Origin of the sequence: Aerococcus sp. Group 1 (assembly GCF_000193205.1) — a bacterium.
Taxonomy (GTDB): Bacteria; Bacillota; Bacilli; order Lactobacillales; family Aerococcaceae; genus Aerococcus; species Aerococcus urinae_A.
On the sequence record NC_015278.1, the window covers coordinates 519,043 to 980,415 of the forward strand.

Here is a 461,373-nt window from a genome sequence, read left to right on the forward strand (position 1 = left end):
TCAAGAGAATTATTGGCACAATTAGGAATGCCATTCCAAAAATAGTACAAGGAGGCGAACGGTTTGGCTAAAAAAGCAATGATCGAAAAGAATAAACGTAAACCTAAGTATTCAACACAGGCTTACACACGTTGTGAACGCTGTGGCAGACCCCACTCTGTTTACCGTAAGTTTAAATTATGCCGTATTTGTCTTCGTGAACTTGCCCATAAAGGACAACTTCCAGGGGTCAAGAAGGCTAGTTGGTAATCAAGTAATATAAAGGAGGGTGTACTTAGATGGTCATGACAGATCCAATTGCGGACTTCCTAACTCGTATTCGTAACGCTAACTTAGTGCGTCATGAAACAGTTGAAGTTCCAGCTTCAAAAATGAAAGAAGCAATTGCTAAAATCTTAGAAGAACAAGGCTATATCAAAGGCTATGAAGTCTTAGAAGGCGACAAACAAGGGATTATCCGCGTATTCATGAAATACGGTGCCGATAACCAACGTATCATCACAAACTTACGCCGTATTTCTAAACCAGGATTACGTGTTTACGCAAAAAGTGATGAAATTCCTAAAGTGTTGAACGGTTTAGGGATTGCCATTGTCTCAACATCTGAAGGTGTTGTTACTGACAAAGAAGCACGCCAAAAGAACATTGGTGGCGAAATTCTTGCCTACGTATGGTAAGAGAGAAATCATTATAGAAAGAGGTGCAGCCTAGATGAGTCGTATTGGTTATAAACCAGTTGCCGTACCAAGTGACGTAACCGTATCTGTTGACGGTTCTACTGTTACTGTTAAAGGCCCTAAAGGTGAATTAACACGCGAATTCAATCCATTGATTAAAATCGCTCAAAACGAAGAAAATGAATATACTTTTGAACCAGTTAACCAATCAAAAGAAGCTCGTTCCATGCATGGAACCAGTCGTTCATTATTCTATAACATGGTAGTAGGAACCCACGAAGGTTTCTCTAAACAATTGGAACTATCCGGGGTTGGTTACCGTGCGCAATTACAAGGTAAAAAACTTGTTTTACAAGTTGGATTATCCCATCCAGTAGAATTTGAAGCACCAGAAGGTATTGAATTTGAAGTGCCAAGCAATACTGAAATCAAGATTAATGGTGTTGACAAAGATAAAGTTGGCGAATTAGCTGCTAACATCCGTCAAGTTCGTAAACCTGAACCTTATAAAGGCAAAGGGATTAAATACGCTGGCGAACACATTATCCGTAAAGAAGGTAAAACTGGTAAGTAATAAGCTTACAGTGCTTTATCTCATAAAAATAAGAATTAAGAGGTGACAAAATTGATTAGCAAACCAGATAAAAATGCATTACGTCAAAAACGTCATGCACGTATTCGTCGTAATCTTTCTGGAACAGCAGAGTGCCCACGCTTGAGTGTTTACCGCTCAAATAAACACATCTACGCTCAATTAATTGATGACGTAGCGGGTGTTACGCTTGCAAGTGCCTCTGATGCCAATTCAGAATTAAACAAAGGAAGCAAAACTGAAAATGCCCAAGCAGTTGGCCAAGCCATTGCTGAACGCGGTAAAGAAGCTGGGGTTACTGCAGTAGTCTTTGACCGTGGGGGTTACCAATATCACGGCCGTGTCAAAGCTTTAGCAGAAGCCGCTCGTGAAAATGGATTAGAATTCTAAGCAAAGGAGGATACCTAAACATGGCAAAAGATTTCGTTCAAATTGATGACAAAAAGATTGAAGATCGCGTTGTTGCTATTAATCGAGTAACCAAAGTTGTTAAAGGTGGTCGCCGTATGCGCTTTGCAGCCCTAGTGGTTGTTGGTGACGGTGAAGGTCACGTTGGTTTTGGTACTGGTAAAGCTTCTGAAGTGCCAGCAGCAATTAATAAAGCGATTGAAAATGGTAAGAAAAACATGATCGCGGTTCCACTTGCTGGTACAACTATTCCACATGAAGTCATTGGTAAATTCAATGGTGGTCGTGTTATGCTTAAACCTGCTAAAGTCGGTTCTGGGGTTGCCGCTGGTGGTCCAATCCGTGCCGTTGTTGAATTAGCCGGTATTGCTGATATTACTTCAAAATCTCTCGGATCCAATACACCAATTAATATGGTTCAAGCAACTATCCAAGGTCTTGCTGAATTAAAAGACCCTAAAGAAGTTGCTCAATTACGTGGTAAATCCGTACAAGAACTATTAGGTTAGGGGGACAAACCATGTCAGAAGTAAAAATTACTTTAAAGAAGAGTTTAATTGGTCGCAAAGAAGATCAAATTAGAACAGTTAAAGCACTAGGTTTAAAACATGTTGGCTACAGTGTTGTTAAGACACGCGATGAAGCAATTAATGGTATGATTAATAAAGTAGCCCACCTAGTCTCTGTTGAAGACGTAAAATAATTTCTAAAGGAGGTGCAGACTAGATGGCATTACATGAATTACAACCCGCAAAAGGATCTCGTCATTCACGCAAACGTGTAGGTCGTGGATCAGGGTCAGGTTGGGGTAAAACCTCTACCCGTGGTCAAAAAGGACAATTAGCACGTTCCGGTGGACGTACTCGTCTAGGCTTCGAAGGTGGACAAACTCCACTTTACCGTCGTATCCCTAAACGTGGTTTCACCAACATTAACCGTAAGGAATATGCGATTGTTAATATTGAAGACTTAAATGTTTTTGAAGACGGCTCAGAAGTTTCAGCCAATGAATTAGCTGAAGCAGGTTTAATCAAGAAGGAAAAAGCTGGCGTTAAAATTTTAGGACAAGGTAACTTAGAACGTAAGTTAACAGTAAAAGCTGCTAAATTCTCAGCGTCTGCAAAAGAAGCTATTGAAGCCGCTGGGGGAGTTTGCGAGGTGATCTAATGTTTAGCACCTTGAAACAAGCCTTCAAGGACAAAAATATTAGAGGTCGAATCTTCTTTACTCTATGGATGTTGATTGTCTTTAGAATCGGCTCACATATTACCGTTCCCTTTGTTAATGCTGGAGCGGTATCAACTTTAGCAAATTCGGGCCTATTCGGCTTGTTAAATACCTTTGGTGGTGGAGCCTTAGCAAGTTACTCCATCTTCTCCTTAGGTGTTTCACCCTACATTACTGCTTCGATTGTTATCCAGCTCTTGCAGATGGAAATTGTTCCATCATTCACTGAGTGGTCCAAGCAAGGGGAGGTAGGGCGTCGGAAGTTAAATAAATGGACGCGTTACTTTGCAGTAGCGATCGCTTTCTTTCAATCATTAGCTTTGTCTCTAGGGTTTAACTCATTAGCCCAATTCGGTCTAATTCAAAACCCAAGTACGACAACTTACTTATTCATTGCCTTGATTATGACAGCTGGATCCATGTTTGTTACCTGGATTGGGGAGCAAATCACGCAATATGGGGTAGGTAACGGAACTTCATTAATTATTTTTGCAGGGATCGTTTCACGCGTCCCTACAGAAATTGTTGCTTTTGTGAGTTCTAAACTTCTCAAAGCAGAAGGCAACGCCTTGGTTCAAAACGGCTTATTGGCATTGGCCTTTATCCTGATAATGATCCTTATCATTACCTTTGTGGTCTTTATCAACCAGGCTGAACGCCGGATCCCGGTGCGCTATTCTAAACGAGCCAATAGTGCTAACCAACGTGCCCACTTACCATTAAAAATCAATTCAGCTGGTGTTATCCCAGTGATCTTTGCCAGTTCCTTAATCATGGTTCCGCAAACGATCTTGAATTTCTTTAGAGCTTCTCACGGAGAGGCTGAATGGTTTAAACTCGTCTCACGGATCTTTTCATTACAAGATCCTTTAGGGATTACCCTATATGCGGTGACGATTATTCTGTTCACCTTCTTTTATGCCCATATTCAGATTAATCCAGAACGTGTGGCTGAGAACTTCCAAAAATCAGGGGCCTACATTCCTAGTGTTCGTCCCGGTTTAGCGACTGAACAGTTTATTTCAACGGTTCTCAATCGTTTAAGTTTCTTTGGTGCTCTGTTCTTAATGGCCATTGCAACCGCGCCTTTAGTGATATCATATGTCTTAGATATGTCACAAAGAGTCGCTTTAAGTGGGACAAGCTTGTTGATCGTTGTCGGAGTCGCATTAGATACCTATAAACAAATTGAAGGACGTTTAATTAAACATCGTTATATTGGATTCATTCGTGAATAGGAAATTGGGAGTGCATAGAGATGAAAAGAAATATTATTTTAATGGGTCTACCTGGTGCAGGTAAGGGAACCCAAGCTGAACGCATTGAAGCAGCTTATAAAATTCCTCATATTTCTACTGGTGATATGTTCCGCCAAGCGATGGCTGACGGCACCGAATTAGGGAAAAAAGCCAAGTCCTACATGGATTCTGGTTCTTTAGTCCCTGATGAAGTAACCAACGGCATTGTCAAGGACCGCTTAGCTCAGGTCAAAGACGATGAGGGTTATATGTTAGATGGTTTCCCAAGAACCATTAACCAGGCTGAAGCTTTAGAAGAGATTACGGCAAGTATCGATCAACCCATTGATGCAGTCATTTACATTGATGTTGATTTTGAGGTGTTAAAACAACGTTTAACCGGCAGAATCATTTGTCGTTCGTGTGGGGCAACCTACAATGTTAACTCTAACCCACCAAAAGAAGAAAACACCTGTGACCGTTGTGGTAGTCATGACTTCTACCAACGTGAGGATGACAAGGCTGAAGTTATCGAAAATCGTATCCAGGTGAACCTCGAACAAACCAAGCCTCTCGTTGACTTCTATGAAGCGAAGGGTAAGCTCTATAAGGTTCCTGGCGACATCGGCATTGAAAATGTCTTTAACCGCATTTCTGAAGTTATCGAAGATTAGCCTTGATAACTATTCTTTGTTGTGGTAAAATATTCGAGTTAGTCGAAAGATACACCTACTGTTTGAAGCTATTACTTGGATAGACTGGGAGGATATATTGTGGCTAAAGAAGATATGATTGAAGTTGAAGGTACTGTTACTGAATCGTTACCAAATGCAATGTTCAAAGTCGAGCTCGAAAACGGCTTTGAAGTTTTAGCGCATATTTCAGGAAAAATGCGTGTGAATTATATCCGTATTTTACCTGGCGACCGTGTAAAGGTAGAAATGTCTCCTTATGACTTAAGTAAAGGACGTATTACCTACCGATTCAAGTAATGGTGGTATAAGGAGGTAAAAGAGTGAAAGTTAGAGCATCAGTAAAACCTATTTGTGAAAAATGCAAGGTAATTCGCCGTAGTGGCCGTGTGATGGTTATTTGTGCGAACCCTAAACATAAACAACGTCAAGGTTAATTAATAGATAGGAGGGACCAGATAAATGGCACGTATTGCAGGAGTAGATATTCCTAGAGATAAACGCGTGGTTATCTCATTAACCTACATTTTCGGTATTGGTAAAGCCACAGCTGAAAAGATTTGTGAAGCTTGTGATGTAGACCAAGATACTCGTGTTCGTGACCTCACTAACGATGAACTTGACCGCCTACGTAAAGAAGTGGACAAGATCAAAGTTGAAGGTGACTTACGCCGCGATATCAATATGGATATCAAACGTTTACAAGAAATTGGTTCATACCGTGGTATGCGTCACCGTCGTGGCTTACCAGTTCGTGGACAAAACACTAAAAACAATGCACGTACCCGTAAAGGAAAACGTGGCTTAGCAATCGCTAAGAAGAAATAATTAATTTAAAATAAAGGAGGTTAGCATACAGATGGCAAAAGCAAAACGTCAAGGATCACGTAAACGTCGTGTCAAGAAACATGTTGAGTCAGGCGTCGCACATATTCACTCAACATTCAACAATACTATTGTGATGATTACTGATGAACAAGGAAATGCGATTTCTTGGTCTTCTGCAGGGGCTCTTGGCTTTAAAGGTTCCCGTAAATCAACACCATATGCTGCACAATTAGCTTCAGAAACAGCTGCTAAAACAGCAATGGATCATGGGATGAAAACCGTAGAAGTATCGGTAAAAGGTCCTGGCTCTGGTCGTGAATCTGCTATTCGTGCACTTCAAGCTGCAGGATTAGAAGTTACTGCAATTCGTGATGTAACACCTATTCCTCATAATGGTTGTCGTCCTCCAAAACGTCGTCGTGTTTAATATTTTAAAACGATTGATGCATTTGGACTTACTTAAAGGTGCAAGTTTTCACGTTTTGAAAGGGGTAAACTACTAGATGATCGAAATTGAAAAGCCAAATATCGAAACCATTGAAACCAGCGAAGATAATAAGTTTGGTAAATTCGCTGTCGAACCACTAGAGAGAGGTTATGGGACGACTTTAGGTAATTCCCTTCGTCGTGTACTTTTATCCTCATTACCAGGGACAGCTGTTACATCGATAAAGATTGAAAATGTTTTACATGAATTTTCAACTATTCCAGGAGTACGTGAAGACGTTACCCAAATTGTTCTTAATATTAAGCAACTTGCGCTTAAATTATACGATGTCGATGAAAAGGACATTGAACTTGATATTACTGGACCAGCAGAAGTTACCGCTGCTGACATTACTGCTGACGCGGACTTCGATGTTTTGAATCCATATCTACATATTTGTTCTTTGGCTGAAGGTGCCAAGATCCATATGCTGATGCATGTTAAGAATGGACGTGGCTTCGTTCGAGCAGAAAATAATAAAACGGACGACATGCCAATTGGTGTCATTCCGGTCGATTCAATCTATACACCAATCAAGAAAGTAAACTACCAAGTAGAAAATACCCGGATTGGTGAAGTCAATGAGTACGATAAATTGACTTTCGATATTTGGACGGATGGAACGATTGCCCCTAAGGAAGCTTTAAGCTTAGCGGCTAAAGTCTTAACGGAACATCTTGCAATCTTTGTTAGCCTAACTGATGAAGCTCAAGAAGCTGAAATCATGGTTGAGAAAGAAGAAACACAAAAAGAAAAAATGCTCGAAATGACCATTGAGGAATTAGACTTATCGGTACGTTCCTACAACTGCTTGAAACGTGCAGGAATTAATACCGTTGAAGAATTGACTCAAAAGACTGAAGCAGAAATGATGAAGGTCCGCAACTTAGGACGTAAATCATTAGACGAAGTCAAAGGCAAACTCGACGCATTAGACTTATCTTTAAAAGATGATGACTAATATCTTTAAGAAGGAGGAATAGAAAGAATGAGTTACCGTAAATTAGGTCGTAGTAGCTCCCAACGTAAAGCCTTATTACGTGATTTAACTACTGACTTATTAATCAACGAACGCATTACCACGACTGAAACTCGCGCTAAAGAAATTCGTAAAACTGCTGAAAAAATGATTACCTTAGGTAAAAAAGGCGACCTGGCTTCTCGTCGTCGCGCAGCATCTTACTTACGTAATGAAGTGAGCGATGTTCGTGTGGAAGATGAAAAAATCGTTATTGAAACCGTTCTTCAAAAGTTATTCAATGACTTAGGTGAACGTTACGCTGACCGTCAAGGTGGTTACACCCGTATTTTAAAAACTGAACCACGTCGTGGCGACAACGCTCCAATGGCGATTATTGAATTAGTATAAAACTTTTGAGTGTTATGATGATGGAAAGGAAGAAGTCTTTCTTTCCGAGTCTAGCTCTTTCATCCCTAGGCAGAAGTCTAGGGATGAAAAAGTTTGTTTTTTATTGAGACATTTTATATGTCTTTTTTTTGCGCTTTTTTTAGTTTTCGATAGAGAATATTTGTTATAATAATAATGTTAATGAACATTCATAGAGAAGAGGTTTCCCCATGCGCCAAGAACGGCTCTATTTCCCTCAGCTAGATACCCTGAGGCTCTTTGCCATGCTTGCCATCATTTGCTATCATTTCTTCACCAATTCCTTGCCGGGTGGCTTTTTAGCGGTGGATATATTCTTAATCCTATCGGGTTATTTGGTGACCAGTCAGTTAGAACGGCGCTTAAGGGAGGGCAAGTCCTTCAGACTGGGCTGGCAATTTTTTAGGCGCTTAGGGAAGATGTTTTGGCCCTTGGTCTTTTTTATTATTCTCTTGCTAGCGCTCTTACTTCTTTTTCAAACTGAGCTGTTAACTAATATCCGACCAGTGGTCTTTTCCAGCTTGGCCTTTGTCAATAACTGGTATCAGATTGCCATCGGGTCTTCCTATTTTGCTGAATTTCTCCACCCCTCGCTTTTGACCCATCTCTGGTACTTGGGGGTCTACCTACAGTCGCTCTTGGTCTTTTATTTCATCTATGGCTTACTGAGACGGCGGCTGGTCAAACAGCATTTTACTTATTTCTTGATCGTCTTAGCCTTGATGTCAGTGGCCTGGATGGCTTTTCTCTTTACTCCGGGTCAAGACCCTAGCCGGGCCTACTATGGGACCGATAGTCGCTTATTTTCCTTTTTATTAGGGAGTATCGCTTTCTTAATGGGGGAAGAAATCATAGGCTTCTCAGATCGGCTACTTAAGTCGTCTTGGACGCCAGACTTAATTGCCCTAGTGACTGCTGGTATATTAGCAGTCTTGATGAAGTTCTTGACGGATTCTTCCATATGGACTTATTACGGGGGCATGTTGGTCTTTGACCTACTGGTAGTCTTATTGCTCTTGGCTATTGTCCAAGACCAGTCCTTTATTGGTAAAGCTCTTCGCTTTAAGCCCTTGGCCTTTATCGGACGGAAGAATTATTTCATCTATCTGACCTACTATCCCATCTATATTGTCTTTACTGCCCATGCCAGTCAACAAAACTGGTTTACCATGCAACCGTGGTTACAGGTCTTAGCTATCTTTGTGATTGGTCTACTCCTAGACGCCCTAATTAATCAGCGCTTAGTGACAATACCGATTTATTTACGGCCTAAAGGAGAGCCCCTCCGTTTAATTACCGGTTTTCGTCAAGTCCGGTCTAAGGAGACTCCCTGGTACCAAAAAGTCCTCTTTTGGGGCTTTACCCTGGTCCTAGGCCTGGCGCTCTTTGCCCTAGTGACAGCACCCAAGGGAGAAGTGGTGCTCAAGTCTGAGGCTGAAGCTCGGGAGGCCCGTGAAGCTATCGAACAAGCTAACCGGGAAAAGCATACCATTGCTAGTGATAGTGATGAAGATATTGAAAAATACCGGCAGTCGCTCAGCCAAGACCAACAGGCCATCGTGAGTGACTTCTCTAATGAGGTTCTCTACCAGGCTAACGGCCTCAGTTTTACCTTCTTAGGAGACTCCTTAACCATCGATGTCTCTAAGGGGATTACGGCCCTCTTCCCACGGTCAAATATCTGTGCCAAGGTGGGACTCCAAGTCTACCAAGCTGGTGAACTAATCGATAGCTTTAGTGCCGATAATGAGATTCAGGATAAAGTGGTGGTAGATTTAGGCGCCAATGGTGGCTTTACTTCCCAACAAATTAACCAATTACTGAAACGCTTTGAAGGAAAGAAGATTTACCTGGTCAATACCCATGTTAACCGACCTTGGCGCCAACAAGTCAACGAAGCCTTGAAGGCAACCGCTGATAGCAGGAAGAACTGTCAATTAATTGATTGGTCTGGTTACTATGATCAAAATGCCCAAGCCGATTGGCTCAGCCAAGATGGCATCCACTTCTCAAAAGCAGGGGTCAAGGCTTGGACAGACTATGTGGGTCGGGCACTAATTGAAGATAATAAGTGATAAATCAGTTGAAATATAGCACTGGTTCCGTTACACTAATAAGAGATTTACAGATATCTTCGGGGCAGGGAGCGTTTCCCGACCGGCGGTAAAAGTCCGCAAGCTATCAAGGGATTGATAGGAATGAACTAGTGTAATTCTAGTACCGACAGTAAAGTCTGATAGGAGAAGAGTGAATACGATAACTATAGCCCCTCCGTTAATTAGAACGGAGGGTTTTATTTTAGAAATGGGGAGACAATTTGGAGTCGATCATCTCTGTCAAAGATGTTAGCTTTCGCTATGATAAGGAAGAAGACAAACAAACCATCAAACAGGTTTCTTTTGATATCTTTGACCAAGAATGGGTAGCTATTATCGGTCATAATGGCTCAGGGAAATCTACCATGGCCAAACTAATTGATGGGCTATTAGAAGCGGAATCCGGCCAGATTACCGTGGCGGGTTTAACGCTTAATGAAGCCAATGTCTGGACGATCCGGCAAAATATCGGCCTGGTTTTTCAAAATCCTGACAACCAATTCGTTGGAGCCACGGTTGAAGACGATGTGGCTTTTGGCTTAGAGAATGCTGGGGTACCACACGATGAAATGGTCGAGCGGGTCAATTGGGCCTTAGACGAGGTCGGCATGTCGGCTTATCGACAATATGAACCCAGTAACTTATCCGGAGGGCAAAAACAACGGGTAGCCATTGCAGGCATTATTGCTCTCCAGCCCCGGGTGATTATTTTGGATGAAGCCACCTCCATGTTGGATCCAGAAGGGCGCGAAGAAGTGATGGAGGTTATCCGCCGTCTAAAGAAAAAGAGCCAGCTCACCGTCCTATCCATTACCCATGATTTAAGTGAAGCGGCCAGTGCCGACCGGATTTTGGTTTTTCGTCAGGGAGAAATCGTTAATGAGGGCAAACCGGCAGAAATATTTTCTTATGGGGATAAGTTGATCGATATGGGACTGGGCGTGCCCTTTAGTGTGCAATTAAAAAATGCCCTAGCCCAACGTGGTTTTTCATTTGAAAAAGATTATTATACTGAAGAAGGGATGGTGGATTGGTTATGCAAATTGAATTCCAAGGCGTAAGTTATGCTTATGGGGCGGGCACTCCCTTTGAAACCTTGTCTTTGCATGATGTGAATTTAACCATTCCCGACCAAAGTTTTACCGCCTTTATTGGCCATACCGGTAGTGGGAAATCAACCGCCATCAAACACCTTAACGGCCTCTTGAAGCCTACTCAAGGAACCGTTCAAATTGGGCCAGACCAGTTGACCAAGAACTCTAAAGGAGAAGTCCTACGGCGGATTCGTAGTCAAGTAGGGATTGTCTTTCAGTTTCCTGAGTCGCAACTCTTTGAAGAGTCCGTCCTTAAAGATGTTATGTTTGGCCCCTTAAACTACGGAGCCAGTGAGGAAGAAGCCCGTCAAAAAGCCATTGAAGCCCTGGACCTGGTTGGTTTGCCAAGTGAGTTATATGACCAATCGCCCTTCGACTTATCAGGCGGGCAAATGCGCCGGGTAGCCATTGCTGGAATCCTTGCCATGGAACCCCAGGTCTTAGTCTTGGACGAACCCACGGCTGGCTTGGATCCAAAAGGTCACCGGGACATGATGGCCATGTTCTACCGACTCTATAAGGAACGCCAGTTAACGGTGGTTTTAGTGACTCATCAAATGAATGATGCTGCCCAATATGCCAATCATATTGTCGTGATGAATCGAGGAACGGTAGTCCGTCAAGGGCCCACAGCGGAAATCTTTTCTGATGCTGACTGGCTGAGGGACCATAGCCTATCCTTACCTGACAGTTTAGCCTTCAAGGCGGTTTTAGCTGACCGAGCAGGGGTTCAACTCCAAGACAATCCGCTAACCGTTGACCAACTCGCGAATAGTATTCTTAACTATTTTGAACTAGGGGAGGTTCAAGATGAAGAATAAATTTATTATGGGACGTTATTTGAACGGCGATTCCCTGGTCCACCGAATGGATCCACGGGCCAAATTGATCATTATGTTCATTTTACTGATCTTTATCTTCTTCGCCAATAATGGCCTGACTTATGGAATCTTAGGCCTCTTAGTGGTGGCTTTTGTCTGGCTGACCGGAATTTCTTTGAAAATTTTTCTCAAAGGGTTAAAGCCCATGATCCTATTGATCCTAATTACGGTGGCCTTGCAGTTATTCTTTACCCGGACAGGGGAAGTTTACTGGCAATGGGGCTTTTTAGCCATCACTGATGAAGGTTTATGGAACGCCTTATTTATCTTTTTGCGTTTCGTTTACATTATTTTCATTTCTACCATTCTTACCTTAACCACCAAACCCCTGGATATTACCGATGGCTTGGAAAGTTTGATGAAGCCCTTAAAGAATATTCTACCAGTCCACGAAATTGCCTTAATGCTGTCCATTGCATTACGCTTTGTACCAACCTTATTAGAAGAGACGGACAAAATTATGGATGCTCAATGGGCGCGTGGGGTTGACTTTAGCGAGGGCTCCTTAATGAGCCGGATCAAGGCCATTATTCCCATCCTGGTGCCCCTCTTTGTCTCGGCCTTTGACCGCGCCTACGACTTATCCATTGCTATGGAAGCCCGTGGCTACCAAGGGGGCGAAGGGCGGACCAAGTACCGTTTACTCCACTGGCACCAACGCGATACCATGGCTATCGGTCTAGTGGCTTGCGTTTGCCTAGCAATATTAATCTTTAGGTCCTAATGGCCAAGGCAAGTAATGAATGACAAGAGCGAAAAGCTGGCAGTGATGGCCGGCTTTTCCTATTTATTTGTGATTATATAAGGAGAGAGGCGTTTGATAATTATGCCACAACGCTATAAAGCGACGATTGCTTATGATGGTACTCCCTATGTGGGATTTCAAGTCCAACCCAATGGTCCCAGTATCCAAGCAGCCCTGGAAAAGGCTCTGAAATTAATGACGAAGGGACAAGAGATTCCTGTCTATGGGTCTGGCCGTACCGATTCTGGTGTCCATGCCCTAGGGCAAGTGGTTCACTTTGACTACCCTTCAGAGATCGAAACCGAGGGCTTATTACGGGCTTTGAATAGTATCTTAGATGACGCTATTTGTGTGAAGACAGTTGAGCCGGTGGAAAAACACTTCCATGCCCGCTACCATGCCCAAAGAAAAGCCTACTTATATAAGGTGTCTCTAGCTCCCTTTGTTTCGCCTTTTGAGCGTCACTACGTTCTCCACCATCCCTATCGTACTGATGTTTCTCGGATCCAGGCCGCCTTGCCGGCCTTAATAGGGGCGCATAACTTTAAGAGCTTCTGTTCTACCAAGACGGATAAAACCGTCTTTGACCGGGAGATCTACCGGGCGGAATGTCAGGCTTCTTGGGATGGGCAGACTTTGACTTTTTATTTTGAGGGCAATGGTTTTCTCTACAATATGGTGCGGATTATTGTGGGGACCTGCTTGCAGATTGGCGATGGCCTGCGTCCGGTGGAGAATCTCAGTGACTTGTTAAGGATTCAAGACCGGAACGCCGCGGGCCCCACTGCCAAGGCACATGGTCTCTACTTGCACCATGTGGACTATCCCAGTCGAGCGGAACGCATTGCTAAGTCAGAGGCGAACGGTTTCTATTAGAGAAAAAACTAGGCCTTTACTGGCATTTTTGCTATGATGATAGTACTTATTATTTGAAAAAATATTGTAAAATAACCTTTGTTATAGGAAGAGGATTCCATGCCAAGATACCGCAAGTTATATGATGAAGAGGGCAATGAGATTATTGTTGAAGAAAAGTCAAAGGGAGAAGAGCTAGAAGAATTCGGCAACACCTTACAGGGCTGTGGGGCCAGTCTTCAAGGCTGTGGCTGCTTATTGACCTTATTCATCACCATACCGATTTTACTCATGCTGGCGGGGATATTTTAGTTAGCCTTGGTATAGCTTGTTCCAATTGAAAGATACTGTATACTATTGATCGGAAAATAATACAAGGAATTGTGGAGGAAAAGATGGTAAAGATAACTTTCTTGCTAATAGGCTTGATCATCCTAGGAGGCTTTGCTTATTTACTGGTGCGGGCCATTCGTTTAGATAAGCTAAAGGCCACCAAACAAGTATTGGCAGTCATTACAATGCTTTTATTTGCACTTAATCTGGGCCTGGCGGTCTCAATTATCCGCCAGCAGGCTGCGGGAGAAAAGCAACAAATCGACCACATGGCTGACCAATACCTAGCCTGGCTGGATAAGGAAAGCGGGGCTAGTCAATCCAAGGCTTTAGAAAGTGCCTTGCAAAACTTAGTCAGCGACTTGACAGAAGGACAGGTTGGCATAGCGGTTTTTAACCAAGAGGGGAAAAAGATTGTCGCTATCAATGACCAAGCCGACTTTATTACCGCCTCTACCTATAAACCCCTTCTAGCCGCCGCAGCCCTTTACCTTTTAGAAGAAGGGGAAATTAGTGCCAGTCAGGAAGAGCGGATTAAGCAACTTATTATCCCTACTATCCAGTGGTCGGATAATGACCGCGCTATTACCCTGGGGCGCGATATTGTCGATTATGATCGTTTTAACCAGATTATGCATGACTGGGGTTTTCAGACTTTTCGTGTTGAAACCTCTGGGGACTATTCCTTACATATTACTCCTGAAGATCTGGCCCGTTTTTACCAGGAACTGGAACAAGGCAAGCTATTGAATAGCGAGCATACGGCCTTCTTACTCGAGCAATTGCAGCAGTCCCAGGAGCCAATCCCCTTTGACGAGGCCCTGGCTGGTGATGATAATTATTGGAACAAGTATGGCTTGCTCACCGGCATCTATAATGAAAGTGGGATCTATAAAGACGCCAAGGGAAAAAGTTATTACCTGGCCGTGATGACGTCCGATTGGTTAGCCAGTGATAGTGAGAAAACGGACTGGTTTAAGCAATTAGCTGAGGTCTTTAGCCAGTACTTGTATGGGGAGTAAGGGCTTGAAGAGTGTCTCAAGAATTAGACAGATGAGAGGTACAGGATAAGGAGCGGAGTAATGCTGATCTTTTTAGGTTTTCTAGTGGCCCTCGGTTTAATTGGGTCGTCTTACTATTTTTACAAGCGGGAAGGGCGAGGCTTCTACCTCCTTTTCGTTTTGATTGGTTTTCTCCTACTGGCGGCCATGGTGGTCTTGTCGGCCTATTATTTTTTGGGTTAAGTGGCGGCTAAAAAATAAAAAAGACTTGACTTTAGGTGAAATTAAAGCTATGATATTAGACGGTATTGTTTGCCCCACGATCGGCCCCGGAAACCAATTGTGATACGCAACAATCGTAAAGTAAACGGAGGAAATAAACATGCGTCAAACTTATATGGCAAAAGCTAGCGAAGTTGAACGTAACTGGGTTGTTCTTGACGCGACTGATATTGCATTAGGTCGTTTAGCAGCTGTAGCAACAAATATGTTACGTGGTAAAAATAAACCAACTTTTACCCCTAATGTTGATACTGGTGATCATGTGATTATCATCAACGCTGACAAGGTAAAACTAACTGGTAACAAAGCTCAAGACAAGAAATACTACCACCACACTGGTTACCCAGGTGGCATTAAAGAAACCACTGCTGGTAAATTACGTGCAGAAAAACCTGAACGTTTAATTGAAACCGCAGTTCGTGGTATGTTACCTAAGAATCGTTTAGGCCGTAAACAATTTACCCACTTACATGTATACAGTGGTAGCGACCATAAACATCAAGCGCAACAACCAGAAACCATCGATATTACAGAATTAATCTAAGGAGGGAACAGCAGTGGCACAAGCAAGTTATCAAGCAACAGGACGCCGTAAGGATTCTACTGCCCGCGTACGCTTAGTACCTGGTACTGGTAATATCTTCTTTAACGGTAAAGCCATGGAAGAATACTTACCATACGCATCCTTATTCGTAATCGTTAAACAACCATTAGCCGTAACACAAACTGAAGGTCAATATGACATCCATATTAACGTTCAAGGTGGCGGTTTTGCTGGCCAATCTGGTGCAGCTCGTCACGGTATTGCCCGTGCATTATTGGAAGTAGATCCTGACTTCCGTAAACCATTAAAAGAAGCTGGTTTATTATCACGTGACCCACGTATGAAGGAACGTCGTAAACCAGGTCTTAAGAAAGCACGTAAGGCACCTCAATTCTCCAAGCGTTAGAATTGGCCTATATGTGGACAAAAGCATCTTCCTATGGGGGATGCTTTTTTTATTGTAAAAAATTTGAATCAAAGACTCGGTTGGTCACAAAAAAATAATTAGATTATTATGATGGAAGTTATGCCACTTTTTAATGTTATTTTTGCTATAATAAAATAAAAACAATTAAAAGAGGTGTCTTTCATGAAGAAATGGTTAAGTGAAGTTAAAAATCGAGTATCGATGAAAAAAGTAAAAAACATTGGGTAGTAGCCTCCTCATTGGCTTTAGTCGCCCTAGGAACACCTATTGTCTTTGCTCAAGATTCTAATAATCAATCATTAACACAGGAACAAATGACTGAAATTCTTGCCAAAGTAAACGGTACGAATTCCTACCAAGAATGGGTAGCCAATACCGTTGAAGAAGTGAAGGTAACCATTGAAGCACAAAAAGGACAAAACCTTGATGAATACATCATTCAATGGGGCGATACTTTATGGGCAATTAGTCAAGCTTCAGGGATTCCTATTGATGAATTAGTAGCGATTAACGGCATTCAAAACGCTGACTTAATCTATGCAGGAGACACCTTAAAAGGCGTTTTAAATCGTATTCAGGCTTACGCTAAGCATAAAGAAGCGCAAACAGTTGCTATTACGCCACAACAAAGCACAAATACTTTACAAGTTTTAACTACTGAACCAGTATCTGTATTACCTAGAGAAGTCGCTGAAACAAAAGTACCAACAAATCATACTGCTGAAGTGAGCCAACCATCTGTCAGCCAATCAGTTAAACCGATTCAAGAGCAATCTCAAACTGAAGAAAGTCAGCCAAACCATCAAAAGGATGCCCCAGTTGAAACAGTAAAAGAACAATCAGAGCCACAAGTGATTGATAGAACTGAAGAAACAATTAAAGTGACCGAAGGCGATCAAACGGATAGTCAAACTACTCCAAGTGGCGTGATCGAGGAACAACCAGCTACCGAGGGAAGGCCTACCGAGCATCAAACCGATACAAATAGTGTCGTTGAAAGGCCAGAACCAACGGTAAAACCAAGTCCTGAACCTTCTGTACCAGTTGTGCCTACTCAACCACAAGAAGGCAATGACGAGGGTGAAAAAGGTTCAAGTGAATCTGTTCCTTTAACCCCATTAGCTCCTGCTACTCCTATTGAAGAGGTGCAACCAGCAATTGTTAAGCGTACCGACCACTCGGTAAGAACCACGCCAATTCACTTTGGTTTCCAAAGAATAGCTGATCCAAACCTTGAAAAAGGGGTTGAACAAGTCGTTCAAGAAGGTAAAGATGGTGTGAAGACGGAAACCATCGAACGTGTCTATGAAAACGACCAATTGATTTCAGAAACAGTTATTGCTACTGAAGTCGTTGATGCCACACCACAAATCATTCATGTAGGAACGAAAGAATCTGCTCCAGAAGATACCATCGAAGTCAAGAAAGTAACCACAACTGAAAGCATTCCTTATAAGCAAGTAATCAAAGACAACCCAAGTCTTGAAAAAGGAAGAGAAGCTCTTATTCAAAAAGGTGAAGAGGGGCAAAGAGAAATTGTCGAAGAAGTGACTTACACTAATGGTAAAGAAACTAGCCGCAAACAGATTTCTGATCAAGTCGTCAAAGAAGCTGTGGATGAAATCATTGTTCGAGGTACTAGAGAAGAAACAGAAAGTGTTCCTTTGACACCACTTACACCTGCGACTCCAATCGAAAATGAAAAGACTGAACCAGTTATAACTACTAAAGAAGAAAGTCATACCGAAGCGATTCCTTTTGAGACTGTTCGAAAAGAAAATAAGAACTTAGAAAAAGGCGTTGAACAAGTCATTCAAACAGGTGTCAATGGTGAGAAAACAATCACAGAAAAAGTAACCTTTACAGATGGCAAGGAAAGCAATCGTGAATTGATTCGTGAGGAAGTCACTAAAGAGCCGATTAATCAAGTGGTTGAATATGGAACGAAAGAAAAAGTTTCTTCTGATCCATTTGGTCCAACCCAAGGCTTACAAGTCGGTGATGCCTTTAATGGTGGGGTAGTTAAAGACTTCATTATCAGATTTCCAGAAAATATATTAGATCTTGCAAAAGCAAAGAATGAAAGTAATGCTCAGGAATATTATGAAAAAGCTAAAAAGCCCTCAGAGATTAATTATGTAGGTACAGCAGAAAATGGTCATACAACTTATAGTCCGATCCCTTTTAATAAAGAAGTTGTTAACTTATTTAATAATACTGATACAATGATTAACACCGTTAAACTAAACGAAGAATTTGCCAAAATTTTAAATGCTGAGCGTCAATCTAAAGGTTTAATACCATTAAGCTACGGCGACTACCTTCAGGAAGGAGCAGATAACCGATCACAAGAATTAGCTGAATACGGTGATATAAGAGTCAATGGAAAATCACATGTAAGACCACATGATGGAAGTTCATTCCGTACTGCATATGATCCAACAATTCGTTATGGATTATCTGAAAATTCATTACTTACATTTATAGTGGGGAATCCTTACCAATTATTAAGTGAGAAGTATTTAGCAGAACATGCTTTTAACATGTGGAAAGAATCTCCTGGTCATTATGCAAATATGATGAATGAAGATAGTAAATCATTTGTGTTTTCTATGAAAATAGCACCAGATAAAAAGGGTAGAGGTAATCTTTTAATAGGTACGTTTTCTGGTGACTCTCAAATGAGTAAAGAAGGTAACTTGTTCATTCATGAATTAGATAAACAGGGAAAACTAAAAAATCTCTAATGGTATAAGATAGTTATTCTTGAAAAAGGCATTCCTAGCGGAGTGCCTTTTTATTGATAAAACATTTATTTTATATAGTGCAATGGCTCTCGGATTAACCGTAGTACCCTAGTTGAAAGCGTAACGAATACCGCTATTGTCGCCTATGCGTCAGGGGTCGAAAAAGTAGGGCCTTCTGATAATCCTGTAGTTCCTCAAAGATATGAGAATCAAAAAGGACATTCAAAAGTGCATCCTATGTTCTAGATAATTAGATAAACTGTTGATGTAAATAGGTGTAAAGTATATCATTCTCCTTACATTTTTATCCTTAGCCAAGATTATAAATTACTTAAAGTTGTTGATAGATAGGGATTATGTGAATTTTAAAAATGATAGTTATATGGCTGTCAATTCTCAAAACGATAGAATTGGCGTCATTACAGCATTTACAACACTTCATGGTTCACGCCATGGGGTGTTTTTTCTTGCCTTTTTTCAAAATTCACGTCATTTTTTAACACAAAAATTAGTTTTATAAAATAAGAAAGTCTCAACGTTTGAATTGCCTGGCCTATTTGACAGGAAAGGGTTATATCTTGAGGCCTTTTTTGATTCATATTTGCATTAATTTAATTTACTTAAAATATATGATCAATTTTATAGATCAGTGTTACATTTTTGTGACATTTATAACAAATAATAGATTATCTTTGGGAAATTTTGTAAAATATTTGAGGATATAGAAGATTAGTAAGCGCTTTAAAGATATAAGAGAGGTATACCAATTACTTTTTTATGTCTTCTATATATTAAAACCTTATATTCACCAAAAAGGAGGCGCGTTGTTTAATTAAGTATCGATTATTTTACTTTCATAGCCTTTAATCAACAAAATATTAGAAGATTTCGATTGATTACACTTATTCTAGTTAAAACGCTTCTTAGCGTTTTTTGGTTCTCTGTCAAATAGTGTTGATAGGAATTTTTATAATTAATGTCATATCAGAAATGGTATGGCATTTTTTAATAGCTTCTGATAGGTGAAAAAGGGTACGATTAAAAGGCCTCTTGTTTCTTATTTTTTCGCCGTAGGCGAAGACAGAGAGTGAGAAAGCAATATTATAAATAATGAATAAATACCACAAAGATTATGCTGCTTCTGAAAAAGTGAGTGAACGAGGTTGGAAATCATTACATACCAAGCGAGAAGCCATTATTATACGTATTCTTAAATGATCAAAACGATGGTAGCCATAACCTGTGCGCTTGATCAGTTTCGTTTTATTGTTCATTCCTTCTATTGGACCGTTAGACAAAGTATACGTTAAAGCTTCACAAATACCTTCTTGATATCTTTCTAAGGTTTGAAAAATAGTTCGTACTCTACGTGGAAAAGTGTACTTCTTGACTTCAATGAGTAAGTCTTTAAATGACTGAATGTCATGGGTATAAATACTGTATTTTAGGCGATTAACATAGGTATAGGTACGTGACAATTCGGGAGATAAATTGATGAGGTAATCGACAATCATCTGTTCTGAAACGAGACCGTCAAAAAGTCGATGTGTATATAAGTTTTTATAGTCAAGTTCCCATTCATTTTTTAAAGGTAACTTCCATAACTGTTTTAATTTGCGATAATCACGTGGTGATTGATAGCGAATATGATTCATCAGTTGAATACGTACGGAGTTGATTGCCAGATTAAGATGTTGAATAACGTGAAAACGATCAAATAGTATCTTTGCATTAGGGAAACAAGCGCGGATAACTTCAATATAAGGGCTATACATATCAATCGTAACTATTTTGACAGCTTGTCGACTTTTGTAAGAAAAACGCATAAAGTAGTGGATTAATTCGTTCTTTTGTCGATTTTCAACAATATCAATTAACCGATGGTTTAGGGGATCAATAAAAATAAAGCTCATCGCGCCACTAACATTTTTCACTGATTTAAATTCATCAAAAGAAAGGCACTGGGGCAAATAATTAAATTTAGGTAGTAATGCTTTCCCTCTTTCTTCTAGAAGACGAATCACCGTCGATACAGAAACATTGTGTTGTTTACCGATAAGAGTCATCGCTATCGTTTCACTAAGAGCAAAAGTAATCGCAGTTTTTAGCGCTTTAGAAATATAGCAATTAGCTGCCACTATGGGGGTTTCAGTATTAAAAGTCCTTTGGCAGTGCTTACAAAAGAAACGTTGCTTTTTAAGACGCAAAGTAACGGGTTGACCTCCATTAATGGTCGTTAGTAAGATATCGCTTGAATAAAATCCATTTTTAACGATATCAGCTTGTGATTCGTTGATATGTCCGCAATGGGAACAGTGAGAAGGATGGTTAGTTAAGGTTCCAAAAATAACCTTATGAATGATATTATTTTTCTTTTCCTCCACTACTTTATCTTCAATTTCAATATTTTCATCTTTTATATTAAAGAGATTTTGTATACAATTAGATTGAGTCATGGAATCCGCCTTTCTGTGTTTTGGATTGTATTTTCAGTATAGGCCTTCCATGGCTTTTTGTGTATCAAAAAATGGTGCCAATGAAGAGCCGTTGGCTCCCATCAACACCAAATATTATAGAACCCGTTTTTTCTGACTCTTCACTTCAATTTTAAAGAGATGGTAGTACTAGTTATCAGTAAACTTTACCACATAGCATAATAACCATATCTTGCCCTTAGTGGCTACCTTTATCTTTAAGTTGAAGTGAGAGATTGATCATCATGAACGCCGTTTAGTGTCTGAATAGTCAGACTAAAAAGTATCAGTAGGCGATGTGACCGATAAGGCTTTTTCTGAAGTCACACCATAGTTCGTGAGGATTATGTAATAATCTGGCGAGAAATTCTAATAATCGTAAATATCAATCAATCGCATGATGTTTTAAGAGGAGATTTTATGGAAATATTTGCTAAAATAATTAACCGTAAAAAACAAGAAAGTAGTAATAAAAAAATAAGGTACGGTATTCGGAAGCTTTCAATAGGTATAGTCTCTTGCGCATTGGGCTGCTGGATATTAGCGTCTAATGACACGGTTTATGCCCAAGGAAATACTCCAAATGCTAGCAGCCAAGTGACTGCGTCTACTGATAATCAAGCAGGAAAGTCAGAAGATCAAGCCAAAGTGACAAAGAATTCATCTAATGATAAGCCATTCGATGCCAACAAAGCTAATCAAGCGAAATTAGCTGCTAAGGAAAATAAGTCAGTTAATCGTGAAAATGAAAATAAGCTTTCGGTTAAGGCAAGTTCGGATGAAGAGGTTAAGCAGCCAGAAAAAAACGTTGTGAGTGTCAATAGTGATGATGTTAATAAGGAAACGCCAAAACCAAGAAGTCAAGCTAACGGTGAAAATAATGATTTCACGCATCGTCCTATAAAGGAAGATGAAGGTAAGGCATCTTACTATGATGTTTCAGATAAAGATTTAGCTAATTCTGAAGCAGTCAACACTAATAAGCCTAAAGAGATTAGTCATGATGTCCCTAAATTAGAATTAAATATCATTAAAGAAAATGATAGTAAGACCCTGGAGGCTGTTGATGGAGAAGCATTGCCATTTAGTGCTTTCTTTGTCACACCTAAAGGAACTAAAGAGGGCGACACATTTACCCTAACAGTATCCGACAATTATAGTTTAAAAGGCATCGAACCTGAATCAAATCAAATCCCAGACATTGTTTCAGAAGATGCAGTAATTGCCAAAGGGAGAAAAGAAGGCAATAAAATTATCTATACCTTCACCAAAGCTATTAATGACAGACCACGAGCCTTTGCTGTCTTTTCTCTAACTGGCTTTGACAATAAAAAAGTGATCAAGAACTCTAGCAATCAAACTTTTAAGATCCAAGCTGGAGATAAGAGTGCCGTTAAAAACTTGTATGTCAATTATGGCCAACCTTATCGTAAGGGCAGACTTAATATCAATAGTCAATTTACTGAATGGAATAAAGATACCGGAGAATTTACTCAAGTTTTCTATGTGAATCCTAAGTCAGAAACAATTCGAAGTGGCTTAAATGGTAGCTTTGAAAATAGCGTAGGTATGGTTGTTCATAATGGAGGTCGAGAGGCCAATAATATCTTGGGAGCGCCTAGTGATGTTTACTATGACGCAGATAACACTAAAGTTGAAATCAAAAAAATTCCAAGAGGAACCAACTTACCTGATGCTGTCTATGAAGATCCTGTTGCAGGTGTTTTAGATAAAGATTCAGAAATCAACTATAACAATGGACAACTTTACATTGATTTTAAGAAGAGACAAATTGATTCCCCATATGTGGTTGTAGTTAAATCAAAAGCTAAATCTCATAATGGTGTAGACTATAACCTCTATTCCAGCGGAGTATTACATGGTGACGATGGTATTCCAGGAGATATTTATAGCTGGGTAGAAAGCCACAATGTCATCCATAATTTTAATGATAATGCCATGGGTGGTACAAAAAATGATGGCTATTTTGTCGAGCACCATATCTATTACACCAGAGTCAACGGCAAGATCGATAAGAGTCAAACCTTCGAGATGAGTTCCAATACCCTTAAAGGTGGTAGAGATGATTATTATGTCACCAGCAAGCAAGAGTTTGAAGACTATAAATTCTCACATGTTGATCGGAAGAAATTAATTAATCGACCCAGATATAATGAGAATGGCGAGCCATTTGAAGACAGCTATACCCCCGGTAAGAAAAAGAAATTACCTATGTTTACTTTAGAGACATCAAAGAAGATAAGAAAGGTAGCTTCCAAGAACACCATATCTATCGGACTGTCGACGAAGATGGTAATGTAATTTCCACTGATGAGACCAAGGATAACGAGGTAACTAGCGGTAAAGCCGACCAATCTTATACCACCTCGAAACAAGACAAGGATGGCTACAAGTTAGTTTCTGTCACACCAAGTAACGAAGAGTCTAAAAAGTTAGGTGTGAAATATGCTAAAGATGGCCAAGAAACTAAAGGAAATTATGTTGCTGATAAGAAATTGGAAGTGACCTACGTCTACGAACGTGTTCAAAAGACTAAAGGGAGTTTCCAAGAACATCATATTTATCGGACAGTTGATGAAGATGGAAACATCATTTCAACCGATGAGACTAAGGATAGTGAGGTAACTAGCGGAAAGAATGACCAAACATACACCACCTCAAAACAAGACAAGGATGGTTATAAGTTAGTTTCTGTCACACCAAGTAACGAAGAGTCTAAGACTCTAGGTGTTAAATTCTCCAAAGAAGGCCAAGAAACAGAAGGAAATTATGTATCTGATAAGAAATTGGAAGTGACCTATGTCTACGAACGTGTTCAAAAGACTAAGGGCAGTTTCCAAGAACACCATATCTACCGGACAGTGGATGAAGATGGTAAGGTGATTTCCACTGATGAGACCAAGGATAACGAGGTAACTAGCGGTAAAGCCGACCAATCTTATACCACCTCGAAACAAGACAAAGATGGATACAAGTTAGTTTCTGTCACACCAAGTAACGAAGAGTCTAAAAAGTTAGGCGTAAAATTTTCTAAAGATGGTCAAGAAACTAAAGGTAACTATGTTTCCGATAAGAAACTCGAAGTGACCTACGTCTACGAACGCGTCCAAAAGACCAAGGGGAGCTTCCAAGAACATCATATCTATCGGACAGTTGACGAAGATGGAAATATCATTTCGAACGATGAGACTAAAGACAACGAAGTCACAAGCGGTAAGTCTGATCAAACATACACCACCTCAAAACAAGACAAAGAAGGCTACAAGCTAGTTTCAGTTACGCCAACAAATGAAGTATCCAAGACATCAGGGGTTAAATTCTCTAAGGATGGTCAAAAAACCAAAGGTAACTATGTTTCCGATAAGAAACTCGAAGTGACCTATGTCTATGAACGGGTTCAAAAGACTAAAGGTAGCTTCCAAGAACATCACATTTACCGGACTGTGGATGAAGATGGAAACGTCATTTCAACTGATGAGACCAAGGATAACGAGGTAACTAGCGGTAAAGCTGATCAAAGCTACATTACTTCAAAACAAGACAAGGACGGTTACAAGTTAGTCTCAGTTACTCCAAGTAATGAAGACTCTAAGAAGTCTGGGGTTAAGTTCTCAAAAGACGGCCAAGAAACCAAAGGAAATTACGTTGCTGACAAGAAGTTAGAAGTTACCTATATCTACGAACGGGTTCAAAAGACTAAGGGCAGCTTCCAAGAACATCATATCTATCGGACAGTTGACGAAGATGGAAATATCATTTCGAACGATGAGACTAAAGACAACGAAGTCACAAGCGGTAAGTCTGATCAAACATACACCACCTCAAAACAAGACAAAGAAGGCTATAAGTTAGTTTCTGTTACTCCAAGTAATGAAGAGTCTAAAAAATCCGGCGTGAAATACGCTAAAGATGGCCAAGAAACTAAAGGAAATTATGTATCTGATAAGAAATTGGAAGTGACCTATGTCTACGAACGTGTTCAAAAGACTAAGGGCAGTTTCCAAGAACACCATATCTACCGGACAGTCGACGAAGATGGTAATGTGATTTCAACTGATGAGATTAAAGACAATGAAGTCACAACTGGTAAAGCTGACCAAACTTATACCACTTCAAAGCAAGACAAGGACGACTACAAGCTGGTATCAGTTATTCCAAGTAATGAGGAATCCAAAAACTTAGGAGTAAAATTCTCAAAAGTCGGTCAAAGTACCAAAGGAAATTATATTCCTGATAAGAAACTCGAGGTCACCTATATCTATGAACGCCTTCTAAAGATCCAAAAAACTATAGTAGAACACCATAGTCATCCAAAAGAGGATAAAGATAAGAGGATTTCAACAAAGGAAAAGATCACTGATCACAGTCAAAAGATTGTTTTAGAACAGTCTAAAGTGTCTGTAAAGAAATCAACAGCTCAAACAATTAAGCAATCGACTCTTCCAGCGTCAGCTCCAGCCACTCCAAAACTGACTACAGTAGAAGAGACAGCTGCTGGAACAAGAAGAGACACTCAAGAGTCAAGTGCTCACACCAACCTTCCTAAGACCGGTGTCGTTGCTGAGCCAGTAGCTATTGAAGCCTTACTCGTCCTAGCTGGAGCCTTATTGGCTATTCCAATTAAACGTAAAATAACCAATAAAAGTGACTGCAGAGACTATTTAGTATTCTTACTCCTAATCGATCTCAATCTATTTATAAGTTATAGATATGTATCGATCGTTTATATATAATCTACTGTTTTATTTGTAGAAAGTTTTTCAAAACTTTTAATAACATCCGCTCTCTCCTAGCGAGTAATATTAGCTCGGAAAGGGCGGTTTTTCTTTGTTTCATCGCAAGAATGACTACTTACTAAAAATTTTCTTATAAAGTTTTAAAATAAGAATCAAAGAAAAACAATTTTGTTTATTTACATATATTTTATTATAATTATTAAAAAGAAAAATTTTTTGTAGAATATGTTGTAAAAATCTTTTATAATAATAGCGCTAACATGTTAGAAAATATTATTTATTAAAAAGAGGAATGTTTATGTTAAGTAAAAATAATCAACATGAGCAGATACGTAAGCGTAGTCAACGGAACTATCACTATGCTATCAAGAATCTTAAAATAGGTGTATTTTCAGTAGCTGTATCGGTAGGATTGAGTTTTCTAGGGCAAGGAGCTATTGTCCAAGCCGCTGAATTCCAAGCTGCTGACACGCTACCAAGTTCTGCTACTGTTGTCGATGAGAATGCTAAAGAAAATAAGAGCAGCCAAGTACAACCCGAAGCTGGTCACGCTGAAACGCCTGCTACCAATACACGAGCAAGCAACAAGCCAGCTGAGGTTCAGCCAGAAGCGCAAAAACCAGCCCAAACTGGTCAAGCAGCCCCGGCTCAACCAGAAGCGTCAAAACCTGCTAAAGCTGAGCCTACAGCTGAAGTTCAACCAGTATCTGACGAAAAAGAGAATAAAGTAAGTAATATAGAGAAGGCAGCTTCTCCACAAGCCGAAAAACCTGTTAAAGAAGTCGCTCAACCCGAAAAGGGAGATGAAAAACCTGCCCCTAAACAGGATGCAGCTTCCGAAAATTCTGAAGTTCGGGCTGTGAACTATGAGGGGGGATTCTGCCGTTACCTATACCTCATTAGATAAGGTACAATTACCAGAATATGCGGGTATCTTCTCACATGACTACTTTAACGAAGGAAAAAATGTGACAACTCAAGCAGAAATCGCAGACTTTGTCAAAGAAGCGCTTAGAGATAAGGGATTGGGAGATGACGTTACCTATACCGTCGACAAGGCTTCCTTTGATCAAGCTCTTGCTAGGACAGGAGGTCCATCTCGAGTTGAAAATAGCAGTGACATTACAGTTACTTTGAAACAAGGTAATGTAAGCAAGACCATCAAGGTAAGAGCCCTTTATTTCAGACCTTCCTATACTTCATGGGAAAAAGACTTGACTAAAATTGAAACGCCACATTCTAAGCCTGATAAGAAAGACTATTATAAAAAAGATGATCATGTGCGTTCCAGCCACTCTTCCCATAATGCAGGGAAATTGAATGTTGCTGATCCAAACAACTACACCTTAACTGAAGCAGAAAAGAATAAAATTATTAATGACTTTAAGGCAGTTAATACGAACCTAGGCTTAAAGGATCCTAAATATTCGGTAGATGACAAGGGAAATCTAACAATTACTGAGGGTGACTTCTCTACGGTAATTCCGCGGGATTATTTTATTTCTAACTTTGGTTTTGTGAAGGATATCTTAGTCTTCCACAAAGAAGGTGTGAATGAAGCCTATCCACTGACCAATCCTATTAAAGTTCCAGTAAGAAATGACAAGGAATATAAAGACCTTTGGGGTGCTAATGGGACTGGTATTGGTAATAAGGGATACCCATCTAAATTCAAGTATGCCATTCAAAAAGACAAGGATGGAAATAAGTTCTTGGTTCTTTCGGGAACTTACAATAAATCGAATAATGAACCTCGTAAAAAAGATGGTAAATATGAGGTTTGGGGGAAATATGGTATTGGTAGTCACGCCGACAAACCCCAAGATTACTTCCAATCCTTCACTAATATTTTTAGGGTTCGTGTCTTACGGACTAAAAATGGCACAATCATTAAGAATTTAGACACAGAAAAGATTACTCCTGAAGAACTTGAGAACGCAGTAGGAGTTGACTATAAAAAGTTAAATGCACTCAACTCTCCAGACGATCCAAAAGGAACCACAGATGCACAAGTACGGGCCGCTGTTAAGGCTAGAATCACCGAAGAATTCGATGCTTCAGGATTAAAACATCAAATTGGGATCCAAAACTTTACCGGGAGAGCCATTGCTGATAAGCATAAGGTTAGTGACCGCTTCAATGAAGAGAATATTTCTAATGAATTTGTCGCAACCGCTATCTATTACTCTGAAAAGATCAAGGAAACTCTGGTTAATGATCTTGCTAACTTAAATCCAAATGAAATTGCGTCCATCAAAGCCAAGATAAAAGAACGCAACAAGGCGCTTGGCCTAAGCGATGATGACATTATAGTTGACCAATCAGGGAATATTTCTATCCGTATTAAAGATCCAAACTCTAAAGAAAAAGACGGCAAGACGACAGTCAAATTCACGGAATCAGCGCCTTTAGTAACTGCTAGCTATCCAGAAAAGACCGTTCAAGCGGGGAATACAGTGACTTCAGCGATCACACCAAGTAAGAAGGATGATCCTAACTACAAATTCCCTGAAGGTACAAAATTTGAATTGCCAAGTGGTCAAGGGGCTAAGAATCCGGTTGGTTTAACCGTCGATCCTAAGACTGGTGAAATTACCTACAAGGCACCAGCTGATGCTGAAGAAAAGGATGTCGAGGGAACGATCAATGTGACCCTACCAGGTGAAGATAAGCCAACTCCTATTCCATACCTCATCCATGTTCAACGCCCAAGTTACGCCAAAGTGAGATATGTAACTAGTGATGGCAAGGATATTGATCCTAAGTTCCGAGCAGAAGCTGAAGACAAGTATCCAAGTGAGATTGAAGGCAAACGCGATAGTCGGGTAATCGAATACGCCGGGCAAAAGGACTTTGCTGCCCCTAAATTTGTTGGTTACGTCTTTGAAAGACCACAAGTTAACGGTCAAAATCAAAGCTTTAACCCACAAAAGAATGCTACCCTAGAACTTGTTTATAGAAAACTTGACGAAATCATTCCGGCTGATTCCGGACAAGGCAAGCCTGACGGATACGTTAAGGTGACCTTTAAGGATGTTGAAGGCGGAAAATTAGACCAAGCTGATGCTGATAAGGTTTACTTCGTCAATCCAAAAGCGGGCGTCAAAATTTCTGAAGATGGCGCGAACTTAGTTGGCAAGGACAAGGACGGTAAAGAACAAAAAGTTGCTCTGCCAAAAGTTTCTCCCGATGAAAAATATGAGGTCAACTATCACAAACCTTCTGCTGATGAAACTACAACCTGGGCTTACGATAAATATGACCAAGTCGGTAAAGAAATTACAGAGGATAAGGAATTCACCGCCCAAGTCGTTAAACAACAAAAAGAAGAATTCGAACCTAAGTATGACGACAAGACAGGAACCCCAGGTGAAGAAGTCCCAGTAGAGAAACCATCCTTCACCGATAAAGACGGGAACCCAACCAAAGCTCCGGAAGGCACCAAGTATGAACTCGGTAAGGACGCTCCAGAAGGTGTTACCGTCAAGCCAGATGGTAGCCTCACTGTGAAAGTACCGGAAGGCGCTAAAGACGGCGACGTAATTACTGTTCCTGTCAAGGTCACTTACCCAGACGGAACTAGCGACACAGTGAATGCCAAGGTAACGGTTAAAGACCAAAGCCAAACCGTAGAGCCAAAATACAAGGATAAAGTCGGTAAACCAGGTGAAGAAGTACCGGTAGAAAAACCAGCCTTCAGCGATAAAGAGGGCAATCCAACCGAAGCCCCAGAGGGCACTAAGTACGAACTCGGTAAAGACGCTCCACAAGGTGTCACGGTCAACCCAGATGGCAGCCTCAAGGTGAAGGTTCCAGAAGGTGCCAAAGATGGTGACGTGATTACGGTTCCTGTCAAGGTGACTTATCCAGACGGCACAAGTGACACAGTTAACGCTAAAGTCACTGTCAGCGACCAAAGCCAAACCGTAGAGCCAAAATACAAGGATAAAGTGGGCACTCCAGGTTCATCCGTAAAAGTTGATCAACCAGAATTTACTGGCAAAGATGGCAAGACCACACCAGCTCCAGAAGGGACTAAGTATGAACTCGGTAAGGACGCTCCTCAAGGAGTAACCGTGAATCCAGACGGCAGCCTAACCGTTAAGGTCCCAGAAGGAGCCAAAGATGGTGACGTGATTACGGTTCCTGTCAAGGTGACTTATCCAGACGGCACAAGTGACACAGTTAACGCTAAGGTTACTGTTAAGGATCAAAGTCAAACTGTCGAACCAAAATACAAGGACAAAGTAGGCACCCCAGGAACATCCGTGAAAGTCGATCAACCAGAATTTACTGGAAAAGACGGCAAGACCACTCCAGCCCCAGAAGGCACCAAGTATGAACTTGGTAAGGACGCTCCACAAGGCGTCACCGTGAACCCAGATGGCAGCCTCACCGTTAAGGTTCCAGAAGGCGCTAAAGACGGTGACGTGATTACCGTTCCAGTGAAGGTCACTTATCCAGATGGCACCACAGATACCGTCAACGCCAAAGTGACTGTCAGCGACCAAAGTCAAACCGTAGAACCTAAGTACGAGGAAAAGACAGGAACCCCAGGTGAAGAAGTCCCAGTAGAGAAACCATCCTTCACTGACAAAGACGGGAACCCAACCAAAACTCCAGAAGGCACCAAGTATGAACTCGGTAAAGACGCCCCACAAGGAGTAACCGTGAACCCAGACGGCAGCATAACCGTAAAAGTGCCAGAAGGAGCCAAAGATGGTGACGTAATTACTGTTCCTGTCAAGGTTACCTACCCAGATGGCACTAGCGACACAGTGAATGCCAAGGTAACGGTTAAAGACCAAAGCCAAACCGTAGAGCCAAAATACAAGGATAAAGTCGGTAAACCAGGTGAAGAAGTACCGGTAGAAAAACCAGCCTTCAGCGATAAAGAGGGCAATCCAACCGAAGCCCCAGAGGGCATTAAGTATGAACTCGGTAAGGACGCTCCTCAAGGAATCACCGTGAACCCAGACGGTAGCTTAACCGTTAAGGTTCCAGACGGCGCTAAAGATGGTGACGTGATCACGGTTCCTGTCAAGGTCACTTACCCAGACGGAACTAGCGACACGGTAAATGCCAAGGTAACTGTTAAAGACCAAAGTCAAACCGTGGAACCTAAGTACAAGGACAAAGTGGGCACTCCAGGTTCATCCGTAAAAGTTGACCAACCAGAATTCACTGGAAAAGACGGTAAGACCACACCAGCCCCAGAAGGTACTAAGTATGAACTCGGTAAAGACGCTCCACAAGGCGCCACCGTGAACCCAGACGGTGGCTTAACCGTTAAGGTTCCAGAAGGAGCCAAAGATGGTGACGTGATCACTGTACCAGTCAAAGTGACCTATCCAGACGGCACTAGCGCCACGGTAAACGCTAAGGTTACTGTTAAGGATCAAAGTCAAACCGTTGAACCAAAATATAAAGACAAAGTGGGCACCCCAGGAACATCCGTGAAAGTCGACCAACTAGAATTTACTGGCAAAGATGGCAATCCAACCAAGGCACCAGAAGGTACCAAGTACGAACTCGGCAAAGACGCCCCACAAGGCGTGACCGTGAACCCAGACGGTAGCTTAACCGTTAAGGTTCCAGACGGCGCTAAAGATGGTGACGTAATTACTGTTCCAGTTAAGGTTACTTATCCAGACGGCACTAGCGACACGGTAAACGCTAAAGTCACTGTCAGCGACCAAAGTCAAACCGTTGAACCAAAATATAAAGACAAAGTGGGTACCCCAGGTTCATCTGTAAAAGTTGACCAACCAGAATTTACTGGCAAAGATGGCAATCCAACCAAGGCACCAGAAGGTACCAAGTACGAACTCGGCAAAGACGCCCCACAAGGCGTGACCGTGAACCCAGACGGCAGCCTAACCGTTAAGGTCCCAGAAAGCGCCAAAGATGGTGACGTCATTACTGTTCCAGTTAAGGTAACTTACCCAGATGGCACCACAGACACTGTTGAAGCTAAAATTACTGTCAGCGATCAAAGTCAAAAATACACGCCTAAACCAGTGATAACCTTGGTGGATGACTTGAATAAGATCACTAAGGAAGAACGAGACCAAGCAATCAAATCGTTGAAAGACTTTAATAAAGACCTACCTAAGGACACGGTGATTACCATCGATAAAGACGGTAATGCGGTCTTTACCTACCCAGATGGCACCACAGATCTGATCGAAAAAGATAAAGTCTTTGCTGAACGTGAAACCACCTTGCCACCAGTATTCAATAAAGTGAAGGAAGGCGACAAGGAAATCAGCGGTAAGACGGAAGCTTTTGCTAAGGTCATTGTGACGATTCCAGGTCTAGATAAGCCAGTTGAAGTAACTGCTGATGAAGATGGCAATTTCACTGTTTCAGTTCCTGATGGGGTTACACTGAAAGCCAAGGACAAGATTACCGCTATTGCTCAAGGAAAGGATAAGAAGGTTTCAAGACTAGGAGAAGTGCTTGTGGAAGAAATCCCAACTTCACCGCTACCTTGTCCTTCAAGTCCAGAGCCAGCTAATCCAAGCCCTGAACCAAGTCAACCTTCAGCTCCTCAGCTAGAAGACAAGGATCACCCAAGTCAAGAAAGTGATCATATTCAACAACCAAGTCAACCAACAGTAACTGATCACAGTCAACAAGCAAAGACTGATCACTCTACTGAAACCAGTGCTAAGGAAGGTACTCAAACCGCTGCTACAGCAAGTCCAAATCTAAGCCGAGTGGAAGAGAAAGAAGAATCTCAAACTGAAAAAGCCGCTCAAACTGAGAATGCCAACACCAGCCTACCTAAGACCGGTGTGGTTGCAGCACCAGTAGCCTTGGAACTCTTGTTAGTTGCTGCAGGAGCAATCCTAGCCCTTCCAAGCAAACGGAAAAATAAATAAAAGCTTTTAATCATCTCTGATATAATTCTTACCAACCAATCACTTGATGTGAAAAAAGCTTAAAAGAAAACCGATTTCTCCTACTAGATTTCTTGTTAGTTAGGGGAGATCGGTTTTTACTTTAGCCAATAAAAAAGGTGTTGAGGAGCAGAAGGCTTTACTCAACACCATAAAGCATAGTTATCTAATCGTTATCATTAAGTAAAATATTTATGGTTAAAGAAAATCAGTAAGAAGACAGCTAAGGCAAAGCCAATGGAAATCCAAAGGGTGCCGTCGAGTCCGAGCGATGCAATAGTCAAGCTACCCAGCAAACTGGAGAGCATGATGGCTAAGTCGTAGGAGGTTGCGCTGACGGAATTGGCTAAGGCCTTGCCATGGTCAACTTGTTTGGTCGTTGCGGTTTGCAGGAGGGTCGTCATTGGCGCAAAGCCCAATCCCCAGAGGGCGAAGGCCAGATAGTTAATCAAAGGGCTAGGAATATTAACCACTAAAATAAAAATGGCGATGGCAGTTAGAGCTGAGATTCCTAAGGTTAATTTGAAGAGATAGCGATCGATAAAACGAGCAACTATACCGATCGAGATTAAGGCTCCCACCCCAAAGGCCGCTTGGGCAGAGGCTACGGTAATGCCTGCTGTTTGGGCAATGAGCTGGATAAAAATATAGGAAACATATTGGGCCATCACGATCAGAATAGTGGCTAAACTAGCAATCAGAACCCCTTTATTCTTTAAAAGCTTGCCGTAGTTATTATCGGCATTATATTCTTCACCATTTACTTTAGGGAAGAGTTTTAAACCAAGCAGGGCTGATCCAATAAATAAGAGCGTAATTAAAATAAATCCCATCCGCCAACCAAAGGATTTAGCAAAGAGAGTAGCTAGAGGTAGGCCGACACTCAGTCCAAACGTCACCCCGGCAAGCACGATGGCAGTCCCACGTCCTGCTAAGTGCAAGGGTAAAAAACCAATGGGGTAAGAACCTAACATGGCCCAGAGTGCTCCGGCGGCGGACCCGGCAATAATCCGTGCTAAAAAGGCGATCAGAAAGTTAGGAGCAAAGGCAATGAATAAATTGCTGACAGCGAAGAAGCCACAGACCCATAGCAAGTAGGTTTTTCGGTTGACCTGAGAAAAGACTCGGGTAATGGGAATACCGACTGCGGCTGACATAATGGCATAGGTCCCAATAAAGAGACTCATCCGTCCTAAAGGCACGTTAAAAGCACTGGCCATTTCTTGCAAGAATCCTGAAGGCAGTAATTCTGAAATCATAGCAATACAAGCAATAAAAGCAAGTATCAATAAGTTTTTCCAAGGAAGTTGCTTAGTACTCATAAAACAGTCCTTTCTTTTATTAATAAAATTTTATACAACCATTGCTATCATATCACGAAAGCAGGGGGATAAAAGAAAAAGAATCAAGATTTTCTCAAAGAAAAGGGGACTAGACATCGTGTTTATTTACTTGTTTGGCTAATAAATGTTCAAGATTGAACAGAAGTAAAATTCATCATTTTCTGGAAATTTTAGCGAATTTTGCTAAAATAATGTCCAAAGGAAAAACAAAACAGGCCATTTCTTTTTGGGCTAAATAAGCATTAATATAAGAGAGATTGGCTTGCTAGCGAAAGGATACTTATTATGACTAAAAAATTAACCGATACCGTTACTTTGCGGCATGGCGCTCAATTGAAGGGCCGGATTGTCCAACCTCCCATGTTAACCAATAGTGGGTTGAGCCAAGGGTTTGTCAGTCAAGACACCCTGGATTATTATGCGGCGCGTTCAGAATCAGCTGGGTTGGTGATTGTTGAATATTGCTATGTGATTAAGGATGGAGGTCCTTCCCATACCTGGGCAGCCAACAAGGAACAGTTAGGGATCCAAAGTGATGACCATATCGAAGGCTTAAGCAAAATTGCCAAGAGCCTGAAAGCAAAGGGCAACAAGGCCGTTATTCAATTAAACCACTCTGGTAGAGAATCCAACTTCCCAGCCCGCCATGGGGGTCGCGCCTTAGCACCTAGTGCCATTGACTTTTCTTTCTTAGACTATCCGGTCCAAGAAATTACCGAAGAAGAAATTGAAGCGACGATTAAGGCCTTTGGAGAAGCTACCCGCCGTGCCATTGCGGCCGGTTTTGATGGGGTAGAGATCCACGGGGCTAACCATTACCTCCACCAACAATTCTTCTCCAAATGGTCCAACCAACGGACTGATAAGTGGGGAGGTTCCTATGAAAATCGCACCCGCTTTATCCGTGAAGTCAATGATGCGGTCTTTGAAGTGGTTAGAAAAGAAGCTCCCGCTGACTTCATTATTGGTTACCGGATCAGTCCAGAAGAAATTCACGGGGACAATGTGGGCTATACTTATGAAGACTCTACCCGCCTAGTGGAAGACTTGGGTAAGGATTATGACTTTGACTATATCCATGTTTCTAACTTAAACTACAAGGGTAAACCTGCCGGTCAAGACAAGACTTACTCCCAATTTTACCGTCAAGTCTTGCCTGACGATGTGAAGTTAATTGTCGTGGGTGGCATCACTGATGAAGAAAAAGCCCAAGATGCCCTGAACTATGCTGATCTAGCAGCAGTCGGCCGGGGGACTTTGATTGATCCTCAATTTGGAAAGAAAATTTTAGAAGGCCGGGGCGATGAAATTGTTACTGCCATTTCGCCAGAACAAGTGAAAATTTCGAAACTGCCCCCCGCTTTGATTACTCTCTTCTCAGACCCACAAATGCCACTGAAAATGCCAGGTCGTGAGTCGATCTACCATCTGCATGATATCTATAAGGGAGACGACTATTATCGCGAAGGCTATTAATAGTCAGCCCTAGTAAGCTGTCAAAGATAAGAGAGAAGAACCACAACAAGCAATCCAATGACTCATTAGCAAAAAAGGGGACATGACTGTGATTGAGATTATTTGCCATGAAGAGGCTGGGTTAGGTCGGGGAAGGGAAGTACTAGACCGGGTCCAAGCTTATCTTGATGACCACCAGCAGGGCTATCGCGTGCATATTACCGCTTATCCGGGCCATATCTTTGACTTAGCGCCCAAACTCCTGGGTAATTTTCAAAAAGATAGCCGCCTTCTAGTGATCGGCGGCGATGGGACCCTCCATGAATTGGTGGCCGTCTTCCAAGCTATGCAAGTCGACGTTCCCTTGACCTATTTACCTGCTGGATCGGGCAATGATTTTTCACGTTATTTCCAGCAGGATAAAAGCCACTTGTCTGACTATCTAGCTCCTTTAGTGGAAGAAAGATCTCCTAAAACCCTGTCCATCTACCACTATCAATTGGGCCAACACGGGCGAAGACGGTCCTTGGTTAATAGTTTAGGGTTGGGTTTTGACGGTGTGGTCATTGAACAAGCCATCAAACTCAAAGAGAGTAAGGGAATTTTTCGCAAGCCTTGGGGCAATAAATTACGTTACCTAGTGGGTCTCTTTCAAAGCTTACCCCGGCTGTCACTTTTTAATTGTCAGTTGAAAATCGATGGCCAGTCCTATCATTTTAACCGCTGTGCCTTGGTAGTCTTTATGAATAACCCCTACTTTGGCGGAGGCATTCATCTCTATCCTTTAGAAAAAATCCAAGATCGTCAAGTGTCTGCCGTTGTTATTCACGATATTAAAGCTCAGGGGATTTTAGATCTCCTCTACCGTATTTTTATCAGTCACCAGCAAGAGTCCTCTCCTTATATGACTCATCTTAGCGGGGAAGTGGTTGAAGTAGAAATTGACAGGCCAATGATTAGCCAAGTTGATGGGGAAAGTTTAACGATTGACCAATATCCTGTTCGAGTCTGGCAAGGTAAGCAAGATTTTTATCTTTAAAACTAAATAGGAGTAAGAGCCATAAAAAGTGACTATCAAATTTTTTAAAGTACTGACTTCTTTGGTGGTACAAGAAAGCGAGCAGACCATTTTCTGGACCTGCTCGCTTTTTAATTTATTATTATTTTTCGCCTTCTTTAGGTAATAGGTCTTCTTCACTAGGATCAGGCAGGTGAAATAACTGGTCATAGGCATAGCATGTGGGTTTTCTTGCGGTACAAATATAGCGACCAAAGCGGACTAAGGCTTGGTGGGCTTGCCGCCATTGGGATTCATCCAGCAATTCCGTTACCCGCTTTTCAACATCTTTGACATTGGCGCCTTGGTCAACGATGCGGTGGTGTTTACAAACCCTTTGGACGTGGGTATCAACCGCAAAAGCCGGCACATCATAGGCAATGCTTAGGACCACATTAGCTGTTTTACGACCAACGCCAGTGATGCTCTCAATGTCTTTACGGTCTTTAGGAACCTGGCCATCAAAGTCTTCAATGATTTGTTGGGCCGCTTTTTGGATGTATTTGGCCTTATTTTTATAGAGACCAATGGGTTGGATATAGGGTTCTAGGTCTTTAGGATTCGCCTGGGCCATCTTTTTGGCAGTGGGATAGTCCCTAAATAAGTTAGCGGTGACCTTATTGACCCCTTGGTCGGTAGTTTGGGCACTAAGGATGACGGCGATGAGCAATTGAAAATTGGTCTCATAGTTTAACTCAGTCGTCACATGAGGGTAAAATTTAATCATCTCTTGGAGGAGATAGTAGGCATTTTGGTCAGATAGCATAAGGGTCACCTTTCTTCGTGGAATTCAGCAAGAATTTCTTCCAATTTGAGAGAAATTCTTGCTAACGGTAACTATACTTTACCATGATTAGAGGAAATTCGCTGTGTTGACAATTGCAATAGAAAAAGCTGAGCACTTTTGTACTCAGCTTTTTATGACTTAGGAGGTATTTTAGCTAGGCTTCTTGGCTAGCATTCTTACCGGCAATCCGGCCATAGGTGAAGATATCAGCTAAGGCATTCCCGCCTAAACGGTTACCAGCATGGATACCACCAGCAACTTCACCCGCAGCGTATAAACCCTTAATAATTTCGCCATCTTGGTTGATAACATGGGCATCGGTATCGATCTTCAAGCCACCCATGGTGTGGTGGACAGCAGGTTTACGTGGGGTAGCGTAGAAAGGTGCTACTTCAACCTTCAAATCGAAGGCATTCTTGTGGAAATCAGGGTCTTCCCCTTGGTCCACATAAGAATTATAGGTAGCCACGGTTTCTTCGAGCACACTAGGATCAACCCCAATTTGTTCAGCGAGTTCGGCAATGCTATCAGCTCGGTAGAGGGTGCCTTCTGCGACTTGCTGGTCGATTTTTTCTTGGCTGGTATTGTAGGCCGTCTTCTTAATTTCATCGTCAGCAATTAAGTAGAAGAGACTGCCGTTAGCGATGGCAGCCTTGGAAATTTCATCCCGGGTGCCAAATTCATTAACGAAACGTTTGCCTTCTTGGTTGACCATGAGGAAGTTAGCTGGTGGCACTTGTAGACCAGTGAAGAGTGCTCCGGTTTCTGGGTCACAGGTTGGTAGCATTTGGATCATTCCCATATCCACTAAGTCAGCATGAACTTGCTCCCCTAGTTTAATCCCGTCACCAGTGATAGCGGGGGAGTTAGAAGTTTTAATGTCATCATCAATCCGTTCCCAATAGGTATTGTATTCTTGAAGCATCTTGGTGTTGGCCCCGAAACCACCAGAACCTAGGACTACCGCCTTAGCCTTAATGGTTAAGCTAGCGCCTTGGTGGTCCGCTTTCACTCCAACCACACGGTCGTTTTCAACGAGTAATTCCTTAACGCGAGCATCAGTGATGATTTGTCCGCCATTGTCCAAGATGAATTTTTCCAGATTCTTCACATAGGCGTAGCCGTTGTCACTGGTTGGTTGGTGACCACGTCGCCACATTGCCCCAACTGGCATAGCAACACTTTCGTAGTTAAATTCAACCCCGATATCCTCTAACCAGTGTACGGAGTCCAGTACATTATCGGTGAGGGTTTTGACTAAGTCATAGTTACCATAGACTTGGTTGCCTTTGAGGTCAGTCCGTTTCCCCCCAAGGTAGGTTTGGATCCGGTGGAAGAGGGTAGAGTCGAAGAGGTATTCGTCCTTACTATCTACTTCCTCTAAATAAGCCTTAATTTGTTTTCTTAATTCACGGAAGTCTTCCAGATATTCTTGGTCGATTTCGCTTTCATCAAGATTGTAAATTTCTTCGAGGGTGTGGTCTTCACCAGGAAGTGCTTCAAATTTATTTTGCCATTTAGGGTCAGCTGCATTCATGGGGCCGCCGGTACGGACGGTATTCCCACCGATCACCGGGAATTTTTCTAACAGGATAACCCTTTTACCGCTTTGTAAACTAGCAGCAGCTGCGGATAGACCAGCACCACCACCACCAACGACTACGACCTCCGTTTCCAAGTTTTCATCTTGGGCGGTTTCTTTTTCAGGCTTAGGGCGTTGGCGTAAGGCTTCAGGATCGGCACCGGCTTCTTTAACAGCATCGGCAACCCCATCGATAATGCCGTGGCTAGATACGGTAGCACCTGAAACGGTATCTACATTTAGAGTTTGCCCAGCAATAATGTCTTGGGGCACTTCAGTAAATACCGGGCTAGCGATCCCCTTAGTTTCTCCGCTAGAATCGACCTCGATTTTTTCGATTCGGTGCTCAGATAACTCAACTGTCATGGGGAGGGAACCGTTATGACCATTAGCACGCACATGATAGGTGCCAGGTTTAAAAGTTAATTCTTTAAATTCACTCATGTTTGCATTCCTTCTTTCTATTTGGTATTTCTTGACACCTTAAGAATAGCACAAGTGTCCTGCTTTTGTCAGCGCTTACACTTGCTTTAATCGCCTTTAGCTATGCCTTTTTAAGATGTCTTTGATGACTGAACGGTTATATAACGAGGGTTGGTAGCCGTGCTTTAAAATTGCTATTTACTGACCTTTAATTTAAGCTAATGAGAGCTTTAATACTCATCTCACTAGAAGAAAAATCAGCCAGTAAATAGTGACAACTAAGCATAGTAAGAGGATGGACAAATGATTGCAGAATTAGGAAGTATTTTTCAAGAACGTGGTAGTGACTTACTAGCGGCCAGCTGGGAACACTTGACCCTGTCTCTAACCGCCTTATTAATTGCCCTTATCATCGGGATTCCTTTAGCGATTGGACTCCGGTCCCAGCCACGGATTGCTGAAGGGGCGCTGCAGCTTACTGGTGTCTTACAAACCATTCCTTCATTAGCTCTTTTGGGGCTTTTAATTCCCTTAGTTGGGATTGGAACGGTGCCAGCCTTAATCGCCTTAGTCGTCTATGCTCTTCTGCCGATTTTTCAAAATACTTATGTTGGTTTAACTGAGATAGATGATTCAATCGAAGAAGCGGCGGTAGCTTTTGGAATGTCAGCAATGCGGCGTTTATTAAAAGTTGAGATACCGATTGCCTTACCTGTTATTGTGTCTGGAATCCGCCAAGCCTTGGTTTTAATTATTGGAACGGCTACCCTAGCTGCCCTGATCGGTGGCGGAGGGCTTGGGACTTTCATCCTCTTGGGAATTGACCGTAACCAGCCGCTTTTGACCCTAGTGGGGGCGATCGGTTCAGCCCTCTTAGCTTTGACCTTTTCCGCCTTGATTAAGTTCTTACAGAATAAGAGTCCTCTGGTGGTAGTAACTAGTCTCTTGGGACTTTTTCTTGTGATTGGAGGGGTGAATCTTTACCAAAATGCTCAAGCTCCTGATCAAAAAGTGGTGATTGCAGGTAAATTAGGCAGTGAGCCGGATATCTTGATCAACATGTACCAAGAGCTCATTCAAGCTGAAGATGATCAGTTTCAAGTAGAATTGAAGCCCAATTTTGGCAAGACCAGTTTTCTTTTTGAGGCCCTTAACCACCAAGAAGTGGATATTTATCCGGAGTTTTCCGGAACCATTCTTGGTAGCCTCTTGGAAAATCCGCCGGCTAATCATCCGGGGGAGCTTTCTAAGGGAGAAACCTATGACTTAGCTAAGCAGGGTCTGGAAGAAGAATACCAACTCACCTTATTAGAGCCTATGGCCTATGAAAATACCTATGCGATTCTGATGCGCCGCGACCAAGCCGAAGCCATGGGGATTAAGAAAATTTCTGATTTAAAGCCCTATGCGAATAATTTAAGTGCGGGCTTTACCTTAGAATTTATCGACCGTGAAGATGGCTACCAAGGCATCCAATCCCTTTACCAATTGCATTTTGGCCAAGTCTCCAGTATGGAACCGGCTCTACGTTACCAGGCCATTGCCCAGGGGGAGGTTGACCTGGTGGATGGTTACTCAACTGATAGTGAAATCAAAGCCTACGACCTGGTAGCTCTAGAAGATGACTTAGGCCTCTTCCCCCACTACCAGGGGGCACCGATGTTAAGACTCGACTATGCCCAGGACCATCCCCAAGTGGTAGCGGCCCTGAACCGCTTAGCCGGTATGATTACTGAGGAAGAGATGATTCAAATGAACTACCAGGTCAGTCAAGAAGGGCAGTCCGCCAAAGAGGTTGCCCATCAATTTCTCCTGGACAAAGGCTTGATTGGAGGTGGCCAATAATGGAAGATTTTATCCGTTTTGATTCCGTGAGCAAGTTCTACCAAGATAAGTTAGTGGTTGACCACCTTGACTTAAAAATTTCAAGCGGAGAGTTCTTTGTCCTGGTGGGGCCCTCGGGAAGTGGCAAAACGACCAGCTTAAAAATGATTAACGGCTTAGTTAACCCAGAAAAAGGAACAGTTTACTTTAAGGGACAAGATATACGTTCCTATAACTTAAATAAAATGCGCTGGCAAATGGGCTATGTCTTGCAAGATATTGCCCTCTTCCCTACTATGACCGTGGAAGAGAATATCGAAACCATCCCAGAAATGATCGGCATGGCAAAAAAAGAACGGCAAGCCAGAACGGAAGAGCTTTTATGGCAGGTGGGCCTTGATCCGAAAAAATACAGCAAGCGTTACCCGCGGGAGCTATCGGGAGGCGAACAGCAGCGGGTAGGCATCTGTCGAGCCATTGCTGCGAAACCGCCTTTGATGCTTATGGATGAGCCTTTTTCCGCCTTAGACCCACTTTCTAGGGAGTCCCTCCAGGAATTGTTACTGGACCTCCACCACAAAATTCAAACCACTATTGTCTTTGTTACTCATGACATGGATGAGGCTTTGCGCTTGGGAGATCGTATTGCCATCATGCAAGCCGGGCGACTAGTCCAGGTTGATAGCCCTAAAAATATCAAAGCCAAGCCAGCCAATGAATTTGTCCGCCACTTTTTTAAACAGGGGAGTTTAGTGGCAGAAGAGCTGACTTCAGTCGCTTCACTCTTACAAGCTTTGCCAGCGATAAAAAGAGAAGCGAATGGAGCAATGGCTAAAGACCTGCCCCAGCTCGATAGCCAAGCCTCGCTGACTGATCTCTACCAGGCTCTAGCCCAAGAGGAAGCGGTGCTTATCAGTCATGAGGGGAAAACCCTTGGTTGCTTAAGTCGCTCGGAAGTCTTTACTTATCTGGCTGAAGAGAAAAAATAATCGATCAGTTTTAACCCAAAAATTGTCCTAACCCTTAGCCATTGAAATTGGCCAAGAGCTTTTTTATAACTTTTTTCCGAATTATTGTTACTATATAAGTGGATATTGTTATAGAAAGGAAGTTGTTATATGACAGAAACACGATTATTGGACCAAGAAACCATTAAGAAAATGTTGACCATGGACAAGGTGAATGAAATTGTCGAAAAAACCTTCCAAGAGGTAGGGGAACGTCGGGTGAAGAACCCAACCAAGGTCACCTTAGACCTAGGAAACAACAGTGATTGGCCTGAATATGAAGGGTATATGAATGCTATGCCCGCTTATATTGGTGGCTTAGATGTTGCTGGTTTAAAATGGGTCGGTGGTTTCGATGGCAAGCGGAAAGAGGCCGGCTATCCTTACATTAATGGGCTTATTCTCTTAATTGATCCTCAATTAGGGACCTTTAAAGCAGTGATGGATGGGACCTTAATTACTAACCTCAGAACTGGTGCTCAAACGGCTGTTGCTATTAAGTACCTAGGCTTTGAGAAAGGGTCTGATCTTAACTTAGCCCTCTTCGGTACGGGGATGCAAGCTTCCATGCAACTCCATGCCATTGCTGACTGGTTTAATATTAAACACGTTAACCTCTGGCACTACCATGACAAAGGCGTTAAGGAATTTATCGCTGAACATGAAGACTTAGTGGATGGCGATATTGACTATGTGACTGATGTCAAGGAAGCCTGTGACGCTGACATCGTGATCACAGCAACCAAATCACAAGAAGCCTTACTTGACTACCAAGACGTTTCTGGTGACACGGTCATTATTCCAATTGGTTCCGGTCATGAAATCGGTAACCATCTGATTAACTATTCTGACCACATTGTTGTCGACCACATTGGCCAAGCCCTACACCGTGGCGCTTTAGCGGATGCAGCAACTAAGTCTATTATTGATGAAGATGATATTGATGCAACGATTGGTCAATTAGCTTCAGGTCGTTTAACCTTACCAGGCCTACGTAAGGGAACCACTATCTGTGTACCAATCGGTATCGGTGCCTTAGACATTGCCATTGCTGGTCAATTAGCCAAAGACGCAGAAGTCGAAAATATCGGTTCCACCTTCTCCTTCAACCCTTATTAATAATAAGTCAACAAAAAAGGCTGCGACAGTTTCCTTTCAGGTCAAAAAAATGACTAAAGGGAGGGCTGCGCAGCCTTTCTTTTTTATTAATCTTTAAGGTTGAGAGTCATATTGCGGAAGTTTTTATTATCGGTTTCCTTTTCCATGAAGAGTTGGGCATTAGAATCCTGGTAGTGGCGGGCGAAGGCATAGTCATTGAGCCAAGACCGGATATCTTTAGCTTGGACAAAATAGGGCATGCGGTGGTGGACTTCTTGGGCTAGTGGATTAGCCGCTTGGGTCATGAGCACGGCCCGTGGGTGCTTTTGCCCGTCCTTAGGCTTTTGGTAGCAGCCCCCCACATAGAGAATATCATTACTGGAAAAACGGTAGCGTTCTTTGTACTTGGTCCACTCATAGTAGCTAGACATAGGGAAGAGGCAGCGACGGTAGTGAAAATCGGCTTGAAAAGTTGCCTTATCCGTGATACTTTCCGACCGGGCGTTGATCAATAATTGCCCCTTATTAAAGCCTGCATAACCCCACTCCATGCCACGCGCATGAACGGACTGGTCTGGGTTGGCGCTCAAGGTGAGAACAACCTGGCCAGGGTAGAGGGTACCAGTTTGGATGTCGGGATCATTGGCCCGTTGGTAGAAGTGCTTGAGTAAGGCTTCTTCCTGGTTAAATTCATAACGACCACACATGGTGATTCCTCCTTACTGATTATTTTAAATGAAGTACCACGAATTTATTGCAATTTTTAGATAACTGTAAGTTTTTACTAGTGAGCGGATAGACTTCTTCAGTGGACAAGGTCTAAGCCAATTGTTAAACTTTACCATATAGTATATAAGGAGGTTTTTGGATGAACAAGCAAAACTCATTGATTGAACAACAATTGAACCACCGAACCATTCGTGAATTTACCCAAGACCAGATTAGTGACCAAGTGATTATGCAATTAGAAGAGGTAGCGATCCATACCGCAACTTCAACCGGGATGCAGTATGCCAGCGTTATCCGGGTAAAAGATCCTGATAAGAAAGCCCAAATTGCCGAAGTATGTAACCAGGACTATGTTGCCCGGGCTCCTGAACTATGGATTTTTATCGTTGACTTGTATCGCAATACCCAAATTGCAAAGGAACACGACGCAGATACGGCTTCTTCCCACCAATTAGAACGCTTCTTCCAAGGTTATAGTGATGCCGTCTTGATGGCGCAAAACGTGAATAATGCTGTGGAATCCTTAGATATGGGTGCTGTCTTTTTGGGGAGCATTCAAAATAACATGGGTGCCATGATTGATATTCTGCAGCTTCCCAAATTAACGGCACCTGTTTTAGGACTAGCTTTTGGTCATCCTAACCAAGAACCCCAATTGAAGCCTAGGATTCCTAAGGAAATGCGAATCTTTGAAGACACCTACCATTATCCAGACAATGCTAAGGAAATCATGGATACCTATGACCAAGAGATGACCACTTACTATGATTTACGTGACTCTAACCGCCGGGTCGACTCCTTCTATGAACAAGTCGTGAAGAAATCCAACCTCCGTCAAAGTCGGCGGGAAGAATTAATCGAAGACTTACGTAAACAAGGCTTTAACGTCCAACCCATTGAGTAGAGGATGTGAGGAAGGATCAGGGAGGGAGATTCTTTGGAGGAAAAGATGATAAGGCCAGATATAAGGATGTGAGGGACGCTGCTAAAGACTTGAATTGCTGGAGAAAAAATCATAAGCACAGCAAGGCTGGGTGTTGGTATTTTCTGAAGCAACTTCAAGTCTGGCGTTCGAGCTCAGCTTGCTGGTCGATCAACTTTTCTGAAAGGACATCCCCTCACCCTTCCAAACTCAACTATAGAGAGTGTGACAGTCACAACACGAGGAGAGCGCCCCATCGCTGGGGTGCTCTTTTTTTACGTCATGAAACATCAATCTTCATCAGTAGTGAACTGGTTTTTGAATATATTCCAGGGTTCTTTACTGAGGGGCGGGGTACTGGTAAAAGTCATTGTTTCTTTTTTGGTGGGATGGATGAGGCTTAAATGCTGGGCCCAGAGCGCGATTTGTTGGCCTTTGTGACTATATTTTTGACCGTATTTTTGGTCGCCCCAGAGTGGGTGCTGGCGGCTTTGAAATTGTACGCGAATTTGGTGAGAGCGTCCGGTGTGGAGGCGGACTCTGACCAGGGCAACTTGCTTTCTTTGTTTCAGTAATTGGTAGTCAAGGACAGCCTTTTTACCGCGCTTGTCGGCCTTATTAACCACGCTGACCTTATTCTTTTTACGGTTTTTATAGAGGTAATCGGTCCAGGTTTCTTGATTTTTTAGCGTTAACTTTTGGTCTTGAACCACAGCTAGGTAGTCGCGCTTGACCCTATGTCTTCTAAAATCATCCGATAAACGACTAGCGGCCTTGGAGGTCTTCCCAAAGGCCATCACCCCACCCACTGGACGGTCCAGGCGGTGGAGGAGGGCCAAGTAGACATTGCCTGGTTTATGGTCCCTTTCCTTAATAAATGCCTTGAGCGCTGACAGTAGGTCTAGGTCTCCACTAGCATCTTCTTGGACCGGCATATTGATTGGCTTCTCAACAATGAGCAGGTGGTTGTCTTCGTAAATAATGGGGATCGGCATGCTCTCTTCCTTTCCTTGATGGTCAATTACCAGTATATACTAGATTGGCTTTTAATTCATAGAATAGAAAAGGCCAAAAAGAAAGAATTTTCTGAAAATTTACCGCTTCAAAGTCAAAAAGTGTGGTATAGTATGTAACAATAAATGAAAGGAGTGATTGGATGTCACGTCATGTAGCAGTTTTTGGAATGGGAAATGTTGGGTCTACTGTTGCCCATCAATTAATCCTTAATGGCCATGTTGATGAATTGACTTTATTTGATACCAATGAAGCAAAGGTGAAGGCAGATGCCTTAGACTTTGAAGATGCTATGAGTAACTTAAACCACAGCGTCAAAATCAATGTCAATGATCAAGCAGCCCTCAAATCAGCAGAAGTTATTGTTTCTGCTTTAGGGAACATTGGCTTAATTGGTGGCGACAACCCTGACCGCTTCGGTGAGTTAAAACATAACCGTGAACAAGTAAAAAAAGTTGGCCAAACGATTAAAGAATCAGGCTTTTCTGGGGTTTTAGTGGTCATTACTAACCCTAATGACGCGATTTGTAACTTGTACCAAGAAGTTACCGGTCTAGCCAAGGAAAAGGTTATCGGGACGGGGACCTTGTTGGATTCTGCACGTTTACAACGGGCTGTAGGTAAATTATTTGATGTTCATCCTAAATCAGTCCAAGGTTATAGTTTAGGGGAACACGGGGACTCCCAATTTGTGGCTTGGTCAACCGTTAAAGTCATGGGCCAAAGCATTTACAAGCTATTAGAAAAAGTCGATTTCAGCTTGGAAGATGTCGACCAAGAAACCCGTGATGGCGGTTACGTGGTCTTCTCAGGTAAGAAATATACCAACTATGGGATTACAGCAGCTGCTGACCGCTTAGTCGATGCGGTTCTTTCCGATAGTCATGAAGAATTACCTGTTTCTAACTACCGTGAAGAATATGGCACCTATCTCTCCTACCCAGCGATCGTTGGTAAAGCAGGGATTGTCAAACAAAGTCAATTAGACTTAACTGAAGAAGAGCTTGCCAAATTACAAAATTCCGCTGACACCATCAAAGAAAAATCTAAAGTCGAAGATTAGAATTATTAATAAGAGTGCGACAGTCACACCAAAGGACGAAAACGCTACGCATACTATATCTGTAACTCGCTAACGCTTCGAACAGCTATAGCAACTGGAAAAATTGGGATAAGCTCAGTGAAGCTGAGCGTTATCAGTTTTTGAAGTGGACGTTTGTTCTGTGACTGGAGCAGGTTTGGGAAGAGTGTGACTGGTGCCCAAAAGGCAAGATCGCTGGAGCTAAAGGGCGAAAGAATTCTCAAAGAGAATTTTTTTGCTCTTTAGTAAAGTGGATGCTTTCCTTGCACCAGGAACACGTTTTAACAGCACACTAGTGAAAAACTGGTGTGCTTTTTTATTATTTTCAAAATATAAATATTATTTATTGATTAAAGTTAAGTAAAAAAGATTATCAATAACAAAATAACAACGAATGTATTTACTTAAAGTTAACAAACAATTTACACGAACATTACATAGCCCTGATATACTGACGTAGTTGATAATATGTTAGCGTATTATGAGGAAAGGAATGTATATGTAGTGAAGAGATTGAAGCGTTTAACCTTATTAGTTGCAAGTTTCTTTTTCTTAGGTGCTTGTGGAAATCAGGAATCTTCTGGCCAATCTGAAAATGAACGTCCTGGAATTAATGTCCAATTTGTGCCTACAAATAATGATGGATCAATGGAAGCAAAGGCTAAGCCATTTGAAGAATATCTTTCTGAGAAATTAGATGCTGATGTAACTGTAACTTTAGCAACTGATTATTCAACCATTGTAGAAGCAATGGCTTCTGGACAAGTGGATTTAGGTATCATGCCACCAGCTGCCTACGTACAAGCCCGTGAACAAGGCGCTGCTGAAGCTATTTTAACGTCTGAGTTAGGTGCTTATAACCGTGAGACTGGTTTGCCAGAGGAAGGTGAAACTCGGAGTAGTTTTAAAGGTGAAGTATTAGTACCAGCTGATAGTGATATGCAAGAATTTACTGATTTAAAAGGTAAAAGAATTGCTACACTTAGTCCAAACTCAGCAAGTGGTTATATTTACCCTGTTGCAGAATTAAAACAAGAAGGTATCGATCCCACTGTTGAATCGACATTAACAACGGTTAATGATATTCCTAGTCAGATGACAGCTTTGTTAAACGGTCAACAGGATGCAGCTTTCGTCTTTGAAGGGGCAAGAAATGTTTTCCAAGATAGTTTTCCAGACAATGACTTATTAAAAGACTTACGTGTTCTCTATCTAACAGAAGGCGATATCCCTAATGATGCTATTGCTGTTCAAACAGATATGGATCAAGAGTTAAAGGATAAAATTAAACAAGTCTTCTTAGATATGCCAAAAGATGAAAAAACTAGAGAAGTTATGTCATTATGGGGACATAAGGGCTACGCTGAAGCAAATGAAGCTGCTTACGATACCATTCAAAAATATATTCAAGCAGCAGCAGAATAATTCAGAATCACATCATGTCCAAATGGATTTGGTGTGTTTTTTAATAGGGGGATAGGATAATATGCTGGAATTCAAAGAAGTTAGTAAAGAATATTCTAATGGTGTAAAAGGTTTAGATAATATAAATATTCAAATTGAAAATGGAGAATTTGTATCTATTATTGGCCTAAGTGGGGCGGGAAAGAGTACGTTTTTACGCTCTATTAATCGATTAATAGACATCACTAAAGGTGAAATTATAATTGGTGACAAATCAATGACTAATGCTTCTAAGAAAGAATTACGCATGCTTCGTCGCGATATTGGGATGATTGCACAAAGCTTTAATTTGGTGAAGAGAAGCACTGTTCAAAAGAACGTCTTGTCAGGTCGTTTAGGCTATTATGCAACTTGGAAGAGTATTCTAGGCTTATTTAGTCAGGAAGATTATGAATTATGTTTGGACGCATTGAAACGGGTGGAATTAAGTGATAAGTTACATTCTCGTTGTGACGAATTAAGTGGTGGCCAACAGCAACGGGTCTCAATTGCAAGGACTTTAGTTCAACAGGCTAAGATTATTTTAGCGGATGAACCTGTTGCATCTTTAGACCCAATAACTTCGCAACGGGTTATGAGTGACTTAAAAAATATTAATACTACTTTAGGAAAAACAGTATTGGTTAACATTCATTCGGTTGAACTGGCAAAGCAATTTTCCAATAGGATACTTGGTTTTAAAAAGGAAGAATTGTTTTTGATGGGAGTCCAAAAGAGTTAACGGATGATCAATTAGCAAATATATATGGGCAGGATATTGCAAAAGTGATGGAAGGAAGTGTTTAGAGTGAAGCTCAAAGATACGGTTCACTATAATCTTTACCATAACCTTTTCATTTTTTTATTTTAATTATTTGTCTATTAGCCAGTATTTCTATTACTGATGCTGATTTTTCCAGTTTATTTACTAATACTAAACAAATGACGAGCTTCTTAAGTCGTTTTTTAAAACCAGATTTTTCCTATATCCCAGAGTTAATTGGGCCGATGTTTCAAACCTTGGCCATGTCTGTAGTTGGTACAGTTCTGGGTGTCCTTGTGGCTATCCCTTTTTCTTTACTGGCAACGACTGTAGTGACAGATAATAAAATTATTACATCCATTTTCCGGTTTTTTCTAAGTATTATTCGAACAATTCCTAATCTTCTTCTAGCTGCCTTACTAGTAGCAATCATTGGTATAGGTGAATTTACTGGTGTAATGACGATCGCTATTTTTACTTTTGGAATGGTCTCGCAGCTTATTTATGAAAGTATCGAAACAATTGATTACTTACCAATCGAAGCAACCTATGCCGTAGGTGCAAATCGACTTCAAATGATATTTTGGGCAGTTTTTCCTCAAATTATAGCTTCGATTATTTCTTATTTATTTTATGCATTTGAAGTTAATGTTAGAGCCTCCACAGTTTTAGGATATGTTGGTGCAGGAGGAATTGGTGTAATCTTAAATTCATCATTAGCGCTATTACAATATGAAAGAGTATCCATGATCATTTTAATGATTTTACTTGTTGTTTGGCTCACTGATACCGTCAGCGAAGCCATTAGAAAGCGGGTGCGCTAATAAATGATTAAAAGGCAAAATAAAAACTGGATATATATGTTGGTTTTAGTTCTTGTATTTGTTATATCTGCAATGACCATAGACTACTCAGCACTAGAGAACTTTAAACTTGCCAACATTGGTAATGTGATGAGTGGACTTATGACGCCAGATTGGTCCTTTATTTATGATGGCAGTGGTGAAGACTTAATATCTCTTTTATTAATTACTATCGGAATAGCTTTTTTAGGAACTTTTATTGGTACAATCGTAGCTTTACCCTTTGTTTTATTTAGTGTTTCAGATTTTTGGGAAAATGCTTCTTGGGTAGCTAAATTAGGTAAGTTAATATTGAATATTTTACGTGCCTTTCCTGAATTAGTTTATGCGATGATTTTTGTTAAAATGGTAGGTCCCGGACCCTTTGCCGGCGTAATGGCAATTGGCATTCATCAGATTGGGATGATCGGGAAGTTATTTACTGAAGAGATAGAAAATGCAGATGACACGCCAGTTGAAGCGATGGAGGCTGTGGGTGCTAATTTTTGGCAAATTTTATTTTATGCACGAATTCCCCAAGTATTACCTATGTGTTGCTCGCTAGTACTGAATCACTTTGAAATTGCAGTTAGAAGTGCCTCAACTCTAGGTTTAGTAGGTGCTGGGGGAATCGGAGCGCCTCTAATTTTTGCTATACAAGCCCGTAATTGGCCAACTGTAAGTATTATATTAATTGGTGTAATTATTACAGTTTATCTGATCGATCAATTAGCAGGAATGATAAGGAATAGACTACGGTAAGGTTGTGTAAGTTTATGAAAATTTTGCATTTGTCTGATATTCATTTTAAAGTGAAATATTCTGATTCCTCAACTCAATATTTGCAAATGCTCCAATCGATGCAGCATCCCCAAGAAAAATTGACTCATTTAATTAATTTGTTGAAAAATAAAGGAATAGAATATGATTTTGTGGTAATCACTGGGGATCTTTGTGATGACGGTACAGTGGAGGATTATAAACAGTTAAAAATTTTGTTAGATAGTCTATTATCAGTTCCTTACTTTGTTGCCTTAGGTAATCATGATATCAAGGAAAATTTTTACAAAGGATTTTTGAATGAAGAAGACAATAGACCTTATTGTAGAGTTTTTAACTTAGAAAATTTTTCCATTGTTAGCTTTGATAATTCTCAATATGGATTATCAAATGGTTTTATAGATGTCGATCGGTTAAATTGGTTAAAGGAAACATATCGAAAGTTAGATAATGAACCAGTTCTCCTTATAATGCACCATCATTTAATTAAAAGACAAGCGGATATTCCGGCTCTAGAAACTCCCAAGGCTTTTCGACAAATCCTATGTGACAATTCAACGATGGGAATATTGACAGGACATACTCACCACCAATTTGCGGATTATTATCAGGGAATTCCTTATTTTACAGCTGATGCTATTGCTTTTGCTGGTCAGGATATGAGTGATGGAAAAGTTCGATTTGACGAAAATTATGGTGCTAATATTTATACCATTAAGGATCACAAAATAATAAACAACTCCGTGTATTCATTGTATACAGGAAAAATTATTAAAGAAGTTCATTTTTAAATAATCGGCACAATAATACATAAGATATAAGTCAATCCTATAAAAGTATTTGTATATATAATTGCTTATTTTAAAACAAAATGTTTAGGAGCCTATGACTAGTTTGTAGGCTCTTTTTTACACTTGGAAGAAAGCGCTTTCCTTGATTTTTAATGGCCTTCTTGACATACTGCAAGTAGAAAATTGTAGCGGTTGATAAGAATTTGGAGGGATTAAGATGAAGGAGACTTTTAAAGCTGTTGTTGTGCGTAGCGATGGCGATGAAACCTCTTATGCTTTAGAAGATTACCAATTGAGAGACCAGCCGGTGGATGAGGGCGATACGATTGTCAAACTGGCCTATTCATCGATGAATTATAAGGATATGCTAGCCACCCAGCACCAAGGAGGCGTGATTCGTTCCTATCCACTTATTCCTGGGATCGATGCTAGTGGGAAAATTGTTGAGTCCAGTCATCCTGAGGCCAAGATAGGAGAAAAAGTGATTAATACCTGTTCACAAGCAGGAGTGACCCATAACGGTGGTTATAGCCAATACCTCAAAGTGCCCTATGATTGGTTGGTAAGTTTGCCAGAGGGACTAAGTGAAAAAGAAGCCATGATTTATGGGACTGCTGGACTGACGGCCGCTTATTCGGTGGATAGTTTGTTGAAGCACGGTATGACAGTAGACCAGCAGCCCGAAATTCTAGTCACTGGGGCAAGTGGTGGGGTAGGGAGTATCGCCCTAGCCATCTTGAATAAGTTAGGTTTCAAAAATATTAGTGCTTTGATAAGGAAGGACTACCAAGAGCAATTAGTCAAAAAATTAGGCGCTAACCAAGTGATTTGGCCAGCAGATTTAGAAGGGGACAAACCCTTGAACAAACGCCGCTTTGACTTTGTCTTAGATACAGTCGGTGGTCAAGTGGCTGCCCAAGCCATGACCTTTATTCGTGAGTGGGGGTCGATGACCTTGTGTGGGAATGCCGGGGGTAATCAGCTAGAGACCACTGTTCTCCCCTTGATTCTTAGAGGGGTCGACTTGCTAGGAATTAACAGCCAAGAACTCGATATCCATTACCGGCAGGAATTATGGAATAAACTCGCCAGGGACTGGAAGGTGGTTGATCGATTAACTTATGATAGTGTGGGCTTAGATCAAATTGAAGAGACAGTTGAGGCCTTAAAAGCAGGTAAACATATGGGGCGGACCATTATTGATTTGCAAGATTTTTAAGCAATAGATGGACCAGTGTAGGCCAGCTTGTGATAATAAACTTTTAAAAAAAGTGAAAATAGAGTAGGATGGAAGTGTAACGATTAAATTAATGGAGGTTATGCTATGAAGAAAAAATTTACTAATGCAGTAATTTATAAGCAAGCAGATGCCAATGAATTTATGGTTGAAGACGGTAAATTTACTGCTTTTGGTAAGGATTTAGGTGAAGCGGATGAAGTCATTGACTTAGGGGGCAAGTTAGTTATCCCTCCTTATGTGGATTCTCACCTGCATTTAGACTACTATTTCACCGGGAAAGCAGATAACTCTGAAAATGCGACCGGGACCCTCTATGAAGGGATTGCTCGCTGGTCTCACATTAAACTAGGACAAAGTAAAAAAGAAGCTAAGGAACGGATGTACCAAGCTGTTCGCGATGTGATGTCTTATGGTACCCAATATATTCGTGCCCAAACCGACTGTACCGATCCTGAACTAAAAAATATCGAAGCCATGTTGGAAGTCCGTGATGAATTAAAAGATAAGGTCACTATTCAAGTGGTTGCCTTCCCTCAAGAAGGGGTCTTTGCCTATAAAGATGGTAATGGTCAAGGCCTAGAATTGATGGAAGAAGCCTTGAAAATGGGGGCCGATGTTTTAGGTGGGATTCCTCACTTTGAATGGTCTAGAGAACTCGGGGAAAAATCCATCCACAAAATTGTGGAATTGGCTATGAAATATGACAAGTTAATTGACGTTCACTGTGATGAGACGGATGATCCTGAATCTCGCTTCGTTCAATTACTCAATGCCTTGGTCTTAACAGAAGGTTATGGACCAAAAACAACGGCTAGCCATACCTGCTCCCTAGGCTCAGCGGATGATGCTTATTTCTTCCGTCTCATGCAACTCTTCCAACAATCGAAGATGAACTTCACCTCCCAACCAACGGAAAATATGTACCTTCAAGGTCGGTCAGACTCTTATCCAAAACGTCGTGGCTTAACCCGGGTAGCGGAATTCTTCCACAATGATATTAATGTTTCCTTTGGGCAAGACTCCATTGTCGATCCCTGGTATCCAGCAGGAAATGGGAATATGATGAACATTTTAGATAATGGAATCCACGCCGCTCAAATCATGTCTGACGAAGACTTTGAACGGGTCTTGGATTTAATTACCTATAATGGAGCTAAAACTCTCCATATCGAAGACCAATATGGCCTAGCAGCTGATAAACCAGCTAACTTCATCGTTTTAGATGCACCAAGTCCATTTGAAGCGGTTCGTAACCGGGTAGAATGCCTGGCTTCGGTTCGCAACGGGGAATACCTCTTCAAGAAGAAACCACGTGAATTTGAAATTGGCTTAGACATTTAATAACAATAAGACTAAAAAAGCAGACGTTCTCAAAACTGGACGTCTGCTTTTTTTTGCCTTTTATTGGTAATCCTTAAAGTATGAGGTGGTGTCTTGTTGATTTAATTGGCGGAGGTCTTGGCGGGTGTTTTGTGGCAAGGAGCCACCATAGTCCATAAATTCAACTAAGTCTTTAAAGGCTCCTTGGGGAATAGCCAGGTCAGCCAAGTCTTCGGGGTGGAGGCTAATATCGATGGTTTCTTCTTGACCTTGGGCCAATTTAGTTACGAAGTCAGGTTCTGTAACAAATACAGAAGAGAGCCCCACCATATCGGCATGTTCGAGGGCTGCTAAGGCCTTGTCGGGAGAATTAATGCCTCCGGTAGCAATGACGGGCACTCGTCCATTGATATGGTCTTTAACCACTTGATTGACATACTCGCCTTGGTGCTTTTCACTGCGAACTTTTTCTAGGTAAATGTCGTGGCCCCAGCTAGCAATAGCATAGTATTGGATATCGGCAACATCTAGGAGACGGTCGAAATAGTCATTAAATTCATCGACACTATAGCCAACTTTATTACCCCGGGTTTCTTCTGGGGTGCCGCGGAAGCCCAGGATAAAGTTCTTCACCCCGGATTCATCAATCGCCTCTTGAATGGCTTGGGTGGCCTCAACTCCAAAACGGGCCCGGTTTTCTAGATTTTGAGGGCCATAGTGGTCCTCTCTTTGGTTAGAGAAGGGAGAGAAGAATTGTTGGGGGAGGAGCCGTTGGGCATTAGAAATTTCTACCCCATCAAAACCAGCTTCAATGGCCCGCCTAGTGGCTTCCTTATATTGTTGGATGACATGGTCAATTTTACGCTGACTCATGGCTAAGACATCATGTTCGACTGGACTCTTGAGATGCATGTAGCTAGGTCCGTAGACGACATGGTAGTCTTTTAGGGTGGCCTTAGCAAAACGTCCAGCGTGGGTCAGTTGGAGGATAGCCTTGGCGCCGTCTTTTTTCATGGCCTTGGCTAGTCGACTTAAGCCTTCAATAAAACGGTCATCGCGGACACTGGGGCCAAATTCAAACAATTGGGCATAGTCTTCAATATAGGCTGCCGTGGTGACCTGTAAGGGGGCAGACTGGCTACGTCTTTTGGCGTAATTGATGTCTTCATCGGTTACAAAGCCCTCTCGAGTTGACGAGTTAGTCGTCAAGGGATTCAAAGAAAAGCGGTTAGCCAATTCAATCCCATTGGGCAAGGTGATTGGCTGGAATAAGGCTTGGTATTTTGGGTTCAATGCTTGCTTCATAATAACCTCCTAAATATTTTATTAATTATATTCTATGGCTTTTATCCTAAAATGCCAAGCCAAGCTAAGTGTGAATCTTCTCTAGGGTCCAGTGAATGTTCTTAGCCATGCCGTGTTATACTATAAGTGAATGAAATAAAGGAGGTCTATCGGGTGAAAGTAAGTGTTTTAGATTATGCAGTGATTGATGAAGGCGAAACAGCCAGCCAGGCCTTAGCCCATACGATTCAGTTAGCTCAAAAGGCGGAAGCCTTGGGTTACCAGCGCTTTTGGATGGCTGAACACCATAATGTTCCTGCCTTTGCCTCTTCTAGTCCTGAAGTCATTATGATGCAGTTGCTTAACCATACCCAGCGTATCCGGATTGGTTCGGGAGGTATCATGTTGCCCCATTACAGCCCCTACAAGGTGGTGGAAAACTTTAAGGTGATGGAGGCTTATTTTCCAGGGCGGATTGACTTAGGCGTTGGCAATAACATGGGGACACCAATCGTCAGGAAGGCACTGGAACGGGCTGGCGACAAGATTCCTTCTTATGAAGAGGACTTGAGACAAGTCTATAACTATCTCACCCAAACCGATAATAGTCAAACTAAAATTTTAGCCAACCCCCAAGTGGAAGCTTTACCAGCAATGTGGCTCTTATCCACTAGTGTTCGCCGGGCTAAGTGGGCCGCTGAAGCAGGCTGCGCCTATGTTTATGGGATTTTCCCCTATGCCAGAGAAGATGCCCTTGAAGTGGGGCGTCAAGCCATTGCCACTTACCGCAAACATTTTAAACCCTCACAATTATTACAGGAACCTAAGGCCATGTTTTCAGCCTTTGTAGCGGCCGCTGACCAAGAAGAAGAGGCGGAAGACTTGACCCGGTCGCTGGATTTATGGCTTTTAGGTCAAGATCAATTTTCTTACTATCAACGGATGCCATCCGTCAAAACGGCCAAAGCAACCGAAATCACCAGTTCTATGGCTGGAAAAATTAAGAGTAACCGTAGTCGGATGCTCCATGGCAAGGCCAGCCAAGTAGCCAGCCAGCTGAAGGACTGGATCAATTACTTAGATGCCGACGAAGCTCTGATTATGCCCCTAGTTCCAGGAATTGACAAGCGAATGCAGACACTTGAACTTCTGGCTCACTATTTGGGGATCAAGTAGGCTTAGGAACAAAATACTTTCTTATAATGATAAAACATCTTTATTTAGTACAAAATATTTGTTGCTTTGTGTAAATTTTAAAGGGAAAGTTCATATTATTTTAAAATATTATTAAAGGTTGATATAATTAAGGTAATAAAAATAGTAATATTTTGTATTAGGAGGAGATTATAATGGATTTCTTACATACTTTATTAGATCCAATTATCGCAGCAGTTCCTAATATCCTAGGGACTATTCTCTTAATCCTTATTGCCTGGATTATTGCGGTAATTGTACGTAAATTGATTGTCAAAGGCCTGCGTGCCATTCACGCTGACCGCACTTTCCAAAAATGGGGAGTAGCCAAGAATGAATCAGATGCCAAGGGTGTTATTAAAACAGTAGCCAGTGTCGGTTATTACTTGGTTTTTGTATTCTTCTTACCAGCGATTTTAAACGGTTTAAATATCGGTGGCGTGCTCGAACCAATCACCAATATGTTCGATAAGTTCTTTGCTTTCATTCCAAATATTATTGGTTCTGGACTTATCTTGGTATTGGCTTTCTACCTCTGTGGATTTGTCCGCGACTTGGTACAAGGCCTGCTCGAAAAGGTTGATATCGATGGCTGGATGAATAAACTGGTTAACAAATCTGAAGGTGCCGTTGGTGAAACGGTTAAAGACCAAGTGGACGCTGCACCAAGTGGCAATAAATTAGCCAAAGTTGGCGCAACCATTGTTTATGTTCTACTCTTCATCCCACTATTAACCGCTGCTTTAGAAGTTTTAGGCATTGAATCGATTAGCCGTCCAATTATTAATGTTTTAAATATGATGTTAGCGGCTATTCCAAATATCTTGGTAGCAGCGATCTTAATTGCTGTGGGTGGCCTAGTTTCTAAGTTAGTTGGTGATTTGATCGAAAACTTACTGGAAGCAGCTAATATCAATAAGTATACCAAGTATCTCAATGCTAGTGGCGATGTCAACGTGAAATTATCAGCGATCGTAGCCAACATCGTTAAAGCAGTCATTGTTATCTTCTTCTTCGTTGAAGCTCTCAACGTCCTTCAATTAGAAGTCTTAAATACCATTGGTGCTGCAATTATTGCTTACCTACCATTAGTATTATCCGCTGTGATCATTCTTATCTTAGGGGTTGTTGGTGGAAATCTCTTATCCCAATTCCTCAAAGAATCAACCGGATCAAATATTTTAGCTAATATTGTTCAATATGGTTTAATTGCTCTGGCTATCTTCATGGCTCTTGACCAATTACAATTTGCCCAAACTATTGTTAACACTGGGTTCATGTTCATTGTTGGTGGAGCTGCAGTTGCCTTTGCCTTAGCCTTTGGTTTAGGTGGACGTGACTTTGCTAAGAAGCAATTAGAACACCTTGATCGTAAATTACATGAGGGTGAAGAAGACAAGAAGGACCAAGATGGTGACCACTCTCAATTCTAAAAGTAAGCGATAAATAAAGTGAGACTGTGGCTTTTGTCACAGTCTTTTTTTGATCCTTAAAAGGAAAGGCTTTTATTAATAAAAAAGATATTATTTACAAAGAAAATTTTCATTTATTTAATCACTTAAAAGAGATTTAAATTTTTGGGTCTCTCTTACATCTGTGCTAGAATAGTTAAGGATAAGTTGGGGCCAGCGATTTGCTCCAACATTAAATTTAAACAAAAGGAGAATGAAGAATGACAAAACGTGGAAATTACTTATTTGTAGAAAAAAATGGCGATCTTTATACGGTATCCATGACTCCTGAACTACAAGATGATATCGGTACAGTGGGCTATGCTGAATTTGCTCAAGAAGACCAAGTTGAAAAAGATGATGCCTTGTTAAATATTGAAGCATCAAAAACTGTGATGGAAATCCAATCCCCGCTCAAGGGAAGCGTGGTTGAACGCCATACTGAAGTGGTTGACCAACCATCCTTATTGAATTCTGCTAAAAGCGAAGAAAACTGGATTGTTCGCTTAAAAGATGTCGACCCAGCTGAATTTGACGCTTTAGAAGAAGCCTAGGGTGATATTGAATGATTCTGTGCTAGAAGCTCGTCCTTTTAGCATAGGATTTTTTTATTGGGGGGAGTAGCTTGATATCAGAAGAATTGCTAAGGCAAATGATTGATTATTTAGAAGCCGAGCGAAGGGATAAGTACTATCTCAGAAGGAAGGTTGAAGGCAGAGCTGACTATGGAGATTATTCCTTGCATGACAAGTGGCGGGCCCTGATTAATACCCGTCCCGCCTGGCCAATTAGTGAAGCTTACCTGGACTTAGAAGATGACTATTTAAAGTGCTGGCGTGACCAAGAAGGGACCGTTAGCCTGGACCAATTAGAGCCAGCTCTAGACCAGATTTATCTATGGCAGGGCGATATCTGTCGGTTAGCAGTTGATGGGATTATCAATGCAGCGAATTCCTTTCTATTAGGGTGTTTTATCCCTAATCACAAGTGCATTGATAATATCATCCAAACCCGCGCCGGTGTTCGTCTGCGCCTAGAGCTGAACAATATCATGGAAGACCAGGGCCACAATGAGCCGGTAGGCAAGGTCAAGACAACATCGGCTTACCACTTGCCGGCTAAGTATATTCTCCATACCGTGGGCCCAAGAATTGAATCTGACCGGGTCAGTCCCATCCGCCAAAATCTTCTTAAGCAGTCCTATCTTTCCTGCTTAAAAGAGGCCGATCGACTGGGGTTGACGAGCTTGGCTTTCCCATGTATTTCTACGGGCGAGTTCCACTTCCCTAATGATCTCGCTGCTCAAATTGCCTTCAATACAGTAAGAGACTATTTAAAGAAAAGCGGATCATCTTTGCAAGTGATTTTCAATGTTTATCTGGACCAAGACCTTCATTTATATCAGGACTTAATTGACAGAGTAGAAGGGGAAGAGTAGATGAGTGATAAAGAAACAGTTTGGCAAGCTTTAAGCCAAAATTATAATAATGAATCAGGCCTTTTGCGGGCCTTAATGGAAGAAGCCCAGGCTATCTTGGTGGGGATCGGTGCTGGCATGTCAGCTGCTGACGGTTTTACCTATGTGGGTGAACGTTTTGAGCAGGCCTTTCCTGACTTTATTGAAAAGTTTAATTTGTTTGATATGCTGCAAGCATCACTTTACGATTACCCCAGTCTGGAAGAATATTGGGCTTTTGCCAGTCGCTTTGCCATTATGAATGGGATTGAACAAGAAGCTGGTAAGGCTTACCAACATTTTAACCAATATCTTCAAGGTAAAAATTACTTTATTATTACCACCAATGCTGATAACGCCTTTCCTAAGGCTGGCTATGACATGGATAAGGTACACTACTACCAAGGTAAGTATGTCCTCATGCAGTGTAAAAAGCATTGCCAGCCAGTGACCTATCGCGATGACGCCTTGCTCTACCGCATGGCTAAGGATCAAGAAAATATGCGGATCCCTAGTGAACTCGTTCCTTATTGCCCAAATTGCGGCGCCCCCTTGGAGTTAAATAAGCGGACGGCAGAAAATGGCATGGTAGAGGATAAGGATTGGCAGGTTCACCAAGCAGCCTATGAAGACTTTGTTAAGGAAAATCAATATGACAAGATACTTTATTTAGAAATTGGTGTGGGAAATACTACTCCACAATTTATTCGCCAACCTTTCCAAGCTTGGACTAAGGAAAATCCCAAGGCTTTATATGTGATGATGAACCAAAAACCTTATCATATTCCACCATCCATAAAATCCCAAAGCTTACGGCTAACCGACGATATTCAAAAAACATTATGTGAACTTTAAAAGGACAAGTGAGAAAAAATGTATTTAATTGATTTAAAACGTGATGGTCAACGGATTTATGACGGGGCATTAGCCTTGGCAGCTCAAGTCTATGCCCAAAGCCATATTTTCTTGGATGAGGACATTCTCTTTCCTTATATGTGTGACCCTAAAGTAGAAATTGGTAAGTATCAAAATGCCCGGGCTGAGGTCAACCAAGACTATATCGACCAAGAAAATATTCAAGTGGTCCGCCGCGATACTGGTGGTGGAGCAGTTTACTGTGACCGTGGCGCCATCAATGTCTGCTTCTTAGCTGACCACAAATCCAATGATTTATTTGGTAATTTCGAAAAAATGTACCAACCAGGTATCAAGGCTCTAGAGGACATGGGGGTCGAAGGTTTACACACCAAAGGCCGTAATGATATGTACCTAGGCGATAAGAAGGTGTCGGGCGCTGCCATGACCTTAGTCGGTGATCGGGTCTATGGTGGATTTTCCCTCCTCTTTGACATTGATGCTGAAGCCATGGTGAAGTCCTTAAACCCCAACCAAAAGAAAATTATTTCTAAGGGGATTAAGTCGGTCAAGAGTCGGGTCGCACCTATTCGTCCAGCCCTAGCACCAGAATTTCAAGCCATGTCCATGGATGAGCTCTTTGAGGCCTTAGTTTGCCGCCTCTTTGGTGTAGAGGACTTCGGACAAATTAAACAATATGAATTAACTGAGGAAGATTGGCAAGGAATTGACCAATTAGCTAAGGAAAAATATAAGAATTGGGATTGGAACTATGGCAAGGCTCCTCAATACACTTACAACCGTGATGACCACTTTGACCAAGTAGGGACCGTTGAAATTTCAATTGAAGTCGTGGATGGTAAGATTAGCCAATGCAAGATTTGGGGCGATTTCTTTGGTCAAGCGGATATCGCTGAATTAGAAAAGCAATTAACCGGTGTGAAGATGCGTCGAGACGACCTATTAAAGGCACTGGAAAAGGTCCAACTTGAGAATTATATCAGTCATATGACGCCTGAACTACTGGTTGACTTGATTCTCTCTTAATAAGTGAAAAGCGATTTTCTCAAAGCCTTATCAAATGATTGATAAGCAAAAGTGAGAAAATCGCTTTTTTTAGTGGTTGAGAATCGTCTCGATTTCAGCGAGGGAAGAGACAAAGTGGATTTGGTCTAATTCTTCTTGGGGCATGAAGGCTTCGGATACCATAGTCTTGAGGAGGGAGTGGAGGACGTCATAGAAGTGGTCAACGTTGTAAATAATGATGGGGGTCTGCTTTTTACCTAGACGTTTCCAGACCAAACTGTCGAAGAGTTCTTCCATGGTTCCCAAGCCCCCGGGAAAGACAATCATGGCGTCGGCTAATTCCATCAGTTTTTCTTTGCGTTGATTCATGGTATCAACGACCTCTAAGTGATGGATATCGTAATTGGCGACTTCGGCCTCGACTAGGACTAGGGGTATAATTCCGATCACTTGACTACCGCTTTGGCTGGCTGCAGTGGCAATGGTTCCCATTAAACCAGTCCGACCACCGCCATAGACCAACTGGTGATTATTCTGGCCAATCCATTCACCTAATTGCCAGATCAGGTGTTCATAACGTTCATTGATCCCTAAATTGGACCCACAGTAAACCGTAATTTTCATGATTAATCTCCTTTTTAACGATGTGAATAAGTGCTTTAACCAGTATAACTAAAGCCAGGCCTAATGTAAAAAAGTGCGAATTGTCTAATTAATTCACAATTGTATATTTTATTTAAATCATTTAAAAAGAACCACTAAAAATCGCTTGACAAAGGCTTTTGCCTCTTTTAAAATTATCCATGTGAATATGTAATCTATGCAAAATAGATTAATAATGTGAAGGTTCACACTTATGAAAGGATGAAAGTGATGACTAAGATTTATATGTATGGTGTCAGCGAACAAGAAGAAGATCTCGCTAAAAAATGGGGCGAAGACAACAATGTTGAATTAACCCTTGACGCAGATATTCTTTCTGAAGCAACTGTTGACCGTTGTGAAGGCTACGATGGGGTATCTACCTACCAATATACTCCTTTAGAAGACAGTGTTTACCCAGTTTTAAAGAGCTTTGGTATTAAGAACATTGCTCAACGTATGGCTGGTTTCGACCCTTACAACCTTGAATTAGCTGCTGAAAATGACGTGATCATTTCTAATGTGCCAGCTTATTCACCAGAATCCATTGCTGAATACACTCTAGCACAAGCCTTAAACGCTATCCGTAAATTATATACCGTTAGAGATCACTCTAACCACCATGATTTCAGAGAATCTCTCTATATCCGTGGACAACGTTTAGGGACTAAGACCGTTGCTATCTTAGGTACTGGCCGTATTGGTCAAGCAACTGCTCGTCTTTTCAAAGGCTTCGGCTGCAAAATCCTTGGTTACGACCTCTATCCAAATGACAAATTAGGGGACTTATTGGAATACCGTGACACACCAGAAGAATGTGTGAAAGAAGCCGACATTATTTCCCTTCACTTACCTTCAACTGATGACACCTATCATTTATTTAACGCTGACTTACTCAAACAATGTAAGGAAGGCGCTGTGATTATCAATGCTGGTCGTGGGGCTTTAATTGACACTGACGCTTTACTTGATGCTCTTGATGCAGGTCATTTACAAGCTGCTATGTTAGACACCTATGAAAACGAATTCGACTATGTCAAACATGACTGGTCACATAAGGGGATTGTTGACCAAACCTTCTTACGTTTATTACACCACCCAGCAGTATCCTACACCCCACATATTGCCTACTATACTGATGAATCTGTTCAAAACATGGTCTTCCATGCTTTGAATGCTACAAAATCAGTGATTGAAACTGGCGATACTGAATTACGTGTTAACTAATCATTAACAGATAAAATATAGAGAAAAAAGGCTAGCCCTAGCTGTTAAAGCGATGTGGCTAGTCTTTTTTGCTTTATCAAATAGTAGAGGGGGAAGCCTTCTGTCTTATTTGACTTTAATCCTTTGACCAGGCATAAGTGCAGGCCTGGTCATGCCGTTTAAGTCCATGAGCTCGTCGACCGTCATGCCATGGTCTTGGGCAATGCGATAGAGACTATCGCCAGCCTGAACTTGGTAGCTGCCTCCAGCTTGGACCTGGCTCTCTTCTGTCTTAGGAGACTGGGAGGGATACTCACTGCCAGGATTTGAGCTATCTGGCTCAATGGACTCTTGTGCCAGATTGGAATCCGTCGTTTTTACTTCCTCTGATCGCTTTATTTTTGTTGCCCTTCTTGGGTAACGAGCTCGTTTAGACTCATACTGGGCGACTTTTTCGTCGAGAATAGCTGGGGCATGGTCCTGGTCTTTAGTGGTCAAGGCCTGGTCGACTGGCTCCTTTTCCTCTGGACCATGATAAACTGAGACATCGTCTTGGTCAATCTCCCAGTTATCAGCTTGGTAATGGTCTTGGCCAGCTAGTTGTGAGGATTGCACCTTGAGATTTAAGGGATTATCACTTGTCGTACCCTGATAGTTAGGGCTTGCTAGGAAGAAGACTAGTCCCAAAATGCCAAGGGCTACTCCCCATTGGAGAGGTTTAGCCAGTTTTTGCCAGAAGCTTTTAAGAGGAGTTAAGCCAGGCTGGAGTTGGCTATTGACCTTTTCTTGGACTTGATGCTTGAACGGACTGTCTTGATCCTTGTTTTGTTTGTTTCTGTGAGGCAGGCCCTGGTCAATTCTCTTAAAAAGTGGTAGCAGGATGCGGGTCAGCTGGTCAATGAGATAATAAACTAGGCGGGCCAGCATCTTAATGAGGGATTTGAGGGTGGCTAGGATTTCCTGGACCAACTTGCGCCAGGAAAAACTGGGCCCTTGTGAATCTGACATAGGCTTTCCTTTCTTTATTTAAGCAGGTTTTCTCTAGTTTAAACATTTTAGGGGGAACATGCAAGCTACTACCAAGCTTTCCTTAATACAAGAGTGACTTTCTGATGGAAATTAGCCAAGAAAAAAGGAGCCTGGGACAAAAGTCTCAGGCTCTTTGTAAAATAGGAACTATTTAATCAAATGTGTTCCAAAAGTCAGCTCTGACATCCACTTGATTCAGGGTGTGAGACTTGGTACCGAGGCTTGGATGATTGGAACAAGTCAGAATAAAAGCGAAGCATTCGCTTGTTTCTGACATGTGAAATTACTCCAAGTCTGCCAAGTCGAACCCAACTTCGAACTATGTGCGATAGGCTTGCGCCTATCTGCCATAGTTTGTTCCAGTTGTTATAGTTGCTCGAAGCGAAGAGCGAGTTACAGATATAGTATGCGTAGCTCTTCAGGGCGCTTTTGACTTTTGTCACACTCTCCTCTCTTGATTCTTAATCTTCGTAACCGTTAGGGCAGGTTTCTTGCCAGTGCCAGGAATCCCGGCACATATCAGCTAAATCTTCTTCTGCTTCCCAACCCAGTAGCCCTTTAGCGTAGGATGGGTCAGCATAACATTCAGCTACATCACCAGCCCGGCGTTCGTCAATAACATAAGGAAGCTCAACTTGGTTGACTTCTTGGAAGGTATTGACTAAGTCCAGAACGGAATAGCCTTGACCGGTGCCTAAGTTGACAATTTCAAGGCCTTGATGTTTATTGGCATAGTCGATAGCTGCGACGTGGCCCTTAGCCAAGTCAACCACGTGGAGGTAATCGCGGACTCCAGTACCATCATGGGTATCGTAGTCATTACCAAAAACATGTAATTTTTCTAACTTACCAATGGCTACTTGGGTAATATAAGGCATGATATTATTAGGGACGCCTTGGGGGTCTTCACCAATCAGGCCGCTTTCGTGGGCCCCGATAGGGTTGAAGTAGCGTAAGATCATAATGGACCAGTCAGGATAAGCCTTGTAGGTATCTTTTAAGATTTGTTCGCCCATGACCTTACTATAGCCGTATGGATTGGTAGCACTGGTTGGCAAGTCTTCGGTTAGGGGGGAGACATTATTCATCCCATAGACCGTGGCACTTGAAGAATAGACAAATTCCTTCACACCAAATTCCTTCATTACTTTTAATACTTGAAGGAGTCCACCCATATTGTTGTGATAGTAGTCAATTGGCTTTTCAACGGATTCACCGACCGCTTTAAAGGCTGCATAGTGAATGACAGCATCGATGGATTCTTTTTCAAAGATTTGGCGTAAGGCATTCCCATCTAAGATATTTGCTTGGTAGAAAGTCGGACGCTTACCAGCAATTTTTTCGATGCGGTCAAGAACGGTTGGCTTACTATTAGAGAAGTCATCGACTATAACAACTTCGTAGCCAGAGTTGATTAATTCAATAACGGTATGCGAACCAATATAGCCCGCTCCGCCTGTAACTAAAATGGACATAAGTCTCTCCTTTATTCATTTAATTACTTGGTAAAATTCACTGATTATTCTTATTATACCATTGATATGAAGGGCTTCTTTCAAAGATTTTTTTAAATATTACTAGAAAAATGAAGATAAAAAATAGCTGAGAAGAGCTATCCCAGCTATTTCATCACTTCTATTTCGTCTTCAGGGTTTTGATTTCAGGTAGGAGTAAGTTAAGAATAATACCTACCATAGCGGCGAGGGCGGTTCCAGAAAGGGTAAAGGCCCCTAATTTGAGCACTGCGCCACCAAGACCGAGAACTAACATGGCACTGGCGATGACCAGGTTACGGACTTGGTTGAAGTTTACCCGGGCTTCAATTAAGACTTTGAGGCCGTTACTTGCAATGACCCCATAGAGGAGGATAGACATGCCGCCGAGGACAGCTGCTGGAATGGTTGAAATGAGGGCGGTGAATTTACCCAAGCAACTGAGCATGATTGCCAAGAGAGCGGCATTGCGGATAACGGAAACCGAAGCCACTCGGGTGAGGCCAATAACTCCAGTATTTTCTCCGTAAGTGGTATTGGCAGGGCCACCTAGAAAGGCAGAAACCGAGGTCGCAATCCCGTCCCCCATCAAGGTCCGGTGGAGGCCAGGATTCTTGAGAAATTGGCGGCCACAAATTTCACTTAAAACCGTGTGGTCACCAATGTGTTCTGAAATAGTTACCACTGCCACTGGTAAGATGGCGACGGCTTCTGGACCAAAGTTGAGATGGTAACTGTTAAAGAACGGGGTCTTAAAAGGTAAATAGAAATCAGGGATTTCAAACCAAGCGGCGTCAGCCACTGGACTAATATCGACTAGTCCCAGGCAGGCAGCAACAATGTAACCACCAACTAAACCAATCAAGAAAGGAATAACCCGAATAAATCCCCGTCCATAAACATTAACAAAGGCACAGATTAGGAAGGTAATTAGGGCAGTCAACATTTGTTGCCAGGTCCCGTCTGGAGTGAATCCTGCGTTAGTGACAGCAGATGAGGATAGACTCAAACCGATGACAATGATCATTGGACCGATAACAATTGGAGGCAGGAGGCGGTCAATCCAGCTACTTCCTAACATCTTAACCAAAAGAGCCACTAAGACATAGATACCGCCGGCTAGCATGACCCCAGTTTGCGCTGCGGAAATATCGCCACCTAACTGTTCGATAGCGTGGGCCATAGCGCCAATGAAGGCAAAGGATGAGCCCAGATAAACAGGCACCTTATTTTGGGTGGCAAAGTGGTAAATTAAGGTACCAATCCCACTACAGAAGAGAGCAACTGATACCGGTAGACCTAAGATTAAGGGAACCAGAATGGTTGCACCGAACATAGCGAAGACGTGTTGAAAACTTAGGAGCAGTCCCTCACCACGTGGAGGCCGATCCTCGATGTCATAATTCATTTTCATTAAATTTTCTGCTGATGTCATAGTATCTCCTTCCAAAAATCACAAGGGAAATCCCCTAAGCTAAAATAAAGCGGCTAATTTAGCCCAAATCTTCGAAATTATACACCAATTCCTCAGTCTTGACAAGGGCTAGCTAAGGAAATCATGACTTAATGAATAAGAATAAGCATTTGTCCTCCTACCAATAATCTTGTATACTAATAAAGAATGAGAATTATTGTCTATTATTGAGGAGTGGCAAGATGAAAATTGGTCAAATAATTAAAGAACAACGTGAGCTAAATAATATTTCCCAAGGACAATTGGCGAGTTATCTAAAAACCACCCAACAAACCGTGTCTAATTGGGAAAATAATAAAAGCTATCCCAACGTGGAAAACTTAATATTATTATCATCGATTTTTGATCAACCGATGGAAGAATTGTTAAATGAGGATATCCGGGATATTTCTGAAGCAACCGGCCGGGTAATTCCAACGCGTTTGGATGATGAGGAAGTGAAGCGCTTTAACTGGAGTCATCTCTTGCTTGGTTTTGGAGCAGGTTGCTTAGTGACCTATTTGCTCAGTCACTTAGGCCAAGAAGACTAGTCCTTTTGTAGCCCTACAAGCGCTTTGATAAATTTACTTTTTAGGCCATGTCAAGAGCCTATATCTATTGGTTGGCTTTCCTGTTCCCCCTATTTTTTTGACGGGTTCACTTTGCTGGGAATTTATAAATATTTGAGATAGCTCGTCCAAAGTTTATATCTATGCATTATCTTATGATTTATGTATAATATAAATATAGGATATATGTTTATTAAAAATATTACGATGAGTTGTGTGAAATATTTAGGAGGGGATGAATATGGATACGCATAGAGAAGACCTATCCCTTGATGAAAAAAATATTGCAAGACAACAAGCAAGTATTAAGGCTTCTGATGTGTTGCTAAAAATCCGTCAAGAAAAGGGGCTATCCCAGGCTCAATTAGCGGATATTTCTGGGCGTAAGCAAAGTTATATCTCACGGGTTGAATCACGTCAACAAAATATTAGTTTAGGTACCCTACAAGAAATCGTTAATGCTGTAGGTGGCCACCTCGTTGTCGATGTGCACTTCTAAATCTGATATCAAAGACGGAATAGCTAGGTGCGTAAGACCTTGAAACAACAAATAACTAGAATCTAATCTAGGGATTTGTTGTTTTTTAATACTTTAAAATGATACGCTTGCTAGTTAGCTATTTAAAGACCACTATGTAAAGGCAGAAGGAATGCTCAAAGAGAACTAGGCAAACAAGGGGGGGTTGTAAAATCAGGGTAAAGTTTAGGTAAAAAGGCGGATGTAAGCGTTTAAAAGGAAGTTTTGTAAATTCCTGGTAAAAAATGGATTAGCTTTAAGTAAAGATAGTCTTTACTGGAAGAATATATGCTATCTTAAAAATGGTTTCTCAATAACTGAGAACTAATACAATGAAGGAGTACCAGAAATGTTGGAAAACATGTCGCTAACGTCTTGCCATATGTCCCCGTCTCAAGTGGGAGAAGATCCTGCTGCTGTAAATACCAGTGAGGCCCAATCACTAGAGTCACTAGCTAAGTCGCCCCTAGCTAATGAGGCCCCAGAAGCAACTCGGTCATCTGACAATTCTTCCCTTATTTCAAATAAGGATAGTGACCATTGCCAGCACTATGCCTTGAATTTACCGCATAAGTACCTGTCTTTAGTGGAGGCTGACGACCTAATTAGAGCCTATCGGATAGCTGAGGAAGTTCCGCGGAGTATCGGGCATTTTCGTGAGGATACCCTAATGGTTTTAGAAGTCAAAGGCCGTTTGCTAAAAAATCACACAGATAAAGCCTATTTAAAGGGGGCTTTGATCTTAACCAGTGAGGGGTTCTTGTACCGGAGTCGGTGTACTTTGGACCAATTATTAAAATCAACCCTAAAAACGCAAATGACTGATCGACTGGTTCAAGAGCCAGTGGACCTGGGAAATACTTGGCTTAGGCCCTTCTTTCTGGGAAAGCACTTATTGATGCCTCTGCGCTATCGTAACCAAAATTTTCACGGCTACTTAAACCTCAACTTGGTGAAATACTTTCACTTCTTTCCAGTAGGGGGCCGACCGGTGACCATTGAAACGGTTGCATCGACTTCCTTAGTTTTACCGGTTAAAAATGTACAAATCAAAGCCCAACTTGAATTTGCCTACCACTTGTGGCAGAGTTATTATCTAGACCTCTTATCGAATCCTTTAATTGAAGATCCGATAGAGAAAATGCAGTCTTATTTATTTTTTAAAGAATATTATCAAGAACAGCAAAGTGAAAAAAGTCTGATCTAGAATAATTATTGAAATCTAGCTCAGACTAAGCGTATGGAATGGTGGAAACATGCTAGAAGATAATCAGCCAGTAAAATTAAGTGAGATCAGTCCGGAGAAAAAGTCCCGCTCAAAAAGAGTCAGAGCCTTAACCGATGAAAGTGACCAGCTGACCAGGCCAAAAAGAAAGACTAAAAAAAGCGGTTATCGTCCTAGGAAACCAGCCACTTCCTCTGACCCAGAAGGCTTAGACCAAGACCAGGAGAGGGTTTTATCAGGCAAGATCACCATGATTGAAGCCCAAAGGCGCCATAAGAAACGTTATAATGTCTACCTTGACGGTGACTTTGCTTTTGGGATTAGTGAAGATACCCTAGTTCGTTATGCCCTGTCTAAGGGGCAGTACTTAAGCCAAGAGAAAAGCAAAAATATCCTGGCCAGCGAACACGATAACCGGGCCTATCAGATTGCTTTAAACTATTTAAGCCATAGTTTACGGTCAAAAAAGCAAGTTAGCCAACGTTTAGCTAAGGAAGACTATTCCCAAGCGACTATTGATAAGGTCATGGGGAAATTGAAAGACTTATCCCTAGTCAATGACCTCTATTATGGCCAATCCTATACTCGAACGGCAAAAACCATCAATCGAAAAGGCCCCAAGGTGATTGCTATGGAACTGAAGGAAAAGGGCCTTAGTGAAGACACCATTGACCAAGCTTTGTTGGAGTATAGTGAGGCTGATCAAATGGAAAATGCTCAACACTTGGCTAAAAAGAAGTTGCCTAGCTTACTTAGAAAGAATTCCAACCTAAAGGCAGTGGAGAAATTGCAGCAATTTCTCTATAAGAAGGGCTACAATAATGACTTAATTAGCCAAGTTTTATCCCAACTAAAAGAGTCTGACCTGCTCGACCGTGATGAGGGTGCGGCTTTAAATAAGTATTTTAAACGCTATTGGAAGAAGTACCAGAATTTGGATGAGAAAGAACGACGTTTCAAAGTAAAAACCATGCTTTTTGGCCGTGGCTTTAAGAGTGAAGCCATCGATGCGGCTATAAGGCAAGCAGAGGAAGAAGGAGAACTGTGAGCGGAAGTAATCAAGATTTTTCCCCTAAGGATTGGATCGGACAATCAGCCATTGTTGATTTAGGACCGACCATTGCGGGAGTTGAACTCTGGGGCGAACAAACCAACCAGGCTTTTCGTAAGACCTTGTTTGATTGGTACGACAAGGAAGGGCGTCACTTACCCTGGCGAGAAAGTAAGGACCCTTACCGGATCTGGATATCAGAGATTATGTTGCAGCAAACCCAAGTTAATACCGTCATTCCTTACTACCAACGCTTCTTGCAAGCTTTCCCCACGGTTGAGGACCTGGCAGCGGCAGAAGAAGACGACTTACTCAAACTTTGGGCCGGTTTAGGTTATTACTCCAGGGCGAAAAACCTCCACAAAGCTGCCCAGGAGATTGTCAATGATTATGGTGGTCAATTTCCCCAAACCGCCAAAGAGCTAAAGCAGCTCTCGGGGATCGGTCCCTACACTGCGGGCGCCATTGCTTCTATTGCATTTGGCCAGGCCGTACCCGCCATTGATGGAAATGCCATGCGAGTTTTCAGCCGCCTCTTTACCATTAACGCTGATATTAGCCGGCAAAAGAACCACGCTATCTTCCGTGAAGTAGTGGCTTATGTGATGGGCGATGAACGGCCGGGGGACTTTAACCAGGCACTAATGGACTTGGGGAGTAGTTACGAAACCGCTAAGAAGCCCTTGAGTGATATTAGTCCCATCAAAGACTTTAACCTAGCTACCCTGACCGGAACCGAGTTGGATTATCCGGTGAAATTATCCAAAACTAAATCCAAAACCCTTCACTACCAAGCACTCTTGCTGGAGAATAGTCAAGGTCAGTATCTGATTGAAAAGCGTCCCAGCCAGGGTCTCTTGGCTAATTTGTGGACGGTTCCGCTTTTTGAAGTAGCTAACCAAGAAGAAAGTGACCAGCAAGGGGGAGAAGAGCGCCAGCCTTACCAAAACCTGGTTGCTGAAGCAGAGGCAGTTTATGATCTTAGACCAGTCGTAATGAAAAAATCCATCGGCCATGTCCGCCATGTCTTTTCTCACCGACTTTGGGAGATTGACCTCTACTATGCTAAATTATCTCCCACAGCCGAAAAAGGCTGGCAAGACCAAGAAGATAATGATTGGGTTTTCTTGCATGACCTTAATCGTCATGCCTATCCTACCGTACAAATGAAGATTTGGCAGGCCTTAAAAGATTATCTTGATCTATGAGAGTGTGACGGGTGCGCCAAGGATCGATAGAGCTACGCATATTATATCTGTACCTTGCTTTGCTTCCTACAGCTATAGCAAGTGGAGAAAACTGGGATAAACTCAGCTTAGTTAAGTCGCATGATAAAAAAACGTCGACCACTCCATGGTATCGACGTTTTTTATCAAGACTTTAATCACTTGAAAAGGTATAGCGTATGACGCTATCTGCTTAATCATCACAGTCTGATGATCTTATTACGACTGAATCCGCTTTTTCTTCTTATATTTGTAGCTTTTCTTCCGTCGCTTACGACGTTGGGTCAGCTGACAGTAGCGTTCGTACCAGAGATCGACATAAGGTTTAGAAAAGGGACCTTTTTCTTCCTCGATCCAGCGTACTAACTCTTTGAGATGGCTTTTAATGATTATATCTAATTCTTTAGAATAATGCATTTCATGACCATGCTCTAAATACTCGTCAATATCTAACAGGCGTTTTTCCCCATCAGGGAAAATTTTAATATCTAAATCATAGTCGATATACTTTAAAGCTTCTTCATCAATCACATAAGGAGAAGCTAGGTTACTATAATATGAGACACCGTTCTGCCTTAACATGGTGACAATATTGAACCAATATTTTTTATGAAAATAGAGTAAAGCGGGTTCACGTGTCACCCAACGGCGTCCATCAGATTCGGTAACGAGGGTGTGGTCGTTACAAGCAATAATACTTTGTTCGCTTGTTTTTAGGACCAAACAGTCGCGCCATGTTCGATGGAGTGAGCCGTCATGTTTATAACTTTTGACTGTGATGAATTCTCCTTCTTTTGGATGATACATCACATGACCTACTTTCTTCACTTGGAAAGACCAAAGTCAAAAATAGTATAACATAGCTTAAGGAATAGTGTATAGGTAAAATATTTTTTCTCGTTTTTGGAGCAGTCTCATGTTACAATCTTTTAAGAAGAAGGAGAGGAGCAAGTTAGATGAACACATCTAGAGATCAACAGCGTAAGATAGCTATTATTGCGACAATAATTACTGTCCTCTTAGTGGCTGCTTTTTACCTGATTGGTAAGCAAAGACAAACAGGGCAAAATAATGTCGCCTATGAGTCAAAGAGCCAAGCAAGTAGCCAGGTAGAAAGTCAAGCGCCAAAAACCAGTGATCACGGTCAGGCAGCTAAACGTTTTGAAGATAAGCGTCAAGAAGCGACTCTTAGCGATTATTTAGCCTATATTAACCAAGCAGGAACCCAAGCCAAAGTGGCTACGGTTAAGGTTCAAGGAGAAAGTGACCAATGGCTAAGCGAGCTCATCAAGTCGAAAGGCCAAGCAGCAGACTTGGGTTTAAACGTTCAAGCTTATGATTTTACAGGCCACAGTAGCCAGTCCTTATTAACGAGTGACCTGGTTGACCAGGTGGCTAAGGAAAAACCACATTTATTAATCCTTCCCATGACCAGTGAAGTAGATTTTGCCCAAGGGAGAAGCCTTGAAGATACCTTAGTTAATTTGAAACAAGTCTACGGTCATCTACGGATAGCTTCCCCAGAAACTAATATCGTTTTCCTGGCTTTACCCTCTTATAGTGAAGCGGCTAATGGCCAGGGCACATACGGCAGCTTTTTAGTCCGCTTGACCCAAGCCCTAGAAGAGTCGCATATAAATATCATGGACCTCAATAAGGCTTTCGAGGCGAAGAACTTTGACTCTGAGAAGATCTATGACCAAGAGTCAGGCCTATTCAATGACCAAGGCTTTAAAGCCTTAGCTGATCTCTTTGGTCAAGCTATGCAGGAAGAACACTTTGACTTAAGTCACGGCTTCCAAGGCAAAAATGATGACAAGGCTGCCTTAGAAGAATCCATGGCTAAGGAAAGTCAAAGTATTAGAGATAAGAAGAAGGCGGAGGCTCAGGAAGCCCAAGCGGCCCAAGCGGAAGCTGAAGCAGCGGCTGCTCGTCAAAGTCAAGCTGCTGAGTCACAAAGACAAGAAGAGGCTAAGCAAAGAGAAGCGGCTCAAGCGGAAGCGGACCGTCAAGCTCAAGCAGCCCAAAGACAACAACAGCAACAGCAGTCCCAAGTGGCCCCTAACCAACAACCAGCCAATGGGCAAGGACAGGCCCCAGCTCCTCAAGCGCCAGCTGCTGGGAATAATAATCCCGCCCCGGCAAACCCTTATGGTGGACAGGGACAATAGTTTAATCCTTGTATCAGTCGTTTTGAACGTGGTTTTAACATTAACAGTCAGCTCTAGCTAGCAATTAGTTGAGAGCTGACTGTTTTTTTATGGCTTGTTTCAATAGCCAAGATAGCTAAATGCGCTCATCCTGGTTATAATGAAGGAGAAGATGAGTGAGTAAGAAGCATACGAAGAGGTTATTAAGTGAAAAATCAACTAGAAGAACGTTTAGATAAAATCCTACAGGGGACCCCTCCCCAAGGCTCTAGCTTAGACCAAGCCATGGATGACCTGGTCAGAGATCCAGAATTCGATGACTGTTTTGCTAGTCAAGCCCGGTTAGGGGCTAACTACCGGCCAAAGGCGACTAGTTTTCGGCTTTGGGCGCCCTTGGCAAATGATGTCAGCCTGCTCATTTACCAGGACTTATATAGTAATCGACAATCCCAATATCCTATGCAACGTCAAGAACGAGGTGTTTTTAGTCTAGATCTTCCTGGTGATTGGCACAATACCGCCTACCTTTATAAGGTATCCTTTCCCAATGGAAAGACCAATTTTACGAGAGACCCTTATGCCCTTGGAGCAACCCAGAATAGCCAGCGCAGTGTGGTGGTTGATTTGTCTCGGACTAACCCCACCAATTGGGACCAAGACCGAGCGCCCGCTCTAAAGAATCTTTCTCAAGCGGTGATTTATGAAGCCAGTGTGAGAGATCTGACTAGTGCGGATAATTCAGGTGTCAATCCCAAGTGGCGGGGTAAATTTCTGGGCCTCAGTCAAAAAGACACTAAAACGCCCCAAGGACAGAGTACAGGCCTTGACTACCTAAAGGATTTAGGAATCAGCCACGTCCAGCTCCTGCCCATGGCTGACTTTAAGACGGTGATTGAAGGGATCGAGGATAGCGATAATTATAATTGGGGTTACGATCCTGCTGATTACAATGTTCCTGAAGGTTCCTATGCCACGGATTCTGCCGACCCCATCTGCCGGATTAGAGAAATGAAAACCATGGTCCAATCCCTCCACCAAGCGGGCATTCGTGTAATTATGGATGTGGTCTACAACCATGTCTATGATTACATAAACCACCCCCTGGAATTGACCGTTCCTAACTATTATTTTCGTCGCGACCCCGATGGCACCATTAGTAATGGGACGGGTGTGGGGAATGATACCGCCTCAGAAAGAAGGATGATGCGAGAGTATATTGTCCGCTCGGTATGCTACTGGGCCAAGGAGTACCATATTGATGGTTTTCGCTTTGACTTAATGGGGATCCATGACGTCAAGACCATGAACCAAGTCCGCCAAGCTTTAGATGCCATTGATCCAAGTATCCTTATCTTAGGGGAAGGGTGGAACTTAGGGACCTATCTACCCGATGAAGACAAGGCTTGCCTAGTCAATGCTTATAAGACTCCCCGGATTGCCTATTTTGACGACCATTTTCGTGACAGTGTCAAGGGCTCTGACCAAGGGGAGGGCATGGATACCGGTTATGCCAGTGGTAAGTTTTCTGTGGAGCGGACCCTCTTAGCCAGTTTTTTGGGTGGGGAACGGCTGAATAAGTTGGCCATTAATGTTAAGTCGCCCTTGCAATTGGTAAAATATGTGGCCGCCCATGATAACTGGACTTTATGGGATAAACTAGCCATTAGCCATAGTTTTGAAAGCCAAGCCAAGCGGCAAAAGCGTCAACTGCTCGCCAATAGCCTCGTCCTCTTAAGTCAAGGTATCCCTTTCTTGCATGCTGGCCAGGAATTCTTCCGTACTAAGCAAGGTGTCCGTAATTCCTACCGCCATGGGGACCGTATCAACCAGATTGACTGGTCCTTGCGCGATAAACACCAGAATGCCGTGGACTATCTGAGGGATTTGATTGCTTTTCGCCAAGCTCACCCAGTTTTTCACCTGTTTGATTTTGAAAGTATTGACCAGGCAGTGGAGGTTTTGAAGGCTGATTTTCAAATTATTGCGCTTCTTTACCATGAAGAAGACGCTAATTACCTGCTGGTATTTAATGGACAGACCAATACCATTCGTTTTACCTTGCCTGAGGGTGACTGGCAGGTTCTGGCTGAAAATTATCATTTCCTCTCTGCTGATGAAGAGAAGTTCTTATTAAGTAATGAACATCCCCTTGTCGTTGAGGAACTGTCGCTAAGTATTTTGAAACAGCAAGGAACAGAAAAATCTTAGCCAATTTCTTGGTAAAAAGAAAACTCGAGCCTATCATTGTCAGGTCATTTACCGACTGATCAGCTCGAGTCTTTTTAACTATCTAATTTATCTTTTAAGGCGTAATGGTCATGGTCTTCTTCGTGATGGGTATGGTAGGAGCGGACCAGGGTATTAAGATGGATGAGAGAACTCTCGACCTTGATCATGGCTCCGGTGATTAAGATTAAGGAGTTGCTCTTCTCAATCCGGTAGTTCAAGGATTCTGTTTCTGGGCCTCGGTTGAGGTCGGTTTCCTTGATGATATGATTCATCAACTCCTGGCGGCGAATCTTAGTAGGCTGGAAGAAGTTGACTTCAGCCGGTGAGATGCGGCCGTCAAATTTAAGGAAGATCTGCTCATGGGCGGCACAGAGGGTTTCAATCCGCTCACGTATTTGAATCCGCAGGTCATCATCAATCACAAAGAGAATATTAGTATGGGTGTGGATAGTATGGAGTAAATTAGTCATATCTAATAAAGATTGGATAAAACTGCGATAAACCACCAACTGCCGTTTCCTTGATACCCTGCGACTGGCAAACCAAATGGGTTCTTCTTTGGAAAGTTGGAAGAGATCGCGAATATAGTTGATCCGCTTATAGGCCCAGTCCAAGTCTGAAGTCAGTGAAGAATATTCACCATTTTTTCTCAAGATAGCTCGCAGTCGAATCAATACTTCTGATGAAGTGTCCGAAATTTCCTTGTAGAGGACATTGTCATACTTAGGTGGCATGATAAAGACATTCACCAAGAAGGAGATCACCACACCGAGGATGTTTTCAATCACCCGGGAAGTCGCAATGCCGATTAAGTCATTGACGTTATCGACAGGCTGTAGCATGATGATAACTACGGTAATTGTGGCCAAGGAGATCACGTCTTGGAGTTGAATGGCATTCATAATAGCGATAAAAATAATGACGGTCAGACCAACCACAATGGGACTATTTCCAAAGAAGTAAGACATGACCACGGCGGTTAAGCCACCTAAGAAAGCAGCAGCTCCCCGCCTAAATAGGGTATACCAGGTTTTTTTAACGGATTGTTGCAGCCCTAGAACCGCAACAAATGTTGGTTGCATAATCTCAATATGGGGTAGGAGGCTAGAGATAACCATGGCTAGCATGACGCCAATGCCGGTTTTTATCGTGCGAGCACCTAATTTCATTGGTTTTTAATCGTCCTTTTCTATTTTAATCGATACCATTAAGACCTTGAATTACTATATAGCATAGCATGATTTTCTTCAATAAGCATAAGTGAGAATTTTAACAACTTAAGGGAAAAATATGATATTTTACAGGCTTTCAATTATAATTAGCTAAAGGGCTGATGGAAAGGAAGACAACACATGGATTATGAGCAATTATATGTCGATGCGGTCGCTTATTTGCGAGAACGCCGTATTCGCCTAACCTCCCCACGAAAAAAATACTAAAACATCTGATTGTGGCTGACCATCATCCTACTGCCGAACAAGTCTATCAAGAGCTCTCCCAAGAAGATCAATCGGTGAGTTTAGCAACGGTATATAACACCTTGAATATCTTTACCGATATTAATCTTGTCAAGGAAGTACGTGCCAATGATGGGGCCACCCATTTCGATTTCTTCTTAAAAAAGCACTATCACATCATTTGTCAAAACTGCGGAAAAATCGTCGATGTCTATTATCCCGATGCGGCTAAAGTTGAGCAAGCCCTAACTGCAGTTGAAGACTATGCGGTAGAAGCTACTCAATTTGAAATTACTGGCCACCACCTGGAGTTCTACGGAATCTGCTCTGACTGCCAAGGCATCGATTAGACCTAGCTTAAGCATCCTTAAGTTGAAAAATAAAAAAGGCTATCCTGGGATAGCCCTTCTTGCTTCAAGTAGCTAATTTCTTGTTGAAAATTGAGTTCTACGTGCGCGGCTAGCTGGCTTACTTGCCCTTGGCTTTTTGGCAAGCAGCAATGACAGCTTCCATGGCAGCGGTTCGTAAGCCTTTTTCCTCTGCCTTACGAACGCATTCAATGGAGGTGCCAGCAGGGGAGCAGACGGCATCCTTCAGTTGACCGGGATGTTGGCCAGTTTCTACGACCATGGCTGCTGCTCCCAGAACGGTTTGGGCAGCTAAGCTTTGGGCTTGAGACCGGGGGAGTCCTTGTTGACATCCGGCGTCTGACATGGCCTCGATCAGCATGTAGACAATGGTTGGGCTAGAGCCAGACAGTCCCGTGATGGTGGCAAATTGATCTTCACTGACTTCAGCGACTAAACCCAGCCTATGGAATAAGTCTTTAACAGCTTGGTAGTCTTTAGCGGAAACCTGGTCATTAGCGGTCATCGCAATCACCCCTTTGCCGATTTTTACGGCAGTGTTTGGCATAATGCGGACAATGGCTTGTTCTTTACCAAGAATTACTCCTGCTTGGATTAAGCTATAACCAGCTGCTACGGTGACGATAATGGCATCCGCTTTGAGACTGTTCTTGATCTCGTCCAACACCTGGTCCATTAGATAAGGTTTCACTGCCACAATGACGAGGTCAGCATCCTGGGCACAGGTCTGGTTATTAGTCGAGCAGGCAATGTCAAAATATTTTGCAACTTTATCTGCGCTCGCTTGGCTAGCAGTAGCGGCCTTAATTTCTATCTGAGCTTGGTGGTAACTGGATTGTAAGCCGGCAATGAGGGCTTGGCCCATATTCCCAGCTCCAATAACGGCAATGGTTTTCATAGATACGCACTCCTATCACTTACAAGTATTTTCTGAAAATATCATAGCAGAAAGGAACCCTTCATGCGCTCTTCTTTAAAAAATATTTTTACTTCTGCCTATGTCTATCGACAAAGGCGCTCACTCAACACTTTCGGGATGGGCATAGTCATTCTTACTCTAAGTCTAGTCTTAACCTTACCCTTTGCCTGGCGCTTTCAGGGTGTAAATAATGACGTCTTTGACCAAAGTTACCAAGAATTACTAGCCGACTTCCCCAGTCAACGTGTTGATCAGAAGCTAAAAGACTATGAACTTCAAGAAGGGCAATTAGTACCCCGAGATGGGGCTAAGGAGAAGAAGGAAAAAATAGATGCGCCAGCAATAAGTATCGGGATTTTACCTGAATTGGAAGAATTAGACACTCTTTTTCTGAATAACCCCTCGGCCTTTATCTTCCTAGAAGATATGATGGTCTATCAACCTCGAGAAGGCGATGACTTTTCCGCTCCTTATAATAGAAACTCACAGACCAAGCTAAGTAGTCAGGAATTACTGGAACAGTTCTATCAAAACTATCAGAAAAATTATCGTAAGAACCAGAAATACTTATTCGTCGGCATGCGTCATATTCTCTTTTTATTGTTTCTTATCTTATATAGCCTATTAGCTGCTGTGGTCCTCAACCGCTTGCGGCTAGCTCAGCGCTTGGATTTTTATAATCTGAAGGAGTGCTACGGCGCCAGTTTACTTTCATTAATTCTACCTAGCCTCCTGGCAAGCTTATGGGGCTACTTTCACTTAAATAATCGTCTAATGGCACTTCTAGTGGTCCTATTTAGTATCGGACAGCTCATTATGGCTTATCATTTTACCGGTTTTAAGGAAAAGAATTTGCCTAAATAGGGATAGGACTAGTGATTATGTAGGATATGAACAACTAAGTGTAATTAATTATAAAAAAGTTGGAGAAAGTTATTGACAATCAATGGGGGACTTGGTATTCTATAAAAGTTGTTTCTCACAAGAAATGATTTGTCTCTTAAAACACTTAAGAAAATAAATCAAAAAACTTGTTGACAAACAACTTAGCGATGAGCTATAATAATTCTTGCTGATCAGATAAAACTGATCGGTAAAACTTAATTGATTAACCAATTTCAACTGCTAAAAAAACTTTTTCAAAAAAGTTATTGACAAGCGTTCGAAAGCTATGGTATACTAATTAAGTCGCTGTCACAAAGACAGCAAGATTTAGACCTTTGAAAACTGAACAAAGAAGACGAACCAAATGTGTAGGGCATCAACATTTTGTTGATGAACCAACAATTCAAACAATAAGTCTAGACCAGACTATAACTAGTCAGCAAACAAATGAGCTATTCAACGCTCATGATTCTTTCATGAGAGTTTGATCCTGGCTCAGGACGAACGCTGGCGGCGTGCCTAATACATGCAAGTCGAGCGAACCGACGAAGTGCTTGCACTTCTGACGTTAGCGGCGGACGGGTGAGTAACACGTAAGGAACCTACCGATAAGCGGGGGACAACATCCGGAAACGGGTGCTAATACCGCATAGGAAACACCACCTCATGGTGGTGTTTGGAAAGACGGCTTTGCTGTCACTTATCGATGGCCTTGCGGTGCATTAGCTCGTTGGTGGGGTAACGGCCTACCAAGGCAATGATGCATAGCCGACCTGAGAGGGTAATCGGCCACATTGGGACTGAGACACGGCCCAAACTCCTACGGGAGGCAGCAGTAGGGAATCTTCCGCAATGGGCGCAAGCCTGACGGAGCAACGCCGCGTGAGTGAAGAAGGTTTTCGGATCGTAAAGCTCTGTTGTAAGAGAAGAACAAATTGGAGAGTAACTGCTCCAGTCTTGACGGTATCTTACCAGAAAGCCACGGCTAACTACGTGCCAGCAGCCGCGGTAATACGTAGGTGGCAAGCGTTGTCCGGATTTATTGGGCGTAAAGGGGGCGCAGGCGGTTTCTTAAGTCTGATGTGAAAGCCCACGGCTTAACCGTGGAAGGGCATTGGAAACTGGGGAACTTGAGTACAGAAGAGGAAAGTGGAACTCCATGTGTAGCGGTGGAATGCGTAGATATATGGAAGAACACCAGTGGCGAAGGCGACTTTCTGGTCTGTCACTGACGCTGAGGCCCGAAAGCGTGGGTAGCAAACAGGATTAGATACCCTGGTAGTCCACGCCGTAAACGATGAGTGCTAGGTGTTGGAGGGTTTCCACCCTTCAGTGCCGGAGTTAACGCATTAAGCACTCCGCCTGGGGAGTACGGCCGCAAGGCTGAAACTCAAAGGAATTGACGGGGACCCGCACAAGCGGTGGAGCATGTGGTTTAATTCGAAGCAACGCGAAGAACCTTACCAAGTCTTGACATCCTTTGACCACTCTAGAGATAGAGCTTTCCCTTCGGGGACAAAGTGACAGGTGGTGCATGGTTGTCGTCAGCTCGTGTCGTGAGATGTTGGGTTAAGTCCCGCAACGAGCGCAACCCTTATTGTTAGTTGCCAGCATTGAGTTGGGCACTCTAGCGAGACTGCCGGTGACAAACCGGAGGAAGGCGGGGATGACGTCAAATCATCATGCCCCTTATGACTTGGGCTACACACGTGCTACAATGGATGGTACAACGAGCAGCGACCTTGTGAAAGCAAGCGAATCTCTTAAAGCCATTCTCAGTTCGGATTGTAGTCTGCAACTCGACTACATGAAGCCGGAATCGCTAGTAATCGCGGATCAGCACGCCGCGGTGAATACGTTCCCGGGTCTTGTACACACCGCCCGTCACACCACGAGAGTTTGTAACACCTGAAGTCGGTGAGGTAACCTTTGGAGCCAGCCGCCGAAGGTGGGACAGATGATTGGGGTGAAGTCGTAACAAGGTAGCCGTAGGTGAACCTGCGGCTGGATCACCTCCTTTCTAAGGATATATTCGGAATACATATTTGAGTCTTCTTTGTTTAGTTTTGAGAGGTCTAACTCTCTATTGTTCTTTGAAAACTGAATACTATCATAACATTCCGCATTTCTATTTTTTGCGAGATAGAAATGTCAATAAACCAATTTTACCAAGCGTAAAAACCGAAAAAGAAAGAGTTTTAAAACTTTTCGCATCATACAACTTAACCGGTGGTTAAGTGAATAAGGGCGTACGGTGAATGCCTTGGCACTAGGAGCCGATGAAGGACGGGACGAACACCGATATGCTTCGGGGAGCTGTAAGTAAGCTTTGATCCGGAGATTTCCGAATGGGGGAACCTCATTGTTTTTATCGACAATGGTCCACGCAGTGAACACATAGCTGAGTGGAAGGTAGACGTGGTGAACTGAAACATCTCAGTAGCCACAGGAAGAGAAAGAAAAATCGATTTCCCGAGTAGCGGCGAGCGAAACGGAAAGAGGCCAAACCAGCGTGCTTGCATGCTGGGGTTGTAGGACTGATGGACGGGAGTGAATGAGCTAGTCGAACGCCATGGAAAGGGCGATCAGAGAGGGTGACAATCCCGTAGGCGAAAGCTCAGCCACCTCATTCAGTATCCTGAGTACGGCGGTACACGTGAAATTCCGTCGGAATCCGCCAGGACCATCTGGCAAGCCTAAATACTCCCTAGTGACCGATAGTGAACCAGTACCGTGAGGGAAAGGTGAAAAGCACCCCGGAAGGGGAGTGAAAGAGTACCTGAAACCGTATGCCTACAAGCAGTCAGAGCCCGTTAAGGGGTGATGGCGTACTTTTTGTAGAACGGACCGGCGAGTGACGATAGCAAGCAAGGTTAAGCTGAAGAAGCGGAGCCACAGCGAAAGCGAGTCTGAAGAGGGCGTTGAGTTTGTTGTCGTCGACCCGAAACCAAGTGATCTACTCATGTCCAGGCTGAAGGTGTGGTAAAACACACTGGAGGGCCGAACCCACGTCTGTTGAAAAAGGCGGGGATGAGGTGTGGGTAGCGGTGAAATTCCAATCGAACTTGGAGATAGCTGGTTCTCTCCGAAATAGCTTTAGGGCTAGCCTCGGATGATGACTATTGGAGGTAGAGCACTGTTTGATCGAGGGGTCCATCCTGGATTACCGACATCTGATAAACTCCGAATGCCAAATAGTTTAGTCCGGGAGTCAGACTGCGAGTGATAAGATCCGTAGTCGAAAGGGAAAGAGCCCAGACCACCAGCTAAGGTCCCAAAGTTTCAGTTAAGTGGAAAAGGATGTGGGGTTGCTTAGACAACTAGGATGTTGGCTTAGAAGCAGCCATCATTGAAAGAGTGCGTAATAGCTCACTAGTCGAGTGACCCTGCGCCGAAAATGTACCGGGGCTAAACTGAACACCGAAGCTGTGGATCCGTAGGATGGTAGGAGAGCGTTCTATAGGCAGAGAAGCATGATCGTGAGGACATGTGGAGCGTATAGAAGTGAGAATGCCGGTATGAGTAGCGAAAGACGGGTGAGAATCCCGTCCACCGAATGACTAAGGTTTCCTGGGGAAGGCTCGTCCTCCCAGGGTTAGTCGGGACCTAAGCCGAGACCGAAAGGGATAGGCGATGGACAACAGGTTGAGATTCCTGTACTTGTTTGATTTGTTTGAGCGATGGAAGGACACAGAAGGCTAAGCGGAGCGCGGAGATGGAAAAACGCGTCCAAGCAATGAGTGAGAAGGTGAGTGAAAGGCTTGCCTCAGACTTCATGAGTTGTGACGGGGAGGGAAATTTAGTACCGAAGCCGCCGACGTCACGCTGTCAAGAAAAGTTTCTAGTGAGAATCAAACAACCCGTACCGCAAACCGACACAGGTAGTCGAGTGGAGAACACTAAGGTGAGCGAGCGAACTCTCGTTAAGGAACTCGGCAAAATGACCCCGTAACTTCGGGAGAAGGGGTGCTGACCGCAAGGTCAGCCGCAGTGAATAGGCCCAAGCGACTGTTTATCAAAAACATAGGTCTCTGCCAAATCGAAAGATGATGTATAGAGGCTGACGCCTGCCCGGTGCTGGAAGGTTAAGAGGAAGGGTTAGCCCTCGGGCGAAGCTCTGAATTGAAGCCCCAGTAAACGGCGGCCGTAACTATAACGGTCCTAAGGTAGCGAAATTCCTTGTCAGGTAAGTTCTGACCCGCACGAAAGGCGTAACGATTTGGGCACTGTCTCAACGAGAGGCTCGGTGAAATTGTAGTACCAGTGAAGATGCTGGTTACCCGCGACAGGACGGAAAGACCCCATGGAGCTTTACTGTAGGTTGATATTGAATGTTTGTGCCACATGTACAGGATAGGTAGGAGCCATCGAAGTCGGGACGCTAGTCTCGATGGAGGCACTGGTGGGATACTACCCTTGTGGGATGACCATTCTAACCCGCGACCATTAGCTGGTCGGGAGACAGTGTCAGTCAGGCAGTTTGACTGGGGCGGTCGCCTCCTAAAGTGTAACGGAGGCGCCCAAAGGTTCCCTCAGAATGGTTGGAAATCATTCGCAGAGTGTAAAGGCAGAAGGGAGCTTGACTGCGAGACCTACAAGTCGAGCAGGGACGAAAGTCGGGCTTAGTGATCCGGTGGTTCCGCATGGAAGGGCCATCGCTCAACGGATAAAAGCTACCCTGGGGATAACAGGCTTATCTCCCCCAAGAGTTCACATCGACGGGGAGGTTTGGCACCTCGATGTCGGCTCATCGCATCCTGGGGCTGAAGTCGGTCCCAAGGGTTGGGCTGTTCGCCCATTAAAGCGGTACGCGAGCTGGGTTCAGAACGTCGTGAGACAGTTCGGTCCCTATCCGTCGCGGGCGTTGGAAATTTGAGAGGAGCTGTCCTTAGTACGAGAGGACCGGGATGGACACACCGCTGGTGTACCAGTTGTTCCACCAGGAGCATGGCTGGGTAGCTATGTGTGGACGGGATAAGCGCTGAAAGCATCTAAGCGTGAAGCCCCCCTCAAGATGAGATTTCCCATACTTTTAAAGTAGTAAGACCCCTGAAAGACGATCAGGTTGATAGGTTTGGAGTGGAAGCTTAGCAATAAGTGGAGCGGACAAATACTAATCGGTCGAGGACTTATCCAAAGGATAAGGTTGTATGAGGTTTAAGGAAGGCATGATAGATTCAGTTTTGAGCGAACAAGCTCAAAAAAATAAATTGTACGGTGACGATGGCAAGAAGGACCCACCTGTATCCATCCCGAACACAGCAGTTAAGCTTCTTAGCGCCGAATGTAGTTGGGGGTTGCCCCCTGTGAGACTAGGACGTTGCCGTGCAATCTTATTTTATTCCGCAATAGCTCAGTTGGTAGTAGCGCTTGACTGTTAATCAAGATGTCGTAGGTTCGAGTCCTACTTGCGGAGTTATGGCGAGTGAGTCCTCAGGCTTTAAGCTATTGGAGAGTTGTCCGAGAGGCCGAAGGAGCACGATTGGAAATCGTGTAAACGGGAGACCGTTTCAAGGGTTCGAATCCCTTACTCTCCGTTTTATATTTATTGGCCCGTTGGTCAAGCGGTTAAGACACCGCCCTTTCACGGCGGTAACACGGGTTCGATTCCCGTACGGGTCATTTACTTTTAATGAGTAAGTTGGAGAATTAGCTCAGCTGGGAGAGCGTCTGCCTTACAAGCAGAATGTCGGGGGTTCGAGCCCCTCATTCTCCATTAATCCTATATTTGGTCCGGTGGTGTAGGGGTTAACATGCCTCCCTGTCACGGAGGAGATCGCGGGTTCAAATCCCGTCCGGACCGTTCTTATAATGGGGTCCGATAGCTCAGTTGGTAGAGCACTTGATTGAAGCTCAAGGTGTCGGCAGTTCGATTCTGTCTCGGACCATCCATTAGGAGGGATAGCGAAGCGGCCAAACGCAGCGGACTGTAAATCCGTTCCTTCGGGTTCAGAGGTTCGAATCCTCTTCCCTCCATAAAATGATAGCTATTCTCATTTGAGAATAGGGACATAGTTTAACGGTAAAACTACGGTCTCCAAAACCGTCGATCTGGGTTCGATTCCTAGTGTCCCTGTTAAACCTGTTATATATCATAGATATGGCGAACGTGGCGAAGTGGTTAACGCATCGGATTGTGGCTCCGACACTCGGGGGTTCGATTCCCCTCGTTCGCCCTTATATTGGGGTATCGCCAAGCGGTAAGGCAACAGACTTTGACTCTGTCATGCGTTGGTTCGAATCCAGCTACCCCAGTTTGATGATTATCATGCTAGTGGTAATTGTTTAGACCTCTTCTTTTAAGAAGAGGTTAGTTTTTAATTAAATATGGCGGTATAGCCAAGGGGTAAGGCACGGGTCTGCAAAACCTTTATCGCCGGTTCAAATCCGGCTACCGCCTTTTATATATAAGCCGGCGTGGCGGAATTGGCAGACGCGCGGGACTCAAAATCCCGTGTCCTCACGGACGTGTGGGTTCGACCCCCACCGCCGGCATAGGTAGAAACGTTGTCATATCAAGCTTTCTAAAAAGTTTGATTGGTGACGTTTTTTTATTTGCCAAAAAGGGTAACGAAAAAGGTAACGACCAATTCTAAATTTCCATAAATTGAGCGAATTTATCTGCTGTCCGATCCTTGCTTTCTTCGGTAACATGAGCGTAAATATCCATGGTCGTTTTTATGCTTGCGTGACCTAAGCGATCTTTTACGTCATTCATGGATACTCCGGCTTCAAAAAGCAGCGAGCAATGAGTATGCCTAAAACTGTGTATAGCGATAGGCGGTATATCGTATTTGCGTTTTATCTGCTTGAGCAATCGAGAGTTTCTATCTATCCCGTAGTGCTGGTTATAAATATCCGTAAAGATAAATTGTTCCGATGAGTTAGTATTAACGCCTAGCTTTAAAAATCTTTCTCTTTGTTCGTTTCTCCAATTCTTTAGCATGTCTAAGGTTCTTCTATCAAGCGATATAGTACGTATTGAGCTTTCCGTTTTTGGGGTGGTGACCTTGCTTCCTTTTTCACTTTTCCCAATGCTCCGTTCAACGCTTAGTGTTTGATCTTCTTCGTCAATATCTTTCCATTTTAAACCTAGCAATTCTCCCGACCTAATTCCAGTATAAGCAAATAACCTAAAGGTCAGTATCGTGTCTAGTGGCTCATCTTTTATGATTTCAAAAAACGATTTAAGCTTGGCCTTGTTATAAGAGGGAGATTTATATTTTTTCTTATTTTTAGCCTTAGGCCGCATAACATGTTCCATAGGATTATCTTTTTGATAGCCAGCGTTTATCGAGTATTCAAAAATTCGATTTGATAGGCTGACTAACAAACTCGCTTTTTGATAGTCTTTATACCAAGCATTGACCGCCTTTTGGCATTGGGCTAAGGTGATCTTATCGATTATAGTACCGCCTAATTGCGGTAAAATATGGTTCTTTATTCTCCTTGTTTCTGATAGATAGGTCGATTCCTTAACCGATAATCGGTATTGATTCTTCCATTCTTCGAAAACGTCTTTAAATTTTGTAGTGCTTCGTTGTTTAAAAAAATCATTATTTTTGTCTTCATAAGCAATTTTTGCCCGCTTTTCGTATAGGGCAGCTTCGTTATATGTTTTAAAACCTTTTTCTTTTTCCTTAGCTGTTTACCAGTTAGTGGATCTATACCTAGATAGACAATCGTTCCGTATCTCAACGTTCCATCTTTTAAAGTATACTTTTTAATCATTCATTTTTTGCTCCTTTACGAACTTATGTTCTTATGATTTTAAAGAAAAAGCCCGTTAAGGCTTAATCTTTTTACATGTTAGCCCAAGCGAATAGCGCCTTGTTTGGCCGTGCGTTAAATAATACGTCTCCATCTGGTATAGCTAATCTGTAACCGATAACCGCATTAACCGTTTTACCAGGGTTAACTTGAGAATCACCCATTTTTACGGCTTCTTGATTAGGGACGTTGCCTAACTCTCCATTAGCACCGTTTAAACTTTGGGTAGTTGTACCGTCTGTTTGAGTAGCATCTACCGCTGTTATAAATCCCATATAAGGTGATTGCGGATTTTGAGATTTGTTCGTATATTCCATTTCTAGCCAGATAATCGGTTCTCCAGTTAGTGACCCAGTATCACTATTGATACTCTTGATCTTATATTCGCCATTCCCGTGACTAACAATCATATCTCCGTGAGCTTCTGGGTTCCAGTACCCGCCAGCAGGGTAAGTTCTGCCTTCGTATTTAGGGTCAACTTCTGGTTTCTGCTCTTGGCTTTGCTGTTCCTGCTGTTGTTGGCTGTTGTCTTGCTGACTAGTCTGTTCGGTGTTCTGCGCTTGATCTTGATTATTATTGTTTTCTTGATCGTTTGAGCAAGCACCTAGTACAAAAGCACAAGCACCAACAGCGAATAATTTCTTCCATTTCATATAAAATTCTCCTTTCTTATGTTATTATAAAAATATAACCAACCTGCCCACCAATCTGGTGGGTTTTTTTATATGTACCGACTCATTTCATAAGGTACGTTATTCTCCATTAAATAAAATTTCTTCGTTTTATCTTCTTCAATATCTATATTGTACATTAATAATTTTGTTGCAAACTCGTGGGCTTGTCGCTCATATTTTTCTTTAACATGATATCCTTGCGTATACAAGCAGGTCAGGCTGCTATGATAAAGAGCGTGGCATAATTCATGTGCAACAATAAATTTATAAAGGCGTTCATCTTGATTGCTGTTTACTATGATGATTTTCTGGCCGTAGACTTTCCAGTAACAGCCGTTGACTGAATCGAGTGGGGCGTAAAGTATTTCGATCCCGAAGTGTTCAGCAATTTCAAAAGGGTCATTCGTCTTGTACCGTTTGACTAGCGACCTAACCTTTTCAATGATCACTAACGATCAATTCCCTTTTTATCCAGTAATGCCCCAACTACTTTTGAAATAGTGTATAAATCGTCTTCTGAAATTTCTCTTCCACCATAGGTCATGCTTTCTTCCTTTAGCAAATCTTTTAAATCTTTACTTCTAGGCGTTTTATTATTGGTATAGCCTAATAGGTAATCAATCGATACATTAAAGAAATTAGCTAAATCCAACAGCTTTTCTGTCGGTATGACTCTTTTTCCGCTTTCCCATTGGCCAACATAGCTTTGAGAAACGTCCATTTTTTCAGCTAATTCTCTTTGTGACATTTTCTTTTCATTTCTCAATTGCGCTAGTCTTATCCCTGCTGTATTCATTAGTTCCTCCTAAAATCTATTGTCAATTATCCATATTTCTTAGAAGTATTTCTATTATTTCAGCAATTAGTTCTAAATTTTCATTTGGTATCTGTTTGCCATTATAAGTTACATTATCCTCTTTTAATAATAACTTTAAATCACAAGAATTAGGATGTTTCTTTCCTACTAAATCATCAACGCTCACATTAAATATTTCAGCTATTCTACTTAGCACATAAGGGTCCGGGGAACGCGTTTCGTTTTCATATCCCGATATAGAAACATGAGTTACATTTAGTAGATTCCCTAGATCTCTTTGACTCATTTTCCTTGATTCTCTTAACGTTCTTAATCAATTACCAAATCCCATAGTATTTCCTCCGATGATTTAATAAAATAGCTATTCACTAAGTAAGGCTTTAATTAATTTTGAAATCATTCTTAAATTATCTTCAGAAATTTCATTTCCTTCATAAGTTAAGTCCTCTGATCGCAGAATATTTTTTAAATCGTTTTTTTATATCCACTATATCCGAGCAGAGTATCAATGGAAATATTAAAATAATTTGCGAGTGCCTCTAGCATCTTTAGACTGGGTTCTGTTCTTCCTCGTTCCCAGCTCCCTATCGTTTTAGGAGAAACATTTAAATGTTTTCCTAAGTCAGCTTGAGTTAATTTTTTCTTTCTTCTATAAAAGGTTAAATTATCACTGAACATAAACAATTAATTCCTTCTTGTTTAGAGACTTATTATTTACGATTATCTTACACCACCGTCATAACTGCTTGGTATATGACGTTACAGATTCCTGCCAAGATGATAATTATGATGGGATTGACTTTGTAACGGATAAGAATCCCTAGGGCAAGGCCGAAGATGGCTACTGCTACCAAATTAATAGTTGCTAATTGTATAGGGGCTTCCCCCCAAAAGGCAGAGATCATTATTAACAGGCCGGCTGCGGCAATCATAGCAACTACGGCAGGGCGTAAGGCCACTAGCACGTTTTGTAAGAGGCTTAGGTTACGGTATTTGAAATAGAGGCGGGCGATAATACTTACGATAATAATGGATGGTAAAACCGAACCCAGAGTGGCCACAATAGCTCCCAAGGGACCAGCCAGTTTGGTGCCTACAAAGGTTGCGGAGTTGATAGCGATTGGCCCAGGTGTCATCTGGGAGATAGTAATCAGGTCGGTAAATTCTTGCATGGAAAGCCAAGCGTAATTCTCAACGATCTCTTCTTGGATCAAGGGGAGGGCAGCATAACCGCCTCCGAAGCTGAAGGCTCCAACTTTTAAAAAGGAAATCAATAATTGTAAATAAATCATGGTTAGCGTCCTTTCCTGCTTTGTAGCCAACTATAAACCAGTCCTAAGCCGATACAACTTAAAATAATATAGATGATATTAACAGAGAAGAAGTAATTAGCAATAAAGGCAGCTAGCATAATAATGACCAGGATGGGTTGCTTACGACGCCAAACATCAGCGACCATATCTAAGACGACGCCGGCGATAACGGCAGCGACGCCAGCTTGCATGCCCTCTAAGAGAGCTTTGACCCAGAAATTTTGGATAAATTGTTGGTAAAAGAGGGCAATTACCGAAATGATCAGCATGGGAGGTAAGATGGTACCTAAGACAGATACTAGGATGCCAACAAATCCAGCTAATTTGTAACCGATAACGATAGCTCCATTCACTGCGATTGCCCCGGGAGAAGATTGAGCGATCGCTACCAAATCAAGCATCTCGTCCTCTTCAATCCAGCCATAGTCGTCAACAAAGGTCTTTTTCATCAGGGTAATAATGACGTATCCCCCGCCAAAGGTAAAGGCAGAGAGGTAGAAAGTCGACCAAAAGAGTTTGACCAGCATCTGGCGCTTACTTTTTGAGTCTTTAAGCATTTTTTCGTACATGAAACAGACTCCTTCTTTAATAGTTATCTCTAGTTTACTTTTATATGGTTGATTAAGCAAAGAAATAAGCAAAGGGTTCTAGATATCATTGGTTTTTAGCTATCAATTATTATACAATGGTATATATACAATAAAGATTTAGAAAGGCTGGGAGAAAATGGCAAAATTTAATCCAGGAACTTACCATGAAGAAGCTCAAGGCTTTCTAGATATGGTAGAAGTCGATGTTAAAGTCAGTGAAGATAAAATTGAAGATATCCAAGTATCCGAAGCAGATTCAGCCAATGTGGGGAGTTTAGCTATTAAACACTTGGTCAAACAAATGTTAGACCAACAGACTGCTGATGTGGATGTCCTCTCAGGGGCAACGCATTCTTCTGAGGGCCTTATCAATGCAGTAAAAGAGGCCTTGAGAATAGCAGCAGGACAACCTGAACCGGATGAATTTACCCCAGGAACCTACTATGGTGAAGGGGACGGTTACAAGGGTAAAGTGAGTTTAGCTGTGACGGTCGATGAGAATGAAATTACCGATATCAAATACCGGGGCATTGAAACACCAGAACTTGGTGGACAAGCTTCAGAGAAATTAATCCAACAAATTAAAGAAGATGGCTCAAAACGTGAGTTTGATGTGGTTTCAGGGGCAACCTATACCACAATGGGGATGCAATACGCCTTAGATCGTGCTTTAGCCTATGCTAGAGGGGATGAAGATCCTGATGCAGAACCTTACTCCTTCCAAACCGATACCCGGGTCGATTTTGGGACGGGTTGGTTAACTTTAGATGAAGTCCAAGCGATTTTAGATAATTTGGAAGTCGAGATTTCTTTTGTTGATAAGCAAAACCGCTTCCTCTACTACAATAAGCGCCGCCACCAAGAAGATGCAGGGACCCCAAGATCACCGGTGACCTTAGGAGGAAATGTATCCGACTGCCACCCACCACAAATTCGGACCAAGGTTGAAGGAATTATGGATGACCTCCACCACGGTCGTCGTCGCAGTGAGAGTATGTGGTATACCAAGGGCAATGGCAATAAGGTCTACCTCCATTACCGTCCTATCTATGATCAAAAGGGCCGCTATCTAGGCGTTTTAGAGACTGTTCAAAACGGCAAACCCTTTATTGATACCGCAGAATCCTCTTGGGACCGGACCTTACACGATCCACATGTGCCTAATCCCTTCTTGGGTGAAACAGCTGAGGATGTTAATCAATGGTATCAAGAACGCTATGAAGCTGGAATCGATGACGAACTGCAACATGCGATTGAGAAACCTTATATTGAAGCCAGCGAAGGTGGGCCAAGACCAGATACTGTTTCTAAGGCGACTTCAAAGGCTAAAGATAAAGAAGAGACTGAAAGCAAGGATGCAGTTTCGGGTGCTTCTCAACACGAGCACAAGATGCCAAATCCAATGCCTAAAGAAGAAATTGAACGCGGTCGGGATACGGTTTCTGGACCAACCGCACCGCATTAGAAAACTCTCGATTTAAAATCATCCACTAAAAAACCTCAAGCCAGGCTGTAATTTGCCTGTAGTGACCCCCAAAAGTTGGACTAAGAATTCAACTTTTGGGGGTTATTTTTATGTCTAAATATTCATTAGAATTTAAACTGAATTTAGTAGGAGACTATATTGCGAAAAAAGGAAGTTATCGAACCTTAGCTAATAAAGCAGGAATAGATCCTTCTATTTTACGAAGGTGGGTTAATAACTATTATGAATTTGGTGTAGATGGTTTAAAGAAAAGGCGGACTCAACAGGTTTATACTGTTGAATTCAAATTAAATGCGATAGAATTGTATGAAAGTACGGAAATGAGTTATCGCGAATTGGCCAATTCATTAAACATGAATAATCCAAGTCTAATCGCTAATTGGCGAAGAGCTTATCATGAAAGAGGACTTGATGGCCTTTCCGCGAGGAAAGGAAGGCCACCTAAAGTGTCTAAAAAGAAATCACAAATCAATCAAATAAAGGATAGCAGCGAAACCAATCAGTTAAGTGAAGCAAAAATAAAGGAACTTGAACAACGGATTACGGATTTAGAAATTGAGAACAAATTTTTAAAAGGATTGAGGAGACGTGTGGCTCAAAGAGTCAAGCGAGAAAAGAAGAAATAGTGACCGAAATCACACGTCTCCATGATGAAAAATATGCTTTAAAAGATATTCTTAGCGTTTTAAAGTTTCCTAAATCGACCTACTTTTATTGGAAAAATAAAGATGAGGAAATTGATAAGGATGCCGATTTAAAAGAGGAAATGAAAGACATCAGAGAAACCCATAAGGATTATGGTTATCGAAGAATGCGAGCTGAACTGCTTTCCCGTGGTTATAAGGTCAGTAAAAACAAAGTTCAACGCCTAATGAAAATTATGGGGATACAGGTCACTAGCTATACTAGAAAGACAAGAAAATATAATTCCTACAAAGGAACGATTGGAGAGATAGCGCCAAATCGTATCAACCGGCGGTTTGATTCGACCATTCCTTATCAAAAAATAACAACAGACACAACAGAATTTAAATACTACTATGCCGATGATTCTGGGAATTATCAAACTGGAAAACTCTATTTAGATCCTTACATGGATCTATTTAATCGAGAAATTATTTCTTTTAAGATAACACATCAGCCTAATGGACAAAGCATGTTGGAGGGGCTACAAGCTGCCATTGAAGCAAGTAAATTATGTCCATACAGAAGAACCTTTCATTCTGATCAGGGCTGGGCCTATCAAATGAAAAGTTACACCCGGCTCTTGAAGGATCACCGAATTTTTCAAAGTATGTCTCGTAAAGGAAATTGCTTAGATAATTCGCCAATGGAGAATTTCTTTAGTCTACTAAAACAAGAAGTCTACTATGGTCGGACTTATCATTCCTTTGAAGAATTAGCACAAGCGATTGAAGATTTTATAATCTATTACAATGGTGAAAGAATCAAAGAAAAATTAGATTTTAGGAGTCCTATAGAATTTCGTCTTCATCACGCTTCTTTCGCCGCTTAATGATTACACATAAACTTTAAACTTATCAAGAGCCGCTACGCTCTTCCTCTTGACAAGTTTAAATTTCTGAGTAAATGTGTCGGCAAGAAATAAGCAAGAACTGTAAGCAACAAAAAAGAGCTGGCCAAAGGCCAACTCACTATATATAAAGTCCAACTTATTGGGGTCACCATAGCCAAGGCTTGAGGTTTTTCTTATAGGATGTTTTCATAGAAAAAGTCTTGTAAGTCTAGTTTGATTAAGCGGTAAGACCAGCGAGGAATATAGAATTGGAATTGCCTAATTAATTGTCCCTGGGGATTGTATTCTCCGAGGATATTAGACATCCCGCTTGTCGTAATATAGTTCCCCTTATAGACTTGGGCTGAGGAAACGATGGAGGAATAGGGAACAGGGAAAGACTGAACGAGGTCATAGCTCCCGTCCACTTCATTGACCCGGAAATTATAGAAGTAAGAATAAGCATCGGGTTCTTCCGGATCAAATTCTTGGCTCATTGTTTGTGGCAGATTAATGATTAAATCATCTCGGGTATCGAGACGCCAGTAGTTGTTATCGAAGAGGGTTAAGTTATATAATCCATCATCAATAGCATTTGATTGGAAACGGACACTGTGTTGGCCGCCAGTGGGTTTAAAGTCACTGTCAGGGTTGAGGAGGTAATACTCATAGCCAGTGCCTTCCCAAACCGCTTCAGGGCCAATAATATAGTCCACTTGGACCTGGTCAAAAATGTTAGATAGTTTGATTATTGAAGAAGTTTCTCTAGAAGAAAGGATTAATTCATCACGATTGAGCACATCGATAGCGTTAATATGGATCCAGTCTAAATTGGACAAGTTACCTTCTTCGTCAAAGAGGGTGAGGTTGTCATCGCTATAATCAATATCTTGCAATCCCTGGTCAGGGTAGTCGGTCAAGTAATTCTCAATTTCTGTTTCCGCCCGATTGTGATGGGTTGCCATGACTGGTTCAAAGTAGTTAGGAAAAATCTCTTTTAAATCGATCAATTCCTGGCTTTCACCGGTTCGAAGATCGAGGTAACTAATAGTATCCTCAATGGTATCCGCGTGAACATTAGAGGTCAGTAAGAAGGCTCCATCTTTTTTTTCGTTAACGATGAAGTCATGATGAACAGAAAGCTCAGGCAGTTCATAAATCCTTACTGGTTGGCCCAGGCCATTGAGAACGGCCATTTTGTTATTACTTACCTTAATTAAGAGATGCTTTTTATCCAGAAATTGATAGTTTTCTAAACGGCCTCCGTCAGAAACCAATTCAGAGCGTATGAGACCATTATTGTCATAAAGATAGGAAAACTTGGCGTTATCCTGGTCACTTCCCATACTGGCATAGAAACCATCAGTTAGTTCTTCCCCAGAATCATAGAGGACTTCCATTTTGGATTGATAGTCACTCGCTTGGATCTCAGGGGCACTGATGTCAAATTGATAATCTGTTAACTTAGTTTCTTCCTCATCATAGAGGCTGATGGTTAGCTGGTTGTCTTCTCCTGGAACTAAACCAATCATGGTAAATTCATAAGCACTTGGATCCTGGCTGTAATTGACTGGTTCAAAGGTGAGCGTATCGCTAGTCTCAGACTGAATGGTATAAGTCACCTTGTCAATGTCTTGATCAGGGTCAGGTAGATAGCTATAGATGGATTGGGTAAAGGTGCCAAAAGGATTCATAATGAAGAGCCCATCGTCATAAGATTTGTGTTTGTCTTGCAAGGTCTTAATCTGGTCAGTAATGGTCGCTTGTACCCCTTCATCATAATAGGAAAGCTCTAAATCTTGAACTTGGTCATTTAAAGATAAAATCTCTCGCCCCGAGAAGACTTGGTCATTGACTGGCTGGTAGATTTCCTTGTAATCACTGATTGACTGGCTTTGCTGGTCAAGCTGATGGCAGCCGGCTAACAGACAAAGTGCCAGTAAAATTATAAACTTAATGATAATTCTCCCCTTTAAATACAAAATTTTAGTCCAAATGCATATTTTATCATAAAAGTTTTATTTTATGCAGGTATAAAGCCAATAAATAAACAGGGGTTTGCTATAATGGTTTTATATTTACTGTTTAAATGAAAGATTTAAGAGAGCACGTTTACTTGAAGAAGGGGAGACGTCATGAAGAAGAAATTGTTGATTGGTGGATCAGCCTTTGCCGCCTTAGCGATAGGCTTGCGATACATCTATAAACATTTAGACCAAGGCCAAGCCCCTCAAGTCAGTGATTTGATTATTGTGGCGGAGGGGCCTGCTGTCGAACGGGCTGAAAAGGCCGTCCAATTACTGAAGGCTGCTTATAGTCGCGCTGAAAAAAATATAGTTTCTCCCCGCTATACTGATGTGGGCGAAGATTTATTTGCTGGTTACCAGCAATTGGGGGCTGAGAGGGAGAACTTAATCGAAGAAAACCAGGCCACTTCCACCTGGACCAACGCGACTACTTCACTAGATCTTATGGATGATCTGGGTTATCATTCTGCGATTGTTGTCACTAGTGATTACCACATGCGACGTACCCGTCTGGCCTTCCAGCGAGCAAACCGAGATTACGGCTTTCAGCTCACTTATGTCAGTGCCTACTACCAAGGCCAACCTTATCCAAAACACCCTTATACCCAAAAAATGGCCCTACAAGAGCTCTATAAATATATTGGTTATTGCTTGCATTTATATCATTGGATTGATTTGTAAAGAAAAAGGCAGGACTTCCTAAATAGAGGAGGTCCTGCCTTTTTGCTATCTAATTGCTATTTAGCATGGGCTAATACTTGCGCCTTTTCTTTGGCTTGGCGTTTGCTTTCTTCGCGTTGTACCTGTTTTAAGCTCTTGTAAGGACGGCGTTGTTCGAAAAATCTTAACATAATGATTTTCTTCCTTTCTCTTTTTGGATTTTTACCTTTTGACTTGGCCAATCATTGGCTTTATGTAAATTTTACGTAAACTATTCTATCCTATTGTAAATTTAATGTAAAGCTAATTCTGATTAATTTTACATTTAATTAACATTTACTAGGGATTTCTTAATCATTCCTTATAAATTTACTTATTAGTTAATATTTGTAAAAAGACTCATTTTTATTTACCGAAAAAATACCTATTATTTACAAACTTTACTCAAAAGCGGCGCTAGAATTTACATTGCTTGGCTAAAATGAACAATGTACTTTAATGGAAAGGAGAATTCACGTGAAGTTTTTGCATCTGTCAGATACCCATTACTTGGACAATTACCAGGGCGAATTTGAAGTATTTGGTATCGACTATGAACCCCATGAGAAACTTTTCCATGCTCTAGAAACGTTTGATTTTAATAGCGTGGACTTTGTGGTGAACACAGGTGACTTGATTCATGATGGCGGTGTCGAAGATTACCAAGCTTTAGACCGAATTTTAAGGTCTTATATGCCAGAAGATATGCCTTTGTACTATGTCTTAGGTAACCATGACAATAAGGCAGCCTTTTACCAAGCCCTGTACGGCAAGGAAGCTGATGAAGGATTGAACTATGTGGTTGATTTTCAAGGCTATCGCTTAATTATCATAGATACTGCCGAACAGAGTCGTCACCACGGTATCATTTCAAAAGAATTAGAAGCTTGGGTGGCTGATCAATTAGCAACGCCTAGTGAAAAGGGTACCTTACTTTTCCACCACCATCCTCTACTTATTGGCTGGGAACCAGGAGTGATCGAAACTGAGATTAGTGACAGCTATCTGGATCTATTAGAACAGTCCGATGTACGGGGGATTTTTACTGGTCACCTTCATGAAAACCGCCATGCTATGGTTAGAAATATCCCGCAACACACGGCGGCTTCATTAGCTTTTGGTTTAGAACAAGTTGGAGATGTGGCTTTCTTTACTGATCAATTGGGTTATTCCGTGGTTGAAGTGAATGACGAAACCATTGATGTCTTTACGAAGACAACCAATCCAGTTACTACCCGTTATATTCAACAAGTACTGTAAGTTAATGCAAAAAATATACTTTAAAGGAGTAGAGAAATGAAGCTTAGAAAATGGTTATTGAGTGGTTTAACCTTATTAACAGGTTTATCTTTAGCCGCATGTGGCAATAGCTCAGGAGAGAGCGATAGCGCTGCTTCTGACGGCCCCGTAGAAATTGAATATTGGTACCCTAACGCCGACACCCAAGGGGGACAAACGGTTACTGAACTGATTAATGAGTTTAACGAGTCCCAAGATGAAGTTCATGTAACGGGAGTCTTCCAATCAGGAATGTACCAAGGTTTGATGCAAAACCTCCAAACCAATGCAGCTGCTGGTCAAGTGCCCGCTCTAGTTCAAATTGGTTGGTCTTACCGCGAATACTTTGCCAATAACTTTGAATATAGCCAACCCCAAGAAATTATTGACAACTTATCCACCGAAGACAGTAGTTTTATCACTGATAAGTTCGAAGAAAATATCTATAGCTTAGCGACAGCCAATGATGATTCCCAAGTTGGTTTACCTTATTCCTTATCGGTACCGGTAATTTACTTGAATATGGATATCTTAAATGAAGCTGGAGTTAATAAAGACGACCTTAAGACCTGGGAAGATATCCGAGAAGCGGCTCAAACCATCAGTGAAAATACTGACCACACCGGCCTATATATCCAAGAAGCGGAAGATAACTGGAATATCCAATCCATGGTGGAATCTAACGGCTCTCAAATGCTTAAAGACGGTAAAGCCGCATTTGCTGACGATAAAGGGAAAGAAACCTACCAATTCTACCAAGACATGGTTGAAGAAGGCAGTGCTATTCACGCTTCAGGAGAAGATGGTCAACAAGCCTTCATCTCAGGAAACATCGGCATGTGGCACCAAACCATCGCCCAACGGACCAATGTCATGAATAATGCCAATTTTGAAGCTGTAGCGATTCCTTCTCCTGCCTTTGAAGGCGAAGAAATTAATAAACCAGCTGGGGGTTCTATGCTTGTGGTGACTGCCCAAGATGATGACCAACAATTAGCTGCTTGGAAATTTATGAAGTTCTTATATGAACCAGACAACATTGCTGCCTGGACTAAGGGAACTGGCTATGTGCCACCAACGAAAGATGCTTCTGATAATGAAGAATTACAAACTTTAATTAAAGACGATAAAATCTTCCCAGCAGCCTATGCCAACTTAGAAAATCTGGTTCCATGGGCACCATTCCCTGGTAACTCCGGTATGCAAGCAGAACAAATGCTCATTGACCTCAAAGACCGTGTCTTAGGTGGGGCTGACGTGGATACCGAAGTACAAAATACCCAGGATGAAATTAACCAATTGATTAAATAACAATGCTTGATATTTAGAAGGTGAGGAAATATGAAAGAGCGTTATAAACCGCTATGGTATCTACTACCAGCCATTCTCATATTTGGTATATTTGTAGCTTGGCCTACACTCTATACTTTATATTTGAGTTTCTTTGAATGGAATATGGTCAGTCCTAAGAAGACATTTGTAGGCTTTGACAATTACATCACTTTGTTTACTGACCCTCTAACTTATAAGATTCTATGGAATACCGTGGTCTATATTCTTATCTTGTTAGTTGTTAACTTTGCTGTTCCTTATGTGATTGCCTTTGTGCTTCATTTCTTAATTCCAAAGTTCAAAGACTTCTTTAAATCCGCATTTTTCCTACCTTCATTTATTTCAATGGTGGTTGGATCAATTGTATATAACTGGATTCTGAACCCAACCTCAGGACCAGTGGCTAAATTATTAGGCTTTGTTGGGATTAACCTCCCTAATTGGTCAACCTCCCAAAGCCTGGTGATTGTGGTCATTTGTTACATTACGGCTTGGAAAGTTTTTGGTTATAACTTTATTACACTTTATGCAGCAATTTCAGGGATTGATAATGAAGTCATTGAGAGTGCCCGCTTGGATAAAATTCCTTCCTGGCGTGTCTTCAAAGATATTGTTATGCCGATGTCTTCCTCAACGGGTTTATACGTATTCATTATGACCATTGTTACCGGTCTCCAATACGTCTATACACCGATCTCAGTGATTACCTCGGGGGGACCAGATAACGCCTCATCTAACTTGATTTATGAATCCTACAAGAATGCCTTTGTCCTCTTCCAAACCGGGTACTCGGCAGCCATGTCAATTGTGACTTTGCTACTCTTTTCTATCTTACTGTTCTTGAACTTCAAGTTCAGCGAAAGGGGTGTCTACTATGCAAACTAGGGGAAAATGGAGCGCAAGTAATGTGATTTGGACCATTGTTTTCATCCTAATCGTCATCATATGGCTGATGCCTATTCTGTTTGCCTTGGGCACTTCTTTGAGACGCTTACCGGATGTTTATGATAATGTCCTGGCTTTCATCCCATTGCAACCGGTCTTTGATAACTACATCAAGTTGATGGACCGCTTGCCATTACTTAGGATTGTGATGAATACCTTTACCATCGCCACAACTGTAACGGTGGCTAAGTTAGTGATTTCCTTCTTAGCTGCCTATGCCTTTGTCTACTTTGACTTTAGAGCGAAGAAATCATCCTATTTTCTCTTTATTTCTTCCATCTTTATTCCCTTTACGGTAACCATGATTCCAAACTACCTCATGATTAACCGGATGGGACTAGGCGACAATATTTTTGGGGTAGTCTTCCCCTTAGTTGCTGATGCTACTGGGATCTTATTAATGAACCAAGCCATGCGTAATATTCCTTATTCCTTGATTGAAGTGGCTAAATTGGACAATATTTCGGATTGGCGAATTATGAAGGATATTATTGTTCCACTTATTCGTCCTCAATTAACTTCCACCGGGATATGGTTCTTTATCAACTCTTGGAACGAATTTGTATGGCCATCCCTCTTCTTAAAAACAGAAGAAAACTTTACTTTACCACTGGCCTTACAACTCTTTATGTCGGCAGAAGGTGGTACTGACTTTACTGTTGCCATGGCAATTTCCGTGATTACCATGAGTATTCCATTATTACTCTACTTGGTATTCCAAAAATACATTATCGGTACCTTTACCTCAGCCGGTATTAAATAGATTAGTGACAAAGTAAGGAGTGTAGAAAAGTAATGACTAGAATCTTATTAGATAACATCAAAAAAGCTTATGGCGATACCGTCATTATGGAAGATATGAGCTTTTCAGTTGAGGAGGGAGAACGTTTAGTTTTACTAGGCCCCTCTGGCTGTGGGAAATCAACAATTTTACGGATGATTGCCGGCTTTGAAGAAATTACAGATGGTAATTTGATGTTTGACGAACAAAAGGTGAATGAAGTGGCCCCTGGAGACCGTAATGTAGCCATGGTTTTCCAAAACTATGCCCTCTATCCTCATATGAACGTTTATGACAACATCACATATGGCCTCAAGGTCAATAAGGTCCCTAAAGATCGGATTGATAACCGGGTCAATGAAGTAGTGGAAGCCCTAGACCTGGAAAAATATCTCCAACGGAAACCTGCTGAATTATCTGGTGGTCAGCGGCAACGGGTTGCTCTAGCACGTGCAACTGTTAAAGATAGCGATGTCTTCCTATTAGACGAGCCCCTATCTAACTTAGACGCCAAGTTACGGGTTTCAGCACGGGAATCTTTGGTGGATATCCACAGGCGTTACCGTCAAACCATGATTTACGTGACCCACGACCAGATCGAAGCCATGACTTTTGCTGATCGGATTGCTTTACTGAACTTTGGGGAACTCCAACAAATTGATACACCGGAAAATATTTACCATACCCCAGCCAATATCTTTACGGCTTGTTTTATTGGGAATCCTCCGATGAATATTTTTGATAATAGTTCCTATAAGGACGGCCGTCTCTATATCCATGAGCAGTCCGCCCCATTAGCCCCTGAATGGGTGGAATTCATTGAAGCAGGCAATTACACTAACCTCAAAGTTGGTGTACGTCCTGAAGCAATCAAAGTAACAGTCAATCCTTCAGAAACAACCTTTACTGGGGTAGTCAGCCACATTGAAAACCAAGGGGCTAACTATGCCAACTATGTGGACATTGCTGGTGAAACTATGGTGGTCTTAACTCAAATTCGCCTAGCTGACCCAGGTGACCCCATTTATATGGAATTTGAAAAGTATGACTTGCATTTCTTCGATGTTGATACGACCAATTCCATTGGTTACCCAGAAAATATCCTTAATGCTAAGCGTTTATCTGCAGGGCAAAAACCATTGCCTATTAACGCGCGCGACTAAAAGCGGTTATTTCAAATTATTAATAGTTAATATAGAAAGAGGGTTTATAAAGCATGTCGTTAAAAAATAGAATTTTTAAAGGAGCCATGGCGCTCCTAGCTGGACTTTCCTTGGCAGCGTGTGGCAATGGTGGTTCCGAATCAGCTAGCAACGATGGTGGCGGAGAAGGACCAATTGAAATTGAATACTGGCACGGAAATGCTGATACCCAAGGGGGCCAACAGGTTAAAGAATTGGTGGATAAATTTAATGAATCTCAAGATGAAGTTCATGTGACACCAGTTTATAATGAAGGCTTGTATGTAGGCTTGATGAAGAACTTACAAACTCAAGCTGCAGCTAAGAAATATCCAGCAGTAGTTCAAATTGGCTGGGCTTATCGGGAATACTTCGATGAGAACTTCGAATCCATGAAGCCGGCTGAACTCATTGACAAATATGCGGCTGAAGAAGACAAAGACTACATGGACACCAAGTTCCACGATGAATTCACTAACCTTGCTAAGAACCTAGAAGGGGAAGTTCTAGGTTTCCCTTACTCCGCTTCAACAGCTGTTATCTTCGTTAATGAAGACCTTCTCGCTGAAGCTGGTGTCAACCCCGACGAAATTAAAACCTATGAAGATTTATTTGAAGCAGCCAAAACCGTCAAAGACAAAACGGGTAAATATGGTTTGAATATTGACCAATCCAATGACAACTGGACCTCCCAACAATTAATTGAATCCAATGGGGGTAAAGTGGTTACTGACGATGGGAAGACTGCTATCGGTTCTGATGAATCCATCGAAGCTATGGGCTTATGGGCTGAAGGTATTGAAGAAGGATATGTCTTCAACGGGCAAACTGCTGATGGGCAACAATCATTCATTACTGGTGACGTAGCTATGACCAACTCAACCATCGCTCAACGTGGAAATATCACCCGTAATGCTAGCTTCAAAGCCAAAGCGATCCCATTACCAAGCTTTGGGGATAAAGAACGCGCTATTCCAGCTGGGGGCTCTTTCTTAGCCGTAACCGCCCAAGATGAAGCAGAGCAAGAAGCTTCTTGGAAATTTATTAAATTCCTCTTCGAACCAGATAACATTGCAATTTGGGACGAAGGAACTGGTTACTTACCTCCAACGACCGATGCGACAGAGAACGATACCTTGAAGAAATTAATCGAAGAAGACCAAATGTATCAAACCTCTTATGGCCAAATGGAAGACTTAGTACCATTCTCATCCTTCCCAGGGGCCAATGGTTTACAAGCATCTGAAAAATTCAGAGACGCACGTGACCGTATCTTTACTGGTGTATCTGCTTCTGAAGAACTGCCTAAAGCAGAAGACGAAATTAATCAATTATTGAACTAGTCATATGAATAGAAAGCTGGGGCAGACAAGGCTCCAGCTTTTTGTTTTATTTAGAGAGGAGGGGGAGTCATGGTTCAATTGATTAAGGAATTTATCCAAGGAAAACACCCTGATCAAGCCCGATGTGAAGACGATTATATTATTAGGGATGATTATGTCGCAGTGATTGATGGGGTAAGCTCCAAATCCACTTTTACCTATCAGGGACAAACAACAGGGAAATTAGCCAGTAGATTAATAAAGGAAGCGATTAGTCAATTGCCAAAAGCAGCTGACTTAGAAGAAATATTAGCGAGAATCAACGCCGTCATTAACCAATTTTATCAGGAAATCGCCTTTGACCTAGACCGAAAAGAATTTGGCCTCCAAGCGGTCATGGCTTTATATAGCCGGCATTTAGGGAAGATCTTCTTAATTGGTGATTGTCAAGCCAGGGTCAATGGCAGGAACTATTACCAGCCCAAACGGTCAGATGAGGTGCTCAGTCAGATGCGCTCCCTTGTCTTGGCGATTGCAGCTGGTCCGGATGAACACCAAGACCAAGACCTTGGGCGAGAAGTCATCCTACCTTGGATCATTCAATCGACCTGCTTTGCTAACCAAGCAGAGACGCCCTATGGTTATGCAGTAATTAACGGGGAAGACATCCCCATGTCCTTAATCAAGTCGATCTCTGTGAAGAGAGGAGACCGGGTAACGCTTACCAGTGATGGTTATCCTGACATTAAGGAGGACTTTTCGGCTACTGAGGCCTATTTGCAGGAAATTTTAAGGCAAGACCCGAACTTATGCCGGGATTTTCTCTCAACTAAGGGGCTTCATTCCCAGTATAATAGCTTTGATGATCGTTGCTATCTAGAATTCATTGTGACTTAGGAAGGAAATCATTATGGAAATTAATAATCCCCAAGATAAATTTACCCCAAACGGTCAAGCAATCAGTAATCCAGGTTATACAGTGATTTCTTATGCTAATGAAGCGATGAAAGAAGTGGTCGCTTCTGGAGAGAAAATTCAAACCGCCTTCACTGATTTTCCGCAGAGTGACCAAGACAAGCTGGCGCTCCTACCGCCATATAGTTTTCATATTACCATCCTAGGCCTGTTTAAGGAGCGAGACCAAGGGACGGACAAATGGCCGGCTTTCTTACCGCATACTTACTCTAGACAAAAAATCAAACAAGCCTTGGTCCAGCGTTTTGAACAAGTGGTTAAACCACAAAATATCAAAATGAAGGTGACTGGACTGATTCCTCAAGCTATCTTGCTTGAACCTAGTGATGTGGATAGCTACCACCGCTTAGATAACTACCGCCGCCAACTGGCTGATGCTTTTCAGCTGCCCATGGAAGAGGATTATCAATTTCACATGAGCCTATCCTATCTGCTCGGTGAGAAAAGTGCAGAACTTAGTGACCTCTGTCAAGAATTGGAAAGGGAGCTCTTAAAAGTGGAACCCTTCCTCTTGCCCCAAGCTGACCTGGCTTTTTATGAAGACATGCTAGCCTTCTATCCTTTGTCCCAGTCTGAAGCGCAAGTAGGTGGTTAATATGCGGCAAGTGATCATTGATACGGATCCAGGTACAGACGATAGTCTCGCCATCTTATTAGCCTTAAGTCAACCAGATATAGAAGTTATCGGCCTCACCACCGTTCAAGGCAACCAGTCACTTGAACAAATTAATGCCAATGCCAGCAGCTTGGTGAATTATCTCGGCCTAGAAACACCCATTTATTCGGGAGTTGCTTACCAAAGCCAAAATCCAATCATTAAGCAAAGCCAGCGCCAAGCCTACCATGGTGGCAAAGGCATGGGGGATTTAGACCTGCCTGCCAATAAGACATTAATACAACAAGAAAGTGCTGTCGATTTTATCATTAGTAGGGTGAAACAGGCCCCTCAAAAGGTCGATCTCCTGACGCTAGGCCCTCTGACTAACCTGGCACGGTGTCTGAAAAAAGAACCCAATTTGGCCCATGACTTAGGAAGAGTCTATTCAATGGGTGGCGGCATCCATAAAGGCAAGCTTACTCCAGTCACTGAATTTAACTATGGCTACGACGCCCAGTCGGCTCAGGCTGTCTACCAAGGGATTGGGGCAGTTAATCCAATCACAATGTGTGGCTTGGATGCTACTTACCAAGCGCTCTTTACTCCTGAACGGATTCAAGCCATTGAACAAGCTTATCCTAAGCTGGGTAGACTATTCCATGCCTTATTTGATAGTCAGATCAAAAGTTACCAAGAACGAGAAAAATTACCTGGTTGTGTTATTCATGATGTCATGTCCTTTATGCTTTATTACGCGGATGATTTTGTTGAAGACGCTCCCTTGACCTCCATGACAATTGTGACGGATAGTGACTTAGTCCAGGGGCTTTGCGTGGCGGACTTAGAGGGACGTTTTGACCAAGAAGTCAACGCCCGGCCAGTCATGGCAATTCATGTCGACCGCTATTTTAACCAGCTCATGGTAGCTTTTGCTTATTTGGAAGCAAAATTACCTGATTGATAATTTATAAATAATATTTTTATCCCTCAGACCTACTTTTATTGTTAAATTGGGCTGAGGGATTTTTTGTACTTTGATCTATAAGGGATAGTTCAGATACAAGAGATAGTATTTTAATAAGTACAAACTTGTATAATAATGTCCAAGAATTAGCCGGTTTACCGATATTTTATAATAAATAAGACAAGTTTTACGGCTGAGAGGGACATTTGACCGAGGGTTCCTGATTAAAAAATACATTATATTGTACATTAGATCTTTTAATTTAATAAATAATGTAAAAATGATAAGCTGAAAAACCCTTAATTAAAAAGGGATTAAAGCACTTTCAAGAAAAATCAAGAAAAGTAAACAAAGTGATCGATTTTCTTAAAGTTATTTTAAAAAACTAGTTTTTAAAAATTTTTTTGCTTTACTGAAGGAGCATAATTTATTGAATGCACATGTCAAGAAACATGCGTTGACGGTGACAAGAACTATAGAAAGTAGTTGAAAATATGGTAGGGAAAAATAATTTTAAGTTATTGCGAGAGAAAAATAGCAATCGCTATTATCGCTACAGCATTAAACGTTTAAATATCGGGGTAGCCTCAGTAGCAGTGGCAGTGGGTCTGCTCTTCATGGGGGACGCTTCGGTAGTACGCGCTGCTGTTGATGAAATCCATGCTGAAGAGACTTCACGTCCAGTTGATGCTTCCAAGCTCCTGACTACTGACAGCGTGCCAGTTCCGGAGCCTGTTGCAGATAATGACAAGTTAGATAAGGCTCAAGCTCCTGAACCAGTGCATTCTGTTAATGACAAAATTGCTGCAGAAACAGATCCAGTAGCTGAAGTAGCTCCACAGATTGAAGAAAAAACTATAACTTCTTCTGATGCAGCTCCAGCTGAAATAGTGCCAGTGGCTGAAGACAAAGCTGTAACTTTTCCTGATCTAGCTCCAGCTGAAGAAAAAAGGCTGAAAAAGTTCAAGCCAATAATTCCGTAGAAGCTGCTGTTGAAAAAGCAGTTGATGTACCAAAAACAGCTGCCTATGTAGCAGAAGCAGGTGCGGAAATTCCAGGTGCCAGTGCTGAAGCAGCCCGCGAAGCCCAACTTGATCGCTTAGCCAAGAAAGTCTTGGCGGCATCAAACCCTAAAGCAGTTCTTAAAGAAAATCTTAAGGACATCTATGCGGAAGAAGACGTTGACGGTATCCTTAACTATGTCAATCTAGCTAATGTAAGTAACGGTCATCAGTTGATGGATGAAATCAGCAAGGCAGGCCTTCAATACGCCAACGACAAACGCCGCCCAGGCTTTGCTTTCTATGCAGCGCCAGAATTACCAAGTGAAGTACGCGTTGGTGGTGCTCCTGTTGCTTTAGGTGATGCTAATACTCCGCTTACCCACAAGGGAGACGGACTTGTTTATGGTACAGCTGGACAGCCAGCTAAATACACCTTTAAAGCTACTCCAAATAAGGGAGCTAATAAAGTTGATTTTGAATTGATTTATAATGTAGGGCCTAACGGCTTAAATACTCTCCGTTCAGCAACACATGATGGACGTTTAGGTATCACATTAGGTTCTGGTTTTAATGTTTCAGATAGCAGTATCATCCCAGCTACAGCAGAGATTCCAGGAAATAAATTCTATGAAAAACCTAAAGCTGTTCAATTACGTAAAAACGGTCAGCTAGGCTACGAAGGTTTTTCACTTTCATCGTCTATTCCTTTGCCTAATGTAGATGCAATGAAAAGCCATCCGCTTATATATAAATTTTCTGTTCCTGTTAAAGATTGGAATGGTAAGTTAGATTATAAAGCGACAATTGGAATGTTTAATACAGCTTTCACAGATCAAAATGGCGGTAAGAAAGATCCATTATCAAGAGATAATTATTTTGTTAATAGTGCTATTCAACAAGGTGACTTAAACCCTGAAGCTAACTTTGGTACCCGCGAAAAAGTTACCAAGTCACCAATCAAATTCCAAACCAAGTATAAGACAACGACCGAACTCCCTATCGGTGCAGCTAAAGAAGTTAAGCGCGGAGAAGAAGGGGTTGCCAAGCATATTAAAACAGTTCGTACCTACAAGGGCGTTGACTTAGGGGAAATTGGTGAACGTGATGAGATCGAAAAACCAGCAGTAGATGCTGAAATCCTTCTCGGGGTAGGCCTTCCTGAAGGTCAAAAATTACCAGTCGAACCTCCAGTAGTGAATCCTCGTTTATCTGGTGATACGACAATTAGTGGTACAGCTGAACCAAACAAACTAATCACTGTTACAGTTGGAAATAAGACTTACAAGACTAGTACCAATCCTGATGGGGAGTTCCAAATTTCTAATATAACGCCACTAAATGAAGGCGATACGATTTCAGCTGTTGTACACGATGGCGATCGTACTAGTCGCCCAGGTAAGACCATTGTTCCTCGTGATGGACGTACTCCTAAGATTACAACCGAACGTGGTGAAAAAGACGGTCGTCCAGGAACAAAGGTTACCGTAATCGATCCGGTAACTGGAAGAACCTTGAATGAGACTTTCGTTTATGACGGCGCCAAAGGTGACCCTGGAGCAGTCGGCCCTCAAGGACCAAAAGGAGACGCAGGAGCTAAAGGTGAAAAAGGAGATCCTGGTAAAACAGGTGCTCAAGGTCCCCAAGGCGAACAGGGAGCAACAGGTGAACGCGGCCCCCAAGGTCCAAAAGGAGACACCGGCGCAGCTGGTCCTCAAGGTCCCCAAGGCCCACGAGGCGAACAGGGAGCAACAGGTGAGCGCGGTCCCCAAGGTCCAAAAGGAGACACCGGCGCAGCTGGCCCCCAAGGTCCTCAAGGTCTACGGGGAGATAAAGGTGAACAGGGTGTTGCTGGTGCCAAAGGTGAAAAAGGCGATGCTGGTAAGTCCTACGTTCCAGTTGTTGACCGCGATGACGCTAACAAACAAACCACCATTAAATTCTACCCAGCTAAATCTGACGGCACTGCCGATACAACGAAGAACCCAGTAGCCCAAGGTGTCGTTAAAGACGGCAAAGACGGTCAAAAAGGCGACAAGGGTGAAACCGGTGCTACTGGTGCCCAAGGCGAAAAAGGTGACGATGGTAAATCCTTCGTTCCGGTTGTAAGTCGCGATGAAGCTAAGAAAGAAACCACTATTAAGTTCTACCCAGCTAAGCCAGACGGTTCTGCTGATACTAACCAAAAGCCAGTCGCTCAAGGTACCGTAAAAGACGGTGAAAAAGGCGAAAAAGGTGAACGTGGTCCTCAAGGCGAACAAGGTCTGAGAGGTGAAACCGGCGCTCAAGGGCCAAAAGGTGACAAGGGTGAAACCGGTGCTCAAGGGCCAAAAGGCGATAAAGGTGAAACCGGCGCTCAAGGGCCAAAAGGCGATAAGGGTGAAACCGGCGCTCAAGGACCAAAAGGTGATAAAGGTGAAACCGGCGCTCAAGGGCCAAAAGGCGATAAGGGTGAAACCGGCGCTCAAGGACCAAAAGGTGATAAAGGTGAAACCGGCGCTCAAGGACCAAAAGGTGATAAAGGTGAAACCGGTGTCCAAGGCCCACAAGGTCCTAAAGGTGAACAAGGCGCTCCAGGAGCCCCAGGTAAGGACGGTCGTGACGGCCTAACACCATTAGTCGACGTCCGCCGCAACGATGCCAATGATGGTGTCTTGATTACAGTAACCCCACGCCACTACAATGCCCAAGGGCAAGTTGAAAACGGAACCCCAACCACTAGCGAAGTCAAAGACGGCGCTCCTGGTACCGACGGCAAGACCTATGTCCCAGTCGTTGAAAAGGGAAATGATGGGATTACCCACATCAAGTTCTACCCAGCCAAAAAAGATGGCACACCTGACAAAGACCAACAACCTATTGCTACCGGTCAAGTTAAAGACGGCGAAAAGGGTGAAAAAGGTGATACTGGTGCTACCGGTGCCCAAGGTGAGAAGGGTAAGGACGGTGCAGATGGCAAGTCCTACGTTCCCGTTGTTGAACGCGATGACGCTAACAAACAAACCACCATTAAGTTCTACCCAGCCAAGCCAGATGGTACCGCCGACAAAGAACAAAAACCTGTCGCTGAAGGCATCGTCAAAGACGGTGAAAAAGGCGAAACGGGAGCAGCCGGTGCCCAAGGTGAAAAGGGTAAAGATGGTAAGTCCTATGTTCCCGTAGTCGAACGCGATGACGCTAATAAACAAACCACTATTAAGTTCTACCCAGCCAATACAGACGGCACAGCAGACAAGAGTCAAAAACCAATTGCTGAAGGCATCGTCAAAGATGGTGAGAAGGGTGACCAAGGTCTTCAAGGTCAACGCGGTGAAAAAGGTGACACTGGTGCAACTGGTGCCCAAGGCGAAAAAGGCTTAGATGGTAAGAATGGTATTGACGGCAAGACCTATGTTCCTGTAGTTGAAAAGGGCGCAGATGGGGTAACCCACATTAAGTTCTATCCAGCCAACAAAGAAGGTCAAGCAGACCAAAGCCAAAAACCAATCGCCACTGGCCAGGTCAAAGACGGTAAAGATGGCAAGGCCCCTCTAGTTGAAACCAGCCGGGTTGAAGACGCTGATGCAAGTGTTGACGGTAAGCAGCCAGGAACCAAGGTCACCATCAAAGACCCAACCACCGGTGCCGTATTGAGCGAAAGCTTTGTTAAAGACGGTGAAAAAGGTGACAAGGGCGACCCAGGCGAAAAAGGCCTAGATGGTAAGAACGGTCGCGATGGGTTAACCCCATTAGTTGATGTTAAACGCAACCCTGCTAACGATGGCGTGATCATTACCCTAACCCCACGTTCCTACAATGAACAAGGTGAAGTAGTTACCGGAACCCCTGTAACTAGCGAAGTCAAGGATGGTGCTAACGGTAAGACCTACGCTCCAGTAGTTAAGAAAGGCCAAGATGGCGTAACATCCATCAAGTTCTATCCCGTTGATCCTAAGACCGGTAAGGCTGATGAAAGCCAAGATCCCGTAGCAACCGGTGATGTGAAAGACGGTGCTAAGGGAGACAAGGGTGATCCTGGTGAACGTGGCGAAAAAGGTCAAGATGGTGTAAACGGTAAGACTTTCGTTCCGGTTGTTGAAAAGGGAGCAGATGGCACCACTACGATCAAGTTCTACCCTGCAGGCGCAGATGGTCAAGCCGATAAGACAAAAGATCCCGTGGCAACTGGTGAAGTGAAAGACGGGAAGACCCCAATCGTTGAAACCAGTCGTCTCAAAGACGTTGATCCTAACACCGATGGCGATCAACCAGGGACCAAAGTCACGATTAAGGATCCTGAAAATAATAAAGTCTTGAGTGAAAGCTTTGTTAAAGACGGTGAAAAAGGTCAAGATGGTGCTAAAGGTGACAAGGGTGATCCTGGTAAAGATGGAACTTCCTTTGCTCCAGTAGTTGAAAAGGGTGCTGATGGTGTTACAACCATCAAGTTCTATCCAGTCAATCCAGAAACCGGTAAGGCTGATACCACGAAGAAACCAGTCGCTGAAGGGACAGTTAAGGACGGACAAGACGGTAAGGACGGTCTGACACCTAAAGTTGAAACCCGTCGTAACGCTACCAATGATGGTGTCATCATCAAGGTGACTCCACAAGTCCGCAATAGTGATGGTCAAGTCGTTGACGGCACCCCAACCGAAACAGAAGTCAAAGATGGCCAAAACGGTAAGACTTATGCCCCAGTGGTAGAAAAAGGCCAAGACGGTGTTACAACGATCAAGTTTTACCCGGTAGATCCTAAGACTGGTAAGCCTGATAAGACCAAGGACCCAGTTGCTACTGGTCAAGTTAAAGACGGTGCTAAAGGCGACAAGGGTGACCCTGGTGAGAAGGGTCAAGACGGTAAGAATGGTGAAAATGGCAAGACCTTTGCCCCAGTGGTAGAAAAGGGCCAAGATGGCGTAACATCCATCAAGTTCTACCCGGTAGATCCTAAGACAGGTGACCCTGACAAGAACCAAGCGCCAGTCGCAAGTGGCGAAGTCAAAGATGGCAAGACCCCAGATGTTAAAACAGAACGCGTAGAAGACGCTGACCCATCGACTCAAGGCAACCAACCAGGTACCAAAGTAACGGTTACAGACCCAGAAACTGGTAAAGTCATCAGCGAAAGCTTCGTTAAAGACGGCGAAAAGGGCCAAGATGGCGCCAAGGGTGAAAAAGGTGACAAGGGCGACGATGGCAAGACCTTTGCTCCTGTGGTAGAAAAAGGTCAAGACGGTATTACAACGATCAAGTTCTATCCAGTCGATCCTAAGACCGGCAAGCCAGATACCAAACAAGACCCAGTCGCTACTGGGCAAGTCAAAGACGGTGCCAAAGGTGACAAGGGTGACCCAGGTGAGAAGGGTCAAGATGGTAAGACTTATGCCCCAGTTGTTGAAAAGGGTGCAGACGGTACCACCACGATTAAGTTCTATCCAGTGAACCCTGAAACAGGCAAGGCAGATACGACCCAACCAGCCATTGCCGAAGGTTCTGTCAAAGACGGTAAAGATGGCAAGACCCCAGTCGTTGAAACCACTCGCGTGGAAGACGCTGACCCAACAACTGATGGTAACCAAGCAGGGACTAAAGTGGTTGTTAAAGACCCAGAAACAGGCAAGGTTATCAGCGAAAGCTTCGTCAAAGACGGTCAAAATGGTATTGACGGCAAGACCTTTGCCCCAGTTGTTGAAAAAGCTACAGATGGTACCACCACGATCAAGTTCTACCCAGTCGATCCGAAGACTGGTAAGGCAGATACCAGCCAACCAGCAGTCGCAGAAGGCTCTGTCAAAGATGGTCAAAACGGCAAGTCTTCATACACCACAGTGGTTGAAGGACCAAATGCAGCCGGTGAACCAGGTCGTTGGATCATTAACTACTTCGACAAGAATGGCGACGGTAAATTTACCGACGATGAAATCGTGTCAACCCAATTTATCCGCGACGGTAAAGATGGGAAGGACGGCAAAGATGGGAAGACCTATGCTCCTGTTGTTGAAAAGGGCGCAGACGGCACTACTTCCATCAAGTTCTACCCTGTCAATCCAGAAACAGGCAAGGCTGATCAAAGCCAACCTGCTGTAGCTGAAGGAACAGTTAAGGACGGCCAAGACGGTAAGACTTTTGCTCCAGTCGTTGAAAAAGGCCAAGATGGTGAAACAACCATCAAGTTCTATCCAGTGAATAAAGAAACTGGCAAGCCAGATACAAACCAGCCAGCTGTTGCAGAAGGCAAGGTTAAGGACGGCAAGAACGGTAAAGATGGCCTGAGTCCTAAGATTGAAACCCGCCGCAACGACGTCAACGATGGTGTGATTATCAAGGTTACTCCACAAGTTCGCGACGCAGAGGGCAATGTTGTTGATGGCACCCCGACTGAAACCGAAGTTAAGGACGGGAAGAACGGTAAGACCTTTGCTCCTGTTGTGACAAAGGGCCAAGATGGTGAAACAAACATCAAGTTCTACCCAGTCGATCCTAAGACGGGTGAAGCGGATACCAAGCAACCAGCTGTCGCTGAAGGAACGGTTAAAAATGGTGCAGATGGCAAGACCTATGCTCCAGTTGTTGAGAAGGGTGCAGATGGCACAACGACCATCAAGTTCTACCCACTCAACAAAGAAACCGGTAAGCCAGATACAAGCCAACCAGCTGTTGCAGAAGGTGCGGTAAAAGACGGTGTAAATGGTAAGTCAGCCTACACCACCGTGGTTGAAGGACCAAATGCAGCCGGCGAACCTGGTCGTTGGATTATTAACTACTTCGACAAGAATGGGGACGGTAAATTTACCGACGATGAAATCGTTTCAGCTCAATTTGTCCGTGATGGTAAGGACGGTAAGTCCCCAGAAGTGACCACCAAAGATAACGGTGACGGGACCCACACCATTACCATCAAGAATCCGAATGGCACCACGACAACTACAACTATCAAAGATGGTAAAGATGGCAAGGCGCCAGTCGTGGAAACCAATCGGGTTGAAGATGCTGATCCAAATACCCCAGGAAACCAAGCCGGTACCAAGATTATCGTTAAAGACCCAGAAACCGGCAAAGTCATCAGCGAAACCTTCGTAAAAGATGGCCAAGACGGAAAAGATGGCGAGAACGGACTCGACGGTAAGACCTTTGCCCCAGTGGTAGAAAAAGGCCAAGATGGCGTCACCACGATTAAATTCTATCCAGTAGATCCTAAGACTGGTAAGCCAGATACTAAGCAAGCAGCTATAGCGGAAGGCTCTGTCAAAGATGGTAAGGATGGTAAGTCACCGGTCGTTGAAACTAGCCGGGTTGACGATGTTGATCCAAATACCCCAGGAAACCAAGCTGGAACCAAGATTACTGTCAAAGACCCAGAAACAGGTGCTACCGTTCACGAAAGCTTTGTTAAGGATGGCCAAGATGGTCAGTCGCCTGAAGTAAGCACAAAAGATAACGGGGACGGCACCCACACCATTACCATCAAGAATCCAGATGGCACTACGACGACAACTACTGTCAAAGACGGTAAAAATGGTGAAAAAGGCCAAGATGGCCGCGACGGTATTGACGGCAAGACCTTTGCTCCAGTCGTTGAAAAGGGCGCAGATGGCACAACTACGATTAAGTTCTACCCAGTAGATCCTAAGACCGGTAAGCCAGATATCAGTCAACCAGCCGTAGCGGAAGGTGCTGTCAAAGATGGCAAAGACGGCAAGTCCCCAGAAGCTAGCTTGAAAGATAATGACGATGGTAGCCACACCATTACTATCAAGAATCCAGATGGGACCACCGCGACGACTACTGTCAAAGACGGTAAAGATGGCAAATCATCTGAAGTGACCACTAAAGATAATGGTGACGGTACTCACACTATCACGATTAAGAACCCAGATGGGACCACCACAACAACTACCATCAAAGATGGTAAGGATGGCCAAAACGGTAAAGATGGCATCGACGGTAAAACCTTTGCCCCAGTGGTAGAAAAAGGTCAAGATGGCACAACTACGATTAAGTTCTATCCTGTAGATCCTAAGACCGGCAAGCCAGATACCAGTCAAGCGGCAGTCGCAGAAGGTGCTGTCAAAGATGGTAGAGACGGCAAGTCGCCAGAAGTTACTTTAAAGGATAATGGCGATGGTAGCCATACCATCACGGTTAAGAATCCCGATGGCACTTCTTCGACAACTACGGTCAAAAATGGTAAAGACGGCAAGTCCCCAGAAGTCACCACCAAAGACAATGGAGACGGCACCCACACCATTACCATTAAGAATCCAGACGGGACAACCACCACAACTACTGTCAAAGATGGTAAAGATGGTCTAAACGGTAAAGACGGTATTGACGGCAAGACCTTTGCTCCAGTGGTAGAAAAAGGTCAAGATGGCACCACCACGATTAAGTTCTATCCTGTAGATCCTAAGACCGGTAAGCCAGATACCAGCCAAGCAGCCGTAGCGGAAGGTAGTGTCAAAGATGGTAAGGATGGTCGTGACGGTAAAGATGGTAAGGACGGTAAGTCTCCTCAAGTTTCAATTCAAAAAAATAATGACGGTACCCACACCATTACCATTAAGAACCCAGATGGCACGACAACTACATCCACAGTCAAAGACGGAAAAGATGGTAAATCACCTGAAGTGACTACCAAAGATAATGGTGACGGCAGCCATACCATCACTATTAAGAACCCAGATGGTACCAGCTCTAGCCTAACTATTCGGAATGGTAAAGACGGTAAAGACGGCCGTGACGGTAAGAATGGCCAGTCCCAACGCATCCGCACCGAAAAAGGCAAAGATAGCCAAGGTAATTCAGGTGTTTGGGTCATTATTACTGACGACAAGGGCCATGAATTGAGCCGTGAGTTCGTTCGCGATGGCAAGACCCCATCTGTTAAGGTGGAAGAAGGCAAGAACAGCCGCGGTGAATCTGGCCAATGGATCATTGTCTTCGATGGTGACGGCAATGAAGTCTCTCGTGAATTTGTCCGCGATGGTAAAGATGGGGCCTCATCGACTCTCGAAACCGTTCCAGGTAAGAATGAGAAGGGTGAATCCGGCCTTTGGGTCATCGTCAAAGATGGCGAAGGTAAGGAATCCAGCCGTCACTTCGTCCGCGATGGTAAAGACGGCAAGGACGGTAAGGATGGCCGCAGCGTACAGAAGATCTACAACCGTCAAGGGAAGTTGATCATCATCTTCTCAGACCATACAACTGAGGAAATTGAAATTCCATGCTGCAAACCATGCCCAGAAAGTCCTAGAACACCAAAACCAGACGATCCAACACCAAATGTTCCGGAAAAACCTGAGGAACCCGGACAGCCCGATAATCCAAATCCAGGCAAACCGAACGAACCAGGTGACCCAACACCAGGCGAACCAATCGTACCAGGTAACCCAACACCAGAAGTTCCAGGTCAACCAGGTAATCCAACACCAGGCGAACCAATCGTACCAGGTAACCCAACACCAGAAGTTCCAGGTCAACCAGGTAATCCAACGCCAGAAGTACCGAACGTGCCAGGTGACCCAACACCAGAAGTACCAAATGTACCGGGTGAGCCAACACCGGAAGGACCAAACGTACCAGGCGACCCAACGCCAGAAGTACCGAACATACCAGGTAATCCAACACCGGAAGTACCAATCGTACCAGGTAATCCTACGCCGGAAGTACCGAACGTACCAGGTAATCCAACGCCGGAAGTACCAAACGTACCAGGCGACCCAATGCCAGAAGTACCAAATGTACCTGCTGAACCAAGACCAGAAGTTCCAAATCAAGCAAGTGATCCAGACAATTCATTCAAGACTAAGGACAATGAATCGGTTACAAATAAAGAACAAGAAGTTCAAAACAAACAAGCGAGCTTACCGGCCACAGGTACAGAAGTGACATCAGCGATGACAGTGATTATTGCTTCATTACTACTAAGTAGTGGTGCCTTATTAGTCAAAAACAATAAGGAAGATTAATCGCTAACTCGAATGTTACTCACTTGATTTAGAGGGCATTAGACAAAAAAGAAGCAGAACAAGACTGAAAATAATCAGTTCTTGTTCTGCTTTTTTGCATAGCTATAGATAAAATTTAGAATGAGCTTGGGTCAAAATTCTTACGCTTTTTCATTGCTTCTGATCTTTGACGCGCTTGTCACATTTTTTAATCCAATAAATCATCAAAGACAACTCGGTAACGGTAGACTTTACTGTTTTTAACCTTCCATTGTCCATCGATTTTTTCGAAATAATCATCATAGTAGCCATAACCAATAAAGGCCGATACCCCTAGGTTAACTACCCGGTCTTCAAAGGGAAAGTAGGCGTGAGCCGTATTGTCTGAAGTGATTTCAACTTCAGGAATGTGTCCCATGTGGGCGCTTTGTACGTGCTCACCCATCAAGCGTTTAGCATTTCGAATAATTTCTTCACATGAGGTCGAAGGGGTGGTTTTTTGGGGGATGAGTGGATGTTGGCCCTTGATGGGGTCATGGGCAACCAGTGACGTATCAAAAGTGACATCGTCAGCAAATACTGTCCGAAGTAGGTCGAAATCCTTACTATCAATTGCCCGCCAATACCGTGCCTTACATTGTTTAATTTCTTCGATAGCAACTAATTGGTCGATTGTTTCCATAGTGAACCTCCGTATCCATGATTTTTTAGTTATTTAGAAATAAGTCTACACCCGCTCTTTAGCTTTAACAATAGCTTAATTTTATTTTGATAAAAGTATAGTAAGTAAGAGAATGATTGGCTTTCTAGAGTAATTTTCCACCAAGACTTAAGCTTTTCTTAGGAAATCCCTCAAAAATATGCGATAATGACAATGGATATTATAAAGGAGGCGGTTGTCATTATGGGAAAGCCATTGATTTTTCATAAGGAAATTGCGGCGCAAAAGCCGGAAAATTATCGCAACGAGGGGGCTTATTGTCCCTTCTGTGATCGCGAGGCACTAACCAATATCTTCCGTGAAGAAGATGATAAGATTTGGCTTATGAATAAATACCGCACTCTGGATGATACGGTACAAACCCTGGTAATTGAGTCCCAGGAACATTGGGCCGATACCCCTACCTATAGTAAGGAAGAAAATCGCAAAATTTTTCGTTTCACCTTTGATTGTTGGCTAGACATGTTAGGAGACGATCAATTTGAGAGTGTCCTCTTATTTAAAAATTATGGTCCACTTTCCGGCGGATCTTTGCGCCACCCTCACTCACAGATTGTGGGACTGAAGGATAAGGATGGTTATGAAGAAATTAGTCTGGATGCCTTTAAGGGGTTAGAAGTTGGCAAGAAGGGGGAGGTCACCGTTACTCTGTCCACCCAACCGATTATGGGGATGACAGAATTCAATGTTTCGATCGCTGATCTCAACCAGCTGGATGACTTTGCGGATGCGGTCCAAAGCATTGTGACCTATATTTTGACGGATGACTTTAGTTCACGGAGTGGGTCTTACAATCTCTTTTTCTATCCCTTAGGCGGACGCTATTATTGTAAGGTTTTCCCGCGCTTCATTGCTAGCCCTTATTTTATCGGCTTTAAGATTGGCCAGGTTTCCTACCAGGGGCACCTAGAAAAGGTGGTTGCCAAACTCAAAGACTACCTCCCTTTTTAGATAAACTAAAAATGAGCTTTCCCAAGACCGGGGTAAAGCTCATTTTTTATTTGCTAGCACGTTTTGCCTTGTAGGAAGGACACAGGGAGCTGGTAATTGCGGTTAAGGTCGCTATCTGGTTGTTTAATTTTCTTAATTAATAGGTCAGCGATCAGATTGGCGTAATCTTGGATGGGTTGAACAATGGTAGAAAGTTCGGGATGGTAGTTTTGGATAAAACGGCTACCATCATAGCCAATAATTTTTAAGTCGTGGGGGACCTGGAGTCCTAAGTCTTTGGCCGCATCGAGGGTCAGTAGGGCAGTCAGGTCATCAGTACAGAAAATGCCGTCCAGCTGGTCCTTTTTCAGGATACTCTGAATATGTTGAACGGCTATTTTAGGCGACCGCTGCTCCTGGAGTTGGTAAACATAGGCATTCAGCTTTTGGGCTTCGATGACGGAGAGGTAACCTTCCAAACGCTGGTTGGTCGGTGAGGCAGATTTTTGACTACCGGTAAAGATTCCGATCCTTTTGGCTCCGCGGAGGGCTAGCATTTCTGTCGCAATTTGTCCCCCTTGGAAGTTATCGCTACCAACAATGGGAATTTCTTCGGAAAGATAGCGGTCAAAGGAGACGACTTGTTTTTGATAGTGATGATATTCTTCTATTCCCATATTATGAGCCCCAGCCACAATACCGTCCACTTGGTTAGCAGCCAACATACGCAAATAATGGCGCTCTTTTTCCTTATTATTCGCTGAATTACAGAGGATGGTGTAATACCCCTCTTCAAAAAAACAGCTTTCCAAGGCTTCTACTAATTCTCCATAGAAGGGGTGGGCCACACTAGGAAAGATCAGACCAATTAATTGCGTCCCTTTACCTTGTAATGACCGCGCTAAGGCATTGGGCTGATAATTTAATTCCTCCATGGCTTGGCGGACTTTATTAATGGTCTTCTCACTGAGATAGCCATAATTATTAATCACCCGGGAAACAGTTGTTGCTGACACCCCGGCTTTTTTAGCCACATCGGCTAGGGTAATCGCCATGACCAGCACTCCTTTACTTGTTAATATTTTCTAGGGGGTAGATCCTGCCCTCTAAACGACCACTTCCCTTTATTATAAGCTGACTTTGTCCTTTTTTGGGGAAAATTCTTCCGCTAAGGACTTTATAGCCGTCTTGGACAAAAATTTCAAAGGAAGAGGCATCGATAAAGATTTGTAGCTGGAGGTCTTCTCCGCCCTTAAAGTGACTTTTCCGGACTTGGCCGTATTCAGGATTGACGAGTTCGCCCTGGTTGGTCCGTGTCACCTTGAGTCTGCCTGCTGGAACGTCCACGTCAATGTGAAGGGCGGCAGCTTCTTGATCATCACTCATGACTAAAAAGTCAAGCTTGGAGTCAGCGGCCAATGAACAATTTATTTCGTAAGCATTGTCTTCGGGATCATAGGTCCACGCTTGCCCTGATTCTAGTGTCTCCTTGATGGCGATAGGGGGTTGGCGCAGGCTCTCCATTTCTTTGACTGGTCGTTGGTGGAGATGACCCTGGTTAAAATGGAGTTCCTTGACCAGACTCATGACGGAGGTCCAGCCCCATTCCGCGTCGGGATAAGCCAGGTCTGGTAAACCCAACCAAGACACGGCTAAAGCCCGACCGTCAGGCGCGTTAAAGGCCTGAGTGGCATAAACATCGAAGCCATTGTCAAGATTCTTTAAAGGACTAGGCTCATTCAGTGTCAAGTTCTCCCAATCAATGGCCTCGGAGACTAAATAAGTATTGGGATAGATGTTTTGATATTTGAGTTCATCCTGGTCCAAACCTTGCGGGCAAAAGATCAGCAGGTCTTTCCCATCCACTTTCACATAATTGGGACATTCCATCATATAGGCACTTTCTCCGCTAGTTAATTTTAAGGGACCAAGAAAGTTCCATTCCTTAAGATTGTCGCTTTGGTAGACTAGGATTTGGCCTTTAAGCGCTTCGGTTTGGGCGCCCAGTATCATCAGATAGCCGTCTCGGTAGGGGAAGATCTGCGGGTCACGAAAATGATCGGTATAGCCCTCTTCAACTGCTCTAATGAGGGGTGGATCGATTTTAGTGAATTGATAGTCCTTATCCATCCAGGCGCCGACCTGGTAGGGATGGCGTTGCCAGTCCCTATCGCGAGCATTACCGGTGTAGAAGAGAAAGAGCTGGTCATCCACGGGGAGGGCAGATCCTGAATAGACTCCGTGACTATCGTAAGGAGAATCGGGTGCTAGGGCAATGCCATGGCATTGCCAGTGGACCAGGTCTTTGGAGGAGAGGTGGTACCAGGACTTGAGCCCGTGGACTGGTCCCATGGGATAGTATTGGTAGAAAAGCTGCCAACGACCATTATAATAGGAGAAGCCATTGGGATCATTGAGTAAACCGGTTTCTGGCTGGATGTGGTAGTGTTGACGCCAGGGGCTGTGGGTAACTTTTTCTTTTAGCTGAACCAGATAGTCATTTGGCCAGTCTTCATAGGCTTGGTAGCGCAATCGCCGGGTCCATTTGGGATCTTGTGTCATGGATAGGCTTCCTTTCTTTATCATTGGTCAAAAATCAAATGCTTAATTTACAGTAAGTATAAGAAAAAGTGATGGGTATGTCAAACGCTTTCATAAGGATAAGCACAGTTAAACTGCACATAAAATATTTTTTAAAATTTATTCTGTCAAACGATTGACATAAATAAAAATACTGCTAAGATATTAAGTGTAAAAGCGTTTTCAACTGAAAGGAGACCAATCATGAATCACAAACAAGTTGCCAAAGATATTGCTGACGCACTTGGTAAGGATAACCTCCTTGCTGCTGCTCACTGTGCAACCCGCTTACGCTTAGTTTTAAAAGATAGTCAGGCCGTCGACCAAGCGGCTATTGATAATAACGAAGGGGTCAAAGGGACCTTTGAAGTGAACGGTCAGTACCAAATCATCATTGGAACTGGCGATGTAGATAAGGTTTATAAGGAACTCACTGCCATCACTGGCGTCCAAGAAGCTTCAACCGAAGACATTAAAGCCGTGGCTCAATCCCAAGAAAAAAGTAATCCCTTCATGCAGTTGACCAAACTCTTATCGGATATCTTTGTGCCAATCTTGCCGGCCTTAGTCGCAGGGGGCTTACTTCTCGCCTTAAATAACCTTTTAACTTCACCCTTTGGAGGTGTGGCACTGGTCGAACGATCAGCTGTTATTGCTGACCTTTCTGGCATGCTAGGGGTTATTGCGGGAGCACCCTTTACTTTCTTACCGGTTCTTCTCGGTTTCTCAGCGACCAAGCGTTTTGGCGGCAATCCTTACTTAGGAGCAGCCATTGGTATGGCCATGGTGATGCCGTCCTTAGTGAGTGGTTATGAGGTTGCCACAGTAACCGCGGCTGGAGAAATGCCTTATTGGGACATTTTTGGTTTTAAAATTGCTCAGGCCGGTTACCAAGGGCAAGTCCTGCCTGTCTTAGCAGTCGCTTGGATTTTGGCGCAATTAGAAAACTTCTTCCACGACCATATCCATCCCGCCTTTGATTTTACTTTTACCCCAATGCTAGCCATCATTATCACTGGTTTTCTAACCTTTGCTATTGTGGGACCAGTGATGCGGAATGTTTCCGATGCTTTAACCTATGGCTTGACCTGGTTGTATGAAGCAACTGGCGCCTTAGGTATGGGAATATTAGGACTCTTCTATTCACCAATCGTGATTACAGGGCTCCATCAAAGTTTCCCCGCCGTGGAAACGACCTTAATTGCTAACCAAGCCACAACAGGAGGCTCCTTTATCTTCCCAGTGGCATCTATGGCGAACATTGCTCAAGGGGCTGCCTGTTTAGCGGTGATGGTGATTACCCGTAATGAAAAACAAAAAGGGGTCGCTTCTTCAGCTTCAGTGTCCGCCTTACTCGGAATTACTGAACCAGCGATTTTTGGGATTAACCTCAAATTACGTTATCCTTTCTACTGTGCCATGATTGCTTCAGGAATTGCCTCAGCTTGTTTAGGTTTCTTCCATGTCTTAGCGGTTTCCTTAGGCTCAGCCGGTTTCCTTGGCATTATTTCTATTGATTCGAATTCTTGGATTCCTTTCTTAGTCGGAGTTGCTATTAGTTTTATCTCTGCTTTCTTATTAACCTTCTTCTATGGAAAGCACTCCAATAAAGAAGCCGAAAAATCAGAAGCAGCAGCCCTCCAAGTTGAAGAAGTCCCAGAAAGTAAGCCTAGCCAGGCGAATCGCTCAGGACTTGAAGCTGACATAGTCTTACCTGCAGTTGCTAGTGGCCAAGTCAAAGCCTTAAAAGAAGTGGATGACCCTGTCTTTTCTCAAGAAATGATGGGCAAGGGGATTGCCATTCTTCCAAGTGATGGCAAGATCTATTCACCCCTCGATGGAACCCTAACTGTGGCCTATGACACCAAGCATGCTTACGGTTTAACTGGGGATAATGGAGTGGAAGTCTTGATTCATATTGGTATTGATACCGTCAACTTACAGGGCCAATATTTCACTTCCCAAGTCAGCCAAGGTCAAGCGGTTAAACGCGGCGACCTCCTAGGAACTTTTGATATTGAAGGCATTAAGTCAGCAGGCTATGACCCTACAGTGATGGAAATTATTACCAATACTGGAGATTATCAATCCGTTACCGCTGTGAGAGAAAGTGGAGCGACTTTAGCTAATGAAGACCTTCTAGCAATCACTAACCCCTCTTAATTATATTTTGTCTCCCCATGAGGTTGGCTAACATTAGCCGCCTCTTTTTTTGTGGAGAGTGTGACAGGTGCACCAGAAGCAGGTCTGAAATTAGAATCATCTGACAACAGAATGGACAAGGAAATTATTTTGACGAAAGCTTGAGTAATCGTTAAAATATGGCTGTAAAAGAAAAAGATGAAATGAGAGGTAGCCATGATAGAACAAGGCAAAAAGAAAGTTATCAAAAAAGTCAGTTCCGCTTTAAGAAAAGATATTATTATGGTGCCGGAAGTGATTGAAGAGGCGCCCGGTATTCAGATCTTTGGTCGTACCATTAAATCTCTACTATTTTCTACCGATGTCGCGACTATTACTTACTCTAATGCTGACGCCATCCTAGCGGTCTATCCTTTTACGCCTCATCCCAGCATTATTTCCGCGATCTTACAAGTCGCTTCCCAACCCGTTTTTGCTGGCGTAGGCGGGGGCAAGACTCAGGGCATGCGGAGCGTCGAAATCGCCTTGCTTTCAGAAGCAGAAGGGGCTTTAGGCGTGGTATGTAATGCCCCTATGCCAATCGAAACCATCCAAGCCATAGAAGATCGGATCGATTCCCCAATTATTTCTACCGTGATTTCAGAATATGACTTGCTTTCCAAGTTGAATAGCGGGGTAGATATTCTCAATGTTGCCAATGGCCGGCACACCGTGGAATTAGTCAAGCAGGTCCGGGACCAATTCCCTGATATCCCTATTATTGCCACCGGCGGAAAATCCGAAGAAAATATAAAAAGGGTCATTGAAGCTGGGGCTGATGCGATTTCTTGGACCCCACCAACAAATGCTGAACTCTTCCAAGAAGTGATGGATAATTACCGGGATAAATCGGAAGAGCGCTTTATGTCCAACCATGACGGCCTCACCCTAGACGCTTATGAGGATAAGTATAATTTATAAGAAAGTATTTGCTGAACGAAGAGAGGAGTCTTTAGATGAAAATCGTTAGTGTCCAACCTTTAAATGTAGCCAAAGAATTGATTGATGAATTGGCCCAGCCCTTAATTGAGGCCGGGCATGACTTTGTATATTATGAAGACAAGACCACAGATCCTAAAGAAATGGCTAAGCGTTCAGAAGGGGCTGAAATCCTGATTATTGATTCTACCCCTTTCCCAGAGGAAGTGGCCTCCAACTTAGAGGATACTCAATTAGTGGATGTGGCCTTTACCGGAGTAGACCATGTGGCTATGGATGTTCTTAAAGACAAGGGCATTATGGTTAACAATGCCTCTGGTTACGCTAACCAAGCCGTGGCTGAATTGTCCCTTGGGCTAACCTTAGCACTCTACCGTCATCTCCAAGCCAATGACCAAGAAACCCGCAAGGGCAGCCAATTAAGCCAAGTATATCAAGGTAGGGAAATTGCTGGTAAAACGGTTGGGATTATCGGAACTGGATCGATTGGTTTAGCCACCGCTGCTCTTTTTAAGGCCTTTGGGGCGAACTTGATTGCCTACAGCCGCAGCGAAAAAGAAGAAGCCAAGGCTTTAGGAATTGAATACCATAGTTTAGAAGAAGTGATGGCTGAAAGTGATATTGTTTCCATCCACCTACCGAATAACGCCCAAACTAAAGGTATGATTTCTAAGGAAATGATCAGAAAAATGAAGTCATCAGCAGTTTTAATTAACGTGGCCCGGGGACCAATTGTGGATAATGAAGCTCTAGCCCAAGCCCTTAACGAAGAGAAGATTGCTGGAGCAGGCATTGATGTCTTTGATAGTGAACCACCATTGGCAGATGATTACCCACTTCTCCATGCTAAAAATATTCAACTCACCCCGCATGTGGGCTATTTAACAGATGAAGCCATGGTAAAATTAGCCAAAACTGCCTTTGATAATATTTATCATTACCTCAAGGATGATCCGCAAAATATCGTGACCGAATAGCAGGCGCGATTACTAGCTTTGAAAAAGTGAATACAAAAAAGAGTCTGGGACAAAAGTCTCAGACTCTTTTCAAAATACGATCTATCTAATCAAAACGTGTTCCAAAAGTCAGCCCTGACGTCCACTTCACGAACTATGTGCGATAGGCTTGCGCCTATCTTCCATAGTTTGTTCCAGTGGTTCAGGGCTCTTTTGACTTTTGTCACACTCTCTTTCATTTTATTTAACAACTAGTGCCCTTGGGCGAATTCGACTTTACTGTTGGCTAGAGAGGCGATCCGTACTTCGGAATAGAGGTCAACGCCGGCATCGAGGATGCGTTGGCGGCCATCTTGGAAGGATTTTTCAATACAGATACCCACACCTACCACTTCAGCTTGGGCTTGGTTAACAATATCAATGAGTCCCATAGCAGCTTCACCATTGGCTAAGAAATCATCGATAATCAAAACCTTATCGTCTGAACTTAAGTATTGTTTACTGATAATCACAAAACTATCAGTATCCTTGGTGTAACTATGCACCTTACTCCCGTAAACAGCTTGGTCCTTAAGGGTAGATGGTTGTTGCTTCTTAGCGAAAACCATAGGAACCCCTAATTTTTCGGCGATGATAATCGATGGTGCAATGCCGGATGCTTCGACGGTAACAATTTTGGTGATCTCGCGACCATCGTAGTAAGCGATGATATTATCAGCAATGTCACTAATAACACTAGGGTCGATTTGGTGGTTGAGGAATGAATCAACCTTCAAAACGTTGTTCGGAAATACTTTACCATCTTCAAGAATCCGTTGCTTTAAGTTTGCCACTCTTTTTCCTCCTTTGGTATTTTGAGCAATAATTAGAATAAGTTATCCCTATTCTACCCTTTATCGGGATAAAATGCGAACATTTTTTGAACATTAAGCGATTTTTTCCTGTTTCTAAGTCTTGGTTTCGTAATCATCCAGCTAGGGGTATAATAGATAAGATGAGAATATTTTGAAGAGGAGATTTTAATGACAAACCATATTGTATTATTTGAACCAGAAATTCCAGCCAATACTGGAAATATTGCCCGTACCTGTGCAGCGACTGACACCCATCTGCACTTAATCGAACCCCTGGGTTTTCAAACGGATGATAAACATTTGAAGCGGGCTGGACTCGATTATTGGGATGCCTTAGACATTACCTATCATGACGACTTGAAGGCCTTTATAAATTATTTGGATGGTCGGCCTTTGTATTTAATCAGTAAATTCGCTACCAAGAATTATACCGATATTGATTACATGGCCCATAAAAAGCGGGGAGAAGATATCTTCCTCATGTTTGGTAAGGAAACCACGGGTCTACCGGAAGCCTTTATGCATGAACATGAAGACCAATGCCTGCGTCTTCCTATGGATGATACCCATGTCCGCTGCCTTAATTTGTCCAATTGTGCAGCAATTTGTATCTATGAAGTCCTCCGCCAACAAGCCTTCAATGACTTAGAGCTTACCCATAGTTATGACCATGACAAATTAGCAAATTTAAAAAAGATTAAATGATAAATAAGAAAATTTAAATATCGCTTCAAGGATAAATATTAATGAAGAAACTGTAGTAAGATGAATTGAATACTTGAAAGGGGGCAGCGATATGAATGAGGGAGAACAGCAAGAAAGTTCCTGGTTTGACAAGGTCAAAGCCTTTTTAGGTCACTACTGGAAGAAATTTCGTCTGACGAAGTGGCTAATCTTTCTTGTCCTCTTGATCATCTTTATTTTCGAATCTTATTTAGTGGTTGGGGCAAAGATGACTAATGTCGATGACTTACAAGCCCGGCTCCAAATGACTACCGAGATTTATGACCAATCTGACCAAGCCGTTGGGGAAATGGCTGACGGACGCGGAACCTATGTGTCCTTAAATCAGATTTCACCTAATATTCAAAATGCTGTCATATCGACTGAAGATAAGCGCTTTTACCAACATCCTGGCTTTGATATTATCGGGATTGGCCGGGCCATGGTGGGCTATGTGGTTCACCGCGGAAATGTGGTTGGTGGGGGATCCACTCTGACCCAGCAATTAGTAAAAAATTCCTTCTTAACTAATGAACAGAGCCTGCTGAGAAAGTTTAAAGAACTCTTTATCGCCCTAGAAGTGGAAAAGAAATACTCTAAGGATCAAATCTTAGAAATGTATCTCAATCATACCTATTTTGGTAATGGGGTTTATGGGGTAGAAGATGCGTCCTTAAAATACTTTGGAACCCATGCTGCTGACCTTAATTTACCTAATGCGGCAGTCCTAGCCGGAGCCTTGAAGGGGCCCAGCCTCTATAATCCAATTGATAATTATGAAGAAGCTCAAGGACGCCGAAATTTGGTGCTTTCTCTGATGAGTAATAATGACTTTATCAGTGAAACTGAGGCCCAAAGTGCTCAAGCCACAGTGATGCCACAGATGAATAATCCCGTGGCTAGTGACCAATCCAAGTACCCTTATTATTTCGATAGCGTCTTAGAAGAAGCGATCAATAAGTTTGGTTTGACCGAAGAAGAGGTTATGAACGGGGGTTATAAGATTTATACCAATCTTAACCCGACCTACCAAAGTCAGTTAGAGGCTGCCTATGAGAATAAGCAACTCTTTCCAACTAACAATAGTGGTCAGGCTTCGCAAAGTGCGACCGTGGCCCTAGACCCCTATAATGGCGGTGTCTTAGCCAGTGTTGGTGGGGTGGGCGACTATCACTTCCGTGGCTTTAACCGGTCTACTCAAATGAAACGGCAACCAGGTTCAACACTCAAACCTTTAAATGTTTATGTTCCAGCCCTAGAACATGGTTTTTCTAAGAATGACCAAGTGCCTGATGAAGTCCGCTCTTACGGGACTGACAACTACCGGCCTGAAAACTGGAACCATCAATCGAATGGCGACTTACCGCTCTGGGAGGCCTTGGCCCTAAGTAAAAACACCTCAGCAGTTTGGTTGATGGACCAAGTGGGGGTCAATACAGCCATGAAGAAACTTGATGCTTTCGGTATTCCTTATACGGATAAGGACCTCTCCTTAGCCAGTGCCTTGGGTGGGTTGACGGAAGGGGTTTCACCTATCCAGCTAGCCAGTGCTTATACAGCCTTTCCTAATAATGGGAAACGTTCCGAGGCCTACTTCATCCGAAAAATTGTCGGTCCTAATGGTGAGGAAGTGGTTAAGGAACAGAGCCCTAAGCAAAACACGGTGATGTCTCAAGGCGTTGCTAAGGAAATGACCAGCATGATGTTAGCGGTTTATGACGGAAACTATACCGGCTCTCAAGCTGAACCAGCGGGTTACCAAGTTGCTGGGAAGACGGGGACAGTTGAATTGACTTTGGATGATCCTAATGCAGCGGGCTATAATGATGAATGGTTTGTCGCCTATACCCCTGATGTGGTAGTGACTTCCTGGTTTGGTTTTGACCAAACCTCTTCGGAAAACTATATTTCCGCCTACTCTGGAGTTAATTCCCACTCTAGTTTCAATACCATCCTCCAAGGAATCCTGGCTAATAGTCCTGGAACTGCTTTTTCCGTGGAATCAGCGGCTAAGCAATACGGTAATCGTTTTGAATATAATAACGGAGAAGAGGCTAGTCAATCACCTCATTCTAGCTCAGACAATGAAGACGTAATCAACCGAATTATTGATGGCGGGCGAAATCTCTTTGATTATTTCAGAGGTTTACTGTAGGTTTACCATTCAGTCACTGAACTGGCTGGGTTAGTAAAATACTTTAAAAACAATCCTATCCATGGTATATTGAAAAAACATATAAGGGAGAGATCAATTTGGCAAATATTTACGATACCATTAACCAATTAGAACGTGACATTCGCGAATTAGACGCTTATGATGCCTTAAGTGAGGCGATGGATAAGCTTCTTAATGATGACGAAGCACGTGAACTCTACATTAATTTTAGAAACTATCAAACTAGCGTCCAAACTAAGATGCAATTAGGTCAAGAGTTAAGTGAAGAGGATGTTAAAAAAGCTGAAGACATGCAAAAAACCTTGGCTAACAATGCGGTGTTAAGTGAGTTAATGCAAAAAGAACAACAACTCAACCAATACGTTGAAGATGTTAACCAAGCGGTTGGTCGTCCTATTCGTGAGATCTATGACCGTGCTAACCAAGCAACTAAACTCAGTTCAGAAGATAAAGATGGCGAATAATTAAGCCTCTAGTCACCTCAAATCTTTGAGGTGGCTATTTTTTATTTTGAAAATATTTTCTAGTGAGCAATTGTTGAGGACCTATCGCCTTGAATTCGCCGATAAATCTTGCGACAAAGCCCGTTAAAATATGATAAACTAGGGAAGTATCAATAAGGAAAGGGTGCGATGACTTGTTACGCTTTGTTCATGCGGCTGACCTGCATCTCGGTCAAACAATGAAAAAAATAAAAAACAAAACCATAAAGTGTACCAAGCCTTAAGGCAAGCGACCATTGACTCCTACAATCGTTTGATCGATATTGCCATCAATGAGGAGGTTGACTGTGTCTTACTCGCAGGAGACCTCTATGACAGTCCTGAGGGGACCTTGGCAGAACAGTTTGCCCTCGTTAAGGGCTTGGAGCGCTTGGACCAGGCAGGCATCGCCTCTTTTATTTTGTTTGGTAACCATGACTATAAGAGCCAAAAAGAAAAACACCTGGCCTTGCCAGCCTCTACCCGGGTCTTTCCACGGCAGGTAACTACCCTAGAGTTTACTACCGCTAGGGGTGACCAGGTGGCTATTACCGGCTTTTCCTATCCCAAGCGCTGGTTAACGGAAGATTATAGCCAATATTTTCCTAAGCGTTATAATCATGTTGACTACCACATTGGCATGTTTCACGGCCAGGAAAGTCAGGGAAACAGTCAACTAGACCACTATGCCCCTTTTCAAAAAAGCCATTTACAACAATTAGCCTATGACTACTGGGCCTTGGGGCATATTCATGCAGCCCAACAATTATCCGAGCAAACACCTATCATCTATCCCGGCAATATCCAAGGGACCCATTTCAAAGAAACTGGCCCTAAAGGTGGTGTCCTGGTCTCGCTTGAACAAGGAAAGGATCCAATCATTGAAAGCATCGAAACGACTGATTGGCAATTTAAAGTCCACCAAGCGATTGCGCCTCCAATTCACGGGGTCAGTGATTTGCAAGCACTTTTCCAAAAGGCATATCAAGCTGAAGTGGACCAGGCAAGAGCAGAGGGCTTACATTATGTCTTGCGCCTCCACTATCGCGTGGACGGCTCAGACAGCGATAGCTTGGCTTTCTGGGAGGACTATGCCAAGGACTTATTCGACCAATTACAGTGGCAGTACCAAGACCAGAATGACGTTTTTCTGGCTGACTTGCGCTTTGAAATCAAAGGAAGCAAAAGGTTGGACCAGGCCAGTTTATACGAGCAGGCCTTGATGGAAACCCTCGACCACTATCAGGATCCAGAAGCCTTTGACCAGGTGTTAAATGAATTATTAGACCACCCACTTTGGCAGCGCCACTTGCAGCCGGCCATCTCACTAAGCCAGTTCCAAGAAGACGTCCTAGTCGCAACTAGAAATAAAATTTTACTCTCTCTCTATCAAAAATAAGCAAGCACGGAGGAATCATAACAAATGAAATTACAAGCAATCGACATCTTTGGCTATGGGAAATTTGTCCACCGCCAATTTCAATTGACGGATGACTTTAATGTTTTCCTAGGCCCAAACGGGTCGGGAAAATCGACTTTGATGAGCTTCGTTCTAAGTATCATGTTCGGTTTCCCCAACCAACGACGAAAGGGGAGCCGTGATTTTGATACCAATGACCAAGTTCGCTTCGGGGGGCGTCTATATTTTAAGGATACTCAATGGGGCGATTGTGCCATTGAACGTACCCGGGCCAATGGTAAGCAAGTCTTAAAAATGTCTATTGCCGGTCAAGAAGCCAAGGAAGTTGATCATTTTAAACAACTTTTTGGAGATTTGACCCGGGATACCTATTTAGCCTATTTTGGCTTTACTGAACCTGATTTAATGCAATTTATCTGGGAATCGGAAGAAGATTTTGCCCGTAGTTTAGTCAACTTAGGTGTGACTGGTAAGCTCTCTCTTAGCCAGGAAGTCGACCAATTACAAGCGGATGCCGACAGCCTCTACCGGCCCCAAGGACAAAATCCTAAGCTTAACCAAGAAATGGTTGAACTAGAAAGGCAAAACCAAGACTTGGTGGCTGCCCGTCAAGAGGAAGACGCCTATTTTGACTTGGACCAAGAATTGTCAGATAAAAAGGCGGCCTTGGCAGAAGTTCAAAGTGCTGAACAAAATGCTCGACAAAGCTTAATGGACTTAGAAAAGGCTGACCAACAGAGCGCCTCTGATGAAGAGCGGGTAGCACTGGGCTTTGAACTCGCCCAATATGATGGACCACGTTTTTCAGACAAGGATGTTGACCAATGGCAAAACATTGTGAACACCAAGGACCGCTTGGTTGAGGAGTATCAGGAGCTCAACCCTGAGGGCTTTGTGATTATGGATTCTGTAGAAGCGGAACCAGAAGAAGAATTGAATACTGGGGGACAATGGATCAGTGACCATCTCGGCATTAGTGAGCAAATGTTGGCTGAAGCCCGGGCTTACCGGGAACAAATCCGGCAAAATGAGAATCTCCATGATCAAATTGTCGAGAAACGTTACCAAGAAAGCCGCTTACTTTCAGCCTTAGGAGCTGAAACCATTGATGAATTGCCGCGTGATTTCACCAACGAAGAGCGCGAAGAATGGCAAAAACGCCAAAAAGCTATCGATAGCCGCCGGGTCTTCTACAAAAATACCAAAGCCGGCCTAGAAAACTTGATGGAAGACCGGGAAAGTCTTGGCCAAGAACGTCAAGAGATTTCCAGCAACTATGATGACTTCAAAGCCACTGTTTATAAATATACCCAGTCCTGGATTCGTCCGATTGGGATGACCTTATTAGCTGTTGGTATAATATGTTATGCGATTTCACTCTTCCACACCAGTCCTTTCTGGCGGGGAGCGGGAATGCCCGCTTTAATACTCGGTTTAATCTTTGTCTTAATTGCCTGGTTCCAAGAACGCAAAGGGAAACACTATGTTAATGAAGAAGAGAAGGCCTACCAATTAGACTTACGCGATATCGATAGTGAAACGGCTGAAATCCAACGCCAAATCGATAATCAAAACCAACAAATTGCAGAACTAGAGGAAGAATCCAAGCAATTTACCAAGGATTTAGAGGCTTTCTTACAAGCTAAGGGTGGGTCCCCTTACATCATGCCCCTGGTTTGGCTACAAACCGACTATGTGAAACAAATTGAAGATTTGGAAAGGGAAATTAACCAACTGATCCATCAAAGTGGGGCAGGCGCTTTTGGGCAAGCTCATCAAGCGGAATGGTCAGATTACCGCCAAGCAAGCCATAATCAGGCCCTGTCACTGGATTCCTTATTCCAACAGTTTGAAGATGACTACCACAATTATCGACTTTATGCGGCTAATCTTGATTATGAAGACCAAGAACAAAAAGCCAAGCAAGCCCGTCTCAGCCAGTTAGCTGACCATATTGACCAACTTGAAAAAACTGAGGAGAACTTCCTAAAACAATACAACTTAACCGACCGCGCAGACCTAGAAAAAGCCTTGACTGCCTATGGTCAATTTAAGGACAAAGAAGCTCGCTACCAATTCTTAAACCAATATCTGGATAAAAAGGCTTCAGCTTTAAATGAAGATGAAGCGGAAGTTAGCGAAAAAATTAAGACCACCAAAGACCAAATCAATAGCTATGAAGGCCAAAGACAAGTCTTACTTGCTGATATTGCGCGGATTGAAAATCAATTGAAGCAAATGAAAAACAGCCAAGCTTTACAAGCTATGGAACAAGACAAGCAAGAACAAGTTGATCAATCCTATGATACCGCGGTCGCTTGGGCCAGTGATACCTTGGCGGCTAAGACGATGGAAGAAGCAACTTTGGGACAAGGCCAAGATACGGTCCAACGAGTTCTTGCCCAAGCCAATCGCTATCTCTTCGATTTAACCAATACTAAATTCGAAAAGATGCGCTATACTGATGACAGTGTCGAAGTCTATCAACCGATGCGAGACCAATGGACCAGTGTTAACCAACTATCCCGTGGGGAGAAGGCTCTCTTGTTTGTGGCTATGCGATTTGCCTTCTTAGACGCCCAACTTGGCCACCAAGACTTGCCAATTCTGATTGACGAAGGTTTTGCTCATTTAGACCAAGAATACCGACAAAATATTTATCGCTTCTTGAAAGAAAAGAGTCTATCCCGTCAAATTATTGTCTTTACCTTTGACCAAGAAATTACCCAAGGCTTACATTCCGACCAAGTTCATCACTTAGAAGCATAGAAAGGAAGCCAACTTAATTTATGGATAAGCGCTTAATTTATGAAATTCCGCAAAATGAAAAATTTGATCTCTATATTTTGATAAAAAATGCTAATGTGCGAACTGACCGCAATGGACGCGACTTCATTGCCTTTACTTTCCAAGATAAATCAGGGACTATTGACGGCATGTATTGGAGTGCTATGGAAGATGAAGTGGAGGCCTTTCAAAGTGGTCGGGTGGTCCGCTTAAAGGGACACCGGGAATTATATAATGGCCAACCCCAAGTGAAGATTTCGGGCTTGCGTCTAGCCCATGATGGTGAACCCAATGACCCGAGCTTGTTTATTGCTGACGGCCCCATGAAGGTAGAAGATATGAAGGCTGAAATTGAAGCGGGTATCAAAAGCATTATGCATCCGGTACTCAAGAAAATTGTGGGCAGCATCATGACCGAATACGATGATATTTTCTACCAATATCCAGCTGCCAAACGACACCACCATGCCTTTGTTGGAGGCTTAGCCTTCCACACCGTTTCCATGTTACGCCTGGCTCAAGCGATTGCTAAACTTTACCCTAATGTGGATAAAAGCTTGCTTTATGCTGGGGTTATCCTCCATGATACCGCTAAGGTGATTGAATTTGTGGATCCTTTAAGTGGGGACTATTCTATTGAGGGGAACCTTATTGGCCATATTTCTTTGATGGGGCAAAAAATTTCCCTCACCGCAGAACAGCTAGGTTACCGCCAAGATGAAGAAGCAGTCGTTTTACTCAAACATATGATTCTTGCCCACCACGGGAAGAATGAATTCGGTAGTCCGGTAACTCCGCGCCTATTGGAAGCTGAAATCCTTCATCGGGTGGATGACCTGGATGCAAAGATTAATATGATGACCAGTCACTTAAAGGATGTTGAGCCTGGTGAATTTACTCCAAAAATTATGGGCTTAGAAGGACGTTCTTTCTACCATCCAAGTGATGACTATTATCAAAATATTTAATGAGAACTGAAAAAGGAGATCGAGACTATTGTTTTGACCTCCTTTTTAATATATGGACTGTCTAATCAAAACGAGCTCCAGTCACAGGACGAACGTCCGCTTCAAAAAATGCCAATGCACAGACTTGCTGTGCTTATGGTGTTTTCCTCCAGCAATTCAAATCTCTAATGCCGTACTCACATCCTTATAACGGTGCTTTTAATATTTTCCACCAGCGATTTAGTCCTTTGGCGTGATTGTCGCACTTTTTTGTTGAGAATTTATTAAGCTTTGACTTCTTAAGCTTTAATTCTTCTGGGCATGGTAAAGTAAGTTTAAGCTATTTTTTAGTCAAGGAGCTATGGAATGAACTTATTATTTGCCGTTGATGACCACTATGTGGAGCCCATGCTAACCACGCTTTACTCCATCTATAAAAACACAGCCAAACGTGACTATCAAGTTTATATCTTGCAAAAACAGCCCCTAGCGGCCCGCAATCAAATTGATCGCTTTTTACAAACTATGGGAATGACTTACCACCCGGTGCTTGTTGATCAAGATATTTTTAAAGAGGCACCGGTTTCTAAACGCTATCCAGAGACTATCTACTACCGCTTGCTAGCCCACTATTTCTTGCCTGATCAGTTAGAGAAGATCCTTTACTTAGATGCTGATATTCTCTGTATTAATGATGTATCGCCCTTATATGAAACTGAACTAGGAAATAATTTATATGGGGCAGCCAGTCACGCTAAGCTGACTAAGATTACTGACCAGATCAATAAATTGCGCTTAGGGAATAGCCAGGCTGACCACTATTATAATTCTGGAGTTTTATTGATGAATCTTAAGGCGATACGACAAAAGGTGAAAGCCGAAGATATTTTTGACTTTATCCATGAAAATCGCTATCAATTAATTCTGCCTGATCAGGATGTCCTCAATGCCTTGTATAGCCAGTATATCTATGATGTGCCAGATCAAATTTACAACTATGATGTCCGCTATAGTAAACTTTATGACTTGATTAGTGAAGGGGAGTGGACCCATGATTGGGTCATTAATCACGGGGTCCTCTTACATTTTTGTGGCAAGAAAAAACCTTGGCAAAGGAAGCACTTGGATAACTTTGGTCTGCTTTATGCCCACTATGACCATAAGCGGAAATTATTTACCAATGTCAAATAAAATGAAAAGAGCATGGCCCGAGGAGATTCCTTGGAGCATGCTCTTTTACTGATAGACTATTTTTTATCAGATTCTGCTTGGCTTTGGCTGTTTTCTTGTCCTTTTTGATCGTCTTTATTGTCTGGTTTTTTGCCTTGGTCTTTTGATTTTTCTTTAGAATCTTTATCTGCTTTCTTGTCCTCTTCTTTTGGTTTGAATTGGTCGAGAGCAGATTTTAGGTCGGAGTCCTTAATGTCAATATTGTATTTCTTCAAAAGGTCACTGGTGACTTGGAGGAGGGTAGAAGGGTCTTGCATTTTCTTATTCTTCACTTGTTCAGTTAAATTATCTTTTTCATCTTCAAAGCTACTTTTTTGACCCTTTTTATCTAATTTAATGATGTGGTAACCGTACTGGGATTTGACCGGTTCCTTGGTGTATTCCCCTTCGTTTAGTTTGAAGGCAGCGTCTTCAAATTCTTTGACCATTTGGCCTTTTTCAACTTGACCTAAAGACCCTCCTTTTTCTTTGCTGCCTGGATCTTTACTGTGTTCTTTAGCTAATGCACTAAAGTCGCCACCTTGGTCTAATTGTTTGATAATATCCTTGGCTTCATTTTCATCTTCTACTAAGATATGCGAAATTTCCGCAGCGGGTTCATAGTCTTCGTAGGCTTTCTTTAATTCTTCGTCTGAAACAGGAATATTTTTCTTGAGGGCCTCTTGGGTGAGGGTGTATTGGATTAGTGATTCTTTGTAGGCTTCTTCAGAAGGTACGCCGGAACTTTTGAGGACATTTTGGAATTTGTCGTTATCACCAACTTGGGCCTTGGTTGCCGCAATTTGTTGGTCAGTTTCTTGTTCAATTTCCTTATAACGGTCCTTACCCACTTCTTGTTTAGAGATTTCAGAAAGGATGAGTTGGCGAAGGGTCTGATCGCCGGCAACTTTCTTCATTTGGTCATTCAATTGACCTTGGGTAATTTTAATATCATCGCCGGTCGCCACAGCGCTGTCATTGCTTTGGCTTTGGCAAGCTGCCAGAGTGAAGGCGCATAGACTAGAAACTAGGCCCAGGGTGAATTTTTTCTTAAATTTCATAAATCAAACTCCTAATCATTTCATTCAATATACTCTAAAAATATAGCACAGCTCTTATTCTAACTCAATGCTAATGAAAAGAAGTCTAAGAACCTTCAAAGATTCTTAAACTTCTTTTCTCCTACTATCTTCGGATTATTCGCCTTCTTTATCGGCCGTTTCATCACTATCTGTTTCCCCATTTAAGAGAGCAGAATTATCCACATCGGCCTGTAATTGGGCGACTTGTTCTTGGATACGATTCATTTGGGGGACGGCGGTGCGTTGGAAGTCACGGATTGCTAGTTGAATGTCGTCCCGGGCTGAGCCAAGGGTCTGCATGCCTTGATTAGCCAAATCGCTAATGGCTACTTGGGTTTCAGCTAAGGACCCCGTAAGATCGGTAGCTGCGCCTGATAAACGTTTACTATAATCTTTTAGAATGCGGCGGTTGGTTTCGCCAGAATGGGGCGTTTTCAAGAGGGCATAAGAACCCGCAAGGAGGGCGCCCAAGCCCAAACCTTTTAAAAATGCTTTTAACATCGACTACACCTCAATATTTTCGTTAATGGTTTTAGCAATTTTGGCTAAGTCTTCATCACTATAATTGTCACCGTTATTGGTAAATTTGACAGCAAAACCTTCCTCTTTTTGGTAGCGAGGAATGATGTGAATGTGAGAATGGAAGACCGATTGATAGGCAATTTCACCGTTGTTATTTAAGATGTTAATTCCTTCTACGTCTGGGAAGGCCTTCTTAATGGCTTCGACAATAATAGGAATCCGTCTAAAAATCGCTCCAGCATCCTTGACATCGTAGTCAAAGATATCTTTCAGATGTTTTTTTGGAACGAGTAGGGTGTGCCCCTTGGTAACTTGAGAATTATCTAAGAAAGCAGTGACTACTTCGTCTTCATAGACTAGATTAGTGGGGATTTCCCGGTTTGCGATTTTACAGAAAATGCAATCTTCCATGATATATCGTCCTCTCTAATTGACTTATTCATTTAGCTTAAGTTTATCACAAGCCTAGGTAAGTCACAATTTTTCTACGCGGATTTTTTCGGCCGCCCCTGATCGAAAAAATTCTGGATATTTGCTAAACTAGGTGTAAAATGAGGTCTTAAGATTAGATTATCAATAGCAAAGGAATTGAAAGATGACACTATCTGTAGAACATTTAAGTGGGGGTTATAGTAATTATACGGTCCTCCACGATTTAAATTTTTCCGTTCAAGCTGGTGAAATTGTTGGATTGATTGGCTTGAATGGGGCTGGCAAATCAACCACTATTAAGCATATTTTAGGTCTGCTCAAGCCGAGTGCGGGGGAGATATTGGTGAATGGCCATTCACTGGCTGAGGATAACCAGGCCTACCGTCAAGCCCTTAGCTATATCCCCGAACAACCGATCCTCTATCCAGAGCTCACTTTACGCGAGCATATCCAAGTCATCGCCTTGGCCTACCATATTGACCCAGACCAAGCCATGGCTAATGCCGAGCCGCTCTTAGAACGTTTTCGTTTAACCGAACGATTGGACTGGTTACCCATCCATTTTTCTAAGGGCATGAAGCAAAAGGTCATGATTGTTTGTGCTATGTTAGTGGATACCATGCTATACATTATTGATGAACCCTTTGTCGGTTTAGATCCACTGGGAATTGATGACTTTACTCAATTATTACTGAAGAAACGCCAAGCCGGGGCAGCAATTTTAATGTCAACCCATATCCTCTCCAGCGCTGAGCACTACTGTGACCGCTTTATCTTTCTCCATGAGGGACAAATTAAAGCCCAAGGGACTTTGCTGGAGATCCGTCAGCGCTTCAATAAGGCAGACGCCAGCTTGGATGAACTCTATGTTGACTTAGTAAGAGGGCAGAGCCATGACCTTTAAAGAGCTCTATCCCAAACGCCGTCTAAGTCAGCAAAAACGAATTTTCCGTTATTTTAAATATATTTTTAATGACCACTTTATTTTAGCTCTGGCCTTTATTTTAGCGGCCTTAGCCTTTCAATATAGCCAGTGGCTAAAGACTTTAACGACTTTTAACCCGCTTTACCAATGGATCTGGCTAGTCATTGCCACGGCCTTAGTGATGGGGATAGGACAGATAGCTAGCTTCATTCAAAAGGCGGATACGGTCTTTTTACTGGCTCGGGAAAGGAACTTTAAAGCTTACTTTAGCCAGGCCCTAGCCTATAGCTTACTTCTGCCGACGGGGATCTATGCCTTATTTGTGGGGGTATCTTATCCCTTCTTACTGATTCACCAAGGCTTGTCAGGGGGCCAGGTCTTTGCCATCTTTGTGGTAATGGTCGGCTTGAAGGCTCTCCAGTTACGGTCAGTTTTGGAAAAATTTCATTTTTACAGTCCCAGCAAAAGTAGGCTCTTGATGGTTTTGATTGCAGCTTATAGCTTTTGTCAGTTGTATTTTGCTGTACGTGGAAAGATCTTTTTGGCCCTGGCTTTTGTTTTTGTGATGATTGTCATCTATTATCTGACCAGTAAAAACTGGCAGGGTGAAAAGCAATGGGATTGGTTAAAGATTGCAAGTGAGGAAAGCCAACGCCAAGAAAGGGTTAACCAGGTTTTGAGCCTGTTTGTGGATGTACCTACGGTTCAAAGGGCGGTTAAGCGGCGGAAATGTTTAGATCCACTGCTTATGTCCAGCAATAACAATCCCTACTATTTCCTCTACCAAAGGGCCTTTTTTCGGAGTCAAGATTATTTCAATTTATGGTTCAGACTCACTGTCCTAGCGACTCTCTTGGTTTATTTCTTACCTAGTCACCCGCTGACCTACTGCTTAGGACTTTTAATGCTTTATGCCAGTCATTTTCAAATTTTACCGCTCTATCGTCGCTATTATAAGCATCCCTTAATGAAAATCTACCCCCTAGACCAGGGGCAAGCTTTACCTGCTTTTCGTCGCTTTTTATACCTGCCGATAGGCTTGCAGACGGCTTTGCTTACGATGACTTTCCTAATGAGCAAATCCTGGCAAGACAGTGTGATTTTCTTGATTTTAGCGGGATTAATGACTATCCTTTTCACCCGGGTCTATTTACCCCGTCGCCTACGAGGAAAAAATCGTCTCTTGGAAAAATTACATAGATAATTATTGACGATCCTCTAATTTCTGACTAAAATAAGAGATACTGTTTAAATATAATCGGGAGAAAGGGAGGAGAAGTTATGGAGTTCCAATTCGATAAAGAATGGACCTTGCACCCAATAGGTGGCGATACTGGCCAAGCTTTTATGGGAACACATAATCAAGAGCGGATATTTCTGAAGCGAAATTCTTCTCCTTTTTTAGCTGCCTTGTCCATGGAGGGGATTACCCCCCGCTTGATCTGGACCAAAAGAACTGCTAGCGGTGACGTTTACTCCGCTCAAGAATGGCTTTATGGACACACCCTGTCAGCCCAAGAAATCCAGCAAGGCATCGTGACTAAGTTAATGTCACGCTACCACCACTCTGACAATCTCTATAATATGTTGGTGAAGATTGGTGGAAAAACCTATAAACCTGAAGATTTCTTACACGAATTTGAAAACAATCTTAGTGAGGATCTGGACTCCCTAACCTATATTAATAGTGTTAAGGATTACCTCTATGACACCTTGTCTTTTGTGCAAAACGCCCGGCGCACTGTTTGCCATAGCGATCTCAACCGCCGTAATTTTATTTTGTCAGAAGACCATCGCTTATACTTGGTAGACTGGGAGAAGGTCTGCATTGCTGACCCCATTTTTGACATTACCCAGCTCTTAGTCCAATACATTCCCTTGGAAGATTGGGACCACTGGTTCGACCTTTATAACTTACATGTCAGTGAAGAAACCTATTTGCGGATTGAATGGTATTCTTTAATGAACTTACTCTTTTTAATTAAGGCCGACTACCAGAAAAAACGTATTTATCACATCAATGATAGTATTTTATTACTCAGACACATTTATGAAAACCGTTATTTTAAAAGCAGCAATCAAGAGAAACCCATCACTTCCTGGACAATTGACTAGGAAAATTATCGGCTACTGAAAACCAGCTTTTAAGATACTTGTTAATTAAAAAGGTTGTGGCAAGGGTCACAACCTTTTTCTAAGTAAGCTAAGATTATTAAGGAGGAAAATGATGCGTGTACGTCACAAACCCTGGGCAAAAGACCTGATCGCCCAACACCCTGAATGGGTGATTACTGACCCTTACGACAAAAAAGGCCACTGGCATGAAATATTTGTCAATGATCATCCTATCCATGTGGAAGTGGGTACCGGAAAGGGCCAATTTCTGATTGAAATGGCTAAGACTTATCCTGAGATTAATTTTATCGGCATTGAAATGATTTCTGATGTCTTAGTCATGGCTCTACAGAAAGCCATGGAGACTGAATTAAGCAACCTGCGTTTTATCCGCGGAGATGGTAACCATGTTAGCGACATGTTTGTCCAAGATGAAGTTAGTGAAATTTACTTAAACTTTTCCGATCCTTGGCCCAAAAAACGCCATGCTAAACGCCGCTTGACCCATGAGAACTTTCTCAAGCAATACCAGCATATCTTAAAGCCAGACGGCCACTTGATTTTCAAGACGGATAACCAAGGACTTTTTGAGTACTCCTTAACCTCGCTCTCCCATTACGGAATGGTCTTAGATGATGTATCTTTGGACCTCCACAATAGTGGGGTAACAGATAATATCATGACCGAGTATGAGGCCAAGTTCTCTCAAAAAGGGCAGCGTATTTACTGCTTAATTGCTCATTTTAGAGTTGAGGGATAGAGAAATAAATCCTATTGATAAAAAGAAAAACCAAGCGGGTAGTCTCTTCACTTTGAGCACTTCCGGCTTGGTTTTTCTTAAGCATGATGAATTAGTCAATAGCAAAAATATCAACAATATTCCCTGTGATTGCGTCGGCATAGAATTCATATTGAACGACCTTATTATTTTCTAAACGGGAGATACCGCCGTAGTAGAGCTTTTGTTCTTGGCCAAAACGGTTAACATGGACCGGTTGGAGTTCAATCCAAGAGCCCTCGATGTCACCGTCTTTTTTAAAGTGGTCCTTAACGGCTTCTAAAACTTCCATGCCGTCTTTAGCCTTATGAGCTTGGACTTGGTCATAAATCAAAGCCGCAGCAACGCCACCAATGACTACACCGCAAGCAAAGAGGCTGCCGGCCAGGGCATAGCTTTGTTTTTGCTCATTAGGGAAAACGCTATTTTTTAATTGATTAATTAATGCTTTTTTTACCATAGTGAATGTCAATCTCCTTTGTTTATTGGATAAAGCACAATATTTCTTTTAATTATAACACGCTCAAGCTTTTCTTGCAGGAATCTAGGGAGAGGGGTATATTTTGGAATTAGGCTTGAATTGCCTTTTTAACGGTTTCAGTTTATAATTTACACGATACTTTGTAAAGATTTAATGACTTGCTCAATGATATAAATCGGGCAGGCAATATAAAGGAGAAGTTAATTATGTGGCTTAGTTTCTACAATCCTCGAGGAGTAGGCGATGTGTTGATGCTGACGTCAGCAGATCTTCCTCGTGAACTAATAGAAACTGAAACGTTGTCCGATGTGACACGTATTTATAACAAGGAAAATAAAGAAACCATTGGTTATAATATCAATAATATTTCGACTTATATGGAAATAAAGGGGACAGGACACGTTCTCTTAGAAGACGCTCAAATTGAGCAAATTAACCAATTATTCTATGAACAAGGTTTTGAAACCATCAAAATCTCAAACGAACCCCGAATTGTGGTAGGAAAGGTACTGGAGTGTGTCGATCATGAAAATTCTGACCACCTACATGTTACCCAAACCCAAGTGGGCCCGGCAGGCGTCCAACAAATTGTTTGTGGGGCAAGTAATATTGACCAAGGACAGACCGTAGTCGTTGCTCTGAGTGGGGCAGTCATGCCCAATGGACAGATTATCTGGCCGGGAGAATTGCGCGGGGTGAAAAGTAATGGCATGATTTGTTCCGCCTATGAATTAGGTCTAGATCCTGACCATGAACGTCAAGGCATCTTAGTGCTTGACGATGAATTGACCCCAGGGACTCCTTTTGAGTCAATCAAAGAGCAATTGAATTAAAGGAGTCATTGACAGGTTCACTGAAATATTTTATCAAGAAAGGAATGAGAGGATATGGCCTTTGTCCCTTTTTATCGTAAAGAGAATACGCAGCGGATTAAGCCTAAGCACTCTGTCCTTGATTTCCCTAACTATCTAAGCCGTGACTATAGCAATTACCAGGAAAATATTGACCAGCGCTTAGGCAAAGAAGCCCCGGTCAGCTTCCATATTGACGATGATCAGATGGTAATTAATAGCTCACCTTATCAAGCTAACCGAGCCTCTGTTCGTCCTAATCGTTCAGAGGCTATGCGGCGTCGCAAAGAAATTAATGACCAGCGGCAAAATAGTCCCTACCACTACAAGCAAAACTCCATTCGTGAGGATAAAAGAGAAAAGCAGGCTCGCTTACGTCGTGAAATTAAAGAGTTTCAAATGTACCAGAGTAAAAAGCCCTTTAAACCGACTGAGTTGCCCTCAACCTGGTTGAATAGCCAGTCCAGCAACTCTGCTCAAGACAAAGGGACAAAAGCAGAACTGCCTTCTCAAAGCCCAAGTAGGGAAACGGCGTCGCCAAGGACTAGCCAAAAACGCGATTCGGCTTCTACAAATCAGCCTAACTCGAACAAAAGCAAAGCAAGACCTAAGAAGCATTTAAACCGGGGTTTACAGTCAATTATGGCTGAGGAAAGGCCCCTCAAGGGGAATTCTTTTCTAGGACAAGATGATGGCCTAGCTAAGGACCAACCCCCTTTCAAAAAGCATCAAGATGGAAACGGAGACAAATAAGACATGGATAAAGAATTGACCTATCATTTTACCGGAATCAAAGGCACAGGCATGAGTGCTCTCGCACGCGTTCTTAAAGGAGCTGGCTACCAGGTCCAGGGTTCTGATGTCACTGATCATTTCTTTACTGAGGAAGGGCTGAAGGAAGCGGGCATTACCGTTTTACCTTTTGATCCTGATAATATCCATGAAGGGATGACGGTGATTTGTGGGAACGCCTTTAAGGATGACCACCCTGAAGTTGTTCGGGCAAAGGAATTAGGCCTGACCGTTATCCGCTACCATTATTTCCTAGGTGAACTCATTAAGAAATATACTAGTGTTGCTATCACCGGTTCCCACGGAAAAACTTCAACCACCGGTCTCATGTCCCATGTTCTAGGTAGCTTAAAAACGACCTCCTATCTGATTGGAGACGGAACCGGTAAAGGGGTGGAAGACGGCGAATACTTTGTTTTAGAAGCCGACGAATACCGGGAACATTTCTTAGCTTATGAACCTGATTATGCCATCTTTACGAATATCGACTTCGACCATCCCGATTTTTACCATAATATTGAAGAAGTCTTTGCTGCTAACCGAAAATTTGCCCACCAAGTTAAGAATAAAGTGATTGCCTATGGAGACGATCCTTACTTACAAAAATTGAAGGATGAGGTTGACGTTTGGTATTACGGCATTGACAATGATGATTTTGATATTGTAGCCAAGGATATCGTTCGTAACACCAAGGGCTCACACTTTGATGTCTGGGTCCAAGGCAAGCATTATGGCAACTTTTCTATCCATACCTTTGGCCAACACAGCATCTTGAATAGCCTGGCAGTGATTGGTTTCTGTTATTTAGAAGGTTTTGACCCAGAGGATGTCCAAGAAGCCTTGACCAGCTTTAAGGGCGTGAAACGTCGCTTTAATGAGCGTTTTGTTGAAGATATGGTGATTGTTGATGACTATGCCCACCATCCTTCAGAAATCAAAGCGACCATTGATGCCGCCCGCCAACAATATCCAGATAAAGCTGTGATTAGTGTCTTCCAACCTCATACCTATTCGCGGACCCTGGCTCTACTGGACCAATTTGCTGAGGCTTTAGATAAGTCCGATGCGGCCTTTGTTTGTGATATTTTTGCTTCAGCACGGGAAACCGACCACCACCAAGTATCCAGCCAAGATGTTCTGGATCGTTTAACGGTTCCGCATGCGGCTCTTGATCTGGGCGATATGACCTCATTACTCGCCTATAAAGATGCGGTTATTCTCTTTATGGGGGCTGGTGATGTTCCTAAATATGCTAAGGCCTATGAAGCCGCCTTGTTAGAAAATGGGCACACAGATAAGGAGTTGTCAGATGATGACCATTAAGAAGGCAGTAATCCCGGCAGCAGGTTTGGGGACACGTTTTCTTCCCATTACTAAAGCCACTGCTAAAGAAATGCTTCCTTTGATGGATAAGCCAGTCATTCAATTTATTGTTGAAGAAGTGCTGGCTAGTGGGATTGAAGAAATTCTCATTGTTACTGGGCGTAACAAGCGCTCTATCGAAGACCATTTCGACTCTAATTACGAATTAGAGCAAAACCTTACTGAAAAGGGTAAGGAAGACTTATTGGAAATGGTCCAATCCAGCACCTTACATAATATCCAGTTCAAACGCCAACACTATCCTAAAGGTCTTGGCGACGCCATCCTACAAGCTAAGTCCTTTGTGGGAGATGAACCTTTTCTGTTAACCCTGGGGGACAATATTATGGTTTCTGATAAGCCCGCTTCTAAGCAGGTCATGGAAATTGCTGACCGTTACCAAGCAACAGCAATCTTAACCCAAGCAGTCTCCAACCAGGAAGCTAAGCATTATGGGATTGTTGATGAAGCCAGTGCGCGGTCGGGGGATGTCTATGATATAAGCGGTCTAGTGGAGAAACCTACAGACCCCGATTATGACCCCGCTATGGCTATCTGCGGTCGTTATGTTTTAACGCCTGATATTTTTTCAGCGATTGAAGCGGTTGGCGTTAACCCGCAATCTGGTGAAATTGAACTCACCGATGCTTTAAATTTACTGGCTAAGGACCATCCCGTTTTATCCACCCACTTCCATGGCCAATGGTATGAAGTGGGGGAACCCCTAGGACTTATTGAGGCAAGCATCCAATATGCCTTACATCACGGAGAAACCAGCCAAGGCCTCAATGATTATTTAAAGCAAGAAGTCATACCCCGCCCAAAAGCGGAAAAATAAAGTCATCTAGTCTCCTTCAACTAGCTGAGGGAGACTTTTTCATTGGAGGAGAGCAGATTTTTGATTATCAAAGAAGCGATCTTACATATCTATGATCAAAACATTAATCAGGGAGTCATGTCTGAACTTCCTTTAGCCGTTGATAGTAATCATTTATTTAAATACATGAATGCCTTAATTGACAAGGTCTGGGTTACGGATAAGAAGAAGCGGGGAACTTTTCCAGCAGACAACGAAAAATACCAGCAATTTCAAGCGGCTGCAGCAGACTTTATTCTCAATAGCCAAGCATTGGCTATTCAATGGTTTCAATTTATCCAATTAAACTCTGATATTCCTGCGGCCGACTTACTCTGGCTGCGTTTTTCTGATGACCAAGGCGAAGATTACCTGGCAGCTTTTAAACTTAACCACAATGAATCCTATACCCATAACTTGGTCTATAATGATGACAATATTCAAAATGACCTCATTATTCATAAAAATATCCTGCCTTCAGCTAAACAAGCCATTGATGAAGGAATAGTTGTTAATTTAAGGTCAGCCCAATATGACTTGGTCGAAAAGAAGCATGAAATTGAAAGCCTAGGGGAAAAAGTTAATTATTTTACTGAATTGTACTTAAAGGTTCCCACCAAACCCTCTGCCAAGGAAAGTATCCAAGCGATTAAGAAAGCCGTTGAAAAGACGGCTCACACTTATGATGAACCGGTATACCAATCCCTCGCCAAGGCTAAAGATATCCTCTACCATGAAATGAGTGGGGAGGAAGGTTTTTCCAATGAGCGGATTGCTGATTATCTCTATGAAGATAACATGGCTAAGAAACAATCCTATTTGGAAGAAACCCAGACTTTCCCTTTTGACAATGAAATGATGCAAGAAGTCGAAAGCATTCCTACAAAACTCCAAAGGCAAAAATTGAAACTGGATAATGGCATTGAAATCACCATCCCTCTCGACTTGTTCTACGATCCCGACGTCATTGAATTAAGCAATAACCCCGACGGAACAATCAGTGTCACCATCAAAAACATCGAATCCATAAAAAACATGTTTTAAGGAAAGAGAGTGCGACAAGCGCATCAAAGAGCAAGACCTCTGGAAGAAAATGGTGCAAAAATTCTCAAAGAGAATTTATCGCCATTTTCTGAAGAGGATGCTTGCTCTGCGCTTGGAGCAGGTTTGAAACAGAGTGTGACAGTCACATCAAAGGACGAAACCACTGGAGGAAACTGGTATAAGCTCAGCTGTGCTGAGTATTACCAGTTTTGGAAGTGGACGTTCGTCCTGTGACTGGAACAGATTTAAATAGAGTGCGAGCTGACAAAATAAAGCTAAGGCTATCTCAGCACGAAAAAACTTAGTATACTATAAGAGAAAGCAGACTTTTGACTGCTCCTATAACTCAGATAGAGTGAGCAGTTTAATCATTGACCTGGATAAGTGAAAGGATGACCTAAATTAGATGGATTATGAAGAATTTGAAAAAGATTTACCGGTCTTAGAGCGGGGCAAGTGGACCCTGGGATTAGACCATATTCGCGACCTCATGGCGGTCTTTGATAATCCCCAGGACAAATTGCCTACTGTCCATATCGCCGGCACCAATGGCAAGGGCTCAACCGCCTCAATGATAGCTAGAACTCTCCAATTAGCTGGTTATAAGGTAGGTTTGTATACCTCACCATCCTTAGTGAGTTTTAATGAGCGTATTCGGATTAACGGGGAGAATATCGCTGATGGAAAGCTGCGAGCCATGAAAGACTACATGAAGGAAAAACTTGCCGGAACTAAGATTCAATGCAGCGAGTTTGAGTTATTTACCGCCATGGCTTGGTTGATCTTTTTCCATGAAGACTGCGATATTATTGTTCTAGAAGTGGGCTTAGGTGGTCGCTTGGATGCCACCAACCTGGTAAAGAGTCCCTTAGTCAGTGTGATTACTAAGATTGCCTTAGACCATGAAAATATTCTGGGCCATACCATTTCAGAAATTGCCAAGGAAAAAGCGGGGATTATTAAGTACTACACTCCGGTCGTGGTTTACCCCTATCCGAAAGAGGCGATTGAAGTTTTAAGTGCGACTGCTGAACGTCAAGGGGCTCCTTTGAAGACGATTGATACAGAAAGTATTGAGAATATTCACCCGGAAGACCGCCAACAAGTTTTTACTTATAAGGGAGAAAATTATCACCTTAACTTATTGGGTAAACACCAAGTGCTTAATGCCTGCTTGGCGATTGAAGCTTTAGCTGAAATTAAACGAGCTGGTTTTAATGTAGAGCTCAAGCAGATAAAAGAAGCTTTACAGACAGTTTCTTGGCCAGGACGTTTTGAATGGGTTCACCAAGATCCAGAAATTATTATTGATGGCAGCCATAATTTAGATGGGGTCCGGGCCATGCGTCATGCCGTTGAGGATTATTTCCCTAATATTCCCCGCCTAGGCATTACCGGAATGCTAAGGGACAAGGATGTTTACCGGATGTTAGGAGAAGTTGTTCACTTATTTGATGAGATTGTCACCATTACTCCTGATTCAGACCGGGCCATGACCGCCAGTGAACTCACCAAGGCCACTCATATGGTTACAGGCCTCCAAAAGGTAAACACCTACACCGCTCAGAATAATGAAGATGCTATGGCCTATGCCAGACGATGGGCTGACCAACAAGAAGGCGACTGCCTCATCTGTGTCTTTGGTAGCCTCTACCTGGTTGGTGAATTAAGAGAGCTGGTCTTTGAATCCTTTGAAGCCGACCAATAAAAAAGCCGAATGGATCAGTGATCCTTTACACTGATTCATCCGGTTTTATTTTTATAAAAGATCTTTTACTTCTTTAACTCATATTCCACTCGATTAATTCATAGAAACCATCATGGTAGGAAACATGGGCATAGTGACCGTAGTCTAGCACATCGGCTAAGTCAAAATCAGCCAAGACCTCGTGCAGAAAGGTAGAGATCGGGGTATGGTGGGAGATGATGGCGACATTGATTTCGGGTTTCATATGGTCTAGGCGGTATTCTAAAGCCTCATCATGAACCTGCATCATCCCACTTTCTAAGCGATTCCAAAAGGTCATAAAATCTTCAGCTAAGCCTTCAGGATCACGGTGGCTAATGCCATCAATAACATTAGGCACAAATTGTGATTGAGGGATGCCTTCTTCTCGCATGTGGTGGACCATTTCCTGCAAGCTTTCGGGCCAGGCTACTTCGATGGGCTGCCCTTCCATACCGCCGTAATAAATCTCACGAAATTCTTTTAAGGGAGTTGCTATCAGGCCTTGAGGCTGACTCGATAAGAGGATTTGCGCACTTGTTTGACTTCTCGGCATGTCACTAGAGTAGGCTAAATCCAAAGGAATGTTTTTAAAGTGGTCAGCTAAATCGGCCATTTGTGCTCGACCTACCCGGGTTAGGGGGGTATCGGTCCAGCCTTGTACTTTTTCTTGACCAGCCAGCTTGTTTTGGTTGGCTTCGGTCTCTCCATGGCGGATAAAGTAATAATGTATGGCTTGCATCAGATCACCTCCTCTTTTTTATCTTTTATTTATTTTAGCATATATTTTTACTAAAGGTGAGCCATTGCCTGAAAGAAATTCCCAAAGATAAATAAAGTTGCCCCTGGGTCTAAAGCGTGATACAATGGCATAAGTATGAAGACGACTCAGAAGTAGTAACTCGGGCGGAATACTTAGCGAGGATGTGCTTGGTGAAAACATCTTATTCCTAACAGTGAACTCGTCTGATGATTCACACGCAACTTGTTTGCCGTCTCACCTGCGTTAAGGGTAAGAAGAGAGCCAACGTAGGTGGTACCACGATCATTCGTCCTATTTATGCAAGATAACTTGTATAAGGGGGCTTTTTTTTAGGTAAATATTTCATGTTGAAATGGAAGGGGATTACATAATGGCTTATAACCACAAGACGATAGAGAAAAAATGGCAAAAATATTGGAAAGACAATAAGAGCTTTAAAACCTTAGAGGACAAGTCCTTGCCTAAGTTTTATGCATTGGATATGTTCCCCTATCCTTCTGGTCAAGGGCTCCATGTGGGGCACCCAGAAGGTTATACAGCAACCGATATTGTTTCGAGAATGAAGCGGGCCCAAGGTTATAATGTTCTCCATCCTATGGGTTGGGACGCGTTTGGTTTGCCAGCGGAACAATATGCCCTCGATACCGGTAATGACCCCGCCGAATTTACCCAAGCCAATATCGAGGTCTTCAAGAAACAAATTGAATCCCTCGGTTTTTCCTATGACTGGGACCGTGAAATTGACACCACTGATCCAGAATATTATAAGTGGACCCAATGGATCTTCACCAAACTCTTTGAAAAGGGTCTAGCCTATGAAGATGAAATCATGGTTAACTGGTGTGAAGCCTTGGGGACGGTTCTGGCTAATGAAGAAGTGATTGACGGCTTGTCTGAACGGGGCAATCATCCTGTGGTTCGGCGTCCGATGAAGCAATGGGTATTGAAGATTACCGCCTATGCTGATCGGCTTTTAGATGGTTTAGATGACTTGGATTGGCCAGAAAGCATTAAGGAAATGCAACGGAACTGGATTGGTCGTTCTGAAGGGGCCGATGTGACCTTTAAGGTGGCTGATACTGACAAAGAGTTTGAAGTCTTTACCACTCGTCCTGATACCCTTTACGGAGCTACCTACTGTGCCTTAGCCCCAGAACACCCACTGATCAAACAAATTGTCAGCGAAGATCAAAAGCAAGCGGTGGCTGACTATGTTGAAGCTGCCAGCCATAAGTCTGACTTAGAACGTACCGATCTCGCTAAGGAGAAGACTGGGGTATTTACTGGGGCTTATGCGGTTAACCCACTCAACGGGGACAAGCTCCCTATCTGGGTGGCTGACTATGTCTTGGTTTCTTATGGGAGCGGTGCCGTTATGGCTGTTCCTGCCCATGACCAAAGGGACTACGAATTTGCTAAGCAATTTGACCTTCCAATTAAAGCCGTTATCGAAGGCGGCGACCTGGAAAAAGAAGCCTACACTGGCGATGAGGTCCACATTCATTCAGAAGAATTGGATGGCCTGGTTAAGGATGAAGCCATTGAAAAGGCTATTGAACTCTTAGAGGCTAAGGGAGCTGGCCAAGCCAAGACCTCCTACCGTCTCCGCGACTGGGTTTTCTCTCGCCAACGCTACTGGGGGGAACCTATTCCTGTCATCCATTGGGAAGATGGGACCACTACAGCCGTTCCTGAAGCAGACTTACCAGTGCTCTTACCTGAGGGCAAAGATATTAAACCTTCTGGTACCGGAGAATCTCCTCTGGCTAACTTTGATGATTGGCTCAATGTCTATGATGAAGAAACAGGTCTCCACGGTAAACGTGAAACCAATACTATGCCACAATGGGCAGGATCCAGCTGGTACTATATTCGCTTCTGTGATCCTAAGAATAATGAAGAACTCATTAGCCAAGAAGCCGCTAACTATTGGATGAATGTTGACTTATATATCGGTGGGGCAGAACACGCCGTGCTTCACCTCCTCTACGCCCGTTTTTGGAATATGTTCCTCTATGATTTAGGTGTTGTTCCCACAGAAGAGCCTTTCCAAAAACTCTTTAACCAAGGAATGATTCTTGGCGAAGGTCACGAAAAGATGTCTAAATCAAAGGGCAATGTGGTCAACCCTGATGACATTGTTGAACGTTACGGGGCAGACACCTTACGTTTGTATGAGATGTTTATGGGACCTCTGGATGCCTCAATTGCCTGGAGTGAAGATGGCTTAGCGGGGGCTAGACGCTTCCTAGAAAGAGTCTGGCGTCTATTTGTGGATAGCGAAGACCAATTACGGGACCGCATCACTACTATCGATACCGGTGAATTAGATAAAGTCTATAACCAAACTGTCAAGAAAGTCACTGAAGACCTGGAAAAATTACACTTTAATACAGCTATTTCGCAAATGATGGTCTTTGTTAATGAAGCGAATAAGGCTGAAAGTATTCCTTACGATTATGCCAAGGGCTTTGTCCAATTACTGGCTCCAATTGCTCCTCACTTGGGAGAAGAATTGTGGCAACGTCTAACTGGTGAAGCTGGAATTTCATATGTGCCATGGCCAAGTTACGACGAAAGCCAATTGGTCGAAGAAAGTATCGAAATTGTTGTTCAAGTGAACGGTAAGATCAAGGAACGTCTCCAAGTGGCTAGTGGCCTTAGCCAAGAGGAATTGAGTCAAGCAGCCAAAGACTCTGACAAGGTCCAAGCTGCCATTGCTGGTAAGGACGTTGTGAAGGTGATTGCTGTTCCAGATAAATTGGTTAATATTGTGGTCAAATAGGAAGGAAATTGCATGAAGAATATTTTAATCGTCCATGATATTTCCTGCTACGGTAAGTGTTCTTCAACGGTAGCCCTCCCCATCTTATCCATGATGGAATTAGCGGGGACCTTACTACCCACCTCACTTTTGTCAACCCATACGGGGCCAGGCTTTGAAGGCTATACCTATCTGGATCTCAGTGAAGAAATGGCTAAGATTGTCGATCATTGGCAATCTTTTGGATTAAAATTTGATGCTGTCTATGTGGGATATTTGGGGAGTATTGAGCAGATTGATTTCTTAATTGACAAGCTCCCCCAATTAATTAAAGCTGGTGGAAAAATTTATTTGGATCCCGTCATGGCTGACCAGGGTAAATTTTATCCTGGCTTTGATGAATCTTATGCCCAAGCCATGCGGAAACTATGTGATATCGCTGACGTCATTATGCCTAATCAAACCGAAGCCTCCTTTATCTATGACTTGCCCTATCAAGAAGGCTTGGCAGGTTATCAGGCGGCTAAGGATTTAGCTGCCTTAATTAACCAGAATAGCGATCATCCTACTTCACTGGTCCTCACTGGGGTAGGCTATGATGGCGGCCAGAAAACGGGCGCCTATTACTATGATGCAGATAGTAAGTCTGAAGGCCTGCTTCAAGCAGATTTTGTTGGTGGTCATTTTCATGGAACGGGTGATATCTTTGCTTCGATTTTCGTCGGTGCGAGTGAAAATGGTGCTTCTTTAAAGGACAGCACAACCTTAGCAGTAAATACCCTGCCAAAGATTCTCCAAGCCTCCATTAACAATCCCAATATCCAACAAGATGGACTGGACTTTGAAAAAGCTTGCCCGGATTTGAACCATTTTGTTCATAATTTGAAAGATAAATAGGAAAAACCAAAAGCGATTAACTCGGAAGGAAGCCGTGCAAGGGTTAATCGCTTTTTACTTGTTTCGAAAAAAATTCTTGAAAATGAGCAATTTATTTTTTATCAGGAAAAAGTGTGTTAGACTTATTACTAACAAAAAATAAGTAAATGGAGGGAAGACTTTGCTGCGCCTAGAGAACATTCACAAAACTTTCGCTGATAAGGAAGTTTTAAAGGGGATCGACCTAACCGTCAATGACGGGGAAGTGGTTGCTATCATTGGTCCCAGTGGTACCGGGAAAACTACCTTATTAAGAACCATTAATTTCCTCGATCCCGCTGACTATGGAAATATCCAGCTTAATGACTTGACAGTGGCAGCTGGCCAAGCGACCAAGCAAGAAATTACTGAAATCCGCCGGCGAACGGCTATGGTTTTTCAAAATTATAGTCTCTTTAAAAATAAAACCGTTTTAGAGAACGTGACAGAAGGTTTAATGACCGTACAAGGCAAGAGTGCTGAAGCGGCTGAAAAAATCGCCAAAGCGGAATTAGGCCAGGTGGGCATGTTGGATCATTTAGACAAGTATCCCAGCCAGTTATCTGGTGGCCAGGCCCAGCGCGTAGGGATTGCTCGGGCAGTGGCCTTAAAACCAGAAATTTTACTTTTAGATGAACCAACCTCGTCATTGGACCCAGAACGGTCAGCAGAATTGCTGAAGATTCTACAAGAGATTGCCCGAACCGGTGTTACTATGTTGATTACTACCCATGAAATGGATTTTGCTAAATATGTTTCTTCCCAGGTCGTTTTTATGGAAAATGGGGAAATCGTTGAATCGGGAAGTCCCCAACAGATTTTTTCAGCAGCTAAGGAAGCCCGGACGCGAGACTTCGTCAATAAAATCCAGCATCCCTTTTTAGCAGAAAGTGAGGAGAATAACTAATGAAATCATTAAAGACTTTTATCATTGTACTAGCAGGCCTCTTTTTAGCAGCCTGCGGGAATAACCAAGGCGGATCCGAATCCGGAGCCAAAACCGTGACTGTTGCGGTTGAAAATGCGTCAAAGCCCTTATCTTTTACCGATGAAAAGGGGAATTTAACCGGCTATGAAGTTGAGCTGATCCAAGCCTTAGATGAAGCGATGCCGGAATATAATATTAATATTGAAAGTGTTGACTCTGAAGCTGCTCAGGTAGGTTTGGAAACGGGACAATATGATTTTATCGGTGGGGGACTCTATAAGAACCCTGAACGTGAAGCCATGTACCTCTTCCCAGAAAGACATACCGGAGCCAGCGTTATCGAAATTTACAAACGCGCTGATGATGACTCCATTCAAAGTTTAGATGATTTAACCGATAGGAAAGTCCACCCGGTTACTCCGAATGGGGGAATCTTTAACTTATTAACCGCTTATAATGAAGCTCACCCTGACAATCAAATTGATATTCAATTGGGTGAATCTGGCTCTTTTGCGGAACGTTTCCAAGCGGTTGACAAGGGTGAATCGGACGCTGTTGTAATGCCATCCAATCTGGGTGCCGATCAAATTATCGAAGAATTAGGCTTAAATGTGAATACAGCTGACCAACCTGTTCAAGTGAAAGCTACTTACTTTATGATTGCCCCTGACCGGGAAGATTTAAAAGAAGCTCTGGATAAGGCAATCCAACAACTAGCGGATGAAGGCAAATTACAAGAACTTTCAGAAAAATGGTATGGAAAGAACATTTTCGACTATGAAATCAGTGAAGAAAATTAATAGTTGTCAGGCGACTAATCAGTTAATAACCATTAGTCGCTTTTCTTTGTAATAAAGGAGTTGCTTTATGGATTTTGGATTTATTATTAATATACTCCCCACCCTCCTAAAGACCTTACCGCTAACTTTGTTTGTTTTTGTAGTTGCCTTAGTTGGGTCCTTATTGCTGGCTGTTATTGTGGCCAGTTTACAGGTGAAAAAGATTCCAATAGTCGACCCGTTATTAAGGATATATTCCTCTTTTATGCGGTCGACCCCAGGGATTATCCACCTTTTTGTGGCTTATTATGGGATTCCTTTTGTTTTACGTCCCTTTCATATTTCACTGGGGACCAATAGCCAGGTGACGGCAGCGATTATAGCCTTGGTGGCTTATAACGGGGCCTTTATGGCTGAAATTATTCGTCCTGCCTATCTGGCTGTCGGCCAAGACCAAAAAGAAGCGGCTCTGAGTTTGGGGATGATTGCCTGGCAAAGAAATTGGCGGATTATTTTCCCACAAATTATACCTATTGCCTTACCATCGCTAACGACAGCTGTCATCGACTTATTAAAAGATACCTCCCTACTTTTCCTTATTGGTTTAGTCGATTTGATGGGGCAGGCAGAAATTATTATTGCCAATAACTACGGGCTTTACCAGGTGGAAGTCTACTTTGCTATTGCCCTCATTTATTGGGCCATGTCATCATTATTGATCTTAATCAGTAAGTTGCTGGAAAATCGTTACGCTATGATTTGGAGAAGGGAGGACTAGGCCATGCGCTTTGATCTTAATATTTTATGGGACACCATTTTAGTGGTCTTACAGGCGGTCCCCCGGGTCCTCTTATTAGCCCTGGTTGTCTTAATCTTGGGGATCGGCTTAGGGTCTTTAATTACCTTAGTTAGACGTCGGCGAATTCCGATTGTTAACCAATTGTTAGAAATTTTTATTTCTTATATGCGGGGCGTTCCCCTCATTGTACATCTATTTATTATCCGCTATAGTTTACCAAATGTAGCGGCTAGTTTTATGAACCTGCTTGGTTTTGGTATGGAGCCTAGTGAGTTTCCCAATATCTTGCTCATTATTGTTGCCTTTACCTTATTAGAAGCAGCCATTGAGTCGGAGAATATCCGTGGGGCCCTCAATGCGGTCAGTAAGGACCAAGTGGAGGCTGCTTTATCTATCGGAATGACTAAAAAGCAAAGCTTACAACGAATCATCTTTCCTCAAGCCTTAACAGTTGCCATTCCACTCTTCTTAAACGCTTATCTGAAGGCCATTAAGATCCAGTCCCTAGCCTTCACCGTGGGAGTGGTTGACATTCTTACTCAAGCCCGCTTTGCCGCCGCCTTGTCCTACCATTATCTAGAATCTTACCTGACAGCGGCTCTCGTTTATTGGTTAATTTGTGGCCTCTTGCAGGTTGTCTTTGACCACTTGAGTCAGAAGATTTCATTTGAGAAAGGAGTCTAGCATGACAGACAAGAAAAACTTTTAAAAGCCTTCATGGCTAAGCAAGTAACGGACTACACACCATTCTCTGCTTGGACTCATTACCCTGAAATTGACCGAGAGCCCCAGACCATCAGCCAAGCCACTTATGATTTTGCCCGCCAGTTTGACTTAGATTTTATCAAAACCATGAGTAATGGTATGTATACGGTGGAAGACTATGGCGTCGACCTCGATTTTTCGGCCATAGCCAAGGGTGGGGTGGCCCAGGTTAAAGCGACTCCTATCCATTCCTACCAGGATTGGCGTGAGGTCCCTGACTTAACCGTTGACCAGGCCCCGGCCTTTCAAAGAGAGTTAGAACATTTGGAGCGCTTAGTGGAATTGACCAAGGGAGAGATTCCTCTTGTGGTCACTGTCCATAGCCCTTTAACTACGGCTAATAAGTTATGCCAGGGTCAGATTGACCAATACATGGAAGCGGATGGGGAAGGCTATCTCATACAAGCTCTAGAACGCTTGACGCGGCCGACTATTGAATTTGTTCAATTAGCGCTCTCTAAGGGGGCAGACGGGATCTATCTGGCCAGTCAAATGGCTTCCCATGATAAGTTGAGGACTCAGGCCTATCAAAAATATGGAATCCCCTTTGATTTGAAAATTATTGAAGCAGCGGAGTCGGGTTGGTTAAATACCCTTCATATTCACGGAGCGAATATTATGTTTGACCTTCTTAAGGACTACCCGCTTCCGATAATTAATTGGCACATTGGTGAGTCTAAACCCGAATTAGAAGAAGGCATTCAGGAAACCGATAAATTCATTATGGGTGGCTTACGTCGGGAGGCTATTACCCAAGAGGATTGGCCAACACTTAAAGACCAGCTTGTTCAAGCCAAGGCTATTAATCAAACAGACAATCGTATCCTCTTAACGCCAGGCTGTGTGATCAGACAGCCCTTTTCCGAAGAGACTTTAGCGTGGCTTAGAGATTTAATCAGAAGCTAGGAGATGAGGATTCCTTAACTCCTTAAAGTCCTTAAGTTTACTTAATGAATCCAGGCCTAAATTGAATTGGGTAAAATTATTGATTAGAATGGATGAATATGAACAAAAATTTTACGTTAGATTTGGGGTAAAACTATGAATGATAATGAGAGGAGCCAGTCTATTCTCCAGGACCAGCAATCCAAGGAGAAGCTCAATGAAGGGTCGGCTTGGATGTCCATTGCTAGTGTGTTTTCTAGAATTCTTGGTGTCTTATATATTATTCCCTGGATGCATTGGATTGGAGACCCACAAGTCGGTACCGAAGCCAATGCCCTCTATGGGATTGGCTATAATTATTACTCGATATTCTTAGCCATAGCCATCGCTGGGGTGCCAGCCGCGATCTCTAAGCAAATGACCAATTATATGGCTAGAGGCCAGTACCAAACTAGCCAGCGACTCTTTAAAAGCGGCACCGTCATGATGTTAGCGACAGGAATGGTAAGTGCCATGGCGCTTTATTTCCTGGCTCCTTTTCTAGCCCAGGGAAAGCCGGCGCGAAACGTAGAAGATGTTATCTTAGTCATCCGCTCCTTAGTGCCTGCCTTGGCCTTGATTCCCTTGCTATCGATTTTGCGGGGTTATTTTCAGGCCTATTTAGAAATGAAGCCCAGTGCGATTTCCCAGGTTACTGAGCAGTTTGCCCGCGTCATTTATATGTTGGCGACGGTTTATCTGATTCGTGTGGTCATGGATGGCAGTGTCGCTAAGGCGGTCAGTCACTCCACCTTTGCTGCCTTTATTGGGGCAGTCATGGCGATTGTGACTTTAGCCTTTTATTACTTCAAAAATCAAGACAAATATGCAGTTCCCGCTGGTCATGTGGACAGTGATTATGTATCCACCCGGACGCTCTTATTTGAGATTGTCCGCATAGCGATTCCCTTTGTGATTACGGGCTCGATCATCGAAATGGTCAACCTCATCGATATGAATACCTTCATGCCAATCATGCAAAGGGTGAGTGACCTAGGAGAAGGGCAGTTAATTTATGAATATGGGGTATTTAACGCCAATGCCCGCCGGGTGATTCAAATTATTATTTCTTTTGCTACGGCGATTTCCTCAACTACCGTACCCGTGGTGACCGATGCCTATACCCGCGAACTGGCCAAAATCCGGGCTCGCTCGGTTTACGATGACCACTTAAAACCCGTTTTTGACCATACTTGTGATGTGGTCTTACATAGTATCCACCTTTTCACTTTAGTGATGGTGCCAGCTGCGATTGGTTTAGCCGTACTCGCTGCCCCAGTCTACCAGTTGCTTTACGGAATAAATGACCCCTTAGGTGAATTTTACTTACAAATTTCTTGTTTGATGGCTATTCCTATGGGGCTTTTCTATGTTTTAGTGATGACCTTGCAGTCTATGGACCAACAGAAAAAAGCCATCTTTGGGATTGTTTTAGGCCTAGGAATTAAATTGTTGGTCCAGTTTCCGCTCCTGGCTGTTTGTGGCAGCGAAGGAGCCATGTATGCTTCAATACTGGCCTTTATCTTTATGTGTGCCTTCTACCTGGCATGTATTTATAAGCGGATCCAGTTTAGCTTTTCTGACTTAGCTGGACGGATCTGGCCAGCCCTCAAGGTAGTCCTGATTATGGGACTAATCAGTGAAATAACTTATCAAATTCTTCACTGGATCATTCCAGAACCCAATAAGTTAGGCGCTTTTGTGATGGTTATCCTTGTCGCTTTAGTCGGAATTTGGATCTATTTAATTGGTCTCATCAAATCTCAACAATTAGAAATTATCCTAGGTCAAGATAAAGCACAAAAATTACGTCAGTATTTACATTTATAGAGTGAGGCACAAAAAAAGGAAGTGTGACAAAAGTCAAAAGAGCCCTGAACCACTGGAGCGAACTATGGTAGATAGTTGCAAAACTATCGCACATAGTTCGTGAAGTGGACGTCAGGGCTGACTTTTGGAGCACGTTTTGAGTAGATAGTTCGTGTTTTAAAAAGAGCCTGGGACTTTTGTCCCAGGCTCTTTTGTCATTAAGGAAAATTTTTAATTATGGGTAGGCGGTGGTAGAGTCTGGTCAGGCTATAAAGGTCCTTGACCAAGCTGTACGTTAAAGCGGTAGCTGACATCCGCCATTGCCAGTTATCTCCTAAGGTAGAGGGGGTATTTATCCGGGCCTGGTCATCAAGATTTAAGAGGTCTTGCATGGTATAGATGACTGTTTGACTGCAAGAGGCGGCTAGGGTTCGGTTTAACATTTCCGCGACACTCTCCGCTTTCTGTCGCCCACAATAGGCATCAATATAGTAGCGGCTGACAGCGTCTTGGCCTAGATACCAGCCCAGGGCCGTTTGGTTGTCATGGGTTCCTACATAAGCAACGGAATTTTTATTGAAATTGTGGGGGAGGTCAGAAGAATCTTCACCAGAAAAGCCAAATTGCATCACATGCATACCGGGAAAACCGGTGACTTCTAGTAAGTCAGCAACTTCTTGGGTCAGAAAGCCCAAGTTTTCTGCGATAATGTTGACAGCTCCTAGGGCTTCTTTGATGGCTTGGAATAAGTCAAGGCCTGGGCCTTTGACCCATTTGCCACTGGCTGCTGTCGGGGCGCTAGCTGGTATCTCCCAATAGGCTTCAAAGCCCCGAAAATGGTCAATTCTTACCATGTCATAGAGCTTGAGGCTGGCTTGAATTCGTTTGATCCACCATTGATAATTGTCCTTAGCCATGGTCTCCCAATCATAGATCGGATTTCCCCATAATTGTCCATCAGAAGAAAAGGCGTCTGGAGGACAACCCGCGACTACTTGGGGCTGACCACTTTGGTCAAGCTTAAAATAGTGGGGCGTTTGCCAGACCTCGACACTATCACTAGCCACATAAATGGGAATATCACCAATCAGATAAATGCCTTTTTGATTGGCATAGTCCTTTAGGGCAAACCATTGCTTAAAGAAGAAATATTGACTGACATAGTGGTAATTGAGGCTGTTTTTTCTTGGGCTAGGATTGCTTGCAAGGCCTCGCCATCCCTAGAACGGATGGCTTCAGGCCAGTCGTTAATTGGGCTTAGGTCATAATATTCTTTTACCGCCATAAATTCAGCAAAAGGCTGCAGCCAGTCCTGATTATCCTGGATAAAAGTCAGATAATCAGGATCGCTGTCGGTTTGCTCAAGAAAGCTAGCGACGGCCTTTTCTAGGATTGGGCGCTTATGATAAAAGATTTTGGCATAGTCAATCTGTTCGGGATTGTTGCCCCAGTTGATGCCTTGATAGTCGTCGGCTTCAATTAAGCCCCAATCGACTAGGTTTTTTAAGTCAATGAAATTGGTGTTACCAGCAAAGGCAGAAAAGGATTGGTAGGGGGAATCCCCATAGCTGGTTGGTCCTAGCGGCAGGATTTGCCAATAGCTTTGCCCAGCTGCTGCTAGGAAGTCCACAAATTGATAGGCGGACTTTCCTAAGCTGCCAATCCCTTCCGCATTAGCCAAGGACGAAATAGGTAAGAGCACACCACTTGCACGTGTCATAGGCTTTTTCTCCTTTAATTAAGATTAAACTTATTATAGCAAAAAGGTGGAAAAGAATAACTTTTTCCTTTTCTTTAAGGGGTGATTGCCGTCTTGAGGTAAGCAGGAAAGGCTAGATTAAGAAATGGTGATCAAGCTTGTTCTTGAATATAATTTAGTTAAAGAGAAAGAAATATTTACTCCCTTAGCCAAGACAAAGGCTCTTGTGCTATAATGTAGCCAATTGGAGGGATGAAGAAGATGACGATTAATTGGCAAGAAGAAGTTGCAAAAGTAAAAGACGACTATCTTAACGATTTATATACTTTACTGAGAATTCCTAGCTACCGTGAAGACGATAAGGCGACGGAAGAAGCACCGCTAGGCCCTGGTCCTAAGGCAGCCCTAGACGCTTTCTTAGCCATGGTGGACCGTGACGGTTTCACCAGTAAGAATGTTGCCAACATGGCGGGGCGCTTTGAATTTGGTCAAGGCGATGAAATTTTGGGGATTATTGGTCACTTAGATGTGGTTCCTGTCGATGATTCTTGGGAAACTGATCCTTTTGAACCAACCCTCATTGATGGTAAACTCTATGCCCGCGGGGTAAGCGATGACAAAGGTCCAATGCTAGCAGCCTACTACGCCTTAAAAATTATCCGTGACTTAGATTTACCCGTATCGAAAAAAGTTCACTTTATTGTCGGAACGGATGAAGAAAGTGAATGGAAGGGCTTGACCCGTTACCTGGAAACCGAACCCCTACCTGACTTTGGTTTCTCACCAGATGCTGAGTTTCCGATTATTAATGGGGAAAAAGGAATGTATTCCACCACCTTGAAATTTCCTGCCTTAGAAGGGGCGATTGAGTCCTTTGAATCTGGTATTCGGGAAAATATGGTCCCAGGGGATGCTGATGCGGTTATCAAGGGCTTTGACCTTGAAGAAGTCCAAGCCGCTGCTGAAGAATTCCAAGCTAAACAACCGGTTAGCTTGACAGTGGAAGCCAGTGCGGACAATAAGATCCACCTCCACCTCCACGGTCGGGTATCTCACGGTGCCTTCCCTGAAGCTGGAGAGAATGCGGCGACTTACCTGGCTTTATTCTTAAAGAACCTATCCAGTGATTTAGAAGGCAATTCCTATATTAGCTTCATTGCTAACCTCTTGCACCAAGACTTCAAGGGGCAAAAGACCGGGATTGACCACCATGATGAAGTGATGGGAGACTTATCCTTAAATCCAGGTGTCTTTGGTGCCAAGGATGGCCAACAATTTGTGACCTTGAATATTCGCTTCCCTCAAGGGCAAAGTTTTGAACAATTGGATAAATCATTTAGTCAATTAGGTGACCAATTTGGCTTTGCTCAAGAAATCGGGACTTCTAACAAAGTGCCCCATTATGTTCCTGGGGATGACCCATTGGTGCAAACCCTCTTAGAAGTTTATGAAGAACATACTGGTATGGAAGGCCACGAAGTTGTTATTGGCGGTGGAACCTACGGCCGTTTGATGGAACGGGGCGTTGCCTTTGGAGCTGAATTCCCAGATGAAGTGTCTACCATGCATGAGCCTAATGAAGTCCAACGCGTTGATCGCCTCCTCTTAACCATGGCGATTTATGCGGATGCGATTTACCGCTTGATTAAGTAATATGCTAACTTCAAAAAATAATCCTAAAATTAAGTCCGCTAAAAAATTATTAAGCCGGCGGGGAAGGGAAAAGGCTGGCCAGTATCTCATTGAAGGTCCTCATCTTTTAGAGGCTGCCTTAGAGGCAGGGGCTGACCTAGCGGAAGTTTTTCTTACTCCTGAACATGAAGCCGACTTTAAGCTGGCTAATCAAACCCTGATCAGTCCTGAAATTGCTTCAGAACTATCTGATACTCAAAGGGACCAAGGGGTCTTTGCGGTGGTCAATCGAGACCAAAAAGCCTCTTTAAAACCGGCTTCCCCTGCAGTCCTGTTATTGGATGGGGTTCAAGATCCGGGAAACCTGGGCACCTTGATCCGGTCGGCAGATGCCTTTAATTACCAAGATATCTACCTAGGTAAGGGTACTGTTGATCCTTATAGCCCTAAGGTGGTTCGTTCTATGCAGGGCAGTCAATTCCATGTTCGCCTCCACCAAGTGGTTTTAGAAGAAGCCATGGCCAGTTTGAGGAAAGCAGGCTATTGTTTAGCGGCGACCGAATTAAATGATCAAGCGCAAGCTTTAGAAACTTATAACTTGAAAAAACGCCAAAAATGGGGCATTATTTTAGGTAACGAAGGAAATGGTGTCCGACCAGAAATCATTGCAGCGAGTGATATTAGTCTCTATATTACCATGCTGGGTCAGGCGGAATCATTGAATGTCGCCATTGCTGGCTCGATCGCTATGCACCACTTCCTTCCCAATGGATCAGTAGGGTCAACAAAAGAAAGGACATGAACTTATTGACAGAAACTAATTACCCTTGGGAAAATGACCGTGACTATTTGGCCTTAATCGATGATATTAAAGACCATGAATTTATTACCGATTTAGGTCTGTTTCGCCAACATATTTATGGGAATCGTTTAGTTCATTCTTATTCTGTCAGTTATTATAGTTATAAAATTGCTAAGCGTTTAAACTTAGACTACCGTTCAGTCGCTCGTGCGGGTTTAATGCATGATCTTTTCTACTATGATACGAAAGAAATGACATTCTCAAAAGGCAATCATTTCACCAATCACCCTTATATTGCACTAAAAAATGCAGAAGTCTTAACCGACTTAAACGAAGTTGAACATGATATTATCATTAAACACATGTGGTTGGCTACTTGGCAACTTCCTGCTTATCCAGAGTCATTTGTGGTGACTTTTGTGGATAAATACTTAGCATCGACAGAATATTTAAGACCTGCATCTAAGATATGGCGGGATAATTGCCAAACTTTCTGTAGTCAACGCATCTTTAATCCTCTAAACCAAACTATTAATGAGCGCTTGCTAACGCCATTTAATCGCTTGAGAAGAAAATATTTTCCGAAATTAGCAGAAAATAATAAGAAAAATTAACTTTATATAAGAAAGGAAGTGACCGCTTGAGTGAACAGCACATTCCTTCTCTGTGTCGCAAGTTTGAGCAAGGTTTCCAATTACTAGGAAAGAAATGGAATGGTTTAATCATTCAAAGCTTACTCAAAGGCCCACTTCGTTTTTCTGAATTACGTGACCATATTGATGGGATTTCCGACCGGGTACTGACCGAACGGCTAAGAGAACTGACCTGCTTAGGAATCCTTGAACGGGTGACACAATGTAGTGATTGCCACAAATATACTTACTATGCCCTAACTCAAAAAGGCCAAGACCTTGAAACCGTCTTAACCTCATTGCACTCGTGGTCAGATGAATGGGTCGAGTTAGATAAGTAAAGGTGTGACAAGCGCAAAAAGAGGGGAGAGAGCTACGCATACTATAGCTGTAACTCGCTTTGCTTCGAACAGCTATAGCAATTGGAGGAAGTGCGCAGTAAATCCTCAAAGAGGATTTGCAAGGGCTTCTGAAATAGAACTCACCTCGCGCTTAGAACACGTTTAAAAGAGTGCGACAGTCACAACAAAGGACGAAACCGCTACGCATACTATAGCTGTAACTCGCTTACGCTTCGAACAGCTATAGCAACTGGAGAAAACTGGGATTAGCTCAGTTATAAGGATGTGAGGACGCCGCTAAAGGCTTGAATTGCTGGAGGAAAATACCATAAGCACAGGAATCTGTGCGTTGGAATTTTCTGAAGCAACTTCAAGTCTGGCCTACGAACTCAACTAGGCTGAGCGTTGCCAGTTTTTGAAGTGGACGTTCGTCCTGTGACTGGAGCATTTTTAATAAGGAGACTGGATATCAAGTCCAGTCTTTTTTACCTCGGTTAGATTACTTATTGACGAAAGTGACTTTAACGGCTACAATTATCCTTAATGAATACGTTGATAGAAGACGGTTCCTTATCATAGCCTGTAACAGGAAGAGAAATCACCGATTGAAAGTTTCTTACAGGTAAGCGGGGAATTTTTCACTTCTGGAGTAGGTACCGGGCGACAGCAGTCAAAAGGTACCACGACTGGGCTCGTTATCGCCTGAAATGAAGGGTTTATTCGGTTTTGTTAAGCAAACTGAGTAAAAACTAGGGTGGTACCGCGGTCTCTCGTCCCTATTGGGAATGAGAGACTTTTTTTGTGGAAAAATTCTCACATAATCGTTATAAAAAGGAGTTTAAGCATGGATATAATTAGCAATTTACAAGCAATTGAAGGGCAAATCGCTGAAGAAATTCAAAGCATTTCTAGCCTCGATGATGTGCAAGCTATTCGCGTGAAGTACCTCGGGAAAAAAGGGCCGATCACCGAAGCTTTGCGGCATATGAAAGATATTGACCCCAGTGAACGCCCTAAAGTAGGGGCCTATGCCAATGAATTAAAAAATAAAGTGGCTAAAGAACTCGACCAAAAACAAGCTGTTTTAGAAGAAAAAGCACTTAACCAAAAATTAATGGCGGAAACCATTGATGTGACCCTGCCTGGTAAGGAACAAAAATTAGGCAGCCAACATGTGATTAGCCAAGTTATGGAAGAAATTGAAGACCTCTTCTTAGACCTTGGTTATATCATTGTCGAAGGGCCAGAAATCGAATCGGACTACTACAACTTTAAACGGATGAACTTACCAGAAGATCATCCAGCCCGTGACATGCAAGATACCTTCTATATTGAAGAGAATAAGGTGCTTTTACGGACCCATACTTCACCAGTCCAAGCCCATGCTATGGACCAACATGATTTCTCTAAGGGCCCCTTGCAAATGATTAGTCCAGGTAAGGTTTATCGCCGGGACTCTGACGACGCCACCCACTCCCACCAATTCCACCAAATTGAGGGACTAGTGGTTGATAAAAATATCGGCCTCTCAGACTTAAAGGGAACCCTGGAATTGTTTGCCCGCCATCTCTTTGGGGCAGACCGACAAGTGCGTCTACGTCCCTCTTACTTTCCATTTACCGAACCTTCTGTTGAAATAGACATCTCTTGCTTTAAATGTGGTGGTCAAGGCTGCAATATTTGTAAGAAAACCGGTTGGATTGAAATTCTCGGTGGGGGCATGGTCCACCCTAATGTCCTAGAAATGTCAGGGATTGATAGTGAGGAGTACAGTGGCTTTGCCTTTGGACTGGGACCAGACCGGGTAGCTATGTTGAAATACGGGATTGAAGATATCCGTCATTTCTACCAAAACGATCTTCGCTTTATTCATCAATTTCAAGAAAGAGGGTAATGACTGACATGTTAGCATCACGTAATTGGTTAAATGAATTTGTAGATATTAAAGATATTCAAGATGAAGCTTTAGCAGAAGACTTATCACGGACCGGTCTGGAAGTGGATGGTTTGAACCAAGATTTTTCCGGCTTGAAAAAAATTGTCGTTGGCAAGACTTTGACGGTGGAAAAACATCCCAATGCAGACAGCTTGCACGTTTGCCAAGTAGATGTCGGCCAAGAAGAGCCCTTACAAATTGTGTGTGGCGCGCCTAATGTGGCAGCTGGTCAGAAGGTTATCGTTGCTTTACATGGGGCACGCGTTGCCGGTAACCAAAAGATTAAGAAGGGAAAATTGCGCGGACAAGAGTCCAATGGGATGCTCTGCTCTTTACAAGAGCTCGGCTTCAGCGAAAATGTGATTCCCAAAGAGTTTGCTAATGGGATTATGATCTTACCGGAAGATGCTCCCTTAGGCCAAGATATTAAAGACTATTTACACTTAGAAGATACGGTCTTAGACCTCGATATCACCCCTAACCGGGCTGATGCCCTATCCATGCGGGGCGTCGCTTATGAATTAAGTGCCATCTATGACTGTCCTATTGACATCAACACTTATGATGACCAAGCCTTTGAAGCGGGAAGTGATTTAAGTGACGAGGTCACTGTTGAAATTTCTGATAGTGAGCTCTTCCCTCACTACACTGCTCATTTGGTTAAGGATGTTAAAATTCAAGCCAGCCCGATTGAGGTACAAATCCGCCTCATGAAAGAAGGTATCCGTCCGATTAATAATGTGGTTGACGCAACCAACTATGTCTTATTGGAATACGGCCAACCCCTTCATGCCTTTGACTATGATAAGTTGCAATCTAAAACCATTGCTCCTCGACTAGCTAAAACCGGGGAAAAATTAGTGACCTTAGACGGTGTGGAAAGAGACTTAACTGATGACGACTTAGTCATTACTGACGGCCAAGAGCCCATTGCCCTAGCTGGAGTGATGGGGGGCTTGTCTACTGAGATTGATGACAATACTACCAATGTTTTGATTGAATCAGCCATGTTTAACTCTTCCCATATCCGCCGCACAGCCAGACGCTTAGCCCTTAGAAGTGAGTCGAGTTTAAGAAATGAACGTGGCTTAAATATCGCCACTATCGATGAAGCCGGCGCCTATGCAGCCCAATTGATGGAAGATTGGGCTGGTGGACAAGCGGTTAAGGGACGCTCCCGGGTATCTCATCTTGACGTTAAAGATAAAGAAGTGACGACCAATTTAGCTTACATTACCAGTCTCCTAGGTATGGAAATCAGTTTTGAAGAGGTCAAAGAATCCTTTAGACGGTTGGGTTTCCCGGTTGAAGGTGCCGCTGATGAATTTACCGTGTCCGTTCCTACTAGACGTTGGGATATTTCCATTCCAGCTGACTTAGTGGAAGAAGTCGCTCGTATCTATGGTTACGATAAGATTCCTTCCCGAATTTCACCCGTCCAACCGGTGAAAATTGGCTTAAACGACTGGCAAAAATTTGAACGTCAAAGCCATCGGACCATGGAAGCACTAGGCTTTGACCAAGTGATTTCTTACAGTTTAACCAGTGAGAAGAAACTTGATGTCTTACAAGTCCAAGCCCATGAAGCCGTAGCCTTGGATTTCCCAATGAGTGACGAACGCCGTTATATGCGGACTAACTTGCTGACCAGTCTATTAGATATTGCCCAATACAACCTAGCTCGTAAGGTGAAGGACGTCCAAATTTATGAAATTGGAAGGGTCTTCTATGATGACGAGATAGAAGATGACCTGCCTCGTGAAGAAAGCCATCTAGCAGCCCTGTGGACGGGTGATGTCGAAGGGGATAGCTGGCAAGGCAAGGCCCAAGCGGTTGACTTTTATGATATGAAGGGGGCAGTGGAATCGCTACTGGCTTCTTACAATTTAGCTGGGCAAATCCGTTACCTACAAAGTACCGACTTACCGGATACCCATCCGGGTCGGACAGCCCTTGTACAAGTGGAGGACCAAGGAGAATGGCTAACCATTGGTTACTTAGCCCAACTCCACCCTCAAATTACTAAGGACTATGACCTCAATAACCAAAGTTTCGTGGCTGAGTTTAACTTACAAGCCATCTATGACTTACCAGAGCACCAAGTCATCCAAGAACCCCTGGCAAAATATCCAAGCATTAGCCGCGATATCGCCATGGTTGTGGCTGAAGAAGTGAGCCATGCTGAAATTGTAGCAACCATTCAAAAAGCAGCCAATAGTTACCTGGTTAATGTTAAACTCTTTGATATTTACCGTGGTGAACATATCCAAGACGGGCAAAAATCGGTAGCTTACCAACTCACTTATCTGAACCCAGAAGCGACTTTGGTTGATGAAGAAGTCAATGAAGATTTTGCTAAGGTCAAAGCAGCCCTTGCTAATGACTTACAAGCAAAAATTCGTGATTAATATTCAATCATCTAGCTACTAAGCAAGTGCCAAGGGCGTGGCAGTAAAGCTAACATTGCTAATAAAGACTATCTTTAAAGAACCTTGATAAGTCAAGGTTCTTTTTTTGGCGGGTGATTTAAATTTAAAACGATGTCAAAAATCATTACAAAAAACCATTGCTATTTATCGGCCTTTTCGCTAATCTAGTAAGGTAAAAACTTTTAATTGATAAAAAGGAGCTGACTTCAGTGACTGAACAACTGATTAATTTTCTGACACCAATCAGCAATGTCCTTTATTACCCGATTTTAATTGTCTTGCTTTTGGGAATTGGTCTTTATTTTACCTTCCGCACTAAGGGGGTCCAAATTAGAGATTTTAAGGAAGCAATTGGGGTAATTATGGAAAAACCCGAAAAAGAAGATTCGGTATCTTCATTCCAGGCCTTAATGGTTTCAACGGCTTCGCGGGTGGGAACTGGGAATATTGTCGGTGTCTCAACAGCCATTTGTTTAGGTGGCTATGGGGCGGTCTTTTGGATGTGGCTAGTGGCTATTATTGGCGGTTCTTCGGCCTTTATTGAATCTACCCTAGCTCAAATTTACAAGAAGAAAACCCCAACAGGAGATTCTTATGGGGGCCCCTCCCATTACATTGAAACGGCCCTCCATAATCGGGGATTAGGCATTATCTTTTCCGTGTTTTTAATTTTGACTTACGCAGTTGGTTTCAATATGCTGGCTGCCTATAATTTACAAGACTCTTTTCAAGTTTATGACTTCTATCATGCTCAATGGACGCCTTTAATTGTTGGTGGGGTCTTGGCTTTGGTGACCGGTTATTGTATCTTGGGTGGAGGCAAACGGATTATTTCCTTCACTAGTTTTTTAGTTCCCTTTATGGGGACCATTTATGTTGGGGTCGCTTTGATTATGATCCTCTTTAACTTGAATTACCTGCCCACCATCTTTACTTTAATTTTTAAGGATGCCTTTAACTTCAAGGCCATCTTTTCAGGGATTGCTGGGTCTAGTATGATGTATGGAATCAAGCGTGGTCTCTTTTCTAATGAGGCAGGGATCGGTTCAGCCCCTAATGCAGCAGCATCAGCCCATGTGTCCCATCCGGTTAAGCAAGGGCTGGTACAAATGATTTCGGTCTTTATCGATACCTTGTTAATTTGTTCAGCAACCGCCTTCATGTGTTTAAGTTCAGGAATAACCCCTGCAGAAGAATTATCTGGAGCGGCCTACGTCCAAGCTTCCCTTGCAACCGTCTTTGGAAACTTTGGGAATATCTTTATTACGGTATCACTCATGCTCTTCGGTTTTACGACTTTAATTGGGAACTTATATTATGTGGATAATAATATTGCCTATATTTTTAAAGGCACGCCAAGACCTGGGATTATGCGTCTCTTTAGAATCTGTTTCATCTTGGTGGTCTTCTTAGGAGCCTTACAAGAATCGAGTTTGGCGTGGATGACTGCAGATATTCTAATGGCCTTGATGGCTTTAATTAACTTACCGGCCATTTTACTGTTAAGTAAGCAGGCCATTGCCGCTTTAAATGATTACCATAAGCAAAGAAAAGCTGGTAAAAATCCTGTCTTTAGAGCCAAGGATATTGGCCTAGATTCACAAAAATTGGATTTCTGGCAATAATCTAGGATAAATCATTATATTGATGAAATTGTGAGCGCTTCTCCAGCTGCCGATTCTATTCGTAATAGGCAAGCTGGAGGGGCGCTCCTTTTCTTTGTACTTTTTGCATATGATTATTAGAAACGCTCATTTTATGGTAAACTAAAATTAGAATCTAAATAATTTATGGAGGTAGAGAAATGGCTTTATTTGATGAATTAAAAGCAAAAATTAAAGGAAAGCAAACGCGTATCGTTTTTCCAGAAGCTACTGATGAACGGATTCAAGGGGCTGCAGCTCGCTTAAAAGCTGACGACCTATTAGTTCCTATTTTAGTGGGTAACCCTGATGAAATTCATTCTCAAGCTAAAGACCGCGGCATTGACCTATCTGGGATTGAAATCGTAGACCCTGATAACTATGATGCTTATGAAGAAATGGTCCAAGCCTTTGTTGAACGTCGTAAAGGCAAGGCTACTGAAGAACAAGCCCGTGAAATGCTTAAAGACGTTAACTACTTTGGTACCATGCTCGTCTACATGGGTAAAAGTGACGGTTTAGTTTCAGGAGCTGCCCATGCGACTGGTGATACCATACGTCCTGCTTTACAAATCATCAAGACTAAGGCCGGGGTAAAAAACGTTTCTGGCGCTTTCTTATTGACCCGTCCAAAAGAAGACGGCAGTGAAGAAAAATACATGATGGGGGACTGCGCGATCACCATTAGTCCAGACGCTGAAACTTTAGCGGAAATTGGTTTAGTGACAGGGGAAACCGCTAAATTATTTGACGTGGAACCGGATATTGCCTTCTTGTCATTCTCAACCAAGGGCTCAGCTTCATCTCCAGAACAAGAAAAAGCTGCCCAAGCAACTAAGATCGCTCAAGAAAATGCGCCTGAAGACTTCAACGTTGATGGTGAATTACAATTTGACGCGGCTCTCGTTCCAGCTGTTGGGGAAAAGAAAGCCCCTGGGTCAAAAGTAGCTGGCCATGCCAAAGTGCTTATTTTCCCAGAAATTCAATCAGGAAATATCGGTTACAAAATTGCTCAACGCCTCGGTGGCTTTGAAGCTATTGGGCCTATCTTACAAGGAATGGCTAAGCCAGTAAATGACCTATCACGTGGCTGTAACGAAGAAGATGCCTACAAATTAGCTATCGTTACTGCCCTACAAGCAGGCTTAAACGAAAACTAAGACTGAGAAGAGATCACGATAAATATGAGCCCTTGCCCCAAGGTAAGGGCTTTTTATCGCTATAGGTTTAAGCAAGCATTAAAAAGTGCTATTGACAGACTTTTTGCTATAATGATTATCAGAAAAGAGGGAATATATGCGACGATTTAAGAAATTTTTAGGGGTCCTAGTGATCATCTTAGGATTACTAGCGGTTGCCTTTATTGGCGGTCATTATCTCGGTAAGCAGGATAGCCAAACAGAAATTACTTCGGAATTAGTGGGTAACCGCCTAGAACAAGCCAAGGAGTTAACCACGACCAAATACTTCTACACCAATACGGCTTCCTTTGAAAACCAAAGAAAATTCTATAACTGGAATTTGCCCTTCACCACAAAGAAATTTATTGTTTCCTATGACGGGGTGATCCATGTCGGAATCGATCTCAGCGCTATTGATGTTAAGGTTCAAGACCAAACTATTGATGTCACATTGCCTGAGGTGAAGATTCTCTCCCATGATATCGATAGCGATTCGGTCAAGGTCTTTGATGAGGAGGCATCGATTTTCAATAAGATGACGGTGGATGACTATGCTAATTTCACCAATGAACAAAAGAAAGCCTCAGAAGAAGAAGCCAAAGACAAGGGCTTATTGGAAGCTGCCAAGCAAAATACTGAAAGAACCATCAAAGAAATATTAAATATGGACCCCACCATTCAGGAAAACTATACGATCAATGTCCATTAAAGATTGATGAAAAATCCAAGCGCTGCTTTTATCAGCCTTGGATTTTTTACTTTACAGGGGACCTTTATTTAGATTATTCAATTCAGATAAGGAGATTTGCAGACTCGGTCAGGCTTGTCTATACTAAAGCAAGAGGACACAAATTTATAAAAAGGGGAAAATAATTTATGGAAATTAGACAGTTAAAAATATCGGATACCCAGGCGAGTTACCAGGTGATTAAGGTCATCTTAGAACACTTAGATGAGCCTTTAATTAATGAATATGGTTGGGAGACTAGTGGCAAAATTATCGCTCAGGCTATGAAGAAACCCTATTACCGTTACGGATACGCTCATGGCTATGGGGTCTTTGAAGCCGACCAATTAGTCGCTGTGGCCTATGCTTATCCAGGCGTCTTGGATCCTATTATTGAGAGCCCTCTGGAGACTACCATGCTGGAAATGGGTTATTCCCTTGACCAAATCCCAAGAAGCTATGCCGAAACAGAAGCCTTAGTGGATGAATTTTACCTGGATTCCTTAGCAACCAAGCAGGGAGAGGAAGGCAAGGGCTATGCCCGTCAACTAATCGCCCACCTCGGCCAAGTCGGCCGTGAAAAAATTACCACAAGCTTTCCTTAAATGTGGACTTCCATAACCAACGTGCCTTGACGCTTTACCAACGCCTAGGCTTTGAAACCATTTCGGAATTGATTATTGGGGGACATCCGCATTATCATATGATTAAGGCCATTTAAGTTTTCTAAGTAGCTCAAATTGTACTTTAAGAAGGTAAATAATTGAGCCGGGGGCTGAGATTCGTTATAATAAAATTGAATTTCAAGGAGAGTCCTTGGCATTTTTATAATAGGAAGGACTATGTCATGTTTCAAGAGCGAAAAGCGATTATTGATATTGGGTCAAATACCATCCGTCTGGTTATCTACGGGATTGATGACTGGTATAATTTTGAAGAACTTCAAAACGTCAAAGTGCCGTCACAATTGAGCCAATACCTCATTGAAAAAGATGATAATAAATACATGAGCGATACGGGTATCCAGCGCTTAATCACTGCCTTAGATGACTTTGCATCCATTATCAAAAACTTTAAAGTGGATGAAATAAAAGCACTGGCTACGGCAGCCGTCCGGCAATCGGCTAACCAAGAAGAAATTATCAACCGTGTCAAAGAAAAAACCGGCATCACTATTGGGATTATTTCTGAGGAAGAAGAGGCCCGTTTTGGCCAGTATGCCGTTATGCATGTCATTACTATTCCAGATGCGTTTACTATTGATATCGGTGGGGGATCTTGTGAAGTAACCAAGTACCAAGACAAGGCCATGGATACCTTTCATAGCTTTCCCTTCGGTGTGGTCTATATTCGTGAACGTTTTTTTAAGAATAAGGACCATAATGATGAAGATGCTATTGAAGCGGCTAGGGATTATATCCGCAGTCAATTTAAGCAAGAATCCTGGCTCAAGAAGGCTAAGTTGCCTTTAATTGGGATTGGGGGCTCAGTCCGTAATGTGGCCGAAATGCATCAGCGCATGCATAATTACCCAATTGCGGGACTCCACGGTTATCAGATGACTTTAGATGATTTAGAAGAAACCTTGGATATGGTTTTAGATACCAAGCCTAAGGATTTGGATGATATTGAAGGCTTGAGTACTGAGCGGACGGATTTGATCGTACCGGCTTTGATTGCCTTTATTGAACTCTTCAAATTGTCGAAGGCGAAAAATTTCACAGTGTCTACCCAAGGTTTGCGGGAAGGGATTATCTTAGAGGATATTAATAAGAATTATAATACCCCGATTGATACCCAGCTTATCCGCCTGCGTTCTACCAGAAAAATTGCCCATGACCTGCCCTTTAACTCAGCGGGTACCCAGCAACACGTTGATCTTTGTTTGAGTCTCTACCAACAAATGTGTGATTTGGATCAATTTACTTTTGACGATGAAGAAAGAGAAATGATCGAATTTGCGGCCTACCTCTATCGCTTTGCTAGTTTTGTCAGTCGGGAGGCCGATTCCCAACACACCTTTTATCTGCTCTCTAACACCAATCTCCTAGGCTTTTCTCATTTGGACCGGGTGCGTTTAGCGCTCTTGAGTTCCTATAAGAACCGGTCGCTCTTCCAACTTTATATGACTAATTTTAAGGATTGGTTTAGTGAGGAAGAAGAAGACCACTTAATGAAAGTGGGCGGAATGATTCGCTTTGCCCAAGCCTTAAATTACTCCAAAACTGATCCAGTCAAAAAATTACGCTTAGAACGTGATGAAGATGACAATTACTTGTTGAAAATCTACCATACAGAGCCTATAATTACCGAAAAATACCGGGCCAACCGCCATAAGAAACATCTCAGCCGGGCCTTGGATGGAAGCTTAAGTTTAGAGTTTATCCCCCTGGATAGTCTTGATGAATAAGTGTTAAAAGTTAATTTTAATTGAATAGACTAATCCTGGCTGGTTAACTTGCTTACTGGCGTCTAATCATCGATTTGACACATAATTTCTATCTGTTTTTATCGACATTGTCGTATTACTTGTGCATTAAAATGGAGGAGAGTGCAGTATGTCAACCACTAGCAATAATCAAAAAAATACCCAATCCTTGCAGGCTGAAAACTCAGCTGCTCATTATTATTATAATCGGGAGCTGAGTTGGTTAGATTTTAACTATCGTTGCGTTGAAGAAGCCAGTGATCCCAACAATCCCTTGTTAGAACAATTAAACTTTTTAGGGATTGTCAGCTCTAACTTAGATGAGTTTATTATGGTTCGCTTTGCAGGGGTTTATAATCAATACCTTGATGGCGTTCAAGTGGCTGAAAACAAAACCCAAATGTCACCTAAGCAGTTAATGCAAGGTATTCATGAGCGTAATGCGCGAAATGTGGAAGCCCAATATGCCCGCTACCACGACATGGTAGAATTGTTGGATGAAAAGGGTTACCACCTTAAATCAGTAGCTGATCTCAATGAAGCTCAAAAAGCACAAGTAAAAGAGCAGTTTGAAGAACTGATTTTGCCCACCTTAACGGCTATTGGTATTGATGCCTACCGACCTTTCCCACATTTAAAAAATCATGCCTTGAATATTTTAGTGGAATTAGAGAAGAATCAGAATTCCTATATTGCTGTTGTTCCTATTCCAACCCTACTCAAGCGTTATCTCACTTTAGATGACGGTGAGGGGAAGGCCTATGTTTTAGTAGAAGATGTCGTCATCCATGGACTAAATGCACTCTTCAAGGGTTACACCATTAAACGTCGGATTCCATTTCGGATTGCCCGGAACGCGGACTTTGAATTAAATGAAGATGATGTCATGGACCTCTTGGACGTGATGGAAGACCATGTTAAAAACAGACTACACGGGAAAACCGTTCGGATTGAATGGGATACCCGCTGGGAGAGTCCAAATGATCACAATAATGAAGATTTCTTAGCAACCGTACAACCTTATTTGAAGGTGCCAGAGGAAGGCCTTTATCCTATTAACGGCCCCCTTGATTTGACCTTCTTATTTGACCTGGTTGATGATATCAGTGAAGACCACCCTGAATGGAAGTATCCCGATTTTGAACCGGTAGAATACCCCAACTACCATGGCGAAAATCTCTACCAATTAACCAGAAAGGGCGATCTATTCTTCCACCATCCTTACGACTCTTTCAAACCGATCTTATCCTTTGTCGACCATGCTGCCTCAGATCCAAAAACAGTAGCTATCAAGATGACCCTCTACCGGGTATCCAAGCATTCGCCAATTGTCAAATCCTTGAAAAAGGCCGCGGAAAATGGTAAGGAAGTTACGGTCTTGGTGGAACTGAAGGCCCGCTTTGACGAAGAGAATAATGTCCACTGGGCTAGAGAACTCGAAGAAGCTGGCTGTCATGTCCTTTATGGTTTAAGTGAACTCAAAACTCACAGTAAAATTACCCTGGTGGTGAGACGGGAAGCCGGAAAAATCCAACGTTACATCCACCTAGGAACCGGAAACTACAACGACAAAACCGCTAAACAATACACGGATATGGGGATACTGTCGACTAATGAAGCTCTGACCAGTGATGGGTCCAAGTTCTTTAACTTCCTAAGTGGTTATAGTGAAGTGCCGGATTATGAGGCTCTCCATGTTTCGCCTTTTGCCATTCGTGACTCCCTGACGGATTACATTGATGAAGAGATTGAAAATCAGAAGAAATACGGCAATGGACGTATTATTGCTAAGATGAACTCCTTGACCGATAAACCCCTCATCAAAAAACTCTATGAAGCGAGTCAGGCCGGAGTACAAATTGATCTGATTATCCGGGGAATTTGTTGTTTACGTCCCCAAGTTGAAGGTCTATCAGAAAATATTCGGGTGCGCTCGATCGTGGGCCGCTTCTTGGAACACAGTCGGATTTACTACTTCTACCGTAACGGTCAAAAACATGTTTTCCTTTCTTCTGCAGATATGATGACCAGAAACATGATTCGCCGGGTAGAAATTGAGTTTCCAATTATTGACCAAGACATTGAAGCTCAAATTATTCATTTCTTAGAAGTGGAATTAGCCGATAACCAAAAAGCTAGAGAATTAGGGAGCGATGGCATTTATCGTCATGTCAAATCCGGCGATAAGCCTATCAATTCCCAAGAACAAATGATGCAGGAAGCTGAAAGTCGCCGGAATGAGAGTGTCATGCGCATTACCCCGTCTTCACCAAATTTTTTCAAGCGGATGACTCGCTTTTTAACTAACCGGCATAAAGACGATTAAAAGAGATAATTAAAAACACTTGCCAATACCACAGGATGGTCTAGCCAGGCTGTGACTAGATGTGGAAATCGGGCAAGTGTTTTTATTATGGAAATAATTATTTTAATTGGTCATTGTAGTGGGCACGTTCGCCTCCAATGAATTTCGGACGGGTGCGGGCAGCGTTGACCCAGGCAGAACCAATCCGGTGGTTTTCTAAGCGCAGGGGAACAGCCACTGGCTTGAGGTGCATACCAATCAAGGTGTTTCCAATATCAATCCCTGCATCGGCTTGAATCTCTTCAATAACGATTGGATCTTGGAAGGCTTGGTAAGCAGCGGTGGAAAATGACCCGCCCGCCTTTGGTTGGGGGACCACATTCACTGTGGGAGCAAAAGGACGGGCTTCGCGTTCAGTGACAATGGCCCGGTTAAGGTGCTCACAACATTGGCTGGCTAGGTATATTCCGGCTTGGTCTAAGCTTTGGTGGATGGCGTCAAAGACCGCTTTTCCAATCTCGGGTTGGGAGTCCGTCCCAATTTTCTCTCCCATAATTTCACTAGTGGAGCAACCAACCACTACGGTCATTCCGGACTTTAGCTGAGCCTTATCGATTAGTTCTTCAATCAGCTTTCGTGCTTGTGCTTGCACTTCTTCTTTCATGTTAATCCCTTCTTTGTACTTAGTTTACGCCTATTATAGCAAAAACGATAAGGATTAAGCTTAGAATATGCTGGGGAGCTGACTGCCGTGAATAAGATTGGTCCATAAGCGATGAAAAACTAGGCAGCTTTTGTTTACCATGCTAAAATGGAAGGGAGTCTATGAAAAAAAGACAAGAGAGTATTGAGGTGAAAGCATGTCAGAGATCAAATGGCATAACGAAAAGGATACCGAGAAAACCGCCCAAAAATTAGCCGACTTGGTTCAAGCAGGGGATGTTATCTGCCTAGAAGGAGGTCTAGGAGCGGGTAAGACTACCTTTACGGGATACTTTGCCCATGCTTTAGGGATTAATAAGGCGATTAAGAGTCCGACATTTACCATTATGCGCGAATATCAAATGGGTCGGCTACCCTTATACCATATGGACGCTTACCGTTTAGAGGAAACGGGAGCTGAAGGTTTGGGGATTGAAGAATACCTAGAGGGCGATGGGGTCACTGTGATTGAATGGCCCCAGTTCATTAAGGAAGACTTAGAAACGCCTTACCTGTGGCTGACTATTCATAAGGAATCGGCTACCGAGCGTCGGATTAGCTTAGCATATAATGGTGGGCGCGGTAAGGAATTAGCAACAGAATTATTAGAAAGTTTGACAGAATAAGCATGAAACGTGAAGAAATACAAATTACTTTAGTAGACGCAGAACAAAAACATGCCAAGGCCCTATTAGACTTTTACAAAAAAGTGGGCGGCGAGTCTGATTTTCTCAGCTTTACTTCCCAAGGCCTCGGTATCAACCAGGAACAAGAACAAAGGTATTTAAAGAGCATCCAAGAAAGCTTGAATAACCGCGTTCTGATTGCCTTATTAGATGATGAAATTATCGGAGTCGCTTCAATCGGGGCCCCAGAAGGTTCCAAGGAAGAGCATGTGGGTGAATTGGGCATTTCTATCCTCAGACGCTTTTGGAGTCTAGGTCTGAGCCATGTCTTGATGGAAGACATGCTAGGCTGGGCCAAAGAAAGCCCTATCTTGCGCTATATCCGCCTGGAAGTGAATGTCAATAATGTTCGGGCCATTAAGCTGTATGAGAAATTTCATTTTGAAGAGCTGGGACGTATTCCTGGAGGGCAATATGCCCAAGGTCAATTCCAAGACACCCTCATCATGGGTTTAAGTGCTTTAAATGACCAACAAGATGACGACGACTCGTCTGTAAGTGAAGAAGACTAATGATTAAATAAGAAAAAGAGTTGCCAGTAATATAGTGACGCTCAACAGTCGAAGTCGTCGTCCAAAGCTTGGGGTCACTATATAAGGGCAGCTCTTTTTAAGTACAAACTATCTAATCAAAAACGTGCTCCAAGCGCAGAGCAAGCGTCCGCTTCAGAAAATGGCGACAAATTCTCTTTGAGAATTTTTACGTCTTTTTCTTCCAGCGGTCTTGCTCTTTGGTGCGCTTGTCGCACTCTCAATTTTTACGACATCCAAAAGACATAGACCATAATGGCTAGCAGGAAGAGGTTAATAGCAACCAGGGTCCACTTGAGGCCGGTCTTCTTCTCGTTAAGAGCAAAGACAGCGGCGACAATGGGGAGCAAGTGGCCTAAGAAGAGGTGGTAGCCAGTTAGCTGGTCGGCGGGCTTTTGCAGTTGGTAGGTAGCGTAGATTAAACTCAAGGCTGTCATAAGTAAGGCTTGACGACGTGATTTGTTCATGAAATTTTCCTTTCTGGTAAATCGTTAATGATGGCTAGGATAAGAAAAGCTTAAAAGTCCTTTTTGGGCTAAATTTAAAGACTATTTTATGCTATCATAACATTTGTGATAAGAGTAAGGATTTCACCTAAAAATAACTTACTCTGATTAAGTAGAAGCGAGGAATACAGATGGATTTTCAAGCCTTTATCGATGCTTTTAGCCCTGAACATATTAAAATCAATGAGCCGCTGAAGCACTATGCCTATACGAAAACCGGCGGCCCGGCTGATCTCTTGGTCTTTCCCCAAAGTAGCCAGGAACTCCAATCCATGATTAAAAAGGCCAATGAACTCCAGCTGCCCTTTATGGTGATGGGAAATTCCAGTAATGTCATCGTCCGTGATGGTGGTATTGAAGGGATCGTCTTTATGCTGACCCAAATGGCATCCATTGAAGTGAAAGATCACCAGGTCTTCGCTGAGGCGGGGGCGCGAATTATTGACGTGACCCGGGCTGCTCGTGATGCGGCTTTAACGGGACTGGAATTTGCTTGCGGGATCCCTGGTAGTGTTGGGGGAGCGATCTATATGAATGCTGGGGCCTATGATGGCGAGATTAAGGATCTTCCCTTAAGTGTCCAAGTGGTCGATAAGTTTGGTGACTTAAAGACTTATACCAACGAAGAATTACAATTTTCCTACCGCCACAGTATTATCCAAGATAATGGCGACTGTGTCGTCAGTGTGGTCTTTGACCTCAAACCGGGTGACTATGACCAAATTAAGGGGAGAATGGACCACTTAACCCAACTTCGCGAATCCAAGCAACCCCTCGACTTGCCTTCTTGTGGTAGTGTCTTTAAGCGGCCCAAGGGGCACTTTACCGGCCAACTCGTTCAAGCAGCTAATCTGCAAGGTTATACGGTTGGTGGCGCCCAAGTGTCGAAAAAACATGCTGGTTTTATTGTAAATATTGATCATGCCACCGCTGCTGATTATCTGGCCGTCATCCACCACGTCCAAGAAGTGATCAAAAAAGAATTCGATGTAAGCTTAGAAACCGAAGTTCGAATTATTGGTCGCGATCCCAAGTAAGCCTATCTGGCGACCAGAGATGGGATAAAAGGAATAATATATTAAGGATGAGCTCTAGTGGATATGCCCTAGGGCTTTTTTTCATATAATCGTGAAAATCATGGAGATATTTGTAAGCGCTTGAAATCCTTTTATTGGTGCTTTTTACCTGGCATAGTTAAAATAGTATTATACAAAATAAATTTTAGGGATTTTTCATAAAATATTAGGCTAAGTCCAGCTTTTGTGCTATATTTATTAGAATGATACTAGTTTATAAGAGGAGGAGTCAGCGTGTCTAGCCCGTGGATTCAGATGCGTCACTTTAGCTACCGATATCCCCGTCAATATCGGATGGCATTAAGAGATATCAACATAACCCTAAACCATGGTGAGAAAATTTTAATCCTAGGTGCCAATGAATCAGGTAAGTCAACTTTTCTTAAAGCCTTGAAGGGTGAGCTACCGGAGGATGGCGAGTTTTCTGGTGAAATTATTCACAGTGGTGAGTCTGCCAAGCCAGTTGACGGGACGGCAATTCGCGATGTGATTGATGAGAAGATCGATGATAATCCTAATGAATCGGTCAACCATCACAAAAAGGCTATCGAAAAGCGTTGGTATGAACTGGTTGATTGCGAATTACAACCGGAAGAATACCAGGCACTTTCTCGTGGGGAAAAAGAAATCCACCGCATGTCCCACATCTTAAAAGAAGATAATGAGATCTATATTTTTGACGAACCCTTAAAGACCCTGGCTCCAAAACAACAAAAGGTCTTTATCGATATTATTGATGACTACCACGTTCATACTGACGCCACTATTATTATTTCTGAACACCAATTGGAAGCAATGATGTCTCGTCCCATTGATCGCGTCTTAGTCTTTTCAGAAGGGCGGATTGTGTTTGATGGCCAGCTTAAGGCTCTCTTGGAAAGTGGTATTTTAAACCCCTTAGGCATTCGTGAACCCTTCTATATTACCGCCATGCGCTACGCGGCTTATCCTCTAAAAGACGTTTATAATATCCAAGATGTCCACCATATTTTTGGACCACAGCTACGGCAAAAGATTGAAAATTGGATTATGACCCTGCCACGTTTTCGTTACCAAGAAAACAAAGAAGTTCTCCTCGAACTCGATAATGTATCAGCCTTAGTCAATAACCGCAATCAGCGCGGATTGCATAATATCAATCTGAAAATTAACCAAGAAGAAATGCTGAGTGTCGTTGGCCCCAATGGCAGCGGCAAGACCCTCCTAGCTCAATTGTGTAGTGGCTCCTTAAGGCCTCAGACGGGAACGATTAAGTGGCTGGGCCAAGAACTTCCCCTGGACCAATTTGACCATCTCCGCCGCAATGTCGGCTTGATTACTAATGATGATGTCAGCAATATTAGCCAATCGCGAGCAGAAACCGTTGCAGACTACCTGGCCCAAAGTTCCGTTCTAGTGGAAGGCGATTGCCAGGATGACGAGCTCAAAGACAAGTTTAATCAGGTTCTAGCCATGGTTAACTTGGATAATCTCTTAGATTTCCCTTTAGACCATCTTTCGGAGATTTCTAAGCTGCGTTTGGCCATGGCCCGGTCTTTATTAAAGGATCCTAAACTACTGGTGGTTGAAGAGATCACTGAAGGCCGCGACTTTGTGCATTTCCGTGCCATTATGAATACCTTGCAGCGGTTGAATAGCCATTACCAGATCGCCATTATGATGACCACCCATGACATTGAAGTCATGCTGGAATACAGCCGCCGGACCTTAATTATGTCAGAGGGGCATTTGATTATTGATGCTTTACCGGTGGATGTGGCGACTATGCCAGCCTATCTCAATAAGGCCGGCTTAAGGGAAACCAGTTTAACCACCTTTGCAAGGCAATTGGACCTGGTCGATCCCTATACCTTTATCCGTAAATTTGTCGATTACGACCGTGAAATGCAGCAAAATTTAGATTAAAAAGCAATTATTTATCAATCGATTAGCTTCTAAATAGGGGTACGAAATTTTTTATCAAATACTAAAAGGACTGTGAAAACGATGTACAGTCCTTTTTTAGTTGAGTGGATTAATACTATTTTTTAAGACCAGGCTTTTTTCTAGCTCTTCAAAATGAAAAATTTGGCAATTCGAAAAGGCTGGGAGGGGTTGGTTGAGATAGTCCAACATGAAGCGGTACATAATTGACCCATGGCTAACCAGGAGGATATTTTTTTGAGGATAGGCTTTAAGAGCTTCATCAAGGGCTGTTTGAAAGCGGACCTTAACTGCAGTAACTGACTCGCCCCCAAATTGGCAAAAATAGTGATCACTAGGCGGGTCATTGAGTTTGACGCCCTCAAGGACGCTGAGCGCCTTGCCTTCAAGACTACCATAGCGCCATTCTGCTAGCCGCTGATCAGTCACCAGGGGGCAGGGACTATTTCCCTGGATTATCTTTGCTGTGGCGTAGGCCCGCTTCAAAGGGGAGGAGAGGATCAGGTCAATACTGATGTCTTTTTGATCAAAAAAGTTTTTCGCTTGCTCAGCTTCTTGGATGCCTCTAGGACTAAGGGGACTATCGATTTGACCTTGGATTTTCCCCTCTAAGTTATAAAGAGACTGGCCATGTCGAATAATAAAAATTTCTCTTACCATCTTGACTCCTTTGTTTATATTTTTCTTCTAAGGGTATTGATTTTTGACGCACTTGTCGCACCCTCCTAAACCTGTTCCAGTCACAGGACGAACATCCACTACAGAAAATTCCAACGCACACTATTACTGTGCTTATGGTATTTTCCTCCAGCGGCTTCGTCCTTTAGCGTGACTGTCACACGCTCTTCTCCATTATATATAAGATTAGAGAGACAATAAATGACCCATTCAGGGTTCTTTTAACTTTTGTCTCACACTACTTATTTCCTATCAAAATTTTGATAAAGATAGTCAATTTTTGTGCCATCTGCTAAAATGATTACTAATCTGTGGGAGGTGTTAGACCGGATGAAGAATAAAAAAGGACTCACTTGGTTAAAAAAGTTGGGCATTTCATTAGCCTTGCTGACGGTGATTTCTCTAGCGACCACTTATTTTGTAGGAAACTACTTTGTTGATTATGCCTTGGTGCCTAACCAGGGTGGGCAAGACCGCCAAGTTGACCAGGAGACAAAGCCGGGTCAGACTAAGTCAGCTGTTCAAGAAATCAATGCCAATAAGGCCCAGGCCAAAGCGGACGCTAAGGCTTGGTTAGACCAGGTAGGGGATAAAAAGGAAGCGGTAAGCATTCGCTCTCAGGACGGGCTTACTTTGAGCGGAAATTTGTTTCATAATGACTCTGACCAACATAAATATGCCTTGATTGTCCATGGTTACCAAGGCCAAGAAGCTGATTCTTATGATATTGCGCCCGCTTTTTATCAAAAAGGTTACCAGGTCTTAACGATCTCCCTAAGAGCCCATGCCCCTAGTCAGGGACAATATATTGGTATGGGGTATCTAGACAGTCAGGACTTACTAGAATGGGTTCAGTGGTTGATTGACCGCGATAGTCAGGCCAAAATTGTCCTTCACGGCACATCGATGGGGAGTGCTACCGTTCTAATGGCCTCAGACAAGCTGCCTGCAGCCGTCAAAGCGGTCGTTGCTGACTGTGGTTATTCAAGTATCTGGGATATTTTTGCTTCTGAGTTAGATAAACGTTTTAATCTCCCCACTTTTCCAGTCCTCTATATGGCTAATACCATGGCAAGACTGCGGGCGGGCTATGATTTACGCGAGGGAAACACCGTGGAATACGTGGCCCAGTCCTCCTTACCTATTTTATTTATCCACGGCGCAGCGGATGACTTTGTTCCGGTATCCATGGCCCGAGAACTCTATGATGCTAAATCCAAGGGACCTAAGGAACTCTACATTGTGCCAGAAGCTGGCCATGCCGAAGCCAAGTACAAAGAGCCCACCACTTATTACCAGAAGATCTTCCAATTTATTCAAGACTATGGGGATGAAAATAAAGAATAAAAAGAGATTTTTAAGGAAAATGAAAATAGGGCTTGTCCTTAGCTCAAATATCTGTTATATTACATATAACATATCAGAGAGGAGTCGCTACAATGTCACTTAAACAAATTACTACATTTTCATGGCAAATCCGCATGGTGTAGTTGTGTTTATACTATGATCAGCATAGATACAACTTCAGCGTTTTTTTGAAGCTGTATCTGTGCGGTAGCTCGACTTAATAAGAATTCCCGCATGGACCACATGAATAGTCTGTGCGGGATTTTTTTGATCCTGCAGCTTCTTGAGTTGGAGGATTTTTTTATTGTAAAGGAGTGCCTTATGAAAAAGATTACAAGTTTTGGAGTTATTTTAATTACTGCTTTAGCCGTTTTGTTCTTGGCCATGCCAACTTTAATTCAACACCGGACCGCCAGTGAAAACCAGGCAAAAACCAATGTCAGTCAAGAAGATATCAAAGACACTGACCATAAGATTCGCATCGGACTTTTACAACTAACAGAACACCCAGCCTTAGATGATATTCGTCAAGGGGTCTATGACCAACTGGCTGAGCGGGGTTATGTTAATGGTGAAAACGTTGAAATTGACTTTGCCAATGGTCAAGGTGACCAAAATAATCTGAAAATGTTATCCGATAAAATGGTTTCTGATGGTGCTGAATACTTGGTTGGTATTGCCACCCCTGCGGCCCAAGCCCTAAAAAATGTAGCCAATGACCAAGTACCTGTAGTAATGGCAGCTGTTTCTGACCCAGTTGGGGCTGGCTTAGTTAAAGATTTAGACCAACCAGGCTTCCAAGTGACTGGGGTCCGTGATGTCCCACCGGTCAAGGAACAATTTGACCTGATTAAACGTGTGATGCCAGATATTAAAACGGTGGGAATTATTTACAATTCTTCTGAAACTAATGCCCAAAATAATGTCCGCATGGCCAAAGAACATGCCAAAGAATTAGGCTTGAATGTGGTTGAAAAAACCATCACTTCGACCAACGACCTGGCCCAAGTGGCTGAACAATTGGCCCAAGAAGTGGAAGCCATCTGGGTACCTAATGACAACTCGATTGCTTCTTCAATGAACACCTTAATTTCGGTTACTGACCATTATAAAATTCCAGTCTTCCCAGTGGTTGACACCATGGTTGTTGACGGTGGGATGGCCACAGTTGGACTCAACCAATACCAATTAGGGGTTGATTCAGCCAATGTCCTTGCTGACTTGATTGAGGGTGCTGACCCAAGAAATTATTCCGTTGTTATTCCAGAGAAGAAGGCCTTAACCATTAATTCTAAGAAGGCTAATGAATTAGGCATCGAAATTCCAAGTGATGTTGTCGATGAAGCTACTGACGTGGCAAAGGAGGGTAAATAAAAATGATTGATTTAATTACTAGTGCCCTATCCGAGGGCAGTATCTGGGCTGTCATGGGACTGGGGATTTATATTTCTTTTCGGATTTTAAATGCTCCTGATATGACGACTGAAGGTTCCTTTACCCTAGGGGCGGCTTTAGGCGTCCAAGCCATTCATTTTGGTATCCATCCCCTCATCGCTATCCTGATCTCCTTTTTAGGGGGGATGGCCGGAGGTGCCATTACCGGTTTATTAACCACCAAGTTAAGCATTAACCCTTTACTCGCTGGGATTATTACCATGACCGGACTTTACTCTGTCAATCTGAAGATTATGGGATCGGCCAATATTTCTCTAACGGGTCAAAAAACCTTAAAAACCTTACTAGAACCTCTTAACCTTGGTAGAAATATCGATACCATCGTCATTGGTCTGGTGGTGTCTGCTATTGTGATTTGTTTGATGAGTCTCTTCTTTAAAACAGAAATGGGTCAAGCTCTGATTGCTACTGGGGATAATCTAGTGATGGCTAAGTCGCTAGGCATTGATACCCATGAAATGACCATGCTTGGCTACATGCTTGCTAATGGTCTAATTGCAGTGGCTGGTGTCTTAGTTGCTAACAGCAATGGTTACGCCGACATTTCCATGGGGATTGGGACCGTGGTGATTGGCTTAGCTGCAATCATTATCGGCGAAGTACTCTTCCCCAACGTCAGCCTATCCATGCGTTTAGTAACCATAGTGGTTGGTTCAATTGTTTATCGTTTACTCCTCGGTCTTGTCCTCATGCTGAATTTTGAAGCCAATGACTTTAAGCTCTTCTCAGCCATCATCGTGGGTCTTTGCTTGGCTATTCCAACGATTAGAAGCAAAATGGGAAGCGGCCGGACCAAGAATACTCGCAGTAAGGAGGCTTAATCATGAGTCAAGTATTAAAGCTTAATAACATCAATAAAACCTTTAATCCCGGAACCCTGGATGCCTTTCATGCTTTGAAAGGCATTGACCTTTCAGTGAACCAGGGAGACTTCATTACCATTGTCGGGGGGAATGGTGCGGGGAAATCCACCTTACTCAATGCCATTGCGGGAACCTTTGCCTTAGATAGTGGCGAAATCTTCTTGGAGGAGAAGGATATTACCACTAAGAGTGAAGAAGAGCGGGCAGGATCGATTTCTCGTGTCTTCCAAGATCCTAAAATGGGAACCGCTCCACGGATGACCGTCGCTGAAAACTTAGCCCTGGCTGCTAAACGAGGGCAAAAGCGGGGCTTAAGTATGGCTATTACCAATGACAAAGAGGCCTATTTCAGCCAAACTTTATCGCAAATTGGTCTGGGCCTTGAAAACCGCTTGAATGCTGAAATGGGGAAATTATCCGGTGGACAACGTCAATCCATTGCCTTATTAATGGCTACCATCGTTAAGCCCAAACTCCTCTTGTTGGATGAACACACGGCAGCTTTGGACCCTAAGACCTCACGTAGGATTTTAGAGCTCACCAACCAACAAGTGCAAGAAGAGAATCTCACCGCTCTAATGATCACCCACAACTTACAAGATGCCTTAACCTATGGCAATCGGATGATTTTACTCCATCACGGAGAAATAATCCGCGACTTCACCCAAGAAGAAAAAGAAAATCTATCCAGCCAAGAACTCTACACAATAATGGAAGACTTGGTATAAGGTAGAGTGCGACAAGCACAAAAATATCTAAAAAAAGCAGTTATGCTCACAAAACGCATAACTGCTTTTTTTAATAATTAGTCCTCTTTTTGGTGAGTTTGTTCATAGAGGTCTAAGATTTCATTGACTTTTTGGTTGACTTGACTGTTGTTTTTGATTCGGTAGGGCTCTAGGGCATGGACTTGTTCTTCTAAGCTGGCTCCAATGGCAAAGTCAAATTGAGCCTTGGGGATAGCAGCTTGATTAGGAAAGAGCCCTTCTTCACTAGCTTGACTGATTGGAATCCGGTATTGGGTATTGTAAGGTCCTGTAAAGCTACCGGGGAGTGTTCCGGTTTCTTTGACTACTTTTTGGCGGACCAGGTGTTGGGAAGGGGAGAAAGTTTCGCTGGAACCCATCATTTGTGGATCATAGTTATTCAACTGATTGAGCAGGCTCAACCAGTGTTTGGCGTGACGTTCTACCGGATTACCGAAACTGGCATTGCCGTCATCATTTAAGGTATGGCGCTGGTAAGTATTATCGTAACCAATCCATGACATGAGCGTAATCCTTGGGCTTGAGCCTCCAATCCAATGGTCATTGAAATCCTCTGAGGTCCCTGTTTTCATATAAATATCCGAAAAAGCATTCAAACCGCCACTATATGGTTGGAAAGTCCCGGTCCGATGGGTATCTTTCAAGACATCAATCATGATATCACTGCTTTCTTTATCAAAGACAGGTTCTTGGTGATTTTGATGTTGATAAATAAAGTTCCCATTACTATCAGAAATGCTTTCAATGAGGTAAGGGCTGATGCTTTGGCCGCCGTTAGCAAAAGTTGCAAAAGCCGCCGCTAATTCAACGACAGTCGGGCCTGTTTGGGTTCCTCCAATGGATAGGGCGACATTATCCTTGACTTCATTTTCCGTAACGGCTTGGTCTAGGCCTAAACGATCCACATAAGCTTGGATATCGACACCATGTTTTAAAAGGTGTTGGTAGAGATAAATGGTCGGATTATTCAAGGAATTGGCCAGGGCATGGCGGAAGGTCACCAACTGATTGGAAATATTATTTCCATAGTTGGATGGTTCATAGTAGGATCCATCGGCTTGCTGGATACGAATAGGGGTATCAGCGATTAGGGTACTTGGAAAGGCTAAGCCCTCTTGGATAGCTGGTCCATAAGTCAGCAGGGGTTTGAACATGGAACCTGGTGATCGTCGCATGTCAAAGGCATGGTCCACTTGGTTTTGGTCGAAGTCAATCCCTCCAACAAAGCCTAAAATTCGTCCGCTGGCATTTTCGATAAGGACGTTGCCCGTCTGGACAGGGAGGGGGATGGCTTCGCTTTCACCGGCTTCTGGATTATTTTGATAGGCCATATAAGTTTGTCCCAGGGAACCGGCTTGGTTGGCGACCGTTTGGTTAAGAAGCTGATAGATATTAGGATCAACTGTGGTCTTAACGGTTAGTCCACCATTACGGTAATAAGAATCGGCCCGTTGTTGGTATTCGCTACGGAGGTTGTCATCGGCTTGAATATCTTCTTCACTGACTCCATCCATAGCCATAAAACGCTGCATGAGGAGCTTAAGGCTTTGCTTTTCCACTTGTTGGTAGAGATAAGTATTCTTCTGACTAGTGCTGGAATCTAGCTCATCAACTTGGCTGTCGGCCTGGATAAAGTCACTTTTTATATCGTAGTTTTTAGCTTTTTCGTAGTCTTCCTGACTAATATAATTTTCTAAGCGCATCCGGTCTAGAACTTCCTGCATCCGTTCCACACCGTAATTAAGGCCTTCTGGGGATTTTAATTGACCCTCGCTATCATAAGGAGTATAAGTATAAGGGTTTTGGGGCATCCCCACTAAAAAGGCGGCCTGGGGTAAATTGACTTGGTCGGCGCTTTTACCAAAAATACCTTCAGCAGCTGCCTCAATGCCAGCAATATTTTCACCTTTATTGTTACGACCAAAAGGAGAGGTATTAAGATAGGATTCCAGGATTTGTTCCTTAGAAAAATAATTTTCTAAACGGTTGGCTAAGAGCATTTCTTTAGCCTTACGTTCAAAGGAAACTTCATTAGATAAGAAGCGTTGCTTGACCAATTGCTGGGTAATGGTTGAGCCCCCCGAGGAGGAACCGCCTAGAACTTGGGAGACGATTGCACGCAGGATAGCACTGGGGACTACACCATGGTGTTTAAAAAAGTGTTCATCTTCAGTAGCCACCAGGCCGTGAACGATCTGTGGTGAAATCTCTTCTAATTGGACATTCTTTCTCACCAGGTCACTGCGGACTTCATCGATCAGGGAATCGTCATTGTAGGTGAGGATCGAGACTTCTTCCAAGTTTTGAATTTGGCTAGCCATCTCCTCAGGGGAGGGGTTGGGAAGATCTTCGGTTAATCCTAAGAAAAATCCGCTAGCTACCCCCATAGCTAAGGCTAAACTAAGTAGGCCCAGAACCAGGACATAGCCTAGTAGGCGTTTGATCACTGAAAAGAAAACATTGCTGGAAAAGAAAAATTTATCTTTCCACGCAGGTTTTTCCTCTTGATTATTATTATTGTTATCGTGGATAGGTGAATGTTGATTAATAATAATCCCTCCTTATGAACTCCTAATTATTATAGCAAAAGTCTGGATGACTGACTATGTGGATGACTGGACCAGTCCGTAAGAGCGGAAGCTTGAACTTGCGCCATTTAGCTGTTTTTGGTAGAATTAAGAATTGTAGATTATAGACTAAAAACGAAAGAAGGTATGTTTCGTGTCGGGACATAATAAGTGGAGCAAAATTAAAAATACTAAGGGCGCTGAAGACGCAAAACGCGCTAAGATCTTCCAAAAATTATCGCGTGAAATTTATATGGCGGTAAAACAAGGTGGACCAGATGCGGATGCTAACCCATCACTTCGTATGGTTATGGACAAAGCTAAAGCAGCAAACATGCCTAAGACCAACATTGAACGGGCCATTGATAAAGGGAGCAATACCGCTGGTGGCGAAGACTACGATGAAGTCACCTATGAAGGCTACGGCCCTAATGGGATTGCTGTTTTTGTGGAAACCTTAACCGACAATACCAACCGTACCTTAACCAACGTGCGGACCATCTTTAACCGTAACGGGGGTAGCCTAGGTGAAAGTGGCTCAGTGGCTTATATGTTTGACCGCAAAGGCTATCTCGCTATTGAACGTGAAGACTTAGACGTTGATGAAGAAACCATGTTCATGGATGCTATTGACGCAGGTGCCGAAGACTTACAAACTTCCGACGAGGTCTTTGAAATTTATACCGAAGCCAATGACTTTGGGGCAGTCCGTGATGCCCTAGAAGAAAAAGGCTATAAACTAGCAACATCTGAATTAACCATGGTGCCAAAAACCATGATCGACCTACCAGATGACAAGAAAGCAACTTTTGAAACTCTCATTGAAAAATTAGAAGACGACGATGACGTTCAAAACGTCTATTACAACACCGAACTAGATGCCTAGTCGTAGGGTGTGACGAGAACACTTTTTGAATAGGCAGTTTCTATTTAGATAAAGGGCTGGGACTTTTGTCACAGCCTCTTTATTTTATAAGGCTATTTATCCCAAAAAAGGGACTAAGCAGAAACAGTAAATTATGTTATAGTGTAGGGGTAAATTTTTCAATCTAACTGATATAGAAAGAAGCGATGATTGCATGATTAATCAAGAATTAATTCAACAATTCCATGAAAAATATCATTCTGACCCAAAAAATGCTGCCAGCGAGCATGCCATTCGTGAAGTCGGTATTAACAAGGCCAGCGTCAATTATCAAGTTCGCCAAGAACATGACTTTAAATTTTCCGAAGAAACCAAACGTGGTAAGATCACTAACCAAAAACAAAGTGGTCGCTGCTGGATGTTCGCAGCCCTAAATACTGCCCGGGTTTCCACCATGGAAAAATTAAACCTAGAAACTTTTGAATTCTCCCAATCTTATACCTTATTCTGGGATAAGTTAGAGAAGGCTAATTTCTTCTTAACCAGTATTATTGATACCGTTGATGAAGCTCAAGACTCTCGTTTAGTTTGGCATTTACTCCAAACGCCATGTGAAGATGGGGGCCAATGGGAGATGTTCGCGGATATCTTGAAGAAATATGGTTCTGTGCCAAAAGAAGTTATGCCTGAAACCTTCCATTCCTCTAACACCCATCTCTTGGATGAAGTCTTAGAAACCAAGCTACGTGAATTTGCGGCCCGTTTACGTCAAATGCACCAAGCTGGCAAATCAAAGGCAGATTTAGAAGCAAAACGTGATGAACAACTTTACTTTATTTATAATGTTTTAGTAAAGGCCTTAGGAGAAGTGCCAAGTCAATTTACCTACCAATACCGTGACAAGGATGACCAATTCCACCGGATTGAAGACATTACTCCACAAGAATTCTTCCAAAAATATACTAATCTCGAAGTGAACGACATGGTTAGTCTCTTAAATGCACCAACTGCTGATAAACCATATCATAAGACATACACAGTGGATTATTTAGGATCAATCGTTGAGGGTGAACCTATTAAGTATCTCAACGTCCCAATTGAAGCCCTTAAAGATGCAGCTATCAAAGCCATTAAAGACGGCTATCCAGTTTGGTTTGGTTCAGATGTGGGTAAGATGAGTGAACGTGAACTTGGGTTAATGGATACCAAGATGTACCGCTACCAAGATACCTTGGGTGAAAACTATACCTTAAACAAGGCAGAACGCCTTGATTATAGTGTTAGTCTCCTAACCCATGCCATGGTTTTAGTAGGGGTTAACTTGGACAAAGAAGGCAAGCCTACCCATTGGAAAGTTGAAAATTCCTGGGGTAAAAAGGTTGGAGATGAAGGAATCTTCTCCATGTCTGATGAATGGTTCGATGAATACACCTTCCAAATCACCCTACCTAGCCGCTATGTTGATGAAAAATTATTAGAAGAATATCAACAAGAACCTGTTCACCTAAAACCTTGGGATCCAATGGGCTCTTTAGCTAAAGTTTATTAATGTTAAAACCGTAAATAAAAACTTCATATAATAACTAACAACCGCATGCGGTATTACTGCTTATGCTGGGAACAACTTCCAGCCCTAGAAGCAGTCTCAGCCCAGGGCGGTTGTTTTTTATTGGATAGAGAATAAAGTGAATTTTGATTCTTTAAATAGTCATTTTTAGCTTTTATAAAAAATAAAGTGAACGTAGTTCATTTTGCTTGCTCTTGAAAAATGAGGGGCGTATAATCGTCCCTGTTCAATGAAGGAGGAAGAAAAAATGTTTTTAGCTTATAAAGAAATTATGCATAGCAAGGCCCGTTACCTATTAATTACGGGACTCCTGTTTTTGCTTGCTTACTTGGTTTTCTTTTTAACCGGTTTGTCATATGGGCTGGCCCAAGACAACCGTCTAGCTGTGGATGCTTGGTCAGCTGATCAAATTATATTGGCCAGTGACAGTAACCACGTCTTGGGAAAATCGAATTTTGAAGCTGATTTAGTCAATGAAATTACCGCCGATCAAAAGGCACTCTTTTCGGAAATGCCGGGAGTAGTCAAATTGGATGAGGAGGGTGAGAAGATCAATGTTGCCTTCTTTGGGATCCAAGGGGATGAATTCCTCAAACCGGACCTTGTTGCTGGAAAGATGTTTGATGCCCCGGGACAAGGGGTAGTTGATCTTACTATGAAGGACCAATATGGTTTGGAAATTGGCGATAGTCTGCAAGTGGCTAATATTGACCACCCCATTAAAGTGGTCGGCTTTACTAAAAGCCAACGCTTTTCCGTAGCTCCAGTTGTCTTTACCAGCTTGGAAGACCTTAAAGAAATTCGCTACAGTGATCTAGGACAACTACCGGAGAAAGATTTTATTAATGCTGTCGTGATCCGTGGCCAAACCAACCATGTTCCTGAGGACTTGGAGGCCATAAGTATTGAAGACTTTATTCAAGATATTCCCGGTTACCGGGCTCAGGTAGTGACCTTTAACTTTATGATTGGTTTTCTGATTGTGATTGCAGCTGTGGTGGTTGGCATATTTATCTATGTCCTAACCATGCAAAAGGCGCCGATCTTTGGTGTTATGAAGGCTCAAGGCATTGCCACCAGCTATATTGCTAAGTCGGTTCTTGGCCAAAGTTTCCTCTTAGCCAGTCTTGGGGTGGCTTTCGCCTTGTTGGCAACTTTGGCTTCTGCTTATTTACTGCCAGCAGCGGTGCCCTTTGCTTTAACTTGGGAGTATTTCCTCCTAGTGGGCATTTTAATCATCATTGCAGCGGTTATGGCGGCTTTATTCTCGGTCAGAGCCATTGCCAAGGTTGATCCCCTCGAAGCCATGGCCTAAAAGAGAAATTGAATAAAGGAGTGTTCATATGAAAGCAATCGAATTAATAAATGTCTCTAAATCCTTTCAAGACGGCGATCAAATGATAGTGGCCTTAAAGCCGACTAATTTTTCCGTGAGTGACGGAGAATTTGTCGCCATTGTTGGTCCCTCAGGTTCAGGGAAGTCGACCTTCTTAACCCTGAGTGGCGGTTTACAAAGTCCAAGTCAGGGTGAGATTAGGGTCAAGGGCCAAGCCTTTTCCAGTTTAAAGGAAAAAGACAGAGCGAAGCGCCGTTTCCAAGAAATTGGCTTTATCTTACAAGCTTCTAACTTAATTCCCTATTTAACGGTTAAAGATCAATTACGCTTAGTCGATAAAATCCAAGGCCACAGTCAAGCAGCCTATGCCCAAGATCTATTCCAGGAATTGGAAGTGGACCAATTATTAAATAAATATCCAGCCGATTTGTCAGGTGGGGAACGGCAAAGGGTAGCCATCGCTCGGGCTCTATATCCTGATCCTACTATCATCCTGGCTGATGAGCCGACTGCTTCCTTAGATAGTCAAAGAGCTTATGAAGTGGTCAATATATTAGCTCGGGAAAGTAAGGAGAAGAATAAGGCCATCATTATGGTTACCCACGACACTCGTTTAATTAAGCATTGTGACCGAGTCTTTGAAATGCGGGATGGTGTCCTAGAGGAAAGTCATTAATAAAAATAGAATGTGACAAAAGTCAAAAGAGCCCTGAACCGCTTCGCATACTATATCTGTAACTCGCTCTTCGCTTCGAACAGCTATAGCAACTGGAGCGAACTATGGTAGATAGTTGCAAAACTATCGCACATAGTTCGTAGTTGGGTTCGACTTGGCAGACTTGGACTGATTTCACAAGTCAGAAACAAGCGAATGTTTCGCTTTTATTCTGACTTGCTCCAATCATCCAAGTCTAGTTGCCAAGTCTCACACCCTGTGTGAAGTGGACGTCAGGGCTGACTTTTGGAACACGTTTTGATTAGATAGTTCGTATTTTGAAAAGAGTCTGAGACTTTTGTCCCAGACTCTTTTTCCTTGTTGCTTTCTTTTTAGTTTTTAGATTGATCTAAATCAACCTTTCCGTGGAGAATATCGTCCCGGTGACGAATGAACTGAACTAGGAGGAGCAAGAAAACGAAGACACCCAAATAACCAATAAAAGGATAAACATAGGAGACTAAGCGGGTAAATCCGAAAGCAGAAAGCCCTAGTCCCACTAGAACCATCGGAATCATTAGCTTGGGGACCCGCTGAGGTTGGTTATAGGAGAAACGTTTGGCTAAAGGATAAAACATGCCAATAGCGGTGTTGAAGATCATCCCAAAGACCACCACACCCATAACAGCGCCCAGCAGGGGATGGATATCATCCAGGACCATTAGCATAGGCATTTCATTAGTATCCAGGCGTTGAATATTACCCACAATAGTAATATAAGCGGCTGCCTGTAAGACTGTCGTTACGAGTCCGCCGAGTATGCCACCAAGTCCCGCTTCAAAGGAAGATTCTTGGTTCCCCCCAATCACAATGGCCATGGAAACACAGGTCATGATTCCTAGGGAAGTATAATTAATGGCAGATACCCACCAATTGGGAAGAGAGGTTTCTGCTTTTTGGGCCAGGTCCAAGGCTTCAGAGAAGGGGATAGGGGAGGCCATCAGGGTATAGATTGAGGCCCCTATAATTAAGATTAAAACAAAGGGCGTAATGGCACCAATTAATTGGGTGACCTTGGTGGTATCTAAAAAGGCGGTTAGAATCAGTAATACCGTCAATAAGATACTACCTACCCAGGTGGGCAAGGAGAAAATCAGCTTTAAGTTAGTCCCCGCTCCAGCAATCATCACAAAACCAATTAAAAATAAGGATAAATTGATAGCAAGGTCAATCAATTTAGCGATGATAGGACTAGAAATTTTGTCAAAAACAATGCGGTGGTCCTCAGCGGAATAACGAAAACCATAGACTAAAAGTAAATAGCCACCCATAGCAAAGAAAAAGCAGGATAAGATTAAAGCAAAAATACCTTCACGACCAAAGGCGACATAATATTGAAAAGCCTCTTGACCACTAGCAAATCCGGCTCCGACAATCACCCCGACATATGCCAAGGCAATGGTAATTAAACGCATGAAACGTCCTGACTTCATATAAAATCCTCCTTACAAATAAATTAGTATCCTATGGCCAGTATAGCAGAGTAGTTTTTATTATAAAATAAAGCGCTTTCATTAATTAAAAATAAATTTTCCTTACCTATATTCTTTACTTCTTTGTAAATTATCATCAGAAAGAGGTAAAGTTTAAGCTTAAGTTAAATATTTCACTAGAAACCTTAATACATTTTTGTTTTTTGCTTGGATTAAAGTAGAAAGTGAAAAGTCCCTTGACAGAAAAATGATAATTATTTATGCTTAGACCAAGGAAATGAATGTCTTCCCAGGATTTACTCCTAAACCGCGTATAAGAATGCTTATGAGCTGATGACTTCTGCAAATAAAAGCAGAAGAGCATCAGCTTTTTTGCTTGAAAAGAAAAGGAGTAGAAAGATGTTATTGTTAAGTTTTGCCTATATTTTTATTTTAGGTTTGTTAGTCGAACGACTGTGTCAGTCTTTACGTATTCCTAGCCTAGTGGGTTATCTCTTTTTAGGGATTTTACTAGGGCCCTATGCCTTAAATTTATTGGATCCCACTATCTTAGACTTATCTGCGGATTTAAGACAAGTGGCTTTGATTATTATCCTGACTCGGGCAGGCTTGTCCTTAGATATCCGTGGCCTGATTAAGGTGGGCAGGCCAGCACTCTTGATGTGTTTTTTACCGGCAACTTTTGAAATGATTGCTACCAGTCTCTTGGCACCTAGCATTTTAGGGATCAGCCAGGCTGACGCCCTGGTTCTAGGGGCGGTACTCGGTGCGGTTTCCCCGGCGGTTGTGGTTCCCAAAATGTTAAAACTGATTGATGAAGGCTATGGGACCAAAAAGCAAATCCCACAACTTATCCTAGCCGGGTCGTCTGCTGATGATATTTATGTCTTGGTTCTTTTTTCTTCCTTCCTAGCTGTTGCTCAAGGAGGAAGTTTCCAAGTTACCCAACTCCTGACTATCCCGATTTCCATTGCTCTAGGGCTCTTAGTCGGTGGCCTCTTGGGTGCTGGCTTAAATAGCCTCTTTGATCGTTTTGACTTTAGCACTGCCAAGCAGTTGATTTTACTCTTATCCCTATCCTTTGTCTTGGTATCGGTGGAGAAAATATTGCCAGCACTCCCATTCTCGGGAATATTAGCAGTGATGGCTATGGGGCTTGTGATCAATCGCCTGGACTCAGAAAAGGCGGTCAATCTTGGTCAATACTATAATAAATTATGGATCCCTGGTGAAATTCTGCTCTTTGTCTTAGTGGGCGCCTCTGTCAATATTACCTATGCCTTTCAAGCAGGCTGGCAACCGGTTCTTTTAATTGGTATGGTATTAATATTCCGGTCATTGGGTGTCTTACTATCCCTAGCCAAGACCCACCTAAGCCTTAAAGAACGCTTATTTTCAGTGATCGCCTACCTGCCTAAAGCAACCGTTCAGGCAGCCATTGGAGGTGTCCCCTTGGCAATGGGACTAGGATCCGGTGAAATTATTTTAACGGTTTCGGTACTGGCTATCCTAATTACTGCACCCTTAGGGGCCTTTGGAATTGACCTCACTTACCAAAAAAATTTGCAAAAAGAAGTTAAATAAGTAAAAATAAGGTTCAACCCTATTATAGCCTGAACCTTGGTTTTTAAAATTGTAAAGAAAGGGCTTTACTTTCAAGTGAAGAAGTCTATAATATTCACTGAGAGTAGGATTAATGCGTTAAGTGTCAGTGGACGGAATGTTGCTGCTGGACGAAGAGATTACTCGCGATGTTAATCCGCATTCGCTCAAATGCCATCGAGTGTAATGTCCCTTTTTGGGCCTCTCCAATGTATATTAGGAGGGTTTTTTATTATGTTTAGAAAATGGTTACCTTTAGATGTCGCCTCATCACGGGTGATTACGGGTATGGGTTTATTGATGGCTTTAAACCTCTTACTCAACCAATTCCGTTTAGTTCTAGGACCAACCCTAGAAATCAGTTTTGCCTTTATACCATTAGCTATTATGGGTGCTTTTTACGGACCTATCTATGCAGGAATTGGCGCTGGTTTATGTGATGTGATTGGTTTTGTTCTGAGTCCAAGTGGCTTTTTCTTTCCTGGCTTTACCTTCAATGCGGTCTTAGCCGGTGTGATTTATGGCTTTGTCCTATTCCGTCAAGGCTATAACTTGAAACGAATTCTCATCGCTAAAGTATTAACTACGGTGTTGATTTCATTATTCTTAACGCCTTTATGGCTCAATATGATGTACCAGTCCGGTTTATTTGCCTGGGCTAGAATCATTCGTACAGCGGTACTATTTCCAGTAGATTTATTTCTTCTGATTATTATTTTCAAGATGATCGAAAGAAGTCGGGCCGTCAAGAACATGCGCAGCCAAAGTGCTCATTAATAATTAAATTTGAAAAACTTTTAATAGTTAAAGGCGGGTCATTGAACCCGCCTTTTTATTAGGTATTTTGATATATTATTGCTGGATAGTCTGTATAATATAAATGAATAAGTTAAAGTTACAAGAGAGTAGGCGATTAATATGGCAACCATGAATGATGTAGCCAAGTTAGCAGGAGTTTCAAGAGGAACCGTTTCAAATTATATAAATGGTGTCAAGGTGAAAGAAGCTTCTCAAATAAAAATACAAGAAGCAATTGATCAATTAAATTATGTTCCTAATAACAATGCTCGAGCACTCAAGTTAAATCGGACAAATATGATAGCCTTCATCCTTCCAAATACCTTATCACCATTTTTTTCAGAATTAACTTACTATATTCAACAAGAAATTGAGTCTCATGGCTTTAAAATGCTTTTATGTAATTCAAACAATGAAATTGCTAAAGAGATTGACTATATAAAAATGGTCAAAGAACAAAAAGCAGCTGGAATTATCACCATTTCTTACAGTAAACTTCCTTTAGCACTTATTGAACATATTCCTATGGTATCGATAGAAAAACAAATTAGTCCAGAAGTTCCTTGTGTCACATCGGATAATTATCAGGGTGGCTACCTAGCTGTTGAAGAACTTGCAAAGCGGGGTGTACAATCTCTACTGATTGTTACTCGAACTACTGAAAATTCGCGTATTAACTATGGACAAAGAGCTAATGGAGCTGCTCATGCATGTCTTGATAAAGGAATTGATTATGAGATTTTTAGCTCAAACAAACATGAAAAAGAATTCCTTAAAGAGTTACTCATCTATACTAAGAAAACTTTCGGAAAAGATTATAAGTATGATGGTGTTTTTACAGTGTCTGATAATTATGCTGATTATATGAATAATCTTTTTCAAGAATTATCGATTAATGTACCTAGTGATATTCAAATTGTTGGATTTGATGGGTCAAAAATGTATCAAAATCAGACAAGAGTAATATCTTCAATTAGACAGCCAGTGGTTGATATTGCTAAAGAGTCGGTAGATATTATGATGGATGTAGTTAAAAATTCCCAATACGATAATAGACCTACAAACTTAGTAACTCTTCCAGTAAAATTTGTAGAAGGAAAAACTACACAAAATCTTGACAAGTGAAATATAAAGCGCTATCATTTGTTAATGAAATGGAACGTTCCAAATATTATTATAATTATTATTATTAATTTTGGGAACGTTCTTAATATTAATTTAAAATTGGAACGTTCCAAAAAGGAGGAGTATATATGAGAAAGATAGTCATAGCATCGCACGGAAAATTAGCTGCTGGGATGAAGAGTACTTTAGATTTATTTATTCCTAAGGAGACTAATATTACCTATATGTCAGCTTATGTTGATGATATTCCTTCGATAGAAGACCAGATCGAAGGCTTTATAGAAAATATTCAAAAGAATGATGAAATTATTGTCTTTACTGATTTGTATGGTGGTAGTGTTAATCAAAAATTTTTAGAAATATCTCAGGATTTTGAAAATTTTTATATTGTAGCAGGCTTTAATGTGCCAGTAATTATTGAACTCATTTATTCGACTGAAAAGATGACTTTTCAAACTATCAATAAGATCATTGAGAAGTCACGTTCTGCAATGTGTTTAGCTAATGCGAATGATTTTTCAGACAATAGTCTTGTGGAGTCAACTGAAGTTAATAGACAAGGTGAACAGTCGATAGAAAAAGATAATTTCTCGAATAAATCCATTGTATTAAGAGTTGATGAACGATTGATTCATGGTCAAATTGCCATGGTTTGGTCTCGCGAATTATCTCTCCATGGAATTATTGTTGCTAATGATGAAGCAGCTACAAACGAAACCCAACAAATGGCGCTGAAAATGGCAGTTCCAGATGGCATTAGAGTTCTCATTCGATCCGTTGAAGGTGTGGTAAAGGTTTTAAAAGATAAACGTGCTAATACTAAAAATTTATTAGTGATTGTACGAACAGTTCAAGATGCCTTAAGACTCGTGCAAAGTGTTGATAATATCGACTACGTCAATATAGGTAATGTTGGTAAGTCTGTAGAAGGAAAAAAGACAACTCTGACTCAATTCGTCATGCTAACTGATCCAGAGATGGTAGCTTTGAGTACTTTAGTTAAGGTTCATCCAAATACTTGTCTACAAAACCTGCCTTCTGATGAAAAGATTAAAGCTGAAAAATATTTGAAATAGAGGAGTGAAAACATGTTACTACAAGCTTTTATTGTTGCTTTTGTGGTGTTTATAACCGTTGGTGGACAAGAATTACTCGGCTTCACTATGCTCGGGCGACCAATTGTCATCGGACCATTACTAGGTCTTTTATTAGGTGACTTGCAAACTGGGCTATTAATTGGAGCGTCTCTAGAAACAATTTTTATGGGAGTTGTTAATATTGGTGGAGCTAGCTCTGCTGAACCGGGGCTTGCAACAGCTCTAGCCACCGCTTTTGCTATTAATATGGGAGCTGGTGTTGATATTGTTTTACCAATAGCTATTCCCTTAGGAATTATTGGATTACAAATAAAAACTTTAATTTACGTGGGTATTGTGGGACCATTTGCAACAAAATTTGATCAATTAGCTGAACAAGGAAATGCTAAAAAAATAGCCGTACTTCATTATGGCCTTTGGTTTCTACAATGGTTTATATATGCATTAATTCCTTTCTTTGCAATTCTTTACGGTGCTGAGCTTACTCAACATGCACTAGAACAAATTCCAGATGTAATCGTTCATGGCTTAAGCATTGCAGGAAACCTCCTTCCTGCTGTTGGTATGGCAATGCTATTAAAGATTTTATGGGATAAACATCTGTTTATTTATTTTTTATTGGGATTTGTATTGATTTCATATTTCAAGATTCCTTTAATCACTGTGGCGGTTATTGCAGCAATCATCGCTGTTATCGTTTCGTATAATGATATGAAACTTAAACGGATGAATGATAAAAATCAAGCAACATCTCCAGTAAATGTGAACACAACAGATAAAGAACTTGACCAATTCTTTAATTAGTTAGGAGGAATAAAAATGGAAAACACAAAACAAATAGCTTCATTAGATAATAAATTATTAAGGCAATTGTATTGGCGGTCATTCTCATTATATGCGGCTGTCACTCCTGCTAAACAAGGGGCTTCAGGTTTCTCTTATGCTATGCAACCTTTCTTAGACACTTTTTACAAAGATGATGAGGAAAGAAAAAAGCAATGGTTCGTCATATGGCTTACTTCAATACTAACTTGGCTATGTATCCTTTTATTTTAGGGGTTACGGCTTCAATGGAAAGAGAAAATGCAGAAAAAGATGATTTTAATGAAGATTCTATAAATGCCATTAAAACTAGCTTGATGGGCCCTTTAGCTGGAATTGGAGATTCCTTATTTTGGGGTGTATTAAGAACTATTGCAGCAGGTATTGCTGTTAGTTTAGCTCTGGCTGGAAATATATTTGCTCCAATTGTATTCTTGTTAATTTTTAATGTTCCAGTACAATTGGTGAGATGGTATGGCGGAAAATATGGTTACACCCTAGGTTCATCACTTATTTCTAAACTCTATGAAAATGGTTTGATCAGTATTCTCACCAAAGCGGCTACAACTATGGGATTAATGATGGTTGGGGCAATGACAAGTCAAATGGTTAAATTAGAAATTACCTGGGACATGACTATGAATGGAGAAACCATTCTAAAAACACAGGAAATGTTAGATCAAATCTTTGTTGGCATATTACCCTTATCAATTACCTTAATTTGCTTTTATTTGTTGAAAGTTAAAAATAAATCAGTTAACTTAATTATTTTTGGAATTATCCTGCTAGGTATATTGTTGTCAGTTTTAGGCATTGCCTAAGAAGGGGAGGTAAAGAATTGACTAATAAAAATTACGAATGGTGGAAAAATGCGGTCATTTATGAAATTTACCCTAAGAGTTTTAATGATAGCAATAATGATGGGATAGGTGATCTAAAAGGGATTAAAGAAAAATTGCCTTACCTGGCTGATTTAGGGGTTGATGCCATCTGGTTAGGTCCGGTCTATTTATCTCCACATGTTGACAATGGTTATGATGTAAGCGATTATTACCAAATTGATCCCAAATACGGTTCAAATGAGGATATGTATGACTTGATTGATTCCGCCCATCAATTTGACATTAAAATTATAATGGACTTTGTTGCCAATCACACGTCAGACCAGGCCTATTGGTTTAAAGAAAGCTGTAAATCTCGCAATAATAAGTACAGTGACTTTTATATATGGCAGGACGGAGGCGCTAACCAAAGTTTGCCTAATAATTGGGGCTCAAATTTTGGCGGGTCTGCTTGGACTTGGAATGAGAACAGGCAACAGTATTACTTGCACTACTATGCTAAGGAGATGCCTGATTTAAACTGGGAAAACAATGAAGTTAGACAGGCTGTATACAAAGCTATGCAATTTTGGATTGATAGAGGAGTTGATGGTTGGCGTTTAGATGTAATTACATCAATATCTAAAGATTGGTCATTTCCTAATAATCCAGTTGATTATTCAACTTCAAATCAACAAAATGGGCCACGTATGCATGAATTTCTGCATGAGTTGAATCGAAAAGTTTTAGCACCTAACAAAATGGTGAGTGTGGGAGAGGCCCCCGCGGCAAAGGCCAGTGATGCTGCACAATTAGTAGATCCTAAACGTCAAGAATTAGATATGGTATTCACCTTCCAACATATGCATATTGATCGTTTAAAAGGAAATATTAATGGCCGGTGGGCTCTCAAAGAACCTGATTATATTGAATTTAAAAAATTATTTGTAATTGGCAGGACGCTCTGAGAGGTCGAGGCTGGAATGCTTTATACTTTAATAATCATGATCGGGCTAGGATAGTTTCTCGATGGGGAAATGATGACAAGTACCGCTATGAATCGGCAACTGCCTTTGCTACCATTTTACATGGATTACAAGGAACTCCCTTTGTATATCAAGGTGAAGAGATAGGCATGACTAATGCAGATTTTAGTCTAGAGGATTTTGTGGATATAGAACTCAAAGGAAATTATGACTATTTTGTCAAAGAGCTTAAGAGTATCTCTGAAGCAGATTTCTTAAAAGCTGCTCGTAAAGTAAGTCGTGATCATGCTAGAACACCTATGCAATGGAATGATAAAAAAATGCTGGTTTTTCAGAAGCTGACCCATGGATTAAGGTGAATCCTGATTATAAGCAAATTAATGTAGAGATTGATCAAAATTCAAAAAAATCAGTATTCGAATACTATAAGAAATTAATTACTTTAAGGCATGAAGAAGCAATATTACGTGATGGTGAATTTAATATGGCTATGATGGAAGATCCTTACATAATAATTTATGAAAGAAAATTAGGCGATCAACGTTGGATAGTGGCCGCCAATTTATCCGAAGAAAAAAGAGCAATCGATAGCCATTTATTTAATTCTGATTCATTTGATTATGTTATCCATAACTATGACCATCATTCTCTAGGTTATGAGTTGCAACCTTATGAAAGTTTTATCATTTCTGAATATATAGATATGGATTAATATGAATATTTTTAATGCTTAATTTCAAAGCAAATAAAATTCTCATCTATATTATCTATTAATAAATCCCTTTAAAAGGCGAGTTAATAAGACTCGCTTTTTGTTTAGACAAAAATTTGCCCAGCTTCTTGCATTGGAGTACCATAGTGAGAAGAAAAAGAAATAGGAGTCTATTTATGCGAGTTAAAGATGTGATATTAGAAAATAAGGGAAAAGAGATATTAGCTTTTTCAGCCAAGCTGATTGAAGCGGTTCTGGAGTTAATGGTTCCCTATGTTATGGCTGATTTGATTAATAAGGGGATTAATCCAGGAAATACGACCTATATTTGGCAGCGAGGCTTGCTTTTAGTGCTTTTGCCATTCTTAGGTTATTGTTTTGCCTTAGTTTGTCAGTGGTACGCCTCAGTGACTATGCAGACGGTGGGAACCCGGTTAAGGTCAGCACTTTTTAGTCAGGTCAACCGTTTGACCCTTAGCCAACTCAATCAGGTGGGGGCGGACTCCCTTGTTACCCGGGTAACTAACGATACCAATAATATTCAAGAAGCAGTGGCCAGGGCCCTACGCCTAGCCTCGCGTTCACCAGTGATTGTCATCGGTTCCATAATTATGGCTTATCTGATTAGCCCCCAACTGTCTCCTATTTTTATTATTGCTGGCCTTATTTTGGGCCTAGCTTTTACAGGAATTACTCTCAATTCAAACCGTCGCTATCAAGGCATCCAGCATGGTTTAGACCGTTTGAGCCAAGTGGTTCGTGAAAACCTCAATGGGATCCGGGTCATCCGGGCCTTCGTGAATCAAAAAAAGGAGATTCAACGTTTCCAAGCAGAAAATGACCACTTAGTTGACCAACAAATTCGGGTCGGACAAGTTCAAGCCCTGGCAACACCGATTTCCTTATCAGTGGTTAACATTGCTATTGGCTTGATCCTTTATTTTGGGGGTCGCTTAGTGAACAATGCCTACCTAATGCAAGGTGAGATTATCGCTTTAACTTCCTATATGACCAGTATCTTCTTAGCCTTGAGTGTTTTAGTGCGCCTATTAGTGGTCTTAAGTCGGGGCTTTGCCTCAGCCCGCCGGATTGATGACTTTTTAGCCTTGCCGGTAGCAGGCGAAGAGCAGTCTGCCTTGGAGAAAAACAGACAAAACGACCTGACACAATCCACAGGGTCTTTAGAAATCACTTTTGACCAGGTGAATTTTTCTTACAGTGACCGGCCCCTCTTAAGCGACCTCAGCTTTCAAATTCATGCAGGCGAATTTATCGGTATTATCGGAGGTACTGCAGCGGGCAAAACTAGCTTGGTTAATTTGATCTTAGCCTTCAACCAAAAACAAAGCGGAGATATCCTTATTAATGGTCAAGCCATTGAAAGTCTCTCCCTAAAAGGCTTACGCCAAGCCATTGCCCTAGTTCCTCAAAAGGCAGTCCTCTTCAAGGGGAGCTTGCGAGATAACTTGAAGATGGACCAATCAGCTATTTCTGATGCTGATTTGTGGCAGGCTTTGCAAGATGCCCAAGCGGCTGACTTTATCAAGCAGGCCCAGGGGCTAGGTACCCCGGTTGACCAAGGCGGAATGAATTTTTCCGGAGGTCAACGGCAAAGGTTAACTATTGCCCGGGCTCTGGCCCAACCCAGCCGGGCGATTATTTTAGATGATGCGGTGTCGGCCTTAGACTTTGCGACTGAAGGGCGCTTGCGGCAAGTGCTTTTGGAAAAAGAACAGACCCTCATCATGGTTTCCCAACGGATTTCGTCGATTCTACATGCCGATAAAATATTAGTCTTAGACCATGGAAAATTAGTCGGCTTTGCTAGCCATGAAGAACTCTTAGCGACTTGCCCAACTTACCAAAAAATATACGCTAGCCAATACCCAGATAGCCAAGAAAAGGGGGAAGCCTAGATGCCAGTTGAAACCAGTAAACGCTTAATCCAATATATTAAAGCCTTCCCTGGCTATTTTGTGGGTATCCTAGTGGCTTCGACCCTGGCCGTGCTTTTCCAAATTCTGATACCAATCCAAATTGGCCGGGCGGTGAATTTATTAGTTGCGGCCGGGGCGGTTGATTTTTCTGCTTTAGGGTGGGCGATTGCAGTCTTAATTGTCTTGGCTCTCTTAGCAGCCTTGGCTAGCTACTTACAGAATGATTTAGCCAGCCGCTTATCCTATCGAATCTCTCACCAATTAAGACAAGAAGTCTTCCTAAAAATTCAAAGCCTGCCCTTGGCCTATCTAGACCAGCATGCTTACGGGGATATTGTCAGTCGGGCCATTAACGATGTCGACTACCTTAGCAATGGACTCTTACAAAGCTTCACCTCCTTATTTTCTGGGCTAGCAACCATCCTTGGAATTGTTATCATGATGTTGTCTCTCAATGCAAAAATCGGCCTGATCGTGATTATTTTAACCCCGATCTCGGTTATTGTGTCTTCCTTGATTGCTAACCGTACCTACCGTTATTTCCAAGAGCAAGTCGCCTTGCGTGGAGAATTGGGCGCCTATATGGATGAAATGGCTAATAACCAGTACTTGGTTAAGAGCTTCACCTATGAAGAGCGGAGTCAGGAACGCTTTGATGCTATTAACCAACGCTTGCATGAGAGTGGGGTAATTTCTCAATTTTACGGGGCCTTGATTAATCCTACTGCCCGGCTGTTAAATGCCATGGTTTATGCAGCAGTGGGTCTTTACGGGGCCTTTGCGGTGGTCAATGGTCAGCTAAGTGTGGGGCTTTATTCCTCATTCCTTACCTATGCCAACCAATATACCCAACCCTTTAATGAAATTTCAGCGGTCATTAACGAAATGCAAACGGCTCTGGCGGCGGCACAACGAATTTTTGATTTCCTAAACCAAGCTGATGCTGAGTCTGAAGGAGATCAAGTGGTTCTCGACCACTGCCAGGGTCAAGTGACCATTCAAGACCTTTATTTTTCTTACGACCCTAAGCGACCTTTGATTGAAGACTTTACTTGTCATGTCAAAGCGGGGGATACTGTGGCCATTGTGGGACCAACTGGAGCCGGCAAAACCACCTTAATCAACTTGTTGATGCGCTTCTATGAACCCGATGCTGGCCAGATTCTAATTGATGGCGTTGATACCCAGGACATGTCTAGGGACCAGGTTCGCCAATTGTTTGGTATGGTTCTCCAAGATGCCTGGATCTTCCAAGGAACGGTAGCTGAAAATATCGCTTATGGTAAAGCAAAGGCCAGCCAAGAAGAGATTATCCAAGCAGCCCAGGCGGCGAGTTTACACCGCTTAATTGAACAGATGCCCGAGGGTTATGGCACCATGCTAGAAGAAGGCGGCGCCAATATTTCCACGGGGCAAAAGCAGCTAATTTGTATTGCCCGAATCCTCCTGACTGATCCTGATATGTTAATTCTCGATGAAGCGACCAGTTCGATCGATACCGTAACGGAACAAGCTGTCCAAGCGGCCTTCGATAAACTGATGCAAGGGCGGACCAGCTTTGTGGTTGCCCACCGGCTGTCAACTATTCAAGAAGCCGATACCATTTTAGTTCTTGACCAAGGCCAGGTGGTGGAACAAGGTCGCCATCAAGAATTACTGGCAAAACACGGATTTTATTACAACTTATACAACAGTCAATTTGACCGTCAGGCTTAAGCTGGTCTGACTTTGGCTTATTGAATCGCCGTGTTACACTGGACCTAGATAGAAGGCTTAAGTGAAGGAGGAAAGACTGTGCAACTTTTTGTGGACGAATCTGGAATGATTACTACCGACAATAAGAAAAATTCGCGTTACTTTGTCATGGCCTTTGCCGAGACAGCAGACCAGAAACAGGTTCGTAGTGTTTTTCGCCAGGTTAAGAAGGAATACCTGGACCAGCATCCAGACAGCAATTTAGATATCCATCAGGAAATTAAGGGCTCAATGATGCCTAATGCCATGAAGGCGGCGGTATTTGATGCTTTGACTAAAGAAACTGATCTGACCTTCCATTATTTAGTCATTGATAACTTTCAACTCTATGATAATTTGCTACGGATTCCAGCTTTAACTTTTAACTATTTTGTTGGTTTAGCGGTAGGGGCCATAGTTCATTCCCACCAAGACCGCCAAGAAAAGCTTTACTTGACCATTGATAACCGCAACCAGGCCATCCAATCATTGAATTCCTTAGAAGAATACCTGCAGATTAAATTCACTATCGAAAAGAGACGGCTAGCGGATGTCCAGGTGGAATATCAGGATTCCAAGGAACGGGATATGATCCAAGTGGCGGATATTTTTGCCAATACGGTTTTTCGGATTGCCCGTAATGAAGCCAATGGGGAAGTTGACCAAGTGAGTTTAGAACTCTTGGACCATTGTCGAATTGGGGGACAGCGCTTCTTTCCCCTGGGTAAAAATAATCTCGACTTTATGAGTGAAGATTAAGCTGTCAAGGATTGAATGCGAAAGGAAGGAAAGTATGAAGACCTTAGATGATTATGCACAAATGATTGACCACACCAATTTGCATGCGGATGCCAGTAGTCAGGCAATCCAGGAACTCTGCCAGCAGGCTATCGACTATCACTTTCGTATGGTAGCTATTAATCCCCTCCAGGTGGAAACCTGCCGTAAGTATTTAAAAGATAGGGATGTTCATATCGGCGCAGCTATCGCTTTTCCTTTAGGTCAACTAACGGTTGAAGCCAAGCGCTTGGAAGCTCAAATAGCCATTGAAGCCGGGGCTGATGAGATTGACTATGTGGTGAATTTGACAGCAGTCAAGGACAAAGATTGGGAACTGGTTAAGTCAGAAATGCAGATCATGGCAAATCTCTGCCGTGATCATGAAGTGATTTCCAAGGTTATTTTTGAAAATTGTTATTTAAGTGATGACGAGATTAGACATCTGGCTCAAATCGCTAGAGAAGTAAAGATTGATTTTATTAAGACCTCAACCGGGTTTGGCCCCTCAGGAGCCAAGCTGGCTGACGTCCGCCTGATGAAAAAAGTTGTTGGTGACCAAGTCAAGGTCAAAGCAGCCGGCGGGATCCGCACGGCTGAAGATTTCTTAGCCATGGTCGAGGCAGGAGCTGAGCGCATTGGAACTAGTGCTGGAGTCGAAATTATTCAAGCCTTAAAGGCAAAGATGAATTAACAAACTAATAAAGCCCTTACGGCTAGGAAAATCTTCCTAACGGTAAGGGCTTTGTTTTTATTTATAAGATGATATCAGTCGGATTAGAGACTAATCATCATCCCAATCATCGTCGTCCCAGTCATCATCCCAATCATCGTCATCACCACTTGGATAATAAAGCGGTGGGCTTTGGGGTTGACTTGGCTGCGGAGCGGGCTGAGCTGGCGCAGGCTGGCTTGGCTGGGGTGCAGGGCGACTTGGCGCTTGACGAGGTGTAGCATTTTCTGGTGCGGTTTGCGGTTGATTTCCGGCTGGCGCACTTTGATCTTGCTGGTTGTTTTGCTGATTTTGTGCTTTTGAGTCATTGGAAGACTGCTGACTTTCGTTTTTTCTTCTTTTTTATCGTCTTCCTTATCCTCTTTCTCTTTGTCCTTCTCATCTTCCTGCTCTTGATTATTTATCGAACGGAAACTGCCGTGGCCACTTAGGCGGCTAGCTTTTTCCTGGTCAGATAAGTCATCGTTTTGGTCTTTATTCCAAATGTCAAGCTGGTATTGGTCAACCAAGTAAGAAGTATAGGACCTACCTGCTTCCTTAGCAGCGCGGAATTCACTGCTTTCCCCTCTTAGGAAAATCAGGTCGCCGGAATAGCCACTATCTTGGAAGTATTTGCTGATGGCTTCTTCAATCTTGCGCATACTTACTTCGTCCGTTTTAGTCATGGCGACTAGGATATTTTCATTTTCAGGATACTTGATACTTCCTAATAGGTCATCGAGGACTTCACTTAGCCCTTTGCCCTTGAGCTCACTGTCTGAATGAGGTTGGGCATTGGCGTCATAGACTCCGGTGACTTGCTGGTCGCGATTGGTAGTGACTTGCACACTTGGATTTTGTCCAACAGCTAGGGCATTTTCCCGTTGCAGCCATTGGCTAGCCCAAGTTCCTGTTCCAATGAGGAGAAGGGCCATTGCTGCTAGGGCGAGCGCCTTCCACCAGGGCTTAGCAGATCCTTTCCTTTTTGACCGCATGGGGACGACCTTGTCTGTAGCTGCTGACTGGAAGAGATCTTCTTCGGTAACATAAATTCTTGCACCAACATGCATGCCAGCTTTGTTCTTGATCCGGATGACCTGACCAGACCGGCTCATGGCAAGACTATAATCTTCTTTCACTTCAATAATAACGACTTCTTGGTACATGTCCTCACCCCCTAATCCAAGCAATTAAGTGTTGGTATTCTTTAAAGAAAATAATTATGACTGAAATGATAAAGGTTTTACTTCCTTTAATTATTTTTTCAGTTACCGAGAACATCCGGCTCATTTTGCGAATGGGGAGTCGTTTCTTAGTAAAGAGGTGGTCGGTAATGGACCTTTTCTTACTGGAAGCCTCAGAAATAGCAATGGCCCGTTCTCTGGTATCCTGGTGTTTAGGAGCTTCGTCGGCTAATTTCTCCAAAGTGATGGAAAAGTTCGCCAAGTCTTCCTTCCAGGATTCGATTTCTGCCTTCATATCAAAATTACTTTGAGCCCTATCATCTTTTGGATCAAAGCCTTGTTCATGGAGGTCATTGAGTGACTCATCCGCTTCTTGTTGGTTTTCTTGCTTTAAATGGGTTAGTACCCGACTTTTTATAACCAATTTACAAAAGGCGAGAAAGTGACCCCGGTCTTCATCATAGCGGTCAACGGCTTCGTCAAAGGCTAAGAGGGCTACAGAGAAGGCATCGTCATTGCCCACTTCGACATAGCGACCGGTCACTTCCGAAACAGTATTAATAATAAAACCGAAATGCTCCTTGATCAGGGCATCCCGCTGGTCTTTATCTACCATAATTTTCTCTCCTTATTAGCCTCTCATCTAAGGAGGGCTGCTCTACTAAATAATACAAAGTGATTATGGATTTTAGGGCCTATTTTATTAAAAATTGACTAGTTACCCTAAAAATTCCTTTATGAAAAAATAAATCCACTTTAACTATAGCAAAAATGATTTGAAAAGTATGCTTTTAACCCTAAGCAAAGGCTAATTAGCCTGATTTTTAAAATTATGGTCCTTTTTTAAAAAATAAATTGAAAAAGGGCCCCAAAGATATTCTCACTCTTGTATTAAGTAGTGATAGCTGCAAAGGAATAAAAATCAGCTAATCATTATTACAAAAATAGAGAAGTGAGAAAGGAAGAATTATAATGGAATTTAATAAGAAATTATTATTAGGATTGAGTGCAGTAGGACTTGGGGTTTTTGGCCTAAGTGACCAAGTTCAGGCCGATGAATATGATGACTACGATGATATTTATGAAGACTATGATTACGACGATTATGACGATTACGATGATTACGATGACTATGACGACGACTGGGACGATGATGACGATATTTACTATCTTTCACCAAGTCAGAATGTTGCTCCAGCTCCTGCTGCCTATCAGGAAAGCAAGGTGGTAAATACCCAATACCAAGTAGAAATTGATGATGACCATACGGATGATTATGATGAGGTTCACCAGCAAACTCCTCAAGTCCAAGCCCTTAGTGATTCAGACGCTTTAGAAGCTTCCTTAGTACATAGTGGCTTAGCTCAAGCAGAAATTAAGGATTTAGAAATTGAAGCTGATGATGAAGACGGTCGCTTGGTTTATGAGGTTGAATTTGAATATGGCGATAAGGAATATGAATACTTGATAGATGGCTTGAATGCAGCAGTCTTAGACTATGAACATGACTACGATGATGACAGTGATGACGATTATGATGATATTGACGATGACCAGGATGAAGCACAAGAGTATGAGGATGATATTGACGATGACCTTAAACAAGGACTTGATAACAATTTAGAAGATCACTATGATGATGACCTTAATGACGACTTTGAGGATGACAATAGACAAGGTCAGGATGACGATTTAGCTGATGACCATGACGACTTAAATAATGACAAGGAGGACACCAATCAAGCCCACGATAAGAAGGCCCAAGACCAAGGTCAGATCACGCCTCAACCTACAGGAAATCCCCAAAGTGAAGAAAAACCAGTCAAGACCAAGAAAGTAAGCAAAGTCAAGCGGACCCAGTAGCTAATGACCAGGCAAGTAAGGATCAACCTCTTGCTGAGTCGTCCTCTAATAGTCAAGCAGGCTTAGACCAAGGCGCTAGCATGGAAGAAGCAGTCGTAGCTCATTTCCATGACCTCGTCAATGCTGAACGGCAAAGCTTAGGCTTAAATAGCCTAACTTATGGCAGTGCCTACCAAGCCGCTTCTGATATCCGGACCAAAGAAATTATTGATAGCTTTTCCCATACTCGTCCCAACGGCCAGGCTTTTAACACCGCTAGCGGCTTTGGAGCTGCCGGAAATTATGTCGGTGAGAATATCCAACAAAGTTATGCCAAGCCAGGAACTAGTCCTCAAGCCATTGCCCAGGATTTATTTGATAATTGGAAGGCCAGTCCAGGTCATTATGAAAACATGATTGATCCTGGTTTTAATTCTCAATCCTTGGGGCTTGAATTTGTACAGGATGGAGACTATGTTCTGGTTTATTCCGCCCAAATTCTTGGTCAATAAAGTCTGGAAATAGCTTTTTTCAGTGAAAAATAAAGTTTTCTTATATAATAAGGTTTACCAGTAGCAAATGAAGGAGGCCTTATTATGACCCCAGCCAATAAAAAGAAGACCAGTAAAAATAAGGGAAGAGTAAGAAGAGAAAAAACACATGCTGAAAAAGTGGCAAAAGTCCAAGATCGGGCTATGGAGGCCATGTTAAAAACGCCCTTTGAGGAGAAGACAGTGGCTGAAATTCAACATGAAATGAAGCGTCAACAGCGTTATGGGCTCCAGGTCTATGTGAGTCAGTGGGGCGATACCCTGTCTCAAGTGGCTCAGGCGGCCCATAAGGATGTCCTGCAGCTCATTGAGGAAAATGACCTGGCCTATGATGACCGTTTAAATACTGGAACAGTTTTGAAGAACTTATGGCCAGTGGCTTCAGCAATTGACGAGAATCCAAGAGAAGCAGAAAAAACTTCCACCCCAGAAACTTGCCCAGCAGACAAGCCAGCTTCAGCTCCCCCCGTCCGCTTACTCGATCAGGGAGTTCAAGCTAAACAAGCTGTCCCAGGAGGAAGTGAGTTTGACGACCAGGACGACCGATGTCTAGCAGCCAATAAGGCACAAGAAAGCGAGGAAGTTATGACTGATAAGTCATTTTTAGATTTAGTTAACCGAGAACGCAGCCACTTCGGTCTGGTGAATTTAAAGAAATTAGACCGCGATCATTCTTTCTTGATCCGGGCCTTCAGTGACCAATCCCTAATTTATAGCTACCAAGCAGGAGACGGAAGTCTGGTGACTGAACTAGCTCTTCGTCTCAATCAGCTGGATAAGCCGCTTAAGGAAGAGGAAGTCTACCAGTTATTTTTTCGTCAGCCGCTTTTTTACCAGCAAATTCACCAAGGCCTTTATCGTTATCATGCCTTTGAAGTGATTTATGATGAAGTCAATATGACTAGCCAAGTATTCTACGCCATGCTAACAGCGAGCAAGACCGACTAGGAAAAAATATTTAATAAGCAGCGATTCATCATCGTGATGAGTCGCTGCTTATTTTTCGCTTGCCTTGAGAAAATCAGGCATAGATGCTTCAAATAAGTCAGCTATTTCCTTGGCGTCTAGGCCTTTTTGAGTATTCAACCGGTATTGCCAGACACTAGCGCCACCCCGAGACCAAATAGCCAAGGAAAAGCGTTCCTTTGAATTACAGGGCCGTTGAACATTTTTTTGATAGCGGTCCAGCCAGTAGTCATAAAAGATATCTGAGACAAAATCAAAAAAGGAATTTTGGCCGCGTTCATTTAACATGACCTGCATAAAGGTAGCGTCTTCTTGCCCCATGAAAACCGAGAGACCGTAGAAAATATGCCAGGGAGAATCCTTACTGGTATCTTGAAAGACCTCTTCCGCTTTTTGCCGGTAGTACCAATTGGCTAAGGCAAACTTATCTTCAAAGTGACGGTAGAAAGTGGCCCGGGAAATATGAGCCGCTTGGGCAATTTCAACGACAGTGATTTTCTCAAATGGCTTGCTCTTTAATAATTTTTCTAAAGCTAAAAAGATAATAATTTTTGTATTCATTTAATTTATCCCCTTGCGACAAGAAAGGTGAAATATCTCATAATGAGATATTAGTAACTTTGTGATTATTTTCATTTAGTCTATTTTAACATAGGATTAGGCTGTAAATAAAAGAAGCGCTTACATTACAAACAATAAAAAAGACCTCCGTCTAGTCTAGGCGGAGGTCTTTTGAATAGATAAGTCTATCGAACTTTTTTTATGCTGAAAATCTAGAATTCAGCAAATGTTGTAAAAATATTGCCTTAGCAAAACATATTAGTCTTGTTGAGCAGCGTGTTTTCCAGCAAGTCTTCCGAAGGTTTGAGCACGACTGGCAGCTAGTCCTGGTAATCTTTCACTATAGGATCCGCAGAAGAATCCACCAGAGTCATTACCTGCTGCATAGAGGCCAAGGATTGGATCGTAATTTTTATCAATAACCTGCATATTGGTGTTAATCCTTAAACCATCTAAGGTGCAAAGATTTCTACCAGCTAAATAAACGCCATAGTATGGTCCTTGTTTTACAGGGTGAAGTCTCATTTTTTCCTTGCCAAAATCTTCATCGACGCCTTTTTCGCAGCATTCATTATAACGTTCAACGGTTTGGATCAGCTTATCTTTTGGCATTTGTAGTTTTTCAGCAAGTTCTTCTAAGCTATCTGCAACTTGAACAAATCCTTTATCGATATACTTTTCAGTGTTTTCGATTAAGGATTCTTTGCTCAGCATATATCCTGGGAATCCAATACGGGCACAGCCCACCATATGATTTTCTAAAGCGTCATCTCCATAATTAGCGTCAAAGATCATTGCATAGGCATAGTCCGGTTCGTAGGCTGCAGCATTCAAGATATACTCATAAGGAGAGGATTCGTTAGCAAATCGTTCCCCGTTTTTGTTTACCTTTAAGAAGGGTTGACTGCCTAGCCAGAGCCAATCTCCGAATTCTTCTGACTCTTTATAGACCTCAGTTGCATCTTCTCCAGGCTTATACATGCCTCTATCAAAGACCAGTTGGGCAGGTTCTTCATCCTTCCATCCACCAACTTTTATAGCTTCGACAATACCATCACCATTGGCCCTAGGGGAATCATTGGTAACATTTTTCTTAAGAGAGAGGGGATTCCATTTTTCCAAGAGTTCAGTATTAGCAGAATATCCTCCCGTACACAGGATGGTTCCTTTTTTAGCATTGATTTTGAGGTAAATCTCATTTTCAAGGTCGTAAGCGATGATTCCAGTAACTTTTCCGTCTTCTTTATTGATAGATTTCATAGCTAACTTGAAATGAATATCAACACCGAGGTCTTTTAATTTTTCGATGAAAAATGGAGTATAGGGAGATAGTTTTCCCTTGTTATTATCAAGCTCTGGATCATTTTGAGTTGGCCAAGCTTGGTAGCGTAAATTTCTATTAAAAGCATCAGGTTCTGACCGCCAGCTCAGTCCATTGGGCTTTAAGACTTGCTCTTCTGTCCAGTCTACAGTTTCAGCAGAGTGGTTGGCCCAGGTATAAATGAGTTTTTGATCCACTCGACCTTGAGCAAAAGCAGTCATGTAATTGACTAAATCATGTTTGTCAATATAATTACCAGCTCTTTTTTGCGATTTGGAACCAACAGCCGCAACAGATAAGCGTAACATATTCTCATTTTCTTCTTTTTCAATCAGAATTGTTTTGCTACCAGCTTCAGCTGCTGCAGCTGCTGCTTGCATACCTGCATTACCAGCTCCTACAACCAACACGTCACAATCTAACTCTTTAGCAATTTTCAAGTTAGCATCCATGTTAAATCCTCCCAATCTATTGGTATTTATCATTATATTGTCTACAAAACTTATGATAATATAAAGTAAAATAAGAAAAAGCTTCATAATTCTGAAAGTGTCTAATATTGAGACAAAAGCTGAATAATGTCGCATAGGGGCTGTGTAATACTTCAGCGGCATTTTTGTGCTATTCTAAAGGCAGAGAAATGACCTAGTCGAGAGGAAAGGGTGGGTATTTTGCGTTATCCCTTCAATGAAATTTGTAACTTTCGTGATATTGGTGGTTGTTACAAGGAATCTGGAGAAATCATCCCTCGGGGGAAATTTTTCCGGTCATCCATGCTTTTTGGTGTTGATGAGGCTGACCTTAATTGGCTAAAAGACTTAAATGTTCAAGCCATTATTGATCTGCGGGCCCCTAAGGAAGCTGAAAAACAGCCTAATCCCTATCGAAATCTTCTCAAGGCTTATCAAAATATTAACTTAAGTGGGGGCCAGGACGTCGGACGCTCAGCTCAATTAGCCAAAGAAAGTGATGATCCTTATTTTATGGCCATTCGCTATTTAGAATATTGTGATAATTACTCAGCTATTAAAGGGGTTTTTGACCAGTTATTGAGCAATAAGGCCAAGGGTTGGGGGACGGTCATCCATTGCAGTGCTGGGAAGGACCGGACTGGTGTGATTACTTATTTGATTTATAAGGCGGCTGGACTCCCCCTAGTGGATATCGTTGCCGATTACCAAGTCTCCTATGCCTATATCAAACATGATCCTAGGATTATTAAGGAAGGCCACATTCAAAATGTGAACCGATCTTATCCAGAAATTATGGAAAACTTTGACCGTGATTTTATGGCTAAATATACGTCCATTGAGAATTATTTCCGTCACTTAGGCTACCAAGACCAGGAAATCGAAGCCATAAAGAATTTGCTGTATTGATTAAGAAAATTTAAGTCAGTCTAACCCTTATTTAGTCCTTGCCATTTGGCAAGGGCCTTTTTTGTGACTAATTTTACTTTCAAGTGGGCAAGAAGATTATGTAAATCGTTGAAAGAAGAACCACTTTTTAAATTAAATATTGAAAATGCATTCACAAAAGTCTATGATTATAGGTGAAAGCGATTACAGCTGGAAAGGAGGGCAAAATGAAAAAGTTTACTGATAGCATTATTCCTTTAATTGAAGCATCTTATGAATCCTTATCCCCTGGGGAGAAAATCATTGGCGATTATTTTATCCAGGCTGATCCGGGCGAGAGGGATTTAGCGGTTGACCAACTGGGCAAGAAACTTCATGTTTCGGATTCCACCTTTACCCGCTTTGCGAAAAAATTAGGCTTCAAGGGCTATCGGGAATTTTTGTTTGAGTACCAGCAAATGCCTAGGCATCGGAAGATCGAGACTTCTAACAAACACACCATGCGGGTACTCTCGGACTACAATGCCATCATCAATAAAAGCTATAACCTACTTGATGAAAATGATATCCATGACCTGGTTACAGCCTTAATTAGACAAGACCAGATCTATATCTATGGTATCGGCAGTTCCGGACTGGCTGCCCGTGAGTTTAGTCAACGACTAATGCGACTAGGTTTTCCCTGCCAGGCCATTACTGACTACGACTTAATCCGAGTCCATAATGTGTTGGTTAATGCTAAATCATGTGTGCTTGCTTTCTCAGTTTCAGGTCATACAGAGGTCATTAACCAAGCCCTCCATGCGGCCAAGAAAAATCAGGCCTATACTGTTCTATTTACGGCCCATAGTAATGCCAATAAGAATCAGGAATTAGATAACCTGATAAAAATTGCCAGTGTCAAAAACCTTAATTTTGGTAATCGTATCTCTCCCCAACTGCCCCTGATTGTCATGTGTGACGTGATTTATGACTATTTGATGGAAGGAGACCGTTTCAAACGTCAAGCAAACTTCCAACAAAGTTTAAAGTCTTTAAATGTAAAGCCTGATCGCAATAATTTATATATTAATGAAAAAAAGGAGATTGATAGCAAATGAATAAAGCAGAATTTATCGACCAAGTCTCTGGCGGCTTAATTGTTTCCTGCCAAGCTTTACCAGGCGAACCGCTTTATACAAAAGAAGGCGGTATCATGCCCTTAATGGCTAAGGCCGCTCAGGAAGCTGGAGCGGTTGGCTTGCGGGCCAATTCAGTAAGAGATATTAAGCAAATCCAGGAAGTGGTTGACCTTCCTATCATTGGGATTATTAAGAAAGATTACCCACCTGAAGAACCCTTCATCACGGCTACTATGGATGAAATTGACCAACTGGTTGAAACGGGTTGTGAAGTGATCGCCCTGGATCTGACTGACCGCAAACGCCATGATGGGCTAACGGTCAATGAATTTATCCACCAAATTAAGGAGAAATATCCAAAGCAATTATTTATGGCCGATATTTCAACTTTTGAAGAAGGCCTTAATGCCCACCAAGAAGGGATTGACTTTGTCGGAACGACTTTGGCAGGTTATACCGACTATAGTGAAAATATTGATGGACCCAATTATGATTTGATTAGCCAATTGGTTGAAGCCGGTTGTGATGTGATTGCTGAAGGTAAGATTCACTATCCCAGTCAAGCTAAGAAGATTCAAGACCTGGGCGCTAAAGGCATTGTTGTTGGCGGAGCGATTACCCGACCTAAAGAAATTGCCCAACGCTTTATCCAAGCTTTGGATGAATAATAAGGAGGAACAGTCATGTTTGAAAAATTTTCTAAGTTAGGTCAGGCCTTTATGCTGCCGATCGCCATTCTTCCAGTGGCGGGGCTCTTATTGGGCCTGGGGAGCGCCTTATCTAATGATGCCGCTCTGGCTCAATTTCCCTTTTTAGCTAATGATTTTATTCAATCGGTCTTTACCGTGATGACCATGGCGGGGAATGCTGTCTTTGCTAACTTGCCGTTGATTTTTTCCATTGGGATTGCGGTGGGGCTGTCGGAAGCTGACCACGGGACGGCTGGTTTATCCGCTGGGGTGGCTTTCCTCGTCTATACAGCCACCATCAGTGCCTGGTTGCAACTCTTTTCCGCTCCTGATGCGACGATTGATACCGGGGTGCTGGGCGCCTTGTTAATTGGTTTAACTGTGACCTACTTACATAACCGCTTTCGTAAGATCGAACTCCCACAATTCTTAGGTTTCTTTGGGGGCAACCGTTTTATTCCCATTGTTTCAGCGATAGCAGCCATTTTTCTAGGATCGATCATTTATGTGATCTGGCCACCGATTCAAGAAGCCATGGTGGGCTTAGGTGAACAGATCGCAGCCATGGGAAGTATTGGTTCCTTCTTCTATGGCTTCTTCCTCCGTCTAACCGGTGCGGTGGGGCTCCACCATACCATTTATCCACTTTTCTGGTATACCTCATTGGGTGGGGTAGAGACGGTGGCTGGGCAAACTATTGAGGGCGCCCAAAATATTTACTTTGCCCAATTAGCTGACCCCAACTTTACTGGTCTTTATACTTATGGGACGCGCTTCTTTGCAGGGCGTTTCGCGACCATGATGTTTGGTTTACCAGCAGCAACCCTCGCTATGTATCATTCTATCCCTAAAGAAAATCGCCCAGCCAATGCAGGTTTTTATTTCTCGAGTGGGCTAACTTCTTTCTTAACCGGGATTACTGAACCGATTGAGTTTTCTTTTCTCTTTGCGGCTCCCTGGTTATATGTGATCCACGCCTTCCTTGATGGGGTGTCCTTCTATATTGCCGATATCCTCCAAATCCGGATCGGTAATACTTTTTCAGGAGGACTGATTGACTTCCTGCTCTTTGGTCCTTTCCAAGGCAACAGCCAAACCAACTGGATCCGGGTGATTCCAATAGGGATTATCTGGGCGATTCTTTACTATATCGTCTTTAGGTTCTGTATTAAGAAGTTCCATGTGACGATTCCTGGGATGGAAATGACCGCTGACCAGTCCAACAGTGGAAAAACGACTTCCAGTCATTCCTCAGGCTCTCTTCATGACAAGGCCCTTACCATTATTGAAGGCTTAGGTGGTCCAGAAAATATTGACCATGTGACCGCATGTGCTACCCGCTTACGGGTATCGGTTAAAGAAAATGGCAAGGTCAATAAAGACACCCTCAAAAGTTTAGGGGCTACCGGGGTGCTTGATGTCAAAAACGGTATCCAAGCCATTTACGGAGGCAAGTCGAATATTTATAGCGCTGAAATCAATGAAATTTTAGCTGATTCCAATTTTTCTCAAGCAACTGAAGCCATGAGTCTCTTTACACCAGTGGCAGGCACCCTTTATAATTTAAGTGAAGTGAATGACCCAGTCTTTAGCCAAGGAACGATGGGACAAGGATTAGCCATTCGCCCTGAAAGCGACCAAGTGATTTCTCCTGTCAATGGGGTTGTAACCAGCTTATTCGAAACGGGCCATGCTATTGGTTTAACCAGTGAAGAGGGCATTGAAATCCTCATTCATATTGGTTTAGATACCGTGGAATTAAAGGGGCAAGGCTTTACTCCAACTGTTAAACAAGGCGACAAGGTAACTATTGGTGATCATCTGATCAGTTTTGACCGCCAAGCCATTGAATCTGCCGGTTATGATGCTTCGGTAATTCTTGTGGTAACCAATACGAGAGACTATGATCAAATTGAAACAGTGGCTAGTGGGAAAGTCGGTCCTGGGGACGAGATTATCCGCTTGCATAAGTAGCTCACTTTTTGGGGATTGGTGTGAAGGATTAGGTTTCCATTTCAAAGGAAAAACATATTGAAAGGGTGTTAGTGATGAAATATATCAAGGCAAAGGCCATCTTATTAGCTGACCACAAGGAAGAGGAGGCCTATCTAATCGTTAATGATGATGGGACTTTTGGTCAGGTGGTTAAGGCGGTTCCCGACCAGGCAGAAGTGATTGATTATAGTGATAATATCCTAGCGCCTGGTTTAGTGGATACCCATATCCATGGCTTCCACGGTTACGATGTTATGGATAAAGACCCAGAAGGCATTGAGGCGATTTCTAAGGGGCTCTTGTCTTGTGGGGTGACCTCTTGGCTACCAACCACCTTAACCGATACCAGTGAGAACTTAACCACAGCCTGCCAAGTCGTGGCTCAAAGTAAAGACCAAGTCTCCGGTGCTAAAATTCGGGGAATATTCTTTGAAGGCCCCTTCTTCACCGAAGAACATAAGGGCGCCCAAAATGAGAACTATATGTCTGACCCTGATATAGAAAAAGTAAAAACCTGGCTTGAAGCTTCTCATGGACTCCTCAATAAATTAGCCTTGGCGCCAGAGAGGGAAGGCGTTGTAGACTTCATCCCCCAAGCTGAGGCCTTAGGAGTTCATATTTCTCTCGGACACTCGAATGCGACTTACGATCAAGCCAAAGCTGCTGTTGAAGCTGGTGCTCATTTAATTAACCATACCTATAACGGCATGAGTGGGCTCCACCACCGTGAACCCGGTTTAGTAGGAGCAGCACTGACTTTAGATAACTTATATACCGAATTAATTTGTGACGGTTTCCACGTTCAACCTGGTGCCATTAATGTTGTCTTAAAGGCTCGGAAGAAAAGCGAAGTGGTGCTAATTACAGACTGTATGCGGGCAGGCGGCATGCCAGAAGGCCCCTCAATGTTGGGTGAACTTCCGGTTATCGTTAAAGACGGGGCCGCTCGTTTAGTTAACGGCGGTAACTTAGCAGGTTCTATCCTTACCCTAGCTAAGGCTGTGGAGAATTTGGTGGCCTGGAATTTAGTTTCCTTAGAAGAAGCCGTCCAAATGGCTTCCTATAATCCTGCCAAGTCAGTAGGGATTGAAGACCAATGTGGCCAAATCAAAGCAGGGCTAGATGCGGACTTCATCGTCCTCAATAACCAAGGGCAATTAAAAGCCACTTATCTCAATGGAGAAAAAGTTTATTAATCATAGTGAATTAAAGGGGCTAGGGCGAAAGCTTTTAGCCTCTTTTTAATCGAATAAGATTTAGTGACGTGGACGCTCATTACACTCTTTTTCAAGCTAGGCTTATCGTTTATAGGTCTAGCTTTTTTGTGGTTAATATTTAAAAGATAAAGAAGCAATTGCTTGACCTTTGATCGCTTTTAACTAAGGTTCTATACAAAAATTGTATTGTTAATTGCTTTTTCATGAAAATAATTTACCCCCTTGACAAAATGATCTCCCGTGAAGATGCTTATCGAAATAGGCTTGGCTACTAGTGAAATTTTTCGCTTATGCTCTTGTATTTTTACATACACAATATAATGTGTATATTGACTTGCTAGCCACTATATCTTGTGCTAATTTATTCTATGCCAGATCGCATGCATGTAGTCCTGGAAAATTTTAACTGAAAAGTGGGATAGAAATCATGACAAAAAATTATTATGATCGGTCCGTGTCACCGGTAGAATATGCCTATTTTGATCAAAGCCAAAATATGAGAGCCATCAATTGGAACAAAATAGTCGATGAAAAAGATTTAGAAGTTTGGAATCGGGTTACCCAAAACTTCTGGTTGCCTGAAAATATACCCGTTTCTAATGACCTCCCGTCATGGAATGAGCTCGATGATGATTGGCAACAATTAATTACCCGAACCTTCACCGGACTCACCCTGTTAGACACTGTTCAATCCTCGATCGGGGATGTGGCTCAGATTAAGAATTCCCTCACTGAACAAGAACAAGTGATTTATGCCAATTTTGCCTTCATGGTTGGTGTTCACGCCCGTTCTTATGGAACCATTTTCTCTACCTTATGTACCAGTGAGCAAATTGAAGAAGCCCACGAATGGGTGGTAGATAATGAAGCTCTCCAAGCTCGGCCCAAGGCTCTAATCCCTTTTTACACCGCTGATGATCCCTTAAAATCTAAAATAGCTGCTGCCTTAATGCCAGGTTTCTTACTTTATGGGGGCTTCTATTTGCCATTTTATCTGTCAGCCCGGGGCAAATTGCCGAACACCTCAGATATTATCCGCCTCATATTACGGGATAAGGTGATTCATAATTTCTATAGTGGTTATAAATATCAATTAAAGGTTGCTAAATTAAGCCCGGAAAAACAAGCCGAAATGAAACAATTTGTTTTCGACCTATTAGATAAGATGATTGGCTTAGAAAAAACTTATTTACATCAACTCTATGACGGCTTTGGGTTAGCTGATGAAGCCATTCGCTTCTCCTTATACAATGCTGGTAAATTCCTACAAAACTTAGGCTATGAGTCACCATTTACCAAGGAAGAAACGCGGATTGCTCCAGAGGTCTTTGCGCAATTATCTGCACGTGCCGACGAAAATCATGACTTCTTCTCAGGAAGTGGGTCATCTTATATTATTGGAACAAGTGAAGAAACACTAGATGAGGACTGGGATTTCTAATGAAAGAATTAATTGTATATTTCTCAACACAATCAAATAACACCCACCGTTTCGTTCAAAAGTTGGACGCCGAATCCATCCGTATTCCTATTGATGAGGAAGAACGCATTAAGGTGGACCAAGATTATGTTTTAATCGTACCTACATATTCAGGCGGGAAAGTTACAGATGCCGGGCAGGTCGATGCCCATGGCGCTGTGCCTAAGCAGGTAATTCACTTCCTCAATGACCCTGATAATCGCAAACACTGTCTCGGGGTGATTTCATCTGGCAATACCAACTTTGGTGATTCCTTTGCCATTGCCGGGCCGGTGATCTCTTATAAATTAAAGGTTCCGCTCTTATATCAATTTGAACTGATCGGTACCAAAGAGGATGTTGAAGAAGTTAACCGCATCATTAGCGAAACCTTTAACGCTGACCAATAAGCAAGTGCAAGCCACGTCTTAGTGGCGATTATTGAAAGGAGTATGTCTTAATGACATTCAAGCAAGAGGAAAACTACCTGTCACTGAATGCTTTAACTCGTTTTAAAGACCAAGCAGGTCACTATAATTTTCAAGCCGATAAAGAAGCCGTAGCTGTCTACATGAGAGACTATATCCAAGCCAAGACCAAGACTTTTGCTAACCTGGATAGTAAGTTGGACTATCTTTTTGAAAATAACTACTATGAAAAAGAAGTCTTTGACCAATATTCTAAAGACTTTATCCATGAAATCTACCAATGGGCGGATGACCAAGATTTTGCCTTTCCTAATTTAATTGGGGCCATGAAATTCTATTCCGCCTATGCGCTGAAGACGGATGATAAGGCTTATTATCTAGAAACCTATGAAGACCGGGTGATTGCTAATGCGCTCTTCCTAGCCAATGGCGACCAAGACTTAGCCAAGGATTTGGCAGCTGATATCTTGTCTAATCGCTTTCAACCGGCGACGCCTACCTTTCTCAATGCGGCTAAGAAAAGACGAGGTGAATACATTTCCTGTTATCTCTTAAGGGTAGAGGACAATATGGAATCCATTGCTAGAAGTATTGCAACCAGTCTGCAATTATCCAAAAGAGGAGGGGGCGTGGCGCTCTGCTTGACTAACTTAAGAGAGACCACTGCTCCTATTAAGGGAATGGCCAACCAGGCATCTGGGGTGGTGCCCGTGATGAAGCTCTTGGAAGACTCATTTTCCTATGCTAACCAATTAGGACAACGGCAAGGAGCAGGGGCGGTCTACCTCCATGCCCACCATCCGGATATCCTTAAATTCCTGGATACCAAACGAGAAAATGCTGATGAAAAGATTCGGATTAAATCCCTGTCTTTAGGTGTTGTAATTCCAGATATCACCTTCCAACTCGCTAAGGAAAATAAGGACATGGCGCTCTTTTCACCTTACGACATTAAAAAAGTCTACGGCAAGGCCATGTCAGATATTTCCATTACCGAAAAATATGACGAGTTATTGGCTAATCCAGCCATTCATAAGGACTTTATTTCAGCGAGAAAACTTTTCCAAGTCATTGCGGAACTGCACTTTGAATCAGGTTATCCTTATTTAATGTTTGAAGATACGGTTAACAGCCGCAATCCTCATAAGAAAAAAGGACGGATCGTGATGTCCAACTTATGTTCGGAAATCACCCAAGTATCTACTCCTTCCAGCTTTAATGAAGATCTTTCCTTCCGTACTATCGGGGAAGACATTTGTTGTAACCTGGGTTCGCTCAATATCGCCAAAGCCATGGATCAAGCCCCCGACTTCGGCCACTTAGTCAGCCATGCTATCCAGGCCTTGGACCGTATTTCGAGAAAGTCTGACCTAGAGTCTGCTCCATCAATTAAGAAGGGTAACCAAGCCAACCATGCTGTTGGTTTAGGGGCTATGAACTTACACGGTTTCTTAGCCACCAACCATATTTACTATGATTCAGAAGAAGCAGTAGACTTTACCGACATGTTCTTCTATGCACTAGCCTACCATGCCTTCAAATCCTCACATGCTTTAGTGAAACAACATGGACCTTTTGCAGGATTTGCTGAATCGGAATATGCGGATGGGTCTTATTTCATGAAATATACTGAATCAAGGGTCCAACCTAAGACAGAAAGAGTTCGTCAATTACTCAAAGATTACGGCTTGCAGTTACCAAGTCAAGAGGACTGGCAAGCCCTCGCTAAGGCTATTCAAGAAGACGGTATCGCTAATGCCCACCTGCTAGCAGTCGCTCCAACGGGTTCGATTTCCTACCTGTCTTCATGTACACCGAGCTTGCAACCAGTGGTTTCACCGGTAGAAACTCGCAAAGAAGGTAAATTAGGTCGGGTGTATGTTCCTGCTTATCAGATTGATAATGACAACTATGCTTATTATCAACGAGGAGCCTATGAAGTCGGTCCCCAAGCCATCATCGATATTGTGGCCGCCGCCCAAAAGCATGTGGACCAAGCTATCTCCTTAACCCTCTTCATGTCCTCGGAAGCCACCACCCGTGATTTGAACCGGGCCTATATCTATGCCTATAGCAAGGGCTGTTCCACCATTTACTATGTTCGCGTTCGTCAAGATGTTTTAGCCGGCAGTGAACATTTAGAAAGTGATGAACTGCTCTCTGCAGATCCAACGTCTCCAGACCGTTCGTCCTGTAATGGCAACTCGGAATGTGAATCCTGTATGATCTAGGCGAATCCCCCTAGTGAATGAACAATTAAAAGCATGCAAAAAAGCAGCTCTTCTATTTTGGAAAGAGCTGCTTTAATTTACTTAAAATTATTATTTATGTAAAACTGTCTTGTTCACAACATTGAGGTTTTCGTCGATGTCATAAACGATTGGTTCGCCAGTTGCGATTTCAACGCCCATGATGTCATCGTCAGAAATGTTTTCAATGTGTTTGGTTAGGGAACGTAAGCTGTTACCGTGAGCCACAACTAAAACATTTTTGCCGTCTTTTAATTCTGGAGCAATGTGGTCTTCCCAGTAAGGAAGGGTACGGTCAAGGGTATCCTTTAGACATTCACCAGCAAGCATGTGGCGGGTGTCTAAGTGGTCATAACGATGGTCAAAGGCTTGTTCACCGCTAGCTTGTGGAGGACGTACATCGTAGGAACGACGCCAGATATGAACTTGTTCATCACCATATTTTTCAGCGGTTTCAGCTTTGTTTAAACCTTGTAAACCACCATAGTGACGTTCATTTAAACGCCAATTTTTTTCTACTGGTAGGTAGAGGCGGTCCATTTCTTCTAAAACAATGTTACAGGTTTGGATAGCGCGGGTTAGTACGGAAGTATGAACAGAATCAAATTCAATACCCGTTTCTTTTAAATCTTGACCCGCTTTAGCCGCTTCCTTACGACCGTTTTCACTTAATTTTGGATCTAACCAACCGGTAAAGACATTGGCTAAGTTTAATTCACTTTCACCGTGACGAATGAATACTAATTTCATTTTTTTCCTCCTAAATAATTCTTGCAAAACACTGTGGCCAAGGCCATAATATCTCACTTCATTCTTATTTTACTTGAGAAAAGCCTAGAGGGCAATAGCTTTTAAAAGAAAGTGATTATTTTCACCAAGCTTACAGCCCTTTAATCAGCCATTCAAGATTTCCTTACTTTTGATCTGGAGCTCTTGATCAAAATGATAGACAATCGGGAGGGCATTGGCGATCTCTATCTGACTGGCTTGACTGGGGTCAAGGTCTTCAATGACCAAGGTTAAGGCCCGTAAGAGGTTACCATGGGAGACGATTAGGACATTTTCCCCCTGCTTGATTTGAGGAATCACTCGGTCTTCTAAGTAGGGAAGTAAACGCGCTTGGGTATCCTTTAAGCTTTCACTCTGTGGAAGGCTTGTACTATCTAAGAAGGGGTAGCGGTCGCTGAGCTCATTATCAGTCGCCTCGGGAGGACGGACGTCATAAGAACGTCGCCAGGCATGGACTTGGTCTGGACCAAATTTTTTCCGGGCCAAGTCCTTGTTCATTCCTTCCAAGGCGCCGTAATGGCGACCATTCAACCGCCAAGATTTTTCTAAGGGTAGGTAAAGTTGGTCCATAGCTTCTAGAACAATATTAGTGGTTTGGATGGCCCGGCTGAGAAGGGAGGTATGGACTGTATCGAGATGGATTCCAGCTGCTTTCAAGCGACGTCCAGCCGCATAGGCCTGGTCTTTGCCTTCTTGGGTCAGTTTGGCATCGTACCATCCGGTAAATAAATTATTTAAATTGGAACTACTTTGTCCATGACGCAGTAAGATGAGCATGAGCTTGATCCTTTCATTGATTTTTTCCTCTCTATTTTAAATAAAAGTCAGCTTAAAGTAAATTATCCCTTAGCTGGTTCAAAGGGTAAAAGGTCAATGAGTTTACCAGCCAGGGTACCAAATATTGTATTCGAAATTTGCTTAGAAAGGCCTTCTTTTCTTTAGAAAGCTTGCCAGGGCTTGCTTACAGTAGGGTTAATAGAATTGGTCAAAAATAAGCTAAAAAAGATAGGCATCTTACTTGATTTTATAATTTAATGTTAATAAAGTTATTATAGTTTAATTATAATAAATATTATTTTAATGTAGAGAGGTATTTGTTATGGCAAAAAAAGTTGTAGTTTTAGTTGGTAGTTTACGTGAGGGATCCTATGCACGCCAGATTGCCCATAATGCGATCGACATGTTTAGTGACGACTATGAAGCAGAAATTCTAGAAATTCGTGACCTACCCCTTTATGATGCGGACTATGATGACGCTGAAATGACCAATAAACCTTTACCAGACAGCTATGTTAGCTTCCGTCAATCCATTAGTGATGCGGCTGGTGTCTTATTTGTGACTCCTGAAAATAATCGGACTATCCCAGCCTGCCTAAAAAATGCTGTTGATGTGGCTTCAAAACCAAAAGGTAAAGTGGCATGGACCAATACACCCGCTGCCATTATTTCTCATTCTGTGGGAGCAATGGGCGGATACAGTGCCAATAAAAATTTACGTTTAGCCTTGTCTTACTTCGTAATGCCAACCATCCAACAACCTGAAGTCTTCTTGGGGCATTCAGCTGATCTCTTAGATGAAAATGGGAAATTTAAGCAAGAATCAACGATTAATTTCGTTCAATCATACATTGATCAATTCGAAGACTTGATGGCTAAAAATCCTAAAAACTAAGATTTATCAAGCAAAGGGACTGTGAAAAAATCCACAGTCCCTTTTTTGTCTAAGTTGATAATTTTTAAGCGGCTAAGGCTGGATAGCGGTCAACAACCTTCTTCATGGGGTAGTAGAGTAAGGTCACGAGCACCGCAGTAACTGCTGCTGTGAACAAACTGGCTGGCATCCCTGTAGCCGCAATGGCCATGGCCGCTGCTAGGGAATTGCCTAGTAAGACTTGACGAAAAGTATACTTAATGAAAATCACAATGACCTTAGTGACACCCGCCACGATCCCAATGGTGGCTAAGCGGCCCATGGATAATTGTGAATGGAAGACTTTTCGGTAGAGTAAGGAGACTACGGCAATCACAATGAGGTTTTCCAGAACGGTAAAGATTGCTACTGAAGCGTAACCGTTAAGGACGTCATAGAGAAAGAGACCCGCGGCCGCTGCCAGGGTCCCTCGTTTTTCGCCCATTAAGAGCACACCGAGGACAACTAAGGCGTTACCAGGGTGGACGAAGCTCTTTGAAATCGCTGAAGGCATGGGAATATGAATAAAAGTAATGGCTAGAATAATGAGAGCTGCGTACATACCCATGGCCACCCATTCAAAGAGAGAATTATTTTTATGCATAAGCTATCGCTCCTTTTTAATAAATTTGATATCGATTATAACTCATATTCCAGTTTATAAAAGAAAAAATTGAGCATATTGTTCAAATTTTCAAGTATCTTTTGATAAAGTGAGGATGAAGAGTTAATTTGTTTAAATGAAATGAAAAAGAAAGGAAAGGGACAGTAAGAATGGCGAAAATTGATGCTTGGGTGGCAGGACTGCGTGTACTGGAAGACTGGGGAATTAAGAGTGTCTATGGTCTACCAGCGGGTTCCCTAAACTCCTTAATGGATGCTTTTGAAAAAGAACAGGGAAAGATTAACTTTATCCAAGTCCGTCACGAAGAAACAGGGGCCTTGGCTGCTTCCATGAGTGCCAAATTCACGGGGAAAATTGCAGCATGTATTGGGTCAGCTGGACCAGGGGCAACTCATCTCTATAATGGCCTCTATGATGCCAAAGAAGATAATGTTCCGGTCTTAGCCATTATCGGCCAACGTCCAGAAGTTCAATCGAACTTTGACATGTTCCAAGAATTTAACCAAAATCCATATTTTGCTGATGTCGCCGTCTATAACCGCCGGGTAGCCTATGCTGAACAACTACCAAAGGTCTTAGATGAAGCCATCCGGACTGCCATCGCCAGAAAGGGCGTAGCTGCAGTTGAAGTTCCAGTAAGCTTTGGCTGGGAAGTCTTGGAAGAAGACTCCTGGTATTCTTCAGCCAAGAGTTACCGCGACTATCCACTAATGACACCTGATGTAAACGATATTGACCAAGCAGTTAAGGTCTTGGAAGCCAGTGAGCGCCCAATCATTTACGCAGGCATCGGTACCCGAGGCAGTGGGCAAGAAGTGGTTGAACTTTCTAAGAAAATCAAAGCTCCTGTCGTAGTGACTGGGATTAACTTCGATAATTTCGATTATGAATTCGATGCCCTCTTAGGTTCTGCTTACCGAGTGGCTTGGAAACCAGCCAATGAAGCCTTAGAAGAAGCCGACACTGTCCTCTTTGCGGGTTCAAACTTTCCTTTTGCTGAAGTAGAAGGGACCTTTGACCATGTTAAACACTTTATCCAAATTGATATTGACCAACAAAAACTGGGTAAACGCCATGACGCTGATGTCAGCATCTTAGGGGATGCCGGCGAATCTATCCGCCAAATTACGGAAAAAATCGCAGAAAAAACCGATAAGGGCTGGTACAAGGCTAATATCGACAATGCCAAAAATTGGAAAGACTATCTTCAAAGTTTAGAAGAAAGAGAGAGCGGAGAACTGCAACTCTTCCAAGTCTACCATGCCATTAACCAAGTGGCTGATGAAGATGCCGTATATTCCATTGATGTGGGTAATACCACCCAAACCTCGATCCGCCATTTGCATATGACACCTAAAAATACTTGGCGAACCTCTAATATCTTTGCTACCATGGGTAATGGTTTACCAGGAGCTATTGCTGCAAAGCTGGAAATGCCAGACCGGCAAGTTTGGAACTTAGCCGGAGACGGGGGCTTTTCTATGGCCATGCAAGATATTGTTACTGCAGTGAAATATGATCTTCCTATGATTAATGTGGTCTTTACCAATGAGCGTTTCGGATTTATCCGTGATGAACAAGAAGATACCAATGATAACTTCTACGGGATCGATATTGCCGATGTCGACTTTGCTATGATTGGTCAAGCTCAAGGTGCTTCTTCCTACACAGTAACTGAGATTAGTCAGTTAAAGGATGTCTTCAGCCAAGCGGTTGCTGACGAAAAAGACGGTAAAGTCGTTGTCATTGACTGTAAGATTAGTCTGGACCGTCCAATTCCAGTGGAACACTTAGAACTTGATCCTAAACTTCATGAAGAAGAAGCTATCGCTAAGTTTAAAGAACGTTACTATGCTGAAGACCTTAAACCTTTAACCGCTTACCTAGAAGCTGAAGGGGTAGAAATCCGCCAATACCAATGGAAGGACACCCTGTAAGGTTTTTAGTAAATCCTTAAAATTCTATTAATCGAAGAAGAGAGATAATTTCTCTATTAAATTGTGTTCCATATACTTAATAAAGCAGCCAGTGATTGAAAGCTCCTGTCTCTGTGACTAGGATGGCTTCAGTCCCTGGCTGCTTTTTACTAGTACTTGATCTTATCAATCGAAAGTTGTGGCCGGTTCTTTTGCTAATTTTTTCTTAATGCCTTCTTGATAAACTTTTAAGCGGTTACTGTCCTTTACTTATAGATAATAAACTAACCAGGATGCCAGTGCTAGTAAATAATAACCAGGTCATGGTGAGGTTCCAAGTAGCAAGCAAACTATAAATAGCTGTTCCTAAAGGGATCGACAGGGTAAAGAGTAGAGAAAGAAAGTTGCTGGTTCGGGCTAAAAACTGACTAGGGACTCGCGACATGAGCAAAGCATTAATTTTAGGATTAATCTTTCCCGCGAGATAGGCAGCAAATCCTAGAAAACATAGGCCCACGATAAGAGGAAAATGCAAAAAGTTAGCGAGTCCCATCAAAATAAAGGTAGTAGCAGTTAGCCTTAAAAGTTGATCAATAGCTAGCTGAGAGAAATAATCATGGGGACTGAGACTTGCTAGGAGAATGCCACTGACTGTCACAGTTTCAACGACTAAGAGGGACTGGCTATATGACATGTTAAATAATTCTTCTTTTAGAAGAAAAATATTATAAATTGCTGTGGTGGAACCGCCTAGAGAGTTTAGTAAAAGGACAGCAACTAGTAAGTGTACAAAGTTTAATCCAGTAGACTGGTTAAATAATTGTTTAATTTGGGTAAAGATAGGAATAATTTCTTTTATTAAAGCTTTAGATTGATGACTCTCCTTACTTACTTTGTTAAGGTCTAATTCTTTTACTATGGGGAATATGAGTCCAACAGCAATCAAAAAGGATAAGGCATTGATGAATGCGACTTGACTAAAATTATTATTTGAGAATGTAAGCAGCCAGACTCCGAGGGCTTGACCAGAGAGATTACAAATAAATGTAATCAACTGAGTAAAGGAATAAGCTTCCATTAAATCATTTTGATTAACATACTTTTGAATCATGGGCATTTTTAATCCATTGCTATAATCACTCAAAATATCGCTGCTTATATTAACGAAGCTGACGATGGAAAAAATGAGGAGGGTCGCTTGGTTAATAATAAGGGCAACAAAGGTAAATAAAATCGCTTGTATAAAACCGCTTAAAATTAAATATTTCTTTTTATCAATAGTATTATCGGCCCGAATGCCGACAAAGACCGTAAATAGACTGGGAATGACCATGACAATATTGGCCAAGCCGACCATTAGATTCGAATGAAAACAATTAGCAGCATAGACAATAAAGACAATATTATAAAGGGCCGATCCTATGGAATTGAAGAATCGAGAAATAGTTAGATAGCGATAGATTCTATTCTTAAAAAGTAAATGCATTATAAGGACATCCTTTCCCTTAGATGATGGTTATATTGTATGATTTACTTCATTTAAGAAAATTAATTTTGAATATATTCAATAAGCCCTGTTTGAAAGCTCTTTATTCATAGCCTTTTGGTAATAATCGGCGACATTATCGCAGTGAAGTGTCTTCAAAATAGCTATGGCTGTTTTCATTTGATCGATACCCTCTGAAGCGCCATTTAATTTATAAGCATAAAGTCCCTTGGCCCAGAGGTAGATGATGCGGTAGTAAGTTTCATTTTCCTTAAAAAAATGGTTTTGTATTTGTTTATCAAAGTAAGCAGCATTGACGTAGTCCTCCACATCGATACAAAGTAGAAAACCATTTATTAAAAGAGTATGAATTAATCTTCTATTGCTTTTTAGTCCTCCAAAACAATCCGATTTATGTAACATTTCGTGGGTATATTGAGTAAATAATTCCGATGAGATAAGGGTTGAACTTATGGATAGGAGGGTAAGCTCATAGTTTCCCCAAATTTCTGTGCTAAAGAGATAGTCATGGAGAAAGGCACTTTCTTCATCGGATAATGTGGTAGTGTCATCCAAAGCCTTCATGTGTGCTTTAATAATGATTGAATTGATTTTGTGGCTTTTCTTTTGGGGAGCTTTTTGCCATTTCTGTACTTCTGAAAGGTAGAGTTTTTTTAGAGCTTGCCTGTCATTATGGAGTTCAAAATCAAGAATATTTTCTTGCAATTTGACTAATTGACTTTCAGAAAAACCCCTAGCCAGATAGAGGTACTCATTGACTTCAATATGTGTATTATCAAGAGCTGTAAATAGTTTGTGGGCAGAGATTTCATTCTTTCCATTTTCAAACTTAGACAGCATCGAAGCCGAAAAGTCACCACCGCTAGCTTCAGATAAGGTAATATGCTTAGCCTCACGAAGTTGCTTAAAAATTTGTCCGAGTTCTTTCATAGCTATAACCCTCTAAATCGTATAATTATTAGTTACAATATTTGATTAAAGCATAGTATATCCTTTTTTATCGCTTAAAGTATATCCTTTCTATAATTTTGGATCATTGTTAAGATCAAAGTTGATATCATATTAATAATCAAAAATTAATAACAAAAAGTAAGCTAAACACTTTTTACTAGTATTCAATCGTGGTAAAGTTAAGGAAATAGTCTAAGTACCTCAAAGTACTATTAGGGAGAAAACAAGTTATGAATCAAGTACAAAACTATATCAAAAATGAAAATACCTCAGCTTTATTTCAAAACACCTCCATTGGAATTGAAAAAGAAGGCCACCGGGTAACCCCAGAAGGGCATATTGCCCAAACGCCTCATCCCAAAAATGTTGATGGATCCAGTGAAAACCAGTATATCCAGCGCGATTTTGCTGAATCGCAAACCGAACTCGTCTCGCCACCCGTGATTGGCCGTGAAGAGGGCGTTCTGGAGTGGATGCATGCCATCTATGACGTCACCCTTGCCGCCTTAGATAATGAGGAAGCCATTTGGCCTTACAGTATGCCACCAAAATTGCCTAGTGATGACCAGATTAAGGTGGCCCAACTGGATGACCCTGCCGCAGTAGATTACCGGGAATATCTAGTGGGAGCCTATGGTAAGAAACTACAAATGATTTCTGGCCTCCACTATAACTTTGGCCTCGATCCCGACTTCATCAAGGGTTTCTACCAGTCTGAACATAGCCAATTTGAAAGCTTACAGGAGGCTCAAAATGCCCTCTATTTAAAACTTGCCCGGAACTTTTTACGCTATCAATGGGTGATGGTTTATTTCTTAGGAGCTAGTCCCTATGCCCACGACTCCTTCTTTGAGGCTGGAGTGGAGCCTCTTGGCCATCCGGTGCGGAGTATCCGTAATTCTGAGCATGGCTATGTTAACCATGAAGATGTCCATGTTTCTTACCACGATCTAGAAACTTACATCACTAGCCTAGAAAACAATGTTAAAACCGGTCACCTTTATGCTGAGAAGGAATTTTATTCTAACGTGCGTTTACGGGGTGGCGCTAAGGTCAGAGACCTCCTCCATACCGGAATTAAATACTTGGAAGTGCGCAATACCGATATCCAAGGCGATGCGCCCTATGGGATTCGCTTAAGAGAACTTGTTTTCATTAAATACTTCTTACTCTATCTGCTTTGGATGGATGAGATGGCTGATGACCCGGAAATTGAAGTGGGCGTTAAGATTAAGACCCAAGTCGCTAATGAAGATCCTTTCAGCCAAACGGCCTACTATGATGAAGGCAAGCAGATCGTCAGTGGTTTGCGGCAAATGCTAGCGGACTTAGGAGTGAGCCAAGAGAAAGTGGACCTGATTGAGGAAGTTCTTCATCGTTTGGAAGCACCAGAAGAGACCCCAGCGGCTCAGATTGTAAAAACTTATCCCAGTGTGGACGCCTGGTTAGAATCCGGTTTGGAAATTGCCGAAACCAACCGCAAAAATGCTCTCAAGGCGCCTTATCAATTAGGTGGCTTTACCGATATGGAATTGTCTACCCAGATCTTTATGGCAGATGCCATTCGCTCCGGGATCCAGGTAGAGATTCTAGACCGGTCTGATAACCTCCTCCGCCTCTCGGTCGGAGACCACAGGGAATATGTCAAAAATGGCAATATCACCAGCAAGGATACCTATATTTCCCACTATCTCTTAGCCAATAAAGAAGTCACCAAACAAATTATCCAAGAGGCTGGTTTCCAAGCCCCCAAATCGCGGACCTATCACAGCCTAAGTGAGGTGGAAAGGGCAGCCGGACTCTATCTTAACCGCCCCTTAGTGGTTAAACCCAAATCAACCAATATGGGCATTGGTATTTCCATCTTTAAAAAGGGACCTAGCCGTGAAGAACTTTTAGAGGCCGGTCGGATTGCCTTTGAAGCGGATGACAGTGTGCTCTTAGAAGACTATGTGCCAGGGGTAGAGTACCGCTTCTTTGTCCTGGATGGTAAGACCATCGCTGTTTTACTCAGAGTGCCTGCTAATGTGGTGGGCAATGGGAAGGCGACCATCGCAGAATTAGTCGCTGAGAAGAATGAAGACCCTAAGCGAGGCTTAGACCACCGGACTCCACTGGAAAAAATTCAACTAGGAGACATCGAATCCTTGAACCTTAAACAACAGGGTTTGACCTTTGACAGCGTCTTGGCTGAGGGTCAGCGGGCTTACTTAAGGGAAAACTCCAATATTTCTACTGGGGGCGACTCGATCGATGTTACCGATCAGGTTCATCCCTCCTATCTTGACATTGCCAGTCAAATGGCTGATGCCTTAGAAGTGAACATTACAGGGATCGACCTGATGATTGCAGATATTACAAAAGCTGCCCAAGTGACCAATGAAGGGGCCAATTATGGCTTTATCGAAGCCAATTTCAACCCTATGATGATGATGCACGTCTATCCAGCCCAAGGCCAAGGGGTCCGTGTCACTGAAGCCTTGCTTCATTACCTCTTTCCAGAAAAGAAATTCTTAGATAAATAAGCCAAACAAAAAAGGCTCAGTTTAAATGTAGTGACCCCCAAAAGTTGGACTAAGAATTCAACTTTTGGGGGTTATTTTTATGTCTAAATATTCATTAGAATTTAAACTGAATTTAGTAGGAGACTATATTGCGAAAAAAGGAAGTTATCGAACCTTAGCTAATAAAGCAGGAATAGATCCTTCTATTTTACGAAGGTGGGTTAATAACTATTATGAATTTGGTGTAGATGGTTTAAAGAAAAGGCGGACTCAACAGGTTTATACTGTTGAATTCAAATTAAATGCGATAGAATTGTATGAAAGTACGGAAATGAGTTATCGCGAATTGGCCAATTCATTAAACATGAATAATCCAAGTCTAATCGCTAATTGGCGAAGAGCTTATCATGAAAGAGGACTTGATGGCCTTTCCGCGAGGAAAGGAAGGCCACCTAAAGTGTCTAAAAAGAAATCACAAATCAATCAAATAAAGGATAGCAGCGAAACCAATCAGTTAAGTGAAGCAAAAATAAAGGAACTTGAACAACGGATTACGGATTTAGAAATTGAGAACAAATTTTTAAAAGGATTGAGGAGACGTGTGGCTCAAAGAGTCAAGCGAGAAAAGAAGAAATAGTGACCGAAATCACACGTCTCCATGATGAAAAATATGCTTTAAAAGATATTCTTAGCGTTTTAAAGTTTCCTAAATCGACCTACTTTTATTGGAAAAATAAAGATGAGGAAATTGATAAGGATGCCGATTTAAAAGAGGAAATGAAAGACATCAGAGAAACCCATAAGGATTATGGTTATCGAAGAATGCGAGCTGAACTGCTTTCCCGTGGTTATAAGGTCAGTAAAAACAAAGTTCAACGCCTAATGAAAATTATGGGGATACAGGTCACTAGCTATACTAGAAAGACAAGAAAATATAATTCCTACAAAGGAACGATTGGAGAGATAGCGCCAAATCGTATCAACCGGCGGTTTGATTCGACCATTCCTTATCAAAAAATAACAACAGACACAACAGAATTTAAATACTACTATGCCGATGATTCTGGGAATTATCAAACTGGAAAACTCTATTTAGATCCTTACATGGATCTATTTAATCGAGAAATTATTTCTTTTAAGATAACACATCAGCCTAATGGACAAAGCATGTTGGAGGGGCTACAAGCTGCCATTGAAGCAAGTAAATTATGTCCATACAGAAGAACCTTTCATTCTGATCAGGGCTGGGCCTATCAAATGAAAAGTTACACCCGGCTCTTGAAGGATCACCGAATTTTTCAAAGTATGTCTCGTAAAGGAAATTGCTTAGATAATTCGCCAATGGAGAATTTCTTTAGTCTACTAAAACAAGAAGTCTACTATGGTCGGACTTATCATTCCTTTGAAGAATTAGCACAAGCGATTGAAGATTTTATAATCTATTACAATGGTGAAAGAATCAAAGAAAAATTAGATTTTAGGAGTCCTATAGAATTTCGTCTTCATCACGCTTCTTTCGCCGCTTAATGATTACACATAAACTTTAAACTTATCAAGAGCCGCTACGCTCTTCCTCTTGACAAGTTTAAATTTCTGAGTAAATGTGTCGGCAAGAAATAAGCAAGAACTGTAAGCAACAAAAAAGAGCTGGCCAAAGGCCAACTCACTATATATAAAGTCCAACTTATTGGGGTCACCATAAAAAACTGGGCCTTTTTAAATGGATAATTTTACCTAGCAGCGAGTGATAAAACAGGGTCCTTGCGCTAACTAGCCGATCTTTCATTAGTAATGGATGATGAAAGCGATGAAAAAATTATTAGAGCCTAGTTTACTGATTTTTGGCTTGCTTGTCAACGGCTTTATCGATCAAAGTTGAAGTTTTATGCCTACATGTCAGATAAGTTATCCAGTCCTTACCCATTTAAGTTTTCCTAAAGGATTCCTCTAGTGGAGGAGTGTATTTAATGAAAAATTAAAAAATGTATGTTAGAGTAGTATTGACGTACGTTTGTTCGATTGTAATTGAGAGATTAATCAGTAGCTGGGTTATTGATTATTCGCCACTGATTAGTCCCTGTATTTTTAAGATAGGGGGATAATTAATGTCAACAATTGAATTGAAAAATGTGAGTAAACGCTATCCTGGCAATGAGAATTACTCCGTTAAAAACTTTAATTTAGATGTTGGAGACGGTGAATTTATTGTCTTTGTCGGTCCGTCCGGTTGTGGGAAATCAACCACTTTGCGGATGATTGCCGGTTTGGAGGAGATTAGCCAAGGGGACTTATTAATTGATGGTGAAGTGGTCAATGATAAGGATCCCAAAGACCGCAACATTGCCATGGTCTTCCAAAACTATGCCCTTTTTCCACATTTATCGGTTGCCGATAATATTGGCTTTGGCTTAAAAATTAGAAAAGTCGACAAAGATAAACGCGAGCAGGCGGTTAAAGATGCTGCTGAGCTGGTAGGCTTGAGTGACTATTTAGATAAAAAACCAGGTGCCTTATCAGGCGGTCAGATGCAAAGGGTTGCCCTTGCTAGAGCCATCGTTAAGTCAGCTGGTATTTTATTGATGGATGAACCTTTAAGTAACTTGGATGCCAAGCTCCGGGTTCAAATGCGCAGTGAAATTGTTAATTTACAAAAACATCTCCATGCGACAACTGTTTACGTGACCCACGACCAAGCTGAAGCCATGACCATGGCTGACCGGATTGTTGTGATGAACCAGGGCCAAATCCAACAAATCGGGGCCCCTTGGGAGGTTTATAACAACCCTAAGAATCTTTTTGTTGCAACCTTCCTAGGCACACCACCCATGAACACTATCCAAGCCTATGTCAAAGATGGCAAGGTCTTGTCTCGAACTGACCGGGTTTTAGTGGACCATTTACCAGGTGATTTCACTGAAGGGCAAGAGATTGTCGTCGGCTTTAGACCGGAAAAGGCTCAAGTCACTGATAATCCTGACCAGGCCCACTTTACCGGGTCCATTCAAATGGTGGAATTACTGGGCGCTGACTATGACCTCCATGTGAAGTTAGAGATCTCACAAGTCATCATTAAAGAAGCGACCGATAAACGCTATGAGGCTGGTCAGGAAATCGCCTTTAACCTCGATAGTAAAGACCTTTATTACTTCGATAAGAAGAGTGGGGAAAGACTGGTGACTGAAAATGATTAAAGACATGAACAAGAAGCAGTGGCTGATCTATATCTTAGTGCCACTCCTGCCTTTACTAATTTTCTGGTTCTTACCTATGATCATTTCCCTTTTAATTTCTTTTACCAACTGGGATTACATCTCACCGACCTATGATATCGTCGGCATAGAAAATTACACCGACCTGATCACTTCTGAAGAATTTGCTTCATCCTTATGGAATACGGTGGTCTTTTCACTAGGAACAGTGATTCCAACCTTAGTGATTGGCTTTTTATTAGCACTCTTATTAATCCGGCAAAAGTTCATGCATAATTTCATCCAAGCCTGTCTCTTTGCTCCTTGGGTAACGCCTATGGTTGCGGTCTCCATTGTTTGGTCCTGGATGTACCAACCAGAAGGACTGATTAATAATATGCTGGCCCATATCGGTATTTCGGGACCGGATTGGTTGTCTTCATCGACCTTTGCCATGGTGGCTGTAATTGTGGTAACTGTTTGGAAGAATGCAGGCTGGGCCATGTTGTTTTATTCAACCGCCATGTCCAGTATTTCGCCGGCCTATGATGAAGTTTGTGATATTGCTGGAGCTAGTTACTGGCAACGGATCCGAACGATTTATTTTCCCATGACCCTACCCACAACCCTTTTCTTATCGATCATTACCTTGATTTCGTCCATCCAGGCTTATGACCAAATTAACGTCTTAACCCAAGGAGGGCCAGCAGGGGCCACGCGAACCTTGTTATACATGTTCTATCAACTAGCTTTTGAGGAGTTTAACATGGGTAAAGCCACTGCCTTGTCAGTCATTATGCTAGTCATCACTGGTCTCTTAGCCTTTGCGATCTTTAGCTTACAAGGACATTACCGTAAGGAGGGTATGGCATGAGAAATAAACAATGGGATAGTAAGGGGATTATTCGTTCTATCTTACTTCTCTTACTCAGTTTTTTAATGGTTTATCCTTTATTATGGATGGCGTCGAATGCCTTTAAAGATGCTGCCACCATCCTATCTAATCCGGCCTCTTTAGCTCCTGACTTTCTTTCCTTTAAGAACTTTGCGGGAGTATTCGAATTGGGCCCCTTTGACCTTTATATTTTTAACAGTATTTTCACTGCCTTAGTGATTGTCATTGTCCAATTAGTCCTAAGTGCCTTGATGGCCTATGGTTTGGTCTTCTTCCATTTTAAAGGGAAGAAATTCCTCTACACTTCGATCTTACTCACTTACATGTTACCAGTGGCGACTACCTATGTGCCATCCTTTGTGATCTTAGCGCAAATGGGGCTCTTAGATACCTTAACCGGTTTAATCGTATCCAATATCGCTAGTGTCTTTTCGATCTTTTACCTCGTCCAAACCTTCCGTTCCGTACCGATTGAATTGGTGGAAGCGGGACAAGTAGAAGGGGCTAATTCTTGGCAAATCTTGTGGCGGATTATCGTTCCTTATTCTCGCTCAGCCATTTTAACCACGGCCTTGATCAACTTTGTAACCCACTACAATAACTACATGTGGCCTTCATTAATTATTTCTAGTGAAGCGAAGATGCTGGTCTCTAATGGTCTGAACCAGCTCTTCACCACCCAAGGCAACTTTATTGATAACTTACCCCGCTTAATGGCGGCCAATACCCTGGTAGTGGTGCCACTATTGATCCTCTTTATCCTTCTACAAAAATGGTTTGTACAAGGAATTTCTGGCTCAGGAACGAAAGGATGATCAAGATGAAAAAAATGGCGAAAATTTTACTGACTCTCTTTACCGCCTTGCTGTTCCTGGGTGGCTGTTCTAAACAAGCCCAGCAAGCTCTAGCTGAATATGACCGCAAGCATAGCGACCAGTCAACAGGTGATCGGGTAGAGATTGAATTTTGGTATGGGTTGGGCTCCATCGCGGGGCAAACCATGGAAGAAATTATTGAAGATTTTAACAATAGTCAAGACCAAGTCCGCGTGATAGGAGTGGCTCAGGCCAATTATGATGAAACCTATCAGAAACTCCAAGCGGCTATTGCGGCGGATATCGCTCCAGCTGTGGTTTTATCGGATGATATCGTGGAACAATCCGAGTCTCAAATTCTTAGACCGCTCAATAATTTTATGGATGAAAGCATGGCAACTGCGGACTTCCTGCCTGTTTTTATGGATTTAGCAATTTCTGATGGTCAGGTTTACGGTTTTCCAGCCTTTGGGACCACCCAGGTCATGTATTACCGTAAGGATATTCTAGACCAAGCTGGTATTGATCCCGATGACATGTATGCTTCCTGGGAGAATGTGATGGCTTATTCTAAGCAACTCCAAGACGACGGCTATGTCGAAAATGGCCACCAATTAATGTGGGGGACCGATAACTTGATTGACCTGGCCTACAGTTCTGGGGGACAAATTATTTCTGATGATGGGACTCAAGTTTTGATTGACCAAGCCCCTTGGGTAGATTCTTGGAATTTTATCCGAGAAAACATCCACGATGGCACTAGCCCGATTGAATCAGGTGGACAAGGCTGGGAATACTGGTACCGGACCATCGATAATGTGATGACGGGTAAATCGATTGGCTATACTGGTTCCTCCGGGGATAAGGCCGACCTGGATTTTGACATCATTGGTTCAGCGGAACAACCAGGTTATAATGGTCATGAACCCCGTCCAATGTCTGAGGGGCTCTACCTGGCCATTCCGGCCCAGTCTTCTGACCAGGAAGCAAAGGCGGCTTTTGAATGGATTAAATACTTCACTAGTCCCCAAGTTCAGGCTGACTGGACCAAGGCAGTGGGTTATGTTCCAGTACGGATTGATGACACCATGAATAAGGTCCCTGGCTTTAGTGAATTCTTAGCCGAAAATCCGGCTTATAAAACGCCTATGGACCAATCAACCCATGCTTCTTACAGCTTTACGGATCCTACCGGAGGCAAAATTTACCAAGCCCTATCCGATGCTCGGGATAAGGTGGAACTGCAAAATATTCCTGCAGAGGAAGCCTTGGCTGAAGCCCAGGAAACGGCTCAAAAGGCTTTAGACACAGTAAATGAGAGGGGAAAATTAATCATTATATTGAAAAAAGCCAAGTGAGCGACTTGAACTGACTTGGCTTTTTTCTTTAGCTAAAAAGAGCAGGATTGAGCCGGCCGACTGGCAGCTTTTTAGATATTTGTTTAAAATAGAAAGCAAATAAGGAAAAGGAGATGGGAAGAGTGCCAGTAAGTATTTTTTGTGGGCACCCAGATTTGGAAAATTCTAGCAGCCACCAATTTTTACGGGCAGCTTGCCCCAAGGAAATCGATTTTATCCCTGTTCCGACAGACTACGAGGATAATTTTATCCAAGCCTCCCAGCAGACTTTCTTAGCTAGTGAGCGGGTCTACCTGCAATTTCCCCTCTACTGGTACCAAGCACCTGGTCATATGGTCCAATGGCTCCAGGAATTATTAAGTGATAATTTCCTAGACCAGTATGGTCCGTCCTTTGTAGGCAAATCCTTGGGTTTAATAGTAACGATTGGGCGCCCTTTATCCTATTACCAAGCTGGTGGGAAAAATAATGTCAGTCTGTCAGCTCTCTTTAGCCCCTATCAAACCCTGTGCCAAAGCTTGGGGGTGACCTTTTTACCTGCCTTTGTGCTTAGCCAATTCCACTATTTAAGTGAAGCCGACCAAGCCAAGCAGTATGTTGCCTTTCAATATTACCTACTAAATCCAGAACGTGGCGGATTTAGCCAAAGGAGCCGCTGGTTAATCGATTATTTGAACAGCTGTCAGGAGGATTTTTCACCTGCTTTGAGTGGCCAGCTTGAGCTCTTGCTCGATTCCTGGCAAGGGCGATTGGAAGAATTAGAATTGTTGGAAGCTGAATTACCGAAAACAAGGCGACATTAGGAGGTTATTATGGTTGAAAATGATCCACTAGGCCCTTGGTCCCAGGAAGTTTTAAAGCAAGTCCAGGAAGAAAGCAGTGAATATGGCCAGCGCGCCTATCTTGCTGCTTGTCACGAGGCTATTGAAGCCCTCGACTTACGTTACCAGCAAGCGAGCGGGCGCTTAGACGGCTTGTCTTGGGATAAGGAGAACTGGTAAACACTTAATAAATCCTTGGCTTATAGAAATGCGGCTAAGGAATAGAAAAAAGCAGCGCATTGTTGTGTAATCCCCAAAAGTTGAATGTTTAGTCCAACTGATTGGGCATCCCAATGTTCGCTGCTTTTTGTTTTATTTATCATAATCCTCTCGTAAGAGGCCGTAGTAGGCGGCGTCACAGAGCCCTTGGTTGTTACGGTCGGCTTGACGGAGGGTGCCTTCATAAACTAGGCCACAATGCTGCATGACCTTTCCGGAGGCAGGATTGTTGGGGTCATGCATAGATTCAATCCGGTTGACGCCTACCTCATCGAAGAAGAAGGGAATAAGGCGTTGGAAGGCTTCGGTGGTAATTCCCATTCCCCACCAGTTTTGACCGATAGCATAGCCAATGTGGACGGCCGCAATTTTTCTTTGACGTCCACTACGGAAATGCTACCAATGACTTCATGAGTTGACTTCAAGACAATAGCCCATTGGTAGAAATCTTTGTGACTATAGTTAGCCACCCATTGAGCAATGACTGCCTTAGTGACAGCAGGGGATTGGTGGTTGGGCCAGGTTAAATATTTGCTGACAACTGGGTCACTGGTCCAGTGCTGGTAGGCCTGGTCCACGTCAGACATTTCAAAGGGACGCAAGATAAGGCGCTGGCTTTCCAGTTTTTGGCTACCTCGATGGTTCATAATCATTAACCTCCATAAAAGTTAATTTATTATATATCAATTGACCCTAGAAAACTAGCTAAGAAGTCAGAGAGGACAGTTATGAGAGTTTGACCGAGGAAAATAATTCTCTCTTAACAATCTCGAGAGCTTGTTTAAGCATAGACAAATCCACTGCGGCATCATTCAAGAGAAAGAGCTGACGACTTCTTACTAGGGGACTCATATCATAGTCGGAGACACTTTTAATGCCAATACCCTTTTTAAGTAGGCGGTCTTTCACTTTCTGGTCTGATAAGGCGGTCTGGAATTTGAGGAGTAGGTGGAGGCCGGTTTCGCCTTCAATAATCTGACATTGATCTGGGGAGAATTGATCTCTAATCAAGCGCCTGACTTTTTCTCTTTTCTTGCTATAGAGACGGCGCATGCGGTTAATATGCTTTTCAAAATAACCCTCCCTAATAAATTGGGCTAAACTGTACTGTTCAAAGGTAGACACGGTACAGGAATAGAAGGACAGGTCGCGATAGAATTGGTTAGCTAGTTGGGCAGGGAGGACCATATAGGAAATCCGAATAGTAGGTGCTAGGGACTTGGAGAAGGTGTTAAGGTAGATCACTTTAGCGCTAGCATCAATACTTTGCAAGGTAGGGAGGGGCTTGCCGTGAAAGCGAAACTCACTATCATAGTCATCCTCAATAATATAGCGCCCCTCTGCCTGATTGGCCCAAGCCAGTAATTGATAGCGGCGGCTGACGGGCATGGTAATGCCGGTTGGAAAGTGGTGGGTAGGATTAAGGTGGGCGATCTGAGCTTGGTTCTTATTAAGTTCTTCAACCATTAATCCTTGGTCATCAATCCCCGCTAAACGACAATCCACCCCTTGTTTAATATAGATCTGCCGTAATTTTTTATAACCAGGATTTTCAATGCAATAGATCTTGTCCCGTCCAAGGAGTTGGATCAATAAGCCGTAGAGATATTCTGTCCCGGCTCCAACAATAATTTGCTTAGGATCAATGGCCATCCCCCGAAAAGAAGCCAAGTGGCTAGCAATGGCCTCTCTTAGGGCAGCTACACCGCCTCCCAGGGGTGGTTTAAGGAGGTCGGCCTGGCAGTTAAGGATGGTGTCATGCATCATCCGATTCATAATTGAAAAAGGAAAGAGATCAGACGGGCTCTGCTGTTCAGAAAAATTAAAAGTAAAGTGTTCTTCTTGGGGGAGGCAGATATGGTGGTCCACCTCTGGCCGTGGATGGATATTAGGCAGGTCCTGCCAGTCATTCACATAATAGCCCCGTTTTTCCTGGCTATAGACCAGGCCTTCACTGATCAACTGGTCATAAGCATTTTCAACCGTTATGGTACTAATGCCTAAATTTCTAGCCAAGCTCCGTTTAGAAGGCAGTTTTTCTTGACTGGCCAGTTTTCCGGCCATGATATCGCTTTTAATGGCTTGGTATAATTGCTGATAAAGGGGGATTGGGCCTTTTTTAGATGGTAGGTTAACATCTTTTTTACTCCTTACTGGCTTCTTTTTTATTGTGATTTTGACTATTTGTCTATGACCACTTTTAATTTATGATATAGCTTACCAAGCGCTAAGCGACAAATCAAGGAGGTCATCACATGACAAAGACACAATATGAATTAAACCAAGCCCTAGCTCAGATGTTGAAGGGTGGGGTGATTATGGATGTTACCACACCAGAACAAGCCCGGATTGCTGAAGCAGCAGGTGCAGCAGCGGTTATGGCCCTGGAACGGATTCCAGCTGATATCCGAGCAGCCGGTGGGGTTTCCCGGATGAGTGATCCTAAAATGATTAAGGGTATCCAAGAAGCAGTTTCCATCCCGGTTATGGCCAAGGTTCGCATCGGTCACTTTGTGGAAGCTCAGATTCTCGAAGCCATTGAAATTGACTATATCGATGAATCCGAAGTTCTCTCGCCAGCAGATGATGTTTACCATATTGATAAGACCGCCTTCAAGGTACCTTTTGTTTGTGGGGCCCGTGATTTAGGGGAAGCTTTGCGCCGGATTGAAGAGGGAGCTTCTATGATTCGGACCAAGGGGGAACCTGGCACAGGCGACGTGGTCCAAGCCGTCCGTCACTTACGTAAGATTAATGCCCAAATTCGTCAAGTTGCTTCCCTAGCAGAAGATGAGCTCTATGAAGCCGCAAAACAACTTCAAGTGCCTTATCATTTAATCCAATATGTCCATGATCACGGGAAATTACCAGTAGTGAACTTTTCCGCTGGGGGGGTAGCTACCCCAGCGGATGCCGCTTTAATGATGCAATTAGGGGCGGAAGGAGTCTTTGTTGGTTCCGGAATCTTCAAGTCAGGAGATCCCGCTAAGCGGGCCAGTGCCATCGTTCAAGCGGTCACCAACTACCAAGATGCCCAATTAATTGCCCAACTATCCGAAGACTTGGGTGAAGCCATGGTCGGGATTAATCCGAGCGAGATCCAAATTATTATGGAAGAGCGAGGCCAGTAAGATGACAATCGGTGTACTCGCCCTCCAAGGGGCCTTCATTGAACACGAAGATATCCTCCGCCACTTAGGGGCTCAAGTAAAAGAGATTCGTCAACTAAAAGACTTGGATGATATTGATGGCCTCGTCCTACCAGGAGGAGAAAGTACGGTCCAGGGGCAATTGCTGGAAAAGTTAGGTCTATTAGAACCCGTGCGTCAGTTGATCCAAGATGGCCTACCAACCCTAGCTACCTGTGCTGGCTTAATTCTTCTAGCCGACAACATAGCCAACGACACTAATCGTTACCTAGGGACCTTACCCGTGACTGTGAAGCGGAATGCCTATGGCCGTCAACTAGGCAGTTTTGCCACTCAAAGTCAAGTGGGCCCTCTTAGTGACTACCCGGCAGTTTTTATCCGGGCCCCTTATGTTGCTGACTATGGTCAAGATGTTCAAGTTCTGGCCCAAGTGGATGGTAAGGTGGTTGGAGTTGAATATGAAAATCAAATTGGTCTAGCCTTTCATCCCGAGCTTACCCAGGATTACCGTATCCACCAGTACTTTCTTCAAAAAGTGGAAGACTTTAAGCAAGCAGCCACAAAATAATTCCATGAAGTAAAAAAATCAGTGCTCACAGTGGCACTGATTTTTTTGATGACTAGCGATTTAATCGAAGAACTAAGACTTAGCCATTTTCATTTTTTCGGCCTTTTCTTTGGCCGCTTTTTTCTTTAAACGCCGGCGGGCCCGGTCCTGGCGTTGACGGCGAATTTGTTGTTCAGCCAGGTTAACAAACATAAAACCAAAAACAATGGCTCCGGAAACCTTGAAAACGTCCATCAGGTAGGAGACACTTAACTGATAATTGCCTTCTACGGCATAGCGGATAAAGAGATAGGCCGCATTACCAGGAACCAAGGGCAGAATAGCGGGAGTATTCAAAATAATCACCGGTAAGCGCAGCTTGCGCGAGAGGTAAATATAGATGATCCCGATAACGATAGCGGCCATGAAGTTAGCGACGATTAAGTCCCCAAACCAGGACATAAAAAAGTAGTAGGTCATCCAACCACTGGCTCCCGTTAAGCCACAATAAATCAAAGCCCGCTTAGGGACGTTAATAATGGTGGAAAAGGCGACCGTCCCGAAAAAGGAGAGGACAAATTGTTCAATAATGGTAAACATGGCTGAACTCCTTTCTAACCTAACCATTGCAGGGTGAGGGCAATACCAACACCCAGCACAATGGCAATTAAGATGGCGTTAACTGCTTGGACCATGCCCGAAATTAACTGGCGGGCAAAGAGGTCACGGAGGGCACCAGTAATGGCCAGTCCAGGAAGGAGAGGCATGATACAGCCCGTGATCAAGGAGTCCAGGTTATTGACCAGGCCTAGGCGGTTTAGGGACAGGGCTAAAAATCCGATGACGGTAGTCGCAAAAAAGTCACTGAGGAAGGTAATTTCAAATTTTACCTTGCAGTATTCAGAAATAGCAAAGCCGATGATCGCAATGGCAAAGGCAAAACCAATATCCCAGTAGTTGGTTGAGTCAATCATTAGCATAAAGGCAGCACTAGCAGCTCCCGCAGCCAATAATTGCACACTAAAGGGGAAGGTCTTTTCCTGTTTATCTACGGCTTGTAAGGCCTGGTAGAGTTCTTCCAGGTTAAGTTTTCCTTCAGCGTAAGAGCGGGAAAGTTGGTTGGTGTCATCAATTTTGGCTAAGTCGGTGGAGGTCTTTTTGACTAGGACCATTTGCATGTCTGAGTGCTTATTTAAGCTCATAAAGACGGCCGTGTTGGTGACATAGGAGGCGGTATCGAAACGGTGGCTGTTTTGGGCGATCCGTTGCATAGTATCTTCGACCCGGTAGGATTCGGAACCCGATTCCATCATGATATTACCGGCCAGTAAACAAGTGGATAAAAGTAAGTGGTTTTGTTCTTCGATGATGGCTACCATAGTAATCTCCTTCCTGGATAATTTGTGCCAGCTACTTACTTTCATTCTAGCATAGAAAGACTTTAGCCAGTCCTATTTAAACAATCGCACGCACAAAAAAGTGACCCACTGATTAGTGAGTCACTCTTAATCATTTATTTTAAATTTTTTAATCTTAGTTAAATTGGCCTTCGATAATACCGCGTTCTTGTTCGAGCCGGGCTTGGTAGAAGACTGCAGCGGCTACTTTCGAACGCAGTCCATAGTAAACAGAAACGAACACGATGAAGAGGGCGACAGCAAAGAAGAGAACAAAGCCCAAGAAACCTAATCCAGCCACGTTTATCCGGTTGGTGGCGACAGTTACTCCAATAGCCACAACTATAGAGATGAAGATAAGCAAATAAGCGATCCATTTATAGCTAAGCATCAAGCAGAAATATCTCCAGCGGTTGCCTCTCATGAGCCGCCAGCTATTTTTGATGACTTGGAAGGCGCCCCTGTCTGGCTCTTCCTTTAACAAAATAGGGGTCATAGCTAAACTAATATTGACCCAATAAGCAATTAAAGCGATCAAAAGTCCGCCACCAACCAGGACCACTAAGAGCCAAGCATCTTCCGAGCCCAAGACTAAAGCGGCGATAATAACCAAGGCGAAGGCTGCCAATAGGGACATTAGCCAAATCACAACAATATTGACTATCTGCGATAGGAGGCTGGTCCAGGTATTATGCCAGAAATTCTTCTTAAAGGGCCGGAAGATACTCAAAGCCTGGTAGGGGGTGTGGGTTTTCGCTGCATCGACCAGGCCCCAGGTCATGCCATAACTCAATAGGGCGAAGACTAGGGTAGAAATCAGGGTGTTGACTAATTCAATAGAATTCCCTGAAGACTGGAAGCGGGCAAGCGTAAAGTCAGTGATCGATGAGACCACGGCGCTAAGAATAAGGATGATAGCAAAGTCAGCCAGTAAAGGCTTGAGACTGATGGGGGTAATTTCCTTTTCTGCTTGACGGATCGCTCGATTGGGGAGCGCTAATTTTTCCATAATAAACTCCTTTCCTGAGTTTAAACGAGTAATAGTTTTTCTTAAGTCTAGGATACCACAGCAGGGATTATTTAAAAATGAAAAATATAAAGTGCTTCAAGTCATAAAATGGCGAATCGATTGACTACTTTATGAAAAGTGAGCCATAAAAAAGGCCGTGACTTTCATATGGTCACGGCCCGATGTCGGTATTTTATCAGGTTAAAGTTTAGGCTTAAACAAATTTTGCAGCGAATTCAGCGAAAGCTTTACCCGCATTAGCTAAGAATTCTTGGGTATCTTCGGCAGTAATTTCACCATTGTCACCGATGAAGTTAGCTGAGTTACCAATGTATAATTCAGGTTGTTGCATCACTGGCATGTCTAAGAAGACTAAGGATTGACGGAGGGTGTGGTTAGCAATCGCGCCACCAATTCCAGCTGGAGATTGAGAAGCCACAAGAGCTGGTTTCCCTTCCCAAACACTAGAGCCGTATGGACGAGAACCTAAGTCAATGGCATTCTTCAAGCTAGCTGGTACAGAACGGTTATGTTCTGGAGTAACGAAGATAATGGCGTCTTGAGCTTTTACTTCTTCACGGAAACGTGTGTATTCCTTAGGTTGTTCTGGCGCTTCATCATAGTCTTGGCTATAGAGAGGCAGGTCAGCGGTTTCGATGAAGGTAACTTCTGCATCTTCAGGTAAGCCTTTGACGATCCCTTTGGCAATAGCTTCTGAGAATGAGTTTTTACGGATTGAACCTAAAACAACACCATATTTAGTCATTATAAAATCTCCTCTTTCATTTTTCTTTCTATTTTTAACTTACAATACTTAGTTTAAAAGCGAGTGGCCTAAATAACAAATTATATGCTCACAAAAAGTAATTACTTTTTGTAAGTATAAAAGTTCGCTTAAAACCAAGGGAATGCTCTTGACAAATAGAACGTATGTTCGTAAAATTAAGAAAAGTTGTCCAGTAGACCACTAAAAAAGTAGAGGATAATGCTTATGAAACGTTTTGACTATGCATTTGATTATAGCCAGGAGCCCAAACATGACGTCATGTGTATCGACATGAAGTCTTTTTTTGCCAGCGTCGAATGTGTGGCTCGGCAACTCGACCCCCTGACAGCAGAGTTAGTTGTCATGTCGCGGGCAGAAGCCGATGGTGGATTGGTTCTAGCCGCTAGCCCTGCGGTTAAGGCCAAATATGGTTTGAAAACCGGGTCCCGGCTCTTTGAATTTCCCCGCCATCACAACATTCAAATTGTTCCTCCCAATATGAGCCGCTATATTGAAATTAATTTGGACATTAATGAGATCTTCTTGAATTACGTTGCCCCTGAAGACCTCCATATCTATAGTATTGATGAGAGTTTTCTGGATGTTTCCTATAGTCACAAGTTATTTGGTAGTAATGAAGACATTGCTCGCCGGATTCAAGCCGATGTCTACCAGGCCTTTGGAATTACTGCCACAGTTGGAATGGGGGACAACCCCCTCCTAGCTAAATTGTGCTTGGATAATTCAGCCAAGCATTCTCCGCCTTATATTGACTACTGGTCCTATGACTCGATTCCGGAAACGGTTTGGAAGATTGAGCCGCTCAGGGATTTCTGGGGGATAGCCAAGGGTTTGGAGCGGCGTTTGAACCGCTTAGGTATTTATACGGTAGAAGAATTGGCCCATGCCGATGTTTATCTCCTGCAGAAGCGCTTAGGCATTATTGGTGTGGAGCTCCTGGAACACGCCAATGGGATTGACCACAGTATTATCCGTGAGAAGTATGTGCCTTCCTCACGCTCCTTTGGTAAAAGTCAGATCCTCCAGCGCGACTATACCGACCCCTACCAAGTGGCCATCATTATTCGCGAGATGGGCAGTGACATTGCGGCCCGTTTACGCCAGCACCATTTGTTAGCGGGCCAGGTCTCTCTATCCATCGGTTACTCTCATGAGGTCCTTGACCGTGGCTTTCGCCATCAAGTGCCCATTGACCCCACTGACCGGCCCGAAGACCTTAACCACGTCTGGACGGAAATCTTCCGCCTCTACTATGAGGATGGCCAACCTATCCGTCAAATTGCCCTCAGCGCCAGTAAATTCCAAGAAAAAGTGGGCATCCAGCTCAGTCTCTTTGAAGATCCGGAACGGACTCTCCAGAAGGAACGCCTCTATGACACCATGCAAAAAATTCATGACCACTATGGGCCCAGTTCTCTCTTCTATGCCAATAGCTTAGTTGACGGGGCAACCGGTCTGGAGCGGAATAAGTTGATCGGTGGTCACCAGGCTTAAATTCCATGGAGGAAAAGCCAGTCAATGAGATATGGATTTGGTCTGGGCCTGGTTTTTGCTATAATAGGCATAGGAAATTAGAGAAAGGAAGATTCTTATGCAAAAAGATTTCAATCGGACAAAAGCATTTCTAGCGAATGTCTTCACAGCAGTGGTCTTTTTCTTCTTAGCTGGGGGAAGCCAGGTAGAAGCAGCGACTTATTACAGCCAAAGCCTGCCGCAAACTGGGGCCCAAGTGACCAGAACTGCCCTAATCGTTGGGGTTATCTTACTACTTGTGGGCGGATTTTTCTTCTTCCGCAACCGGAAAAACAAAAATAGCTACACCAGTCTAGTCCACAGTTCTATTGAAGAGGTATCGGTAAAAACGAACACTAGTGATGATAAACCGGTATCAGCCGAACACTTGCGAAATCTTGAGCTCTGGTGATAGACTAAGGGCATAGTTAATTAAGCATAAGACACACCCATTGATAGGGAGAGTAAGTGTTAAACACTTTGAAGAGAGGTTCCGTTTGGTGAGAGGAACCAAGTGAAAGGCGCTGAAGATGGCCTTTGAGGGTATCTTGTCAATAAGTAGACAAGGTCGGCTGGGCTCGGTCGATAGAAAGAGCGCTAGTCTAGGCATTATCGCCTATGGCTAGGTCGAGGGAGTAGCTACTACTATACTTATTAACAGTAGTACTCTGAACAAAAGGTGGTAACACGATGCGTCGTCCTTTACTATTCAAGTGAATAGTAGGGGGCTTTTTTATGGAAAATATTAGGAGGTTTTATCATGAAGAAATGGCAAAAAGCATTAGTAACCAGCGCAGTAAGTCTCTTCGCCTTGGCCGGTTGCGGAGCCAATAGTAGCGGCGAGGGTGATGCTAATAAGGAAACCACAGTCAAACTCGGTGTGGTTGGGGATGACACCCGTGACTGGGATACCGTCCAAGAACGTCTCAAGGATGAAGGGATCGATCTTGAATACGTTAAATTCTCTGACTATAACCAACCTAACAAGGCCTTAGAAGAGGGGGAAATCGACCTCAATGCCTTCCAACACCAAGTTTTCTTAGATAAATTCAATGAACAATTCGGCACTGATTTAGTATCGATTGGAAACACCGTCGTGGCGCCCCTAGGGATCTACTCTCATAAGATTAAGGACCTGTCGGAATTACAGGACGGAGCCACCGTTTCCATTCCTAATGACGTGACCAATGGGGGACGGGCCATTATCCTCTTGGAATCTGCTGGCCTTATTGAGGTTGATGACGCAGCTGGAATAACCCCAACGGTAGATGACATTACTTCCAATCCTAAAAACCTAAAGATTGAAGAAATGGATGCTGCTCAAACCCCACGGACCTTAAATGATGTGGATATTGCCTTAATCAATAGTGGTTATGCAGTGGATGCCGGTTTAGAACCCCAAGACGCTATCTTCAGTGAACCAGTCGATGAACGGTCTAAACCTTATGTCAACATCGTGGTTGCTCGCCAAGAAGATAAGGACAACCCTACCTATAAGAAGATTATCGATACCTACCAAACCGATGAAACCGAACAGGTCATTAAGGAAAAATCTAATGGCGCTAACGTTGCCGCTTGGGAACTATTTGGCCGCAACTAGGTCCTTGGCTAGGAATTAGACCGAGCAAGTGAGTCAGAAAATAGAGAGGAAGCATGTGAAATGAGTACAAGTGATAAAAAGGCGCTCCAAGAAAGCATTAAGAATTATGTCAAGGAAAACTTAGTCACTTACCAAGACAACGCCCTAAAAATCCACGCTAACCCCGAAACCAGTAACCATGAATACTATGCCCAAGAAATTTTAACCGACCAGCTGGAAAAAGAAGGCTTCACTGTGAAAAAAGATGTCGCCGGTCATCCCACCGGTTTTGATGCCCGCTATCAAAGTGAAAATGAAGGTCCCACCCTGGTTTACTTGGCTGAATTTGACGCCTTGCCGGATATAGGTCACGGCTGTGGTCACAATCTCTTTGGTAATTATTCCATTCTGGCAGCAGCGGCCCTAAAACAAGTGATTGATCAGGTAGGTGGCGAAATCCGTGTCTACGGGACTCCTGGTGAAGAAGGGGGCGAAAATGGCTCAGCTAAGGAGAGCTTTGTCCGTGAAGGCTTCTTGGATGATGTTGACGCAGCCCTCTGTGTCCACCCTGGAGGGGAAACCAGCCCCAGTGGCCACCTCTATGCCAATGACCCTGTCGATATTGAGTTCTTTGGCAAGTCGGCCCATGCGACGGCTAACCCAGAAGACGGGATTTCAGCCTTAGAACCGCTCATTCTCACCTTCAATGGGATCGATGCCTTGCGTCTCCACCTCCATGATGACGTCAGCATCCACGGGGTGATTCTCGATGGTGGTAAAGCGGCCAATGTGATTCCTGATTATTGCCGGGGACGTTTCTATATTCGTGCCTATAACCGCCACACCCTGGATCAAGTTAGGGAGAAGGTCAAGAAAATTGCTGAAGGAGCTGCCCATGCCACAGGTGCTGAATTGAAATTTGGTCTCTTCCAAAACAAGGTCGATGATATGATTATTACCCCATCCTTTGACGAAGTCTTCTTCAGCCATGCCGAGGAAGTTGGCCTAGACCTGGATTCGGTCAAAGAAGCCGATAGCCAAGCCCACGGGTCCTCTGATGTAGGCAATATTTCCTATGTGGTGCCCACTATCCAACCCTTCTTAGCCATTTCGGAAGAACCGGTGCCTGGTCACTCAACAGAATTAGTAGCAGCAGCCAAGTCAGCTAAGGGTCTGGACTCCATCCGGATAGCTGCCAGCTTATTAGCCTTAACTGGCTTGGATCTGATTCTCGATCCAGACAAATTAGCCCAAATTAAAGCTGACCACCAAGCCGCCCTAGCTAAAGGGAATTAGGCTAGTCGACACTACAAATAAGTTAACACTAAATAAAAAGCGATCTACTAAGGCCTTACCTTTAGGGTAAGGCTTTTTTTCGTGAAAGGCAATGTTGGCTTTTGTTACAGGAATAGGCAAAAGAATAATACTTGATTGCTTATTCTGTTTGTGGTCAGCAATTACCATTTCAGGCGTATAAAAACAATATTTTGGAATAATGTACTTTTTAATGAAATATAATATATTAAACGATATAAAACCTTAAATTTGCTTTATTTTTTAAAAAATATGAGATAATCCTAACTAAATAATGTACCTTGAGGCCTTATATCCTCAGGATTTTTGTTATATTTTTTTGCCTAACTATGTCTATTAATCGTTATTAAGAAGGAGTTGCTTATGAGAAAATTTAGGCATGGGGATTATCTAGAAACCGAACGTAAAACAAGAGTGAAGATGTATAAAGCCGGAAAGTCCTGGGTCAAATCCTGTCTTTCACAATTTGGTTTACTACGTTTCTTCGGTAAGTCACCCGTAATAGAACATATTGAATCCTCCCAAGTTGAAGAAAATGCTTCAACAGATAAAAAGGAGTATTTGTTTAAAGGATTAACTGCTTTAGGGGCCTTAGCAGGTGGGGCAGCCTTGACCACACCACAAGTTAACGCGGATGAATTACCTAAAGAGAAAGTCCTCGAAAAAGAAACCTTAGTCAATACGGATTCAGCAGCCTTAAAAGCAGCAGAATCAACCACTGAAAGCGTCCAAGAAAGCGAATTAACGCAGGAAGCTTCAGAACACATTGACCAAAGTGCATCCGCTTCAATTAGTGCCAGTGAATCGGCGTCCATTAGCGAATCCATTTCTATCAGTGAATCTGAATCCCTCAGCGTTTCTGAGTCTCAGTCTGCCTCCGAATCATCCTCTGTATCGAGTTCAGAATCAGCTTCCACCAGCGTCTCTGAGTCAGCTTCCACCAGTGCTAGTGAATCTGAATCGGATACCAGTCAAGGTTCTGAAAGTGTTGCTGACCATGAAGGTAAGGTAGCTGACGATGAATCTGCTTCTCGCAGCCAAAACGCTCCACGAGTAGCTAATGAAAATAAAGCAGCTATTGAAAATGTTCCAGCTGTTCAAAATGATGGTGGTCTAAGAAGTGCTACTTCTTCTGAAAACACTTATGAAGTGAACGGCGTCGACCTACCAGAGGTTCCAGTAAACAATTTTGTGGCTAGAACCACCAGTGATGCCGCTGAATTAGCTGGTGCAGGTAGCTTAAACCAAGGTAAAACAAAAGCCGAAGTTGACCGTCAAGCAAGCGATTTACAAACAGGCCTAGAACGTTCGACCACTCAAGAAGATGACCGTAGTAAAACCGGTTACTATGCGGCTGTAAGCCATCTCTCCGGCAACAAGGCCCAGGTCAAGGAAGACCTAGAGAAAGCCTTAGCTCATAACGATGGGGCAGCTAGCGACTTAGCTTCCTACAAGTCTCGAATTGACGCTGCCAACACCATTGAAGAAATTGGCGCTGTTGTAGCAGAGGCCCAGGCCAAGTACCCTAACAGTCAGCTAGCTCCAGAAGAAAGTGCTGAAGAAAGAGCGCAAAAAGAAGCTCAACTCAATTCAGCGAAGTCATCTGCTAAGACCAGTGCCCAAGCAATCTTAGACGCACGGGCTCAGGCCAATAACTCTCAAGCAACCGATGCAGATCCAGCCCATGTGGCAGCTGTACAAGCTAAGATTGATGCTGCTCAATCGACAGCTGAAGTTGATAAGATTATTACTGACTTAAATGATTCAGCAAGCGCGGATACTATTTTAGTTCCTAAGACTGATCGGGATGGGAGAAGATACTTCGAAGATATCGATACGGGTAAGAAGTATTATCTAGAACCTAACTGGAATGAAGACTCCATCAAGGGTCAGAACTCAACTCGTTGGGAATTGGAACCAGGTCAACAGCTTAGAGTCATTAATAACCCTTCAGAGCCTTTGAGCGTCCAACAGTTGAAGTACAAGGGCTTCCATGAGACAGCCGATGGCGACCAAGTTATCGATATGATGTACACCTTTACTCCTAGGTCAGCCTATGTTTGGAATCGCCTAAACTTAAGAATTTCCGATGACCTCCAAAAACGGATTGATTGGACCAAGTCCTATTATGAGGACCGGAATGGGAATGTTTATCGTTTTATCAATGGTAGCCAGGCTAATGATAAAATTATAGTCTTGAATCGCCTTGATAAAGGGACTGAAACAAAACGGTCACCAATCCGTCTTTACCTGCGTGACAATGTAACGAGAGAAGAATTGGATACGATTGATACGACTATCCAGTCTCGTCTCTTAGACGCTAATGGGAATGTCTATACTAAGTACATGGGTGGTACTAATGATTCCAATATGAGTTTAACCGGCTATGGTTCTTATACCCAGTCTGTCACCATACCTAAGACGACTTCGACTAATCTTAAGTCAGGGCTCAACCCTTACCTACAAGTTATTTCATCTGTTGACCAGGCACCAGACTTTGTTTCTAGTCAAAATACAGTTTCCTATAATCCATCTGAGAACAAACTCTATGTGGCGAGTCAGTTCCATAAGAAAGATACGGATAACCGAAATGAGAAACTCAACGGCCAATCCATTGCTTACCGTCTAGCCTTCGATAAAGAACTTTTAGATGTTTTGAAGGAAGATGACTATGGGTACATTGGTTATGTCGAACCTTCCGTTACATCAGGAATGAAGGGAGCGGTTAATCCAAATAATGTTAGAACCGGCTTTACCCGCAATCAAGTCAATGTGGTTGGTGATATGGCTTATGTGATCTATGCACCGAATGAATTTGACTATAATGATGAAACCGGTCAAATAATTTATGCTAATAAGGGTACCCAAGGCTTTATCGATAATATTTCGACGGAAATGTCAGGTCAACAATTTACTTTAACGACTTTAAATATCGATTCTGATAACCTGAAGAAGCTCTACCCAACCATTAATAACCAACAGCCTGAAATGACTGCAATCTCAGTGCATTCAGCGATGATCATCGAAAATGACCATGGCATCGACCGGGTTAAGATGACGACTGATCAGGAGGCTGTGGCTAGACAAGGGGATAAGATTGAAATCCGCTTCGCTAAACCAACTAACCATGGCGTCAAAAGATCTGATTTAATCGATGGGGAGATTCTCTATTGGGATGAGTCTGCGGCTAAGTTAGCCATGAAGGCAGGCGAAGCACCAATTATCGGTCATCTAGGGGTTTATCCAGCTTCTCGTGGGGCGAGAGGATCGGATGCCAGATATGACTTTGACGTCAATGCCAATAGTACTGTTTATACCTACACCTTACCTCATGATTTCAAGCTAGCGGCTGGGTCTGAGATTAGTCTCTACACTGGGGCTAACGGCAAATTGGTTGACAACAGCGGTGAAGTTTATATCAACGGCGTTAAGGTTGCTGAATTCGGACCAGACCAGGCAGAAACTTCTTATGCTCCAAGATTAATTATTGGAACAGAAGTTAATTCGTCAGCCCTACTCGATAGAACCCAATACATGCCTGTTGTTAAAGATATGTATGACTTCGACAAGGTCATTACGGGCTATACCTATGTTCCTAACCAATTGGTAGAAATCTCTTATATTGATGCGAATTCTGGCCAGACCCGTTATGTGCGGACTATGTCGGGGAACACAGCAGAACCTGGTGCAAGTTATACTGTTGAAGGTGACAAGACCTATCCAGAACCCGGCAAGGGCTTGTACAAGTTTGAATATGCAATCCCCGATACAGACCGCGTGGTGAAGGATTCACCAATTGTCGCAAGATCCTTTAATTACCAGTCAGCAAAAGATGCTGAAGAGAGAGCACTTGCTGAAGATGAAGAAGCTATCCAAACTTCTGTCGGTTCAGACGCTGTTATCGCTCGGGTCTTGATTCAAGTTACCTATGACCTCAACCAGCCTAACGGAACATCTGCTCGCCGCGTGATGACCTATGCTGCGCCAGCTGAAACGACAGATGCTGCCGGGAATACGACGGCCATTGAGAATTCCGACGTTCCTCGTAACGAAGACTTCTCCAATGAAGTGGGCTATACCAACAACGGTTTAGCAGGCAATATGGCCAATGATCCAACCTTGGAGGGTTATCGTTTCTTAGGTTGGAATACCGCTCAAGATGGGTCAGGAGACTTTGTTACACCTGAAACTGCCTTCCAAAACTCAACCACGGTCTATGCCCAATGGGAAAAAGTGTCCATGTCTGAAGAATTTGAGCCAGGCTATGACAACATTTCGGTTGAAGAAGGCCAAGCTGACACAGTCGCTGCACCAACCTTCATCAAGAACGGTCAAGTGGCCCATCCAGAAGTTAGCCAATTCACGACAAGCGTGGCAGGTGTTACCGTTAACGCTGACGGCTCAATCACTGTACCTGCAAGCTTCACTGAAGGTAAGGCTGGCCAAAAGGTTCAAATTCCAGTCACCATTACTTATGCGGATAATACAACAGATACCGCCAATGTCTATGTTGATGTGACACGCAAGCCAGAAAATGAGCTCTACGAACCAAGTGTGACACCAGTTGAGAAAGATTATGGTCAAGCTCCAACTCAAGATGAGATCAAGAACGCGGTAACTGTACCTGGTTACGAGGAAAACCCAGCTTATCCAGGCCAAACACCAACCGTAACAATTGATGATCCAAATGCTTTGCCAGATGGCAATACACCAGGAGACCATAAAGTTCCTGTGGCAGTGACTTATCCAGATGGGACAGAAGATAAGGAAACAGTTACTGTAACTGTTAAGCCTCAACCAGAAAATGATAAGTATCAACCAAGTGTTACACCAATCAACAAAGACTACGGTCACCCAACCTCTGAGGAAGAAATTAAGAATTCAGTAACGGTACCAGGTTATGAAGAAAATCCTGATTATCCAGGACAAACACCAACGGTAACAGTTGATGATCCAACGACCTTACCAGACGGCAATACACCAGGAGACCATACAGTTCCTGTAACAGTGACTTACCCAGATGGTACAGAGGACAAGGAAACAGTTACTGTAACTGTTAAGCCACAACCAGAAAACGATAAGTACCAACCGAGTGTTACACCAATCAATAAAGACTACGGTCAACCAACTACTGAGGATGAGATTAAGAATGCCATAACAGTTCCAGATTACGAAGAAAATCCATCCTACCCAGGCCAAACACCAACCGTAACGGTTGATAATCCAGGTGCTTTACCAGATGGAAATACACCAGGTGATCATGAGGTTCCTGTAACTGTAACTTATCCAGATGGCACAGAAGATAAGGAAACAGTTACTGTAACGGTTAAGCCACAACCAGAAAATGATAAGTATCAGCCAAGTGTTACACCAATCAATAAAGACTACGGTCAACCAATCACTGAGGATGAAATCATGAATGCGGTAACGGTTCCAGGCTTCGAGGAGAACCCATCTTACCCAGGTCAAACGCCAATGGTAACGATTGATGACCCAACGAGCTTACCAGATGGCAATACACCAGGTGATCATACTGTTCCTGTGACAGTGACTTATCCAGATGGTACAGAGGACAAGGAAACAGTTACTGTAACGGTTAAGCCTCAACCAGAAAATGATAAATACACTCCTGAAGTAGCTCCAGTTGAAAAAGACTATGGTCAAGCGCCAACTGAAGATGAAATCAAGGGTGCCGTAACAGTTCCAGGCTTCGAGGAGAACCCATCTTACCCAGGTCAAAGACCAACGGTAACAATTGATGATTCAAGTACTCTACCAGATGGCAATACACCAGGTGATTATACTGTTCCTGTGACAGTAACTTATCCAGATGGAACAGAAGATAAAGAAACAGTTACTGTAACAGTGAAACCACAGCCTGAAAACGATAAGTATCAACCAAGTGTAACTCCAGTAGAAAAAGACTACGGCCAAGCTCCGACTGAGGATGAAATTAAGGAAGCCGTAACAGTTCCAGCTTACGAAGAAAATTCTGATTATCCAGGTCAAACGCCAACGGTAACAATTGATGATCCAAGCACTTTACCAGATGGCAAGACTCCAGGCGTTCATGAGGTGCCAGTTACTGTTGAGTACCCAGATGGAACGAAGGATCCAGTGACGGTTAAGGTTGTTGTTAACAAATCAAATAAAGACACTTATCAACCAAGTTATCCTCAACCAACAGTTACAGCTGGTGAAACAAGCCCAACTGAGCTAACACCAAGCTTTACTGCTAATGTACCTAATGATCCAAATGATCCGACCGGTCCTTCTCACGAGGAACAAGGTGTTACTCCTCCAGCGGGAACTAAATTTAGCATTAATGTAGGAAATGGGGGTACAGGTTTTGCGACGGCAGATGGTGATCAAGCAACAATTGATCCAAATACTGGAGTAATCAGCTTTACACCAGGAAGCAACCATGCAAGTGAGACGCAAGTTAGCGTTCCAGTTAAAGTTACTTATCCTGATGGAACAAGTGATGAAGTTACAGCAACTGTAACCGTTAAAGCTCAACCAGAAAATGATAAGTACGAACCAAGCGTGACTCCAGTTGAAAAAGACTATGGTGAACCAGCCACTGAAAATGATGTGACAACAGCAGTAACAGTTCCTGGCTATGAAGAGAATCCAGCTTACCCAGGTCAAAGACCTACAGTAACAGTTGACGATCCAAGTACTTTGCCAGATGGCAATACGCCAGGTAACTATACTGTTCCAGTTACAGTGACATATCCAGATGGAACTAAGGACCAAGCTGACGTTACCGTGACAGTTAAGATGAAAGATAAGGCTGTTTATGATACCGCCTATCCAGCAGTTAATCATGCAGAATCTGGTCAAGGTTCGATCACGATCACCCCTACCATCTTCACTGAAGCTGAGATTCAGGACCCTGCTTATCCGAACGATCCATTGAAGACAGTTACTACTAAGAAGGCGATGTCCGATGTGCCAACTGGAACGACATTCGCTTTCCAAGATCCAAACACAGCAGGTGTCACAACTACTGAAGTGACTATGGCTAATGGTGATACAGCCTCAATTAATCCAATAACTGGGGAAATTACTTATACGCCAGCTGCTGGACATAAGGAAGATAGTGTTCAGACCTTACCGACTATCGTTACAAGCTATCCAACAGGTCAAGTAGATCATGATAATGTGACGGTAAAGGTTGAAAAAGACAATGATTCACTGGCTGAATCTGCTTCTAACGCAGAAAGCGAATCCGCACATAGCTTGTCTGAAGCGATGTCACAAGCAGCTTCAGCGAGTGCCTACAGCACATCAGTAACGGCTTCAGAATCTGCGCATAGTGCATCAGTTGCGACTTCAGAAGCGGTAAGCCAAGTAGCAAGCACCTCTGTGGCAGCAAGTGAATCCGCCCATAGCGCATCAGTAGCCACCTCAGAAGCAGTGAGCCAAGTGGCAAGCACGTCCGTAGCAGCGAGTCAATCGGCCCACAGCGCATCAGTTGCGACTTCAGAAGCGGTAAGCCAAGTGGCAAGCACCTCTGTGGCAGCAAGTGAATCTGCCCATAGTGCGTCAGTAGCAGCATCCGAATCTGCTCACAGTGGATCAGTGGCAGCAAGTCAATCGGCTCATAGCTTATCCGTGGCAATGTCCCAAGCAGCCTCAGCCAGCGCCTACAGTACTTCGGTAGCGAACAGTGAGTCTGCATACAGTGCATCAGTAGCCACCTCAGAAGCAGTGAGCCAAGTGGCAAGCACGTTCGTAGCTGCCTCAGAATCGGCACATAGCTTGTCCGAAGCAATGTCCCAAGCAGCCTCCGCAAGTGCCTACAGTACTTCAGTAGCGAACAGTGAGTCTGCGCACAGTGCGTCAGTTGCGACTTCAGAAGCGGTAAGCCAAGTGGCAAGCACCTCTGTGGCAGCAAGTGAATCTGCCCATACTGCGTCAGTAGCAGCATCCGAATCTGCTCACAGTGGATCAGTGGCAGCAAGTCAATCGGCTCATAGCTTATCCGAAGCAATGTCCCAAGCAGCCTCAGCCAGTGCCTACAGTACTTCGGTAGCGAACAGTGAATCTGCATACAGTGCATCAGTAGCGACTTCAGAAGCAGTAAGCCAAGTAGCAAGCACGTCCGTAGCTGCCTCCGAATCCACCCACAGCTTGTCCGAAGCGATGTCACAAGTGGCCTCCGCAAGTGCCTACAGTACTTCAGTAGCGAACAGTGAGTCTGCGCACAGTGCATCCGTGGCAACATCAGAAGCGGTGAGCCAAGTGGCAAGTACCTCAGTAGCAGCTTCTGAATCCGCCCATAGTGCATCGGTAGCGACTTCAGAAGCAGTGAGTCAAGTGGCAAGCACGTCCGTAGCTGCCTCCGAATCCACCCACAGCTTGTCCGAAGCGATGTCACAAGCGGCCTCCGCAAGTGCCTACAGTACATCAGTAGCAAACAGTGAGTCTGCCCACAGTGCTTCAGTAGCGACTTCAGAAGCAGTGAGTCAAGTGGCAAGCACGTCCGTAGCTGCCTCCGAATCCACCCATAGCTTGTCCGAAGCGATGTCACAAGCAGCCTCCGCAAGTGCCTACAGTACTTCAGTAGCGAACAGTGAATCTGCACACAGTGCGTCCGTAGCAGCGTCCGAATCCGCGAATAGCGCATCAATAGCCACTTCAGAAGCGGTAAGCCAAGTAGCAAGCACTTCAGTAGCAGCTTCCGAATCAGCCCACAGCGCATCAGCAGCCATATCAGAAGCAGTGAGCCAAGTGGCAAGTACCTCAGTAGCAGCTTCTGAATCCGCCCATAGTGCATCAGTAGCGACTTCAGAAGCAGTAAGCCAAGTAGCAAGCATGTCCGTAGCTGCCTCCGAATCTGCACATAGCTTGTCCGAAGCGATGTCCGAAGCAGCTTCAGCAAGTGCTTATAGTACTTCGGTAGCGAATAGTGAATCTGCTCACAGTGCATCAGTGGCAGCAAGTCAATCGGCTCATAGCCTGTCCGAAGCAATGTCCCAAGCAGCTTCAGCAAGTGCCTACAGTACTTCGGTAGCGAATAGTGAATCTGCTCACAGTGCACCAGTGGCAGCAAGTCAATCGGCTTATAGCCTGTCAGAAACAATGTCCCAAGCAGCTTCAGCAAGTGCCTACAGTACTTCGGTAGCGAATAGTGAATCTACCCACAGTGCGTCCGTAGCAGCGTCCGAATCCGCACATAGTGCATCAGTAGCCACTTCAGAAGCAGTAAGTCAAGTGGCAAGCACATCAATAGCGACATCACAAGTTGCAAGTGAATTGGCACATAGCTTATCTGAAGCGATGTCTCAAGCAGCATCAGCCAGCGCCTACAGTACGTCAGTAGCTCATAGCGAATCCACTCACAGTTTATCAGTGGCTATGTCTGAAACAATTAGTGAACATGTCTCACTATCTGAATTAGATTCTAGATCCGATTCACAGCTCGCATCACAATTGACCTCAACCAGTATTGAGCAATCAGCTACGATCTCTGAACAAAACTCTGTAATTGCAAGTCTCTTATCAGAAACTCAGAGCCAAGCCCCAACGTCTGAATCGGATTCTAGTTCTGAAGTTCATTCGCATGGGCCAGGCTGGATTGAGTCAGAGCTTCCAGAGTTCGATATTGAGAGCTTCTCTGCCTCATTATCTGCTTCAGAAAGTGAATCACTAGAAGCATCTATTAGTGCGTCTCAAAGTGAATCTGCATCAGTAAGCCTGAGCCAAACTGTATCAACTTCAGAATCAATCTCGCTGTCAGAGTCGGCTTCAATCAGTGCTAGTCAGTCAGCTTCACTAGACCATGTAGCACCAGATTCAGAAAGTGATTACCATTCTGGATCAGAGGACTCAACAGCATCAGAAGCAAGTTCATCTGAAGTCACTTCAACAAGAGATGAATTCTCTGAATCAGCTGGTGTAACACCACCTACAATAATTGATTCAAGCCATAGTGGATCTGCGATTGACAGTGTAGATTCCGCTTCAGCGTCAAGCTCTGCGTCTCAATCTGATCAAGCTTCATTAATCGCTAGTGATGAAAGAAGACCAAGCAAACAGAATGCTGTTGCAAAACCATCAGCTCACCGTCAACAATCGGTAGCAACTAATCAAGTTCTACCTAAGACGGGTGCCGTGTCACCATTATTGACTCCAGGACTGCTCTTTGTTTTCGCAGGTCTTGGTATTGTTTCGAAAAAACGCAAGGAAAAATAAGCCAGCTAAGTAAACTTTTGCCTAAAAGCTTAAAGAATTGCTAAGCTAACAGGTGGAAGGGGCTCTCTCCTCCGCCTGAATTTAATAAAACTGTCCTGTAATTAACACGAAACTATGAATAAACTCTAAATATTGTGTAACAGTATAGTATTGCGTTTAAGATAATAGGGCTTGGGAGATTTTTCTCCCAACCCTTTTATTTTTTATATAAAATAAAGAAGAAAGGAGAATCTTACTTGTGACCATGTCTTTGAAGCGAATTTTCAATTTAACATTATTTCAACAAAAAATATTATTTACAGCACTTATTCTATTCATTCTTGTCATTGGAAAAACGCTCCCTTTGCCACTTGTGGATCTTCAAGCTCTAATAGCCCAGAACCAGATGGATGACTTTCTGTCGGTTGCGCTTAGTGTAACTGGAGGGGATATGCAGGGTGCATCGCTATTTTCATTGGGAATAGGACCCTATATGTCAACGATGATTATTTGGCGCTTTGTTTCCATGTCTAAATGGTATAAAAATTAAAAGTTCCAATGAGAAAAGAAAACATCTATCGTAACGTTTTAACTCTTTTGATTGGTGCCATACAGGCTTTGAGTTTAGTGATGACCTTCCCTTTAATTAGAGAAAGTTCTTTACCAAGCTGGTTTATGCAGGTAGCCATTATTATTTTCTTATTGGGAGGAAGTTTTTTTCTTATTTGGTTAGGAAATAAAAATACTGAATTCGGAATAGGCGGTCCAACAGTAATTATCCTATCTAATATGCTTTTAAGAATTCCTCGTAACTTTTCTGCCCTAAAGACATATGTAAGGGGAGTACTTAGTAAAGAGGTAATTTATTTGTTAATTTTTACCGGACTCTTTGCAGTTTTTACAGCTTTGACTACTATCTTGATGGAGAAGGGTGAAAGAAGAATCCCTTTAAACCGTGTAATGATCAATAATGATTTTGCTGAGAAATCTTATCTTCCGATTAAGGTCAACCCAAGTGGGGGGATGGCAATCATGTATGCTGTGACTCTGACCGCTTTGCCGCGTTATATTTTGCAATTGATTTTAAACTTTAATCCAGGTGCTGATTGGGCGAGAAATTTACTGGCTAATTTGGGAATGACCCAGCCTCTAGGTGTTGGTATTTATCTAGTAATTATTATTTTCTTAAGTCTAGGTTTTGCCTTTGTAAATACTGACCCAGAAGAATTAGCTGAAAATTTACAAAAGTCAGGGGATTATATTAGCGGAGTGAATCCGGGTAACCCCACGGAAGACTATCTTAGAAATACGATTTTTAATATGGCTATTGTCGGAACCACTTATATGGTTTTTATTGTAGGACTACCAGCAGTTCTAGGCCTTATTTATCCTAAGTACGCCAGCACCTTAAGATTGTCTTCAAGTATATTGATCTTGTTCTCACTTAGTTTAGGAATATTAGAGGAGATAAAGGCTTTGCGTATTCGTGAAAAATACAAGGGAATATTTGAGTAAGGAGAGAGGAGGGGTAGAATGTATTATTTTGTGCCTTCTTGGTATGGAGAAAACCTGACATGGGACGAAGTAAGTCTGGCCTATGAGCAACTAGTTTTTGATGATAGTGTTAATCAGATGCGTATTTTTATGGAAGCTGGAGAGAGTGTACGATTACTTCTATTAAATTATATGCCTCATTTAAGAAATCAGCTGCATGATCAAGCCTTAGGCCAAGTTGATTTTTGGTCTGTTTTTGATGACATTCAAGGGTTTTCTGGAGCAGCTAGTCAAGCACTCTCGCTGGAGGATTTGCTTTGGCCAAGTCGTATCCAGTTTATGCCAACACCCTTTGCGATGTTAGCTTACCTAGACGGAGAACGTTATGCAGATATCTTCTATAGTTCACAAGGATGGATACATGACGTAGCCTATTATAGGAATGGACAGGTAATTAAACGTTTGGTTTTTGATGATAGGGGGTATCTGTCTAGCGCCTACCTTTATTCAAACAATCAAATCATTAAGCATGTCTTTTTCAACCTATCAGGGCAACACGTCTTAAGTCATGATTATCAAAGTGACCAAGTGAGTTTTTACCAAGCTGATGGCGTAAAGGAATATGACTCCATGACTGACTTTATAAGTGAGCGTGTTTCAGCTTATTTAGCTAATCATTTAGTGGAGAAGGACAGTGTTATTATTGCTAATAATAGCCAACATGACGACTTGTTAATACATGCTATTAGCAAGGGGAAGGTAGTGTATTCGATTTTTTCTAGTCGAGACTTTGACCTACATGCGCAATTATTAAAATCTGCTGACTTAATTGTCGTCGATAATGACGAAAATCGTGACTTACTACAGATAGAGTGGGGGATTAATCCACAAAGAATCCTTAACCTCACTCCCTTTGATACGCGTTTGCATTTAGGGCTGAGTCAGAGAGTTAAATCACTTAGAGTATTTTTTCAAATTGATGGAATAGATAAAGAGAAAATAAGAGATTATTTAGATTTGATGCTGAAGAAAATCAAAGCTGATCGACGTATTCACGTCATTTTAGCTGGTTTTCGTTTAACTTATGACAGAGAATTAGTTTTAAAAGGCCTGCTTCAGTCTTATGAAAACCTCGTTAATCCTAAGGAGGAAATAGTTGAGGATTTTCAGGATAAACTACCAGATAAAGACATAGAGCCCGCCTTTAGCTTAGTCAATTTGCAGACTGATAAAGATTTAATTCAAGAATTTCGGACAGTAAGATTAGTGGTTGACATGGCCCAGGAGCCTAATCTCTATACACAAATAGCTGCCATTAGTGCCGGAATACCACAAATAAATCAAAAAACTAGTTCTTACGTTGAGCACAAGAAGAATGGTTGGATTGCCAAAAATATCGTTCAATTAAGTCAAGGTCTTGATTACTATCTAACAGGCTTAAAGAATTGGAACGAAGCCTTAGTTTATGCAGTCGAAAAGATTAATCGTTACCATGGTAAGAAAATTGTGGATAGCTGGCAAGCTTATCTAGGAGGTGAGGGCCAATGACTCGGGTATTACAGCTAGGAACAAAGGACTGGTCACTAGGTGTAAACTTTCTCTGCGAGGTCGATTGGACATTCATTGACTTGAATAAACCCTATAACAGTTTAGAAGAAACAGAACTTGATGAAGAATCTAGCCCTTTTTCGCTTGTTCTTATAACAGAAGAAGTTCCTCCCGTATATGCTGACGATCTATTAGCTTATATGGAAGCCTATTGTGTTTTTATTGATAGGCGTTTTTATAGTTACTATCGTCAAAGCGCCTTTCGTTCTTGGTTTGAGCTTAAATTAGCAAAATTTGTTCATATTATGGATTCTGAATATTTTGTTGTGGAAATGACTAAACGCTATTTTGATGGAAACTATGGCGAGAGGATGAATATTAACTTAATTCAACTTCAGGACAAGTTTAAGGGAAATTATCGACTTGAGGGGCATAATGAATTAATTATTGATACTATCGCTGAGAGAGAGTGGACGCCTTTACTTTATTGGAAGAGAAATATTGTTGCTAGTAGTGATCGTTATTTAGATTTATGGTTGGAATATCAGACGACTAATTCTCTTGAAATTCGACTTCGGCTCTACTACACCCGCTTAGGTTCCATCAATGAGGTAGTTGAGATGTCTCTGCATACAGAAGAAGATCTGAAAGAAGCGATACTCTTAAACCCCCGAGAAGATAGTTATGTCACCTGCTGTTTAGAGGTCAGAGGGCAGGGGGGCTTGAGCTTAAGTGATTTACATGTAAGACATGCAAGGAATGGCTTTGGAGAATTTCTTCCTGGAGGAGAAATTATAAGAGATAAGAACCGCGAAGAACTGATTGTTTACTTTCATCCCGGTAATTTAAAACCACCTCTAAACGTATACTTTTCTGGTTACCGGACAGCAGAAGGCTTTGAGGGTTTTTGGATGATGAAGAACTTGGAACACCCCTTTATTCTGGTAGGAGACCCTAGATCAGAAGGTGGTGCCTTTTACCAGGTAAGTCAGGAGTTAGAGGGTAAATTATTAAATAAAATTAATGAATGTTTAGAAAATCTTGGGTTTAGCCAAGGGGAAATTATTTTTTCTGGCTTGTCGATGGGAACTACAGGAGCATGTTATTTTAGTAGTTTCTATAATCCGTATGCAGTTGTTATTGGTAAGCCCTTGCTTTCATTAGGAAACATGGCGAAAAAGCAACGCTTAGTTAGGCCAAACGATTTTCAAACTTCTCTGGATTTAGTGAATCGATTTGATCAAGGTAAACAAGAAGAAGCGATCAACTTTTTGAACCACAATATCATCGAACAGATGAGACAAGGGAACTATGAGGGAACAACCTTTGCGGTGACCTATATGAGAAACGATGATTATGATGATACTGCTTATTATAATCTTTTAGAGGTATTAAAAGATAAGCATACAAAAGTCATCAGCAAGAGCTTCTTAGGGCGCCATAATGATAATACGCCAGGGATTACTAATTGGTTCTTTAATCAATATAAGCGCTTATTGCAAGAGGCAGAGAGTAGGGATAGTACATGCAAGTAGGAAAATCAATTCGATGGGGCCAGATTAAAATAGAAGATTATGCCTATGGTTCACAAATAGTTTTGGAGAATCCTGACCATATCCATTTTAAAAATACCCTAATGCCTTCTGGTGAGAGAATTACTTCTTGGTCATCACGTAGTGTCTTTCAAACGACTAAAGATAGTGCCAAATTGCCCCTTTTAACACGGGGGGAATCTTATCAGCTGATCTTTCAAGGAAAAACGGTTCCTGAAGGCTCTATATTTTTTAAAATCTCTTTCTTTGACTACTACGGTGGGCCGATTGAAGAATACTATTTAAGGACTCCATCAGATTATTTCACTGTTCCTGATACTTATAATTATTATGAAATAGCTTTGCACCATGGAGGCTGCCTGTCTCTTGATTTTAACCAAATTATTTTAGTGCCCTATGTAAAAGAACAATCTATGGAAGTTGAAAAGTCCTATTGGATACATTCAAGAGCAAAAAGCAATTATCTGATCTTTGATGAATTAGGCAATGGTCCACAAGTATCTTCTTTATGGAAGTCTTCAAGTCAGTTTACTTATATGACTTCCACTTTGACAAATGGTCATCTCTACCTACGAGAGTCGGCTCATCAATTAATTGACCAAATTTTTAGCAATAATCCTCACTTAATCTTTGTTGGCTACGGTCCAATCAGCAATTTAGCTGCTCTTTATCATGCTGAAAGGCTGGGGGCTAGGGCATACATTACCGAGGATGTTTTGACTGAGAGTGCTTATACTGATTTGCAGGCAAGCCTAAATATAACGAGTCGCTTGAATCAAGGGATTATCACCTATCGCTACCTAGTCAAATCCCATGTTAAAGTATATGCACAAGGCTTAATCAAAGGTTCAGAGTGGGGAGCATCTTTGTTACTAGATTACAAGCCACAATTAGAGTATTTAATAAGTGAGAGTGAAAGCAATGCCGAAATTTAATTTAGATAAGGGCCGCCTGCGTCGGTTACGAAGGATATTAAATAAAGTAAACCAAGAAGCAGATGCCATGGATGACTTATCTGATGGTAAACTTCGCCAAAAAACTCAGGAATTTAAGGAACGCTACCAGGCTGGAGAGACTTTAGAAGAACTATTACCTGAAGCCTTTGCAGCCATCCGCGAAGCAGCTAAACGGGTCTTGGGGATGTATCCTTACGATGTCCAAGTTCTTGGTGGTATTGTTCTTCATGAAGGACATATTGCTGAGATGAAAACAGGTGAGGGAAAAACACTAACCGCAACCCTTCCCATCTATCTGAATGCTCTGACTGGCCGCGGAGTTATTTTGGTAACAGTGAATGACTACTTAAGTTGCAGGGATGCTGAAGAGATGGGACCACTCTACCGATTTATGGGCTTAACGATTGCTATGGGTGCTCCTGAAGATGAGGATGACTTAAGTGCAGATGATAAGAAGGCTATCTATGCAGCGGATATTGTCTATACCACCCATTCTAGCTTGGGTTTTGACTACCTGATTGAAAACTTAGCGGATTCTCGCGACCAGCAATATTTACGCGATTTCTATTATGTGATTATTGATGAAGTAGATTCTGTCTTGCTCGATAGTGCAACGAGTCCTTTAGTTATTGCTGGCTCACCCCGAGTCCAGTCGAATCTCTATGCTTTAGCTGATGCTTTTGTGGTGAGCTTAGATGAAAAAGAAGATTTCTATGTGACTGATGAAAAAGATGGGGTCTGGCTAACTAAAAAAGGCATTAAGCGAGCTGAGGATTATTTTCGATTAGAAAAATTTTATCATAAAGATAACCAAGAGTTGGTTAGGCATGTTAGTCTTGCCTTGCGAGCCCACTGCCTGTTTGAAAATGAGAAAGACTACGTTGTGCAAGATGATGAACTTGTCCTCTTAGATTCTACTGACGGCCGTTTACTTAAAGGAACTAGGCTTCAATCCGGACAACACCAGGCACTTGAAGCCAAGGAACACGTTCCACTAACGGCAAATAATCGATCAATGGCTTCTATTACTTATCAGAATTTGTTTAAATTATTTGATAAAATATCGGGGATGACAGGCACAGGTAAACCCGCTGAGGATGAGTTTATAGAAACTTATAATATGGAAGTTGTTTCTATTCCTACTAATAAACCAGTTATCCGTAAAGACTTGGCAGATAGCATTTATCGTAGTTTTCCAGAAAAGGTCTTTGCAGCTGTTCAATATATTAAGGAACGTCATGCTATTGGCCAACCTTTGCTTATTGCAACTGGTTCCGTTCAGTTATCCTCTTTATTTTCAGCTATTTTACTGAGAGAAGGCATTCCTCATAATGTCTTGAATGCCTATAATGCTGTCAAAGAAGCTGAGATGGTTAAAGAAGCTGGTCAACTGGGGGCCGTCACAGTAGCCACCGCTATGGCAGGGCGGGGGACTGATATAAAATTAGGGCCAGGTGTTGCTGAAATAGGAGGCTTGGCCGTGATTGGAACCGAACACATGACAAGTGAGCGTATCGATTTGCAATTGCGGGGTCGAGCTGGTCGTCAAGGGGATCCCGGTATGAGCAAATTTTTTGTTTCCTTAGAAGATGAATTAATCCATAAATGGGGACCTGAACATATTCGTTATTACTCGGATAATGATGAGGCGATTGATGAAGTTACCCCTTTATCAAATTTCCGTTACCAAAAGTATTTTGAGCAAGCCCAAGAAGCCAGTGATAGTAGCAGTGAAAGCTCACGCCAGCAAATCCTCCAAATGGACGAAGACATGCGTATTCAGCGTGAATTAATTTACCGTGACCGTAATAACCTTCTAGCTGGGGAAGGTTTAAAAGCAATTGATTTTGAGGCGATTGCCCAAGAAGTTTTTGAGTCTTTCACACAATCGCTAAATTCTGACCAGTCACGAACTTTTCAAAGTGAACGCTTTATCTATGATTATCTTTCCTATAATGTGAGTCCTGATTTAGAAAAGATTGATCATATGACAGATAAGCAAATTCAGGACTATTTGATGACGATATTTAAAAGTCAATTTCAAAACAAGAAAGGTCTATTTAGAAACAAGGCCTTATTTGAAGACTTTGTTCGCAAGTGTTTATTGAAGGCCATCGATTCTACTTGGATTGAACAGGTGGACTACCTCACTCAATTCAAGCAAGTCGTGATGAGCAGACGGTCAGCTCAGAGAAATCCGATTTATGAATACCAGCGTGAAGCCTATTGGTCCTATCAAGAAATGCGTAAACGTGTCTATTTTGAGATTGTACGTTACCTCTCTCTGAGTGAAGTGACTCTGTCAGATTCAGACCAGCCATTGGTACAATTTGCCTAGGGAAAAGGAGGAGCTTATGACAATTTATAATATTAATTTGGGTATTGGTTGGGCTTCAAGTGGAGTCGAATACTCCCAGATCTACCGGTCTAGAATTTTTGACCAGCTAGGAGAGACAGCTAAGTTTGTCTTTGTTGATCTTATTTTAAATGAAAATATTGCTCACTTTACGCAAAACATTGGTTTTAGGGATGAAGATATTATTTGGATGTATCTTTACTTCACAGATATTAAGATTCGAGCAACTTCTTATCGCTTAGCGGATGTGAAGGCCAGCCTGGCTCACGCCATTGAAGAGGAGAAGAAAGAGGGGGACCAAATTGTCCGACTCTACTATGACCAAGGCAAGCAGTATGCAACTTGTTACCTTGTTGAAGGAAGCGATGACTTAGTTAACCGAGTGGAATTTGTGGTTAATGGTTGCTTGGTGCGTAAGGATTACTATAACTATACTCGTTTTCTCTCGGAGTATTATGCGCCCCAAGATAATAAGGCAAAACTCTACCAGCGCCGCTATTTTAATGAAGATGGTTCTGTCGCTTATGAAGAGATTGTTGATGGCGACCATAGTGTTTTTAAGATGTCAGATGCTATCCTCTACAACAAAGAAGAGCTCTTTGCCTATTTTATTCAAAAATTAGACTTATCTGAAAAAGATATCGTTATCTTAGACCGGGCAACTGGTACAGGTCAAGCCGTTTTCCAATATGCTCCCCCAGCTAAGATTGGCGTTGTTATCCATGCAGAACACTTTAGTGAAGGGCCAACGACTAATGACTATATTCTCTGGAATAACTATTATGACTACCAGTTCATGCATAGTGAGGCGGTTGACTTCTTCATCGCTTCTACCCAGGCCCAAAAGGAAGTCTTAGACCAACAGTTTGCCCATTATTACGGTAAAGAAGCTAAGGTCTATGCTATTCCTGTGGGGAGTATCTCAGACTTAAAATATCCTCAGCCTGGCGAACGGCAAGTTTTCAGTCTGATGACGGCATCACGGTTAGCGGCTGAGAAACATGTAGATTGGCTTGTTGAAGCAGTAGCAAGGGCGAAAGCAGAAATTCCACAAATTACTTTTGATATTTATGGTAAGGGCACTAAAGAAACTAGTCTGAGGGAATTAATTAAAGAATTAGGGGCAGAGGACTATATTCAGCTTAAGGGCCACCAGGATCTTGCCCAGGTTTACCAAAAATATGATTTGTATTTTGCTGGATCGACGAGCGAGGGTTTTGGCCTGACACTACTAGAAGCTATTGCTGCTGGCCTACCCATTATTGGTTTTGAAGTGAATTATGGCAATGTCACCTTTGTTGAAGATGGCAGCAATGGCTATCTGGTTCCTTACCAGCCGGGCTGCTATGCGGAAGACTATATCGCGGCCTTAACAACTAAGCTACTTAAGTATTATCGCGAAGCTGACCGGCAAGCCATGCAGGAGGCTTCTTACCAGAGAGCTCAAGATTTCTTAGATGAGAAGATTATAGCTGCTTGGCGCAAGTTATTAGAGGAGGTACAGTCATGATTAATTTATTCGAAAATTATAATGAAGCAAGTCGCGACTTACACCATTCTTTAATACAGGCAGGGTACCAGTGGCCAACCATTGTTCTTAAGGATGAAGGATTCTTACCGCAGGAAGTTCAGAGCCCCTATCAATTCTTTATGGGAGAAGAGGATAAGTCAGCCAAGGCACTTTATTTTAATGAACTGCCTATGGATCCTTTTTGGGAAATATCTGGTGACAATAGTAAGGCCCAGGTCAAAGACTTAGGTCAGCTAAAAGCACAAATCTATTATGCAGACCCTAAGGAGCAGCGCTTAATCAATAAAGTCGATTGGTTGGATGAACAAGGACGGGTGGCTTTTGTTGATCTTTACAATCAATTTGGCCGTCACTTCAGCCGAATTGCTTTTGATATGGCTGGCGGTATGTCCATGCAGACCTACTATGATACCATGGGACGGGAGGTTATTGTTCATAACTTAGTGACCGCTGCTGTCAGTCTGGCCTATCAAGATAAGAATTATTTCTTTAAAGATTTAATTGACTTTTTCTGCTTTTATTTGAAGGCGAGTGGCCTAGACTTGTCGGAGTTATTGATGAATTCTCTAGGGCTGCCCTTTTTAGTTTCCCACCGTCTGAACTTAGAAGGAGAGGATATCTTGTTCTGGCAAGAACCCATCACAGATGAAATTCCTGGAAATATGCAGTTGATTTTCAATGGAGGAACTGGACGGGCTAAGCGGGTGATTACGGATGATCTGGGAAACTATGAACGCTTACACCAGTTGATGGACGCACAAGGCATTTCGTCTATTGATGATAAACTCGATCATTTAGGTTACATCTATCCCCTCGAACAGCCGATGAGTCCAGCAAATGAGGCACTCATTTTGACCAATACGGATCAAGTGGAGTCATTGGAATATATCGTTAAGATGCTTCCTGAATGGGAATTTCATGTGGGAGCCATTACCGAAATGTCGGATAAATTGATGAATCTTGACTCCTATGATAACCTCCACCTCTATCCCAATATTTCTAAGGACAGAGTGGCAGAACTATTTAAGAGGTGTAATTGTTATTTAGACATTAACTATAGTATTGAAATTTACAATGCTGTCCGCCAAGCCTTTAATCACAGTCAGATGATCCTAGGCTTTAACGAGACCCTTCACCAGCCTAGGTATATAGCGCCTGGCCATCGCTTTAGTGCTAAGCACTCAGTGAATCTAGTTGGTCTAATGCAGACCTTAGCTCAAGACCAGGAAGAACGGGATAGAGCTTTAGCGGTCCAACTTTCCTATGCTGGACAAACGACAGTGGCAGATTACCAGAGAGTGTTAGGTTAGAGATGCGATGAAAGATAAAGAAAAGAATGTCCTAGACCAAGAAATCAAACGCATGGTGTATAAGGAACGCAATGAAAAAGTCGAAGACCAAGATAAGGAAGAAGATAAGCTTTCCAAACTACCCACAATTTTGGGCATACTGATGGGCCTATCAATAATCCTAGGGCTGGTCTTATCCTTGTTAGCTGTATTTAATGGTTGATATTTGTAGAGTGAAAGGATAGTTAAGATGAAAAAATTTATCACAGTGCTCTATGGCCATGCCCAATCTAGCACTGCACAGATTTCACAACATCAGGTCGCTAAGATAGCCAAAGATTTTGGCTTCAATGAACTGGCTATCCCTACCTTAAGCCATGGACGAGAAGGGGTGGCTGAGCGATCAATTCGGATAGAAGGTATCTTAGCAGGTGTTGAATCAGGTGACTTAGTGCTGGTGCAATTTCCAAGTTGGAATGAATTGGCCTTTGACCGGGCTTTAGTTAGTCAGTTAAAGCAAAGGAAAACACGACTAGCCCTCTTCGTTAACGATGTGCCTTTCTTAATGTTTGATAGCACGTCGTCGCTAATCCAAGAATATGTGGCAATCTTTAACCAGGCCGATTTACTTATCGTGCCAAGTGAGTCTTTGTATAAGCAATTAGTTAGCTATGGCGTCCAAGTTAACCGCTATGTAGTCCAAGAAATGTGGGACTATATCCAGCCTCTACAGCTTGACCAACCGAGATTTACGCGCCAGGTCCACTTTGCTGGAATTCCTGAGAAGTTTCGTTTGGAGAAAGAATGGCCCCTTGATTACCCCCTGACAGTATATGGCGAGGCTCCTGAGGAAAAGAACCACCCAGCTTTTAATTACCAGGGTTGGCTTCCACAAGAAGACTTGATGCGTCGCTTGTCAAAGGGCGGCTTTGGTTTAGTTTGGGGTGGCAGTGAAGGCCCTTGGCATGATTATTACCATTACAACTGTATTTATAAATTATCGACCTATCTGGCTGCGGGAATTCCAGTGATTATTCCAGAAGATATTGGTCAAAAAGACATAGTGGTTGGTAATGGGTTAGGGCTAGCTATCAACAGTCTCGATGAATTACCAGATTTATTAGAAAATTTTACCAAAGCAAACTATGATAAACTCCTAAAAAATGTGGCAGAGTTTAATCTCTTGATCAAGAATGGCTATTTCACACAAAAAGTACTGGTTGAAACAGTCCACCAGATGATAAGAAAAGATGGACAGAAGAGCCAGTACTTCAAGGGGCGACTCACTGTCTTTACCAACTCCCAGGAAATCGAAGCCATCGAAGAGCTAGTTCAAAATATGCCGGATTATGCTTTCCAAATTGCAGCACCGACGAACATGAGCCCCAAGCTTTTGCAGCTCAAGCAATATGCTAATTGCAGTCTCTATCCCTCTGCCGATCAGAGTCTATTTGATCGCTTAATTGAAGAGACAGATATTTACTTAGATATCAATTACCAGGAAGAAATTTCGGGGACTATCGAATCCTGTATTGCCCAAGAGCTACCGATTCTGGCTTTTGACAGTACCTGCCACCGTCCTGACTTGATTTCGAGACGACACATTCATTCTAAGGGTGATGTCCAGGGCCTGGCTTCCCATATTGACCGTCTCATGAAGGAAAAAGAATCAACAACAAGTTGTCGGGCTGCCATTTGTACAAATACCGACCAAATAGAACAGCTTGAAACTCTGATTGTCGGATGCCCTGAGATTAGCTTCCATATTGCTGCACCTACCTTGATGGGGGACCGGTTATTGGACATGAAGTCTTATAAGAATGTCATGCTCTACCCCCAGGCAGGTTCAGAAGAAATGGCGGACCTCTTAGCTGGAGCAGACCTCTATTTGGATATCAACCATTTTGCCGAAGTTGGCCATAGTGTTGAAACTGCCCATCGCCTGGGACTTGAAATCTTTACTTTTGCCGGCTTGGCCCACCAAGCTGACTTAGCAGGTCAGCATGTTTATAGCAGGAATCAGATTGAAGCGATGGTTGCGGATCTAAGAGACCTAGCTAAGAAAGTAGCGAAACAGGACGAGCAACTAAGTAGTTTCCAGCCTCACATTCTATCCATTGATGAAAGCTTAGATTACATCGAGGCCCATCAGCCTTCAGTGGCACGCTTTGGTGATGGCGAAATGGCTATTATTTCGGGCCTCAGTATCCACTACCAACACTACGATGCAAAATTAGCTGACCGGCTCAAAGAAATCCTAGGACGGACAAGTAATGAAGACTTTATCGTTTGCTTAGCCGATATCTTCACTGGTTGTGATTGTTATCAGAAACATTTTTATGATTTTTGGCAGGATAATTTGAGCATCTATAGAAAAACTTATGCCCGCTTATGTACAGCGGAGTGGTATGGGAATTCATTTATTTCAAGGCCTTATAGTGATTTAGTCGATAAAAGGCCGAGTGCTCGCTACTTCGAAAAATTAAAGGCCCTGTGGCAGGACCGCGACCTATTGATTGTTGAAGGTAAATATTCCCGTTCAGGGGTAGGAAATGATCTCTTCAAGGGGGCCAAGTCCATTCGGCGGGTTATTGCTCCACATAAAAATGCTTACAGTCAAATTGACCGAATCGAAGCTGCAATTTTGGATGAACATCAGGGAGCGCTAGTCCTTTTGATGTTAGGGCCAACAGCTAAGGTAATCGCCTATGACCTTTACCAAGAGCTTGATCAAGTTATTGACCTCGGCCATATTGACTCCGAATACGAGTGGTTTTTAATGGGGGCAGAGTCGAAAGTGAAACTGCCTGCCAAACACACTGCTGAACATAATTACGATGAAAACATTGCTGAAGCAGTCGACGCAGACTATCTTTCTGAAATTATTTTGGACTTAAGTGATGGAGGAGACCGATGAATCTACCTATATCGATTATTATTCCAATCTACAATGTGGAAAAATACCTTATCGAATGCTTAGAATCTGTGAGAAGGCAAACTTTTACAGACTTTGAAGTCATCATGGTCAATGATGGTTCCACTGATGCTTCAGCTGTTATTGCTGATAATTATTGTCAGAGAGATGAGCGCTTTAAATTGCTTCATCAGGAGAATCAAGGCGTATCTGTTGCACGAAATTTTGGAATTAGCCAGGCTAAGGGAGACTACATCTTTTTCTTAGATTCAGATGATAAGATTGTAGAAAATAGCTTGGACGTGATGTATCGACTCGCCCAAGCAAAAGATGCAGATATTGTGATGTCGTCACACATACATTTTAATAATCAAGGGGACATTATTCATAAACCCGCCGGGGATGTTGAAATGCTTATTTATAGTTCTGTAGAGGCTGTTGAAAGAATAGAATCACCCAAGTTATGGGACCCTTTTGTTACCGCCTGGGCTAAACTCATCAAAAAGGAAATTATAGCTAAGTATCTATTCCCGGTCGGAAAATACTATGAAGACCTAGCTGTTACCTATAAATGGTACCTAGAGGCAAATAAAATATGTTATATCAATATCGGCCTCTATTACTATCGATTGCATGATAGCTCCATTATGTCTACTGAATACACTAACTTACCTAAGCGTCTAGGTGATTACATCAGCCATTACCAAGAAAAAATTGACTGTATGGCAGAGTATGATGTCTATCTTCCAGCGACCCTCGCTCTCCACTTATCTAAGCTATACCAAAGTCGGACGGAGTATCAAGATTTCGAAGAAGATTCAAGAGAAGTTTGGAAAGAGGAATACCAGCGTTACTTTAGCTTTCAAGATTTCTCATATCATGCCTTTACTTTGACCTATTCAGCTGACTTGGAGCACGTTGAAGACTTAGCTCAAGCTCTCCCTGATCTTTGCATTCATATCGCAGCATATACTTCTGTAGCGCCAAACCTCATTGACCTAGCAGAAAGACTCGAAAACATCTTTATTCACCCCTTATCTCATAACGATCTAATTGAAGACCTACTAAACCAAGCCGACTTCTACCTAGATATCAATTATTATGACGAAGTCGATGATATCGTCAGTCGTGCTATCCAAAAGGGCCTTCCTGTTCTTGCATTTGAATCCACGGCCCATCGACCGGATTTAGTTGATGAGGAACAGATCTTTGCTACAGATGAAGTGAATGCTATGGTCGCTAAGATTAAATCCTTACTAAAAGAGAAGAATTCTCAACCAGAATAGTCTAACAGTTCACACTATGAATAATCCTTTAATGCCAGTCTTTCTCTCCAATGAGCAACTGGCTTTTTTTGTCAATCTTGATCGAAAATACAAAATTATTTTTAGAAAAACTGCCAGGTTCTCATTGAATTTACTTATTAGATATTTTATATTCTTAAGAGAGTAAAAATTAATATTACTTAGGTTAATTAATAATAGTTTTTATTACTATTAAATAACTTAATTAATAAAGATGAGAGGTTATTTATGCATATTAAAAGCGGGATTAGAAAACGAGCCATTATTACTACGATTTTAGCCTGTAGTTCCTGGGGACTAGGGGGTGTTTTGAGTCAGCATCTTATGCAGACCTATAATATGATGCCCCTGCAGCTGACCATGTACCGGATGTTAACAGCAGGGATTTCGATTTGTCTTTTCCTGGCTTATAAGAGGAAGTTACCCATAGAAAAGTTAAAAAATGATAAACGGTCTCTCTTACAAATCGCAATCTTTGGGATATGTGGGATTGTCTTTAATCAATTTTCTTATTTAATGACTATTCATTATAGTAATTCGGGTATGGCGACTATTCTTCAATTTATCGGGCCTATTTTTTTATTGGTTTATTATTGTTTGGTTGGGCGCCGCTGGCCGATTAGAAGGGAGATTGTGGCTCTCTTATTTACCATTATTGGGGTCTTTCTCTTGGTTACCCATGGTCAATTGGGCCACTTTGTTTTATCGACCGAAGCCTTTTTCTGGGGCCTGATGTCAGCTTTTGGCCTTGCACTCCTTAATGTTCTTCCTTTAAGGGTCATTGAACACTACGGATCCTTACCGGTTACGGGAATTGGTATGCTATTTGGGGGGATTTTCTTGATATTTTTTAATTTTGAGCACTTGGTCCCACCAGAACTTTCTCTCCACTTTTTAGCTTGGTTTACCTTAACCATTATTGTAGGGACCATTGTTCCTTATATTTTCTATCTTTCCAGTGTGACTTTTATTGGTCCCTTAGCTGCTTCTCTAATTGGATCGGTAGAGCCCCTAACAGCAACGATTTTATCGGTTATACTTCTAGGAGAAAGTTTTGCCTTGATTGATTACTTGGGTATGGCATTCATCTTGCTGACGGTCTTTCTAACCGCCCATGAATAAATTAGTTTTTGAAGTCTATAAAAAAGCATGGTTTAGCTTAAACTCAATTTCTAACAGGAATTGGGTTTAAAAGCAGACCATGCTTTTTTATTTATGATAGATAGTTTTTAAGATCCACTAGCAGCTTTTCTGCGACTTCTATACCATGGTCATAGGTGTCTTGTAAGCGTTGAGGATCGCGCTCTAACCGCTTAACTTCTAAAGGGTGACTTGGTTGAAGGATAAAAGCTTGGTTCTTCTTAGCTAAGGCTTCTACGTCACTGACTTCTTGATTGTACATAGCAGTTCTCTGCTCGATAGTTTCCACTAGCTGGGGATAGTTTTTACCATAAACAGCTTTAGCAAGAAAATTCTTCTTGTCTTCCTTGCGGTAGCCATAGGGTTGGGTTAAAACAATGACTAAACGGTCCACCCCTAGTGACTGCATGAACTGGTAGGGGATAGAATCGGCTATCCCGCCATCCAGGTACTTCCTCCCCTTAATGGGAACGATTTTTGAGACGAAGGGCATTGACCCACTGGCTCTGAGGACATCGATTTGTTCTTCGGCGTTTTCAATGAGCGGGTATTCGGCCTGACCGGTTTCCACATTGGTGACTACCGCATAGAAATCGGTGGGCGACTCTTCATAGCTTGCTTCATCAAAAGGGTCCAGTTCAAAGGGAACTTGCTGGTAGGCAAAGTCAGTAGAAACAATATTACCAGTTTTTAGCCAATTGCTGAGGCTGATATAGCGCTTGTCCTTAATGTATTTTTTATTATAGCGTAGGGCGCGGCCACTTTGCTGGGAGGGGTAGTTAACTCCATAGAGAGCGCCGGCTGAGACGCCTACAATTTGGTCAACTTGGATATCTTCTGCGAGAAAAATATCGAGGACCCCAGCAGAAAATAAGGCCCGCATACCGCCACCTTCAAGAACCAGTCCAATCGTCAAAATGACCACATTCCTTTCTAAAAATGAAGATAATTGTTCCTATTTTAACACAAGGTCGACTTATAAAGGTTCTATAATATTTGGTGTTGATGGGAGCCAACGGCTCTTCATTGGCACCATTTTTTGATACACAAAAAGCCATGGAAGGCCTATACTGAAAATACAATCCAAAACACAGAAAGGCGGATTCCATGACTCAATCTAATTGTATACAAAATCTCTTTAATATAAAAGATAAAAATATTGAAATTGAAGATAAAGTAGTGGAGGAAAAGAAAAATAATATCATTCATAAGGTTATTTTTGGAACCTTAACTAACCATCCTTCTCACTGTTCCCATTGCGGACATATCAACGAATCACAAGCTGATATCGTTAAAAATGGATTTTATTCAAGCGATATCTTACTAACGACCATTAATGGAGGTCAACCCGTTACTTTGCGTCTTAAAAAGCAACGTTTCTTTTGTAAGCACTGCCAAAGGACTTTTAATACTGAAACCCCCATAGTGGCAGCTAATTGCTATATTTCTAAACCGCTAAAAACTGCGATTACTTTTGCTCTTAGTGAAACGATAGCGATGACTCTTATCGGTAAACAACACAATGTTTCTGTATCGACGGTGATTCGTCTTCTAGAAGAAAGAGGGAAAGCATTACTACCTAAATTTAATTATTTGCCCCAGTGCCTTTCTTTTGATGAATTTAAATCAGTGAAAAATGTTAGTGGCGCGATGAGCTTTATTTTTATTGATCCCCTAAACCATCGGTTAATTGATATTGTTGAAAATCGACAAAAGAACGAATTAATCCACTACTTTATGCGTTTTTCTTACAAAAGTCGACAAGCTGTCAAAATAGTTACGATTGATATGTATAGCCCTTATATTGAAGTTATCCGCGCTTGTTTCCCTAATGCAAAGATACTATTTGATCGTTTTCACGTTATTCAACATCTTAATCTGGCAATCAACTCCGTACGTATTCAACTGATGAATCATATTCGCTATCAATCACCACGTGATTATCGCAAATTAAAACAGTTATGGAAGTTACCTTTAAAAAATGAATGGGAACTTGACTATAAAAACTTATATACACATCGACTTTTTGACGGTCTCGTTTCAGAACAGATGATTGTCGATTACCTCATCAATTTATCTCCCGAATTGTCACGTACCTATACCTATGTTAATCGCCTAAAATACAGTATTTATACCCATGACATTCAGTCATTTAAAGACTTACTCATTGAAGTCAAGAAGTACACTTTTCCACGTAGAGTACGAACTATTTTTCAAACCTTAGAAAGATATCAAGAAGGTATTTGTGAAGCTTTAACGTATACTTTGTCTAACGGTCCAATAGAAGGAATGAACAATAAAACGAAACTGATCAAGCGCACAGGTTATGGCTACCATCGTTTTGATCATTTAAGAATACGTATAATAATGGCTTCTCGCTTGGTATGTAATGATTTCCAACCTCGTTCACTCACTTTTTCAGAAGCAGCATAATCTTTGTGGTATTTATTCATTATTTATAATATTGCTTTCTCACTCTCTGTCTTCGCCTACGGCGAAAAAATAAGAAACAAGAGGCCTTTTAATCGTACCCTTTTTCACCTATCAGAAGCTATTAAAAAATGCCATACCATTTCTGATATGACATTAATTATAAAAATTCCTATCAACACTATTTGACAGAGAACCCTTATAAATGGCTAGAATGTCTTGAACTTAAAAATAAAAAACAGTTTATCCGCCATGAGTTGGTGTTCTAGTTAGGGGAGTTACTCATGACTAAATAAGCTGTTTTACTTCACTAAATTAGATGACATAGTCTCCAATACGGTTCCAATTTTTATCGTGCAAGATAATCCGCGCTGGCATCCCCACAGCAGTAGCATAGGGTGGGACATCCTCTAAGACAACTGCATTGGCTCCAATTTTACTGTGGTGACCAATGGTAATATTGCCCAAGAGTTTAGCGCCTGCACCGATTTCCACATGGTCTTGGATCGTGGGGTGGCGTTTACAACCTTTTTCATTACCAACCCCACCCAGGGTGACTCCATGGAAGAGTTTGACATTGTCACTAATAATGGCGGTTTCGCCTATGACTACTCCCATGCCATGGTCAATAAAGACCGTATCGCTGAGTTTGGCTCCTGGGTGAATTTCAATCCCCGTTTCTTTTCTAGCTTCTTCAGCTAATTGGCGAGCGAGATAGTAGTCTCCGTTATTGTAATAGTGATGGGCCTGTTCGTGGGCCCGGAGCGCCTTAATACTGGGGTAGAGGTCATAGACTTCTTGCCAGGAATGGGCAGCAGGGTCATTATCATAGATAATCTTAGACAAACGTACCCATTTATTCTCACTCGCGTCAAACTCTCTTCTGGCTTCTTCAGCCAATTGGGGCAAGGCCATCCCTGGTACCGATTGGGATTGGATCTTGATCGTTTTTCGCTCCATATCAGAGGGCTGAGTATCTTGATCTTTCTCCTTACTCCTCGTCATTTGAGAATGCTCCGGTAGAGAGGTAACGTTCTCCTGTATCTGGGAGGACAGTTACGACATGTTTGCCAGGGCCAAGTTCTTTAGCGAGACGTTTTGCGGAAACATAGTTACCACCTGAAGAGAAACCAGCTAGGATACCGTATTCATGGGCTAAATGGACAGCCCCTTGGATAGCATCTTCGTTGGAGATGATGTCCACTTTGTCAAGGACATTTTGGTCTAAGATCTTAGGAATAAAGTTAGCCCCAATCCCTTGAATCTTGTGTGATCCAGCTTTACCTTCGTTTAATAGTGGGGAGCCTTCTGGTTCAACACCCCAAACAACGGTGTTTTTGTCATGGGCTTTTAAGGTTTTACCTACACCAGTAACGGTACCACCCGTACCAATACCTGCGACAAAGCCATCAACTTGGTCTAAGTCGGCTAAGATTTCTTTAGCTGTGGTTTCTTCATGGGCTTGGACGTTTTCTTGGCGGACAAATTGGCCAAAGATAGGAGCGTTCTTTTCTTTAGCGATTTCTTCAGCCTTTTCGCCGGCACCTTTCATCCCTTCAGAACCAGGGGTTAGGACCAGTTCAGCACCGTAAGCTTTGATTAAGTTACGACGTTCAAGAGACATGGTTTCTGGCATCACGATAATAACATGCAGGCCATAAGCAGCCCCTAACATAGAGAGGGCAACCCCGGTATTCCCTGAGGTTGATTCAACAATGGTTCCGCCTTTTTCTAATTCGCCAGAGTCGAGTAGGCTCTTGAGAATATATTTAACCGGACGGTCTTTTACTGAACCACCTGGGTTACGGGATTCTAACTTTACATAGATGTCAGCAGAATCCTTGTCTTCATGTGCTAATTTAACGATTGGTGTATTACCAATTACTTCAGAAATATTATTATATACCATTTTAAAATTCCTCCTTAAGCTGTGCTTAGAAAGCTGAGTTGTTACTTACTTTTTGTTAGCAAGTAGCTATTACTATTATAACGCATAATGAAAAAACTGCAAAGCGATCACCTTGAAAATGGCAAATAAATTAACAATCACCACTGATCGCTTGTTTAAGCCAGCAAAAAATCCCCTTAGCATTAGAAAAGGGGATTGAATCAATGGATAAGTATTATTGGTGCGACCGATGACTAAAATCTTGGTAAGGAATTTGACGGGCTAGACACCAGTCTCTGACCGAACCGGCTATGACTAAGTCCGTCTTTTCAAGGTCGCTAAGCTTTTGGCTATTGGTGAGGGTCATAAGCAAACGAACTTGATTCTTGAATTCTTCCACCCAGTCAATGGTTTCTTGGACCCCGTGGTTGAGGACTAAGTGGAGGAATTGTCCGCTCATGCCAACTGCCTTTACGCCCAGAGCCAGGGAGATAAGCACATGGAGCGGAGTTTTCACTCCCCCAGAAGCGATTAAGTCGACTTGATTCTTGAAAGCTTGGGCTTCAAGTAAGGAGATAGCTGTGCTTTGGCCCCACTGGGTCATATAGTCCATATCCTTGTGACTGCGCCGTTCATTTTCGATCGCGATAAAATTGGTTCCGCCTTGGCCGCTGACATCAATGGTTTGAACACCTAAGTCAAGGAGCTCTTCAATTGTTTCCCGGCTCATGCCAAAGCCAACTTCCTTGACCATGACAGGACGGTCAACCCCTTCAACAATGGCTTGGATGTTGTCCTTTACCGCTTGAAAATGACGGTCACCTTCTGGCATGGCTAATTCTTGAGGCGTGTTTAAATGAATGGCCAGGGCATTAGCATCGGTAATTTCTAGGGCCTTTTTTGCCCCCTCTAAGCCATGGTTCATACCGACATTAGCAATAATAAAGCCTTGGGGATTGGTCTGGCGGACAATTTGAAAACTATCAGCCGTCTGGGGGTTTTTAATGGCTTGGGAGACCGAACCAGTGGCCATCATTAGCCCTGTTTCCCGAGCAACCGTGGCAAATTTCTCATTAATGGCCTTGGTCCATTCGCTCCCACCAGTCATGGCATTGATAAAGAAAGGAAAGGGAAATTCCTGGCCAAAGACCTGGGTATCGAGTTGAACTTGATCAGCGTCAATATGAGGCAGGGAATGGTGGACAAAGCGGATGGCATCAAAGTCAGTGGGGCTTTGATTATACTGCCAATCAGCAAGTTTAATGTGATCATCTTTACGATTCTTCATGGAATTCTCCTTTAAATTTCAGATTGGAATGATTAATGAGGCCATTCCAAGCTGGATAGTTTACCTGTGGTTATTACTGGATAAAACTCGGGCAAGGGGCTAGGTCCAGTTGGTGGATACCGGCTTGACGCCATGCTTTTTCGATCCGCTGGCTAGTTCTTAGATCTGGGCTAAAGGCCAGGGCACAGTCACCACCGCCAGCCCCAGATACCTTAGCGCTTGCTCCTGCCTCTCTAGCCAGATCAACTGCAGTCTTTAAAGCAGGGGTTAAATAAGGTTTTTGCCGGTGCTTGGTATAGTTGTATAACAGGTTACTATTATAAGTTAGGGCCTTGTTAAAGACAAACCAGTCCTGGTCGATAATGGCTTGGCGAATCAGGATGACACATTGTTGACTGGCATAGCGAAAGTGACGTTCACTAAGGGAATAATCTTGGTCAGCTGTTTTTTTACTTGAGCCATTAGCTAGCATAGCTTCTGTAGAAGAGGGGGTTTCAGTCCAAGCAACATGGAGTTTCCAGTCTTTTGCTAGGGTTAATGGTTCGATAAGCAGGCCGTCCCAATGCATTTGGCTTAAGTCGACCAGGGTCAGTCGTTCATGCTTTAGGGTCTCCCTCAGCCAAGTATGGTCGAAATTTTGATAGTAAATGCATCCTCCAAAAGCAGCGGCTGCTAAATCACCAAAGGAGCCTTTCAAGTCCATTTTAATTTGAGCAATAGCTCCTAGTTGGTAGAGCAAGTAGGCAAAGGCTTTCTGTGAATGGCCTTGATTCACTTGGTAGAGCTTAAGAATAGCTTCCAAGATGGCAATGCTGACGGCAGCACTGGACCCTAGGCCATATTTTTTGCCTTCTGGACTATCCAGGTCACTGGTAATTTTGATGTCAATCGCCTGAAAAGGAGCTTCAGCTTGACCACTTTGCCTTAAATACTGGTAGGCTGTCTGGATTAAGGTTTTTACCAGTAAGAATTGACTAGGAATCCCTGAAATCTCACCGGCCTCATCCACATGCCAGGTATAAGTTTCCTGGGCTTGGTTGGTGCTTAAGCGGGACTCGGCTTGGTCTAGTGGGTTTAATTCAACTGTAACATAGGCATCAACCGCTACTAATAAAGCCCCTTGAAAGGAGTGGACGATGGCATATTCACCAGCCACATATAACTTACCTGGGCGTTTACTAACAATGGTTTGCATTTACAATTCCTCCTGTGAATCATCGGGATCATGGGGCGGATTTGATAGTCTAAAAAAGCCGAGGGGAGCAGAGTGGTTAAAGATTTCTTCTAACTCCTCTTGTAAAGTTAATTTTTGTTTAGCTAAACGCTTCATGAATTCTTCCTGGCTATCCAGGTTTTCTTCATTCCATTCTTCATTGAGCAGTTCTAACTTGTCTTCGTCAGAACTTTGTTCTTGGCTTAATGAAAGCTCGGGCTCTGGACCAGGAAGTGGTTGTGAGAATTTCTCTAAGTATTGGATGCCAGCTCCAGGCCGGCTAGCGATGAGCCGGTCAGCGCCAAATTCTGGGGCCAAGGCATCAATAATGGCTTGAGACTGGGAGTAGGGGCAGAGAATCTTCACATTAGGGCCAGCGTCCATGGTGAAGTAGGCCTTATAACCTTGGCGACGGAGGGCCTTTACCGCATCAATGGCCTTGAGTGATTCGGCTTCTAAATAAGTAAAGGCTGGATCAGCGGATAGGGTGGTGGCATGCATCAACATAGCATGGTTTTCGGCAATTTCTCCCATCCGGTCCAGGTCACGAGCCTTAATGGCCGCTTTCATTTCCAGAAGTTTTTCTTCACTGACTTGGGGCCACAATTGGTAGAAAGGCGAGGTCTCTACTGTGTGTTTCATCCCTCGCCTCGAACTGATGGACTTCTTTTTAGTGTTTAAGGCCAAAACTACCATCCCCACGTCCCAATTAGCATCATCAAAGGGGGCAGCTTGGGAATCCTGGTCGCCAGTCCCCTTATCCCATTCAACAAATCCACCAAAAATACTCCGGGTGGCTGAACCTGATCCACGCCGAGCTAAGCGAGATAATGAAACTGGGTCAAGATTTAAATGGAGGGCTTGGTTGCAGGCTCCTGCTAGAGCAGCAAAGGCAGAAGCTGATGAGGCTAAACCCGCGGCAGTCGGGACATGGTTATAGGAAATGACCTCACAGGCTAAATCAACCTGGGCAATTTGACGGAAAAGATCCACAAAGCGGCTAATCTTTTCTACCTCACTGTTATCTTGCCATTCGCCATCGAGTTGGAAGCAGTCTTCGACAATATCTTTGGAGAAGCGGACTTGGGTCTCTGAATAAAAACGATCCAGGGTTAAGGATAAGTTACTATTCATCGGTAAGATTAAATCATCATCACGTTTTCCCCAATACTTAATCAGGGCGATATTGGTATGGGCTCGGCAAATACCACGATATTTTTCCATAGTTTACTCCTTTTCACTTATATTTGATTCACTGGAAAAAGGCATTAACCAGCTTTGACAGGCAGTTGGGCTATCACTTAAAGCCTCAATCAGTTTATCACCAGCTTGACGGTTAGGAAGGAGGGCATAGTAGCAACCGCCACCCCCGCCTCCAGTTAACTTGGCGGCCACGGCTCCGTGTTGAAGCATGTAGTCAATTCCCCAGCTCAATTCTGGGCTAGACACCTGGAGAGCAGCCAGGTCATGTTGGGCCGCATTAATTAAAGCAGCCAGTTTCTCTAAGGAAGGCTGCGGTGCTTTTAAGGCCTGGGTCAGGTCGGTAGTTAAAAGTCCCAGATGTTTAATGGTTTTTTTGGTAGCAATCTGCCGGCTAGCAAAGGGGCTTTCATAGGCATCCCGAACATTTTTCACGGTTTGCTTGGTGTTTCCTGAGATACCCGTGTCAGCGATCACTAGCCAATAGGGGGTATGGAAATGAAAGGGCTCGGCTACTTCCCCTTTTTTAAAGAAGAGAGGCTGGTTAAGGGCGGTTACCCGGGCATCAAGGCCACTGGGCGTCCCATGACTAATGGTCTCCGCAAAGTCAGCATATTCCAGGAGGACCTCATTGGACAGGTCTTGGCCTAAATAATTGAAAAAGGCTCGGATAAAGGCTACGGATAAGGCCGCTGAGCTTCCTAAGCCGCGTTCGACTGGGATATTACTCTTTATTTTAATAAGAAAATGGTCATGATTGGATAAAAAATCATGGCGGAGGCGGTTAAAGAGACCTACCAAGGCATCCAACTTCTTGGGAGCTTCTTCCACTGGTCCTTCATAGATATCACTAAATAAATAGGAATAGTTGCCCGCAGGTTCTAGGTTGACTTGAATAGTCACCGCTTGAAAAGGCAGGGCAATCGATGGCTGGCCATAGACCACACTGTGCTCTCCCATTAATATTAATTTTCCATGTGATTTGCCGCAAATTTCGCGCATGTTTTTCCCTCGTTTCCGCCGTTTCTAATAGCCTTATCATACAATAAAAGCCCTAATTATAACAACTTGGAATTATCCTCCACAGCATTTTAATAAATAATTTATAAAAAGACAAACCCGTTAAAGGATTTCTTTTTGCATCGGTTAAATTGATAGAAAAAGGAATAAATCCGAATTAAAGGAAAGGAATACTAGAATTAAGTGCGCGTTTTTGATAAAATGAGAAAGAAATTATAAGGGAAGTGAGTGATAACTTAGGATGAAAGCCTTAAAGGACCTAGAAAAGATCATCGTTCTTGACTACGGCAGTCAGTACAACCAACTGATTACCCGCCGTATTCGTGAACTGGGAGTCTATTCTGAATTACAATCTCACCGGCAAACTGCTCAAGAAATTAAAGACCAGGGGCAGGTGAAGGGAATCATTCTTTCGGGAGGACCTAACTCAGTCTATGAAGAAGGCTCCTTCGATATTGACGAGGAAATTTTTAACTTAGGAATACCAGTTTTAGGCATTTGTTATGGGATGCAATTAATCACTAAGAAATTCGGTGGTGTGGTTGAAGCCTCTGACAAACGCGAATATGGTCAACAAGAAATGACCATTCAAAAGACCGATTCAAAAATCTTTAAAGATTTAGCTGAAAAAGAAACCGTCTTAATGAGTCACGGCGACCGTATTGCTGAGATCCCTGAAGGTTTTGAAATCACAGGTGTGGCCCCTCACAGCCCAGCTGCTGCTTTTGAAAACGAAGAAGCCCAAGTTTATGGTTTCCAATACCATCCTGAGGTACGCTCATCCATCCATGGCCAACAAATGTTGAAGAACTTTGTCTATGAGATTTGTGGTTGCCAGGGAGACTGGACCATGGCTGACTTTATTGACATGCAAATTAATAGCATTCGTGACCGTGTTGGTGATAAGAAAGTTCTTCTCGGCCTCTCCGGTGGGGTAGACTCTTCCGTGGTTGGTGTCCTCTTACAAAAAGCTATCGGCGACCAATTGACCTGTATCTTTGTTGACCACGGATTACTCCGTAAAGGCGAAGCTGACCAAGTGATGGAAACTCTAGGTGGCAAATTTGGCTTAAACATTATCAAAGCCGATGCCCAAGAACGCTTCTTAGGGAAATTAGCTGGCGTTTCCGATCCTGAAAGCAAGCGTAAAATCATCGGTCATGAATTTGTGGCTGTCTTCGATGATGAAGCAACCAAGTTAGATGGGATGGATTTCTTGGCTCAAGGGACCCTATATACAGACGTGATTGAATCAGGGACCGAAACCGCTGAAACCATCAAGTCCCACCACAATGTTGGGGGATTACCTGAAGACATGCAATTTGAACTCATCGAGCCCCTCAACACCTTATTTAAGGATGAAGTGCGCGCTGTGGGAACGGAATTAGGCATGCCAGATAACATTGTTTGGCGCCAACCCTTCCCAGGTCCTGGTTTAGCCATCCGTGTGATTGGCGAAGTCACCAAGGAAAAACTTCACATTGTTCGTGAATCAGACACCATTCTTCGTGAAGAAATCGCTAATGCTGGCCTCGACCGCGAGATTTGGCAATACTTCACCGTTCTCCCTGGCTTTAAGTCAGTTGGGGTGATGGGCGACAAACGGACCTATGAATACACCATTGCTATCCGTGCAATTACCTCAGTGGATGGGATGACCGCCGATTGGGCGCGGATTCCATATGATGTCCTTGACCACATCAGCCGTCGCATTGTTAATGAAGTCGATGGCATTAACCGCGTGGTCTTAGACGTTACTTCTAAACCGCCAGCCACCGTGGAATGGGAATAGATTAATATTGATATTAAAAAGCCGCTACTGGTATTTCTAGTAGAGGCTTTAATTTTAAATGATTTCTTCAAATACAAGAGTTGCTTGAATCCGATCACCACCCAGTAAGCTAGTACTATTGGCACTACTGGTGGCGATGGTGTGTAAGCGATAACCTTTTTTGGCTTGTTGGTTGATTACGGCTTCTAATTTATCTAGATTTTTAGAGCCGGTACCGATAAATTTTTCCTTTAAGGAAACTTGTAAGACAACGTATTTAGGAATTTTCACTTTCTTTACCTCTGTTATTAATTTTTACTGGTAGTCAATTTTTTACTCTCCCACCATACCGTCGCCATCGCGATCGATCATGTAAGGATATAACCAGTGGTCGCTTCGAATAGGCATGGAGAAGCCAGCAGCTCTAGCTTCTTTGATGGTGACAATACCATTGCCATCCGTATCGATACCGGCTAGCGAAGTTTGTGGGGCGGAAGGCTGGGCAGGAGCCGGTTCAGGTGTTGGAGCCGGAGCAGGCGGTTGCACTGGTTCTGGGGTCGGAGCTGGACTAGGCGCTGGCTCTTGAGCGGATGCTTGATCAGCGGGCTTGCCTTCTGCTTCTGGTTGACCGGTATCTTCAGCAGCGGGACTCGGCTCTTTAGACCCGGACTTGTTTTCACTTTTAGCCTTGTTTTCTGACTGTGGCAGTTTTTCTAATTGGGTATCCTTTGAATATTCTTGTGGGCCAGCTGGGCCTTTACTACTTCCATCGGCATAGTTAATTTCAACATCCTTTTGCCGGTTAGGAATGTAAATATTAAGACAAAGTCCCTTTCCTTCATCTTCGATGGAATAGCCTTCCATATAGATACCGCTGGCTAATAAATTCTTTCCTTCAAAAACTGGAGTCACCCGGTATCTCACATGGTTGTTGGTTTTTTCAATGTAATTGGCGACAAAGTTTTCAAAGGGGAGCATGCCCTCATTATTAAACCAATGGGTACCGGTCATTAAATTTTTAGGGTTGGCGTTCTCGCCAGTTAATTGATAGCCAATCAGATGACAACGATTATATAACCAACCACCAGGAATATTCACATAGCGGGCTTGCTTCCAGCCAGTAGGTTTAACTTCAGAGATACTTTCTCTTACCTTATCGGGCATTAATTCTGTCCCTAATACGGCGTTGGCAGCAGTAACCCGCCCCAGTTTATCTAAGTCACCGTATTTTTCATAGGCTTCATTACTCTTTAAATCCTCATCAGTAAAGAAGGGTTTATTACCATTGACCTCAATATAGGGCTTATCCTGAGGGACCTCTCTGGTTTTGGATAATTCCTTTTCAGCATCGGATTGGGACTTTTTACTTTCCGATTCGCTCTTAGCTTTTTCTTTTTTGGATTCTGAAGTCTTTGAAGCACTTTGATTGACAGCAGCCTGGTTAGTGGTGTTTTCTTTGTGGTTAAATAGGGTAGGAGTTACAAATAACGTTCCGATCAGACCGACAACCGCAAAAAAAGTGGCGATATTCCTATTTCTCTGATTGACTTTTCTCTTGGTAAAATAGAAGATAAAAAAGAGCGATAGGGCAAGTATAAATGGTGCCAGATAAGCAAAAAGCATAAAAATAATGCCTATGAATAAGATGGAAAGTACTATTCCTAGGCAGCCAGGATATCCCTGTATGGATTTCTTCATAAAATCTCCCCTTTAAGTGATGTAATTAATGGATTAAAGGAAGTTAATTAAAAGGGGGCACTAGTAAGATCCAGCCTTAAATTGAATAGAAACATTTTATTTTCGGGCTGAGCATTCATAAACAAGCCAGGCCAAGTCTTTTAAGTTTAGCCTTTATCTAATGACTAGTGATCCCTTTCAAATCTTTCTCTAATACAGCATATATATATTGGGTTATTATACAAGAAAAGTAATATGTGTAAATATAAAATAAAGTTTCAATTATTAAATAAACTTTACAAGTGAACAGATTTTTGCAATAAAAAAGCCACCCCTAAACAACCTAGCAGTGGCTAATTTTGTAATGAATGACGGGCTTAAGTTTTCTATAAACAATGATGCCAACTAAGGGGAGTTATCATGTCTACTATTAATTTTACGATTTTTACTAACTACTTATCGATTGATAAATTTTTTTCTAAAACGCGCACATCTCTTCCCATGTCGTCAACTCCTTGGCAAAAGAAATGATAGTTCATCTTTTCATAGAGTCCGACATGTTGGGTAATCGTATATATTTTTGTATACCCAATATGTTTCGCAAATAACTCGATTTCATTTACCAATTGGTACGAAAAACCTTGCTTGCGGCAGGAGGGGTTGACGTAAACCGTGCTTAAAAATGGACCAAAATAGGCATTGGAAATAATATCTTCTAAAAGTAGAGCAGCAAAGCCAATCAATTGACCAGCTTGGTCCCGACAAAAATAAACCATTTCTGTATTTTTTAAGCATTTATTTTTAATTTAGTGGCTAGATAGTTAGCGGCTTTCCATTTGACATCAGCTAATAAATGGAGTCCTTGTTGAATTTCAAAGGCATTTGATTGATTAGTGATTTTTAAATCGGTATTCATTATAATTTCTTCCTCCCAATTTGCTGATTCAAGCTCAAGCAGATAAGACTGAGTCGTGTAGACAAAACTGACTAAAGCTTATTGTGCAATTTTTATTTTTTGCGCTTATTCCTTTTTTAAATTCCTTATATAATAAATGGTAGACTAAAAAAGAAAATCCGCCATTAAAAGCTTCTAATGGCGGATCGTTTTGTAATGAAAGGCTGGCTTATAGGAAACTATTTCTTAGCATCGTCGTCAATTACCTTACCCGTGTCATCTTGAACATCAAGTTCTTCACGACGGGTAGTTTCAGAAACGGTTTCGGTATCTTGGTGAGTTTGTTTTTCAATTTCAACTTCCCCAGTTACCACGGTATTCTTATTCACAGAAACTTCTTCTTCAGAAATTGGAACCACAAATTCTTCTTCTTCAAAGGCATTGTCATCCACTTCGCCCTCACTAGGGGTTACTTTCTTAATATGAATTTCTTCCCGTTGAACGGGCACTTCTACCGTCTTGGTGTCTTCAACGACATTCTTTGACACTTGAACTTCACCGAGGTCTTTTTTGTGTTTTTGAACGTCAACCTGTTCTTCGTGGAGACGGATTCTTTCGGTATCGTTATCAGCTGTTTTAGCAGCGCTTGGAGGTGTTTCTTGACGGGAGCTTGCCTCACTGACTGGTTTTTGGGTATCAGTATGGACAGCTTCTTTTTCATATTCAGGTTCAACCGCACCAGCACTTGCGCCAGCCACACCAGCGGCAGCATAGCCAGTAGCTTCTTCACTTGCTTCAGGGCCAGTGGTGTAAGGGGAACGTTCGAGGTTGCTTACTGCGCCTTCATATTCTTGGTCGATGAGGACTAAGATATCCCCACGGTTCAAGGAAGCTTCATAACCCTTGTAGTCGATATCGTCATTTCTTGTGTCTTCTTCGTCATCAGAGAAGAAACCTAAGACATTGTCCCACCAACTTCTTTCTTCTCCTTCAATTAATTCATCAGAAGTGACCACGTCAACCTCTGAACCATATTCTTGGTCGATTGGAGCATTGGATACTAAAACGACAGCAGAACGGGGAACACCCTTACTGATCAAGTCACTAATCGCAGCACGGGCTTGATCATTAGTAGAAAATACATCATAGACAAAACGCTTAGTCATTATGATACACCCTTTCTTAAGACATCCAATTACAGTAATATAATTCGCACAATTCATACTTTACTTATGCTTAATTATATTTTAAATAAAAATAAAAGCGTTTTCCAACTTAAAGACTTCTAAACGGCTAATTAATTCATTTTTAAAATATAAACAATACAATAATAAATATAATTTGTACATACAATTCAACTGTAAGGCAGGTTTAACAGAGGTTTTTGATAAGATAAAGGGCATGTTTCAAAATCACTACAAAAGGGCCTATGCTATTCAAAACATAGGCCCTTTTCAAGAAAATTCGTTATTTGTTTTTAATAGGTCTTTAGGTCAAATTGTTGGATATCTTCAAGCGTCAGGCGGCGGAGGAAAGTTTTAACCAGGTGGATGGTATTCAAAAAATCATCATAGGAACAGAAGCAGGCATTGGTATGGGCGTAGCGACTGGGAATACCGATTGTGGCGCAAGGTGTTCCTAGATTACCCAGGTGAATAGGACCAGCATTGGTGCCGCCGCCTTCGCGGACAGCATGTTGACTAGGAATATTCTCAGCTCTTGCGGCTTGCTTAAAGAGGTCGATTAATGGGGTGTTGGCTACATAGGAATTGTCACGGTGACGGATTTGTGGCCCCTGGCCAAGTTGTCCTTGTAAGAGCTCTTTGGCATTGGTAAAGTCATCGGCGGGTGTCCCTTCCAGAATAATCGCGATATGGGGTTGGACCCGTTTAACCGTTAGTGAAGCACCTCGAGTGCCCACTTCTTCTTGGGCGGCAGGGGCGGCGACAAGGTTAAAGGGGAAATCGCCCACTTCATCCGCTAAGTCGCGCATAATGGCGATCGCACAGGCGGTCCCAATCCGGTTATCGAAGGCCTTGGCCAGGATGGTTCGGGTGACTTCATTATAAGAGAACTTAGTGGCTGGTACGATTGGTTGACCAATTTCAATCCCCAAGTCATTGACAACTTGTTCTCTAGAAGTAGCGCCCATGTCGATCTTAATATCGCTGATGGCAATTTTTTCTCCCGTTCTTCAGGAGTCATAAAGTGAATGGGCTTGGTAGCTGAAATCCCTTTATAATATTTCCCCTCACGATTACGGACATAGAAGACTTGGGCGGTTAAGTTAGAGGGAACCCAGCCACCAATGGTTTGAATGAGGACGAGGCCATCCTTGTCAATGGCTTTCACCATGAGGCCCACTTCATCCAGGTGGGAGTCTAGCATGACGGTAGGCTTAGTGGGGTCGACCTGGTCCAGGTTAAGGTAGCAGTTTTTTAAATTATCTACTTGCAAGGTATAATTTCCCTTGTGTTTATTAATGACCTCGATGACCTCATCTTCGAAGCCGGACATCCCTTTAGCATTGGTTAGATCTTCAATTAATTGTAAATAATCCATCATCAAACGTCCTTTCTAAAGCAGAACTTTATCTATAATTAATCATAGCTTAGCACGTTTTTAGAGCGAAGACATAGGCTTTAGTGATAAAAGGCCGCATACATGACAAAAAGCGCACCAGACGATGCTGCTAAGGCTGTCTGATGCACTTTTGGTATTATTTAATCGTAAGCTGATCGTCTAGCTATTAATCGTGGCTAACCTTGGCATGGATACGAGCGATAAGCTCTTGGGCATTAAGGGGGTGGAGGTCCATGGTAATTTGGTCAAAGGCTCGACTGGGGTCATACTTAACAAAGAATTGTGAGCGAGCAATTTGTCCTTGGTCTACGGATTTATCCCCATCTACTCGGTCGATGGCTTCTAATTGATTACCATTTTGGTCCGTGATCGTGAAGTTTTCTGGCCCAATGGCCATGGCATCCTGAGAAGCGATATTCTTATATTCAATTTCAATTGTGGCTAGGGTCTTGTGGTCGTAGTAAGGATCTTCAACCATGTCTTGGGGCAGGGCGTTGACAGTATTTGACACTTGCGTTACTTTCAATTCGGCAATTAATTTTTCTGGATCGTCAGGGCAGAAGATTGGAATTGTTTGATTGACTTGGTAGTTGGCATCTTTGTCAATATTTTCTTGATTGGTACTATCAGCCGGATTTTCCAGATTGTGCTGACTAGCTTCTTTGTCGGAATCTTCTTTAATCGTATGGGTTTGAGACTGACTTTCGTTTTGAGCTTGAGCACTGGCTGCCTCATTGGCTTGATTTTGACAAGAGCTGAGGAGGAGACCAGTAGTTAATAGAGATAGGCTTATCAGTGAGAACTTTTGTAATTTCATCAGAGGACTCCTTTCATAGCGCTTTTACGAATTGCATTAAGTATAGCAAATCCCAAAGACAAATAAAAAACTTTGGCTAATATTTAATCAAATAATAAGTTATCTGTAACCTCGCTGAAAAATAAACTCCCCCCTAGAAGGCGGGTCATTTATCCAGTCAAAATCCTAGCTGACGGGCAGAGTGGCCAATAAATCGTGTTATAATTGAACAAATAACAGAAGAGGAAAGAAGCGACCATGAAACAGAATTTTAAAGGCTTCCTCAAGGCCAGTATTGGGCTATTAGGTCTTAGTAGTCTAGCTATCCTGCTGCAGAGGAAGCAGCATGCCCGTCAAAGTCGAATAAGATCTCCCCAAGGAATCCAAGAAAATGTCATCATTCAAGCGGGTGGGATCCCACAGGCTCTGCAATTAAGAGGTAATCAAAGGACTAATCCAGTGATTTTATGGGTTCACGGGGGGCCAGGCATGGCTAATCCCTTTTTGACCTATGCCTATCAACCGGCCCTTGAAGAGGATTATACCTTTGCTTATTGGAGTCAGCGGGGAGCGGGACGGACTTATTACTTAAACCAAGGGCAAGTCTCGGGAATGACCCTGGCCCAAGTCATTGATGATATGGATGAGGTCGTAGATTATTTAAGGGCGCGTTTTAAGCAAGAGAAAATCTTTATTATCGGCCACTCTTGGGGGAGTCAAGTGAGCAGCCTTTATATTAAGACCCATCCCCATAAGGTCAAGGCCTATCTGGGCGTGAGCCAGATTATTGATATTATTGCTTCCCAGAGGAGCCTGCTCGACCAGGCGGAAAGCGCTGCTCAAGCATCAGGGGATGAGGATGGTCTACTGGAAATTCGCTCTTTAAAGCGGGCTAGTGATGACCAGCTAAACCACCGTCTGATTCCCGCCCAAGACTATTTAACCATTGAACAGGTAGCGGGAAAATATTTACCGGGTAACCCTCTCACAGACGCCTTAAAAGGGACATGGCTTGCCTTGACCGCGCCTGATTTTTCTTGGATGGATATAAGGTGGTATGGACTTTTTCTCTTTCAATTGTCGCATTATATTGCCATCCAAGCCCCTTTAATGATTGTTTCCAATCAATTTAAATTGGCCCAAGGGGATAGCTACCAGGTGCCGGTTTACTTTGTCTCTGGGGGAAGAGATTGGACAGCGCCTTTTAGTCAGGTCTTTAACTATTACCAGTCCATAACCGCTCCCGATAAGGCTTTTTACTTGCTGAAAGATTGTGGTCATAGTCCTTATCTTGATGATCCTGACCGCTTTGCTGACCGGGTCAGGGCATGTTTTAGTCACTATTAAGAGAATTGTTAATAAATAATAGGATAAGAAGGAGGCAGATCAAGCGATGGAAATTCAACCCATAGGCCATATCCATACTCCCTTTAAGGAAAAGTTTGGCATTCCACGTCAAGGGGTTAAGGCCGAACATTCCTATGGGGAAATTATCTTTGAAAAGAAGTATCGCCAGTTGGAGGCCTTTAAAGGAATTGAAGACTTTACCTATCTCTGGTTAATCTGGGGATTTTCTCAAGTCAAGGAGAGTGAAATTTTTAAAGCGACCGTTCGCCCGCCACGTTTAGGAGGTAACCAGCGAGTCGGGGTTTTTGCCTCACGATCGCCATTCCGTCCCAATCGTTTAGCCTTAACGGCAGTGAAATTGTTAGGCTTAGAAACTGATAGTCCCGAGGGCCCCAAGTTAATTGTGTCGGGGATCGACATGGTGGACGGGACACCAATTTATGATATTAAACCCTATTCTAGTGAATCAGATGCGCTAAATGACGGGCAATCTGGCTTTATTGACCAGGTGGCTTTTAATACCCTCCAAGTCCACTGGCCCGAATACTTGGCGGACCAAGTTTCTCAAGCGGAAAGAGAGGGAATTACTGAGGTCTTAGCCGCTGATCCCAGGCCTGCTTACCAAAGGCAGGAAGATCGTGAATATGGGATGCTTTATGGGGCCTATAATATCCGCTTTGAAGTGAAAGACCAGACTTGTTATCTTTTATCTCTTGAACCAATTAGCGACTAGTATCTAGCTAGGCTTCCTGGGAGGCTTAGGGTAAAATAAGGACAGAGATAAATACTTTTTATGCATGTATCCGTTAGCGAGGGAGGAAATTTTATGATTTTCACTGTTGTTTTTGTTGTTATTCTTATTGTTCTCGTTCTAATCGTCGTTTGGGGGATCGGCGCCTATAACCGCATGATCCAATCCAAGGAAATGATTGATAATTCCATGGGGCAAATTGCTGCTCAAGTGGAATCACGTTGGGACGCCCTGACAAATTTGATCCAAGCTACCAAGAACTACCAAAGCCATGAAGCGGACACCTTGATTAATGTGGTAAGAAACCGCCAGAAAATTAATCCTGATGCTACGGTTAAAGAAGTGGAGCATGACCAAGACCTCTTCCAAAAGGCCATGCGATCAATTGACGTAGTGGTTGAACAATATCCTGAATTGAAGGCTGCTTCCGTCTACCAAACCACTATGGACAGTGTGAATAACTATGAAAACAATGTCCGCCAAGCCCGGATGATTTTTAATGACACGGTCACTAAGTATAACCGCACCATTAAAACCTTCCCTAATTCTCTAATTGCGGGGATGACCGGTTTTTATCCAGAAGAATACTTCCGTGGCAGTGAGGAAAAACAGGAGATGCCTCAATGGTAGTCAAACGCCTATTTTCTCCATTGCTCAAACTAGCCCTGGTGCTGGCTTTTATCTTTTCCTTTGATCTAGTTCGTTCAGACCAGGAGCCTGTCTTAGCGGTCGACCAGGATATCCATTCCATCACGGTGGATACGGTTCTCCAGGAAGATGGATCCGCCAAGATTACCGAGCATTGGGACATTACCACCCATGAAGGAACCGAAATTTATAAGCCCTTGGTCTTGACAGATTCCCAAGAATTAACTGACTACCAGGTCAGCATGGATGGTCAGCCCTTTAGCCCACAAAAGACTTGGGATGTGGATGCTTCTTTTGCTGCTAAGGCCTATCAATTTGGCCGCAATGAAAATAGTGAGCTCAATTGGGGGATTTCTGACTATGGTCGTCACACTTACCAAGTGTCCTATAGAATCTCTAATTTTGTGATGCAAACGACCACTAATCAAATGATCTATTGGCGCTTTATTTCCGATAATCTGGCCGATAGTCCGGAAAGTATACGCATGACTATTGCTTCGGAAAAGGAAGATTTTAACCTGGAAAACAACCGGGTTTGGGGCTTTGGCTTTCGTGGTCAAGTCCATATTGAAGAAGGAAAAGTCGTGGCTGAATCCAAGGAAAGCCTGCCTAGCTCTGGGAGCGGTATTCTCTTAGTCCGTATTCCTCAAGAGACCTATCCAACCCAGTGGACTTCGGATAAGGCCTTTGATGATTATGTCAAGGAAGCCTTTGAAGGCTCCGACTATAACTGGGAAGACTATGATAGTAATGCTTCGGTTGAAGACATCACCTCCATGCCGGGTGAGCGGATGCCTAAGGCGGTCAAATGGGGCCTGATAGGACTTGGCGGCCTTGGTGTAGTTGGTATTCTAGCCGGCGTGCGTCAGGCCATCAAGAGGAATCGAGCCCTGAAGAAATGGTATCCCTCTCTTGAACGGAGAAGTCGGGAATTAGACGGTCAGTATTACCGTGACCTGCCCGCTGATAATATTTATTCGGATTACTTCATTTTGGACCAACTGGCCATTGATGACCTCGATAGTAACTATTTAACTGGTACCATCCTTTACTTAGTTAAAGAAGGTGGTCTCAAGTTAGGGGGCGAAGCGGGTCTGTTGAAGGATAAGCATTACTTTATGGTGAATTCTGCTTATCAAGCCCCAGATCTAGACCCGATTAAGGACTGGTGGCGGATCTTTAATGAGGTTGCTGATGACAAGGGACAGTTTTCAGAAAAAGACTTCAAAAAATATTGTCAAAGCCATACGGATCGACTAAAAGGTGTCTCCGTATCTTACCGCTCTTATAGTAAAAACTACTTGCTGGCAGGGGACTTTATTCAAAATAAGACCTATGCCAAGGCTAAGGAAGACCAAGACCAGCGCTACCTAGCGGATAGCCAGGTGACTTATCCCTTTACCGATAAAGGCCACCAATTAAGAGATAATTGGGTCAAATTCTACAACTATCTTAAGGATTTCTCCTTATTAAATGAACGAGGTGCCCAAGAAGTGGCACTATGGGACCGCTTATTAATTTATGCAGCGGTTTTAGGAATTGCTGAAGAAGTTGCCAAAGAATTTGCCAACCTCTATCCTGATTTTGAAAAACAATCGGTTTATACTGGGGCTAATGATATTAATTTCTGGCAGTATTACTATATTGCTAATGCCATGAACCGTTCTTATAACCAATCCCTAGCTCCAGAAATGACCTCAGCCATGTCCAGTGGTGGCGGTGGCTTTTCGAGTTTTGGTGGCGGGGGCGGAGCCTTCGGCGGAGGCGGAGGCGGCGGTGCCCGCTAATATACCCATTATTTTAGATTCTAGAAGAGGTGGGACCAAGGTCTTGCCTCTTTTTTTGTGGACTGGTTTAACGATAAGAATAAAGGGAGTTAATATTGTTTATATTTAACTTAAAAATATTTTAATTTATACATTAAATAGTGAAGGTTTTGATATAATAAAAGCATTACTATAATTTAAAAAGATTGAGGACTTGTTGATGGATGCATATATAAAAAACTTTGTAGGAAAATTTTCGCGTCAGGAAGCCCTGACCCCGCGCCAGCATGCTATCCTCCAAGCAAGTATTGATTTATTTGCCGATTACGGATACAGCAATACTTCGACGAAAGAAATCGCTGGTCGGGCCGGCGTAGGGGAAGGAACGCTCTTCAAACATTTTGGAAGCAAACAAAACTTACTTTTCGCTCGTATCTTACCCATCATTGCTGAAATGTCTAAGGAAAAATATGCCCAAGAATTTGACTTAGAGCGGATTAAAGATGACCAGTGGACCTTCCAAGACTTTGTCCACCATATTCTAGCCAATTGTTTCCAAGAGAATTCTGACCACTACAAGGTGATGAAAATATTTGCCCAAGAGATGCTTTACCGGGAAAATTTCTTAAAGCGCTTGGCGGAATTAATTCCGCTACATTTGAAAACGGGCTTTTTTAACATTCTAGAGTATTTTAAGGACAAGGGAGAACTGAATAACTGGCCCAATGCCCTGATTGTTCGGCTCATGATTTCACCGATCATATCCTTTCAGTGGATTCAATTTGAAAGTGCGAGTCAGGAAGATTTTGCTCAAGCCTTGTCTTATATTGAAGCTTTTATTGTCAGAGGCCTGTGTTGCTAAATCTTATTATTGCCAGCAAGGCCTGGTTATTGTCATATTGTTTGCTCTCTGGAGGACTTAGTGTTACTGTACATGAGTTAAAAGTGAGTACTCACTCAATGAAGTAACTGGCTAAGAGACTGTCTTAGTCAAAGCTTTCCTAATAAAAAGCAAGTAAAAGTAAGGAGTAAGCATATGGCAATATTAAGCTTAAATGCCGTGAATAAATATTATTCTCTAGCTAATGGCAACCGATTCCATGCTTTAAAGGACATTAATTTGGCCTTTGAAGCTGGAGAATTAGTCGCCATTGTAGGGGAATCAGGGAGTGGTAAATCCACCTTAATGAATTTAATTGGTGGTTTAGACACTGATTTCAAGGGAGAAATTCGAGTTGAAGGGGAGAACATCGCTGACTTCAAGGAGCGCGACTTAGTTAATTACCATAAGGATAAGATTGGCTTCGTTTTTCAAAATTTTAACTTAATATCCCATCTTTCGGTCTTAGAAAATGTGGCCCTAGCGATGAATTTATCCAATATTCCTAAAAGAAAAAGGGAAAAGCAAGCCCAGGCTGTCCTTGAGCAACTAAGCCTCGGTCAGCAAATCCATAAGCGGCCCAACCAGTTATCGGGTGGACAAAAGCAAAGGGTGGCTATTGCCCGGGCCTTAGTTAATAACCCAGAAATTATTATCGCTGATGAGCCGACTGGGGCCTTAGATTCACAGACAGCTGACGCTGTTTTAGATATTTTTAAGGAAATCGCTGCTTCAGGAAAATTAGTCCTTATTGTCACCCATTCCCAAGCAGTGGCTGGTATTGCTAGCCGCTTGGTCAGGATTGGGGACGGCGAAATCGTTGCCGATGAAAGGGTTAGTGAAAATCAAAGGGCACTGGCCAACTATCAAGGCATGCGCCAGCTGCCCCATGTGGAGAAAGCCCCTTCCAATGCCTTTTCTTTTTGGTCAGCTATCCAACTGGCCTTAAAGAATATGCGGGCCAAGTGGTCGCGTAATCTCTTGATTGCCTTTGGCTTTTCAGTAGGGATCATGAGTATTATTTTGATGTTAGCTTTAGGGTCGGGGGTCAATAATTATTTGACGGATACTATGGAAAGCCAGGTTAATCCCCAGGTGACTGAAGTCCGCATGCCTATGAATAATCCAGAAATGGAAGCCATGGAAGAGCGCAACCGGTCAAAAGAGGGACAAAATCTTCCCCAAACCACTATCAGCCCCGATTTTCAAGATCCGACCTTTGAGCAGGAAAATATAGAAGAACTTGGGGCGATATCGGGAGTAGAAGACCTTGAAGTTGGCTATACCAATTTCTCTTTAGGGACCGATTACCTCAAAAAAGAGGATCAGACATACCCCTTCATGAACTTACAGACGATTTCGTCCTTAATCACTCCCGCTAACCTGCCTGAAGGCCATTTACCCGGACAGGGGGAAATCTTAGTTAGTCGGGGGATTGCCGATAAGTTGGCTGAAGATACTGGTCAGTCAGCAATCGGTCAAAAGCTGAGACTAAAGTTGACTTTGAAACAAAAAGATCTCAAAGCAGATTTTACTATTTCTGGCATTTACCAGGCTGACGAAACTATGGGATCAGCGGCTATCTTTGACACCGTCTATTTAAACTATGATGATTTGGAAACTTTAGCAGATGACCAAGACATTGAACTTAAGCCCAATGTGGTGTATTTAGTGGCTGAAGATGAAAGTCTGACTCCACAAATCAAGGAGAACATCGCGGATATGGGTTATCGCGGCTCGGCCACCGAAAGTTTAGTCAAAACCTTTACGGAAATGATTGATATCTTCACCTTTGTCCTTATCGGTGTGGCCGGTATTTCCTTACTAGTCTCTGCGATTATGATTTTAACCGTTCTCTATATTAGTGTCGTGGAGCGGACCCAAGAAATTGGGGTTATTAAGGCCATTGGAGGACGGCGTAAGGATATTCGCCGTATCTTTATATCTGAATCCTTCTTGATCGGTCTTTTCTCCGGACTTCTAGGGGGAGGACTGGCCATTGCCTTTGCTGGTCTGGCTAACCAGGTCTTAAACCAGCTATTCCAAGTTTCCATGTTAGATATTACTTGGCAATTCCTACTTATCGGCTTAGCGATTGCCGTAGTGATTGCTACTATCTCTGGCCTCCTACCCGCCAACCGGGCTTCCAAACTTGACCCGGTCGAAGCCTTACGGGCAGAGTAAATATTAGTTGGACAAATCGACCTACTCTTTAAAGAAAGTTTAATTTTACCGAAAAATGGCCTATACGGTTGAATTTCGGTTATAATGGTGAAATTAATGATTAATTTGGAGGCATTTTAATGACTGATTCACATAATAATGACATTGAAAATGAAGACAAAGTCTTTTCAAAGGACTGGTGGTTACGCCTAGTCAAAGGGGCTTTTGTCGGTATCGGGGGGATCCTACCGGGTTTATCCGGCGGAGTTTTGGCCGTTATTTTTGGTATTTATGATAAACTACTGAATTTCTTAGGTAATATTACCCATAAATTTTGGAAAAATGTTCGCTACTTTATTCCGGTGGGTATCGGTTTTGTTATTGGGATTATTCTCTTTTCTTTCTTCGTCATGAAGGCCTTTGGCTCTTATGAGGCCCTCTTTACCTGCCTCTTTATCGGTTTTGTGGTAGGAACTTTTCCTTCTCTCTTTAAACAAGCCGGCCAAGAAGGGCGAAGCACAGCCGATTACCTGGTCATGGGTCTGACTGCCTTGGCCCTATTTGCCTTAATGGTCTTTGGTGGCCAACATTTTTCCCACTTAACGCCTAGTTTTGGGGTCTGGTTATTTTCTGGGGCCTTGATCGGTTTAGGCGTAATTGTGCCAGGGATGAGTCCAAGTAATTTCTTGATTTACTTTGGCTTATACGAAAAGATGTCAGCAGGAATTTCTCACTTAAACATGGGCGTCATTATTCCTCTAGGTCTCGGTGCTATCCTCTGTGTCCTGGCCTTAGCTAAAGTGGCCAACTGGCTCTTTGACCACTACTATGCCAAGATGTACCACTTTATTTTAGGGACTGTGATCGGATCTTCCTTAGCCATCTTTCCGACCGTGGTCTTTCCAGCCTTTACCCCAGAAGGGTTAATGGAAACAGGCTTGAGTTTTATGACGACTTTAATTTTGGCCATAGTAATGTTTGTTGCAGGGGCTATTTTCTCCTACTGGTTTAGTGGTATTGAAGAGAAGTATTCACCCGATAATCGTTAAATTTTTTTGAAAGGATGGATGAAACTTCCATTCTTTTTTATTCTAATCAAAATCTCTTTCAGCCATAGGACGAAGCTCCTTTTTGTGATTATCACACTCTTTTTATTAATAACTAAAAAGATATTGAGATGCTTACTTTTTTCAATTATTATAAATGCTGCAGGTAATTCAGATTTTTCTTAGATAGGTGGGAAGTCGATTTATGAAACGTTTGATAAGTGCTTTTCCCAGTGAAGTTAACAACTTTACTAAGGATGAGCTCAAAAGAAGCATTCAAGCCAGTGAGGGCCGCGTTATTATGGCTGAAACGGTGGTAACCGCTGCTCCTTTAATTGAGGGGCTAACCAACGCCGAAGTGATGACGGCTTTTGGTGCAGACCTCATCTGTTTGAATGAATTGGATGTCTTTCACCCCCAAATCAAGGGATTTGAAAGCAAGAAGCCTGTGATTGAAGCCATTAAAGAACTTACCGGGCGTCCCATTGGTATCAACCTGGAACCCGTTTCTGCGGACAATCAGGTACTCGATGAAAAGATTGAAATTAGTCCCGGAAGGCGGGCCAGCCCAGAAGCTTTTGCTGCGGCGGAAGACTTGGGCGTGGATTTTGTCATGGTAACCGCAAATCCTTCAACCGGGGTGACCAATGCTGATATCTTAGCTGCACTAGCAGGAGGCCGGCAAGCCTATTCTGGTTTAATCTTAGCGGGGAAAATGCATGGTGCCGGTAAACGAGAAACTTTGATTGATGCTAGCTTATTTACTCAATTTATTGAAGCAGGTGCGGACGGGGTATTGATGCCTAGCGTCGGCACGGTGCCTGGAGTATTACTAGAAGAAGCTCATCAAGCTTGCCAAGCGGTCCAAGCCCAAGATGGCTTAGTGATGGCAACTATTGGTACCAGCCAAGAAAGCGCTAGCGCAGAAACTATTCGCACCTTTGCCTTAAATAATAAGCAGGTTGGGGCAGATATTCATCATATTGGTGATGGGAGCTATGGACGAATGCCAGACCCCGAGAATATTATGGCCTTAAGCATTGCTGTCCGAGGTAAGCGCCACACTTATTTCAAAATGGCTCAGTCCTTGAGACGTTAAATTGTTGAATTCTAGAGAGAAAAGAGATTTCATATGTTAGATTACTTACAAAAAATTGGCCGATCCCTGATGCTGCCTGTTTCCGTATTGGTAGTGGCCTCTTTATTTATGGGGACTGGCTATGCCATCGATGCGAATGCCTTACAAGGAAGTTCGAACGTTTTAGCAACTTTCTTAGTCCAAGCAGGCTTAGTCGTGATTAATAACTTGCCGCTACTTTTTGCTTTGGGAATTTCCATGGGGATTGCTGAAGATAATAATGGGGCAGCTGCCTTGAGTGGGGCGGTTTCTTTCTTAATGATCACGACCTTATTAAGTCCGGAAATTTTAAGTGGAATCACCGGCCAAGCCATCGACCAAGTTAACCCAGCCTTTAAAGCCATTAATAATGTCTTCATAGGGATTATTTCCGGGGTCCTTGCTGGGGAAATGTATAACCATTTCCACAATGTTAAGTTACCCCAATGGCTAGGCTTCTTCAGTGGTAAGCGGGCCGTTCCTATTGTAACGGCTGCCCTGTCAGCTCTTTTAGCGGTTATCCTACTCTTCCTTTGGCCCACTGTCTATGGTGGTTTAGTAGCCTTTGGGACCGGAATCGCTAACTTAGGAGATATCGGAGCGGGTATCTACGGCATTACCAACAAATTGATGATTCCCTTTGGACTCCATCATGCCGTTAATAATGTCTTTTGGTTTGATACCATTGGGATTAATGACATTGGTAATTTCTGGTCCAGTCAAGGAGAACCTGGGGTGACAGGACGCTACCTAGCCGGTTTTTTCCCGATTATGATGTTTGGCTTACCTGGGGCTGCTTTAGCCATGTATAAGAATGCCCGTCCAGAAAATCGGGCATCGGTTGCTTCCTTACTGATTGCTGGTTCCGTTGCAGCCTTTGTGACTGGGATTACCGAACCACTGGAATTTTCCTTTATGTTTGCCGCTCCAGCCCTTTATGCTGTCCATGCTTGTTTAACCGGCTTGTCCCTATTTATTTGTTCAGCCTTACATGCAACCCTAGGCTTTTCCTTCTCAGCAGGTTTGATTGATATGGTCTTGTCTTGGCGGATGCCTATGGCTAATAACCAATGGATGATCCTTGTTTTAGGGCTAGCCATGTTTGTCATTTATTTCTTCCTTTTCGACTTCTTAATTCGTCGCTTTGATTTTAAAACCCCAGGACGGGAAGCGGTCAGTGAAGCAGACCAAACAGCAAGCCATGCTGCTAAGGCTTCTAGCCAAACTGGAGATAAATACCAAGTCATGGCCCAAAATATTTACCAAGGCCTTGGGGGAAAAGATAACCTCCAATTAGTAGCCAATTGCGCTACCCGCCTACGGCTCCAATTGAAGGATACCAATGCTATTGATGAAGGCAAAATCAAGGCTACCGGTGTTCCTGGTTTAAGAAAAGTGAACGAACATAATTTACAAATCGTAGTTGGTACTGATGTTCAGTTTGTTGCCGATGAATTAAAAGAGATTTTAGAAACAGATAAAAGCAAAGATGAAAACGAGTTTTCATAAAATGATTAAGGGGCTGGGATAACTTTCTCGGTCCTTTTTTAATACTAATGATTAAAACCTGGTCCTAAGCTTCAGCGCACTTTTGACTTTTGGCACACTCTCCCTAGTCAAAGGCTCGGGTCAATGGTAGAATAAGGAGTAAAATGTTCAGGAAAGGAGACTGTTCATGTCTGAGTCGCAGCAAGAGTATACCGCTCATTTTGGAAAACAAACTGTAAAAATCATCGGCAATAAATCTGAAGAACATATTGAAGAAGTGGTTCGCCGGGTGAATATCGCCTTAAATGAAATTAAAAGCAAACCTTCAATTCTTTCTAATCAGAAAATGGCTCTCTTAGTCGCTATCAATGCCACCTCCCACTGGCTGGAAAATGAAGCCGAAATCGCTAGCCAAAGAGAGCAAATTGAACGCCTAAGCCGGCAAAAAGCTCGCTTAGAGTCGGAACTACAAGCTTTAAAGCAAACCATTCAACAACCTAATTTGACCGCTTTTTCTGAAGGGGGCAAGCTAATCCAAGCTAAAAGTCAACCTTCCTATAGCCAAGCTAGTCAAAACTTACTCCGTGAAAGTCAAAACCAGGTTAAGGCGGCTAAGGTGAGTGAAAATAAAGGACAAAGTAGTAAAAAGACTTCCAAGCAGACTAAAGCTAGCCAAGGCAAACAAAAAGCAGACCCTTCTGTGGTTTACTATGATCCCTTTGCAGCTAAGAAAGCCCAAGGTCTCTCCAAGACGCCCCGTGATTAGAAAGGAGGACTTGGCTTGTCTAATACCACCATTACCTTAATCTTAGTCCTGATATTTTTCGCCTTAATCATTATGGATTATAGTCGTCGGACTTTTGGTGTGCAGCTCCTGCAGGTCCTATCCTTGGGAGTTAGCTTCTTTGTAGCTAAGGAGTATTTTTTACCTTTAGCGGAGAAATTAGAATTGATTATCCCTTTTCCCGGCTATTCCATGACTAGTGACTTCTCATACTATCCTGATGCTGTCTTAACTAATATGGATGTGATTTACTACCGAGCTATGGCCTTTGCCCTTATTTTAGTGGGGATCCAAGTTATTAAGAGTTTTATTCTTTACCTCTTCTCACCGTCTAAGTATCGAAAAGGCCAAGGAAAGGTCTTGAGCCTGGGCGGGTTTATTACTGGTTTTATCACTGCCTGGTTTACCTTGTTTTTGTTTTTGCTATTTTGTCTTTACTGGGACTGGAAGGTGTCCAAAGCTTCTTAAGTCATAATAGTGTGGCAGAGTTCTTTATCCGTCGAACCCCCTTCCTTACCCATGAAGTCTTTAACTTATGGTTTGCCGGCATTGCAATCGCTATTTAACTAGAGGAGAGTGTGACAAGTGTGTCAAAGAGCAAGACCTCTGGAAGAAAAGGGCGTCAAAATTCTCTTTGAGAATTTAGTGCCATTTTCTGAAGCGAACGCTTGCTCTGCACTTGGAACACATTTTGATTAGAAAGGTAGTATTTTGAAGAGAGCTAGGATTTTGGTCATAGCCTCTTTTTTATTAGATGGTCAGTTTATCGTGAAAAAGGAGCATCTCTGTGAATAAAAAAATAGAAAAAATCTTAGAATTCGATAAAATTACTGGGGCCCTAGCCAAAGAAACTGTGACGGCCCTGGGTAAAAACCTAGCCTTACAGCTTAAACCCATGACCGACCCCGAAAAAATTGAATCCGCTTTGACTGATGTAGATGAAATGCAAAGCATTGATGAAGCCCAACGCAGTTTGCCACTGGGTCAATTAGTTGATGTAGGGCCTTTGATGAAGCGCTTAGATATCGGCGGCATCTTGAATGGCCAAGAACTAGCCCATGTGGGTCGGGTCTTGAAAAGTGTCAGTGAAGTCAGTCATTTCTTTAAAGAGATTGAGGACTTAGACATTGACGTCGAGCAAATGCAAGGCTATGTGAGTGACTTTGCTAACCATAAGGACTTGGCTAAAAAGATTAACCAGGCCATTGCTAGTGATGGTTCTGTCTATGATGAAGCTAGCAGTCACTTACACAGCATTCGCCAAAGTATCAAGGCAGAAGAAGCCCATATTCGGATGAGTTTAGATAATATCATTAAATCTAGCCAAGCCGATTATCTCAGTGATCAAATTGTGACTATCCGTAATGACCGCTATGTCTTACCGGTTAAGCAAGAATACCGGCGCAAGTTCGGTGGGGTGGTCCACGACCAAAGTGCCTCAGGTCAGACCCTCTATATTGAACCCCAAGTCGTGATGGAGTCCAACAATAAGGTCCATAGCTTGCGGATTGAAGAGCAGGCGGAAATTGAGCGGATTTTTGCGGAATTGTCAGCCGACCTGGCTCCCCATAGTCAAGAAATTAATCAAAATAACCAAATTTTAGGTCAACTTGACTTCATCCAAGCCAAGTGGCGCTACGCGAAAAAGCAGGGCGCCCACCGGCCCCTCATTGCCCAAGATCACCAGTCTTTGAACTTAGAAGAAGCTGTCCACCCCTTATTAAATCCGAAGACCGCTGTAGCAAATACCATTAGCTTTGACGGCGACTACCGCATGTTAATCATTACCGGGCCCAATACCGGTGGGAAGACCATTACCTTAAAGACTACGGGTCTACTGCAGCTAATGGGTCAATCAGGTCTTTATATTACCGCCAAGGCTGATAGCCGCATTGGAGTCTTTGACCATATCTTTGCTGATATTGGGGATGAGCAATCGATTGAAGCCAACCTTTCAACTTTTTCTGGGCATATGACTAATATTATATCGATCTTAGAGGCAATTGATGACCAGTCTTTAGTCCTAATCGATGAATTGGGTTCGGGAACTGATCCTAAGGAAGGGGCAGCCCTAGCCATGGCAATTTTAAACCGGCTTGCTCAAGTGGGCTGTACGGTTCTAGCCACCACCCACTATCCCGAGCTCAAGGCCTATGCCTTCGAAGAGCCCAATGCGATTAATGCCAGTGTTGAATTTGATGAGAAAACCCTGACGCCGACTTACCGCTTATTAATCGGGCAACCGGGCCGGTCTAACGCCTTTGATATTTCTCAACGCTTGGGCCTGGACCAAAGCATCGTGGATGAAGCCCGCTATTATGTCGGAGAAGAAAGTCAGTCCTTAAATGAAATGATCGATGACTTGGATGAGAAACGTCAAGCCTATGAAAGAGATAACCAAGCCCTAAGCCAAGATTTACAAGAAGCTGATAAATTATTAGCTGATTTGAAGAAGGCCTACCACGCCCTGGAAAATGATAAGATTACCTATTTAAACCGGGCGAAGCGAGAAGCTAATGACCTGGTGGCTAAGACCCAAGAAAAGGCCGATAAGCTCTTGGGTGATATTAGAGAATGGCAGAAGAATAATCCTCAGGGCCAAACCGTCAAAGAACATGAAATGATTGACAAACAAAAACAAATCGCTAACTTGACCCAAGAAGAGCAACAGTTGAGAAAGAACAAGGTCCTCAAACGGCAAAAACGCAAGAAAAATAAAGACTTGGAGGTTGGCGACGAAGTCAAGGTTATCCCATATAGTCAGATGGGAACCTTGGTTGAAAAACGGGAAGATAAACACTGGTTGGTTCAGATGGGGATGTTGAAGATGGAAATTCCTGAAAAAGATCTAGAGCTCCAAGAAAAGAGCCAGCCCAAGTCTAAGGGGAAGAAGGGCTCGAGTAGCGTACGTGCTAGTCAAAGTAAGAATATTAAGTCCGAACTTGACCTCCGGGGCATGCGCTATGAAGAGGCCATGACAGCTCTTGACCGCTATATCGACCAGGCTCTCTTGGCCAATTACCCCCAAGTCACCATTATTCATGGCTTTGGTACTGGAGTGATCCGGGACGGTGTACAGAAATACTTAAGAAATAATAAACGGGTCAAGTCCTTCTCCTACGCTCCCCATAATCTGGGAGGCCAAGGGGCAACCATTGTTAAATTTGGCGACTAGGAGCCTTCACTAAATAAAAGTAAGCAAAAATTTTTTGCTAAGTGGGAGAACATGCTATAATAAAGCTTGAAAGTGAGGGGAAGGTCAATAGCAATTCCCTGCCACTTTACAGCATTGTTCACAGAGTGACTAATTGAAATAATTTGAGGAGGAAGTTAAATGGTACAAACATTAACTGATCAAAATTTTGTAGATGAAACTAGTGAAGGCGTCGTTTTAATCGACTTCTGGGCAACTTGGTGTGGTCCTTGCCGGATGCAATCTCCAATTGTTGACCAACTCGATGAAGAAATGGGCGACCAAGTAAAATTTGCTAAGATGGATGTGGATGAAAATCCTGATACCCCACGTGAATTTGGTATTATGTCCATCCCAACCTTAATCGTTAAAAAAGACGGCCAAGTCGTTGAACAACTGGTTGGTTACACGCCAAAAGAAAAATTGGAAAGTATCCTTGAAAACCATTTAGACTAAGCAAGAGTTAAAGGAGTGCTGCATTTAAGTGCGGCACTTTTTATTTTTCTGAGAATTTATTATTTAATTTTTAGGGTTAATCGCGCTAGAAACTAGCGGATATATTCTCAAATTTAAACTTTTATTTTATAACTCACTTTGAGACTTATGATTTTACATGAATGGATTTTTATTTATACTAAAAATAGATGGGAAAGAAAACCTTAGTAAAGCTCAAAAAAGCATACCAATAGGGAGATGATCCAGATGGTTAAGTTACTTCGTTTCTTAAATGCAATTCCCCTTATATATATCCTAGTTATTTTTGCCTTGTCAGGTCTGGCCTGGGTAATGTCTAGTCCGGACATTTTAGAAGCTCTAGGAGGATTATTGATGTCCTTAGTAGTGATTTCCTACCCAGCTATCGGTCTATTTTCAATCCTCTTGCTGAGTTTAGGTCTTCTCGTTTACTTTAAGGAGGGGAGTTCTCAAGCCAAACAGGCCTTGAAGAAACACGCTCTCTTCCTTATCCTTATGAATGCGATTTATTACGCAGCCTTTCCCATTGACGACTTTTTGATGGCAAGAACCCAGTTAAATACTGATTTTGTCGTCTATGCCTTATACCTTTCAGTATTTGTCTTGTCAGCCCTATTATGGTGGAATAACCATAATTGGCGGCAGGTTGAGCACTAGAAAATAAGTAAAAAAGAAAAGGTCAACTCGGATTCTCTCTAATCGAGAAGTCTGAGTTGACCTTATTATTTTGCTCAATCTTCTTTAAGCGGGCGGTTGACGCTGCCGTGACTGAGATTTTCGCGGATATCGCGGTTAACCTGACCATCGGCATAGTCCTCGCGCCAATTGATTAACCCCGCGCCCAAGCCGCGGACTAGCACTTCTGCACTGCCAATATTGGTCGCTAAGGGAACATTGTAGACATCACAAAGACGAATCAGGGCATTCACATCGGGTTCATGGGGCATGGCTGTTAGAGGGTCTCTTAAGAAGATGACGCAATCGATCTTATTTTGTGAGACTTCAGCACCAATTTGCTGGTCACCACCTAAGGGGCCCGATTGGTAGCAATGGACCTTGAGACCAGTCGCTTGACTGACGCGTTTGCCAGTGGTCCCGGTCGCCACTAAGTCATGCTGACTGAGAATATCCTGGTAGGCAGCGGTCAATTGGATCATGAGTTCTTTCTTACTGTCGTGGGCAATGAGTGCTATCCGCATGAGAGTCTTCCTTTCCTGTGTAATAGAACATTATGCATTTCTATCATAAACAAATTCTCAGGGAAAAGAAAGTTAAGCGATGACTAGCAGCTGGCCTAAGCAATCAGATGGATGAAGCCGTAGATAGCAAAGATATTGATAAAATCAATAAAGAGGGCTCCCACGATAGAAACTGCTAGAAAGGCTAACGGGCTAGCACCATATTCATGGGTGATTTGCCGCATGCAGGCCATGGCGTTGGAGGAGGACCCCATCCCAAAGCCAATAAATCCTGCCGTCATCACGGCCGAGTCGTAATTTTTTCCCATAGTATGAAAGACAATATAACGAGCAAAAGCCAGAGTAACGACTGTTTCTGCCAAAATAATTAAAAGCATCGGTAGAGCCATATCAATAATGGTCCATAACTCTAATCCCACCATGGTTAAGGCCAGGAAGAGATTGAGAGAGATATCTGAAGTCACATCCAGAGCAGCATCATCAAGAATAGAGTGCTCCTTGGCATCGGAAATATTACGGGCGGTGGCTGCCACAATCATCGGGCCAATATAAACGGGGAAGGTGATTCCACCCACTAATTTTCCTACGACTGTGTTAATAATTTCAGTGACAAAGGTTCCAACAAAAATCACTAGTAAGGTGCCATACAACATATAACCAATCCGTTCAGCGGTCAAACGTTGGTGCTGGGGATGGCGGTGGTAGCGGTTGCTGGTATTCGCTGAGGCATTCTCATCTTTAGCGGATAGTGAGTATTTTTTGGCAATACCTGAGGCAATTGGACCACCAGAAAGTGAGCCCAATACAATTCCCAAAGTAGCTGCAATAATCCCTACCGAGGTAGCATTGTCGTAACCCAAGTTGACAATAGTAGGGGAGACAGCTGCCGCCGTCCCTGGCCCGCCGACTAAGGCAGGGGAACCGAGCAATAGGGCCAAGGGGCCAGGAATATCTAGGAATTTCCCCAGAACCAGGGCCAGAATATTTTGGATAAAGATTGCTAAAATGGCAATAAAGAGGAACTTCATCACCACGCCCTTAGCCCGTGACAAGGCTTGGATACTAGCAGAAAAACCAATGGTGGTAAAGTATACCACCATAAATAGGGTAGACAAGGAAGTGTCCAAGTTAAATGTGACCAGGTTAGTCAAACGTAAAAACATGTTGACTAAGGCAAAGGCTAAGCCACCTACAATGGCAGGGGGCAGGGAATATTCTTCGAGCACCGGAAAGACATTGGTCATCCACTTACCAAAAAATAAGGCAAGTACTGCAAGGCCGAGTGTCTGAACGATATCAAAATTAATTGTAATCATATAATCGCTCCTCAATATGATTGAACATTGTATGTAAATAAGTACTTATAATTATAATACCATGTAATATAAATTAATGTCATTAATTATGTCATTTAATATATCATATTGATCCACTTACTAATAAAATCTTTGCTAATTAAAAGCAGAGAAAATCCAATCAAATTAGGGCTTTACGGAAGATTTCAACTTTACAGGCCTGAATAAATTGTAATAAAAATTAACATTAGTAATGACTCCTTTCTGTTAAACCACTGAGCTTCAATATTTTTAGCTAAGGGATTACTATAATTAGAAAAGCACTTTTGCTATAATAGAAGTATTGATTTGAGTTTTTATTGTTAGGAGTGTCACCATGAAGCGTCCCATTGGTTTTCTCGATTCAGGAGTGGGTGGCTTAACTGTCGTCAAAGAAGCCATGCGTCAGTTGCCCAATGAGTCGATAATTTATATTGGGGATAATGCCCGCTGTCCTTATGGGCCCCGGCCAGAGGCAGAGATTAACGAATTCACCCAAGAATTAGTTGATTTCCTCCTGGAGCAAAATATTAAAATGCTTGTGATTGCTTGCAATACAGCGACAGCAGTGTCACTGGAGCGGATCCGCCAACGGGTGAATATACCGGTCATTGGTGTGATCCACCCCGGTGCCCGGGCAGCTAATCGTTATAGTGAAAACGGCCATATCGGGATTTTGGCTACTGAAGCCACCATTAATAGTCATTTCTATCAAAATGTTTTATTGGACCATAACAAGCATTTAATCTTGTATCCTTTGGTCTGTTCCAAATTCGTTCCCTTAGTGGAAAGTGGCCAATATTCCTCTCCGATTGCTAAGAAAATCGTGGCTGAAAGTCTTTATGATTTGAAACAGACAGCCATCGACACCCTAATTCTGGGTTGCACCCACTATCCCTTATTAGCTCCACTGATCCAAAAATTCATGGGGCCAGGGGTACGATTGGTCAATTCCGGAGCTGAAACTGTGAGTGATGTTTCAGCAATCCTCGACCTTTATAATCTAGCGGAATCTTCATGGAACCCAGAAGCCGCCACTTATCAGTTTTATACTACCGGAGGGGTGACTATGTTTAAGGACATTGCCAAGACCTGGCTGCAAAAAGATATTCCGGTCAGTCGGATTCCCCTCAGTCAATTAGAAGCAAAAAAGGAGTAGACCATGGCTAATAATGATCTCTTAATTGCCACCAAAAATCCTGGCAAGGCCAGGGAATTTCAACAATTATTTGCCCCTCTAGGTTTTACCATCAAAACTCTCTTAGACTATCCGGACATTGATGATATTCCAGAAACCGGAACCAACTTTTTAGAAAACGCTAGTCAAAAGGCCAGTACAGCAGCAAAACTCTTACAGGTTCCCACTATTGCTGATGACTCTGGCTTGGAAATTGAAGCCCTAAACGGAGAACCAGGAATCTATTCGGCCCGCTATGCTGGCTTAGACAAGAATGATCAAGCCAACCGCCAAAAAGTCTTACTAGCCATGGAAGCTGTTCCTGATGGCAAGCGTCAAGCCCAATTTACCTGTGCTTTGGTTTTAAGCCATTCGGATGGCCAAGTCTATAAACATTATATTGGTCATTTGGCTGGAGAAATCCTAAGGGAAGAGCGGGGCAGTAACGGCTTTGGTTATGATTCAATCTTTTATCTTCCAGACTACCAAAAACTACAGCAGAAATTGATCCTGATATAAAAAATAAGATCAGTCACCGTGGCCAAGCCTTGGCCCAACTCAAAGCCGATATTGAAGTAGGAAAGGTGGAATTGCAATGAAAATATTATTAATTTCAGATAGTCATGGGGATAGCCAGATCTTATCAGATTTGGTTGCACGCTACCAAGACCAAGTTGACCTCATGCTCCATTGCGGTGATTCTGAATTAGATCCTGGCGACAGTATTTGGAATGTGATTGAACCGGTGAAGGGGAATTGCGATTTTGGTCCCTACAAAGCTGAGCGGATTATCGATACACCAGAAGGCCGGCTGGTCTATACCCATGGTCACCTTTATGGGGTCAAGGCGGGAGTAGAGAAATTCGCTGAATATGCTAAGAAACAAGGCTGTCAAATTGCTGTCTATGGTCACACACATATCATGGATGACCAGGTACTTGATGGGGTGCATTTAATTAACCCGGGTTCCGTAAGTTTCCCCCGTGGTAACTATCTCACACCCACCTATGCCATCTTAGACTGGCAAGCTGACCAAGAAAAAGTCACCTTCTACCAAAGAAACGGTGAAAAAGTCCCCGAAAAATTCCTGCCATAAAATAGAGTGCGACAATCGCAAAAAGAGGGGAGAGAGCTACGCATACTATATCTGTACGTCGCTTCGCTTCGAACAGCTATAGCAACTGAAGCTAAAAAGTGAATAGATGCAAAAAAGCTGGGAATTCCATCCCAGCTTTTAATATCAAGTATAAAAATTTCTTCTTATCGAAAGAGCCTTGGTCAAAAGTCCCAGGCTCTTTTTAAAACACGAACTATCTATTCAAAACGTGCTCCAAAAGTCATCCCTGACGTCCACTTCACACAGGGTGTGAGACTTGGCAACTAGACTTGGATGATTGGAGCAAGTCAGAATAAAAGCGAAGCATTCGCTTGTTTCTGACTTGTGAAATCAGTCCAAGTCTGCCAAGTTGAACCCAACTACGAACTATGTGCGATAGTTTTGCAACTATCTACCATAGTTCGCTCCAGTGGTTCAGGACTCTTTTGACTTTTGTCGCACTCTCCTTTTTTATTCGCCTTCATTTTCTGCGTGTTTATAATCGACGCTGATATGAGAGACAGCTCTTTGGGAGTCAGGTTGTTCTATTCCTGCTTCTCTTAAGGCATTGGTGAGTTCTTCATAGTACTTGCTTTGAACATCTTCCTGGCTGCCGTTTACACAGAAGAAGCGGATGCGATAAACGAGTTGGTGGTCAACATTTCTAGTCACCCCCAGTAATACTGGTGGCTTAGACAGGTTCTCGTCGGGAGCCAAATCATCAAGACGTTTCTTAATGACAGTGACGAATTCATTAATATCGGTATCAGCAAAGTAAGATAAATCAACTTCACTACGGATAGGATTTCGTGAATTATTGACCACTACTTCAATTTGACGGTTAGGGATAAAATTCATGGTCCCGTCGAATCCACGGATAACAGTGGTTTTAATCCCAATTTTTTCTACGATCCCGCTGACTTGGTCGATCACTACGGAATCACCAACGTCTAGCTGGTGTTCTAGCAGGATGAACATGCCGTTGACCATGTCGGTAACCAAGCCTTGGGCGCCAATACCTACTGCAATACTGGCTATCCCAGCACCAGCTAAGAGCGTGGCAACTGGGACGCCAAGAATGGCTAGGGTAGAGTAACCAAGCAGGAAGTAATACACGTACTGGGTAATATTGGTCAGCAGGGCTTTCATGGTTTTTGACCGGTAGTTATTGTTGGAAAAACGGGCAGTTTTATCAAAGTAGGTATTAATCAAACGCACCGTAATCCGGCGAATGATGTATAGCAAGACCACCGTGAGAACTAATTGTAAGAGGGTGGTCAGTAAGTGGGATAAGATACTTTCAATATCGATATTGCCTAGATAATTGGTGAACCATTGACTGATGAATTGCATTGAGACTTTCCTTTCCTATTCATAGATATAGTTTATACGTTATTTCAATAAAGGTAAAGCCAAGCCACTGGAAGCGATTATATTTTGTATTATAGGTAAAAAATGGTATCATATAGGTATATTAAAAATAAGAAAGTCACTTAAAGATGTGAGGAGTGATGTATAGCATGACATGGAGTGAGATAGCGGCAATTATTGCTGCAGTATCCTTCGCTGTTTTAGTGGTTTTTCTTGTTTTATTTATCCGTCAATTGACACAAACCGTTAAGGAAGTTGTGAATACAGTTGATGAGGCCAATAAAACAATTGCCGTTCTCCGACGCGATGTCGACGGTATCTCAGTAGAAGCTCAAGGCCTACTTAATAAGACCAACCAACTACTGGAAGACGTTAACGGTAAGGTAGCTAAGGTTGATCCTTTATTCCAAGCAGTGGGAGATGTTGGGGTTTCCATTTCCGATGTGAATGATTCTACCCGCGATTTAGTATTGAATATCACCAATAAAGCGGATGAAAAAGTTGATCAAGCCAAAGCTGGTTACAAGAAAGTACGTCAAGCCAGTGAAAATAGCCAGGTTGATCCCAAGGTTTCTGGCTTTGAAAAGATTGGAAAATCAGCTAAATTACTTAAGAAAAAACGCGACATGCGTAAGGCTCAAGAACAATCTGAAACCAAGGCATTTTAGCCGAATAGTGTGAATGTGTTAAAAAGGAAAGGAAGTATATTTTATGTCAAATAAAACAGGTGCATTTTTACTCGGAGCAATTATTGGTGGATCAGCAGCGGCTGTAACCGCATTATTATTCGCGCCAAAATCTGGTAAAGAATTACGTCAAGACATCAATGACCAAGCTAACAACTTAAAAGACACAGCCATGGACTATGCTGATCTTGCAATCGAAAAGGGTAACACCATTTACGAAGCCACTTCAGATGCAGCTAACGACATCCGCGTTAACTTACAAGAAAGTGCAGACACCCTTAAAGACTCCTTACAAGAAACTGGCCGTGTAGCTAACGAACAATACCACAAGGCTAAAGACGACGTTAAGGAAGCTTACGACTACACCAAGGAATATGTCGATGAAGCTGCCCAAGATGCTAAAGATGAAGCCAAAAAAGCTGGTAAAGAAGTCGAAGAAAAATCAAAAGACGTTGCAGACACCGCTAAAAAAGAAGCTAAAGACGGCAAAGAAGAAGCCAAGAGCCAAGCTAAAAAATAAGGCTTAAGATAAAAAACATACTAAGATTAGCTCGAAGGTAAATCGACGGATTTATCTTCGAGCTATTTCTATTTTCAGATATAGTGTAAGTGAAAGGATAATCCGGACAAACTCTCAAGGGCTAGGAGCCCGAATTAAAAAACGGATTCTTTCACTCTTGTTTTTAATTTTGGTTTAAGTATGTTGAGCTGTGAGCTCGTGTTTAGGAAATTAGGATAAGAACAATGAAGTGAAAATCTTTCAAACCATTACGAAAGGAAGCTAGAAATGACTAAGTATTTATATGCATTTGATGTTTCCAAAGGAAAAGCGACACAAGTTCTGTATAAAAATAATAGATGTATTGAGGAAAGCCTTTTGGAATTCACTCGTAAGGGATTTGAAGAACTGTTACAGAATATCCAACAGATCTCTGGGGAAGTGACTCTTGCTTTTGAAACGACAGGTATCTATTCAAAGCCACTTGAACGATTTTGTCACAAAAATCATTTAACTTACCACAGTTTGAATCCTTTAGAAGTGTACAATCGAACTAATGGTTTGACATTAAGAAGAAATAAAACAGACCAAGCAGATGCTCATAAATTGGCACAAATCATGTCAATTTTTAACTTTCAACCTTCGGTAAGGAAAGAGCTTCGCTATGAAGAAATGAAGCGCATGAATGCTTATTATTTAGAACTACAAGAAGGTATCGACAGACTCTATGTTAAGTTTTTAGAAGGTATCTATCTTTGCTTTCCTGGTATCGAAAAAGTTTTCTCTAAATTAAAAAATGAATTTGCTTTAACTATTATTGAAAAATACCCACATCCCGACTATGTGCTAGAAACCTCTCGAACAGTCATCAAAAATATATTGAAAAAGTCAACATTAAAAAATATCTCTAAGCAAAGAGCTTTTCAAAAAGCTGATCAAATCATTGAGTGTGCAGCTTCTTCCTATCCTTCTGTCCATAAGGACAGTTTTTATTGTCAGGTGCTCAGTTTTTATGCCGCACATCTAAAAAATTTAATTAATCAAAAAGAACTTATTCAAGATAAGATGATTGCTTTGGGACGTCAGTTTTCTGAATTTATAATTTATGCCAGTGTACCAGGGATTGGGCAACTGTCGGCTTGTCAGTTAATTGCAGAATTAGGTGATTTATCCCGATTCGAGAACCACAAACAATTAAATGCCTATGTCGGAATTGATATTAGACGCTATCAATCAGGTAAATTTATAGGCCGAGACCATATCAACAAACGTGGAAATAAAAAAGCTAGAAAAATACTTTATATCATTATTACCAATATGATTCGCGCCCAGAGACATGCGCCAAATCATATCGTTGATTATTACTATACAAAAAACAGCCACCCTTTAATAAATGCCATAAGGTAGCTGTTATAGCGTGTATGAATAAGCTGCTTAAATGCCTATACGCGCTATTCAATCATCATACGAAGTATGATTATGAATTAAATGCCTCTCACCGCAACTAATTCATTTTTATAGTAACTAAAATTTTTAAAAGTCTCAATACAGAGGCTTATTTAGCATGCCAAATTTTCCGTAGAATATTCAAAAGATTAAATTTCTAAATAACACTATATATATTTAGTAACTTTATACTGATTTTTACTTGACTAATCGTAGGAAAGAGAGTGTGACAAAAGTCAAAAGAGCCCTGAACCACTGGAACAAACTATGGAAGATAGGCGCAAGCCTATCGCACATAGTTCGTGAAGTGGACGTCAGGGCTGACTTTTGGAACACGTTTTGATTAGATAGTTCGTGTTTTAAAAAGAGCCTGGGACTTTTGTCCCAGGCTTTTTATTTTGGAGATATAAGGCAAGAAGGATAAATTAATAGACATAAAAAAGAAGCCCCTAGAGGCTTCTTTTTTATGCTTCAGACTGCATGCGTTCTTTTTGGGCTTCATCTTTGGCAGTAAGGATGCGTTTAACCACTTTGAGACGGGTAAATTCTTCTCTTTCCTTTTCTTCAAGGGCCGAGGAGATGTCTCTTTGGGCGTCTTGTAATTGCGGAATAGTGATATTCTTCAAGGCGTTAACCCGTTTTTGGGTTTTTTGGATATTTGAGGCTAGCCGGTAAGCCGCGTTTTCCACTTGGGCCAGCTGCATCTCTAAGTCCTTAACTGCTTCAAAGGCAATCCGGGCTTCATCCATTTTTGTGGTGGTTTGAGAGAAGGAATAGGCCGGTTGCATGGCTTCGGCTTGGTAGTCGACCTCAGGCACCTCGCTACCCATGACGCTGCGGACTTTGAGACTAAGACTATCGGATTGGGGGACATCTTGGGCCCAGTCCGCAATGGTATGTAAACCAATCTCTCCCTGGGCTTCAAAGAGGCACTCATAGGCCTTTTGATAGGCTTCCTTTAATTGCTCTTGGACTTTCTTAGCCTTTTGCACCAGGGACATAATTTCATTCATTAAAATCATCCGTTTACGGTCCATTAATTCGTGACCGTTCTTGGATAAGCGCAAGGTTTTTTCAACCTGCATGAGATTCCCCTTGGTGGGAGTGTGGTTGACTTCCATTAGTCCTCACCGTCCTGCTTACTATCCTTATCTAGGGCATCTTTTTTGTAAGAATAAGTGGTGTCTTCATAATATTTGTCGAGTAATTGACTATCCATCCGGTTTAACTCGGTCCGTGGGAAGGTCCGGAGCAGGTCCCATCCCAAGTTCAAGGTATCGGTAATGGTCCGGTTTTCATCTTGCTTTTGCCCAATAAATTCTTGTTCAAAGGCTTCCCCGAAGGCCAGGTATTTCTTATCTAAGTCAGAAAGTTCTTCTTCCCCAATAACCGATGCTAGTGAACGGGCATCAATGGCTTGGGAGTAGGCAGCAAAGAGTTGGTTAGATACCGCGTCATGGTCCTCACGGGTGTAACCGTCCCCAATCCCATCCTTCATTAAACGTGACAGGGAAGGGAGAGGGTTAATTGGTGGGTAGATATTCTTCCCTTCAATACTCCGGTCCAAGACCACCTGGCCTTCAGTAATATAACCGGTAAGGTCAGGAATGGGGTGGGTGATGTCATCGTTAGGCATGGTTAAAATTGGAATTTGGGTTACAGAACCTTGCCGTCCTTTAACAATACCTGCCCGTTCATAGATAGTCGCTAACTCGGAATAGAGGTAGCCAGGATAACCTTTACGGGATGGAATTTCTTGCTTAGCATTAGAAACTTCACGTAAAGCTTCACAGAAAGAAGTCATATCGGTCAAAATAACCAAGACATGCTTACCTAAATCATAGGCCAAGTATTCCGCGGTAGTGAGGGCCATCCGTGGGGTAATCAAACGTTCCATCACGGGATCGTCAGCGGTATTAACGAACATAGTCACGTGTTCCATAGCGCCACTTTCTTCAAAGGAGCGCTTAAAGAAATCGGCCACATCGTGTTTAACCCCCATGGCAGCAAAGACGACCGCAAATTCGCCGTCTACGCCGTCACCGAGTTTGGCTTGTTTAGCAATTTGAGCAGCCAGTTGGTTATGGGGCATCCCATCACCGGAGAAGATTGGTAACTTTTGCCCGCGAATGAGAGTAGTTAAGCCGTCAATGGCAGAAAAACCAGTTTCGATATAGTCACGCGGATAAATCCGTGAGACCGGGTTAAGGGGCGCACCGTTCACATCACGACTCACTTCAGCGTGGATAGCGCCTAAGCCATCGATCGGTTGACCAATCCCGTTAAAGGTCCGTCCTAAGATATCAGGACCTAGGCCTAATTCCATCCCCTTACCGGTAAATTGGGTATGGGTATTGTCTAAGGACATGCCTGTAGTCGAGTCAAAAACCTGTATCAGGGCATGTTCGCCTTCAATTGTGATGATTTGACCCACTTTTTGGTCAGAACGGTTAGTTCTGAAGCGGACAATGTCACCATAGGCCGCCCCTCGAACCCCGTCGACCACGACAAGAGGGCCTTCAATCGAACTTAATCCTAAATATTCAATTGCCATTTATTTTCCCCCTTATCCATTTTCTTGCATTGCTTTTTCATAGAAACGATCGATATCTTCATAATAATGATCAAAGGCTTCTAAGTCATCATTTGGCACATCAAACTTCATGGTAATTAATTGGTTAAAAATATCAGCCTTAGCGATGTAAGACATGGGCATCCCCCATTGAACCAATTGTTGGCAGCGGGAATGTAGATAGAGAATTACATCTAACATCTTGGCTTGCTTAGCAATCGGCACCGCTTGGTCGATTTCGTGGAAGGTGTTTTGTTGTAAGAAACCCAAACGAATAATTCGTGCGGTTTGCAGGGTCAATTTTTGCGAATCAGGTAAGATATCTGAACCAATTAATTTAACGATTTCATTTAATTCATCTTCTTCGTGGAGTAGGGCCATCATTTGTGAGCGGTTTTCCACGAATTCTTCGGAAACCTGTTTATTATACCAAGCCGTTAAGTCATCCACGTATTGAGAATAGGAATTCATCCAGTTAATGGCTGGGTAGTGACGGGCATGGGCCAGGTTGGCATCCAGTCCCCAGAAACAGCGGACAAAACGCTTGGTGTTTTGGGTCACGGGTTCAGAGAAGTCCCCACCTTGAGGGGAGACCGCCCCGATAATTGACACTGAGCCATTGTCGTGGTTGAGGGTTTCCATGTCGCCGGCTCTTTCATAGAAGGTTGCGATTCGGCTAGCCAGGTAGGCAGGATAACCTTCTTCAGCTGGCATTTCTTCCAGACGGCCCGATAATTCACGTAAGGCTTCTGCCCAACGGGAAGTGGAGTCGGCCATAATGGCTACATCATACCCCATATCCCGATAGTATTCAGCAATGGTTAGGCCGGTATAAATGGAAGCTTCCCGAGCTGCCACGGGCATATTGGAAGTGTTAGCGATTAAGACGGTCCGTTCCATTAATGGGGCGTTAGAACGCGGGTCAATCAGTTTAGAGAAATCTTCCAAGACTTCGGTCATTTCATTGCCCCGTTCCCCGCAACCAATATAGACAATGACATCGGCATCAGCAAACTTAGCGATTTGGTGTTGCATGGTGGTTTTTCCGGTACCGAATCCACCTGGGATGGCCGCTGTCCCACCCTTAGCAATCGGAAAGACAGTATCAATAATCCGTTGCCCAGTGAGAAGTGGGGTAGTGCTTTCCAGTCGCTTAGCCACAGGTCGTGGGGTACGGATGGGCCATTTTTGATAGGCCTTGACTTGGTATTCCTCACCATTAAATTGGCGGATAGTCGCTAGAGTTTCTTCAATGGTATAAGACCCAGGAGCCACCACATCAACGACTTCACCTACCACAGAATTAGGCACCATAATTTTATGTTTAATGGCTTGGGTTTCTTGCACTTCAGCAATCACGTCCCCAGCAGATACTTGGTCTCCCACCTTAACGGTCGGGGTGATCTGCCAAGCCTTTTGACGGTCAAGCGAGTCGACGTTGACTCCTCTTTTAATATAGAAACCACTGGCTTCAGCGATATCCTCTAGGGGCCGTTCAATCCCATCATAAATATTATTTAAGAGACCAGGGCCGAGCTCTACTGTCATGGCTGAACCACTGCCATAGATGGGTTCGCCTGGTTTTAAGCCGGCGGTCTCTTCGTAGACTTGGAAGGTGGTTTTGGCTTGGTCGATACGAATCACTTCGCCCACTAAGCGACTCTTACCGACATGGACCAATTCTTGCATGGAAAAATCGGTATTACCCTTGACGGTAACAATGGGGCCATTAATGGCATAAATTGTATTTTCTCCCATCGATTAATCAGCCTCCTTAATGACAAAGTTTTCTTTGAGGCGGTCAAGAAAGGTTAAGAAGGAGTAATCCACCAAAATTTGGCGTTCTCTTAACACCGCCCGAATGCCGCCCATGAAGGGACGGTCAGAAATAATGATAGGGTGGGAAGCATAACTTTCTAGTTGACTTCTTAAATGACTATCATTTTCATCGATGTAAAGGTCGTATTTTTCACGACCTGCGTAGGCTTGAATATTAGTCAGCATTTTTTTCAACTGTTCAATATAAGCCTCACTCTTTTGGTAGTCTTCGATTTGCTTAGTGAAGGTTTGGAAGAGAGTCAATTTCATATTCTCTTCGGTTAAGAACAATTCCCGTTGTTGGTTAATTTGAATTTGGGAAATGGCCTTATTATTTTCTTTGCGTAAGGCTTCTTTCTCGTTAACTAAGCGGTGAGCAAAAGTGTCATCGGTTTGTTCTTGAAAAGTTTGAAAATCATCTTCTAAAGTTTCCCGGTATTGGTTAATTTGTTGGTCAATTTCAGATTGGCTTTGTTGGGTCACTTGATCCTTAAAATAAGCCATTTTTTCTTCAAGTTTCATACTAGGCTCCTCTCCTAAATGGATATCCCAATGGCACGCTGGATGGTGTCAGCGATTGAGGATTGTTCGGATGCATATTCATTGGGGCCTAACATCTCTACAATCAGAGGTGTTGAGCGGTTGAATCGCACCTCATCGACTAGGTCTTGGTGGTCAGCAATCAGCTTGGGCGAAATCATCAAAACACCAATATCATTTCTTTCCAAGACTGCTTGAAAAGCCTCTTCAAATGAATCTTGGTCCTTAATCAAGACGCCATCAACGCCCACCAGTTTCATCCCGGTTAAGGAATGCACATTATCACTAATGAAATATTGTTTCATTAAAGTTGACCTAGGATAGAGAAGGAAACAATTAAACCGAAGAGGGAGATACCTTCAGCCAAACCAACAAAGATCAATGAACGACCAAAGATGGATGAGTCTTCACTAATGGCACCAAGGGCTGCAGAAGCTGAGTTAGATACGGCAATACCAGCACCTACACAGGAGAGACCAGTAGAGAGGGCAGCACCGATAAAACCTAAGCCACGGGCTAAGCCGTCACTAGCAGCTCCTGCTTGTTCACCAGCCGCAAAGGCAACTTCTGGGTGGTAGGCAATAATTAAGGCAATAGCAATCCCTGAAACAAGAGCAAAGACGTTCCAAGCGAGGGTTTTCTTATAACGTTCCCGACCGGCATGACCTAAGAAATAGTAAGCGCCAGGGAGGACAAAAGCAACAATAAAAGTTAAGACAATCGTTAATTTAAGCATAGTAGCAATAGACATTTTCATTCTCCTTTTTTAAAAAATTAAATTGAATTCAATCGACAACTTATGAATTATGACTTGGTGGTCGATGACCAGACACTCTTGAACTCAATCCCGTCGCCCTTGTAGAAATGACTGAAGAGTTCATAGAATTCTAGCCGTAAGACTTGGATAAAGACAACCAAACCTTCGAAACCAGTGACGAAGAGGTTACCTAAAATAAAGACCAACCAGTTAGGGTTATTACCTTCTAGATTGGCAAACATTAAAACAATCCCCATCATAACCCCGTGGCTGATGGCAAAGGCACCCACCCGGACAAAGGAAATGGTATTAGAAATAAAAGATAATAAGGTTTCAAAAGCTTCAAAGAACACGGTAATTAATTGAATCACAATCCCATCTTCGTTGTCAGCTTTTTTCTTTTCAATAAAGTTAATGATTTGTTCCTTAAAACCGATGCAGAGTAAGGATATAACCATAATGGCAATGATGATTCCTAGGGCAGGTAAGGAATGACCAGTCATATAGAGGACCAAGGTTAAAACCATTAATCCGTAGAAAATCAGTCCCATGAGGCCATTGCGGTCGAAGATGGCTTCTAATTTTTCGCCTTCTTTAAGCCGTAAGACAAAATTCATCAGCATGGTTAAGAGAATTAAAAACATCCCAAAGCAAACCGAAACCACAAAGACCGTGTTTAAAGTCCCAAAGAAAGGCACATTGGTCATGGCCTTACTTGGACTCAACCAGATGGGTTCAATAATCTTGTCTTCAATCCCAAATACAGAGCCGTACAAGAAACCAAAAAGCATCGATGAAATACCCACTGGTAAGAACATCTTGGCCATGGCAACTTTAGGCAGATGGTAAGAGGCTAAGCCCAGTAAAAAGAGTAAGAGCCCGTGGCCCACGTCACCAAACATGGCCCCAAACATTAAGGAATAGGTTACCGCCACTAAGGGTGTAGGGTCCATCTCTTCATAATTGGGGGTCCCATACATCTTAGTGATCATGCGAAAGGGTTTGGTAAAGAAATTATTTTTTAACTTCGTGGGTGGTTCGATATTATCTTCATCACTATCATCTTCAATATAGATGGTCACATTGGGATCATCCTTGACGTCGTTAACTAAAGACTTGGCATCATCTTCATCCATCCAGCCGATTAAGAGATAGCGGGTTTCTTTCTTAGCAAATTCATTTCGGGTAATGGCTGCATAACGGCGGACGCCAAAGGCCTTGGATAACTTATGGAGACGTTGTTTAGCTTCCAGTAAGTTGTCTCTTACGGGGAGGAGGAAGGCCTTGAGCTTGGTTTCAAGGTCTCCTTGCATCTTCTTAAGTTTTTGGATTTCACCTTGGTAGCGGCTAAGAATCTCTTTAAAAGTTCCGCTTTCTTCAGGCAGGTAAATTCTTTGCCATGCTAAGGAGAAATACAAAGCGTCCACTCGTTGCCGGGCTTCGGCAGGCACAAAGTAAAGGCCATAAACATAGCCGTCTTCAGTCTTAGAAGGAATGAAGATGGAAGGAATCATATTATCGATATATTTTTTAAACTTGCGGTAGTTTGCTTCAGTAAAGCGACCAAAGCGAAACTTAATCTTTTCCATGGAAAGAATATCGGCTAAGTTATAATCGATTTCGGAAAAAGGCAGGTAGGTATGGTAGTCGGCCTCTAATTTTTCCAGTGATTCATTGACTTCATTTAATTGCCCTTGGACATCAGAGCAATCTTTTTCGACCTCTGTCACTAGACGCTTGATATAGTCAAAGTCTAAGTCGCGACAATCGCCTTCTAGCTCTTCTTCTTCATCACTAGTGATTTGTAATAAGTTACCAATCCGATCTGCCCAGGGTTGGTAGGGATCAGGACTGGTATAGGGTTTTAAAGTCTGAATTTCTGATAATTCCTTTAGCGTATTTTCTAAATGAATATCATAATGACTTAAGTATTGGTCAGCCATCCGGTCGATATCATCACGTGGACCAGATATGTTGACCATACTCATTTTTGTAATCATCCAAGGAACTCCTTTCAATTATGGAATGGCATAGTAACAGGGGATTGGTAGGCAATCGCTTCTACCTTCTCTTTGAGTAAGTCAGCTTCCAGTTCTTTGAGACTGAGATAGTCAAAGAGGGGCAAAACTGACTGCGGTAAACTCTTAGCAAAACGGTGTTCAATGGTTTTTAACCAAGCTTTTTGTTGCTTGAGGCCCACTACTTTATTTTCTCCACTCTTGAATAAATCTTGATAGCCCAAGTTGGTCAAGAGGTTGAAGAAACTGTTTTTGTCTTGGCTAGCCAAGAGAGCACTGATATTTGCTTCATTAAGGTAGCGGCCTGGGCTAAAGAGTTGCGACCGGATAAAGTTCTCATCCACCTTATAGTAGAATTTCAAACGAAAAATGGTCCGGATATTGGCTAAGTCCATCTCACTACCAAATAACTTCTTAAAGCGGGTCAGGGCCTTATCATTAAGTACCCGACTGGCCTTTTTCCAAACCAAGACCGCACAGTATTGTTCAAAGACGGTACTGATAATGTAATGGTTGTAGTCGTGGTCATGGAAATAATCATGGTAATCCTCAAAGAATTTACCGTAATCGGTATCTCTAAAGGTATCAATCGAATCAAGGACCGATGTCTTGGTAATTAGTTCACCGATGTGAAAGTGGCGGTGCTTTTCCAAGTAGTCAGTAAAGGGGTTAACGACAAAGGGCACCGATTCTTGGCGCTCCAAGCCTCTAAGTACCTTGGTGATAAATTCGCGTTCAAAACGAATCCCATAGACCGATAAGGCCGCCCGTTGTTCGAAACCAGAAAAGCGGTAGAGCTTGAGAAAGTCATAGCGCAAGCCCCGATCAATCAGTTCAATCAAGTTCTCCGCAGTGAGGTCAAGCTTATTCTGTTCGCTAGGCATCACTTGGTGGTAGGAAGGCAATTGGTCGAGAGCCTGGTAGAGGTCTGACAAGGTATAACCTGCTAAGCGGTCATCGATTTCTTCTGGAGTCAAGACGAGCTTGCCTTTCATGGCCCGGACCTTGGTGTTGATAGCGGTATAGTTAGTCATCGCCTGTCACTCCGAGGGCCTGTAATTGATTGAAGAAATCCTTGAGGTAGCTGTCTTGATCATGATCAACGAGTTGTTTGATTTGCTCCATTTGTCGGTTGTAGCTGGCTTGCAAGTCTTGGGTACGTTCCTCGCGTAAGTCTTGGTTACGGGCTTGGATCCTGGCTAATTCTTCGTCATATTTTGCTTGAGCTTGTTTCTTATAATCAGCTTTTTTTGGTCATAGTTTTGACGCAAGGCTAATTTTTCATCTTGAACACTCTCAAGATGACGATTGGCATCAACTTCCATATGGTGCAATTGCTCTATGATTTTATCCATCTATTCCACCATCCTTCTTTTTATTTTATAAGCACAAAGCCAGTTTGAGCTCTGCAATTCATTATAGGACAGAAGGCCATTAAAGTCATTTTTACCCGGGATTAAATCTTGCAAAAACAGTAAAAAGTCGACGTTCGCTGACGATTTTTGCATGGATAAAAATGATAGCGTTTTAGCTATTTGACATTTTTGGTCTCAGACGGATGAGAGTCAGCAAACTGATTTTTAGCTTAAAAAGCTGAGAAAATTAAAAATAAAAAGTAAAGATTTTGCGGACCAATAAGTAGGCGGTTAACGCCTAAGTCTTTCACTGTATTTAATGAAGGAAAAGGAGGGATAATTTGCAGGAAATCACTCAAGAAATACTCAGGGAGGCCTACCAAGCACGGGTGGATGATATCCATCTCTTGCCAGAAAAGGGTCTTTACCAAGTCTATTTCCGCCAAGAGGGAATCCTCAAGCCGGTGCGCCAGTTTGACTTAGACTTTGGAAGCCGCTGGATTCGCTACTTGAAGTATATTAGTCATTTAGATGTGGGCGAGCAACGTTTACCCCAAGAAGGGGCCTTGATCTACCAATTAGACCAGGGAGAAATTGAACTTAGGTTGTCTACCTTAGCCAACTACCTCATGCAGGAATCCTTGGTGATCCGTCTGCTCTATGACCAAAGTCAGTGGCAGTACAGTGAGCGAGAGGCTGAAGACTTAGAGGAGATGAAGAAATACCTTTATCGAAAAAGTGGACTCATGCTTTTCTCTGGCCCGGTGGCCTCGGGAAAGACTTCAACCATCTATCATCTCTTAAGAGAGGTCTACCAGGAACGCGCCTGCCAGGTGATCACCATGGAAGACCCGGTCGAAATTAAGGAGGCTAATTTCTTACAGATTTCAGTCAACCGCAAGGCAGGCTTGACCTATGAGCGTCTGATCAAGGCCAGTCTCCGCCACCATCCCGATATTCTCTTGATCGGTGAAATTCGTGATGAAGAAACTGCTCAAATGGTGATGCGGGCGGCCCTAACCGGGCACTTGGTGATTGCCACTATCCATGCCAAAAACTGCATTGGCGTTATTGGCCGCCTCAAGGAATTGGGACTGAGCCAAGAACAATTACTGCAAACGCTCTTATTTGTCGCTTCTCAGCGTCTCATCCCTGTCAAGGGAGAAGGGGCCTCGCGACAGCTCTTTTGTGAATGGATGAATGCCCGTATGTTGGCCCACTACCTCACTAAGGGAGAAGTGGCCAGTGACTTTAAGTCCTTAAATGGTAAATTGCAGGAGGCTTATACTCATGGAAAAATCTCAGGCGAAATGGTGGCAGCCTACCAATTGGAAGAAAATTGCTAATTACGAAATTACCTCTTCTTGGAATAAGGCGCTCCAAGCTGAAGTGCTTGCCTATATTGCCGACATGTTAATGGAAGGTTTTCAAATGATTGATATCTTTTCCTTTTTGGCTTCTCTCTATCCCAAGCAGGAGGAAACTTTTCAATCTATGGAAGCCTTATTAATTGAAGGGCATTTCTTCTATGAAACGACCGGAGAAATGAAATTGGCCAAGGATATCCAATTTCAAATCCAAGTTGCTGAACGCTGGGGTGATTTTGCCCCAGGACTAAAGACCATCAGTGCCTATCTCAAGGAGCGGGCCCGGCAGCAGGCGGCTATTAGGCAAAGTTTACGCTATCCGATTTTTCTGGTGCTTTTACTCTTAGTGATGCTACTGGGCATGCGGGGCTTTGTCTTACCACAATTTGACCGCCTCCAAGCCAGTCCAGACTCGGGTTTTTTAGGCTTACTCTTTTGGTGTTTGGAAAACCTGCCCTTACTATTAGGAATTTCTTTCCTAGTCTTACTGATCGCCTACCTACTTTTTAGAGTATGGAAGAAGAAAGTGGGTCCTTTGCTTCAAGCTCAGGCCTTGGTCAAAATCCCCTTATTCGGCCGGCTCTTGCGGCTTTATTACACTTATTACTTTGCTTATGAATTCAGCCAGCTTTTCCAAGTAGGTTATTCCATCAAGCAAATTATAGACACCTTTAGCCAGCAAGAAGAAGTTCCTTTCCTCTATGACTTCGGTCACTACCTGGCTCATTCTTATGAAGAAGGTCAGGCTATTGTGGGCCAGTTGGAGGCAGTAAATATTTTTACCCGAGAATTTCCAGCCATAGTCCACCAGGGCGAGCTACTGAGTCAATTAGCTCTCAAAATGCGTCTCTACAGTCAGCGCTGTTTGAAGAATTACCAAGACCAGGTCAAACTTTTCATGCACTGGATCCAGAATGGCCTATTTATCGTGATTGCTCTATTTATCGTAACCATTTATCTAATGTTGATGCTACCCATGTTTAATATGATAGGAGAGATACCAGGATGATGAATGTATTAACAAATCAAGCCAATCGAATGATGTCAAAATTAGGCCTTCATAAGCGGGAGGGCTTTACTCTTTTAGAAATGATCGTTGTCCTCTTTATTTTAGGCCTACTGATCTTACTCTTCTTACCTAATATCATGAACCAAAGAGATAAGGCCCAAGAAACCGGAGACGAGGCCCTGGAGCAGACGGTAAAAACCCAAATGATCCTCTACAAAAATGACCATGACGGCCAAGAGGGGACCATTGACCAATTGGTAGACGGAGATTACTTGAGCCGTGAACAGGCTGACCGTTTTAATGCCTTATCAGCTGAATAAGAATGAAAGTTAAACAAGCCCGGGCTAAGGCAGGGATGACCCTTTTATCCATGGTTTTAAGCTTATTTATTGTGGGGGTGATCTTTACGGTGACCATGATTCAAAGTCAAAAAGCCAGTCAAAATTTAGCGATTGATACCTGCCTCCAGGAAATTTTACAGAGCTATGAAGCTTGTCAGAAGGAGGCCATTATCAAGGGCGAATATTACTATTTATATTTTCTCTCTGACCAGGTGCGGATTATGCAGGCTAAGGAAGGACAAGATCCCTATATTAAGGATATTATTCTCTTACCCAGAAATACCCGGATCCAGTCTTACCAGAAGGTCAGCATCCAACCTGGAACCGGCTATATCCAGCCACGAACGGTGACCCTCCGCTATCCTCAAGGGCGTTACCGAATCAAATTTCAATTAGGAGTGGGCAAGTATGTGGTGGAAAAACGTCAGGACTAAGGACGGTTTTATGCTGGTAGAAGCCCTAGTTTCTTTATTTTTAATTGCTTCCTTTGTGTCTCTCTTTGTCACTATGATTCCCTTACAGACCAGGCACTTCAGCCGCCAGCAAGCTGCCTTAGATCAACAAGAAGCCCTTTACTGTGAAATCCTAGCTAGTATAGGACAAGAAAAAACCAGCCAAGTGGACTTTATCCAGGGGACCGCAATTGAAGCAGTCCTGGCCTTAGCCTTATTCTTTATGATCCAATCCCTCTTTGTCCTGGTGGTCGAAGTGGAAATTAGTCATTACCAAGCAGTCAAGGATATCCAGCAAGATGATTGGGGCGTTTTCTTGATGCAACTTCAAAGGGAAGCCCGCCATAGTCAACTCAATTGGGCGACGGGTACCCGCTTAAACTACCAGCTGGCGAGTGGTCAGCAAATCCAGATGGAGTATTACAGTAACCAAGAATCTTCTATGATCCGCCGCTTGGTCTCTGGTCGCGGCCACCAGCCCTACCTGATGGGGGTAGACTGGGTAAATTTCACCATGGTAAATTCCCACCAAGTTAAGGTAAGTTGCCGTTTGGCTGACCAAAAGGAATACCAGGCACTGATTTCCTTTAGAGGGGAGGCTGGGGAAACTGAAAGTAATTAAGAATAAGTCTGGTTCCATTCTCTTTTATTCTCTGTCTCTTCTCTTTATTCTGAGCTTACTATCGCTGGCTAGTCTCAAGCTCTACCAAGTCAACATCACCAATATGCGGACAGTAGCGGAAGGCTACCTGGCCCATAGTCTGGCAGAAATGGCCTACCAACATGAATACTTGAAAATTGAAGACCAGGTAGAAAGTGAAATGGAAGCCAAGTATGAAGACCGCCTCGCTAAAGAAGAGAAAAGGATCGAAAAAGCGATCCAAGATAAGGAGGAAGAGGCCCAGCAAAAAGAGCGCGAGGAACAAGAAGCAAGATTAAAGGAAGACAAGGAAAAACAGAATCAAGACCAAGAGGTGTATGAACCAATTGCTTCATTAAATAAGGAGTACTTGGCAGCCATAATCGATCAAGGTAAATTGGATATATCTGATCCTGACCAAGTCTATCTTATCCACGTTAATACTGATTCGAAATCAGAAGAGTTCTTAGTTAATGGACCTGCTCTAGAAGAGATGCTGGAGAATGAGGATAAGGAGACAGAAATCTTACTCGTCAATGTCTATCCAAACTATGACCAGGCCCAAGAAGATCTGGAAGCTAGAGCAGCAGAAGAAGAAATTTCCAGGGAGGAAGCTGCATTAGAGGAAGATTTAGCTGAAGAAAAAGTTGAGGAGCTTTCTCCTGAAGAAGAAAAAGATCAAGAGAAGGCCAGGCAAAAAAGAATGGTTGAAGCCAAAGAAAAAGAGCTCAAGCAAGTCAAAGCTGAACTTAAAGACAAGCAGGGAAAGGAGACCAGTCAGAAGGTCAAAGACCAACGAGCCAATTTAAAACTCAATAAACGTTTTAACTTTAACCTCGGACAAGTTGACTACTACACTCAAAATGACCAGCAACACTGCCGAGTAAGAATCTATGCTAGTGATAACATCTATGATTTAACTTTTTAGTTAAAAGTGTGACAGTCACAAAAAACAAAACCGATGGAGTAGACTTTAATTAGAATATTTGTTTTAAAGAAGGTTGTGGTTCAATCCACAGCCTTTTTGCACTATAAAACTCAACTGATTTTCTACAAAAACTGTTAGGCAAGTTAAGCGAAGAGGCATCAAATAAACTTTATAAAATATTTCTCCCAACTTGTGGTAGAATGGAGTGTACGATTGACATTACTTACTCAGTAAATAAGGAGGAATTATTGTGGAAGAACGTATCAAAAAGCTCCAAGCGAGTTTGCAAGAAGAAAGTTTGGGCGCTTATTTAGTGACCGATTCTTATAACTTGCGCTACATGACTGGCTTTACTGGGACAAGTGGACTAGCCTTAGTAACGACCAAGAATGCTTACTTTATTACCGATTTTCGTTACACCGAGCAGGCTAAGCTCCAGTGCCAAGGCTATGAGGTCATAGAAGCAGGAGGTTCTGCATCACATTCTTCCCCCTTGCGTTTGATCCAAGAACTGCTCCAAGAAAATGGTGTCAACCAATTAGGCTATGAAGAACAACATGTGACAGTAGCCCAATTCGACGACTTTGAGAATGTTTTAGAAGTCCAATTGGTACCTGCTTCCGGAATGATTGAAGTCCTCCGGCAAATCAAAGACGCTGACGAGATTAACAAAATCAAAAAGGCTTGTGAAATCACCGATAAGGCCTTTGAATATATCTTGGGCTACATTAAACCGGGGATCAGTGAAATTGATATTGCCAATACCCTAGACTTTAAGATGCGGGAATTTGGGGCCAGTGGGATTTCCTTTGACACCATCGTCGCTTCAGGTAAACGTTCAGCCATGCCTCATGGGGTAGCAACAGACAAATTAATCGCCAATCACGAGCTAATTACCATTGACTTTGGTTGCTATTACCAAGGTTATTGTTCCGACATGACTCGGACCGTGGCTGTGGGACAAGTGGATTCCACTTTAGAGAAGATCTACCAAATTGTTTACGATGCTAACCGTATGGCCCAAGAAGCCCTGAAACCCGGTATGACCGGCCAAGAATTGGACGCTATTGCTAGAGACTATATTGAAAGTCAAGGTTATGGTAAGAACTTTGGGCACTCTCTCGGTCACAGCATTGGTCTTGAAGTCCACGAAGCGCCCATGGCTGGACCTAACAGCAAAAACATCCTAAAGGCTGACCAATTTATTACCGATGAACCTGGGATCTACTTGGAAAACTTAGGCGGGGTCCGGATTGAAGACGACTTACTTATTCATGAAGACGGCAATGAGTACATCACTAAATCCCCCCGGGAATTGATTGTTTTGTAAAATATCAAGCAAGTTAGGAAAATGAACCAGTCTATGCTATAATAGATATGATTTCAAGAAAAAAGGAGATAAAGAATGATAACAACAAATGACTTTAAAAATGGCTTAACGATCCAAGACGGTGGTAACTTATATCGGATTATTGAATTCCAACACGTGAAACCAGGTAAGGGGTCTGCCTTTGTCCGTTCTAAATTAAGAAACCTGCGTTCAGGTGCCGTGACTGATAAGACCTGGCGTGCGGGTGAAAAAGTGGAAACCGCCCACATCGATTCTCAAGAAATGCAATACCTCTATGCAGCAGGGGATTCTCATGTTTTCATGGATACTACAACCTTTGAACAAATTGAAATTCCAACCGAAAAAATCGAAAACGAATTAAAATATTTATTAGAAAATATGATCGTTTCCGTCGTTTCCTTTGAAGGTGAAGTCATTGGTCTGGAAGTACCAAACACCGTGGAACTTGAAGTAGCCGAAACTGAACCATCTATTAAAGGAAATACCGCATCAGGCGGTAGCAAACCTGCTACTATGGAAACCGGCTTAGTTGTTAACGTGCCATTCTTTGTTAACAAAGGGGATAAACTAGTCATTAACACCAACGACGGCGAATACATCTCCCGGGCTTAGATCTAAGTAAAAATTATTTTTATCATCATATATCGTTGATGATTATTTGACGAAATATTTTTTGTTAAATATTTTTAAGCAGAACGAATGCTTGCCAACACTATTTGTTTAGGAAAAATAATAAATCCTTTTGTCTATCTCATTAAGAATTATGTCATGAAGAGAGGCGATAATATGACAACACCAACAGCAAACGATGCTCTTCCCCATGAAGTGGATGCTAAGGGAAGTATCAATATAGCTCCAGAAGTGATTGAAACCATAGCCCGCATTGCTTGTGAGCATATCGAAGGCGCGCTACCCATCAGTGAATACCAAGGCTCGTTCCAAGCCTTCTTTTCCAAAGCCAATAGTGTCCGACTCTATAATGACGAGTCAGGCCAAGTGGTCGTTGAAATGGCGGTAGTGAGTGAATATGGTCGCGATATTCCTAAAACCATGCTGGCCTTACAAAAGCATGTTAAGGAAAGCATTTATGAAATGACAGATATTCTGGTAGACCAGGTTAATGTTGTGGTTTGCGATCTCGCCATTTGGGAACAGTAGTAAGGTGGCAATAATGAATTTAGGATTATCACAAATACGTGAGTTAGCGGTATTAACCCTTTACCAAGAGGCCATGGTACCGGAAAGCACTAAGGAAGAGAGCTTTGCATACTTATTAGCTAATCTTGATGATTTGGAAGATCAATTGAGCTATGAAGAAATTGACCAAGAACAATTGGATCAATTGAAGAGTCAAGGTCTGCCTTTGGAGAAGAGCCAGGGACAAATGAAGAGTAATAAACGCTTCAACCAAGCACCTGTCTCAGAAGACGAAGAGCTCAGCTTACCACCTTATTATCAAGAACTTTTAGATCGGATTGCCTCCCACCAAGAAAGTGTTGACCAAGCCATTGAAGACCACATCCAAGGCAAGTGGTCGCTCAACCGCTTGGAGGCGATGAACTTGGCTATTTTAAGGGTAGGCGCCTATGAGATTCTTTATGGGGACCATGACCGAGTACCGGGAGTCGTCGCGGTCGATGAAGCCATTCATCTAGCTCGCCGCTATTCCGATGAAGCTTCCCGCCGCTTTATCAATGGGGTCCTCTCCAGTATCTTAGCTACAGTTGAAGACAAGCAGCCAGAAGAAAAGCTCTGATTAAGATCGCCGAGCCTCCCATCAATTCCTTTTCTTAACTAAATATGTGTTTTAATAGTTAGCCCTGACCGCCACTTGGCCAACCATAGCAGGTAGTATTATCTATCAGTCTTGGTTGACTCCCGTGGTTCAGGGCTTTTTTGACCTGTTTTCCTGACTTTTGTTTTAGGCGAAATTCTTATATACTTAGTGGTAAGAGAATTTGTAAAGTGAATGGAGCGATAACATGCAAGCATTGCAAGCGAAGACGATTACAGAGCCCCTGAAGGCTGACTTGAGCCAACGGGTGCAAGCCTTAAAAGCCCAAGGTATTCAGCCACGGATGGTCACTTTCCTAGTGGAGAGTGATGAGGCCAGTGCCGCTTATGCCAAGGTCAAGGGCCGTCTAGCGGAAAAATTAGGGGTGATTTATGATTTTATCTCCCTAGCAGAAAGAACTACCACCCAGACCCTGGTCCAAGCCATTAAAGAGAAAAATGCTGATTCCAATGTCCATGGGATTATGGTGGAAATGCCCCTGCCCAAGCATATCGATGAACAGGCAGTTATCGAAGCCATTGCCCCAGAAAAAGACTTGGATGGCCTCCATCCCCTCAACCTGGGTTACTTATTAAAAGGAACCCCTAAGATGATTCCGAATACAGCGCTCTCTGCCTTGCGTTTAATTGAAGCTTCTGGAGTCAAGATTGCGAGTAAGCAAGCCGTGGTTATCGGGCGCAGTAATATCGTTGGTAAGCCCTTATCCCAATTACTTCTCTCTCGCCACGCCACAGTCACCGTCTGCCACTCCCACACGCAAGATTTAACAGCCATTACTCAAGCGGCCGATATCCTTTGTGTGGCTATCGGTAAGTCCCACTTTATCCAAGCTGATATGGTTAAGGAAGGAGCGGTAGTCATTGACATTGGAACTAATTATGATGAAAACGGGAAAGTTAGTGGGGATGTGGATTTTGAAGCCTTAGAAAGTAAAGAAGGTTTCTTGACCCCGGTTCCAGGTGGGGTAGGTCCCTTAACGACAACCCTGATCTTTGACCAATTAATCCGCGCCATAGAAATGAGTGTTACTAATGAATGATGCCCAAGACCAGTATCTCTCGGTCTCGCAATTAACCAAATACATTAAGGCCAAGTTTGACCGCGACCCCTACATGCAAAGTGTTCATTTGGTGGGTGAGGTGTCAGGCTTCCGTAACCGGGGCAAGAATAAGCACCAGTATTTTGGCCTTAAGGATGACGATGCTTATATTTCAGCCATCATCTTTCGGGGGACTTTTTCCAAGCACAATTTTGACTTAGAAGATGGGATGAAGGTCCAAGTTATCGGCAGACTAAGCCTCTACGAAAAAACCGGCCGCTATTCCATTATTATTGACCATATCCAGCCAGATGGGATCGGTCAATTTTATGTCCGCTTTGAACAATTGAAGCAGAAACTAGGCGAAGAAGGATTATTTACTTTTGAAGCCAAGCCCATTCCTAAGTACCCCAAGCGGATTGCCGTAGTGACTTCACCCTCTGGAGCTGTGATCCGGGATATTATTACAACCGCCAGACGCCGCTATCCTGTTGTTCAAATTGTCCTCTATCCAACTGTGGTCCAAGGCCAAGAAGCGGCCAAGAGTATTGTGAGAAATATCGAGCGCGCGGACTCAAGTGGTGCCTATGACACCATTATTGTGGGCCGGGGTGGGGGTTCGATTGAAGACTTGTGGTGTTTTAATGAAGAGGAAGTCGTCCGGGCTATTGCAGCCTGCCAAACCCCAGTGATTTCTTCCATCGGCCACGAAACCGATACCACCTTATCCGATTACGTCAGTGACCAGCGGGCAGCGACCCCAACGGCAGCAGCTGAACTGGCTACTCCTGTCCTCAATGACCTAGTCTTTACCATTAACGACTATAAACAGCGGCTGATCCAAATCCAACTCAACCGCTTGAACTATTTCAAACAACGTTTAGAGCAGGTCAAGTCATCCTATTTATTTAAGCAACCGGAAAAAATGTACGACGGTTATCGACTCAAGTTGGCTGACTTGGATAGCCGTTTAAATGACCTGGTATCCAACAAAGTTTACCAAGAAGAGCGTCGACTGAGACAGATTCAATCTGAATTACAAGGCTTGAGCCCCAAGGTATTAGTCCTTGAAAACAAGCACAAGTTGGCTAGTCTAGGCGAGTCTTTACGTCAGGGTCAAGGCCAACTCCTGGAACGCAAACACTACCAATTACAGCAATTGGCAGGCAAGTTAGACCTCTTATCCCCTCTCAAGCGTTTATCGGGAGGCTACGTTTACTTAAGCAAAAACCAAGTGCCGATAGAATCGGTGGACCAAGTCGCTATTGGTGATAAGGTCCAGCTCAGACTGGCCGATGGTTACTTAAATAGCCAGATCATTGGGTCTAAGAAAGAAGCCCTGCAGCCATTACAAAATAAGGAGAATGATAATGAATAGTAAGATTGAGGAACTAAGCTTTGAAGAAGCCCTAAAGGAACTCGAAGGGATTGTGGCCCAACTACAAAACGGCGATATTCCCTTGAAAGAATCTATGGACGCCTTCCAAAGAGGGGTCAAGCTGTCTAACTACTGTAGCCAAAGCTTAGAAAAAGCTGAAAAGACCATGGCTAAACTCATGAATGACCAAGATGAATTAGAAGAATTTGAAGTTGCCAAGGGAAATGAGGACCAATAATGGATTTGAAGAGCTTCCGCCACAGTATTGATAAGGACTTAGAAGCGGCCTTAATCGCTCATTTAGGTCAGGATAGCCAGGACAGTCTCCTGGCTTCCATGCGCTATTCATTAGAGAATGGGGGCAAGCGCCTCCGTCCTAGTCTTTTATTAGCCACGCTAGCCAGTTTTAACTATGATTATCATCTAGGCCTGGCTCCAGCTTGCGCGGTGGAATATATCCACACTTATTCACTCATCCATGACGATTTACCTGCTATGGACAATGATGACTATCGCCGGGGCCAACTGACCAACCATAAGAAGTTTGACGAGGCTACCGCTATCCTAGCGGGGGACGCCTTACTGACCCTGGCTTTTGAAGTCTTGAGCCAGAGCCAGGAAGAGACTGACCCTCAACTTAAACTCGAATTAGTTCAACTTTTAGCCCAAGCGGCTGGTAAATCTGGCATGGTGGACGGACAAGTTCTGGACATGTCCAGTGAAGAAAAGCATCTGACCATCGAAGAACTGAAAAACCTGCATGGAAAGAAGACTGGTGCCTTGATCCACTTCGCTATCATGGCAGCGGCACTGATTATGGACCTTGACCAAGCTGCTCAAGACTCCCTAGCAAGCTATGCCCACCACTTTGGCATCGCTTATCAAATTCAAAATGACCTCCAAGAAGTTATGTGGAACGATGAAGAGCGGGGCAAGAAATCGCATGGAGATCAGGACAGTGATAAGAATACCTATCCTAGTCTCCTGGGTAAGGAAGGAGCCTTAGAAGCCTTAGCTAGTGAAGGTCAAGCCTGCCAGGCAGCCCTGGATCAATTAAGTCAACAAGTGGAAAACTTCGATCCGCAGTTATTAGGGGACTTTCTCAATTACCTCAGCATGGATTATGGAAAGGGATAATCATGACAAAAGAACGTGCAGATATTATGGTGGTCCGCCAAGGCCTAGCTGATTCCAGGGAAAAAGCCAAACGCTTAATTATGGCGGGAAAGATCTATAATGAAAAACAAGAACGGATTGACAAGGCTGGCGAAAAAATCCCGGTAGAGACCGTCTTAGAAAGAAAAGGACATGAAATCCCTTATGTATCCCGGGGTGGTTTTAAATTAGAAAAAGCCATCAAGCAATTCGATTTAGACTTTACCGGATTGAATGTTTTAGATATTGGCTCTTCTACCGGGGGCTTTACTGATGTCGCTTTACAGAATGGAGCGGTCCACTCCTATGCCTTGGACGTGGGGACCAACCAATTGGATTGGAAAATCCGTAATGATGACCGGGTGACCGTGATGGAGCAGACCAACTTCCGTTACAGTCAACCGGAAGACTTCACCGAGGGCGTGCCAGACATTGCGGTTATTGACGTCTCTTTTATTTCCTTAAAACTGATTCTCCCACCCCTCAAGACCATCCTAAAAGACCAGGGGTGGGTAGTGGCCTTAATCAAGCCTCAATTTGAGGCGGGTAAGGACAAGGTAGGCAAGAAAGGACTGGTTCGGGACAGCAAAACCCACCAAGAAGTCATTGAAATGATCTTCCAAGCGGCCACTGAACTGGGTTACGATGTCTTAGACCTGACCTATTCACCCATCACCGGAGGAACTGGAAATATTGAATTTCTGACTCTGCTAGAAAACCACCGCGACCAGAGTTATTCAGGGACAATTTCAGACCAAGTCAAGAGCCAGGAAGTCGTCCAAGCTGCCCACCAACAATTTCACTAGAAAGGAATAGGGGTCATGTTACAAAATATCGTCATTGAAAATTTCGCCATTATTGACCAAGTAACCATTGACTTTGATGAAGGCATGACAGTTCTCACCGGGGAAACTGGGGCCGGAAAATCAATAATTATTGATGCTTTGGGTCTCTTAGCTGGCGGACGGGGTTCAGTGGACTTTATCCGCTATGGGACCAAGGCCCTAAAACTACGGGGAATTTTCTATCTGCCAGATTTTTCAGAGTCAGGGCGAGACTTTCTCCAAGACCAAGGGATTCCTTTTGATGATGACCAACTTCTTATCACCCGGACCCTGGACCAAAAGGGAAGAAACACCATCAAGGTCAATGGCGTGCCCTTAACCGTGGCCCTGCTCAAAGAATTGGGCGATTATTTACTAGAAATCCATGGGCAAAATGAACACCAAAGCTTGCTCGATCCTAAAAACCATTTAGATCTCTTAGACCAATATGCCGGCAACCGGATTGCTCAGGAAAGGGAAGCCTACGATAAAGACTATCAGAATTACCGCCAGGCTAAAAAGGCAGTCAAGGACTTTGCCTTAAATGAGCAGGAAGTAGCCCAACGTTTGGACTTACTGAAGTTTCAGCTCAATGAAATCGACCTAGCCCAATTGGTCGAGGGGGAGGATGAGGAATTAAAAGAAGAACGGCAAAAATTACAAAGCTATCAGAATATAGTCTCATCCCTAGGCCAGAGCCTTAATGCCCTGTCAGAAGGCCAGGGCAATGCGGTGGACTTACTGAGTGAAGCCAGCCAAGCTTTAGGTCAAATTGAAGACCTGGATAGTGACTACAAGGCCTATTATGAACAAGCCCAGTCCGCCTATTATAGCATCCAAGAATTGGCCTACAGCATCCGTGACAACTTAGACGCCATGTCCTATGATCCCAAACGTTTGGACCAAATTGAGGAACGTTTAGCGACTATTGACCAATTAAAGCATAAGTATGGCAAAAGTATCAGCGAAATCCTGGCTTACTATCAAAAATCACAAAAGGACTACCAAGCCCTACAAGACCGAGAAAGCCATCAAGAAGAATTAGAAGCTGCCTTTAAAGCAGCCAAGCAAGCCATCGCAAAGTCCGCTAAGGCCCTCCACCAAAAGCGTTTAAAGGTAGCTAAGGAATTAGAAAGCGCTATTGAAGAACAATTGGCCGACTTATACATGCAAAACACCCGCTTTGCCGTGCATTTTGAACAAAGAAAAAGCTTTGGAGCTAGCGGAGCCGACGACGTAACTTTCTATATTCAGACTAATCCCGGTGAACCCTTGAGACCCTTACATAAAATTGCCAGTGGCGGGGAACTGTCCCGGATCATCTTAGCCATTAAAGCCATTTTGCAGGCCAGTCGACCGACTTCAACGGTTGTCTTTGACGAAGTCGATACGGGGGTTAGTGGACGGGTAGCCCAGGCTATTGCCAACAAGATGTTTGAGATTGCCTTGTCTGCCCAAGTGCTCTGTATTTCCCACCTGCCCCAAGTGGCTGCCATGGCTGACCAGCAATTACATATTTCTAAAGTCAGTCGAGATGACCAGACGAAAACGCAGGTTAGACGCTTAAGTGAAGAGGAACGGATTGGTGAAATTGGACACATGACTACCGGAGAAGTGATGACTGAGTCCAGTCGTCAAGCCGCTCAAGATCAGTTAACCCAAGCGCAAGCCTACCGTAAGCAAAGAAGGCAAGACCATGAAGAAGACTAAGTTAATTTGTATTGGGGGTCCCACCGCTGTGGGGAAAACCGCCCTAAGTATTGAACTGGCCCAACATTTTAAGGGACAAGTCATCAATGGAGACGCCATGCAGGTCTACCGGGGCTTAGATATCGGAACGGCCAAGGCGACCCTCAGTGAACGCCAGGGGGTTCCCCATCATTTGTTAGATATTCGATCGGTCGATGAGCCTTATACGGTGGCTGATTTTAAGCAAGACGCTCGGAAGGCAGCCCAAGAAATCAGTGCAGGAGGAGACTTGCCGATTTTAGTAGGGGGAACAGGGCTCTATCTGGAAGCCTTTCTCTATGACCTTTCCCTAGGAAATCAAGTCCAACCTCAGCTTGATTTTAGGCAAGAAATGGAAGACTTGGCTAAAAAGCAGGGTAACCAGGCCCTCCACCAAAAGTTAGCTGACTTAGACCCCCAAGCGGCCCAAAAGATCCACCCTAACAATGTCAAGCGGGTGATTCGGGCGCTCGAAGTAGGAACCTTTTCCAACCAGCTGTTTTCTCAAGCCAAGGAAACCCATAGCGACCACCAGAGCCCCTATGACTTTTATTTTATTGGTCTAAGCTGTGACCGCCAACGCTTATATGAGCGGATTAACCAGCGGGTGGACCTGATGGTTGACCAGGGTCTCTTAAAAGAAGCCCAGTGGCTAATGGACCAAGAACTCGATCCCAAAAGTCAAAGCCTACAATCCATCGGCTATAAAGAAGTTTTCCCTTATCTAAAAGGGGAAGAGGATTTAGACACCAGCCTCAATCGGCTGAAAAGAAACTCGAGGCGTTATGCCAAACGCCAGCTGACCTGGTTGAAAAACCGCATGGACCAGGTCCATTGGTATAATTTAGTTGAAGGAGAGGATAGCTTAGCTAGTGTTATGAGTGATGTAGCAGCTTTCCTAGGCGAGTAGAAAAAGAAAGGAGCTTTCTATGCCAGAAAATGTTTTAATTATCGGGTTACAGCTCCCTCAAACCACCGACCTGCGTTTTACCATGCAAATGGATGAATTAGCGGCCTTGGTTGAAACTGCGGGCGGTCAAGTGGTTAGCCGGCAAAGTCAGAAACGCGACCAGGAGGATGCCCGCTATCTGATTGGAAGTGGGAAGGTTAGAGAAATCCATGACCTGGCCCAGGAGCTAGACATTGATTTAGTGATCTTTTACCAACAATTATCACCCTCACAAAACCGTAACCTCCAAGCGGCCATTGATTGTCCCGTCATTGACCGGGTCCAATTAATCTTAGATATCTTTGCCAGCCGGGCAACTTCTAAGGAAGGGAAGTTGCAGGTGGCCTTGGCCCAAAATGAATATCTCTTGCCCAGACTGGCTGGGATGGGGACAGTCTTATCCCGACTGGGTGGGGGAATTGGTACCCGGGGACCTGGGGAGACTAAGCTGGAACAAGACCGGCGCGTTCTCCGTAATGAAATTCAAAAAATCCGCCATGAATTAAAAGAAGTGGAAAAGCAAAGAGAATTAACCCGGGAACGCCGGCAAAAATCAGGCCTCTTTAAAATCGGCCTCTTAGGTTATACCAATGCCGGTAAGTCCACCATCATTAACGCTCTGACCGATGCGCAAACTTACCAGGCGGACCAACTTTTCGCTACCTTAACGCCCCTCACTCGGAAATTTTCTCTGCCCAATCATTTCGAAATCACTTTAACGGATACGGTAGGCTTTATCCAAGACCTGCCGCCTATGATTATCGATGCCTTCCACTCAACCCTGGAAGAAAGTCGCAATGTGGACCTGTTAATGATAGTTGTGGACGCCTCATCACCCTTTGCCTTGGAACAAGAAGAGGTGGTGAACCAGTTGCTAGAAGACCTAGACATGCAAGATCTCCCCAAGCTCTATATCTATAATAAGCGCGACCAAGTTGAGCCAGGCCAGCAAGTCTTGACCCCTTCAAGTCCTCATCTCTTGATATCGGCCCAGGATGACCAGGATATAGAAACCTTGCGCCAAGCCATTGTTGACCAGGTCAAGACCATCTATCAGCCCTTCGCTGTCCAGGTGGCTCCCCAAGCGGCTAATGAATGGTTAGGCTGGCAGAACCGTTTCTATATTGAAAGTTTTGAATTTGATAAGGACAGTGAATCTTATCAGATTATGGGCTATAAACCTGACTACCTTCCACTTCCTAAAAGTGAATAAAAGAAAAAAGCTGGCAGAATTGATCTACCAGCTTTTTAACTTGCTTGAGTGTTTATTTATCCACTCACTTATCTCGAGAGCGAGATTCGAACTCGCGACCCACGGTTTAGAAGACCGTTGCTCTATCCAGCTGAGCTACCCCGAGAACTAACAACTCTTATATTCTACTCAATTCCAGCGGATTTTGTCAAGGCTTTATGCTAATATGGTAGCAGAATCCAAAGAATGTTTCAAAAAGATCAAGAAGGAGAGCTGATAATGAGCAAATTGCTAATTGTAGAGGATGACCCCATGATCCAAGCAATGTTAGGGGAGAAATTAAGACTCGAAAATTATCACTTCCAACCGGCTTATTCAGCTACAGAAGGCTTACTCTACATAGAAAGAGAAAGCTTTGATTTAATATTGTTGGATTTAATGCTTCCGGGGATGACGGGGGAGGAATTTCTCAGTCAGCTGCGTCAAGCAAATGACGTTCCCGTTATTGTTCTCTCAGCTAAGGATTCAATCCTAAGTAAGGTAGAGGTACTTAAAGCGGGCGCTAATGACTACATGGTTAAACCCTATGATTTGGATGAACTAGTCGCTCGCATTGAAGTGCAGTTAAAAAATAGGGCCTCTGTTTCTTCTACTGGGTCGGAAAAGTTTTCCTATCAAGGGTTATGCTTAGACCGTCTTAATCAGACCATCTCCTATCAAGGAAAGGAAGTCCGACTAACTCAACGGGAACGGGCCATTTTGATGCTTTTATTGAAATACCCCAAACGCATCTTTACTAAACAAGAAATCTATGAAGCTGCTTGGCAAGAAAGCTATTTGGGGGATAATAAAACCCTTAGTGTCCATATTTCCAACCTGAGAAAGAAACTTAAGCAAGCCAGTGATAGAGACTGGATTGAGACTATCTGGGGCTTGGGCTTTCGCCTATAACGCTTAGCTAAAGCTAGAAGGTGAAAGGTCAACGGGTCTCTTTTTCTTTGAACTTTCTTTGCTATTTCTTTATTCATTTTGAGACTTCATTGCTTATAATAAGTCAAGAAAAAAGGGAAAGGAAAGTACTCTATGGCAAATACAGCAGTTCAAACTGACCACTTGTGTAAGTATTATGGTAAGCAGAAGGCTCTAGACCAAGTGTCAATCCAAGTTAAAGAAGGGGAAATCTATGGACTGATTGGTCGAAATGGTGCTGGGAAAACCACCCTCCTAAAAATTTTAAGCCAGCAAATCAAAGCAAATTCAGGTTCCTATTCTTTCTTTAATGAAGCAGTTAAAAATAGCAACCAGGACTTGCGCTTAGGAGTAATGGTTGATGGGCCAGGCCTTTATCCTCACCTATCGGCTCATGACAACCTCCAACTTAAGTGTGAAGCGATGGGAATCCGCAGACCAGATTATGTGCGGAAACTTTTGGATTTGCTTGACTTAAGTGGAGTCAAAAATAAAAAACCAAGGCCTTTTCCCTGGGGATGAAGCAGCGATTGAGTCTAGCCCTAGCCTTAGTCGGGGATCCGGATATCTTGCTCTTGGATGAACCGACGAATGGTTTAGATCCTCAAGGAATTGCGGATTTTAGGCAGATGATCCAACGACTCAATCAGGAAAGAGGGCTCACTATTATTATCTCTAGTCATATTCTTAGTGAACTCTCCCGAATGATCGATAAGATTGGGATCATCCATGAAGGACGCCTTATCAAGGAAGCCAGCAAGAAAGAAATGGAAAAAGAAAATCGCAACAAATTAGTCCTGACTAGCCAGCACCTGGACCAAATCCTAGTCTATCTAGAAGAAAAGCTCGCGCTTAAGGACTTCTTGGTAGTCGATGAGCAGACCCTTTATATCTATGAATACTTGGACCAGTCTGAGAAAATTTCTCATAGCTTGATTAGAGCGGGGCTTCTCTTTGATAGCTTTAGCTACCAGGAGAATTCCTTGGAGGATTATTATATTCAATTGACAGGAGGGAGCCAAGATGCTTAATTTTATGCGTTTTGATCTGAAGAAAATGTTTAAAAGTCCTGCCTTCTATATCGGTTTTATTTTTATCTTTGCCTTAGGGATTTTTGGCACCCATGTGTCCCAGCAGAGTGGTTACGGCCAGCCTTATGAGCTTTACAGGGAGACACAAGAAAAAAGGCAGGCGGAAAATGAGGAGAAGCAAGCCAGGGAAAGAAGTGATGACCAAGCAGGGTTAGAAATTTCTCCAGCGCCAAGCCCCACGCTTGACGAAGAAACGTATCAAGCCTTGCAAGAAGAACATTATGCCAACTACAAATTGGATCGTGCTTGCTGGGGATTTATGGTCAATATGACTAAGTATTCATGGGTTTTCTTTGCTCTTTTTCTAGGCTTGGACTTCTTTTCGGGCTATTTGAAGAACCTACTTCCCCTAGAAAAGGCCAGGCAGTCCTGGCTCTTTTCCAAGCTGGGCCTGGCTCTCACCTATGGACTAATCTCCTTATGGCTGGGTCTAGTCTTCGGTACTTTGACAACCTTTATGTCTGGGCAAGACTTCACGGGTTTGGATTTTATTAGCTTAGCCAAGCATTTTGTTTTAATTGAATGCCTGCTGGTTTTCATTATGGCTCTTACCAGCACGATTATCCTCCTTAGTCAAAGTCGGACGGTTAGTGTCGTGTTTGCTATCTTAATTTCTCTTGGTCTCCTGGCTTCCTTGCTAGGGGCTTTGAGCAATTTAGTTGATCTGTCCTTAGGGGAATGGATTTACAGCATCCGTTACCAGAGCCTCGACTTTAAAGAAACGGAGCCAATCCTCCCTCTCCTATGCCTAGCCTTTAGTCAAATCTTATTGGTTTCTGCCTTTAATAATTATCGCATTCAGAAAATGGATTTTCACTTTGGTTACTAGGATGAATAGAAGAGAATCTCTGCTAGCTTCTCATTTTTAATAGAAAAGGAGCAGAGAATTTTTCTATACTAGTGAAAAAAGAAAGGGAAAGAAATGGTGCTATATCTCCTATTATCTCTACTTGTCATTCTTGGGCTGGTCACCTACCTCTATCTGAGTCAGAAGGAAATTACCTATATTAGCCAGCAATTAGCTGACATTCACAAGAGAAAAACTAACAAACTCTTAAGGCAGCGGGTCTATAGCCCAGCCTTTAACCAGCTGGTAGAGCGAATAAATGCGGGCTTGACCCAAGAAAGGGAGCTGCGCTTGACCTTGGAAAAGAAGGAAAGGCTGCAACAAGAATTCTTGACTAATCTTTCCCATGACCTCCGAACCCCACTGACTTCCATCAAAGGCTATATCCAACTCTTGGAAATTGCCCAATCGCAAGCCGACCGTGATCACTATTTGTCTATTTTATCGGGGCGTCTAGGGCGTTTAACGCTTTTATTGGACCAGCTTTTTGCTTATATGACCATTGAAGATGATGATTATCCTCTGCACATAGAGAGGATTGATTTGAAGGAAGACTTAGTCACTCATTTCTTAGCTTACTATGACCAGTTTCAAGGGCAGGGAATGGACCTAGACTTTACTTTGAGTGATCAACCTGTCTATATTCTTGGCGACCGCAATCTTTTGCAGCGGGTCTTTGAAAATCTCATCAAAAATACTCTCAAGCATGCTTACCGCAAGGTCCAGGTAAGCCTAGATAAGCAAGGGCGTTTAGTGCTAAGAAATGATCTAGCAGAGCCCTTATCCCTCCCCGCCAAAGACCTATTCCAACGTTTTCAGTCAGGTCATGATCAGAGCCCGTCTAACACTTCTGGTTTGGGACTTAATATTGTACAAGCAGCTCTCAAGAAAATGGGAGCCACAAGTGTAACAGAGGCTTGCGACCACCAGTTTATACTAAAAATAGACTTTTCGGGGACAGTGGTGAAGGACTAGAATTTAAAAGCAGGTACAGCTGACTTCTCTCTGTTCTTTTCTTCACAAAGATAGTATGATTAACTTGTATAAGTAAGCGTATACATAGGATCAAAATAATTAGCAGTGAAGGAAAGGTGAAAGTAATGTTAATTAATGATCAAACGACTTACGCAGCTGAATATGATGTGGTTGTCCTAGGTTTCGGTGGAGCTGGCGCAACAGCGGCTCGCTTTGCTAGTGATGCGGGGGCTAGGGTTCTCTTGGTTGATTCTGCGCCTAATGGTTATGAAGGGGGCAATACCCGTTATTGTGCTCAACTGATAGGGTCGGCGGATAATAAGGAAGCCATGCATAAGTACTATGATGAACTGATGGCTGGCATGGACTTAGATGAAGAAGTCAAAGAAACCTATATTGATGGCCTAGTCAATATGGAAGACTATGTTCGTGACTATTTGGACGTCGAACCCTATAGTATCAAAGATCACTTTGACAAGTTTCCACTAGAATCTGCCGTGTATGAATACCCTGAATTTGAAGGAGTCGAAACTTATAACTTTATAACCGTCCATGAAGGGATCTTTGACGCTGCCTTGTGGAAAGTTTTACGACAAAAAGTAATCGACCGCTCTGACTCCATCGATGTATGGTTTGAGTCACCCGCCCAACATCTCCTCCAAGCCCCAAGGACTAGAGCGATTGTTGGTGTTCAAATTGAACGTCAAGGTGAAGGAATTAACGTTGCAGCCAAAAATGGGGTGGTTTTATCTGTTGGTGGCTTTGAAAATAATCCTCAAATGATTAAAGATTATCTTAATGAAAGTCGTCTGGCTCCCTTAGGCGGCTTATATAACCAAGGACATGGGGTTACCATGGCACTTGAAGTTGGTGCTGACCTCTGGCATATGGCTAATTATGAGTCATTGGGGATGTATCATGGAGCCGCCTTTGATGTGCCAGCTGGTGAACGGGCGACTCTACATGCCTTTGGAACCCAACCTTTAACCCATGGTAGCATCCTAGTTATTGGGGATGACGGATCACGTTACTTCAAAGAAGATGAAGCCAACCGCCATGGACATATCTATAATCACGGCATTTGGCGGGTGCCTCAAAGCCAAGCAAGGCCCTATATTATTTTTGACCATAAGAAGTATGAAGAGTTAAGTCAAGCGGATGGTCTCTTTGTGGATTACGCTAAAAAGGCGGTAAAAGCTGATAGCCTAGCTGAATTGGCCCAAGCACTTGACTTGGATAGTCAAGTGTTAGAAGCCACAGTTAAGGACTTTAACCACTTTGCCGATGCAGGCGTGGACTATGCCTTTGGTCGTTCAGCCGAATCCATGACTGCTCTTGATGCGGAAGGACCATATTACGCGATTCCAATTGTCCAAACCATGCTAAATACCCAAGGGGGGCCACGTCGGAATGCTAAGGCTGAGATTTTAGATAGCCATGATCAAGTCATTCCTAATCTTTACGGAGCTGGTGAACTGGGTGGGATCACTCCAGGAATGTACCAAGGCGGGATGAATATTGCTGAATGCTTGATCTTTGGTAAGATTGCGGGTGAAAATGCTGCCCAAGAAAAGGAGAAATCGACAAGTCAGCTGACAGATTCAGTTGTTGTAGGAAACAAAGTCGATCTGCAAAGTGACTTAGAGAGGGGAGTGGCTACTAAAGACCTGCAATTAGAGGATAATCAATACCTGGGGACAAGCCATTCCGGCATGGGGGATGAGTTAAACGTGGTAGTTACCCTGGACAGGGATCAATTAAGAGAAATCACTGTCTTAGACCATAATGAAAGTGAGCAACAGGGTCATACCGTCTTCTATGAATTGCCTCAAGCCATGATTGCCGCGAATTCAACCGATGTTGATGCTATTTCTGGCGCTACCCTAAGTTCCGAGGCCCTCAAAGAAGCTGTAGCCGATGCCATTGCTAAGAGTAAGCAATAAATAAGTTAATCATCAAATATATATAGACAAGTTAAAGGCCTAGTTTAACTCTGGGTCTTTATTTTGTTTATATGTGCAATAAGTCTCTTTTGCTTGCTTAAATGATAACGTTTTTATAATAATTTCATATGTTATTGCAAAAAAAGTTGTGTTATTATGAAAATTGATTAATAGGCCTATTTTTCAGGCTTATTTGGAATGTTCATATATCGTTATAAGTTCATGTGAATAACTTTAAAGACAACTTTTAAGGAAAGAAATTATATGACAGATAATTTTGATAACAAAAGAAGATCTCATCGTGACCGGCCCTCTACCCGTGAAGACTATCGGTCCCAAGTAGAGCAGCCGAAAAAACTCCGGATTTGGTATGGTGACCCCAATAAGTTGGACTTTATATATAGTGAGTTGGCCTTTGGCCAGCTCTTTTTTGTTGCTTACAGTTCTTGCTTATTTCTTGCCGACACATTTACTCAGAAATTTAAACTTGTCAAGAGGAAGAGCGTAGCGGCTCTTGATAAGTTTAAAGTTTATGTGTAATCATTAAGCGGCGAAAGAAGCGTGATGAAGACGAAATTCTATAGGACTCCTAAAATCTAATTTTTCTTTGATTCTTTCACCATTGTAATAGATTATAAAATCTTCAATCGCTTGTGCTAATTCTTCAAAGGAATGATAAGTCCGACCATAGTAGACTTCTTGTTTTAGTAGACTAAAGAAATTCTCCATTGGCGAATTATCTAAGCAATTTCCTTTACGAGACATACTTTGAAAAATTCGGTGATCCTTCAAGAGCCGGGTGTAACTTTTCATTTGATAGGCCCAGCCCTGATCAGAATGAAAGGTTCTTCTGTATGGACATAATTTACTTGCTTCAATGGCAGCTTGTAGCCCCTCCAACATGCTTTGTCCATTAGGCTGATGTGTTATCTTAAAAGAAATAATTTCTCGATTAAATAGATCCATGTAAGGATCTAAATAGAGTTTTCCAGTTTGATAATTCCCAGAATCATCGGCATAGTAGTATTTAAATTCTGTTGTGTCTGTTGTTATTTTTTGATAAGGAATGGTCGAATCAAACCGCCGGTTGATACGATTTGGCGCTATCTCTCCAATCGTTCCTTTGTAGGAATTATATTTTCTTGTCTTTCTAGTATAGCTAGTGACCTGTATCCCCATAATTTTCATTAGGCGTTGAACTTTGTTTTTACTGACCTTATAACCACGGGAAAGCAGTTCAGCTCGCATTCTTCGATAACCATAATCCTTATGGGTTTCTCTGATGTCTTTCATTTCCTCTTTTAAATCGGCATCCTTATCAATTTCCTCATCTTTATTTTTCCAATAAAAGTAGGTCGATTTAGGAAACTTTAAAACGCTAAGAATATCTTTTAAAGCATATTTTTCATCATGGAGACGTGTGATTTCGGTCACTATTTCTTCTTTTCTCGCTTGACTCTTTGAGCCACACGTCTCCTCAATCCTTTTAAAAATTTGTTCTCAATTTCTAAATCCGTAATCCGTTGTTCAAGTTCCTTTATTTTTGCTTCACTTAACTGATTGGTTTCGCTGCTATCCTTTATTTGATTGATTTGTGATTTCTTTTTAGACACTTTAGGTGGCCTTCCTTTCCTCGCGGAAAGGCCATCAAGTCCTCTTTCATGATAAGCTCTTCGCCAATTAGCGATTAGACTTGGATTATTCATGTTTAATGAATTGGCCAATTCGCGATAACTCATTTCCGTACTTTCATACAATTCTATCGCATTTAATTTGAATTCAACAGTATAAACCTGTTGAGTCCGCCTTTTCTTTAAACCATCTACACCAAATTCATAATAGTTATTAACCCACCTTCGTAAAATAGAAGGATCTATTCCTGCTTTATTAGCTAAGGTTCGATAACTTCCTTTTTTCGCAATATAGTCTCCTACTAAATTCAGTTTAAATTCTAATGAATATTTAGACATAAAAATAACCCCCAAAAGTTGAATTCTTAGTCCAACTTTTGGGGGTCACTACATGGCCCTGGGTCCTGGGTGTTTTATTAGTCCTTCTTTGTATCGGGGGCTGGATTGCCTTCAAGGCTTATAGTGATGTCAAAGAAACCTCTGACCAAATGTACCAAGCGGCTGACTATAAGTCTAAGCGGAAGGGTCAGGTCGATTTAAATCAAGGTGACCAAGCTTTTTCAGTTCTACTGATGGGGATTGATACCGGTTCCCTAGGTCGAACGGAACAAGGCCGGTCCGATACCATGATGGTGATGACCGTTAACCCCAAGACCCAACAAACGACCTTGCTTTCCATTCCTCGGGATACCTATACTACCATCCTGCCAAGTGGCAACAAAGACAAGATCAACCATGCCTATGCTTACGGCGGAGCAGGGGGAGCGGTCGAAACCGTGCAAAACCTGCTCGATATACCTATTGACTATTATGTCTCTGTCAACATGCAGGGCTTGGAAGACATGATCAATGTCCTAGGAGGAGTAACGGTAACGCCACCGATCAGCTTTACTGAAGATGGCCACCAATTTGTTCAAGGACAGCCGTCGACTTTAAATGGTGAAGCCGCCTTAGCCTATGTTCGTAACCGCTATGATGATCCGGAAGGGGACTATGGCCGCCAAGCCCGGCAACGGCAAGTGATCCTGGCCTGCCTCAAGGAAGCAGCTTCCTTATCCTCCCTGCCTAATTATCAAGAAATCTTAAATACGATCGGTAATAATATCCAAACCAACTTGGCCTTTTCGGATATGAAGGACCTCTTCACCAATTATCGTGATGGGGCTAACCATATTAACCAGGCCCAATTAAAAGGCTCGGGTCAAATGATAGACGGGGTCTACTATGAAATTATCCCCGAAGCCAATATTCAAGAAGCTTCAAGCAAGCTCAAAGCAGAATTAAATCTCTAACACTAATAGTTACCAGCCAAATAGCGCTCTAATCCAGCGCTATTTCCATGCATAAAACAATAAATTAGGAAAGGTCGTGTTGATTAGCGATGGAAGAAGAAATTAGTTTATTAGATCTCTGGCAGATCATCAAAGAGCATATTTATGTCATCTTTATCAGTAGTTTGGTAGGAGTTCTCTTAGCAGCGGCCTATGCCTTTGTCTTAGCTACCCCCATCTACCAGTCCTCTACCGAGATCTTAGTTAACCAAAGCGAGAGTAAGGGGCAAAACAATACCCTCAACCAAGATATTAACGCTTCCCTGCAATTAATTAATACTTATTCTGATGTCATTCGTAATGAAGTGGTCCTGAGTCCGGTCATTGACCAACTTAACTTACAGGAAAATCCTGACCAACTCCGGGAAAAGATTTCAGTGGAAAGTAAGAACAATTCCCAGGTCTTTTCCATTATTGTTAACGACCCTAACCCTGAACGCGCAGCGACCATCGCTAACACCACAGCTGAAGTCTTCCAAAAGGCTATCCGCAAGATGATGAATATCGATAATGTGTCCATCATTTCTAAGGCTCAAGCCTCTCATTCACCGGTTTCACCACGCAAGGGTCTGGCCCTCTTAATTGGTTTAGTTCTAGGGATGGGGGTTGGCCTAGTCATTGCCTTTATCCATGAACTCACCGATAATACGGTCAAGGATGTTGACTTCTTGACCAAAGAAATTGGCTGGAACATGCTCGGCCGGGTTAGTGAACTGTCAGAAAATGACTTGAAAGTCACTCACAAGGCCAACGAATTGCAACAAATTTACCACCCTGACCAAGACCAAGGTCAAGGCCAGCGCAAACGGGTATAAGGAGGTTATCAGCTATGTTTGGTAGAAAGAAAAAACAGAAATCAAAAAGCCAGCCGACCGTCCCGGTTTAGTGGTCGTGGATAATCCCACCTCAGCTATGGCAGAACAATTCCGGACCATCCGGACCAATATCCAGTTCTCTATGTTGGACAAGGAATTAAAAACATTTAATGTGACTTCACCGGGACCCGCTTCGGGAAAGTCCTTCTTATCGGCTAATATCGCAGCTGCCTTTGCTAGTGATGATAAGCGGGTGCTCTTATTGGATGCCGATATGCGTAAACCCACCGTTCATAAGACTTTTGGCGTGCCTAACGATCGGGGCCTAACTAACCTTCTAACCGATAGTCGGCTGGAAATCCACCAAGTGATTAAGAAATCCTATGTACCGAACTTATTCTACTTAACCTGTGGCGCTATTCCACCTAATCCTTCAGAGCTCTTAGCTTCCAAACGGATGCAGGAATTGATGGATCAATTGCGCAATGTCTTTGACATCATTGTCTTGGACTGCCCACCAGTCCTGGCCGCTACCGATGCCCAAGTGGTATCCGCCCGGGTTGACGGGACGGTGGTTGTGGTGCCGTACGGCCAATGTACTAAGGATGAAGTTAAGGAAAGCCAGGCCCTACTAGACAAGGTCAACACCAATGTGCTTGGAGTCATTATGAACCGGACCGAAAGAACTGAAGACTACTATTACTACTACGAGTAAGAATAAATCGAGAAGGAGTAAAGCTCTGTGATTGATTTACACTGTCATATCTTAATGGGTCTGGATGATGGCCCCAAGCAAATCGAAGATTCCCTAGCCCTAGCTAGGCAGGCCCAAGACCAGGGTGTGACTCATATTGTCTGCACGCCCCACCATATGAACCGGTCCTGGATGAATCCTCGGCCCAAGGTGGTTCAAGCTGTCCAAGAATTTCAAGCGGTCTTAGACCAGGAAGGAATAGATATCACACTCTTTCCCGGTCAAGAACTTCGTCTCCATGGAGAAATCCTAGAAAACATTAAAAAGGGCGAGATTTGTTTCTTTGATGAATTTGGCAAGTATGTATTGATTGAATTTCCCACAGGCGGAGTACCCCAGTATACCGATCGAGTCTTCTATGAATTAGCTATCCAGGGCATTCGCCCAGTCATTGCCCATCCGGAACGCAACAAGGCTATTCAAAAGGATCCCGAGATCTTAAAAGGCTTGGTAGAAAAGGGAGCTCTAGGCCAAGTCACAGCGGCTAGCTTGAACGGTAAACTCGGTCGTCAAGTCAAGCGACTGTCCTTGGACCTGATTGAAGCCAATCTCATCCATGTGGTGGCTTCCGATGCCCACCATCCTAAACGCAGGCCCTTTGATTTGGCTCCGGCCTATGACCAAGTGGAAAAGCACTTCGGTAAGGAAGTCCGCCAGGCCTTTGACCAGCGGGCGCGAGACTTGGTTAATGGCGATCCCATTGCTATCGGTGAGGTGAAATCAGTTGGGAAGAAGAAGTTTTTGGGTTTGTTTTCGTAAACGTCAACATGTAAAGGATTAATAAAGATGGAAGGTTTTAGTGAATGAAATTAACCCGCAGAAGGAAGCAGGCAACGATCATCTTAAGTGATGCCCTGAGTGTCTTACTAAGTGCGAGCTTGTCGGTATACTTGATCAAGTTCTACGTCCATAACAATTTATTCCAATACGTAACCATTGCCAGCATCTACCTACTGGTCTATTTATTAGTTTCTTTTAAGCAGCATAGCTTTTCTGGTATTATTCGTTTCTTTAACTTCTCGGATGCTAGACAGTTGGTCCTAGGAAATGTCATTGCCGGTGTCATCGCCTTTATCTGTGGCACCATGGTCTTCAGCCGAGTAAGCAACCGCTACAGTTTCCTCTTATTATTCTTTTCGACGGCCTTTATGCTATTGGCACGGATGTTATGGCGGACTTATGTCGATGAAAAGAACCATGTCAGATCTAAGAGCGATAATAATGCGCCTCGCTTATTATTAGTTGGGGCTGGGGATGCCGGCAACTTATTCATCGAAAGTTTTGCTAAGGCTGGCGATCGCTTTACTATTGTGGGTTTGGTGGATGACGATCCTAATAAACAGGGCGTTTACTTACGGGGGTATCCTGTTCTTGGACCAATCGACCAAATCCCTCAAATCATTGATGCCAAACGGGTGGACCAAATTACCATTACCGCACCATCCCTCCCTTCAGAAAAGGTGGAAGAAGTCATTCGCCTAGCTAACGAAAAGGATATTTCAGTCAAGCAAATGCCAGAAGTGGAACGAGTTATGGCCGGTGACTTACAAGTGGCAATGCGGGACATTGAAATCAATGACCTCCTCGGTCGGGAAGAAGTTGAACTCGATGACCAAGCAGCTATCGATACTATTGGTGGAAAAACCATCCTAGTCACTGGAGCAGGGGGATCAATCGGTTCAGAAATCTGCCGACAACTCTTGAAATTTGGACCTGCTAAGTTACTCTTACTGGGACACGGAGAGAATTCCATCTATCTTATTGATCGGGAACTTAACCAGCTCAACCAAAGTGGGGTTCAAATTGTTCCCATTATTGCCGATATTCAAGACCGTGACCACATTAACGACTTAGTCAAATTTTACCAACCTAATATTATCTACCACGCCGCAGCCCATAAGCATGTGCCCTTGATGGAATATAATCCGACTGAAGCGGTTAAGAATAATATCTACGGAACCTATAATGTGGCCCGGGCTGCGGAAGAAAATGGAGTGGAACGCTTTGTCATGATTTCCACTGATAAGGCCAATAATCCGCCCAATGTCATGGGGGCAACCAAACGGATTGCCGAAATGATTGTGACCGGCCTCAATGAAAACAGTCAATGTACCTTCTCTGCCGTACGTTTCGGGAATGTCTTAGGTAGCCGGGGCTCCGTGATCCCGCTCTTCAAGAAACAAATTGCGGCTGGAGGGCCAGTGACCGTCACCCATCCGGACATGCGGCGCTACTTCATGACTATTCCTGAAGCTAGTCGACTAGTTATTCAAGCCAGCTCTTTAGCTGAAGGTGGGGAACTATTCATCCTCAACATGGGTAAGGAAGTCTACATCAAGGATCTAGCTCGTAAAATGATCACCCTTAGTGGTTACAGTGAAGATGAAATTGAGATCAAATACGTGGGCATGCGTCCAGGGGAGAAACTCTATGAAACCCTGCTCCTGGATGATGAAACCACTGACCGCCAAGTAGACGACAAGATTTTCGTGGGTAAGGTTCATAATAAGAGCTTGAAGGAAATTAGAAGCTTTGTGGAAGGTTTAGACCTCAGTGGTCATGATGATAAGTTAAGTGAGAAGTTAACCACCTTTGTTCATCGGAATGTGGAAGTGGAGTAAATATAAAGGAGAAAGTAATGTATATAAAAGTAAAAAGACTTATTGATTTTATACTAGCGCTTATTGCCCTAATCATACTTTCTCCTCTATTTTTATTGATAGCACTCTGGATAAAACTGGACTCCAAAGGCCCAGTTTTCTTTAAACAAAAGCGCATTGGTAAAAATAGAGATTTTTTTTATATTTACAAGTTTCGCTCCATGCTGTCTGAAACACCAGCCGATATGCCGACGCATTTATTAAAAGATCCTGCAGCCTTTATCACTAAGCCGGGAGCCTTCTTAAGAAAAACGAGTTTGGATGAACTCCCCCAATTAATTAATATCTTAAAAGGCGAGATGGCTTTTATTGGTCCTCGTCCCGCTCTCTGGAACCAAGATGACCTGGCGGATGAACGGGATAAATACGGAGCTAACGATATTCTCCCGGGATTAAGCGGTTGGGCGCAAATCAATGGTCGTGATGAACTTCCTATTGATGTAAAGGCTCGCCTTGATGGACAATATGTGGAGAATATGGGGCCAATGATGGATATAAAATGTTTCTTTGGGACTATTGTTAGTGTCATTCGTCATGAAGGAGTTGTTGAAGGCGGAACTGGAGCTATTGAAAAGGCCAAGCAAGAGTTGGAGGAAGAAGATAAATGAAGAAAATCCTAATTACAGGAAAACATTCTTATATCGGTAACCAATTTTCCCAGTGGTTGGCACAGTGGCCAGAAGACTATAAAGTAGTTAAAGAGAGCCTCAGAGACGGTACTTGGCGGCAAAGTGACTGGTCAAATTATGATGTTATATTGCATGTAGCTGGCATTGCTCATAATTCTTCGGATCCTAAGTTGGAAGACTTATATTATGAAGTCAACCGAGACCTAACTATAGAAGCTGCAAAGAAGGCAAAAGCAGAAGGTGTCGGACAATTTATCTTTATGAGTTCCATTATCGTTTTTGGTTCTAAGGTAAGTAAAATTACAAAAGACACGCCAACCAATCCCGATAATTTCTATGGGGATAGTAAATTACAAGCAGAAGCAGGCTTAGGAGAATTAGCTGACGACCAGTTTAAAGTTGCCATTGTCCGTCCTCCCATGGTTTATGGACCAGGATCGAAGGGGAATTTTCCTAAATTATCAAAACTTGCTCAAAAAACACCAATCTTTCCTAATTATGCAAATAAAAGAAGTATGCTGTTTATCGATAATTTATCAGCAGCATTAACTCAAATTATTGATGAAGAATTGATAGGCAATTTCTATCCACAAAATGAGGAATATGTAGCTACTAGTCAAATGGTAAAAGAGATTGCTGATGTTCATAATCATCAACTTGCTTTGGTTAAAGGCTTAACACCTTTTGTTCGTATTGCTTTACCAATTAAAGTTATTAATAAGGTATTTGGAGATTTATATTACGATAAAGATCTATCAGACAACTTAAATAACGTTGTTAAATGTTTTAGAAGAACAATTGAAATAACGGAAGAAGGTTATTGATGAAAAAGGCACTAATGTACGCTTCGGTAGCTTCAATGATTGATTTATTTAATATGAATAACATCAAAATTCTTCAAGAACTAGGCTATCAAGTGGATGTAGCCTGTAATTTTGAAGAAGGAAGTATAACCTCTGATGAACGTGTTAAAGAATTTAAAAAAGAACTTGAAGATAGTGGAATAGAGTGTTTTCAAATACCAATTCCTCGTAAAATATCACGTCTTAAAGAGATAAAAAAATCCTATCAATTAACAAAACAGTTAGCTGATAGGGATTACGATTTAGTTCATTGTCACTCACCTATTGGATCGGTGATTTGTCGCTATGCTTTTCGTAAAAGCCCAGCGCGTATGATTTATACCGCTCATGGTTTTCACTTCTTTAAGGGTGCGCCACTAAAGAATTGGCTCATCTTCTATCCGGTTGAACGTTGTATGGCCTGGTATACAGATACCTTGATTACGATTAATCAGGAAGATTATGAATGTGCGGAGAAGTTTAAAGTTAAAAGTGAAGTTTTAAAAATTAATGGCATTGGAATAGATACCTCAAAATTTAAACAAAAAGGTTTTGGCAATAGAGATTCAGAGCTAGCTAAGGAATTACAAATAAAAGTTGATTCGATTGTGTTAGCAAGTGTCGGTCAATTATCAGTTCGTAAAAATCATTCAGTTATAATTCAAGCGCTATCGAAGCTAAAAAATAAAGACATAAAATATCTAATCATTGGTCAAGGTGAATTAAGAGAAGAACTTACCCAACTAATAAAAAGAGAACACCTAGAAGAACAAGTATCGCTCTTAGGTTATCGTTCTGATGTTGATAAAATACTTCAGCTAACAGACATTTTTGCCTTTCCTTCTTTACAAGAGGGGTTACCTGTTTCATTAATGGAAGCAATGGGGACCGGACTTCCTTGTATTGCCTCTGATATAAGGGGAAATTCAGATTTAATAGACCATAATTTGGGCGGATATTTGTGTAATAATACAGTAGAAGAATATGTAAAAGGAATAAAGTCATTGAGTGATGATAAAGACAAACGACTATCGTTTGGAAAATATAACTTAAAAAAATTGAAAAGTTTGATAAAAACATAATCAATCAAGAAATGAAACGAATATATAGTTAATAACGAGAGTAGAAAGGAGGAAATAATGAGGATTGTTTTTTTAAGAAGTAATGCTGTGAATCCAGATTCAAGGGTTGAGAAAGAAGTAGCTAGCCTATTAAAAGGAGGCCATGAGGTTTCTATTTTGGCTTGGGATAGAGAATCTGAGATTGATAGTGCAGATACTTTAAAATTTAACCAATTTAATGCTCCAATTTACAGATTTGGTATTAAATCAGAATTTGGAGCAGGGTTTAAAAAAATATTTTACCTCTTTCAAAATTTCAGAAATGTATGCTTAACTGGCTATCAAAGAACAAAGATAAGTATGATGCCATTCATGCGTGCGATTTTGATACAGCGTTCGTTGGCTATATTTGTGCTAAACGTTTCTCTAAAAAGTTTGTTTATGATATTTTCGATTATTATGTGGACGCATTTAATGTGCCTAATAAATTGAAATCATTAATAGCAAAAATAGATCATCACATTATTAATAATGCAGATGCTGTTATAATTTGCACTGAAAAAAGAAAAGAACAAATTAGAGGGACTAAGCCTAAATATTTAGAAGTGATTCACAATACGCCAGATAGTCGTTTAAATTTGAATGAAAGTTTTCTAAAGAAAGGCAGTAATGATCGTTATTCATTATGCTATGTAGGTGTTTTACAAGATGGAAGGTTTTTAAAAGAAATCGCAAATATTATTTCAAAGCACCGAAATGTTGAACTACATATTGGTGGATTTGGCAAACTAGAAGCTGATCTTACTGCTTTATCAAAGAAATATGAAAATATTTATTTTTATGGAAAATTGGCTTATAGTGATACATTATCCTTAGAAAAGCAATGCGATTTATTATTTGCTCTTTATGAGCCTACTATTCCTAATCATATATATTCAGCTCCTAATAAATTTTATGAAGCTCTTATGTTAGGGAAACCAATATTGATGTTTGAAGGAACAGGTTTCGATAGTATCATTAATCAATTTTCAGTAGGGAAAACGGCGGAATATTCATATGAAGCAGTTGAAAATATAGTCTTAGGTTTCTCAAATGGAGCTGTGCCTAGGCAATTTATACCAAAGGAAATTCAAGAAATATACAATAAACATTTTAGCTGGAATGTGATGGAAGAAAGATTATTAAAATTATATTCGAATATTATAGAGGGTGAGCAAAGTGATTAATATAAAAAAATTATTCTATTTTTCTATGCCTTTTATATCCTTTACACCCCAAATTTTAGTTTTATTAGCTCTTTATTTTCACCATCAATTGTGCTTTTTCTTTTAAGTATAACGAATATAATATTATTGAATCGAAAATTACTGAGTTTTGTTAAAAAGATGAAAGTAGAACATCTCTTTATAAGTTTTATCGCTTTGGCAGCTTATATTAGTATTGTAAATTATCTTAATGGTTTTTACATATTTGATTATGTTTCAAATATCGTAATGTGCTACAACTTAATAAATTATATTTCTTTATTTATATGGTATGAAAAAGTATATCAAAACAATAAATTCTTAGAATATATAATATTTATAGGATTAACCCAGGCGGTCATTTCATCACTAATGGTTTTAATACCTGGATTCAAAGAATTTGCTAACATGTTATATATTGAAGGAGAAAATCCCAGCCTCAATTTATTAGGTATTACCAACCATCGAATTTATGGGATTGGAAGTGGATATACGGTTGCCCTACCATTCATTCAAAGTTTTATGGGAATATTATCGCTATATATTGTTGATAAAAATATGAACATGAAGTATTTATTCTATTCTCTATTCTTAGCGTGGAGTTCTCTGTTGAATAATAGAACAGGCTTTATTATTTATGTAGTGGTCCTTCTTATATTTGTATTAAAAAAGTTATTTAATCGGATATCGTTAAATGCACTATTAATGACCTTCCTCATCTTATCTCTCCTTATTTTAGTGCCAAGATTTTTCCAAGATAGTGATAAATTTCAATGGTTAACGACATCCATAGATGATGTCTTTAGTTATATCCTTCATGGTGATCGAAGTGAGTATACACAGTCGTTAACACAAGATTTTCTGAAGTTTCCTCAAGGGCTTTCAATGATATTTGGTACTGGTCATAGGGCCTTTGGCGAAAAGGCTAGATATTTTTTAGGGTTTAATTCAGATATTGGTTACGTTAATGACCTGTTTAAAGGTGGATTGATATATGTAATTATCTTATATTCTACATTATTTATTAATCTTTTCAGAAGAGTCTCAAACAGATTTTTGCTTGTCTCTATTACTATATTTTTGATACTGGCTAATTATAAGGGGGAAATAATCAATGGATCAGCTGTAATGATGCTCGCTATAATTATTTCAATATCTTTCACATACTATTCGAATAGGTGGAAGGAGGCTTAAAATTGATTGCATTTATAGGTGATTTTCATTCTAACGATGGTGTAGCTAATGCAAATAAGAATATAAAAAACGGAATCATTGAGTCAAAGATAAAAAATCAATTTCTTTTTTCTAAAGAAACTCATCCTATCAAGCGAATTATTGAAATATTTAAATTAGTGTATAACACTGAAAAAATTTGCTTTTCTGGAATTACTAAGGTGAATATTTTAATTATTATGCTTGCAAAAATTTTCAATAAAAAATTTACTATCTACTTCATGGCTATCCAGCGTATGAACAATCAATTGAAGGCGTTCTTTCCCCAAAAAATTAAAGCAATTAAAAAAAATGAATTAAGAAAGTATCAAGTAGTTGATGGAATTATTTGTGTGTCTGAGACATGTGCTGAGTATATAAAAAAAGAATTACCACGACTAAGTGATAAGATTTTTTATATAAATAATCCCATTGATACTAGTCATTGGAAGAAAGAAAAAAATAATAATAGAGATAGGACGGCTATATGCACTACCGGCGGAGGTAGACGGATAAAAAATAATTTAACGATTGCAAAAGCTGTGTCAAAATTGAATGCCGAAGGCTATAATTTATCCTTATATGTACTGGGCTCTAATGGACCAGATACAGAATTATTGAAAGAAGAAAATAGCGTCAAATATCTTGGAAAGCATTCGCATGAAGATACAATTAAACTTTTTCAAAAACTAATATCTACATCCAAAATTCATATTTTGAAACATTCGGCCTAGCAGTACTTGAAGCGCTATTTAATGGAAATAATTTATTAATTTCTAAGAATGTTGGTGCAAGAGACGTGCTAGAAAATCTGCAAAATTCAGATGTTATAAATGATAATCAAAATATTGAGGAAATTACAGAAAAGATTAAAAATATTTTAGTGAATAGTAATAATAGAAGATTATATAATGGGTTAAATCAAGAAAAGATTTCTCCTGAAAATGTAGCCTATGATTTATATGATATTTTAAAGAGATGATAAAATGAGATTCACAATAATAATGCCAGTCTATAATGTTGAAAATTATTTAAAGCGCTCAATCAATAGCATTCTGAACCAAGATTTTCAAGATTGGGAGTTAATAATTGTTAATGACGGGTCTAAAGACAATTCAAGAGAAATTTGCGAAGAGTTTGCTAATAGAGATAATAGAATCAAACTAATTAATCAGAAGAACCAGGGATCTGGTGTAGCTAGGGAAAAAGCCTTAGAAAATGCAAAGGGAGATTATATTGTATTTATTGATCCTGATGATTTCACCGCAGATAATTCTTTGACCGAAATCAACGCTATCATTGATAATTATAAAAAACGCTTGATATTATATTTTGTGGTTATAACGAAATCACTAAAAATAAGGCTGGCAAAAATGTTACAATAGCCCATCAATATATGAATAATGTTTTATTAGAGAATCATGAAATTGCAGCATCTTTTAAATATATTGAAAGCATAAGCATTAAATCACTTTGGAATAAAGTATATGCTCGAGATTTCTTGATAAGAAATAATATATCTTTTTCAGACCAGCGTGTAGGGCAAGATGCATTATTTAATTTTAATGCTTATAAATATATTAATAACATATTTATAAGTAATAGTATTATATATAATTATGATGCAACTCGAGAAGGATCAGCAATTAAGACATTCAATAAATATAAGCATAAGTATGAATTAAATATTGCAGATGCTTTTAAAAAGTTTGTAGAAATACAAAATATTCCTAATAAAGATAAATTGATATTAAGAGAGTATTGGTATGCTTTATTTACTCAAATTTTGAATTTATCGACATCAACTTGTTCTTGGACTATCAAGGAAAAAGCGAAAAATATTTCGGATATGCTGAGTTCTCGTTATGAATATAGAAATCTTAAAAAGTTAGATTTGAATTTCTTTAATGGTCGATTTGAGCGAGTTATATATAATTTGATAATAAGGTCAAGAATTAAAATTGCTCTCTCTCTATCTAGGCTCTACTATAAAACATTTCTGGAAATATAGGAGGTAAATCACCAATGAAAAAATATTAACTGTATTTGGGACTAGGCCCGAAGCAATCAAGATGTGCCCCCTAGTAAAAGAGCTAAAAAATCAAAGAAACTTAAAACAGTTGTATGTGTTACTGGACAGCATAATGAGATGTTAACGCAAGTTCTTGAAAAATTTAATGTTAGTCCAGATTACAACTTGAAGATTATGAAAAAGAATCAAAATTTATTTGATATTACAGTTAATATTTTACAAAGAATCAGGAGTGTCTTACAAGAAGAAAAACCTGATTTGGTGCTTATTCATGGAGATACGTCTACAACATTTGTTACAGCCCTAGCTTGTTTTTATCTACAGATTCCAGTCGGTCATGTCGAAGCAGGACTGCGCACAGGGGATATTTCTTCACCTTTCCCAGAGGAATTTAATAGAAGGGCAGTTAGTTTAGTATCTAAATTTAATTTTGTTCCAACAGAACGAGCAAAACGAAACCTTTTGAAGGAAAATTTCGATTCTGATTCAATTTATATTACGGGTAATACTGTTATTGATGCTCTTAAAACAACAGTAACTGAAGATTACACTAATCAATACTTAGATTGGGCTGAAGACAGTAAATTAGTATTGCTAACAGCTCATAGGCGAGAAAATCAAGGCGAGCCTATGGAGCATATGTTTAGAGCTATTTATCGAGTATTAGATCAGAATTCAGATGTAAAAATTATTTTCCCTATTCATTTTAACCCCCGAGTAAGAGAATTAGCTAATAAATATTTTTCTGATCATGAAAGAATTAAATTAATTGATCCTTTAGACGTTTTTGATTTTCATAATTTTATGGCCAATTCTTATTTGATACTAACTGATAGTGGTGGTATTCAAGAAGAAGCCCCTAGCCTTGATGTTCCAGTATTAGTTATGAGAGATACTACAGAGCGGCCTGAGGGGATTGAGGCAGGAACTCTTAAATTGGTGGGGGTTAAAGAAGATAGTATATTCTATTATTTTGATCGTTTAATTAATGATAAAGTATATTATCAAAAAATGAAAAATGCCAAGAATCCATACGGAGATGGTAAAGCATCTCAAAGAATAGTAAAAATTATTGAAGAAAAATTGTAAATTATTTGAGGTGTATAAATGACGGAAAAAGTTTTATCTATTATTGTTCCGGTATATAATACAGAAATTTATTTAAAAGAGTGTTTGGATAGTTTACTTGATCAAGGTCTTAAGGGTTATGAGATTATTTGTATCAATGATGGTTCAACAGATAATAGCTTAGCTGTCTTAGAAGAATATCAAAAAAATAATCCAGTTATTAAAGTTTATAGTCAGACTAATAAGGGGCTTAGTGCAACTCGCAATAGAGGGTTGTCACTTAGTCAAGGAAAATATATCTATTTTATGGATAGTGATGATGTTCTAACTTCTAACTTTTTATCAAAAGCAATTGAAAAAATGATGAATCAAGATTTAGAAATTTATTCTTTTGATGCAGTAAGTTTTATTGATTGCTCAAGTGATTTGGAAAAACTGAGTGATTATGGTAGAGAAAAATCATATGGGTACTATAAGGATGGGAAAGAGTTTTTAAATGAACTATGCAGATCTAGAGAGTTTTTAAGTCCTGTTTCGCTAAATATAATTGATTCAAATCTATTAAGAAATAATGATATAAGTTTTATTGAGGGGATTCTACATGAAGATGAAGCTTTTACTGTAGAAATATTACTCTATGCCTCTCAAGTTTTTCATACCAATCAAAAGGGGTATAAGCGTCGAATTAGACAAAATTCTATTATGACGACTAAAAAACAATTAAAAATTTTAAGGGGTATTATACTGTCTTTTTGCGATTGAATGACTTACTGAAAGATTCAAGATTTAAGCAAAATGAAGGTTTAAAACTAAGAACAATCGTCTTATATGATTCTCTTCATAATATTTATCAGCAATTAGATCCTACAAGTAAATCTGTAGCTACTAAGGACTTAGATAATGCTGATAAAATCGCAAAGTATAATAACTACTATACTTTTAAAAGTTGGTTAAGACATTATAATTACTTTACAAAATTATTATTCGATTATTTGGCGAAGGTGAAATATAGTTTTTAGAATATATTAAGGTGGATTTAAGTATTGAATAAGTTAAAAGAGGGAATCATATACAATGCTGTCGGTAAGTATTCGAATGTTGTTATACAATTACTTCTCCAAGTAATTCTAGCAAGACTAATCACTCCAGCTGAATTTGGTATTGTAGCAATTGTTAATGTGTTCTTGGTTTTTTTTCAACTTTTGGCAGATTTCGGTATTGGGCCAGCAATTATTCAGAGAAAAGATATTGACCATTATGAAACGAACCAAATCTATTCGTTTTCGATTTATTTTTCTTTATCTTTAGCTATCATTTTTGCTGTTCTTGCTCAACCCATTAGTCAATTTTATAATAAACCTGAGCTTGTTCAAGCGGTTCCAGTTATGGCAATTGCCTTACTCTTTAATAGCCTATGTATGGTGCCGCAAAATTTATTGTTAAAGGAAAAACGATTTAAACGGGTTAATTTTACCCAAGTAATGGGAAGTTTATTTAACGGTATTTTTTCTGTAATCTTTGCTTTTTTGGGCTTTTCTTTTTATTCTATTATTTTTGGTAATATTGCTAGAGCACTTATTCAGTTAGTAATTTACTTATTCAGTACCAAAGTGAAATTTTCATTCAAATTTTCATTGGATCCTCTTAAAAAAATATTTCCATTTGCCAAGAATCAAATGCTTTTTAATATCATTAATTACTTTTCAAGAAATTTGGATAGTATTTTAATAGGGCGATATATGCCAGCTGATCAGTTAGGTTATTATGATAAATCTTATCAACTAACTTTATATCCTAACACGATTTTTACAGGGGTTATAACATCTGCTATTCAACCTATTTTTTCAGATTTTCAGAACGATCTCACTCAAATAAAAAATGGCTATCTGAATATATCCAAAGTATTATCTAATTTTGCTATTCCTCTAACTATCTTTTTATTCTTTTCTGCAGGAGATATTATTTATTTTCTCTATGGTGACCAATGGGGAGAGAGTATATTAGCTTTTCAAATTTTGAGTATCTCTGTTTGGATTCAGATGTTACAGTCTACAACTGGTGCATTTTTTCAATCCGCTAATCGAACTGACCTTTTATTACTTTCCGGTATATTATCAACGACGTTAAACATCATTGCTATTATTATTGGAGTATATCAAGGATCAATTTATTGGGTAGCAACAATGGTGGTCATTAGCTTTAGCTTGAATTTTATACAAACGAATTATTTAATGCTATGTAGAGCTTTTAACAGCACGATGGGCGAATTCTTTGCAGTACTAATTAAACCATTTCTTGTTGGCTTAGTAACCTTGGTTGCTTTTATTTTATTACCGACTTTAACTTTTAATCCATTTATTAACTTATGTATTAAAGGTATAGTATTCCTCCTAACCATGCTTATAGGCTTGATAATTACTAATCAATTAAAAGACTTGTGGGCAATGATAAGAGGATAAGTTACACAGGCAAGAACTTGTAAAGACTTTTTTGACCTAGTTAGTTCAATATTAGTCATATAAGAGTATTGAAATTATTTAAACGATAAGATTATAAATATTTTATAGCGTAATATTAGAAAGGATCACTATGAAAATTACAGTCACTGGTACAGGATATGTTGGTTTATCCAATGCGATTTTGTTGGCACAGCATCATCAAGTTACGGCTATTGATATTGTTCAAGACAAGGTGGATTTAATTAATGAAGGTAAGTCACCGATTGAAGATAAGGAAATTATTGATTATTTAGCCAATGCGGACCTAAATCTAAAAGCGACAACTGAACATCAAGAAGCATATCGCCAAGCGGATTTTTCCATTATTTCCACGCCAACAAACTATGATGATGAGACCAACCATTTCGATACTTCTGCGGTTGAATCAGTGATTGAGGATATTCTAGCCAGTGGCTCCAAGGCAACCATTGTGATTAAATCGACCATCCCGGTGGGTTATACGGAATCCATTCGTAAGAAATATAAAACCGATCGGATTATTTTTTCACCGGAATTCTTGCGTGAAGGGCGCGCTTTGTACGATAATTTACATCCTAGTCGGATCGTTGTGGGCTCTCACGGGGAAGCCGGGCAATGCTTTGCGGATTTATTAGTAGAAGGGGCCTTGGAGGATGATATTCCGGTTCTATTAACCCATTCTACCGAGGCTGAAGCCATTAAATTATTTGCCAATACTTACTTGGCCATGCGGGTGTCTTTCTTCAATGAGTTGGATTCTTATGCGGAGATTAAAGGGCTTAATGCAGCTGAAATTATCGATGGGATCGGTTTAGATCCACGAATTGGTTCTCACTATAACAATCCTTCCTTTGGCTATGGGGGCTACTGCTTACCCAAGGACACCAAGCAGCTGTTAGCTAACTATGAAGATGTGCCGCAAAATATCATTAGCGCTATAGTCCAAGCCAATCGGACGCGTAAGGATCATATTGCTAAGCAAGTCCTTAAACGTAATCCGCAAGTGGTGGGTATTTACCGCTTAACTATGAAGGAAGATTCGGATAATTTCCGCCAATCCGCTATTCAAGGGGTCATGAAGCGCATCATGGCAGAAGGCGTCCCGGTGATTATCTACGAGCCTGTTGCTGAGGAAGATACTTTCTATAATTGTGAAGTCTACCGCGACCTGAATCAATTTAAAGCTGACGCCGATGTGATAATCGCTAATCGCTGGGATGAAGACTTAGCGGATGTGAATGATAAGGTCTATACTCGGGATATTTATCATGAGAATTAGGTGGGCTTTGTGGAGGTTTGGTTGAAGGAAATATGGTGAAGAAGAACTCTTGCTGAGGAAGTGGGAGTTTTTTTGTAGGGTAGGGGGAACTGACGTTTGCAAACGGACAGTATTTTCGATGAAATTACCTGTTATGTATGCTAGATTTAATATTAAATGAGGTGAGAGGTCTTATGGATCAATATATAAGTATTTTAGATATGGATTCGGAACAAGCTAAAAAATTTTTCTTGGAAAGCACGAGCTATAGTACGATTCACTTACCGCCATATTTTACTTTTGATGAAGTTATTTCAAAAGCTGAAAATAAATTAAGAAAAAGTAAATTGAAAGAATTTGAAGGAAGCAAAATAAAAATAGATGATCTACCTGATGTCAATTATACTCTATTTGCTAATAAAAATGGGAAATACAGTTGGAGACCTTTAACATTAATACATCCATTAGCTTATGTTGATTTAGTGAATCTAATATGTAAAAAAGATAATTGGAGTCTAATCCTCAAAATCCTAATAAATTCTGAAGTAGAAAATATAAAATGTATGTCAATTCCCTTAAAAGCTATAAAAAATAAGCAACAATCAAAAGAGACTATTTTAAATTGGTGGAGAAATATGGAACAAACTCAAATTGCTTTATCATTAGAATATGAGTCAATGCTTAATACTGATATTACTGATTGTTATTCCTCAATATATACTCATTCTATAGAATGGGCTATTGATGGCAAGGATAATGCCAAAGAAAATAGGAAAATAAAAGGAGAAAAGAAAGGCTTGGGAAGACAAATTGATATAAAATTAAGCAATATGCAGTTTGGCCAAACCAATGGTATCCCTCAGGGCAGTGTATTGATGGATGTTATAGCTGAAGTTGTTTTAGCAGCAATCGATATAGAATTGGAAAGAGAAATTAATAAATATTTTATAGATACAAAGTCGGTTAATCGATATCGTATTTTAAGGTACCGAGATGACTATAAAGTATTTGTTAATAGTAGACAAGATGCAGAACAGATTTTAAAGATTTTAACTCAAGTCTTAATGCCATGGAATTTTAAATTATCTGAAAGGAAAACGTCTTTTTCTGATAATTTGATACTTGATTCAATAAAATCAGATAAACTTAATTGGAATAAAACTGCTGCATTATTTTCAAATAAAGCAACAAAAATCAGTATACAAAAAGAACTTCTAGAAATTCTTAATTTATCAAAAACATATCCAAATTCTGGAAGCTTATCAAAAGCGATGACTAATCTTTATAAAAATAAAATTAATTCTCTTGAAAAATTACCAGTTGACTATGAACAAATTATTGCAATTACCGTAGACCTTTTCATAAATAATCCTAGAGTTATTGAAATTGGAATTACAATTTTAAGTAAAATTTTTTCACTAATTAACACTGATAACAAAAAGATTGAAAAATTATTAGAGCAATAGATCGTAAAATAAAAAAATCATCTAACTCTGAGTATGCAGAAATATGGCTTCAAAGATTAGCAATTCCATACGGAATTCCACTTAATTATGATTCTATTTTATGTCAAAAGGTAAATGACCCTAAAATAACTATCTGGAATTCAAATTGGATTAAAGGGAAAGAAGATTCAAAAAAATATTTAAATAAAATTATTGATAAAAAGGAAATTGATAAATTAGAACTAATTATTCCTTTATCAGATGTAGATCCTTTTTATGAATAAATCTGTTTTGAAAATATTCATTTTCAGATATTAATGCAAATTCATATGAACTATGGAGGTAAAAACATGACGTTTAATTCCATTAAGGTATTTAATGACTTACCATTAAAATATGATGAATTAAGAATAGATTTTTTTACAAATGATAATAGTAAGTTTAAAGAAAAAAGGGTCAATTTAATTTATGGAAGAAATGGCGTTGGTAAAACAACATTATCGAGAACTTTAAAAAATTATAAAGATGATAAAACTGTTCTTTTTTTAGATGAAAATGATAATATTTTAGATTTTAACGAAATCTGTCCGATTCATGTATATAATGAAGACTTTATAAAAGAAAACTTTATTTTTGCTAAAGATAGCAAACTCAACGCTATTGTTATGACTGGTGAATCCGAAGAAATTGACAAACAGATTGAAAGTCATGGGGAAAATTGTTCAAAATTAAAAGATGAATTTTTAGAATTATGTGATAAGCATAAAGATATTAGAGATAAATATAATAGAATCATAAATAAAATGAAGAAAATACTTAAAGGCAGTGAAAGTTGGGCCGAGCGAGATAGTAAAATCAGAAATAAAAATGCTAAAAAAATTCTACGGTAAATGAAGAGACTGTTTTAAATTTTAAAGGTCTTTTTGATGAAATTAAAGATGAATTATATGAAAATGGAGATTTAAAAAATAATTATGGTGAGCTAGTCTCTCAAAAAATAAAAAGCCTAGATACTATTTTATCTGAGTCAATAATTGCTTTAAATAAGGCTAGAAATGAGCAAAGTCTTATTAAACTAAATTTGGAGTACCAATTTGATAATAGTATTGAAGAAAATATTAATTATTTATTGGATAGAACGTTGGAAAAAGAAAGTGATTCAAATATCGCAGATGATTTATCTAGAAAAATTATGAAAGTCTATGAAAATGAAGGAAAGAAAAACATAGACTCATCGCTTAATAAATTAAAAGACCAATTAGAGATGGAACAAAATTATTGTTCGATGTGTTATCAAGAAATTAATAACGAGTATATTCATAAGTTACAAAATAAATTAGATGAAATTATAGTAAAAGAATTAACAAATAATAAAGTAAAAAAATTTAAAGATAAAATTGAAGACAAAAAAATAGTTCAAATATCTTTTGAAAACGATTTAGAGTTGGGAGATAATTTTTATTCATATTTTCCTCAAGAGCAGCAAAAACTTAAAGAACTGATAGATGAATATAATGTATTAGTAAAATCAACAAATAATATATTGGAGGATAAAAAAGATAAGTTATATACTTCAATAAATAATGAGTTAGATGGGCAATTAAGCGAAAAATATCATGAAATACTAGATTATATAAATGAGATTAATGAGAAAATTGATGCTCATAATAAAAGTTTAACTGATCAGGATAAACTTATATTCAAAGCAACGATAGAAAATGATAAATTTACATTATATACTTATTTAAAAGAATTTTCTTCTTTTTTTGCATTATATAGTGAAGTAAGGAAAATAGATAATGAGGAGAAGAATGAGAAAAGTTCGTATAATTCTTTAAAAACGCAAATCAATAATGAAAATTTGACAATACAAAAATTAAAATCCAAAATGGAGCAAATTAACATAGCGGTAGATGAAATTAACAAAAGAATTAATTATATTACATATACTCAAGGGCAGATAAAAATTCAAGCTGAGGATCATAAGTATTATGTTTTAGTAAATAATGAGAAAATCGCTCTAGAGAAGCTTTCTACTGGTCAAAGAAATTTAATTAGTTTAAGTTACTTTTTTACAAAAATTAACGAAAATTATAGCGAAAAAGAATTTTACACAAATGAAATTTTATTGGTCTTGGATGACCCTATTTCTAGTTTTGACCATTCTAATAGGCTAGGTATTATGTCACTACTAAGATATGAAATTGGGTCTATTTTATTATCAAATGAAAAATCAAAAATTTTGGTTCAAAGTCATGATACAGGGGTAATTTTTGATTTGAAGAAAATTTTAGATGATATTGATGAAGAGCGTAAAGTTAATCATTCCAATCTTTCAAATAAAATACAATATGAAGTAAAAGAAATAAGAAATCATAAAGATAAACCTCTAATAAATTATCAACCAGAGAAAACTTATAGAAAATTAATGACAAACATTTATATGTTTGGAAATGGCGAATTTGACAATAATAAATCTCAGGCTGAACTTTCAATTGGAAATAATATAAGAAGAGTGCTAGAAGCCTTTAGCACTTTTAATTATAACAGCGGAATTACCTATCTTACTAATAATGACGAAGTCCTGAGCTTATTAGGAAGTAAAGATATTCAAATCTACTATAAAAATCTGATGAATCATTTAGTATTAAATAGTGAAAGTCACTTAAAAGAAAAGGCTGAATCTATCACAGATTATAATTATATGCCTCAATTTTCTTACAATGAAAAGCAAAAACTTGCTCGGGATACTATTTCATTTTTATATTTACTTGATAGGTTGCATGTAAAAAATAATATTATTACACTTTCTAGCAAGGGTAATATAGAAAATACCATACAAAGTTGGATTCCAAAATTTAATATATAAATAATTATTCAGTATTTTAATTGCTACAATTTGATAAAACGATTTTTTCTGGTCTGTTTATTGTAATCTAAAAAGGGGCTAAAAAGGATACTGATACAATTCCATTAGAGACAAGTAATCTTCCTAATATCAATAATTTAGTAGAAGCGTTCTATCAATTTATGATTTATACTAATACCAAATTGGAAGAAGGTGAGGAATTTGTCTAATGCATTTACTCTAAAAAAGTTATATTTTAACTGGTTGTTTAATGAGTACAAATATGAAGATATCGATTCAAAAGTAGTAAAAATAGATACACCATTTTTGGATAATAAATTTGATACTATCGTCATGTATGCTGAATTTTTAAATGAAGAAAAAATTCGACTAACCGACGATGGGTGGACGCTTAATGATTTAGAAAGTCATGGTTTGATTTTTTCAAAACAGTCAACGACTAGAAATAGGTTACTGAATAATATAGCGAATAGTCTTGGAATAGAAATTGAAGACAGTGAACTTACTGTGACAGCCACTTATGAAAAGTTTCCAATCATAAAACAACGACTTTTACAAGCGATTATGCAGGTCAATGATTTAATTGTTTTAAGAGATAATAATGTTAAACATATCTTTTATGAAGAAGTATCATCTTTTCTTGATCAGAATGGTATTTTTAATTCAAAGAAGCCTTCATTTCCAGGGAAAAGTGGGATAACCGTTCAATTTGATTTTTCTGTACCAACCAAGAAGGGCGAAAAATTAATAAGAACGATTCGAAATGGTAATGATTTAAATCGGTCTAAATTGTTAACAATGGATACGCAGTTATTAAGACATTCTAAGACAAACGCAATCTATCAGGCTATATATGATGATATAAATTATCCAATAAAAAATATGACTGATATTAAAGAATTTTTTTCTGAAAACAGTACTGCAAAAATTGTTCCTCTATTCTATTCAGAAGTTAAAAATAATCCCAGTTTAGTTGCAAACCAATAACATATTTGGCATGTCGAGATAGGCAGATAAATCTATATTTGATGATGTATTTTTTATTAGTGCGTGGATTGAAATAATTTTACTGGAACATATTTAAACCCTTTGTTTAGATAAGATTGTCATTTTTTACCTTTAACTAAAGAAAGCTGTCTAAATAAATAATTGGTATTTTTATTTATTAATCAGTTATTTTATTAGGGATAGTGTGCTGTCTCATTGAGAGGGTTTTCAATAAGCGTTTGGTGGATTTTTTCCAACTGAATCTTAGTGATATATAGGGACTTTATATATTAACTGTACTAAATACTACATATGAAAAACCGTAGGAGCACTGTGTCTCTTACGGTTTTTCATATATATCTTGTTAATTTAAGCCTCTATATAGCTATTCTTTTTCAAATAGCACTTTTACTCGAGCCAACAAATCAATGAGTATATCGTCTGGCACTTGTTCGATATACTTATAGCTTCTGGCATTAAAATCGATGGTCACTAGTTGATCTAATAAGACTTTTCCTGTAGTTTTAGTCTGCTCTAATTCAACATAAAATGGATATTTTCTATTTGTATTACTAATCGGTGCAAAAATTGCAATATTTGAGTACTTATTAACAATTCCATGGCTCAAACAAATATAGGGCCTGTAGCCTTTTTGTTCATGACCCTGTTTTGGATCCAAATATATCTTTATAATCGACCCCTGCTTTACTTTTACCATTTTTCATTTCCTTTTTGTTCAAATAATACAGGTTTTTCATTAACAGGAGCCCCATGATAATTTTCAAACAAATCTTTAACCGTAAGTTCAGGAACTTCGGTTATTTTTTTATAATTAGTTGATCATTTTTCACTTGATAATCCAATTTGTCGCCTTGGGACAAATTTAATTCTTCAAGCAATTGTTTTGGCAGACGGATAGCTGAACTATTCCCCCATTTATTGATTGTTAAAGGCATAAGAAGCTCCTTTCTAAGCTACAGTGAATATACCCTGCATGGGGTATAATTATGTATATACATTGTATGGGAGATATTATGGTAATTCAAATCATTTATTTAATTATATGATTTGAGAAGAGACGTTAATGCTAATTGAATAAGAGAGTAAGCTTAGTTGGAGGCCATAAATATTCAGGATGGTATAAATGTAATTTATTGGCGTTGCAAAGCAAATTAACGGTGGTTTCGCTGTCAGATGATAAGGAACGGGTCAAGGTAGTTTTAATTTTCTATCTGAATATTTGATTTATTGTCTACTAAGGATGCTGACTAATTGCTAGCTAACTGTGAATATATAACACGCAAAATATGATTGGTGTTCTTTGTTAAACCAACCGAATGGGCGAGGATCACATTGCTTAGCTAGTTTTTGAGTTTCTACAAGTTGTGGAAACTTAACATTTGACTATAAAGAATGATTCATACCGCTTTCTAAATTTGCTGTTCAAGGAGTTTTGAGGGGCACTATGGCTGAAGTCGCTCCTGCCTTTGTCTATGAAAATCTTATAAAGAAAAATATTATTTACAATCGCAATATCGATTAATTTAAAGGTGACGCTGTTGTTACTCAGGTAACCGCAGAGATAAGTAATTCGGGGGGAGTGAAAGATAAGGTAAATACCTGGAATATTTGCTATTAGAGTTAGGTGTTGTGTTGATGGTAGATGTAAACATTTGTTTGTATTAGATATGGTTAATATAACCTCTTGCTGATAAGGCAAGAGGTTTTTGGGAAGTAGTAAAGAACTTCTTCTTTATTTATAAAAATGTCCCAAATATTGATAAAAAGTCCCGTTTGTTTTATACTAATTCTAGTGATAAATGGAGGTAAGGGAGGAAGTTTAAAAATGAAGAAAGCAAATATAATAAATTTGATCAGATATTATGCTGATAAAAATGATGCAGGTTTTCGTAATGAAGCCTATGAAATTGCAAGTGAGTTTGAAAAAATTGGAGATAATCAATTATCTGAATACATTATGGCTCTTCTTTCAAATGCCAATACATTTACCCCACAGATGAATGATAACCAGTTAAAATTTGTTAAAAAAGTAGAATTAAAGGGGGATCCACTTCCTCTTCCAGAACCGATAAAGGAAGATATTATCGGCATCATTAATGCAGTCGGTCACGGTATTGGTGTGAATAAATTTTTATTTCAAGGAGCTCCTGGAACAGGTAAGACTGAAACAGCTAGGAATATAGCCAGGATATTAGAAAGAGAACTATTTGTTGTCGATTTTGCTTACATCATTGATAGTAGGTTAGGACAGACGGCAAAAAATATTGCTGAATTATTTGATGAAATTAATGAATTAGTTGCTCCAGAAAAGGTTGTTATTTTATTTGATGAGATTGATGCGTTAGCTTTAGATCGGACGAATTCGAAGGATATTAGGGAAATGGGAAGAGCAACGACTTCTGTTTTAAAAGGTTTAGATGGTCTTAACGAAAAAATTTTGCTAATTGCTACTACAAATTTATATGAACGCTTTGATAAAGCGTTAGTCAGAAGATTTGATTCGGTGATTAATTTTAATAGATATTCACGTAATGATTTAATTGAAATAGCAGAAATTATTTTAAATTACTATCTTAATAAAGTACAAAATGCTGGGAGAAATATCAGATTATTTAAAAAATTATTTCTCTAATGAAGGAAATACCATATCCAGGAGATTTAAAGAATCTTATAAGGACTTCGTTAGCATTTAGTAATCCCAATGAAGAATTTGACTATCTAAAAAGATTATATATTGCAGTCTCTGATAATAAAAATTTAGATTTAAAAAACTTAAAACGAATGGTTTTACAGTTAGAGAAATTGAAATATTGACTGGAATCTCAAAGAGTCAAGTTTCACGAGAATTAAAGGAGTAAAGTAAATGAATAATATTCTTCAATTAAAAGGGGAGTTACGACAACAAAAAGCTAGTGGAAAGCCTGGGCCTTCAAATATACCTAGAAATAAATCCGTTAGCTTATCACACTTAGAGGATTTAAAAGATAATTTAATAAGTGTTCAAAATTTTTGGGAAAGAGAAAAATTAGCTATTAAACCTCTAATAACTGCTTATTACACAGATGTTGTTGCAAAAAGTAATCGAATTAAAGGGTTATTATATAGCACTCTTGACAAAAATAATCGATCTATAGTTGGGGCCAAATTTAGTAATGAAATAAAGAAAAAACATGTTATTACATATTGCGTAGAGAATGAGATAATTTCAGATGCCATTAAAAATATTTCTAAGGCGATTGATATTTTTTCTCACCATTTTGGAAAGCAAATCACTTATGAGAACATTGATGAGATTAATAAAAATAAATATAAAAGTTTATTTAAAAATACCATATCACGTAGTAGATTCGTGAATATTATTGTAGATGCCTACTATTTAGATGGATTTGGTGTAGAGCAAGTAACGGAAGACATAGAGAACAATGTGATTATAACTATATATGATACAGGAGTAGATACTTATGAAATTTTAAGTCGATTGGGAATAGATATTTTAAACACAAGAAAAATGGATGAAACCACTTTTTTACTTACTCCAGATGAATATCATTTATTGAGATCAAAAGCGCCTTATTTAATTTCAATGGCTGTCAGTGATATTTCTAATTTAGATAGAGATAGTTTTCTTAGTACCCAATCGATAAAAGCCTGGATACCTGAACCACAAAATGAGCCAACAATTGGTGTAATAGATACAATGTTTGATGATAGGGTTTATTTTTCTAAATGGGTAGAATTTGAAAATAGAGTCGATAAAAATATAAAACTAACATCTGAAGATTATAACCATGGAACGGAAGTATCTTCAATTATAGTTGATGGTCCACGGTTAAATCCTGAATTAGATGATGGATGCGGAAGATTTAGAGTAAGGCATTTTGGAGTTGCTACAGCAGGTAGGTTTAGTTCTTTTACGGTGTTAAGAGAAATAAAAGAGATTGTAAAAGCGAATAAGGATATAAAAGTTTGGAATTTATCTTTGGGATCAGCTATGGAAATTAATCCTAATTTTATTTCCCCTGAAGCTGCAGTATTGGATAAAATTCAATTTGAAAATGATGTTGTATTTATAGTGGCTGGAACGAATAGGAGTAAAACCTCAAGCGTTCGTAAAATTGGAGCTCCAGCTGATTCAATAAATTCGTTGGTTGTAAATTCCGTAGATTTTGAAGGGAAATCAACATCATATGCAAGAGAAGGTGGGGTTTTATCTTTCTACAATAAGCCGGATATTAGTTACTATGGAGGGGACACAAATAATTATTTAAAGACCTGTGGACCATTAGGAGAGTCTCTTGTATCTGGAACTTCTTTCGCAGCGCCTTGGATTGCACGTAAAATGTCTTATCTGATTGATGTATTAGGTTTGAGTAGAGAACTTGCAAAAGCACTAATAATTGATTCAGCCACTGGGTGGACAAATAGTGAGCAAGATCCAAAATTATATGGTTATGGAGTCGTTCCAATTCAAATTGATAAGATCGTAAATAGTGCTAATGATGAAATTAAGTTTATGATAAGCGGTGTTTCTGAAATGTATGATACGTATAGTTACAATATTCCTATTCCAGAAAAAGAGGGGAAACAGCCTTTTGTTTCTAAAGCAACTCTTTGTTATTTTCCTAATTGCTCTCGAAACCAGGGAGTAGATTATACCAATACTGAAATGGATATTCATTTTGGAAGATTAAATAAAAATAAAAGTGGAACAATAGGAATAAAATCTATCAATGATAATAAACAATCCAATGATGAATATTTATCTCTAGATGAAGAAAAAGCAAGGAATTCGTACAGAAAATGGGACAATGTAAAGCATATACGCGAAAATATAAAAACGGATGCAGGTAATCAACGACGTCCAAAGAAAAAGAAAGGAGAAGGACTGTGGGGGCTTAGTATAAGGACTAAGGAGAGATTAAACACTAGAGACGGTGATGATTTAAATTTTGGTTTAGTTGTAACATTGAAGGCAGTTGATGGTAGTAATCTTATTCAAAACTTCATACAGCAATGTCAGTTTAGGGGATGGCTAGTGAATACTATTGATGTTCAAAATCGAATTGATATTTATAATGTTGCTGAGGAAGAAATTGATTTGGAATAAGGTTGTTATGAAGCAGTGTAAAGACATAGAGAGTGACTAAGTAGAGCAAATTGTGGATGAGATAGTGTGTGATAACCACCTGATTAAGCTTAATGGTTAGGGATGGATCATGATATTTTTATCTTTGAACTCAGGAAGTTGTCCATCTTTTTTAGAAAGGAAGTAATACTTTTGTTTGATTTGGAAAGAAGGACGATATTGGATTACTTATGTGACGATATTTTTTCTGTTCAAGATGATATGGTCAATGAACACGGTCTGGAAGCTCGTGAAGGTCAAAATCATTTAATGATGGATATTATTGGCTCATTAGATACTCAAGAAAGTCTTATTTGTGAAGCTGGAGTGGGAATTGGAAAAAGTTTAGCATATCTAATTCCTGGGATTTTATATTCAAAATATACTGGGGAACCATTAATTGTGGCTACCTCTTCAATTCAATTGACTGAACAGTTACAAGATGATATTAAATTATCAAAAAATTATTAGGCTCTTGTCTACCAAACAGTAGTATTGATGTAGTAGTTGGCAAGGGGAGAGATAATTATCCATGCTTATCTAAAATCAATAAAATGATAAGCAAAGAAAAAATAAAACTGAGAGAGAAAAGTTAAAATTTTATCGTGAGAAAATACAACTAGGGGCAGATAGACAAAACAAAATGGGGATCCCCTTTGAATATTGGGATAAAATAACTGATCATATATGTGAAGATAAGTCAGAGATTGAAAAAAGCCTATGCCCGCTTCATCAGATGAGAAATTCATTAAGAAATTCAGGTAAGAATTTACATAAAGTGAGGGATTATAATCACGATATAGAAGTATATAAACCTAAAGTTATAATAGTTAATCAAAACCTGTTAATTGCTCATTTTTTAAAACTAGAATCTTCTGGATATAATATTTTACCGCTTAACTATTCGTTACTAGTTATTGATGAAGTACACAATTTAGAAAAAGTCACAAGAGATTCTATTCAGAAAAGCATTGATAAAAGGAACATTGAGGGTCTATTTTCATTAATAGAAGGGGTTTACTCGTCAAGTCAAGATAATAAATTATTTGAAAGTATTCATAAAGTAAAGAGTAAATTATTTGATTTCTTAGAACATATATCTAATGATATAGCGAAATCTTACAAAAATGAAATTGAAGAGGTTATCGATTATATCCCTTTAAACACGTTTGAGATTGATGATGATATTGACAGACTAGTCTCAGAAATACAAATAAATATAGAAACTAAAAATATTACCAATGATGAATTCGATTCAAAATATGAAAGGTTTATTAAAGAGAGTCTATTAATGCTTCTTAATTTTATTGATGGATTCTATAACGATTCAAATTATATTATTTGGGCAAAATATAATAAGGCTAAAAATAGAGTAATATATTTTATTTGTCCTAATAGTATTTCGCAAAAACTAAGGGAGTGGCTCTTTTCAAAATTACCGCTTACTATCTGTTTATCTGCTACAATAACAAATTATATCGGAATAGAAAGAAAATATGATTATATAGAGGAAATGATAGGGTTTTCTGGTGAAGAGTCTGAAATAAAAGATTCTCCCTTTAATTATTGTAACAGTAGATTATTTATTCCTGATAGTTTGCCGAAATATAATGATCGTGATGAAGCTTACTATTCTAAAATTGCAAGGTACATTGCTCAATTATCAGATGAAATTCAAGGCGGAAGCCTTGTTCTTTTCACTTCGAAAGAAGACTTGATTCAAGTTAACGATAACCTTAACTCGCTCACAGAAAAAGAGATATTCACTGGTGATAATTCATCAAAAACAAAGGAAATCCTTAAGCAGTTTAAAAATTCAAAAGGAATTATTTTAGGAACTGGTAGTTTTTGGGAAGGAATTGACTTGAAAGGAGACCTATTAACTAATTTAATAATTGTTAGACTCCCATTTCCTGTACCGGATGCAATAATAGATTATAAAGAAAATACTCTGCCTGAAGAAATAAATATTCACGAATCAGAAATGGTTATTAGATTAAGACAAGGAAGCGGTAGATTAATTAGAAGCTATGACGATGTTGGGGTTTTAACATTGTTGGATTCGAGAATGAATGATAAATCATATTCACATAGAGAGTTGGTTTTAAATTGTTTGCCTTTTAAAGAACACTTACATGATTTCGAAGAAGTTAAACTTTTTCAACGGGAGAACAATTTATAACTTAATTTCTGTATCTTACGCTTTCTTGCCAATCTTCGAAATCATGTTCAGGCATATAATTAATTAGTACTTTGAACAATTTCATCAAGTTTTTCGGATTACGGGCTTACGATAATTAATCAAAGCTAATTCCCAAACTAGCCCTTGCCAGCTCCACCCACAGAGCTCAACAAGGGCTTTTTTGCTATAGTTCATATCGCAAAACGCATCACTTTAAAGTGAAAAATAACCACACCGCTACTAAATCCGATCACTCTTGATCCTTTTTCCTAAGTTGACAGAAACCCTTAGTCAGGCTAAACTATCAGTAAATCAAAACATTATTAAGGAGATTACATCATGACTTTAGTATTTATTTCTTGGCAAGGCTGGCATAGAATAAAGTGAGATAACTAAGCACGGTTAGACTCGCTTTATTTTGGTATCCCCAATTGAAGAGGAGTCTATGCCGGATGTAATCGAAGAGAATGAAGCCGCATAGATGGCAGTTAGGTGAGACTGTGATATTTCACACAAGTCTCCTTAACCTTTCTATGCGGCTTTTTTCTGTTCTCATCCGGAAGTACTTGATCATTAGTAAAGGAGAAGAGTTAATGACAGACTTTATTCAACCCAATCGCATGGCCCTGCAAATCGACCTGGATAATCCAGAAGCAGCGATTCAATTTGGCGGCAACTTGTTAGAAGTAGATGGCTTAATTACTCCGGCATATACCCAAGCCATGCTTGACCGCTACCGCGACCAGGGACCCTATTTTGTGATTGCGCCGGGGATCGCCTTTCCCCACGCTCGTCCGGAAGAGGGCGCTTTAGCAACGGGTTTTAGTCTGGTGACCTTTAAGCAGCCCATTGTCTTCTCTCATCCCACAAATGATCCGGTTCACTTAATGCTGTGCTTGAGTGCAACTGATAGCCAAAAACACCTTGAAGCCCTTATGCAGCTGGCTGAGCTCTTGCAGTCGGAAGCCTTAAAGCAGAAGTGGTTTCAATCCAGTGATAAAGCAACAATTTTAGCCGATCTAAACGATTTAGGAGGATATGACTTATGAAATTTGTAACGGTATGTGGTGCTGGAGTAGGTTCTAGCGTGATGTTAAAAGTTTTCACCCAAAATATTCTAGCTGAGGAAGGGATTGAAGGCAGTGTCGCAGCGGCTGACATTTCTTCACTCAATCCTTATGACTACGATGTCATTATTACCTCTTCAGCCTTTGCGGAACGTTTGGAGGACCAAGTGAAACACCTAATTATTATGGATAATATGTTGGACCAAGCTTATTTAAGAAGCCAAATCTTAAGCTTAGTCAGCGAAGAGGAGGCTGTTCGATGAACCTGTTACTGTATTTCATTCAAACCATTTTCTCCCAGGCCGTCTTTATTATTGGTTTGGTCTGCTTAATTGGACTTCTGATCCAAAAGAAGTCCTTCGACAAGATCGTGTCTTCTGTGATTAAGGCCATGATTGGGTTTCTTTTAATTAACGAAGGTGGGAAGTTTTTAGGGATGGCCTTACTGCCACTACAACCTATGTTTATTAAGATTTTTAACTTGAATGTCGATGTACCAAGCCTTGACCAAGCCATGGGAGGCCTTGAAGGTGTTGGTTTCGAGATGGCCTTGATCTTTGCTTTAGGGTTCGTGCTTAATATTTTAATTGCCCGCTTCACGCCCTTGAAATTCGTCCACCTCAGTGCCCATGTCTCTTTCTTCTATGCAGGTTTAATTGCAGCCCTGTTAAAATATAATACCAGCTTACCTACTCTAGCTATAGTTATTATTGGTGCTATTATTCTTGGTATTTACTTAACCCTAACCTGTGCCTATGTTTATCCCTTTATGAAGAACATCAAAGGGGGCCAAGGCTTTACCCTCGCTCACTCCTCATCCGTAGGGCTCTTAATCGGGGCCTTGTTAGGGAAAGTAGTCGGTAAAGGAAGCCGGGATATTGAAGAGATCCAATTCCCTAAGTCACTCGGATTCTTGCGGGAGATGACTATTGCCTTATCCTTAGTCATGATGGCTCTATTCTTAGGTCTCTCCCTACTAGCTGGGCCTAGTTTTGTGGTTGACCAAGTCTCTAAGGGACAAGATATCTTCTCCTTTAGTTTAATGAATGGTTTAACCTTTGGGATGTGGATTACGGTCATTATTACCGGTGTCCGGATGCTTTTAGCTGAGATAGTGCCGGCCTTCCATGGAATTTCCGCTAAATTAATTCCAAATGCCATCCCTGGACTAGACGTGCCCCTCCTTTTCCCTAATCATCCGACGAGCGTGATTGTTGGTTTCTTAATGAGTTTATTAGCAGGTTTCCTAGGCGTCTTTGTCTTAGGTTTGATTGGCTATCCAATTCCAGTCTTCCCAGCCCTGATTCCGACCTTCTTTACCGGAGCGATTACAGCCATCTTTGGTAATAGTACCGGTGGAAGACGCGGAGCAATCGCTGCTTCCTTCACCAATGGGTTGATCTTGACTTTTGGTCAAGCCCTCCTCTTACCAATGGTAGGGGACTATGCCCAAATTATGCGGGTCTTAGCTGAAACCGACTATGCCTTCTATGGACCCTTGTTAGGTTATCTTTTAAGACTGATAGGAATTTAATCCAAGCCACCTTTCTCTAGTTAAGGAGAAGGGTGGTTTTTCTTTTCAAGGTAGAAAATTTTTCATACTATATAGTTATTACTAACAAGAAAATAACTCATCAACGAATAAAATGTTTAAAAAGGAGTCCCTCAGCTCATGACTTATAATATTTTTTCTCAAGTCCCCAGTGAATATGTTGCCTTTGACTTGGAGACAACAGGACTAGGATTTTCCAGTAAGATTATTCAGATTTCAGCGGTCCACTTTAGGGATGGCAAGGAGATTGGGGCCTTTGACCAATTAGTCAATCCCGACCGTCCTATTCCAGCTAAGATTACCCAGCTGACGGGCATTTCCGATGCAGATGTTTATTTATCGCCGACGATCGACCAGGTTATCCATGATTTTATGGCTTTTATTAAGGACTTGCCCCTAGCAGGATATAATAGTAAGAAATTTGATATTCCTATGTTGCGAGCTAATACTGGTATTGACCTTAGTGGTTTACCCCATATGGACGTCTTAGAAATGGCGCGTTTGAGTCCCATTCGCACGCCAAATTATAAACTGACCACAGTCAAAGCCCATTACGGCATCCAAAATCGGGCCCACGATAGTCTCAATGATTCTCGGGCCACTGCCTTGATCTTGGAAGAGTTTCGTAAGGGGAATTTCTAAGTCAGTCTTAAATTAGGTGAAGGGACCCATTCATTGTGTCATCAATTGATCGATATCAACCCGACCTAAGTCTTTTCTTTTCCTATAAAAGCGTTTTCATGATAAATTAAAAGTGATGAATACTTAAGATTGTTAAAGAAAGGACAAGATCTGCCATGGAATTTAAAGATTTTAAAGTGACAGACGGTAACTTCAGCCTGGCTGATTTTAAGACCGTTTATCTGAGTGAAGCGGAGGACGAAAAATTAAAAGAGGAGATTTATGAAGACCTGGTCCCGCAATTAGTAGATTGGCATGATCGCTTAACCGCAGAAGGGACCCACGGCCTCTTAGTGACTCTCCAAGCTTTGGACGCTGCGGGGAAAGACGAGTTAATCCGCTATATCTTCTCAACCTTACAGCCTCAAGCCTTGAAGGTGACCTCTTACCAACAGCCTTCCGATAATGAAATTGCCCACGACTATCTCTGGCGCATGCATGAAGGCATGCCTGAAAGAGGAACCATTGCGATTTTGAACCGGTCCTACTATGAGGATATTATTGCACCACAAGTGCATAACTCGCTGGATTCCGATGACCAACCCCAAGAGATTCGAGACGATCCCCAAGTGGTTGAAAAACGTTACCAGCAAATTCTCCAATTTGAAAAATACCTGTGTGAAAATGGTTTTCCCGTGGTGAAATTTTTCTTCCACATGTCTAAAGATAAGCAAAGAGAGCGCCTGTTAGAACGGATCGAAGAGCGGGAGAAGAACCATGAATTCTCCTTCTCAGATATTGAAGACCGCAAGAAGTGGGATCTCTATCAGGAAGTCTTTGAGAAGATGCTGCAAAACACAGCTTGTGACTATGCGCCTTGGTACATCTTGCCCGCTGACAATCCTTGGTTAGCCCGGAAGATTGCCACGGAAGCTTTAACTGAGGTCATTGAAAAAATCGATCCTCAATATCCTACTTTCTCAGATGAAGAACAAGAAAAGGCCAATCAAATCGTTGAGCAATTGCGAAATAATGAAATATAAGTCGAGAGTGTGACAAAAGTCAAAAGAATTCACACAGTGAATTCGTCGACTTTTCGTAAAGTGGACGCTTACATTGAGTTTGGAACACGTTTTTACTAGGAACTAATAATGAGAAAAAATTTTGAGAACTTTGTTTTAGTTTCTTTAAGAGAAGTTACCTTCAAAATAAAACATGTTCTCAAATTGACAATCTAAAGCGATACAGAGGATGAGGGCCAATTTAGCGGTAGGGTTGAACTGACCGGTTTCAATCGATGAAATCGAGTTCCGTGAGACGCCGATCATGTCTGCTAAGGCCTGCTGGCTCAAACCCTTTTCTTTACGGATTGTTTTTAGGCGGTTGTGTAAGATTAACTCTTTATCCATTAGGCTGCTCCAAAGCTATTATTTATAAAACGTAAGAAAAAGGCAATGTTCAGTACAGAAGTAAAGATAAAGAAGATAAGGTCAGATTTTTCTTGGCTAATTTTATATCTTTTATAGAAGTTGACGGAGATAAAGGTAAATAAGAGGACTTCAATATCTGCAATGCTCTGTCCATTAATGGCTTTTATTGCCATCAGAACAATGGCCACCACGCACATGGCAGCAAAACCATAGTCATCGGCCTTTTTAATTAGGTGTTGCTTGTATTCGTCTTGATTGTTTGATCGGTATTTTGCTAAGATACGGTCTTTTTCTTCTTTTTTCATATTTCTCCACCTTTCTTGCCAAGTACACTTGGCACAACTTTATGATAACATGCCAAGTATACTTGTCAAATGTTAAGCTAATCTAGAAGAAAACTTGACCTTTTGAATATCTTGACCAAGCAAAAAGCAGAAGCACATCTCAATGCTTCTGCTTTTTCTTCCTCAGTCAATGCTGGCTGGCATTCAATTTGTAATTTTAATTTTTATTTGCAGATTCGACACTCTCTAAAACAGCATCTTTTTCTTTCTTGATAAAGTTCACCCGGCCTTCGATGACCTTGACATCCATGCGGATTTCACGACCAAGACCTGGGACATCGACTTTTTCTTCAAAGAAGTCTTTGAATTCTGCTAGGCGTTCTTCTGTTTTGAAGACTCCGGCTGTCACTGTAATATAGGTGGCAAATTCCATATCACCACCGACCTTGGCTTCTAGCCAGTCCCAGTTATTCCGTAGCCAGTTCCAGGCTTTTTCTTCTCCAGCTGGGTTAGCTAGGACACCACGATACCAAGCCCGTAAGTCTTGGGGTTTGATCACATTGGCTTCTTGGAAGTGGCCCACGATTTGGTCTAAGAAGGCCTCATCCTTAGAAGCAGTCAGGGCTTGACGGAGGTCAGCCTTCAGACTTGGATTAGCTGTTTTTTGGTAAGCAGTTAAGTAGTCTTGGTAAAGCTCGTCCGAACCGTAGTTAACCACTTCATTCTTCAAGAGAAGGGCACGACGGTCAGCCGGCAAGTTTTCCTTGTTTTCTCCGCCGCCAGAGTTTAAGTAAAGTTCATGCAGACCGCTAATAACATCCTTGTCCTCAGCGTAGCGAGAAGCTGCCAGAATGATAGGGCGACTGAGTTCAGCATCCAGACTTTCATCGGCTTGCGCTTCCACACCCAAGGCTTCTACTTGGCTATGGTAGAGGGAGCGGATGTATTGTTTCACTAATGCTTCTTCTTCGCTTTCAGGCTTAGCGAAGCCCTTGATAACACTTAAGCTATCAGCAATTTTTTCATGGACAATGGCTGAATCAACGTTCGCTAATTTGTCTAATAAAGGAATGATCTTAGCGTAAGATAAGCGACCCCCCTTGGCTAATAGGTTGAGGTCTTGTAAGACTTGGAGTTGGTCAATGGCGCTTAATTGGTCCAATTCGTCAATAATATCAGCGAGAAGTTCTTTATCATAGTGAACGATAAAGTGGGAGTTATTGCCGACATTGAGTCTGAAAGCTTTTTCACCTTTTTGGAAATTAGGGATCGTGATTTCAGCTTCAGTCATGATTTCCGGTACTTGGTCATGGTTAGCTTGGAGTGGAATTTGCCAGAGGCGTCCTTGGTCCTCACCTTGGCCGATAAAGAATTGTTCTTGGCTTAAGACCAGGTCCCCGTCCACTAATTTGGCTGATACGACTGGATAGCCCGGTTGTTCTAACCAGGAGTCCATAATGGTCCCAATATCTAAGCCGGAAGCTTGTGAGAGGGCATTCCAGAGGTCTTGACCCTTAGCGTTTCCATATTGGTGTTTTTCAAAGTAAGCTTTTAGTCCTTGACGGAGGTCGTCGTCACCTAATAAGGAACGGACCATGACTAAGAGGCGGGCTCCCTTAGCGTAGACAATGGCTGAGTCAAAGATGGAGTCAATTTCTGCGGGATCGTTGACCATGACATGGACGGATTGGACCCCGTCAGTCGCGTCACGTTCCAGAGCAGCAGGGACATCAGAGGTTTGGAAGAGCTCCCAGACCTTCCATTCTGGTTCAAGGGCATCGATGGCCACATATTCCATCATATTGGCAAAGGATTCGTTCAACCATAAGTCGTCCCACCAGTTCATGGTGACTAGGTTACCGAACCATTGGTGGGCGAGTTCGTGGGCAATCACGGTAGCCACTAATTGCTTGGTCGGTAGGGAGGCGTTATCCGGATCGATCAAGAGATAGGCTTCCCGGTAAGTGACAAGCCCCCAGTTTTCCATGGCTCCTGCTGAGAAATCAGGCAGGCCAACTTGGTAGGAGTGTTCCAGTGGGTAAGGCGTGTCGTAGAATTCTTCGAAGAATTCGATGGACCGTTTACTGATGTCTAAGGCAAAGTCAAGTTCCTTAGCCTCGTGTGCCTTAGTAGCAAAGACACCAATCTCAACCCCAGATTTAGTATGGGTGATTTTCTTTTGTAAGTCACCGAAAACAAAGGCGATCAGATAGCTGGATATGCGGACGGTTTCTTCGAAGTAGTGGACCCCATCTTCACACTTGACTTCTGGTTGGTTAGAAATAATGCTTTCGCCAGGTTTTTCGTCAAATTTGATGGCTAAGGAGAAAGTAGCCTTAGCAGCAGGTTCATCCACACAAGGAAAGGCTTGGCGGGCAAACGTAGTCTCAAACTGCGTGCCGACCAACTGCTTTTCTTCACCGTCGACTTCATAATAAGAAGGATAAATTCCCATCATGGTATCCGTCAGGTTAGCGTGGTAGGTCACTGCTACTTCCACTTGGCCTTCTTTATTATTGGCAATGGTTAAGGTCTCTGCTTGGTCATCTTGTGAGAAAGAAACTAATTCCCCATCAAGAGTAACTTTTTCGGTGGTTAAATATTTTTGATTTAAAACGATGTCTTGACCCTTTGCTTGGCCGCTAACGGTCGTGGTCCCACTAAAGCGTTTATCTTGGCGACTAATGTCCAAGTAGATGTCATAGTGGTCAGGCACAAATTGGTCGAGTAGACGTTTATTTTCTGTCATAGAAAAACCTCCCCTAAATTGATTTCTTAAATTATACGGATTATTCATCCTTTATAGTAGTTATTATATGGGATTAAGGCAAATTTTTCAGCTTTCTTTTCATTATTGATTATAAATAGCCACATTCATTAAAATTAAGTCTTTACAAATGAAAAAATCAGGCGTATTCTATTTACTGTCGTCAGGAAATGACGCACTACACTGCCCGGTGGTCAAGGGGTTAAGACGCCGCGTTCTCAGCGCGGAATCACGGGTTCGAATCCCGCCCGGGTGATAGTCTTTTTTTAAGGCGGTCCCAAGGATGTTGATTTCTAGGTATTCTTGGGGCCTTTTTTATACCTACTAAAAAAGTTAGTAGAAAAGTTGGTAGATTTTTAATTTTCCATGTAATTAACAAAGCTCTTCTAACCACTTTTAATAATATTTAAAACCCCACTCAGACCAGCTAAGACTGTTGAGTAGGGCGATTTGCTGTATTAATCATTAAAGAAGTTCATATAGCTTTCGTATTCAGCATTTTTTGCAAAAAAATCAACTTGTTTTAAAGTTTGATCTTCAACATTTCTAAAATAAAATTTACCTTTTCCTCTTACTTCTTGGATTTCAGTTGTAGAAGTTGAGTTATGCTTATCTTTTCCGGTAGCCATGGCACCAACAGCGGCACCGACTGGGCCAGCAACTAGACCGCCGACAACAGCGCCACCTAGGCGGCCACTTTTCTTGTTTTTACCATTTGTTTTAGTAACTTCTTTATAGGTGGATCCGGAGAACTCACTTTTTTCCAATTTATATCTTGGAGCCTCTTCGCTGAATTTACCAAAATAGTATAGACCATTAACATCTTTCCTAATTTTGGTAAATCCAATTTCTAGGGTATATTCTCTTGCAGCTTTAATGGCATCCTCTTTACGTTTTCGATCCTTTGCTTCTTTCTCAAGTCTTCTTTGTTCGGCTAATTCAGCACGCTTTTTGGCTTTCTCCTCTTTTTCAAGTTTCTTTTGTTCAGCCTTAGCCTCTTTTTCAACCCTTTTTTGCTCAGCTAATTTCGCCTTATGTTTGGTTATGGCTTCTTTCTCTGCTTCTCTTTGAAGCATTAATTGTGCATGTTCCTTAGCACGTTTTGCTTTTCTTAATTCCGCTTTTTTTACTCTAGCCTCATAGCCAGAATCAAATTTATATAAAAGAACAAATAAACCAGAAATAATAGCCAATGACACAATGGCGTAAAATATCAATGCATCTAAGGGAAATTCAGGATCTATAGCAAAACCAATAGTTGTGAGGGTTAGAAAACCAGAAATTAATGAAAAGATAATCTGACTTCTTTTCCTCATAGACTTAAAATTATTTACAAAGTTGCCCATATCAGGCCCCCCTTTATGTGATATAATATTTTTGTTCAAAAGTAGCGTCCTGAAAAGGGCGCTTTTTTATTTTTTAGTGTCTTTAAGACCTAGTAAGTAATCGCTTGATACGTCAAACAATTTACATAGTTTGATGATTTCACCGCCACGGGGCAAGTTATTTCCTTGTTCCCATTTAGTGATAGAAGTGTAGGACTTCATTTCTAAAAGATCTGATAGTTTTTGTTTAGTCCATCCATGGATTTCACGCAATTCTTTAATCCTCTCACCAGTAATTAAATTCATAATTACCTCCTCCTTTAGAAAATCAATTATAAATGATAAATAATTTAAAGTGTATAGAATATGCGTTCTTTTTAGGTTAATTAATTGTAATAGAACATATAAACACTTATAAATGCATAAAATCAATTACAAATACATAAAAACATGCTAGAATAAAGCTAAGGAAAAATATAGTAGAAGGGGGACAGCCATGTACCAAGAGGAACGGTTAAGCATAATCATGAAAGAATTAAAAGATAAGGGACGGCTAACGGCTAAGGAAATGACGGCAGCTTTGGAGGTTTCGAGGGATACGGTTCGGCGGGATTTTAATTTACTGGAAGACCAAGGGGTTGCCCACCGCACCCATGGGGGCTTAATCTTGCCTAAGCAAATGCCAGTCATTGCTCCTTACCAAAGACGCTCTAAGCAATCAACCCAAGCCAAAAGAGCTATTGCGCAAGGGGCAAAGAAATTTCTTCAAAAAGGGGGCTTTTACTTCTTTGATGTCTCTACCGTGGTTAGCCAACTGGCCCAAATAAGTGAAGGATCTATGACAGTTTATTCTCATTCTTTAGATAATGCCCTCATTTTTAGTGACAAAGAAGGGGTAGACTTTAACCTCTTAGGAGGCAAGTATTACTCGAAGAATCGTTTCTTTTCCAACTTAGACACTCTCAAACAACTTGACCAGCTCTATTTTGATGTGGCTTTTATTGGCGCTGCGGGACTAAAGAGTGGAAAAATCTCCTATGATGACCAAGCCGACTGCCAGGTTAAGGAAGTGGTAATCAACAATTCGCACACCATCGTTCTCCTAGCAGAAGCGGAGAAATTCCAACAAAGCGGCCACTACCAAGCGGGGAACCTGGAAGAAATCGATTATCTAATTACGACCCAAGCCCCTGAAGCGATTAAAAAGATTGATGGATTGGAAGTAATTGAAACTGACAGAAAGGAAGAAGATCATGACGCAAGCTCAGATTAAACTAGTAATCAGTGACATTGATGGGACCATTCTCGATTCTAACCACCAGGTCGATGACCAATTGAAGGACCAGATAAAAGCTCTTCAAAAGCAAGGGATTCCCTTTGTTTTAGCTTCTGCGCGATCGCCCCGAGGCATGTATGGCTTAGCCAAGGAATTGGACCTCGACCAGAACCCAATCGCTACTTATAATGGAGCCTTAATTGTGCCAAGTGACCCGAAAAAACTCGACCAAGCTCTGGTGAACCATGTGATTGATCCCAATGAAGCCGGGAAACTAATTGACCTCCTTCAAAACCAATTTCCCACAGTTTCTATCAATCCCTATGCCGGAGCGGATTGGTATGCTAATGCTAGGAGCCCTTGGACGGATGAAGAAGCCGCTATTACTCAGGATAAACCGATTATTAAGGGCCCTCAGACCTTACTTGAAGAGGGGATTGGGATTAATAAGTTTCTCCTAATTGACCAGCCTGACAAAATTAGCCGTTTAGAAGACTATCTTAAGTCGCTTAACTTCAAACATTGCGACTTCTACCTCTCTAAGGACAATTACTTAGAAGTGACGGCTAAGGGAGTTCCCAAAGAAAATGCCTTAGGCGAAATTGCTGAAGTCTACCAAGTGCCACTTGAAAATTGCCTGGCTATTGGTGATAATTTTAACGATATTCCCATGCTTCAGTTAGCCGGGCTTGGAATTGCTATGGCTAACGCACCTCAGGAAGTTCAAGCGGCCGCCGATGAAATCACCAGCTCAAACGATGATCATGGGGTGAGTCAGGCCCTCAGTCGATGGGTACTATAAATATATATATTAATTTCAAAGGAGCCTATTGTGACCTTAAAACAAATCCGAAACCTTGCCTTTATTGCTTTAATTCTCTTACTCGTCTTGACTTTTCCCAGTTCCGCTACTTCCTACCAAGACCAGAGTCTAATCCCACTTTTGGAGTCGGCCCTAGCCAATCACCCAGGGGAAAGCTTACTCAGTAGTATTTCGTTTTCTTATGCCGGAGAGGAAATTTCCATTCAAGCTCGCGACTACTATGCCTTTATTGAGTTCTTTATCCGAAAGGGGGCTCACTTTGTCCTTTTTGGCAGTCTAGCTAGCCTCGCCTACCTCTCCTTATTAATGGATGTTAAAAGCTTGCCAGTTCGCGCTACTTTAGCGACCTTGTTGACTTTTGGCTATGCGTCTTTTGACGAATTACGGCAGATATTTACCCCCAATCGGACCGGGCTTCTGGCTGATGTCTACCTGGATACCTGTGGCGCCCTGACTTTTATCTTGCTGACGATCTTAGTTTTTTCCTGGCTTTCGAAAAAGGGTTGGATCAAGAAAAGTCAAGGCCCAATTTAGTCCCAATGGATGCCCTCCTAAGACCTGATAGCTAGCTTGTTAGCGGCTAGAAAAGATGATAAACTTAAGGTGATTATATTGTAAGCGATTGCGCTATAGTTATGAAAAGCATAACTTGCGTCTTATCATAAAAGTTGCGTGAAGAATAGAAAGATAGGGAGCTAAATGAGTAAAGTAATTGTTGTTGGTAGCATTAATATTGATATGACCATGGTGACTGACCGCCTACCTCGGATTGGCGAAACCATTTTAGGGGATACTGTCAATTATTTTATGGGCGGTAAGGGAGCTAATCAAGCGGTCGCTGCTGCCCGCTTAGCTGGCGATGTGCGGATGGTTGGTAGCGTTGGCGATGATTCCTTTGGTGACAAAGCTCTCAAACACCTCAAGAAGGAAGGGGTAGTCACTGACCATGTCAAGGTGGAAAAGAATATTTTCACTGGGATGGCGGCTATTTTTTCCGTTCAAGCAGACAATTCCATTGTGGTTTTGCCGGGAGCTAATGGTCTAGTTGAAGTCGGTGAAGACTTTGCTGATTTGGTTGAGGAAGGCGACATTGTCCTCGCTCAATTAGAAGTTCCCTTAGATACTGTTAAGCAGGCTTTTTCAATTGCACGGGAAAAAGGGGCAAGGACTATCTTAAATCCAGCACCTTTTGACTCAGGAATTAATGAATTTATTGACCTGGCTGATATTGTCACCCCTAACGAAACTGAGTTTGCCGGAATGTTGGACCGTGACATTGAAGACTCGGAAATCGAGGCAGCTATGTTAGAGTGGAGCCAAGCCCACGATGCCTTGTTGATTGTAACCCGGGGCTCACAAGGAATTTCCTATGTCCATGAGGGCCAAGTGCTTTCGATTCCAACGATTGAAGCTGATGTTAAAGATACGACTGGGGCAGGGGACACCATGAATGGAGCCTTCGCTGCTTTAATGGCTCAAGGTACTCCTCTGGAAGGGGCTCTCCGCCTGTCTTCGATTGCTGCCACCCTATCTACCACTAAGGTTGGTGCTCAAACCGCCATGCCTTATCCAAAAGACCTAGAGAACTACCGTAAGGCCTAAGTTTTCTTTTCCAGGGCTAAAAATTAGGAAATCGTAAAGATTATGGGCTGATCATTTTTGGATTAAAAGCTGTGGTAAAATAATAAGTGAAGCAGAGTGGATACGAATACACTCGACTTGAAAATGATTTATTTAAAAATAAATGAGGGATTTATTATGAATAAAAATTTAAAAGGCTTTATCGCGGTTACACTTAGCGCTGTCCTGCTAGCGGCTTGTTCCGAACAGGGCGTGTCTTTTGCTGATAAGCACCAATCATCAGATGTCAAGACCGAGCAAACTTCCAGCAATCAAGCTAAGGAAAGCAGCCAAAAAGCGGACATTGACAAGAAGCAAGATACTGACCAAGAAAAATCGAGTCAGTCAGATAAGGCAAGTAGCCAAGTTAAGGGGAAAAGCGTTAAAGCAAATAATGAAAGTGGTCAAGCGGGACCAGGTCAATCAGCAAGCAAGAGCCAAGCAGAAGCTGCTGAGAAACCTGCCAGTTCAGTGACCCCATCCAATAATTCTAATGACATTATTGCGAAAGTGGTGCCTATGATCCACCAAGTCACTGATAATATTTACCGCAGCGAAGATTATAGTTTCATGCCTTCTAAGGTCGACGATAATCTTGTTCAAGTGGAAATCCGCCGCCAATCACCTAATAACCAAATTCACACCAACCTTGTTGCTATCTACCGTTACAACAATCAAACGGGCGAATTAACCAGCATGGACTTGGTGTCCGGACAATGGCAAAAGGTCAACTAATTTCCTAAATCCTCATTTATCACGTAATTAACCAGGGCCAGATGCTCTGGTTTTTTGCTCCTCAATTTAATTCATCTATGACCTGTTATCGAATATTTTGGTAGATAGCTTTGAGCAGTAGTGGAGCTTTGAATTTAGTCGTTGGCCATGAACAAGCAAGCGATGTGAAATACGGCTAGTAGGCTTTAGCCATACTAGACGTTTGAAGCTCGCTAGGTGAGAGACTAGGGCTCGAACCGATGCCATGGCTTTTTAACGACCAAATTCAAAAGCGAAACGAATGCTTACCAGTCTATCTTTTGAAAATCGTTTTTCATATCTTCACTTGCAAATAGAACACCTGTTCGATAAAATAAAATCAGGTGATAATTATGCAAGTGATCTATAAAGAAAGCCATTGTCGTAAAAATATCCGTTCCTGGTTAGAAGTCAAAGGTTATCGCTACCAGCGCGACTTTAACAAAGGGGCAATTATTCAAACCAATAAGGGCTATTATCAATTGTGGGACCTACACATTAGGGATGAGGCCCAGGGGACCTATCGCAATTATTTTTTTGCTGAAGGAATATCGGGAGACTTTGACCTTTACGTTTTTACCGTTAGAGAAACGCTTTTCTCGAGTCAAACCGCTAAGGATTTCATTAATTCGCTATCTATTTAAAAGTAGGGCGCTTAAAAAGCTAACACTGCACCAGCTTGATTGACACACTTAGGCGGATCTATTGTATAATGGGTAAGACATCTATCCAGATAGGAGCGAGATCCGTGAAGAAAATCAAAGAAGTCTTAGTGCCGATCGCCAGTCAGAGCGTCCAGGATGCCAGTATTGGTAGTTCAGCAGCCGAACTGGCCTATTATGCTTTGTTGGCAATTTTTCCCATGCTACTCTTAGTGGCCAATATTATTCCCTTACTCCCTTTTGATTCAGCACAGGCGGTGGAGTGGATTACTGCCATTCTCCCTAATGAAATTGAGCCTTTGCTGATTCCTACTTTGAAATCCTATTTAGATTCCACCAGTGCCGGGAGTCTTTCAATTAACACCATCTTAGTAATCTGGTCATCCTCGGCCGGTTTCTCCGCCTTACAGCGGGTCTTAAACCGAGTATACGGCAATCCTGACCACAAGAATGCGGTAATTACTCGGATCGCTTCTTTCTTGATTGCCTTTCTCTTAGTCCTGAGTGTGGGCGTCTTCTCGCTCTTTTTTGTCTTTGGGGAGACCTTACTCCAGATCATTAACAATTTTGTTCCCTTACCTTTAGATTTTGTGGAACTACTACTGGGATTAAAGTGGCCAGTGCTCTTAGTTTCAGTTTTTATCTTAATGTTGTTTATCTATATCGTGGTTCCTAACCAACCCATGACCCTGAAATACGCCTTACCTGGATCGGTGACTGCAGCCATTATTGTTCTCTTAATTTCCAGCTTGTTTGGTGTCTATGTCCAGTTTGCCGGGGGTTCTTCGGTTCAAAATGGGACTATTGGAGTCTTCATTGCCTTAATGCTTTACCTGTATTTAAATGGAATGGCGCTCATTGTTGGAGGCCTAGTCAATACCATTTATTACCGCTATAAACATGCGGATACCTATCTCGATCAACGTATTAAGTATAAGGTCAGTTTATCCCCGGATTTCCCTCACTTAAATGATAAGGAAATTGCCTACAGTCCCTTAAAACGGGCCTCCAAGGCGATCCAAGCGGAAGCTTTAGAGAAGAATAACTAAGCGTATTGTTAGCTGTTAAACTAAGGAGTGTAAGTATGGCACGTTCAAGAAGCCAACGTTTAAAAAAAGTTAGCCAAGCAAAATCCATTAATCCAACTATTATCGCGCTTTTATTAGCCTTGATGGCCATGAGTGTCGCGGTGATTTTCGCTACCACTTATTTACAATTTGGGGGCGGGTCGTTAAAGCCGACGCTGATGCAAATCTTTTGGTATGTGGTTAGTTTTATCGCCATTGCCTTTGTCATGCAGATTGATAAGAAGACCTTCTACCGATTTGTTCCTGTCTTGTACGGTTTTGGAATCTTTCTTTTGATCATGGTCCTATTTTTCTATGACCGTCAACAATATACCTTGTTTGGGGCTAAATCTTGGTTTACCATCGGGACCTTGTCCTTCCAACCGTCGGAAATTATGAAGTTCTTTTACATCTTAATGATGTCGCGCTTGGTCAGCGAATATAATCAAAGAACGGAAGCTTTGAATTATGACGTTTTACCGGTTTCTAAACAGTTAAAATGGGACTTTAAATTTATCGGACGTATGATTTTATGGACCGCAGTACCGGTGGTTTTGATCCTCTTACAGAATGACTTTGGAACGACCCTGGTATTTATGATGATCTTTTCGGGGATGATTTTTGCTTCGGGGGTTAACTGGCGGATTATTCTAACCATTGCTTTGATCATTGGCACCATCTTTGCCGGTTTACTCTTTTTGGTGATTTATAACCGGGACTTACTCTATCACTTAGGTTTTCAAGATTATCAATTTGCCCGGATTGATTCCTGGTTAGCTCCCTTTGAAAATACGCGGCGGGAGTCCTATCAACTGAGCCAAAGTATCAAAGCAATTGGTTCCGGCCAGTGGCTGGGTAAGGGTTTTGGTAATTTTGAGGTCTATGTTCCCGTGAGGGAGTCTGATATGATTTTTTCCACGATTGGTGAAAATTTTGGCTTTATCGGAAGTTCTTTGTTAATCTTCCTTTATTTCTTATTGATCTTAACCATGATTGCCATTGCCTATGAATCCTACGATTCCTTCTATATTGCAGGAACCGCTGGGATCGTTTCTATGATTCTCTTCCATATTGTCGAAAATATTGGCATGTCCATTGGTCTCTTGCCCCTGACAGGAATTCCATTGCCCTTTATTTCGCAAGGGGGATCGGCCTTATTGACCAATATGCTCTGTATGGGCTTTGTCTTGTCCATCCAGTATAATGAAAACCGTAGTGAAGCAGAAATCAAACAACATTGGCTCAATCGCCTATTGCGCAAGTTAAGTGGAGGTGACCGTCTTGATCAGTTTATATGGCCTTAAGCAATGTTCTACCTCGCGGCGAGTGGAAAAAGCCTTTACTGAGGCCGGTGTTGACTATCAGTTTTATGATATTCGCGAACAAGTGCCGTGTAAAGAAGACATTAAACGGGCACTAGAAAGTAGCGATCGGCCCAAGCAAGTCTTTAACACGTCGGGATCGGCTTACCGGGAAAAGAACTTAAAGGATAAAATTGACGATTTATCTCAAGAAGAAATCGTTGACTTATTAGCGAGTGATGGGATGTTAATTAAACGTCCCTTAGTGACCGACAAGGAAGTAGCAAGTACAGGTGCCAAAGAAGACACTGTGGCATATTGGATAGAAAAAGAAGGGAAGTAAAAATGGAGAAAGTATACACTGATAATGGTTTATGGTTAACTCAAACAGCGGATAAGCAAGTGATCATTGGCCTGTCTAAGGCTGGTCAAGAAGAATTTGGTGACATTTCCTTTATTAATTATTTAGTCGACCAAGATTTGGTGGCTGGGGAAGCCTTCGTTTCCATTGAAGCGGAAAAGGCAGTAACTGATATCTTAGCGCCTTTGTCTGGTAAGCTAGTCGGCAAAAATGAAAAAGCTGAAGGCACTCCCACTGATCTCAATTCAGATAAGGATAATTTAAACTGGTTAGTAGCTGTAGAACCCAGTTCGGCCTTTGATCCGACTACCTTTAAGCCAGAAGAGACCAAGTAATTTTTTCGCTAACTACTGGGAGTAAGGAAAGGGGTTTGTGTCAGACGATGCACCGTTTATATATTAAACAGAGGATTTTTAAAATCACGGACCACTATAATATCAAAGACGACCAGGGTCAGGTCTGTTACCGAGTAGATGAAGACTTTAAGTTTTTTGGCCACAAAGTCAAAGTGTCTGATCCACAAGGTCAGCCGCTTTTTGAGATTAACCGGAAACTTTTCAAAATCTTTTCAGAATACCAGATTAAATTTGTTGATGGCAGTCAAGTGACCATTAAAGACCGGTTGAGTTTCTTTAGAAGAAAGGTTAAAATTTCTAGTCCTGACTATAATTTGGACTTGAAGGGGAATTTCCTAGATAACAATTTTGCGCTTACCCTTGATGGCGAGAAGATTGGTTCAATTAACCATAAAATTTTTGCTATTCGGGATACCTTTGTTCTTGATGTCTATGATGAAGATTATGAGGCCGTGATGGTGGGACTAGCCATTGCCCTAGACAATATGATGGATAACGAAGAAGCTGCTGATTAAAAAAAGAAAACGAGACTCCACCGAGTGCTAGTGGCTGACATTTTGTCGCCTTGTCGTTGCTCGATTGGGTCTCGTTTTTTATTTAGAAGTAGGAGAACCATTCAAAGATGGGCATCATTTCTTCGTTATTTTGGATCATTATTTCTGGATGCCATTGGACGCCTAGGAGGGGGTGCTTCTCATTGTCGTCACCAAATTGGTAGGATTCAATGACTCCATCAGCGGCCCAGGCAGTAGCTTCTAACTTGGGGGCGAGGTCACGGATGGCCTGGTGGTGGTAGGAATTCACTTGGGCCTTGTCTTTGTTACCTAGGAGCCGGTACATTTCACTACCTTCCTTAATGGTGACTGAGTGGTGGGGATAGATCATCCGGCTATGTTTTTGTACGTGTTGGATAGCCGGGCGGTCTTTGACTGGATAATAGGAGAGGTCTTGGTAAACTGTTCCTCCCAGTAAAATATTAATCAGTTGGAAGCCCCGACAAACGGCAAGGATGGGGACTTGGTACTTGAGGGCCGCTTCAAAGAGGGCTCTTTCCCAGTAGTCTCTTTTCGGGTAGATATCATTTAAGCGGGGAGCTGGGTCTTCACCATACATCAAGGGGTGAACATCTTGACCTCCGGTAAATATCAAGCCGTCAATTCGCTGGATATAGTCTTCAGCGCGTCTTAGGTCGCTATGGATTGGAATGATGATGGGTAGGTTCCCTGACCGACTGACCCCGTCGACGTAACCGTGGGGGGTATAGTCCCGGGAAAATTCATCCCATTCCCGGTCATTGAGGGTGTCATTTCCCGTGATTCCGATCACTTTATCAATGCGCATGGCTAAACTCCTTCCTTGTCTTTTATGCAGTCAATGCATGTAATCCGTTCTATGATATAATAACACTAAGTTTTTTTCAATTTTGAAAGGAGTTCATTTATGACAGTAGATATGTCCCAAGCAAAAGAAGACCTCTATATGGCCGTGAACGGGGAGTGGATTGACCAAGCCGAGATCCCTGAAGACAAGTCCTCAACAGGTGGTTTCATGGCCTTACGGGATGGGATTGAAGAATTATCCATGGCAGATATTGAGAAAATGGCTGCTGGAGAAATCAAGCTAGATAATCCCGAAATGGAAGAAATGATCGCCCTCTATCAACTAGCTATGGACTTTGAGCGTTTGGACCAAGAGGGAGCAAATCCCATCCAAGCTGACCTAGAAAATGTGGACGAATTGACTGACTTTAGCCAAATTCAAGCCTTTTCTAAGCAATGGTTACTGGCTGGTCATGATTTTGTCTTTAATTTGGGTAATGAGGCCGACATGAAAAATACGGTGAACTATGCGCTCTATTTAAGTCGTCCCAACACCATCTTGCCTGATAAGGGCTACTACGAAGAGGATAACGGAACGGGTAAGCAATTATTAGAAATTTGGCGTCGGTCGACCGTTGACCTCTTAAAGGCTATGGGCTTTAGCGATGAATTGAGTCAACGTCATACCGACCAAGCTATCGCCTTTGATGCGCTATTTGTTCCTTATGTCAAATCTCAGGAAGAATTGGCGGACTATACCAAGTCCTATAATCCTAAGGGCATTGACGAAGTGGAAAGTTACTCATCTCACTATTCGCTTAAGGCGATTATCAAGGAATTAATCGGTCAAGAGCCAGAAACCGTCATTGTAACGGAACCGCGTTATTTTGAAGCCTTAGATGAATTTTTCAGTCCCGGCCATTTTGAAGAATTGAAGTCTTGGATGATTGTTAATGTGGCTCGTGATGGGGCTCAGGCCTTGTCAGAAGACTTGCGTCAAATTGCTAGCCAATATAGCCTGGCTCTATCCGGTAACCCTAAGACTATGAGCCGGGAAAAACATGCCTTCTACCTTACCGTAAATACTTTTGACCAAGTCTTTGGCTGCTATTATGGTAAGAAGTACTTTGGCCCAGAAGCTCGGGCCGACGTGACTGCCATGATCGAAGAAATGATTGCAGTTTATAAGGACCGGCTCAAGCACAATACCTGGCTTTCCCAACAAACTATTAAGAAAGCCATCGTTAAACTGGATGCCATCACGATTATGGCCGGCTATCCGGATAGCTACCCAGAAATCTATACACGTTTTAAGGTGAATAGTGACTTACCTCTATACCAAAACCTCAAGTCCTTTACTTCTGAACGAGTGAAAGACAATCTAGCCAAATGGAATCAAGAAGTTGACCATAGTCGCTGGCATATGTCTGCCGAAACAGTTAACGCCTACTATGATCCTTCAGCCAACAATATTTGCTTCCCAGCTGGTATCCTGCAAGCGCCTTTCTATGACTTGAAGCAAAGCCGAAGTGAAAACTACGGTGGGATTGGCGGGGTAATCGCCCACGAAATTTCCCATGCCTTTGATAACAATGGGGCTCAGTTTGATGAAAAGGGAAACTTAAATAACTGGTGGTTAGATGAAGACTATGAAGTCTTTACCCACAAGGCTCAAGCCATGATTGACCAGTTCGATGGTTTGCCTTTAGGAGACGGCGAGGTCAATGGGACCTTAACGGTGTCAGAAAATATTGCTGACGCTGGTGGTTTGCAGGCGGCTTACCAAGCCATGACTCATGAGGAGGACTACGATCCCATTGCCTTCTTCAATAATTGGGCTCGGATCTGGTGTATGAAGGCCCGCCCTCAATACCAAAACCTACTATTATCCATTGACGTCCATGCCCCTAATTACTGGCGGGCCAACCAACAAGTCAAGAACTTGGATGCCTTCCATGTCGCTTACCATACCTCTTCAGAAAATAAAATGTACCTAGACCCAGAAGACCGCGTCGTTATCTGGTAAGGACAAGGGTGTGACAGTCACAACAAAGGACGAAATCGCTGGAGGAAACTGGGATAAGCTCAGTTATAAGGATGTGAGGACGCCGCTAAAGGCTTGAATTGCTGGAGGAAAATACCATAAGCACAGGAATCTGTGCGTTGGAAATTTCTGAAGCAACTTCAAGTCTGGCGTACGAACTCAACTAGGCCGAGCCTTACCAGTTTTTGAAGCGGAAGTTTGTCCTGTGACTGGAACAGGTTTAAAGAGTGTGACAAGCGCGCCGAAGAGCAAGAGATGACTCAACTACATACTTGTGGCAAAGCCTAGAGGGCGATTTATTCCCTTTAGGCTTTTTTGCTGACTAATTTTCCCTCTAATGAGAGAAAATCTGAAAATCTTTCTGTAATCGAAAATTTAGATCAATCATGCTGGAAAAATACTAACTAAATGTAAGTCGTTTAGGTTTACTTTTATCCCCCTAATGGAGTAATATAAGATCATGATGATTTACTTATTAAAAGTAAGTGTACGTTAGTGAAGGCTTAATACTTAGGCAAGCTTTGCTGCGTCAAGCGTAGCTTACTATTAAAGTAAAAATATATTAGAAAAAGAGGTGGAAGAAATGAAGCGTTGGTATAAGCTAGTGAGCTTGCTATTCATTGGAGTGTTGGTGATGGCAGGGTGTAGTAGCGGGGGTGAGTCCACTGCTAATGGCAATCAGGAAATCGCAGTGACCTCTGAAGGGGAACTAGCTTCTCTCGATACGATTAAGTCTTCTGACTCACCCAGTCTAAATGTAGCCTCCAATACGATAGAGGGACTTTATCGTCCTGCTCCTGAAGGCAGTGATGACCTTAAAGAGCTAGGGATGGCTGCAGAAGAACCTCAAATTAGTGAAGACGGTATAACCTATACATATAAAATTCGAGAAGACGCTAAGTGGTCAACTGGTGAGCCGGTGACAGCCCATGACTTTGTTTATACTTATCGTAAAGCTGTGACCCCGCCGGAACTATCCCAAAACGTTAACCGTTTCTTCCCTATTAGTAAGGCTAAGGAAATTTCAGAAGGGAAGGAAAGCCCAGAGAACTTAGGCGTTAAGGCACTTGATGATAAAACCTTAGAATTTACCTTAACTTCACCAACTGCTTATTTTGAAGGCTTGCTTGGGACACCGGCATTCCTGCCACAAAGTCAAAAATTAGCTGAGGAAGTCGGCGATGAATACGGATCGTCAGCAGAAAAGACTGCCTTTAATGGTCCTTTCCTGGTTGAAGGTTGGACAGGTACCGAAAACAGCTTTGACTTAGTCAAGAACCCTGACTACTGGGACGCGGATAATGTGCACCTGGACCGGATTAATTGGGAAGTTTCTAAGGAATTGCAAACTAACTATAATCTCTTTAATTCAGGAGATGTGCAGTATACTCAAACAGGTAATCCCTATGTGGAACAGTTAGATGGGGAGCCTATCTTACAAACAAGTCTAAATGGTAAGGTCGGCTACTTACAATTTAACTTCGATAAACCGATTCTTCAAAATAAACACATTCGTCAAGCCCTACGTTCTGGTTTTGATAAGGAAGCTTTCGCCCAAGCGGTCCTAAAAGATGGCTCCAAATCCCTAGATGGCTGGGTGCCAGCTGACCATGCGTCTGATCCTGCTTCTGGCCAAGATTTTCGGGCCATGAATGGACACTTAGGGGCCTATGACTTAGACTTTGCTAAGTCTGAATGGGAATTAGCCAAGCAGGAGTTAGGGGTAGAGGAGATTGAGTTAGAATTACTCACCTCAGATACAGATACCTCTAAAGCCACATCGGAATTCTTGCAAGGAGAATGGCAAAATAACCTCCCAGGCCTAACTGTGACAATTCGCAATGTTCCCTTGAAGAGTCGCCAACAAATCACAAATACAGGTGAATATGATATGGTTTATGGCACCTACCATCCAAGCTATGTGGATCCAACTGCTTATCTGGACTATTTCCATAGTCAAAGTGTCTTAAATAATGCGAATTTTGATTCAGATACCTATGATGCACTCTTAGCCCAAGCCCAAAATGAATTGGGTGACCAACCAGAAGCCCGCTTCCAAAAACTCTTAGAAGCCGAGCGCTATCTGATGGAAGATGCCGCTGCCCTGGGGACTATTTACCAAGGAGCCTATGCTTTCTTAGTTGACCCGCAGTTGACCGGTGTTATTAACCAAACTAACGGGGTAACTAATTACTTTAGAGCAGCAGAATATCAGGCAAATAAATAAGTAAAATGAGGCTGTGATGCTTGCCACAGTCTCTTCATTAAATAAATAGAAAGAAGCGATCTTATGAAGTTAGGCGTTAAAAGCTTGGGTTTATTATTTAGTGTTCTCCTTGCTTTAGCAGGATGTTCAGGAGCAGGCAATAGTGAAGCTTCCAATCAAACGGAAATCACCGCTACTGCTGATGGCGAGTTGGCCTCCTTGGACAGTATTGCCTCTTCTGATATACCTACCCAAAATGTTTTAGCTAATGTGACTGAAGGGTTATACCGTCCTTCTATCGATGGTGGTAATGAGCTAGGGATAGCAGCTGAAGAGCCTCAGGTATCCGATGATGGATTGACTTATACCTTTAAAATTCGTGACAATGCCAATTGGTCAACTGGGGAACCGGTAACGGCTAATGACTTTGTCTTTTCTTATCGTAAGGCAGTTGATCCCAATGCTATTTCTGAAAATGTCAATAAGTTCTTTGTTATCAAGAATGCCCGGCCTATTTCAGATGGAGAAATGCCAACTGACCAATTAGGGGTTAAGGCTATTGATGACAAGACTTTAGAATTTACTCTCGAAGCACCCACCCCATACTTTAAAGGCTTGTTAGGTACACCGGCTTATCTGCCACAAAGTGAAAAGCTGGCTGCAGAAGTCGGTAGTGACTACGGGTCCTCCCAAGAAACGACTGCCTTTAATGGACCCTTTGTGGTTGATGGTTGGACTGGTAATGAGCAAAGCTTCCAATTAAAGAAAAATGACCAATATTGGGATAAAGACAATGTGCATATCGATACCATTAACTGGCAAGTTTCTAAAGAAATGTCGACCAATTTTAACCTTTTTGAAAATGGTATGGTTCAGTATACCAAGGTCGGCAATCCTTATGTCGAACAAGAGCAAAATAATGAGGCTTTAACGGTAGAGCCATCTGGTTTAGTGGGTTACTTACAATTTAACTTTACCCGCCAACCGACCAATAATGTCCACCTGCGCAAGGCTTTAGCCGCTTCCTTCGATAAGGAAGCTTTTGTCAAAAATGTTCTTAAAGATGGGTCAACACCAATTGATGGTTGGGTCCCCAAAGAACATGCCCAAGATCCTGAGACTGGTGAAGACTTCCGCGCACAAAATGGTTCCTTATCTTCCTATGATGTCGACAAGGCTAAGGAAGAGTTTGAGAAGGCCAAGGCGGATTTAGGTACAGATAAGATCAGTATTGAGCTATTAACTTCAGATACTGATGTGTCTAAATCGACCTCAGAATTTTTGCAAGGTGAATGGCAAAAGAACCTGCCTGGCATTGAAGTGACCATTCGAAACGTGCCACTTAAGAGCCGGCAAAGTATTGCTGCCAGCAAAGAATATGACATTATGTTAGGGACCTTTATTCCTTCTTATGTCGATCCAATTGCTTATTTAGAGTATTTTGAATCCGATTCGACCTTGAATACTGGTTTTTATAAGTCCCAAGTCTTTGACGGGCAATTAAATCAAGCACGGACGACCCTAGCTAACCAGCCTAAAGAACGCTGGGATACTTTATTGGCAGCTGAGCGGACCTTAGTTGAGGATGATCAAGCTCTAGCACCAATTTATCAAGGTGCCTTTGCCAATATGATTGACCCTAAACTCAAAGGGGTAATTAATCAAACGAATGGGGCACAATCCTACTTCCGCGCGGCAACTTATGAGAATTAAAAGTCAAAAAACGATATTACCGATAATGGGATCAGAGCGCATCTTTGATCCCATTTTTACTAGAAAGAGGAAGAAAAATGAACGCTAAGCAAAAACAAATTCTGGACCGTTTTATAAAATATGCCAAGGTCAATACTCGAAGTGATGAAAGTTCGCTCACCATACCTTCAACACCCAGCCAGGAAGAATTTACTCTTAAACTTAAGGATGAGATCGAGTCTTTGGGTTTCGAAGACTGCTTCTATAATCCAAAAGACGCCTATCTGACTGCTACCATTCCCAGCACCATTCCTGATGAAGATATTCCTACCGTTGGCTTTATTGCTCACGTGGACACCGCTGATTATAGTGCTGAAAATATCCAGCCACAAGTGATTGAAAATTACGATGGTGAAGATATTGTCCTGAATGAAGAATTAGGAATGGTCTTATCTCCTAAGGACTTTCCCCGTTTAAAACATGTAGTGGGCCACACAGTCGTGACCACAGATGGTCGCACCTTACTTGGAGCAGATGACAAGGCCGGGATTACTTCAATTGTTACTTTTGGAGAATATCTCCTTAACCATCCTGAAATCCCCCATGGTAAGATTCGGGTGGCCTTTGGTCCAGACGAAGAAATAGGCACTCGGGGCGCTAAGTATTTCGACTTGGACCAATTTGGGGCGGACTTTGCCTATACCATAGATGGCGGTCGCTATGGGACGCTAACCTATGAGAACTTCTATGCTAAACAAGCCAATGTCACTATCTCAGGGCGTAGTGTCCACCCCGGAGCAGCCAAGGACTCCATGATTAATGCCCTCTTATGGGGTGCTCGTTTAGCTACCAGTCTCCCCGCTGACCAAGTGCCCGAAAAGACCAGTGGCCGGGAAGGCTTCTATTTCTTGATCCGTCAAGAAGGAACGATTGACCACCTCAACCAGTTTTATTACTTAAGGGACCATGATAAGGAAAAAATGCAAGAGAAATTGGTTTATTTTGAAGAACAAGTCGCCCGTTTAAACCAAGAAATCGGTGAAGAGCGAATTACTTATCGGATTGTTGACCAGTATGACAATATGTACGAAGTCCTAAAAGATTACCCCTGGGTAATTGATTTAGCTCGAGACGCTTATTTGAAAAATAATGTGGAAGCTTTTGAAGCACCTATGCGTGGTGGAACGGACGGGGCTATTCTCTCTCATAAGGGTCTGCCAACCCCAAATCTCTTCTCAGGAGCCGAAAATACCCATGGACCTTACGAATTTGTGACAATTGAAACAATTGAACAATCGATCGCTGTCCTGATCGATATTGCCAAGAATGTCCGTCATTATAGCGCTTAAAGACTGATCATATTAACGTTTTCTTCTTTGATTGTATTTTAAGAAAATAAACAAAAAATCTTGTTCTTAAGCTATTCTCAAAACTTTGTGACTATGTTATCATGTGGTCATGGGTAAGCGATAAGTTATTATTAATAGAAATAAGAGCGACTCGCTCAAAGGAGGAAATCAAAAAATGACTGATTTTGATTCAAAAGCGTATTTAGATAAAGTGGATGCCTGGTGGCGTGCCGCTAATTATTTATCTGTGGGACAAATGTATTTACGGGATAATCCTTTATTAGACCGCGAAGTAACTGCAGATGACATCAAGATCACCCCAATTGGACACTGGGGAACTATTGCTGGGCAAAACTTTGTTTATGCGCACTTGAACCGTGTGATCAATAAATATGACCTAAACATGTTCTATATCGAAGGACCAGGACACGGTGGTCAAGTCATGCAAGCTAACGCCTATTTAGACGGCACTTGGACTGAACACTATCCAGAATACCCACAAAACAAGGAAGGTATGCAAAAATTCTTCAAATACTTCTCCTTCCCAGGCGGAACTGGCTCCCATGCCACTGCTGAAATCCCTGGCTCTATCCATGAAGGTGGAGAATTAGGTTATTCCTTATCTCATGCAACTGGTGCTATTCTTGATAACCCAGATGTGATCGCTGCCACTGTGATTGGTGACGGGGAATCTGAAACTGGTCCGTTAGCAGCTAGCTGGTTATCTAACAGCTTCATTAACCCAGTGACTGACGGTGCAGTCTTACCAATCCTTTACTTAAACGGGGGTAAAATTGCTAACCCAACCATCTTAGAACGTAAATCCAATGAAGACTTGATTAAGTACTTCCAAGGATTAGGTTGGGATCCAATGGTGGTTGAAGGAAACGATCCTGAGAAGGTTCACCCACTCATGGCTAAAACCTTAGACCAAGCCATTGAAAAGATTAAATCCATCCAAGGCGAAGCACGTAAGGGTTCAGCTGACGAAGCAACCATGGGTCACTGGCCAATGATTCTTTACCGGACACCTAAGGGCTGGACTGGTCCTAAGGCATGGGAAGGTAACGACATTGAAGGTTCTTTCCGGGCTCACCAAGTGCCAATCCCAGTGAACGCTGAAAACATGGAACACGTGGATGCCTTAATTGACTGGTTGAAATCCTATCGTCCAGAAGAACTCTTTACTGAAGAGGGTCAATTACGTCCAGAAATTGCTGAAATTGCACCTAAGGGTGACCAACGGATGGCTTCTAACCCAATTACTGACGGAGGCATCGATCCTAAACCTTTAGACTTACCAGACTGGCGTGACTATGCTCTTGACTTTGAAACACCTGGTGAACGCGATGCCCAAGACATGATTGAAATGGGTGGCTATGCAGCTGGCGTTATCGAAAAGAACCCAGACAACTTCCGTATCTTTGGGCCAGACGAAACCAAGTCTAACCGCTTGAACAAGGTCTTCAACGTCACCAAACGTCAATGGTTAGAACCAATCAAGGATAACTACGATGAATGGATGTCACCATCTGGTCGTGTGATTGACTCACAATTGTCAGAACACCAAATGGAAGGTTTCCTAGAAGCTTATACCTTAACCGGTCGCCATGGTTTCTTTGCTAGTTATGAAGCCTTCATACGGACAGTTGACTCCATGATCACCCAACATTTCAAATGGATGCGTGAAGCTAGCGAATACAAATGGCATAAACCATATCAATCATTGAACTTGATTTCTTCTTCTACCGCTTTCCAACAAGACCATAACGGTTATACTCACCAAGACCCAGGTTTATTAACCCACTTGGCAGAGAAGAAGGGTGAATTTGTACGGGCTTATCTCCCTGCAGATACCAACTCCCTCTTAGCTGTGATGGATAAGGCTTTAAGTTCAGAAAACGTGATTAACTACATCGTGACTTCTAAACACCCACGTCCACAATTCTTCTCAGTTGAAGAAGCTGAAGAATTTGTTGACAAGGGCTACAAGGTCATCGACTGGGCTTCTACCGTTGAAGAAGGGGAAGAACCTGACGTAGTGATCGCTGCATCTGGTACTGAACCAACAGTAGAAACCATTGCAACCATTTCATACCTACACGAAGCCTTCCCAGAATTGAAGATTCGTTACGTGAATGTGGTTGATCTCTACCGTCTCCGTCATCCAAATATTGACCCACGTGGCTTATCTGACGAAGAATTTGATGCTGTCTTTACTAAAGACAAACCAGTCTTCTTTGGCTTCCACAGCTTCGAAGGCTTACTCAAAGACATTTTCTTCGACCGTCACAATCATAACCTCTACCCACATGGTTACCGTGAAGAAGGGGCCATTACCACACCATTTGACATGCGTGTCTTAAACGAACTCGACCGCTTCCACTTTGCGGCTCATGTTGCTGAAGTGGTATACGGCGATAAAGCCCAAGACTTCATTGACCAAATGAATGCTAAGGTGGAAGAACACCGTGCCTACATTGTAGAATACGGTACTGATATGCCAGAAGTTAAAGAATGGAAATGGCAACCACTTGAAAAATAGTTAGACTAATAGTAGAAAACGGCAGGCGAAGTCCTGTCGTTTTTTCTTTTGACTTGTTTTCTACTTTGGCTTTTTTCCCTTTCTGCCTTCAAAAGAGACAAATTTATGCTAAAATAGAAAGGACGCACCTTGCTAAGTCAAGGTGAAAGACTCATTAACAAAGGAGTTAAAGCATGAATATTAAACAACATATTGCAAAAATTATTCAAGCAGAAGTTAGCGACTATTTAAGTCTAGACCAAGTAGAAGATGTCTTAGAAGTGCCAAAGCATGAAGGCCAAGGGGACCTGGCTTTTCCTGCTTTTATCTTGGCTAAATCACTTCGCCAAGCCCCTCAAAAAATCGCCAGTGAATTAGCCGGTAAACTCAGTGATGAGTTAATCGATCATGTTGAAGCAGTAGGGCCCTACATTAACTTCTTCTTAAAGGCCGATAAGATCTCTGCCGCTGTCCTAGCTGATATCTTAGATAAGGAATCCGCTTATGGTCAATTAGCTATTGGGGATGGAGAAAATATTTGTATTGATATGTCTAGCCCCAATATTGCTAAGCCCATGTCCATGGGCCACCTTCGTTCTACCGTTATTGGGAACGCTATCGGTAATATTGTTGAAAAGGTGAGCTTCCAACCTGTTCGCATTAACCACTTAGGGGACTGGGGAACGCAATTTGGTAAACTCATTGTTGCTTACCGTAAATGGGGTGACGAAGAAACCGTTCGACAAAATCCCATTAAGGAATTAAACCGCTTGTATGTTTATTTCCACAAAATGGCTGATGAAGACGATTCTTTAAATGATGAAGCGCGCCAAGCCTTTAAAGAATTAGAGGGCGGCAACCCAGAAGAATTGGAATTATGGCAATGGATGCGGGAGAAATCCTTAGAAGAATTCCAAAGTATCTATGATTTGCTAGGTATCGATTTTGATTCCATGAATGGGGAAGCCTTCTATAATGACAAGATGGATGCAGTAATTGACGAGTTAGAAGAAAAAGACCTGCTCAAGATTGACCAAGGAGCTACCCTAGTTGATTTGGAAGCCTATGACTTGATTCCAGCCTTAGTGAAGAAGTCTGATGGGGCGACCCTTTATATGACTCGTGACCTGGCAGCTGTCTTCTACCGTAAGCGGACCTATGACTTTGACCAATGCCTCTATGTAGTCGGTAATGAGCAATCGGTCCACTTTAAGCAATTAAAGGCTGTCATCAAAGAAATGGGTTATGACTGGTATGATGATATCCACCATATTCCATTCGGCTTAATTACCCAAGGAGGTAAGAAACTCTCTACCCGGAAAGGGAAAGTCGTTCTCCTAGAGTCCGTTCTAAAAGAAGCCATTCGTTTAGCTCAGAAACAAATCAACAGTAAAAACCCTGACCTTACTGATAAAGATCAAGTGGCCGAAGCTGTTGGGGTGGGCGCAGTGGTCTTCCATGACCTCAAGAATGACCGTTTGAATAACTTTGACTTCCAATTAGAAGAAGTAGTCCAATTTGAAGGAGAAACTGGCCCCTATGTCCAATATGCCAATGCCCGGGCTCAATCAATTTTACGTAAGGCCAATGCCGGTAAACCTCGTCTAGACGACCTACAACTGTCTGATGACGAGTCCTATGCGGTGGTCAAACAATTAAACCGTTTTCCAGAAATTATTGCTAAGGCCTATGAAAGTTATGAACCTAGTGTGATCGCTAAGTATACGCTTCAATTAGCCCAACGCTTTAACAAATATTATGCCCATACTCGGGTCCTTGAAGAAGATGACCAATTAAACGCTCGCTTAGCTTTAGTTTACGCGGTATCAGTGGTCTTGACTGAAGGCTTGAGACTTTTAGGCGTTCAAGCACCAAAAGAAATGTAATTGATCTATAAATAATAATTATTTAAGCTAATTAATTCCTCTTAAAGCACTTTCAAGTTTAGAAAGTGGCTTTAAGGGGATTTTTTTCTTGGCCATTATTATTTAATGAAGTTTTCGATCTAAAAAACGAGCAGTGTTTGACCTGGTATATTTAGCAATAAAAACAAAAAATGTATAAAAGTATGAATTATTAATAATTATAAATTCATTTCTTATATTTTTTATGATGAAAACAGGCAGTAAACCGTGAATATTGGGGATTACTAGCTATTGGATGTTTTTATAAATTAAATAAAGTTAATGATATAATAAATTAAATATCGATAAAATATAATATTAATTAAATTACGTTTCGCTTTGTAATACCATAACCATATCAAGTCCTTGTTTTGTAATGAAACGAATTTGTATAAGTATGAGGAGGAAGAATATGGTTGGTAAGAATAACCTTAAGGTGAAAAAGGAAAAGCAAAGTAACAAATTCTACCGCTATTCGATTAGACGTCTAAGTGTTGGCGTAGCATCGGTTGCAGTAGCGGCAGGTTTGCTCTTTGTATCTGATTCAGCTGTCGCCCAAGCGGCCACCGACGAAGTCAAAGCGTCAACAGTGGAAACGACTAATGCGCCAGCTCCTGTAGCGGATACGAAGCCGAGTGAAACAGTGGCAAGTCCAGCTGAGGATAAAGCAGTTCCTACACCTGTAGCAGAAGAAGCAAAGTTTACTGAAGAAAAAGCAGAAGCTAAACCGGCTCAACCTGAAGCAGATAAGAAGTCTGAAGAAAAAACTCAATCTGAGAAAGCTAAAGCCGATGTCAAATCTGAAAAGGCTGAAGCTAAGAAAATTGAAAAACAAGCTAAGTCTGAAAAAGCAGCTAAGGATGAAGAACAGTTTAAACCTGAAAACGTTAAAGATGAAAAAGAATCTAAAGAAAAGTCAAAAATTAACAATGAAGGTAAGCCTGATAAAAAAGCGAAAGCTGACAAAGTATCAAGTCGTGCAGCTAACTATGCAGGAGAAGCTAAGAAATCTGAAGATAAAGCTGACAAGAAAGACTATACACTAAAAGATGAAGGCTTGTCTTTCTATGCCAATGGTTCTAGCGTTGATACGACAAACTCAGATAAAAAAATATATGGTGATTCTGAATTATTAAAGAGATTACAAGATTCCGCCATTGATGCAACGGGTAAGAAAGGCGATAAGCGCTCTTATTCCGGTACTGTTTTCGTATATAGAAATGGTAATAGTAACGAAGTAACTAAGGAAACCTTAGCTGGCGTTCCTGTTTATTTGCAATGGGCTTATAAAGATGGCTATGTTTCCCCAGTATATAAGACCGTTTCAAATGCAGACGGGACCTTTACATTAACATTTGATAAACCAATTATTGATAAATTTGGTAATGTTCATAAATGGAAACTGTCTGATGGTGATCAAGAAGCTTTTGCGGTTAGAACTTGGGCGGAAAACCCTGATCCTGATCATTTAGCTTTAATTAAAGGCGGGGACCAAATTACTGGTTTCCACAAACGTTTAACACGTACTAATGAGTCTTGGAATTTCACGGCAGGAATTGATCGCATTGTTGGCGGTCAAGTTGTTTTTCAAGAGAAATTGCTTAATAATGAATGGTTAGTTGGGCCTAAGGATACTTGGCGGGTATCTCCAGATCCTTCTGGTGAGTGGAAACCTGCCGGGGATTACGGTAAAGTCTCTGGTAAAGTCTGGTTTGACGGGGGCGATCCTGCTGGTTCCGATGCACGTATGTGGAAGAAAGATTCGTGGGACCTTCCAGCAGCTAAAACAAAAGTGGTTGCATCTTATGTGAATGATGAAGTGGCACGTCTATTCGACAAGTGGAAGAAAGACAATAACTATACAGGATCTAATGGGCAAGATAACCCAAGAATCTTAGAATTTAGAGATGCTCAAGCCCAAATCATTGCAGACTATGAAGCCACAAATGGCAAAGGATCACATATTGCTGAAACAGTAGTTGGTACTGTTGACTCTAATGGCAATTACTACATTCCGTTTAGAGGACTCTATGGTGTGTCTCGAAATAAAGCTAATAGTGGAACATCAATTTCCTATACCATTAAACCAGAAGAATATGGCAAAGTAGTCGATGTAAAAGATGACAACCATACCAATTTAATGGCTTGGAATGGGACGATCGGACAAAAACACCGTCACATTAACCAAGACTATATGTATGTTGCTTCTTTAATTGAGAACTATAATATTTGGTCAAATACATCTCAAAACAACATGTTTGCTCTTCTTGATGGGGCTGCTTTACCAGTTGGTCCATCAAACCTGGCCTCAGGGAATATCTCAAACGTCAATTTTGCTGCCATTGTAGCTAAACCAGCTCATGCGATTAAGACTTACGATGCCCAATCAAACTTTGCGCCAGCTGGGGCCAAAGTAGAAAATGCCTCTGAAGGTCTGCTACCAAGTACGACTTATGTTCAGAGATGGTTCAAAGACGGCAAGCCATATGGAGAAGCGACTGAATTCGTAACAACTCCTGAAGGCAAAGCTCCAGCATCCATTCCATTGAATGTCGATAAGCAACTTGGCGCACCAGCTAAATTCACTTCTGCTATTTTCTTAAATGACGGAAGCAAACATGATAATTTAACCGATGCACTTGCTGCAGATGCCTTTATCGCAGCTCCTAAGGTTGAATACGATCAAATTGAAAAGAAAGCTGGACAAGAGGCTAAAACTGCTGCTCCAAAATACAAGAATGCTGCAGGTAAAGCTTATAAACCAAATCCTAATGACGGTAAGCCAACCTTCTCCTATGAAGAAAGAAAAGAAACGGTTGATAAGGACGGCGAAACTAAGATTTCTTATGAACCTCTAAAGACTGTTAAAGTTGGTAACAAGGATATTCCTGTAACAGTTGATCCAAAAACAGGTGAAGTCACCATCGAAGCGGCTGATACCGCTAAGATTCCGGGTGAAACAGTCACTGTTCCTGTAACTCTTACCTATCCAAATGGTATGAAGGTTAAGACTGATGCTGTGATTAAGGTGTTACCTAAGGAAGAACAAAAAGACTTAGTTGAGCCTCAATACACCGAAGTCCCAGGCAAAGTCGGCGAAGAAGTATCTTCAACACCTAAATTTACCGACAAAGCAGGTAAGGATACCGCTAAACCTGAAGGTGCTAAATTTGCTTTAGGCGAAAACGCTCCAGAGGGTGCAACAGTCGATCCTGAAACTGGTGTTGTGAAATACACACCTAAGGCAGGCGATGCTGCGAAGACAGTTAACGTCCCAGTCGTTGTAACCTACAAGGATGGCTCACAGGATACCACCAATGCGCCAATCCATGTGGCGGCCCAAGACAAGATCAAAGACGTGACGGATCCAAACGCTCCAGTTCCAGAAGGCTATGTGCGTTTGAAATTTAATGCAGACTCCAAGGATGGTTCAGTAACCGGTGAATTTGCGGACAATGCTAAGGTGAAAGCCTTCGACGTTCTCAAGGGCACCAAGTTCAACGACCCAGCTATCCGAGAGAAATTCGACCAAGTTGTACCAACTAACCCAGTTGCAGACAACCCAGCCAAGAAATGGTCGTCATGGGAACCCATCTTTGACAATGAATTAGCCAAGGATACCCCAATCGAAAAAGGGCTTAAGGGCGACACCCGCGAATACCATTCTGTTTACGAAGATAAAGCGTTCAACGAAGACAATGTTGGAATCGCTAAGGTTGAAATCGTCCAAGACCCAACCAAGAAGGCCTACACTGAAGGCAAGGAAGGCGACAACAAGCTCGACCCAGCCGGCACCCAGGTGAAATTAACCGATGCCAACGGCGTAGAAAAAGTTGTTGAACCAAAAGACTTCGGCAAGTACGGCATTAAACTTGGCCTCAAAGATGTGCCTAACTACACCACAGAAACACCTTTAACCAAGAAAGACCATGACGGTAAGAAGGTTGAAGTCACTGTTCCAGGTAAGAGCGGCGAACTCAAGGCGGAATCTAAGGTCCCAATCACGGTGAAACAACAGGATAAGGATGCCTTAGAACCAAGTTATGCGCCAACTGAAGCCAATGTTGGTCAAGAAGCTGCTTCGAAGGCACCAACTTTCAAAGACAGCGCTAATAAAGCAGTTAAGCAACCAGCTGGCGTTACATTCGCTTTAGGCAAGGATGCTCCAGCAGGGGCTAAGATCGATCCTAAGACAGGGGTTGTGACTTACACACCACAAGATACTGACGAAGGCAAAGCGGTGAAAGTCCCAGTCGTTGTCACTTACGGCGATAAGACAACCGATACCACAGAAGCTAGCTTCAACGTAGCCCAACGCGCTGACGTGATCGAACCAACAGATCCAAACGCAGAAGTCCCACAAGGTTATCACAAGGTAACCCTCAAGGCTGGCGAAGGCACCCAAGTCCCAGAAAAAGTTCTCCACGTAAGAGACGGCAAGGGCATCCCAGCTGACAAGTACCCAGCAGCTAAAATTGATCCTGCCCAAGCCAAGGACTACAAGGAACCAATTACATGGTCAGTTGTTCCTGGAACAGCTATCACCAAGGATGAAGTGATTGTAGCTAACGCTACTAAGAAGACTGACGCTGAAAAGAACGATCCAAAAGCCCAAGAACAAACCGTCAAAGTCGGCGAAACACCTGAGGCTGAAAAGTCCATCGCGAATCTGGGTGATTTACCTAAGGGGACTAAAGTCGCTTACAAGGAACCAGTTGACACCAAGACACCAGGTGATAAAGAAGCGACAGTCGTTGTAACCTACCCAGACGGTACCAGCGAAGAAGTTCCAGCAAAAGTTGTCGTAAAAGACTTAACGGATGCAGAAAAGAACACGCCGCAAGCTAAGGAACAAACAGTTAAAGTCGGTGAAACACCTAAGGCTGAAGATTCAATTGCGAACTTAGGAGATCTTCCACAAGGCACTAAGGTAGCTTACAAGGAACCTGTTGACACCAAGACACCAGGTGACAAACCTGCAACTGTAGTGGTAACCTACCCAGATGGTTCAAGTGAAGAAGTTCCAGCAACTGTAAAAGTTAAGGACCTGACTGATGCTGAAAAGAATGATCCTCAAGGTCAAGACATCAACACCAAAGTTGGCGAAACACCAAATGCAAAAGATGGGATTAAGGATGCGGACAAGTTACCACAAGGGACTAAGTTCGAGTTCAAAAAACCAGTCGACACTAAGGAAGCTGGCGATAAACCTGCTACTGTTGTAGTAATTTACCCAGATGGCACTAAGGATGAAGTGTCAGTAACGGTTAAGGTTTCTGAAAACCCAACCCAAGCTGAAACGACTACCCCAACTGTTCCAGCCAAGACCGAAGTCGAAGATAAGACTAACTTAACTCCTGAAGAACAAGATAAGGTTAAGAAGGCTATCGAAGACGCTAACAAGGATAAATTCCCAACTCCTAAGGAAGGCCAAAGCCCAACCACGGTTGAAGTAGGCAAGGACGGCACCGCAACCATTAAATACCCAGATGGGTCTAAAGACACCATCCCAGGGACGGACTTAGTTGTTGAACGCCCCAAGACCACTGTTGAAGGCACGCCTAAGAAGGTTAAGCCAACCAACGACCCTCAAGACACCGGCCTGGTTGTGAAGAACCAAGACGACAAGACCCCAACTAAGGTGACTGCCAAGGATGAAGACGATCAAGACGTTCCGGTAACGGTTGACCCAACCACCGGTAAGGTTTCTGTAACCCCAGGCACCAAGGTTGACGGCCCGATCATCGTAACGGTTGAAGACAAAGACTTACCAGCAGGCAAGCAAGACTTCGTCGTTCCAGTAGAAGGCCACGAAGCCGGTCGCGACGATAACGGCTCAAATAAGACCCAAGCTGACCTTACTGAACCGACTGTTCCAGCCAAGACCGAAGTCGAAGACAAGACTAACTTAACCCCAGAAGAACAAGATAAGGTTAAGAAGGCCATCGAAGACGCTAATAAGGACAAGTTCCCAGCGCCTAAGGAAAGCCAAAACCCAACTACCGTTGAAATCGGCAAGGACGGCACCGCAACCATCACCTACCCAGATGGGTCTAAAGACACCATCCCAGGGACGGACTTAGTTGTTGAACGGCCTAAGACCACGGTTGAAGGCACACCTAAGACGGTTAAACCAACTAACGATCCACAAGACACTGGTCTTGTTGTGAAGAATAAAGATGACAAGACCCCAACTAAGGTAACCGCTAAGGACGAAGACGGTCAAGATGTTCCGGTAACAGTTGACCCAACCACCGGAAAGATCTCCGTAACTCCGGGCACCAAGGTTGACGGCCCGATCACCGTAACGGTTGAAGACAAAGACTTACCAGCAGGCAAGCAAGACTTCGTCGTTCCAGTTGAAGGCCATGAAGCCGGTCGTGACGACAACGGTTCTGATAAGACTCAAGCGGATCAAATCACACCTAATGTCCCAGCTGAGAAGACTCCAGTCAACGACAAGAACAACTTAACCCCAGAAGAACAAGCTGAAGTTAAGAAGAAAGTCGAAGACGCCAACAAGGATAAATTCCCAGCACCTAAGGATGGTCAAAAACCAACTACGGTTGAAGTAGGTAAAGATGGTACAACTACGATTACTTATCCAGATGGTTCGAAAGACACTATCCCAGGAACTGACTTAGTCCGTGAAAAGACTAACGTGGATGATTCAGCTGTTAAACCTGTCAACCCAACGGACGACAAGCAAGGCACTGGCATCAAGGTCAACAACCCTGATAAAGACACCATAGTCACCGCTAAGGATGAAGACGGCAAGGATATCCCTGTTGTCATCAACCCTGAAACAGGAGAAGTGGAAGTCACCCCAGGAACTGACGTTGACGGCCCAATCACTGTCACCATCTCCGATCCAGAATTACCAGGCGGTAAGAGGGTTGTTGTGGTACCAGTCAAAGGCCATGCCGCTGGACGTGATGACAATGGTTCAGATGTGAATGTCAAACCAGATGCTCCAGCTCATACGAATACTGGCGTTCAAGCAGCAACACATGAACCAGGTCAAAAAACAGAAATAAAAGCAAATGCAGCCAAGGTTCAAAGTCAACTCCCTCAAACAGGTGCAGTTGCAGGCCTAGCTAGCTCATTAGCGCTTGCTCTTATTGGAGCAGGTAGTATTCTTGCTCTTGGCAAAAGAAGAAAAGAAGACTAAAAGACTGATTTAGCCTATAAGCTAAAAAGCTCTCATACATGAATGTATGGGAGCTTTTTTATTGGAAAATTATGAGAATAAAAAATAGGAGCTTATATTTTAAATCCATAAATAGCAAACACAAAAGAACAATAATGTATAAATAAAGAACAAACAATGTCTTTTTATGATTATTTTTAAAAATAAAAGAGGAAGAGATAATCGTCATGACGCTAATAGTAGGAGCATTTATAGCTTATATTTCAGAATAAAAGAGAAATTATGATTTGCTTTTTTAAAATATAATTCTTATTATGTGATTTAAAGTTAATAGCTAAAAGAATTATTTTTAGACTTACAAAAGCAAAACTGTATTTTATTTACTGATAAAACCGGAAAACCACGTCTTATAAAGAGATGTTATCGATTTATAAATAAATAAGATTATGGTTGAAGGCTTTCTAATTTTAAAAAATATTGTTTTTTTTTTTTTTTAGGTACTATATATTTGCAAAGTATTTATTTATAAAAAACAAATATGTATAAGTATAAGGAGGACCATATGGTTGGAAAAAATAATTATCAAGTGAAGAAGGAGAAGCAGAGTAACAAGTTCTATCGTTACTCCATTAAGCGCCTGAGTGTGGGCGTGGCTTCTGTCGCAGTGGCAGCAGGGCTTCTCTTTGCGGGAGATGTTCAAGTCGCTCGAGCTGCTGGTACCAATGATGCTGTGAATGGTGAGTTGAACTTAACGGCTGAAGAGCAAGGTAAAGTAGATCAAGCAGCCAAAGACAATGAAAACCAGCCCAACACCCAAAAAACGACTAGTGATCCTGTAACTAAACAAGTGATCCCTGCCGATGGTGGCGTGGCTGAAACCATTGAAACCGAAAAAGACTTAAAAGTTCAAGAGCCTAAACTTGCTGAAAAAATTGAAAGTCAGTCAGATAATGGGGCTTCTGATGGGGCAGTATCTACCAAACCTGCACCTAAGGAACCAGCTCTGGAAGAAAAGACTGAAGTGGCGAATGCGCCAACGACAGACGAAGATGGGACTGAACGCACAGGTCAGCCCTTAAACTCTAATGATCTGAATGCGGCAATCGATCCTAATAATCCTGAGGGGACCTTTAAATCGAATAATGTGGTAAGTTTTGCGACTAAAACGCCAGATTTAACCAAAGATGAAAACCTTCAAAAGGATCAACTAACCGTTGACCATAAAGTATTTCTCTCAACGACAGCGCCTCGTGACCGTTTTGAGCTTCGCTATGAAATTGATGAGCGTTTAGCTAAACATATTACAGATATTCGTTACCAAGCCAATGAAAATCCTCAAGTATTTGACCGAGATTTTTCATTCGATCGGTTGCAAGATGCTGATGATCCGTCAAAGGTAAGCAATACTTGGCGGGCTAATGCTTTTGATAACGATGTGGTGTCAAGTTCTAATAATCCCAATTCGATCGTGAACTATAATTCAGTTTTTGCAGCACCAGCTATAGGAGTAGTTCAAGCGGCTAAAATCCAGATTTTCTTAAATGAAAGTCTAGCAAACATTGTTGCTGCTAATCCTGAAGCTGCTCGCCGTAATGAACTCTTCTTCAACTCTTATCTTTATGATCCAGTTGAAAATAAGGTTGTTGAAGGCACCATTAACACCCAACATTTGAACACAGCTTCTAATAATTTAGATAAATTACAAGAAGCAGGCTATGCCCAAGAAGTTGTTGGTGATTATGCTCTGTCGAATGGTCATGCCCAATATGTTGAGGGGGGACCTACAATCCTCACACAGGACAATTTGATGAAAATGCGAAAATTCGTGGGATTGCAGTTGACCAAACCTTCACCAAACGCTCGGCTGGTGAAATTGTGGATACGCCATCTACCTATCACTTCCAAGCAGATGAACGCCTGCTACCATATATCAAAGGGGTAGGTATTTATAAATTAGAAGATGGCGACCAAGGGTATAGCTTCAATCGTCAACTTGATCCGAAATCCCAAGTCTTCTACAATGGCTTAATCTTACATGCTAAGGGCGGCGTAGCTAAGACTTTACCGATCGCTAATGATGGTGGCTTAGATGGTAAGTATGACCAATACTACATGGATTACAATCCAAGAACTGGTGCGGGGCATTTCCACTTAGATCCAACAAATATGGATCAATTTAACCATAATTCTGGGGAAGGCTACCAACCATCAGCTCTTCGCGTCGTTTACTACCTTAAAGATGATGTGAATATCAATCAACTTATTCCTAAGAGTCTGGACCAACGTTATGTCTTCGATGGCTTCTTCCTTGATGAAAAAGGAAACTACGTGGCTAACACCGAAGCTAACATCACTTACAACTTCGGTGACTTCTCCGGCGATCCAAGCCCAATTACTAATGAAGGCAATCCAGGCGTAGATGATACCAGCCAAACGAATCCAGCAGAAGGTGACTTGCCAGAACCAGCCAAGCCTGAAATTAACTATGAATTAGCTGGCCAAAATCGGACCGTTCTCCTGAATACGGAAGTCACTGCTAAAGACTTGGCCCAAAACCTGACTAAGACAGCTGATGGTCAAGCAGTTGATTTACCAGAAGGCACTAAGTTTAGCTTTGCGGATGATGAAGTGACCCAATCTGCGATTGTCGAACTCTTTGAGAAAGATGCGGATGGCAATGATAAACTAGACGCTGACGGTAATAAGATTTCACGCGGTTTCTTCGTGGATACTTCTAAATTAGGACAAAAAGAAATCAAAGTTGTTGTAGAATTACCACGTTCATCGACCTCTAACTTGATTTCGGGACTTGTGGATGTCAACAAGCGCCCTGGTGAATCTGGTCAGAAGGTCTCTGAAGAGCGCTTCATTCCACAAAGCAATGAAGACTCACGTAACGAGAACTCTGAAGGCTTCTTTAACAATCAAGTCCACCAATTAGCTGATGCCATCACTCCGGAAACTCAGGCACAAAATGAAATTGATGTGACGATATCGAGCTTGATTCATGGAATCCCAAGCTCTAGCCTAGAAACGCTAAAGAAATGGGATTATATCATTGAATTCTCTGACTATCTGGCCAAGCACATTACTAAAGTTGAAAATGGCTCTGGAACTGAATTCGAACGGATAGTCAACCGCAATGGCGACAAGACTAATTCATGGCGGATGCGTGCTTGGGGCGGGGCAGCAGATAATGAAGCCCTGATGACCAATACAGCAATTGGGGCACAGTACAACTACCTAGCTAAGGTGACTTTAGATTCTTCTATCAAGTCCATTATCGATGAGACGGAACAAGAATTAGGACGTCCTGTAACCAACGGCGACTTCGGATCAACTTCCTTCATCTACAACAATGCCAACAAGGCGATGATTGAAGGTTCTTACTCATCTACCTTTATGAAGGTCAACCCAACCCAGTATGATGAAAAAGTAGCTGCTGACAATGTTGCTAAGAACCCAACCTTCAATAACTGGTTCCGTTTATCCGGTGGGGAAGTTAGCTACAAGGAAGGCGACGAAGTGAGTCCATATACCGGCTTAACTGGGGATAAGATGCGCGGCTTTGTCTTTGATCAAATTTTTGCTAAGCAAGGCGGCTCATCACTGAACACAGCTGGTGCAACTACCAATCCTATCCACTACCACTACACGGTAGACCAACGTCTCTTGCCTTATATTGAGTCTGCTGAACTCTACTATGTGCCAAATGGTAAGGATTACTACAATAACTCAGCAGTTGGTTTTGATAAGAACTATATTCCTCAAGCCAAGGTCTTCTTCAATGGCCTCGACTCACGGAATGATGACTTCCAAAGCGAATTCAATCGGGAAACAGGTGAAGGGGTCTTCAAGTTAGATCCACAGAACGATACCGTAAGTCGGATCTTCAACTTCAACAACTCTCACTTGGATCCTGCAGCTGCTCGGATTGTTTACAAGCTGCGTGATGGTGTCACAGCTGAAGACATCCTCAAGGCTTATCCAGATGCCAGCTTTGCCTTCACGGGTTACCTCACCCTTGACTCCGGCCCAGTTGTTCGTAACTCCAACGCCAATGTGGGTTACCGCATCTCAGATATCGATGGCGATGGCCGTCCGGATGAATTCCAGAATGATCGCTTATCCAATCTAAGTGAGGAAGAAAAACAACTTCTTTCCCCAATCGAAAAAGCGATTGTCAATGAAGGCCTCACCGGAACCAATGCGAATATTCTTGTCCAATCCGCACGTGATAAAGATACGAGCGTTCATGGCGTAGTTAACACAGGCTTCAGTGAAGCAGATGCACCAAGTGTTCAAGCAGCTATTGTTAATGAAGACGGTAGCGTGACGGCACTCGGCAGCTCAGCTGTAGACCCTCAAAGCGGCGAATACAGTATTAACACGCCAGAGGGAACAACCTTGACCCAAGGCCAAACGATCTTGATTACCTTAACGACTGGTGGACAAGTTCACTCAGCTAATTACACCACTGTGGGCGAAGGCAATCCAGAAGTCACTGCCAAGGTTGATGTGCTTGATCTTAAAGATATAAACAGCGACCAGAGAGTGGCTAAGGGTCAAGACATGACAGCTGTTAAGGTTGACCAATTTGTCGATGCAGCGGGTCAAGTGAATCCAGCAAGCACAGAAAATGGTCAAGTACACTTTGCAACTGTAGGTACGGATGGTCAAACAGATACAGAAGAGCTTGCTAACCAACTTAGTGTTCGTATCGCAACAACCGATGCTCAGGGCAATGTGACCTATCAAGACCTTGCCAGTGCAGGTTTAACTTACAATCCTGAAACTGGTCAAGTGACAGGTAGCCCAATCTTGCCTGAAGGGGAAGAAGAGCACACTTATACTATTGTGGTAGACGCGAAGAATGCTAAAGCAGGGGACGCGACCAATCGGACCTTTAACGTAACGGTTTATAGCCAAGCTTCTGAATACACACCAGCTTATGAAGCAGTTGATGTGATTCCAGGAAATAAGGCTGAAACAGCTAGCCCAAGCTTTACGGATTCTAAGAACCAAGCGGCTACGCCAGCTTTAGACTCAGAAGCGGCTTATACTGCACCTGAGACAGTGGATGTTGAGGGAACACAAGTCGCCGTTCAGGTGGATCCACAAACAGGGGTTGTCACTGTAGATCCTGCTGAAACAGCTAAAGTGCCAGGTAAGGCCATCACTGTACCAGTAACCGTTAAGTACCAAGATGGGTCAACTGACCAAGCCAATGCTACCATCAATGTCACGGATCCAGGATTTATCGATCGAACAAACGATCCAGATGCGCCTGTCCCTGAAGGTTACAAGAAGGTAGACCTCGTTGCGGGGCAAGGGGTAACACCATTTGAAGGTGGCAATAAGACCTATCATGTTAAGGAAGGAACCAGCATTCCAGCTGATAAGATTCCTGAACTCACAGCACAAGCAGGTTACGAAAATCCTGTTTGGGACAATGATCCGGCACAAACGGTAACTGCTGATAGTCCGTCTCGCTTCACAGCGACAGCTAGTCCTGCTCCAGAAGCCGACACCACCGCCCCATCAATTACCGTGTCAGCCAAGGATATCCAAGCCACTGAAGGACAGCCTATTGACCCTGTTTCAGTGACAACGGATGATCCGGAAGCAACCGTGACCGTTGACGGCTTGCCAGATGGTTTATCCTACAATCCTGAGACCCAACAGATCGAAGGGACGGTTCCAGCGGGGACGGTTCAATGGGCGGATGACCAGGATGAGGCGCGCGACTTCTCAGCAACCGTCAAGGCAGTCGATCCAGCGGGCAATGAAGCGACTGAGCCGATTAATGTCACCGTTCTCCGCGACACAGACGGCGACGGCCAAGCGGATAAAACCGACGAAGATGATGACAACGACGGCATTCCAGATACGGAGGACCAAGCGTCTAAGACTTGGGACGGCCTGGATGCGCAAACAACCGATACGACCGCAACCAATGGCCAAGCTGTGCCTGAGAATACCAAGGTCGTGACACCAAATAAACCGGGTGCTAAGGTTTCAACCCCTGCCCCAGTGGACGGTCTGTCTGTGGATGAAAACGGCAACTTAGTTGGCACACCGACCGTGGACTTCCAACCTGGTGAAACCGAAAAAGTCGTTGAAATCCCTGTTGAAATCACGTCAACTGGCACCGGTCAAAAAGATGACCAAGGCCAACCAACCGATGAAGCCATCACTCGAACCGTCAAAGTTACCGTGACGAATCCAAATGCGGGTGAAACACCTGCTGAGTCCAGCGTCGAGCTGACACCGAAGTCACAAAACGCTCTGGAAGGCAAGGACATCACCCCAGTAACGCCTCAAGCGGACAATGTCCCAGAAGGCGGCAACGTGAAGGTAACCATCGATGGCCAAGACACTTACCCAGGTTTGACTGTCGACCCAGATAGCGGCCAAGTGACGGGGCAACCACAAATTACTGACTGGGCCCCTGAAGAGGAAACTCGGACCATTACCGTAACCGCCCAAGTCCAAGACAAGGACGGCAATCCAGTCCGTGATGCAGACGGCAACCCAGTGACAGCTGAATCAACCATCACCGTTTACCGCGATACCGATAAGGACGGCCAACCCGACAAGGATACCGGTATGCCGCAAGATCCAAACAATCCATCTGTCCCAGGCATCGACCAAGGCGACAAGGATGATGACAACGACGGTTGGACCGACCAGGAAGAAAAAGACCGTGGAACGGACGGCAAAGATGAAAACAGCTTCCCACGTGTGACTGAACCTGGTGCGGAAAATACCCCAGGTCAAGACACCACCAAGGTTACCGGCAAGACTACGCCAAATACTGAAGTGGAAGTCAAGGACAAAGATGGAAATACCATCGGTACTGGCACTTCAGACGACCAAGGTAATATCGACCTTGATGTACCGAAGCAAAATCCTGGCGATAAAGTGACCATCGTTCCAGGTAAGAAGGACGACCAAGGCAACTTTACTCCAGGGAACCCGGATGGCAATGCCGAAACAGTTGTTAAAGAAACCCCACAAATCAATAATCCAGGGGCTAAAAACGAACCTGGCTCAGATCAGACCAAGGTAACCGGCAAGACCACCGTTCCAAATTCTAAGGTTGAAGTGAAGGATAAAGATGGCAACACCATTGGGACTGGTACGTCTGATGAGAACGGTGACTTCACGATTGAGGTGCCTCATCAAGATCCAAGCGATAAAGTAACTATAATTCCATCTAAGGACTACAATAACCCAGATGGTTCCACTGAAACTCGGACAGGTGATCTAGTTGAAACGACAGTCACAGAAGATACACCTGCTATTTCTGAGACCAGTGTGGAAGTAGCTCCTAAGTCTCAAAACGTTCTTGAAGGTGAGGATATAACTCCAGTAACTCCTCAAGCTGATAACATCCCAGAAGGCGGCAACGTGAAGGTAACCATTGATGGTCAAGACAGCTATCCAGGCCTAACTGTTGATCCAACAACTGGTCAAGTCACAGGTCAACCAGAAATTAAGGACTGGAGTCCAGAAGAAGAAACACGGACGATTACCGTTGAAGTTTCTGTTCTTGATAAGGATGGTAATCCTGTTAAAGATCAAGATGGCAATCCAGTAGCGGCTGAATCAACGATTACCGTTTATCGTGATACCGATAAAGATGGCCAACCTGACAAGGATACTGGCATGCCTCAAGATCCAAATAATCCAAATGTTCCAGGCATTGACCAAGGTGACAAGGACGACGACAACGACGGTTGGACCGACCAGGAAGAAAAAGACCGTGGCACCGATCCAAAAGATGAGTCTGACTTCCCTAAAGTGACTCAACCTGACGCTGAAAATAAACCAGGTGAAGATACCACTAAGGTGACTGGTAAGACTACTCCAAATACCGATGTTGAAGTCAAGGATAAAGACGGAAACACCATCGGCACAGGAACATCAGATGACCAAGGTAACATTGATCTCGATGTACCGAAACAAAATCCTGGCGACAAGGTAACCATCGTTCCAGGTAAGAAGGACAATCAAGGCAACTTTACGCCAGGCAATCCGGATGGTAATGGCGAAACCGTTGTTAAAGAAACTCCACAAATTACCAATCCAGGGGCTGACAATGAGCCTGGTTCAGACCAAACTAAGGTCACAGGTAAGACAACTGTTCCAAATGCCAAAGTCGAAGTGAAAGATAAAGATGGCAAGACCATCGGCACTGGCACTTCCGATGAGAACGGTGATTTCACGATTGAAGTGCCTCGTCAAGGCAAGGGTGACACCATCACCATCATCCCATCCAAGGAATACACCAATCCAGATGGTTCTACCGAAACCCGGACGGGCGACCCTGTCGAAACCACTGTAACTGGTCAAACACCAGCGGTTAAGGAAGACAAGGACATCTACCAACCGGAATACAAACCAGGCACAGGTCAACCCGGCACCAAGGTAGAAATCGGCGAACCTATTTTCAAGGATGAAGAAGGTCAAGTGGTGACCCCACCAGCCGGCACCAGCTTCAAGCCAGGCGAAGGTGAAACGGGCATCACAGTAGATCCTGAAACAGGTGAAGTGACTGTCGACGTGCCTGAAGGGGCCAAAGCAGGCGACACGATTGAGAAAACAATCATCGTGACCTACCCTGATGGTTCAAGCGAAAGCGTCACCGTTACCGTGACAGTCGAAGGCAAGGGCGGCAGCGGCGTGACACCTACGCCAACCCCAACTCCTGAACCACAACCCGAAGGCAAAGATGAGGTCAAGGACGAGCCAGCGCCTGCCCAAGTGCATACCCAACTTCCTCAAACCGGCTCAGTTGCAGGGTTAGCACGCTCATTGGCTCTAGCTCTGATTGGAACGGGTTCCATCCTGGCTTTAGGTAAAAAGAAAAAAGAAGACTAATCGTCACTGATTAGCTTCTCTTCCAGCACCTCGCTTAGCGGGGTGCTTTTTTATTAATAAAAGGCAACAAAAAAAGTAGCTCAATCTAGAGAATGTAGATTGAGCTACTTTTATTACCGATGTAATTTTCTATTCTTCTAATTGATTTGTCTTTTCCTTGGCGGTCTTAAGGAGATTGGGACCGACTAATACAATGGCCATCAGTAAGCCAGCGGTTTGGATCCAAAAGATGGTGACATCGGTTAGGCCATGGATTAATACCACACTGAGCAAACTACAGATTAATGCCAGTTCGGGACGGATACTTGAATATCGCCGCATCTCATTGAGCATCTTTCCTAGCCGGTAAAGGGGATAGACCAGAAGGCTAGACCCGATGATACCGTAAGATAAGAGCGTATCTAGGAAAATATTATGAGCATGCTGGGTATACTTGGTGGTGTATTCACTGTAAACATGCATATAGGTTAAGGGACCTTGGCCAAACCAGACATTATCCTTAAAGGCCTGCCAGCCGGTTTGCCAGATGTCAAAGCGGTCGGAAAAGGCATAGGCCAAGTCGTCAAAGCGTGGCATAAGGCCCATCCCCCAAGCGATCAGTCCTAAGATACTGAGACCTAGTAGGGAGTAGATGGCGGTTTTCTTATAGCCAATCACATAAAAGAAAACATAAGAGGCCCCTATAATCACGATGGCACTGGTCCGGCAGCCAGTATAAACAATGGCCAGTAAATTACAAGCAATTAAAAAGAGACAGGTCAACTTTTTAGCCAAGTGTTTAGTAGTCTTCATCCGATACATGGCGATAACAATAAAGAATTCCAGCATCATGGCGAAATAATTTGGGTTAAAAAAGGTTGCTTCTACCCGGTCGGGATGCACTTTGTTCATGGCAGGAGAAATAAAGGTATAGTCCCATTCTGAGATAATATTAAAGTGCTCTAAGAGAGTAAAAATAAAAATGATAATACTTGCAATTAAAGTAATATTTACGATTTCGGACAGATAGTCAGGTCGAACCTGTTTCGTATAGTAAATCGAATAAAGAAGGGCAATTAATAAACCAACTGAGATCAGTCCACCTACCCAATTTTCATGTACAATAGAGATTAAAAAGGCATAAAAAGGGAAGGAAAATAAACTTGTGATTAAAGAGTCATTTGGCCAGTGTTTGACCGATAGCATTCCTGTTGCCAACAACAAGATAAAAACAACCCCAAAAACAACAAGGGTTATATAAAATGGAAAGAACAGGCTGACCAATAAGATGGTCATCAGTATGGATTGAATTGCTCCTGGTAAGAAGGCTTTGCCATCTTCTAGCAAGTAAGTCACCTACTTTCAGAAAGAGTATCAATCCTTTAAACTTTAGCCTAAATCAGCTTAAATTACAATCATTTTAAGCATCTTTAGCTAATTTTTTAAAATTATTTATAAGTGATTGAGCGCTTTCGTTTTAGATCGACAATAAACATGCTAGAATAAACTTATATAGAAAGAGGCGAGTAGAATGACAGATTGGAAAGGCTTGGATCCCAAGGCGTTTAATCGCTATCGCTCCTGGAAGAACTCTAGCAGTCCAGGAATTTGTGGATCCTACTGCTGTAGTGTGCTGGTACATTATCATACCCTCAAAGACACCGGGGTCGACTTAGATAAGGACACTTTAGTAGCAGGTTTTAAAGAAATTGTTGATGATAAGCGACCTTATCGCGGAAGTTTTATTTGGGATATCGCCTTAGCTTTATCCATGTTCTGTGAAAAGATGCCTTATCAAGTCAAGGCGGGGTTACTAACTGAGATTAATTTACCAGATTTGATCGACCAGGGTTTTGGGCCATTTATTGTGGGCCTCCAAAAACCGCTAAAAAGTAGCTATGGCAACCATTGGATTGTGGTATACGCCTACAGATATAACCAAGCTGGCCAACTCTTCTACCTTGCCTATGATAACCAAGGACGTAGTCAGGTTGAAGTTCCTGCTAGTCAAAGCTTAACCTACTGTTATTTAGCAGCTGAGGAAGAAGTGACGGCCGATGTCTATATTAGTGATGCAGAAAAATAAAACAGTTGCAAAGAAAACAAGGCATTGACTTTATTCCATGTCGGGCTTATCAAGCTCATGAAGCCGTTAAAGAAGCTCAAGAGAAGCGTCGTTTTCTAGGAAAGGATTTTAACGAATGGAAAGATTTGATTATATAGTTATCGGTGGGGGCAGTGCTGGGATTGCTTCTGCTAACCGGGCCGCTGAATATGGAGCTAAGACCCTTATCATTGAAAAAGATGAAGTTGGTGGTACCTGTGTCAACCGGGGCTGTGTCCCTAAAAAGGGCATGTGGTACGGGGCACATATTCTGGAATTACTAAGAGACTATGCCCTTGATTACGGCATTGACGCGCCCTTGAAGAACTTTGATTTTCAAACTTTGAAAAAACACCGGGATGAATATATTGACCGGGTTCATAATTCTTATTTCAAGGGCTTTGAAAGCCGGGGAACCCATTATAAAAAGGGTTATGCTAAGTTTGTTGAAGACCATATTGTCGAAGTCGATGGCGAACAATTTTACGGCGAACATATTAGTGTACTCACTGGTGGCCGGCCTGCCTTACCTGAAGGCATTCCTGGCATTGACTTAGTGGATGTGAGTGATGATGTCTTTAACTGGGACGACCTACCAGACTCCTTACTGATTGTAGGCGCTGGTTATATCGCTGTAGAAATGGCCGGTATGTTGCAAGAATTTGGGGTTGATGTAACGCTAGCCGTTCGTCATGAAACGCCTCTCCGCCACTATGAAGCTAAAATTACTGAATCCTTAATGGAAAATATGAAGAAACAGGGTATTACCGTACTCAGCAACCATAATGTAACTAAAATTGAGAAAACGGCAGACGGGACCTTTAAAACCACTTTCAAAGAAGATGATGAAGTCCTTAGCGACCGGGTACTTTATGCCATTGGTCGTCAACCGAACACGGAAAATATTGGCCTAGAAAACACCTCTATCGAGTTAACCGATAAGGGTTACATCAAGGTCGATGACTACCATAATACGACCGCAGATAAGGTCTATGCCTTCGGTGATGTGATTGGTAAAGTGGAATTAACCCCAGTAGCTATTAAGGTAGGGCGGACCCTATCAGATCATCTATTTAATGGTCAAGAACCATTCTATTTAGACTATAATATGGTGCCTTCCATTGTTTTTGCCCACCCACCAATTATTACCATGGGCTATACCGAGGAAGCGGCTAAGCAAGCCTTTGAAGGACAAAAGATTACCACTTATGACACCAACTTTACCTCAATGATTTCAGGAATGACCTCTAACCGGGAAAATATTTATATGAAGTTGGTCTGCCTAGGAGATGAGGAAAAAATCATTGGTCTCCATGGGATTGGTTTTGGTGCTGATGAAATGTTACAAGGCTTTGCAGTGGCTATCTCGATGGGGGCGACTAAGAAGCAATTTGATCAAACCATTGCCCTCCATCCAACTGGAGCGGAAGAATTTGTTACTATGCGTTAAGCGTGTTTACTATTTTTTATGAGGCTGGGAGAAAATCCCAGCTTTTTTGCTTTTGATTCAAGTGGGCTTGGATGGTAATATAAATAGAACATGAGCAATAGTCTGGGAGGGAGGTATTCTGTGGTTAATCGCAAAGTCAGTTCAAGTCAAGAAATTTTAAAAGTCGCCTTACAATTGGTCCAAGAAGAGGGGATCCAAGCAGTCAATATGCGCCGTTTAGCCAAGCGCTGTCAAATATCTTTAGGGGTTTTATATAACTACTTTGAAGATAAGAATGACTTATTGTTGCAAACTGTGGCAGCAGTCTGGCGGGATATTTTAATTCCTAATCAATCAGAACATCTCAATCGGTCCAGCCAGCCCTTATCTCAAGCCTTTTTGACTCTTTACCAGTTATTGGCTGCGGGGGCCAAGAAGTACCCCCATTTCTTCTCCCAACATACCTTGGTCTTTTCTCAGTCACAAAAGGGGAAAGCCAATGCCCAAATGGATCGCTACATCAAACATTTAAAAGGCTATCTCCTCCAGTGCTTAGAAGACGATCCGGCTATTCGCAACCTGGCCTTTGAAAAACACTCAGCAGACCAAGTGGTTGACTTTCTTTTTGCTATCTTTATTAATCAAGTGATGCAGGGAAAGCTGGATATGGAGCTCTTCACTGACTTTATCGATCGTTATCTTTATGACCATTAAAAAAGCGGACTTTACTTTTTTAACCGTAAAGTCCGCTTTTAAGTTCATCACATTTTGTTATCAAATACTATAGGGCCCGGATAATGTGGGCAATACCGGAGAATAAGAAGTAAGCCCCAATCAGGAAGACTACTGTAAAGTAGGCGGATAGGGGATTGAAGAAGATCGAAATAGCAACGATAATCCCAACAATACCTAGGAAAATGGAGAGGCCTCTGCCAACTGGACTCACAAAACCAACCAGGGAGCTGGAAGTTAAGAGCCCAATTCCTTCAGAAATAAACCAAATGGCTACTAGGAATGGAATGGTGAGGAAACCGATTTCCACATTGAAAAATAAAATAACCCCGATAATTAAATTTAAAATGCCCACAATTAACATGACCGTATAATTTTGATCACTAACTTGTCGTAATTGATGGCGAGTATAGAGGTTCACGATTCCAGAAACAATCGCCCCAGCGGCATAAAAGTAAATTAAGCTCACTAGACTCACTGCTGGATTTCTAAAACTAATAATGGCCAGGATAATAAATAAAATCCCTACAATGAGTTCGCCCCATTTTACGCCCTGTTGATTTTCATTCATTCTATCGTCTCCTTTGTCAAAATATTTTGTCAACTTATTTTTGAATATAATAACCTTATCAAAAATAAACAATAAGATCAAAGAATTGGCTCATTGCATACCATTAGCTAAGCTAAGAGCTAAATGACTAAGTCAATGGTAAACTATTAATAGAAAAAATTTTTTTAGGAGAAAGGGTGTTGTTCGATGAAAATCGGTTTTATCGGCTTAGGAGTCATGGGAAAATCCATGGCCAGTCATTTAATCCAGGCAGGGTATGCTCTTAATGTTTATAACCGAACCAAGAAAAAAGCCCAGCCCTTAATTGACTTGGGGGCTCAGTGGCTTGATTCACCAAGTCAGATCGCTGAACAATCTGATTTAGTGTTCACTATTTTAGGCTACCCGCACGATGTCGAGGAAGTTTACCTAGGGGAAGCAGGGCTCTTTTCAGCTTGCCGGTCCGGGCAAATCTTTGTCGAAATGACCACTTCAAGTCCAGGGCTAGCGGTTAGACTCTATCGAGAAGGTCAAGCACTTGGCGTGAGCGTTTTAGATGCGCCGGTAACGGGAGGAGACATTGGTGCCCAAGAAGGGCGCTTAACGACTTTAGTTGGCGGGGATGAAGAAATTTTAGGTCAAATCAAACCCATTTTAGCTAATTTTTGCCAGCAGATTGAATTTTTCGGTCCAGCTGGTAAGGGCCAAGACGCTAAGATGGCCAACCAAATTATGATTGCAGGGACCATGACAGGGATGTGTGAGGCCTTGGCCTATGCAAAAAATAATGACTTGAATTTAGACCAAGTCATTAAAACTTTAAATAGTGGGGCAGCTGCTAATTTTTCCCTGGAACAATATGGCCCCCGTATTCTTAAGGAAGACTACAGCCCGGGATTCTTCGTTAAACACTTTATCAAAGACCTGAGAATTGCCCTTGAAGTCGCAGAAAAAGAAAACCTCAAACTCCCTGGAACCCAACTGGCTTATGACCTCTATCAAAAACTGGCCCATCAATTTAGTGAAGATGATGGAATCCAAGCCTTGATTAAATTGTGGTGGGGCTAGTACAAATACAGTTATTTTAAAACTTTATTAATTATATTGATAGGGTGAGTTAGAAAGGAGAACGCTTATTTGACAAAATTAGATTCACCTCATTTGGGGGAACTGTTTAGAGAATTACGATTAGCAAGAGGATTGAAAATGAAAGATGTGACAAGTAGTCAGCTATCACAAGCACAGTTATCTAAGTTTGAAAACGGCCAAACTATGTTGTCAGCTGATAAGTTAATATCTGCAATTTCTGCTATTCATATGAGTTTAGTAGAATTTGAGCACGCTTATTATCAATACGAGCCGAGTGCCTTTTTTCAGCAAGCTAAGCTAATCTCTCATTACCATTCAAGTAAAGATATTGAAGGACTTGAAAGGATGCTCATTAATTTTGAAAAATATTCTGAAAATAATGAAAGCTATAATCGACTAAATAGACTTGTTATTGAATGTGCTATTCATGATTTAAAAGTAGAGAATAAGATAAAGAAAGATGATAAAGAATTTATAGCAAGCTATTTATATAGCATCGAAGAATGGACAGAATATGAATTATATATTTTTGGTAATACACTGCATGTATTATCAAACAGTGATCTCATATTTCTTGGAAAGGGTTTTTGCAAAAGGAATTCTCTATATTTGAAAATTCCAGAAAATAAGCATCGAACTCATCTAATAATTCTAAATATTATTTTTGAATTATTGGAAAGAGGAAAATATGAAGATTCTTTTTATTTTATGAATCACTTAGATAATATTTTAGACTACCAAGACATGTTTTCACTAACTGTTCTAAATTGCTTAAAAATGATTTTGGATTATCAAGAAAATAGAAACAATGATTTACAACTTGTTAAAAAGTATATTAGTGATGTTAACAATATGGGTTATGAAGAAGTTGCTAATTTTTTACGTGATAATATTATTGGTTTATTGTAGTGTAAATCATCTAACTATTTCGCTATTTTATTTGTTAAAACACTAATTATTATTAAAATTAAAGCATAAGCAATGAGACAAATATAAGCGAGTTTCAAGTTAATAGTCGATATCATAGGAAAAATAACGCTAGTTAACGGTGGTATTATTACTAAAAAGGCATTAATAACTGTGATAACCCCACCGAGTCTATCGACAGGATATTGATTGATTACATTAGCAGAAAATCTAGGAGAAACAATTCCAAGTAAAAATGCTAGACATGAATTTCCGACCAGGATACCCCATATATTATTATATAAATAGGCCATAGCTATGATGACTATAAAGCAGTCTGATAAGATATTTATATGAAAAATGGATTGTTTCTTTAAAATATAAGTAGTTAAACTACTCCCAAGTATCATTGATAAGGTTATGATACCTGATAAGAGCGCAATTTTAAATGGATTAGAGAGAAAGTTTAATTGGTTGTTTTCTTCTATAAAGAGTGCAAATAAAGGTGTTTGTCCACCAAAAAAGCCATTGAGCATAGCTAATTGAATAAGATTAATTAACAAGCTATGATTTGATATAAAGGATGTTAAGTTTTCTTTTACAATTGAAAGCGTCTTTGTATTCGTAAAACTTTTTATTTTAAAACCTTGGGCTTTTAAAGATGGCTTTAGTAAATAATATAAAAAAGCTATTAATAGAAATATTGATGCATTTATTATAGCTAGCATACTCTTGCTATAGATAGTTAGTAATAAAGACCCAGTAAAGGTTGCGAATACGGCGACTAATTGTGTTCCTACGCTAACAAAACCTTGTGCCGTTTCCATGTCTTGAGGGGCAATCATTGTTTTAGTAAAAGGAGAAAATAACGCAGTTGCGTAATTTCCGCTAATATCTGATAAAAGGTTCATAAATGATGCTAACAGAAGCAAAAGTAAACTTTGAGGATATCTAAAAATTATACTTATGCATATATACATAAGCGACCTAAAAAGTGAACTCCCTATTAATTGATTTATTTTACCTTTTTGTTTATCAGCTATTACACCAAAAAATATGCTGATTAAAATTGGGAGGCTTTCAGAAATAGATACAATTAGAACAGCTAATTTACTATTGGGTAATATAATCGCTGCTGATAACATCGCAGTGTAGAACAAATTATCACCAATTTTTGATAAGAAGTTTATCCCAGTCATCCGGACAAAAAGTTTATTATTTTTAATGAAATTAATCATTTTTGCTCTCTTTCTAATGAATGATTTACTAAAAAGCAGAAATGAATAAAATTACTTTATCCAGTTCTGCATCAATCTTGCGATCTTCTAGTAAATATCCAGTTGAATGTTCACCAAACCAAACACGAGGAGTTAAATTTTTTATCAAATAATCTTTATTTATTAAGTGCAATAAAAAAATACCGTTATCTGATAAAATATTAGACTCTAAATTTTTAAGGATATCAATTGTTTGCTTATCGGGTAGGTATCCAATTGAACTCTCCATGCTATAGATAAAATCATATTTTTCTATAGGCTTAAAATATTGAATATCAGCTAAATAAATTTTTCCTAACTCTGTACTTTTGTTAGCAATAACGACAGCATCAGGGTTAATATCAACACCGTCAATGAGATAACCCTTACGATTTAATTTTTTGATATGACGTCCAGTGCCACAGCATAAATCTAAGGTATTTATTTTAGGTAACTTATTTAAATAATTTTTTTCTAAGAATTCGGATTGCAAATCGAGTTCAATATTTAATAATTTTGAATATATTTTATAATAAGAATAATCAAAAAAATTATTTATTGGATCTGTATTGTTTTTTTCAACTTCCCTTATTTGTTCCAATTTCATTTTTTCACCTCTAGTTCTTAGTGAATACATTAACATCAAAAATGTCTCAATAATTAATTATTCAAATGTGAATATTTATTATTAGTAATGGGAAAAGTTCAAAAAATGATTAGCTAAAAAACACCTCTTCAAATGGCTTGCCTTTCCATTTTGAAGAGGTGTTTTGTTATATATTATGGATTAAAACCCTAATTTTTCATCTTCGATCCGTTGAATTTCTTGGTAGGTTTTCGCCAAGGTAAGGGTTTCATCGACTAATTGTTCTAGGCGTAAGAGCACATCATCGGAAGAAATTTCATTAAGGGTAAAGTCTCTGGCACTCAGGTAGACATAGCGCGGTGTAACATTAGCTTTCATATAGTTCAGGATGGGTTTTAATTGCAATTCAGGAATCAAGTAGTGGCGGTTAGACCCTGATGAGGCAAAAATACCCACAGTTTTATATTCCAGGGCTTTCTCTGGTAAGAGGTCAAAGACATTTTTCAAAGAAGCCGGAATGGAAGCTTGGAAGATAGGAGTCCCGATAAAGAGGACATCAGCATCCATGACGGTTTGAGCGACTTCCAAGGTATCTCCCTTATAATCGAGGAAGTTTCTTCCGTCGGCAAAATCCATTTCCTTATCTAATAGGTTAATAAATTCCACTTTATGGTCACTATATTGGTCTTTGGCTAAGATATCCAGAATAGCTTTGGCAGCCACTTCAGTTTTATGGCCCACATTGGAGCCGGATAAGACAAGTATTTTCATGATCATTTTCCTTTCTCAATGAATTAGTAAATGTTTGCTGAATTTTATTGGTCTGACTTGGTATATTTTTTCACTGCGGGAATGATGGTCTCACCTAGGATGTCAATCATGTGGAGAATATCTTTAAAGGGGATGCCTCCAAAGTCAATCTGAGCGGTATAGCGCTGGTTGTTGTAGAGTTCGTGTTGGTAAAGGATCTTATCAATGATTAATTGGGGATCGCCAACCGTAAGAGCGTCACGGTAGTCTTTTCCTTGGGCAAAGAGACGCTTATTAAATCCAGTTCCATTAACCCGCCTCATCCCTGTGTCTAAGTGGGGGTAGAATTCTTTGAAGGCAGTATCCCGGTCTTCATTGACATAGAGGAAGCCAGAAGTGGTGACTGGCATGGACTCAACATCGTAGCCTTTTTCGCTAAGAATGGACCGGTAGATGTCAATGGATTGTTTAAAGTATTCCGCTGAACCGCCTAGGGTAGTAATATACATGGGAACGCCCTTGAGCGCGGCTTTGATAGCGGAGTCTGGTGGCCCACCTACCGCCCGCCAAATTGGCAGGCCATTTTTAGCTCGAGGAATGACCTCAGCGTCATGGAGAGGAGCACGATATTCGCCTTGCCAATTAACCACTTCATTTTCATTAATTTGAAGCAAGAGGTCGAGTTTTTCTTCATAGAGGGCCTCATAGTCTTTGACATCATAACCTAAGAGTTCGAAAATGCCTAAGCGTGAAGCCCGCCCGGCAACAACTTCCATCCGACCATCAGAAATTAAGTCAATGGTAGCCGCATTTTCATAGACTCTGACGGGGTCAGAAGTAGAAATGATGGTGGCTGAAGAAGCTATTCCGATATTAGAGGTTGCTTGGGCAATGGCTGAGAGAATAATCATATGGGCTTGGGAGACAAAGTATTTTTGGTGGGATTCCCCCAAGTGGAAGATATCCACCCCGGCTTGTTCAGCTACTTGGGCCATCTTAATAAATTGTTGGATACGTTCTTGGGCTGAGACTTCTTCCCCGGTATGGGGATTTGGCATGTGGTCACCTAAACTATAGAGTCCAAATTCAATCCCTTGACTAGTATCAATTTGGGGAATAATGTGTGGATTTTCAATTGTCATAGATAATCTCCTTTTCTATTGTCTTTGTTTCATTATTTTTGGGTATATTTCTTCACTGTGGGAATGACCTTTTCAGCGAAGAGGTCGAGGGTCCGTCTAATTTCATCAAAAGGCTGGCCGCCAAAATCAATTTCACCGTTAAAACGTTGGTGACCGAATAAGTCATACTGCATCAGCAGCTTATCAATGATTAATTGGGGGTCACCGACCATAGTTGCCGATTTAACATTTTGCCCTTGAGCAAAGGCGCGTTTAGGAAAGGCTTGTCCATTAACTAGAGGAAAACCTGCTTCCACATAGGGCCAAAATTCTTGATAGGCTTGTTGGGTATTTTCCCTAACATAGAGGAAGCTGCCTGTTTGTACAGGAATTTCGCTAGGATCATAGCCAGCTTCTTGGGCAGCCTCGCGGAAGACCTTAATGCGATGGGCAAAGGTTTGGTTGGCTCCCGATAGGTGGGCTTGGTAAATAGGCATTCCTAGTAAACCAGCACGTCGGGCAGAATCATTGGAATTTCCAATGCCCCGCCAAATAGGAAGTTTTCCCGAAGAACGTTCACTACGAGGTTGGACCTTGACCCCATCCAGGTCAGGGCGAAATTGGCCTTGCCAGTTGACGGTTTTATTGTCATTGATTTCTTTTAGGAGGGCAATTTTTTCTTCGAAGAGTTCTTCATAATCCTTATAGTCATAGCCAAATAATTCAAATGCCCCTAGTCGGGAAGCCCGACCAGCGACAATTTCCATGCGCCCATGAGATAAGAGGTCGATGGTTACTGCATCTTCATAGACCCGGACAGGATCTAAGACAGACAGGGTAGTCACCGCTGAGCCCAGTTTAATGGTCTTAGTTTCCCGGGCAATGGCTGAAAGAATGATCAAATTGGACTGGGAGACAAAATAGTCCTGGTGGGATTCTCCGACTTGAAAGGCATCGAAGCCGGCTTCTTCGGCCAGTTTTCCCAGTTGGATAATTTCTTCAATCCGCTCTGAGGCAGATAGTTGTTTGCCGGTATGAGGGTTAGGGAGGTTATCACCTAAACTGTATAAACCAAATTCTAGCCCCTTAGCTTTCTTTTCTTCTGGATTTGCTCTGGTCATTTGTTTCTTCCTTTCTTTTTGTGCGTATTTTCCTATCGATTACTTATTCAGGTGGTCCTGACAAACTTTGGCTAAAAGTTGGTCGAGGGTGGCTAATTCCTCATTGTCAAGAGCATTAAAAAAGCTTCGCTGGAAGTTACTCAAGTCATAGGCTATTTCTTCGTAAAGTTCTTTGCCCTTACTGGTGGGAAAGAGCCGGTGGCTTCTGCCTTGGACTTCTTTTTTGATGTAGCCATTTTCCTCTAATTTGTGGAGTAGTTGGCTAACGTTACCCTTAGTTACACAGAGTTGGATAGCGATCTCTTGTTGGTTGGTTTCCGGGTGCTCACAAATATAGGAAAGTAAATCAAATTGGGGCACATTAATCTGACAAGAGAGATCAGCTAGGGCTTGACTGGTATCTTGCAGGTTCCTCCGGTAAAGCCTTACCAGGGACTGGTAAATATTGAGGGCGTGGTTATAATTCTCACAGCCCGACTCACTTGATGTCATCGTACTCACCTCGTTATCAATCAGTGGTTTAGTTATAAACAGTTTACCACTAAACATATAATAACAGGACTTCTGCTAGACGACAAATCATCTGCTTAGACTGTAAATATATTTTTTGAGAGTGTGACAAAAGTCAAAAGAGCCCTGAACCACTGGAGTGAACTATGGTAGATAGTTGCAAAACTATCGCACATAGTTCGTGAAGTGGACGTCAGGGCTGACTTTTGGAGCACGTTTTGAATAGATAGTTCGTGTTTTAAAAAGAGCCTGGGACTTTTGTTCCAGGCTCTTTTTTTACATATCGTTCGGCAATAAGGATTAATTTAGTGGGAAATTGGCCTTAAAAATAATATCAAAGCAATAATACGTATTATGAAAACGATTTTATCAAATAATATACGTAAATAAATTGAAATTTTAAAATTATATGGTATATTTTTACATGTAAACAAGTAAATCACGAATATTTAAGCTTTATTCTATACAAATGTTTGTTATTTAAGGAGGCCGTCAAGTGATAAAAGTAGGGGTAGTGATGGGATCTCAATCGGATTGGCAAACCATGAGTCAAGCCTGTCAGATTTTAGACCAATTTGAAGTGCCATATGAAAAACGTGTGATTTCTGCCCATCGGATGCCAGATGAGATGTTTGCTTATGCTAAAAGCACCCGTGAGCGTGGCTTGGCAGTAATTATTGCGGGAGCAGGAGGGGCAGCCCACTTACCAGGCATGTTAGCTGCTAAAACCACCTTACCGGTCATTGGAGTGCCCGTTCAATCGCACGCTCTAAGTGGCTTGGATTCACTCCTATCCATCGTCCAGATGCCAGCCGGCGTTCCCGTCGCCAGCACAGCGATCGGACAGTCAGGGGCTAAAAATGCTGCCTTACTGGCGGTTCAAATTCTAAGTATACAGGATGCAAAGCTCAGTCAAGCCCTGGAAGGTTATCGAAAAAATATGCGTCAAGCAGCCATAGAAAGTAGTGATCAACTTGAATAAGACTATTTTACCTGGGGCAACCATCGGCATTATCGGCGGAGGACAATTAGGACAAATGTTGGCCCAATCCGCTAAAGAAATGGGCTATCGGGTAGGGATATTAGACCCGGGGCCTAATTGTTCAGCCTCTCAAGTCGCCGATTTTCATTATGAAAATGCCTATGATGACCGCCAAGCCTTAGCAGACTTTGCTTCTCAATGCGATGTATTAACTTTTGAATTTGAAAATATCGATACTGAAGCCTTACAAGTTCTAGGTGAAGGTGCCTATCTTCCTCAGGGGGTAGACCTCCTTCATACTAGCCAAGACCGCCTCTATGAAAAACAATTTCTAGAAGCTGCGGGCGCTCAAGTCGCTCCTTATCGACCGGTCAAGACTACGGAAGATTTAGAACAAGCAGTCAGAGAATTAGGCTATCCCGCTGTATTAAAAACGCGGCGGTTTGGTTATGACGGCAAGGGCCAACGTGTCCTCCATAGTCCAAAAGATCTGCCTGAATGTGTTGACTTACTCAATGAACAAGCTTGTGTGCTGGAGCAATGGCTGCCTTTTGCTAAAGAATTGTCAGTCATGGCTATCGGCGAACAAAATGGTCATGTGGTGACTTTCCCTGTATCGGAAAATATCCATGTCCATAACATCCTCCATGAATCCATTGTTCCGGCACGAATTTCCGCTGAGGTCAGTCAAGCCGCCCAAGAATTGGCCCATAAGATAGCTAAAGCCGGTAACTTGGTCGGTGCCCTAGGAATTGAAATGTTCTTAATGGCAGATGGAAGAATATTAATTAATGAACTGGCACCTCGCCCCCATAATAGTGGGCACTACACCATTGAAGCCTGTGACTTCTCACAATTTGACCTGCACATCCGTGCTATCTGTGGCTTGCCCTTGGCTGAACCCCAATTATTAAGTCCATCCCTCATGGTGAACATTTTAGGACAACATTTAGATAAGGTCTTAGAAGCTGCTCCCAAGCATAGCGATTGGCATTTGCATATTTACGGCAAAGACCAAGCCAAAGTCAACCGTAAAATGGGGCATGTTACCTTGTTGCCAGAAGATATGGAAACTAGTCTTGAAAAGATCGATGATAGTGGAATATGGAAAAGGAGTAAATAATGACAGAAGAAAAGTTAATTTATAGCGGTAAGGCTAAAGATTTATATCAAACCGATGATGATAAGTATTTAAGAGTTTTTTATAAGGACCAAGCGACTGCTGGCAATGGGTCTAAAAAGGAAAATTTACCCGGCAAGGGACGGATTAACCAAGCCATTACCCAACTTATCTTTAACTACTTGGCTGACCATGGTATCGCTACCCATTTGGTTAAAGTGCTTAATGAACGGGAAGAAATTGTTGAGAAGGCGGAAATGTTTCCTTTAGAGGTGGTTTACCGCAATTATGCTGCTGGCTCTTTTGTTAAACGCTTAGGGATTGAACGGGGCTTAGCTATTGAAGGTGGTATCCAGGAATTCTTCTATAAGAATGACGACTTGAATGACCCGCTATTGAATGATGACCACGTCCTCTTTCTAAAGGCGGCTAATCCTGAAGAAATTGCAAAGATTAAAGCACTGACTAAGGAAATTAATAATTTATTAGTGAAGCTGTTTGACCAAGCAGGGCTGATTCTGGTCGATTTCAAATTAGAGTTTGGTAAGAATGCAGCGGGAGACATTATTCTGGCTGACGAATTTTCACCAGATAATGCCAGACTTTGGGACAAGGAAAGTGGGAAATCCTTTGATAAGGACATCTTCCGCAATGATCAAGGCGATATGATCCCTTACTACCAAGCTGTCTATCACCGTTTACAAGAAGTTATTAAAGATTAAGGACTATGATTTAGAGAAAACAGGGAGGTCACTATGTATACAGTTGAAGTATTTGTCACCTATAAGGAATCCATTCTCGACCCTCAAGGCCAAGCCATCATGCAAGGCGTCCACCAAATGGGTTATGAGGCAGTAAAAAATATTCGTCAAGGAAAGTATTTTCAAATGGAAATTGCCAAAGAGGTTGGCGATGTCGACCAAGCGGTTGCTGATATTTGTGACCGTCTCCTAGCTAATGTCAATATGGAAACTTACCGCTATACCATTAAGGAGGTCTAGCCATCATGAAATTTGCTGTGATTCAATTTCCTGGATCCAATTGCGATATGGATATGTTGACTGCTATCCGTGATATCTTGGGCCAAGAAGCTGACTATGTTCCCGCTAGTGCGACTTCCTTAGCGGGTTATGATGCCATTATGTTACCAGGTGGCTTCTCTTTTGGAGATTACTTACGGACCGGTGCTATCGCACGCTTTACCCCGATTATGGAAGAAGTGAAGCGTTTGGCTCAAAATGGCAAGTTGGTTTTAGGGACCTGCAACGGCTTTCAAATTCTCTGTGAAAGTGGCCTTTTACCAGGGTCTTTTCTCCCTAACCGTGATCTAACCTTCATCTGTAAAAAACAAGAGCTAATGGTGGAAAACAACCAAAGTCCCTTTTCCAGTCTCTACCAAGAAGGAGAGGAAATTACTTTACCCATTGCTCATGGGGAAGGCAATTATTACTGTGATGAGGCAACCCTAGCTGACTTAAAGGCTAACGGGCAAATTATCTTCACCTATGCCGGAGAAAATCCCAATGGTTCAACAGGAAATATCGCTGGGATCACCAATAAGGCAGGGAATGTGATTGGCTTAATGCCTCATCCTGAGCGGGCGGTTGAAGAAATCATTGCCGGTCAAGATGGGCTTAAGGTCTTCCAGTCCATGGTTAAGTATTTTGAAACAGCGGGAAAGAGAGCGTGAAGAGAGTGAGCCAAGAACTAAGTCCTCAAGCAATTAAAGAAACTAAAATTTACCGGGAATGGAGCATGACGGATAAGGAATATGACATGGTTGTCGATATCCTGGGACGATTACCCAATTACACCGAAACTGGCCTATTTGCTGTCATGTGGAGTGAGCACTGTTCCTATAAAAATACTAAGCCTGTTCTAAGAAAGTTTCCTTCCCAAGGACCACAAGTCTTACAGGGGCCAGGAGAAGGAGCCGGTATCATCGATATTGGTGATGGTCAGGCAGTGGTTTTTAAGGCAGAAAGTCATAACCATCCCTCAGCTGTGGAACCCTATGAAGGGGCTGCTACTGGTGTAGGCGGGATTATCCGTGACATCTTCTCCATGGGTGCTCGTCCTATTGCTTTATTGGATTCCTTGCGTTTCGGTCCCCTTAGCCATCAGCGGACCAAATATCTCTTCCATGAAATTATCAAGGGGATCGCTGGTTATGGAAACTGTATTGGGATTCCAACGGTTGGTGGGGAAATTGCTTTTGATGATTGCTACCAAGGGAACCCTCTAGTGAACGTCATGTGTGTCGGTCTCATGGGTCAAAAGGACATCCAAAAAGGCCAAGCAGCCGGGTTGGGTAATACTATTATCTATGTGGGAGCTAAGACCGGTCGGGATGGCATTCATGGGGCGACCTTTGCCTCAGCAGAATTTAATGATGAAGAAGAAAGCCAACGTTCTGCTGTCCAAGTGGGAGATCCCTTTATGGAAAAACTCTTACTGGAAGCCTGCCTAGAGGTTATCCAAAACTGTCCAGATGAACTGGTGGGGATCCAAGACATGGGAGCTGCTGGGTTAGTCTCTTCATCATCGGAAATGGCCTCCAAAGCCGGAACCGGGCTAGTGCTAGATCTCGACCAAGTCCCTCAAAGAGAAAAAGGCATGACTCCTTATGAAATGATGCTATCCGAATCTCAAGAACGCATGCTTCTCTGTGTCAAAGCCGGCCAAGAGGATAAAATTAAGGCGATTTTTGACAAATACCAGCTTGAGGCGGTAGTGATTGGACGGGTGACTGATGATGGACGTTACCGCCTCTTCCATAAGGGCGAGCTGGTGGCGGATGTCCCCGTTAATGCCTTGGCTGAAGATGCCCCTGAATATGAACATGCTGTGATTAAACCAGATTATTACCAAGACCAAGCTCAAGACCAGTACCAAGCTCAAGAAGAAAATGCCAGTCGGATCTTACAAGGGCTACTCCAACAAGCGACCATTGCTTCAAAGGCTAAAGTCTACCAAACTTATGATTCCATGGTGAGAACCTCAACCGTGCTTGGGCCCGGGTCAGATGCAGCAGTTGTTCGCATACGTGGGACTCACAAAGCCCTGGCTATGACCACTGACTGTAATGCCCGTTATCTACGTTTAAACCCTGAACGTGGTGGTCAATTGGCAGTGGCTGAAGCGGCACGTAACATTGTTGCCAGTGGGGGGCAACCCTTAGCCATTACCGACTGCTTAAACTTTGGTAATCCTGATGACCCTGATATTTTCTATGAAATTGCTACTGCGGCTCAAGGCATTTCTGAGGCCTGCCGTCTCTTGAATACTCCAGTTATCTCAGGCAATGTCTCTTTAAATAATGAAAGTAATGGCCAGGCGATTTATCCGACTCCTGTTATTGGCATGGTGGGCCTGATCAAGGATTTAAGTCATGTTACTAGCCAAGATTTTAAGCATGCTGGCGACCTTGTTTATCTTCTAGGAGAGATTCGCCCTGATTTTAATGGGTCTGAATTACAAGTGATGGAAACTGGGCAAGTTTCTGGTGCCTTACTGGACTTTGATCTAAACCAAGAAAAGGCTAACCAAGCAGCAGTTCTCAACGCCATTCAAGCAGGCTATCTTGCTTCAGCCCACGATATTAGTGAAGGTGGTTTGGGTGTGGCTCTTGCTGAATCCTGTTTCGGACAAAATTTGGGAATCAAGGCTAAGTGGGATAGAGCGGCCATTGATTTATTTGCTGAGAGTCCTTCTTGCTTTATCCTTTCCGTCAAGCCTGAAAACCAAGCTGACTTTGAAGCTTCCTGCCAGGCTAAGTTGACCTTATTGGGGCAGATAACGGCTGAAGATCAGTTTTATTTTGAAACCCAGGACCAAAGCCTTGACCTAAGTGTGAGTGAATTGAAGGAATTATGGGAAGGAGCCTTAGCGTGTCAGTTAGAAGAACAAGCCTATTCATAAAAGACCCCGACTATGTGACTACTTATATTGACCAGGAAAGCTATGACCTTCCCCATGAAGAATGTGGACTAATTGGGATTTGGAACCATCCTGATGCTGCTCGGCTTAGCTTTTATGGCTTGATGGCTCTCCAACACCGGGGCCAAGAAGGTGCCGGAATCACTAGTCTCAAAGACACAGGCCGGATGCATGAATTTCGTGGATTAGGTTTAGTTAGCGAGGTCTTTTCTAATCCAAACCAATTTCATGACCTAGATGGGCGAGCTGCCTTAGGTCATGTGCGTTATGCGACGGCAGGCGACCATTCATTGAATAATATTCAACCCTTCCTTTTCCACTTTTCGGATCGTGACCTGGCCCTAGCCCATAACGGTAATCTTGTCAATGGACAATCTTTAAAGGAAGAATTAGAAAAACAAGGAGCTATTTTTCGCTCGACTTCAGATAGTGAAGTGCTTATGCACTTAATTCGCCGCAGCAAGGCGACTAATTTTAAAGATCAACTTAAAGAGGCCTTAGGGCAGATAAAGGGTGGCTTTACTTATATTCTGTTAACCAATAAGGGACTGGTAGGAGCTTGCGATCCCAATGGCTTTCGACCTTTAGTAGTGGGTCAGTTAGGCAATGGAGCCTATGTGATGGCTTCAGAATCTTGCGCTTTAGACCAAATTGGAGCCAAAACTCTATTTGACGTTGAAGCCGGACAAGTGGTTTATATCACGGATGAAGGCATTGAGCGAGAATTCTACACCGAAAACCGCCACCAAGCCATTTGTTCCATGGAATATATTTACTTCGCTCGCCCCGATTCCAATATCCAACATGTCAATGTCCATACCGCTCGTAAACGCTGTGGGGAAATCTTAGCCCAGGAAAGTCCAGTTGAGGGAGCCGATATGGTGGTTGGAGTCCCTAATTCTTCTCTGTCGGCAGCCATGGGCTATGCCGAGGCTGCTGGCCTAGCCAATGAAATGGGTCTGGTAAAAAACCAGTATGTTGGTCGTACCTTTATCCAACCCAGTCAGGCTGAAAGAGAGCAGGGCGTCCGGATGAAGTTGTCAGCTGTTCGTAAGGTTGTGTCTGGCAAGAGTGTAGTTATGATTGACGATTCCATTGTCCGGGGAACGACTTCTAAACGAATTGTGGCCCTCTTACGTGAAGCGGGAGCCCGGGAGGTTCATGTCCGCATTGCCTGTCCACCGTTGAAGTATCCTTGTTTTTACGGCATTGATATTTCTAATACTAGAGAATTAATTGCTGCACAAAATTCAGTTGAAGAAATTTGCCAATTGATTGGAGCTGATTCTCTGGCCTTTCTCAGTCAAGAAGGTCTGATTAAAGGCATCGATTTACAAGGCCCTGGCAAGTATCAAGGTCTATGTATGGCTTATTTCAATGGCGATTACCCGACTGAATTATATGACTATGAAAAAGAATACTTAGAGTCTTTACAGGAAGAGGAGGTTAACCATGACTAATGCCTACCAAAATGCCGGAGTGAATGTGGAAGCCGGTTACCAAGTGGTGGAACGAATTAAAAAGCAAGTCGCTAAAACTTGGCGACCCGAAGTAATGGGAGCGATTGGCAGTTTTGCTGGAGCCTTTTCTTTAGCCGACTTTGACTACGAAGAGCCTTGTTTATTAGCTGGCACGGATGGTGTCGGCACTAAATTAATGTTAGCTATCCAATCTCAGCGTTATGACACCATTGGTATCGACTGTGTGGCCATGTGTGTGAATGATATTCTCGCTCAAGGCGCTCAGCCCTTGTTTTTCTTAGACTACATCGCGGTGGGCAAGAACCATCCCGCCGTTATTGAGCAGATCGTCAAAGGAGTAGCTGAAGGCTGCCAGCAAGCTGGTGCTGCCTTGATCGGTGGAGAAACTGCAGAAATGCCTGGCATGTATGATAGCAAGGATTTTGACCTGGCTGGCTTTGCGGTCGGTATTGCTGAAAAGAAAAAACTCATCACTCCCCAAAAGGTTAAAGAAGGGGATATTCTCCTGGGCCTAGCCTCATCTGGCTTACATTCTAATGGCTATTCTTTAGTGCGAAAAGTCTTTTTTATGGATAATGATTTTTCCTTAGATAGCCACTTAGAAGAACTGGGTCCCGACCGTAGTCTAATTGATGAATTACTTATTCCTACTAGGATCTATGTGAAGACTGTACAAAGCTTAATTGAGCGTTCACTGATCCATGGCATGGCCCATATCACAGGTGGAGGATTCATTGAAAATATTCCCCGCATTCTACCAGAAGGCTATAAAGCGCAAATTCAATTAGGATCTTGGCCCATCTTGCCAATTTTTAAGGCTTTAGAAAAGTATGGTCAGCTCGATTCGATGGAAATGATGAATATTTTTAATATGGGGATTGGCATGGTTCTCGCCATCGATCCGGCCCATATTGATGAAGTTGAGGCTATCTTACATGATCAAGGGGAGTCAACTTACCGCATAGGTCAGATTAAAAAAGCTAGTGATGTAAAAGAAAAAATTATATTTGAGGGGACATTATGATGCGATGTGCAATATTTGCTTCAGGACAGGGCAGTAATTTTCAAGCTTTAGTGGAAGCCTTTCAGGGCCTTCATTCTGAGATTGAGATTGCCTTTCTCTTTTGTGACCAAGCTGGAGCTTATGTTTTAAAACGAGCTCAAAATTTACAAATTCCCACCTTTCAATTTAGTCCAACTGATTTTTCTAGTCGCAAAGACTATGAAGAGGCCCTAGTGAAGCTCTGTCAGAGGCATCATTTGGATTACATTTTATTGGCAGGTTATATGCGGCTGATCCACCAGCCATTGCTCCAGGCTTATCCTAACCGGATTATTAATATTCATCCCTCCCTCTTGCCTAAGTTCCCCGGCCGTCATGGGATTAGGGACGCTTATCAGGCTGGGGTATCTGAAACTGGGGTAACGGTCCACATTATCGATGAAAATATCGATCAAGGAAGAATTCTCGCCCAAGAAGCTGTAACTATTGATCCAGCATGGCAGTTGGAGGACTTGGAGACAGCCATTCATACAATTGAACATCAATTATATCCTCAAGTAATTTTAGAATTAGTCAGAAAGGAAATGAATCATGGCAAGAGCATTAATTAGTGTATCTAATAAGGAAGGTTTAGTAGAACTCGCCCAAGCCTTTAAGGAGGCTGGGATAGAAATCATTTCAACCGGGGGGAGTAAAAAGCACCTAGAAGCAGCTGGTATTGAAGTCATTCCTGTTGAAGAAGTGACTGGCTTTAAGGAAATGTTAGATGGGCGAGTAAAAACCTTACATCCTAATATCCATGCTGGAATCCTCTTCCAAAGAGACCATGCTGACCATGTGAAAACCATGGCTGATAACCACTTACAAGCCATTGATTATGTGGTGGTGAACTTCTACCCCTTTAAAGAAACCATTAGTCAGAGCCAGGTTTCATTAGCTGAAGCGGTGGAAAATATTGATATTGGTGGTCCTTCCATGGTGCGTGCCGGAGCCAAAAACTATCAGGACGTTACCGTGCTTACCGATCCTAAGGACTATGCCACTGTCATCGATTCCCTTAAAGAAAAACAGGCGACGACTCTTGAAGACCGCAAACGTCTAGCAGCTAAAGCTTTCCGTTTGACAGCTGCCTATGATGCATTAATTGCTCAGTATCTCACCGACCGTTTTGAAGAGGAAAAGCCTGAACGATTAACCTTAACCTATGAATTAAAAGAAGCCTTACGTTACGGGGAAAATAGCCAACAAGAAGCTGAATTTTATCAAGCGCTTTTAGCTGATGACTATAGCATTAGCCAAGCAAAACAATTAAATGGAAAAGCCTTATCCTATAACAATATCAAAGACGCCAATGCGGCCCTAGCGCTGATTGCCGAATTTGACCAACCCTGTGCCGTGGCCCTCAAACACATGAATCCATGTGGGGTAGGGATTGGTCAAACTGTTGAAGAAGCCTTTGAACGTTGTTACCAAGCCGATTCCATGTCCATTTATGGAGGGATTGTTGCTGTTAATCAAGAAGTCTCTAAGGACTTAGCCGAAAGACTTCATAAGATTTTCCTAGAAATTATTATTGCTCCAGCCTTTAGTGAAGAGGCCTTAGCAGTGCTCAAAACTAAAAAGAACTTACGCCTATTAGAAGTGAAGGGCTTTGATCACAAGCTCTTTCCTGCTAAGGAATATATTTCCGTAATGGGTGGCCTCTTAGTTCAAGACCAAGATATTCCTGCTTATGAAAACCACGAACAATGGCAAAAAATGGGCCAATATGATGTCGATCCCCAAGATTTGCCTGCTTTAGAATTAGCTTGGAAAGTGGTTAAACACGTTAAATCCAATGCTATAGTGGTCGCTAATGGCCATCAAACCCTAGGTATTGGAGCTGGGCAAATGAACCGGATTGGCTCAGCCCAATTAGCCATTGATGAAGCCTTGGCTAATACCTTTGATGTTGACCGTGACCGTTTAGTTTTAGCTAGTGATGCTTACCTACCAATGGCTGATACCGCAGAATTAGCGGCTCAACATGGCATTAAAGCCATTGTTCAACCGGGAGGCTCTATCCATGATGATGATTCCATTGCCGTAGTTGATCAAGCCAAAATTCCTATGTTAAAAACTGGTATGCGGCATTTTAGACATTAATTTCAGGAGGAAAATTATGAAAATATTGGTCATTGGTTCTGGTGGACGGGAACATGCCCTAGCGCTTAAGTTTAAGCAAGATGTAAAGGTTTCTGAAGTCTACTGCGCTCCAGGAAATCCTCTGATGGCTAAGGATGGCATCCACTGTCAAGACATTAGCATGGATGATTTCCCAACTTTAATTGACTTTGCTCGAGAAAATAATATCTCCTGGACCTTTGTAGGCCCTGAAATCCCTTTATTTAATGGGATTGTTGATGCCTTCCAAGCGGCTGGATTACAAATCTTTGGCCCCAGTCAATCGGCCAGTCGCTTAGAGTCTTCCAAGCACTTTGCTAAGGAAGTGATGCAGGCTCAGGGAGTGCCAACCGCTGCCTATGCAACCTATAATCATTTGGCCCAAGCCCAGGCGGCAGTAAAAGCAGCGGAATTTCCCTTGGTGATTAAGGCAGATGGCCCTGCTGCAGGCAAGGGGGTTAAAATTGTCCAAGACTTGGCTAGCGCTCTAGAATTCTTGGAAGAAATCTTTAGTGACAATCGTTATGGTAGTCAAAATGAGGTAGTTATTGAAGAATATCTGGAGGGAATAGAATTTTCCTGCTTCTCTTTGGTTGGCAAAGGGCAAATCCTCCACTTACCTCTTGCCCAAGACCATAAACGGGCCTATGACCATGACCGAGGCCCTAACACGGGAGGTATGGGGGCTTACAGTCCCGTTCCCTTTGTCAGTCAATCGGTCTTTAATGATGTCGTTAACCGGATTGTTGAACCGGTCTTAAAAGAGATGGACGCCAGAGATTTTCCTTATTATGGGGTCTTGTATACGGGCCTAATTTTAACCCAAGAGGGGCCCAAGGTGATTGAGTTTAATACCCGTTTTGGGGACCCAGAAACCCAAGTGGTCTTGCCACTTTTAGGGGATAATTTTGCTGGGGTCATTGATGATTTGTTACAGGGAAGACCAAGTCAGCTCACTCGGGAAGCAGACCAGGTAAGTCTGGGCGTTGTTCTTGCCGCTGAAGGTTACCCAGGGACTTATCAAAAGGGTATGGTGCTAGATGAATTAATTACTAAGCTTCCTGATGGATTACAAATCTATGGGGCTGGGGTTGAACTTCGAGAAGGGCACTATGAGGCTAAGGGTGGAAGAATTTTAATGTTGGTAGCTAAAGGGTCATCCTATGAAATTTGCCGTGATCAAGTTTATCAATTTTTAGGTCAACACCAGATAGCAGGGACTTTTTACCGCAAAGATATTGGTCATTGGGTATTAGATAAGAGAGAGGGAGTCGGATAATTCATGTTAGAACGTTATACCTTGCCGGAAATGGGGGCTATTTGGTCCCTTGAAAATCATTACCAAGCTTGGTTAGAAGTTGAAATTTTAGCTGTTGAAGCTTGGAGTGAACTAGGTGTGATACCTCAAGCAGATGCCCAAGACATTCGTCAAAATGCTCGTTTTGATGTGGACCGCATCAGCGAAATTGAAGCACAAACCCGCCATGATGTAGTTGCTTTTACCCGCTGTTTGTCTGAATCCCTAGGAGCAGAGAAAAAATGGGTGCATTATGGACTAACTTCGACCGATGTCGTCGATACCGCCCAAGCCTTTCAATTAAAACAAGCTAATCGTCTCATTAAAAAAGACTTAGACCAGCTTTTAGAAATTCTAAAAGAAAAAGCTTTAACTTATAAGGACACTGTATGTATGGGGAGAACCCATGGGGTCCATGCTGAACCAACGACATTTGGTCTAAAAATGGCACGTTTCTATGCTGAAATTAAGCGAAATATCGAACGCTTTAACCACGCAGCTAGAGGTGTTGAAGCGGGTAAAATTTCTGGTGCAGTGGGCACCTATGCCAATGTCCCTACTAACATTGAAGCTTATGTCTGTGACCATTTAGGCATTCGTCAGCAAGATATTTCTACCCAAATTTTACCACGTGACCTTCACGCAGAATATATCGCTAGCTTGGCTTTGATTGCAACCAGTGTTGAAAATATGGCCACTGAAATTCGTCACCTACAAAGATCAGAAGTCCATGAAGTAGAGGAGTCCTTTGCCAAAGGGCAAAAGGGATCGAGTGCTATGCCCCATAAGCGTAATCCCATTTCTAGTGAAAATGTTACTGGTTTAGCTCGAGTTTGCCGTGGCCATGTGGTGACTGCTTATGAAAATGTCTCCCTCTGGCATGAACGTGATATTTCTCATTCTAGTGCCGAGCGTATTATCCTATCTGACACGACCATTCTAGTAGACTATATTTTAAATCGCTTCAGCAAGGTTTTGAAAAATCTGAAAGTCTTTCCAGAGAAAATGCTGGCTAATATGCAAGCAACTCATGGCTTAATTTATAGCCAACGCTTATTATTAAAGCTAGTCGATGCTGGTCTATCAAGGGAAGCAGCTTATGATCTCGTCCAACCCTTAACTGCTAAATCCTGGGACCAAGGTCAAGATTTTAGGAGTTTAGTAGAGGATTGTACAGAAATTACTGACCGCCTGAATTCAGAAGCTATCGATGATGCTTTTGACTATCATTACCATTTACGCCGAGTTGATGAAATCTATAAGAGACTGGGTTTGATTTCTGCTGAGTAGAGGCGGACTAGTTAAATCGATTAAAATAATAAAATATCCCCATTTAAAAAAGGAGCTTAAGGACTCCTTTTTTATTACAATATTTGCTTTGCATAGTCATATAATTTAAGGGCTATACCTAAGCGCATGTTTTCTAATTTACTGTCATACTTACGATAATTATCCAGCGATTGTGTGGCAATACCAGTGGCCTTAGATATTTGATAGCTAGTAATATCGCTTTTTAGCAGTTCTTCGATTTTGTTAACGTCTATAATCATTATCATCTCTTCTTTCTATCAAATTTAAAGCAGACAAGTAAAAAACAGGACATGGCAAAAGATAAATCCTTTCAATATACTGATTCCATCTTATGATCAGATAAGGGTAGACGATTTATTCACCAGCGGAAGATTGATCGTCTTTTTTATTTTTAGATCGTTCGACTAGCTTTGCAATTCCAGTGATCAAAGCTCAAAATCTGCCTGCTACATTTCCATTTGCTTTCACTAACCTAACTTTATATTATGTTTACGCTTTCTATATTCATTAAGCAGTAAAAACGGTGTAAAGTCAACAAAAGGTCCAAATTAAAAAAAGTACCCTGATGGGCGCTACAAAAACAAAATATTGTATAAATTCTTCTATTAATCAAACACGGTTCGTATCTCTTACATTGTGTTTAAAAATATACTTTCAACAATTTTGCACCCTCACTTTTTGACCCTCTCAAAGTGCAAAATTAGTGCAAAATTATTTCAGGTTCTGTGGTTTTTCTTAATCTTTCCAAAATTAAAAACGCTGATATATCAGCGTTTTGATCTTCATTAATATTCTCTGATTTTCTCAATATGCCGAAAATAGGAATCGAACCTACGACCTTTGCATTACGAATGCACTGCTCTACCGACTGAGCTATTTCGGCTTGTGACTTAGGAGTCAACTCCATTAGTATAGCATTAGTCAGGTGTAAAAAGCAAGTCTGTTTTAAAAATCAGAGGAAAAGCGGGAAATTAATTTATTGTATTTATCATTCGTTAAAGGAAGGGCTTACATGGTATAATGGAATTAGCAATAAGTTATAAGATACTTCAAACGGTAAATAAAAGAAAAAGCAGGTGTATAGTATGAAATGGGAGGATTTACGTCGCAGTCGGAACGTCGAAGATCGCAGGGGACAGTCGACTGGTCCCAGACGGTCGAGTGGTGGCTTAGGAAACTTACTGAGTCTCTTATTCTTAACCCGAGGTGCCCCGCGTTGGCTGATTATCTTGATTTTGGCCTTTACTATTTTTGGCGGTGGCTCCCTCCTAGGGGGAGGATTGGGTAATAATGGCAGCTCCACCGGTTCAGAGCCTCAAACAGAAGAAGTTAGTCAGGGTGGAAGTCAGCAGGCAAGTGATCAAGAAAAAGAATTCATGTCTGCGGTTTTAGGCAGTACTGAAGATTTTTGGCAGCAAAAATTTGCTGATTATGGTAAAGACTATGAACCAGCGCGTTTGGTACTCTATACTGACCATGTCCAAACTGGGGGCTGTGGTTTTGGTAGCGCTCAGGCTGGACCGTTTTATTGTTCAGGAGATAAAACCGTTTATATCGATTTGTCTTTCTATCGGGAATTAAAGAATCGTTACCATGCTCCAGGCGATTTTGCTATGGCTTACGTTTTGGCCCATGAAGTTGGGCACCACATTCAAACCGAGTTAGGGACCATGACAAAATATCAATCTGCCATCCGTCGGGCCAGTGAAGAGGAGAAGAATGCTTTATCTGTTCGTTTAGAACTTCAAGCAGATTATTACGCTGGTGTTTGGGCCCATTATGCTGAAGACCAAGGCCTACTCGAAGCGGGAGATATCGATGAGGCTATGCAAGCGGCCAATGCGGTGGGGGATGATACCCTACAAAAAGAAGCTTATGGTCGGGTAGTGCCAGATAGTTTCACCCACGGATCAGCTGCTCAGCGGCAAGCCTGGTTCCAAAGAGGTTATCAATACGGCGACTTAGAACATGGAGATACATTTAATACACGATTAGATATCGAAAAATAATAGAGAGTGACAAGCGTGTCAAAAGGCAAGACCGCTGGAGCGAAAAGACGAAAGAATTCACGCAGAGAATACTTCGACAGGTCGTGGTGTGGTTGCTTGTCTTGCGCTTGGAATAAGTATAAAAAAGGCAGGGCTCAAAACCCTGCCTTTTTATACTTAGAACTACTTAAATTACATAAATAACATTTTATCGGATCCGTAGGTACGTCCTAAAGCTTGCATTGCTAAGACGTTAATTGGATGCCATGGGCCATCAAATTCTGGTTGGAAGAAGAAGTCTTGGGCTTCAAGTTCTTCTAAAGTCATCTTATGATCAATGACAACTGACATAATGTTACCTAATTCGCCAACACTGCCTTTTGACATGAATTGGGCACCAAGCACAACATGAGATTCTTTGTCAAAGTTGATTTGCATGTAGACGGTGTTATTGTCGTCATTTAATTCAGTAAAGAAAGTTGGGCGTAAGCGGGCGGTGACATACTTACTGTCCACTTCACCATCATACCAGTCAGCATTGGAATCTTTGATCCCTGAAGTAGAGAATTCATAGTCGAATAAGTGTAGACCAGAAGTCCCTGATACTGGACGGATGGTTGCTTCTTCACCTAAAGCATTTTTAGCTGCGACAATACCTTGGCGACGAGCGGTAGAAGCTAAAGCATAGGAAACTTTCTTACCTGTTGGGCTGAATGGTACTAGGGTAGCATCCCCAGCAGCGTAAACGTCTTTTACTGAAGTTTCATGTTTTTCATTGACTTCAATAAATCCTTTTTGGTCCATATCAACTAAACCTTCTAACCATTTGGTATTAGGTTTGATACCGATAGAAACAATCACAGTGTCAGCTTCATATGTATTCTTGTCAGTAACGACTGCACTGACTTTACCATCCTTAGTTTCGAAGGATTGAACCCCTTCACCACCATGGAAAGTTAAACCGTGGGATTCAGCATTCTTGGTTAAGATATCAGTAAATTCTTCATCTAAGTAGGTGGGTAAGATGCGGTCTTGGAAGTCAATGACTGTGGTATCAATTCCTGCTAGGGCGTAAGCTTCAGCTGCTTCAATCCCAATGTAACCACCACCGACAACAACGACTTTCTTAGCGTCTTTCATACGGTCATGAACTTTTTGTGCCCAGTCACGACCACGAAGATAAAAGACATTTTCAGCGTCAACGCCGTCAACAGGTAGAGGGGTTGGGATGGCACCAGGGGAGAGGATTAACTTGTCATAGTCATCTGTCCGTTCACCTTCTGGGGTTTTAACGGTAACCGTCTTAGCGTCGCCATCAAAGGAAACGACTTCGGTATTGACCATAATATTTATGCCTTGTTCCTTATATGAAGTCTCATTAGCGTAATGTAAGTCATCTAATGATTCAGATTCGCCTTCTAAGTAGGATTGAATCCCACAGGATAGGAAGGAAGCGGTTGAACCTGCTTCATATAAATTAATTTCTGCATCTGGTTGCGCTTCAAGAATCGTTTGAGCGGCTTCATAACCAGCATGCGATGTACCAACAATAGCGTATTTCATTGATATACCTCCATTTTTTATCAGCGATTAACAGCTGATTAACTTTTTAAGTAAAACAAACTTACTCTGACGTAAAATTTTACCTACAAGTTCAGTCTATACCTAATTAGTCCATGGGCTAAATGAAATGCTCATGATTCAGTTAAAAACCCAAAGTCTGCCATCTTAGGGGCTAAAATGATACAAAAATGTATTTAATTGATAAATTATAGGTCAAAATTTTCTCTAATTATTAAGAGTTAAAGAAAAAACGAGGCTTGTGATTGTTTAAAATCATAGCCTCGTTTTTATTAGTCGCTTGTAAAAGTCAGATTATTGTTTTTATTTTCTTCCCAGTTCTCTGCTAGTCCAGTGGAACGTAGAATGAATTTCACAATTTCTACGTAAACGATAATGGAGAGAGAGGCAAGAATAATTACTGTCCACATCATCGGTGCGTTAGCGTCACCAACCAAATGCACTGTACCAAAAGCATCATTTAGGCCAGGAACAAAGACAGTAATGAGTAAGAGGGCAGCCGATGCAATCGTCGCAATATTTAACCACTTATTAGCAAATGGGTTGCTTTGGAATAGTGATTTATGAACGGAACGACTGTTATAGGCGTGGGCTAATTGGATGAAGGCAAGTGTCAAGAATGCCATAGCTTCCGCATCGGGTAAATCAAAGCCGAGACGGTAATTAGCAAGCCAGAATACAAAGAGGGTAATTCCACCTTCGTAAATCCCTTGGTAGATAATGGCTGGTAAAACACCACCGGACAAGAGATTGGTTTTGCGTCCTCTTGGTTTATGTTCCATCACGTCAGCTTCAGGACCTTCCAGACCTAGAGCAATCGCTGGGAAGGTATCGGTCACTAAGTTAATCCATAAGATGTGGATTGGTTCTAGAATTTGCCAGCCTAAAATGGTGGCTATGAAGAGGGTCATCACTTCCCCTAAATTCGCTGATAAAAGGAATTGGACTGCTTTTTGAATATTGGCAAAAACTTTGCGGCCTTCTTCAACGGCGGTAACAATGGTAGCGAAGTTGTCATCGGCAAGGACCATGTCCGAAGCCCCTTTAGACACTTCAGTTCCTGTGATCCCCATACCAATACC

At 42.1% G+C, this 461,373-nt stretch carries 384 protein-coding genes, 15 tRNA genes, 3 rRNA genes, 15 pseudogenes, 2 riboswitches and 1 other annotated feature (2 of these 420 cut by a window edge); of the genes and pseudogenes, 314 read left to right on the forward strand and 103 right to left on the reverse strand.

The genetic code is table 11. The features are described 5' to 3' along the window. The 27 genes from rplE to HMPREF9243_RS02575 form a co-directional block, all read left to right on the forward strand. A protein-coding gene (gene rplE, locus HMPREF9243_RS02455) for a 50S ribosomal protein L5 (RefSeq protein WP_013669078.1) crosses the window boundary here: on the forward strand, nucleotides 1–45 show its end. 498 nt of this gene lie to the left of the window's left edge; only the last 45 of its 543 coding nucleotides appear in the window; its start codon lies off the left edge, out of view; it ends in the stop codon at nucleotides 43–45. An 18-nt stretch (nucleotides 46–63) separates the two neighbouring features. Continuing rightward, entirely contained in the window at nucleotides 64–249 is a 186-nt protein-coding gene (locus HMPREF9243_RS02460; RefSeq protein WP_041705886.1) for a type Z 30S ribosomal protein S14, read from the forward strand. A gap of 29 nt (nucleotides 250–278) precedes the next feature. Then, nucleotides 279–677 carry a 30S ribosomal protein S8 gene (gene rpsH / locus HMPREF9243_RS02465; protein WP_013670008.1) on the forward strand — a complete coding sequence of 133 codons (399 nt, stop codon included), beginning with the start codon at nucleotides 279–281 and terminating at the stop codon, nucleotides 675–677. Nucleotides 678–711: 34 nt separating this feature from the next. Continuing rightward, nucleotides 712–1,251, forward strand: a complete 540-nt coding sequence (gene rplF, locus HMPREF9243_RS02470; RefSeq protein ID WP_013669247.1) for a 50S ribosomal protein L6 — start codon at nucleotides 712–714, stop codon at nucleotides 1,249–1,251. A gap of 42 nt (nucleotides 1,252–1,293) precedes the next feature. After that, entirely contained in the window at nucleotides 1,294–1,659 is a 366-nt protein-coding gene (gene rplR, locus HMPREF9243_RS02475) for a 50S ribosomal protein L18 (RefSeq protein WP_013669422.1), read from the forward strand. A 20-nt stretch (nucleotides 1,660–1,679) separates the two neighbouring features. Then, nucleotides 1,680–2,186: a 30S ribosomal protein S5 gene (gene rpsE, locus HMPREF9243_RS02480; protein WP_013668649.1), complete on the forward strand. Its 507-nt coding sequence runs from the start codon at nucleotides 1,680–1,682 to the stop codon at nucleotides 2,184–2,186. 11 nt (nucleotides 2,187–2,197) lie between these two features. Continuing rightward, the gene (gene rpmD, locus HMPREF9243_RS02485; protein ID WP_013669956.1) at nucleotides 2,198–2,380 is read left to right on the forward strand and encodes a 50S ribosomal protein L30; all 183 of its coding nucleotides are present in this window, start codon (nucleotides 2,198–2,200) and stop codon (nucleotides 2,378–2,380) included. 23 nt (nucleotides 2,381–2,403) lie between these two features. Further along, entirely contained in the window at nucleotides 2,404–2,844 is a 441-nt protein-coding gene (rplO, locus tag HMPREF9243_RS02490; RefSeq protein WP_013669395.1) for a 50S ribosomal protein L15, read from the forward strand. After that, entirely contained in the window at nucleotides 2,844–4,142 is a 1,299-nt protein-coding gene (gene secY, locus HMPREF9243_RS02495) for a preprotein translocase subunit SecY (protein ID WP_013669519.1), read from the forward strand. The genes rplO and secY overlap by 1 nt, the downstream gene beginning before the upstream one ends. A 20-nt stretch (nucleotides 4,143–4,162) precedes the next feature. Further along, the gene (locus HMPREF9243_RS02500; RefSeq protein WP_013668526.1) at nucleotides 4,163–4,816 is read left to right on the forward strand and encodes an adenylate kinase; all 654 of its coding nucleotides are present in this window, start codon (nucleotides 4,163–4,165) and stop codon (nucleotides 4,814–4,816) included. Nucleotides 4,817–4,915: 99 nt separating this feature from the next. Next, nucleotides 4,916–5,134 (forward strand): translation initiation factor IF-1, encoded by a 219-nt coding sequence (gene infA / locus HMPREF9243_RS02505; RefSeq protein WP_013669764.1) that lies wholly within the window; start codon nucleotides 4,916–4,918, stop codon nucleotides 5,132–5,134. Nucleotides 5,135–5,157: 23 nt separating this feature from the next. Then, a complete protein-coding gene (gene rpmJ / locus HMPREF9243_RS10210) occupies nucleotides 5,158–5,271 on the forward strand; it encodes a 50S ribosomal protein L36 (RefSeq protein ID WP_013669541.1) in 114 nt (37 codons plus the stop codon). A 25-nt stretch (nucleotides 5,272–5,296) separates the two neighbouring features. Then, a complete protein-coding gene (gene rpsM / locus HMPREF9243_RS02510; RefSeq protein WP_013668727.1) occupies nucleotides 5,297–5,662 on the forward strand; it encodes a 30S ribosomal protein S13 in 366 nt (121 codons plus the stop codon). A gap of 31 nt (nucleotides 5,663–5,693) precedes the next feature. Continuing rightward, complete coding sequence (gene rpsK / locus HMPREF9243_RS02515) at nucleotides 5,694–6,089, forward strand: 30S ribosomal protein S11 (protein WP_013669034.1); 396 nt, start codon at nucleotides 5,694–5,696, stop codon at nucleotides 6,087–6,089. Nucleotides 6,090–6,165: 76 nt separating this feature from the next. Then, entirely contained in the window at nucleotides 6,166–7,110 is a 945-nt protein-coding gene (locus tag HMPREF9243_RS02520) for a DNA-directed RNA polymerase subunit alpha (RefSeq protein ID WP_013669820.1), read from the forward strand. 27 nt (nucleotides 7,111–7,137) lie between these two features. Next, the gene (gene rplQ / locus HMPREF9243_RS02525) at nucleotides 7,138–7,518 is read left to right on the forward strand and encodes a 50S ribosomal protein L17 (protein WP_013669270.1); all 381 of its coding nucleotides are present in this window, start codon (nucleotides 7,138–7,140) and stop codon (nucleotides 7,516–7,518) included. A 209-nt stretch (nucleotides 7,519–7,727) separates the two neighbouring features. Then, nucleotides 7,728–9,611: an acyltransferase family protein gene (locus HMPREF9243_RS02530; RefSeq protein ID WP_013670034.1), complete on the forward strand. Its 1,884-nt coding sequence runs from the start codon at nucleotides 7,728–7,730 to the stop codon at nucleotides 9,609–9,611. A gap of 51 nt (nucleotides 9,612–9,662) precedes the next feature. Continuing rightward, nucleotides 9,663–9,788: riboswitch (FMN riboswitch) on the forward strand. 65 nt (nucleotides 9,789–9,853) lie between these two features. Continuing rightward, on the forward strand, nucleotides 9,854–10,693 hold the full coding sequence (locus HMPREF9243_RS02535) for an energy-coupling factor ABC transporter ATP-binding protein (RefSeq protein ID WP_013669060.1): 840 nt from the start codon (nucleotides 9,854–9,856) through the stop codon (nucleotides 10,691–10,693). Then, entirely contained in the window at nucleotides 10,669–11,547 is an 879-nt protein-coding gene (locus HMPREF9243_RS02540; RefSeq protein ID WP_013669189.1) for an energy-coupling factor ABC transporter ATP-binding protein, read from the forward strand. The genes HMPREF9243_RS02535 and HMPREF9243_RS02540 overlap by 25 nt, the downstream gene beginning before the upstream one ends. Next, on the forward strand, nucleotides 11,537–12,331 hold the full coding sequence (locus HMPREF9243_RS02545; protein WP_013670109.1) for an energy-coupling factor transporter transmembrane protein EcfT: 795 nt from the start codon (nucleotides 11,537–11,539) through the stop codon (nucleotides 12,329–12,331). The genes HMPREF9243_RS02540 and HMPREF9243_RS02545 overlap by 11 nt, the downstream gene beginning before the upstream one ends. A 102-nt stretch (nucleotides 12,332–12,433) precedes the next feature. After that, complete coding sequence (gene truA, locus HMPREF9243_RS02550; protein ID WP_013668937.1) at nucleotides 12,434–13,228, forward strand: tRNA pseudouridine(38-40) synthase TruA; 795 nt, start codon at nucleotides 12,434–12,436, stop codon at nucleotides 13,226–13,228. 99 nt (nucleotides 13,229–13,327) lie between these two features. After that, the gene (locus HMPREF9243_RS02555) at nucleotides 13,328–13,519 is read left to right on the forward strand and encodes a hypothetical protein (RefSeq protein WP_013669932.1); all 192 of its coding nucleotides are present in this window, start codon (nucleotides 13,328–13,330) and stop codon (nucleotides 13,517–13,519) included. Between the two features lie 83 nt (nucleotides 13,520–13,602). Continuing rightward, entirely contained in the window at nucleotides 13,603–14,562 is a 960-nt protein-coding gene (locus tag HMPREF9243_RS02560; RefSeq protein WP_013669587.1) for a serine hydrolase, read from the forward strand. A gap of 60 nt (nucleotides 14,563–14,622) precedes the next feature. Further along, nucleotides 14,623–14,784 carry a hypothetical protein gene (locus HMPREF9243_RS10455; protein WP_013668826.1) on the forward strand — a complete coding sequence of 54 codons (162 nt, stop codon included), beginning with the start codon at nucleotides 14,623–14,625 and terminating at the stop codon, nucleotides 14,782–14,784. A gap of 139 nt (nucleotides 14,785–14,923) precedes the next feature. Beyond that, nucleotides 14,924–15,367, forward strand: coding sequence for a 50S ribosomal protein L13 (gene rplM, locus HMPREF9243_RS02565; protein WP_013669478.1), 444 nt, complete (start codon nucleotides 14,924–14,926; stop codon nucleotides 15,365–15,367). Between the two features lie 13 nt (nucleotides 15,368–15,380). Beyond that, a complete protein-coding gene (gene rpsI, locus HMPREF9243_RS02570; protein ID WP_013668580.1) occupies nucleotides 15,381–15,773 on the forward strand; it encodes a 30S ribosomal protein S9 in 393 nt (130 codons plus the stop codon). A 260-nt stretch (nucleotides 15,774–16,033) separates the two neighbouring features. Further along, entirely contained in the window at nucleotides 16,034–18,541 is a 2,508-nt protein-coding gene (locus HMPREF9243_RS02575) for a G5 domain-containing protein (RefSeq protein ID WP_013670111.1), read from the forward strand. 1,130 nt (nucleotides 18,542–19,671) lie between these two features. On the opposite strand, the gene HMPREF9243_RS02580 is transcribed toward HMPREF9243_RS02575, so the two are convergent. Further along, nucleotides 19,672–20,997, reverse strand: coding sequence for an ISL3 family transposase (locus HMPREF9243_RS02580; RefSeq protein ID WP_013668509.1), 1,326 nt, complete (start codon nucleotides 20,995–20,997; stop codon nucleotides 19,672–19,674). 438 nt (nucleotides 20,998–21,435) lie between these two features. Between HMPREF9243_RS02580 and HMPREF9243_RS02585 the strand changes: the two genes are divergently transcribed. The 4 genes from HMPREF9243_RS02585 (at nucleotide 21,436) to HMPREF9243_RS02600 (ending at nucleotide 32,659) form a co-directional block, all read left to right on the forward strand. Further along, on the forward strand, nucleotides 21,436–23,337 hold the full coding sequence (locus tag HMPREF9243_RS02585; RefSeq protein WP_013669572.1) for an Ig-like domain-containing protein: 1,902 nt from the start codon (nucleotides 21,436–21,438) through the stop codon (nucleotides 23,335–23,337). A 137-nt stretch (nucleotides 23,338–23,474) separates the two neighbouring features. Continuing rightward, complete coding sequence (locus HMPREF9243_RS02590; RefSeq protein WP_013668496.1) at nucleotides 23,475–25,769, forward strand: MucBP domain-containing protein; 2,295 nt, start codon at nucleotides 23,475–23,477, stop codon at nucleotides 25,767–25,769. A gap of 301 nt (nucleotides 25,770–26,070) precedes the next feature. Beyond that, a complete protein-coding gene (locus tag HMPREF9243_RS02595; RefSeq protein WP_013669224.1) occupies nucleotides 26,071–26,679 on the forward strand; it encodes a hypothetical protein in 609 nt (202 codons plus the stop codon). Then, nucleotides 26,639–32,659: a YPDG domain-containing protein gene (locus HMPREF9243_RS02600; RefSeq protein ID WP_081456605.1), complete on the forward strand. Its 6,021-nt coding sequence runs from the start codon at nucleotides 26,639–26,641 to the stop codon at nucleotides 32,657–32,659. The genes HMPREF9243_RS02595 and HMPREF9243_RS02600 overlap by 41 nt, the downstream gene beginning before the upstream one ends. Nucleotides 32,660–32,856: 197 nt before the next feature. Here the strand turns inward: HMPREF9243_RS02600 and HMPREF9243_RS02605 are convergent, their stop codons facing one another. Then, nucleotides 32,857–33,999: an MFS transporter gene (locus tag HMPREF9243_RS02605; RefSeq protein ID WP_013668929.1), complete on the reverse strand. Its 1,143-nt coding sequence runs from the start codon at nucleotides 33,997–33,999 to the stop codon at nucleotides 32,857–32,859. 306 nt (nucleotides 34,000–34,305) lie between these two features. On the opposite strand from HMPREF9243_RS02605, the gene HMPREF9243_RS02610 reads away from it, so the two are divergent. Together HMPREF9243_RS02610 and HMPREF9243_RS02615 are read left to right on the forward strand one after the other, a co-directional pair. Continuing rightward, the gene (locus tag HMPREF9243_RS02610) at nucleotides 34,306–35,496 is read left to right on the forward strand and encodes an NADH-dependent oxidoreductase (protein WP_013669644.1); all 1,191 of its coding nucleotides are present in this window, start codon (nucleotides 34,306–34,308) and stop codon (nucleotides 35,494–35,496) included. Nucleotides 35,497–35,584: 88 nt separating this feature from the next. Continuing rightward, nucleotides 35,585–36,514 carry a diacylglycerol kinase family protein gene (locus HMPREF9243_RS02615; RefSeq protein ID WP_013668736.1) on the forward strand — a complete coding sequence of 310 codons (930 nt, stop codon included), beginning with the start codon at nucleotides 35,585–35,587 and terminating at the stop codon, nucleotides 36,512–36,514. A gap of 121 nt (nucleotides 36,515–36,635) precedes the next feature. On the opposite strand, the gene nth is transcribed toward HMPREF9243_RS02615, so the two are convergent. Both nth and HMPREF9243_RS02625 read right to left on the reverse strand, forming a co-directional pair. Next, on the reverse strand, nucleotides 36,636–37,298 hold the full coding sequence (gene nth / locus HMPREF9243_RS02620) for an endonuclease III (protein ID WP_013669516.1): 663 nt from the start codon (nucleotides 37,296–37,298) through the stop codon (nucleotides 36,636–36,638). Between the two features lie 175 nt (nucleotides 37,299–37,473). Next, entirely contained in the window at nucleotides 37,474–39,345 is a 1,872-nt protein-coding gene (locus tag HMPREF9243_RS02625; RefSeq protein ID WP_013668488.1) for a flavocytochrome c, read from the reverse strand. Nucleotides 39,346–39,627: 282 nt separating this feature from the next. Here HMPREF9243_RS02625 and HMPREF9243_RS02630 point away from each other — a divergent pair, with 282 nt between their 5' ends. From HMPREF9243_RS02630 to HMPREF9243_RS02640, 3 genes are all read left to right on the forward strand, one after another. Beyond that, nucleotides 39,628–41,169 carry an ABC transporter permease/substrate-binding protein gene (locus tag HMPREF9243_RS02630; RefSeq protein ID WP_013668944.1) on the forward strand — a complete coding sequence of 514 codons (1,542 nt, stop codon included), beginning with the start codon at nucleotides 39,628–39,630 and terminating at the stop codon, nucleotides 41,167–41,169. Then, complete coding sequence (locus HMPREF9243_RS02635; protein ID WP_013668787.1) at nucleotides 41,169–42,137, forward strand: ABC transporter ATP-binding protein; 969 nt, start codon at nucleotides 41,169–41,171, stop codon at nucleotides 42,135–42,137. Before HMPREF9243_RS02630 ends, HMPREF9243_RS02635 begins: the two co-directional genes overlap by 1 nt. Before the next feature lie 129 nt (nucleotides 42,138–42,266). Further along, entirely contained in the window at nucleotides 42,267–43,274 is a 1,008-nt protein-coding gene (locus HMPREF9243_RS02640; protein WP_013669348.1) for an ornithine cyclodeaminase family protein, read from the forward strand. 86 nt (nucleotides 43,275–43,360) lie between these two features. Here the strand turns inward: HMPREF9243_RS02640 and HMPREF9243_RS02645 are convergent, their stop codons facing one another. Beyond that, the gene (locus HMPREF9243_RS02645; protein ID WP_013668592.1) at nucleotides 43,361–43,960 is read right to left on the reverse strand and encodes an SOS response-associated peptidase; all 600 of its coding nucleotides are present in this window, start codon (nucleotides 43,958–43,960) and stop codon (nucleotides 43,361–43,363) included. 161 nt (nucleotides 43,961–44,121) lie between these two features. On the opposite strand from HMPREF9243_RS02645, the gene HMPREF9243_RS02650 reads away from it, so the two are divergent. Beyond that, nucleotides 44,122–44,886, forward strand: a complete 765-nt coding sequence (locus HMPREF9243_RS02650) for an NADPH-dependent oxidoreductase (RefSeq protein ID WP_013669523.1) — start codon at nucleotides 44,122–44,124, stop codon at nucleotides 44,884–44,886. Nucleotides 44,887–45,194: 308 nt separating this feature from the next. Here the strand turns inward: HMPREF9243_RS02650 and HMPREF9243_RS02655 are convergent, their stop codons facing one another. After that, nucleotides 45,195–45,899 carry an RluA family pseudouridine synthase gene (locus HMPREF9243_RS02655; RefSeq protein WP_013668776.1) on the reverse strand — a complete coding sequence of 235 codons (705 nt, stop codon included), beginning with the start codon at nucleotides 45,897–45,899 and terminating at the stop codon, nucleotides 45,195–45,197. 161 nt (nucleotides 45,900–46,060) lie between these two features. Here HMPREF9243_RS02655 and HMPREF9243_RS02660 point away from each other — a divergent pair, with 161 nt between their 5' ends. The 8 genes and pseudogenes from HMPREF9243_RS02660 (at nucleotide 46,061) to HMPREF9243_RS02695 (ending at nucleotide 54,199) form a co-directional block, all read left to right on the forward strand. Next, nucleotides 46,061–46,981 carry an L-lactate dehydrogenase gene (locus HMPREF9243_RS02660; protein WP_013670067.1) on the forward strand — a complete coding sequence of 307 codons (921 nt, stop codon included), beginning with the start codon at nucleotides 46,061–46,063 and terminating at the stop codon, nucleotides 46,979–46,981. A 486-nt stretch (nucleotides 46,982–47,467) separates the two neighbouring features. Next, nucleotides 47,468–48,424, forward strand: a complete 957-nt coding sequence (locus tag HMPREF9243_RS02665; RefSeq protein ID WP_049776727.1) for a phosphate/phosphite/phosphonate ABC transporter substrate-binding protein — start codon at nucleotides 47,468–47,470, stop codon at nucleotides 48,422–48,424. 61 nt (nucleotides 48,425–48,485) lie between these two features. Then, nucleotides 48,486–49,249, forward strand: a pseudogene (gene phnC / locus HMPREF9243_RS02670) (phosphonate ABC transporter ATP-binding protein). A gap of 1 nt (nucleotide 49,250) precedes the next feature. Further along, nucleotides 49,251–50,029 (forward strand): annotated as a pseudogene (phnE, locus tag HMPREF9243_RS02675) (phosphonate ABC transporter, permease protein PhnE). A gap of 3 nt (nucleotides 50,030–50,032) precedes the next feature. After that, the gene (gene phnE / locus HMPREF9243_RS02680; protein WP_013669383.1) at nucleotides 50,033–50,809 is read left to right on the forward strand and encodes a phosphonate ABC transporter, permease protein PhnE; all 777 of its coding nucleotides are present in this window, start codon (nucleotides 50,033–50,035) and stop codon (nucleotides 50,807–50,809) included. 14 nt (nucleotides 50,810–50,823) lie between these two features. Then, nucleotides 50,824–51,618, forward strand: a complete 795-nt coding sequence (locus HMPREF9243_RS02685) for a metallophosphoesterase (protein WP_013668562.1) — start codon at nucleotides 50,824–50,826, stop codon at nucleotides 51,616–51,618. A gap of 217 nt (nucleotides 51,619–51,835) precedes the next feature. Continuing rightward, the gene (locus HMPREF9243_RS02690) at nucleotides 51,836–52,837 is read left to right on the forward strand and encodes a YhdH/YhfP family quinone oxidoreductase (RefSeq protein ID WP_013669130.1); all 1,002 of its coding nucleotides are present in this window, start codon (nucleotides 51,836–51,838) and stop codon (nucleotides 52,835–52,837) included. A gap of 105 nt (nucleotides 52,838–52,942) precedes the next feature. Then, nucleotides 52,943–54,199, forward strand: a complete 1,257-nt coding sequence (locus tag HMPREF9243_RS02695; RefSeq protein WP_013670058.1) for an amidohydrolase family protein — start codon at nucleotides 52,943–52,945, stop codon at nucleotides 54,197–54,199. A gap of 60 nt (nucleotides 54,200–54,259) precedes the next feature. Here HMPREF9243_RS02695 and HMPREF9243_RS02700 read toward each other — a convergent pair whose 3' ends face one another. Further along, the gene (locus HMPREF9243_RS02700; RefSeq protein WP_013669881.1) at nucleotides 54,260–55,483 is read right to left on the reverse strand and encodes an NADH-dependent flavin oxidoreductase; all 1,224 of its coding nucleotides are present in this window, start codon (nucleotides 55,481–55,483) and stop codon (nucleotides 54,260–54,262) included. A gap of 153 nt (nucleotides 55,484–55,636) precedes the next feature. On the opposite strand from HMPREF9243_RS02700, the gene HMPREF9243_RS02705 reads away from it, so the two are divergent. The 6 genes from HMPREF9243_RS02705 (at nucleotide 55,637) to HMPREF9243_RS02730 (ending at nucleotide 61,465) form a co-directional block, all read left to right on the forward strand. Then, nucleotides 55,637–56,638 (forward strand): LLM class flavin-dependent oxidoreductase, encoded by a 1,002-nt coding sequence (locus HMPREF9243_RS02705; protein WP_013668873.1) that lies wholly within the window; start codon nucleotides 55,637–55,639, stop codon nucleotides 56,636–56,638. A gap of 173 nt (nucleotides 56,639–56,811) precedes the next feature. Next, a complete protein-coding gene (locus HMPREF9243_RS02710; protein ID WP_013669967.1) occupies nucleotides 56,812–58,089 on the forward strand; it encodes a mechanosensitive ion channel in 1,278 nt (425 codons plus the stop codon). 239 nt (nucleotides 58,090–58,328) lie between these two features. Next, a complete protein-coding gene (locus tag HMPREF9243_RS02715; RefSeq protein ID WP_013669025.1) occupies nucleotides 58,329–58,661 on the forward strand; it encodes a glycine cleavage system protein H in 333 nt (110 codons plus the stop codon). Between the two features lie 71 nt (nucleotides 58,662–58,732). After that, nucleotides 58,733–59,545 carry a protein-ADP-ribose hydrolase gene (locus HMPREF9243_RS02720; protein WP_013668622.1) on the forward strand — a complete coding sequence of 271 codons (813 nt, stop codon included), beginning with the start codon at nucleotides 58,733–58,735 and terminating at the stop codon, nucleotides 59,543–59,545. Then, a complete protein-coding gene (locus HMPREF9243_RS02725) occupies nucleotides 59,546–60,418 on the forward strand; it encodes a deacetylase SIR2 (RefSeq protein WP_013669810.1) in 873 nt (290 codons plus the stop codon). Nucleotides 60,419–60,436: 18 nt separating this feature from the next. After that, nucleotides 60,437–61,465 carry a lipoate--protein ligase gene (locus HMPREF9243_RS02730; RefSeq protein ID WP_013669414.1) on the forward strand — a complete coding sequence of 343 codons (1,029 nt, stop codon included), beginning with the start codon at nucleotides 60,437–60,439 and terminating at the stop codon, nucleotides 61,463–61,465. 69 nt (nucleotides 61,466–61,534) lie between these two features. On the opposite strand, the gene HMPREF9243_RS02735 is transcribed toward HMPREF9243_RS02730, so the two are convergent. Then, a complete protein-coding gene (locus HMPREF9243_RS02735) occupies nucleotides 61,535–62,068 on the reverse strand; it encodes a TIGR00730 family Rossman fold protein (RefSeq protein WP_013668665.1) in 534 nt (177 codons plus the stop codon). A 249-nt stretch (nucleotides 62,069–62,317) separates the two neighbouring features. Between HMPREF9243_RS02735 and HMPREF9243_RS02740 the strand changes: the two genes are divergently transcribed. Further along, nucleotides 62,318–63,313 (forward strand): D-2-hydroxyacid dehydrogenase, encoded by a 996-nt coding sequence (locus HMPREF9243_RS02740; RefSeq protein ID WP_013669562.1) that lies wholly within the window; start codon nucleotides 62,318–62,320, stop codon nucleotides 63,311–63,313. 105 nt (nucleotides 63,314–63,418) lie between these two features. On the opposite strand, the gene HMPREF9243_RS02745 is transcribed toward HMPREF9243_RS02740, so the two are convergent. The 3 genes from HMPREF9243_RS02745 to HMPREF9243_RS02755 all read right to left on the reverse strand — a co-directional run bounded on the left by HMPREF9243_RS02745 (nucleotide 63,419) and on the right by HMPREF9243_RS02755 (nucleotide 67,228). Continuing rightward, complete coding sequence (locus tag HMPREF9243_RS02745) at nucleotides 63,419–64,300, reverse strand: LysM peptidoglycan-binding domain-containing protein (RefSeq protein WP_013668811.1); 882 nt, start codon at nucleotides 64,298–64,300, stop codon at nucleotides 63,419–63,421. 482 nt (nucleotides 64,301–64,782) lie between these two features. Next, complete coding sequence (gene galE, locus HMPREF9243_RS02750) at nucleotides 64,783–65,796, reverse strand: UDP-glucose 4-epimerase GalE (RefSeq protein WP_013668801.1); 1,014 nt, start codon at nucleotides 65,794–65,796, stop codon at nucleotides 64,783–64,785. Between the two features lie 160 nt (nucleotides 65,797–65,956). After that, complete coding sequence (locus tag HMPREF9243_RS02755; protein ID WP_390882516.1) at nucleotides 65,957–67,228, reverse strand: uracil-xanthine permease family protein; 1,272 nt, start codon at nucleotides 67,226–67,228, stop codon at nucleotides 65,957–65,959. Between the two features lie 242 nt (nucleotides 67,229–67,470). Between HMPREF9243_RS02755 and HMPREF9243_RS09770 the strand changes: the two genes are divergently transcribed. From HMPREF9243_RS09770 to mutY, 5 genes are all read left to right on the forward strand, one after another. Beyond that, complete coding sequence (locus tag HMPREF9243_RS09770; RefSeq protein WP_013669938.1) at nucleotides 67,471–67,818, forward strand: helix-turn-helix transcriptional regulator; 348 nt, start codon at nucleotides 67,471–67,473, stop codon at nucleotides 67,816–67,818. 259 nt (nucleotides 67,819–68,077) lie between these two features. Beyond that, nucleotides 68,078–68,335 (forward strand): helix-turn-helix domain-containing protein, encoded by a 258-nt coding sequence (locus tag HMPREF9243_RS02765; RefSeq protein WP_013669101.1) that lies wholly within the window; start codon nucleotides 68,078–68,080, stop codon nucleotides 68,333–68,335. A gap of 367 nt (nucleotides 68,336–68,702) precedes the next feature. Next, a complete protein-coding gene (locus HMPREF9243_RS02770; RefSeq protein WP_013669304.1) occupies nucleotides 68,703–69,560 on the forward strand; it encodes a hypothetical protein in 858 nt (285 codons plus the stop codon). A 49-nt stretch (nucleotides 69,561–69,609) separates the two neighbouring features. Further along, entirely contained in the window at nucleotides 69,610–70,626 is a 1,017-nt protein-coding gene (locus HMPREF9243_RS02775; RefSeq protein ID WP_013669853.1) for a RecX family transcriptional regulator, read from the forward strand. Continuing rightward, the gene (gene mutY / locus HMPREF9243_RS02780; RefSeq protein ID WP_013668668.1) at nucleotides 70,623–71,837 is read left to right on the forward strand and encodes an A/G-specific adenine glycosylase; all 1,215 of its coding nucleotides are present in this window, start codon (nucleotides 70,623–70,625) and stop codon (nucleotides 71,835–71,837) included. Before HMPREF9243_RS02775 ends, mutY begins: the two co-directional genes overlap by 4 nt. A gap of 237 nt (nucleotides 71,838–72,074) precedes the next feature. On the opposite strand, the gene HMPREF9243_RS02785 is transcribed toward mutY, so the two are convergent. Then, nucleotides 72,075–72,662 (reverse strand): DUF402 domain-containing protein, encoded by a 588-nt coding sequence (locus HMPREF9243_RS02785; RefSeq protein ID WP_041705902.1) that lies wholly within the window; start codon nucleotides 72,660–72,662, stop codon nucleotides 72,075–72,077. A gap of 149 nt (nucleotides 72,663–72,811) precedes the next feature. On the opposite strand from HMPREF9243_RS02785, the gene HMPREF9243_RS02790 reads away from it, so the two are divergent. Continuing rightward, nucleotides 72,812–74,026, forward strand: a complete 1,215-nt coding sequence (locus tag HMPREF9243_RS02790; RefSeq protein ID WP_013669915.1) for a hypothetical protein — start codon at nucleotides 72,812–72,814, stop codon at nucleotides 74,024–74,026. A 186-nt stretch (nucleotides 74,027–74,212) separates the two neighbouring features. Continuing rightward, a complete protein-coding gene (pulA, locus tag HMPREF9243_RS02795) occupies nucleotides 74,213–76,213 on the forward strand; it encodes a type I pullulanase (protein ID WP_013669198.1) in 2,001 nt (666 codons plus the stop codon). A 74-nt stretch (nucleotides 76,214–76,287) separates the two neighbouring features. On the opposite strand, the gene HMPREF9243_RS02800 is transcribed toward pulA, so the two are convergent. Beyond that, complete coding sequence (locus HMPREF9243_RS02800) at nucleotides 76,288–77,403, reverse strand: aromatic acid exporter family protein (protein WP_013669200.1); 1,116 nt, start codon at nucleotides 77,401–77,403, stop codon at nucleotides 76,288–76,290. A gap of 281 nt (nucleotides 77,404–77,684) precedes the next feature. On the opposite strand from HMPREF9243_RS02800, the gene HMPREF9243_RS02805 reads away from it, so the two are divergent. Next, nucleotides 77,685–78,041: a transcriptional repressor gene (locus HMPREF9243_RS02805; protein WP_231286958.1), complete on the forward strand. Its 357-nt coding sequence runs from the start codon at nucleotides 77,685–77,687 to the stop codon at nucleotides 78,039–78,041. Nucleotides 78,042–78,159: 118 nt separating this feature from the next. Here the strand turns inward: HMPREF9243_RS02805 and proC are convergent, their stop codons facing one another. Beyond that, on the reverse strand, nucleotides 78,160–78,957 hold the full coding sequence (proC, locus tag HMPREF9243_RS02810) for a pyrroline-5-carboxylate reductase (RefSeq protein ID WP_013668595.1): 798 nt from the start codon (nucleotides 78,955–78,957) through the stop codon (nucleotides 78,160–78,162). A 63-nt stretch (nucleotides 78,958–79,020) separates the two neighbouring features. Here proC and HMPREF9243_RS02815 point away from each other — a divergent pair, with 63 nt between their 5' ends. The 16 genes from HMPREF9243_RS02815 to HMPREF9243_RS02890 all read left to right on the forward strand — a co-directional run bounded on the left by HMPREF9243_RS02815 (nucleotide 79,021) and on the right by HMPREF9243_RS02890 (nucleotide 86,358). Further along, nucleotides 79,021–79,842, forward strand: coding sequence for a hypothetical protein (locus HMPREF9243_RS02815; RefSeq protein WP_013669555.1), 822 nt, complete (start codon nucleotides 79,021–79,023; stop codon nucleotides 79,840–79,842). 493 nt (nucleotides 79,843–80,335) lie between these two features. Continuing rightward, a 16S ribosomal RNA gene (locus HMPREF9243_RS02820) occupies nucleotides 80,336–81,883 on the forward strand. 211 nt (nucleotides 81,884–82,094) lie between these two features. After that, nucleotides 82,095–85,000: ribosomal RNA gene (locus HMPREF9243_RS02825) — 23S ribosomal RNA — on the forward strand. Nucleotides 85,001–85,076: 76 nt separating this feature from the next. After that, a 5S ribosomal RNA gene (gene rrf / locus HMPREF9243_RS02830) occupies nucleotides 85,077–85,192 on the forward strand. The 16S, 23S and 5S rRNA genes sit together here with 12 tRNA genes alongside, the layout of an rRNA operon. Nucleotides 85,193–85,205: 13 nt before the next feature. Continuing rightward, nucleotides 85,206–85,279, forward strand: a tRNA-Asn gene (locus HMPREF9243_RS02835). Between the two features lie 34 nt (nucleotides 85,280–85,313). After that, nucleotides 85,314–85,400, forward strand: a tRNA-Ser gene (locus tag HMPREF9243_RS02840). Nucleotides 85,401–85,413: 13 nt separating this feature from the next. Beyond that, nucleotides 85,414–85,485: transfer RNA gene (locus tag HMPREF9243_RS02845), tRNA-Glu, on the forward strand. A gap of 21 nt (nucleotides 85,486–85,506) precedes the next feature. Next, nucleotides 85,507–85,579, forward strand: a tRNA-Val gene (locus HMPREF9243_RS02850). 14 nt (nucleotides 85,580–85,593) lie between these two features. Next, nucleotides 85,594–85,666 (forward strand) — tRNA-Asp (locus tag HMPREF9243_RS02855). Between the two features lie 12 nt (nucleotides 85,667–85,678). Further along, nucleotides 85,679–85,751: transfer RNA gene (locus tag HMPREF9243_RS02860), tRNA-Phe, on the forward strand. 7 nt (nucleotides 85,752–85,758) lie between these two features. Beyond that, nucleotides 85,759–85,839, forward strand: a tRNA-Tyr gene (locus tag HMPREF9243_RS02865). A 29-nt stretch (nucleotides 85,840–85,868) separates the two neighbouring features. Continuing rightward, nucleotides 85,869–85,939: transfer RNA gene (locus HMPREF9243_RS02870), tRNA-Trp, on the forward strand. 27 nt (nucleotides 85,940–85,966) lie between these two features. Continuing rightward, nucleotides 85,967–86,039, forward strand: a tRNA-His gene (locus HMPREF9243_RS02875). 7 nt (nucleotides 86,040–86,046) lie between these two features. After that, nucleotides 86,047–86,118, forward strand: a tRNA-Gln gene (locus HMPREF9243_RS02880). Nucleotides 86,119–86,192: 74 nt separating this feature from the next. After that, a tRNA-Cys gene (locus HMPREF9243_RS02885) sits at nucleotides 86,193–86,263 on the forward strand. A gap of 11 nt (nucleotides 86,264–86,274) precedes the next feature. Continuing rightward, nucleotides 86,275–86,358, forward strand: a tRNA-Leu gene (locus HMPREF9243_RS02890). Nucleotides 86,359–86,455: 97 nt separating this feature from the next. Here the strand turns inward: HMPREF9243_RS02890 and HMPREF9243_RS09775 are convergent. The 9 genes and pseudogenes from HMPREF9243_RS09775 to HMPREF9243_RS02930 form a co-directional block, all read right to left on the reverse strand. After that, nucleotides 86,456–87,127, reverse strand: coding sequence for a site-specific integrase (locus HMPREF9243_RS09775; protein WP_081456608.1), 672 nt, complete (start codon nucleotides 87,125–87,127; stop codon nucleotides 86,456–86,458). Between the two features lie 48 nt (nucleotides 87,128–87,175). Next, nucleotides 87,176–87,442, reverse strand: a pseudogene (locus HMPREF9243_RS11015) (N-terminal phage integrase SAM-like domain-containing protein); the annotation flags it as partial. Nucleotides 87,443–87,665: 223 nt separating this feature from the next. Further along, nucleotides 87,666–88,286 carry a DUF5067 domain-containing protein gene (locus HMPREF9243_RS02900; protein ID WP_013668922.1) on the reverse strand — a complete coding sequence of 207 codons (621 nt, stop codon included), beginning with the start codon at nucleotides 88,284–88,286 and terminating at the stop codon, nucleotides 87,666–87,668. A gap of 68 nt (nucleotides 88,287–88,354) precedes the next feature. After that, entirely contained in the window at nucleotides 88,355–88,756 is a 402-nt protein-coding gene (locus tag HMPREF9243_RS02905; RefSeq protein ID WP_041705905.1) for an ImmA/IrrE family metallo-endopeptidase, read from the reverse strand. Continuing rightward, on the reverse strand, nucleotides 88,756–89,103 hold the full coding sequence (locus tag HMPREF9243_RS10220; RefSeq protein WP_013669346.1) for a helix-turn-helix domain-containing protein: 348 nt from the start codon (nucleotides 89,101–89,103) through the stop codon (nucleotides 88,756–88,758). Before HMPREF9243_RS10220 ends, HMPREF9243_RS02905 begins: the two co-directional genes overlap by 1 nt. 22 nt (nucleotides 89,104–89,125) lie before the next feature. After that, nucleotides 89,126–89,425 (reverse strand): annotated as a pseudogene (locus HMPREF9243_RS02915) (helix-turn-helix domain-containing protein); the annotation flags it as partial. 164 nt (nucleotides 89,426–89,589) lie between these two features. Beyond that, nucleotides 89,590–89,802, reverse strand: coding sequence for a helix-turn-helix domain-containing protein (locus tag HMPREF9243_RS02920; RefSeq protein WP_049776735.1), 213 nt, complete (start codon nucleotides 89,800–89,802; stop codon nucleotides 89,590–89,592). A gap of 47 nt (nucleotides 89,803–89,849) precedes the next feature. Further along, entirely contained in the window at nucleotides 89,850–90,416 is a 567-nt protein-coding gene (locus tag HMPREF9243_RS02925; protein WP_013669990.1) for a chromate transporter, read from the reverse strand. 2 nt (nucleotides 90,417–90,418) lie between these two features. Continuing rightward, entirely contained in the window at nucleotides 90,419–91,006 is a 588-nt protein-coding gene (locus tag HMPREF9243_RS02930) for a chromate transporter (RefSeq protein WP_013669293.1), read from the reverse strand. Nucleotides 91,007–91,163: 157 nt separating this feature from the next. On the opposite strand from HMPREF9243_RS02930, the gene HMPREF9243_RS02935 reads away from it, so the two are divergent. Both HMPREF9243_RS02935 and HMPREF9243_RS10225 read left to right on the forward strand, forming a co-directional pair. Beyond that, nucleotides 91,164–92,492 (forward strand): FMN-binding protein, encoded by a 1,329-nt coding sequence (locus HMPREF9243_RS02935; protein WP_013669307.1) that lies wholly within the window; start codon nucleotides 91,164–91,166, stop codon nucleotides 92,490–92,492. Between the two features lie 110 nt (nucleotides 92,493–92,602). Beyond that, nucleotides 92,603–94,029, forward strand: a protein-coding gene (locus HMPREF9243_RS10225) for an IS3 family transposase (protein WP_101560582.1) whose coding sequence is annotated in 2 segments (ribosomal slippage) — nucleotides 92,603–93,113 and nucleotides 93,113–94,029 — 1,428 coding nt in all. Because the reading frame shifts where the segments join, the coding sequence is not laid out codon by codon here. Nucleotides 94,030–94,223: 194 nt separating this feature from the next. Here HMPREF9243_RS10225 and HMPREF9243_RS02950 read toward each other — a convergent pair. After that, nucleotides 94,224–96,011: an aryl-sulfate sulfotransferase gene (locus HMPREF9243_RS02950; protein ID WP_013668803.1), complete on the reverse strand. Its 1,788-nt coding sequence runs from the start codon at nucleotides 96,009–96,011 to the stop codon at nucleotides 94,224–94,226. 153 nt (nucleotides 96,012–96,164) lie between these two features. Between HMPREF9243_RS02950 and HMPREF9243_RS02955 the strand changes: the two genes are divergently transcribed. The 12 genes from HMPREF9243_RS02955 (at nucleotide 96,165) to HMPREF9243_RS10830 (ending at nucleotide 117,082) form a co-directional block, all read left to right on the forward strand. After that, on the forward strand, nucleotides 96,165–96,737 hold the full coding sequence (locus HMPREF9243_RS02955) for a YdcF family protein (protein WP_013670004.1): 573 nt from the start codon (nucleotides 96,165–96,167) through the stop codon (nucleotides 96,735–96,737). A 495-nt stretch (nucleotides 96,738–97,232) separates the two neighbouring features. Further along, nucleotides 97,233–98,015 (forward strand): metallophosphoesterase, encoded by a 783-nt coding sequence (locus HMPREF9243_RS02960; RefSeq protein WP_013669411.1) that lies wholly within the window; start codon nucleotides 97,233–97,235, stop codon nucleotides 98,013–98,015. A gap of 36 nt (nucleotides 98,016–98,051) precedes the next feature. Next, nucleotides 98,052–99,344 (forward strand): ABC transporter substrate-binding protein, encoded by a 1,293-nt coding sequence (locus HMPREF9243_RS02965; RefSeq protein ID WP_013668588.1) that lies wholly within the window; start codon nucleotides 98,052–98,054, stop codon nucleotides 99,342–99,344. A gap of 30 nt (nucleotides 99,345–99,374) precedes the next feature. Further along, nucleotides 99,375–100,250 carry a carbohydrate ABC transporter permease gene (locus HMPREF9243_RS02970; protein ID WP_013669610.1) on the forward strand — a complete coding sequence of 292 codons (876 nt, stop codon included), beginning with the start codon at nucleotides 99,375–99,377 and terminating at the stop codon, nucleotides 100,248–100,250. Next, nucleotides 100,240–101,073 carry a carbohydrate ABC transporter permease gene (locus tag HMPREF9243_RS02975; protein ID WP_013668872.1) on the forward strand — a complete coding sequence of 278 codons (834 nt, stop codon included), beginning with the start codon at nucleotides 100,240–100,242 and terminating at the stop codon, nucleotides 101,071–101,073. Before HMPREF9243_RS02970 ends, HMPREF9243_RS02975 begins: the two co-directional genes overlap by 11 nt. Nucleotides 101,074–101,105: 32 nt before the next feature. Then, on the forward strand, nucleotides 101,106–102,254 hold the full coding sequence (locus HMPREF9243_RS02980) for an ABC transporter ATP-binding protein (RefSeq protein WP_013669761.1): 1,149 nt from the start codon (nucleotides 101,106–101,108) through the stop codon (nucleotides 102,252–102,254). A gap of 53 nt (nucleotides 102,255–102,307) precedes the next feature. Then, nucleotides 102,308–103,615 carry an ABC transporter substrate-binding protein gene (locus tag HMPREF9243_RS02985; protein ID WP_013669609.1) on the forward strand — a complete coding sequence of 436 codons (1,308 nt, stop codon included), beginning with the start codon at nucleotides 102,308–102,310 and terminating at the stop codon, nucleotides 103,613–103,615. Between the two features lie 69 nt (nucleotides 103,616–103,684). Then, complete coding sequence (locus HMPREF9243_RS02990; RefSeq protein WP_013669970.1) at nucleotides 103,685–104,491, forward strand: hypothetical protein; 807 nt, start codon at nucleotides 103,685–103,687, stop codon at nucleotides 104,489–104,491. A 13-nt stretch (nucleotides 104,492–104,504) separates the two neighbouring features. Then, nucleotides 104,505–105,164, forward strand: a complete 660-nt coding sequence (locus HMPREF9243_RS02995) for a DUF1868 domain-containing protein (protein ID WP_013669242.1) — start codon at nucleotides 104,505–104,507, stop codon at nucleotides 105,162–105,164. Between the two features lies 1 nt (nucleotide 105,165). Continuing rightward, nucleotides 105,166–106,128: a nucleoside hydrolase gene (locus HMPREF9243_RS03000; RefSeq protein ID WP_013669120.1), complete on the forward strand. Its 963-nt coding sequence runs from the start codon at nucleotides 105,166–105,168 to the stop codon at nucleotides 106,126–106,128. Nucleotides 106,129–106,625: 497 nt separating this feature from the next. Next, nucleotides 106,626–107,114 carry a YSIRK-type signal peptide-containing protein gene (locus HMPREF9243_RS03005; protein WP_041705910.1) on the forward strand — a complete coding sequence of 163 codons (489 nt, stop codon included), beginning with the start codon at nucleotides 106,626–106,628 and terminating at the stop codon, nucleotides 107,112–107,114. Nucleotides 107,115–107,245: 131 nt separating this feature from the next. Continuing rightward, nucleotides 107,246–117,082: an LPXTG cell wall anchor domain-containing protein gene (locus tag HMPREF9243_RS10830; RefSeq protein WP_013670013.1), complete on the forward strand. Its 9,837-nt coding sequence runs from the start codon at nucleotides 107,246–107,248 to the stop codon at nucleotides 117,080–117,082. Between the two features lie 187 nt (nucleotides 117,083–117,269). Here HMPREF9243_RS10830 and HMPREF9243_RS03015 read toward each other — a convergent pair whose 3' ends face one another. Beyond that, nucleotides 117,270–117,743: a nuclear transport factor 2 family protein gene (locus HMPREF9243_RS03015; protein ID WP_013669811.1), complete on the reverse strand. Its 474-nt coding sequence runs from the start codon at nucleotides 117,741–117,743 to the stop codon at nucleotides 117,270–117,272. A 222-nt stretch (nucleotides 117,744–117,965) separates the two neighbouring features. On the opposite strand from HMPREF9243_RS03015, the gene HMPREF9243_RS03020 reads away from it, so the two are divergent. Next, nucleotides 117,966–118,733: a DUF4931 domain-containing protein gene (locus tag HMPREF9243_RS03020; RefSeq protein WP_013669674.1), complete on the forward strand. Its 768-nt coding sequence runs from the start codon at nucleotides 117,966–117,968 to the stop codon at nucleotides 118,731–118,733. Between the two features lie 53 nt (nucleotides 118,734–118,786). Here the strand turns inward: HMPREF9243_RS03020 and HMPREF9243_RS03025 are convergent, their stop codons facing one another. Together HMPREF9243_RS03025 and HMPREF9243_RS03030 are read right to left on the reverse strand one after the other, a co-directional pair. Beyond that, nucleotides 118,787–119,767 carry a LacI family DNA-binding transcriptional regulator gene (locus HMPREF9243_RS03025; RefSeq protein ID WP_013669048.1) on the reverse strand — a complete coding sequence of 327 codons (981 nt, stop codon included), beginning with the start codon at nucleotides 119,765–119,767 and terminating at the stop codon, nucleotides 118,787–118,789. A 13-nt stretch (nucleotides 119,768–119,780) separates the two neighbouring features. Continuing rightward, on the reverse strand, nucleotides 119,781–121,274 hold the full coding sequence (locus tag HMPREF9243_RS03030) for a sucrose-6-phosphate hydrolase (protein WP_013670030.1): 1,494 nt from the start codon (nucleotides 121,272–121,274) through the stop codon (nucleotides 119,781–119,783). 222 nt (nucleotides 121,275–121,496) lie between these two features. On the opposite strand from HMPREF9243_RS03030, the gene HMPREF9243_RS03035 reads away from it, so the two are divergent. The 3 genes from HMPREF9243_RS03035 to HMPREF9243_RS03045 all read left to right on the forward strand — a co-directional run bounded on the left by HMPREF9243_RS03035 (nucleotide 121,497) and on the right by HMPREF9243_RS03045 (nucleotide 125,389). Further along, a complete protein-coding gene (locus HMPREF9243_RS03035) occupies nucleotides 121,497–123,455 on the forward strand; it encodes a sucrose-specific PTS transporter subunit IIBC (protein ID WP_013669439.1) in 1,959 nt (652 codons plus the stop codon). A 195-nt stretch (nucleotides 123,456–123,650) separates the two neighbouring features. After that, nucleotides 123,651–124,394 carry a hydrolase gene (locus HMPREF9243_RS03040; RefSeq protein WP_013668641.1) on the forward strand — a complete coding sequence of 248 codons (744 nt, stop codon included), beginning with the start codon at nucleotides 123,651–123,653 and terminating at the stop codon, nucleotides 124,392–124,394. Between the two features lie 35 nt (nucleotides 124,395–124,429). Continuing rightward, on the forward strand, nucleotides 124,430–125,389 hold the full coding sequence (locus HMPREF9243_RS03045) for a 2-hydroxyacid dehydrogenase (protein WP_013669991.1): 960 nt from the start codon (nucleotides 124,430–124,432) through the stop codon (nucleotides 125,387–125,389). 230 nt (nucleotides 125,390–125,619) lie between these two features. Here the strand turns inward: HMPREF9243_RS03045 and HMPREF9243_RS03050 are convergent, their stop codons facing one another. Then, the gene (locus HMPREF9243_RS03050) at nucleotides 125,620–126,201 is read right to left on the reverse strand and encodes a xanthine phosphoribosyltransferase (RefSeq protein WP_013669272.1); all 582 of its coding nucleotides are present in this window, start codon (nucleotides 126,199–126,201) and stop codon (nucleotides 125,620–125,622) included. A gap of 189 nt (nucleotides 126,202–126,390) precedes the next feature. On the opposite strand from HMPREF9243_RS03050, the gene trmL reads away from it, so the two are divergent. From trmL to HMPREF9243_RS03085, 7 genes are all read left to right on the forward strand, one after another. After that, entirely contained in the window at nucleotides 126,391–126,927 is a 537-nt protein-coding gene (gene trmL, locus HMPREF9243_RS03055; protein ID WP_013669559.1) for a tRNA (uridine(34)/cytosine(34)/5-carboxymethylaminomethyluridine(34)-2'-O)-methyltransferase TrmL, read from the forward strand. Nucleotides 126,928–127,018: 91 nt separating this feature from the next. Next, complete coding sequence (locus tag HMPREF9243_RS03060) at nucleotides 127,019–129,100, forward strand: transglycosylase domain-containing protein (protein ID WP_013668597.1); 2,082 nt, start codon at nucleotides 127,019–127,021, stop codon at nucleotides 129,098–129,100. Nucleotides 129,101–129,198: 98 nt separating this feature from the next. Continuing rightward, nucleotides 129,199–129,585, forward strand: coding sequence for a YlbF family regulator (locus tag HMPREF9243_RS03065; protein WP_013669338.1), 387 nt, complete (start codon nucleotides 129,199–129,201; stop codon nucleotides 129,583–129,585). Nucleotides 129,586–129,832: 247 nt separating this feature from the next. Then, nucleotides 129,833–131,002 carry a DNA repair exonuclease gene (locus HMPREF9243_RS09790; protein WP_049776737.1) on the forward strand — a complete coding sequence of 390 codons (1,170 nt, stop codon included), beginning with the start codon at nucleotides 129,833–129,835 and terminating at the stop codon, nucleotides 131,000–131,002. 24 nt (nucleotides 131,003–131,026) lie between these two features. After that, nucleotides 131,027–133,792: an AAA family ATPase gene (locus tag HMPREF9243_RS03075; protein WP_013669540.1), complete on the forward strand. Its 2,766-nt coding sequence runs from the start codon at nucleotides 131,027–131,029 to the stop codon at nucleotides 133,790–133,792. Between the two features lie 20 nt (nucleotides 133,793–133,812). Then, the gene (locus HMPREF9243_RS03080) at nucleotides 133,813–134,778 is read left to right on the forward strand and encodes a 3'-5' exoribonuclease YhaM family protein (RefSeq protein ID WP_013668855.1); all 966 of its coding nucleotides are present in this window, start codon (nucleotides 133,813–133,815) and stop codon (nucleotides 134,776–134,778) included. Nucleotides 134,779–135,123: 345 nt separating this feature from the next. Continuing rightward, a complete protein-coding gene (locus HMPREF9243_RS03085) occupies nucleotides 135,124–135,948 on the forward strand; it encodes a glycosyltransferase family 8 protein (RefSeq protein WP_013669042.1) in 825 nt (274 codons plus the stop codon). A gap of 56 nt (nucleotides 135,949–136,004) precedes the next feature. Here the strand turns inward: HMPREF9243_RS03085 and HMPREF9243_RS03090 are convergent, their stop codons facing one another. From HMPREF9243_RS03090 to HMPREF9243_RS03100, 3 genes are all read right to left on the reverse strand, one after another. Next, nucleotides 136,005–137,027 carry a peptidylprolyl isomerase gene (locus HMPREF9243_RS03090; RefSeq protein WP_013669982.1) on the reverse strand — a complete coding sequence of 341 codons (1,023 nt, stop codon included), beginning with the start codon at nucleotides 137,025–137,027 and terminating at the stop codon, nucleotides 136,005–136,007. Between the two features lie 135 nt (nucleotides 137,028–137,162). Further along, on the reverse strand, nucleotides 137,163–137,549 hold the full coding sequence (locus HMPREF9243_RS03095) for a hypothetical protein (protein ID WP_013669375.1): 387 nt from the start codon (nucleotides 137,547–137,549) through the stop codon (nucleotides 137,163–137,165). Nucleotides 137,550–137,552: 3 nt separating this feature from the next. Further along, nucleotides 137,553–137,981, reverse strand: a complete 429-nt coding sequence (locus HMPREF9243_RS03100; RefSeq protein ID WP_013668663.1) for an HIT family protein — start codon at nucleotides 137,979–137,981, stop codon at nucleotides 137,553–137,555. A 184-nt stretch (nucleotides 137,982–138,165) separates the two neighbouring features. Here HMPREF9243_RS03100 and HMPREF9243_RS03105 point away from each other — a divergent pair, with 184 nt between their 5' ends. The 4 genes from HMPREF9243_RS03105 to trmB all read left to right on the forward strand — a co-directional run bounded on the left by HMPREF9243_RS03105 (nucleotide 138,166) and on the right by trmB (nucleotide 141,802). Then, a complete protein-coding gene (locus tag HMPREF9243_RS03105; RefSeq protein WP_013670051.1) occupies nucleotides 138,166–138,906 on the forward strand; it encodes an ABC transporter ATP-binding protein in 741 nt (246 codons plus the stop codon). Continuing rightward, on the forward strand, nucleotides 138,896–140,131 hold the full coding sequence (locus tag HMPREF9243_RS03110; protein ID WP_013669116.1) for an ABC transporter permease: 1,236 nt from the start codon (nucleotides 138,896–138,898) through the stop codon (nucleotides 140,129–140,131). Before HMPREF9243_RS03105 ends, HMPREF9243_RS03110 begins: the two co-directional genes overlap by 11 nt. Before the next feature lie 77 nt (nucleotides 140,132–140,208). After that, entirely contained in the window at nucleotides 140,209–141,042 is an 834-nt protein-coding gene (locus HMPREF9243_RS03115; protein ID WP_013669321.1) for a phosphotransferase family protein, read from the forward strand. 112 nt (nucleotides 141,043–141,154) lie between these two features. Then, complete coding sequence (gene trmB, locus HMPREF9243_RS03120) at nucleotides 141,155–141,802, forward strand: tRNA (guanosine(46)-N7)-methyltransferase TrmB (RefSeq protein ID WP_013669854.1); 648 nt, start codon at nucleotides 141,155–141,157, stop codon at nucleotides 141,800–141,802. Between the two features lie 91 nt (nucleotides 141,803–141,893). On the opposite strand, the gene HMPREF9243_RS03125 is transcribed toward trmB, so the two are convergent. After that, on the reverse strand, nucleotides 141,894–142,280 hold the full coding sequence (locus HMPREF9243_RS03125; RefSeq protein WP_013668925.1) for a putative lipoprotein: 387 nt from the start codon (nucleotides 142,278–142,280) through the stop codon (nucleotides 141,894–141,896). Nucleotides 142,281–142,507: 227 nt separating this feature from the next. Here HMPREF9243_RS03125 and ytpR point away from each other — a divergent pair, with 227 nt between their 5' ends. The 6 genes from ytpR (at nucleotide 142,508) to HMPREF9243_RS03160 (ending at nucleotide 148,914) form a co-directional block, all read left to right on the forward strand. Further along, nucleotides 142,508–143,134 carry a YtpR family tRNA-binding protein gene (gene ytpR, locus HMPREF9243_RS03130; RefSeq protein ID WP_041705916.1) on the forward strand — a complete coding sequence of 209 codons (627 nt, stop codon included), beginning with the start codon at nucleotides 142,508–142,510 and terminating at the stop codon, nucleotides 143,132–143,134. Nucleotides 143,135–143,188: 54 nt separating this feature from the next. After that, nucleotides 143,189–143,905 carry a hypothetical protein gene (locus HMPREF9243_RS03135; RefSeq protein WP_013669377.1) on the forward strand — a complete coding sequence of 239 codons (717 nt, stop codon included), beginning with the start codon at nucleotides 143,189–143,191 and terminating at the stop codon, nucleotides 143,903–143,905. A 3-nt stretch (nucleotides 143,906–143,908) separates the two neighbouring features. Beyond that, nucleotides 143,909–145,267, forward strand: coding sequence for a UDP-N-acetylmuramate--L-alanine ligase (gene murC / locus HMPREF9243_RS03140; protein ID WP_013668646.1), 1,359 nt, complete (start codon nucleotides 143,909–143,911; stop codon nucleotides 145,265–145,267). Next, nucleotides 145,257–146,144: a UTP--glucose-1-phosphate uridylyltransferase gene (locus tag HMPREF9243_RS03145; RefSeq protein WP_013669126.1), complete on the forward strand. Its 888-nt coding sequence runs from the start codon at nucleotides 145,257–145,259 to the stop codon at nucleotides 146,142–146,144. The genes murC and HMPREF9243_RS03145 overlap by 11 nt, the downstream gene beginning before the upstream one ends. Nucleotides 146,145–146,204: 60 nt before the next feature. Then, a complete protein-coding gene (locus tag HMPREF9243_RS03150) occupies nucleotides 146,205–147,206 on the forward strand; it encodes a nucleoid-associated protein (protein WP_013670137.1) in 1,002 nt (333 codons plus the stop codon). Nucleotides 147,207–147,612: 406 nt separating this feature from the next. Continuing rightward, complete coding sequence (locus HMPREF9243_RS03160; RefSeq protein ID WP_013669966.1) at nucleotides 147,613–148,914, forward strand: folylpolyglutamate synthase/dihydrofolate synthase family protein; 1,302 nt, start codon at nucleotides 147,613–147,615, stop codon at nucleotides 148,912–148,914. A gap of 73 nt (nucleotides 148,915–148,987) precedes the next feature. Here HMPREF9243_RS03160 and HMPREF9243_RS03165 read toward each other — a convergent pair whose 3' ends face one another. Then, nucleotides 148,988–149,674 carry a histidine phosphatase family protein gene (locus HMPREF9243_RS03165; protein ID WP_013669027.1) on the reverse strand — a complete coding sequence of 229 codons (687 nt, stop codon included), beginning with the start codon at nucleotides 149,672–149,674 and terminating at the stop codon, nucleotides 148,988–148,990. Nucleotides 149,675–150,065: 391 nt separating this feature from the next. Here HMPREF9243_RS03165 and leuS point away from each other — a divergent pair, with 391 nt between their 5' ends. The 8 genes from leuS to HMPREF9243_RS03205 all read left to right on the forward strand — a co-directional run bounded on the left by leuS (nucleotide 150,066) and on the right by HMPREF9243_RS03205 (nucleotide 159,399). Next, entirely contained in the window at nucleotides 150,066–152,480 is a 2,415-nt protein-coding gene (gene leuS, locus HMPREF9243_RS03170; protein ID WP_013669405.1) for a leucine--tRNA ligase, read from the forward strand. Nucleotides 152,481–152,492: 12 nt separating this feature from the next. After that, nucleotides 152,493–153,356: a pyridoxamine kinase gene (locus HMPREF9243_RS03175; protein ID WP_013668865.1), complete on the forward strand. Its 864-nt coding sequence runs from the start codon at nucleotides 152,493–152,495 to the stop codon at nucleotides 153,354–153,356. Nucleotides 153,357–153,516: 160 nt separating this feature from the next. Next, a complete protein-coding gene (locus tag HMPREF9243_RS03180) occupies nucleotides 153,517–154,281 on the forward strand; it encodes an amino acid ABC transporter ATP-binding protein (protein ID WP_013669652.1) in 765 nt (254 codons plus the stop codon). Then, on the forward strand, nucleotides 154,281–155,102 hold the full coding sequence (locus HMPREF9243_RS03185) for a transporter substrate-binding domain-containing protein (RefSeq protein WP_013668495.1): 822 nt from the start codon (nucleotides 154,281–154,283) through the stop codon (nucleotides 155,100–155,102). The genes HMPREF9243_RS03180 and HMPREF9243_RS03185 overlap by 1 nt, the downstream gene beginning before the upstream one ends. A gap of 67 nt (nucleotides 155,103–155,169) precedes the next feature. After that, nucleotides 155,170–155,859 (forward strand): amino acid ABC transporter permease, encoded by a 690-nt coding sequence (locus HMPREF9243_RS03190; protein WP_013669079.1) that lies wholly within the window; start codon nucleotides 155,170–155,172, stop codon nucleotides 155,857–155,859. A 3-nt stretch (nucleotides 155,860–155,862) separates the two neighbouring features. After that, nucleotides 155,863–156,564 (forward strand): amino acid ABC transporter permease, encoded by a 702-nt coding sequence (locus HMPREF9243_RS03195; protein ID WP_013669605.1) that lies wholly within the window; start codon nucleotides 155,863–155,865, stop codon nucleotides 156,562–156,564. Nucleotides 156,565–156,597: 33 nt separating this feature from the next. Next, a complete protein-coding gene (locus HMPREF9243_RS03200) occupies nucleotides 156,598–157,551 on the forward strand; it encodes a uroporphyrinogen decarboxylase family protein (RefSeq protein WP_013668892.1) in 954 nt (317 codons plus the stop codon). A 135-nt stretch (nucleotides 157,552–157,686) separates the two neighbouring features. Continuing rightward, a complete protein-coding gene (locus HMPREF9243_RS03205) occupies nucleotides 157,687–159,399 on the forward strand; it encodes a polysaccharide biosynthesis protein (protein ID WP_013670027.1) in 1,713 nt (570 codons plus the stop codon). A 197-nt stretch (nucleotides 159,400–159,596) separates the two neighbouring features. Here the strand turns inward: HMPREF9243_RS03205 and malQ are convergent. Then, nucleotides 159,597–161,098: pseudogene (gene malQ / locus HMPREF9243_RS03210) on the reverse strand (4-alpha-glucanotransferase). A 240-nt stretch (nucleotides 161,099–161,338) separates the two neighbouring features. Between malQ and pepV the strand changes: the two are divergent. The 12 genes from pepV (at nucleotide 161,339) to HMPREF9243_RS03270 (ending at nucleotide 177,154) form a co-directional block, all read left to right on the forward strand. Further along, complete coding sequence (gene pepV, locus HMPREF9243_RS03215; RefSeq protein ID WP_013668764.1) at nucleotides 161,339–162,730, forward strand: dipeptidase PepV; 1,392 nt, start codon at nucleotides 161,339–161,341, stop codon at nucleotides 162,728–162,730. A 1-nt stretch (nucleotide 162,731) separates the two neighbouring features. Further along, nucleotides 162,732–163,511: an RNA methyltransferase gene (locus tag HMPREF9243_RS03220; protein WP_013669537.1), complete on the forward strand. Its 780-nt coding sequence runs from the start codon at nucleotides 162,732–162,734 to the stop codon at nucleotides 163,509–163,511. Next, nucleotides 163,508–164,125 carry an HD domain-containing protein gene (locus tag HMPREF9243_RS03225; protein WP_013669139.1) on the forward strand — a complete coding sequence of 206 codons (618 nt, stop codon included), beginning with the start codon at nucleotides 163,508–163,510 and terminating at the stop codon, nucleotides 164,123–164,125. The genes HMPREF9243_RS03220 and HMPREF9243_RS03225 overlap by 4 nt, the downstream gene beginning before the upstream one ends. Nucleotides 164,126–164,151: 26 nt before the next feature. Further along, a complete protein-coding gene (locus tag HMPREF9243_RS03230) occupies nucleotides 164,152–164,484 on the forward strand; it encodes a helix-turn-helix domain-containing protein (RefSeq protein ID WP_013669748.1) in 333 nt (110 codons plus the stop codon). An 844-nt stretch (nucleotides 164,485–165,328) separates the two neighbouring features. Continuing rightward, the gene (pheS, locus tag HMPREF9243_RS03235) at nucleotides 165,329–166,378 is read left to right on the forward strand and encodes a phenylalanine--tRNA ligase subunit alpha (protein WP_013669356.1); all 1,050 of its coding nucleotides are present in this window, start codon (nucleotides 165,329–165,331) and stop codon (nucleotides 166,376–166,378) included. Between the two features lie 8 nt (nucleotides 166,379–166,386). After that, nucleotides 166,387–168,828: a phenylalanine--tRNA ligase subunit beta gene (pheT, locus tag HMPREF9243_RS03240; protein ID WP_041706546.1), complete on the forward strand. Its 2,442-nt coding sequence runs from the start codon at nucleotides 166,387–166,389 to the stop codon at nucleotides 168,826–168,828. Between the two features lie 230 nt (nucleotides 168,829–169,058). Then, a complete protein-coding gene (locus HMPREF9243_RS03245; RefSeq protein WP_013669678.1) occupies nucleotides 169,059–170,474 on the forward strand; it encodes an alanine/glycine:cation symporter family protein in 1,416 nt (471 codons plus the stop codon). A gap of 179 nt (nucleotides 170,475–170,653) precedes the next feature. Next, nucleotides 170,654–171,652, forward strand: a complete 999-nt coding sequence (gene pta / locus HMPREF9243_RS03250) for a phosphate acetyltransferase (protein WP_013668758.1) — start codon at nucleotides 170,654–170,656, stop codon at nucleotides 171,650–171,652. Between the two features lie 136 nt (nucleotides 171,653–171,788). Then, nucleotides 171,789–172,382: a DUF4230 domain-containing protein gene (locus HMPREF9243_RS03255; RefSeq protein WP_013668753.1), complete on the forward strand. Its 594-nt coding sequence runs from the start codon at nucleotides 171,789–171,791 to the stop codon at nucleotides 172,380–172,382. Between the two features lie 167 nt (nucleotides 172,383–172,549). After that, complete coding sequence (locus HMPREF9243_RS03260; RefSeq protein WP_041705931.1) at nucleotides 172,550–173,005, forward strand: hypothetical protein; 456 nt, start codon at nucleotides 172,550–172,552, stop codon at nucleotides 173,003–173,005. A 242-nt stretch (nucleotides 173,006–173,247) separates the two neighbouring features. Continuing rightward, nucleotides 173,248–174,810 (forward strand): Ppx/GppA family phosphatase, encoded by a 1,563-nt coding sequence (locus HMPREF9243_RS03265; RefSeq protein ID WP_013669355.1) that lies wholly within the window; start codon nucleotides 173,248–173,250, stop codon nucleotides 174,808–174,810. A gap of 148 nt (nucleotides 174,811–174,958) precedes the next feature. Next, nucleotides 174,959–177,154 carry an RNA degradosome polyphosphate kinase gene (locus HMPREF9243_RS03270; protein ID WP_013670099.1) on the forward strand — a complete coding sequence of 732 codons (2,196 nt, stop codon included), beginning with the start codon at nucleotides 174,959–174,961 and terminating at the stop codon, nucleotides 177,152–177,154. A 97-nt stretch (nucleotides 177,155–177,251) separates the two neighbouring features. On the opposite strand, the gene HMPREF9243_RS03275 is transcribed toward HMPREF9243_RS03270, so the two are convergent. Continuing rightward, nucleotides 177,252–177,797: a TIGR01440 family protein gene (locus tag HMPREF9243_RS03275; RefSeq protein WP_013669174.1), complete on the reverse strand. Its 546-nt coding sequence runs from the start codon at nucleotides 177,795–177,797 to the stop codon at nucleotides 177,252–177,254. Nucleotides 177,798–177,993: 196 nt separating this feature from the next. Between HMPREF9243_RS03275 and tsaE the strand changes: the two genes are divergently transcribed. Next, a complete protein-coding gene (gene tsaE / locus HMPREF9243_RS03280) occupies nucleotides 177,994–178,461 on the forward strand; it encodes a tRNA (adenosine(37)-N6)-threonylcarbamoyltransferase complex ATPase subunit type 1 TsaE (protein WP_013670016.1) in 468 nt (155 codons plus the stop codon). Nucleotides 178,462–178,463: 2 nt separating this feature from the next. Then, nucleotides 178,464–179,033, forward strand: a complete 570-nt coding sequence (locus HMPREF9243_RS03285) for a GNAT family N-acetyltransferase (RefSeq protein ID WP_013669251.1) — start codon at nucleotides 178,464–178,466, stop codon at nucleotides 179,031–179,033. Between the two features lie 245 nt (nucleotides 179,034–179,278). On the opposite strand, the gene HMPREF9243_RS03290 is transcribed toward HMPREF9243_RS03285, so the two are convergent. After that, the gene (locus tag HMPREF9243_RS03290) at nucleotides 179,279–179,518 is read right to left on the reverse strand and encodes a hypothetical protein (protein WP_013669742.1); all 240 of its coding nucleotides are present in this window, start codon (nucleotides 179,516–179,518) and stop codon (nucleotides 179,279–179,281) included. A gap of 170 nt (nucleotides 179,519–179,688) precedes the next feature. Here HMPREF9243_RS03290 and murB point away from each other — a divergent pair, with 170 nt between their 5' ends. Beyond that, complete coding sequence (murB, locus tag HMPREF9243_RS03295; RefSeq protein WP_013669036.1) at nucleotides 179,689–180,594, forward strand: UDP-N-acetylmuramate dehydrogenase; 906 nt, start codon at nucleotides 179,689–179,691, stop codon at nucleotides 180,592–180,594. A gap of 273 nt (nucleotides 180,595–180,867) precedes the next feature. After that, nucleotides 180,868–182,538 (forward strand): DUF3744 domain-containing protein, encoded by a 1,671-nt coding sequence (locus HMPREF9243_RS03300; RefSeq protein WP_013669314.1) that lies wholly within the window; start codon nucleotides 180,868–180,870, stop codon nucleotides 182,536–182,538. A gap of 96 nt (nucleotides 182,539–182,634) precedes the next feature. Here the strand turns inward: HMPREF9243_RS03300 and HMPREF9243_RS03305 are convergent, their stop codons facing one another. Next, nucleotides 182,635–183,216, reverse strand: coding sequence for a histidine phosphatase family protein (locus HMPREF9243_RS03305; protein WP_013668556.1), 582 nt, complete (start codon nucleotides 183,214–183,216; stop codon nucleotides 182,635–182,637). 348 nt (nucleotides 183,217–183,564) lie between these two features. Here HMPREF9243_RS03305 and HMPREF9243_RS03310 point away from each other — a divergent pair, with 348 nt between their 5' ends. The 4 genes from HMPREF9243_RS03310 to HMPREF9243_RS03325 all read left to right on the forward strand — a co-directional run bounded on the left by HMPREF9243_RS03310 (nucleotide 183,565) and on the right by HMPREF9243_RS03325 (nucleotide 187,627). Further along, a complete protein-coding gene (locus tag HMPREF9243_RS03310) occupies nucleotides 183,565–184,581 on the forward strand; it encodes an alpha/beta hydrolase (protein WP_013669573.1) in 1,017 nt (338 codons plus the stop codon). Between the two features lie 321 nt (nucleotides 184,582–184,902). Then, on the forward strand, nucleotides 184,903–185,955 hold the full coding sequence (gene trpX / locus HMPREF9243_RS03315; protein WP_013668609.1) for a tryptophan ABC transporter substrate-binding protein: 1,053 nt from the start codon (nucleotides 184,903–184,905) through the stop codon (nucleotides 185,953–185,955). 5 nt (nucleotides 185,956–185,960) lie between these two features. Then, complete coding sequence (locus tag HMPREF9243_RS03320; protein WP_041706552.1) at nucleotides 185,961–186,857, forward strand: ABC transporter permease; 897 nt, start codon at nucleotides 185,961–185,963, stop codon at nucleotides 186,855–186,857. 2 nt (nucleotides 186,858–186,859) lie between these two features. After that, nucleotides 186,860–187,627 (forward strand): ABC transporter ATP-binding protein, encoded by a 768-nt coding sequence (locus HMPREF9243_RS03325; protein ID WP_013669851.1) that lies wholly within the window; start codon nucleotides 186,860–186,862, stop codon nucleotides 187,625–187,627. 77 nt (nucleotides 187,628–187,704) lie between these two features. On the opposite strand, the gene HMPREF9243_RS03330 is transcribed toward HMPREF9243_RS03325, so the two are convergent. Further along, nucleotides 187,705–190,113 (reverse strand): transglycosylase domain-containing protein, encoded by a 2,409-nt coding sequence (locus HMPREF9243_RS03330; RefSeq protein ID WP_013669984.1) that lies wholly within the window; start codon nucleotides 190,111–190,113, stop codon nucleotides 187,705–187,707. Nucleotides 190,114–190,387: 274 nt separating this feature from the next. Here HMPREF9243_RS03330 and HMPREF9243_RS03335 point away from each other — a divergent pair, with 274 nt between their 5' ends. The 4 genes from HMPREF9243_RS03335 to HMPREF9243_RS03350 all read left to right on the forward strand — a co-directional run bounded on the left by HMPREF9243_RS03335 (nucleotide 190,388) and on the right by HMPREF9243_RS03350 (nucleotide 194,677). Further along, nucleotides 190,388–191,119 carry a YebC/PmpR family DNA-binding transcriptional regulator gene (locus tag HMPREF9243_RS03335; protein ID WP_013668997.1) on the forward strand — a complete coding sequence of 244 codons (732 nt, stop codon included), beginning with the start codon at nucleotides 190,388–190,390 and terminating at the stop codon, nucleotides 191,117–191,119. Between the two features lie 193 nt (nucleotides 191,120–191,312). After that, on the forward strand, nucleotides 191,313–192,647 hold the full coding sequence (locus HMPREF9243_RS03340; RefSeq protein WP_013668499.1) for an aminopeptidase C: 1,335 nt from the start codon (nucleotides 191,313–191,315) through the stop codon (nucleotides 192,645–192,647). Nucleotides 192,648–192,912: 265 nt separating this feature from the next. Beyond that, complete coding sequence (locus tag HMPREF9243_RS03345) at nucleotides 192,913–193,980, forward strand: ABC transporter permease (RefSeq protein ID WP_013669263.1); 1,068 nt, start codon at nucleotides 192,913–192,915, stop codon at nucleotides 193,978–193,980. A 28-nt stretch (nucleotides 193,981–194,008) separates the two neighbouring features. Beyond that, nucleotides 194,009–194,677, forward strand: a complete 669-nt coding sequence (locus tag HMPREF9243_RS03350; protein ID WP_013669616.1) for an ABC transporter ATP-binding protein — start codon at nucleotides 194,009–194,011, stop codon at nucleotides 194,675–194,677. A gap of 371 nt (nucleotides 194,678–195,048) precedes the next feature. Here the strand turns inward: HMPREF9243_RS03350 and HMPREF9243_RS03355 are convergent, their stop codons facing one another. After that, nucleotides 195,049–196,149 (reverse strand): hypothetical protein, encoded by a 1,101-nt coding sequence (locus tag HMPREF9243_RS03355; RefSeq protein WP_013668847.1) that lies wholly within the window; start codon nucleotides 196,147–196,149, stop codon nucleotides 195,049–195,051. Between the two features lie 399 nt (nucleotides 196,150–196,548). Between HMPREF9243_RS03355 and HMPREF9243_RS03360 the strand changes: the two genes are divergently transcribed. The 13 genes and pseudogenes from HMPREF9243_RS03360 (at nucleotide 196,549) to deoC (ending at nucleotide 209,254) form a co-directional block, all read left to right on the forward strand. Further along, nucleotides 196,549–197,733, forward strand: a complete 1,185-nt coding sequence (locus tag HMPREF9243_RS03360) for a sodium:proton antiporter (RefSeq protein ID WP_013668474.1) — start codon at nucleotides 196,549–196,551, stop codon at nucleotides 197,731–197,733. A gap of 97 nt (nucleotides 197,734–197,830) precedes the next feature. Beyond that, nucleotides 197,831–197,922, forward strand: a riboswitch (THF riboswitch). Nucleotides 197,923–197,985: 63 nt separating this feature from the next. Then, a complete protein-coding gene (locus HMPREF9243_RS03365) occupies nucleotides 197,986–198,528 on the forward strand; it encodes a folate family ECF transporter S component (RefSeq protein ID WP_013669624.1) in 543 nt (180 codons plus the stop codon). A gap of 141 nt (nucleotides 198,529–198,669) precedes the next feature. Further along, nucleotides 198,670–199,674 (forward strand): LacI family DNA-binding transcriptional regulator, encoded by a 1,005-nt coding sequence (locus HMPREF9243_RS03370; RefSeq protein WP_013669278.1) that lies wholly within the window; start codon nucleotides 198,670–198,672, stop codon nucleotides 199,672–199,674. 128 nt (nucleotides 199,675–199,802) lie between these two features. Then, the gene (locus HMPREF9243_RS10235) at nucleotides 199,803–200,750 is read left to right on the forward strand and encodes a PTS mannose/fructose/sorbose transporter subunit IIAB (protein ID WP_013669451.1); all 948 of its coding nucleotides are present in this window, start codon (nucleotides 199,803–199,805) and stop codon (nucleotides 200,748–200,750) included. 12 nt (nucleotides 200,751–200,762) lie between these two features. Beyond that, nucleotides 200,763–201,575 (forward strand): PTS sugar transporter subunit IIC, encoded by an 813-nt coding sequence (locus HMPREF9243_RS03380; RefSeq protein WP_013669823.1) that lies wholly within the window; start codon nucleotides 200,763–200,765, stop codon nucleotides 201,573–201,575. A gap of 15 nt (nucleotides 201,576–201,590) precedes the next feature. Continuing rightward, nucleotides 201,591–202,414 (forward strand): annotated as a pseudogene (locus tag HMPREF9243_RS03385) (PTS system mannose/fructose/sorbose family transporter subunit IID). Nucleotides 202,415–202,548: 134 nt separating this feature from the next. Next, a pseudogene (locus HMPREF9243_RS10935) lies at nucleotides 202,549–203,504 on the forward strand (alpha-amylase family glycosyl hydrolase); the annotation flags it as partial. A gap of 45 nt (nucleotides 203,505–203,549) precedes the next feature. Continuing rightward, on the forward strand, nucleotides 203,550–203,759 hold the full coding sequence (locus HMPREF9243_RS10940; protein ID WP_315861769.1) for a hypothetical protein: 210 nt from the start codon (nucleotides 203,550–203,552) through the stop codon (nucleotides 203,757–203,759). Continuing rightward, nucleotides 203,756–204,112 carry a DUF3459 domain-containing protein gene (locus tag HMPREF9243_RS10945; RefSeq protein WP_315861761.1) on the forward strand — a complete coding sequence of 119 codons (357 nt, stop codon included), beginning with the start codon at nucleotides 203,756–203,758 and terminating at the stop codon, nucleotides 204,110–204,112. Before HMPREF9243_RS10940 ends, HMPREF9243_RS10945 begins: the two co-directional genes overlap by 4 nt. Before the next feature lie 176 nt (nucleotides 204,113–204,288). Beyond that, nucleotides 204,289–206,028: an ABC transporter ATP-binding protein gene (locus HMPREF9243_RS03395; protein ID WP_013669132.1), complete on the forward strand. Its 1,740-nt coding sequence runs from the start codon at nucleotides 204,289–204,291 to the stop codon at nucleotides 206,026–206,028. Further along, nucleotides 206,029–207,765, forward strand: a complete 1,737-nt coding sequence (locus HMPREF9243_RS03400) for an ABC transporter ATP-binding protein (protein ID WP_013669841.1) — start codon at nucleotides 206,029–206,031, stop codon at nucleotides 207,763–207,765. It begins immediately after the preceding gene. 78 nt (nucleotides 207,766–207,843) lie between these two features. Next, nucleotides 207,844–208,542 (forward strand): DUF3800 domain-containing protein, encoded by a 699-nt coding sequence (locus HMPREF9243_RS03405; protein ID WP_013668674.1) that lies wholly within the window; start codon nucleotides 207,844–207,846, stop codon nucleotides 208,540–208,542. Between the two features lie 34 nt (nucleotides 208,543–208,576). Continuing rightward, the gene (deoC, locus tag HMPREF9243_RS03410; protein ID WP_013669666.1) at nucleotides 208,577–209,254 is read left to right on the forward strand and encodes a deoxyribose-phosphate aldolase; all 678 of its coding nucleotides are present in this window, start codon (nucleotides 208,577–208,579) and stop codon (nucleotides 209,252–209,254) included. Between the two features lie 83 nt (nucleotides 209,255–209,337). Here the strand turns inward: deoC and HMPREF9243_RS03415 are convergent, their stop codons facing one another. Further along, on the reverse strand, nucleotides 209,338–210,438 hold the full coding sequence (locus HMPREF9243_RS03415) for an anti-sigma factor domain-containing protein (RefSeq protein WP_041705938.1): 1,101 nt from the start codon (nucleotides 210,436–210,438) through the stop codon (nucleotides 209,338–209,340). Between the two features lie 4 nt (nucleotides 210,439–210,442). Then, nucleotides 210,443–211,072, reverse strand: coding sequence for a sigma factor (locus tag HMPREF9243_RS03420; RefSeq protein ID WP_013668656.1), 630 nt, complete (start codon nucleotides 211,070–211,072; stop codon nucleotides 210,443–210,445). A 356-nt stretch (nucleotides 211,073–211,428) separates the two neighbouring features. Between HMPREF9243_RS03420 and HMPREF9243_RS10600 the strand changes: the two genes are divergently transcribed. From HMPREF9243_RS10600 to HMPREF9243_RS03440, 3 genes are all read left to right on the forward strand, one after another. Further along, nucleotides 211,429–212,319 (forward strand): PepSY domain-containing protein, encoded by an 891-nt coding sequence (locus tag HMPREF9243_RS10600; RefSeq protein WP_013669300.1) that lies wholly within the window; start codon nucleotides 211,429–211,431, stop codon nucleotides 212,317–212,319. 80 nt (nucleotides 212,320–212,399) lie between these two features. Next, a complete protein-coding gene (locus HMPREF9243_RS09800; protein WP_013669824.1) occupies nucleotides 212,400–212,810 on the forward strand; it encodes a CAP domain-containing protein in 411 nt (136 codons plus the stop codon). An 84-nt stretch (nucleotides 212,811–212,894) separates the two neighbouring features. After that, nucleotides 212,895–213,797, forward strand: a complete 903-nt coding sequence (locus HMPREF9243_RS03440) for a LysM peptidoglycan-binding domain-containing protein (protein WP_013669056.1) — start codon at nucleotides 212,895–212,897, stop codon at nucleotides 213,795–213,797. 48 nt (nucleotides 213,798–213,845) lie between these two features. Here HMPREF9243_RS03440 and HMPREF9243_RS09805 read toward each other — a convergent pair whose 3' ends face one another. Next, on the reverse strand, nucleotides 213,846–214,376 hold the full coding sequence (locus HMPREF9243_RS09805) for a TetR/AcrR family transcriptional regulator (protein WP_013669190.1): 531 nt from the start codon (nucleotides 214,374–214,376) through the stop codon (nucleotides 213,846–213,848). A gap of 258 nt (nucleotides 214,377–214,634) precedes the next feature. Next, nucleotides 214,635–216,149, reverse strand: coding sequence for an FAD-binding protein (locus HMPREF9243_RS03450; RefSeq protein ID WP_013669934.1), 1,515 nt, complete (start codon nucleotides 216,147–216,149; stop codon nucleotides 214,635–214,637). 210 nt (nucleotides 216,150–216,359) lie between these two features. Between HMPREF9243_RS03450 and HMPREF9243_RS03455 the strand changes: the two genes are divergently transcribed. The 8 genes from HMPREF9243_RS03455 (at nucleotide 216,360) to nrdE (ending at nucleotide 226,195) form a co-directional block, all read left to right on the forward strand. Further along, nucleotides 216,360–217,076: a tyrosine-protein phosphatase gene (locus HMPREF9243_RS03455; protein ID WP_081456613.1), complete on the forward strand. Its 717-nt coding sequence runs from the start codon at nucleotides 216,360–216,362 to the stop codon at nucleotides 217,074–217,076. A 206-nt stretch (nucleotides 217,077–217,282) separates the two neighbouring features. Next, nucleotides 217,283–218,155, forward strand: coding sequence for a MurR/RpiR family transcriptional regulator (locus tag HMPREF9243_RS03460; RefSeq protein ID WP_013669093.1), 873 nt, complete (start codon nucleotides 217,283–217,285; stop codon nucleotides 218,153–218,155). Beyond that, nucleotides 218,152–218,844: an N-acetylmannosamine-6-phosphate 2-epimerase gene (locus HMPREF9243_RS03465; RefSeq protein ID WP_013668713.1), complete on the forward strand. Its 693-nt coding sequence runs from the start codon at nucleotides 218,152–218,154 to the stop codon at nucleotides 218,842–218,844. Before HMPREF9243_RS03460 ends, HMPREF9243_RS03465 begins: the two co-directional genes overlap by 4 nt. 15 nt (nucleotides 218,845–218,859) lie before the next feature. Then, entirely contained in the window at nucleotides 218,860–220,839 is a 1,980-nt protein-coding gene (locus HMPREF9243_RS03470; RefSeq protein WP_013669669.1) for a PTS transporter subunit IIABC, read from the forward strand. Nucleotides 220,840–220,910: 71 nt separating this feature from the next. Continuing rightward, nucleotides 220,911–222,056 (forward strand): N-acetylglucosamine-6-phosphate deacetylase, encoded by a 1,146-nt coding sequence (gene nagA, locus HMPREF9243_RS03475; RefSeq protein ID WP_196793337.1) that lies wholly within the window; start codon nucleotides 220,911–220,913, stop codon nucleotides 222,054–222,056. A 448-nt stretch (nucleotides 222,057–222,504) separates the two neighbouring features. After that, nucleotides 222,505–223,518, forward strand: coding sequence for a class 1b ribonucleoside-diphosphate reductase subunit beta (gene nrdF, locus HMPREF9243_RS03480; RefSeq protein WP_013669290.1), 1,014 nt, complete (start codon nucleotides 222,505–222,507; stop codon nucleotides 223,516–223,518). After that, nucleotides 223,518–223,946 carry a class Ib ribonucleoside-diphosphate reductase assembly flavoprotein NrdI gene (gene nrdI, locus HMPREF9243_RS03485; RefSeq protein ID WP_013669846.1) on the forward strand — a complete coding sequence of 143 codons (429 nt, stop codon included), beginning with the start codon at nucleotides 223,518–223,520 and terminating at the stop codon, nucleotides 223,944–223,946. Before nrdF ends, nrdI begins: the two co-directional genes overlap by 1 nt. A 50-nt stretch (nucleotides 223,947–223,996) precedes the next feature. Then, nucleotides 223,997–226,195, forward strand: coding sequence for a class 1b ribonucleoside-diphosphate reductase subunit alpha (gene nrdE / locus HMPREF9243_RS03490; RefSeq protein WP_013668887.1), 2,199 nt, complete (start codon nucleotides 223,997–223,999; stop codon nucleotides 226,193–226,195). Between the two features lie 90 nt (nucleotides 226,196–226,285). On the opposite strand, the gene gpmA is transcribed toward nrdE, so the two are convergent. Both gpmA and HMPREF9243_RS03500 read right to left on the reverse strand, forming a co-directional pair. Next, entirely contained in the window at nucleotides 226,286–226,963 is a 678-nt protein-coding gene (gene gpmA / locus HMPREF9243_RS03495; protein WP_013669780.1) for a 2,3-diphosphoglycerate-dependent phosphoglycerate mutase, read from the reverse strand. Nucleotides 226,964–227,107: 144 nt separating this feature from the next. Next, nucleotides 227,108–227,779: a 2,3-diphosphoglycerate-dependent phosphoglycerate mutase gene (locus HMPREF9243_RS03500; RefSeq protein ID WP_013669317.1), complete on the reverse strand. Its 672-nt coding sequence runs from the start codon at nucleotides 227,777–227,779 to the stop codon at nucleotides 227,108–227,110. A gap of 322 nt (nucleotides 227,780–228,101) precedes the next feature. Here HMPREF9243_RS03500 and HMPREF9243_RS03505 point away from each other — a divergent pair, with 322 nt between their 5' ends. After that, nucleotides 228,102–228,674, forward strand: a complete 573-nt coding sequence (locus HMPREF9243_RS03505) for an NADPH-dependent FMN reductase (RefSeq protein WP_013669989.1) — start codon at nucleotides 228,102–228,104, stop codon at nucleotides 228,672–228,674. A gap of 64 nt (nucleotides 228,675–228,738) precedes the next feature. Here HMPREF9243_RS03505 and HMPREF9243_RS03510 read toward each other — a convergent pair whose 3' ends face one another. Beyond that, nucleotides 228,739–229,296, reverse strand: a complete 558-nt coding sequence (locus HMPREF9243_RS03510) for an ECF transporter S component (RefSeq protein WP_013668561.1) — start codon at nucleotides 229,294–229,296, stop codon at nucleotides 228,739–228,741. Between the two features lie 170 nt (nucleotides 229,297–229,466). Here HMPREF9243_RS03510 and spxB point away from each other — a divergent pair, with 170 nt between their 5' ends. Next, complete coding sequence (gene spxB, locus HMPREF9243_RS03515; protein WP_013669687.1) at nucleotides 229,467–231,254, forward strand: pyruvate oxidase; 1,788 nt, start codon at nucleotides 229,467–229,469, stop codon at nucleotides 231,252–231,254. Nucleotides 231,255–231,489: 235 nt separating this feature from the next. On the opposite strand, the gene HMPREF9243_RS03520 is transcribed toward spxB, so the two are convergent. Together HMPREF9243_RS03520 and HMPREF9243_RS03525 are read right to left on the reverse strand one after the other, a co-directional pair. Further along, nucleotides 231,490–232,719 (reverse strand): transporter, encoded by a 1,230-nt coding sequence (locus tag HMPREF9243_RS03520; protein ID WP_041705942.1) that lies wholly within the window; start codon nucleotides 232,717–232,719, stop codon nucleotides 231,490–231,492. 78 nt (nucleotides 232,720–232,797) lie between these two features. Beyond that, complete coding sequence (locus HMPREF9243_RS03525) at nucleotides 232,798–233,670, reverse strand: helix-turn-helix domain-containing protein (RefSeq protein ID WP_013669054.1); 873 nt, start codon at nucleotides 233,668–233,670, stop codon at nucleotides 232,798–232,800. A 251-nt stretch (nucleotides 233,671–233,921) separates the two neighbouring features. Here HMPREF9243_RS03525 and gshAB point away from each other — a divergent pair, with 251 nt between their 5' ends. From gshAB to HMPREF9243_RS03570, 8 genes are all read left to right on the forward strand, one after another. Then, nucleotides 233,922–236,216: a bifunctional glutamate--cysteine ligase GshA/glutathione synthetase GshB gene (gene gshAB, locus HMPREF9243_RS03530; RefSeq protein ID WP_013669840.1), complete on the forward strand. Its 2,295-nt coding sequence runs from the start codon at nucleotides 233,922–233,924 to the stop codon at nucleotides 236,214–236,216. A 79-nt stretch (nucleotides 236,217–236,295) separates the two neighbouring features. Beyond that, nucleotides 236,296–237,722, forward strand: a protein-coding gene (locus tag HMPREF9243_RS10240) for an IS3 family transposase (protein WP_101560582.1) whose coding sequence is annotated in 2 segments (ribosomal slippage) — nucleotides 236,296–236,806 and nucleotides 236,806–237,722 — 1,428 coding nt in all. Because the reading frame shifts where the segments join, the coding sequence is not laid out codon by codon here. A 578-nt stretch (nucleotides 237,723–238,300) separates the two neighbouring features. Continuing rightward, nucleotides 238,301–239,386, forward strand: a complete 1,086-nt coding sequence (locus HMPREF9243_RS03545) for an ABC transporter ATP-binding protein (protein WP_013668535.1) — start codon at nucleotides 238,301–238,303, stop codon at nucleotides 239,384–239,386. Continuing rightward, a complete protein-coding gene (locus tag HMPREF9243_RS03550) occupies nucleotides 239,379–240,257 on the forward strand; it encodes a carbohydrate ABC transporter permease (RefSeq protein WP_013669684.1) in 879 nt (292 codons plus the stop codon). Before HMPREF9243_RS03545 ends, HMPREF9243_RS03550 begins: the two co-directional genes overlap by 8 nt. Further along, on the forward strand, nucleotides 240,254–241,093 hold the full coding sequence (locus tag HMPREF9243_RS03555) for a carbohydrate ABC transporter permease (RefSeq protein WP_013668877.1): 840 nt from the start codon (nucleotides 240,254–240,256) through the stop codon (nucleotides 241,091–241,093). The genes HMPREF9243_RS03550 and HMPREF9243_RS03555 overlap by 4 nt, the downstream gene beginning before the upstream one ends. Then, nucleotides 241,090–242,451, forward strand: coding sequence for an extracellular solute-binding protein (locus HMPREF9243_RS03560; RefSeq protein ID WP_013669443.1), 1,362 nt, complete (start codon nucleotides 241,090–241,092; stop codon nucleotides 242,449–242,451). The genes HMPREF9243_RS03555 and HMPREF9243_RS03560 overlap by 4 nt, the downstream gene beginning before the upstream one ends. A gap of 122 nt (nucleotides 242,452–242,573) precedes the next feature. Then, nucleotides 242,574–243,254, forward strand: coding sequence for an NAD(P)H-dependent oxidoreductase (locus tag HMPREF9243_RS03565; RefSeq protein WP_049776738.1), 681 nt, complete (start codon nucleotides 242,574–242,576; stop codon nucleotides 243,252–243,254). A 9-nt stretch (nucleotides 243,255–243,263) separates the two neighbouring features. After that, the gene (locus HMPREF9243_RS03570; protein ID WP_013669208.1) at nucleotides 243,264–243,452 is read left to right on the forward strand and encodes a hypothetical protein; all 189 of its coding nucleotides are present in this window, start codon (nucleotides 243,264–243,266) and stop codon (nucleotides 243,450–243,452) included. A 132-nt stretch (nucleotides 243,453–243,584) separates the two neighbouring features. Here HMPREF9243_RS03570 and HMPREF9243_RS10950 read toward each other — a convergent pair. Further along, nucleotides 243,585–244,144: pseudogene (locus HMPREF9243_RS10950) on the reverse strand (GNAT family N-acetyltransferase). Nucleotides 244,145–244,217: 73 nt separating this feature from the next. Next, nucleotides 244,218–245,555 carry a PLP-dependent aminotransferase family protein gene (locus tag HMPREF9243_RS03580; protein ID WP_013669629.1) on the reverse strand — a complete coding sequence of 446 codons (1,338 nt, stop codon included), beginning with the start codon at nucleotides 245,553–245,555 and terminating at the stop codon, nucleotides 244,218–244,220. A gap of 191 nt (nucleotides 245,556–245,746) precedes the next feature. Here HMPREF9243_RS03580 and pdxS point away from each other — a divergent pair, with 191 nt between their 5' ends. Further along, nucleotides 245,747–246,622 carry a pyridoxal 5'-phosphate synthase lyase subunit PdxS gene (gene pdxS, locus HMPREF9243_RS03585; RefSeq protein ID WP_013668719.1) on the forward strand — a complete coding sequence of 292 codons (876 nt, stop codon included), beginning with the start codon at nucleotides 245,747–245,749 and terminating at the stop codon, nucleotides 246,620–246,622. A 1-nt stretch (nucleotide 246,623) separates the two neighbouring features. Continuing rightward, a complete protein-coding gene (gene pdxT / locus HMPREF9243_RS03590) occupies nucleotides 246,624–247,208 on the forward strand; it encodes a pyridoxal 5'-phosphate synthase glutaminase subunit PdxT (RefSeq protein ID WP_013668587.1) in 585 nt (194 codons plus the stop codon). A gap of 72 nt (nucleotides 247,209–247,280) precedes the next feature. Here the strand turns inward: pdxT and HMPREF9243_RS03595 are convergent, their stop codons facing one another. The 4 genes from HMPREF9243_RS03595 to HMPREF9243_RS03610 all read right to left on the reverse strand — a co-directional run bounded on the left by HMPREF9243_RS03595 (nucleotide 247,281) and on the right by HMPREF9243_RS03610 (nucleotide 250,359). After that, nucleotides 247,281–247,787 carry a threonine/serine exporter family protein gene (locus HMPREF9243_RS03595; protein ID WP_013669667.1) on the reverse strand — a complete coding sequence of 169 codons (507 nt, stop codon included), beginning with the start codon at nucleotides 247,785–247,787 and terminating at the stop codon, nucleotides 247,281–247,283. 14 nt (nucleotides 247,788–247,801) lie between these two features. Next, nucleotides 247,802–248,566 (reverse strand): threonine/serine exporter family protein, encoded by a 765-nt coding sequence (locus HMPREF9243_RS03600; protein ID WP_013670134.1) that lies wholly within the window; start codon nucleotides 248,564–248,566, stop codon nucleotides 247,802–247,804. Between the two features lie 154 nt (nucleotides 248,567–248,720). Then, nucleotides 248,721–249,593, reverse strand: a complete 873-nt coding sequence (locus HMPREF9243_RS03605) for a DUF975 family protein (RefSeq protein WP_013669416.1) — start codon at nucleotides 249,591–249,593, stop codon at nucleotides 248,721–248,723. Between the two features lie 214 nt (nucleotides 249,594–249,807). Continuing rightward, the gene (locus HMPREF9243_RS03610) at nucleotides 249,808–250,359 is read right to left on the reverse strand and encodes an NADPH-dependent FMN reductase (protein ID WP_013669649.1); all 552 of its coding nucleotides are present in this window, start codon (nucleotides 250,357–250,359) and stop codon (nucleotides 249,808–249,810) included. A gap of 225 nt (nucleotides 250,360–250,584) precedes the next feature. Here HMPREF9243_RS03610 and HMPREF9243_RS03615 point away from each other — a divergent pair, with 225 nt between their 5' ends. From HMPREF9243_RS03615 to HMPREF9243_RS03700, 17 genes are all read left to right on the forward strand, one after another. Beyond that, complete coding sequence (locus tag HMPREF9243_RS03615) at nucleotides 250,585–251,874, forward strand: Y-family DNA polymerase (protein WP_013668683.1); 1,290 nt, start codon at nucleotides 250,585–250,587, stop codon at nucleotides 251,872–251,874. Nucleotides 251,875–251,971: 97 nt separating this feature from the next. Next, a complete protein-coding gene (locus tag HMPREF9243_RS03620; protein ID WP_013669900.1) occupies nucleotides 251,972–252,304 on the forward strand; it encodes an LPXTG cell wall anchor domain-containing protein in 333 nt (110 codons plus the stop codon). Between the two features lie 31 nt (nucleotides 252,305–252,335). Beyond that, nucleotides 252,336–252,598: a binding site (T-box leader), on the forward strand. 54 nt (nucleotides 252,599–252,652) lie between these two features. Further along, nucleotides 252,653–253,492 (forward strand): MetQ/NlpA family ABC transporter substrate-binding protein, encoded by an 840-nt coding sequence (locus HMPREF9243_RS03625; protein WP_013668957.1) that lies wholly within the window; start codon nucleotides 252,653–252,655, stop codon nucleotides 253,490–253,492. Nucleotides 253,493–253,552: 60 nt separating this feature from the next. Further along, on the forward strand, nucleotides 253,553–254,767 hold the full coding sequence (locus HMPREF9243_RS03630; RefSeq protein ID WP_013669845.1) for a M20 family metallopeptidase: 1,215 nt from the start codon (nucleotides 253,553–253,555) through the stop codon (nucleotides 254,765–254,767). Between the two features lie 381 nt (nucleotides 254,768–255,148). Further along, nucleotides 255,149–264,988 carry an accessory Sec-dependent serine-rich glycoprotein adhesin gene (locus HMPREF9243_RS09810; protein ID WP_013668717.1) on the forward strand — a complete coding sequence of 3,280 codons (9,840 nt, stop codon included), beginning with the start codon at nucleotides 255,149–255,151 and terminating at the stop codon, nucleotides 264,986–264,988. A 238-nt stretch (nucleotides 264,989–265,226) separates the two neighbouring features. Next, a complete protein-coding gene (locus HMPREF9243_RS03645; RefSeq protein WP_041705950.1) occupies nucleotides 265,227–265,517 on the forward strand; it encodes a hypothetical protein in 291 nt (96 codons plus the stop codon). An 8-nt stretch (nucleotides 265,518–265,525) separates the two neighbouring features. After that, nucleotides 265,526–266,482: a hypothetical protein gene (locus tag HMPREF9243_RS03650; RefSeq protein ID WP_081456616.1), complete on the forward strand. Its 957-nt coding sequence runs from the start codon at nucleotides 265,526–265,528 to the stop codon at nucleotides 266,480–266,482. 18 nt (nucleotides 266,483–266,500) lie between these two features. Next, complete coding sequence (gene asp1 / locus HMPREF9243_RS03655; RefSeq protein ID WP_013669864.1) at nucleotides 266,501–268,009, forward strand: accessory Sec system protein Asp1; 1,509 nt, start codon at nucleotides 266,501–266,503, stop codon at nucleotides 268,007–268,009. Beyond that, on the forward strand, nucleotides 268,006–269,544 hold the full coding sequence (gene asp2 / locus HMPREF9243_RS03660) for an accessory Sec system protein Asp2 (protein ID WP_013668909.1): 1,539 nt from the start codon (nucleotides 268,006–268,008) through the stop codon (nucleotides 269,542–269,544). The genes asp1 and asp2 overlap by 4 nt, the downstream gene beginning before the upstream one ends. Then, complete coding sequence (gene asp3 / locus HMPREF9243_RS09815) at nucleotides 269,535–270,497, forward strand: accessory Sec system protein Asp3 (protein ID WP_013668767.1); 963 nt, start codon at nucleotides 269,535–269,537, stop codon at nucleotides 270,495–270,497. Before asp2 ends, asp3 begins: the two co-directional genes overlap by 10 nt. Continuing rightward, complete coding sequence (gene secA2 / locus HMPREF9243_RS03670) at nucleotides 270,484–272,856, forward strand: accessory Sec system translocase SecA2 (protein WP_013669954.1); 2,373 nt, start codon at nucleotides 270,484–270,486, stop codon at nucleotides 272,854–272,856. The genes asp3 and secA2 overlap by 14 nt, the downstream gene beginning before the upstream one ends. A 16-nt stretch (nucleotides 272,857–272,872) precedes the next feature. After that, a complete protein-coding gene (gene gtfA, locus HMPREF9243_RS03675; protein WP_013669340.1) occupies nucleotides 272,873–274,384 on the forward strand; it encodes an accessory Sec system glycosyltransferase GtfA in 1,512 nt (503 codons plus the stop codon). Next, nucleotides 274,381–275,715, forward strand: coding sequence for an accessory Sec system glycosylation chaperone GtfB (gtfB, locus tag HMPREF9243_RS03680; RefSeq protein WP_013668645.1), 1,335 nt, complete (start codon nucleotides 274,381–274,383; stop codon nucleotides 275,713–275,715). Before gtfA ends, gtfB begins: the two co-directional genes overlap by 4 nt. Before the next feature lie 7 nt (nucleotides 275,716–275,722). Then, on the forward strand, nucleotides 275,723–275,917 hold the full coding sequence (locus tag HMPREF9243_RS03685) for a hypothetical protein (RefSeq protein ID WP_013669590.1): 195 nt from the start codon (nucleotides 275,723–275,725) through the stop codon (nucleotides 275,915–275,917). A 27-nt stretch (nucleotides 275,918–275,944) separates the two neighbouring features. Next, the gene (locus tag HMPREF9243_RS09820; RefSeq protein ID WP_013668827.1) at nucleotides 275,945–278,611 is read left to right on the forward strand and encodes an SP_1767 family glycosyltransferase; all 2,667 of its coding nucleotides are present in this window, start codon (nucleotides 275,945–275,947) and stop codon (nucleotides 278,609–278,611) included. Beyond that, nucleotides 278,608–279,894 (forward strand): glycosyltransferase, encoded by a 1,287-nt coding sequence (locus tag HMPREF9243_RS09825; RefSeq protein ID WP_013668952.1) that lies wholly within the window; start codon nucleotides 278,608–278,610, stop codon nucleotides 279,892–279,894. Before HMPREF9243_RS09820 ends, HMPREF9243_RS09825 begins: the two co-directional genes overlap by 4 nt. 246 nt (nucleotides 279,895–280,140) lie before the next feature. Next, entirely contained in the window at nucleotides 280,141–281,034 is an 894-nt protein-coding gene (locus HMPREF9243_RS03700) for a DMT family transporter (RefSeq protein WP_013669976.1), read from the forward strand. 91 nt (nucleotides 281,035–281,125) lie between these two features. Here HMPREF9243_RS03700 and HMPREF9243_RS03705 read toward each other — a convergent pair whose 3' ends face one another. Beyond that, entirely contained in the window at nucleotides 281,126–281,977 is an 852-nt protein-coding gene (locus tag HMPREF9243_RS03705; RefSeq protein WP_315861763.1) for a patatin family protein, read from the reverse strand. Nucleotides 281,978–282,159: 182 nt separating this feature from the next. Here HMPREF9243_RS03705 and HMPREF9243_RS03710 point away from each other — a divergent pair, with 182 nt between their 5' ends. Continuing rightward, nucleotides 282,160–283,485, forward strand: a complete 1,326-nt coding sequence (locus HMPREF9243_RS03710) for an ISL3 family transposase (RefSeq protein WP_013669378.1) — start codon at nucleotides 282,160–282,162, stop codon at nucleotides 283,483–283,485. A gap of 312 nt (nucleotides 283,486–283,797) precedes the next feature. Here the strand turns inward: HMPREF9243_RS03710 and epsC are convergent, their stop codons facing one another. The 6 genes and pseudogenes from epsC to mvk form a co-directional block, all read right to left on the reverse strand. After that, nucleotides 283,798–284,487 carry a serine O-acetyltransferase EpsC gene (epsC, locus tag HMPREF9243_RS03715; RefSeq protein WP_013669373.1) on the reverse strand — a complete coding sequence of 230 codons (690 nt, stop codon included), beginning with the start codon at nucleotides 284,485–284,487 and terminating at the stop codon, nucleotides 283,798–283,800. Next, nucleotides 284,474–285,391, reverse strand: a complete 918-nt coding sequence (gene cysK / locus HMPREF9243_RS03720; RefSeq protein WP_013668590.1) for a cysteine synthase A — start codon at nucleotides 285,389–285,391, stop codon at nucleotides 284,474–284,476. The genes epsC and cysK overlap by 14 nt, the downstream gene beginning before the upstream one ends. A gap of 214 nt (nucleotides 285,392–285,605) precedes the next feature. Further along, nucleotides 285,606–286,658, reverse strand: coding sequence for a type 2 isopentenyl-diphosphate Delta-isomerase (gene fni / locus HMPREF9243_RS03725; RefSeq protein ID WP_013669149.1), 1,053 nt, complete (start codon nucleotides 286,656–286,658; stop codon nucleotides 285,606–285,608). Nucleotides 286,659–286,731: 73 nt separating this feature from the next. Continuing rightward, on the reverse strand, nucleotides 286,732–287,853 hold the full coding sequence (locus HMPREF9243_RS03730) for a phosphomevalonate kinase (RefSeq protein ID WP_013670117.1): 1,122 nt from the start codon (nucleotides 287,851–287,853) through the stop codon (nucleotides 286,732–286,734). 264 nt (nucleotides 287,854–288,117) lie between these two features. Continuing rightward, nucleotides 288,118–289,095, reverse strand: a pseudogene (mvaD, locus tag HMPREF9243_RS03735) (diphosphomevalonate decarboxylase); the annotation flags it as partial. A 3-nt stretch (nucleotides 289,096–289,098) separates the two neighbouring features. Beyond that, nucleotides 289,099–290,073, reverse strand: a complete 975-nt coding sequence (gene mvk, locus HMPREF9243_RS03740; RefSeq protein ID WP_013668729.1) for a mevalonate kinase — start codon at nucleotides 290,071–290,073, stop codon at nucleotides 289,099–289,101. 259 nt (nucleotides 290,074–290,332) lie between these two features. On the opposite strand from mvk, the gene guaA reads away from it, so the two are divergent. After that, nucleotides 290,333–291,883 carry a glutamine-hydrolyzing GMP synthase gene (guaA, locus tag HMPREF9243_RS03745; protein WP_013669716.1) on the forward strand — a complete coding sequence of 517 codons (1,551 nt, stop codon included), beginning with the start codon at nucleotides 290,333–290,335 and terminating at the stop codon, nucleotides 291,881–291,883. Between the two features lie 54 nt (nucleotides 291,884–291,937). Here guaA and HMPREF9243_RS03750 read toward each other — a convergent pair whose 3' ends face one another. From HMPREF9243_RS03750 to HMPREF9243_RS03775, 7 genes and pseudogenes are all read right to left on the reverse strand, one after another. Continuing rightward, on the reverse strand, nucleotides 291,938–292,153 hold the full coding sequence (locus HMPREF9243_RS03750; protein WP_013668780.1) for a DUF4177 domain-containing protein: 216 nt from the start codon (nucleotides 292,151–292,153) through the stop codon (nucleotides 291,938–291,940). A 42-nt stretch (nucleotides 292,154–292,195) separates the two neighbouring features. Further along, complete coding sequence (locus HMPREF9243_RS09830; RefSeq protein WP_013668866.1) at nucleotides 292,196–293,560, reverse strand: DNA/RNA non-specific endonuclease; 1,365 nt, start codon at nucleotides 293,558–293,560, stop codon at nucleotides 292,196–292,198. A gap of 431 nt (nucleotides 293,561–293,991) precedes the next feature. Continuing rightward, complete coding sequence (locus tag HMPREF9243_RS03760; RefSeq protein WP_013669401.1) at nucleotides 293,992–294,315, reverse strand: GNAT family N-acetyltransferase; 324 nt, start codon at nucleotides 294,313–294,315, stop codon at nucleotides 293,992–293,994. A gap of 11 nt (nucleotides 294,316–294,326) precedes the next feature. Then, complete coding sequence (locus HMPREF9243_RS10845) at nucleotides 294,327–294,455, reverse strand: hypothetical protein (protein ID WP_013669158.1); 129 nt, start codon at nucleotides 294,453–294,455, stop codon at nucleotides 294,327–294,329. A gap of 218 nt (nucleotides 294,456–294,673) precedes the next feature. Then, on the reverse strand, nucleotides 294,674–295,600 hold the full coding sequence (locus HMPREF9243_RS09835) for a YsnF/AvaK domain-containing protein (protein WP_013669480.1): 927 nt from the start codon (nucleotides 295,598–295,600) through the stop codon (nucleotides 294,674–294,676). A gap of 311 nt (nucleotides 295,601–295,911) precedes the next feature. After that, nucleotides 295,912–296,999, reverse strand: a pseudogene (locus tag HMPREF9243_RS11020) (M42 family metallopeptidase). 184 nt (nucleotides 297,000–297,183) lie between these two features. Beyond that, nucleotides 297,184–297,834, reverse strand: a complete 651-nt coding sequence (locus HMPREF9243_RS03775) for a hypothetical protein (protein WP_013668940.1) — start codon at nucleotides 297,832–297,834, stop codon at nucleotides 297,184–297,186. 237 nt (nucleotides 297,835–298,071) lie between these two features. Here HMPREF9243_RS03775 and HMPREF9243_RS03780 point away from each other — a divergent pair, with 237 nt between their 5' ends. The 14 genes from HMPREF9243_RS03780 to HMPREF9243_RS03845 all read left to right on the forward strand — a co-directional run bounded on the left by HMPREF9243_RS03780 (nucleotide 298,072) and on the right by HMPREF9243_RS03845 (nucleotide 314,127). After that, complete coding sequence (locus tag HMPREF9243_RS03780; protein WP_013668757.1) at nucleotides 298,072–299,160, forward strand: alpha/beta fold hydrolase; 1,089 nt, start codon at nucleotides 298,072–298,074, stop codon at nucleotides 299,158–299,160. A 46-nt stretch (nucleotides 299,161–299,206) separates the two neighbouring features. Continuing rightward, nucleotides 299,207–299,893, forward strand: coding sequence for a tRNA (N6-threonylcarbamoyladenosine(37)-N6)-methyltransferase TrmO (gene tsaA / locus HMPREF9243_RS03785; RefSeq protein WP_013669655.1), 687 nt, complete (start codon nucleotides 299,207–299,209; stop codon nucleotides 299,891–299,893). 93 nt (nucleotides 299,894–299,986) lie between these two features. Further along, nucleotides 299,987–300,541 carry a LemA family protein gene (locus HMPREF9243_RS03790; RefSeq protein WP_013668462.1) on the forward strand — a complete coding sequence of 185 codons (555 nt, stop codon included), beginning with the start codon at nucleotides 299,987–299,989 and terminating at the stop codon, nucleotides 300,539–300,541. Continuing rightward, nucleotides 300,535–302,346 carry a DUF2207 family protein gene (locus HMPREF9243_RS03795; protein WP_013669429.1) on the forward strand — a complete coding sequence of 604 codons (1,812 nt, stop codon included), beginning with the start codon at nucleotides 300,535–300,537 and terminating at the stop codon, nucleotides 302,344–302,346. The genes HMPREF9243_RS03790 and HMPREF9243_RS03795 overlap by 7 nt, the downstream gene beginning before the upstream one ends. Nucleotides 302,347–302,545: 199 nt before the next feature. Further along, a complete protein-coding gene (locus tag HMPREF9243_RS03800) occupies nucleotides 302,546–303,187 on the forward strand; it encodes a TetR/AcrR family transcriptional regulator (RefSeq protein WP_013668904.1) in 642 nt (213 codons plus the stop codon). Between the two features lie 174 nt (nucleotides 303,188–303,361). Next, nucleotides 303,362–305,389: an ATP-binding cassette domain-containing protein gene (locus HMPREF9243_RS03805; protein WP_013669781.1), complete on the forward strand. Its 2,028-nt coding sequence runs from the start codon at nucleotides 303,362–303,364 to the stop codon at nucleotides 305,387–305,389. A gap of 119 nt (nucleotides 305,390–305,508) precedes the next feature. Then, nucleotides 305,509–306,417 (forward strand): DUF368 domain-containing protein, encoded by a 909-nt coding sequence (locus HMPREF9243_RS03810; RefSeq protein ID WP_013668744.1) that lies wholly within the window; start codon nucleotides 305,509–305,511, stop codon nucleotides 306,415–306,417. A gap of 202 nt (nucleotides 306,418–306,619) precedes the next feature. Continuing rightward, entirely contained in the window at nucleotides 306,620–307,513 is an 894-nt protein-coding gene (locus HMPREF9243_RS03815; protein ID WP_013669538.1) for a PEP phosphonomutase, read from the forward strand. A 33-nt stretch (nucleotides 307,514–307,546) separates the two neighbouring features. Beyond that, nucleotides 307,547–309,040: an N-acetylglucosamine-specific PTS transporter subunit IIBC gene (gene nagE / locus HMPREF9243_RS03820; protein WP_013669328.1), complete on the forward strand. Its 1,494-nt coding sequence runs from the start codon at nucleotides 307,547–307,549 to the stop codon at nucleotides 309,038–309,040. A gap of 166 nt (nucleotides 309,041–309,206) precedes the next feature. Beyond that, on the forward strand, nucleotides 309,207–309,785 hold the full coding sequence (locus HMPREF9243_RS03825) for a cell division protein ZapA (protein ID WP_013668740.1): 579 nt from the start codon (nucleotides 309,207–309,209) through the stop codon (nucleotides 309,783–309,785). Between the two features lie 15 nt (nucleotides 309,786–309,800). Next, nucleotides 309,801–310,271 carry a CvpA family protein gene (locus tag HMPREF9243_RS03830; RefSeq protein WP_041705959.1) on the forward strand — a complete coding sequence of 157 codons (471 nt, stop codon included), beginning with the start codon at nucleotides 309,801–309,803 and terminating at the stop codon, nucleotides 310,269–310,271. A 319-nt stretch (nucleotides 310,272–310,590) separates the two neighbouring features. Continuing rightward, the gene (locus HMPREF9243_RS03835; RefSeq protein ID WP_013670031.1) at nucleotides 310,591–312,978 is read left to right on the forward strand and encodes an endonuclease MutS2; all 2,388 of its coding nucleotides are present in this window, start codon (nucleotides 310,591–310,593) and stop codon (nucleotides 312,976–312,978) included. Between the two features lie 159 nt (nucleotides 312,979–313,137). Continuing rightward, complete coding sequence (gene trxA, locus HMPREF9243_RS03840; protein WP_013668586.1) at nucleotides 313,138–313,452, forward strand: thioredoxin; 315 nt, start codon at nucleotides 313,138–313,140, stop codon at nucleotides 313,450–313,452. 246 nt (nucleotides 313,453–313,698) lie between these two features. Next, the gene (locus HMPREF9243_RS03845; protein ID WP_013669343.1) at nucleotides 313,699–314,127 is read left to right on the forward strand and encodes a hypothetical protein; all 429 of its coding nucleotides are present in this window, start codon (nucleotides 313,699–313,701) and stop codon (nucleotides 314,125–314,127) included. 74 nt (nucleotides 314,128–314,201) lie between these two features. Here HMPREF9243_RS03845 and mgsA read toward each other — a convergent pair whose 3' ends face one another. Both mgsA and HMPREF9243_RS03855 read right to left on the reverse strand, forming a co-directional pair. After that, nucleotides 314,202–314,669, reverse strand: coding sequence for a methylglyoxal synthase (gene mgsA / locus HMPREF9243_RS03850; RefSeq protein ID WP_013668638.1), 468 nt, complete (start codon nucleotides 314,667–314,669; stop codon nucleotides 314,202–314,204). A gap of 95 nt (nucleotides 314,670–314,764) precedes the next feature. Continuing rightward, complete coding sequence (locus HMPREF9243_RS03855) at nucleotides 314,765–315,985, reverse strand: sodium/glutamate symporter (RefSeq protein ID WP_013669391.1); 1,221 nt, start codon at nucleotides 315,983–315,985, stop codon at nucleotides 314,765–314,767. Nucleotides 315,986–316,340: 355 nt separating this feature from the next. On the opposite strand from HMPREF9243_RS03855, the gene racE reads away from it, so the two are divergent. The 3 genes and pseudogenes from racE (at nucleotide 316,341) to HMPREF9243_RS03870 (ending at nucleotide 318,276) form a co-directional block, all read left to right on the forward strand. Next, nucleotides 316,341–317,162 (forward strand): glutamate racemase, encoded by an 822-nt coding sequence (racE, locus tag HMPREF9243_RS03860; RefSeq protein ID WP_013668832.1) that lies wholly within the window; start codon nucleotides 316,341–316,343, stop codon nucleotides 317,160–317,162. A 3-nt stretch (nucleotides 317,163–317,165) separates the two neighbouring features. Then, nucleotides 317,166–317,779 (forward strand): annotated as a pseudogene (locus tag HMPREF9243_RS03865) (XTP/dITP diphosphatase). Continuing rightward, complete coding sequence (locus HMPREF9243_RS03870; RefSeq protein ID WP_013668745.1) at nucleotides 317,776–318,276, forward strand: metallophosphoesterase; 501 nt, start codon at nucleotides 317,776–317,778, stop codon at nucleotides 318,274–318,276. The pseudogene HMPREF9243_RS03865 and the gene HMPREF9243_RS03870 overlap by 4 nt, the downstream one beginning before the upstream one ends. 471 nt (nucleotides 318,277–318,747) lie before the next feature. Here HMPREF9243_RS03870 and HMPREF9243_RS03875 read toward each other — a convergent pair whose 3' ends face one another. Continuing rightward, a complete protein-coding gene (locus HMPREF9243_RS03875; protein ID WP_013669469.1) occupies nucleotides 318,748–319,629 on the reverse strand; it encodes a mechanosensitive ion channel family protein in 882 nt (293 codons plus the stop codon). 167 nt (nucleotides 319,630–319,796) lie between these two features. Between HMPREF9243_RS03875 and HMPREF9243_RS03880 the strand changes: the two genes are divergently transcribed. From HMPREF9243_RS03880 to HMPREF9243_RS03890, 3 genes are all read left to right on the forward strand, one after another. Then, nucleotides 319,797–320,315, forward strand: coding sequence for a DUF948 domain-containing protein (locus HMPREF9243_RS03880; protein WP_013668516.1), 519 nt, complete (start codon nucleotides 319,797–319,799; stop codon nucleotides 320,313–320,315). Nucleotides 320,316–320,358: 43 nt separating this feature from the next. Then, nucleotides 320,359–320,853 (forward strand): YtxH domain-containing protein, encoded by a 495-nt coding sequence (locus HMPREF9243_RS03885; protein WP_013670128.1) that lies wholly within the window; start codon nucleotides 320,359–320,361, stop codon nucleotides 320,851–320,853. A 267-nt stretch (nucleotides 320,854–321,120) separates the two neighbouring features. Continuing rightward, complete coding sequence (locus HMPREF9243_RS03890; RefSeq protein ID WP_049776740.1) at nucleotides 321,121–322,239, forward strand: IS110 family transposase; 1,119 nt, start codon at nucleotides 321,121–321,123, stop codon at nucleotides 322,237–322,239. A 503-nt stretch (nucleotides 322,240–322,742) separates the two neighbouring features. On the opposite strand, the gene HMPREF9243_RS03895 is transcribed toward HMPREF9243_RS03890, so the two are convergent. From HMPREF9243_RS03895 to HMPREF9243_RS10465, 10 genes are read right to left on the reverse strand one after another with little or no spacing between them, the layout of a single operon-like run. Next, nucleotides 322,743–323,399 (reverse strand): V-type ATP synthase subunit D, encoded by a 657-nt coding sequence (locus tag HMPREF9243_RS03895; protein WP_013669899.1) that lies wholly within the window; start codon nucleotides 323,397–323,399, stop codon nucleotides 322,743–322,745. Next, nucleotides 323,399–324,832: a V-type ATP synthase subunit B gene (locus HMPREF9243_RS03900; protein ID WP_013669658.1), complete on the reverse strand. Its 1,434-nt coding sequence runs from the start codon at nucleotides 324,830–324,832 to the stop codon at nucleotides 323,399–323,401. Before HMPREF9243_RS03900 ends, HMPREF9243_RS03895 begins: the two co-directional genes overlap by 1 nt. 12 nt (nucleotides 324,833–324,844) lie before the next feature. After that, nucleotides 324,845–326,608: a V-type ATP synthase subunit A gene (locus tag HMPREF9243_RS03905; RefSeq protein ID WP_013668775.1), complete on the reverse strand. Its 1,764-nt coding sequence runs from the start codon at nucleotides 326,606–326,608 to the stop codon at nucleotides 324,845–324,847. A 3-nt stretch (nucleotides 326,609–326,611) separates the two neighbouring features. Next, on the reverse strand, nucleotides 326,612–327,190 hold the full coding sequence (locus HMPREF9243_RS03910; protein WP_013669506.1) for a hypothetical protein: 579 nt from the start codon (nucleotides 327,188–327,190) through the stop codon (nucleotides 326,612–326,614). 14 nt (nucleotides 327,191–327,204) lie between these two features. After that, nucleotides 327,205–327,513: a V-type ATP synthase subunit F gene (locus HMPREF9243_RS03915; RefSeq protein ID WP_013669182.1), complete on the reverse strand. Its 309-nt coding sequence runs from the start codon at nucleotides 327,511–327,513 to the stop codon at nucleotides 327,205–327,207. Next, nucleotides 327,513–327,959 (reverse strand): ATP synthase subunit C, encoded by a 447-nt coding sequence (locus tag HMPREF9243_RS03920; protein WP_013668672.1) that lies wholly within the window; start codon nucleotides 327,957–327,959, stop codon nucleotides 327,513–327,515. Before HMPREF9243_RS03920 ends, HMPREF9243_RS03915 begins: the two co-directional genes overlap by 1 nt. Nucleotides 327,960–328,012: 53 nt before the next feature. Then, nucleotides 328,013–329,965, reverse strand: a complete 1,953-nt coding sequence (locus HMPREF9243_RS03925) for a V-type ATP synthase subunit I (protein WP_013669830.1) — start codon at nucleotides 329,963–329,965, stop codon at nucleotides 328,013–328,015. 14 nt (nucleotides 329,966–329,979) lie between these two features. Continuing rightward, nucleotides 329,980–331,017: a V-type ATPase subunit gene (locus tag HMPREF9243_RS03930; protein ID WP_013669267.1), complete on the reverse strand. Its 1,038-nt coding sequence runs from the start codon at nucleotides 331,015–331,017 to the stop codon at nucleotides 329,980–329,982. After that, nucleotides 331,010–331,132, reverse strand: coding sequence for a hypothetical protein (locus HMPREF9243_RS10855; protein WP_013669960.1), 123 nt, complete (start codon nucleotides 331,130–331,132; stop codon nucleotides 331,010–331,012). Before HMPREF9243_RS10855 ends, HMPREF9243_RS03930 begins: the two co-directional genes overlap by 8 nt. 50 nt (nucleotides 331,133–331,182) lie before the next feature. Next, nucleotides 331,183–331,338 (reverse strand): hypothetical protein, encoded by a 156-nt coding sequence (locus HMPREF9243_RS10465; RefSeq protein WP_013669509.1) that lies wholly within the window; start codon nucleotides 331,336–331,338, stop codon nucleotides 331,183–331,185. Between the two features lie 341 nt (nucleotides 331,339–331,679). Here HMPREF9243_RS10465 and comGA point away from each other — a divergent pair, with 341 nt between their 5' ends. The 18 genes from comGA to hflX all read left to right on the forward strand — a co-directional run bounded on the left by comGA (nucleotide 331,680) and on the right by hflX (nucleotide 347,507). Then, nucleotides 331,680–332,684 (forward strand): competence type IV pilus ATPase ComGA, encoded by a 1,005-nt coding sequence (gene comGA / locus HMPREF9243_RS03935; protein ID WP_013668662.1) that lies wholly within the window; start codon nucleotides 331,680–331,682, stop codon nucleotides 332,682–332,684. Further along, the gene (comGB, locus tag HMPREF9243_RS03940) at nucleotides 332,629–333,714 is read left to right on the forward strand and encodes a competence type IV pilus assembly protein ComGB (RefSeq protein ID WP_041705962.1); all 1,086 of its coding nucleotides are present in this window, start codon (nucleotides 332,629–332,631) and stop codon (nucleotides 333,712–333,714) included. Before comGA ends, comGB begins: the two co-directional genes overlap by 56 nt. Next, nucleotides 333,711–334,034, forward strand: a complete 324-nt coding sequence (comGC, locus tag HMPREF9243_RS03945) for a competence type IV pilus major pilin ComGC (RefSeq protein ID WP_013669287.1) — start codon at nucleotides 333,711–333,713, stop codon at nucleotides 334,032–334,034. Before comGB ends, comGC begins: the two co-directional genes overlap by 4 nt. A 2-nt stretch (nucleotides 334,035–334,036) precedes the next feature. Further along, nucleotides 334,037–334,489 (forward strand): prepilin-type cleavage/methylation protein, encoded by a 453-nt coding sequence (locus HMPREF9243_RS03950; RefSeq protein ID WP_013669999.1) that lies wholly within the window; start codon nucleotides 334,037–334,039, stop codon nucleotides 334,487–334,489. Beyond that, nucleotides 334,464–335,129, forward strand: coding sequence for a ComGF family competence protein (locus HMPREF9243_RS03955; RefSeq protein ID WP_041705966.1), 666 nt, complete (start codon nucleotides 334,464–334,466; stop codon nucleotides 335,127–335,129). The genes HMPREF9243_RS03950 and HMPREF9243_RS03955 overlap by 26 nt, the downstream gene beginning before the upstream one ends. A 103-nt stretch (nucleotides 335,130–335,232) precedes the next feature. Beyond that, the gene (locus HMPREF9243_RS03960; RefSeq protein ID WP_013668487.1) at nucleotides 335,233–336,075 is read left to right on the forward strand and encodes a hypothetical protein; all 843 of its coding nucleotides are present in this window, start codon (nucleotides 335,233–335,235) and stop codon (nucleotides 336,073–336,075) included. 250 nt (nucleotides 336,076–336,325) lie between these two features. Further along, nucleotides 336,326–337,405, forward strand: a complete 1,080-nt coding sequence (locus tag HMPREF9243_RS03965; RefSeq protein ID WP_013669159.1) for a Xaa-Pro peptidase family protein — start codon at nucleotides 336,326–336,328, stop codon at nucleotides 337,403–337,405. A 75-nt stretch (nucleotides 337,406–337,480) separates the two neighbouring features. Further along, nucleotides 337,481–338,038, forward strand: a complete 558-nt coding sequence (gene efp, locus HMPREF9243_RS03970; RefSeq protein WP_013668769.1) for an elongation factor P — start codon at nucleotides 337,481–337,483, stop codon at nucleotides 338,036–338,038. A 174-nt stretch (nucleotides 338,039–338,212) separates the two neighbouring features. Continuing rightward, a complete protein-coding gene (locus HMPREF9243_RS03975) occupies nucleotides 338,213–338,584 on the forward strand; it encodes an Asp23/Gls24 family envelope stress response protein (protein ID WP_041705969.1) in 372 nt (123 codons plus the stop codon). Nucleotides 338,585–338,597: 13 nt separating this feature from the next. After that, a complete protein-coding gene (nusB, locus tag HMPREF9243_RS09840; RefSeq protein WP_013669089.1) occupies nucleotides 338,598–339,182 on the forward strand; it encodes a transcription antitermination factor NusB in 585 nt (194 codons plus the stop codon). A 226-nt stretch (nucleotides 339,183–339,408) separates the two neighbouring features. Continuing rightward, complete coding sequence (locus HMPREF9243_RS03985; protein ID WP_013669800.1) at nucleotides 339,409–340,260, forward strand: bifunctional 5,10-methylenetetrahydrofolate dehydrogenase/5,10-methenyltetrahydrofolate cyclohydrolase; 852 nt, start codon at nucleotides 339,409–339,411, stop codon at nucleotides 340,258–340,260. Then, nucleotides 340,253–341,638, forward strand: coding sequence for an exodeoxyribonuclease VII large subunit (xseA, locus tag HMPREF9243_RS03990; RefSeq protein WP_013669064.1), 1,386 nt, complete (start codon nucleotides 340,253–340,255; stop codon nucleotides 341,636–341,638). Before HMPREF9243_RS03985 ends, xseA begins: the two co-directional genes overlap by 8 nt. Continuing rightward, the gene (locus HMPREF9243_RS03995) at nucleotides 341,631–341,876 is read left to right on the forward strand and encodes an exodeoxyribonuclease VII small subunit (protein WP_013669827.1); all 246 of its coding nucleotides are present in this window, start codon (nucleotides 341,631–341,633) and stop codon (nucleotides 341,874–341,876) included. The genes xseA and HMPREF9243_RS03995 overlap by 8 nt, the downstream gene beginning before the upstream one ends. After that, a complete protein-coding gene (locus HMPREF9243_RS04000) occupies nucleotides 341,876–342,775 on the forward strand; it encodes a polyprenyl synthetase family protein (RefSeq protein WP_013668634.1) in 900 nt (299 codons plus the stop codon). Before HMPREF9243_RS03995 ends, HMPREF9243_RS04000 begins: the two co-directional genes overlap by 1 nt. Nucleotides 342,776–342,777: 2 nt before the next feature. After that, complete coding sequence (locus HMPREF9243_RS04005; RefSeq protein ID WP_013669163.1) at nucleotides 342,778–343,599, forward strand: TlyA family RNA methyltransferase; 822 nt, start codon at nucleotides 342,778–342,780, stop codon at nucleotides 343,597–343,599. Nucleotides 343,600–343,614: 15 nt separating this feature from the next. Next, on the forward strand, nucleotides 343,615–345,327 hold the full coding sequence (gene recN / locus HMPREF9243_RS04010; protein ID WP_013668779.1) for a DNA repair protein RecN: 1,713 nt from the start codon (nucleotides 343,615–343,617) through the stop codon (nucleotides 345,325–345,327). After that, complete coding sequence (gene miaA, locus HMPREF9243_RS04015) at nucleotides 345,314–346,255, forward strand: tRNA (adenosine(37)-N6)-dimethylallyltransferase MiaA (RefSeq protein WP_013669399.1); 942 nt, start codon at nucleotides 345,314–345,316, stop codon at nucleotides 346,253–346,255. The genes recN and miaA overlap by 14 nt, the downstream gene beginning before the upstream one ends. A 19-nt stretch (nucleotides 346,256–346,274) precedes the next feature. Beyond that, complete coding sequence (hflX, locus tag HMPREF9243_RS04020; protein WP_013669143.1) at nucleotides 346,275–347,507, forward strand: GTPase HflX; 1,233 nt, start codon at nucleotides 346,275–346,277, stop codon at nucleotides 347,505–347,507. Between the two features lie 71 nt (nucleotides 347,508–347,578). On the opposite strand, the gene HMPREF9243_RS04025 is transcribed toward hflX, so the two are convergent. Next, nucleotides 347,579–347,652, reverse strand: a tRNA-Arg gene (locus HMPREF9243_RS04025). A 113-nt stretch (nucleotides 347,653–347,765) separates the two neighbouring features. Here HMPREF9243_RS04025 and HMPREF9243_RS04030 point away from each other — a divergent pair. From HMPREF9243_RS04030 to HMPREF9243_RS04055, 7 genes and pseudogenes are all read left to right on the forward strand, one after another. Then, the gene (locus HMPREF9243_RS04030; RefSeq protein ID WP_013670090.1) at nucleotides 347,766–348,437 is read left to right on the forward strand and encodes a response regulator transcription factor; all 672 of its coding nucleotides are present in this window, start codon (nucleotides 347,766–347,768) and stop codon (nucleotides 348,435–348,437) included. Between the two features lie 132 nt (nucleotides 348,438–348,569). Continuing rightward, a pseudogene (locus tag HMPREF9243_RS09845) lies at nucleotides 348,570–348,988 on the forward strand (ATP-binding cassette domain-containing protein); the annotation flags it as partial. Further along, nucleotides 348,974–349,486: an AAA family ATPase gene (locus HMPREF9243_RS09850; RefSeq protein WP_049776742.1), complete on the forward strand. Its 513-nt coding sequence runs from the start codon at nucleotides 348,974–348,976 to the stop codon at nucleotides 349,484–349,486. The pseudogene HMPREF9243_RS09845 and the gene HMPREF9243_RS09850, both read left to right, overlap by 15 nt. Then, nucleotides 349,479–350,375 (forward strand): ATP synthase F0 subunit A, encoded by an 897-nt coding sequence (locus HMPREF9243_RS04040; RefSeq protein ID WP_013668618.1) that lies wholly within the window; start codon nucleotides 349,479–349,481, stop codon nucleotides 350,373–350,375. The genes HMPREF9243_RS09850 and HMPREF9243_RS04040 overlap by 8 nt, the downstream gene beginning before the upstream one ends. Before the next feature lie 93 nt (nucleotides 350,376–350,468). Beyond that, nucleotides 350,469–351,368: a sensor histidine kinase KdpD gene (locus HMPREF9243_RS04045; RefSeq protein ID WP_013669369.1), complete on the forward strand. Its 900-nt coding sequence runs from the start codon at nucleotides 350,469–350,471 to the stop codon at nucleotides 351,366–351,368. Nucleotides 351,369–351,493: 125 nt separating this feature from the next. Then, nucleotides 351,494–353,311: an FAD-binding protein gene (locus tag HMPREF9243_RS04050; protein ID WP_013670096.1), complete on the forward strand. Its 1,818-nt coding sequence runs from the start codon at nucleotides 351,494–351,496 to the stop codon at nucleotides 353,309–353,311. 264 nt (nucleotides 353,312–353,575) lie between these two features. Continuing rightward, nucleotides 353,576–353,851: a hypothetical protein gene (locus HMPREF9243_RS04055; RefSeq protein WP_013669141.1), complete on the forward strand. Its 276-nt coding sequence runs from the start codon at nucleotides 353,576–353,578 to the stop codon at nucleotides 353,849–353,851. A gap of 3 nt (nucleotides 353,852–353,854) precedes the next feature. Here HMPREF9243_RS04055 and HMPREF9243_RS10245 read toward each other — a convergent pair. Continuing rightward, nucleotides 353,855–355,281, reverse strand: a protein-coding gene (locus HMPREF9243_RS10245; protein ID WP_101560582.1) for an IS3 family transposase whose coding sequence is annotated in 2 segments (ribosomal slippage) — nucleotides 353,855–354,771 and nucleotides 354,771–355,281 — 1,428 coding nt in all. Because the reading frame shifts where the segments join, the coding sequence is not laid out codon by codon here. A 38-nt stretch (nucleotides 355,282–355,319) separates the two neighbouring features. On the opposite strand from HMPREF9243_RS10245, the gene HMPREF9243_RS04070 reads away from it, so the two are divergent. From HMPREF9243_RS04070 to HMPREF9243_RS04175, 23 genes and pseudogenes are all read left to right on the forward strand, one after another. After that, entirely contained in the window at nucleotides 355,320–356,234 is a 915-nt protein-coding gene (locus HMPREF9243_RS04070; RefSeq protein ID WP_013669285.1) for an LCP family protein, read from the forward strand. A gap of 89 nt (nucleotides 356,235–356,323) precedes the next feature. Further along, entirely contained in the window at nucleotides 356,324–357,088 is a 765-nt protein-coding gene (locus tag HMPREF9243_RS04075) for a YveK family protein (protein WP_013668517.1), read from the forward strand. 97 nt (nucleotides 357,089–357,185) lie between these two features. Next, nucleotides 357,186–357,803: a CpsD/CapB family tyrosine-protein kinase gene (locus HMPREF9243_RS04080; RefSeq protein ID WP_081456687.1), complete on the forward strand. Its 618-nt coding sequence runs from the start codon at nucleotides 357,186–357,188 to the stop codon at nucleotides 357,801–357,803. A gap of 27 nt (nucleotides 357,804–357,830) precedes the next feature. Further along, a complete protein-coding gene (locus tag HMPREF9243_RS04085; protein ID WP_013668571.1) occupies nucleotides 357,831–358,601 on the forward strand; it encodes a tyrosine-protein phosphatase in 771 nt (256 codons plus the stop codon). A 44-nt stretch (nucleotides 358,602–358,645) separates the two neighbouring features. Then, on the forward strand, nucleotides 358,646–360,463 hold the full coding sequence (locus HMPREF9243_RS04090) for a nucleoside-diphosphate sugar epimerase/dehydratase (protein WP_013669913.1): 1,818 nt from the start codon (nucleotides 358,646–358,648) through the stop codon (nucleotides 360,461–360,463). Nucleotides 360,464–360,480: 17 nt separating this feature from the next. Beyond that, entirely contained in the window at nucleotides 360,481–361,110 is a 630-nt protein-coding gene (locus tag HMPREF9243_RS04095) for a sugar transferase (protein ID WP_013668954.1), read from the forward strand. Further along, nucleotides 361,107–361,955: an NAD-dependent epimerase/dehydratase family protein gene (locus tag HMPREF9243_RS04100; protein ID WP_013668818.1), complete on the forward strand. Its 849-nt coding sequence runs from the start codon at nucleotides 361,107–361,109 to the stop codon at nucleotides 361,953–361,955. Before HMPREF9243_RS04095 ends, HMPREF9243_RS04100 begins: the two co-directional genes overlap by 4 nt. Next, the gene (locus HMPREF9243_RS04105) at nucleotides 361,955–363,055 is read left to right on the forward strand and encodes a glycosyltransferase family 4 protein (protein ID WP_013669731.1); all 1,101 of its coding nucleotides are present in this window, start codon (nucleotides 361,955–361,957) and stop codon (nucleotides 363,053–363,055) included. Before HMPREF9243_RS04100 ends, HMPREF9243_RS04105 begins: the two co-directional genes overlap by 1 nt. Nucleotides 363,056–363,112: 57 nt before the next feature. Further along, the gene (locus tag HMPREF9243_RS10605) at nucleotides 363,113–363,526 is read left to right on the forward strand and encodes a hypothetical protein (RefSeq protein WP_049776743.1); all 414 of its coding nucleotides are present in this window, start codon (nucleotides 363,113–363,115) and stop codon (nucleotides 363,524–363,526) included. Beyond that, complete coding sequence (locus tag HMPREF9243_RS04110; RefSeq protein WP_049776744.1) at nucleotides 363,511–364,260, forward strand: glycosyltransferase; 750 nt, start codon at nucleotides 363,511–363,513, stop codon at nucleotides 364,258–364,260. The genes HMPREF9243_RS10605 and HMPREF9243_RS04110 overlap by 16 nt, the downstream gene beginning before the upstream one ends. A gap of 159 nt (nucleotides 364,261–364,419) precedes the next feature. Next, complete coding sequence (locus tag HMPREF9243_RS04115) at nucleotides 364,420–365,472, forward strand: hypothetical protein (RefSeq protein ID WP_041705977.1); 1,053 nt, start codon at nucleotides 364,420–364,422, stop codon at nucleotides 365,470–365,472. Nucleotides 365,473–365,474: 2 nt separating this feature from the next. After that, nucleotides 365,475–366,224: a glycosyltransferase family 4 protein gene (locus tag HMPREF9243_RS04120; RefSeq protein ID WP_041705980.1), complete on the forward strand. Its 750-nt coding sequence runs from the start codon at nucleotides 365,475–365,477 to the stop codon at nucleotides 366,222–366,224. Then, nucleotides 366,191–366,472, forward strand: a complete 282-nt coding sequence (locus tag HMPREF9243_RS10250) for a glycosyltransferase (protein ID WP_231286967.1) — start codon at nucleotides 366,191–366,193, stop codon at nucleotides 366,470–366,472. The genes HMPREF9243_RS04120 and HMPREF9243_RS10250 overlap by 34 nt, the downstream gene beginning before the upstream one ends. 22 nt (nucleotides 366,473–366,494) lie before the next feature. After that, nucleotides 366,495–366,875 carry a glycosyltransferase family A protein gene (locus tag HMPREF9243_RS04130; protein WP_196793338.1) on the forward strand — a complete coding sequence of 127 codons (381 nt, stop codon included), beginning with the start codon at nucleotides 366,495–366,497 and terminating at the stop codon, nucleotides 366,873–366,875. An 11-nt stretch (nucleotides 366,876–366,886) separates the two neighbouring features. Further along, nucleotides 366,887–367,501 (forward strand): hypothetical protein, encoded by a 615-nt coding sequence (locus tag HMPREF9243_RS04135; protein WP_041705983.1) that lies wholly within the window; start codon nucleotides 366,887–366,889, stop codon nucleotides 367,499–367,501. Between the two features lie 61 nt (nucleotides 367,502–367,562). Continuing rightward, a pseudogene (gene wecB, locus HMPREF9243_RS04140) lies at nucleotides 367,563–368,611 on the forward strand (non-hydrolyzing UDP-N-acetylglucosamine 2-epimerase). 18 nt (nucleotides 368,612–368,629) lie between these two features. Then, the gene (locus HMPREF9243_RS04145; RefSeq protein ID WP_013668532.1) at nucleotides 368,630–369,352 is read left to right on the forward strand and encodes a glycosyltransferase; all 723 of its coding nucleotides are present in this window, start codon (nucleotides 368,630–368,632) and stop codon (nucleotides 369,350–369,352) included. 281 nt (nucleotides 369,353–369,633) lie between these two features. Continuing rightward, a complete protein-coding gene (locus HMPREF9243_RS04150; protein WP_013669730.1) occupies nucleotides 369,634–371,049 on the forward strand; it encodes a lipopolysaccharide biosynthesis protein in 1,416 nt (471 codons plus the stop codon). A 130-nt stretch (nucleotides 371,050–371,179) separates the two neighbouring features. Next, complete coding sequence (locus HMPREF9243_RS04155) at nucleotides 371,180–372,346, forward strand: nucleotide sugar dehydrogenase (RefSeq protein ID WP_013669205.1); 1,167 nt, start codon at nucleotides 371,180–371,182, stop codon at nucleotides 372,344–372,346. Nucleotides 372,347–372,519: 173 nt separating this feature from the next. Further along, nucleotides 372,520–373,791: an RNA-directed DNA polymerase gene (locus tag HMPREF9243_RS04160; RefSeq protein ID WP_049776747.1), complete on the forward strand. Its 1,272-nt coding sequence runs from the start codon at nucleotides 372,520–372,522 to the stop codon at nucleotides 373,789–373,791. Nucleotides 373,792–374,120: 329 nt separating this feature from the next. Continuing rightward, complete coding sequence (locus HMPREF9243_RS04165; protein ID WP_041705987.1) at nucleotides 374,121–374,660, forward strand: AAA family ATPase; 540 nt, start codon at nucleotides 374,121–374,123, stop codon at nucleotides 374,658–374,660. Nucleotides 374,661–374,911: 251 nt separating this feature from the next. After that, the gene (locus HMPREF9243_RS04170; RefSeq protein ID WP_155811974.1) at nucleotides 374,912–376,639 is read left to right on the forward strand and encodes an AAA family ATPase; all 1,728 of its coding nucleotides are present in this window, start codon (nucleotides 374,912–374,914) and stop codon (nucleotides 376,637–376,639) included. Nucleotides 376,640–376,831: 192 nt separating this feature from the next. Next, the gene (locus tag HMPREF9243_RS04175; protein ID WP_267993701.1) at nucleotides 376,832–377,626 is read left to right on the forward strand and encodes a DUF1828 domain-containing protein; all 795 of its coding nucleotides are present in this window, start codon (nucleotides 376,832–376,834) and stop codon (nucleotides 377,624–377,626) included. A 385-nt stretch (nucleotides 377,627–378,011) separates the two neighbouring features. On the opposite strand, the gene HMPREF9243_RS04180 is transcribed toward HMPREF9243_RS04175, so the two are convergent. Together HMPREF9243_RS04180 and HMPREF9243_RS04185 are read right to left on the reverse strand one after the other, a co-directional pair. Beyond that, a complete protein-coding gene (locus tag HMPREF9243_RS04180) occupies nucleotides 378,012–378,344 on the reverse strand; it encodes a type II toxin-antitoxin system PemK/MazF family toxin (protein ID WP_041705992.1) in 333 nt (110 codons plus the stop codon). Beyond that, a pseudogene (locus tag HMPREF9243_RS04185) lies at nucleotides 378,338–378,582 on the reverse strand (AbrB/MazE/SpoVT family DNA-binding domain-containing protein). The gene HMPREF9243_RS04180 and the pseudogene HMPREF9243_RS04185 overlap by 7 nt, the downstream one beginning before the upstream one ends. A gap of 890 nt (nucleotides 378,583–379,472) precedes the next feature. Between HMPREF9243_RS04185 and HMPREF9243_RS04190 the strand changes: the two are divergent. The 9 genes and pseudogenes from HMPREF9243_RS04190 to HMPREF9243_RS04230 all read left to right on the forward strand — a co-directional run bounded on the left by HMPREF9243_RS04190 (nucleotide 379,473) and on the right by HMPREF9243_RS04230 (nucleotide 389,237). Further along, a pseudogene (locus HMPREF9243_RS04190) lies at nucleotides 379,473–380,505 on the forward strand (AAA family ATPase). Nucleotides 380,506–380,510: 5 nt separating this feature from the next. After that, entirely contained in the window at nucleotides 380,511–382,754 is a 2,244-nt protein-coding gene (locus tag HMPREF9243_RS04195; protein ID WP_013669319.1) for a S8 family peptidase, read from the forward strand. Between the two features lie 171 nt (nucleotides 382,755–382,925). Beyond that, the gene (locus tag HMPREF9243_RS04200) at nucleotides 382,926–383,243 is read left to right on the forward strand and encodes a hypothetical protein (protein WP_155811975.1); all 318 of its coding nucleotides are present in this window, start codon (nucleotides 382,926–382,928) and stop codon (nucleotides 383,241–383,243) included. Between the two features lie 172 nt (nucleotides 383,244–383,415). Beyond that, on the forward strand, nucleotides 383,416–384,954 hold the full coding sequence (locus tag HMPREF9243_RS04205; protein WP_041705998.1) for an ATP-dependent DNA helicase: 1,539 nt from the start codon (nucleotides 383,416–383,418) through the stop codon (nucleotides 384,952–384,954). Nucleotides 384,955–385,547: 593 nt separating this feature from the next. Further along, nucleotides 385,548–386,003: a PTS sugar transporter subunit IIA gene (locus tag HMPREF9243_RS04210; RefSeq protein ID WP_013669813.1), complete on the forward strand. Its 456-nt coding sequence runs from the start codon at nucleotides 385,548–385,550 to the stop codon at nucleotides 386,001–386,003. Next, nucleotides 386,000–386,284 (forward strand): PTS sugar transporter subunit IIB, encoded by a 285-nt coding sequence (locus HMPREF9243_RS04215; protein ID WP_013668693.1) that lies wholly within the window; start codon nucleotides 386,000–386,002, stop codon nucleotides 386,282–386,284. Before HMPREF9243_RS04210 ends, HMPREF9243_RS04215 begins: the two co-directional genes overlap by 4 nt. After that, the gene (locus tag HMPREF9243_RS04220) at nucleotides 386,281–387,555 is read left to right on the forward strand and encodes a PTS ascorbate transporter subunit IIC (protein ID WP_013670006.1); all 1,275 of its coding nucleotides are present in this window, start codon (nucleotides 386,281–386,283) and stop codon (nucleotides 387,553–387,555) included. Before HMPREF9243_RS04215 ends, HMPREF9243_RS04220 begins: the two co-directional genes overlap by 4 nt. A 138-nt stretch (nucleotides 387,556–387,693) precedes the next feature. After that, nucleotides 387,694–388,215, forward strand: a complete 522-nt coding sequence (locus HMPREF9243_RS04225) for a PolC-type DNA polymerase III (RefSeq protein WP_013669092.1) — start codon at nucleotides 387,694–387,696, stop codon at nucleotides 388,213–388,215. Nucleotides 388,216–388,370: 155 nt separating this feature from the next. Continuing rightward, nucleotides 388,371–389,237, forward strand: coding sequence for a PPK2 family polyphosphate kinase (locus HMPREF9243_RS04230; protein ID WP_013669295.1), 867 nt, complete (start codon nucleotides 388,371–388,373; stop codon nucleotides 389,235–389,237). A gap of 144 nt (nucleotides 389,238–389,381) precedes the next feature. Here HMPREF9243_RS04230 and HMPREF9243_RS04235 read toward each other — a convergent pair whose 3' ends face one another. The 3 genes from HMPREF9243_RS04235 to HMPREF9243_RS04245 all read right to left on the reverse strand — a co-directional run bounded on the left by HMPREF9243_RS04235 (nucleotide 389,382) and on the right by HMPREF9243_RS04245 (nucleotide 392,657). Beyond that, nucleotides 389,382–389,603, reverse strand: coding sequence for a helix-turn-helix transcriptional regulator (locus HMPREF9243_RS04235; protein WP_013670052.1), 222 nt, complete (start codon nucleotides 389,601–389,603; stop codon nucleotides 389,382–389,384). Further along, the gene (locus HMPREF9243_RS04240; protein ID WP_013669600.1) at nucleotides 389,603–389,929 is read right to left on the reverse strand and encodes a DUF6442 family protein; all 327 of its coding nucleotides are present in this window, start codon (nucleotides 389,927–389,929) and stop codon (nucleotides 389,603–389,605) included. Before HMPREF9243_RS04240 ends, HMPREF9243_RS04235 begins: the two co-directional genes overlap by 1 nt. A 196-nt stretch (nucleotides 389,930–390,125) precedes the next feature. Further along, nucleotides 390,126–392,657 carry a M1 family metallopeptidase gene (locus HMPREF9243_RS04245; RefSeq protein WP_013668856.1) on the reverse strand — a complete coding sequence of 844 codons (2,532 nt, stop codon included), beginning with the start codon at nucleotides 392,655–392,657 and terminating at the stop codon, nucleotides 390,126–390,128. Between the two features lie 202 nt (nucleotides 392,658–392,859). Between HMPREF9243_RS04245 and HMPREF9243_RS04250 the strand changes: the two genes are divergently transcribed. Then, nucleotides 392,860–392,931: transfer RNA gene (locus HMPREF9243_RS04250), tRNA-Glu, on the forward strand. 202 nt (nucleotides 392,932–393,133) lie between these two features. Here the strand turns inward: HMPREF9243_RS04250 and HMPREF9243_RS09865 are convergent. Then, complete coding sequence (locus HMPREF9243_RS09865; protein ID WP_155811976.1) at nucleotides 393,134–394,060, reverse strand: hypothetical protein; 927 nt, start codon at nucleotides 394,058–394,060, stop codon at nucleotides 393,134–393,136. 27 nt (nucleotides 394,061–394,087) lie between these two features. Further along, nucleotides 394,088–394,306 carry a helix-turn-helix domain-containing protein gene (locus HMPREF9243_RS04260; RefSeq protein ID WP_013669062.1) on the reverse strand — a complete coding sequence of 73 codons (219 nt, stop codon included), beginning with the start codon at nucleotides 394,304–394,306 and terminating at the stop codon, nucleotides 394,088–394,090. Nucleotides 394,307–394,496: 190 nt separating this feature from the next. On the opposite strand from HMPREF9243_RS04260, the gene HMPREF9243_RS04265 reads away from it, so the two are divergent. From HMPREF9243_RS04265 to HMPREF9243_RS04315, 11 genes are all read left to right on the forward strand, one after another. Next, the gene (locus tag HMPREF9243_RS04265; RefSeq protein WP_013669367.1) at nucleotides 394,497–395,273 is read left to right on the forward strand and encodes a DeoR/GlpR family DNA-binding transcription regulator; all 777 of its coding nucleotides are present in this window, start codon (nucleotides 394,497–394,499) and stop codon (nucleotides 395,271–395,273) included. Then, nucleotides 395,254–396,078, forward strand: a complete 825-nt coding sequence (locus tag HMPREF9243_RS04270) for a Cof-type HAD-IIB family hydrolase (protein ID WP_013668615.1) — start codon at nucleotides 395,254–395,256, stop codon at nucleotides 396,076–396,078. Before HMPREF9243_RS04265 ends, HMPREF9243_RS04270 begins: the two co-directional genes overlap by 20 nt. Nucleotides 396,079–396,108: 30 nt before the next feature. After that, nucleotides 396,109–396,633, forward strand: coding sequence for a VanZ family protein (locus HMPREF9243_RS04275; RefSeq protein ID WP_013669136.1), 525 nt, complete (start codon nucleotides 396,109–396,111; stop codon nucleotides 396,631–396,633). Nucleotides 396,634–396,798: 165 nt separating this feature from the next. Next, entirely contained in the window at nucleotides 396,799–397,701 is a 903-nt protein-coding gene (locus HMPREF9243_RS04280) for a ribokinase (RefSeq protein ID WP_013670091.1), read from the forward strand. A 156-nt stretch (nucleotides 397,702–397,857) separates the two neighbouring features. After that, complete coding sequence (locus HMPREF9243_RS09870) at nucleotides 397,858–398,454, forward strand: hypothetical protein (protein ID WP_013668748.1); 597 nt, start codon at nucleotides 397,858–397,860, stop codon at nucleotides 398,452–398,454. Nucleotides 398,455–398,825: 371 nt separating this feature from the next. Then, a complete protein-coding gene (locus HMPREF9243_RS04290) occupies nucleotides 398,826–399,116 on the forward strand; it encodes a hypothetical protein (protein WP_013669467.1) in 291 nt (96 codons plus the stop codon). A 104-nt stretch (nucleotides 399,117–399,220) separates the two neighbouring features. Continuing rightward, nucleotides 399,221–400,183, forward strand: a complete 963-nt coding sequence (locus HMPREF9243_RS04295; RefSeq protein ID WP_013669545.1) for a YihY/virulence factor BrkB family protein — start codon at nucleotides 399,221–399,223, stop codon at nucleotides 400,181–400,183. A 35-nt stretch (nucleotides 400,184–400,218) separates the two neighbouring features. Continuing rightward, on the forward strand, nucleotides 400,219–401,505 hold the full coding sequence (locus HMPREF9243_RS04300; protein WP_013668807.1) for an FtsW/RodA/SpoVE family cell cycle protein: 1,287 nt from the start codon (nucleotides 400,219–400,221) through the stop codon (nucleotides 401,503–401,505). Continuing rightward, nucleotides 401,474–401,845: a Spx/MgsR family RNA polymerase-binding regulatory protein gene (locus tag HMPREF9243_RS04305; protein ID WP_395994319.1), complete on the forward strand. Its 372-nt coding sequence runs from the start codon at nucleotides 401,474–401,476 to the stop codon at nucleotides 401,843–401,845. Before HMPREF9243_RS04300 ends, HMPREF9243_RS04305 begins: the two co-directional genes overlap by 32 nt. Before the next feature lie 2 nt (nucleotides 401,846–401,847). Continuing rightward, nucleotides 401,848–402,198 carry a glycine cleavage system protein H gene (locus tag HMPREF9243_RS04310; RefSeq protein WP_013669997.1) on the forward strand — a complete coding sequence of 117 codons (351 nt, stop codon included), beginning with the start codon at nucleotides 401,848–401,850 and terminating at the stop codon, nucleotides 402,196–402,198. Nucleotides 402,199–402,245: 47 nt separating this feature from the next. After that, nucleotides 402,246–402,734, forward strand: coding sequence for an LURP-one-related/scramblase family protein (locus tag HMPREF9243_RS04315; protein WP_013670043.1), 489 nt, complete (start codon nucleotides 402,246–402,248; stop codon nucleotides 402,732–402,734). Nucleotides 402,735–402,816: 82 nt separating this feature from the next. On the opposite strand, the gene HMPREF9243_RS04320 is transcribed toward HMPREF9243_RS04315, so the two are convergent. Further along, nucleotides 402,817–403,560: a gamma-glutamyl-gamma-aminobutyrate hydrolase family protein gene (locus HMPREF9243_RS04320; RefSeq protein ID WP_013669318.1), complete on the reverse strand. Its 744-nt coding sequence runs from the start codon at nucleotides 403,558–403,560 to the stop codon at nucleotides 402,817–402,819. A gap of 99 nt (nucleotides 403,561–403,659) precedes the next feature. Here HMPREF9243_RS04320 and HMPREF9243_RS04325 point away from each other — a divergent pair, with 99 nt between their 5' ends. From HMPREF9243_RS04325 to HMPREF9243_RS09880, 9 genes are all read left to right on the forward strand, one after another. After that, nucleotides 403,660–405,564: a M13 family metallopeptidase gene (locus HMPREF9243_RS04325; protein WP_013669371.1), complete on the forward strand. Its 1,905-nt coding sequence runs from the start codon at nucleotides 403,660–403,662 to the stop codon at nucleotides 405,562–405,564. Nucleotides 405,565–406,165: 601 nt separating this feature from the next. Continuing rightward, nucleotides 406,166–407,809, forward strand: coding sequence for a peptide ABC transporter substrate-binding protein (locus HMPREF9243_RS04330; RefSeq protein WP_013668723.1), 1,644 nt, complete (start codon nucleotides 406,166–406,168; stop codon nucleotides 407,807–407,809). A 63-nt stretch (nucleotides 407,810–407,872) separates the two neighbouring features. Beyond that, nucleotides 407,873–409,501, forward strand: coding sequence for a peptide ABC transporter substrate-binding protein (locus tag HMPREF9243_RS04335; RefSeq protein ID WP_013669727.1), 1,629 nt, complete (start codon nucleotides 407,873–407,875; stop codon nucleotides 409,499–409,501). A 77-nt stretch (nucleotides 409,502–409,578) separates the two neighbouring features. Beyond that, nucleotides 409,579–410,829 (forward strand): peptidase T, encoded by a 1,251-nt coding sequence (gene pepT, locus HMPREF9243_RS04340; protein ID WP_013669002.1) that lies wholly within the window; start codon nucleotides 409,579–409,581, stop codon nucleotides 410,827–410,829. 175 nt (nucleotides 410,830–411,004) lie between these two features. Continuing rightward, on the forward strand, nucleotides 411,005–413,374 hold the full coding sequence (locus tag HMPREF9243_RS04345; protein WP_013669941.1) for a phosphoketolase: 2,370 nt from the start codon (nucleotides 411,005–411,007) through the stop codon (nucleotides 413,372–413,374). A 173-nt stretch (nucleotides 413,375–413,547) separates the two neighbouring features. Next, entirely contained in the window at nucleotides 413,548–415,239 is a 1,692-nt protein-coding gene (argS, locus tag HMPREF9243_RS04350) for an arginine--tRNA ligase (protein ID WP_013669233.1), read from the forward strand. Nucleotides 415,240–415,669: 430 nt separating this feature from the next. Beyond that, the gene (locus tag HMPREF9243_RS09875; RefSeq protein ID WP_013669802.1) at nucleotides 415,670–422,428 is read left to right on the forward strand and encodes a Rib/alpha-like domain-containing protein; all 6,759 of its coding nucleotides are present in this window, start codon (nucleotides 415,670–415,672) and stop codon (nucleotides 422,426–422,428) included. 541 nt (nucleotides 422,429–422,969) lie between these two features. Next, nucleotides 422,970–424,349 carry a YSIRK-type signal peptide-containing protein gene (locus tag HMPREF9243_RS04365; RefSeq protein ID WP_013669013.1) on the forward strand — a complete coding sequence of 460 codons (1,380 nt, stop codon included), beginning with the start codon at nucleotides 422,970–422,972 and terminating at the stop codon, nucleotides 424,347–424,349. Next, the gene (locus HMPREF9243_RS09880) at nucleotides 424,283–431,293 is read left to right on the forward strand and encodes a YPDG domain-containing protein (protein ID WP_049776748.1); all 7,011 of its coding nucleotides are present in this window, start codon (nucleotides 424,283–424,285) and stop codon (nucleotides 431,291–431,293) included. The genes HMPREF9243_RS04365 and HMPREF9243_RS09880 overlap by 67 nt, the downstream gene beginning before the upstream one ends. Before the next feature lie 129 nt (nucleotides 431,294–431,422). Here the strand turns inward: HMPREF9243_RS09880 and HMPREF9243_RS04375 are convergent, their stop codons facing one another. Next, entirely contained in the window at nucleotides 431,423–432,619 is a 1,197-nt protein-coding gene (locus HMPREF9243_RS04375; RefSeq protein ID WP_013668715.1) for an O-antigen ligase, read from the reverse strand. A 184-nt stretch (nucleotides 432,620–432,803) separates the two neighbouring features. Here HMPREF9243_RS04375 and HMPREF9243_RS04380 point away from each other — a divergent pair, with 184 nt between their 5' ends. From HMPREF9243_RS04380 to HMPREF9243_RS04390, 3 genes are all read left to right on the forward strand, one after another. After that, the gene (locus tag HMPREF9243_RS04380) at nucleotides 432,804–433,358 is read left to right on the forward strand and encodes a hypothetical protein (protein ID WP_013669299.1); all 555 of its coding nucleotides are present in this window, start codon (nucleotides 432,804–432,806) and stop codon (nucleotides 433,356–433,358) included. Nucleotides 433,359–433,473: 115 nt separating this feature from the next. After that, the gene (gene gorA / locus HMPREF9243_RS04385; RefSeq protein ID WP_013669082.1) at nucleotides 433,474–434,826 is read left to right on the forward strand and encodes a glutathione-disulfide reductase; all 1,353 of its coding nucleotides are present in this window, start codon (nucleotides 433,474–433,476) and stop codon (nucleotides 434,824–434,826) included. A 120-nt stretch (nucleotides 434,827–434,946) separates the two neighbouring features. Beyond that, entirely contained in the window at nucleotides 434,947–435,519 is a 573-nt protein-coding gene (locus HMPREF9243_RS04390; protein WP_013670018.1) for a TetR/AcrR family transcriptional regulator, read from the forward strand. A 67-nt stretch (nucleotides 435,520–435,586) separates the two neighbouring features. On the opposite strand, the gene HMPREF9243_RS04395 is transcribed toward HMPREF9243_RS04390, so the two are convergent. Then, nucleotides 435,587–436,108 carry an HdeD family acid-resistance protein gene (locus tag HMPREF9243_RS04395; RefSeq protein WP_013669004.1) on the reverse strand — a complete coding sequence of 174 codons (522 nt, stop codon included), beginning with the start codon at nucleotides 436,106–436,108 and terminating at the stop codon, nucleotides 435,587–435,589. Nucleotides 436,109–436,294: 186 nt separating this feature from the next. On the opposite strand from HMPREF9243_RS04395, the gene HMPREF9243_RS04400 reads away from it, so the two are divergent. Both HMPREF9243_RS04400 and HMPREF9243_RS04405 read left to right on the forward strand, forming a co-directional pair. After that, complete coding sequence (locus HMPREF9243_RS04400; protein WP_013669721.1) at nucleotides 436,295–437,155, forward strand: NAD(P)-dependent oxidoreductase; 861 nt, start codon at nucleotides 436,295–436,297, stop codon at nucleotides 437,153–437,155. Nucleotides 437,156–437,224: 69 nt separating this feature from the next. Further along, nucleotides 437,225–438,085: an Rgg/GadR/MutR family transcriptional regulator gene (locus HMPREF9243_RS04405; RefSeq protein ID WP_013669169.1), complete on the forward strand. Its 861-nt coding sequence runs from the start codon at nucleotides 437,225–437,227 to the stop codon at nucleotides 438,083–438,085. Nucleotides 438,086–438,099: 14 nt separating this feature from the next. Here HMPREF9243_RS04405 and HMPREF9243_RS04410 read toward each other — a convergent pair whose 3' ends face one another. From HMPREF9243_RS04410 to HMPREF9243_RS09885, 6 genes are all read right to left on the reverse strand, one after another. Then, nucleotides 438,100–439,320 carry an MFS transporter gene (locus HMPREF9243_RS04410; RefSeq protein ID WP_013669929.1) on the reverse strand — a complete coding sequence of 407 codons (1,221 nt, stop codon included), beginning with the start codon at nucleotides 439,318–439,320 and terminating at the stop codon, nucleotides 438,100–438,102. 28 nt (nucleotides 439,321–439,348) lie between these two features. Continuing rightward, the gene (locus HMPREF9243_RS04415) at nucleotides 439,349–439,945 is read right to left on the reverse strand and encodes a bifunctional 2-polyprenyl-6-hydroxyphenol methylase/3-demethylubiquinol 3-O-methyltransferase UbiG (protein ID WP_013669962.1); all 597 of its coding nucleotides are present in this window, start codon (nucleotides 439,943–439,945) and stop codon (nucleotides 439,349–439,351) included. 180 nt (nucleotides 439,946–440,125) lie between these two features. Continuing rightward, complete coding sequence (locus tag HMPREF9243_RS04420) at nucleotides 440,126–440,695, reverse strand: NADPH-dependent FMN reductase (protein ID WP_013669222.1); 570 nt, start codon at nucleotides 440,693–440,695, stop codon at nucleotides 440,126–440,128. A 44-nt stretch (nucleotides 440,696–440,739) separates the two neighbouring features. After that, nucleotides 440,740–441,816: an LLM class flavin-dependent oxidoreductase gene (locus tag HMPREF9243_RS04425; protein WP_013668507.1), complete on the reverse strand. Its 1,077-nt coding sequence runs from the start codon at nucleotides 441,814–441,816 to the stop codon at nucleotides 440,740–440,742. 32 nt (nucleotides 441,817–441,848) lie between these two features. Further along, nucleotides 441,849–442,916: an LLM class flavin-dependent oxidoreductase gene (locus HMPREF9243_RS04430; RefSeq protein ID WP_013669452.1), complete on the reverse strand. Its 1,068-nt coding sequence runs from the start codon at nucleotides 442,914–442,916 to the stop codon at nucleotides 441,849–441,851. Between the two features lie 39 nt (nucleotides 442,917–442,955). Beyond that, nucleotides 442,956–443,408 carry a MarR family winged helix-turn-helix transcriptional regulator gene (locus HMPREF9243_RS09885; protein WP_013669710.1) on the reverse strand — a complete coding sequence of 151 codons (453 nt, stop codon included), beginning with the start codon at nucleotides 443,406–443,408 and terminating at the stop codon, nucleotides 442,956–442,958. 514 nt (nucleotides 443,409–443,922) lie between these two features. Here HMPREF9243_RS09885 and purE point away from each other — a divergent pair. From purE to purB, 12 genes are all read left to right on the forward strand, one after another. After that, nucleotides 443,923–444,408: a 5-(carboxyamino)imidazole ribonucleotide mutase gene (gene purE, locus HMPREF9243_RS04440; protein WP_013668479.1), complete on the forward strand. Its 486-nt coding sequence runs from the start codon at nucleotides 443,923–443,925 to the stop codon at nucleotides 444,406–444,408. Then, on the forward strand, nucleotides 444,401–445,531 hold the full coding sequence (gene purK / locus HMPREF9243_RS04445; RefSeq protein ID WP_041706012.1) for a 5-(carboxyamino)imidazole ribonucleotide synthase: 1,131 nt from the start codon (nucleotides 444,401–444,403) through the stop codon (nucleotides 445,529–445,531). Before purE ends, purK begins: the two co-directional genes overlap by 8 nt. Further along, a complete protein-coding gene (gene purC / locus HMPREF9243_RS04450; protein WP_013669502.1) occupies nucleotides 445,531–446,250 on the forward strand; it encodes a phosphoribosylaminoimidazolesuccinocarboxamide synthase in 720 nt (239 codons plus the stop codon). Before purK ends, purC begins: the two co-directional genes overlap by 1 nt. A gap of 33 nt (nucleotides 446,251–446,283) precedes the next feature. Beyond that, nucleotides 446,284–446,529 carry a phosphoribosylformylglycinamidine synthase subunit PurS gene (gene purS, locus HMPREF9243_RS04455; protein WP_013668813.1) on the forward strand — a complete coding sequence of 82 codons (246 nt, stop codon included), beginning with the start codon at nucleotides 446,284–446,286 and terminating at the stop codon, nucleotides 446,527–446,529. A gap of 5 nt (nucleotides 446,530–446,534) precedes the next feature. Next, nucleotides 446,535–447,218 (forward strand): phosphoribosylformylglycinamidine synthase subunit PurQ, encoded by a 684-nt coding sequence (gene purQ / locus HMPREF9243_RS04460; protein ID WP_013668554.1) that lies wholly within the window; start codon nucleotides 446,535–446,537, stop codon nucleotides 447,216–447,218. 65 nt (nucleotides 447,219–447,283) lie between these two features. Further along, nucleotides 447,284–449,449 (forward strand): phosphoribosylformylglycinamidine synthase subunit PurL, encoded by a 2,166-nt coding sequence (gene purL, locus HMPREF9243_RS04465; RefSeq protein ID WP_081456688.1) that lies wholly within the window; start codon nucleotides 447,284–447,286, stop codon nucleotides 449,447–449,449. A gap of 14 nt (nucleotides 449,450–449,463) precedes the next feature. Beyond that, nucleotides 449,464–450,927, forward strand: coding sequence for an amidophosphoribosyltransferase (gene purF / locus HMPREF9243_RS04470; protein WP_013669963.1), 1,464 nt, complete (start codon nucleotides 449,464–449,466; stop codon nucleotides 450,925–450,927). Continuing rightward, on the forward strand, nucleotides 450,920–451,972 hold the full coding sequence (purM, locus tag HMPREF9243_RS04475; RefSeq protein WP_013669308.1) for a phosphoribosylformylglycinamidine cyclo-ligase: 1,053 nt from the start codon (nucleotides 450,920–450,922) through the stop codon (nucleotides 451,970–451,972). Before purF ends, purM begins: the two co-directional genes overlap by 8 nt. Further along, the gene (gene purN, locus HMPREF9243_RS04480; RefSeq protein WP_041706016.1) at nucleotides 451,972–452,562 is read left to right on the forward strand and encodes a phosphoribosylglycinamide formyltransferase; all 591 of its coding nucleotides are present in this window, start codon (nucleotides 451,972–451,974) and stop codon (nucleotides 452,560–452,562) included. Before purM ends, purN begins: the two co-directional genes overlap by 1 nt. Then, nucleotides 452,543–454,096 carry a bifunctional phosphoribosylaminoimidazolecarboxamide formyltransferase/IMP cyclohydrolase gene (gene purH, locus HMPREF9243_RS04485; RefSeq protein WP_013669311.1) on the forward strand — a complete coding sequence of 518 codons (1,554 nt, stop codon included), beginning with the start codon at nucleotides 452,543–452,545 and terminating at the stop codon, nucleotides 454,094–454,096. Before purN ends, purH begins: the two co-directional genes overlap by 20 nt. Nucleotides 454,097–454,112: 16 nt before the next feature. Further along, nucleotides 454,113–455,393, forward strand: coding sequence for a phosphoribosylamine--glycine ligase (gene purD, locus HMPREF9243_RS04490; protein WP_013668834.1), 1,281 nt, complete (start codon nucleotides 454,113–454,115; stop codon nucleotides 455,391–455,393). Between the two features lie 3 nt (nucleotides 455,394–455,396). Continuing rightward, entirely contained in the window at nucleotides 455,397–456,701 is a 1,305-nt protein-coding gene (gene purB, locus HMPREF9243_RS04495) for an adenylosuccinate lyase (protein WP_013669199.1), read from the forward strand. A 74-nt stretch (nucleotides 456,702–456,775) separates the two neighbouring features. Here the strand turns inward: purB and HMPREF9243_RS04500 are convergent, their stop codons facing one another. Further along, a complete protein-coding gene (locus tag HMPREF9243_RS04500) occupies nucleotides 456,776–456,961 on the reverse strand; it encodes a hypothetical protein (RefSeq protein ID WP_013669524.1) in 186 nt (61 codons plus the stop codon). Between the two features lie 571 nt (nucleotides 456,962–457,532). Next, nucleotides 457,533–457,605: transfer RNA gene (locus HMPREF9243_RS04505), tRNA-Thr, on the reverse strand. Between the two features lie 202 nt (nucleotides 457,606–457,807). On the opposite strand from HMPREF9243_RS04505, the gene HMPREF9243_RS04510 reads away from it, so the two are divergent. After that, nucleotides 457,808–458,731 (forward strand): neutral zinc metallopeptidase, encoded by a 924-nt coding sequence (locus HMPREF9243_RS04510; protein WP_013668792.1) that lies wholly within the window; start codon nucleotides 457,808–457,810, stop codon nucleotides 458,729–458,731. Nucleotides 458,732–458,902: 171 nt separating this feature from the next. Here the strand turns inward: HMPREF9243_RS04510 and HMPREF9243_RS04515 are convergent, their stop codons facing one another. Then, nucleotides 458,903–460,273, reverse strand: a complete 1,371-nt coding sequence (locus tag HMPREF9243_RS04515; RefSeq protein WP_013668968.1) for an FAD-dependent oxidoreductase — start codon at nucleotides 460,271–460,273, stop codon at nucleotides 458,903–458,905. A 290-nt stretch (nucleotides 460,274–460,563) separates the two neighbouring features. Continuing rightward, nucleotides 460,564–461,373, reverse strand: the 3' end of a protein-coding gene (locus HMPREF9243_RS04520; RefSeq protein ID WP_013669860.1) for a cation-translocating P-type ATPase. It continues 1,935 nt past the right edge of the window; the window shows 810 of its 2,745 coding nt (coding positions 1,936–2,745); the start codon falls outside the window, past its right edge; it ends in the stop codon at nucleotides 460,564–460,566.

What these genes read in the sequence shown, in the direction of transcription:
- HMPREF9243_RS09825 (WP_013668952.1), top strand. Translation starts at nt 278,608, where the DNA reads ATGAATCTACCTATATCGATTATTATTCCAATCTACAATGTGGAAAAA.
- HMPREF9243_RS02725 (WP_013669810.1), top strand. Translation starts at nt 59,546, where the DNA reads ATGAGTGATAAAGAAACAGTTTGGCAAGCTTTAAGCCAAAATTATAAT.
- HMPREF9243_RS02640 (WP_013669348.1), top strand. Translation starts at nt 42,267, where the DNA reads ATGACAGAAACACGATTATTGGACCAAGAAACCATTAAGAAAATGTTG.
- galE (WP_013668801.1), bottom strand. Translation starts at nt 65,796, where the DNA reads ATGTCCATTTTAGTTACAGGCGGAGCGGGCTATATTGGTTCGCATACC.
- HMPREF9243_RS03105 (WP_013670051.1), top strand. Translation starts at nt 138,166, where the DNA reads ATGACACTATCTGTAGAACATTTAAGTGGGGGTTATAGTAATTATACG.
- HMPREF9243_RS03805 (WP_013669781.1), top strand. Translation starts at nt 303,362, where the DNA reads ATGGCAATATTAAGCTTAAATGCCGTGAATAAATATTATTCTCTAGCT.
- HMPREF9243_RS03015 (WP_013669811.1), bottom strand. Translation starts at nt 117,743, where the DNA reads ATGGAAACAATCGACCAATTAGTTGCTATCGAAGAAATTAAACAATGT.
- HMPREF9243_RS02555 (WP_013669932.1), top strand. Translation starts at nt 13,328, where the DNA reads ATGCCAAGATACCGCAAGTTATATGATGAAGAGGGCAATGAGATTATT.
- HMPREF9243_RS03900 (WP_013669658.1), bottom strand. Translation starts at nt 324,832, where the DNA reads ATGGCAATTGAATATTTAGGATTAAGTTCGATTGAAGGCCCTCTTGTC.
- HMPREF9243_RS02970 (WP_013669610.1), top strand. Translation starts at nt 99,375, where the DNA reads ATGAAAGAGCGTTATAAACCGCTATGGTATCTACTACCAGCCATTCTC.
- HMPREF9243_RS04235 (WP_013670052.1), bottom strand. Translation starts at nt 389,603, where the DNA reads ATGGATAAAGAGTTAATCTTACACAACCGCCTAAAAACAATCCGTAAA.
- HMPREF9243_RS02600 (WP_081456605.1), top strand. Translation starts at nt 26,639, where the DNA reads ATGAGGGGGGATTCTGCCGTTACCTATACCTCATTAGATAAGGTACAA.
- HMPREF9243_RS03095 (WP_013669375.1), bottom strand. Translation starts at nt 137,549, where the DNA reads ATGTTAAAAGCATTTTTAAAAGGTTTGGGCTTGGGCGCCCTCCTTGCG.
- trmL (WP_013669559.1), top strand. Translation starts at nt 126,391, where the DNA reads ATGACAAACCATATTGTATTATTTGAACCAGAAATTCCAGCCAATACT.
- HMPREF9243_RS02530 (WP_013670034.1), top strand. Translation starts at nt 7,728, where the DNA reads ATGCGCCAAGAACGGCTCTATTTCCCTCAGCTAGATACCCTGAGGCTC.
- HMPREF9243_RS04165 (WP_041705987.1), top strand. Translation starts at nt 374,121, where the DNA reads ATGACGTTTAATTCCATTAAGGTATTTAATGACTTACCATTAAAATAT.
- HMPREF9243_RS04095 (WP_013668954.1), top strand. Translation starts at nt 360,481, where the DNA reads ATGTATATAAAAGTAAAAAGACTTATTGATTTTATACTAGCGCTTATT.
- HMPREF9243_RS03195 (WP_013669605.1), top strand. Translation starts at nt 155,863, where the DNA reads ATGCGCTTTGATCTTAATATTTTATGGGACACCATTTTAGTGGTCTTA.
- HMPREF9243_RS03605 (WP_013669416.1), bottom strand. Translation starts at nt 249,593, where the DNA reads ATGGAAAAATTAGCGCTCCCCAATCGAGCGATCCGTCAAGCAGAAAAG.
- HMPREF9243_RS04325 (WP_013669371.1), top strand. Translation starts at nt 403,660, where the DNA reads ATGACAGTAGATATGTCCCAAGCAAAAGAAGACCTCTATATGGCCGTG.
- gtfB (WP_013668645.1), top strand. Translation starts at nt 274,381, where the DNA reads ATGATTAATTTATTCGAAAATTATAATGAAGCAAGTCGCGACTTACAC.
- HMPREF9243_RS02695 (WP_013670058.1), top strand. Translation starts at nt 52,943, where the DNA reads ATGAAGAAAAAATTTACTAATGCAGTAATTTATAAGCAAGCAGATGCC.
- HMPREF9243_RS04000 (WP_013668634.1), top strand. Translation starts at nt 341,876, where the DNA reads ATGGATTTGAAGAGCTTCCGCCACAGTATTGATAAGGACTTAGAAGCG.
- secA2 (WP_013669954.1), top strand. Translation starts at nt 270,484, where the DNA reads ATGCCGAAATTTAATTTAGATAAGGGCCGCCTGCGTCGGTTACGAAGG.
- HMPREF9243_RS04395 (WP_013669004.1), bottom strand. Translation starts at nt 436,108, where the DNA reads ATGAATGAAAATCAACAGGGCGTAAAATGGGGCGAACTCATTGTAGGG.
- HMPREF9243_RS03020 (WP_013669674.1), top strand. Translation starts at nt 117,966, where the DNA reads ATGGGAAAGCCATTGATTTTTCATAAGGAAATTGCGGCGCAAAAGCCG.
- HMPREF9243_RS03420 (WP_013668656.1), bottom strand. Translation starts at nt 211,072, where the DNA reads ATGGTAGATAAAGACCAGCGGGATGCCCTGATCAAGGAGCATTTCGGT.
- HMPREF9243_RS03505 (WP_013669989.1), top strand. Translation starts at nt 228,102, where the DNA reads ATGGCAAAAAAAGTTGTAGTTTTAGTTGGTAGTTTACGTGAGGGATCC.
- HMPREF9243_RS04420 (WP_013669222.1), bottom strand. Translation starts at nt 440,695, where the DNA reads ATGAAAATACTTGTCTTATCCGGCTCCAATGTGGGCCATAAAACTGAA.
- HMPREF9243_RS02935 (WP_013669307.1), top strand. Translation starts at nt 91,164, where the DNA reads ATGGCAAAATTTAATCCAGGAACTTACCATGAAGAAGCTCAAGGCTTT.
- HMPREF9243_RS03710 (WP_013669378.1), top strand. Translation starts at nt 282,160, where the DNA reads ATGACTCAATCTAATTGTATACAAAATCTCTTTAATATAAAAGATAAA.
- HMPREF9243_RS10600 (WP_013669300.1), top strand. Translation starts at nt 211,429, where the DNA reads ATGGAATTTAATAAGAAATTATTATTAGGATTGAGTGCAGTAGGACTT.
- HMPREF9243_RS03815 (WP_013669538.1), top strand. Translation starts at nt 306,620, where the DNA reads ATGAAACGTTTGATAAGTGCTTTTCCCAGTGAAGTTAACAACTTTACT.
- HMPREF9243_RS03085 (WP_013669042.1), top strand. Translation starts at nt 135,124, where the DNA reads ATGAACTTATTATTTGCCGTTGATGACCACTATGTGGAGCCCATGCTA.
- HMPREF9243_RS02900 (WP_013668922.1), bottom strand. Translation starts at nt 88,286, where the DNA reads ATGAAATGGAAGAAATTATTCGCTGTTGGTGCTTGTGCTTTTGTACTA.
- pdxT (WP_013668587.1), top strand. Translation starts at nt 246,624, where the DNA reads ATGACAATCGGTGTACTCGCCCTCCAAGGGGCCTTCATTGAACACGAA.
- nagE (WP_013669328.1), top strand. Translation starts at nt 307,547, where the DNA reads ATGTTAGATTACTTACAAAAAATTGGCCGATCCCTGATGCTGCCTGTT.
- HMPREF9243_RS09830 (WP_013668866.1), bottom strand. Translation starts at nt 293,560, where the DNA reads ATGAAGAAATCCATACAGGGATATCCTGGCTGCCTAGGAATAGTACTT.
- HMPREF9243_RS03885 (WP_013670128.1), top strand. Translation starts at nt 320,359, where the DNA reads ATGTCAAATAAAACAGGTGCATTTTTACTCGGAGCAATTATTGGTGGA.
- HMPREF9243_RS03775 (WP_013668940.1), bottom strand. Translation starts at nt 297,834, where the DNA reads ATGAAATTACAAAAGTTCTCACTGATAAGCCTATCTCTATTAACTACT.
- asp2 (WP_013668909.1), top strand. Translation starts at nt 268,006, where the DNA reads ATGACTCGGGTATTACAGCTAGGAACAAAGGACTGGTCACTAGGTGTA.
- truA (WP_013668937.1), top strand. Translation starts at nt 12,434, where the DNA reads ATGCCACAACGCTATAAAGCGACGATTGCTTATGATGGTACTCCCTAT.
- HMPREF9243_RS02685 (WP_013668562.1), top strand. Translation starts at nt 50,824, where the DNA reads ATGAAAATTTTGCATTTGTCTGATATTCATTTTAAAGTGAAATATTCT.
- HMPREF9243_RS02730 (WP_013669414.1), top strand. Translation starts at nt 60,437, where the DNA reads ATGTATTTAATTGATTTAAAACGTGATGGTCAACGGATTTATGACGGG.
- HMPREF9243_RS04005 (WP_013669163.1), top strand. Translation starts at nt 342,778, where the DNA reads ATGACAAAAGAACGTGCAGATATTATGGTGGTCCGCCAAGGCCTAGCT.
- HMPREF9243_RS03045 (WP_013669991.1), top strand. Translation starts at nt 124,430, where the DNA reads ATGAAAATCGTTAGTGTCCAACCTTTAAATGTAGCCAAAGAATTGATT.
- purQ (WP_013668554.1), top strand. Translation starts at nt 446,535, where the DNA reads ATGAAATTTGCTGTGATTCAATTTCCTGGATCCAATTGCGATATGGAT.
- nth (WP_013669516.1), bottom strand. Translation starts at nt 37,298, where the DNA reads ATGCTATCTGACCAAAATGCCTACTATCTCCTCCAAGAGATGATTAAA.
- HMPREF9243_RS03955 (WP_041705966.1), top strand. Translation starts at nt 334,464, where the DNA reads ATGTGGTGGAAAAACGTCAGGACTAAGGACGGTTTTATGCTGGTAGAA.
- HMPREF9243_RS03520 (WP_041705942.1), bottom strand. Translation starts at nt 232,719, where the DNA reads ATGCATTTACTTTTTAAGAATAGAATCTATCGCTATCTAACTATTTCT.
- HMPREF9243_RS04280 (WP_013670091.1), top strand. Translation starts at nt 396,799, where the DNA reads ATGAGTAAAGTAATTGTTGTTGGTAGCATTAATATTGATATGACCATG.
- HMPREF9243_RS02755 (WP_390882516.1), bottom strand. Translation starts at nt 67,228, where the DNA reads ATGAAAATGAATTATGACATCGAGGATCGGCCTCCACGTGGTGAGGGA.
- pdxS (WP_013668719.1), top strand. Translation starts at nt 245,747, where the DNA reads ATGACAAAGACACAATATGAATTAAACCAAGCCCTAGCTCAGATGTTG.
- HMPREF9243_RS09800 (WP_013669824.1), top strand. Translation starts at nt 212,400, where the DNA reads ATGGAAGAAGCAGTCGTAGCTCATTTCCATGACCTCGTCAATGCTGAA.
- HMPREF9243_RS03125 (WP_013668925.1), bottom strand. Translation starts at nt 142,280, where the DNA reads ATGGTAAAAAAAGCATTAATTAATCAATTAAAAAATAGCGTTTTCCCT.
- HMPREF9243_RS03380 (WP_013669823.1), top strand. Translation starts at nt 200,763, where the DNA reads ATGTTACTACAAGCTTTTATTGTTGCTTTTGTGGTGTTTATAACCGTT.
- HMPREF9243_RS02745 (WP_013668811.1), bottom strand. Translation starts at nt 64,300, where the DNA reads ATGTCAGATTCACAAGGGCCCAGTTTTTCCTGGCGCAAGTTGGTCCAG.
- secY (WP_013669519.1), top strand. Translation starts at nt 2,844, where the DNA reads ATGTTTAGCACCTTGAAACAAGCCTTCAAGGACAAAAATATTAGAGGT.
- HMPREF9243_RS03960 (WP_013668487.1), top strand. Translation starts at nt 335,233, where the DNA reads ATGCGGACAGTAGCGGAAGGCTACCTGGCCCATAGTCTGGCAGAAATG.
- HMPREF9243_RS02740 (WP_013669562.1), top strand. Translation starts at nt 62,318, where the DNA reads ATGACTAAGATTTATATGTATGGTGTCAGCGAACAAGAAGAAGATCTC.
- HMPREF9243_RS03630 (WP_013669845.1), top strand. Translation starts at nt 253,553, where the DNA reads ATGAGTACAAGTGATAAAAAGGCGCTCCAAGAAAGCATTAAGAATTAT.
- HMPREF9243_RS04075 (WP_013668517.1), top strand. Translation starts at nt 356,324, where the DNA reads ATGGAAGAAGAAATTAGTTTATTAGATCTCTGGCAGATCATCAAAGAG.
- HMPREF9243_RS03035 (WP_013669439.1), top strand. Translation starts at nt 121,497, where the DNA reads ATGAATCACAAACAAGTTGCCAAAGATATTGCTGACGCACTTGGTAAG.
- HMPREF9243_RS03685 (WP_013669590.1), top strand. Translation starts at nt 275,723, where the DNA reads ATGAAAGATAAAGAAAAGAATGTCCTAGACCAAGAAATCAAACGCATG.
- HMPREF9243_RS04240 (WP_013669600.1), bottom strand. Translation starts at nt 389,929, where the DNA reads ATGAAAAAAGAAGAAAAAGACCGTATCTTAGCAAAATACCGATCAAAC.
- HMPREF9243_RS09885 (WP_013669710.1), bottom strand. Translation starts at nt 443,408, where the DNA reads ATGACATCAAGTGAGTCGGGCTGTGAGAATTATAACCACGCCCTCAAT.
- HMPREF9243_RS02925 (WP_013669990.1), bottom strand. Translation starts at nt 90,416, where the DNA reads ATGATTTATTTACAATTATTGATTTCCTTTTTAAAAGTTGGAGCCTTC.
- HMPREF9243_RS03450 (WP_013669934.1), bottom strand. Translation starts at nt 216,149, where the DNA reads ATGGATGCTAACTTGAAAATTGCTAAAGAGTTAGATTGTGACGTGTTG.
- HMPREF9243_RS02785 (WP_041705902.1), bottom strand. Translation starts at nt 72,662, where the DNA reads ATGTATCATCCAAAAGAAGGAGAATTCATCACAGTCAAAAGTTATAAA.
- HMPREF9243_RS04400 (WP_013669721.1), top strand. Translation starts at nt 436,295, where the DNA reads ATGAAAATCGGTTTTATCGGCTTAGGAGTCATGGGAAAATCCATGGCC.
- HMPREF9243_RS02605 (WP_013668929.1), bottom strand. Translation starts at nt 33,999, where the DNA reads ATGAGTACTAAGCAACTTCCTTGGAAAAACTTATTGATACTTGCTTTT.
- guaA (WP_013669716.1), top strand. Translation starts at nt 290,333, where the DNA reads ATGAAAGCCTTAAAGGACCTAGAAAAGATCATCGTTCTTGACTACGGC.
- ytpR (WP_041705916.1), top strand. Translation starts at nt 142,508, where the DNA reads ATGTGGCTTAGTTTCTACAATCCTCGAGGAGTAGGCGATGTGTTGATG.
- HMPREF9243_RS02595 (WP_013669224.1), top strand. Translation starts at nt 26,071, where the DNA reads ATGTTAAGTAAAAATAATCAACATGAGCAGATACGTAAGCGTAGTCAA.
- nrdE (WP_013668887.1), top strand. Translation starts at nt 223,997, where the DNA reads ATGACATTCAAGCAAGAGGAAAACTACCTGTCACTGAATGCTTTAACT.
- HMPREF9243_RS04145 (WP_013668532.1), top strand. Translation starts at nt 368,630, where the DNA reads ATGACGGAAAAAGTTTTATCTATTATTGTTCCGGTATATAATACAGAA.
- HMPREF9243_RS02560 (WP_013669587.1), top strand. Translation starts at nt 13,603, where the DNA reads ATGGTAAAGATAACTTTCTTGCTAATAGGCTTGATCATCCTAGGAGGC.
- HMPREF9243_RS02990 (WP_013669970.1), top strand. Translation starts at nt 103,685, where the DNA reads ATGGTTCAATTGATTAAGGAATTTATCCAAGGAAAACACCCTGATCAA.
- rplM (WP_013669478.1), top strand. Translation starts at nt 14,924, where the DNA reads ATGCGTCAAACTTATATGGCAAAAGCTAGCGAAGTTGAACGTAACTGG.
- spxB (WP_013669687.1), top strand. Translation starts at nt 229,467, where the DNA reads ATGGCGAAAATTGATGCTTGGGTGGCAGGACTGCGTGTACTGGAAGAC.
- HMPREF9243_RS03500 (WP_013669317.1), bottom strand. Translation starts at nt 227,779, where the DNA reads ATGCTCATCTTACTGCGTCATGGACAAAGTAGTTCCAATTTAAATAAT.
- efp (WP_013668769.1), top strand. Translation starts at nt 337,481, where the DNA reads ATGATAACAACAAATGACTTTAAAAATGGCTTAACGATCCAAGACGGT.
- HMPREF9243_RS04380 (WP_013669299.1), top strand. Translation starts at nt 432,804, where the DNA reads ATGACAGATTGGAAAGGCTTGGATCCCAAGGCGTTTAATCGCTATCGC.
- HMPREF9243_RS02775 (WP_013669853.1), top strand. Translation starts at nt 69,610, where the DNA reads ATGCTAGAAGATAATCAGCCAGTAAAATTAAGTGAGATCAGTCCGGAG.
- HMPREF9243_RS04265 (WP_013669367.1), top strand. Translation starts at nt 394,497, where the DNA reads ATGTACCAAGAGGAACGGTTAAGCATAATCATGAAAGAATTAAAAGAT.
- HMPREF9243_RS02635 (WP_013668787.1), top strand. Translation starts at nt 41,169, where the DNA reads ATGGAAGATTTTATCCGTTTTGATTCCGTGAGCAAGTTCTACCAAGAT.
- HMPREF9243_RS03920 (WP_013668672.1), bottom strand. Translation starts at nt 327,959, where the DNA reads ATGTCTATTGCTACTATGCTTAAATTAACGATTGTCTTAACTTTTATT.
- HMPREF9243_RS03190 (WP_013669079.1), top strand. Translation starts at nt 155,170, where the DNA reads ATGGATTTTGGATTTATTATTAATATACTCCCCACCCTCCTAAAGACC.
- HMPREF9243_RS02645 (WP_013668592.1), bottom strand. Translation starts at nt 43,960, where the DNA reads ATGTGTGGTCGTTATGAATTTAACCAGGAAGAAGCCTTACTCAAGCAC.
- HMPREF9243_RS03135 (WP_013669377.1), top strand. Translation starts at nt 143,189, where the DNA reads ATGGCCTTTGTCCCTTTTTATCGTAAAGAGAATACGCAGCGGATTAAG.
- HMPREF9243_RS03760 (WP_013669401.1), bottom strand. Translation starts at nt 294,315, where the DNA reads ATGGTTTATTTTTGTCGGGACCAAGCTGGTCAATTGATTGGCTTTGCT.
- HMPREF9243_RS03290 (WP_013669742.1), bottom strand. Translation starts at nt 179,518, where the DNA reads ATGAACAAATCACGTCGTCAAGCCTTACTTATGACAGCCTTGAGTTTA.
- pepT (WP_013669002.1), top strand. Translation starts at nt 409,579, where the DNA reads ATGAACGCTAAGCAAAAACAAATTCTGGACCGTTTTATAAAATATGCC.
- HMPREF9243_RS03910 (WP_013669506.1), bottom strand. Translation starts at nt 327,190, where the DNA reads ATGAAACTTGAAGAAAAAATGGCTTATTTTAAGGATCAAGTGACCCAA.
- HMPREF9243_RS03615 (WP_013668683.1), top strand. Translation starts at nt 250,585, where the DNA reads ATGAAACGTTTTGACTATGCATTTGATTATAGCCAGGAGCCCAAACAT.
- HMPREF9243_RS03510 (WP_013668561.1), bottom strand. Translation starts at nt 229,296, where the DNA reads ATGCATAAAAATAATTCTCTCTTTGAATGGGTGGCCATGGGTATGTAC.
- HMPREF9243_RS03620 (WP_013669900.1), top strand. Translation starts at nt 251,972, where the DNA reads ATGCAAAAAGATTTCAATCGGACAAAAGCATTTCTAGCGAATGTCTTC.
- HMPREF9243_RS04225 (WP_013669092.1), top strand. Translation starts at nt 387,694, where the DNA reads ATGACTTATAATATTTTTTCTCAAGTCCCCAGTGAATATGTTGCCTTT.
- tsaA (WP_013669655.1), top strand. Translation starts at nt 299,207, where the DNA reads ATGGAAATTCAACCCATAGGCCATATCCATACTCCCTTTAAGGAAAAG.
- HMPREF9243_RS09870 (WP_013668748.1), top strand. Translation starts at nt 397,858, where the DNA reads ATGAATAAAAATTTAAAAGGCTTTATCGCGGTTACACTTAGCGCTGTC.
- HMPREF9243_RS03930 (WP_013669267.1), bottom strand. Translation starts at nt 331,017, where the DNA reads ATGACTAACTATACCGCTATCAACACCAAGGTCCGGGCCATGAAAGGC.
- HMPREF9243_RS04415 (WP_013669962.1), bottom strand. Translation starts at nt 439,945, where the DNA reads ATGAAATTGGAACAAATAAGGGAAGTTGAAAAAAACAATACAGATCCA.
- HMPREF9243_RS02665 (WP_049776727.1), top strand. Translation starts at nt 47,468, where the DNA reads ATGTTAGCGTATTATGAGGAAAGGAATGTATATGTAGTGAAGAGATTG.
- tsaE (WP_013670016.1), top strand. Translation starts at nt 177,994, where the DNA reads ATGTCAGAGATCAAATGGCATAACGAAAAGGATACCGAGAAAACCGCC.
- HMPREF9243_RS04045 (WP_013669369.1), top strand. Translation starts at nt 350,469, where the DNA reads ATGGTGCTATATCTCCTATTATCTCTACTTGTCATTCTTGGGCTGGTC.
- HMPREF9243_RS03875 (WP_013669469.1), bottom strand. Translation starts at nt 319,629, where the DNA reads ATGCAATTCATCAGTCAATGGTTCACCAATTATCTAGGCAATATCGAT.
- HMPREF9243_RS10940 (WP_315861769.1), top strand. Translation starts at nt 203,550, where the DNA reads ATGACTAATGCAGATTTTAGTCTAGAGGATTTTGTGGATATAGAACTC.
- HMPREF9243_RS03465 (WP_013668713.1), top strand. Translation starts at nt 218,152, where the DNA reads ATGAATAAAGCAGAATTTATCGACCAAGTCTCTGGCGGCTTAATTGTT.
- HMPREF9243_RS03415 (WP_041705938.1), bottom strand. Translation starts at nt 210,438, where the DNA reads ATGTACCAAGAAGTCGTTATTATTGAAGTGAAAGAAGATTATAGTCTT.
- HMPREF9243_RS03345 (WP_013669263.1), top strand. Translation starts at nt 192,913, where the DNA reads ATGTTTTTAGCTTATAAAGAAATTATGCATAGCAAGGCCCGTTACCTA.
- HMPREF9243_RS03080 (WP_013668855.1), top strand. Translation starts at nt 133,813, where the DNA reads ATGGATAAGCGCTTAATTTATGAAATTCCGCAAAATGAAAAATTTGAT.
- gorA (WP_013669082.1), top strand. Translation starts at nt 433,474, where the DNA reads ATGGAAAGATTTGATTATATAGTTATCGGTGGGGGCAGTGCTGGGATT.
- HMPREF9243_RS02500 (WP_013668526.1), top strand. Translation starts at nt 4,163, where the DNA reads ATGAAAAGAAATATTATTTTAATGGGTCTACCTGGTGCAGGTAAGGGA.
- HMPREF9243_RS04500 (WP_013669524.1), bottom strand. Translation starts at nt 456,961, where the DNA reads ATGATTATAGACGTTAACAAAATCGAAGAACTGCTAAAAAGCGATATT.
- HMPREF9243_RS02995 (WP_013669242.1), top strand. Translation starts at nt 104,505, where the DNA reads ATGGAAATTAATAATCCCCAAGATAAATTTACCCCAAACGGTCAAGCA.
- HMPREF9243_RS03995 (WP_013669827.1), top strand. Translation starts at nt 341,631, where the DNA reads ATGAATAGTAAGATTGAGGAACTAAGCTTTGAAGAAGCCCTAAAGGAA.
- miaA (WP_013669399.1), top strand. Translation starts at nt 345,314, where the DNA reads ATGAAGAAGACTAAGTTAATTTGTATTGGGGGTCCCACCGCTGTGGGG.
- HMPREF9243_RS03560 (WP_013669443.1), top strand. Translation starts at nt 241,090, where the DNA reads ATGATCAAGATGAAAAAAATGGCGAAAATTTTACTGACTCTCTTTACC.
- HMPREF9243_RS03000 (WP_013669120.1), top strand. Translation starts at nt 105,166, where the DNA reads ATGCGGCAAGTGATCATTGATACGGATCCAGGTACAGACGATAGTCTC.
- HMPREF9243_RS02710 (WP_013669967.1), top strand. Translation starts at nt 56,812, where the DNA reads ATGGATTTCTTACATACTTTATTAGATCCAATTATCGCAGCAGTTCCT.
- HMPREF9243_RS04115 (WP_041705977.1), top strand. Translation starts at nt 364,420, where the DNA reads ATGAAAGTAGAACATCTCTTTATAAGTTTTATCGCTTTGGCAGCTTAT.
- argS (WP_013669233.1), top strand. Translation starts at nt 413,548, where the DNA reads ATGAATATTAAACAACATATTGCAAAAATTATTCAAGCAGAAGTTAGC.
- HMPREF9243_RS09770 (WP_013669938.1), top strand. Translation starts at nt 67,471, where the DNA reads ATGAAAATTGGTCAAATAATTAAAGAACAACGTGAGCTAAATAATATT.
- gpmA (WP_013669780.1), bottom strand. Translation starts at nt 226,963, where the DNA reads ATGAAATTAGTATTCATTCGTCACGGTGAAAGTGAATTAAACTTAGCC.
- HMPREF9243_RS04425 (WP_013668507.1), bottom strand. Translation starts at nt 441,816, where the DNA reads ATGACAATTGAAAATCCACACATTATTCCCCAAATTGATACTAGTCAA.
- HMPREF9243_RS02520 (WP_013669820.1), top strand. Translation starts at nt 6,166, where the DNA reads ATGATCGAAATTGAAAAGCCAAATATCGAAACCATTGAAACCAGCGAA.
- HMPREF9243_RS03895 (WP_013669899.1), bottom strand. Translation starts at nt 323,399, where the DNA reads ATGGAAGTCAACCACACTCCCACCAAGGGGAATCTCATGCAGGTTGAA.
- HMPREF9243_RS03025 (WP_013669048.1), bottom strand. Translation starts at nt 119,767, where the DNA reads ATGGCGATTACCCTAGCCGATGTGGCTAAAAAAGCCGGGGTGTCAGCA.
- HMPREF9243_RS04290 (WP_013669467.1), top strand. Translation starts at nt 398,826, where the DNA reads ATGCAAGTGATCTATAAAGAAAGCCATTGTCGTAAAAATATCCGTTCC.
- racE (WP_013668832.1), top strand. Translation starts at nt 316,341, where the DNA reads ATGAAGCGTCCCATTGGTTTTCTCGATTCAGGAGTGGGTGGCTTAACT.
- HMPREF9243_RS03525 (WP_013669054.1), bottom strand. Translation starts at nt 233,670, where the DNA reads ATGAAAGAACTCGGACAAATTTTTAAGCAACTTCGTGAGGCTAAGCAT.
- HMPREF9243_RS02715 (WP_013669025.1), top strand. Translation starts at nt 58,329, where the DNA reads ATGACAAAACGTGGAAATTACTTATTTGTAGAAAAAAATGGCGATCTT.
- HMPREF9243_RS02660 (WP_013670067.1), top strand. Translation starts at nt 46,061, where the DNA reads ATGTCACGTCATGTAGCAGTTTTTGGAATGGGAAATGTTGGGTCTACT.
- HMPREF9243_RS03890 (WP_049776740.1), top strand. Translation starts at nt 321,121, where the DNA reads ATGACTAAGTATTTATATGCATTTGATGTTTCCAAAGGAAAAGCGACA.
- HMPREF9243_RS10605 (WP_049776743.1), top strand. Translation starts at nt 363,113, where the DNA reads ATGAGGATTGTTTTTTTAAGAAGTAATGCTGTGAATCCAGATTCAAGG.
- HMPREF9243_RS03165 (WP_013669027.1), bottom strand. Translation starts at nt 149,674, where the DNA reads ATGCAAGCCATACATTATTACTTTATCCGCCATGGAGAGACCGAAGCC.
- HMPREF9243_RS02800 (WP_013669200.1), bottom strand. Translation starts at nt 77,403, where the DNA reads ATGAAATTAGGTGCTCGCACGATAAAAACCGGCATTGGCGTCATGCTA.
- HMPREF9243_RS03305 (WP_013668556.1), bottom strand. Translation starts at nt 183,216, where the DNA reads ATGGTAAGAGAAATTTTTATTATTCGACATGGCCAGTCTCTTTATAAC.
- HMPREF9243_RS03870 (WP_013668745.1), top strand. Translation starts at nt 317,776, where the DNA reads ATGAAAATATTATTAATTTCAGATAGTCATGGGGATAGCCAGATCTTA.
- HMPREF9243_RS03580 (WP_013669629.1), bottom strand. Translation starts at nt 245,555, where the DNA reads ATGGCCGGAAAACTGGCCAGTCAAGAAAAACTGCCTTCTAAACGGAGC.
- HMPREF9243_RS04050 (WP_013670096.1), top strand. Translation starts at nt 351,494, where the DNA reads ATGTTAATTAATGATCAAACGACTTACGCAGCTGAATATGATGTGGTT.
- HMPREF9243_RS03360 (WP_013668474.1), top strand. Translation starts at nt 196,549, where the DNA reads ATGTTATTGTTAAGTTTTGCCTATATTTTTATTTTAGGTTTGTTAGTC.
- HMPREF9243_RS03265 (WP_013669355.1), top strand. Translation starts at nt 173,248, where the DNA reads ATGTTTCAAGAGCGAAAAGCGATTATTGATATTGGGTCAAATACCATC.
- HMPREF9243_RS03555 (WP_013668877.1), top strand. Translation starts at nt 240,254, where the DNA reads ATGAGAAATAAACAATGGGATAGTAAGGGGATTATTCGTTCTATCTTA.
- HMPREF9243_RS02585 (WP_013669572.1), top strand. Translation starts at nt 21,436, where the DNA reads ATGGAAATATTTGCTAAAATAATTAACCGTAAAAAACAAGAAAGTAGT.
- asp3 (WP_013668767.1), top strand. Translation starts at nt 269,535, where the DNA reads ATGCAAGTAGGAAAATCAATTCGATGGGGCCAGATTAAAATAGAAGAT.
- HMPREF9243_RS04330 (WP_013668723.1), top strand. Translation starts at nt 406,166, where the DNA reads ATGAAGCGTTGGTATAAGCTAGTGAGCTTGCTATTCATTGGAGTGTTG.
- HMPREF9243_RS03220 (WP_013669537.1), top strand. Translation starts at nt 162,732, where the DNA reads ATGCTAACTTCAAAAAATAATCCTAAAATTAAGTCCGCTAAAAAATTA.
- HMPREF9243_RS02735 (WP_013668665.1), bottom strand. Translation starts at nt 62,068, where the DNA reads ATGAAAATTACGGTTTACTGTGGGTCCAATTTAGGGATCAATGAACGT.
- HMPREF9243_RS03100 (WP_013668663.1), bottom strand. Translation starts at nt 137,981, where the DNA reads ATGGAAGATTGCATTTTCTGTAAAATCGCAAACCGGGAAATCCCCACT.
- HMPREF9243_RS02980 (WP_013669761.1), top strand. Translation starts at nt 101,106, where the DNA reads ATGACTAGAATCTTATTAGATAACATCAAAAAAGCTTATGGCGATACC.
- HMPREF9243_RS04315 (WP_013670043.1), top strand. Translation starts at nt 402,246, where the DNA reads ATGCACCGTTTATATATTAAACAGAGGATTTTTAAAATCACGGACCAC.
- HMPREF9243_RS04300 (WP_013668807.1), top strand. Translation starts at nt 400,219, where the DNA reads ATGGCACGTTCAAGAAGCCAACGTTTAAAAAAAGTTAGCCAAGCAAAA.
- HMPREF9243_RS03145 (WP_013669126.1), top strand. Translation starts at nt 145,257, where the DNA reads ATGACCATTAAGAAGGCAGTAATCCCGGCAGCAGGTTTGGGGACACGT.
- trxA (WP_013668586.1), top strand. Translation starts at nt 313,138, where the DNA reads ATGGTACAAACATTAACTGATCAAAATTTTGTAGATGAAACTAGTGAA.
- HMPREF9243_RS03115 (WP_013669321.1), top strand. Translation starts at nt 140,209, where the DNA reads ATGGAGTTCCAATTCGATAAAGAATGGACCTTGCACCCAATAGGTGGC.
- epsC (WP_013669373.1), bottom strand. Translation starts at nt 284,487, where the DNA reads ATGACGAGGAGTAAGGAGAAAGATCAAGATACTCAGCCCTCTGATATG.
- rpsH (WP_013670008.1), top strand. Translation starts at nt 279, where the DNA reads ATGGTCATGACAGATCCAATTGCGGACTTCCTAACTCGTATTCGTAAC.
- mgsA (WP_013668638.1), bottom strand. Translation starts at nt 314,669, where the DNA reads ATGCGGATAGCACTCATTGCCCACGACAGTAAGAAAGAACTCATGATC.
- HMPREF9243_RS02955 (WP_013670004.1), top strand. Translation starts at nt 96,165, where the DNA reads ATGAAGAAGAAATTGTTGATTGGTGGATCAGCCTTTGCCGCCTTAGCG.
- HMPREF9243_RS03255 (WP_013668753.1), top strand. Translation starts at nt 171,789, where the DNA reads ATGCGACGATTTAAGAAATTTTTAGGGGTCCTAGTGATCATCTTAGGA.
- comGB (WP_041705962.1), top strand. Translation starts at nt 332,629, where the DNA reads ATGGAAAAATCTCAGGCGAAATGGTGGCAGCCTACCAATTGGAAGAAA.
- leuS (WP_013669405.1), top strand. Translation starts at nt 150,066, where the DNA reads ATGGCTTATAACCACAAGACGATAGAGAAAAAATGGCAAAAATATTGG.
- HMPREF9243_RS03185 (WP_013668495.1), top strand. Translation starts at nt 154,281, where the DNA reads ATGAAATCATTAAAGACTTTTATCATTGTACTAGCAGGCCTCTTTTTA.
- HMPREF9243_RS02545 (WP_013670109.1), top strand. Translation starts at nt 11,537, where the DNA reads ATGAAGAATAAATTTATTATGGGACGTTATTTGAACGGCGATTCCCTG.
- HMPREF9243_RS04210 (WP_013669813.1), top strand. Translation starts at nt 385,548, where the DNA reads ATGACAGACTTTATTCAACCCAATCGCATGGCCCTGCAAATCGACCTG.
- HMPREF9243_RS09835 (WP_013669480.1), bottom strand. Translation starts at nt 295,600, where the DNA reads ATGACTAAGCGTTTTGTCTATGATGTATTTTCTACTAATGATCAAGCC.
- HMPREF9243_RS03355 (WP_013668847.1), bottom strand. Translation starts at nt 196,149, where the DNA reads ATGAAGTCAGGACGTTTCATGCGTTTAATTACCATTGCCTTGGCATAT.
- HMPREF9243_RS04055 (WP_013669141.1), top strand. Translation starts at nt 353,576, where the DNA reads ATGACAGATAATTTTGATAACAAAAGAAGATCTCATCGTGACCGGCCC.
- HMPREF9243_RS03825 (WP_013668740.1), top strand. Translation starts at nt 309,207, where the DNA reads ATGTCTGAGTCGCAGCAAGAGTATACCGCTCATTTTGGAAAACAAACT.
- HMPREF9243_RS03205 (WP_013670027.1), top strand. Translation starts at nt 157,687, where the DNA reads ATGAATGATAATGAGAGGAGCCAGTCTATTCTCCAGGACCAGCAATCC.
- HMPREF9243_RS03260 (WP_041705931.1), top strand. Translation starts at nt 172,550, where the DNA reads ATGGAAATTAGACAGTTAAAAATATCGGATACCCAGGCGAGTTACCAG.
- trpX (WP_013668609.1), top strand. Translation starts at nt 184,903, where the DNA reads ATGAAAAAGATTACAAGTTTTGGAGTTATTTTAATTACTGCTTTAGCC.
- HMPREF9243_RS03040 (WP_013668641.1), top strand. Translation starts at nt 123,651, where the DNA reads ATGATAGAACAAGGCAAAAAGAAAGTTATCAAAAAAGTCAGTTCCGCT.
- HMPREF9243_RS03175 (WP_013668865.1), top strand. Translation starts at nt 152,493, where the DNA reads ATGAAGAATATTTTAATCGTCCATGATATTTCCTGCTACGGTAAGTGT.
- HMPREF9243_RS04135 (WP_041705983.1), top strand. Translation starts at nt 366,887, where the DNA reads ATGAATAATGTTTTATTAGAGAATCATGAAATTGCAGCATCTTTTAAA.
- HMPREF9243_RS03225 (WP_013669139.1), top strand. Translation starts at nt 163,508, where the DNA reads ATGAACTTATTGACAGAAACTAATTACCCTTGGGAAAATGACCGTGAC.
- HMPREF9243_RS03880 (WP_013668516.1), top strand. Translation starts at nt 319,797, where the DNA reads ATGACATGGAGTGAGATAGCGGCAATTATTGCTGCAGTATCCTTCGCT.
- xseA (WP_013669064.1), top strand. Translation starts at nt 340,253, where the DNA reads ATGAATGATGCCCAAGACCAGTATCTCTCGGTCTCGCAATTAACCAAA.
- HMPREF9243_RS09820 (WP_013668827.1), top strand. Translation starts at nt 275,945, where the DNA reads ATGAAAAAATTTATCACAGTGCTCTATGGCCATGCCCAATCTAGCACT.
- HMPREF9243_RS03395 (WP_013669132.1), top strand. Translation starts at nt 204,289, where the DNA reads ATGCGAGTTAAAGATGTGATATTAGAAAATAAGGGAAAAGAGATATTA.
- HMPREF9243_RS04080 (WP_081456687.1), top strand. Translation starts at nt 357,186, where the DNA reads ATGGCAGAACAATTCCGGACCATCCGGACCAATATCCAGTTCTCTATG.
- HMPREF9243_RS03005 (WP_041705910.1), top strand. Translation starts at nt 106,626, where the DNA reads ATGGTAGGGAAAAATAATTTTAAGTTATTGCGAGAGAAAAATAGCAAT.
- pheT (WP_041706546.1), top strand. Translation starts at nt 166,387, where the DNA reads ATGTTAGCATCACGTAATTGGTTAAATGAATTTGTAGATATTAAAGAT.
- HMPREF9243_RS03310 (WP_013669573.1), top strand. Translation starts at nt 183,565, where the DNA reads ATGAAGAATAAAAAAGGACTCACTTGGTTAAAAAAGTTGGGCATTTCA.
- HMPREF9243_RS04260 (WP_013669062.1), bottom strand. Translation starts at nt 394,306, where the DNA reads ATGAATTTAATTACTGGTGAGAGGATTAAAGAATTGCGTGAAATCCAT.
- HMPREF9243_RS03795 (WP_013669429.1), top strand. Translation starts at nt 300,535, where the DNA reads ATGGTAGTCAAACGCCTATTTTCTCCATTGCTCAAACTAGCCCTGGTG.
- HMPREF9243_RS03845 (WP_013669343.1), top strand. Translation starts at nt 313,699, where the DNA reads ATGGTTAAGTTACTTCGTTTCTTAAATGCAATTCCCCTTATATATATC.
- HMPREF9243_RS04215 (WP_013668693.1), top strand. Translation starts at nt 386,000, where the DNA reads ATGAAATTTGTAACGGTATGTGGTGCTGGAGTAGGTTCTAGCGTGATG.
- HMPREF9243_RS03625 (WP_013668957.1), top strand. Translation starts at nt 252,653, where the DNA reads ATGAAGAAATGGCAAAAAGCATTAGTAACCAGCGCAGTAAGTCTCTTC.
- HMPREF9243_RS10235 (WP_013669451.1), top strand. Translation starts at nt 199,803, where the DNA reads ATGAGAAAGATAGTCATAGCATCGCACGGAAAATTAGCTGCTGGGATG.
- gtfA (WP_013669340.1), top strand. Translation starts at nt 272,873, where the DNA reads ATGACAATTTATAATATTAATTTGGGTATTGGTTGGGCTTCAAGTGGA.
- HMPREF9243_RS02650 (WP_013669523.1), top strand. Translation starts at nt 44,122, where the DNA reads ATGAACAAGCAAAACTCATTGATTGAACAACAATTGAACCACCGAACC.
- HMPREF9243_RS03440 (WP_013669056.1), top strand. Translation starts at nt 212,895, where the DNA reads ATGACCCCAGCCAATAAAAAGAAGACCAGTAAAAATAAGGGAAGAGTA.
- HMPREF9243_RS03595 (WP_013669667.1), bottom strand. Translation starts at nt 247,787, where the DNA reads ATGTTTACCATTATTGAACAATTTGTCCTCTCCTTTTTCGGGACGGTC.
- HMPREF9243_RS03985 (WP_013669800.1), top strand. Translation starts at nt 339,409, where the DNA reads ATGCAAGCATTGCAAGCGAAGACGATTACAGAGCCCCTGAAGGCTGAC.
- rpmD (WP_013669956.1), top strand. Translation starts at nt 2,198, where the DNA reads ATGTCAGAAGTAAAAATTACTTTAAAGAAGAGTTTAATTGGTCGCAAA.
- HMPREF9243_RS02790 (WP_013669915.1), top strand. Translation starts at nt 72,812, where the DNA reads ATGAACACATCTAGAGATCAACAGCGTAAGATAGCTATTATTGCGACA.
- HMPREF9243_RS10455 (WP_013668826.1), top strand. Translation starts at nt 14,623, where the DNA reads ATGCTGATCTTTTTAGGTTTTCTAGTGGCCCTCGGTTTAATTGGGTCG.
- HMPREF9243_RS10465 (WP_013669509.1), bottom strand. Translation starts at nt 331,338, where the DNA reads ATGGATAAAATCATAGAGCAATTGCACCATATGGAAGTTGATGCCAAT.
- HMPREF9243_RS04180 (WP_041705992.1), bottom strand. Translation starts at nt 378,344, where the DNA reads ATGGTAAAAGTAAAGCAGGGGTCGATTATAAAGATATATTTGGATCCA.
- HMPREF9243_RS03550 (WP_013669684.1), top strand. Translation starts at nt 239,379, where the DNA reads ATGATTAAAGACATGAACAAGAAGCAGTGGCTGATCTATATCTTAGTG.
- HMPREF9243_RS04335 (WP_013669727.1), top strand. Translation starts at nt 407,873, where the DNA reads ATGAAGTTAGGCGTTAAAAGCTTGGGTTTATTATTTAGTGTTCTCCTT.
- HMPREF9243_RS03370 (WP_013669278.1), top strand. Translation starts at nt 198,670, where the DNA reads ATGGCAACCATGAATGATGTAGCCAAGTTAGCAGGAGTTTCAAGAGGA.
- HMPREF9243_RS03610 (WP_013669649.1), bottom strand. Translation starts at nt 250,359, where the DNA reads ATGACTAAATATGGTGTTGTTTTAGGTTCAATCCGTAAAAACTCATTC.
- HMPREF9243_RS04510 (WP_013668792.1), top strand. Translation starts at nt 457,808, where the DNA reads ATGAAATGGGAGGATTTACGTCGCAGTCGGAACGTCGAAGATCGCAGG.
- HMPREF9243_RS03090 (WP_013669982.1), bottom strand. Translation starts at nt 137,027, where the DNA reads ATGAAATTTAAGAAAAAATTCACCCTGGGCCTAGTTTCTAGTCTATGC.
- pta (WP_013668758.1), top strand. Translation starts at nt 170,654, where the DNA reads ATGGCTTTATTTGATGAATTAAAAGCAAAAATTAAAGGAAAGCAAACG.
- HMPREF9243_RS02700 (WP_013669881.1), bottom strand. Translation starts at nt 55,483, where the DNA reads ATGAAGCAAGCATTGAACCCAAAATACCAAGCCTTATTCCAGCCAATC.
- HMPREF9243_RS04205 (WP_041705998.1), top strand. Translation starts at nt 383,416, where the DNA reads ATGGGGATCCCCTTTGAATATTGGGATAAAATAACTGATCATATATGT.
- HMPREF9243_RS02920 (WP_049776735.1), bottom strand. Translation starts at nt 89,802, where the DNA reads ATGTTCAGTGATAATTTAACCTTTTATAGAAGAAAGAAAAAATTAACT.
- HMPREF9243_RS04515 (WP_013668968.1), bottom strand. Translation starts at nt 460,273, where the DNA reads ATGAAATACGCTATTGTTGGTACATCGCATGCTGGTTATGAAGCCGCT.
- cysK (WP_013668590.1), bottom strand. Translation starts at nt 285,391, where the DNA reads ATGGTATATAATAATATTTCTGAAGTAATTGGTAATACACCAATCGTT.
- HMPREF9243_RS03730 (WP_013670117.1), bottom strand. Translation starts at nt 287,853, where the DNA reads ATGCAAACCATTGTTAGTAAACGCCCAGGTAAGTTATATGTGGCTGGT.
- purS (WP_013668813.1), top strand. Translation starts at nt 446,284, where the DNA reads ATGTATACAGTTGAAGTATTTGTCACCTATAAGGAATCCATTCTCGAC.
- HMPREF9243_RS03325 (WP_013669851.1), top strand. Translation starts at nt 186,860, where the DNA reads ATGAGTCAAGTATTAAAGCTTAATAACATCAATAAAACCTTTAATCCC.
- HMPREF9243_RS03060 (WP_013668597.1), top strand. Translation starts at nt 127,019, where the DNA reads ATGAATGAGGGAGAACAGCAAGAAAGTTCCTGGTTTGACAAGGTCAAA.
- HMPREF9243_RS04345 (WP_013669941.1), top strand. Translation starts at nt 411,005, where the DNA reads ATGACTGATTTTGATTCAAAAGCGTATTTAGATAAAGTGGATGCCTGG.
- HMPREF9243_RS02770 (WP_013669304.1), top strand. Translation starts at nt 68,703, where the DNA reads ATGTTGGAAAACATGTCGCTAACGTCTTGCCATATGTCCCCGTCTCAA.
- murC (WP_013668646.1), top strand. Translation starts at nt 143,909, where the DNA reads ATGGATAAAGAATTGACCTATCATTTTACCGGAATCAAAGGCACAGGC.
- HMPREF9243_RS03780 (WP_013668757.1), top strand. Translation starts at nt 298,072, where the DNA reads ATGAAACAGAATTTTAAAGGCTTCCTCAAGGCCAGTATTGGGCTATTA.
- HMPREF9243_RS04155 (WP_013669205.1), top strand. Translation starts at nt 371,180, where the DNA reads ATGAAAATTACAGTCACTGGTACAGGATATGTTGGTTTATCCAATGCG.
- HMPREF9243_RS03950 (WP_013669999.1), top strand. Translation starts at nt 334,037, where the DNA reads ATGAAAGTTAAACAAGCCCGGGCTAAGGCAGGGATGACCCTTTTATCC.
- HMPREF9243_RS03075 (WP_013669540.1), top strand. Translation starts at nt 131,027, where the DNA reads ATGAAATTACAAGCAATCGACATCTTTGGCTATGGGAAATTTGTCCAC.
- HMPREF9243_RS03650 (WP_081456616.1), top strand. Translation starts at nt 265,526, where the DNA reads ATGAGAAAAGAAAACATCTATCGTAACGTTTTAACTCTTTTGATTGGT.
- rplF (WP_013669247.1), top strand. Translation starts at nt 712, where the DNA reads ATGAGTCGTATTGGTTATAAACCAGTTGCCGTACCAAGTGACGTAACC.
- HMPREF9243_RS03400 (WP_013669841.1), top strand. Translation starts at nt 206,029, where the DNA reads ATGCCAGTTGAAACCAGTAAACGCTTAATCCAATATATTAAAGCCTTC.
- rpsK (WP_013669034.1), top strand. Translation starts at nt 5,694, where the DNA reads ATGGCAAAAGCAAAACGTCAAGGATCACGTAAACGTCGTGTCAAGAAA.
- purL (WP_081456688.1), top strand. Translation starts at nt 447,284, where the DNA reads ATGACGGATAAGGAATATGACATGGTTGTCGATATCCTGGGACGATTA.
- pheS (WP_013669356.1), top strand. Translation starts at nt 165,329, where the DNA reads ATGGATATAATTAGCAATTTACAAGCAATTGAAGGGCAAATCGCTGAA.
- HMPREF9243_RS02540 (WP_013669189.1), top strand. Translation starts at nt 10,669, where the DNA reads ATGCAAATTGAATTCCAAGGCGTAAGTTATGCTTATGGGGCGGGCACT.
- trmB (WP_013669854.1), top strand. Translation starts at nt 141,155, where the DNA reads ATGCGTGTACGTCACAAACCCTGGGCAAAAGACCTGATCGCCCAACAC.
- HMPREF9243_RS09875 (WP_013669802.1), top strand. Translation starts at nt 415,670, where the DNA reads ATGGTTGGTAAGAATAACCTTAAGGTGAAAAAGGAAAAGCAAAGTAAC.
- proC (WP_013668595.1), bottom strand. Translation starts at nt 78,957, where the DNA reads ATGAAAACCATTGCCGTTATTGGAGCTGGGAATATGGGCCAAGCCCTC.
- mvk (WP_013668729.1), bottom strand. Translation starts at nt 290,073, where the DNA reads ATGCGCGAAATTTGCGGCAAATCACATGGAAAATTAATATTAATGGGA.
- HMPREF9243_RS03030 (WP_013670030.1), bottom strand. Translation starts at nt 121,274, where the DNA reads ATGACACAAGATCCCAAATGGACCCGGCGATTGCGCTACCAAGCCTAT.
- phnE (WP_013669383.1), top strand. Translation starts at nt 50,033, where the DNA reads ATGATTAAAAGGCAAAATAAAAACTGGATATATATGTTGGTTTTAGTT.
- HMPREF9243_RS04430 (WP_013669452.1), bottom strand. Translation starts at nt 442,916, where the DNA reads ATGACCAGAGCAAATCCAGAAGAAAAGAAAGCTAAGGGGCTAGAATTT.
- HMPREF9243_RS02965 (WP_013668588.1), top strand. Translation starts at nt 98,052, where the DNA reads ATGAAGCTTAGAAAATGGTTATTGAGTGGTTTAACCTTATTAACAGGT.
- HMPREF9243_RS03790 (WP_013668462.1), top strand. Translation starts at nt 299,987, where the DNA reads ATGATTTTCACTGTTGTTTTTGTTGTTATTCTTATTGTTCTCGTTCTA.
- nusB (WP_013669089.1), top strand. Translation starts at nt 338,598, where the DNA reads ATGAATTTAGGATTATCACAAATACGTGAGTTAGCGGTATTAACCCTT.
- HMPREF9243_RS03270 (WP_013670099.1), top strand. Translation starts at nt 174,959, where the DNA reads ATGTCAACCACTAGCAATAATCAAAAAAATACCCAATCCTTGCAGGCT.
- HMPREF9243_RS04410 (WP_013669929.1), bottom strand. Translation starts at nt 439,320, where the DNA reads ATGATTAATTTCATTAAAAATAATAAACTTTTTGTCCGGATGACTGGG.
- nrdI (WP_013669846.1), top strand. Translation starts at nt 223,518, where the DNA reads ATGAAAGAATTAATTGTATATTTCTCAACACAATCAAATAACACCCAC.
- HMPREF9243_RS02985 (WP_013669609.1), top strand. Translation starts at nt 102,308, where the DNA reads ATGTCGTTAAAAAATAGAATTTTTAAAGGAGCCATGGCGCTCCTAGCT.
- HMPREF9243_RS03810 (WP_013668744.1), top strand. Translation starts at nt 305,509, where the DNA reads ATGACTGATTCACATAATAATGACATTGAAAATGAAGACAAAGTCTTT.
- HMPREF9243_RS03975 (WP_041705969.1), top strand. Translation starts at nt 338,213, where the DNA reads ATGACAACACCAACAGCAAACGATGCTCTTCCCCATGAAGTGGATGCT.
- purC (WP_013669502.1), top strand. Translation starts at nt 445,531, where the DNA reads ATGACAGAAGAAAAGTTAATTTATAGCGGTAAGGCTAAAGATTTATAT.
- murB (WP_013669036.1), top strand. Translation starts at nt 179,689, where the DNA reads ATGGATTTTCAAGCCTTTATCGATGCTTTTAGCCCTGAACATATTAAA.
- HMPREF9243_RS04365 (WP_013669013.1), top strand. Translation starts at nt 422,970, where the DNA reads ATGGTTGGAAAAAATAATTATCAAGTGAAGAAGGAGAAGCAGAGTAAC.
- HMPREF9243_RS02655 (WP_013668776.1), bottom strand. Translation starts at nt 45,899, where the DNA reads ATGCCGATCCCCATTATTTACGAAGACAACCACCTGCTCATTGTTGAG.
- HMPREF9243_RS04310 (WP_013669997.1), top strand. Translation starts at nt 401,848, where the DNA reads ATGGAGAAAGTATACACTGATAATGGTTTATGGTTAACTCAAACAGCG.
- HMPREF9243_RS02930 (WP_013669293.1), bottom strand. Translation starts at nt 91,006, where the DNA reads ATGTACGAAAAAATGCTTAAAGACTCAAAAAGTAAGCGCCAGATGCTG.
- comGC (WP_013669287.1), top strand. Translation starts at nt 333,711, where the DNA reads ATGATGAATGTATTAACAAATCAAGCCAATCGAATGATGTCAAAATTA.
- HMPREF9243_RS03570 (WP_013669208.1), top strand. Translation starts at nt 243,264, where the DNA reads ATGGTTGAAAATGATCCACTAGGCCCTTGGTCCCAGGAAGTTTTAAAG.
- HMPREF9243_RS04160 (WP_049776747.1), top strand. Translation starts at nt 372,520, where the DNA reads ATGGATCAATATATAAGTATTTTAGATATGGATTCGGAACAAGCTAAA.
- HMPREF9243_RS10220 (WP_013669346.1), bottom strand. Translation starts at nt 89,103, where the DNA reads ATGAATACAGCAGGGATAAGACTAGCGCAATTGAGAAATGAAAAGAAA.
- pepV (WP_013668764.1), top strand. Translation starts at nt 161,339, where the DNA reads ATGACGATTAATTGGCAAGAAGAAGTTGCAAAAGTAAAAGACGACTAT.
- HMPREF9243_RS04270 (WP_013668615.1), top strand. Translation starts at nt 395,254, where the DNA reads ATGACGCAAGCTCAGATTAAACTAGTAATCAGTGACATTGATGGGACC.
- purM (WP_013669308.1), top strand. Translation starts at nt 450,920, where the DNA reads ATGACTAATGCCTACCAAAATGCCGGAGTGAATGTGGAAGCCGGTTAC.
- HMPREF9243_RS02610 (WP_013669644.1), top strand. Translation starts at nt 34,306, where the DNA reads ATGACTAAAAAATTAACCGATACCGTTACTTTGCGGCATGGCGCTCAA.
- purD (WP_013668834.1), top strand. Translation starts at nt 454,113, where the DNA reads ATGAAAATATTGGTCATTGGTTCTGGTGGACGGGAACATGCCCTAGCG.
- HMPREF9243_RS04195 (WP_013669319.1), top strand. Translation starts at nt 380,511, where the DNA reads ATGAATAATATTCTTCAATTAAAAGGGGAGTTACGACAACAAAAAGCT.
- HMPREF9243_RS03925 (WP_013669830.1), bottom strand. Translation starts at nt 329,965, where the DNA reads ATGATTACAAAAATGAGTATGGTCAACATATCTGGTCCACGTGATGAT.
- HMPREF9243_RS03855 (WP_013669391.1), bottom strand. Translation starts at nt 315,985, where the DNA reads ATGATTACAATTAATTTTGATATCGTTCAGACACTCGGCCTTGCAGTA.
- asp1 (WP_013669864.1), top strand. Translation starts at nt 266,501, where the DNA reads ATGTATTATTTTGTGCCTTCTTGGTATGGAGAAAACCTGACATGGGAC.
- HMPREF9243_RS10845 (WP_013669158.1), bottom strand. Translation starts at nt 294,455, where the DNA reads ATGAATACCGATTTAAAAATCACTAATCAATCAAATGCCTTTGAAATT.
- HMPREF9243_RS03700 (WP_013669976.1), top strand. Translation starts at nt 280,141, where the DNA reads ATGCATATTAAAAGCGGGATTAGAAAACGAGCCATTATTACTACGATT.
- HMPREF9243_RS04100 (WP_013668818.1), top strand. Translation starts at nt 361,107, where the DNA reads ATGAAGAAAATCCTAATTACAGGAAAACATTCTTATATCGGTAACCAA.
- HMPREF9243_RS09850 (WP_049776742.1), top strand. Translation starts at nt 348,974, where the DNA reads ATGAAGCAGCGATTGAGTCTAGCCCTAGCCTTAGTCGGGGATCCGGAT.
- HMPREF9243_RS03460 (WP_013669093.1), top strand. Translation starts at nt 217,283, where the DNA reads ATGAAAAAGTTTACTGATAGCATTATTCCTTTAATTGAAGCATCTTAT.
- deoC (WP_013669666.1), top strand. Translation starts at nt 208,577, where the DNA reads ATGAAGACCTTAGATGATTATGCACAAATGATTGACCACACCAATTTG.
- HMPREF9243_RS03275 (WP_013669174.1), bottom strand. Translation starts at nt 177,797, where the DNA reads ATGAAAGAAGAAGTGCAAGCACAAGCACGAAAGCTGATTGAAGAACTA.
- HMPREF9243_RS02580 (WP_013668509.1), bottom strand. Translation starts at nt 20,997, where the DNA reads ATGACTCAATCTAATTGTATACAAAATCTCTTTAATATAAAAGATGAA.
- HMPREF9243_RS09805 (WP_013669190.1), bottom strand. Translation starts at nt 214,376, where the DNA reads ATGAATACAAAAATTATTATCTTTTTAGCTTTAGAAAAATTATTAAAG.
- HMPREF9243_RS02625 (WP_013668488.1), bottom strand. Translation starts at nt 39,345, where the DNA reads ATGAGTGAATTTAAAGAATTAACTTTTAAACCTGGCACCTATCATGTG.
- fni (WP_013669149.1), bottom strand. Translation starts at nt 286,658, where the DNA reads ATGAAGAATCGTAAAGATGATCACATTAAACTTGCTGATTGGCAGTAT.
- HMPREF9243_RS04320 (WP_013669318.1), bottom strand. Translation starts at nt 403,560, where the DNA reads ATGCGCATTGATAAAGTGATCGGAATCACGGGAAATGACACCCTCAAT.
- rpsM (WP_013668727.1), top strand. Translation starts at nt 5,297, where the DNA reads ATGGCACGTATTGCAGGAGTAGATATTCCTAGAGATAAACGCGTGGTT.
- HMPREF9243_RS03470 (WP_013669669.1), top strand. Translation starts at nt 218,860, where the DNA reads ATGTTTGAAAAATTTTCTAAGTTAGGTCAGGCCTTTATGCTGCCGATC.
- HMPREF9243_RS03800 (WP_013668904.1), top strand. Translation starts at nt 302,546, where the DNA reads ATGGATGCATATATAAAAAACTTTGTAGGAAAATTTTCGCGTCAGGAA.
- HMPREF9243_RS02630 (WP_013668944.1), top strand. Translation starts at nt 39,628, where the DNA reads ATGATTGCAGAATTAGGAAGTATTTTTCAAGAACGTGGTAGTGACTTA.
- HMPREF9243_RS02975 (WP_013668872.1), top strand. Translation starts at nt 100,240, where the DNA reads ATGCAAACTAGGGGAAAATGGAGCGCAAGTAATGTGATTTGGACCATT.
- HMPREF9243_RS09775 (WP_081456608.1), bottom strand. Translation starts at nt 87,127, where the DNA reads ATGGAACATGTTATGCGGCCTAAGGCTAAAAATAAGAAAAAATATAAA.
- HMPREF9243_RS04130 (WP_196793338.1), top strand. Translation starts at nt 366,495, where the DNA reads ATGCCAGTCTATAATGTTGAAAATTATTTAAAGCGCTCAATCAATAGC.
- HMPREF9243_RS03110 (WP_013669116.1), top strand. Translation starts at nt 138,896, where the DNA reads ATGACCTTTAAAGAGCTCTATCCCAAACGCCGTCTAAGTCAGCAAAAA.
- HMPREF9243_RS03350 (WP_013669616.1), top strand. Translation starts at nt 194,009, where the DNA reads ATGAAAGCAATCGAATTAATAAATGTCTCTAAATCCTTTCAAGACGGC.
- HMPREF9243_RS03600 (WP_013670134.1), bottom strand. Translation starts at nt 248,566, where the DNA reads ATGGTAGCCATCATCGAAGAACAAAACCACTTACTTTTATCCACTTGT.
- HMPREF9243_RS04105 (WP_013669731.1), top strand. Translation starts at nt 361,955, where the DNA reads ATGAAAAAGGCACTAATGTACGCTTCGGTAGCTTCAATGATTGATTTA.
- HMPREF9243_RS04245 (WP_013668856.1), bottom strand. Translation starts at nt 392,657, where the DNA reads ATGACAGAAAATAAACGTCTACTCGACCAATTTGTGCCTGACCACTAT.
- HMPREF9243_RS03545 (WP_013668535.1), top strand. Translation starts at nt 238,301, where the DNA reads ATGTCAACAATTGAATTGAAAAATGTGAGTAAACGCTATCCTGGCAAT.
- hflX (WP_013669143.1), top strand. Translation starts at nt 346,275, where the DNA reads ATGCCAGAAAATGTTTTAATTATCGGGTTACAGCTCCCTCAAACCACC.
- rpsE (WP_013668649.1), top strand. Translation starts at nt 1,680, where the DNA reads ATGGCAAAAGATTTCGTTCAAATTGATGACAAAAAGATTGAAGATCGC.
- HMPREF9243_RS04220 (WP_013670006.1), top strand. Translation starts at nt 386,281, where the DNA reads ATGAACCTGTTACTGTATTTCATTCAAACCATTTTCTCCCAGGCCGTC.
- HMPREF9243_RS02765 (WP_013669101.1), top strand. Translation starts at nt 68,078, where the DNA reads ATGGATACGCATAGAGAAGACCTATCCCTTGATGAAAAAAATATTGCA.
- HMPREF9243_RS03915 (WP_013669182.1), bottom strand. Translation starts at nt 327,513, where the DNA reads ATGAAACAATATTTCATTAGTGATAATGTGCATTCCTTAACCGGGATG.
- nrdF (WP_013669290.1), top strand. Translation starts at nt 222,505, where the DNA reads ATGACAAAAAATTATTATGATCGGTCCGTGTCACCGGTAGAATATGCC.
- purN (WP_041706016.1), top strand. Translation starts at nt 451,972, where the DNA reads ATGCGATGTGCAATATTTGCTTCAGGACAGGGCAGTAATTTTCAAGCT.
- HMPREF9243_RS04230 (WP_013669295.1), top strand. Translation starts at nt 388,371, where the DNA reads ATGGAATTTAAAGATTTTAAAGTGACAGACGGTAACTTCAGCCTGGCT.
- purB (WP_013669199.1), top strand. Translation starts at nt 455,397, where the DNA reads ATGTTAGAACGTTATACCTTGCCGGAAATGGGGGCTATTTGGTCCCTT.
- HMPREF9243_RS02815 (WP_013669555.1), top strand. Translation starts at nt 79,021, where the DNA reads ATGCGCTCTTCTTTAAAAAATATTTTTACTTCTGCCTATGTCTATCGA.
- HMPREF9243_RS03340 (WP_013668499.1), top strand. Translation starts at nt 191,313, where the DNA reads ATGATTAATCAAGAATTAATTCAACAATTCCATGAAAAATATCATTCT.
- HMPREF9243_RS04030 (WP_013670090.1), top strand. Translation starts at nt 347,766, where the DNA reads ATGAGCAAATTGCTAATTGTAGAGGATGACCCCATGATCCAAGCAATG.
- gshAB (WP_013669840.1), top strand. Translation starts at nt 233,922, where the DNA reads ATGAATCAAGTACAAAACTATATCAAAAATGAAAATACCTCAGCTTTA.
- HMPREF9243_RS03160 (WP_013669966.1), top strand. Translation starts at nt 147,613, where the DNA reads ATGGATTATGAAGAATTTGAAAAAGATTTACCGGTCTTAGAGCGGGGC.
- HMPREF9243_RS03285 (WP_013669251.1), top strand. Translation starts at nt 178,464, where the DNA reads ATGAAACGTGAAGAAATACAAATTACTTTAGTAGACGCAGAACAAAAA.
- HMPREF9243_RS03905 (WP_013668775.1), bottom strand. Translation starts at nt 326,608, where the DNA reads ATGGGAGAAAATACAATTTATGCCATTAATGGCCCCATTGTTACCGTC.
- recN (WP_013668779.1), top strand. Translation starts at nt 343,615, where the DNA reads ATGTTACAAAATATCGTCATTGAAAATTTCGCCATTATTGACCAAGTA.
- HMPREF9243_RS04040 (WP_013668618.1), top strand. Translation starts at nt 349,479, where the DNA reads ATGCTTAATTTTATGCGTTTTGATCTGAAGAAAATGTTTAAAAGTCCT.
- HMPREF9243_RS03365 (WP_013669624.1), top strand. Translation starts at nt 197,986, where the DNA reads ATGTTTAGAAAATGGTTACCTTTAGATGTCGCCTCATCACGGGTGATT.
- HMPREF9243_RS02690 (WP_013669130.1), top strand. Translation starts at nt 51,836, where the DNA reads ATGAAGGAGACTTTTAAAGCTGTTGTTGTGCGTAGCGATGGCGATGAA.
- rplO (WP_013669395.1), top strand. Translation starts at nt 2,404, where the DNA reads ATGGCATTACATGAATTACAACCCGCAAAAGGATCTCGTCATTCACGC.
- HMPREF9243_RS09810 (WP_013668717.1), top strand. Translation starts at nt 255,149, where the DNA reads ATGAGAAAATTTAGGCATGGGGATTATCTAGAAACCGAACGTAAAACA.
- HMPREF9243_RS03200 (WP_013668892.1), top strand. Translation starts at nt 156,598, where the DNA reads ATGGCTAAGCAAGTAACGGACTACACACCATTCTCTGCTTGGACTCAT.
- purH (WP_013669311.1), top strand. Translation starts at nt 452,543, where the DNA reads ATGGCAAGAGCATTAATTAGTGTATCTAATAAGGAAGGTTTAGTAGAA.
- HMPREF9243_RS04090 (WP_013669913.1), top strand. Translation starts at nt 358,646, where the DNA reads ATGAAATTAACCCGCAGAAGGAAGCAGGCAACGATCATCTTAAGTGAT.
- rplQ (WP_013669270.1), top strand. Translation starts at nt 7,138, where the DNA reads ATGAGTTACCGTAAATTAGGTCGTAGTAGCTCCCAACGTAAAGCCTTA.